Raw genomic sequence first — 441,578 nt, forward strand, 5'->3', positions numbered from 1 at the left:
CGATGCTGGACAGGGTCACAACTCGCGCCTGTTCTGCGTTGACCAGCAACGGCAGCAGCAGGCCGGTCAGGGCGAAATGCGCCAGGTGATTGGTGCCGAACTGGAGCTCGAAGCCGTCGGTGGTTTCCATCCGGCGCGGCGGCGTCATGACTCCGGCATTGTTGACCAACAGGTGGAGCACTTCGGTCTGGTCGCGCAGCCGGGCGGCCAAGGCGGAAACCGAGGCCAGGCTGCCGAGATCCACCGCCTCGAACCGCAGGATTGCGTTCGGAATCTCGGCCCTGATCCTGGCGAGCGCCTCGGCCCCGGTCTCTGGGTTCCGGCTGGCCACGATCACCTGGGCTCCGGCGCGGGCCAGTTCCCGGGCGGTCTCGAAGCCCAGTCCGGCCGAGCCGGTGACGAGGGCGGTTTTGCCGGTCTGGGGCGGTATGTCTGAGGCGGTCCATCGGGTCATGGCGGAGCTCCGTCTGAGGGGAATTTCGAGGACCTCAGGGTGAGCCGCATCCCGGAAAAGCGAATGTCGGATGCGCCGCGTTTCTTGCCCAAAACTCCAGCCCGCCTTGTGGGGCCGAGCTCAAGGGCTTAGCCCTTGCAGTCATGGAATGGAGGGTTCGATGACCAGCCGACTGACCGACGCCATCTCAGGAATCCTCGACCGTCATGGGATCGAGAACGGCGCACTGGAAACCGCGGTGCCGGGACTGCGGCTGATCCGGACCTATGGCGTCGTACCGCCGCGGCACATGACCTACCGCCCGTCTCTATGCCTAATCGCCCAGGCGGCCAAACGGGTGATGGTCGGCGACAGCACCCTGACCTACGGCCACATGCAGTCGCTGGTGATCACGGTCGAGGTCCCGGTTCTCAGCGAGATCATCGACGCAACGCCGGAGAAGCCGTTCATCGGTGCGACTTTGGCGCTCGACCCCGACATCATCCTCGACGTCGTCACCCGCATGGACAGGGCGAAGCTGCCGGGCGGCCCCGCAGGCTTGGGCCTCGTGGTCGAGGAGGTGGACGAGCGGATCGCAGCCGCCATGATCCGCCTGATCGAACTGGTGGAGCAACCCGAAGCGGTCGAGATCCTCCATCCCGGCGTCATGCGCGAGATCACCTATTGGCTGATGACCGGCCGGGCTGCGGCGAACGTCACCCGCATGGTTCTGCCAGATGGTCCGCCCCAGCGCATCGCCGTGGCCATCCACCATCTGCGCGACCATTTCGACGCGCCGCTCAGCGTTGGCGACCTGGCGAATCTCGCCGGCATGAGCCCGTCAGCCTTTCATCAGCATTTCAAGGCTCTGACGTCGATGTCCCCGCTTCAGTATCAGAAGCACCTGCGTCTTCTGGATGCGCGGAGGCGCATGCTGACCGAAGGAGAACGCGCGGGCTCGGCGGCCTTTTCGGTTGGGTATGAGAGCGTTTCCCAATTCAGCCGTGAGTACGCCCGCATGTTCGGCGATCCGCCCCATCGTGAGACGAAGCGGGCGCGGATGAAGCTGTCAGGTGCTCGTTCTGGCTCGATAGCGGTCGCTGAGGTGATCTAGAAGCGCGGCAGGCATCCGAATGTCCGGTATCGGTGTGCAGGGCGACGTCCGTTCCTGGCGCTGAACGGCTATTTGGAGCTTAGCCAACAGCCATGGCGGCTTGGAATCTCAAACGACGCTGGACCGCCGGTCGGCACGCGGCATGCCTTAATATCGTCGCTTAAAGCTTGGCCATATTCGTCGCGGGCCGTAGGCCGCTTGGTGAATGAGGGAAGTCATGGCGTCGCGTTTCATCGGCAGGCGGGGTGGGCTGGCTGCGGCCTTGCTGTTGCTCTCGGCCACGGGCGTCGCCGCCCGGTCGCAGCCGGAGGTCGTGCCGGCCGTGGCGGCCTTTGAGCAGGCCCGATCCCTGTGCGAGGCGGACGGCGGGCGTGCCTGGGGCGTCAGTCTGTGCGGGCCGATGCTGATCGCCGATCCCGCGACTCGCCGCGTGATCGCTGACATGGACGGGCTCGAGACGCCGCTGGAGCGTGAGGGGGCGGTCTTCCGAGGGCATCTGCCGGACGACGTGCCGATCGCCAACACAGCTGTGCGCTGGAACGGCCGCGCCTGGACCATGCTGGTCGCTCCCTTGCCGGAGGATGAGCCCGGGCGGTCCGTCCTGCTGATGCATGAGGCCTGGCACCGGATTCAGGACCAGATCGGTCTAAAAGCGCTGAACTCTGATCAGCCCCAGCTGGCGACAGAGTATGGACGGGTTTCGTTACGTCTGGAACTGCGGGCGCTGGCGGCGGCGCTGGGCGCGACCGACCCGGCCGCTCGCCGGGTAGCGGTGGAGGACGCCCTGACTTTCCGCGCCTGGCGCCATGCCCGCTTTCCCGAGGCGCAGGCCGCCGAGAACGCCATGGAACGGCATGAGGGGCTGGCCGAATACACCGGCCGTCTTCTGTCGCGCGACGAGGCCATGATTCCGCATCTGGCGGAGCATTTGGGCAAGGGGGATCGGGTCCGCGAGTACGCTCGCTCCTTCGCCTATTATACCGGGCCGGCCTACGGTCTGCTGCTGGACGCGGCGGCGGCGGACTGGAAGGCGTCATGGGACCGGCGTGAGGGCCTGCCGCGCTTGCTGGCTCAGGCGCTGAACCTGGAGGTCGCCTCTGACGATATGACGTTCGCAGCGCGCGGGGTGGCCTATGGATCGGCGACGATCCAGGCCGAGGAGGCGGCGCGGGCGTTGGAGCAGGCGACGCGTGTCGCGAGCCTGAGAGCCGGGCTGGTGGACGGTCCTGTACTGGTTGCGCCGGTCACCGGCGCGAGCTTCAGCTTCGATCCCAACACGGTGACTCCTCTGCCGCCCGAGGGGACCGTCTATGGCGTAATTCGCGCCGCAGCCGACTGGGGCGTACTGACGGTCGAGAAGGACGGGCTTCTGTCGACTGAGTGGTCGCGCTTGACCGTGACGCATACCGGGGCTGCTCAAACGGACGAGGGCCTGAAGGGAGAGGGCTGGACGCTGACGCTCAAGCCAGAATGGCGACTAACGCCGGGGCCGCGTGACGGCGACTGGACGATCGAGCGGCGTCCCTGATCCGATAGTTCTATGGACAACTGGTTACCGTCGACCCCTTCGGTCGATTACGGCCATGGTTTCCCCGCCTCCAAACGGCCTAGTCATCGTCTTGCCGAAGGTCGTCTTCCGGGGCGCGGGACAATGACCGCTGCTAGCGCCAGCGCCGCCGAGCAAGGAGCCGAGCGATAGCAGTCCGCCGGCTAAGGCGGCGATGGCGATCAGGCTGTCGGTGTTCATGATGATCGATCCAGGTCGAGGCCGGTGCTTCTGCACTAGCCTGTAGGCGCCGCAACCGGCGTTCACAGCTTGCCTGGACCAAACTCGGAAGGCGGCGCGCGCCGTTCATGAGCCAGGCGAGATCATCCGAGCTGAGATCGTACTGATCGAATAGCGCGCCTCAACATAGGCGCGCTTCAGCATCTCGAACTTGGGCCGGTCGGAACGCTGCTCGCGAGGCCAGGCGGCGACCAGAGACTTGTCCATGGCTTCGGCTTGCGAGCGCAGGAACTTGAAGTTCTTGTCCATGGCGTGATCGACCGACCCGTGGAGCACGATGTCGGGCGTGGCGAAGGCTTGGCGGTTCGCCTTGATCAGGGTGTCCGCGACCGACGAACCGTTACATGGGAAGGAGTGTCGGGCCGCCGACATAGGAGCCGACAGGCGTCGAGGGCGTTGGCTGGCGATGATGTCCTCAATCGCCTTTGTCGGCGCCGGCCCCACCACCCTCTATGCCCTGAAGGCCTTGCTTCGCGCCCCGGTGCGGGGCGTGGGAGTGACGGTGTTCGAAGCCGAGGCGGAGCCCGGTGTCGGCAGCCCCTATCGGGCCGGCTGGAACGGGCCGTCGATGTTGTCGAACATCGCCAGCGCCGAGATCCCGCCGGTGACCGAAACCCTGCTGGCCTGGCTGCAGGGCCGCGCCGACGCCGAGCTTCGCGACCTGGGGGTCGAGGCGGCAGACCTCAGCGACCGGACCTTCGTGCCGCGTGTGGCGCTGGGTCGGTATTTCCGCGACCAGTTCGAGCGGGTGGTCGACCAGTTGCGCTCGGCAGGAGCTTGCGTCGATGTGCGCGCCGGCCGGCGGGTGGACGATGTGGCCATCCGGGGCGAGGGCGTAGAGCTGAGATGGTCCGGCGCGACCGGCGCCGAGACAGGCCGGTTCGATCATGTGGTGCTGGCCACCGGCCACCAATGGCCCTCGAAGCAGGAGTCGCGGCCGGGTTATTTCACCAGCCCCTGGCCGGCCGCCACGCTGGCCGCGCTGCCGCCGACCAAGGTGGGCGTGCGCGGCTCGTCCCTGACCGCCATTGACGCGGCGATCGCCGTGGCCGGCGCACACGGGGCCTTCACGCGTGGGGCTGACGGCCGCATCAAGTACGAACCGGCGGCAGGCACGGAGGGGCTGCGCATCACCCTGATGTCGCGCAAGGGCCTGCTGCCCGAGGCCGACTTCTACTTCCCCCTGCCGCATCCGCCGCTGACGATCTGCACGCCCCAGGCCATTGCCGGGGTGATCGAGGCGGGCGGCGTGGATCTGCTGGACCGGGCGTTCGACCTCTTCCGCCGGGAAATGGCGGCGGTCGATCCGGCCTATGTGGCGGCCGTCGGCCTGCAACGCGGGGATCTGGAAGCCTTCGGCGAGGCCTATTTCGCCGATCGCATGGCGACCGATCCCTTCGTCTGGGCCGCCACCAATCTGGCCGAGGCGCAGGCCAACCATCAGACGCGGTTCACCGTGCCTTGGCGCGACGCGCTGCTGCGGCTGCATGAGGTGATGGCGTCGATCACGCCCCATCTGGACAAGGTGCAGTTCGACCGGTTCAGCCGGCATCTCAAGCCGGTCTTCGTCGACGCCTATGGGGCGGCGCCGCATGAGTCCGTCGAGCGGATGCTGGCCCTGCATCGCGCCGGTAAGCTGGAGGTCCTGGCCCTGGGCGACGACCACATGGTCGACACCCGACGGCCGGAAGGGGGCGCACGCCTGACCCGTCGCGGGATCAGTCGGTCTTTTCCTGTCTTCATCGAGGGCACCGGCCAGAGGATACTCGGCGCGATCCAGTTTCCCTTCCTATCCCTGATCGAGCAGGGCGTGGTTCGCGACGCCGGCGCAGCCCAGGACGCCGAGAGTGACAAGGTCGAGGGCGCACGCGGCGTGGAGATCGACGACCATTTCAGCCTGGTCGCGGACGGTCTGACGCCCGACCGGCTGTTCTGCCTGAGCCTGCCCTTCATCCTCGGCCGCCACCCCTTCGCCCAGGGGCTGACCAGTTCGCATGAGATGGGCGAGATCGTCGGGCGGCGTCTGGCCGTGGTCGCGGCGCGGTCCGCCGAGGCGGCGCACCCGCCGGTCGACAGGCTGCAGGCCGTCGCCTAGACCCCGTCGCATGAAACTGTTCGCCATCTATGTCGGCGGGGAGCATCCCGGCGCAAACATCGAGGTCCATGACATCCGCTTCGTCGCGGCCGAGACGGTGGAGGCCGCCTATCCGGCCCTGCTGGCCCAGTGGTGGGGCAAGCCGGGCAGTCTTCACGTGGACTGCTGGTCGGAGATCGACCGGGCCGACGGCTATGAGGTCTCGCTGAGGCCGGAGCCCTTCGAGGGGCCCGAAAGGCTCTATTACGTCAATCTCGGCGGCTACGACGGAGTGGCCTTCGCCGAACAGCACCGCAATGTCTTCGTGGTCGCCGAGGATCTGAGGTCAGCCAAGGCGCGCGCGATCAAACGCGCCGATGGCTGGCGCGACGCCCATCGCGACGACATGTATGAGGCCGAACAGGCCTTCGCCCTCGATGCGGCGGCCCAGGCGCATCGGCTGCACATCCATCTAACGCCCAGCCCGCTGAGCGGCGACCCGGATTTCACCTGCCGCTACACGCCGCTTCGCTGAACAGGCTCTGCCGCTCGGGACGCCATCCCTGCAGAGCTTTCTGGACTGGGGAGCCCATTGCTTGACCCGGGAAGCTCGACCGGCGCCCCGACCGGCATCATCAGCTGGCGCCTGTACGGGATCGCCTATCCGGCCGCCAAGCCGGAGGGGAGGACGTCCGCCCTAGGGCAGCGGGTCCTTGATGTCGTACTGGTCCTGCAGGCACAGCTGGTAGACGGCGTAAGCGCTGAACTCGCAGTCTACGTTGCCGCCACACCCAGACACGGTCTCGACGTATCGGGCCATGCAGGCGCCGGAACTGGCGGTGGCGGCGGGCGCCGCTGCGAGCGATCCGGCGACAGCGGCGGCAATGGCGAGCGTTCTGATCATCGTGTCCTCCTCCCAAAAACCGTGAGGCAGTCAGGGTCGGACAGCAACTCCCGGGCGACCATGTGGCGAAATGGCGCAACCACAGGTATCACTACCTTGTGATTTGCCGCTGACAGGGCGGGCGTGCGGCTGTGGGGCGACCCGGCGAGGGGCCGGCAGGGAGGTTTGCAAATGAAACGTCAGATCCTGGCGCTCGCAGCGGCTGCGGGCATGGCGGTCGCGCTTGGTGGAATGTCGTCGGCAGGGGCGGCGTCGTCGTCCGGCGCCGCGCAGCACTGGCCGGGCAACGAGGACTTCTACTGTTTCGGTTACGACAACTGCTGGCCTGTCGCCTTCCGCTACGAGGTCTATTCGGACGAGACCATGACCGAACTGATCCACACGGCGGCGGACGGGTGCAACGGCGGGCCGTTCGTCTCGGCGCCGTGGCTGCCGGCGGGGCACACCGTCCGGGAGCGGATGTATGTCTGCTCCAGCTACGGCCCGTATCTGCCGCACGACTGGTGATACGGCGGTCGGCCCCGCCTGTCGGGAAAGGGGCTGGGGATTGGCAGGCCCCGCCGGGGCCGGCCGGTCCGGGCACAGTAAAAAGCCCCGGCTCATTCGAGCCGGGGCTTTTCTCTCGCCAGCCGCTCGCTCGCGATCGAGCCGTGACACCTCCTCAGAGCAGGCCGAGGCCGCGGGCCGCCATCTCCAGTCCGAGCAGGGCGATGGCGATGAAGAAGAGGCGGCGGAACAACGCCTGCGAGATGCGGCGGCGCAGCGACTGGCCGGCGATCATGCCGGCCACCGCGGGGATGGTGGCCGCCGCCGAAAGAAGGCCGAGATCGAGCCGAAGCGCGCCATGCCACGTCAGGCCGATCGCCAGGGCCAGACTGGAGACCGTGAACGACAGGCCCAGTGATTGGACAAGGTCGTCCTTGGAAAGGTTCAGCGATTGCAGGAAGGGGACGAGCGGGACCACCGCCGCGCCCGTCGCTCCGGTGATGGCGCCGGTCAGGAGCCCCGACGCCGGCGCGAGACGCCGCTCCCAACGCTGGGACAGGCTGAGCGGCTGCGCCAGCAGGCCGTAGGCCGCGTAAAGCGCGAGAACGATCCCGAGTGCCGCTGTGATCTGGGCGGCGTCCAGTCTCACGATAAGGCTCGTGGCCGCCAGGGTGGCCATGAAGGTCAGGACCAGCATGAGCCCGAACCGTCTGGCGAGCGGCCCCAGGCGGCCGCCGCTGAACAACTGCCAGACATTGGTCAGAAAGGTGGGCACGGTGGCGAGGCTCGCCGCCGTCAGGGGCGACAGGATCGAGCCCAGCAGTCCCATGACAACCGTCGGCAGGCCCATGCCGGACACGCCCTTGACGCCGCCGGCGAGGAAGAAGGCGGCGGCGATGAGAAGGAGAGTGGTCGGGTCGCTCAAAGCCGACGCGTCGACTGTCTCGGGATCAGGGTCGGCGCGGTCCGTACGATGGGTTCTGCCGGTTCTTCACCGTCGAGAAGCAGGTCCACCGCGGCGGCGGCGATCTGATCGAAAGGCGTGCGCACGGTCGTCAGCGGCGTGGGCAGGTGGCTGACGATGGGGATGTCGTTATAGCCCACCACCGAGATGTCGCGCGGCACCGACAGGCCCAGCTGGGCAAGGGCCGACAGGGCGCCCATTGCGGTGTTGTCGTTGATGGCGAATATCGCCGTGGGCCGTGACGCCAGCGTCATCAGCTCGCGCGCCGCCAGATGGCCGGCGTCCAGGCCGAAGGTGGACGGCACGATCCATTCCGGCTGAACGACCAGGCCCGCTTCCTCCATTGCCCGGCGATAGCCCTCAACCCGGCTGACGGCGCTGGAGGTGTCGGCGGGGCCGGCGATGACGCCGATCTGCTGGTGGCCCAGATCGATGAGATGGCGCGCGGCGAGATAGCCGCCGAGGGCGTCGTCGCCCACCGACGACGGATGCACGCCGTCGGTGCGAAGGACGAGCACGAAGGGCACGCCCTGGAGCGACAGCCGGTCGGCGAGGCCATCGCCGGTCCGCGTCGTCGCCAGCACCAGCCCGTCCACGCCGCGCGCCAGCAGCATGTCGACTGCGCGCTGATTGGCCGCCGGCTCGTCATTGGTGGTGGCTACGATGGTGAAGCGGTCGGCGCGGCCCGCCGCGCGCGCCAGGGCTTCGTAGAGCATCGCCATGACCGTATCGGTCAGGCGCGGCACGATGACGCCGAGGGTGCCGGTGGTGCCGCGGCGCAGATTTGCGGCCGAGGCGTCGCGCACATAGCCTAGCTCGGCGGCCACGCGGCGCACCAGGCGAGCGGTCTCGCTGTTGGACGGTGAGCGTTCGTCCAGAAAGCGCGAGACACTGCTCTTGGACACGCCGGTCGCCCGCGCGATGTCCAGGATCGTCACACGTCCGGTTTCGCCGCGCCTGTCACGCATCTGTGTTGACCAACCGCATCAGGCCTCCTGCCTTCCCCGCTTGACGCGCACAAGCCGGGATGTAAAGTGGGAACGTTCCCGGTATCGTTCCCTGCCGGTCAAAAGAAGAAACTCCAGAGAGGAAGTCCCATGAGCGCCATGGACCTGCGCGGGCTCAGCCCGGCCCCCGTCACCGTCTTCACTCGCGATGGCGAGGTGGACTACGCCGCCAATGCGCGCCTCGCCAAATGGCTGGTGTCGATCCAGGGCGTTAAGAGCCTGGTGATCCTGGGCCACGCCGGCGAAGGCACCTTCCTTACGACCGAAGAGCGGCTGAAGCTGATCGAGACCTACGCCGAGGCCGTCGACGTGCCGATCATCGCCGGCATCACCGGCGAGGGCACCAAGGTCGCCGCCGAAGAGGCCAAGGCCTGCAAGGCGGCCGGTGCGACCGGCGCTCTGGTCTATCCCAACCACGGCTGGCTGCGTTTCGGATTCCAGAAGGGCGCGCCGCAGGATCGCTACAAGGCGATCTGGCAGGAGTCCGGCCTGCAATGCATCCTGTTCCAGTACCCCGACGCCACCAAGGCCTCGTACGACCTGGACACCCAGATCGACATCGCCACTCAGGACGGCGTGGTCGCCACCAAGAACGGCGTGCGCAACATGAAGCGCTGGTACACCGAGATCCCCGAGATCAAGAAGGCCGCGCCCGAGCTGCAGATCCTGTCGTGCCATGACGAGTGGCTGCTGCCGACCATGTTCGACGTGGACGGCCTGCTGGTCGGCTACGGCAACATCGCGCCCGAGCTGCTGGTCGAACTGATCGCGGCCGGCAAGGCGCAGGACTATCCCGAGGCCCGGCGTCTGTTTGAGCAACTGCTGCCCGTCACCAAGGCGGTCTATCACCGCGGGTCGCACATGGAGGGCACGGTCGCTCTCAAGCTGGGGCTGGTGAAGCGCGGCCTGCTGGATCACGCGACCATCCGCGAGCCGCTGAAGAACCTGGGCGAGGCCGCGGAGCAGGAGATCTTCGCCGCCTTCGACGCCGCGCGCATCGGACCCGTCGAGTCGGCGGCCCTGGCCGCTGAATGATGACAAAGGCCCTCGCGTCGCCGACGCGGGGGCCTTTGTCTTTCGGAATGGGTTCCATGCCGTTCCGAGAGGTCTAAACCGCGTCGATGACCCGCCAGAAACGTCACGACGCATGAGGAAACACCCGGCGCGACGCGGATCGAGACCCGCCGCGTGAAAGGAATGGTCATGCTGAATCGTGACGCGAGCCCGGCGGCTCCGCCCGCCGCCAAGTCACCGAAGTCTAAAGACGGCCGGCTGCTGGCCAAGCTGGCCCTGATCGGGCCGGCCTTCATCGCCGGCGCCTGGCAGTTTGGTCCGGGCAATCTGACCTCGGCCATCGAGGCAGGCAGCGCCTTCGGCTACGCCCTGATCTGGGTGATCGTGGTCTCGACCATCCTGATGATCTTCTTCACCGACATGAGCGTGCGGGTCGGCATCGCCTCGCCGACGTCGATGATCGGAACGATTAAGCAGGCGCTGGGCAAGCCGATGGGTGTGGCGGCCGGGTGCGGGGTCTTCTTCATCACCCTGTGCTTTTCGGTCGGCAACGCCGCCGGGTCAGGCCTGGCCCTGTCGATGCTGTTCGGCGGCAATCCGGTGCTCTGGACGATGGTGGTGACCGCAGCGGTGGGCTTCGTGCTTCTGGTGCGCAATGTGTTCAAGACGATCGAGCGCATCCTGGTGGCCCTGGTCGCGACCATGGCGATCGGCTTCGTCGCCAGCGCCTTTCTGGCCCGACCAGACTGGAGCGCGGGCCTGCTGGGCATGGTCCCGACCTTCCCGGCGGGCGCTGAGCTTCTGATCGTGGCGCTGGTCGGCACCAACTTCTCGATCAATGCGGCCTTCTTCACCAGCTACGCCATTCAAGCCCACAAGACGGGGCGCGCCCAGTATCGCGACACCACCCTGACGGACACCATCCCGGGCATCGTGGCGCCCGGCATCATGACCGCGTTGGTGATCATGGTCGCCGCCGCCGTGCTGGGTCACACCGGCCAGCGGGTGGAGACCCTGCCGCAGCTGGCCAGCGTGTTCGAGCCGCTTGCCGGCCCCGTCGGCTATTACATCTTCACACTGGGCTTCTTCGCCGCCGCCTTCTCGTCGATGCTGGCCAACGCCACGGCGGGCGGAACCCTGCTGTCGGACGGCCTGGGATGGGGCGGCAGCTTCGATTCCCTGCGCACCAAGCTGCTGGTCGGCTGTGTGCTGATGTTCGGCTTGCTGGTGACAGCCTTCGCCCCCGGTTCGCGGGTGCAGCTGATCATCCTGGCGCAGGCCATGACCGTCCTCGTCGCGCCTCTTCTTGGGGTGTTGCTGGTGCTGATGGCCAACAACAAGCTGCTGGGCGATCTGCGCAACAAGTGGTGGCACAACCTGTTCGCCGCGATCGGCCTGGTGTCGATCTTCGCTTCGACCGCCCTGCTGGTTCTGAGCCTGACCGGCGTGGTCAGCACCTAGGCGTTCGCCGCCCAAACGACCTGCCGCTTCGCCCGGTCTGGAAGACCCGCAGCGAGGCGGCTTTCCAAACAGGAGACGTCACCATGATGGTCAATCATGACCGGGGCGCCCTGCGTCGCGCCTGCGCTCTGGGTCCGATGCTGGCCGCCGCCGTATTCAGCGCCACCGCCGCCGCCGCGCAGGACGCCGCGCCGGCCTCAACTGAACCCACGCCCTATCCGCGCAACGCCATCGGCGTCGGCCCCGTAATCGGCGGGTATGGCGAGGCGCGTTGGGCCGAGGACTGGTCCGGCCTTCGCGATCCCGCCAAGCGCAAGGATTTTCTCGACCGGCTGAAATACATTCCGCTGTCCGACGACGGCGAGGTTTGGCTGAGCCTGTCGGGCGAGATGCGCGCCCGCACCGCCCTGACCACCAGCCCGGGTCTGAGCGATGGCGCGGACCAGCGTCTGGACACCCTGAGACTGGTAGGCGGGGCCGATCTGCGCGTGGGGCCGCATCTCCGCGCCTACGGCGAGCTGGCCCATGGCGGCGCCGGCGGGCGCAACATGAGCCGGTCCATACCCGCGCTTCGTAACGACCTGGTGGTGCAGCAGGCCTTCGTCGATGTATCCGCCGAGGTGCAGGGGCTTGAGCTGGGCGCGCGTTACGGCCGCCAGTTTTTTCTGGACGGCTCGCCTTATCTGATCAGCACCCGCAACGGGGCCACCATTCTGACGCCCTACAACGGTGTGCGCGCCTGGGTGAGGGGAGAGCGGATGAGGGCGGATCTATTCGATCTGCGGCCGACCACTCTGGGCGTTGGGGGCATTGACGATGACCGCACCGACCGCAGCCGCCGGTTCAGCGGCGTTACGGCAGGCGTGCTTGTGCCTCGAGACTGGTTCGGCGGCTCCCGGTTGCACTTCGACCCCTTCCTGTGGCGTCACACCCAGGATGCGCGCCGCTGGGGCGCCGAGGTGGCCCACGAACGGCGCGATTACACAGGCGCGCGCCTGTGGGGCTCCGCCGGATCGGTCAATCTGGACTGGACCGTCGCGCGCCAGACCGGCCGGTACGGCGACCGCCGCATCGACGCCTGGCACGTCTTCACTCAGCAAAGCTTCAGCGTGGGCGAGGGCGCGTCAGCGCCGAGGGTGGGCTTGCGGTTCGACTACGGATCGGGCGGCGGAGCCTATGACGACGGGCCGCTGCGCAACGCCGTCACGCCTTTCGGCGTGCCGATCTTCTACAGCTATCAGAACGTCTTCAACCCGGTGAACATGGTCGTCCTCGCGCCAAGCGTCACGGTCCGACGCGGCCCGACCGCTCTGACCGCCGAAGTCCAGGCCACTTGGCGCGCCTCGACCGACGACGCCGTCTATCGCGCCACCGACCTCGCCTATGCGGGGACGGAGGCCGTGGACGGCCGTCATGTCGGCGAAGTCTGGAAGCTGCAGCTGGCACACACGGTCTCGCCCCGCACCAGCCTGATCGCTCGCTACGAGCATCTCGCCGCAGGCTCGGTGCTCAAGGACGCTGGCTACGAAAGTTCGGACTACCTGACGGCCTGGGTGAGCTTCAGGTTTTGAAAGCCGTGAGTGACCGTAGATCGCTTGTGATCTCACCGCGTTTTCCGGGTTTGCCTCGAGGGCGCAGACGCCGGCTGCTATGAAGACCGAGAGATAAAGCCATCAACGCCATTCGATGGCCTGCCCTCGTCCACGCCGTATGAGCAACGCAAGCAGGTCTAGGTTTGTGAACTGCTGAACGGCTCACACCCGGCCTTAGTCATCTAGCGACGCGGCGGCTTGCGGGGGAATGATTGCTCGTGACTCTTCTCGGACCTTCGGGAGGTCTGCTTCCTGGCCATCTAAAGGGCGGGGATGAACTGACTTCCACCGGCTCTGGGATATCCGTTCCGCAGCCTGCCGTCACGCCGACATCCAAACAGCTGCAGCGGTGTAGAGGGCGATGCCGAGGCTGAGGTTGAACGGGAAGGTGATCGCCAAGGACGCTGTGACGAACACGCCGGCGTCGGCCTGGGGGGCCGCAAGCCGCATGGCCGCGGGCACAGCGATATAGGACGCCGAACCGGCGAGAATGGTCAGCAGCGCGGTGTCGCCGGCCTCCAGCCCGGCGAGACGGGCCAGCCCAAGGGCGACGCCCGCCGAGAGCACGGGAAAGCCCATGGCGAAGCCGATGACGCCTGGCGTCAACTTTCGCCCGCCTTCCATCAGCCGGCGGGCGGCGACCAGACCGATGTCGAGCAGGAAGAAGCACAGAGCGCCCTGGAACAGCGGCCCGACAAACAGCTCCAGCCGGGCCATGCCGGCATCGCCGGAGACCAGCCCGACCAAGAAGCTGCCGAGCAGCATCACGGACGCCGCGCCGACGAACACCTCCCTCAGGATTGTCCTTCGCCGCCCAGGCTCGCCCCGACCCGCGCCATTGAGAAGAATCAGTGCCGTCAGGATGGCGGGGGTTTCCATCAGGGCGAGCACAGCCGCCATGTAGCCCCCCGATGTGAGACCGAGGGCTGCCAGATGCTGCTGGCCGGCGGCGAAGGTCACCACCGAAACGGACCCGTAGGTCGCCGCCAGCGCGCAGAGGGTCGGACGGTCGAGCCCGCGGACGCGCTTCAGGATGAGGAAGGCGACCAGCGGCATCAGGGCGCTGAGGGCGATGCCGATCGCCCCCGCCGAAAGGAAATCCCCGTTGAATCCCGCGGCGCGCGCCTCCACGCCGCCTTTGAAGCCGATGCACAGCATCAGATAGAGGGACAGACCCTTGGCGACCGGCTCGGGAATAGCCAGGTCCGAGCGCGCGAAAGCGGCCGCTGCGCCGACAAAGAAGAACAGGATGGCGGGCGACGTCAGAAGCGCCAGGCTGGTGGAAATGTCAGGCATGCGTCAACCGGTCCTCTGAAGGTCGGTCCGAGTGAACTCGACCGGCATGGGCATCCAGTTTATTGAGGTAATGCAGGTTATAACGGGCGCTAATGGAATGGCTGATCGGCTGGTCAATCTGGACATCGACCTGCTGCGGGCCTTCGTCACGGTCGTCGAAACCGGCAGCTTCACCCGCACGGCGGCCTTGCTCGGCCGGACCCAGCCGGCTGTCAGCCTGCAGATCCGCCGGCTCGAGGACCAGTTGCGGTCGCCGCTGTTTGATCGCGGGGGCAAGGGCGTCGGCCTGACGACAGAGGGCGCAGGACTTCTGCCGCAGGCCCGCCGGTTGTTGCGATTGAATGATGAGATCGTGTCGACCCTGGGCGACGGGGATCCGGAGGGCGAGGTTCGGCTCGGCGCGCCCGAGGACATCGCGACCATGCACCTCCCCGGGATCCTCGGAGCGTTCGCGCGCAGCCACCCCCGTATCCGACTGTCCGTAACCTGTGACTACACCGCTAACCTGCTCGACCAGATGTCGCGCGGCATGCTCGATCTGGCGCTGATAAAGCGTGAGCCCGTCGGCCCCGAACTGGGCGTCCGGGTCTGGAGCGAGCCGCTGGTCTGGGTGGCGCTCGACGGCTCGATCGTCGAGGCGTCGCCGCTGCCGCTGATCGTTGCGCCCGCCCCGGACATCTATCGTAAACGCGCCCTCGGCGCGCTCACGGACGCCGGCATCGGTTTTCGCGCGGCCTTCACCTCGCCGAGCCTCGCCGGTCAGATGGCGGCGCTGCGCGCCGGCCTCGGCGTCGGCGTGCTTCCCGCCGCCATGGCCCCCCGCGAGCTGTCAGTGCTTGGGGAGCCGCTTCCGAAGCTGAGCGACAGCGAGATCGCGCTGGTCACCGCACGGGGCGCCGGCGGGCCTGCGGAGCTTCTTGCGCACGAGGTTCTGCGCGCGCTCGAGCGAGGCCCCATCGCTCCATGACGCGCCATTATAAGCCGCATCATCACTTCTGATTGGTCGGACGGCGGCCGACCGCTCATATTGGCTATGCGGCCCGGGCCCCTCTGACGATCGCATCGGTCGTGATGTCGGACCGCATCGGGTGCGCTCGATGACGGGGTCCGACGCTTCTTCTCCCCCCTCGAACCGACGGCTTCGGCGTCGAGCGCTCCCCTTCAGAGAAGGAGAGGCCCCATGCCCCAACCGAACAGATTGCTACGAAAACGTCCTGCGATTGACGAACATGATGTCTGGACACCCGGCAACATCGTCCAGATGGACGCGATGGTCGCCGCCTGCGCCCTGGTTTCCCAGGCCGACGGCTGGGTCACCCACGACGAGCGCAGGCGCATGCTTGACCGCATGCGCAACTCACCGACGATCGCCTTCTTTGGTGCAGACGATGTGATGCTCATGTTCGAAGCTCTGCACCCGCGCTTCGAACGCGATCTCGACGATGGAGAGGCGACGGCGGAAGTCGCCGTCGCACGGCTGCGAGGCCAACCGGGCCCCTCTCGCCTGCTGATCGAACCGGCCTGCTCGCTCGCCGAAGCTGATGGCGGCTTCGACGCCGAAGAGCGCGACGTGATCCTGCGGCTCCGCAAGATCCTTGGCGTTGATCCATCGGCTTACGACCTTCGCCCGGGCGATGGAGAGGGACGATGAGGGTCGGCCCGACTACGAGCTTCGCCGTCCATGTCCTGGCGGTTCATTCCTCGCAGATGACCTGTCGGGTCGGCGGCCATCGCAGCTCGCCGACGACCCAACCGGTCCCACCACTTGGTGCAATCACTGACGACACCTCCACCCGGCGGGCCAGCCAGCACACCTTCGACATCCGAGTCTGAGGGATGCTCAAGCCGATGGACCGCCTGACACAAAACGTCCCGGCCAAATCAGTCTGGCTGTGGCGCGGCTTGGTTGCCCTGCACGCTCTCACGATCGCGGACAGTCGCCAGTCGATGCGGCGCAGTCGGGCGACCGCCGCCGCCGCGCCGTCTTCATGACGTCAGAACCCGACGATCCCCGATGGCGGGCTACCGCCGTTTCCGCGCGTCGGTCTGGCCGACACACGCGAGGCGCTACGCCGAGTTGGCCCGCCGACGGCAGCGACCGACCACGGCGGTCATCGCCTGCTCCGACGCTCGGATCGATCCTCAGACCATATTCGACGCCGAGCCCGGCGAGCTGTTCGTCATCCGTAACGTGGCAGGGCTGGTCCCGGAATATGCGCCCGACGGCGGGTGTCACGGGACCAGTGCGGCGCTCGAGTATGCGGTGAAGATTCTCAAGGTCCGGCGGATCGTCGTGCTCGGGCATGCGCGTTGCGACGGCATTTACGCAATGATCCATGGTCCGCTGCGAAACGCGCCCGATTTCCTGGGTCCGTGGGTGGACATCGCCGAACCGGTGATGTGGCCGATGCCCGAACAGGGGTCCGGCGAGGCCTTCGAGGCGGCGATCGAGGACGCGGTGCTGCGCCTGTCCCAGACCAACCTGAGGACGTTCCCGTGGATACGGGATGCCGAAAAGTCCGGCCATCTCTCCCTGGCGGCCTGGAAGTTCAGCATCGCCTCGGGCGAACTGACGCCGGGCCAGTCAGGTCCATAGGCCATGATTATCGGCTGCATGAGCACAACTCATTGGTCCGCCCGGAGGAGAACGCTCAATGTCGGTTTGCGGCCCGGGCCCCTCTGACGATCATGGTGATCGTGATGTCGGACCGCATCGGGTGCGCTCGATGACGGGGTCCAGTCCAACCAGAATCCCTTGGTCACGGCAGAGAGCGCACCCGTTCAGAGGAGCGGCTCCATGGCGACGAGAACGACCCGACGGCTCAGACGCTACAGCCTCATCATGGTGTTGAACCTGATGACCGCGTTCTCGGCTGTGATCAGGGCGATGCGATCCATCCGTTCACGGTCGGGCGGTCACCGCTGAGCGCCATTTACCCGATCGCGACCCTCGCGCGCCCGCCGGTCGCGCGCCCCCTCCCGACTGCATAGAGCTTCGCTGATGACCCCCACCCTCCGATCCGTCGTGGCCACAACACTGGCATGTTTCATCCTGGCCGCGTGCGAACCGCTCGACACGTCCCCCTTGCAAGACATCGAAGAGGCGGCGGAGGCCGCGCAGGCCTCGGCGGAAGACCTCAATTCCCGCGCTTCGGAGATACAGGGCGCGATCGACGATCCAGTGGGCGCCCTCCGCACGGCCGCCCTCGGGGCCGGCTTCACAAAGACCCCGACCGCCGAGGCGAACCTGTTTGTGCTGACTGACCTGCAGACGGGTTGCCAATGGCTCGCCACCTACGGACCAGACAACCGGGCCGTGAGCCTCGTGCCCCGCACCAAACCGAGCGGTGCTGACACCCGCCAACGCTGCATCTCGATCGGGGCGGTCGGCGAAGGCTCGCAATAACGCCGGCCCGTCGATTGTATCGACGCGCACCGCAGCCAATTCAACGCCCCCACGTCCAACAGCCCGTTTCTTCAGCCAAGGCCTGATAACACCGTGCCCACCGATACCCTGTTCCTGTTGCTTGGCCTCGTCCTGCTGATTGCTGGCGGTGACCTCCTCGTCCGGGGAGCGGTCCGGATCGCCGAAAGACTGCGACTCTCACCGATGCTGATCGGGCTGACGGTCGTGGGTATGGGCACCTCGACGCCCGAACTGGCTGCGAGCCTCCAAGCCAGCCTTGCTGGATCTCCGGGCATCGCCCTCGGCAATATCGTGGGATCGAACTTCGCCAACGCCCTTCTGATCCTCGGGACGGCGGCCCTGATCGCGCCGATCGCGGTGAATGCCCGCACCCTCTGGCGCGATGGCGGCGTGGGCGTTGTGGCCGCCCTGGCACTGCTGGGTGCGGGGGCGACGGTGGGCCTGTCCCGCGAGGCGGGCCTGGGTTTCCTGATCCTGATGGTGGGGTATGTCTACTACGCCTATCGTCAGGAGAGCGTGGGGGCGGCTCACAGCGCCGCCTATGACCGCGCCGCAGCGATGGAAGAGGTCGATCCGGCCCTGATCCCGCGTGACCAGCCGGCGGGCCGGCTGTCGGCCGCGCTCCTGCTTTTTACTGTCGGTCTGGCCCTGATCGTCGGCGGCGGCAGCCTTCTGGTAAACGCCGCTATCGCCATCGCCCAAAAGCTCGGGGTCAGCGACACCGTCATCGGGCTCACCATCGTCGCGGTCGGGACATCCCTACCGGAACTGGTCACCTCGGCCGTCGCAGCATGGCGCAGGCAGGGAGACATCGCGCTAGGCAATGTGCTGGGCTCCAACATCTACAACATCCTGTTTATCGGCGGCCTGACAGGAGCGATCGCCCCGACTACGATTCCGGCCAGCATCATGGCGTTCGACCTTTGGGCGCTGGTGGCCGTGTCGCTGGTCGTGTTGCTCTTCGCCTTCTCCGGCGGGCGGTTAAGCAGGAGAGAAGGCCTCGTTCTGGTGGCGGCCTATATCGTCTACGCCGGATATACCGCCGGACTGATCTGAGCCCTGCGCGCCGGCTTACCCTCACGTCTGGGCGCCCGCCAGGGCAGCGCACTCGGGTCGGTGAAGGTCGCATTCCCGACGGAGGGAGAATGTCCGATCTTGGCGCTGAACAGATGCAAAGAGCGTAGACTTGCCACGGACAGGGAGGCGATCTCAATGGAGGTTGGCCATGCGCCAGTCTGACCTGTTCATCCAACCAAAGCGCCCATGGAACAAGGGACGCTTGATCGGCCCCAAAGCGCCGCTTAAGCCCAAGCACATCTGGGCCATCCGCCAGCAGCTGAAGGTCGCGAGGAGAGTACGCGATCTCGCAATGTTCAACTGCGCACTCGACTCCAAACTGCGAGCATGTGACCTCGTTAGGCTTCGAGTGAGCGATGTGGCGCCCGGCGGTGTCCTCCGTCAGCGGTCGATCGTGATTCAGCAGAAGACCGGCCGACCCGTGCCGTTCGAGATCACCGAACCAGCCCGTGATGCCATTGCGGCATGGCTGGACGTTCGAGGTCAGCGCGAAGACGACTGGCTGTTCCCGAGTCGGAGCCGGTCAGGTCAGCACGTCGGCACGAGGCAGTATGCTCGGCTTGTGGATCGCTGGGTGCGGATGATTGACCTGGAGCCGCAAGGCTATGGTACGCACAGCCTCCGGCGCACAAAGGTTTCCTTGGTCTACAAAAAGACGGGCAACCTTCGCGCGTGCCAGCTCCTGCTTGGGCACCGGAAGCTGGAGAGCACCGTCAGGTACCTCGGCATCGAGGTCGACGACGCCTTGGAGATGTCGGAGCAGATCGATCTGTGATCCTGAGCCGGGCTCCGAAGTGGGCCCGGCGAAGGTCCGCTATGGGTGGGAAGCGGACCTATGCTCAGGCCGCGTCACTAGCCACAGCACGAGGTGCCCTGCTGGATCGGTGGGCATGGAGTGTCCGCGTAAGAACAGAACACACAGCAATCGCCGGGCAGCGGTCGCAACTTGGTCCCACAGCCAGCGCAATCGTAGAACCAGATGCAAGCGTCTGTCGGCATGGTTTCGGTAGCCACATGCCCGCAGTCAGGGCAGGTGAGGGTGGATTGTAGCAGGATGCCGTCGCTCATCGCGCGGCCATCAAGACGCTCATCGCCCAAGGCTCAATGAAAGGCCCCCAAACCAGAGCGAGGCCAACCAGCACGGAAGCCAGAACAAGCAGCCAAAAAGCCGTCCGCGACGGTCGAGCGCAACTCACGTCAGTTCGGCACTTTCGAACCCGCCGCCAATGCAAGAGCCAGCCCACCATCAACACGAGCGCCGCAATGGCCGTCAGCCATGTTCGCGCTCCTGCGATGACGGCGGCTCCTGCGAAGGAAACTCCGGCAAGGGAGAGAGCGAGAGGCAACACGCAGCAAGCCGCCCAAGCGAAGACCGAGGCAAACCCTCCGACAGCAGCCGACGTGCTGACGACAACATCGGGATTAGGGGGAGGCTTGTGGGTCATCATGGGAAACTCCGTCCAATGTGATAGAGGCTACAACCCGTAGCCACTACGGGATCAAGTGCGTGAAGCGACAAAGGATGACGATTGGAAGGTTGGCCCGCGAAGCTAGGGTGAACCTCGAAACCGTGCGCTACTATGAGCGTATCGGCGTCATGCCCGTGCCTGACCGAACCGAGGGCGGACACCGTAGCTACGCTCCTGAACACGCTGAGCGTCTGAAGTTCATTCGCAGGTCTCGGGAGTTGGGATTCGGCATTGAAACCATCCGACGTTTGATTTCCTTGGGCGAGGCCGAGAGCCAATCGTGCTGTGAGGTGAGGGATATGGCGAAGGATCAGATCGCCAGCATCGACGCCAAGATCAGCGATCTGACACGGCTCAGGCGGGTCCTTCAGCAGGCCGTAGTCGACTGTGGAGAGGGCACCGAAGTTCGTTGCCCCGTCATCAAAGAGTTGGGATCGAACGGAAGGCTAGCTGGTTCGACTGAGAGTGGTCGGCCACAGGGGATGAAATAAGACCATGAGCATCAGGCCCGGTTTCTACAGCGTTCGCCAATCTGGATCGGACCAAGACCCCATGGACGACGAAGCGTGGGGGCTGGCTATGCTCTCGCACTTCAAGGACGGGCGCGTCGTTGGAGTTGATCAGGGCGGTTGCCGGGTGAGCGGGACGTATCAAGACCGTCCAGACGGCGGCATCGAACTACACATGATCTACGACCTCAAATGCGGGTCTCACCTGCCCAACGGAACCGTGCTGGAAGCCGATCACCGGATTGAGGGCGATCTGGTTCTAACTGGCCAGACGGTCACTGGTGGCCATCAGCTTTTGGACATCGGCCTAGGCCCCATGTTCATCAGCTTAGAATGGCTCGCAGAGGGGGTCTGATTTCCTCACAAGGAACGTCCGCTTTGGGTCGATTTCGGTCCTGGTCTCCGAGGCCGAAAGCGGACGTTGGCCCACGTGCCGGAAACTGGTCACGGTCGACGTCAGCTAGGGGTGGGGAGCCGACTCGTGACTAGGTCGAGCGTCCTCGTTCATCAGGAACGCTTTGGGTCGCCGCCTGAATAGCGAAGGGTTCGCGCTGTAGACGGTCTTCCACGTCGCGCCATCTCGGATTTGCAGCCAGCCGCTAGACCGACCAGTCATGGCCACCCGCGCATTTCCTTCAATCCACGCGTCGATGAAGCCTTCGAACTTTGTAGCCATGTCGTCGAACGGAAAGAAATAGGACCAGAACCCTCCAACACCGAAGTTCAGCTCGTCGAAGTTTTGCAGGGCCAACGTGATTGGCATGGACAGGCCCGGCTGCACTGGAAACCTCCAGCACACCTCAACAGGAGCTTCTGCATCAGGGTCGAAACGGAGGGTGTGCCGGTCCGCAAATTCGCGAAACAGCTGCTCTGCCTTAGTCGTGCAATCGACGTGACCCATGCCAGCAGTATGGCGGTGCTCTACGAACGTCCGCAACGGGTCGAGAGCCGAACTTCAGCAAGTCCGCTAGCCGGCCCCCACGACACCCAAGCGGACCGCCGTCGCTTCACCCGCCCAGAGCGGCCTCGATGCCGGCCAGGAGGGTGGCGGCGGTGATGGGCTTGGGCAGGTGCAGGTCCGCGCCGGCTTCGTGGGCCTGGAGGCGGTGGGCCGTCATGGCGTTGGCGCTGAGCATGATGATCGGCGTGGGCTCCGCGCCGGTGCGGGCCTCAAGCGCGCGCAGGGCGCGGGTGGCGCTCAGGCCGTCCATGACCGGCATCTGCATGTCCATCAGCACCACGTCGAAGCGTTCGGCGCCGAACGCCTCCAGCGCCTGGGCGCCGTCGGCGACGGTGACCACCTCGGCCTGCTGGGTCGCCAGGATCAGCTGGACCACGCGCTGGTTGGTGGGGTGGTCCTCGGCCAGCAGCACGCGCAGCGGGGCCAGAGACGGTTCGCGCACGCGCGCGGGGCGCGGCGCGGCGGCCTCGGCGCGGGCCAGGGGCAGTTCGACCCGGAAGCGGCTGCCCTGGCCGGGCGTGGACTCCGCCGAGATCACCCCGCCCATCAGGCTGGTCAGGGCGTGGCAGATCGACAGGCCCAGGCCCGTGCCGCCGAACCGGCGCGTGATGCTGGCGTCGGCCTGGCTGAAACGCTGGAACAGGCGCGCGGCGTGATCGGCGTCAAAGCCGACGCCGGTGTCGGCCACTTCGAACGTCAGCAGCGCCTGACCGTCGGCGGCCTCGGCCACCGCGATCTCGACGGTGACCGAGCCCTGGGCCGTGAACTTCACCGCATTGGAGAGCAGGTTTCCGAACACCTGGCGTATGCGGGTGCTGTCGCCGACGAAACGGCCGTGCGCCGAGGCGTCACGCCGGATGTGGAAGGCCACCGCCTTGTCCTCGGCGCGAAGGCGCGCGAGGTCCAGCGGCGCCAGCAGCGCCTCGTCCAGATCGAAGGCGCGGGCCTCGACGTCCAGCCGACCCGCCTCGATCTTGGACACGTCCAGAATGTCCGAGACCAGGCGCTCCAGCATCTCGCCCGAACTGCGCACCAGATCGACCATCTCGGCCTGGTCGGGCGTTAGGGGCGTGCGCGACAGGGCGTCGACGATGCCGATGACGCCGTTCAGGGGCGTGCGGATCTCGTGGCTCATATTGGCCAGAAAGTCCGACTTGGCGCGGTTGGCGGCCTCGGCCTCGCGCTTGGCTTCGATCAGGGCCTGTTCGTCGGCCAGCCGCTGGGTCACGTCGCGCGCCACGGCGTAGATGCGGTCGCCTGTCCGCTGGGCCCGCCACTCGACGGTGACATAGCCGCCGTCGCGGCGTCGGTAGCGGTTGATGCAGCCGGGCACCGGCAGGCCAAGCCCGCGCTCCTCGACCTCGACCACCGAAAGCAGGGTGCGCGGCATGTCGTCGGGATGGACGAAGGACAGGATGCGCTGGCCGACCAGCTCTTCCGGACTCCAGCCGAGATTGCGCCACGACTCGCTGGCCTTGACGATGCGGCCCTCCATGTCGCGGATGATCAGCAGGTCCAGCGAGACCTCGAAAAAGCGATCGATGTCATCGACGGGCGCTGGGGCGACGCAGCTGTTCATGGAAATCCTCGAAGGGATCCAAGCCGATACAGCCTGACCGTTAAGGCCGAATGTTCACCACCGGTCTGCGACGTTAGTTCGCAGGCGTTAGGCTGGACGTCGCGCCGGGCGCGTCTTGCGTCGCCGGCGCGGCGGTGGGCAGCACGACCTCGACGCGGCGGTTGCGCTGGCGGCCGGCTTCGTCGTCCGAACCGTCGGCGGCGGCGTTGGGGGCCACCGGGCGCTGTTCGCCCAGGCCGATGGTGCGCAGGCGGGCCTCGGGGACGCCCTTTTCGACCAGATAAGCCTTCACCGCATCGGCGCGAGCCCGCGACAGGCGCAGGTTGTAGGCGTCGTCGCCGCGCGAATCCGTGTGGCCCTCGATGGTGATCGTCCCCGCGCCCGCATCCGCCTGGATCAGGCGCGCCAGGGTGTCGAGCGCACCGCGGCCTTCGGCCCGAATGGTCGACTGGTCGAAATCGAAGGTCACGTCCGACGGCAGGGAGACGACCGAGCCGCGGTCGGTCTGGACGGCGCCGAGTTCGGTCTTGAGCGCCTCCACGACCTGAAGGTTGCTGGCCGCCTGACCGCCGGCGCCCAGCTGTGAGCCGCCGCCTGTCGCGGGCGCAAGGCGCGAGGCTGTGTTGGGCCGCATTCCCGACAGGCCGCTGGTGTCGGGCAGGCCGCGCGCACCCCGCGCGCCGTCCAGAGACAGCACCGTCTCGAAGCGGGGGGCGCTGGTGTAGACGTTATCCGCGCCGGAATGCTGGTTCACGATCAGGGTGGCGCGTTCGCCGCGCGGCAGGGCGCCCGAGAACAGCAGGGCGGCGTCTATGGTGCGGCCGGCCGGAACCTCCAGGGCGCTGTTGGCCGGCGGCGCGGCCAGAAACAGCTTTTCGCCGGCGTCGGTCAGCAGATAGGTGTTCTCCCGTCCGCCGTTCAGCTGAATGTCGCGTGTGCGGCCGTTCATCACGCGAGCCCTCACCAGGGTCGCCTCTCCGCCTGCGGCCACCGACTGAATTTGGAGCACCACCCCGCCGGGATGGGCGATCTGGATGTCCTGCGGCGCGCCATCGCTGGCGCCGCCGCCACTGCCGCAGGCCGCGAGGACCAGGGCGCCTGCGGCCGTCAGGGGGACGAGGCGGATCATTGGCCTGTCGCCTGCAACGGCAGGTCGATGCGGAAGCCGGGCTGGTTGGTGTGCTGATTGTCGGTCTGGGCGTTTTCGTTCAGCACCAGGATCGCGCTCTGGCCGGCGGGCAACCGCCCCAGGAACACCAGTTCCCCCTCCAGCGTCTGGCCGGCCTGGATGGCCAGGCGTGCATTATTGCCAGGCGGCGACAGATAGATGCGCTCACCGCTGTCGACGACGATGTAGCCGTCGCGGTTGTTGTTGAAGCGGTTCAGCTGGACCTCGCGGTCGCGCCCGTTGATCACGCGCACCCCGACGACCGTCTCGGTCGGCCGGGACTGCAGCGAGGTCAGTTGCAGCACGACGCCGTTCGGGTGGGCCACCTGAATGTCCAGCGGCGAGGACTGGCCGCCGTTCCAGAGGTTCGCGGTGTTGGCTGGCGGCGTCCCCGGGCTCGCGGCGGGCGTCGCGGCTCCAGATGCGGCGGGGGTCTCGGCGGGAGCCGGATCCTGACCGCAGGCGGCGAGCGCCAGCGCGGCGACGGACAAGAGGGCGAACGGACGAGCCTTGAACATCTGGACCTCGCGAAACCGTGACGGTTGACCGCTGTCGAACGCCGGACCGGCAATCGCGTTCAATCGTCAGTAGGCGAAGTCGCGGTACATCCGTTCCACGTCGCCGCCCCAGTCGCCGTGATAGAGGTCCAGCAGGCGTTCTGCCGGCGTGACGCCGGAGTCGGCGATGTCTTCCAGTTCCGACAGATAGCCGCGTTCGTCGACCATGCCGCCCGAGAAGCGCGCGCGGTTCTTCAGGCCCTGGCGGGCGATGGCGACCATGTCGACGGCGATGTCGCGCACCGAGCGCCCCGCGACCTCGGCCTTGAGGCCCAGGCGGGTCACGTCGCGGCGCAGGCGCTCGTGGTCGGCGATGTCCCAGTCCTTGCATAGGTCCCAGGCGGCCGCGAGCGAGGGCGCGTCGTACAGCACGCCGGCCCACAGGGCGGGAAGCGCGCAGATGCGGCTCCACGGACCGCCGTCGGCTCCGCGCATCTCCAGATAGGATTTCAGCCGCACCTCGGGGAACAGGGTGGTGAGGTGATCCTCCCAGTCCTTCTTCGTTGGGCGGTCACCGGGCAGGGCCGGCAGGCAGCCGTCCATGAAGTCGCGGAACGACTGGCCCGAGGCGTCGACGTAGCGGCCGTCGCGCTTGGCGAAATACATGGGCGTGTCCAGCGCATAGTCGACGTAGCGCTCGAAGCCGAAGCCGTCCTCGAACACGAAGTCGATCATGCCGGTGCGGTCGGGATCGGTGTCGGTCCAGACGTTGGCGCGGGCCGACAGGAAGCCGTTGGGCCGGCCCTCGGTGAACGGCGAACAGGCGAACAGGGCCGTGGCGATCGGCTGCAGCGCCAGCGAGGTGCGGAACTTGGCCACCATGTCTGCCTCGCTGTCGAAGTCGAGGTTGGCCTGGATGGTGCAGGTGCGCAGCATCATGTCCAGGCCCAGCGACCCGACCTTGGGCATGTAGGCGCGCATGATGTCATAGCGGCCCTTGGGCATGACGGGGATGTCCTCGCGCCGCCACATCGGGTCGAAGCCGGCGCCCAGGAAGCCCAGGCCCAGCTGATCGGCCACCTGCTTGACCTCCATCAGATGCTGGCCGGTCTCGTTGCAGATGTCGTGAATGTCCTTCAGCGGCGCGCCGGACAGCTCGAACTGACCGCCAGGCTCCAGGCTGATCGAGGCCGAATAGCCCTCGGCGTTGGGCCGCTCCAGGGCGATGACGTGGCCGGCCTCCTCGACGGGCGTCCAGCCGAAACGGGTCAGGCCGTCCAGCATGGCGCGGATGCCGTTTTCGCCCTCATAGGCCGGGCGGCGCAGGGTCGAGCGGTCGAAGCCGAACTTCTCGTGCTCGGCGCCGATGCGCCACTGGTCCTTGGGCTTGATCCCCTTGGACAGGGCGCCGATCAGGTCGGAGCGGGTAAGCGGCGCGGTCATGGGGCGGTCCTGTCGATCCCGGCGGGATCCCGTGGCGGCTAGATGGGCGGGAATGCGGCGCCGCTCAAGTGGGATCGTGCCGGCGCGGGTGCGGTGTGGGCAGGAAGCGGGTCATGACGGTGACGAAGAAGGCGACCGACCAGCCCATCAGAAGGGTGCCGTTCACGCCTTCGATCGCGCCGAACAGCCGCCAGTCCGGATCGACGGCCGTGTCGGTGTAGCCGATGGTGGCGTAGCTGATGGTCGAGAAATAGACCGCGTCGCGCAGCTCCGCGATGGCGCCCACCATCATGAAGACTGCGGCATACAGCCAGATCTCGATGGCGTGCAGGGCCATCAGGCCCAGGGCCAGGGCGCTCGCAGTGAACGCGCCCTCCAGGCTCAGGGGGTTGATCCGCTGTTCGCGACGCCGCCGCTCCCGGCGTGCCAGCAGCCTAGCCAGCACCAGCAGGCCCGCCCCGTGCACGCTGACGGTGAGCAGGACCATGACGGTGGCGATCAGCAGCTCCAGCCCCATGGCCGAACAGTGCGCTCACTCCGGCGCCGCTGCAATCACGCTTCAGCGCGCCCAGTCGCCGGCGGCGGCCTGCCACAGGGTCATGGCGGCTATGGCGGCGGTGTCGGCCCGCAGGATGCGCGGGCCCAGCGAGACGGCGGTGGCGAAGGGCAGGCCGCGCAGCCGCTCGCCCTCCTCGGGCGAGAAGCCGCCTTCGGGACCGATCAGGATGGACCAGGGCTCGAGCGGTGCGTCCGACAGAGCGCGAATGGCCGGCACGCCGCCGGTCTCGTCGCAGAACATCAGCCGGCGGCCGGGCTCCCAAGCGGACAAAAGGGCGTCCAGCTTCACCGGGTCGTGGATCTCGGCTACGTCCAGGCGCCCGGTCTGTTCGGCGGCCTCCTCGGCGATGGCGTCCAGCCGGTCCAGGCGCAGACGGTCAGCGTTGGTGCGCTGGGTGATCACAAGGCGCACGCGGCGCGCGCCCAGCTCGGCCGCCTTCTCAACGATGGTCTCGACGCGCGCCTTCTTCACCACGGCGACGATCAGGTCGAGGTCGGGGCCGAAGACCTGCGGCCGCACCTGTTCCTCGGCGCGCAGGATGACGCCCTTCTTGAGCACTTCGGCCACCGAGGCGCGCCATTCGCCGTCCTTGCCGTTGAACACCAGAAGTTCGTCGCCGGCCTTCAGCCGCATGACCTGGGTCAGGTAGCGCGACTGATCGAGCGTCGGCGCCAGCGCGGCGCCCGGCGACAGGGGTTGGGGGACGTGGAGGCGGATCATCGGTCGTAGTGGTAGCGGCATTGGACAATCTCCAAGCCGTAAGAAGCGACGCGGTAGACAAGGCGATGCTCTTGATCGATGCGCCGCGACCAGTAGCCGGACAGCTCCGCCTTCAGAGGCTCAGGCTTTCCCGATCCAGTGAATGGGTTGCGCTGACACTCCTTGATCAGCGTGTTGAGTTTCCTGAGCGCCTTGCGGTCCGTGTCCTGCCACTGGAGATACTGGGTCCAAGCACGAGCCGAGAAGACGACATTCATTCCTCGATAAGCTCTCGGACTGTTCCGCCGCCTGCTTCAAGTTCGGCGATAGAGGCCATGAGCGCTTCTCGGTTCGCCGGGCTGCGAAGCAGATAGTCCGTCTCCTGCCAGGAGGCGAAGTCCTCAAGCGACATCAGTACGGCGGCCGGCTTTCCGCCCTCGCGGGTGATGATGGTGTAGTCGTGATCCGCCGTCACCCGATCGACGGCAGCCGCGAGGTTCTTGCGCAGTTCGGTGATGGACATGGCGTTCATGTCCTCAATGTACGCGTTTGCGTACGTCTTCGCAACGTTTACAACGAGCGCGCGATCAGAAGCTTCATGATCTCGTTGGTGCCACCGTAGATGCGCTGGACGCGGGCGTCCTTGTAGAGCTGGGCGATCGAATACTCGTTCATGTAGCCGTAGCCGCCGTGCAGCTGCAGCATCTCGTCGATGGTCTCGCCCTGGATGTCGGTGACCCAGTATTTGGCCATCGAGGCGGTGACGGCGTCCAGCTGGCCCTTGAGGTGCAGGCCGATGCAGTGGTCGACGAAGACCTTGGCGACGGTCAGCTTGGTCTTGACCTCGGCCAGCTTGAACTGGGTGTTCTGGAAGTCGAGGACGCGCTTGCCGAAGGCCTTGCGCTCCTTGACGTAGGCCAGGGTCTGCTCAAGGCCGCGCTCGGCGGCGGCGACGCCCTGGACGGCGATGTTCAGGCGCTCCTGGGGCAGTTGCTGCATCAGCTGGATGAAGCCCTGGCCCTCGGTCCCGCCGATGATGTTCTCGCCGGGGACCTTCACGTCGTTGAAGAACAGCTCGGAGGTGTCGTTGGCCTCCATGCCGATCTTGTGCAGGTTGCGGCCGCGCTCGAAGCCGTCGGCGCCGTCGGTTTCGACCACGATCAGAGAGGTGCCCTTGGCGCCCTCGGCCGGGTCGGTCTTGGCCACCACAATGATGAAGTTGGCCAGCTGGCCATTGGTGATGAAGGTCTTCGACCCGTTCACCACATACTGGTTGCCGGTCTTGATGGCGGTGGTCTTGACCCCTTGCAGGTCCGAGCCCGCGCCCGGCTCGGTCATGGCGATGGCGCCGACCAGTTCGCCCGACTGCAGGCGCGGCAGCCAGCGCTGCTTCTGCTCCTCGGTGCCGTAGTGCCAGATGTAGGGCATGACGATCGCATTGTGCAGCGAGATGCCGAAGTGGTCCGCGCCCTTCCAGCCCAGCTGACGCATCAGCACGACCTCGTGGCGATAGTCGCCGCCGAGGCCGCCGTCCTCCTCAGGCTGGGACAGACCCAACAGGCCCGCCTCGCCCGCGTCGTTCCACAGCTGGCGCGGGACGGAGGAATCCGCGATCCACTTCTGGACCTTTTCCAGCGGCGCGTGTTCGTCGATCCATTTGGCGACGGAGTCGGAGAAGAGGGTGATTTCCTCTTCCTGCATGAACTCGGGGTCGGGGGTGTTGAGGACGTTCATACTGATCTCCTGTCCTTCTCCCGTTTGGAGAAGGTGGCCCGCGAAGCGGGTCGGATGAGGGGTGGCGGGCGGGCGATGAAGCGCCGACCCTCACCCTTTCGCCTAAGCCGATCGCCTGCGGCTCTCGGAGGCTCAAGCCCTTTCCCGGCGGGAGAGGGAGATTTTAGAACGCCTCCGCCGGCATCTGCATCAGCACGTCGGCGCCGGTCTTGAGCTTCTTCAGGTGGGCCTCGGCGTCGGGCAGGATGCGCTCGACGAAGTAGCGGCCGGTCTGCAGCTTGGCGCTGTAGAAGGGGTCGGTCGAGCCGCCGTCGATGGCCTTTTGCGCCGTCACGGCCATCTGGGCCCACAGATAGGCCAGGCCGGTCAGGCCGAAGATGTTGAGGTAGTCGGTTGAGGCGGCGCCGGCGTTGTCGGGATTCTGCATGCCGTTCTGCATCAGCCACATGGTGGCCTCCTGCAGCTTCTTCTTGGCGTCGGCCAGGCCGTCGACGAAGGGCTGGGTGGTTTCGTTTCCGCCGTTCTCCGACACGAAGGCGTCGATTTCGGCGAACCAGCTCATGATGGCGCGGCCGCCCTTGGCCGGCAGCTTGCGCCCGACCAGGTCCAGCGCCTGGATCCCGTTGGTGCCCTCGTAGATCATGGTGATGCGCGCATCGCGCAGATACTGCGAGGCGGGGAAGTGTTCGGTGTAGCCCGAGCCGCCGTGCACCTGCATCGCCAGCGACGCGGCGTGGAAGCCCTTGTCGGTCAGATAGGCCTTCAGCACCGGCGTGATCAGGCCCATGTAGTCCTGGGCCTTGGTCGCGGTGGCCTCGTCCGAGGACTTCTGCAGGTCGGCCTGCAGCGCGGTCCACAGGATGAAGGCGCGGCCGCCTTCGACGAAGGCCTTGGCCTCCAGCAGCATGCGACGCACGTCGGGGTGCACCATGATCGGGTCGGCCGGACCGTCCGGGTTCTTCGGACCGGTCAGGGCGCGGCCCTGCAGGCGGTCGTTGGCGAACTCGACGGCGGCCTGATAGGCGGCGTCGCCGATGGCCAGACCTTGCAGGCCAGTGCCCAGGCGGGCTTCGTTCATGACCACGAACATGTTGTTCATGCCCCGGCCTTCCTCGCCGATCAGCCAGCCCTTGGCGCCCTCATAGGCCATGACGCAGGTGGCGTTGCCGTGGATGCCCATCTTGTGCTCGAGCCCGGCGCACTGGACGCCGTTGCGCTCGCCGATCGAGCCGTCCTCGTTGACCAGGAACTTCGGCACCACGAACAGCGACAGGCCCTTGATGCCCGGAACCGCGCCTTCGACGCGGGCCAGCACGGTGTGGATGATGTTGTCGGCGAAGTCGTGCTCGCCGGCCGAAATCCAGATCTTCTGGCCGGTGATCGAATAGCTGCCGTCTCCGTTCGGAACAGCCTTGGTGCGCACCATGCCAAGGTCGGTGCCGCACTGGGGTTCGGTCAGGTTCATGGTGCCGGTCCATTCGCCGGTCGCCATCTTGGGCAGGTACTTGTCCTTGATCTCTTCGGACGCCGAGGCCTCGATGCCGTGGAAGGCGCCCGCCGTCAGGCCGGGATACATCGAGAACGCCGCCGAGGCGCCCGCGGTAAACTGGCCGACCGCCATCGACACGATGGCCGGCAGGCCCTGGCCGCCGTACTTCGGATCGAAGGCCAGGCTGGTCCAGCCCGCCTCGACCATCTGATGATAGGCCTCTTTCCAGCCCTTGGGCGTGGTGACGACGTCGCCGTCGATCTTGCAGCCTTCCTGGTCGCCGGTGCGGTTGATCGGGGCGATGACCTCGTCGGCGAACTTGCCGCCTTCCTCCAGCACCTGGTCGATCAGGTCGCGCGACAGGTCGGCGCCCTCCAGGTGATTGGCGTAGCGCTCGACCTCCAGCACGTCGTTCAGGATGAAGGTCAGGTCCCGGACGGGCGACTTGTAGGCCATGGCTCAGGCTCTCGCTTTGAAGGGCTGGAAGGGGGTGTCGCTGTTCAGCCGCTCGTGCAGCAGGACGGCGTATTCGTCGGCGCCGGGCAGCAGGTCGGGGCGGTGCTCGCCCAGCTTGCGCTCCATCACGGCGCAGGCTTCCTCGGCGGTTTCAATGGCGGCGTCCAGGTCTTCGCGCTGCTGCTTGAGGGCGGCGATCTGGGCGCGGTGACGGCGCAGGGCGACCGCCATCTGATGGGTGTTGTGATTGTCGTGGTCGTAGAGATCCAGCATCTCCTGGATCTCCTGCAGGGAGAAGCCGATGCGCCGGCCGCGCAGAATCAGCTTCAGCCGCGCCCGGTCGCGCGCGTCATAGACCCGCGTCTGGCCCTTGCGGGCGGGGGTCAGAAGCCCCTTGTCCTCATAGAAGCGCAGCGCGCGCGCCGTGGCCCCGAACTCGCGGCACAGCTGGCGGATGGAGTAGGTGCGATGATCGTCGGCGGTCGCCATGCGTCCGTCATAACTTGACGCGCACGTAAAGGGAAGCTTTCACGCGCCATGGCTCGCAAGCACGTCAACGGACAGGGGACCGCCAAGGGCGATCTGCCGTCTAAGCTCTGTCAGGCGTGCGGCCGGCCGTTCGTCTGGCGGCGAAAGTGGGCGCGCGATTGGGAGGCGGTGAAGGTGTGTTCGGACCGGTGCCGGGCCGCCCTCAGGCGCGACGGCCCCACAGGACCGTCGCCGTCAAGCCGGCCAGGATCAGATTGACCGCCGCCAGGCTCCACTCAAGGCGCAGGGCGTGCAGGCCGAGCATGAAGACCGTCAGCCCGAGAAGTCCGGCCGCAGCGATCAGCAGCACCGGGCGACCCAATCTCCACGAAATCAGGGGCACCAGCAGCCCGATGGCCAGGCCGACCTCGACCCCGCCCAGCATCCGAACGAGCGTCTCTCCGACCTCAGCGGGCCAGTGCATCAGCGTGACGAGATTGGTCGTCGACTCCGTCATCTTGGCGTAGCCGGCCGCGAGGAAGAACATCGCCAGCCAACCCTGGAAGGTCCATAGCGCCAGGTTCTTGTAGTTCGCGCACAAGCGCAGTTGCGCGGGCGTGAGGGAGCGGGCTGCGGAGGAAGAAGGGGGCATGGCGATCGATCGGCGGGAGGAAGTCAGCGGTCGTTGACTTAGCGTCCAAAAACCGGCCTGCAAGGCGTCCAGCTTGACTGTAACCGATTGTGATCGGAATGCGGCGGCTCGGGGCTTAGCCAAGTCCGTAGGCCGCTCGCGTCGCCTCCAAAGACTCCAGCTTGGCGCCGAACGCCGACCAGTCGTCGTCGCTGTCGATCGCCGCCCAGATGGCCTCGACCTCATCGATCAGCATCTCTTCCGGTTCGGGGCGGGCGAAGACGGGGTGCTCCAGCCTTTCCGGGCGGTCAGGCTCGTGTTCGGACAGGGCGAAGCGGAAGGCGTCGAAGGCTTCGCCCTGCCAGACCTTGCCGCGCGGCCCGGAAAGCGCCCGGGCCGAGGACGAGAATCCGCCGAACCAGTCGAAGAACAGCGGCTCCCACCGAACCGCCTCGCCCTTGTCGCGCAGCAGAGCCAGGGTCGTATCGACCAGGCGCTGATCCGCCGCCTCGCCCAGCGACTTGACGCCCAACCGGTCCAGGAAGGCGATGCGCAGGTGGCGGATATAGGCGGGGCCGAAGCCGTTCAGCGCATCGGTCAACGGCCCGGCGTCGGCGACCAGCTTCAGACAACCGGCCAACTGGGTCAGATTCCAGAACACGGCCTCGGGCTGACGCGCGAAGGCGTAAAGACCGAACTGGTCGAAGTAGGCGGCGGTAAAGCCCGGCTCGTAGTGGGGCAGGAAGCGCCACGGGCCGTAGTCGAAGCTCTCGCCCGTCACGTTCAGATTGTCGGTGTTCAGCACGCCGTGCACGAAGCCGGCGGCGATCCAGCGGGCGGTCAGCCGGGCCGAGACCTCGACGATGGCGGCCAGAAGGCCAGGTGCGTCGCCGGGCTGGACCTGCGGGTGGTAGAGGGCGCGGACGTGCTCGACCAGGGTTTCGATCTGGTCGGCGCGTTGATGATAGGCGGCGCGCTGAAACGTCCCGAACCGCACATGGCTGTGCGACAGGCGCACCAGAACGGCCGAACGGGTGGGGGAGGGTTCATCGCCGCGCTCCAGCGCCTCGCCCGTTTCGATCAGGCTGAGCGCGCGGCTGGTGGGCACGCCCTGCGCCTCCAGCATGGCGGCGGCCAGAACCTCGCGCACGCCGCCCTTCAGCGTCAGACGGCCGTCGCCCATGCGCGACCAAGGGGTCGTGCCCGAGCCCTTGGTCCCGAGGTCCATTAATCGGGGAGTATCGCTCGCGCCGCGGGCGCTCGCCGTTTGCGGCCCGTCGATGCCCACTACCTCGCGCATCTGGGCGGCGAGAAAGCCCCGGCCGTCGCCCAGGTCGGGATTGTAAGTGCGGAACTGATGGCCGTGGTAGCGCATGGCGATTGGACCCGGCTGGCCGGGCAGGGGTTCGAACCGGCCGAAATGGGCGATCCATTCGGCGTCCGTCAGGGTCTCGAGCCCGATCTGTGCGGCGGCGCGCGCATTGCGATGGCGCAGTATGCGCCGGGGGAAGTCCGCCGCCTTCACCGCATCGGCGTAGTCCGGCCCAAGGTCGAAGAAGCGCGGTTCGGGTCGGTAGGCGGGGGAAACGGGCATGCCGGCCACATGCGGGTGCGAAGCTAAGTGCGCAAGCGGTTGAACCGTGATCGGTCTTGAGTATTTTGCACCGCAGAGATCAGGCCCGAGCGTCAGTGCGGGCCAGGCCGGCGTCCGCAATCGGGCGAATCCGGTCCGACGTCCGTCGATAACCGGGCGTCACGTCCTGCATCCAGACTTTCGGAGGCCGCCGTGGCGCGCAAACTGACTCTCGACTTCCTCAAGACCGAGGCCGCATCCGGCATGGTTTTGGCCTTCGCCGCGCTAGCCGCGCTGGTCGTCGCCAATTCGGTGCTGGCCGACGACTATTTCACCTGGCTCAAGAGCTATCACGTCGTCCAGTTGGGCCCGATCGTCATCGAGCAGAACATCTCGGACTGGATCAAAGAGGGCCTGATGGCCGTCTTCTTCCTGGTTGTGGGCCTCGAGATCAAATACGAAATCCTGCGCGGCGAACTGAGCGATCCGCGCAAGCTGGCCATGCCCGTGATCGCTGCTGCGGGCGGCATGATCGGGCCGGCCGCAGTCTACCTTGCGATCTCAGGCCTTTTGGGCGGGCCTGCGGGTGGCTGGCCCATTCCGCTGGCTACCGACATCGCCTTCGCCTTGGCCGTGTTCGCCCTGGCCGGTCGGGGTCTGCCGCCGTCGCTGCGCATCTTCCTGCTGACCCTGGCCATCGTCGATGACCTGGGGGCCATCGCCCTGATCGCCATCTTGTTCAGCGAGGGCGTGGCGGTGGGGCCGCTTCTGATCGCGGGCGCCCTTCTGATAGGCGGGGCGGTGCTGGGCCGCATGGGCAAGGTGCCGGCGCCCTTCTGGGTGCTGGGCTTCGCGGCCGTCTGGTACTTCACCGTGCAGGCGGGCTTGTCGACATCCCTTAGCGCCGTGGCCTTCGCCGCCATCGTTCCGGTCAGGCCGCGCCGCGAGGACGGGCAGAGCCCGCTCAAGGAGGCGATGCACGACCTGCACCCCTATGTCGCCTTCCTGGTCCTGCCGCTGTTCGCCTTCGCCAAGGCGGGGGTGTCGTTCGCCGGCCTTTCGCTCGAGGCGGCGTTCGCGCCCCTAGTCGTCGCCATCGCCCTGGGCCTGTTCGTGGGCAAGCAGATCGGCGTGTTCGGCGCCGCCTGGCTGGCGTCGGCGCTCAAGATCGGCGCGCGGCCGTCAGGCGCGACTTGGCTGCAGGTCTATGGCGTCAGCCTGCTTTGCGGCATCGGCTTCACCATGAGCCTGTTCATCGGCGTGCTGGCCTTCCCCGGCGCGATCGACTCGCCCGAGCAGGTCGAGGTCAAGCTCGGGGTGCTGGGCGGATCGCTGCTGTCCATCATCACGGCTGTGATCGTGCTGTCGATGGCGAGTCGCCGCCGCGATCCGATCGACGAAGCGGCGAAAGACCCCAACATCGAGCCGATATCCGGCAAATATTGACGCAGCGTAACGGTTTTTTGTCGCTTTAGGGTCACAGTTTGGCGGATCGGGCGGCGGAAACGCAGCCGTGATCGGGCGACTTCTTGTCGCTGACTCGCGTCTGGATTACGCCAAGGCTTGAGAATCCCCGCCCTCAAGAGCGGGGAACTGGGATCAGGAAACGCCGCGCCGCCGCGACCCTCGCGACGCCGGCTTCAGGAGTCGGGGACCGCCTATGCGCCGCACCACCATTCTTCGTCACACCGCCTCGGCCGCCGTCGTCGGCGCCGTGGCCTTCGGCTTCGCCGGAGCCGCCTCGGCCCAGTCGACGCCGCAGGCTTCGCCGACCACCGTCGACGACATCATCGTCACGGCGCAGAAGCGCGAGCAGAACCTTCAGGACGTGCCGATCGTGGTGACGTCGCTGAATCAGGAAACCCTGAACAACGCCGGCGTGCGCGACATCAAGGATCTCCAGATCCTGACGCCGGGCATGACGGTCACCTCGACCCAGTCGGAATCCTCGACGACCGCCCGCATCCGCGGCGTCGGCACCGTGGGCGACAACCCCGGCCTGGAAAGCTCGGTCGGCGTCGTGATCGACGGCGTCTATCGCTCACGCAACGGCGTCGGCTTCGGCGACCTGGGCGAACTGAGCCGCATCGAAGTGCTGAAGGGGCCGCAGGGCACCCTGTTCGGCAAGAACACCTCGGCCGGCGTGATCAACATCATCACCGAGGCCCCGGCCTTCACGCCCGGCTATACGCTGGAAGCGACGGTCGGCAACTTCGGCGCCTGGGGCGTGGCCGCCTCGGCGACTGGGCCGATCACCGACAACCTCGCCTTCCGCCTGTACGGCGCCAAGCGCGAGCGTGACGGCTTCTATGACGTCGACACCGGCGACGGTCCGCGCAGCGAGACCGACGACCAGAACCAAGACATGTACACCCTGCGCGGCCAGCTGCTGTGGCTGCCCAGCGACGACGTGTCGATGCGCCTGATCGCCGACTATTCCAAGCGCGACGAATACTGCTGCACCGGCGTCCAGATCCGCACGGCGAACACCTATCCCTTCGTCGACGGGCTCTCGAACGGCACCGGACAACGCCCGCCGGTCGCCGGCTTCGGCCGCCTGCCGTTCTCACGCCAGGCCTTCGCTAACCGCAACACGCACCAGCCGATGGAAGACCGTGGCGTTTCGCTGGAAACGACCATCGATCTGCCGTCCATGAACGCCACCTTCACGTCGCTGACCTCCTACCGGAATTGGGAAACCAAGATCGGCATGGACATCGACTACACCGGCGCCGATATCCTGTATCGCGACGACGATGGCCGGTACGCGTTCCAGACCGACACCATCACGCAGGAATTCCGTCTGGCCGGTCAAACCGATCGTCTGGACTGGCTGGTCGGCCTGTTCGCCACGAAGGAAGGCATCCGCCGCGGCGACAGCTACTTCTACGGCGCCGATTACACGCCTTTCCTGTCCTTCCTGCTCAGCGCGCGGTTGAACGCGGCCAACCCGGCTGTGCCGATCAGCTCCGGCATCATCGGCTGCTTCACCCGCCCGGGTCAGACCTCGGCCGGCCTGCAAGGGTGCCTGGGGACGGGAGGGACGGGCACCGGACCGTTCGGCCCGGGCGGCGCCTTGGTGACCGTGCCGACCTTCCAGGCCACCGGGCCGGGCTTCGGCGTGGGCCTGGGCGCCCAGGACCTGTACAAGCAGGACGCGGAATCGCTCGCCCTGTTCACGAACAATACGTTCAAGGTCACGGACGCCTTCGACATCACTCTGGGGCTGCGTCTCACGCATGACGCCAAAGAGCTTCGCGGCCGTCAGACCAATCAGGGAACCAACGGCGCGGCCTGCGCGGCCGCTATCGGCAACCAGGCTGCCATCGCCGGCGCTGTGGGTGCGGCCAATGCGCCGACCATCATCGGCAACTTCTGCCTGCCGTGGTCCAACGTTCAGTACGCCGATCGCCGTATCACCGAGAGCAACGACGAAACGAACCTGAGCGGCACGATCAAGGGTTCGTACCGGTTCAACGACTCGGTCATGGCCTATGCCTCTTACGCGCGCGGCTACAAGGGCTTCGGCTACAACCTTGACCGTGTTCAGAACGGCATCACGCCGGTTTCGTCGGTGTTCTTCCCGGCCGAGACCGCCGACAGCTATGAAGTCGGTCTGAAAACCACCCTGTTCAACCGCACCGTCCTGTTGAACGCCACCTACTTCGACCAGACCTTCAACGACTTCCAGCTCAACACCTTCCTCGGCACCGCCTTCGTCGTGGAATCGATCCCTGAGCTGCGCTCCAAGGGCGTCGACGCCGATTTCCTGTGGTTTACGCCTATCGAGGGCCTGAGCTTCGGCGGCGGCGTGACCTACACCGACAGCAAGTACGGCGACTTCACCGCCGCCGACCTAGCCGTTCCGGGCAACTTCCCCGGTCTGTCGCTGCTGCCGGGCAACCGCGCGTCGTTTGCGCCGGAATGGTCGGCCACCGGCCAAGTGAACTTCAATCGGTCGATCGGGGCTGGTCTGCGCGCCGGCTTCAGCCTGTCGGCCAAGTATTCGAGCGAATACAACACCGGCTCTGACCTGCTGCCCTGGAAGATGCAGGACTCGATGACCCTGGTGAACGGCCGCATCTCCATCGGTTCGGAGAACGAGCGTTGGGTGGTCGACATCTGGGGCCAGAACATCACCGACGAAGAGTATGTGCAGGTCGCCTACAACGCCCCGCTGCAAGGCACGGCGTTCCAAACGACCGTCCAGCCGAACGGCACCTTCTACAACCCGGCGCTGGATACCCAGACCTACAACGCCTACCTGGGCCAGCCCCGGACCTACGGCGTGACGCTGCGCCTGCGCTACTGATCGCAGGCTTCAGTCAAAACGGAGAACCGGCCGGGGGCGACCCCGGCCGGTTTTCTTTTGCGCGATGGGGTGGAGGCTGGCGGGCGAGGCGTTTCAGCGGGATCTAGCGGCGTCTCGGGCCGCGCCTCGGGAGCGCGTTGCGACCCTTCCCGCCCGTCCCGGAGCCAAGGTGATCGCCTTGCATAGGCCCCGCCGCCCTCCAGACTACTGGAAGGCGGCGAAGGCGGGTTATTCCGCCGGTCGGCCGTCCGCAGCCTCGTCTTCATGGCCGCGCTGGGCGTGGAAGAGGCGGGCAAGGACCCTCTCAAGCCGGCTCTTGACGCCGTCGATCAGGCTGAAGACCACCGGAATGAACAGCAGCGACAGGGCGGTCGAGGTGATCAGGCCGCCGATCACGGCGATGGCCATGGGGCTGCGGAATTCGGTGCCGGGGAAGAAGGCCAGGGCGATGGGGAACATGCCCAGACCCATGGCCATGGTGGTCATGATGATCGGCCGCGCGCGCTTGTGGGCGGCGTCGATCATGGCCTCGTGCCGGTTCATGCCCTTCTCCATGGCCATGATGGCGTAATCGACCAGCAGGATGGAGTTCTTCGCCGCGATGCCGGTCAGCATGATGATGCCGATCAGCGCCGGCATGGACATCGACTTGCCCGTCAACAGCAGCGCCAGGAAGGCGCCGCCGAACGACACCGGAAGCGCCGCCAGGATGGTGATGGGGTGGAAGAAGCTTTTGAACAGCAGGACCAGCACCACATACATCAGCAGAATGCCGGTGATGATGGCGAAGGCGAAGCCCTGGCCCAGCTCCTGGAAGCTCTCGGCGTCGCCCGAGGGCTGTTGAGACACGCCGGCGGGGAGCGCCTGCATCGAGGGCAGGGCGTTGATGTCCTGAGTCGCCTGACCGATCGTCGTGCCGACCAGTTCTGCGGTGATGTTGGCCACGCGCAGCCGGTTGCGGCGCTCGATCTGGTTGGGGCCCGCGCCGAAATCGATGTCGGCCACGGCGTTCAGCGGCACCACGGCGCCCGAGGCGGTCGGCACCTTCAGGTTCTCGATGATCGACAGGTCGGCGCGGGCGTCTTCACGCAGCATGACGCGGATGGGGACCTGGCGGTCGCCCAGGTTGAACTTGGGCAGCAGCTGATCGGCGTCGCCCAGGGTGGCGACGCGGGCGACCTGACTGATGTCCTGCGCCGACACACCCTGCAGCGCGGCTACATCGGCCTTGGGCGTGATGACGATCTCAGGCCGCACCAAGGACGAAGAGGAGATCACGTTGGCCAGGCCGGGCATGGCGCGCATCTCGCGCTCGACGCGAGCGGCGGCGGGCTCCAGCGCCTCGGGGTCGTCGCCGACCAGGGCGATGGTCAGCAGGCCGGAGCCGCCGCCCTGCACGCCGAACTGGATGCGCGCGCCCGGAATGTCCGACAGGGCCTGGCCCATCTCCCGCTCGAATTCCTGCTGACTCAGGGCGCGTCCGCCAGGGTGCAGCAGATTGCCCTTCTGGGTGAGGTTAACGGTCAGATTGGCCTTGCGGACCTCGCCGGATCCGCCGCCACCCGGCCCGAAGCTGACGGTCGCCGAGCCGACGGAGGTGTAGACCGAGCGCACCTCGTCGCGCGCCAGCAGGCGGGTGGTGATCTCCTGCACGACCTCGTCGGTCTCGGCCAGGGTCGCGCCGGGGGGCAGCTGCACCGTCATCGACGAGCGCGCCTGGTCCTCGACCGGGATGAAATCGCCGGGCAGACGGGTCGCCAGGAAGAGGGAGAGGACGAAGAACAGGGTGCCGAGGCCCAGCACGATCCAGCGGTGGTCGAGGGCCCACCGGACGCTCCGCAGGTAGCGGGCCATCCAGAATGGGTCGCCGTGCTCCTTGCCCTGCTCGCGCTTGAGCAGATAGGCGCCCATGAGCGGCGTCAGGGTGCGCGCGACCAGCAGCGAGAACAGCACGCTCGTGCAGCTGGCGATGGCGAAGGTGCGGAAGAACTGACCCACGATGCCGGGCATGAAGCCGGTCGGGGCGAAGACGGCGATCAGGGTCGCGGTCGTGGCCATGACGGCGAGGCCGATCTCGTCGGCGGCTTCGATGGCCGCGGGGTAGGGCGCCTTGCCCTCGCGGATGTGCCGGACAATGTTCTCGATCTCGACGATGGCGTCGTCGACTAGGATGCCGATCGTCAGAGACAGGGCCAGCAGGGACACCACGTTCAGCGACTGACCAGTGATGTCCATGATCCAGAAGGTCGGTATCAGGCTGAGCGGCATGGCCAGGGCGGCGATCAGGGTCGCGCGCCAGTCCCGCAGGAACAGGAAGACCACGGCCACGGCCAGAAGGGCGCCCAGCACCAGGGCCTCGACCGAGGCGTGGAAGTTGTTGACGACGTCGACGGTGGTGTTGGCCACTTCCTGGATGGTGACGTCCGGCAGTTCCTCATCCAGCGCCTCCAGCGACGCCTTGGTCGCATTGTAGACGTCGACCTCGGACGAGCCGATGGCGCGCGAAATGCCGAAGCCGACGACCTCCTGGCCATTCAGGCGGGCGCGGCCGCGCGGTTCGGACCATTCGTCGGTGATCTCGCCCAGGTCGCCCAGACGCACGGTGCGGCCGGCGACCGGAATCAGGGTCTCGCGCAGCTGCTCGACGGACTGGGCCGAGCCCACGGTCCGGATGGCCTGTTCCTGAGCGCCGATCTCGCCGCGGCCGCCGGGCAGATTGATGTTGGACGCGCGCAGCTGGTTCGACACCTGGGCTGCGGTGACGCCGAATGCCTCCAGGCGGGCGGGGTCCAGCTTGATGCGGATTTCGCGGCTGACGCCGCCGTCGCGACTGACCTGGCTGACGCCTGACACCGACAACAGCCGCTTGGCCAGGGTGTTGTCGACGAACCAGCTGAGTTCCTCGGGGCTCATGCCCGGGGCGCGCACGACGTAGTTGGCGAAGGGGACCGAAGTGAATTCGATGCGCTGAACGATTGGCTCCTGAACATCGGCCGGGAGGGTCTGACGCACCCCGGCGACGGCGTTTCGCACGTCGTTGGTCGCTTTTTCGAGATCCACGCCCAGGCGGAACTCGATCGAGGTGGTCGAGACGCCCTCATTGACGACAGAGGTGATGTTTCGCACCTGCCCCAGCCCGGCGACCGAATCCTCGATCAAACGCGTGACCTGGGTCTCCATTTCGGTAGGCGCTGCGCCCGCCTGGGCCACGGTGACCGCGACGACGGGCAGGTCCACGTCCGGGAACTGGTTGGTGCGCAGGTTGAAATAGCTGCCCACCCCCGCGATCGTCAGGACGATGAACAGCAGGACGATCGGTATCGGATTCCGGATCGACCAGGACGAGATGTTGTTGAAGTTCATCGCGCGGCGGCCCCAGGCGTCGCCGGCGCTGCGGCCGTGCGGGCAGGGGTCTCGATGCGCACGACATCGCCGTCGCCCAGGAAGCCGGCGCCGCGCACGACGACGCGCTGGCCGGCCTGGACGCCTGCGGTCAGGGCGACCTGGCCCTGCTGGCGAACGCCGGTGGTCACAGGCATGAAACGCGCGACATTCTCGGCGCCGATGACATAGACGCCGGGTTTGCCCTCGCGGAACACCACGGCCTCGATCGGCACCACCAGCGCGGTCTGGGTTCCGGCGTCAATGCTGGCGCGGGCGAACATGCCGGGCCGCAGAGCGCCCGGCGCTGTGAGCGAGATGCGCGCCACGCCCAAGCGGGTCTGGGGGTCCACCTCGGAGGTGACGATGCGGACGCGGCCCTGGACCTCGCCGGCCTGGTCGGAGAAGACGGTGGCGGCCATGCCGGCGCGGACCAGCGGCAGTTCGACCTCGGGCACCTGAGCGTCGAGCTCCAGTCGGCCGTCGCGAACGATCCGGAACAGTTCGGCGCCGGGCTGGATGATCTGGCCGCGCGTCACGCTGCGTCGGATGACCAGGCCGCCGACCGGCGCGCGGATGGTGGCCTGCGACAGGCGGGTGCGGGTTTCGGAGAGGGCCGCGCGGGCGGCCGCCAGATTGGCCTGGGACGAGCGCTGGTTGGCCAGGGCGGTGTCCAATGCCGCCTGGGACAGGAAGCCGCGCTCCTTGAGCTCCTGCGCGCGGGCGAGGGCTGCGTCATCGCGTGAGGCGTTAGCCTCGGCGGTCTGGACCTGGGCCTGCTGCTGGGCCAACTGGGCGCGCAGCAGGGCGTCGTTCATCTGAACCAGGGGCTGGCCCTGGCGGACATAGCTGCCTTCATCGGCCAGGACAGCGGTGGCCGTCAGGCCGCCGGTTTCGGCGCCGACCGGGACTTCTTCCCAGGCCGAGACGCTGCCGGACGCGGCAATGACGCGCGGCAACTGGGCTTCGGCAACCGTGACGGCCGTGACGGGCGCTGCGGCGCCGGCCTGGGCCTTTTCGGCCTGGACCTCGGCGCGGTCTCCCGCGCTGCAGGCCGCAAGGATCAGGATCAGCCCGGCGGTGACCGAGGCTGAGGCACGCTTTCTAACCGTCACGGACTATCCCCTGTCGCGATATCGATCAGTCCGCCTCATACGCCTTTCCTGTCGCCGTCTCAAACGACGCTTCGCGCATGACGGCGATGTAATGCGACGCCCCGATCGGCCCGCCGCCATTGGCGTTCAGCGGACGTCATGCTACCCGCCGCCCATGTCTACTCCCCCCATTTCGCGCATTCGGAATTTCAGCGTGGTCGCGCACATCGACCACGGCAAGTCGACCCTGTCGGATCGACTGATCCAGGTCACAGGCGGCCTGACCGCGCGCGAGATGTCGGCGCAGGTTCTCGACAACATGGACATCGAGAAAGAGCGCGGCATCACCATCAAGGCGCAGACCGTGCGCCTGCACTACAAGGCCAAGGACGGCGAGGACTACGTCCTGAACCTGATGGACACGCCCGGCCACGTGGACTTCGCCTATGAGGTCTCGCGCTCGCTGGCGGCCTGCGAGGGTTCGCTGCTGGTCGTGGACGCGTCGCAGGGCGTCGAAGCTCAGACCTTGGCCAACGTCTATCAGGCGATCGACAACAACCACGAAATCGTCCCCGTCCTGAACAAGATCGACCTGCCGGCGGCCGAGCCCGACCGGGTGCGGGCCCAGATCGAGGACGTCATCGGCCTGGACGCCTCGGACGCCGTGATGTGCTCTGCGAAATCCGGCATCGGCATCGAGGACGTGCTGGAAGCCATCGTCACCCGCCTGCCGGCGCCCCAGGGCGATGCGGCCGCGCCGCTGAAGGCCATGCTGGTCGACGCCTGGTACGACCCCTATCTGGGCGTCGTGCTGCTGGTGCGAGTGTTCGACGGCGTGCTGAAGACCGGCATGCGGGTCAAGATGATGCAGCACGGCTCGACCCACCTGGTCGACCGCGTGGGCGTTTTTCTGCCCAAGAATACCCCCGTGGATCAGCTTGGGCCGGGCGAGGTCGGCTTCATCACCGCCCAGATCAAGGAGGTCGCCCACGCCGCCGTCGGCGACACCATCACCGACGAGAAAAAGCCGACCGCCGAACCGCTGAAGGGCTTCAAGGAAGTCCAGTCGGTGGTGTTCTGCGGCCTGTTCCCGGTCGATGCCGCCGATTTCGAGGATCTGCGCGCCGCCATCGGCAAGCTGCGCCTTAACGACGCGTCGTTCACGTACGAGATGGAAAGCTCGGCCGCCCTAGGCTTCGGCTTCCGCTGCGGCTTCCTGGGCCTGCTGCACCTGGAAATCATCCAGGAGCGCCTGAGCCGCGAATTCAATCTAGACCTGATCGCGACGGCCCCTTCGGTCGTCTACAAGATCCAGCAGCGCGACGGGACCGAGATCGACCTGCACAATCCGGCCGACCTGCCTGACGTGATGCAGATCGAAAGCATCGCCGAACCCTGGATCAAGGCCACCATCCTGACGCCCGACGAATACTTGGGCGGGGTCATCAAGCTGTGCCAGGACCGCCGCGGGACCCAGCTGGAGCTTTCCTATGTAGGCGCCCGCGCCCTGGTCGTTTATGAGCTGCCGCTGAATGAGGTGGTGTTCGACTTCTACGACCGGCTGAAGTCCATCTCGAAGGGCTACGCCTCGTTCGACTACGAGCTGACCGACTACAAGGTGGGCGACCTCGTCAAGATGTCGATCCTCGTCAACGCCGAGCCCGTGGACGCCCTGTCCATGCTGGTTCACCGCGCCCGCGCCGAAACGCGGGGCCGCGGCATGGTCGAGAAGATGAAGGAGCTGATCCCGCCCCACATGTTCCAGATTCCGATCCAGGCGGCCATCGGCGGCAAGATCATCGCTCGCGAAACCGTCCGCGCCCTTCGCAAGGACGTGACGTCGAAATGCTACGGCGGCGACGCCACCCGCAAGAAGAAGCTGCTGGAGAAGCAGAAGGCCGGCAAGAAGCGCATGCGCCAGTTCGGCAAGGTCGAAATCCCGCAGGAGGCCTTCATCGCCGCCCTGAAGATGGACGAGGACTGATCAAGCCCTTTCCTCCGGTCGGAAAGAGCGCGGAAGAACTGCAGCCAGAAGCCCCCTTGGCGCTCGACCCGCCGGCTCAGGCTCGCCCGGACGTCAGCGTGTCGGCGAGGCGCCGCGCGGCGGCGCCTAATCTGGTGTGATGTCCTGCCTCGCGAGGCGGCCTGGCGCGACCGGGCCGCCTGCGCTGCCGGGCCTACTTGCGAACGTAAGCATCCAGGAATTTGAGATAGGCTTCCTGGGCGGTGATGCGGTTCTCGCGGCGCAGGAAACCGTGACCCTCGTCGGGGAAGAGGACGTATTCCACCGGCACGTTGTTGGCGCGCACGGCCGCGACCAACTCATCGCTTTCGACCTGCAGCACGCGGGGATCGTTGGCCCCCTGAACCACCAGCATGGGCCGGCGGATGTTCGAGGCGTGGAACAGGGGCGAGATGCGGCGATGGCGCTCGGCGTCGGTCGCCGGGTCGCCCATTTCGTCGTAGAGCGCGGCGCGCTGAGCGCCCCACCACGGCGGGATCGACTCCAGGGTGCGCACCCAGTTGGTCACGCCGAAGATGTTCACGCCTGCCTCGAACGCCTCGGGGTGGAAGGCCAAGGCGGCGGCGGTGATATAGCCGCCGTATGAGCCGCCCATGACGGCGACCTGATCATCGGCGACCCAGTCCTGCGCCCGCAGCCAGTTCCCGCCCTCGACGATGTCGCGCAGGTCTTCCTCGCCATGACGGCGGTCGTCCATGTGGAAGAAGGTCTTGCCGTAGCCTGACGATCCCCGATTGTTGGCGCCCAGCACCGCATAGCCGTGGTTCACCAGGTGCTGGACCATGGCGGAATAGCCGCGACGAGTCTGGCCTCCGGGGCCGCCATGCACCAGCACAATGGCCGGGGCGGGATTCTGAGCCGACGCGTTGCGCGGCTTGTAGAGCACAGCCGGGATTTCGACGCCGTCAAAGGAGCGGTAGCGGACGATGCTGGCCTCGACCAGATCGCTTTCAGCGATGGCGGGGTTCAGCGCGGTGGTCAGCCGGCGCGCCTGGCCCGTCGCCAGATCAGCAACGAAGACGTCGGCCGGCGAGGTGTCGGACGCCACGGTGAAGGCGATGCGGTCCTCGTCGGGGCTGAACCGGACGCCGCCGATGTCGCCGTCCGGCACTCCGGTCAGGGCGACAGATTGATCTGTGCGCGTATCCAGCAGCGTCAGCTTGGTCGAGGCGTCGGCGTTGACCGCCGAGACGCGGTAGCGGCCCGATGGCGAGAAGCTGACGAACATCACGTCCCAGTCCGCCTGAAGGTAGGGCGCCTTTTCAGCGGTGGCGAGGTCGTAACGCCAGGCTTGGTTGAACTCCCCGCTCTCGTTCGAGGCGTAGATCAGGGCCTTGCTGTCGGGCGTGAAGTCGTAGGCCGAGAAGGCGATGTCGCCTTGATGCTCCGTGACAAGTCTGGGCGCGCCGCCCGAGTTCAGGTCGGCCAGATAGATGTCCGAGTTGGCGCTCGTGATAGGCTTGTCCAGCGCCAGCCAGCGGCCGTCCCGCGAAAGGGCGGAGGGCTGAAAGCCGCCGTCGTTGCGAAACACGACGCGGCTTTCGTAGGTCTGGGCGTCCACGCCGATGACGTCGAAGGCCTGAGGGTCGCGCGCATTCGAAGTGAGGTAGATTGTGTCGCCGTTCGCGCTCCAACCGACGAAGCCTGCCTTGACGGCGTCGCCGGGGGTCAGGTCGCGGACGGACCCGTCGCGCTCGCGCACATAGACATGGCTGAGCTCGCTGCCGCCGCCGCCCGCATCGGCGGTGTAGAGCAGGCGGTCGTCGTTGGGGAAATAGCTGGCGGCGAAGTGGGCTACGCCGTCGGAACGGGTCAATGCGCGAGGCTGCGCGCCGTCCAGCGGCAGGGCGTAGGTGTTGAACACGCCCGTAGCGTCCGATGAGATCAGCACGGACTTACCGTCCGGCGAGAACGCATGGCCGGCGTCGCTGGCCATGGAATAGCTGGTGGTCTCGAAAAACTGGGCCGCGGAGTAGGTGCGCGGGGTCGTCTGCGTCGACTGCGTGTGCGCCGAATGGGCGTGGACGGGCTGGGCCGCCAGCGGCGCGGCCAGTGCGAGAACGGCGGCGGCCGCCAGGCGAGCGGAACGGTGACGCATCGAAAACCCCCTTGTCATGATCCTGACAGCTAGAGGGGGGATGGAACCACTTCGGATGCGATCTGTCCCGAAAAATGTCTCGGGCGCCCGTGTATCAGCCTACGCCGGCCCTTTGCAGAACGGGCACCACGATGTCCTCCTCGTCGTCGAGGTGGCGGGCAAGGGGCGTCTGGGCGGCGTCCAGCGTGTCGGCCAGGCGCAGGGCGGCGTCGGCGGCCGGACTGCCAGAGCGGACAGCCTGGTGCAGCGCATTACCGGTCGCGGCCAGCGCCTCGAGGTGGGCGTGGATGGCGTCATGGTCGCGATCCAGCAGGTCGAGCGCGGGCTGAAGGCGGGTGTCGAGGCGGCGGAACTGCGGGAAGTAGTGGCCCGTCTCGATCCGGTGATGGCCGTCGAGATGCTGGAGAAAGCCGGCGAGAACGGGCAGGGCGCGGTCATGGAAGCCGCGCGCATCGGCGCGGCCGGCCCGCAGGTCGGACGCAGCCGCCGCCATCATCGCGGTCTCGCGGCGGAAGCCGTCGTGCATCTGCAGCCAGAAGCGGGCGAGATCCGAGAGCTGGGCGTCCGTCGCCCGGGCGCGGGGCAGGGACTGACACAGCGCGGACAGTTCGGGCGGCAGACCCTGCCGCGCCGCCAGGGTCCAGGGGTCAGACAACGGCGGTGGTCGCGGCGATGAAGCCGCCGCCCAGCAGGCGATCGGGATCGGCGGGATCGTACAGGGCGCACGCCTGGCCGGGCGCCACGCCTTCCTCGCCCTGGTCGAAGACGACCCGCACGGCCTCGCCGTCCATCCCCAGACGAGCTGGGGAGGGCTGACGGGTCGAGCGGACGCGGGCCAGCACGGGCGCCGCGTCGCGGGCCGCGTCCTGGATGGTGGCGTGGTCGCCCAGCCAGTTCAGCTCTTCCAGCACCAGGGAGGCGGTCAGCAGGGCTTCGCGCGGGCCGACGACGACGCGACGGGTTTCGGGCTCGAGCCTGGTGACGAACAGGGGCTCGCCCACGGCGACGTTCAGACCCCGGCGCTGGCCGATGGTGTAGTCGGTGATGCCCGCGTGGGCGCCCAGGACGCGCCCGTCCATGTGCACGATCTCGCCGGCCTCGCGCCCCTGGGGCCGCAGGCGGTCGATCAGGGTGCGGTAGTCGCCGGACGGCACGAAACAGATGTCCTGGCTGTCGGGCTTGGCGGCGATGCGCAGGCCCAGCGAGGCGGCCACGCCGCGCACCTGGGGCTTCTCGAGATCGGCCAGGGGGAAGCGCAGATAGTCCAGCTGGTCGCGCGTGGTGGCGAACAGGAAGTAGGATTGGTCGCGCGAATGGTCGATCGCCTTGCGCATCTGGGCGCGGCCGTCCGGGCCGATCGCGCGGCGTACATAGTGGCCGGTCGCCATGGCTTCGGCGCCCAGGTCGCGTGCGACGTCCAGCAGGTCGCGGAACTTGACCGTCTGATTGCAGCGGATGCAGGGCACCGGCGTCTGGCCACGCAGATAGCTGTCGGCGAACTGGTCGATCACGGCGTCGCGGAAGCGGCTTTCGTAGTCGAGGACGTAGTGGGGAATGCCGAGTGTCTCGGCCGCCAGGCGCGCGTCGTGGATGTCCTGGCCCGCGCAGCAGGCGCCCTTCTTCTTGAGCGCCGCGCCGTGGTCGTAGAGCTGAAGCGTCACGCCGACGACGTCATAGCCCGCCTTGGCCAGCAGGGCGGCGACGACGGTGGAGTCCACCCCTCCCGACATGGCCGCCACCACGCGCGATCCGACCGGCAGGCCGACCGCCGCGCGCGCAGAGGCGATCGCCGCGTCCATGTCGTCCTGAGACGTCATGGGGGCGATGTCGGGGATCGGGCAAAGGTCCTCGGCCAGGGTCATGCGCCGCCATATAGTCGTGTCTGCGTACGATTTCGAGGTGCGCCCGAAAACGAAGAAGGCCGCCCCCTCTCGGGAGCGGCCTCAATCTGTCCGGGGCTCAAGCAGCCCGAAGGGCGATAGCCCCTTAAGACCTGTAGGTCTGGATGCGCGTCGTGCGCAGGCCCTGCATGCCCCATTTGTCGATCGCCTTCTGCCAGGCGAGGAATTCCTCGGCCGTCAGGCGATAGCGGGCCAGGGCGTCGTCCAGGCTGATCAGGCCGCCGCGCACGGCGGCCACGACCTCGGCCTTGCGGCGGATGACCCACCGGTCGGTGTTCGCCGGAGGCAGGTCGCCGAGCGTCAGGGGAGTCCCCGTCGGTCCAACCACGTACTGTTCGCCTTTGCTGTTAAGGCGTCGCTCTTGCAGCATGGGCTTAAGCCTCTCTCACCACCACTCTTGAGACAGAAGCTACGACCGGCCCTTCTAAAGGCCGTTTAAGCGTCGTGGTGAAGGAAAACTGAATCACTTCCGTCACGCACGACCCCCGGTTGATGTTGCTTGAGCGACGATTCATTCGATTCAACGGCTACTTACGGACTGGGCGATCAGCGTTTGATGCTGATCAGCTCGGCCAGCATTTCGTCCGCCGTCGTAATGATCTTGGACGAGGCCGAATAAGCGCGCTGGGTGGTGATCAGACCGGTGAACTCGGTCGACAGGTCGACGGTCGAGGCCTCGAGCTGATTGGCTCCGATCAGACCGGCGCCGCCCGTGCCTGCCGCCTTCAGGTTGAAGGTGCCGGACGCCTGGCTGACGCGGAAGGCGTTGCCGGTGGTCTCGATCAGATTGTCGGGGCTGGGGAAGGTGGCCAGGGCGACCTGCGCGATGCGGCGCATCACGCCGTTGTCGAAGATGGCGGTGACGAAGCCGCGCTCGTCGATCTTGACGTCGGTCAGATTGCCGAAGGCGGTGCCGTTGGTCAGCGTCGCCTGCACCACCGAGGCGCTGTCGTACTGGGTCAGGCCGCCGGCGGCCGCCGTCAGGTCGAAGTTCAGCGTCTGCTCGGCGATGCCCAGGCCCTCGGCCCATTTGAACTCGCCCGCCCCGGGTGCAGCGGAGTTCGAGCCCCCGAACGTCAGGACGGCGGCCGAGGGGTCGGTGAACAGGGCGTTGGCCATGGTCGCCATGGCGGCGGTGTCCAGCCGGCCGTCCTGAGTGAAGGCCACCATGCCCGTCTTGATCTGGCCATTGGCCAGGGCGCCGCCGCTTTCGACATCCGTTGCCGGGATGGCGCGGATTTCAGCGTACCACTGGTTCGGAATGTCGCTCTTCAGAAAGGAGATGGCCAGGTTTCTCTGGCCGCCCTTCGAGTCCGAAACAGGCACGGTCAGTTCGAAGTCCGGCTTGACGCCGGTTCCGGTCTCGGCGTTCCACATGGCCATCGAATTGGTCGCCGGGTCGTAGGCGCCGGTTCCCGGAGGCGTGGCTGCGGCGGCCGTCGCGGCGGCGGACAGCGGCTGACTGGAGCGCAGATTGGCGTTCAACTGCACCCGCGTGGTCGCTTCGGCCGTGCCGCCGACAGAACCGACGTTGATCGTGCGCAGACGCGACAGGTCGGAAGGATCGGTTGCGATGTCGCCGTTGGAGTCCACCGGCCATCCCTGAAGGTACAGACCGGCTGTGTTCTTGAGATAGCCCATGTTGTCGACGCGGAAGGCGCCGGCGCGAGTGAACAGGCGCGTGTCGGTGACGCCGACGTTCTCGGCCTTGTCGGTCACGACGAAGAAGCCGTTGCCCGAGATGCCCAGATCAGTGCTGGTCGAGCCGCGCTGCAACTGGCCGTTCTGGCTGGTGTAGTGGCGCGCGCTGGCCAGGACGCCGCCGGCGGAATAGCCGGTGCCGCTGGTTTGACTGTTGACCACCGTCTGGAATTCGGCGGCCGAGCGCTTGTAGCCGATGGTGTTCACGTTCGCGATGTTCTGCGAGATCGCGGCGAGGGCGGCGGAGTTGGCGGTCAGGCCGGAAACGCCGGCCATCATGGCGCTGTTGATGCTCATGGCGATAAGCTCCTTAGGACAGCAGTTTGAGGGGGTTGAGGGCCGAAGCGATCGAGCTCATCAGGCTTGGATCGTCTTCGGTGGGCGTGGTGGGGGTCGAGGCCTGGCGCGCCTCGTCCAGCGCGATCAGGCTGGACAGCGGCAGGATCGACTTGCCGATCGTGGCGTAGGGCTGGCCGTCGTAGAGTTCGACGCCGGTGATGCGGCCCCGGATCAGCACCTGGGCGTCGACAGCCTGGTCGGCGCCGGTCTTGGCCGTGACCTTCAGGGTGTAGACGCCGTCGGGCGCGTCGCCGCCGGCGGCTGTCTTTCCGTCCCAGGTGAAGTCGTGGACGCCTGTGGTTTTGGACGGCGCGTCGCCGGACCACACGACCTTGCCCGCGCTGTCGAGCACCTGAAGCGTCGCCGTGGCCGCGTTGCCGCCGAGCTCGTAGCTCCAGCTGGCCTGGCCGTTCTCCAGCTTGGTCGCGCCCCAGACGGCGGTGGCGTCCTTGCCGATGTAGTTGGCCGCGCCCGCCAGGCCGCTGCCCTGCTGGGCCGCCAGCAGCCCCTTGAGCAGGTCATTGGTCAGCAGCTGCTGTTCGACCCCGGCCATCTGCGTCAGCTGGGCGGTGAACTGATTGGAGTCCACCGGCGACAGCGGGTCCTGATTCTTCAGCTGGGCGGTCAGCAGCGTCAGGAAGGTCTCGAAGTTCGAGGCCATCATCTGTGAGCCGGCGTTGATCCGGTTCGTGGCGGTGTTGGTGGAGATGGAGTCGACCATGGGTCAGACCTTCAGATCGACGCCGCGCGGCGTCAGAGAAAGGGGCGTCCAGGCCGGGGCCTGGATCGGGTCATCCTCGGCGCCCAGTCGAGCGCGGGCTGAGAAGGCGGAGGCGCGCTCGCGGCGCTGATCGAACATCTGGCCCGAGCCGGCCTCGCGCTCCGAGAAGTCCAGTGCATCGTGGGCCAGCTGGAAGCCGGCGTCCTGAAGCTGGCGGCGCAGTTCGTCGGCGCGGCCGCGCAGGTCGGTGGCGGCCGCCGGGTTGTCGAACGCCAGGCGGGCGGCCAGACGGCCTTCGGAATCGATGTCCAGCTTCACATCGACGCGACCCAGATGCTCGGGCGTCAGCACCATGTCGAAGCGGGTCGAGCGGCCCTCAAGCCGGCGCACGATCTGGGCGGCGATCTGGGCGGTGGTCTCGACGGCCACGCGTGACATCTGCGACAGGCCGAGATCGCGGGCCTGGCTGGTGGCCGATGTCTCGGCTGTCGCCCCGGATGACGAGGCGGGCGGAGCGTCCGGCGCAAGCGGGGCAGGGGCAGGCGGCTTGGCCTCCGTGAGAGCCGTCTGCAGGATTGGCTTGGGGCTGGCGGAAGGTGCCGGGGGCGTCGCACTGTCGCCTGGTTTGGCTACAGAAGGCGTGTCGCCGGAAGCGACCTCTGTCGCTTGAGCGGAGCCCGAAGGGCCGCTTTGCGAAGGCGCGACGGCGGCTGAGAGGTTGCGGGCGTGCTGTGTCGCAGGCGCGCTTCCGTTCAAAGGCGGCGGCGCCTTTTCGCGGGAAAGGGCCTGAGTCGGAGCTTCGGCGCTGTCGCCATCCCCCTGAGCGTCATCAGGCGAGCCTGATGTCGGATCGACCGGGGCTGCGGGTGGGGCGGTCATGACGGCGAGGCGCGCAGGCGCGGCCGCTGGCGATGGTGGCGGGGTCCACACCGCCAGGCCGGCCAGGACGGTCGGCTCAGCCTTCGCCTCGGTCGCGGGGACAGGCGCGGCCGCAACGGCCTCAGGCGCTTCCAGATCGCCCGGCCAGGCCGGATCGGTCCCGGTCTCCGCATTTGCGATGTCTGCGGCTGCGAGAGAAGCGTCGGACGCGTCCAGATCGGTCAAGGGCGACGGAGGGGCGACCACTAGGTCAGATGCAGGAAACGGAGGCCGGACCTGCTGCGCCTGTGTGTCCAGGCCGAACGCGAGCCCCTGGCGGGAAGACGGGGCGCCCGTCACGCCAAGGCGAGCGCCGGCCTCCGGGGGCTGGTCAGGCTGCGCGTTCGCCTGACTCATCAGCGAGGAAAAGAGGCCGGACGCAGCCCCGTCCTCTTCGCCTTGAGGGGCGGAGACGCCGACGGGCGGCGCGAGGGCGGACAGGATGGCGGCGGCGGACATGCGGCAGGCGATCTTCGTGGTGGGCGCGGCGGCGCCTGCTGCGCCCAAGGGTTCGGCGTCCTCGTCGCAAGCGCCGGGCCAAGATCGACGGAGGGCCCAAGCTTATGATTTGTATGACTAACGTTCGAAGGCAGCGGCCGTGCGAGGTCGGCTCTGTGGTCAAACTTGCCGCGCTTCGACCGCTTTTTGCCCAGCCGGACGCGCCCCTCTCAGGCGGTCTGAAGGAGTGGTCCGGCTCTTGCGCGCCTGATCGCTCATGGAACGAGCGCGAATAGCGATGTCCTTTGAAAACAACACGCTGGCGCAGCCCTGGATCGGGCGCGCCGGGCAAAAAGCGCGCGTCGGGCGGCAAGGTCTGCCGGGCGCAGCGTTAACGGAGGCCCGCGCATGTCGCTGAACGCCATCCTGAACATCGCCACCTCGGGGATGCAGACGGCCCAGACCCAGCTGCGCGTGGTCTCGGACAACGTCTCCAACGTCAACACGCCCGGCTATGTCCGCAAAATCGCGGACCAGAACACCCTGACGACCATGGGCGTGGGCTCGGGCGTCGAGGTGGCGCGCATCCGTCTGGCCACCGACCGCTTCCTGCAGGCGGCGGCGATGAATGCGGGCGCCGAGGCCGGCCGCCAGGGTGTGCGCTATGAGCTCTATGACCGGATCCAGTCGCTGTTCGGCGACCCCGGCGGCGACAGCGGCTTCTTCTCGCAGATCGACAACCTGTTCTCGACCTTCGCCGCCGCAGCCGAGAACGCCGGTTCGCCTTCCCAGCGTCAGAGCGCCATATTCGCCACCCAGGCGGCGTTCGACGAGGCGCGCCGCATCGCCACCCAGATCCAGTCGGTGCGCGAGGACGCCGATGGCCGCATCCAGAGTGCGGTCGAGCGCGCAAACGGCCTGCTGGAGCAGATCGAGGCCCTGAACAAGGAGATCGCACGCGCGACGGTGTCTGGCGGCGACGCCACCGGCGCGGAGTCGGCGCAGGGCCGCCTGCTGACCGAGCTGTCGCAGATCATGGACATCCGCACCCAGGTCCGCTCGGTGGGCGGGGTCACGGTGCGCACGGCCGGCGGCGCCCTGCTGGCCGGCGACGGCCATGCGACGCTGGACTACAAGCGCGCCGGCGCGGTCAACACCGAGACGGCCTTCAACGAAATCTGGCTCAACGAGCCTGGCGGGCTGAAGCGCCAGCTGATGGACACGGTCACCTCGGGCGAGATCAAGGGCCTGCTGGAGCTGCGCGACGTCGATGCGCCTCAGGCGGCCGAGCGGCTGGGCGAGCTGATGACGCGCCTGGCCGACGAGCTGAACCGCGCGCACAACGCCAGCTCCGCCGTGCCCGCGCCCCAGACCCTGACCGGCCGCAATGTCGGCCAGAGTCTGGAAAGCGCCATCGCCGACTTCTCGGGCGAAACCACCATCGCCGTGGTCAACGCCCAAGGGGTGATCCAGGCCCGCGCCGACATCGTCTTCTCGGGCGGGACCATGACGGTGAACGGCGCGGCCGCGACGCCCGCTGATTTCCTGACTGTGCTGAACGGCCAACTGGGCGGAGCGGCGACCGCCAGTTTCGTCGGCGGCAAGCTGTCGATCACGGCGGCCGGATCGAACGGCGTGGCCGTCGCCGACGGCCAGCCGGCGTCCAACAAGGCCGGGCGCGGCTTCTCGCACTACTTTGGTCTGAACGATCTGGTCAGCACGGATCGACCCGCGCTGTACGACCTGGGTCTGACCACGGCCTCGCCGCACGGCTTCACGGCCGGCGAGACCCTTACCTTCCGCTTCACCGCCGAGACGGGGGCCAAGCTGCGCGACATCAGCGTTGCGATCCCGCCCGGAGGCACGGTCGGCGACCTTCTGAACGCGCTGAACAGTCCGGCCTCGGGCGTCGGCCAGATGGGAAGCTTCACCCTGGACCCGGCCACCGGCGGCGTGCGCTTCAACGCCTATGGCAGCCCCCCGCCGACCATGAGCGTGCTTGAGGACCGGACCACCCAGGTTCCGTCCGGCGTGTCGCTGACCGAGCTGTTCGGCATCGGCGGCGGGGTGCGCGCCTCGCGGGCCGACGGCTTCACGGTGCGCGGGGACATTTCGTCCAGCCCGGCCAAGCTGGCCCTGGCGCAACTGGATCTGAACGCTGCGGTCGGCGCATCGGCCTTGTCGGCCGGTGATGGACGAGGCGGCCGCGCCCTGGCCGACGCCGGAACGGTCAACGCCCTGTTCGGCGCGGCTGGCGGGTCATCGGGCGGGTCGATGTCGGTCAGCCGCTACGCCGCCGAACTGTCCGGCGACATCGGCGGCCGGGCTTCGGCGGCGAAGAGCCGCCGCGACAACGCCATTGCCCTGGCCGGCGAGGCCTCGGCCCGTCAGGTGGCCCAGGAGGGCGTGAATCTGGATGAAGAACTGGTGCTGATGACCACATATCAGCAGGCCTTCAACGCCTCGGCCCGCCTGATCCAGGCGGCCAAGGAAATGTATGATGTTCTGATCGGGATCGTTCGCTGATGCGTGTCTCCACCTACGGCTCATATCAGACCGCGCTGCTCGACCTCATGAGCGCCCAGGCGCGCGGCGAGGAAGCCAATCGCCGCGTGTCCACACAGAAGAACGCCACCGACCTGGTCGGCTTCGGCCGCCAATCCGAGACGTTGACGGCGCTGAAGTCGTCGCAGGCGCGCATCCAGGGATTCATGGACGTAGGCCAGGCCGTCTTGGCCCGGCTGGACGCCCAGGACCTGTTCATGGGGCGGCTGGCCGAGGGCGTTCAGGGGGCCCGGCAAGAGATCGCCAACGCCTTGGGCGCCGGGCGGGTCGAGACCCTGATGTCGGCGCTGGAGACACAATATCAATCAGCGCGCGAAGGCCTGAACGGCAAGCATCAGGGCCTTTATCTGTTCGCCGGCGGACGCGTGGATCAGGCCCCCTTACAGGCCGCCAATCTGACGGAGCTGGCGGCGGCAGCCACGCCTTTCGGCAACGATCAGATACGCCAGACCTCGCGCATTGATGAGAGCACCACCATTCAGACCGGCTTTCTGGCTAGCGACCTGGGCGGACGTGGCCTGAATGTCATGGCGCAGATTCAACGATATCAGCAGGGCCTGCCCGCCGTCATCGATGGCCAGACCTTCACGCCCGCCAGCGCCGACACGATCGCCGGCAAGCCCAGCGCCGAAGTCGAGGCCTTCCTGAAGGCGGCCATGGCCGAACTGGACCGCGCCTTCGCCGAAATCACCGATCAGACCGCCATCAACGGCGGGATGCAGAACCAGGTGGAGCGATCGATCGCCGCCCAGGACAATCAGCGCATCGCCCTGGAGGAGTTGGTGGGATCCAAGACCGACGCCGACATGGCCAAGGCGATCACCGACCTTCAGATGGCCCAGGTGGCGATCCAGGCCTCAGCTCAGGTCATCAGCCAGCTGCGACAGACCTCTCTGCTCGACTATCTGCGCTAAGCGGCTGAAAAGAATAAGGCTACGCTGGACGAGCCGGTCTCACTGGAACATAGTGAGAACAAATGGCCCAGATCGAACTCCGGCGAAAGCTCTCCATCCTCGCGGACGCCGCCAAATACGACGCATCCTGCGCCTCATCCGGCACCAGCAAGCGCAATTCGGTCGGCGGCAAGGGCGTCGGCTCGACCGAGGGCATGGGCATCTGCCACGCCTATACGCCGGACGGGCGGTGCGTCAGCCTGCTGAAGATACTGCTGACCAACTTCTGCATCTACGATTGCGCTTATTGCATCAATCGATCGTCTTCGAACGTCGAGCGGGCGCGCTTCTCGATCGACGAGGTCGTGGAGCTGACGCTCAACTTCTACAAGCGCAACTATATCGAGGGCCTGTTCCTTTCGTCAGGCATCATCCGCTCGGGCGACTACACGATGGAGCAGATGGTCGAGGTGGCGCGACGGCTGCGCGAGGATCACGACTTCCGCGGCTACATCCACTTGAAGCTGATCCCCGAGGCGGATCAGCGACTGATCGATCTGGCGGGACTGTACGCCGACCGTCTGTCGGCCAACATCGAACTGCCGCGCGACGAGGCGCTGGGCCGGCTGGCCCCCCAGAAGGATCCGGGCGTCATCCGCAAGGCCATGGGGCAGGTCCGGCTGGGCGTCGAGGCGGCCCGGCCGGCGAAGGCGGATCGCGCCAAGCCGCCCAAGTTCGCCCCGGCGGGTCAATCGACCCAGCTGATCGTCGGCGCGGACGGCGCTCCGGACACCGAGATTCTGGATCGCTCGTCGGCGCTTTACGGCGGCTATGGTCTGCGCCGGGTCTACTATTCCGCCTTCAGCCCGATACCGGATTCCAGCGCGGCGCTGCCGCTGTCCAAACCGCCGTTGATGCGCGAGCACCGGCTGTATCAGGCGGACTGGCTGATGCGCTTCTACGGCTTCTCAGCGCCCGAGATCGGAGCGGCGACGACGGACGGCATGCTGGATCTGGCGATTGATCCCAAGCTGGCCTGGGCGCTGAACGAGCGAGCCCAGTTTCCGGTCGATGTGAACCGCGCGCCGCGCGAGATGCTGTTGCGGGTGCCGGGTCTGGGGGTGAAGTCGGTCAACCGGATCGTGTCGGTGCGGCGCTGGCGCACCCTGCGGCTCGAGGACGTGGGCCGGCTGACGCGGTCCGTGGAGAAAATCCGGCCCTTCATCACGGCGCTGGACTGGACGCCCGGCGGCCTGACCGATGCGGTCGACCTGAAGCTGAAACTGACGCCTGCGGCCAAGCCGGTGCAGCTGAGCCTGTTCTGATGGCGACCGCCTGGCTGGACGGCGAGACGGATTTCGACAGCTGGCGCCAGGCCGCGCGCCGCTTTCGGCTGGAGGGCGTGACGCCGGCCGAGGCGCGGTTCGCCGTGCGGGGCGCAGCAGGGCAGGGGAGTCTGTTCGATACGCCGACCGCCCCGCCTGTCGAAGCGCCGCAAATGGGGGAGCTGCGCGTGCCTAAGGATTTCGTCGATCTCGCGCGCGAGGTGATCCTGCATCGCTCGCAGGATCGGTTCGACCTGCTCTATCGCCTGCTGTGGCGCCTGGGCGACGAGCCGGATCTGATGAAGGTCGCCTCCGACGTCGACGTTTGCGAGGCGCTGGAGCGCGCCAAAAACGTCAGCCGCGCCAGCCACAAGATGAAGGCCTTCGTGCGCTTTCGCCGGATGGAGGACGAGGCCGGCGAGGCCTGGGTCGCCTGGTTCGAACCGGCGCATCGCGTGGTCGAGAAGACCGCGCCCTTCTTTCAGCGGCGCTATACGAACCTTCGGTGGTCGATCCTGACGCCCGACGGCTGCGCCTTTTGGGACGGCGAGGCGCTGACCTATGGCCCGCCCGCGACGCGTGACATGGCGCCGGCCGAGGACGAGATCGAGGAGTTCTGGAAGACCTATTATGCCTCCACCTTCAATCCCGCCCGGCTGAAGATGAAGACGATGCAGGGCGAGATGGCCAAGCGCTATTGGAAGAACCTGCCCGAGGCCGCCCTCATCCCGGAACTGGCGGCGCTGTCGGCGGTTCGGACCGAGGCCATGGTGTCCGCCCCCGCTGCCGAACCCAACGCCCGCCTGGCGAAGGCGACCGCGCCGATCCACGAGCGCGGCCCCGCCGACGGCCTGGTCGCCTCAAGCCTCGCCGAGCTCGAAAAGGGCGTGCAGGGTTGCCGCCGCTGTCCGCTGTGGCGCGACGCGACCCAGGGCGTGTGCGGCGAAGGTCCGCGCCAGGCGGCGCTTATGGTGGTCGGCGAACAGCCGGGCGATCAGGAGGATCTGGCCGGCCGACCCTTCGTCGGACCGGCGGGCCAGGTGTTCAATGCGGCGTTGGAGGAGGCGGGCATCGACCGTGCCGACATCTATGTCACCAACGCCGTCAAACACTTCAAGCACGAGCCGCGCGGCAAGCGCCGGCTGCACAAGACGCCCAACGCGGGCGAGGTCACGGCCTGCCGCTGGTGGCTGGATCAGGAGCGCGGGCTGGTGAAGCCGCGCGTGGTCTTGGCGCTGGGCGCCACGGCTGGGCTGGGCGTGCTGGGCCGCAAGCCGGCGGTGACGAAGGAGCGGGGCGAACCGATCGCGCTGGAGGGCGGCGCGACGGCGCTTCTGACGGTCCACCCCTCGTATCTGCTGCGGCTGCCTGACGCCGAGGCCGAAGCGCGCGAGCGCGCCTTGTTCGTACGCGATCTAACGCGGGCCAAAGCCCTGCTTTGACGGGCGGATTTACGCCGCGATCGTGAACGATTACGGCTCAGCTGCGTTCAACGGCTCGGAATGCCTTCGGGGGGCGAATGGCCACGGCGGATTATCGGATCGAGGAGGACGGCGGATCGGGCGCGCGCCTGGTCCTGATCGGCGACTGGACCACCACCGGCCTGGGCCGAATTCCTGCTCGTCTGGAGCGCGAGGCGGACGGCCGTGACTTCTCGAGCCTCGAGCTTGCCGAACTTGAACGGTTCGACACCGCAGGCGCTCTCGCGTTGGTCAAGGCCGCGCGGGACCGCATGCCCGCGGACGCCTTTCGGGAGCGCCCGGAGGCTGGTCGCATCTACGCCATGGTCGAGAAGCTGGACCGCGATGCGATTACGCCGCCCCGCGCACCCAACGCCTTTGTGCGCACCTTCGCCAAGATCGGCCGGGGCGTTTACGACTTCGGCCAGGAGCTGCTGTTGTCGCTGGCCTTCCTGGGTCGGCTGATCACGGCCGTCGGGTCGGCCGCCAGGAACCCGCGTCGCATCCGTTGGCCTGCCTGGTTCAGCCAGGCCGAGCGGGCGGGCCTGGACGCCATACCGATCATCGCCGTGACCAACTTCTTCATCGGCGCGGTCATCGCCTTCCTGGGCGCCAATCTGCTGAGCCAGTTCGGCGCTGCCGTCTTCACGGTTCAGCTGGTCGCCGTTTCGGTGCTGCGCGAATTCGCCGTGGTCATCACCTCGGTCCTGCTGGCCGGCCGTTCGGCCTCGTCCTTCGCAGCCGAGATCGGCTCCATGCGGATGAACCAGGAGGTCGACGCCATGCAGGTGATGGGCGTCAACCCGTTCCAGGCCCTGGTCATCCCACGCCTGGCCGCCATGCTCGTCATGCTGCCCCTGCTGACCTTCGTCGGCATTCTGGCGGGTCTGTTCGGCGGTGCGCTGGTCACCTGGAGCCAGCTGTCATACGGCCCGGCCTTCTTCATTCAGCGGATCGCCGAAGATCCCATGATGGGCACGCACCTGATGGTCGGCATGGTCAAGGCGCCGGTCTTCGCCATCGTTGTCGCCGCGATCGGCTGCCGCCAGGGCATGGCCGTGGCCGGCGATGTCGAGAGCCTGGGCCGACGCGTCACGGCTGCGGTGGTGCAGGCCATCTTCGCGATCATCTTCCTGGACGCCGTCTTCGCCCTGATCTTCCTGGAGCTGAACCTGTGACGGCGCCGCATGACAAGCCGAGCCGCGACGGCGAGCCCCTTATCCAGGTCGAGGGCCTGCTCAGCCAGTTCGGCGACCGCACCATCCACGAGAACCTGGACCTGACGGTCGAGCGCGGTCAGGTGCTGGGCGTGGTCGGCGGGTCGGGCACCGGCAAGACCGTGCTGCTGAACACGATCATCGGACTGAAGCAGCCCGAGGGCGGAACCATCCGCCTGTTCGGCTACGACACCGCCGACATGACCAAGGAGCAGGCCGCCGAGATCGAGCGGCGCACCGGCGTGCTGTTCCAGCAAGGCGCCCTGTTCTCGTCGCTGAGCGTGCTGGACAATGTGGCCTCGCCCCTGGTCGAGCACACCAATCTGTCAAAGTCCGCCATTCGAGAACTGGCCGAGATGAAAATCGCCATGGTCGGCCTCAAGCCCGAGGCTGCGCATCTCAAGCCTGCGGAACTGTCGGGTGGCATGCGCAAGCGCGTGGGTCTGGCCCGGGCCCTGGCCCTGGACCCGGAACTGCTGTTCCTGGACGAGCCAACGGCCGGGCTGGATCCGATCGGCGCCGCCGCCTTCGACGAGCTGATCCGCAATCTGTCGGACGATCTGGACCTGACGGTCTTCATGATCACCCACGACCTCGACAGCCTGTACGCCATCTGTGACCAGGTGGCTGTGCTGGCCGACAAGCATGTCGTGGAAAAGGCCACGGTTCAGGAGTTGGAACGTTCCGACCATCCGTGGATCAAGGAATACTTCCTGGGGCCGCGCGGTCGCGCCGCCACCAAGACAGCCGCTTGAGGAGAGCGGGACATGGAAAGAGACGCCCACTACGCCGCCGTCGGCATCGCCACCGTCGCCCTGCTGCTCGCCCTTGCGGTGTTCAGCATCTGGCTGGCCAGGCTGCAGTTCAACAGCGAGTACGATGTCTATGACATCGTCTTCTATGGCCCCGTGCGCGGTTTGTCGGAGGGCGGCGAGGTCCACTTCAACGGCATTCGCGTCGGCGAGGTGACCAATCTGAATCTCGATCCCAACAAGGGCGATCAGGTCATCGCCCGCGTCCGGCTGAACGGCACCACGCCGGTGCGGGTGACCTCGCGCGCTCAACTGGAGCCGCAAGGCATCACAGGCCTGAACTACATTCAGATCACCGCAGGCTCGGCCGAAAGCCCTCTATTGAAAGCTCAGTACCCCGAGAACGTCGTGCCGGTGATTCAAAGTCAGCCTTCCCCCATCGCCGAACTGCTGAGCGGCTCTGGCACCGTCCTGGCTCAGACGGTCGACGCCCTGAACCGGGTCAACCGCATCCTGTCGGACGACAACATCCGCTCCTTCTCGACCAGCCTGAAGAACGTCGAGGCCCTGTCCAATGAGCTTGAAGCCCGCAAGGGGATGTTCCAGCAGCTGGAGCAGGCTCTGACCCGCGCCAACAGCGCCGTGGCCGAGTACGAGCGCCTGGGCGTCAGCGCGCGTGAACTGGTCGAAAACGATGGCCGCCGCGCGGTGGCCAATATCGAGCAGGCGACCGAACAGGCCCAGCAGGCGATCGCCTCGATCAATCGTACGGCCACCAATCTTGAAGGCCCGCTGGGCGATCTCGGCTCTCAAGGCCTGCCGCAGCTGATGCAGGCCATCCAGGGCCTGGAAAGCGCCACCCGTTCGCTGGAGGGCCTCGTCGACGAGGTCCGCTCCAGCCCCCGTGACTTCATCAGCCGCGCGCCGGCCAAGGAAATCGAGGTGCAGCCGTGAACCGTTCGCTTCTGATTGCGGCCGCCGCCGCCTTGCCGATCCTGTCCGGCTGCGCCCTGCTGTCCTCGCCGGATCCGGTGCAGATGTATCACTTCGGCGGCCAGGCGCCGGCCGAGGCGCGGGCGCCGATCGCTCAGCCCGTTCCCATGGGGCTGCGCCGCATCGAGATGCCTCAAGCCTCTCGCACGGACCGCATCGTCGGCGTGACGGGCTCCGAGGTCGCCTACATCAAGGGCGCGCGTTGGGTCTCTCCGGCGGACGACCTCTACACCGAGGCGCTGGAGAACGCCTTCGCCGCTCGGGCGCAGCGCGTTCGTCTGGTGGGGCCTCGCGAACTGACCACGGCCGAGCGCAGCCTGGATGTCGACATGCGCGCCTTCGAGGCTCGCTACGACGCGCCCGGCGCGGCGCCGTCGGCCGTCATCACCGCGCGCGCTCAGATCCTGAGCCGCGAGGATCGGTCGGTGGTCGCCGAGCGGACCTTCTCGGTCTCGCGCCCGGCGAGCGAGAACCGCGTGTCGGCCATCGTCCAGGCGTTCGAGGCCGCGACGGCGGACATCAACGCCCAGATCGTCGACTGGGCCGACCAGAACGCGGGCTGACCTCAGGCGGCAATGCGCCATTCGGGCTGGACCGGGGCGGGCGCGTGGAACTCGTCCCACATCGCGTCCTCGTCCGCATAGCGCGCGCTGGCGGACGAGGAGATGACGTCGATCACCTGCTCTTCCTGACGGTCCCAGATGACGGCCAGGTCGCTAGCGCCCGAGGGGTCGCAGGGGACGATCAGGTAGCGGTCGGAGAGGGCGGCGCGGGCCATGGTCTGAACTCCTGAAGCGGTTGCCTCTTGTCGATGAAGACAGGATGCGACAGCATTACGCCAGTTTCGGACGTAGCCAGGTGGAGAAGTCGTGCGGCACGACAAGGCGGCCATGGTGATCGAACTGGCGCGGGCCCTGGCCGGCAGCGCCGAGGGGCTGACGCTCGACGAAATGGCGCGCGCCATGGGCGTGGGCCGGCGGACGGCCGAGCGGATGCGCGACGCCGTCCTGGCCCTGTTTCCGCAAACGGAGGAGATGTCGGACCCGCCGACCAAGCGCTGGCGCATCCGGGGCGGCCTGTCCGCCTTCGAACAGGCGCCGACGGCGGTCGAGATGGTCGAGCTGGCCCGTGCGGCTCAATCCTTGCGCGCGTCGGGCGAACCCGCGCGGGCGGCGGCGCTCGAGGCGTTGGAACGCAAGGTCAGGGCGGCCATGCGCTCCACGACGCTGAATCGCATGGCGCCCGATCTGGAGGCCCTGGTGCGGGCCGAGACAATCGCCGTTCAGGCCGGCCCTCGCCCTTCGGCGGACGAAGCCATGCTGGCCGAAATCCGCGGGGCCCTGCTGGCGCAACGGCCGCTCGGATTCGTCTATTCGCGGCCGGGGGCGGAGCCCAGGCGGCGCACCGTGACGCCCTGCGGGGTGATGTTCGGGCGGGCCAACTATCTGGTCGCCGCCGACAGCGACAGCGGCCGCATCCAGACCTTCCGCCTGGACCGGATGAGCGGCGTCGAGGCAGGCGAGGGCATGGCCGTTCCGCCCGCCGATTTCGACTTGGGCGTCTTCGCCAGCCAGTCTTTCGGCATCTATCAGGACCAGGTCGAGGACGTGGTGCTGCGCATCACGCCCGAGGGCGCCGCCGAAGCGCGGGCCTGGCGCTGGCATCCGACCCAGACCGTCGAAGATCAGGCCGACGGTTCTGTGATCGTGCGCTTTCGTGCGTCCGGCATGCGCGAACTGGCCTGGCATCTGTTCAGCTGGGGCGACCAGGCGGCCATCGTCGCGCCCGACCGGCTCAAGGCGGTCATGGCGGCGGAACTGGCGGCCGCCACACGCGCTTTGGACGCCGCCGACGCATGACGAAGGCTTAAGGTGACCAGCCCGTGCGCCGACCTTAGGACCGGGACGTCGCTCGTGGAGAAGCTCGCATGAAGATCCGGTCGTTCGCTGTTTCCGCCCTGGCCCTGGCCGCCGCCCTGACCGCCCTGACGGGATGTGCGCCGGCGGGATCGGTCTCCGACGTCCGGCTGCCAGGGCTTGCCGGCCTGGAGGCTCGGCCGACGGTGGTGAGAATCAGCCGGGACAGTCAGGGCCGGTTCGAGGCGGTCTATGAGCTGGACCGCGATGCGCCTGTCTGGGCCTTCCGCCGATCCGCCCTGTCGCGCGAGGGCCGGCGGCCGTGGCGGCTTGACCAATGGCGAGTGACCACGCCGGGCGTGACGCTCAGCCGGGTCGGCTTCTACGACGTGCTGACCGCGGAGGGCGGCGGTCCCGTGCCGCGCCAGGTGCGGGTGGCGCTGACGCCGGTCTCGGCCGACGTGGAGGCGGACTACGATCCGGCGCTGATGTTCTCGAGCGGCGACATGGCGCTTTACACCGACCATTTCGATGTCATCCCCTATGGCCGCCTGGCCGAGGTCGAGGCCTTGCCGAGCGATATGAACCAGGTCTCCACGCCCGGCTCCGGCCCCGTAGAGACGCGCTTTCGGGATGCACGCGGCCCGGTTCTGTTTCGCGGCGAGCGGGTCGCCGAGGCGGTCGGCCGAAACGCCAACACCTACGTCCTGTTCGGCGCAGGCGAGGCAAGCACAAGCCAAGGCGTGGCCGCCATCGTCGATCCGGGCTTGCCCGCATGGATCGGCGACGAGCTGGAAGCCTTCACGCCGCGCATTCTGGACTTTTACGCCCAGCGCCTGGGACCCAAGCCTGGCGCGACGCCGACCGTGATGGTCAGTTGGCGCGGGCCCTCTAGCGGCCGCAACAGCCTGGGCGGCAGCGTCATGAGCGGGCTGATCGTCATGACCTTCGAGGGGGCCGGGCTGACCCGCGTGGACCCGTCGGCCATCGTGCGGTCGCGCTGGTTCATCGGCCACGAGGCGGCGCACTTCTGGCTCGGACAGGCCGTGCGCTACGAATTCGCCCGTGACGCCTGGATAACCGAGGGCGGGGCCGACCTGATGGCGGTTCGGGGGCTGAAGGCGCTGGATCCGACCTACGACGCTCGCGCTGAACTGCAGAACGAGGTCAACGACTGCGCCCGGTTGGCCGTGCGTTCAGTGGCCGAGGCCGGCGACCGCGGCGAGCACCGCGCCTATTACGCCTGCGGGGCCGTCTTCGCCATGGCGGCCGAGGGGGCGCAGGCCCAGCGCGGCGGCGGCGATTTCTTCGACTTCTTGCGCCCGCTGATCGACACCAACCGCGAGGACGGCGTGCTGACACGGGATGAATGGCTGACGGCGCTGACGCGGGCTTCCCGTGACCCGTCGCTGCGCCTGGACGTGGAGCGTCTGCTGGATCAGGGCGCGCCCGATCCCGCCGCCGTCATCGCCCGCCTGTTCCAGCGGACAGGCGTGGCGCATCGGGTCGAGAACGGACGGGTGGTGCTGCTCTAGGCGGGCGCGAAAGGGTAGGGGCTGACGGACTTGGTCCAGTCGTCCACCGCCAGGGGCCGGTCGACCGGCGGCGCGGCGCGTTCGGCGCACGGGTGGCGGTGGCACAGTCGGCAGGACGGGCCGATGGGCGTCACCTCGGGCGCCGCCAGATCCAGACCCCGCGCGTAGACCAGCCGCGAGGCGTGCTCCAATTCGCAGCCCAGGCCGATGGCCAGGTCGTGGCCTTCGGACCAGGCGTCGTGGCCCTGACGATCCACGGTGCGAGCCAGGGTGAACCAGCGCGCGCCCGGTCGCCCGTCCTGCTCGGGCGTCTCGACGATCTGGGTGACGATGCGGCCCGGCGTGCGGAAGGCCGAGTGCAGCCGCCAGCGCGGGCACGCCCCGCCGTAGCGGGCGAAGGGAAAGGCGGCGGATGCATAGCGTTTTGACACATTGCCGGCCTGGTCGACCCGCATGAGGAAGAAGGGCACGCCACGCGCGCCGGGCCGCGACAGGGTCGTCAGCCGATGCGCCGCCTGTTCGAACGAGACGCCGAAGCGCGCCTGAAGCCTGGCGAGATCATAGCCCGTCTCCTCGGCGGCCTGATGAAAGGCCGCGTAGGGCATCAGGATCGCCGCCGCCAGGGTGTTGGCCAGCGACACGCGCAGCAGGGCGCGCGTCTGCGGATCCGGCGGTGCGGCCGCCTCGACCAGATCGGTCAGCAGCGCCCCGTGCTCGGACAGGCCGAGCTGATAGGCCAGGGCGAAGGCGCGCGACGAGGGCGACAGGCTGTCGGACAGCAGCAGCCGCCGCCGGTGCGGGTCCAGACGGCGCGTCCATTCGACCATGACATCGGCCGGCAGGGTCTTCACCGCCAATCCGTGCGGCGAGATCAGGCGGGCGCGGGCGCGAGCCTCGAACCCGTCGTCGGGCAGGCCGTCCGCCAGCAGGGCGGCGAGGGCCTCGCCGGCGGCGTCCAGCTCGGGAAAGGCGTTCCGCCGGGCCTGAACGAAGGCGCGGACCCACTCGGCGGGCGTATCCTCGGTCGCGGCCGCGCCGGGCTGTTCGGCGACGGCGTTCAGCCGCTCGCGCTGATCCCGCACGGCGCGATACAGCCGCAGCAGAGCGTCGGCCACGGCGGGCTGGTCGTCGGCGAGTTGCAGAATCTCGTGACGGGGCGCGCCGACGCCCGACAGCAGCGGGTCGGCGAACACCTCCGCCAGTTCGGCCTCGGACGGGCCCGACCCCGAGCCGAACGCCCGCAGGTCCACGTCATAGGTTTCGGCCAGGCGCAGCAGCAGCTGGGCCGACACCGGCCGCTGATTGCGTTCGATGTGGTTCAGATAGCTGGGGGAAACGCCGAGATCGGCGGCCATGGCGGTCTGGCTGAGCGCGCGCTCGCGCCGCAGCCGCTTCAGTCGGCCGCCTAGAAACAGCTTGCGATCCGCCCCCTTGGCCATGCCTCATCGTGTCACAACATGACAAGAACGCAAGAGTCATATCGCGACAAGATGACTTTATGGGCGCCGCTCGAACTGTATCGGTTGTGACCGTCGCGTGTTCTGCTGATCGAAACCCGGCTTCGGCCGTTTCCCGACCCCAGGACCCGACCATGACCAGCTTCGCCGATCTCGTCCCTTCCCCCGCCGGCCGTTTCGACGGCGTCGAGCGGCCTTATTCGCCCGAAGACGTCCTACGCCTGCGCGGCTCGGTGCCGGTCACCCACACCCTCGCGGAGCGGGGCGCCAATCGCCTGTGGGAGCTGCTGCATTCCGAGCCCTACATCAATGCGCTGGGCGCCGTGACCGGCAATCAGGCCATGCAGATGGTCCGCGCGGGCCTGAAGGCCATCTATCTGTCGGGTTGGCAGGTCGCCGCCGACGCCAACACCGCCGGCGCCATGTATCCCGATCAGTCGCTGTACCCGGCCAACGCCGCACCGGAACTGTGCCGCCGCATTAACCGCACCCTGCAGCGCGCCGACCAGATCGAGCACGCCGAGGGCGGCGCCAAGCGTGACTGGTTCGCCCCGATCGTCGCTGACGCCGAGGCCGGCTTCGGCGGGCCGCTGAACAGCTTCGAGATCATGAAGGCCTTCATCGAGGCGGGCGCCGCGGGCGTCCACTTCGAGGACCAACTGGCCAGTGAAAAGAAGTGCGGCCACCTGGGCGGCAAGGTGCTGATCCCGACCCAGGCGCACGAGCGCAACCTGATCGCCGCGCGTCTCGCCGCCGACGTCTGCGGTACGCCGACGCTGACGGTGGCGCGCACCGATGCGGAATCGGCCCAGCTGATCACGTCGGACGTGGACGAGCGCGACCACCCCTTCATCGACCGCGAGGACCGCACGCCGGAAGGCTTCTTCCGCCTGAAGGCCGGCACCGGCCTGGACCACTGCATCGCGCGCGGCCTGGCCTACGCAAAGTACGCCGACCTGCTGTGGTGGGAGACCTCGCACCCCGATCTGGACGACGCGCGCCGCTTCGCCGAGGCGATCCAGAAGGAGCACCCCGGCAAGCTGATGGCCTACAACTGCTCGCCGTCCTTCAACTGGAAGGCCAAGCTCGACGACGCCACCATCGCCAAGTTCCAGCGCGAGCTGGGGGCCATGGGCTACAAGTTCCAGTTCGTGACCCTGGCCGGCTTCCACAGCCTAAATAACGGCATGTTCGAACTGGCCAGCGGCTACCGCGATCGCGGCATGGCGGCCTATTCCGAGCTGCAGCAGCGCGAGTTCGACAACGAAGCCGCCGGCTACACCGCCACCCGGCACCAGCGCGAGGTCGGCACGGGCTACTTCGACGACGTGGCCACGGTCATTTCGTCGGGCCGCTCCTCGACCACCGCCCTGAAGGACTCAACCGAAACCGCCCAGTTCACCCACGCGGCCTGAACGGCCAGTCGAAAGACCAGACGCTCGAAAGGATCGACCATGGAACCGATAAGCCAGACCGACGCCATCCTGGACTTCTGCCTCGCCCCCCTGGCGCTGGACGCCGGGACCGAGGCCGAACGCGAAGTGCGCCGCCGCCTGACCCACGTGCTCAAGACCTTCCAAGCAAAGACCGTGCAGCCGGTCGCGGTCGACTTCTCGGAAATGGCGCCGCTCGTCATCAACGAGGCGGCCCACGGCTACGAATAGGCTCGGATCCTACTGCGCCCGGACGCGCACGCGAGACGCCGCCTCGCGTGCGCGCTCCCGCGCTTGGTCGACCGTCTCGCCGCGTGCGGTGGCCACGCCCATGCGGCGGCGCTCATAGGCCTCGGGCTTGCCGAACAGGCGCAGGTCGGCGGTCGGAACCGACAGCGCCTCGGCCACGCCTTCGAAGACCACGCCCTGGGCTTCCAGGCCGCCATAGATGACCGCGCTGGCGGCGGGCTCGCGCTGGGACACGTCCACCGGCAGGCCCAGGATGGCGCGGGCGTGCAGGGCGAACTCGCTCTGTGGCTGGCTGGCCAGGGTGACAAGACCGGTGTCGTGCGGGCGCGGCGATACTTCCGAGAACCAGACCTGATCGCCCTTCACGAACAGCTCGACACCGAACAGACCCAGGCCGCCCAGAGACTCCGTCACGCGCGCCGCGATGTCCTGAGCCGCGGCCAGGGCTGTGGGGCTCATCGCCTGGGGCTGCCAGCTCTCGACGTAGTCGCCCTTGACCTGGCGATGGCCGATGGGGGCGCAGAAGTCGGTGACGACCGCGCCGTCGCGCAGCGAGCGGACGGTCAGCAGGGTGATCTCGAAATCGAAATCGATGCGGCCCTCGACGATGACCCGGCCGCCCGCGACGCGCCCGGCGTCCTGGGCGTGGGTCCAGGCGTCGGCGATCTCTTCGGCGGATTCGACGAACGACTGGCCCTTGCCCGACGAGGACATGACCGGCTTGACGAAGCAGGGATAGCCGACGGCCTCGGCGCCCGCCGCCAGCTCCTCGGCCGAACCGGCGAAGGCGTAGGGACTGGTCGCCAGACCCAGCTCTTCGGCGGCCAGACGGCGGATGCCCTCGCGGTTCATCGTCAGCTGCACGGCGCGCGCGGTCGGGACCACAGTCGCCATGCCCGCCGCCTCGATGGCGGCCAGCACGTCGGTGGCGATGGCCTCGATCTCGGGCACGATCAGATGCGGCGCCTCGGCCATGATCAGGCCGTTCAGCACCTGCGGATCGGTCATGGGGATGACGTGGCTGCGATGGGCCACCTGCATGGCCGGCGCGTTCGGATAGCGGTCCACCGCCACGACCTCGACGCCCAGGCGCTGAAGCTCGATGGCGACCTCCTTGCCCAACTCGCCCGAGCCCAGAAGCATGACCCGCACGGCGGTGTCGGAAAGAGGAGTGCCGATGCGCAAAACGAAGCCTTCAAGCTGGGTGTGAGCGAAGACCGTTTCCGAGTTCCGACATCGTTTGACAACAGCAGAGAGGTCGCGACGGATGCGGTTTGCTGTCCAGTCATGTTCGAAGGCGGCGCGCAAGGCAAAGTCGGCGTTCGACGCTCAAAGCTCTTATCGATTACCGCTCCCCGTGCGCGTTGCACATCCCCGCTTGTCGATTTGCATTATAAAACAACGGGAAGTCGCGCTCCGGAAGCGATTTTCCTGGCACGGTGCGGCGCGGTGCTATGATCGAGCCCACAGGTCGAAACGGGGATCGAAGCCATGACGCCAAGCCGTCGCCCTCGAAGCCCATAGCGACGCCTCAGCGAGATTTCACACCATTCACACTATTCGGACGGTGTTTTTTTGAGCCGCCAGTGTGAATCGAACCGCCGACTGCGGCTCAGCCTTTGAAGCGCCAAGCGTCGCCGGCGGCCTTCATCGGCGCGCGGGCCTTGGCCAGGGTTTCGGCGTACTCGGCGGCCGGATCGCTGTCAGCGACGACGCCGGCGCCGGCCTGGACGAAGACCTGGTCGCGCGCGAACAGGGCGGTGCGCAAGACGATGCAGATATCGGCCTGGCCGTCGGCCGAGATGTAGCCAACCCCGCCGCCATAACCGACGCCGCGCTTGGTGGTCTCAAGCTCGTCGATGACCTCCATGGCCCGCACCTTGGGCGCGCCGGACAGGGTGCCGGCGGGCAGGGCGGCCAGAAGAGCGTCAACGGCGTCAAGTTTCGGGTCGGCCCGGCCGCGCACGTCCGACACGATGTGCATGACCTGGCTGTAGCGCTCGATCTTGAAGCTTTCGGCCACCCGCACCGAGCCGGGCTGCGACACGCGGCCGACGTCATTGCGGCCCAGGTCGAGCAGCATCAGGTGTTCGGCGCGCTCTTTTGGATCGGCCAGGAGCTCGGCCTCCAGGGCGCGATCGGCCTCGGGCGTCTCGCCGCGCGGGCGGGTGCCGGCCAGGGGGCGGATGGTGACCTCGCCGTCCTTGAGCCGGACCAGGATCTCGGGACTGGAGCCGGCCAACTGGAACTCGGCCATGTCCAGATAGAAGAGGTAGGGCGAGGGGTTCTGGCGGCGCAGGGTGCGGTAGACGGCGAAGGGATCGCCATCGAAGGGCGCGCTGAAGCGGTGGCTCAGCACCACCTGGAAGATGTCGCCGGCGCCGATGTAGTCCTTGGCCCGCGCCACCAGGGCGCCGAAGCCGGCCTCATCGACCGGAGAGGCGAAAGCCGGGGCGGCGGTTTCGGTTCCGCCGGGACGCGGTGCGGCGGCGGCGAGCTCGGCCTCGAACCGATCCAGACGCGCCTGCGCGGCCCCCAGGGCCTCTTCAGGATCGGCGCCGACGTCGGGATAGGCGGCCGCGACCAGGACGATCTCGTGCGCGACCGAATCGAAGATGGCCACCAGCGACGGCCGGGTCAGCACCGCGTCGGGCAGATCCAGCGGATCCGGGTTGGCCGGACCCAAGGGCTCCAGAAGCCGCACCATGTCGTAGCCGAACACGCCGAACAGGCCGGCCGCCATGGGCGGCAGGTCGTCGGGAAGGTCGAACCTCGAGGCCGCCATCAAGGCGCGCAGGGATTCCAGCGCAGGCAGGGCCTCCGGTTCGAACCGCCCTGCGGCCACCGCCTCTCCGCGCGACGTCTCGGCCAGATCGCCGCGACAGCGCCAGACCACGTCGGGATCCAGCGTCAGGATGGAATAGCGGCCGTTGACCGCGCCGCCCTCCACCGACTCCAGCAGGCACGTCCAAGGACGACCTCGGCCGACCTTCAGGAAGGCCGAGACGGGCGTCTCGATGTCGTCCACCAGGCGCCGAACCAGGACCGCGGGCCGGCCGCCGGCCAAGTCCTCGCTGAAGCGCGCCTCGGTCGGCGCGTCAGCCGCTCGGCTCATTGCGCCGGCGGAGCGGCCGGCGTTGCACCGGCCGGATTGGCGGCGGCTTCGACGCCGATCGCCTCCAGCGCCCGGGCGGGGTCGTTCCTGGCCTTGACCTTCGCGGCGGCGGCGGTGAAGCCAGTCTGGATCAGGCCGTCAAACATGTCCTGCGTCACCCGCGGCCGGGCTTGCTCGGCCAAGGGCGCGGCGAGGGCGACCGTGGCGGCGCGGACCTGATCGACCCGGCCTACAACGAAGGTCGCATTGCTGCTGGGCTGGCTGAAGACCTGGCCGCGGGCCTGGCCAAACAAGCCCTGAAGCACGCCTTGACCAACGTCGGTCACCGCCTGCTGATTGCGCTGCAGGCCCTCGCGAACGACCAGGGGCGCGCCCGCCGAGGCGGCCACGGCGGCGATGTCCTCGCCGCCGCGGACGCGACCGGCCAGTTCCTCGGCCTTTGCGGCCAGGCGCTTGGCGTTCTCGCGCAACACCCATTGCTGAGCCAGCGGTTCGCGCACCTCGTCCAGGTTCGGCAGGGCGGCCGGGGTGATGTCGTCCAGGCGAACGGCGAAATACTGGCCCTGGCCCGCATCGATGACGTCGCTCTCCGCCCCTTTGGACAGGCTGGCGATGCTGGAGAGCACTTGCGGAGGCGCGTTGATGGGCTGGCCGTCAGGCAGCTGGCCCTCGGCGGTGACGGGCGGGAGTTGAATGATCCGGGCTCCGACTTCTTGAGCGGCGGCCGCCAGGGTCTTGCCCTCGCTGCGCGCCCGTTCGTAGGCCTCGACGCGCTCGAAGGTCTGAGCGCGCGCCGCCTGCGTGCGGAGCTCCTCCAGGATCTGCGGCCTCGCCTCGTCCAGCGTCACCGCGCGTCCGGGCGTGACGGCGTTCAACTTGACCACCGTAAAGCCGACGCCGCCCTGCACGGGTTCGGAAATCTGGCCCGGGCTCATGGTGAAGGCCGCCTGGGCGACCGCTCGGTCGCCGATGGCGCTCTGCGGCTGACTGTCATAGACGGCCGGCCGAACATTGTTGGCCCGACCGACTTCAGCGGGATCCTGACCAGCCTGGAGAGCCGCCTGAATCCGCTGAGCCACCGCTCGATCCGGCGCCGTGAGGGCGGTGAAGGTGCGGCGTTCGGGTTCGGACAGGGCGTCTCTCTGGAACTCGAACCGCTCGGTGATCTGCGCCTCGGTGATGGGCAGGGCGCGCACCGACGCCGCGTCAGGCGTGAACAGCACGAGCGAAGCCATGCGGAACTCGGGCCGGCGAAGCTGGGCCGCGTTTTCGTTCAGGAACGCCGTAAGCTGCGCTTCGGTAGGGGCGGGCGTGGTCCCGGCCATGGCCTGGGTCACTGTGAACCAGCGGCCGTCCCGGCTCTCCAGAGCCTGGCCCGCGACGAGAGCTCCATAGATGCGAGGCACGCGCGCGCCCGCAAACAGACCGGAGCCGAAGTGCTCAATCAACGCCTGATCCCGGAAGTCCTGTTCGACCTCCACCGAGGTCACATTCTGCTCGGCCAGGAGCTGATTGTATCGATCCGCGTCGAACTGCCCTGTCACCTGATTGAAGAAGGCAGGCAGCGATCGAATCTGCTTCAGGACCAGCTCCTTGCCCGGGCGTACGCCCGCCTTCCAGGCCCACTCAAGAAAGCCAAATCTCTCAGTTTGGGATTCAAGGTACCGGAGGTGCAGGCCTTCGTTGACCATGTCTTGGAAGCTTACGGGCCGACCAGCCTGCTCCTGCACATTGGCGCGGACCCGCTCGAACGCCGCTCTGAATTCGGCCTGATCCTGACTGCGATCTCCCGCGCTGATGACGTGGCGCGGGCCCAGGTTGGCAAACACGTCCATCTGGGTGCCCCCCGTGACCAGCAGGCTCAGCGCCATGACGGCGAGCAACCCGACCGCCCACTTGGACCGAGCGAAGTTGCGGAAGTTGGAGATCATGGGTCGGACCTGGATGAGCGGCTGAGTTGGGACGCGTGCCCTGGCCGTATAGGGCCCCTAGTCCCCAACCCGCAAGCGAACTGCGGTCGCGGCTTGGCTTGAGCGAGAGCGGCGCCTAAAGAGACCGCATGAAACAATCCGTGAAGCTTATCGCCGGCAACTGGAAGATGAACGGTCAGCGGGACGGGCTGGCGCAGGCTCGCCGCCTGGTCGAGACCCTCCGCGCCGAGCCGGGGTCCTGCCGCTTGGCCGTCATGCCGCCTGCGACCCTCGTCTCGCGGCTGGCGCAGCTCGTGGCGGGTTCTGTCGTCGAGGTCGGGGGCCAAGACTGTCGGGCCGAGGCGGAAGGCGCCTTCACGGGCGACATTTCGGCCGAACTGCTGGCGGAGGCCGGCGCCGAATTGGTGATCTTGGGGCACTCCGAACGCAGACAGGGCCATGGCGAGACAGACGCCGACGTCTGCGCCAAGGTCGAGGCCGCCCTGCGCGCGGGCCTGGAGCCTGTCATCTGCATCGGCGAGACGCTGCAGGAGCGCGAGGCCGGCTCCGCCATTGATGTGGTCAGGAGCCAGATTTCCGGTTCGCTGCCCCAGAGCCTGGCGGATCACGCCTTCGCCGTCGCCTATGAGCCCGTCTGGGCCATCGGTACGGGGTTGACGCCGACGCTGGAGCAGATCGCCGAGGTGCACGCCGCCGTGCGCGCCGCCTTGGTCGACAGGCTGGGAGAGGGCGGCCGCGCCGCGCCCATCCTGTACGGAGGGTCGGTGAAGCCCGGCAACGCCGCCGAAATCCTGGCGGTGGACGAGGTCGGCGGCGCTCTGGTCGGCGGCGCCTCGCTGAAGGCCGACGACTTCCTGGGCATCATCCGGGCCGCCTGAACCTCGACTTCATTGCTCGCGAGCGGCTTCGGTGTTAGAGGCCGCCGCTTGATCGGCGCAGTTCCGCGCCCACATGTCGGCCGCCATGCTCCAGACCATTCTCCTCGTCGCCATGATCATCATCTCGGTCGCCCTGTCCGGGGTGATCCTGCTGCAGAAGTCCGAGGGCGGCGCGCTCGGCATGGGCGGTGGCGGCGGCGGCGGCGGCGGCTTCATGACCGCGCGCGGCGCAGCCAACCTGCTGACGCGCACGACTTCGATCCTGGCGGTGCTGTTCTTCGCATGCGCCATCGGCCTGACCATCGCCGGAAACATGGAGCGCGGCTCGCGCTCGGTGATTGACGCCGAAGCCGTCGGCTCCATCGCCATTGGCGACCAGGCGCCGGCCGCAGCGGGCGCTCAACCCGCCGAACCGGCCGCGCCGACGCGGACCGCACCGTCGCTGGACGACCTGGAAGCCAGCCTTCCGGCGGCCTCGGCTCCGGCGCCGGCTCCCGCCCAGTAGGGCGACCGGACTGAAAACGACCCCGAAAGCGCGCCCGACCGGCGCGCTTTCTTCTTTTGATCAACAGTTCGTCCGCATGGCGCACTCTCGCGCCGGGCGAATCATGCAGTAGGGTGTCCGCCCATGGCTCGCTATGTGTTCATCACCGGCGGCGTGGTTTCCTCGCTTGGAAAAGGCCTCGCCTCCGCCGCTCTCGGAGCGCTTCTTCAGGCGCGCGGCTACAAGGTCCGCCTGCGCAAGCTCGACCCCTACCTAAACGTCGATCCGGGCACGATGAGCCCGTATCAGCACGGCGAGGTCTTCGTCACCGACGACGGCGCCGAGACCGACCTGGACCTGGGCCACTACGAGCGGTTCACCGGCGTGTCGGCGGCCAAGTCCGACAACATCACGACCGGCCGCATCTATTCGACCATCCTCGAGAAAGAGCGGCGCGGCGACTATCTGGGCGCCACGGTTCAGGTGATCCCGCACGTCACCGACCAGATCAAATCCTTCTGCCTGACCAAGGCCCTGACCGATGACGGCGAGGATGTGGACTTCGTGCTGGTCGAGATCGGTGGCACGGTGGGCGACATTGAGGGCCTGCCGTTCTTCGAAGCCATCCGCCAGCTGGGCCAGGATCTGCCGCGCGGCCAGTCGTGCTTCATGCACCTGACGCTGCTGCCCTTCATCAAGACCGCCGGTGAGATGAAGACCAAGCCGACGCAGCACTCGGTCAAGGAGCTGCGCTCCATCGGCATCCAACCCGACATTCTGCTGTGCCGCTGCGAACAGCCGATTCCGGCCGACGAGAAGCGCAAGATCGGCCTGTTCTGCAATGTGCGCGAAAGCGGCGTGATCCAGGCGATGGATTCGGCCGACATCTACGCCGTGCCGCTGGACTATCACCGCGAGGGGCTGGACCGAGAAGTCCTGGCCCACTTCGGCGTCACCGACGCGCCCGAGCCGGACCTGTCAGGCTGGGAAGAGATCGTGCGCCGCCGCACCAACCCGGACGGCGAGGTCACCGTCGCCGTCGTCGGCAAGTATACGGTGCTGAAGGACGCCTACAAGTCGCTGATCGAGGCGCTGCATCACGGCGGCGTGGCCAACAACGTCAAGGTTCACATCGATTGGGTCGAAGCCGACACCTTCGAGGGCGACCCCGAGGCCTGCGCCGAGCGACTGCAGAACGCCCACGCCATTCTGGTGCCCGGCGGCTTCGGCGAGCGCGGAGCTGAAGGCAAGATCGAGGCGGCGCGTTTTGCCCGCGAGCGACACATTCCGTATTTCGGCATCTGTTTCGGGATGCAGATGGCGGTGATCGAAACCGCGCGGAACCTGGCGGGCCTGAGCAAGGCCTCATCGACGGAGTTCGGGCCCGCCGCCGAACCTGTCGTCGGCCTGATGACCGAATGGACACAGGGCAATCAGCGCGTTCTGCGCCAACAGGGCGGCGATCTGGGCGGCACTATGCGCCTGGGGGCCTATGATTCAACGCTGAAGGCCGGAACCCGGATCGCCGACATCTATGGCGCGACCGCCATCAGCGAGCGTCATCGCCATCGCTACGAGGTCAACATCAACTACCGCGAGGCGATCGAGGGAGCCGGCATGGTCTTTTCGGGCTTGTCGCCGGACGGCGTGCTGCCCGAGACGGTCGAGCGGCCGGACCACCCCTGGTTCATCGGCGTCCAGTATCACCCCGAACTCAAGAGCCGTCCGTTCGCCCCACACCCGCTGTTCGCCAGCTTCATCGGCGCCGCGCTGGAGCAGAGCCGGCTGGTCTAGCTCTGTCCGCTACCGTTCACGCACGTTTGTTGCGTGAGACTCGGCGACCTGTGCCATTATGGCTCAGACGTTCGCCGGGAGGGCTCCATGGCAGGCGAGTTTCTGTACTTCCTTCACCGGCATTTCCGCGTGACGGTGACGCTCGGACTGGCCGCCGCGATCCTTGCGGGCGGCCTCTGGATCGTACGGCTGATCCTGCCGGCCTGATCACGCGTCTCAGCGGGCGCCCTGCTGCTCCTGAACCCAGGCCCGCATGCGACTTTCCACCAGATCCATGGGCAGTGCGCCGGCGCTGAGCAGGTGGTCGTGGAATGCACGCAAATCGAACCGATCGCCTAAGGTCGTCTCTGCCTCGGCCCGCAGCCGACGGAAGGTGAGTTCACCGATTTTATAGGCCAGAGCCTGGCCGGGATTGCCGATGTAGCGATTGACCTCGGCGGTGATGTTCTGCGGCGAAAGGGCGGTGTTCTGCTCGAAGCATTCGCGGGCCTGAGCCACGGTCCATCCCAGCCAGTGCAGGCCCGTGTCCACCACCAGACGGCAGGCTCGCCACATTTCGTAGGAGAGGCGGCCGAATTCCTCGTAAGGCGTCGTGTACATGCCCATGTCGTAGCCGAGTGTCTCGGCGTACAGGCCCCAGCCCTCGACATAGGAAGTGAACCAAGACGTCCGACGGAAGTACGGCGCTTCGGGTTGCTCCTGCATCAACGCCACCTGAAGGTGGTGGCCCGGCGTCGCCTCGTGCAGGGTCAGGGCCGGCATCTCGTACAGCGGCCGCTGGTCCAGTCGGTAGGTGTTCAGCACATAGGTCCCGGCCTGGCCCAGCGCCATGCTGCCGGGGGTGTAGCCGGCCGTTGCCGAGGTCGGCGCCGTCTCCGCCGGCGTTTCCTGAATGCCATAGGTCAGCCGCGGCAGGGTCCCGAAGATGCGCGGCAGGGCGGCGTCGGCGCGCCGGCTGATCTCGGCCACGATCCGCACGAGCTCTTCGGGCGTCTTGGCGTAGAATTGGGGATCGGTGCGCAGATATTGAAGGAAGGCCTGGAAGTCCCCCTCGAACCCCGTTCTGGCGATGACGCCGTCCATTTCGGCGCGGATGCGGCGCACCTCGGACTGGCCCAGTGCGTGAACCTCGTCTGGGGTCATGTCGGTCGTGGTGTTCGACCGAACCAGATAGCGGTAATAGGCCTCGCCGTTCGGCAGGGTGCGAACGCCCAAACCCGCGCGGGCGGCGGGCAGCAGCTCGGTTTCGACGAAAGCCAGGCTTTCCTGCTGAGCCGGAACGATCTCCTCACGGATGATCTGCAGCGCGCGCTCGCGGTAGGCGGCTCGCTCTTCAGCGTTGATCGACTGAGGGAGGGTCTCGAAGGGCAGGAGCAGGGGACTGTTCTCGGCCGGCCGTTCGGCCGTTGCCCGCGCGACGCTCAGCGAACGCTCGATGATCTGGCGCGGCTGGGTCCAGCCGGATTGAACCCCCCTGCGCCCATTCTCGATTCCCTGGCGGATCGATCCAGACATCGCCTGCATGCGCGCTAGCCAAGCCTCAGCGTCCGCTCGGGACCGCAAGGGCGTGTTCCGTCCCAGGCCGTCAAAGCCGCCTCCGCCGCTGCTCAGACGGGCGCGGTCAAAGGCGATGCTTTCCAGATCGTCGTCAATGCTGCGGACAAGCAGGGCGTGGCTGAGTCGATCAGTCTCTCCCAGTTCGGACACGGCGACGTCGCTCAGGCGCGCCCTGAGTTCTGCCAGCGCCGATCTGCGCGCCTCAACCGACGCCGGGGATCCGTCGGGCAGCCGCGACAGGGCCGCCTCGTCGCCGTTTGCGCCGGACGTCACCGGATCGAAACGTCGCTCGATCCGCTCGTGCTCGGCGAGAAGGTTGGCGAAGGCCCCGGCCGACGACTGAGCAGCGGCTGGCGAGGCCAAGAGAACCAGAGCGAGCGTCGCAACGGCGCAGTGTTTGAACATGAGCAGACCTCCCCGAATGGAGGCATCAGACCGGAGCAATGCGGCGAGCGCAACAGGCCTTCCCCGGGCGAATGAAGCTCGGGTGGCGGACAGGGTGGGATTCGAACCCACGGTAGGCTTCCACCTACGGCGGTTTTCAAGACCGCTGCCTTAAACCACTCGGCCACCTGTCCTCGGGCGCCCGCTTAGCAGGCAAGGTCGCGTTAACCAAAGAGGAAATTCTGCCGGTCATTCTGCGCGCCATGATGGCGACTAATGACGGTTGGATGCGGCGTGCGGGCCGGATAGGCGCGGCGTGCTGTCTGACGGCCCTGCTGGCGGCCTGCGCCAGCGCGGGAACAAAGGGCGGCGGCGCTGCGCCCCTGGCGGCGGCGCCGGTGGTCACCGATCCGGCGCCGATCGTGTCGGGGACCATGCGGCCCTACCAAATCCGAGGACAGTGGTATCGGCCCGCAGTGCAGCCCGACTATGACGAGGTCGGCCAAGCGTCGTGGTACGGAGATGCCTTCCACGGCCTACCCACCGCGACGGGTGAGCGGTTCGACATGCATGCGCTGAGCGCGGCCCACAAGACCCTGCCGCTGCCGGGTCTCGTCGAAGTGACCAATCTGGCCAACGGGCGACGCGCCGTGCTGCGGCTGAACGACCGCGGCCCGTTTGTTGATGGGCGGATCATCGACCTGTCGCGCGCGGCGGCCGAGGAGCTTGGCCTGCTGAACCGCGGCGTCGGCGAGGTGCGGGTCCGCTATCTGGGCCAGGCGCCGCGCCTGGGCGGCGGCGCGCCCCTGCAGCAGGCGGCGCTGACGCCGCAGCGTCCGACCTCGCCCCCGACCGCTCGGCCCTATCTGTCCGAGCCAGGCGTGCGTCCGGTGGTCGCGGCGGCGCGGGCTGATGCGCCAAAGGCGGCGATTTCGGCCACACCCACGGGCGTCTGGATCGAGGTGGCGACCTTGAACGACCGCGGCGCGGCCGAGGGGCTGGCCTACAGCCTGGGCGAGCGGGCCCGGGCCGATGCGGGCATCAGCGGCGGCTGGCGCGTCATGACGGGGCCGTGGACCGACCCGATCGCGGCGGAACTGGCGCGCCAGGAGTTGGTGTCGCGCGGATACGGTCAGGCGCGGACGATATCCACGCAATAGGCCGCCTTCGGGCTTGCCTGCCGCGTGAGGGTCGCCATTGTGCGCCGGTGACACGCGGCAGATTCATCACCATCGAAGGCGGGGAGGGGGCCGGCAAGTCCACCCAGGTCGCCCGTCTCGTCGAGCGGCTGAACGCGCGGGGCGTTGAGACCGTCCGCACGCGCGAGCCCGGCGGCTCGCGCGGCGCCGAGGCGATCCGCAAGCTCGTGGTCGAAGGCGAGGCCGAGGCCTGGTCGCCGCGCACCGAGACCTTGTTGATGTACGCGGCCCGTTCGGACCATCTGGAAAAGACCATCCTGCCGGCCCTGACAGAGGGGCGCTGGGTCGTATGCGACCGCTTCGCCGATTCGAGCCGAGCCTATCAGGGCGCCGGCGGTGGTGCGCCAGAGGCCTTCATTGAGGCGCTGGACGCCGCCATCGTGGGTGGAGATCAGCCCGACCTGACCGTGATCTTTGACCTGCCGGTCGAGATCGGCCTCGAGCGCGCCTTTGGCCGTGGCCTGTTCGAGACGCGGTTTGAGTCCAAGGGCGTCGAGTTTCATCAACGCCTGCGCGATGGCTTTCTGAGCATCGCCGAGCGGCACTCGGATCGTTGCGTGGTCATCGATGCGGTGGGCACCCCCGACGAGGTGGCCGAGCGGTTGTGGGCCGTGGTCGAGGCGCGGCTGCTGTGAGCGACCATCCGCGCGACCGCTACGACCTGGTGTCCGACGCCGGCGCCGAAGCGGCCTTTCTGGACGCGCTAAGTCGTGGCCGCCTGCATCACGCCTGGCTGCTGGCGGGCCCGGAGGGGCGCGGCAAGGCCAGCTTCGCCTATCGCGCCGCGCGCCGACTGCTGGGGGCCCAGGCCGACCCGGCGCGGGGGCCGCTAGGCTCCGACCCGTTCGATCCGGTCAATCGTTTGATTTCTGCGCAGTCGCATCCGGACCTGCTGGTGCTGGAGCGGCTGGTGGAGGGCGGCAAGCAGAAGAAGTCGATTTCGGTGGATCAGGCGCGCGACCTGCCGGACTTCTTCTCCAAGAGCCCGTCCCAAGCGCATCGCCGGGTGGCCATCGTGGATGCGGCTGATGATCTGAATGTCAACGCCGCCAACGCCTTGCTCAAGATTCTTGAGGAGCCGCCTGCGGACGGCGTGCTGTTTCTGATCAGCCATTCGCCTGGTCGGCTGCTGCCGACCATTCGCTCGCGCTGTCGGCGGTTGAGCTTCGCGCCCTGGCCCGAGGCGGAACTGGAGGCGCTGGTGAGCCGCCGCACGGGGGAAGGCGCCGACGTCGCCCAAGCCGCCGCCGCCATGGCCGGGGGATCGCCCGGACAGGCCCTGGCCCTGGCCTCGGCGGAAAGCCTCGAGGCTGACCGACTGGCGCGGGCCTGGGTGGACGAAGGCCTGACCAATCGCGCCGAAACCCTGGCGCTGGCCGACGGCTTCCGGGGCGCCGAGGGACAGGCGCGGTTCGAGCGCCTGATGGAGCGGCTGATCGCCGTCGTGGGCCAGCGCGCGCGCGACGACGCGAGGCAGGGCGCCCGATGGGCGGAGCTGTGGAGCCGGCTCTCCGAACTGCCGGACCGTGTCGCCGGCCTGAACCTGGACCGAGGCGACGCCCTGGCCGGAGCGCTTTCGGACCTCGAGCGGACACGGAAGGCGGCGGGATGCTGATCGACAGCCATGTGAACCTGCACACGCCCCAGTTCGACGAGGACCGCGACGCCGTTATCGCCCGGGCTCGAGAGGCCGGCGTGGCCTTAATGGTCGAAATTTCCGACCGGCTGTCGACGTTCGAGGCGACGCATGGCTTGGCCATGGCGCACGACGACATCTGGTGCACCGTCGGCGTCCATCCTCACGAGGCGCGCCATTACGAGGACCTGACGCCGTCTGTCCTGATCGACCTCGCCGCACGGCCGCGCGTGATCGGGATCGGGGAATGCGGTCTGGATTTCCATTATGATCTGAGCCCGCGCAATGTGCAGGAGCGCGTCTTTCGCCAGCATATAGCGGCGGCCCGAAACATGGGGCTGCCCCTGGTCGTGCACACGCGTGAAGCTGACGATGTGATGGCGGGCGTTCTGCGCGAAGAGCAGGCTGACGGCCCGTTTCGATTCCTGATGCACTGCTACACCAGTGGTGCAGAGCTGGCGGAAACTGCTGCGCAGTTAGGTGCATGGTTCTCAGTCTCAGGCATCGCCACCTTCAAGGCGGCGGAGGACGTGCGTCAGGTGATTGCCGCAATGCCGGCGGACCGGATCATCGTCGAGACCGACTGTCCGTATCTGGCGCCGGTTCCCCATCGGGGTCGGCGCAACGAGCCCGCCTATGTCGGACACGTCCTGAACAAGCTGGCCGAAATCCGAGGCTGGGACCGGGCTGAGGCCGAAGCGCGGACCACCGACGCCTTCTTCGCCCTGTTCGACCGCGTCCCCCGTCCGGACGTCCAGCGTGGCTGAGGCGCTCGAAGTGGTGATTCTAGGCTGCGGCTCCTCCGGCGGGGTGCCGCGGGGCGACGGCGACTGGGGCGCCTGCGATCCGACCGATCCGCGCAATCGGCGTACGCGTTGCTCCATGCTGGCGCGACGAAGGGGTGCGCATGGCGAGACCAATGTCCTGATCGACACCTCTCCGGACCTTCGCGAACAGGCTCTTGCAGCTGGGATCACCCGCCTGGACGCTGTGCTCTACACGCACGACCATGCGGACCAGACCCACGGCATCGACGATCTGCGGGTCTTCGCCCTTCGGTCGCGCAGCCGGATTCCGGCTTGGATGGACCGGGCCACGCGTGAAGCCCTGACCCATCGCTTCGATTATGTTTTCGAGCCCAAGCTCGGCTATCCAGCCATCGTCGAGGCGATGGATTTGCCGCCGCACGGGGCAGACTGGTCGATCACGGGCCCAGGGGGCGCCATCCCGGTGCGCACGTTCGATCAGGCTCACGGACCGATCCGATCGGTCGGCTATCGCCTGGGGCCGGTCGTCTATTCCAGCGACGTGTCAGATCTAGACGCGGCGGCGCTGGAAGCCGTGCAGGGCGCCGATCTGTGGATCGTGGATGCGCTCCGGATGACGCCTCACCCCACGCACGCTCATCTAGACCTGACACTGGACTGGATTGCTCGTTGCGGCGTTCGCCGAGCGGTCCTGACCAATCTGCACTTGGATATGGACTACGAACGCCTATCTGGACGGCTGCCGGCCAATGTTCAGGTCGGCGTCGACAACCTTCGACTGGAGGTCCGACTTTGACGCCAGGAAAGTGTCGATGCGGCTGACGCGCGTGTTGCGACTGTCGCAGGACGGCGTTTAAGGTCGAGACCGGCCTCCCGCCGCCAGAAACAAGAACAGGACAAACCTGCCATGTCGCAAGACAAACGCCAGAACCTGCAGGACACCTTCCTGAATTCGGTCCGCAAGACCAAGACGCCGCTGACCATCTTCCTCGTCAATGGGGTCAAGCTTCAGGGCATCGTAACCTGGTTCGACAACTTCTGCGTGCTGCTTCGCCGTGATGGCCAGTCGCAGCTGGTCTACAAGCACGCCATCTCCACCATCATGCCGTCCGCGCCCGTGCAGCTGTACGAGCCCGACGCCGAAGAAGATTGACGCGCCAGCGTCAACCCTCGGGCCTGACCCGAGGGCCCAGGTCCGGGTCCGAGTCGGCTGGCGGCTTTCATTGACAGAGACTCTTTGACAAAACTCATCGACCACGCCGTTCCGCTGATCCGGGCGGTCGTCATCCACCCCGACGGACGCAGCGACAGCCCGCGTCTGGCGTCCGAGCGGCTGGAGGAGGCGTCGGGCCTGGCCCGTGCGCTGGATCTGGACGTGCGCGCCGAAGAGATCGTGCGCCTGCGCAAGACCACGCCCGCCACCTTGTTCGGCACGGGCAAGGTGGAGGAACTGGCCGCCCTGATCCGAGCCGCCGAGGCCGAGGCCGTGGTCGTCGACGACCAGCTGACGCCGGTGCAGCAACGCAATCTGGAGAAGGCCTGGGACTGCAAGGTCATCGACCGCACAGGCCTGATCCTCGAAATCTTCGGTCGCCGGGCGCGCACCAAGGAAGGCCGGCTGCAGGTCGAGCTGGCGCGGTTGGACTATGAGCGCTCGCGTCTGGTGCGGACCTGGACCCACCTCGAGCGTCAACGCGGCGGCACCGGCGCGACCGGCGGTCCCGGTGAAACCCAGATCGAGATCGACCGACGCCTGATCGCCGACCGCATCGTGCGGCTGAAGGCCGAACTGGAGGAGGTGCGCCGCACGCGCGGCCTGCACCGCAAGGCCAGGAAGAAGGTTCCGTTCCCGACCGTCGCCCTGGTCGGCTACACCAACGCCGGGAAGTCGACTCTGTTCAACCGGCTGACGGGGTCGGAAGTGATGGCCAAGGATCTGCTGTTCGCCACGCTGGACACGACCCAGCGCACGATCCGCCTGCCGCAGGGACGTCCGGCCATCATCGCCGACACCGTCGGCTTCATTTCCGACCTGCCGCACGAACTGGTCGAAAGCTTCCGCGCCACGCTGGAAGAGGTGGGCGAGGCCGATCTGATCCTGCACGTGCGCGACATCGCTTCGCCCGACAGCGCCGCCCAGGCGGCCGATGTCGAAGCCGTGCTCAAACAGATCGAAATCCCCGAGGATCGCCCGCGCCGCGTGCTGGAGGTCTGGAACAAGATCGACCTGCTGGACGACGAGGCCCGCGAGGTCGTCCTGGGCCAGGCCGAGCGCCGCGCCCGCGACGGGGAGGCGGTCGCCGTCTCGGCCTGGACGGGGGAGGGGATCGAGGCCCTGCGCGACACCATCGCGGGCCTGATCGACGACGAGCCCGAGAGCGAACTGGTGCTTGAGCCGCATCAGGGCGAGGCCCTGGCCTGGCTCTATGAGAACGGCCGGGTCACGGGTCGCGAAACCGACGAGGCCGGGCGGACGCGAGTCACCGTTCGGCTGCACCCGGCGGCGCTGGGTCGGTTCGAGCGACAGTTTACGGCGACGTAGTCAAAGTCCGCTGTCGATCCACAGCGCCGTTCAATCCGGCTGCTCAAGGCCGTTAGGATTTCGAAACCCCTCGCACCTGCCGGCTCGATGGCGTTCCGCCGTCGCGCCGTCAGATGTCCTGAACGATCTTCTCGATGCGGGCCGCGACGGCGTTGAGGGCCTCGGCGACGCCGTCGGAGGAGGCTGAGGCGGGGGCGGCGGGAGACGGGCTGTTCTGGGCCTTGCCGCGCGCCTCGTGCAGTTCGTCGGCCAGCATCAGCGCGGCCATCAGGAACAGGCGCAGGTCGCCGACCTGGCCGACGTCGCCCGCGACCGAGCGCACATGGGCGTCGAACTGGCGCGCCAGGATGCGCACGCGCTCTTCCTGACCGTCGGCGCAGCCCACCTGATAGGGGCGGCCGTTGATGTCGATGGTGACGGTGGCCATCAGGCGCGCGCCTCCTGATCGTCTTCCTCGAGCACGTCGCGCACGGCCTCGGCGGCGCGGGCCAGGGCGTCGGCGGCCTGGCGTCCGGCGGCCTCCAGCTCGGCGATGCGATGGGCGGCGACCGCGTCGGTCACATCCTTGGGCGCAAACAGGTCGTCGTCGCTGACCGCCGCGCCGGGGACTGGGCGCGCCTTCAGGGCGTTGATCTTGCGCTCTAGCGCGCCGAGGGCGCGGTCGATCCGAGCCTTGGCGGCGGTGGTGGCGTCGGCCATCGGTCGCATCCTCCAGATTTCGTATAGAACCCGCCCGCGCCACGGGGTAAAGCGGCGCCGCCCCCTTTTCAACGCCGTCCGAGAGGTCTCACCCGTGACCGAAGTCGTTTCCGCGCAAGCCAAGCCCACCGTCAAGCAGATGGCCGATGCCATTCGCGTGCTCGCCATGGACGGCGTGGAGCAGGCGAAGTCCGGCCACCCCGGCATGCCGATGGGCATGGCCGACGTGGCCACGGTGCTGTTCTCCAAGTTTCTTAAGTTCGACGCCTCGCGCCCCGACTGGCACGACCGCGACCGCTTCATCCTGTCGGCCGGCCACGGCTCGATGCTGATCTACGCCCTGCTGCACCTGACCGGCTACAAGGACGCGACCAAGGAAGAACTGTCCAACTTCCGCCAGTGGGGGGCCAAGACCGCCGGCCACCCCGAGTACGGCCATATGCCGGGCGTCGAGACGACCACCGGTCCGCTGGGCCAGGGCCTGGCCAACGGCGTGGGCTTCGCCATGGCCGAGCGCCATCTGGCGGCGCGCTATGGCGAGGATCTGGTCGATCACCGCACCTGGGTCATCGCCGGCGACGGCTGCCTGATGGAAGGCGTGTCGCAGGAGGCCATCGCCCTGGCTGGCCGCTATCGCCTGAACAAGCTGACGGTGCTGTGGGACGACAACGACATCACCATCGACGGCAAGGTGTCCCTGTCGGACTGCACGGACCAGAAGGCCCGCTTCAAGGCCGCGGGCTGGGCCGTGAAGGCGGTCGACGGCCATGACGTCCACGCCGTCCGCGCCGCCCTGAAGTGGGCGACTCGCCAGGACAAGCCGACCCTGATCGCCTGCAAGACCAAGATCGGCCGCGGCGCCGCCACCATGGAAGGCAGCCACAAGACCCACGGCGCGGCCCTGGGCGCCGCCGAAATCGCCGCCACGCGGCTGGGCCTGTCTTGGACCCACGATCCCTTCGAACTGCCCGAGAGCATCGAACAGGCCTGGCGCAAGGTCGGCCGCCGCGGCGCCAAGGCCCGCAAGGCCTGGGAGGCGCGTCTCGAGGCGTCGGACCAAGCCGCCGACTTCACCCGCGCCATGAACGGCGACCTGCCGGCGAACGCCTTCGACGCCCTGGAGGCCGAGCTGAAGGCTCTGGTCGACAGCCGGCCGGCCCAGGCCACGCGCCAGTCGTCGGGCGCGGCGCTGGACACGCTGTTCAACGCCATCCCGGAAATGATCGGCGGTTCGGCGGACCTGACGGGATCCAACAACACTTTCGTCAAGAACACCCCGATCTTCGACGCCCCGACCTATGAGGGCCGCTACATCAACTGGGGCATCCGCGAGCACGGCATGGCCGCCGCGATGAACGGCATGGCCCTGCACGGCGGGGTCATCCCCTACGCCGGCACCTTCATGGTGTTTTCGGACTACAGCCGCCCGTCGATCCGCCTGGCCGCCCTGATGGGCGTGCGGGTAATCCATGTGCTGACCCACGATTCGATCGGCCTGGGCGAGGATGGGCCCACCCACCAGCCGGTCGAGCATCTGGCCGCGCTGCGCGCCATCCCGAACCTGAACGTCTATCGCCCGGCCGACACTGTCGAGGCGCTGGAGTGCTGGCAGATCGCGCTGGAGACCAAGACCACGCCGTCGGCCCTGGCCCTGTCGCGTCAGAAGACGCCGGCCGTGCGTCTAACCGCCTCGGGCGAGAACCTGTCCAGGAAGGGCGCCTATGAGCTGAAGGCGGCGTCGCGCGAGGCGCGCGCCACCCTGTTCGCCACGGGCACCGAGGTCGCCATCGCGCTGAAGGCGGCCGAGGCGCTGGAGACGGCCGGCGTGCCGACCCGCGTGGTTTCGGTTCCCTGCTTCGAACTGTTCGAGCAGCAGGACGCCGCCTATCAGGCCTCGGTCATCGGCCGCGGCACGGTGCGCGTGGCGGTCGAAGCGGCAATCAAACAGGGCTGGGAGCGCTTCATCGGCGAGGACGGCGCTTTCGTCGGCATGACCGGCTTCGGCGCCTCGGCCCCGGCGGAAGTGCTCTACGAGAAGTTCGGCATCACCGCGGAAGCCGTAGCCAAGGCGGTCAAGGTCCGCCTCTAGACGACTGGGGGGCCTGTTTCATTGCAGGCGAACTCAGGCGGTGAAATAGTCGACGCCGATGGCGCTGCTGGACTGGATGAGCGAGACGACCGGGCCGTTGCTCGAAGGCCACGGCGTGGTACTGCGGCCGCCGCGTCCGTCGGACCATGTTCAGTGGGCGACGCTTCGCGAAAGATCCCGCGAGTATCTGCAGCCTTGGGAGCCGCGTTGGCCTGAAGACGACCTTAGCCGAACCGCATTCAAGCGGCGGCTTCAGCTTTACGCGCGAGAGATGGAGAACGGGACAGCCTGGCCCTTCTTCATCTTCGACCGCCAAGACCAGGCTCTCGTCGGCGCTGCGACGTTGTCAAATATCCGGCGCGGCGTGGCCGAGACAGGCACGCTAGGCTATTGGATCGGCCAGCGCTTCGCTGGGCGCGGCTATGCGACGGCTGGGGTGCGAGCCGTTGTGGCGCATGCCTTCGGCCCGCTGCGTTTGCACCGCGTCGAAGCGGCCTGCCTTCCCAGCAACATTGCTTCGCGCCGCGTCCTGGAAAAGTCGGGCTTCCGCAAGGAAGGCGAGGCGCGGGCTTATCTCAAAATTAACGGCGACTGGGCAGATCATTGGCTCTTCGGCGTCGTCGCGGACGATGTCGGGAGCGGCGAACCGCCGCCGGCCTGAGGGGGCACAAGGCGCCTTGAGCACACGACCGCGAGCCCCGGCCTGGGACGCCGCCACGGCCATTGAGGCCCTGGCGGCTGCGGACACGGCCCTGTGGGTCTGGACGCCCTCCGAGGACAGCCTGCGCTTCACCGGCGCCACACATGGACTGGGCCTGGGGCCGCTGGCGCCCGAATGCACCAGCGCAGCGCTGATCGCCCTGGCGCTGCCGCAGGATCGGGGCCTGGCGGATACGCTGCTGAAGCCTCAGGCTGAAGGCTTCGAGATCGCTCATCGCATTCGGATGCGCGGCGGCGAGATCGGCGTCTGGCGCGGGGTCTGGTTGGAAGATGGGTTGCGCGCGGCCGGCGTAGTCGCCCCGGAAATGAAATTCTCGGGCGGCGAGGCCGACGCCCTCACAGGGCTGCTGGATCGCCGCGCCTTCCTGTCCCGCGTCGGAGAGGCCCTGACGCGCCCCGGCGACTACGAAATGGTGGCCGCCGACGTCGATCGGCTGAAGCGGCTGAACGAGGCGCTGGGGCATGAGCGCGCGGACCTGGTGCTGTCGGCCCTCGGATCGCGACTGTCGGCGGCCTTTCCGGCCCACGCCATTCCCGCGCGGGTTGGAGAGGACGAGTTCGCCATCTTCCTGCCGAAGGGGCAAGGCGCGGACAGGATGCGGCAGGCGCTGGAGCAGCCGCTGCGCGTCGCGGGCTTCGACATCTATCCGACCGTGTCCATCGGCGCCGCGCCCTGCGAGGGCGGCCCGGAAGCGCCCGATCCGGCGGAAATCCTGCGCAGGGTGGAACTGGCCGTGGAATCCGCCAAGCGCGCCGGACGCGGCGGCGTGGCCGCATACGGCCGCGCGCTGGAAAGCGACAGCCTGTCGCGCCTGGCGCTTGAGGCGGATCTTCGCAACGCCTTCGTGCGCGCCGAGATCGAGCCCTTCTATCAGCCGATCGTGAACCTCGACACGGGCGCGGTGGCGGGATTCGAGGCGCTTGCACGGTGGCGTCATCCCCGGCGCGGCCTGGTGCCGCCCGACGAGTTCCTGGGTCTGACCCAGGAGATGGGGCTGATGAACGACCTGGGCCTGCTGATGATGCGGCAGGCGGCGCGTCAGCTGGCGGAATGGATCGCGCGCCATCCCACCGCAGGGCGGCTGTTCTGCAGCGTCAATCTTTCGGTCGGCGAGATCGAGCGTCCGAACCTGGTCGAGGACGTCGCCGAGATTATCAAGGAGACCGGCCTGCCGCGCGGCGCGCTGAAGCTCGAGGTCACCGAGGGTGACATCATGCGCGACACCACCAGCGCAGCCGAGGTCCTGACCCGCCTGAAGACAGCGGGGGCGTCGCTGGCTCTCGACGACTTCGGAACCGGCTTTTCGTCGCTGTCCTACTTGGCCCGGCTGCCGTTCGACACGCTCAAGATCGACCGTTACTTCGTCCTGACCATGGACAAGGACGAAGGCTCGGCCAAGATCGTCAAGTCGGTGGTCAACCTAGGTCGAGATCTGTCGCTGGAGGTGGTGGCCGAGGGGGTGGAGAACGCGCATCTGGCGCGGCTCCTGCTGGACGCCCAGTGCCACTACGGCCAGGGCTTCGGCTATGCGCCGGCTCTGCCTGCCACGGAAGCCGAAGTCTATCTGAACGAGTCGCTCGTCGACGGCACGGCGCCGATCAAGCAGCGGTCGGCCTGAGGCTTGGCCCTTTTCCATTTTCCCGGCGAAGGTCAGGGTCCACGGCGGCGGAGAAGTCAGAGCACGCCGGTCACGCTTTCCGCCGAGGCCAGTTGCAGTAGGCCGACCAGGCGGGCGCGCGTCTCGCCGTCCGCTACCCCGTCGACCCGTTCGGGCCGCCAGTGGCGCTGGAAGGCCGTGACCGTCGAAACGGTGGCTTCGTCATAGTTCGGACCGGGAGGCAGGCCGTAGCCCAGCCTATGCAGGCCGGCGCGCAGGACAGTGACGCCCAGACCCACGTCGCCAGGCCCCAGAACGGCGCCGAGCGCGGCAATTCGGTCGGGTGCGGGTTCAAACCACAGCCCGTGGCCGGCCTCGGCCAGGCGCTTCCAGGGAAACAGCTCGCCTGGGTCCTGCTTGCGGTCGGGCGCCAGGTCGGAATGGGCTATGATGCGGGCGCCCGGGATGGTCCAGCGCGAACGTATGTCGCCAACGAGGGCGATCAGGGCTTCGATCTGAATGCCGGGAAAGGTGCGATAGCCAAACTCGTGCCCTGGATTGACGATCTCCACGCCGATCGAAGCGGTGTTCAGGTCGTCCTCGCCCTGCCAGACGCCGCGGCCGGCGTGCCAGGCGCGGCGCGCCTCGTCCACCAGACGAAACACGCGGCCGTCCTCTTCGATGAGATAGTGCGCTGAGACGCGGGACTGGGGATCGCGAAGTCGCTCCAGCGCCGCCTGACCGGTCTGCATGCCCGTGTAGTGCAGCACGAGCGCGTCGGGTGGCGCGCGCCTGGTGTCGAAATTGGGAGAGGGCGCCTCGATCATGAGGACAGTTTAGCGTCCCTCGCGCTCCCAGCCATAGGCGACCCAGGCGCCGTCGACCTTGCGCGCTTCGATCACGTCACCGTCCATGGCGCTGACGGGTGCGGCCTTGCGACGGGCGCGCAGGGCAAGACCGGTGAAAAAGACCAAGGCGCCCGCGACCACGGCGATCAGCGCCACAGCCGCAGCGGTCAGCACGGCCAGGACCGCCCCCACCGCCATGGCGATAGCGGTGGCGACGAAGCCGAAGAGCCAAAGCACGGGGGCGAAAAAGCCGCCGCCGCGACGACGCGGAGACTGACCGATCTGGGCGAAGCGCTGAGTCTGGAACATGGCTCAAATCCTAAGGGGCGATCGATGAACGCCCGATGAGCAATGTCGGTCCATAGGCAGGTGCGGTCAATGCCGTGCGACATCACGCGCGGATCGCCCTCACCGCAGGGGCTGGTCCGCCAGAACCAAGCCGCCTTGACCTCGCAGCCGTTCAGTTTGGACCCGCTGGATGACAGACTGGGCTTCGGGCGAGCCGACCACGGCCCCGATCCGCACAAGGGCTTGGGCTGCTTCAGCTTGAACGCCGAATGCGTCCGACAAAGCCTCCCATGGCGACTTGGCGGCCGGGAAGCGCTTGAAGCGAACCGAGGCGTCCTCGGGGATTTCGGCGAGGCGGCGGGCTACGGCGATGGCTTCTGTGAGGCCGCCGAGTTCATCGACGAGGCCCAGTTCCCGGGCCTGGGCGCCGGTCCAGACCCGGCCGCGGGCGATCTCCTGCACCTGGGCGGGCTCAAGTCTGCGGCCTTGCGCGACGCGGACCAAGAAGGCGTCGTAGATGTGGTCCATCGAGGCGGCGAAGGCTGCGCGCTGGCCTTGGTCGAACGGCTGGGACGGCGACAGCGCATCGGCATAGTCGCCGCCGATGCTCAGTCCGCGCATGTCGACGCCAAACCGGCCAAGGGCGTCAGCCAGGACGAACTTGCCCCCATACACCCCGATGGAGCCGGTCAGGGTCGAGGGCTGGGCCACAATCGAGGAGGCTTCCGAGCTGATCCAGTAGCCGCCGGATGCAGCATAGGCGCCCATAGACACCACCACCGGTTTTCCGGCCGCCTTGGCGGCGCGGACCGCAGCCAGAATCTGCTCCGACGCCTCGGGCGAGCCTCCCGGCGAAGAGACACGGAAGACGATGGCCTTCACCGCGTCGTCCTCGATGGCGTCATAGATGGCCTTGGCCGTGTCGTCAGACCGGATGGTCGAGCCCGAACCGAAGGGATCGGACCCGGAACTGGCCCCCGTCACGATGGCGCCTTCAGCCGAAACGATGGCGATGGCGTCCGTCCCCGAGCCGGTCCGCAGGCCTTTGGACGAAGCATAGCGGCGAAAATCCAGGATCTCCGCGTTGGAGCCGGCGAGCCGTTTGGCCTCGCCCAGCGCCGCCTCGACCTGACCCACCTTGTCGATCAGCCGCACCTCGAGAGCCTGCTCAGCCGTATACGGCCCGGCCTCGATGACCCGTTTCATCACGGCCGGATCGATCTCGCGGTCGCGCGCGGCGTTGGCCAGGGCGTTGTCGTAGATGGAGGTCATCCACGCCAACATCGATTCGCGGTGGGCAGGGGTGAAATCGTTTTGGCTGAATTGGTTGACGGCGTTCTTGTATTCGTAACGCTGTTCGAACTGTGCGTTGACGCCGTACCGTTCAAAGGCGCGTCCAAGGAAGATTTCGTCGGTCGAAAAGCCCGAGGCCTGGAAGCTGGCGACAGGCTGCATCCACAGCTCGTCCGCCGAGGCGCCGACCATATAGCTGGACACGACCGCCCCGACCGGCATGAAACCTTGGCTGTGGGCGATCACGCGCTTGCCGGCGGCGCGGAAGCGGTGGATGGCCTGACGGACCTCGTCCGCGGCGGCGGGCGTCATTCCAGCCTCGGGCAGGCGCACCACCAAGGCCTTGACGTTCCTGTCCCGCTCGGCCTGAGCAAGGCCGTCCACCACCTCGACAACCGAGAGGTTCGACCCTCCAAAGCCGGCGAAGGGGTTGGTTGACGGCTGATCTGACAGGCCGCCGCGAAGGTCCAGTTGGACAACCGTCTGTGCGGGCGTGGCGGGCTTGGAGCCGGCGCTGGCGACTGCAACCATGATTAGTACGACCGGCAGCACGATCATGAACATGAACAGCCCAGCGAATACGCCGAGCATGGTCAGGAAGAACTGTTTCATAAGGTGGGCGCAATCCGTGGGCCGGCAGTCGGCCGCTCGGATCATAGAGGGACGCGAAGTCGGCTCCAAGCGTGCAGTTGCCACGCCTGCGCCCCAACGCGAAACGACGTGCTGCGCCGCAACCTGATCATTGATTATCCGACACCGAAACCCTATATGGCGTTCGCGTGCGGGGGCGTTGGCCCCGCGTCTGTCGCTGGAGACCGCTAGTGCTGGTCACCCTTATGAAAGCCAAGCTGCACCGCGCCACCGTGACCCAGGCCGACCTGGAGTACGAGGGCTCGATCGCCATCGACGGCGACCTGCTGGACGCGTCGGGCATCCTGCCGCACGAGCAGGTGGACGTGCTCAACATCACCAACGGCGCGCGCTTCACCACCTACGCCATCGAGGCCCCGCGCGGCAGCCGCGTGATCGGCGTCAACGGCGCCGCCGCGCGTCTGGTGCAAAAAAACGACAAGGTCATCATCGTCACCTACGGCCAGCTGCCGCAGGAAGAAGCACGCCAGTGGTCGCCGACGGTGGTGCTGCTGGACGACTGCAACGAGATCAAACGCGCGGCTTGACGCCCCGTCTCTATCCGGTTGCAGTGCAGACTGCACACAAGGATGGCGATGGTGAAGACGTTGTATCTCGCGGCCTGCGCCGCCGCACTGACGGCGACGCCTGCGCTGGCTCAGCAGGAAATCACGTCGCGACCCTCCATCGTCGTGGTCGGAGAGGGAAGCGCAGAGCGGGCGCCCGACACCTTCCGTGTGACGGCTGACGTCGAAGGGCGTGGGGCGAGCCAGGTCGAGGCCGTCCGAGCTTTGTCCGAAGCACGCGAGCGAGTGGGCGAGGGGCTTGAGCGTTTGGCCGGGCTGGAACGTGCGCGAGTGACGACCGGCTCGCCGCAGGTGCAGCCGACCCATGATCCGGACTGCGGGCGCGAACGCTACGGCGACACCGAAAACTGCCCGATCACCGGCTACCGGGCCGCGATGAACCTGACGCTGGAAGGCGCGCCGGTGGAGCGGGCAGGAGACGCGGTCTCGCTGGCGGCGGAGCGCGGAGGCCGCAACGCAAGGCTGGATTCCACTACCCTTGCGGACGACCGCGCACTGCAGGCCGAGGCCAACGCCGCCGCGTTCGCGGACGCGCGGCGTCAGGCCGACGCCCTGGCCCAGGCTTCCGGCCAGCGCATCGTGCGGGTGCTTCGCGTTCAGGATCCGGGAGCGCGTCCATTCGGCGTCGCTGGAATAGAGTCAGTTCAGGACATTGTGGTCACGGGATCGCGCATTCAAGCGTCTGTTCCGCTGAACGTGGCGCCTCCCCCTGCACGCATCGACGCGCGCCTGACCGTCGTCTTTGAAATCGAATAGTCAGTCCAGCCAGTCGACGGGCGGCAGGCTGATCGGCCGGCCGTCTGCGGTCAGCTGACCTTCCAGCCGATCCACGCGCAGCGACGCCATGGCCAGGCCGTCTCGGCCGCTCAGCACCTCGCCGGCGCGCAATTCGCCGTTCAGCAACTCGGTTCCGAATGCGGGCGGGGGCCCGTCGAAGGCGATGGGGCGCATCCGGGTGCGGATCGATCCGCGCCGCTTCATGCGCGAGGTCGTTTCCTGGCCGACGAAGCAACCCTTGTGGAAGTCGATGCCGTTCAAAAGGTCGAAGTTGGCCTCGATCGGATAGGTCTTGTCGTCAGGGCAGTCTGCGGCCGCGTCAGGCACGCCCAGCGCCAGGCGATGCGCCTGCCAGTCATCCTCGCTGGCGGTGGCCTGAAAATCGCCGTGCGCCCGTCCGCCCAGCGCGGCCACCCGAGGGTCGGGCGAAAAGCCGGGGACGTCGCCGTCCCAGGCGACATGGACGGGGCGGTCGTCCGTCTCGACCTCGACCTTGGCCCGCAGGCGATACATCGACAGGCGCTGGACGAAGGCGTCGCGGCGCGGGGCGTCCACGTCCAGCACCACGGCGTCGCCCTCGGCGGTCAGGAACAGGTCGAACAACAGTCGGCCAGGCGGCGAGAGCAGAGCGCCGAAGCGCCGTTCGCCCTCGGCCAGGGTCTCGACATCCTGCGTCAGCAGATTGTGCAGAAACGGGCGGGCGTCGGGACCGGAGACGCGGACCAGGGCGCGGCTGTCTAGGCGGGCGATGCGGGCGGACATGGTCCCCAGATAGGGGCGCCGTAAGGCGATGGCGAGGGCGCGCGACGGCTGAACCTGGGCGAGAATCCCTGTAGCCTCCCAAAATGCGCGGGACCTTCCCCATCCTCTATATCGCCGAGGCGGACGCCGAGGAGGCCGTGCTGTCTTCGGGCCTGCTGGCGCACCTTGTCGAGGAAGTGCCGAACGCACGCTTCACCATCGTCGGTTCGGCGGCGTCCGCGCCCCTGTTTGCCGAGACGCCGGGGCTGGAACAGCTGATCGTGCTGGAGCGCGAAAGCCGGTTCGACTGGATCGCCCTGTGGAACAAGGTGCGCGAGACACGGTGGGGCCTAGTGGTCGATCTGCGGGGCTCGACGCTGTCGGGCAAGCTGAAGCGGCACAGGCGGGCCGTGCGCGGCAAGGACGACCCGGCGCTGCATGCGGTCGAGGCCGCCGCCGCGGTCATGCAACTGGACGAACCGGTGGCGCCGCGCCTGTTCATCTCGGATCGGACCCAGGCCGATGTCGACGCCCTGGTGCGACCGGACGGGCGGCCGATCCTGGCCGTCGGGCCGGGCGTGGACTGGATGGGCAAGCGCTGGCCTGCCGAGCGTTTCGCCAAAGTGGCGGGTCCTCTGTTGGCCGACGACGGGCCGCTGGCGGGCGGCCGGCTGATGATCGTCGGCGAAGAGGCGGATCGCGATGCGGCGCACACCATCCGCCTGGCCGTCCAGCGGCATCGGGTGATCGAACTGCAGGGCCGTCTTACCCGACTGCAGACGGTGGCCGCGCTGAAGCATGCCAGCCTCTACATCGGCCCGGACTCCGTCTGGACCCAGCTGGCCGTCGCGGCCGGCGCGCCTTGCGTCGGCGTCTATGGCCCTTCGGACGAGCGGCGCACCGGCCCGTGGGGCGGGATCGCCGTGCGCGGCGCGCGCTCGATCGACGAGTTCCGCGCCCTGGATCCACGCCTGAACCAGTCGATCCAGCACATGATGGATCTGCCGGCCGACCGGGTGCTGAAGAAGACCAGCGCCTTCCTGACCAAAATTCAGGCGGCGAAGGCCTAGTCGGAGCTCAGTCGTCCAGCATCTGGCGCGCGCGGCGGAAGATGTCCTCAAACATCTCGGGCGTCAGCCGGCCAGTGTTCGTGTTCAGCCGCGAGCAGTGATAGCTGTTCAGGATGCGATAGCCGGCCGCCTCGCCCTCGACCCCGTGGCCGGCGGGGATGGCCGTGCCGGGCAGGCCCAGCGACTTCAGCAGCGACCGGCGCGACACGTCGCCCAGGGTCACGATCACCTTCAGCCGGGGCAGGGCGGCCAGCCGGTCGATCAGGAAGGGCCGGCAGGTCGCCTCTTCGATCGGCAGGGGCTTGTTCTGCGGCGGGGCGCAGCGGACCGCATTGGTGATCATGCAGTCGATCAGCTGGATCGTGTCGTCGGGCCGCGCCTCGTAAGTCCCGCGCGCGAAGCCGGTCTTCTTCAGCGTCTCGTACAGCAGCCAGCCGGCGTGATCGCCGGTGAAGGGTCGCCCTGTGCGGTTAGCGCCCGTCCGGCCGGGGGCGAGGCCCGCCACCAGAAGCCTCGCGCTCGGATCGCCGAAGGAGGGGGCGGGACCGTTCCACCAATCCGGGTTCTGAGCCTGGTTCTCGCGCCGGTAGGCGACCAGGCGCGGACACAGCGGACAGTCGCGGGGCGGTTCGGGATTCAGCATCAGGCGTCGCGCCGCGGGCGCGCGAACTCGGGCGCCAGGTCGGCCAGATCCAGGAAGCTGTCGGCCTGGCGGCGCAGTTCGTCGGCGATGTGGGGCGGCTGGCTCTTGGTCGTCGAGATTACGGTCACCCGCACCCCCTTGGCCTGCACCGCCTCAACCAGACGGCGGAAGTCGCCGTCGCCGGAAAACAGCACCACATGCTCCAGCCTGTCGGACAGCGACAGCACATCGACCGCAATCTCGATGTCCATATTGCCCTTGGTGCGGCTGCGGCCCTCGGAATCGGTGAACCGCTTGACCGGCTTGGTCACGACCGAGAAGCCGTTATAGCCCAGCCAGTCCACCAGGGGCCGCACCGGCGAGAACTCTTCGCCCTCGATGATGGCCGTGTAATAATAGGTCCGCACCAGCCGGGCGCGGGCGGCGAACCAGTCGTTCATCCGCTTGAAGTCCAGCTCCAGCTGAAGCGATCGTGCGGCGGAGTACAGGTTGGCGCCGTCGATGAAGACCGCAAGTCGGTCGGACGGGTGAATGACCATGGGCGAATATCCGTGCGAATATGCGGGAGACCTCGATCAGGCGGTCATCGTCGCCCTGGGCTGCAATGACAAGGGGCCGTGGCGCGATTGCCGCGAGGCGCTGGAAGCTGCGCTGGCGCGATTCCGGCCCGAGGGCCTGGACGTCGTGGCGCGCTCGTCCTGGTGGAGATCCCAGGCCTGGCCCGACCCGAACGACCCGCCGTTTCTAAACGGGGTGGTGATTGTGCGCACCGAATACGATCCTCATGCCGTCATGGCCGCGCTCGGCCGAATCGAGGACGCCTTTGGCCGCCAGCGCTCGCGGCCCAATGCGCCCCGAACCCTGGACCTAGACCTCGTGGCCTTTGGGCGCGAGCAGGGTGATTGCACCGGCCTGATCCTGCCTCATCCGCGGGCGGCGGATCGCCGGTTCGTCATGGGCCCGCTGGCCGAGATCGCGCCGAGGTGGCGTCATCCAGTGCTGGATATGACTGCGGGGCAGCTGGCGGAGACAGGCTTGATAGGGTTGGACGCCTGCCCCTTGCGCTGATCGATCGCCGCATTGCGGCCCTCGCCGCGTTGCACAATGCGCTTCAAACCTGTATTTAGCAGGGTTCTCCCCCGCGTCTGAGGAATTTCATGGCCCGCGTCACCGTCGAAGACTGCATCGAGAAGGTTCCGAACCGGTTCGGCCTGGTCCTGCTGGCGGGTCACCGCGCGCGCGCGATCGCCAATGGCGCGGCCCTGCTGCTTGATCGCGACAACGACAAGAACCCTGTCGTGGCCCTGCGCGAGCTGGCCGAGGACAAGGTCGTGCCGGATGAACTGCGCGAGAACATCATCACCACCCTGCAGCGAGTTGATGAGCGGACCGAGGCAGAAGACGAGGCCGAAACGGTCAAGCTGCTGGCCGAGCCGCAGCACATGAACATGGCGGAGGCGGAACTGATCCGCGCGCTGCAAAGCGACCGCGACGGCGGTCAGGAGGAGCGCTACTGACGGCCGAGCCCGCCAGAGGCGTCACTATTCTGCCGGCGCGGACCGCAAAGGCTGCGCCGGCTCCAGAAGCTGCAAACCTGAATTCACCCCCGACGCCGGAGCCTGATGCGGCCCCGGCGGCCAAGCGCATGCCTGTCCTGCGCCAATTCGAACTGATCGAGGCCGTCAAGTCCTATGACCCGACGGCCGACGAGGCCCTGCTGAACCGGGCCTATGTCTATGCGATGAAGATGCACGGCTCGCAGCTGCGGGCCTCGGGCGATCCCTACTTCGCCCACCCGATCCAGGTCGCGGGCATTCTGACCGACTATCGGCTGGACACCGCCACCATCGTCACGGCCCTGCTGCACGACGTGGTCGAGGACACCTCCGCCACCCGCGACGACATCGCCCAGATGTTCGGCGAGGAGGTCGCCGTCCTGGTCGAAGGCGTGACCAAGCTGTCCCGGCTCGAGTTGCAGGCCGAGCACACGCGCCAGGCCGAGAACCTGCGCAAGTTCATCCTGGCGATTTCGCGAGACGTTCGGGTGCTGCTGGTCAAGCTGGCGGACCGTCTGCACAACATGCGCACGCTTCAGTATGTGAAGCCCGAGAAGCGCGAGCGCATCAGCCGCGAGACGCTGGAAGTCTACGCCCCGCTGGGTCGATCGATCGGCATCCACTCCATCGCCTCCGAGCTGGAAGAGCTGGCCTTCACCCACCTGAATCCCACGGCCAAGACCGCGATCGAGCGGCGGCTGGAGGCGCTGAAGCTGGAGCACGGCCACGCCATCGAGGGCGTGTCGAGCGAGGTGACGCGAGTCCTGGAGGAGGCGGGCATCTCCGCCCGCGTGCCGGGCCGGCAGAAGACGCCCTATTCGATCTGGCGCAAGCTGCAGAGGAAGTCGGTGGGCTTCTCCAGCCTGTCGGACATCTACGGCTTCCGTGTCATCGTCGATAGCGAGGACGACTGCTACCGCGCGCTGGGTGTGATCCACCGCGCCTGGCCCATGGTGCCCGAGCGGTTCAAGGACTTCATCTCGACGCCCAAGTCCAACAACTACCGCAGCCTGCACACCACGGTGGTCGGCCCGTCGGGTCTGCGAATCGAGATGCAGATCCGCACCGAGGCCATGGACCGCGTGGCCGAAGACGGGGTTGCGGCGCACTGGCGCTACAAGAACCAGGCCTATGGCTTCGACCGTCAGGCCATGGAGGCGGACGGCGGGCGCGACCCGCTGCAGAACCTCCGACACCTGGTTCAGGTGATCGAGCATGGCGAGGGCGGCGAGGACTGGGTCGAGCACGCCAAGCTGGAGATGTATCTGGATCAGGTCTTCGTCTTCACCCCGAAGGGCGCTCTGATCACTCTGCCGCGCGGGGGCATGGCTCTGGACTTCGCCTACGCTGTCCACACCGAGGTGGGCGACACGGCCGTGGGCGTGAAGATCAACGGCGAGCTGAAGCCGATGCGCACTCAGCTCCAGAACGGCGACGTGGTCGAGATAATTCGCGGCGCCAAGCGCGACATCCCTGCCGACTGGCGCAGCCTGACTGTGACCGGCCGCGCGCGCTCGGCCATCCGCCGGCACATCCGCAGCTCCGAGCGCGAGGAGTTCATCAAGCTGGGCCGCGCTGCGTTGGAACAGACGCTGGAGCGGGCTGAGAAGGCGTTGTCCGAAGTCACCCTGACCCCCGGGCTTGAGACCTTGGCCGTCGCCGACGAGGCTGAGCTGTTCGAGTCCATCGGGCGCGGCCGACTTAGCCCGTCCCGCGTGGCCGAGGTTCTGTTCCCCGGCCTCAAGGGCCGGCTCAAGGCTGGGCCTGAGAAGAGGCGGATCGACGACGCTCAGGCGCGTCTGTTCGTGCGCGGCGGCGGTCTGACGCCGGGCGTTTCGGTGCATTTCGGCGCCTGCTGCACGCCGGTGCCAGGCGACCGCATCGTCGGCATTCTGGAGCCGGACAAGGGGCTGACGGTCCACACCATCGACTGTCAGCAGTTGGCCGAATTCGCCGATGACGATTCGGTCTGGCAGGATCTGCAGTGGACGCCGCAGGCCGAGCACGAGGCCGTCGCGTCGGCTCGCATCCGCGCCACCATGAAGAATGCGCCGGGCGTTCTGGGTCAGGTTTCGACACTGATCGGCGAGGCCGGCGGCAACATTCTGAACCTGGTGATGGCGCACCGGCAGCAGGACTTTTTCGACGTCGAGATCGATGTCGAGGTCGAGGACGCCCGGCACGCCACCACCATCATCGCCGCGCTCCGCGCCAATCCGTCGGTCGACACCGTCGAACGCGCCCGCGGCTGAACTTTACAGACCCCAAGAGATTTCATGACGCCCGAAGAACAAGCCCTCGCCAATCAGGCGCAGGTCGCCTCGCCCTCCTATCGCCTCGCCGCCAAGGATTCCGACTTCATCCTGGGCGATTCCATGCGCGGCGTGCGCTTCCTGATGGAGTACGCCAAGGCCGAAGAGGCCCTGCGCGCCTGGGGCGTGCGTTCGACCCTGGTGGTGTTCGGCTCGGCGCGCGTCGGCGCGGACGGCGAGGGGCGGCATTCCTACTGGTACGAGCAGGCGCGCCGGTTCGGCCGCATCGCGTCCGAGCGGGGCGGAGCCTTCAGGGGCTCGCCGGGCGAACCGCGCGACAACGTCATCGCCACGGGCGGCGGGCCGGGCATCATGCAGGCGGCCAATCAGGGCGCGCACGAAGCTGGCGCTCCATCGATCGGCTTCAACGTCACCTTGCCGCACGAGCAGTTTCCGAACCCGTGGTCGACACCCGAGCTGACGTTTCAGTTCCACTATTTCGCCATGCGCAAGATGCACCTGGCCATGCGGGCCAATGCGCTTGTGGTCTTCCCCGGCGGCTTCGGCACGCTGGACGAGCTGTTCGAGATCCTGACCCTGCGCCAGACCGGCAAGGCGCCGCCGATCCCGATCGTCCTGTTCGACGAGGCCTACTGGCGTTCGGTCGTCAACTTCGACGCCCTGATCGAGCACGGGATGGTCAAGGCCTCGGACATGGACCTGTTCGCCTTCGCCGACGACGCGGAAACCGTCTGGACCAAGCTGCTGGAAGGCGGGCTGAAGCCGGGCGCGGATATCGAGTAGACCCACTCCGTCTTCCCGGCGAAGGCCGGGATCCAGGAAAGCAGGCTCTCGGCGGTCGTAAGGCTCTGGGCCCCGGCTTTCACCGGGGAGACGGGCTTCTTGGACGTGCCTTTCGTTTGTTAGGTGCGGGCGGTATGAGCACCCATGACCTCCGACGACGTTCTCTCCGAATTCCGTGACGCCGGCGCTCTTCGCGAAGGGCATTTCGTGCTGTCGTCCGGCCTGCACAGCCCGGTCTTCCTGCAGAAGAACCTGGTCTTCATGGACGGCAGACGCTGCGAGCGGCTGTGCAAGGCGCTGGCCGAGAAGATCACGGCGACGGTCGGTCCGGTGGATGCGGCGATCTCGCCGGCGGTCGGTGGGATCATCCCCGGCTATGAGACCGCCAGGCATCTGAACGTGCGGTCCATGTACGTCGAGCGCGTGGACGGCGCCTTCAAGTTGCGGCGGGGCTTTCATGTCGAGCAGGGCGAGAAGGTCGTGATGGTTGAAGACATCGTCACCACCGGCCTGTCGTCGCGCGAATGCATCGCCGCCATTCAGGAGGCGGGCGGCACGGTCGTCGCGGCCGCCTGCATCGTGGATCGCTCGGGCGGGCGCGCCGACGTGGGCGTGCCGCTGATCGCGCTGGCCACTCTGGACGTGCCGGCCTATCCGGCCGACGCCCTGCCGCCCGAACTGGCCGCTCTGCCGGTCGAGGATCCCGGCAGTCGACGGCTGGTGAAATAGGATGAGCCGACGCGTCCGCCTCGGCGTCAACATCGACCACGTCGCGACCGTGCGGAACGCGCGCGGGGGAAACCACCCCGACCCCGCACGCGCCGCCGAGACGGCTCTGGCGGCAGGGGCCGACGGCGTCACCGCCCACCTGCGCGAGGATCGCCGTCACATCACCGACGCCGACATCGACGTGCTGACGGCCCTTTGCCGGCGCGCGGGCAAGCCGCTGAACCTGGAGATGGCGGTCACCGACGAGATGCTGGCCATTGCGCTGCGCCACCGCCCGCACGCCGCGTGCCTGGTGCCCGAGCGGCGCGAGGAGGTCACCACCGAGGGCGGCCTGGCCGTCGCTGGCTGCGAGGCGCGCATCGCGCCGGTCGTCCAGGCGCTCGCAGAGGCGGGCATGCGTGTCAGCCTGTTTATTGAGCCCTCGCCGGCCCAGGTCGAGGCCGCCGCCGCCGTCGGCGCCCAGGTGGTGGAATTCCACACCGGCCGATACTGCCATCTCTCGCCCGACCAGCGGCCCGCCGAGCTCGGCCGCCTGGCCGCCGCCGCCGCCCAGGCGCAGGGCCTGGGGCTGGAAGTTCACGCCGGGCACGGCCTGGACTTCGGCACGGCCGGCGAGGTGCTGGCCATCCCCGAGATCGTCGAGCTGAACATCGGCCATTTCCTGATCGGCGAAGCCGTCTTCACCGGCCTGGACGGGGCCATTCGCCGCATGCGCGCGGCGATGGACGAGGCCGTAGCGGGCGCGATGGCATGATTGTCGGCGTCGGCGCGGACCTGTCGGATATCCGCCGCATCCAGGCCTCGCTGGACCGGTTCGGCGACCGCTTCAAGGCCCGCTGCTTCACCGAACTGGAGCGGCGTCGCTCCGACCGCAAGCCTGATCCGGCCTGGAGCTACGCCAAGCGGTTCGCGGCCAAGGAGGCCTGCGCCAAGGCTCTGGGCACGGGCATGCGCTCCGACGTCTATTGGCGCGACATGGGGGTGGTGAACCTGCCCTCGGGCCAGCCTACCTTGGCTCTGACCGGCCATGCGGCCGAGCATCTGGCGCGCCTGACGCCGCAGGGTCACGAGCCTCGCATTCACCTGACGCTGTCGGACGAGCATCCCTACGCCCTCGCCTTCGTAGTGATCGAAGCCTTGCCGATGGCGTAATCAGCCTATACCCCGTGGCAGGAATGGCCGCGCGAAAGCGGCAGGGGAATCAAGGCCAGATGAGCGACGACCGTAAGCGCGACGAAGAGGTGCGCGCGACGAACCAGGGCGACGGCGCCGTCTACGCCCCCGGCGCGCGCCGCGGCCGTGAAAAGCCCGCCAAGTCCGCGGGCAGCGAGACGATGGAAATCATCAAGACCGTCGTCTTCGCCCTGCTTATCGCACTGGTGCTGCGGGTGCTGTTCTTCCAGCCCTTCACCATACCATCGGCGTCGATGGAGCCCAATCTTTATGAGGGCGACTACATCGTCGTGTCCAAGTGGACCTACGGCTACTCCAGACACTCGATCCCGTTCAGCCCGCCGCTGTTCGACGGCCGCATCCTGGGCAAGGCGCCGGCGCGCGGCGACATCGTGGTGTTCAAGCTGCCGCGCGACAACCGGACCGACTACATCAAGCGCCTGATCGGCCTGCCGGGCGATCGCGTGCAGATGCGAGACAACGTCCTCTACATCAACGATCAGGCCGTGCCCGACGCCGTGGTCTCCCAAAGCGAGTTCGAGGATGTGTTCGGACCCCGCCAGGTGATGCGCAAGCGAGAAACCCTGCCGGGCGGCCGGACCTTCACCATCCAGGACTACGGCCCCGGCGGCGACCTGGACGACACGCCGGTGTTCGAGGTTCCGGCCGGCCACTACTTCTTCATGGGCGACAACCGCGACAACTCCATCGACAGCCGCGTCGGCGTCGCCGGCGGGGTGGGCATGGTCCCGGAGGAGAATCTGGTCGGCAAGGCCGAGATCATCCTGTTCTCCTGGTCGCCGGGCGCGTCCCTGTTCAACCCGGTCAGCTGGTTCGCCAATGTGCGGCCGAGCCGGTTCTTCCAGATCCTGGACTGATGGCCAATGCGCGCGCCGAGGCCGTGGCCGCCCTGGCCCAGCGGCTGGGGCACGCCTTCGCCGACAAGACCCTGCTGGACCGCGCCCTGACCCACGCCAGCGTGGGGCAGGGGACGCCGGTCGAAAGCCGCAAGATCCGCGACAACGAACGTCTGGAGTTCCTGGGCGACCGAGTGCTGGGCCTGCTGGTGGCCGAGCGTCTGTCGGCCGACTTCCCCGAGGCCGACGAGGGTCTGCTGTCGGCGCGCCTGCACGCCCTGGTCGACAAGGCCGCCTGCGCGCGCGTGGGCGAGGCGCTGGATGTCGGTCCGGCGCTGAGGCTGTCGGCGGGCGAGACCAAGACCGGCGGACGCAAGAAGGCCGGTGTCATCGCCGATGCGGTGGAGGCGATCCTCGCGGCCGTCTATCTGGACGGCGGTCTGGAGGCGGCGCGCGGTGTTTTCGATCGCGCCTGGGCCCAGGAGCTGAAGACGCCGTCCAAACCGGGTCTGACCAATCCGAAGTCCGCGCTTCAGGAGTGGGCGCAGGGACAGGGCAGGCCCTTGCCCGCCTATGCCGTGGTCGAGCGCACCGGCTCCGACCACGCGCCGACCTTCACGGTCCAGGTCTCGGTCGAAGGCGTCGAACCCTTGACCGCCCAGGGCCGTTCGCGTCAGGAGGCGGAGAAGGCGGCCGCTGTCGGCCTGCTTGAACGTGAAGGCGTGATTTGACCGATATCTCCGAAACCAACGACCAGACCCGCGCGGGCTTCGCCGCCATCATCGGCGCGCCCAACGCCGGCAAGTCCACCCTGGTCAACCGGCTGACGGGCTCCAAGGTCTCGATCGTCACCCAGAAGGTTCAGACCACGCGCTTCCCGGTGCGCGGCATCGCCATCCAAGGCGACGCCCAGATCGTGCTGGTGGACACGCCCGGCATCTTCACGCCGCGTCGCCGCCTGGACCGCGCCATGGTCGCCTCCGCCTGGGGCGGGGCCGAGGACGCCGATGTGGTCGTGCACCTGATCGACGCCCAGTCGCACATCGATTCCGAAGGGCGTGAGGGCACGGCCGCCGATCGCCGCTCGGCCGAGGACACCGAGACCATCATCGCCAATCTGAAGGCGACGGGCGCCAAGGTCATCCTGGCGCTGAACAAGATCGACGGCATGCGCCGCGACACCCTGCTAGCCCTGTCGCAGCGCCTGTTCGAAACCGGCGTCTATTCCGAGGTCTATATGATCTCGGCCCTCAGCGGGGACGGGGTGGACGATCTGAAGACCCGCCTGGCCCTGGCCATGCCGCAGGGCCACTGGCTCTATCCGGAAGACCAGTCCGCCGACGTGCCGATGCGCGTGCTGGCGGCCGAGATCACGCGCGAGAAGGTCTATCTGCGCGTCCATGAGGAACTGCCCTATTCGGCTGCGGTCGAAACCACGGCCTTCGACGAGAAGCCCGACGGTTCGGTGCGCATCGAACAGACCATCTATGTAGAGCGCGACAGCCAACGTCCGATCGTGCTGGGCAAGGGCGGTCAGACCGTCAAATGGATCGGCCAGAAGGCGCGCGAGGAGTTGACGGAGTTGCTGGAGCGGCCCGTCCACCTGTTCCTGACCGTCAAGGTGGATCCGAAGTGGCAGGACAGCCGCGCCCTTTACGCCCAGTTCGGCCTGGACTTCGACGTCTGAGCGAGAGCCCGTGTTTCATGTGCCGCGTACCGCCGGGGGCCATCCCCGGCTGATCCTGGGGGTCACCGCCGCCATCGTGGTCGGGGCCTCGGCCTGGGCGGCGGTGAAGACCGTCGCCGCGCCGCGACCGCCCGTGCCGACCGCGTCGGCGCCGCCCGAGCGCGCGCCTCTGAAGGTGGTCGAGGACCTGCCGATCCTGAAGGCGCGGCTGGATCGGGGCGATTTCATGGGCGGCGTGCTTGTGTCGCGCGGCGATCAGGTGCTGTTCCGCCAGGTCTACGGCATCGCCAATCGCGAGCGCGGCGAGCCCTTGGCGCTGGACAGCCGCTTTCGCCTGGCCTCGGTCTCCAAGCAGTTCACCACCGCCGCGATCCTGAAGCTACAGGACGAGGGCAAGCTCAGCGTCGCCGATCCGCTGTGCAAATGGATCCAGCCGTGCCCCGAGGCCTGGGCGCCGATCCGTCTGCATCATCTGATGTCGCACACCTCGGGCGTGCCGGACCTGATGGCTCAGGCGGAGTGGGGCCGAATCCGCGCAACGCCGCGCACACCGCAGGAGCTGACCGAAGCCACCGCCCGCTATCGCCTGCAGTTCGAGCCGGGGACCAAGGTCCGATACAGCAACGCCGGCTTCAACCTTCTGGGCGTGGTGGTGGAAAAGGCCAGCGGCGTCTCGTACGAAGCCTATCTGAAACAGGCGCTGTTCGACCCGCTGGGCCTGGATCACACAGGTTCCGACGCCGATGATCAGACCCAGGGGCTGGTCATGGGCTATGGCGATTTTCCCGGCGGCCTGACGCCTCAGCCCTTGGCCAATGTCAGCATCGTTTTTGCCTCCGGGGCTCTGTATTCCAGCCTGGACGACCTGATGATCTGGAACCGCGCATTGCATGGCGGCGCGGTTCTGACGCCCTTCTCCTACGCCCAGATGATCGCCGACCACGCGCCGGAGGACACGCCGCGCGAACGCGGCCGCCAGCGCCGGGCCTATGGCTACGGCCTCTACGTCAACAGCCTGGGGATGCGCACCGACGCGCCCTTCGCCGATGCGCAAATCTATCACACCGGCAGCTGGGCGGGCTTCCGCAACCTGGTGGTCCACGAGCCCGAGCACGACGTGACGGTGGTGGTCCTGTCCAACAACTATCACCGTCGTGACCAGGTCATGCTTATCACTCAGCAGGCATTGGCCGAAGCCTTGGGCAAGCCGGTCCCGACGCGTCTGGCCAACTAGGGAACGCAGCGCCCTTCGGCGGGTTGGCCTCGTGACCTGCGAGGAGATCCCATGAAGGCCGTCGTTCTCAACTGCACCCTGAAGCCGTCGCCCAAGACCTCGTCCACCGAGGCCCTGGCCCGCGTCGTCATCGCCGAACTGGAAAAGGGCGGCGCCGAGGTCGAGCTGATCCGTCTGGTCGATCTGGACATCAAGCCCGGCGTCTCCGCCGACGAGGGGGACGGCGACCAGTGGCCCCAGGTGGATGAAAAGCTGAAGGCCGCCGACATCGTCGTCTTCGCCACGCCGACCTGGCTGGGCCAGATGTCCAGCGTCTGCCTGCGCGCGCTGGAGCGGATGGACGCCTGGTTCGCAGAGACCGACGACGACGGCCGCCCGGTCGCCTTCGGCAAGGTCGGGGGCGTGGTCATCACCGGCAATGAGGATGGCGCCCACAACATCGTCGCCACCGTCTGCCAGGGCCTGATCGACATGGGCTTCACCATTCCGGGCCAGAGCTGGACCTATTGGCACCTGGGGCCGGGGCCTGGGCCCGACTACGTCGAAACCGACGAGGGCCACGACTATTCCGACCGCGTCGGCAGAAACGCCGCGCGCAATCTGGTCGCGCTGGCCAAGATCATGAAGCCCAGCGTCTATCCCGTTCCCGAAAGCGGCGAGGAGGACTAGGCTGATCCCCTCATAGCGGAGACGGCCATGTCCCTGACCCTCGCGGCCCTGGCCGCCCTGACGATCCAGGCGGCGCCCAGCCCCGAGGCCGAGATCGCCGCGGTGCTGGATCAACTTAACGCGGCCTCGACCGCTGCGGACGGCGAGGCCTACTTCGCCCTGTTCACGCCGGACGCTCGCTTCGTCGGCACGGACGCAACCGAGCACTGGACGCTGGAACAGTTCCGCGCTTACGCCGGGCCGGTCTTCGCTCGCGGTCGGGGATGGTCCTATCCGGCGACCGAGCGAACGATCACCATCGCGCCGATCGACTGCCGCTGCATCGCCTGGTTCGAAGAGAAGCTTACCAACGCCAGCTATGGCGAGACGCGCGGGTCGGGCGTGCTCCGCCGGACCGACGACGGCTGGAAGATCGAGCAGTATGTGCTGAGCTTCGCCGTGCCCAACGACAAGGCGTCCGCCGTCGTCGACCTGATCCGGGGCGGCGCTTCCGACTGATGGAGATCGAAGACGAGGCCTTCGTGCTGTCGGCGCGGTCGCATGGCGACACAGGCGCCGTGGTCGGCCTGCTGACCGAGCAGCACGGGCGGCGAATGGCCTATGTGGCCGGCGGGGCGTCGCGGCGCATGAGGCCCTTTTTACAGGCCGGCGCGCGGGTGACGGCGGCGCTGAGGTCGCGCACCGCCGATCAACTGGGCTCGGCCCGGCTCGAGCCGATCGGGGAGGGCCCGGCCGCCCTGTTCGACGATCCTTTGGCCCTGGTCGGCCTCAACGCCGCCGCCGCCGTGGCGGAGGGGGCGCTGCCCGAGCGCGAGGCCCATCCGGGGGCCTTCTTCGCCTTCGAGGCCCTGATGGGCGCCCTGGCCTGGCCCGAGGTCTGGCCGGCCGTCTTCGCCCGGTTCGAAGCGGGTCTGCTGGAAGAGCTCGGCTTCGGTCTGGACCTGTCGCGCTGCGCGGCCAGCGGGTCGACCGACGATCTCGTCTGGGTCAGCCCGCGCACGGGCCGCGCCGTCAGCCGCGAGGCGGGCGCGCCCTATGCCGACAAGCTGCTGGCCCTGCCGCCCTTTATGCTGGGCGCACAGGCGGGCGTGGCCGAGGGCGACGTCAAGGCGGGGCTGGACCTGACCGGCCACTTCCTGGAGCAGTTCGTGTTCCACCCGCTGAACAAGCCCCTGCCGCCCGCCCGCGTATGGATGCTGGACAAACTGGCCGAGGCGGGGCGGCTATAGGCTTCCGACGCCTGCCGCCGCCGGCTCGATCTCGTAGACGGTCGAACAGTATTCGCAGGTGACGCGGATTTTGCCGTCGTCCTCGATCATTTCGCGCCGCTCGTCCTCGCCGAACGAGGTCAGGACCGAGGTGATACGGTCGGCCGAGCAGCGGCAGACAGCCGCCAGCGGGCGCGCCTGCTCCAGCCGAACGCCGTCCTCGTGGAACAGGCGGAACAGCAGGGTCTCCGGCGTGATCTGAGGGTCCAGCAGCTCGTCGTCGGCCAAGGTCTGGAACAGGGCCTCGGAGCGTTCCCAGACCTCTTCGGTCGATCCACGCGCGGCGTCGCCCGCGACCATCTGGATCATCGCGCCGCCAGCGCGCCACCTCGGCCCGGCGCCCTGATCGACCGCCCCCACCGCCAAGCGAACCTTGGTGGGCACCTGCTCGGACTGGCGGAAATAGTGTTCGGCGGCCAAGGACAGGCTTTCGCCCTCGATGGGGGTGATGCCCTGGTGGCGCTCGAAGTCCGGCCCCTGGTCCAGGGTCATCACGAACACGCCCTTGCCCAGAAGGGTCTGGGCGCCGGGACGCGAGAAGCCCGTCGAGGCTGCGGCCACTTCCTCGGCGTCGAAGCGGCAGTAGCCGCGTATGTGGCCCTGGCTGTCGTAGTCGGCCACCACATAGCGTACCGGTCCATCGCCCTGGGCCTGGACGATCAGCCGGCCCTCGAACTTGAGGCTGGAGCCGACCAGGGCCGCCAGAGCGCAGGTCTCGCCCAGCAGGGCCGCGACCGGTTCGGGATAGTCGTGCGCCGACAGGACGGCGTCGATGGCGTCGCCCAGGCGAACGAGGCGGCCGCGCACGGGCCAGCCCTCGATTTGGAAGGCGGCGGCGAGGTCGTCTACGGGAACGGGCGACAGGGGCGCGTGATCGGTCACGGCGGCTCCGGGAAATGGCGTTTCGGAAGAGGCGGAAAGATAGGCGCCCGCTTCCCGCTTGATAAGGGGCCTGTGCTAGGCTGCGCCGCCGGCCTGGAACGGGGACGCCCGCGCGCCCGTTTGCCCGGTCCGTTCGGAGGTGCGTCATGTCCAAAGCCAAGCTCAAGCCGTTGAACCAGCAGGCGATCGTCGTGACCGGCGCGACATCGGGCATCGGACTGTCGACCGCCCGACGCGCCGCACGGCAAGGCGCCAGGGTGTTTCTGATCGCGCGCGGCGAGACCGATCTGCGCGCCTTGTGCGAAGAACTGCAGGCCGAGGGCGCGCGCTGCGCCTGGGCTGTGGCCGACGTGGCGGACTTCGAAGCGCTGAAGGAGGCGGCCGACAAGTGTGTGCGCCTGTTCGGCGGCTTCGACACATGGGTGAACAACGCCGGCGTCTCGATCTACGGCCCGATCCGCGAGACGGGGCTGGACGATCAGCGCCGCCTTTTCGAGACCAATTACTGGGGTGTGGTCAACGGCTCGCTGGTCGCGGTCGAGCATCTGCGCGGCAAGCCGGGCGGCGGGGCCATCGTCAACGTCGGCTCGATCCTGGGCGATGCGCCGATCCCGGTGCAGGGCGTCTATTCCGCCTCCAAACATGCCATGAAGGGCTTCACCAATGCGCTGCGGATGGAGCTGCTGCGCGAAAAGGCGCCGGTGACCGTCAGCCTGGTCAAGCCGGCGGCGGTGGACACGCCCTATCCGCGCCACGCCCTGAACCTGACGGGTCAGGCGGTGCAGAATCCGCAGCCCGTTTATGCGACCCATGTGGTGGCCGACACCATCCTTTACTGCGCCAGCCACGGCATCCGCGAGATCACGGTCGGCGGCGGCGGGCGGCTGGTGGCCAGCCTTTACGCCGCCGTGCCGGGTGTGGCGGAACCACTTCTGGCCAAGTTCGCTCCTAGCCTGATGCGGGACAGAAGTTCCGCCTATCGGCCGTATGAAGACGGGCTCTATGACCCGACGGAAGACGGCCTGGATGAAGAGGTTCACTATCCCATGGTTCGACAGTTCAGCGCCCTGGCCGAGGCCCGCAAACATCCCGGCGTGACCGGCGGCGCCATCGCCGCCGTCGCCCTGGCCGCCATCGCCGTTGTCCTGCTGAGCCAACGCAGCGGCCCGACCCGCTACGAGCGGATCAAGCGGCGGATCGATCCGCGGGGCTGGGTCGATGTCGACGGCCTCAAGCACAAGCTGTCCGACGCCGCGCACGCCCTGCGAGGTGGGGCCGAAGAGGCCGGTCATCGCGCCGGCAAGGCAGGCGATCAGGCGCGGTCCAGCTTCGAAGCTCTGGTCGAAGAGCTGCGCGGCCGCGTCGATTTCGACGACATCCGCCGTCGCCGCGACCACGCCGGCAAGCGTGCGCGCAAATACGCCGATGACGCGGGTCAGTACGCCAAGGATCACGCTCGCGAAGGCGGCGCGCTTCTGGCTGTCGCCACCCTGGCGGCCCTGGTCGGCGCGGCCGTGCTGGAAAGCCGCCAGCCGGACAGCAAGATCCGCAAGCTGACCAACCTTTAAGCGCGTTTCCAGACGCGGCGTTTGATCGGGGCGGCCGGGGGCGTTAAGGCCTTCGGCCTCTCTGACCACCCGAAGACGCCGCCATGCACGACATCAAAGCCATCCGCGAAAACCCCGACGCCTATGTCGCGGGCTGGTCGTCGCGCGGGGTGGATGACGCCGCCGCGGTGGTCGAGCAACTGCTGGCGCTCGATGCGCAGCTGCGCGCGGCCCAGACGGCCGGGCAGGACGCCCTGTCCAAGCGCAACGCCGCCTCCAAGGCCATCGGCGCGGCCATGGGCAAGAAGGACATGGCCGAGGCCGACCGGCTGAAGGCCGAGGTCGAGACTCTGAAGTCCGACATCGCCGCCCAGGCCGAGATCGAGGCGCGGGCCGGCAAGGCGCTGCGCGACATCCTTGAAGCGCAAAAAAACCTGGCCGCCGACGACGTGCCGGACGGCGCCGACGAGGCGGGCAATGTCGAGGTCGGCGTCTGGGGCGAACCTCGCCGCACCGGCCCCGCCAAGGATCACGCCGATCTGGGCGAGGCCCTGGGCCTGCTGGACTTCGAAGCCGCCGCGAAAATGTCGGGCGCGCGCTTCGCCGTCTTGAAGGGCCAACTGGCCCGGTTGGAACGCGCCGTCGGCCAGTTCATGCTGGACATGCAGACCGACCAGCACGGCTATCTGGAGGTGAACCCGCCGTATCTCGTGCGCGACGAGGCAATGTTCGGAACCGGGCAGCTGCCGAAGTTCGAGAACGACCTCTTCTTCGCCTCAAGCCTTATCGAAGGAGACTTCCACCGCGATTGGTCTGAAAAAGGCGAGCCAAACTTCGACCTACTCACTGAGGAATTTCTCGCTGATGCCAGCGACCTAATAATAGGCGTTTCGAACGATGGGGGGCTGCGGTTCGGTATCCCGAATCGACCGAATGCCTCCGCAAAAGACATAATCGATGCGCTAAAACCGCGGATGGTCGCCAAGCGGCATTTCCTCATCCCCACCGCCGAGGTCTCCCTGACCAACCTCGTGCGCGAGCAGATCCTCGCCGAGGACGAGCTCGCCCAGCCCATGCGCCTGACCGCCCTGACGCCCTGCTTCCGGGCCGAGGCGGGGTCGGCGGGGCGCGATACGCGCGGGCTGATCCGCCAGCACCAGTTCTCCAAGGTCGAGTTGGTCTCCATCACCCGGCCTGAGGACTCCGAAGCCGAGCACGAGCGGATGACCAACTGCGCCGAGGCGGTGCTGAAACGCCTGGAGCTGCCGTTCCGGCGCATGCTGCTGTGCAAGGGGGACATGGGCTTTTCGGCACGGAAGACCTTCGATCTGGAGGTCTGGCTGCCCAGCCAGGCGACCTATCGCGAGATCAGCTCCTGCTCGAACTGCGGAGACTTCCAGGCGCGGCGGATGGATGCGCGTTTCAAACGCGCCGGCGAGAAGAAAACCGAGTTCGTGCACACGCTGAACGGCTCGGGCCTGGCGGTCGGTCGTACTCTTGTCGCCATCATGGAGAACTATCAGGACGAGAACGGCCGCATCGCCGTGCCGGCGGCGCTGCAGCCGTACATGGGCGGCCTGACGCACGTGGGCGCCTGATGCGGATTCTGCTGACCAACGACGACGGCATCGAGGCCGAGGGCCTGGCGTGCCTTGAGCGGATCGCCCGCACCCTGTCCGACGACGTGTGGATCGTCGCGCCTCAGACCGAGCAGTCGGCCAAGGGGCGCGGCATCACCCTGAGCGAACCGCTGCGCGTCAATCGGCTGGGCGACAAGCGATTCGCGGTGACGGGCACGCCGACGGACTGCGTCATCCTGGCGGTCAATGAGCTGATGGCGGACCATCGCCCCGACCTGCTGTTGTCAGGCGTGAATCGCGGACACAACGTCGGCGAGGACGTCAGCTATTCCGGCACGGTGGCGGGCGCGCTGCAGGGCATGGCGTTCGGCATCCGCTCCATCGCCCTGAGCCAGAGCCTGGAGCGCTTCCACGACGAGGTTCAGGCTCGCTGGGACACCGCCGAGGCCTTTGCGCCGGGCATCATCGCCCGCCTTCTGGAACAGAAGTGGGAGGACGGCGTGGTCATGAACGTCAACTTCCCCAAACTGCCGCCCGAACTGGTCAAGGCGGTCGAGGTCACGACCCAGGGCTTCCGCGACATCGGCGAGATGCACGCCATCCGCCGCACCGACCTGCGCGGGCGCGACTACTACTGGATGGCTTTCCGCGGCGCCGAACAGGTGCACGCCGAGGGCACCGACCTGCGCGCCATGGACGAGGGCCGCATCTCGGTCACGCCGCTGCATATCGACCTGACCCACATGCGCAGCGTCAATGACCTGAAGAAGGTCCTGGGCGGCGCGCCGCCGCGAGGCCCGGCATGAAAATGGACGACGAGCGCGCCGGTCGTCTGATCCTGTCGCTGCGGCGACAGGGCGTGACGGACCAGCGCGTGCTCCAGGCGATGGAGTCGATCGACCGCGCCGTCTTCGTGCACGAGAAGTTCCTGGATCAGGCCTGGGAGGACCAAGCCCTGCCCATCGACTGCGCCCAGACGATCAGCCAGCCGTACATCGTCGGCTTGATGACCCAGGCGCTGGACGTACGCCCACGCCACCGCGTGCTCGAGATCGGCACGGGCTCGGGCTATCAGTGCGCGGTGCTGAGCCGGCTGGCGCGCTTTGTCTACTCAGTCGAACGCTATCGAAGCCTGCTGAACGAGGCCGAGGGCAAGCTGCGCCAGCTGGGCGTCGACAACGTCTTCACCCGCCACGGCGACGGCGGCCTGGGCTGGCCTGAACAGGCCCCGTTCGACCGCATCATGGTCACCGCCGCCTCGCCCGCCGAGCCTACCGAATTGCTGAAGCAGCTGAAGCCCGGCGGCGTGCTGGTCGCGCCCGTGGGCCGCACCTCGGTGCAGATGCTGCACCGCTACGCGGGCCAGGAAGACGGCTCGTTTCATCGCGAGACCCTGACTGAAGTTCGGTTCGTGCCGTTGGTCGAAGGGACGGCGAAGGAGGCCTAGCGCCGGGCGAAAGCGCCGGCGTTAACCCTTCCGCCCCACTTTCGCGCGGTTTTGCGGCTTGGCTGATCCGGTCGGGCAGGGCAGGGTCCGGGCAAGATTCACCATGTATGGAGACGGCGGCATGCGGCTTGGACGCGCGGGCAAGGCGATGATGATCGCGAGCGGAGCGCTGACGGCGGCCGCCTGCGCCAGCTATCCGAGCGAGCCGACCTATTCCACGAGGCCCATGCCGGGCTACGGCCAAGCCGGGCAAGCGCCGTATGGGCAGCCGGGCGGTTACACGACCCCCCCGCCGATCCCTGAAGGACCGCCCGCGACGGCGCCTGTTGGATCAATCGAGGGCGGCGCCCTGCCGCCGGCGGGAGCGACGGCGACGGACTTGAACCGGCAGCCCGCTTATTCGCCGCCCGCGCCGGCTGCGCCGCCATCGACGTCCATGGCGCCCGGCGCCAGCTACGAGATTCAACCGGGCGACACCCTGTCTGGCGTCGGCCGGCGGTTCCAGACGCCGGTGCAGGTCTTGATCGATCTGAACGGACTGGGGCCGCGCGGCACGCTGAGCGCTGGAAGGCGGCTGATCCTGCCGGAAGCCGCAGTCGACACTGGCCGCGACCCCTACGCCACCGGGCCCTCGCCGGTGGGGGTCTATGTGCCAGAGCGCGGCGCGCCTCCTCCTCCGCCCCCGCCTCCGCCGTCAGGCAACGCTGCTCTGCCGCCACCCGCGCGTACGCCGGCGGCTCAGGCCGCGATCGGATCGATCGCTGACGGCGCGCCCGGCTTCCAGTGGCCCGTTCGGGGCGACATCGTGAGGCCGTTCGGTCCGATGGGCATGGGCGAGCGCAACAACGGCGTCAACATCGGCGCGCCGGCGGGGGCCGAGGTTCGCGCGGCAGCTGGCGGCCGCGTCGCCTATGTCGGCGACGATCTTGTCGGACAGGGCCTCGTCGTTCTGATCGCTCACACCAACGGCTGGCGCACGGTCTACGGTCATCTGGGTTCGGCCACCGTGCGAGACGGCGAAGAAGTGCGCGCAGGTCAGCAGATCGGCACCGTCGGCCTCACTGCTGGCGACGGTCGACCCTCGATCCATTTCGAGACCCGGCAGCTGCGCGGCGATGATCCCGTGGCGATTGATCCGATCACAGTGTTGCCGCGATAAGACGTTGTCGCGGCGGGACGCCGCGCCGCGTTGCAAATCAGCAGGGCGCGCCCTAGGTTCCGCGCCTCATTTTCAACGGCGGCCCGCCACAGAAGGCCGTCTCAACACGTCGGGACTACACCATGACCCAAGCGGACGGCGGCATGGCGGCCGTGATCGTGCAGATTCTGCCGATCGTCGCCATCTTCATCCTGTTCTACTTCCTGATGATCCGTCCGCAGCAAAAGCGGATGAAGGCCCATCAGGCGCAGGTCTCGGCCACCAAGCGCGGCGACACGGTTGTCCTGTCCAATGGCATGATCGGCAAGGTCACCCGCGTCGAAAACGAGGAAGCCATGGTCGAGATCGCCCAGGGCGTGAACGTCCGCGTCATCAAGACCATGATCGCCGAGGTGCGCAACCGCACCGCCGTCGCCGCCAACGATTCCAAGGCCTGACCAGGCCCTGACGCCCAGTAGCGGCGCGAGACCCAACCCATGATTCAACTGTCGCGCTGGAAGATCATCGTCCTGGTGGCGTCGCTGCTGTTCGGGCTGCTGTTCACCTTTCCGAACCTCCTGACCCAGGAGCAGCGGGACGCGTTGCCGGGCTGGCTGCCCAAGAACACGCTCAACCTCGGGCTCGACCTGCAGGGCGGTTCGTACCTGCTGCTCGAGGTCGATGTGCCTGAGATGCAGCGGGCGCGCATCGATAATCTGGTCGAGGACACGCGCGTCACGCTGAATGAGGCTCAGGTCCAGATCAGCGGCCTGCAGCGCGAGTCCAACGGCGTCGTCATCAGCCTGGCGAACGCCGGCCAGATCGATGCAGGGCTGCGCGCGCTGCGCGATACCGTTCGTGCGGCGGGCCCCAGCGGGCAGGCGGAGCGTACGGTCTCGCGCCTGAGCGGCGACCGCATCCGCTTCGCCTATACCGACGCCGCCATGGCCGCCATGGGGCCGACGGCGGTGGACCAGTCGATCGAGGTCGTGCGCCGTCGGATCGACAGCCTGGGCACGCGCGAACCCTCCATCACCCGCCAGGGCGCCGACCGCATCGTCGTGCAGGCGCCGGGCGAGAGCGATCCGAGCCAGTTAGAGCGCGTCATCGGTCAGACGGCGCAACTGACCTTCCAGATGGTGGATCACGAGAATTCGGTGCAGGAGGCGCTCGCGGGGGCCGTGCCGCCCGACGCCGTGCTGATGACGGACGAGTTCGGCCAGCCGCTGCTGATCAAGCGCCGCGTGCTGGTCTCGGGAGAGAACCTGACGCGCGCCAGCGTGGGGTCGGACCAGTCTGGCCGGCCGGCCATCGACTTCCGCTTCGACGGACAGGGCGCGCGTCGCTTCGGCGACGCCACGGCCCAGAACGTCGGTCGCCGCTTCGCCATCATTCTCGACGGACGGGTGATCTCGGCCCCCAACATCATCAGTCCCATCACCGGGGGAAGCGGCCAGATCACGGGCAATTTCACGATCGCTTCGGCGTCTGAGCTGGTGAATCTCTTGAACGGCGGCGCCTTGCCCGCTCCCTTGAATGTCGAGGAGCGCCGGGTCGTGACCGCTGAGCTGGGCGCCGATGCCGTCGCCGCCGGCGCCCTGTCGACCGCACTGGGCTTCCTGGTGATCGTGGCCTTCATGATCCTGTCGTACGGCTTCCTGTTCGGCGGCGTGTCGGTCGTCGGCCTGATTCTGAACGGCTTGCTGATCATCGCCGCCATGTCCCTGACTCAGGCGACCCTGACTCTGCCCGGCATCGCCGGCCTGATTCTGACCTTCGCCGTGGCCGTGGACGCCAATGTGCTGATCTACGAGCGCATGCGCGACGAGGCCCGTCAGGGCCGCTCGGTGATCGCCTCCATGGACGCCGGCTTCAATCGCGCCATGGGCACCATCGTCGACGCCAACCTGACCACCCTGGTCGCGGCCATGATCATGTTCATGTTCGGCGCCGGCCCAGTGCGCGGCTTCGCCTGGACGCTGACGATTGGCGTCTTCACCTCGGTGCTCACGGCGGTTCTGGTCGCCCAGGTGCTGCTGGGCTACTGGCTCAAGGTCGCCAAGCCCAAAAAACTGCCGATCGCGGAGTGATGGCGATGCGTGGATGGCCCCTTATTCGAATCCTGCCGCACAAGACGAACTTCCGGTTCGTCCGATATGCGCGCAGCTTCGCAATCCTATCGGCGGTTCTGACGGTCGCCGCGATCGTCGGCTGCTTCTATCCCGGCCTGAACCTCGGCATCGACTTCCGGGGCGGCGCCTCGATGGAGGTGTCAAAGCCCGCCGGCCAAGTCGTGGAATTGGACCAGCTTCGCGGCGCCGTGAACGGCCTGGGCCTTGGCGATGTGCAGGTGCAGGGCATCGCTCGCCGCGATACCAACGCCAATGACGGCTCGACCGCCATCGTACGGTTCCAAGTGCCCGAGGGCGCCAATCAGACCGAAGTCGTCCAGCGTGTGGAAGCCTCGATCACCGAAGCGGTCGGCGATGTAACCTATTCCGGCGTCAGCGTCGTGGGCTCTAAGGTCTCGGGCGAACTGCTGCTGAACGGCGTCTTGGCGCTGATAACGGCCGTGGTGCTGATGTTCGTCTACATCGCCGTGCGCTTCCCCTGGCAGTTCGGCATCGGCGCCGTCGCCGGCCTGCTGCACGACGTGGCCCTGACGTTCGGCCTGATCGTCCTGCTGCGTCTGGAGTTCAGCCTGAACCTGGTCGCGGCCCTGCTGACCGTCATCGGCTATTCGATGAACGACACCGTTGTGGTGTTTGACCGCCTGCGCGAAAACCTTCGCAAGTACAAAGTCATGCCGCTGCGCGACGTGATCGACCTGTCGATCAACGAGACGCTTTCGCGAACGATCATCACCGGGCTGACCACGGTCATGGTGCTGGTTGTTCTGGCTGTGTTCGGCGGGGAAGCTCTGCGTGGCTTCTCGATCACCCTGGCCTTCGGCGTCATCATCGGCACGTTCTCGTCAATTTATGTCGGCGCGCCGCTGATGCTGCTCACGGGTGTGGATCGGTCGAGCGGAGGCAAGGCGGACGCCACGCCGGTCAAGCTGGGCATGGCCAGCCGGCCCTGATCCGGGCGTGGCCGAACTCGACCTCGACGCCCAGGTCCGGGCGGCCGACATCGACCGCTGGCTGGCCAGCCGCTTTGTCGCCGACGAGGCGGCGCGGGCCGACCTGATCGCGCTCTACGCCTTCGAAGCGGAGCTGATGGCCATCCCGACGCGCGTGACCCAGCCGCTGCTGGCCGAGATGCGCTACGCCTGGTGGCGCGATCAGATGGACGGTGTGTTCTCCGGCCAGCCGCGCAAGGGGCACCCAGTTCTGGAAGCCTTGACCGGAGCCGTCGAACGACGCGGGATTGAACGCGCGCCGCTGGACGCTCTGATCGAAGCGCACATCGGCCGCGTGCATGGCGAGCCGCACGATCTGGACGCCTTCTATGTCGGGCCGATGCGGGCTGCTGCTTGTCTTCTGGCGGGACCGGGTCATGAGGGCCATGTGGCGGAGGCCGGCCGCATGCGCGGCCTGGCTCAGACCGGCCGGGCCGACGAGGCGCGGAGCCAACGCATCGCGGCCAATGCGACGCTGCGGGGTCTTCCGGCCGCGGCTTTTCCAGCAGTGGCCCCGGCGGCGCTGATCGATCCAGCGGCGCCCGAGGCGTTCAAACGCCTGCGCCTGACCTGGGCGGTGCTGCGCGGGCGGGTCTAGGCGAGGGCTCACCGCCAGGGAAACGCCTGGACCTCCGCCGGCCAGACGCGAACATTGGCCGAGGTCGAAAAGGCCCAGCGGATCGAGCGGGCCATGGCGCGGGTCTGGGCGCGCGCCAAAGCGTCCGCCGGCGAGGGCGGCAGGCCGTGCAGGCGTCGCGCCCAGTCGGGCAGCAGATCGACGCCTGCCCGCATCAAGGCACGGGCGGCCGGGGCGGTTAGGGGACTGCCCAGGTCCTGACGCAGCACGAGGTCGCGCACTTCGCGGGTGCGGGCGTCGGCCAGCGTCTCTGAACGCATTTCGGCGATCAGGTTTTCGGCCTCTGCCCGGCTGCGCGGAATGGGATCGGCGCCCAGCCGCTCAGCCACGCGGGCCATCTCGGCGAAATAGCGGTCCTGGTCGGCCAGGCTCATCGACGGCTCGCCATAGCGACGCCAGCCATCCAGAAAGCAGATCGCCTCCGCCACATGGACCCAGGCCAGCAGGCGCGGATCCAGGGCGTCATAGGGACGGCCGTCGGGCAGGACGCCGTTCACCCCAGCGTGCACCTGATTGATCCGGCTGATCAGGGCCTCGGCGCGCGGCGCCGAATCGAAGGTGGTGATGCTGATGAACTTGGCCGTGCGGCGCAGGCGGCCATGCATGTCGGCGCGGAAATCCGAATGGTCCCACACGCCGGCCAGAACCTTGGGATGCAGCATCTGCAGCAGCAGGCTGCCGATGCCGCCCGCCAGCATGCCGACCACGTCGCCATGCACCCGCCACGCCACCGAGTCCGGCTCGAACAGGGCGTCGGCGCGCCGCAGCACCGGCCGCTCGCCTCGGGCCATGTCGTTGAAGACGTCGGTGACCTGTCGCCGGACGGCGCGGCGGGCGAACTCGAGCGGAGAGCGTTCGCCGGGCGCGCGCATCAGTGCAGCTTGCGCATCATCAGGGCTTCGATGCGGCGATCCAGCTGAGCGACATCGGCCTCGAGCCGCGCCTTCTCGGACGCCATGTCGACGGGCGAGCCGTCGTCGTATGTGATCTGGGCCCCCTTGGCGATCAGATCCAGGCGGTAGATCAGGGTGACGCGCCGCGCGGTCAGCCGCTCCAGCTCGGTTTCGTCCGCCATCAGGCCGCGTCCCGCCAGGCCTTGAGGGCGTCGAGCGCGCGCACGCTCATCAGCCGCTTCTTGGCGCGGCCCCGGTCCTTGGGCGGGATTTTCCTGCCCTCGGCGTCGACGCGCGGAGCCTCGAGCGGCGGCAGCAGGCCGTAGTTGATGTTCATGGGCTGGAACTTGGAGCCTTCCAGGTGGCCGCCGGTGATGTGCTCCACCAGGGCGCCGATGGCGGTCTCGGGCGGCGGCGGCGCGAGGTCGCGGCCCAGCGCCTGGGCGGCGGCGAGGCGGCCGGTCAGCAGACCCATGGCGGCGCTTTCGACATAACCTTCCACGCCCGTGACCTGGCCGGCGAACCTCAGGCGCGGCATGGCCTTGAGCCGCAGTTGGCGGTCCAGCAGCTTGGGGCTGTTCAGGAAGGTGTTGCGATGCAGGCCGCCCAGGCGCGCGAACTGGGCGTTCTGCAGGCCGGGGATCATGCGGAAGGTCTCGGCCTGCGCGCCGTGCTTAAGCTTGGTCTGGAAGCCGACGAGGTTGAACAGGGTGCCGAGCGCATTGTCCTGGCGCAGTTGGACGATGGCGTGCGGCTTTACCTGCGGGTCACGCGGGTTGGTTAGACCGACCGGCTTCATCGGGCCGTGGCGCAGAGTCTCGCGGCCGCGCTCGGCCATGACCTCGATGGGCAGGCAGCCGTCGAAATAGGGGACGTTCTCCCAGTCCTTGAACTCGGCCTTGGGTCCGTTCAGCAGCGCGTCGATGAAGGCGTCGTATTGGGCCTTGTCCATCGGGCAGTTGACGTAGGCGGCGGCGTCTCCGCCGGGGCCTTCCTTGTCGTAGCGCGACTGGCGCCAGGCGATGTCGAAGTCGATCGAATCGGCGTGGACGATGGGGGCGATGGCGTCGAAGAAGCTGAGGCTTTCTTCGCCGGTCGTCTTCAGTATGGCGTCGGCCAGCGCCGGCGAGGTCAGCGGACCGGTGGCGACGATGACGTTGTCCCAGGCCTCGGGCGGCAGACCCGCGATCTCTTCGCGCACGATGGTGACCAGCGGATGGGCTTCCAGCTTCGCCGTCACGGCCTGAGAGAAGCCGTCCCGGTCCACCGCCAGGGCGCCGCCAGCGGGGACCATATTGGCGTCGCCGCAGCCCATGATGATCGAATCCAGGGCCCGCATCTCGGCGTGCAGCAGGCCGACGGCGTTGTACTCCCAGTCGTCCGAGCGGAATGAGTTGGAGCAGACAAGCTCAGCGAGCCCATCCGTATGGTGGGCGTCGGTCTTGACGCCCGGCACGCCGCGCATCTCGTGCAGGATGACGGCAACGCCGGCCTGGGCGATCTGCCAGGCGGCCTCGGAGCCGGCCAGGCCGCCGCCGATGACGTGAACGGGAGAGGGAGAAGTGCTCATGGGGCGCCTTCTAGCCTTCGCCGTCGGCCGCGTCAGCCGTTGTTGGCGCCGCGTCTTCGGTCGTGTTTAGATCGCGGCCGGGAACAGGGGGAAGACGATGAAGGCCTTTTCGGTCACGCGCGCGCTCGGCGACGGTTTCGAGCTGGTGGGGCGTCGACCCCTTGCGGTGCTGGTCTGGGGTGCGCTGTTGACGCTTCCCTATGTGCTGATCGTGCCGATGACGATCGGTCTGCTGCAGTCGATCCCACCCACGGCCTGGGACGACAGTGAGACCATGAACAGCGAGTTCATGGCGCAGGTGATGCAGTTCCAGGCTCTTTCGAACCTGACCAACGTCGTGGCGATCGCCGCCTTGGTGTTCGTTTCGGCCGCCGTCTTCCGCGCCGTGCTGTTCCCGGAGCGGTCCAAGGCCTTTTATCTGCGCGCCAGCCTGGATGAGTTGAGGCTGGCCGTGGTGTCGATCGTGGTCTTCATCGGCTGGATGCTGGCGGCCGGGTTGGTCGTGCTCATTCTGGCGTTGATCGGTGTCAGTTTCGCCCATGCGCCTCCGGCCGTTCAGGGGCTGGCCTGGGTGTTTCTGGGGCTGATCGGGGCGGCCGCTATCGTCATCGGCTTCGCCCACATCGCGCTGATGGGCCCGGCGACCATCGAAACCGGCGATTTCGCTTTCGCGGCCGGATGGCGTGGCGCGAGGCGGTCGTGGGGGCGGCTGTCGGCCCTGACCGTCTTGTTGGTGCTGATCGCCGTCGTTCTGCAGATGTTGTTCTACGTCGTGTTGGCCGGCTTGCTGGGTCTGGCCTGGGCCATGGGACTGCTGGGCGACATCGGAGGGTTCTTCACATCGGGTGATCCGTCCGCCTGGCGCATCGATGTTGCAAGGACCTGGGGTGTGGTCGCACTGATGTTTGTGCCGGTGTCGGCGATGATGGGCGTAGTTCAGACCGTCATGCTGGCGCCGTTCGCCTCGGCCTGGCGTCAGGTCGCGCAAGCCCCGCAAGCCGCTGGCGCGCCCGACGCATCCGTGAGCTAAGCTGACGCGCCGGAATCATCGGGAGGACATCATGAGCTTTTCCGCCAGCGACGCCGCCTTCGAGGGTTTCCGCGTCGTGCGCCGTCACCCCATGACTGTGGTCTGGTGGGCCCTGGCCTACGTCGCCTTCTTCGCGATCTTTTTCGCCCTGGCGGTCGGGCCGCTGACCAGCGTCATGGCCGGCGTCGAGGCGCTGGAGCGCTCCGGCGAGCCGTCGATGGCCGAGGCTCGGGCGCTGGGCATGGCCTATCTGGCCTTGTTCGCCGTCGCCATGCCGCTGGGCCTGCTGTTCGGGGCCATATTGAACACAGCGGTGGCGCGCTCGGTGCTTCAGCCCGAACAGTCGCGCTTCGGCTATATGCGTCTGGGGATGGACGAGATCCGCGTCCTGGGCGTCACCGTCGTCATCAGCATCGCCATGGTCATCGCCAGCGTGGTGACTTTCGGGCTGATCGGCGTGGCGGCCGGCTTGATCTCGGTCGCGGGCGTTCCGGCGCTTTGGGTGCTGGTCGTGCTGCTGGTGCTGGCGGGAGCGGCGGCGATGATCTGGCTGCTGGTGCGGCTTTCGCTGGCGGTCCCGATGACGCTGGACCGTCGCAAGTTCGCACTGATGGAGTCCTTCGCCCTTACCAAGGGGCGGGTGTTCCCGATCTTGGGCATGGCGATCATCGCCTTCATCATGGCCATTCTGGTCAGCCTGCTGGGCCTGATCATCGGCCTGCCGATCCAACTGGCGGTCGGCGGCGGCATCGAGGTGCTGGGCGCCTATGACGGCCAGACAGTGTTCCAGATTCTGTCGCAGACCGCGCCGGTCCTGATCGGCTGGGCGGTGCTGAACGCCGTCTTCTCGGCCCTGCAGCTCGCCGTGGTCTATGCGCCGTTCAGCGAGGCCTACCGCCAGCTGAGGCCCGCAGCCTGACGGACGTCAGGCGCGGGCCTTGGCCCGCGTCTTGCGCACTGCGGGCTTGGCGAGTGTGGAAAGCGCGGCCACGCGCGTCTTTCTGCGCGCCTCGTGACGATCCAGCACCTCCTTGAGGTATTTGCCGGTCCAGCTCTTGGCGTTGTCCGCCACCTGCTCGGGCGTGCCGACGGCCACGATCTCGCCGCCGCCGTCGCCGCCTTCCGGACCGAAGTCCAGAAGCCAGTCGGCGACCTTGATGACGTCCAGATTGTGCTCGATCACCACGATGGTGTTGCCGGCCTCGACCAGCTCCTGAAGCACGTCGAGCAGCTTGCGCGTGTCCTCGAAATGCAGGCCCGTCGTCGGCTCGTCGAGGATGTACAGCGTCTTGCCGGTCGCCCGTTTCGACAGCTCCTTGGACAGCTTGACCCGCTGGGCCTCGCCGCCCGACAGGGTCGTGGCCGACTGCCCGACCTTGACATAGCCCAGGCCCACTCGCTCCAGCGTCAGCATCTTGTCGCGGATCGGCGGCACGGCGTTGAAGAAGCGCGCGGCCTCTTCGACCGTCATGTCCAGAACGTCCGATATGCTCTTGCCCTTGAAGACGATCTCCAGTGTCTCGCGGTTGTAGCGCTTGCCCTTGCAGACGTCGCAGGTGACGTAGACGTCGGGCAGGAAGTGCATCTCGATCTTGATCAGGCCATCGCCCTGGCAGGCCTCGCAGCGGCCGCCCTTGACGTTGAAGCTGAACCGGCCGGGGCCGTATCCGCGGGCCTTGGACTCCGGCAGGCCGGCGTACCAGTCGCGAATGGGGCCGAAGGCGCCGGTGTAGGTCGCCGGGTTCGAGCGCGGGGTGCGGCCGATCGGCGACTGGTCGATGTCGATGACCTTGTCGAAATGCTCCAGCCCCTCGATCCGGTCGAAGGGAGCAGGGGCGTCGGACGCATTGTGCAGGCGGCGGGCGGCGGCCTTGTACAGGGTCTCGATGGTGAAGGTGGACTTGCCTCCACCCGACACGCCGGTGACGCAGGTGAACAGGCCGACGGGGATTTCGCCGGTCACGGTCTTCAGATTGTTGCCCGTCGCGCCGCTGATCTTCAGCATCTTCTTGCGGTTGACGGGACGGCGGCCCTCGGGCGGCAGCTCGATCTCGCGCGCGCCGGTCAGGTACTGGCCGGTCAGGGAGTTCGGATTGGCCATGACTTCGGCGGGCGTGCCCTGGGCGCAGATCTGACCGCCATGGACGCCGGCGGCCGGGCCCATGTCGATGACATAGTCGGCCGTGGTGATGGCCTCCTCGTCATGCTCGACGACCAGCACGGAGTTGCCCAGGTCGCGCAGGCCCATAAGGCTTTCCAGCAGGCGAGTGTTGTCGCGCTGGTGCAGGCCGATCGACGGTTCGTCCAGCACATAGAGCACGCCGGTCAGGCCCGACCCGATCTGCGAGGCCAGGCGGATGCGCTGGCTTTCGCCGCCCGACAGGGTGCCCGATGCGCGCGACAGGTTCAGATAATCCAGGCCGACGTTGTTCAGGAACCGCAGGCGGTCGGTGATCTCCTTCAGGATGCGCCGGGCGATCTCCATCTGCTTGTCGGTGAGGCTGTCCTCCAGGGTCGAGAACCACAGATAGGCCTTGGAGATGGACAGCCAGCTGATCTCGGCGATGTCCTCGCCGGCCACCTTGACCGCCAGGGCCTCGGGCTTCAGCCGCTTGCCGCCGCAGGCCTCGCAGGGCGTTTCGGACTGATAGCGGCCCAGCTCCTCGCGCACCCAGGCGCTGTCGGTCTCGCGCCAGCGCCGCTCCAGGTTCGGCAGGACGCCTTCGAACGCCTTGGAGGTCTCGTATTTCCGGGCGTTGTCGTCGTAGGTGAACTTGATCTTTTCGCCCTTGGACCCGCGCAGGATCACGGCTTGCGCCTTCTCCGGCAGTTCGCGCCAGGGCTTGTCCATCGAGAAGCCGTAGTGCCGGGCCAACGACTGCAGCGTCTGGGTGTAGAGCGGCGACGGGCCACGCGACCACGGCGAGACCGCCCCCTTGTGCAGGGTCTTGTCGCGGTCGGGCACCACCAGATCGGCGTCAAAGGCCAGCTTGACGCCCAGGCCGTCGCACACCGGACAGGCGCCGAACGGGTTGTTGAACGAGAACAGGCGCGGCTCGATCTCGCTGATGGTGAAGCCCGAGACCGGGCAGGCGAACTTCTCGGAGAAGGTGATGCGGCGCGGCTCCTGGCCTTCGTCGGCATTGGCCCATTCCGCCACGGCAATGCCGTCCGCTAGGCCCAGCGCGGTCTGCAGGCTGTCGGCGTAGCGGCCCTCAAGTCCCTGCTTGGTGACGATGCGGTCCACGACGATGTCGATGTCGTGCTTGAACTTCTTGTCTAGCGTGGGCGCGTCCTCGATGGCGTAGAACTCGCCATCGACCTTGAGCCGCTGGAAGCCCTGACGCTGCCATTCGGCCATCTCCTTCTTGTACTCGCCCTTCCGGCCGCGCACGACGGGGGCCAGCAGCAGGATGCGCTCGCCCTCGGGCAGGGCGGTCAGGCGGTCGACCATCATCGACACCGTCTGGCTCTCGATCGGAAGGCCGGTGGCGGGCGAATAGGGCACGCCCACGCGCGCCCACAGCAGACGCATGTAGTCGTGGATCTCGGTGACGGTTCCGACCGTCGAGCGCGGGTTCTTGGACGTGGTCTTCTGTTCGATCGAGATGGCCGGCGACAGGCCTTCGATCAGGTCCACGTCCGGCTTGCCCATCAGCTCCAGGAACTGGCGCGCATAGGCCGACAGGCTTTCGACGTAGCGACGCTGGCCCTCGGCGTAGATGGTGTCGAACGCCAGGGACGACTTGCCCGAGCCCGACAGGCCGGTCATCACGACCAGCTTTTCGCGCGGGATGTCGACGTCCACGCCCTTGAGATTGTGTTCGCGCGCACCGCGCACGCGGATGAAGTTATGCTTTTCGGTCATGCTGTCCGGGCAACGCGGGGAGGGCCGGATCGGCTCCGGCGCGATCCTGCCATATGGGGATCAATTCGCGCGATTCAGCAAGAACAATGTGAGAACATTAGGGCTGGTGATCGAGGAAGTCGCCGGCGTTGAAGCTGATGACGCATTGATGGTCCGCGTTGTCGCGGGCCGAGCAATAGTCCGCGCCATAGAGATTTCGGGGGATCTTCGCGGTCGAGCGCGCGGTGCGGCCGTCCATAGCGAACTCTGACCCTATGCGCGCGCTCCAGGGACCGAGCGCCTCGTAGAAGGCGCGGGCCGGGGCGCCAGAGCATGTGAACAGGATGAGTTCGTCACCCCCACCGTCATGGGCGCGACGGTACGTTCCGCTCTGTGTCGCCTGGACAAAGCAGTCGGCGTACAGTCGCGCGTTGGGCGTGGCCGGGTCACTGACGATCGGCGTGTAGTCGGGTGTGATCGCCGCATCGTCTGACCCACCCCCATGGGCGCAGGCGGTGACGAGACCGCAACTGACTGCGATGGCGAACAGGCGCATGAGGAATCCTCCCGGCCGAACCGTGTCATGGCTGCAGCGTCTAAGCCAGCCGATCGCGTTAACACTTGCGCCGGAACGCATTGGCCCCCATCCTCGTTGGAGCCAAGGTTCTAACGGAGGCCAGACGACCATGATCAGCACGCTGGAAATCGCCATCGCCCTTTCCGCTCCGCTGCTCGTGCTCGCCTATGTCCTCGCCCAACCCAAGCCAAAGCCGGTCCGCATCCGCGCTCGTGACGCTGAACGGCGTCGCGGCCCGCACGCCTGACGGTCGGTCTCTCTTCGACAATCTGACGCTCGCCTTTGGGCGTGAACGCACCGGGATCGTCGGCCGCAATGGCGCCGGCAAGACCACGCTTCTGCGTCTGATCGCCGGCGAGGCCGACCCTGTCGAAGGCGCCATCACGCGTGACACGCGCATAGGCTGGCTACATCAGCGTCACGATCTTCAAGCTAACGACACCGTCGCCGATTTGATGGGCGCGGCGGCAGGTCTGGCTCGTCTAGCGCGAATTTTGGCCGGCGCAGGTGACGAAGCCGATCTGGGCGAAGCGGATTGGACGCTGGAGCTTCGCATCGAAGCCGCGCTCTCTGACGTCGGGCTCTCCAATCTGGATTTGTCGCGCCTGGCCTCAAGTCTCAGCGGCGGCGAGCAGACGCGCGTGCGTTTGGCGGGCCTGTTGCTGAACCGGCCCGACCTGCTGCTGCTGGACGAGCCAACCAATCATCTCGACATCGAAGGCCGCGCAGCGGTCGCCGGAATGCTGGAGCAGTGGCCGGGCGGAGCAGTGGTGGTAAGCCATGACCGCGCCCTGTTGCGGAGGATGGACCGGATCGTGGAGCTGTCGGCCTTGGGTGCGGCGCTTCATGGCGGGGGTTGGGATCTCTATATCGAGCACCGCGACGCCGAGCGCGAGGCGGCTGCACGCGGCCTGGAACAGGCGGAGCGAGCCATCGATCAGGCGGCGCGCGCTCGGCAGCAGGCGGTCGAGCGCAAGGCGCGCCGCGACCGCGCGGGCCGCGCCTTCGCCCAGAGCGGAAGCGCGCCGCGCATCCTGCTCGGCGCCATGGCCGAGCGGGCAGAAACGTCAGGCGCGCGCGAGCACAGGTTGGCGGACCGCAAGACGGCCGAGGCCGATGCGGCGCTGGCCGAGGCGCGGGACCGCGTCGAACGGGTTCGCGCCCTGTCGATCCCCATGCCGTCGACGGGGCTGACGGCCGGCCGCGCGGTGCTGGAGTTGAGCGACGCCGCCTGGCAGGCGCCGGACGGCCGGCGCGTGGTCGGCCCGCTTTCGCTGCGCATAACCGGACCGGAGCGGATCGCCGTCACCGGGCGCAATGGGGCGGGCAAGACAACCCTGCTGAAGCTGATCGCCGGGGATTTGACGCCCACACGCGGACGGATCGCTCGCCCGGTGCAGGCCGTCCTGCTGGATCAGGACGCCGCACTGCTGCGTCCTGAGGAGACGTTGATCGAAGCCTGGCGACGGCTGAATCCGGAAGGATCGCCCAATGACGCGCACGCCGCTCTGGCGCGGTTCCTGTTCCGCAACACGGCGGCGCACCGGACGGTGGGCACGCTGTCGGGCGGTGAGAGGCTTCGCGCGGCTCTGGCCTGCGTCATGACCGGCGTGCGGCCGCCGGCCCTGCTGGTCCTCGACGAACCGACCAACCACCTCGATCTGGAGTCGATCGAAGCGGTCGAGGCGGCGCTTAAGGGCTATGACGGCGCCCTGGTCGTGGTCAGCCACGACGCCGATTTTCTGGACGCGGTCGGCGTGGATCGCCGGATCGAACTCTAGGCCGAGGGCAGCAGGTCGGCGGCGAACGCGCGATAACGTCCGGCGCGCACGCCGTCCGTGGCGCGGGCGATGTCCGGCGCGAAATAGTGGTCCGAGGCGTAGGGCGCGGCGGCTTCGCGCACGATGGCGAAGACGGCTTCCAGGTCAGGCGAACTGGACAGCGGGCGGTGGAACTCAATGCCCTGGGCGGCGGCCAGAAGCTCGATGCCGACCACGGCGGCGGTGTTCTCGGCCATGTCCAGCAGGCGGCGAGCGCCGTGGGTGGCCATGGAGACGTGGTCTTCCTGATTGGCGCTGGTGGGCACGGTGTCGACGCTGCACGGGTGGGCGACCATGCGGTTCTCGGCCACTAGGGCGGCGGCGGTGACCTGGGCGATCATGAAGCCGGAGTTCAGGCCGCTCTCCTTGACCAGAAAGGCGGGCAGGTCGCTCATCTTGGGATCGACCAGGATGGAGGTGCGGCGCTCGGAGATATTGCCGATCTCGCACAGGGCCATGGCGATCTGATCGGCCGCGAAAGCAACGGGTTCGGCGTGGAAGTTGCCGCCTGATATGACATCGCCGTCCTCGAAGAAGACCAGCGGATTGTCGGTCACGGCGTTGGCCTCGCGCGCCAGCACGGCGGCGGCGTTGCGCAGCACGTCCAGCACCGCGCCCATGACCTGGGGCTGGCAGCGCAGGGAGTAGGGGTCCTGAACCTTGGCGCAGTCGTCGCGGTGGCTCTCGCGAATGGCCGAGCCGCTCATGAGCGCGCGCAGGCGGGCGGCCACGTCGATCTGGCCCGGCTGGCCCCGCAGGGCGTGGATGCGGGCGTCGAACGGGGCGTCCGACCCCTTCAGCGCATCGACCGACAGGGCGCCGGCGGCGACTGCGGCGGCGAAACAGGCCTCGGCCGCAAACAGACCGGCCAGGGCCAGGGCCGTCGAGCACTGGGTCCCGTTCAGCAGGGCCAAGCCTTCCTTGGGGCCAAGCACGACGGTCTGCAGCCCGGCGCGAGCCAAGGCGGCCTCAGCGTCCAGCGTCTCGCCGTCGGCGCGAGCCTCTCCCACGCCGATCAACAGGCAGCTCATGTGCGCCAGCGGCGCCAGGTCGCCCGAGGCGCCGACCGAGCCCTTTGACGGAATGACCGGCAGAACGTCGGCGTTCACCAGGGCTATCAGCGCCTCCAGCGTGCCGCGCCGTACGCCCGAGGCGCCGCGCGACAGGCTGGCGATCTTCAGCACCATCAACAGGCGCGTCACCGCCGGCGACAGGAGCTCTCCGACGCCGCAGGCGTGGCTCAGGACAAGGTTTTTCTGCAACGTCTCCAGGTCGTCAGGCGCGATGGAGGTGTTGGCCAGCAGGCCGAAGCCGGTGTTCACGCCATAGACCGTGCGGCCCTCGGCGACGATGGCGGCGACCGTCTCGGCTCCCCGCTCGACATCCCGCCAGGCCGCGTCGGTAAGGGCGATGGTGACGGGACCGTCGAGGACGGCGCGAAGCTGGGCGAGGGTCAGCGGCGCCTGGCCGATGGTGAGGGTCATGAGGCTTTCACTCTTCAATCTTTTCGGTCAGCCGGGCCGACGCTTGGTCACCCACAGGCCGAACAAGGCCGCGATCGGAAACATCAGGACGCCGTAGATCGCGGCGGGCAGGGACATGTCGGGCCGGCCCAGCACGCCCTGGGCGATGACGATGGCCAGGGTGGCGTTGTGGATGCCGACCTCAAACGCGCTGGCCACCGCTTGTGGCTTGGCGATCTTCAACAAGCGCGGGACGATGTAGCCGACGCTCAGGCTCAGCACGCAGAAGGCCGTGGTTATGCCGCCCAGCAGCAGGAAATTGGAGGCCAGCAGGTCGAAGCTGCTCGCCACCGCGCCCGCAATGACCAGCACCAGAATCAGCACCGAGGCGATGCGCACCGGCTTGTCCATGGCGTCGGCGAAGCCCGGCTTCATCGCGCGGACGGTCATGCCCAGCACCACGGGGACGAGGACGATCATGAACACCTCCAGCGTCTTGGCGAACTGGAGCCCGACGCTCAGGTCACCCGGCTGGAACCAGGCGATCGCCAGATTGGTGATGATCGGCAGGGTCACGACGGCGATGACCGAGTTGATCGCCGTCAGCGAAATGTTCAGCGCCACGTCGCCGCGGAACAGGTGGCTGTAGAGGTTGGCGGTCGTGCCGCCGGGCGAGGCCGCAAGCAGCATCATCCCGACCGCCAGGATCGGCGGCAGTCGGAACAGCAGCACCAGGCCAAAGCAGATCGCCGGCAACAGCAGCAGTTGGCAGGCCAGGGCGACGCCGGCGGCCTTGGGCTGACGCGCCACGCGAGCGAAGTCCCCGGGCGTCAGATCGAGCCCAAGGCCGAACATGATGATGCCCAGGGCTAGCGGCAGGGCGACGGCGGCGAATTCCATAGGTTGTCCTCGAGCCGGGCGTCAGGTCACGCTGGGCAGATTCAGAGCGTGCTCGCGCGCGGCGCCCAGAGCGATATCATAGCCGGCGTCGGCGTGGCGCATGACGCCGGTGGCGGGGTCGTTCCACAGAACGCGCTCAAGCCGGGCCGCCGCCTCGGGGGTGCCGTCGGCGACGATGACGACGCCGGAGTGCTGGCTGTAGCCCATGCCGACGCCGCCGCCGTGGTGCAGCGACACCCAGCTGGCGCCCGAGGCCGTGTTCAGCAGGGCGTTGAGCAGGGGCCAGTCCGACACCGCGTCCGAGCCGTCGGCCATGGCTTCGGTCTCGCGGTTCGGGCTGGCGACCGAGCCGGAGTCCAGGTGGTCGCGGCCGATGACGATGGGCGCCGACAGCTCGCCGGACGCCACCATCTCGTTGAACATCAGGCCCGCGCGATGTCGGTCGCCCAGGCCGATCCAGCAGATGCGGGCGGGCAGACCCTGGAAGGCGATGCGCTCGCCGGCCATGTCGAGCCAGCGGTGCAGGCCGGCGTTGTCCGGAAACAGTTTTTTCATCGCCGCATCGGTCTTGCGGATGTCCTCCGGATCGCCGCTGAGGGCGGCCCAGCGGAATGGGCCGATTCCGCGGCAGAACAGCGGGCGGATGTAGGCCGGCACGAAGCCGGGGAAGTCGAAGGCGTTGGCCACCCCCTCGTCGAAGGCGACCTGGCGGATGTTGTTGCCATAGTCGGTGGTCGGCACGCCCTTGGCCTGGAAATCCAGCATGGCGCGAACATGGGTCGCCATTGATGCGCGGGCGGCGGCTTCGACGACGGCCGGGTCGGACAGGCGCTTGGCTTCCCATTCCGCGACGGTCCAGCCCGAGGGCAGATAGCCGTTGATGGGGTCGTGGGCGCTGGTCTGGTCGGTCACCAGATCGGGCCGGACGCCGCGCCGGACCATTTCAGGCAGCAGGTCGGCGGCGTTGCCGAGCAGGCCGATCGACAGCGGCGCCTTGTCCCTGAGCGACTGCTCCAGCAGCTCCAGGGCCTCGTCCAGCGTCTCGGCCATGACGTCGACGTAGCGGGTCCGCTGGCGGAACTCGATGCGGCTACGCTGGCATTCGATGGTGATGCAGGACGCCCCGGCCATGGTCGCCGCCAAAGGCTGGGCCCCGCCCATGCCGCCGAGGCCCGCAGTCAGGATCCATTTCCCGGACCAGTCGCCGCCATAGTGCTGGCGGCCCGCCTCCATGAAGGTCTCATAGGTGCCCTGAACGATGCCCTGGGTGCCGATGTAGATCCACGACCCGGCGGTCATCTGGCCGTACATGGCCAGGCCCTTGCGATCGAGTTCGTTGAAATGCTCCCAGGTCGCCCATTTGGGCACCAGGTTGGAATTGGCGATGAGCACGCGCGGCGCGTCGGCGTGAGTGCGGAACACCCCGACCGGCTTGCCTGACTGGACCAGCAGGGTCTCGTCCGGCGCCAGCGCGCGCAGCTGCTCGACGATGCGGTCGAACGACGGCCAGTCGCGCGCCGCCTTGCCGATGCCGCCATAGACCACCAGGTCCTCGGGCCGCTCCGCCACCTCGGGGTCGAGGTTGTTCATCAGCATCCGCAACGCCGCCTCGGCGGCCCAGGTCTTCGCCGTCATCTCAGGCCCGCGCGGGGCGCGAACCACTCTCGTATTCGGCTGCGTGTTCGGTTGAGTCGTCATGATCCCGTCTCTACGCTCCCGATGCATGAGCATGGAAGACTCCGAAGCCCTGTCGTGGCGAAGCGTCGCCGATCTGGTCGGCGACCACGCCGACGCGCCTGTCGCCCTGATCGGGGCGCCGCTGAATGAGCGGTCCCTGACGCCCGGGCGGTGCGACCTAGGGCCAAGGGCGCTGCGCGCCGTGCTGTCTCGCTTTTCGACCTACGACGTGGAAACGGGCCGAGAGATCGCGACCCGGGTCCATGACGCCGGCGACGTGTCCTTGAAGGCCGTGTCCCCCTCGGACGCTTTCGAGCCGGTGCGGGATGCGGTGAAAGCCCAGGGGCATCGTGGGCTGGTGGTTCTGGCGGGCGGCAACAATGCGATCACGCGGCCGGGGGTGCATGGGTTGGGCCTCGATCGGGTCGGAGTGCTGACTCTGGATGCGCATTTCGACCTGCGCGACACCGACCAGGGCCTGACCAACGGCAATCCGATCCAGGCGCTGCTGGACGACGGGCTGGCCGGCGCGCGCATCAGCCAGGTCGGTCTGGCGCCCTTCGCCAACACCCGGCGGGCCCATGACAAGGCGAAGGCGGCCGGCATCAGCGTGCGAACGGCCCGGGACTGTCGCGAGACGGGGCTGGCTGTGGTGGTCGCTCAGGAGCTTGAGCGCCTGTCCGCCCTCGTCGAGGTCATTTACGTCGATTTCGACATCGACGTCATCGACCGCAGCCAGTGGCCCGCCAGCCCCGGCGCACGGCCGGGGGGCGTCTCCGTGCACGACTTCTTCGACGCCGCGCGGGTTGTCGGCGCCCATCCGAAGGTGCGGGCCGTCGATCTGACCGAATACGATCCGTCGCTGGAGATCGGCGATCTCGGGTCGCTGACCGCCGGGCGCTGGTTCTGCGAAATCCTGGCCGGGTTCCAGACGCGATGATCCGCGCAGATTTGCTCGTCACCGACTGCCGCCTGGCGACCATGGTTCAGGGCGGCGAGCCCTATGGCGCGATCGAAGATGGGGCGATCCTGATCCGAGATGGGTGGATCGCCTGGGTCGGCGCGCGAGCTGACCTGCCCGAGTATAGCGCCGCCGAGGCCCACTTCCTCGATAACCGCTGGGTGACGCCGGGATTGATCGACTGTCATACACACCTGGTGTTCGGCGGCGATCGCTCGGGCGAGTTCGAGCAGCGGCTGGGCGGCGCGACCTATGAGGAGATCGCACGCGCAGGCGGCGGCATCGTCTCGACGGTCAAGGCCACCCGTGCGGCGTCGGAGGAAACCCTGTTCGCCTCGGCCATGGCGCGGCTGAAGGGGCTGACGGACACCGGCGTCACGACGGTCGAGATCAAGTCCGGCTACGGCCTTGATCTCGAGAGTGAACTCAAGATGCTGCGCGTGGCGCGTCGCGTTGGCCGCGAGGGCGGCGTGCGGGTTCGGACCTCTTATCTGGGGCTTCACGCGGTGCCGCCCGAGCTGAAGGCGGACCGTGGACAGTATGTGGACAAGGCTGTGGACCACATACTGCCGGCCGCCCATGCCGAGGGGCTGGTGGACGCCGTCGACGCCTATTGCGAGCCCATCGCTTTTACAGTCGAGGAGGTCGGCCGGCTGTTCGACAAGGCGAGGGCGCTGGGCCTGCCGGTCAAGCTGCATGCGGATCAGTTGTCGGACGGCGGCGGAGCGGCGTTGGCGGCCCGGTACAACGCCCTGTCGGCCGACCATGTCGAGCACACGACCGAGGCCGGCATCCGCGCCATGGGCGAGGCCGGGGTTGTGGCCGTCCTGCTGCCCGGCGCCTTTCTGATGCTGCGCGAAACCCAGGCCCCGCCCGTGGACCTGATGCGCCGCCACGGCGTCGAGATGGCCGTGGCGAGCGACTGCAACCCTGGCACTTCGCCGGTCGCCTCCATGACGGCGGCGCTAAACCTGGCCTGCGTGCAGTTCCGCCTGACGCCGGAAGAGGCGCTGGCCGGCGCGACGCGGGTGGCCGCCAAGGCGCTGGGTCCGGCGGACCAGATCGGCACGCTGGAGGTCGGAAAGGCCGCCGACCTGGCGGTATGGAATGTCGAGCGGCCGGCTGAACTCGCCTACTGGCTGGGCAAGCCGCTTCTGCGCGTGCGCTATCTGGGCGGGAATATCGTACACCCGTAGAGATTGCATTTTGACTTAACAGCGCCCTAAGGTTGCTGCCTGGCTTGGGGGCGACCGATGGATGCGCACGACTTCATTCGCAGATGGGCGAACGCCAGCATCGGCGAAAGGGCTCACTGTCACACCTTCATCCAACAGTTGTGCGACCTGATCGGCGCGCCCGCGCCGGATCAGGAGATCGCGGGCGACCTGGACTACTGCTTCGAGCGGCCGGTCTGGTTCCTGCACGATGACGGCGGCCGGCATTCGCGCTTCATCGACTGCTACAAGCGCAACTGTTTCGTGCTGGAGGCCAAACAGTCCCGCAAACGGCGCGACGGGGGCGAGCTGGATCCCCGCCTTCAGATGGAGCTGTTCGCCAGCGCCGGGCGCAAACCGGCGCGCCTGTCGGCTGAGGCGTGGGAGCGTTTGATGCGCTCGGCCAAGCGCCAGGCGGAGGGCTACGCCAAGGCGCTGGACGAATGGCCGCCGTTCCTGGTGATCGTGGACGTCGGCCGCGCCATCGAGCTGTGGTCCGACTTTCCGCGACAGGGCAAGGCCTATGCCCCGTTCCCGGACCGGGCGCGGTATCGGATCGAGTTGGAGCAACTGGCCGATCCGGTGGTCCGCGAGCGCCTGCGCCGCGTCTGGACCGACCCGATGAGCCTGGACCCGGCTCAGCATGTCGCCGAGGTCACCACCGACATCGCCGGCCGCTTGGCTCGACTGGTGCGCTCCATCGGATCGCGGGGTTGCGAGGGGCCAGACGGCCAGCCCGATCCGGTCGCCCGCGCGGCTCGGGCCAATCAGACGGCCCTGTTCGTCATGCAGTGCATCTTCGCCATGTTCGCCGACAGCGTGGGCCTGATCGAGAAGCGCGGCTTCCTGACGTTTCTGGAGGGATATCGCGGGCAGGCCGACCAGTTTCACAAGGGCGCCGGCGACTTCTTCCGCCGCATGGACGAAGGCGGCCACTGCTCGGCCATTCGTCAGGATCTGAGGCGATTCAACGGCGGGCCGTTCAAACATGTGGCGGCCCTGCCGATCACCGAGGCGGAGCTGGAGGCCCTGATCGCGGCGGCCCGGCGTGACTGGGCCTCGGTGGAGCCCGCCATCTTCGGCGCCCTGCTGGAGCAGGCGCTCGATCCGCGCGAGCGGGCAGAGTTGGGCGCCCACTACACGCCGCGCGCCTATGTCGAGCGGCTGGTCGAGCCGACGGTGATGGAACCGCTTCGGGCGGATTGGGAGGCGTTGGAGGCGCGCGCCATCGCCCAGTATCTGTCCGGCGACGACAAGGCGGCGCGGCGCACGGTGCGCGAGTTTCACCGGCAACTCTGTGCCGTGCGGGTGCTGGATCCGGCCTGCGGCACCGGCAACTTTCTCTATGTCGCCATGGGCATGATGAAGGCGCTTGAGGGCGAGGTGCTGGGCGTGCTGTCCGAGATGGGCGAGCGGCAGGCGGCGCTGGAGCTGGACGGCCACACCGTCAGCCCGGAGCAGTTCTGGGGCATCGAAAAGAACGCCTACGCCGCCTGGATCGCCGAAATGGTGATGTGGATCGGCTATCTGCAATGGCATTTCCGGCTGTTCGGCGACGCCAAGCCGTCCGAGCCGATCCTGAGAAATTTCGCCAGAATCCAGCACCGCGACGCCCTGCTCGCTTGGTCCAGGGTCGAGATGGAGCGCGACGGCCGGGGGCGGCCGCGCACCTGGCGCCGCGCCGCGCGCAAGGCCGACGAGGCGCCGCGCCTGTTCGAGGCCGAGGGCGAGGATGTCGAGATCGTGCGGTATCTCAATCCGCGCCCGGCGCCCTGGCCCGACGTTCACTTCATCGTCGGTAACCCGCCTTTCATCGGCGGCAAGGATCTGAGGCGAGAGCTGGGGCCGGGCTACGTCGACGCTCTGTGGCACGTCCGACAGGGGCGCTTCCGTTCAGCGGACCTTGTCACCGCCTGGTGGGACCGGGCCGCCGAGATGCTGACGCGTCCAGGATCAAGTCTGCGCCGGTTCGGCTTCATCACCACCAACTCGATCACCCAGACCTTTTCGCGTCGAGTGCTGGAGCACCATCTGGATGGCCGACCGCCGATGCGTTTGGTCTTCGCCATTCCCGACCATCCCTGGCTGAAGGGCGGCGACCGCGCCGCCGTGCGTATCGCCATGACGGTGGCCGAACGCGGCGAGCCGGACGGGGAAGGGCGGCTGCTGACGGTGGTGTCGGAGGAGGGCTTGAACACCGACGATCCGGCGATCGTGCTGCGTGAACGACGCGGGGTGATCGGGGCGGACCTGACGATTGGTGATGAAGCCGCCGCCGCGGTCGAGCTCAAAGCGAACTCGAGCCTCTGTTCTCCGGGCGTCAAACTGCACGGCGCTGGCTTCATGCTGACGCCTTCGAGAGCTGATGAGTTGCAAGCAGCGTCCGACCGCGATGCGCCCTGGCCAGTTCGCAACTATCGAAACGGCAAGGACTTGGCCGGCAGATCAAGGGAGCTGAGCGTCATCGACCTGTTCGGCTGGGAAGAGAGCGATGTGCGACGACGGCACCCAGGGCTGTATCAACACTTGCTGGAGACGGTGAAGCCGGAACGAGATCGGAATAACCGGGCGTCCTATCGAGAGTACTGGTGGCTGTTCGGTGAGCCTCGGCGCGAAATGCGCCCTGCGTTGAATGGCCTGAAGCGCTACATCGCCACCGTGGAAACCGCCAAGCATCGGTGGTTCCGGTTCCTGGACGGCGACATCCTGCCGGACAACAAGCTGGTGGTGGTGGCGAGCGATGACGCCCGCTTGCTGGGGGTGCTGTCGTCGCGGCTGCACAATGCCTGGTTTGTCGCGAATTCGGGCCGGATCGGCGTCTACGAGAAGGACGCCGTCTATGTGAAAAGCGCCTGCTTTGACGCGTTCCCCTTTCCCGATCTGAACGGCGCGGCGGGGCTGGAGATCGGGGCCCTGGCCAAAGAGCTGGACGCGCTGAGGGTGCGGGTGCTGGCCGATCAACCCGATCTGACGATGACGGGCCTTTACAATGCGCGGGAACGGCTGGCCTCGGGCGAGGTGCTGACGGACGCTGAGCGGTCCGTGGTGGATCGCGGCCTGGTGCGGCTGCTGGACCATCTGCACCGCCGCATCGACGAGCAGACGGCCCTGGCCTACGGCTGGCCGACCGACATAGACGGCGAGTCGGCGGTGACGGCGCTGGCCCGGCTGAACCGCGAGCGCGCCCAAGAAGAAAGCCGCGGCGTGATCCGCTTCCTGAGGCCCGGCTATCAGGCCGCGCGGGTCAAGGTCGACGGCCGGCCGGTGCAGATCGAGGCGGGCCTGGTGGCGCCTGATGCGCGGCCCGTCCTGCCGGATACGCCCGAGGGCCTGGCGTCAGCCCTGCTGGTGGAGCTCAGGCGGACGGGTGCGCCGGTCGGGGCGGAAGCCTTGGCCGAGCGGTTCGAGGGGCGCACCCGCAAGGCCCGGGTGCGTGAAATGCTGGCGGTCCTGTCGGTGGCCGGATCGGTGCATCGCACGGAGGCGGGCTGGTTTGCGGCGGGGCGTCGCGGCTGACGCCGTCGCCTGCTATGCCGCTGATCAGGAGGCGGCATGGCGAAGCACGAGACGGACGTCGTCGTTCTAGGCGGCGGGCACAACGGGCTGGTCTGCGCCTGGTACATGGCGCGCGCCGGGCTGAAGGTGACGGTGCTGGAGCGTCGAGGCGTCGTCGGCGGCGCGGCGGTGACGGAAGAGTTTTATCCCGGTTTTCGCAACTCGACCGCCAGCTACACCGTCAGCCTGCTGAATCCACGCATCATCGCCGACATGGATCTGGCGCGGCACGGGCTGCGCATCGTGGAGCGACGGCTGTCGAACTTCCTGCCCCTGGAGGACGGGCGATATCTACTGGCGGGGGAGGGGCGGACCCAGTCGGAAGTGGCTCGGTTCTCGACGCGCGACGCCGAGCGGCTGCCGGCCTATGAGGCGCGGCTGGAGGCCATAGCCGCTGTCCTGCGCGACTGGGTGCTGAAGCCGCCGCCGAATCTGGTCGAGGGCGGCTGGGCGGCGCTACCGGAGATGCTGAAGGCCCTGGCGCTAGGGCGACGCGTCGCAGGACTTGACCTAACCGGACGGCGCGACCTGATCGATCTGTTCGCCAAGTCGGCGGGCGATTGGCTGGACGGCTGGTTCGAGAGCGATCCGATCAAGGCCTTGTTTGGGTTCGACAGCGTGGTGGGCAACTACGCCAGCCCCTACACGCCCGGCTCGGCCTATGTGCTGCTGCACCACGTGTTCGGCGAGGTGAACGGCAAGCGCGGCGCCTGGGGCCACGCCATCGGCGGGATGGGCGCCATCACCCAGGCCATGGCGGCCGCCTGCGTCGAGGCCGGAGTCGATATCCGCCTGGACAGTCCGGTCGCCGAGGTGCTGACCGAAAAGGACAGGGCGGTCGGCGCGGTGACGGAGGACGGCGAGGTGGTGCGCGCTCGCGCCGTGGTCTCCAACCTTCATCCGCGGCTGCTTTTCGACAAGGTTGATCCCGCGATCGTGCCTGCGGATTTCCGGGCCAGGATCGCCGGCTATCGCTCGGGCTCGGGCACGTTCCGCATGAATCTTGCCCTTTCGGAGCTGCCGCGTTTCACGGCCCTGCCAGAGCCGGGAGACCATCTGACGGCCGGCGTCATCATCGCGCCCAGCCTGACCTACATGGACCGGGCGCACGCCGAAGCGCGGCTGAACGGATGGTCGTCAAAGCCGATCGTCGAGATGCTGATCCCGTCGACGCTGGACGACACACTGGCCCCGACGGGCGCCCATGTCGCGAGCCTGTTCTGCCAGCACGTCTCGCCCGACTTGGCCGACGCGGATCGCGAGACGGTGGCGGATCTGATGATCGAGACGGTGGATCGCCATGCGCCGGGCTTCAAGGCGTCGGTGCTGGGGCGGCTGGCGCTGGGGCCGCGCGATCTGGAGCGGCGGTTCGGTCTGGTCGGCGGCGACATCTTCCACGGCCGGCTGACGCTGGACCAACTGTTCAGCGCCCGGCCGGTGGCGGGCCATGCGGACTATCGGATGCCCGTTCCGGGCCTCTACCTGTGCGGCTCGGGCGCACACCCCGGCGGCGGCGTCACCGGCGCGCCTGGGCGAAATGCGGCTCGGGCGGTCACACGCGACCTTGGGCGCTGATCTCAGGCCTCGGCGACACCCAGGGCGCTCATCAAGGCGCTGCGGACCGTCGCTTCGGTGAAGGGTTTCTGGATCGTAGGATGGCCACGCCATTCGTCCGGCAAGCCGCCTTCCCCATATCCCGTGGAGAATACGAACGGCACGCCCCGCGCCTTCAACGCATCTGCGGCTGGAAAAACCTGACGGCCCGCCACGTTTACGTCCAGCAGAGCCCCATCCAACACGGCCTCGTCGCTTATCAAGCGCAGACCCTCGTCTACGCTCGAAGCAGGACCGACAGGGAGGCAGCCCAAGTCTTCCAGAACCGTCTCGAGCAGCATGGCGACCAGGGATTCATCTTCTATGACGAGGATCCGGCGGTCCTTGAGCAAGTGGGTCATTGAAGATCGCCCCCGTCGAGCGGCAGCGAGATATCCACCTCGAGGCCGTCATTGGAATATCGTGTTTGAAGCTCGCCGCCCAGGTCGTGTCGAACATTGCGCTCGATCAGACGGGAGCCGAAACCGCGTCGTTCGGGTGCCACGACCGGCGGCCCGCCCCTTTCCTGCCAGCTCAAGCTCAGGCGAGGCGCGCGTTGATCTGCGACGGACCAGTCGACGAAGACGCGGCCCTCCGGCGCGGACAGCGCGCCGTATTTGGCGGCGTTCGTGGCCAGCTCATGGAATATCATGCCCAGCGAAAGGGCTCGAGACGGCGCCAGTGACAGGGGCGGGCCGTTCAGCACGATCCGCTGTGCGCCATGGGCGGCGGTCTCATGCTCCAGGATCGATCGCAGGTCCGCGCCTTCCCAATGGGAGCGCGTCAGCAGGTCGTGGGTGTGCGACAGGGCCAGCAACCTCGCCTGAAAGGTCTCGGCGAAGCTTCTTGGGTCGCTGTTGGAACGCGCAGTCTGCATGGCGATCGACTGGACGGTCGCCAGAGTGTTCTTAACCCGATGATTCAACTCGTCGATCATCAACCGCTGTCGGCGATCGGCCAGAACCTTTTCGGTGACGTCGTTGCCCTGAACGAAGACGCCTATCGTGGCGTCCCCGTCGCCGCGGATGGGTTGATAGTAGAGGTCGATATAGCGGGTTTCCGCGGCCGCGTTGGGGGTCCGGTTCAAGGCGGCGGGCTGCGCATGAGCTTCCACGGCCTCACCCGTCGCATAGACGCTGTCCAGAAGATCGATGAAGCCCTGGCCCTCTATCTCGGGCATGAACTCACGAATGGGCTGATCGTGCGCAGGCGTGCGGCCTACGATGCGGTCGTAGGCGCCGTTGGTGAACTGAAACCGATGATCCTCGCCCAGAAGCACGGCGACAGCCTGCGGAGAGCGACGGAACAGATCCATCAACCGCCCGTGTTCCCGCTCAAGCTTGGCCTTGGCGTTCTCAGCCTTCTCAGCCCGGTTCAGTACGGCGCCCGAGAGCAGTCGATCCAGAGTGGGCGCGTCGCTTTCCTTGTCGGCCAGCTGCCGACGCAGGCGCTCCATTTCGGTGATGTCCGACGTGTGCTGTAGAATATAGGCTACCCGCCCTTCGGCGTCCTTCATGGGCGTATGGACAGCGCTCCAGAACCGATCCTCGAGCACGCGTCGGCCGTCCGGTCCGGTCACAGGGATGGCGTAATGGATCACAGGCAGAATATCGCGCTCGCCCGTCGCCAGAACACGTTCAAAGGAGTCGCGCAGGCGCTGGGCGCTCGCCCGCCCTTCTTCCCCGCCGTCGAATTCGTCGAAGATCACCTTGCCGAGCAGGTCGTCGCGCTGCCGCTGGACAGCGTCGAGATAGGCCTGGTTGACGCCCGCGAAACGCAATTCGCGATCCAGCACCATATACGGGTTCGCCGACGCGTCGAAGGCGGCCGCGAGTTGTTGCGCGACCTCGCTGCTCTTCGCCAGTTCCTTCAAGCCGCCCCCCTTGCGCGTAGTAGCCTGCAATGCGTCAGCGCGGCGATGGTTGCGCGACCACGACATTGAGCGCGCTCTCTAACACGAAGCGCGACTTGCGCGACGCGCGGATGAAATTGACCAGCGGGGCTGCGGCATAGCGCAGTCAACTCAGTGAGGCGTGAATGCGGCCCTTGCGCGGCATGTTACGGCTGTGTCATGTAATCGGTTACACGAACCGACGGACGGACCCTCGCAAAGGGGGCCGGGGCTGCGGGGAGACGGGAGCGATACATGCCGCCAGGAGGCAAACCCATTCCAGCCAGGCTTTCGTCATGAAGGCCGCGACTATCCGCGATGTCGCGCGCCGAGCTGAGGTGTCGGTGGCGTCGGTCTCGCGCGTTCTCAGCGGGACCGGTCCTGTAACCGATTACACGCGCCAGAAGGTCGAGGCCGCCGTGGCCGAGCTGGCCTATGTGCCGCACTCTGGGGCGCGAAGCCTTTCGACCAGCCGGACCCAGGTGATCGGCGTGATTCTGCCGGATCTCTTCGGCGAGTTCTTTTCGGAGCTGATCCGCGGCATGGATCTGGCGGCCCGCGCCGGCGGCTACCACCTCATCGTTTCCAGCACCCACGGCGACGCCGACGAAGCCGCAGCGGTTATTCGCTCAATGCGCGGCCGCGTCGACGGCCTGGCGGTGCTGTCGCCGCATGTCGACGATGCCGGGCTGGCTGAAAGCCTCGCGAGCGCCGTGCCCGTTCTGGTGATGAATGGCGGGGAAGGCGGGTCGCGGCCCTCGATCGTGGTCGACAACCACGCTGGCGCTGTGGAGGCCGTGCGTCATCTCGCTGCAGGCGGCCGACGACGCATAGCCTTCATCGCCGGTCCTCAAGACAACAGCGAAGCCGCCGCCCGACGATCAGGATATCTGGCCGCCATGGCGCAGGCCGGTCTCGAGCCGCAGATCGCCGACGGGGACTTCAGTCAGTCGGCGGGCCACACCGCCTGTCTGGAGCTGATCAGTCGAGCGCCGCGCCCGGACGCCGTCTTCGCCGCCAACGACATGATGGCCGTCGGAGCCCTGCTGGCCTTGCAGGAAACCGGACTTCGCTGCCCGGAAGACGTCGCCGTCGTCGGCTTCGATGATGTGCCGATCGCCGCTCTGATGCGGCCGTCGCTGACCACGATGAAGATCGACATCGCTGGAATCGGCCGCCGCGCGCTCGAGCGTCTGATCGACCTGATCCGAAATCGTGCCGACGCGGACGCCGCCCAGGAAGTGGTGAGGCCGGTGCTTGTCGAGCGCCAGTCCACCCGCCCTCACCACAAGACCGCCAACCATCCAGCCGCAGCCGGGCTCACGCCCGGTTTTGCGACGATCGATTCCTGAAGGGGGAGATCATTATGTTCAACCATAGAAAACTGGCCCTGAGCGCCGCCTCGGCCCTCGCCGTCGCCGCCGCCCTGGCTGCCGCGGCCCCGGCAAGCGCGCAGGTGGCGACCTCGACTATCCGAGGCAGCATTGCTTCGGCCCCGGCCGGCTCGACTGTTGTTGCGCGCAACACGGCCAGCGGCTTCACCAACCGCGCCACCGTCAACAGCCAGGGCGGCTACACCCTGTCGGGTCTACGGCCCGGCACCTATGAGGTGACGGTCACCACTAGCGACGGTCAAACGGCGACCGACACGGTCAGCATCGGCGTGGGACAGGTCGGCAATCTCGACCTCGACGTGACCGCCACGGCAGCGCCGACGCCGGGAGGCGTGGCAGAGGTCGCGGACGTCGTCGTCACCGGCCGTCGTCTGGCCGAGGTTCGCACCCCGGAAAACGCGACAAATGTGACGACCCAGCAGATTCAGACGCTGCCGCAGATCAACCGCAACTTCCTGAACTTTGCGGCGCTGGCGCCAGGCGTACGCGTCTCGCAAAACGAGCAAGAGGTGACCATCACGGCCGGCGGCCAGCGCGCCGAGGCGGTCAACGCCTTCATCGACGGCGCCAGCCTGAAGTCGAACATCATCTCGGGCGGCATCGTTGGTCAGGATGACAGCCGCGGCAATCCGTTCCCGCAGGGTTCGATCCAGGAATTCCGCGTCGTCAGCCAGAACTTCAAGGCCGAATACGAGCAGGCTTCTTCCGCCATTATTACGGCGGTGACCCGCTCCGGCACGAACGAATTCAGTGGTGAGGTCTTCGGCACTTACCGTGACGAGAGCTTCATCACGCAGGATGAGTTTGGGCGCCGAAACAATGACGAGCAGCCGTCGTTGGAAGTCCTGCAGTACGGAGCCGCGCTGGGCGGGCCGATCATTCGTGATGTGCTGCACTTCTTCGCAAACTACGAGCACAAGCAGGAAAACCGGGCCGCATCCGTTACCCTAGGCCGCCAGACGCCAGCCTATCTGGCGCAGTTCGGCGACTATGTGGGCACTTTCGCCACGCCGTTCGAGGAAGATCTCTTTTTCGGAAAGCTCAGCTTCCAGCCGCGTGAGGGCCACCTCTTTGACCTGAGCGTGACCTATCGCGACGAGGCCGACACCACCGGGGTGGGCGGCGCCAACTCGTTCGACCGCGCCACGGGTCTCGAGCAAACAACTAAGAGCGCCAACTTCCGCTATCAGTGGCAGGGTCAGGGCTTCCTGAACGAGTTCGCCGTCGACTATCGTAACTACAACTACAACCCGACCGCGCAGAACTTCGATGCCGCCGGCGCCAGCTATCGGGTGTTCGACAATGAGTTTCAGCCCTTCGGCGGGTTGGCGATCATCAACATCGGCGGGGCTGACACTCGTCAGGACATTACCGATGAGGCTCTGACCTTCCGAAACGACCTGACGCTGACGGACATCGAGTTCAACGGCGTTCACACCATCAAAATGGGCGTGAAGTTCTCATCGCAAGACTATGAGGTAATCAAAGAGTTCGGCCGCAATCCGCAGTTCTTCTACGATCTGGATGGAAACGCGAGCGGTGACGCCGACATCCCCTATCGTGTTGAACTCGGCACGGCGTTCCCGACGGTCAACCTGAACAACAAGGTCTACGGGCTTTACATCCAGGACGACTGGCAGATCACAGACCGGCTTGAACTGAACCTCGGGATTCGCTGGGACTACGAGTCGAACGCGAACAACGACGACTACGTCACGCCCCAGTCCGTAATCGGCGGGCTGGATCAATGGATTGCATCCACTGCTGGGGGCAAACCCGCAGGTTACGCGCCCAGCTGGTTCAACCGGGACGACTACATATCGACGGGTGACAATCGCTCACCGTTCAAGAACGCGTTCCAGCCTCGCATCGGCTTCTCGTATGACTTGTCTGGGGATCGGTCGACCGTGATTTTCGGCGGCGCGGGACGGTATTATGATCGCGTCAACTTCAACTTCTCGTTCGACGAACTCGCGAAACCGTTCGACACGAGGAAGAACGCTTTCTTCTCCACGACAGGGGGCGCGCCCGGCGTCGCGGACGGTACGCCTGACGATCCCTTCCTGTGGGACCCGTCTTATGCGACGCCGGCTGGCCTGGACCCGCTGCTCGCCGGGATCGAAGCCAAGGGGCAAGCTTTCCTGCTCAGGAACGACTTCGAGCCCCCAAGCACCGACCAGGTCAATCTTGGGGTTCGTCAGCGGTTCGGGGAATGGCAAACCGAATTCACCCTCGCGTATGGAAAGACCAAGAACGAGTTCACTTGGCTGTATCTCACGCGCTGCCGCGAACCGGCCTTCGGCAACGATGGTGGTGGTTTCGGCGATAACGGAGGCACCTGCGGCCCGGACGGCTCCAACCCTTTCCGCGAGTACTGGGTCTCGGACCACAACAAGCAGCGCGAGTTCGCCGCCCTCTACGTCAAGCTGGACAAGGCCTATACGCGTGAGTCCGGCTGGGGCTTGAACGTTGCCTACACCCTGTCGAAGTCTGAGCAGAACGGCGGCAACGACAACTTCTGCTTCGACTGCTTCGATGTGGAAAACTCGCCCGTTCGCCCGTCGGGCAACGACGAGCGCCACCGGATTGTCGCGAACGGCATTGTCGATCTGCCTTACGACTTCCAGTTGTCGGGCATTGTCACCCTTGGGTCCGGCACGCCTTATGACGTGTTCGACGGAACGGGATCGCAGTTCTACTACCGCCCGTACGCCGGTCGTCCCGACCGTCGATCCTTCTTCATCCCGGACGCCTTCGCCTACCGGAATGTCGATCTGCGGCTAACCAAGAACATCGCCGCCCCGGGTGGTGAACTCCAGCTGTATCTGGATGCAATCAACATCTTCAACTTCAACAACTTCACCAACTACGAAGGCGGCACCGGCTCGGCGGCGGAACCCAATCCGTTCTTCGGCACGCCGCGGGCCGTGCTGTTCCCGACTCGACAGTTCCAGATCGGGGCGCGCTACGCGTTCTAAAGGCTCCTGAGCCTTGGGGCCGCCCTTCGCGTGTCGAAGGGCGGCCCTCTTTTTTGTCTTGTTTTTCTTACGCCTTAAGGAGGCAGCTTCATGGATCGTCGTCGGTTTCTTCTCGGATCAGCCGTGGGAACAGCGGCTCTGGCGAGCGGCCTCGGACTGGGCGCCTGTTCGCAGCCTGCCGCCGTCGCCGGCTCGAGTGGTGCGGGCTTGGTCACCCTGGACCCCGTGATCGAAGAACTCCAGGAGCGCAGCTTCCGCTGGTTCTGGGATACGACGAACGCCGCCAACGGCATGACGCCGGATCGCTGGCCTACGCCCAGCTTCGCCTCCATCGCCGCCATCGGCGACGCCCTGGCCTGCTGGCCGATCGGGGTCGAGCGCGGCTGGATCACGCGCGAACAGGCCCGCGAGCGCACCCTGACGACCATCCGCTTCCTGCACGACCTGAAACAGGGCCCCGAGCCGACCGGGACCGGCGGCTACAAGGGCTTCTTCTATCACTTCATCGACATGAACACCGGCCATCGCTACGGCCAGACCGAGCTGTCCAGCGTCGATACGGCTCTGTTGATGGGCGGCATGATGTTCGCCGCGCGCTGGTTCGATCAGGATCATGCCGACGAGGCCGAAATCCGTCGCCTGACCCAGGTCATCTACGAGCGGATCGAATGGCCGTGGCTGGAGGCCCGGCCGAACCGCATCTCGATGGGCTGGCACCCCGAGAGCGGCATCATCGAGGCCGACTGGAACGTCTACAACGAGGGCATGATCGTCCTGATCATGGCTATGGGCAGCCCGACGCACCCGGTTTCCAAGGGCGTCTGGGACGAATGGTGCAGCGTTTACGACCAGAGCTTCACCGACCGCTGGGGCCCCAAGCACCTGCACTTCGGCCCGATGTTCGGCCATCAGTACAGCCACATGTTCATCGACTTCCGCGGCATTCAGGACGAATGGATGCGCGACCAGTCCGGCATTCCGGGCTTCGACTATTTCGAGAACTCCAAGCGCGCGGTCCTGGCGCAGCAGAAGTACGGCGTCGACAATCCCAAGGGCTGGGACGGCTATTCCGGCGACATCTGGGGCTTCACGGCCTGCGACGGCCCGGGTGACTTCAAACAGGTCATCAACGGCCGCGAGCGCGAGTTCTTCAGCTACTCGGCCCGCGGTCCGGGCGAACGCGAGGACGGCACCATCGCGCCGACGGCGGCGGCCGGCTCCATCTGCTTCGAGCCCGAGATCGTCACCAACTGCATCAAGGCGATCAAGGCCCAGTACGGCGAGCACCTTTACGGCCAGTACGGCTTCCTCGACAGCTTCAACCTGACGCTCAAGGAAACTGAGAACCGGCTGTTGCACGGCAAGATCGTGCCGGGCGTGGGCTGGTTCAACGGCGACTACATCGGCATCGATCAGGGGCCGATCGTCATCATGACCGAGAACCTGCGTTCCAACATCATCTGGAACCGCATGCACGCCGAGCCGAATATCGTGCGCGGTCTCAAGGTGGCCGGCTTCACCGGCGGCTGGCTGGACCAGGCGTGATTGCAGGCCCGAACAGGCGGGCGGCTCTCGCCCTGATGGCCGGGGGCGCGCTTGCGTCCACGGCCGCCTGTTCGCGCGGCGCGGCCGGGGAAACCCGGCTGCGCTTTTGGGCCATGGGCAACGAGGGGGCGAACGTCCCGGCCCTGATCCCCGAGTTCGAGCGGCTGAACCCCGGCGTCCGCGTCGAGGTCCAGCCCCTGCCGTGGACGGCGGCGCACGAGAAGCTGCTGACGGCCTATGCGGGTGACTCGCTGCCAGACGTGGCCCAGATCGGCAACACCTGGGTGTCGGAGCTGACCGCCATCGGCGCCCTGTCGGCGACGCCGGCCTTCGCCTCGGATCTTCTGACCGACCAGTTCCCGGCCGTGCTGGAGACCAACGAGATCGGCGGCCGGGCCATGGCGACGCCCTGGTATGTCGACACGCGTCTGATTTTCCATCGCACCGACCTGCTGCAGCGGGCAGGCTATGACGCCGTCCCGGGCGACTGGGCCGAATGGAAGCGCGCCATGCATGGGGTCAAGCGCGTGGCGGGCGGCGCCAGCTACGCCATCCTGCTGCCGCTGAACGAGTTCGAGCAGTTGCTGACCTTCGGCCTGCAGGGCGACGAGCCCCTGTTGAGGGATGAGGCGACGCGCGGCAACTTCTCCAGCGCGTCCTTCCTGGCGGCGCTGGAGTTCTACAAGAGCCTGTTCGACGAGAGGCTGGCGCCGCTGGCGTCCTCCACGCAGATCGCCAACGTCTGGACCGAATTCGCGCGCGGCTTCTTCAGCTTCTACTTCTCCGGCCCGTGGACGATCGGCGACTTCCGCCAGCGCCTGCCGGCCGAAACGCAGTGGGCCACGGCCGGCGTGCCGGGACCGACCGGGCCGGGCGCCTCGGCGCCGGGCGGGTCGTCGCTGGCGGTGTTTCGCTCTTCGCCCCACCAGGAGGCGGCCTGGAGCCTGATCCGCTATCTGCTTCGCCCCGACATCCAGGTGCGGTTCAACGAAATGACCGGCAGCCTGCCGGCGCGCGAAAGCGCCTGGGCCGCGCCTGCCGTGACCAACGATCCGATGATCCAGCCCTTCCGCGCCCAGCTGGCGCGCGCCAAGGCTGTGCCCAAGGCGCCGGAGTGGGAGCGGATCGTCACCGAAATGCAGATCGTCGCCGAACGCATGGTGCGCGGCCAGTATACGCCCCGCGCCGCCGCCGCAGAGATTGATCGTCGCGCCGACCGGCTGCTGGAGAAGCGCCGCTGGATGCTGGAGCGGGGGAGGGCGCAATGACAATGACCGTCCAGGCGCCGCCCGATCCTGTGCGGGCCGAAAAGCCGGCGCCGGTTCGTCGCGCCGCCAATGCGCGGGCCAGAGAGCGCGCGGCCTGGGGCTTTGTCGCCCCGGCTCTGATCGCGGTCGGGCTGTTCTTCGCCATACCGGTCGTTTCGGCCCTGCTGCTCAGCCTGACCGACTTCGACATCTACGCCCTGGCGGATCTGGACAACCTGCGCTTCGTCGGCCTGGACAACTACGGCGCCCTGCTGACCAACCCGCTGTTCTGGGGCGCGATGCGGAACACGACCCTGTTCGCTGTGCTTGGCGTGCCGCTGTCGATCGGCGTGTCGCTGCTGGCGGCGGTCATCCTGAACGCGCGGGTAGTGAAGTGGCGGCCGATATGGCGGGTGATGTTCTTCGCCCCGTTCGTCACCACCCTCGTGGCCACGGCGGTGGTGTGGCGCTACCTGCTGCACACCCGCTACGGCGTCATCAACTGGGCTCTGGAGTCCGTCGGCTTGCCCGCGATCGACTGGCTGGGCCAGCCTGAAAGCTCCATCCCCGCCATCCTCATGTTCGTGGTGTGGAAGACGTTCGGCTACAACATGCTGATTTTCCTAGCCGTGCTGCAGACCGTGCCGGACGAGCTGTACGAGGCCGCCCGCATCGACGGCGCCGGGCCGATGAAGCAGTTCCGCCATGTGACCCTGCCGGCCATCGCGCCGACGTTGTTGCTGGTCTCGATCATCTCGGTCGCCGGCTTCTTCCAGCTGTTCGCCGAGCCCTATGTGATGACGCAGGGCGGGCCGGCCCAGTCGACCGTGACGGTCCTCTACTTCATGTACGAAGAGGGCTTCAAATGGTGGAATTTGGGCTCCGCCTCGGCCGTCGCCTTCATCCTGTTCCTGTGCATCTTCGCCGTGACCCTGCTGCAGCTGTGGGCGTCGCGCCGGCTTGGGAATGACCAGACATGAGGATCAAGCCCAAGGCCCTGGCCCTGAACCTGGCGGTCGCCCTGATCGCTCTGATCGTGCTGTTCCCGCTGGCCTGGATGGCGTCGGTCAGCTTCATGTCGACGGGCGAGGCCGCGACCTTCCCGCCGCCGCTGGTCCCGTCCAACTTCACGCTCGAGCACTACCGCGACCTGTTCGTGAACCAGGGCATGGGGCGCTACGTCTGGAACAGCTTCGTGCTGGCGACCCTGGCGACCGTGCTGGCCCTCGGGTTCACCGTTCCGGCCGGCTACGCGTTCGCCAAGCTGAAATTCAAGGGCCGCGACCGCCTGTTCCAGGTGCTGATCGGCGCCCTGGTGATCCCGGCCCAGATCGGCACCCTGCCGCTGTTCCTGATGCTGAAGTCGGTCGGGCTGGTGAACACCTACGCCGGCGCCCTCGTGCCGTGGCTGGCCTCCATCTTCGGCCTGTTCCTGGTGCGCCAGTATTCCCTGTCCATTCCCGACGAGATGCTGGAAGCCGCGCGGATCGACGGCGCCTCGGAGGGACAGATCTTCCGGCGGGTGGTGCTGCCGACGCTGCAGCCCATCGTCGTGACGCTGGGCCTATTCGTCTTCCTGGGCAGCTGGAACGACTTCCTGTGGCCCCTGATCATCCTGACGGATCAATCCAACTACACCCTGCCGGTGGCCCTGGCGGCCCTGTCGCGCGAGCACGTCCAGGACATCGAGCTGATGATGGCCGGCGCCGTGGTGACCGTGGCGCCGGTGCTGATCCTCTTCCTCGCCCTCCAACGCTACTACATCCGCGGCATGCTCGCGGGCAGCGTGAAGGGCTGAACCACCCCGCGTCCGGCGCTTTCGGACGCAGAGCGGAGTCTGCCTATGCGTACCCTGTTGTTGACCACCTCGGCCTTCGTCGTCATGTCCGCGCCGGCCTTTGCGCAGGAAACGCGGGTGCTGGACAACTTCGACCGCCTGTCGGGATGGGAGGCGGACGCATCGACCGACGTGACGTCGCGAGTGTCGTCGGTCCCGGGACGGTCGGGTGGTCAGGCGCTGCGCCTGGACTATGACTTCAACGGCCGGGCGGGCTACGCCTTCGCCGCCAAGCCGCTGACCTTCGACCTGCCCGACAACTACGAGATCAGCTTCTGGGTGCGCGGCGCCGGGCCGACCAACACCTTCGAGGTCAAGTTCACCGACGCCGAGAACGAGAATGTCTGGTGGCGGCAGATGACCCGGTATGACTTCCCCGGCGACTGGTCCCTGTTCACCATCAAGCGCCGCCAGATCGACAAGGCCTGGGGGCCGAGCCCCGAACGCGTCCTGACGCGCGCCGAGCGCATGGAGTTCGTGGTGGTCGCCGCCGAGGGCGGGGCTGGCTTCGTCGAGATCGACGAGCTGACCCTGCGCGAACTGCCGCCCGAGCCCGCCGTGCCGCCGCGCCCCGTGGTCAGCGCCAGCTCGGCCCAGGGCTCCAGCGTGGCGGCCCTGGCCGTCGACGGCGATCCGCAGACCGGCTGGCGGTCAGGGCCGGGGGCGCAGAGCTTGACGCTGGATCTGGGCTACGAGCGCGAGTTCGGCGGCGTGACCTTGCGCTGGGCCGACAAGCTGCACGCCTCGGCCTATACGCTGATGGCGTCCGACGACGGGCGCGACTGGGCGCCGCTGCGCCGCGTCACCGAGGGAGACGGCGGGACCGACTGGATCATGACCACCGAGGCCTCGGCCCGCTGGCTGCGGCTGGACCTGCAGTCCGGTCCCGGCGAGGGCTATGCGCTGAACGAGATCGAGGTCGAGCCCCTGAGCTATGGCGAAGACCTGACCAGCTTCGTCACCGCCGTTGCCGACGAGGCGGTGCGCGGCTTTTATCCGCGCGGCTTCCATGGCGAACAGCCCTACTGGACCCTGGTCGGCGTCGACGGCGGCGGCGAGAGCGGCCTGCTGGGCGAGGACGGTGCGGTTGAACTGCGCCGCGGCGGACCGACCATCGAGCCCTTCGTCATGCAGAACGGACGGCTGATCACCTGGGCCGACGTGTCGATCGACCAGACCCTGCGCGACGACTATCTACCCATTCCGACCGTTACCTGGACGCACCAGGACTGGACGCTGGACGTCACCAGCTTCGCCGAAGGACGGCCCGACGAGGCGGGCCTGTGGACCCGCTATGTCCTGACCAACACCTCCAACCGGCCCGAAACTCTGACGCTGGCGCTGATGGCGCGGCCGCTGCAGGTCAATGGGCCGAGACAGTTCCTGGCCGTGCCGGGCGGGGCCAGCCCGATCCAGCAACTGGATTGGAACGGCGCCAGCCTGGTGCTGAATGATGCGGTGCGGGTGCATCCGCTGGTCCAGCCGGACCGGATCGCGGCCTCCACCTTCGACGCCGGCTCGGACCCGCGCCAGCTGCTGGCCTCGGATCGTCGCCATTCGCCGGATGAGCGGGTGGTGGTGTCGGACGACACAGATCTGGTGTCCGGCGCCATGCTGTATGAAGTGACGCTGCAGCCGGGCGAAAGCCGGACCTTCGGCTTCAAGTCGCCGCTATCGGGGGCGTTGCCGGCACCGGATGTCGTCGGCTCTGTCGAGGCTGTGCTGGACACCGCGGAAGGCCGCGTCGCCGCCGAATGGCAAGAGAAGCTGCAACGCTTCGACATGACCCTGCCGCCTCAGGCGCAGCGGATCGAACATGTCCTGCGCTCGTCGCTGGCGCACATGCTGATGTCGCGTCAGGGGCCGATCCTTCAGCCCGGCACGCGCAGCTATAACCGCTCCTGGATCCGCGACGGGGCGATGATGGCCGAGGGGCTGAACCGCCTGGGCCTGCCCGAACTGTCGGCGGACTATCTGCGCTGGTTCGCGCCCTATGTGTTCGAGAACGGCAAGGTGCCGTGCTGCGTCGATGCGCGCGGCGCCGATCCGGTGCCCGAGAACGACAGCCACGGCGAGTTCATCTTCCTGGCCGCCGAGGTGCATCGCTACACTGGCGACGAGGCTCTGCTACGCTCGGTCTGGCCTCAGGTCGAGGGCGCGATCCGCTACATGGACGAGCTGCGCGCCGAGACGAAGACGGCTGAATATCAGACGCCGCAGACGCGGCACATGTACGGTCTGCTGCCGGCCACGATCAGCCACGAGGGCTATGCCGACAAGCCGGCGTATTCCTACTGGGACGATTTCTGGGGTCTGCTCGGCTACAAGGACGCAGTCTACATCGCCGAGTCCCTGGGCGAGATGGACGCGGCGCGCCGGTTCGAGGCCGCGCGCGACGAGTTCCAGCGTGACATCATGGCCTCGATCGAGGCGACGGCCGCCTTCCACGGCATCGACTACATCGCCGGCGCGGCCGACCGGGGCGATTTCGACGCGACCTCGACCACCATCGGCCTGTCGCCGGCCGGGGCCCTGGCGGACCTGCCGCAGCCGCTGCTGAACAACACGTTCGACAAATACTGGAAGAATTTCGAGGACCGCCGCGCCAACCGGATCGGCTGGAACGAATACACGCCCTACGAGCTGCGCGTGGTCGGCGCCTTTGTGCGTCTTGGCCAGCGCGAGCGGGCGATCGAGGCGCTGGACTACTTCTTCGCGGACATGCGGCCGGCCGCCTGGAACGGCTGGGCCGAGGTGGTGCATCGCGACGAGCGCCGTCCGCTGTTCATCGGCGACATGCCCCACGCCTGGATCAGCTCGGACTACATCCGCTCGGCCCTGGATCTGTTCGCCTATGAGCGGGACAGCGATCAGGCCCTGGTCCTGGCCGCCGGCGTCCCGACCGCCTGGCTGGAGACCGAGGAGGGCATAGGCGTGCGCGGCCTGCGCACCGCCCACGGGCCGTTGAGCTACGCCTTCAAGCGCGAGGGCGGGGCCTATGTGCTGACGCTGGAGCCCACCGTGGCGCCGCCCGGCGGCTTCGTCGTGCGGTGGCCCGAGGGCGAAACGCCGCCGGCGCGCGCGACCATCGACGGCCGAGGCGCCGCCTTCGTGGACGGCGAACTGGCCATACCGGTCGGCGCGCGGCGCGTCGAAATGCGCTGACGGCTTCCCTTGCGTGACCTTGGCGCCGCGCGTGGGAGGGGTTAGGCCAGACGCCAAGGCAAACCAATCCTAGGGAGACGCACCATGGCCGACCTGGCCCAAGCCACCGACAAGATCCGCGCCGCCGTCGGCGACAACTCCGGTCTCGGCAAGACGGTGAAGCTCGACTTCGGCGATGACGGCAAGATCTACATCGACGGCTCCTCGGTTCCGAACACGGTGACCAACGAGGACAAGCCGGCCGACGCCACGGTTTCGATGAAGTGGGATGACTTCATCGCCCTGTCGCAGGGCCAGCTGGACCCGATGATGGCCTTCATGCAGGGCAAGTTGAAGATCGCCGGCGACATGATGATCGCCCAGAAGCTGGCCCCGCTGCTGAAGGGCTGATCAGCGCGAACCGCTGACTTTTTCACGGCGCGGCTCCGGACGGGGCCGCGCCGTTTGCTTATCGGAGACGACAATGGATTTTGCGCCGAGCGAACGCGGCCTGGAGTGGCGCGAGCGGGTCAAGCGGTTCCTGGACGACAAGGTCCTGCCGCGACAGGCGGACTACTGGGCCGAGGTGCACGCCGATCCCAAGCGTCAGCCGCCCACGATGGAAGCGCTGAAGGCCGAGGCCAAGGCCGCGGGCCTGTGGAACATGTTCCTGCCGGGCGAGCACGGCGCGGGCCTGACGAACCTGGAGTACGCCCCGCTGGCCGAGCTGATGGGCCGCCAGCTGTGGTCGGCCGAGGTGTTCAACTGCAACGCGCCTGACACCGGCAATATGGAAGTCCTGCATATGTACGGCGACGCCGCTCAGCAGGACCGCTGGCTCAAGCCGCTGATGGCGGGGGAAATCCGCTCGGCCTTTCTGATGACCGAACCCGAGGTCGCCTCGTCGGACGCCACCAACATCCAGACCCGGATTGAGCGCGACGGCGACCACTATGTGATCAACGGTCGCAAGTGGTGGTCGACCAACATGGGCCACCCGAACGTCGCGGTGGCCATCGTTATGGGCAAGACGGACTTCGAGGCGGCGTCGCACCAGCAGCAGAGCCAGATCATCGTTCCCGTCGACACGCCCGGCTTCCGCGTCGAGCGGATGCTGTCGGTGTTCGGCTATGACGAGCTGCCGATCGGGCATGCCGAGGTGGTGCTGGAGAACGTCCGCGTGCCGGTGGAGAACCTGATCGCGGGCGAGGGCAGGGGCTTCGAGATCGCCCAGGGCCGCCTGGGGCCGGGCCGCATCCATCACTGCATGCGCGTGATCGGCGCGGCCGAGCGGGCGCTGGAGCTGATGGTCGAGCGGCTGATGAGCCGCACCGCCTTCAAGAAGGCCATCGGCGAGCATTCGGTATGGGAGCAGCGCGTCGCCGAGGCGCGGACCAACATCGAGATGTGCCGTTTGCTGGTGCTCAAGGCCGCCTGGATGATGGACGAGGTCGGGGTCAAGAACGCGCGCTCCGAGATCGCCCAGATCAAGGTCGCGGCGCCCCGCATGGCGTTGAAGATCATCGACGACGCCATCCAGGCGTTCGGCGGCGCCGGCGTCTCGGGCGATACGCCCCTGGCCGAGCTCTACGCCAACGTCCGCACCCTGCGCATCGCGGATGGACCAGACGAGGTTCACAACCGCACAATCGCACGGCTGGAATACGCCAAGCACGGCGCCCGCTGAATGCAATAGGGCCCCTTGCGGGGCCCCTACGTTCATTTCGCTCTGTCAGGACTTGGTCTTGACCACGGGCGAGTGAGCCTCGCCATCGGTGATGTCGCCCACCTTGCTGTTGTCGGCGGGGGTGGCGTCCCTGCCGGCCCGTGCCTGGCGCCAGCTGTCGAAGTCCGACGAGAACTTCTGGCGACGCTCGTCGCGCCAGGCGTTGTAGTCCCGATCCAGATTGTTCATCTGTTGCTCGCGCCAGTGCAGGTAGTCGGGCTCGAAATCGTGATGGCGAGGATCGCCCCTAGAGGCGAGGCGGTCCGGGTCACGATCCTCCCAGATTTGCGTGCCTGGCGCATATCCGTGGTCGGGATAGGGGCCTGCCCGATGAGTTTCCGAGTTGCGGCCCTGCCCCATGCGATCGGATCGGCTGTGGTCGGCCCATCCCCGCAGGTCGTCCCGTGTGTCATAGGCTGCGGGCCCGACGCGGTCTTGATCCCGGTCCGACGACCTTCTCCCACTGCGGTCGGCGTAGTCGGCTTGCCCGCCTTGTCCGTAACGCCCGCCTTCGTTCCGGCCATGCCCATGAAGACGGCCGCGATAGCCCTCATCGCGTTCATAGCCGCTATGGGAGGACCACGGGCGGTCATCGCGGTCGTTGCGCCAGGATCGCCCTTCTTCCTGGCGCCAGTCCTCCGCCCTCAGCCGATCGCGATCGTCGTCATGATCCCGGCGTCCGAAGTCGTCCTGAGGTCGGTTGCGAAAGGGGTTCTGCATGGTCCTGATCCTCCGTGTTGGGTCATTCGACAACAGCAGGCCGCTGGCGAATGTTCCTCGCAGACCCCGCGTGTTCCGCTTGAGGTTGGATCCCGCATCCGGCACAAGAGATGTATGGCCAAGCTTGAACCGCGTTCCCCGTCACCGGACGACTGCGTCGATATTGATGCGCGTTTCGCCGCTGCGTTTGCGCAGATCGAGAAAGAGCCGACGCCTGAAGCGCTGACAGCCTTCGCCGAAGCGATATCTACGCCAGAAGATGGCGAGGCCTAGAGCGGATCAGACGTCCCACGTTCCATGTGCAGGCGCTCGGCGAGACGATTGCGCGCTCGATTCACACGGCTCTTGATCGTCCCCAGCGCGCAGCCCGCGATTTCCGCCGCCTCTTCGTAGGAGAGACCGGCTGCGCCTACGAGCACGATGGCTTCGCGATGTTCAGGAGGGAGATCGTCGAGAGCCTGCCGGAGCGCCGTCAGTTCCACGGCCCATTCCTGCGACCCCTCGGTCGCCACGCCAGCGGCGTGACGGCCCTCCTCGTCGGCCACTTCACGACTTCGCTTGGCGGCGGCTGAGTACCAGGTGTTGCGCAAGATGGTGAACAGCCAGGCGCGTAGATTGGTCCCCGCCTGAAACTTGTCCCGATACGTCCAGGCCTTGGTCAAGGTTTCCTGAACGAGGTCGTCTGCGTCCGCAGGGTTGCGGGCCAGCGACCAGGCGAATGCGCGCAGCGCTGGAATCCGGGCGATGACCGCTTCACGCCAGTCGGCCGCTTCGACAATACCCCCGCGCCAAGGCCGTGGCGCGCTGTCCTGCATGGCGTCCCGGTCGTCAGTCCGGCCATCGATTTGTGGCATGAGAGGCGCCTGAAAGGGATGCCGGCGACCAGGAGCGAGCGCCGTTGGTGCCGAAACGTCAGGTCATTGAGACCGTTCCGCAAAAGTCTTCGCCTTATCTGCGGAACGCATGCGATAAAGTCGCGTTGGCGGACAGATGACGGGGCGCTGCATCCAACGAATGGCCGGGGACTTGTCGTGAACGCTCCCTTCCCCTCGGATTCAGGGGTCCGAGCGCGGCTCGACCGATATCGCGCCGTGCGTTCCGGCATGCCGGCCTTGGCGAGAGGCTTGTCGAGCGAGGACCTCGCGGCTCAATCCATGCCGGACGCCAGCCCCGGGAAATGGCACCTGGCGCACACAAGCTGGTTCTTTGAGGCCATGATCCTGGCCAGAGATCCCGACTACAGGCCTGTCGACCCTCGCTTCCAGCAGATGTTCAACTCCTATTACGAGGCCTTGGGCGAGCGGGTGGAGCGCCCCCAGCGCGGCCTGATGACACGGCCTTCCCTGGACGAGGTCATGGCCTATCGGCGTGAAATAGACCGGCGGATGATTTCTCGGCTGGCGGCGCCTCTGGAAGAAGCGGAAACCTATCTGTTTGAGCTCGGCCTGCATCATGATCAGCAGCATCAGGAGCTGTTCCTGATGGACCTTCTTCATCTGATGTCGCGCTCTCCGCTCGATCCGGCGGCCTATGAGACTGAGCCCGTCGGCAGGGCTCACGCCCGCCCGATGGGTGGTCGGGAACGGTTCGACGCCGGACTGATCGAGATCGGCGTCGGCTGCGACACCTTCGCCTTCGATAACGAACGGCCGCATCACAAGGTCTGGCTGGAGCCTTTTGAATTGGCTCGGGATCTCGTCACCAATCGCGAGTGGTGCGAATTCATTGAAGATGGCGGATATCGCAGGCCCGACCTGTGGCTTTCCGACGGCTGGGCCCTGTGCCAGTCGGAGCAGTGGCGGGCCCCTCTCTACTGGCGGCGGGAAAAGACGCCCGGCTGGAGCGCTCAATCGCTGACAGGTCGGCGGCCGGTCCATCCGGAGACGGCGGTGCGCCATGTCTCTCACTATGAGGCGGACGCCTTCGCGCGCTGGCGTGGCGCACGTCTGCCTACCGAAGCCGAGTGGGAGCACGCCGCATCAGCCCGCACCAAAGCCTTCACGGGGCTCTTCGACGAAGTCTGGCAGTGGACGGCGAGTCCCTACGTGGCCTACCCCGGCTTTCGCCCGACCCAAGGGGTCGCCAGCGAATACAATGGCAAGTTCATGTCAGGTCAGATGGTTCTGCGAGGCGGCTCGTTCGCGACCCCGGCCGGCCATGAACGGGTGACCTATCGCAATTTCTTTCAGCCGCATCAGCGATGGGCTTTCACCGGAGTCAGACTGGCATGGGATTGAACGCGGCGCAGGCGCCGGCTCTTGGGGGCGTTCCGGACGCGGAAGTCGATCGATTCAGACAAGACCTGATCCAGGGCCTGGGACGCGCGCAGAAGGCGTTGCCGCCCAAGTGGTTCTACGACGCCGAAGGTTCGAAGCTGTTCGAAGAGATCACGCGGCTGCCTGAGTATTACCCCACGCGCCAGGAGGCGGCGCTGCTCCGGGCGCTGGCGTCCGATTTCGCGGAGCGGATAGGTCTCAAGGCCGTCATCGTCGAGTTCGGATCGGGCGCCAGCGAAAAGACCCGCATATTGTTGGACGCGCTGGATCACCCTGCGGCCTATGTGCCGCTGGACATCAGCCCGGACGCGCTACATCAGGCGGCGGAGCGCATAAGGTCGCGCTATCCGGACCTAGAGGTCGTGCCCATTGTCGGCGACTTCGAGCGCCTGCCCGCCTTGCCCGACGGCTTGGAGGGCGAGCGCCGCCTCGGCTTCTTCCCAGGCTCGACAATCGGCAATCTGGAGACCGAAGACGCCATCAAACTTCTGCGAGCGGCGCGGCGCATGCTTGGAGATGAAGCGCTTTTTCTGCTCGGCGTCGATCTGGTCAAGGACGAGGAAACGCTCGTGACGGCCTACGATGACGCCGCCGGCGTGACTGCCGCGTTCAATCTCAACGTTCTGAGGCGCGCCAATCGCGAGTTGGGCGCCGACTTTGACATCGCCGCCTTCGCCCATCAGGCCGTTTGGAACCCGCAGGCTGAATCCGTGGAGATGCACCTCAAGGCCATTCGCCCCACGAGCGTCCAGATCGCCGGCCAGCCCTTCACCTTTGCTGAAGGCGAGACGATCCACACGGAAAGCTCTCGCAAATTCACGCCAGAGAGTCTTAGAGCGCTCGCGGTGGCGGCCGGCTGGACCCTCGAGCGGCTGGACCATGGCCCGGCGCCGTCGGTGGCCTTGGCGCTGCTGCGGGCCTGAACAAGCGAAAAGCGCGGCGACCGAAGTCGCCGCGCTCTGATCGAAGGCTGGACGATGTCAGCCTGCCGGTGGAACCGGCGGGTTCGGGCCGTTGCGCGCGCCATGAGAGGCTTCGCCGCCTTTCCGGCCCGCCTGCGCCGCCAGATTTCGGTCCTGCGAGAAGCTGCGTTTTTCGCTCGGGACGCTGGCGCCGCCCTTGCGAGCGATCTCCCTCTGGCGCGCCGGATCCATGGAGGCGAACCCCCGCTTGGATACGCCCGATGCTCGAGTAGGTTGACCTTCAGCCATGGGCTGGCTCCTTTCCTGGCTTGGCGTTTTTCTTGGGGTCTGAACCCGGGGACACGGCCTAGGTTCCTGCATCTCCGCGTTTTCATTGCGACCCGCAGGGGGCCGCTTGCAGGCTATCCCAAGGCGCGGAACGGCTCAGGTCGTCAGAGGGGTGTTCGGCGGAAATTCGGGCGGTGCGCCGCCTGGATCGATGTCAGGCCCTTCCGGCGAGGGAGGGTGGACATCCGGCCGCCCAGGCTCTGACGGCGGCATCTCCTGAGGCGCGGGCGAGGGCGGATTTTCCGGCTCATTCGGCTGCGGTGGGTAGATTTCCGGTTCAGGCGGAGTGGGATCGACGTGGGTCATTGGGCCTCCTTCCCGAGACCAACGCCGCGGGAACCGGACCGTTCACCGGAACCGGCGAGCGGACTGATCCATTTCCCGAAGATCATTCTGCAGGAGGCCTCGATGTCCGACCCCTATGCTGCTTCGCCCGAGATCGCCGACGACGAAGATGACCGCCCCAGCGCGGCATTGGAGCGTGAAGGCGACGCCATCCTGAACGGCGAGGATCACCACGTCGCCTCGCTGCGGCGCGCGGTGAGGGATGATCTCGACGAGGGCCGGCAGTGGTTCGTCGCACGCAGCGCTCGAGCACGGGCGGCCGTGCAGGACGAGCCCGTTCGCGCCACCCTCTACGCGCTGGGCCTGGGCGTGATCCTCGGCCTAATCCTGTCCCGCTGAGGGCTTCCGGCTTAGGACGGGCCTGAGGCCGGGCGCGAAATCGGCGCGCCGGCCAGCGCCTGATCCGACACGAAGGGATTGGTCCGCCGTTCAGCGCCGAACGTCGAGATCGGTCCATGGCCCGGCACGAACGTCACGTCATCGCCCAGCGGCCACAGATGGGTGACGATGGCGTTCAGCAGGGCGGCGTGGTCGCTTCTGGGAAAGTCGGTCCGGCCGATCGAGCCCTGAAACAGCACATCGCCGACTTGGGCGAAGCGCGCCGCGCGGTTGAAGAAGACCACATGGCCCGGCGTATGGCCCGGGCAATGCAGCACCTCCCATTCGGTCTCGCCCAGCGTCAGCGTATCGCCATGCGCCAGCCAGCGCGTCGGCGTAAACGGGCGGGCGTCCGGCAGGCCATAGGTGCGGCCGGCCTCCTCGATATTGTCGATCCAGAACTGATCCTCGGGATGCGGGCCGATGATGGCGCGCCCGGTCTTCTCCTGCATCTCGGCGGCGCCCCCGGCATGGTCGAGATGCCCGTGCGTGATCCAGATGGCGTCCAGCGTCAGGCCTCTGCGCGCCACCTCGCCCAGGATGGCGTCGACCGACGCGCCCGGGTCGATGACCGCGGCCTTGTTGGTGGCTGTGCACCACACCACGGTGCAGTTCTGCTGAAGCGGGGTGACCGGGGTGACGAAGACGCCGATGGGGGACTGGCTCATGCCAATGAGATAGCGGCTTCGATGGCGGGGCGAAACCGCCCGTGCGACGGCCGCTTGCGTTGACCTTTGGCGCCTTCATCGACATAAGGGCGGGCTTCGAGGCGCCGCTCGCGAGAGCGGCCCTTCTTGCTTTATCCCAACCGCGTGCGCCGGCGTATCGCCGCCCCGCCCCAGAGCGTTAGAAGCCCCGACCATGCAAGTCGTCGAAAAGTCGAACGAAGGCCTGAGCCGCGTGATCGCGGTCACCATTCCCGTCACCGAGCTGAACGAGAAGCTGGAGGCCCGGATCAAGGAAGTCGCCCCCCAGATGAAGCTGAAGGGCTTCCGTCCGGGCAAGGTGCCGGCCGCCCACGTCAAGAAGACCTTCGGCCGCGACTTCATGGGCGAGATCGTCAACGCCGCCCTGAACGAATCCAGCCAGAAGGCCCTGGACGACGCCAAGCTGCGCCCGGCCGCCCCGGCCGAGATGAAGCTGACCTCCGACATGGACAAGGTCGTCGCCGGCCAGGAAGACCTGGCCTACGAAATGTCGCTGGAAGTCATGCCCGACTTCACGCCGGTCGATCCGGCTTCGCTGAAGCTGAAGCGCCCGACCTATGAGGCGTCGGACGCCGATCTGGACGAGGCGCTCAAGGAACTGGCCGGTCAGGCCAAGACCTACGAGGACAAGAAGGGCAAGACGGTCAAGGCCGCCGACGGCGACCAGCTGACCATCGACTTCGTCGGCAAGCTGGACGGCGAGAAGTTCGACGGTGGTTCGGCCGAGGACGCCGAGCTGGTGATCGGCTCGGGCCGCTTCATTCCCGGCTTCGAAGAGCAGCTGAAGGGCGCCAAGGTCGGCGAGGAAAAGACCATCGAGGTCACCTTCCCCGAGGACTATCAGGCCAAGCACCTGGCCGGTAAGGCCGCGACCTTCGACGTCACCGTCAAGGCTATCAAGGCCGAGGCCGAGGCCAAGATCGATGACGAGTTCGCCACACGTCTGGGCCTGGAATCGCTGGACAAGCTCAAGGAGCTCCTGCGCGCCAACCTGAACCAGCAGTACGTCGGCGCCGCCCGCTTCAAGCTGAAGCGCGCCCTGCTGGACCAGCTGGACGAGAAGCACTCTTTCGACCTGCCGCCCAAGATGGTCGACGCCGAGTTCGAAGGCATCTGGGCCCAGGTCCAGGCCGACAAGGAAGCCGGCAATCTGCCGGAAGAGGACGCCAAGAAGTCCGAGAAGAAGCTCAAGGAAGAGTACCGCAAGATCGCCGAGCGCCGCGTGCGCCTGGGCCTGGTGCTCGCCGAGATCGGCCGCGCCAACAATGTCCAGGTCACGGATCAGGAGCTGAACAACGCCCTGATGGCCGAGGCCCGCAACTATCCGGGCCAGGAGCGTCAGGTGCTGGACTTCTATCGCCAGAACCCCAACGCCGCCGCCCAGATGCGCGCCCCAATCTATGAAGAAAAGGTCTGCGATCTGATCTTCGAAAAGGCCGATGTCACCGACGAGGCGATCTCGAAGGAAGACCTGCTGAAGGACGAAGACGAAGGCTGATCGGCCGCGTCATCGCGACAGAATGAAGGGGCGGTGGAGAGATCCACCGCCCCTTTTGTCATTGCCCGATGAAGGGGAGCGTTACTTGGCCGCCTCGATCGCTGCGTTCAGAGCGCGTGGATCGATGCTGGGCTGGGCCTGGCCATTGACGAAGAAGGTGGGAGTGCCGTGCAGCTGCAGCGCTGCCGCTGTCGTGTGGATGTCGGCGATATGGCGTGTGACGTCGTCAGAGGTGATGGCGGCCTGAGCAGCGGCCAGGGCCACGCCGTTTTCGCTCAGAATGCGATCCACCGCCGCGCGATCCAGCGCCGGCTCGGCCATCAGGCCTTCATAGATCGCCAGATACTGGCCCTGCTGATGCGCGGCGAGCGCGGCGCGGGCGGCGTAGGTGGAGCCGTCGTCGTCGGGCCGGTCCAGGATCGGCCAGTCCTTGAACACGAAGCGTACCTCGGGATGCGCCGCCATCAGGGCGCGGAACTCCGGCGCCACCGCCTTGCAGCCGGGGCAGCGGAAGTCGAAGAACTGGATGACCGTCACCTCGGCGTCGGCTGGCCCGAAGGTTGGGTCTCGGGGATCGATCGCCAGCAGGTCCGGATTGGCGGCGGCCGCCTGATTGATCGTGTCGACCACGGCGCCCTCCTGGGCGGCTTGGCGGGCGGCCAGCACCTCGTCCAGAACCTGCGGATTGGCCAGCAGATAGGCCCGCACCTTGCCGCCGAAATCGCCGCCCGTCGCATAGGGGAGGACCGCCGCGGCCAGGGCGACGACGGACAGGGCCAGGGCGGCGCCGGCCATGCGGACGGGCGTCAGCGGGGAGGGGCGGGGGGCGGGCGCGCGCTCGGGCGTCTCGGTCGGCGTGGGATCGGTCATGCGTTCTCGGTTAGGCGATTCAGCCGGCCGGCGCCACGACGGCGGGACGATTGCGCTGCTGGCGGCGGTCCAGCGCCTCGACGTCGTCCATGGTGGCGCCCGACGCCAGCACGATGTCCATGGCGCGCCGCCATTCCATGCTGTTTCGGTCCAGCATGTCGCGAGCCCGCAGGGCGAACTGGGTGGCCTGTTGCGTGCGTCCCAGCGCGAACCAGTATTCGGCCGAGGCGAGGCGCGCTTCGCCTTCCTTGCCCTGGCTCGCGTAGGCCTGGCTGATCAGGCGCCAGGCCATGGTGTTGTCCTTTTCCAGAGCGAGCGCGCGCTTCAACTGATCGACGGCCTCATCGAGCCGGGAGGAGTCGTTCGTCTCGATCAAGGCGTGGGCCAGGTTGATGCGCAGCAGGGGGGCGTCGGGCTTCAACTGCACCGATCGCGCGTGCGATTCCAACGAATCCGCCGGTCGGCCCTCCTCGAACAGGATCTGGCCGCGCAGCTCCCAAAGGTAGGGATTCTCGGGCTGCTCGGCGAGCAGCACATCGACCGCGTCCAGGGCGGGATCGGTCTGACCATTCTTGAACAGCGCGATGGCGCGGGCGTACCGGGCGGGGTAGGCGGTCGCCGACGCCGGATAGTCGCGCAGCGTTTGGTTCGGCGAGTCCATGAAGGCGTGGATCTTGGCGAGCACGATGGCGTGCTGGGCCATGGCCTCGTCGCTGTCGCGCTGACCGTAGTTGGGGGCCTGTTCCACGGGGCGGCGCAGCGCCTCGATCCGCTGGCCTGACAAGGGGTGGCTTCGGAAATAAGGATACCGTCGGGCGTCGGAAAAGACCTCCTGAGAGCGGAAGTTCTCGAAGAAATCGACGAGGCCCTTGCCCGAGATGCCGGCCCGATCAAGCGCGCGCGCCGCCGTGATGTCGGCTTCGCCTTCCTGGCTCTGCATATAGCGCAGAGCGCTGAGCGTGCCGAAATACTGGCTGGACGCCATGAGCGCCGCGCCCGCGTCCGGCGCGCCAGCCACGGCGGCCAGAGCCCCCAGGGCCATCGTCATCAGGAACGGCTGCATGCCTGCGCTTTGCGCGCCGTCTCGCAGCGTGTGGCGGTTTTTGATGTGACCAGCCTCGTGCGCGATCACGCCCAGAAGTTGGTTCGGGTTGCGGGTTCGGGTGATCAGGCCGGTGTTCAGCCCCATGATGCGCCCGCGTGTGGCGAAGGCGTTCAGGTCCGGATCGCTGATCAGCAGAATCTGGACCTCATCGGGCTCCAGACCCATGGCCACGAAGACCGGGTCGGACCAGCCACGTATGATCTCTTCGATTTCGGTGTCGCGGATGGCGCCCTGCGCCGCAGCTGGGGCGGCGGTCATGAGCACGCTTGCGGCCGCAACGGCCGCACCAGCCATTCGAGCCAGTCTGGAAAGGCCCAGTTTGCGCAGGGGACGGGGAAGCCGGCTCATGATCTGCTCCGTTCGCTCCCCCGTCTTGTCCAGACTAATCGTGTCCGATCAGCGGCGCCACCATCCGCGTTTCGGCTTGGCCGGTGGAGCGGTGATCTGGTTCGGATCGTCGGCGATTATCGAAGACAGGTCCGCTTCGGGCTGCGGCGCGGGCTTGGCTTCGACGATGACCACGGCCTCGGCCGCCGCCTCGGGTTCGCCTTCCAGCACCGCTTCGATGGCCTCCTCGACCTTGGCGGCCAGGTTGGGCGCCACGTCCAACTCGGCCGGCTGAGGCGTTTCGTCCGCCGCGTCGATGTCCGAGACGGTCGCGGTCTCGACCGCCACCTTGCGGCGCACGCGGCGACGCTTGGGCTCGGCCGGGATGGCGACGGGGGCGGCGTCCTCGGTCTGTTCGGGCTGAGCCTCGCCGTCCAGGACCGTGGCGATCGGCGCATCGACGTCGCCCTCGATCGGCATGCCTTCGCCGGTGGCGCGGCCTTCGACCTTGGCTTCGTGGCTCAGGCCGCCTTCGCCCGAGCGATCCCGGCCGCGGCCGCGGCCGCGCCGGCGACGCCGACGACCGCTTTCACGGTCCTCACTGTCGTTCTCGACCTCGATCCGGACTTCGCGGCCCTCGTCGTCGGCGCCCTCGGCGCCGTCGGCGGCGGCGTCGGCCTGGGGCCGGTCGCCGTGCGGGTTCAGCGGATCGAACCAGACATAGGGGTCGTCAAGCGACGGCGTGCGGCCACGCACCCAGAAGAAGGCGTCGCGTTCGCCGTCCTCGCGAACCCGGCGACCGCCGCGACGTCCGCGACGACGCCGGCGTCCGGCCTCGTCCTCAGTCTCGTCAGATGCCTCGAGAGCGGGGCCGGTGTCCTCGGCCTCGTCGCGCGGCCCGCCGCGACGGCGGCGTCGACGGCCGCGGCCGCGACCTTCCTGACGCTCGCGCGCCTCGTCATCGTCGGTGTCTTCGCGGGCCAGGTCGGCCTCGTCGGCGTCGTCTTCGTCGTCGCCGATGGCCTCTTCCTCGTCGTCCTCGTCCTCATCTTCCCAGGCCGAGTCGTCGAAGTCGTCCTCGAGGTCGGCCGGCGTCAGACCGGTCACCTCGGGCACGAAGTCCTCATTGGTCTCGATACGATCCAGCGAGTGCTCGCCCTGACCCAGGCTATCGTCGATCAGGACGACGACGTTCAGGCCGCGCTGCTGCAGCAGGCGCTGCAGATAGTCGCGCTTGTGGTTCAGAATATAGAGGCCGACGGCCGTGCAAACACGCAGATTGACGACGCCCGCCCCGTTCTTGCCGGCTTCGATGTCGACGGCGCGCAGGGTCATCAGGGCGGCGCTTTCCGCCGAACGGATGCGGCCGGCGCCCTGGCAGTGCGGGCAGACTTCGGTGGCGCCCTCGATCACGCCCAGGCGGCGGCGCTGACGGCTGATCTCCATCAAGCCGAAGGGCGAGATGCGACCCATCTGGATGCGGGCGCGATCCTTGGCCAGGGCGTCCTTCAGCGCTTTCTCGACGGCGCGGTTGTTCTTGCCCTCGTCCATGTCGATGAAGTCGATGACGATCAGGCCGGCCAGGTCGCGCAGGCGCAGCTGACGGGCGGCCTCGACGGCCGCTTCCATGTTGGTCTTGGTCGCTGTCGCCTCGACATTGCGCTCCTTGGTGGCGCGGCCCGAGTTGACGTCGATGGCCACCAGGGCCTCGGTTTGGTTGATGACCAGATAGCCGCCCGACTTCAGCGGCACGACCGGCTGGTGGATCTGGGTAAGCAACTCTTCGATGCCGTTCGCCGCGAACAGCGGGCGAGACCCCTGGTACAGGTGTATCTTGCGCGCCTGGGACGGCATCAGCACGCGCATGAAGTCGCGCGCTTCCTTGAAGCCTTCGACGCCTTCGACCTGAATGCCGTCGAAGTCCTTGTCGTACATGTCGCGGACGGCGCGGCGGACCAGGTTCTCTTCTTCGTAGATCAGCGACGGCGCATTGGAGCGCAGGGTCGTCTCGCGGATTGTCTCCCAGAGGCGCAGCAGATATTCGTAGTCGCGCTTGATTTCGGCCTTGGTGCGCTTGGCGCCGGCGGTGCGAATGATCAGGCCCATGCCTTGGGGCACGTTCAGGGCTGCCGCGGCGGCCTTCAGGCGCTTGCGGTCGGTGGCCTGGGTGATCTTGCGCGAGATGCCGCCGCCCTTGCCGGTGTTGGGCATCAGCACGCAATAGCGGCCGGCCAGCGACAGCCAGGTGGTCAGGGCCGCGCCCTTGCCGCCGCGCTCGTCCTTGACGACCTGCACCAGCAGGATTTGGCGGCGTTTGATGACGTCCTGGATCTTGTAACGGCGCATCAGGCGCCGCTTCAGCCGCTCTTCGTCGGCCAGCTTGGCTTCGGGGTCGGCCTCGTCGTCGGTCGATTCGCGGCCCAGATCGTCTTCGTCTTCGTCGTCGTGCGCCTCGGCCATGATGGCTTCGCGGTCGGCGACCGGGATTTGGTAATAGTCGGGGTGGATCTCGTTGAAGGCCAGGAAGCCGTGGCGGTTGCCGCCATATTCGACGAAGGCGGCCTGAAGGCTGGGCTCTACGCGGGTGACCTTGGCGAGATAGATGTTGCCGCGCAGCTGGCGCTTGGTCTTCGACTCGAAGTCGAATTCCTCAACCTGGCGTCCGTCCACGATGGCGACGCGGGTTTCTTCCGCGTGCGCCGCATCGATCAGCATTGTCTTTGACATAAAGGGTCTCTCTGAGGCGCGCACAGGGCCGGCCCGAGAGCGTGATCGCTCCGGGTCTGGCGGCTCGCCGAATAAGGATGGGGGCCAAAGCGCGCGTCATTCCGTCGCCGGAGGCGATTTCGGCGAAGGCTCGCCGGTCGGAAGCGCAGGCGTATAGGCCCATGGGTCGGTTCGGTCCTGGATGCGGCCGCACCCCGTCTGCAGGGGCCTTCGCGCCGATCCGCTCGTCGGACCGGGGGCGAGCCCGTCGGTCCTCTGATGGGTGAAAGTCACGCCGCGAGGAGGGCGCGTCCAAGCCGGCAAGCGGCAGACGCGATCGTTCGCGAACGGACGCAAACATAGTCACGCCTTCGCCATAAGGAAAGCGGCCTGAGTGAAAGGGCGTATTTCGGCGCGCCTTAACCCCTCGCTGACCATCCTGAGGCACAATGCGGGCTAAGAAAGTATGGTGGGTCGCCGTCAGAATGAACGGTCAGTGTTTCAACCTGTCCCGATGGGGGCTGCGCGAGTGGGCGATGACGGCCGTGGCCGCAGCCGTGTTCTGCGTGGTGCTGCTGGCGGCTGGGCGCGGACTGGCTTTCGGGGCGGCGGGCGAGGTCTTGGGGGTCCGTTTCGGCGGCGACGCCGAGCGCACCCGGGTCGTCATCGACCTGGAGAAGACCACGCGCGGCCAGGTGGTCGCCAACGGCTCGCAGGGGCGCGTGGACGTGTCACTGGCGTCGATCGGCGTCGGGCGCGGCCTGGCGGGTTCGGGATCGGGTCTTGTTCAGTCCTGGCGTGTGGACGGGCAGGGCGGCGGCGCCCGCGTCCAGCTCGAACTGGCGCGCAATGCGGAAATCGAGCGCCGCTTCCTGCTGCCGCCGGCCGATGGCGTGGCGCACTACCGGTATGTCATCGACTTGAAGTCGACGGGCGGCGCAACGGCCTCTACGCCAGGCGGCGCACGACCCACGGCCCCGCGCCCTGAACAGCGGCGCGCCGAAAAGCCCTTGATCGTCATCGACGCCGGCCATGGCGGCAATGATCCCGGCGCGGCCGGTCTCCACACTCAGGAAAAGGTCGTCACCCTGGCCGCGGCTCAGCAGCTCAAGGCCGAGTTGGAGCGGACGGGGCGCTACCGCGTGCGCATGACGCGCGAAGGCGACCGCTATGTCGCCTTGAACCGCCGCGTGGAGATCGCCCGCGCTCTGGACGCCGACCTGTTCATCTCGCTGCACGCCGACGCCGGATCCGACGCCGTGCTGCGCGGCGCCAGCGTCTACACCCTGTCTGAACAGGGGGCGGGTAGGGCCGTGCGCGAATACACGCGCGGCGACAACTGGCATCAGAACCTGCGGCTGCCGGGGCGCGACCCGTCAGTAGACCGCATCCTTCTGGACATGACCCAGCGCGCCACACAGAACCGCTCGGCCCAGTACGCCCGCGTATTGCTCACCCATCTGGAGGCGGCGGACCACCCCATGCTGCGCCGCAGCCATCGCGACGCGGGCCTGGCGGTCCTTCTGGCCCCTGACGTGCCGGCCGTCCTTCTGGAGATGGGCTTCATCACCAACCCGGAGGATGAGCGCCTGCTGACCGACACCCGTGCGCGGGGCCGCCTGATGCGCACCGTAGCCGAGAGCATCGACCGCTACTTCCGCGAACCCGCGGCGCCGGTCCAAATTGCCGCGGGGGGCGGCGCTGGCGCTGGCCGTCCGTAATGGAACGAGCCTGACTCCAGCGGCCGTCGCTCAGGTCTCGGGGGCTTCGGCGAGCGGACCGCCTATGGACCAGACGTGGCCAAAGGGGTCGCGCAGCTGACCATATCGGTCGCCCCAGAACTGGTCCTCCATCGGCAAGATCGGTTCCGCCCCGTTGGCCAGGGCCCGCGCCCACCACTCGTCAGGATCGGCGACCTGAAGATGCAGGGTCACGCCCTTGGGCTTGATGTCGGCCTCGCCGTGATACTCGGGGAATTCGTCGTTCAGCATGACGCTGGCGCCGTTGATGCGCAGATGACAGTGCATCAGCCGCTCGCCGTCCTCGGCAAGATGGCGCGTTAGCTCGGTCGCGGCGAAGGCGCGCTGGTAGAACTCGCTGGCCGCCTGGCCCCCGCGTGAGGGGATGGTCAGGTGCGGGGTGACGCCGCCGGTCGGGCCCTGTGGGTTATGGTCGTCGGACATGATTTCCTCCGTGCATGCGATGCTAACGCGTGAAAAGCCGTCGGCGACTGCCTATCTCTGACAGTTCATGAGCGATCTTTTCGAAGCCTCCGGCATCCATCCCCCTGACGCGCCCCTGGCCGACCGGCTGCGCCCCCGCACGCTGGACGAGGTGGTGGGCCAGGATCATCTGCTGGGCGAGGGCGGGCCCATCCGGCGCATGATCGAGGCGGGCCGGCTGGGCTCGATGATCCTGTGGGGACCGCCAGGCACCGGCAAGACCACCATTGCGCGCCTTCTGGCTCAGGCCGCGGGCTATCAGTACCAGCAGATCAGCGCCGTCTTTTCGGGTGTGGCCGACCTGAAGAAGGCGTTCGAGCAGGCGCGGGTGCGGCGCGCAGCGGGGCAGAGCACCCTGCTGTTCGTCGACGAGATCCACCGGTTCAACCGCGCCCAGCAGGATGGCTTCCTGCCCTTCGTGGAAGAGGGGGTGGTCACCCTGGTCGGGGCCACGACCGAGAACCCCAGTTTCGAGCTGAACGGCGCCCTGCTGTCGCGTTCGCAGGTCTATGTGCTGAAGCGGCTGGACGACGCGGCGCTCGATCAGCTCCTGGCGCGCGCCGAGGCGCATGAGGGCCGGCCGCTTCCGCTGACGCCCGAGGCGCGTCAGGCCATGGCGGCGCTGGCCGACGGCGACGGCCGCTATCTGCTGACCATGTCCGAGGTCCTGTTCGACCTGCCGCAGACTGAGCCGATGGATGTGCAGGCCCTGGCTGGCGTGCTTCAGCGCCGAGCCCCCGCCTACGACAAGAGCCGGGAAGAGCACTACAACCTCATCAGCGCGCTGCATAAGTCCGTGCGCGGCTCGGACCCCGACGCGGCGCTGTACTGGCTGGCTCGGATGCTGAACGGCGGCGAGGATCCGCTGTATCTGGCGCGGCGCATCGTGCGCATGGCGGTCGAGGACATCGGCGAGGCCGACCCACTGTCGATCCTGGTCGCCAATGCGGCCAAGGACACCTACGACTTCCTGGGCAGTCCCGAGGGCGAGCTGGCGCTTGCTCAGGCTGTGGTGCACCTGGCCACCGCGCCGAAGTCCGTGGGCGTCTACGAAGCCTTCAAGGCCGCCAAGCGGGCCGCCCACGAAACCGGCAGCCTGATGCCCCCAGCCCATATCCGCAACGCTCCGACCAAACTGATGAAGTCGCTGGGCTACGGAAAGGGCTATCAGTACGACCCCGACACGCCAGAGGGCTTCTCGGGCGCCAACTTCTTCCCCGACGAGATGGAGCGGCGCGTCTTCTACAAGCCCAAGGGCGAGGGCCACGAAGAGAAGATCAGGGCGCGCCTCGACCGCTGGGCCGAAATGCGGGTCCGGATGCAGGGCGAGAATGGGGACAACTGAACGCCGTTCATTGTTAACCGCCTCGACTTGGGTTTAGCGTCGCGACTTGAACTCCTGGGGAGGGGGCGATGATCGAACTGATGCGCAATCCACGCACGCCGTGGCACCTGTGGCTGGTGGGCGTGCTGTCGCTGCTGTGGAATGGTTTCGGGGCCTGGGATTTCATCCAGACCATTACCCGAGGCGAGGCCTATATGCGGGCCATGGGTTTCGGCGACGACATGATCGCCTATTACAACGCCATGCCGACCTGGATGTACGGGCCCTGGGTTCTGGGCGTCTGGGGCGCGGTGATCGGCTCGGTTCTGCTTTTGGCGCGGAGGCGCTGGGCGGTCGTGGCGTTCGCCCTGTCCTTCCTTGGTGCGCTGATCAGCCTGATCTACGGCAAGCTGATCAATCCGCCGCCGGCCCCCACGCCGGAGATGGCGGCCATGGCCTGGATGCCCTACGTCATCCTGCTGATCGCGGCCTTCCTGCTCTGGTACGCCTGGGCCATGGCGAAGCGGGGCGTGCTGCGCTAACCCCGGCGGGTGACCCGCGCGCCCGTTGAGTTGAGCCCCGAAGACATCGCCGCCGTCCGCTCGTGGGTGATCCACGAGGACGCGCATCTGATCGCCTTCTCCAAGCCGTCGGGCCTGTCCAGCCAGGGCGGGCGGATCAAGGCGCATACGCTGGACGACCTGCTGTGGGCCTTCATGCGCTCGAACGGCAAGCGGCCTGAGCTGGTGCATCGGCTGGATCGCGACACCTCGGGCGTCATTCTGGCGGCCAAGACCAAGCCCGCGGCCGGCGCGCTGGGCAAGGCGATCCAGATGCGCAAGGTGTCCAAGACCTATCTGGCGCTGGTGTCCGAGGCGCCCCAGCCGCGTGACGGACGCATCACCGCGCCACTGCGCCGCGAAGAAATCGGGCGCGAGAGCTATATGCGCGTCGTCGCCTTCGACGCGCCGGGCGCGCAAGGCGCCGAGAGCGGATATCGCACCCTGACGGTCAGCGAGGACGGCGCCCTGGTCGAACTATCGCCGGTCACGGGACGGATGCATCAGCTGCGGGTGCATATGGCGTCGATCGGGCGACCGCTGGTGGGAGACGTTCGGTATGGCGGCGCGCTGACGTTCGGCGGACGCGCGGCGTCGCGGCTGATGCTGCATGCGGCCTCCCTCAGCTTTCCGCATCCCGACACCGGCGAGCGCACGACCGTCTCGGCGGCGCCGCCCGAGGATTTCCAAGCGGCGATGCGGGCGGCGGGGCTGGCCGGGAACGAACCGGGGGCATGAAGCGCTAATCCGGTGACAACCGGAGACAACGCCATGAAGCGCCTCGCCATTCTGCCGATCCTCGCCGCCTCGACGCTGGCTCTGTCCGCCTGCGCCAGCCTGGCGCCATATGGACCGCAAACGTCGGCGGGCGGGCAAGGCTTCACCGAGCAGCGGATCGAGTCCAACCGCTTTCGCGTGAACTACTATGGCGTCGGCGCGCCGGGTCCCGTGGCCGATCTGGCCCTGCTCAGGGCGGCCGAGCTGACGACCCAGCAGGGCTACGACTGGTTCGAGGTGACCCAGCGCTGGATCGACGGCCGTCCCGACAGCGCCGGCGGCGTGCGTCCCTCGGTCGGCGTCGGCTACAGCTCTGGCCGCTATGGCGGCTATTCCGCCTCGGGCGTGGGCGTGGGCCTGGGACTGAACTTCAGCGGTCCGTCGCCAACGTCGACCACGCTGGAAGTCGTCATGGGCCGTGGACAGCGTCCGGACCGTCCCAACGCCTATGATGCGCGCGGCGTCCAGGATTCGGTGGGGACCCGTCGCGGCCGCTGATCTCAGAAGGGCCAGCGCGCCATGGCCGCGGCGAAGCTCACCAGCGGGACGAACATCAGGGCCATGATGCCGAGGCGATTTCGCGTGGTCGTGATCTCGACGGCAGCTGGCTGGAAATCGGGCCTGTCGCGCGCCGACTTCGCCCATCGCAAGAAGCTGAGCGTCGGGCCGATCGACAGCAGGCCGATCAGCATGAAGGTCGCCAGCTTGGCCCAGAAGAAGGGGTTGGCTTCGTAAAAGGCCCAGCCCTTCCCGCCCCAGACGACGCGCGCAACGCCGACGCCCAAGACAAGTGCGGATGTCATACCGACGCCGGCGTCGATGCGCGCCAGCCGGCGAGCGTCGATGACGGGCGCGGCCACCAGGGCGCGTTCCAGCACCACCATGCCGAACAGGCCGAACACAAGGACATGATGCAAGATGGCGAGCAGCAGGTCGGGCATGGCGGCTTCGCTTTCGGTGCAGCCTCTGTAATAAGCCGCCGATGATGACACGTTTTCTGCTTGTGGCGAGCGGCGGGGCCTTGGGGGCCATGGCGCGCTATGGCGTGGGCATGGTGGCCTTGCGCTGGGGCGGGATTGGCGGCTGGCCCTGGGGGACCTTTGCGGTCAACGCCATGGGCGGTCTGCTGATGGGGCTGCTGGCGGGCTGGCTGGCCTTGCGCGGGACCGCGGGGCAGGAGAGCGTTCGCCTGTTCGCCGCCGTCGGTCTGCTGGGCGGTTTCACCACCTTTTCGGCCTTCTCGCTGGAGACGGCGCTGATGATCCAGCGACGGGAGTTGGCGCTGGCGGCCGCCTATGTCGCCGGCTCGGTGGTCGTGGCGATCGGGGCGCTGTTCGTCGGGCTTTGGCTGGCGCGGAGGGCCTTCGCATGAGCCGCGAAGTCCAGACCCTGTACGTCGCCGAGGCCGAGGACGGCATTCGCCTGGATCGGTGGTTCAAGCGCCGCTGGCCGCACCTGTCGCACATCCAGGTCGAGAAGATGGCTCGCAGCGGCCAGATCCGCGTCGACGGCTCGCGCGCCAAGCCCCAGGACCGGCTGACCGCCGGCGCGGCCATCCGCGTCCCGCCTCTGCCCGACGCCAATCCGCGCCAGCCGGGCGACAAGCACGAGCTGACCGAGCGCGACGTGGCCTACGCCAAGTCGCTGGTGCTCTATGAGGACGACCTGGTCATCGCTTTGAACAAGCCGCACGGCCTGGCGGTGCAGGGCGGCACCAAGACCACCAAGCACGTCGACCGCCTGCTGTCGGCCTGGGGCGAGGGGATGGATCGGCCGCGTCTGGTGCATCGCCTGGACCGCGACACCTCGGGCGTGCTGCTTCTCGGCAAGGGGCCCGAGGCGGCCAAGCGGCTGGCCGGCGCCTTTGCGCGTCGGCAGGCCAAGAAGACCTATTGGGCCATCGTCATCGGCAATCCCAAGCCCGTGGCGGGCCAGATCGACCTGGCGCTGAAGAAGACCGGCATCAACGACTTCGAGATGATGCGCACCGCCGATCCCAAGGATCACGGCGCGGAACCGGCCGAGACGGCCTATGCGACGCTCAGCCGGGCGGCGCATCGCGCGGCCTGGATGGCGCTGAGGCCGTTCACGGGGCGGACCCACCAGCTGCGCGCCCACATGGCCGCGATCGGGCATCCGATCCTGGGCGACCCCAAATACGGCACCGAGCAGTCGACCGAGCTGAGCGGGCCGCTGCGCCTGCAGCTTCACGCCAGACGCATCGAGCTGGACCATCCCGGCGGCGGCAAGCTGATCGTCGAGGCCCCGCTGAGCCCCGAGATGAAGGCCGGCTTCGCGCACTTCGGCTTCTCGGAGGACGAGGCGGACGAGGACCCCTTCGCCGGAGTGAGGCGCCTGCGTTGAGGCCTCTGGCGGTCTTCGACATCGACGGCACCCTGGTCGACAGCCGAGTGCTGATCCACGAGGCGGCGGTGGCCGGCGCGCGGGCGGTCGGACTGCCGGACCCGACCTATGACGAAGTTCGCCAGACGGTGGGTCTGTCGCTGCCGGTCGCGATGCGCGCGCTGGCGCCTGACATCCCGGACGCGGCGCTGGATCGGTTCGTAGCAGGCTTTCAGGCCTATTTCCGGGCCCACTACGATGCGGGGCGCGAAGAGCCGCTGTATCCAGGCGTCGACGACATGCTGCGCCGTCTTCGCAAAGACGGCTGGCGGCTGGCCCTGGCCACGGGGCAGAACAGGCGGGGCGTGGCTCGCAACCTGGCGCGGGCGGGGTGGGGCGACACCTTCATATCGGCCCACTGTGCGGAGGACGGGCCGGGCAAGCCGGATCCGACGATGCTGCGCGCGGCCATGACCGCCTGTCGGGCCTGCGCCGCCACCACGGTCATGATCGGCGATACCGGCCATGACCACCGCATGGCGCTGAATGCCGGGGTGCCCGCCTATGGCGTGGCCTGGGGCTTCAATACGGTGGAGGAGCAACTGGCCGCTGGCGCCGTGATGGTCGCTTCGGACTGGCCGGACCTCGAAGCCGCGCTCGACCGTTTCGCTGTCCAAGCCTTCGAGATCGCCTGATGCATATTCCACCGATGGATCCCAACGTCGCGGCCCGAAAGGGCTTTCGCGAGTCCGAAGAGCGCATCAAACGCTTCTGGAAGACTGCCAGCACGGAGGCGCGCGACGACGGCTGGGTCGTTCTGCTGGACGGCCGGGCGCCCAAGACGCCGGCCGGCGCCGCGCTGATCCTTCCGACCGAAGCCGCGGCGCAACTGGTCGCGGATGAGTGGAACGCTCAGGGCGAGCATCTGGCCCCCGCGACCATGCCGGCTACGCGCCTCGCCTCCACCGCCATCGACCGCATCGGCCAGGCCCGCGAGCCGGTGGCCGACGAGATCGCCGCCTACGCCGGCTCGGACGCCCTTTGCTACATCGCCGAGGCGCCGACCGGCCTGATCGAACGCCAGGCCCGCGAGTGGACGCCATGGCGTGAGTGGGCGGCGCGCGAACTGGGCGTCGCGCTGCATCCGGCGGAGGGCATCGTGCATCGCGCCCAGCCGGCCGAGTCCCTGTCGCGGGTGAAGGCGCTGGCGCTGGAGCTAGACGACTTCGCCCTGACGGGTCTGGCGACGGTGGTGCCGCTTTTCGGATCGGCGGTGCTGGGTCTGGCGATGCAGCGAAGCGCTTTAACGGCCGAAGAGGCGTTCGAAATCTCGCGGCTCGAGGAACGCTTCCAGGAAGAGCAGTGGGGCCAGGACGCCGAGGCTGCCGAACGCGTCGCCGCTCGCCGCGACGAAGCCGTGCTGTTGCAGCGATGGTTCGAGGCGCTGCGCGCTTAACTTTCCAAACTGGAAAGTTTTGACTTGCCAGCACGGAAAGTCTGCGTCATTTTCCGCCATGGAAAGTGAGGAAGACATCATGACCGACGACAACCAAAGCCCGCAGGACGCGCTGGCCTCCATCACCGCCGCGCGCGCCGGAATCGTCAAGGACACGCGGTATCCGCTGTCCTGGGACCTGGGCTACGGCGCGATCTGCGGCGCCCTGGTGGGCGGTCAGGCCCTGCCGACGCTGTGGGCAGGGCTCGTTCTGGCGTTCGCCATGGTGGGCCTGGTCCTGTCAATCCGGGCCTGGCGCAAGGAGATGGGCTACTGGGTCAACGGCTATTCGCCGCGCCGGGCGCGCTGGGTGGCGATCGGCCTGGCGGTGGTTCTGATCGCCCTGATGGGCGTGTCGCTCTGGTTCCGGTCCAATGGCCTGCACTGGGGCGGCCTGATCACCTTCGCGCTCGGCTTTGTGGCGGCGGTCGTGGGCGGGCGGCTGTGGATGAGGACTTGGAAGGCGGAGTTGGCGGAGGAGGGGCAGTGAGTGCGGCCTTTGACCCGATCATCCACGCGCCCGGACGGCTTCAGCTCTGCGCCATCCTGTCCAGCGTTGACGAGGCCGAGTTCACGGTGCTGAAGGAGGCGATCCAGGTGTCGGACTCCGTCATGTCCAAGCACCTGAAGCTGCTGGAGGAAGCAGGCTATGTCACCGTGTCCAAGGCCGCGCGCGAAGGTCGACAACGGACCTGGGCGGCCCTGACGAAGGCGGGGCGTCAGGCCTTCACCGCCCATGTGGCCGAGTTGAACCGACTGGCCGCCGCGACCCTGCCGGCCTGAGGGTCAGAAGAACAGCGAGGCTTCGCCGCGCAGGATCGCTTCGGCCTCAGACGTGTGCTTGGCGTCGGAGCGGTCATGCAGAACCAGGGGCGGCAGGAGGCGCAGCGGGGCCTTGCCGCCCCGAACGGCTTGGACCAGTACCCGCTTGGCGGCTTCGTCGGCGTGGGGCTGGACCGGGCGAATGGCGAAGGAGCCCGCCTTGGCGCCCAGCAACGCCAGCAGGTCGGCCAGGCGATCCGCGCGGTGAATGACGATGATCCGGCCGCCGTCCTTCGTCGCTGCCAGCAGGAAATCGGTCCAGGCCTTCAGTCCGTCGTCGGCCAGCCACGCCGCGCGTTTGCCTTCGGCGGGCGCGCGCAGAGCGTTCGCATCGTCAAAGAAGGGCGGATTGGAGACGGCCCAGTCGAACCGCTCGAGACCCAGCGCGCGAAATCCAGCGGAGACGTCGCCGCTGATGATCTCCGCCGGTGCGCCGTTGATCGTGGCGTTCCAGCGCGCCAGGCTGGCGGCGTCGACTTCGCGCTCCAGCCCGGTCAAGCTGACGCCGGGCCGCCGTTTCGCCACCTGCATCAGCACCGCGCCAGCCCCGGATCCGGCTTCGATCAGACGCTCGCCAGGCCGGGCGTCGACGGCGGCCGCCAGCAAGGCGGCGTCCATGCCGGCGCGATAGCCCCGCTCGGGCTGCATCAAGCAGACACGGCCGCCCAGCAGCCTGCTTTCGACGGCGTTCGCAGGGGCGGAAGAGGACGGGTCTGACACGGCGATCCTTCTTGACCCATAGGGGGCGCGCCACCATTGTGCGCCGCATCGCGACCGGGCAAGCCGGCGCCTGGATTTATGCGGTCGCAACGACGGCCGCTTCGGTGGTGAAAGAGTATTCCATTGGACGCTGCAACCGTCGCCGCTCCCCGCGCCAAGGGTGACGTGGAGGCCCTGGGCCGTCTGGCCCAGGCCGACATGGCGGCGGTCGACGCCCTGATCCTGGAGCGAATGCAGTCCGACGTGCCGGTGATCCCGCGCCTGGCCGAGCATCTGGTCGCGGCGGGCGGCAAGCGGCTGCGTCCGCTGCTGACCGTCGCCGCAGCGCGAGCGGTGGGCGCGACCGACGACATCGAGGCCCCGCGCAAGCTGGCCGCAGCGGTCGAGTTCATCCACACCGCCACCCTGCTGCACGACGACATCGTCGACGGGTCGGAGATGCGGCGCGGCAAGGTCGCGGCGCATCTGATCTGGGGCGCCGCGTCGTCGGTTCTGGTCGGTGACTTCCTGTTCGCGCGCGCCTTCGAGCTTATGGTCGAGACGGATTCAATTCGTGCGCTTGGCGCTCTGGCTCAAGCTTCGCGCGTGATCGCTGAGGGGGAGGTGCTGCAGCTGACGCGCGCGCACGACCTGAATCTGGATCAGGCCACCTATCTGCAGATCATCCGCGCCAAGACGGCCGAACTGTTTGCCGCCGCGGCTGAATCGGGCGCCGTGGGCGCCGGAGCGGACGAGGCGTCGGTGAAAGCCCTGCGCGACTACGGCATGGCGCTGGGCGTGGCCTTCCAACTCGCGGACGACGCTCTGGATTACGGCGGGGCGTCCGAGGCCCTGGGCAAGAACGCCGGCGACGACTTCAACGAGGGCAAGGCGACGCTGCCCCTGCTGCTGGCGGTCCAGCGCACGCGCGGGCGCGAGGACGCCTTCTGGGAGCGCACCGTCACCAAGGGCGAGCGCACGCCGGATGACTTCCGCCGGGCGCGCGAACTGATCATCGGCACCGGGGCGGTGGGCGCGACCCTGGATCTGGCGGGCGACTACGCCGATCAGGCCAAGGCGGCGCTGAGCGTGCTGCCCGCTGGCGAATGGCGCGAGGCGCTGGAGCGTCTGGCCGACTTCTCCGTAAGCCGCGCCGCCTGATCTAGAGGCCGATCCGCGTCCGCACCTGTTCCGGGGTTACGCCATCGCCGCGCAGCTCCGCCAGCGTCACCGAGCGGTCGCGCTTGGCGTAGCGGCGACCGTCCGGCCCGCTCAGCAGGCGGTGGTGGCGATAGGTCGGCGCGGGCCAGCCCATCAGGGCGTGGATCAGACGCTGGATGTGCGTGGCCTCGAACAGATCTTCGCCTCGGATCACCTGGGTCACGCCCTGCAGGGCGTCGTCGTGGGTGACTGCGAGGTGATAGGCGACGCCGGCGTCCTTGCGCGCCACGATGATGTCCCCCGCCGCCTCTGGGCGCGCCGCCAAACGGCCGGTCTCGCCGTCGGGGCCTCGGCCGATTTCATCGAAAGACAGGGCGGCCCAGGCCTCTTCTCCCAGCGCCTCCCGCGCGCGATCCAGCGAGAGCCGCCAGGCGAACGGCCGGTCAGAGCCCAGAAGGCGAGCTTCCTCGTCCGGCGCGTGGGGTCCGGGACGCACGGCCTCGACGGGGCCATGGGGCGCGTCGCCGATGGCGGCGGCGACCTCCTTGCGGGTGCGGAAGCACCGGTACAGCAGTCCGCGCACCCGCATCTGCTCGATGGCGGCGGCGTAGTCGTCCAGATGATCCGACTGGCGCCGCACCGGTCCGTCCCAGTCCAGGCCCAGCCAGGCGAGGTCCTCGAGGATGCCCGCCTCATACTCGGGACGGCAGCGCGTAGGGTCGATGTCCTCGATGCGCAGCAGGAAACGTCCGCCCGCGTCACGCGCGGCCCGCCACGCGGTCAGGGTCGAATAGGCGTGGCCCAGATGCAGCCGGCCGGTCGGGGAGGGGGCGAAGCGGGTGACGAACAATGATGGAACTGCGTTAGATCACAAGGAGGTGTATTGATTGCGTGGCCATGGCTTGATTACCTGAGGTTGCCTTGGGGGGAGGCTTGCCATGTTATTGAAAAAGTTTGTTTTGACGGCGTCACTCATTCTGTTCAGCGGTTCGATCTCCGCAATGACAGTCCGACCAGCTAGCGCGTGCGTAGGCGAAAACTGCCCTGCTCACTGCGATTGTCTCTACGAATGCCAGCAACGGTATGCCGGTGAGCTTAACGAGTTGATCAAGTGCAATGAGGGGTGTCACGTCGTCTTCCCTTGCACCAGCCATCCCTGCGGTCTTTCCACTCCCCTGTAACGGCTGTTTATTGTAGCGAGGGTTTCTATGGCCCTCGCTCCGACCTCGTCTCAGATCGCCGCCGCGCGTCAGGCCCTTGCCGCCGCCGACCCGGCGCTAGCGCGGGCGCATGCGACGACGCCGGAGTTCGAATGGCGGCTGAGGCCCGGCGGATACGAAGGTCTGTTCCGCATGATCGTGGAGCAGCAGGTGTCGGTGGCGGCCGCCGCGTCGATCTGGGCGCGGGTCGTGGCGGGGCTCGACGGGACGGTGACGCCCGAGGCCGTGCTGGCGCGCGATGTCGAGACACTGCGCGGCTTCGGCCTGTCGGGTCAGAAGGCGACCTACGGCCGCGAGATCGCCCTGGCCCAGGCCGAGGGCCGGATCGATTTCGACCATCTGGAGCGGCTTGACGACGCCCAGGCCGTCGCCGCCCTGACCGCCATCAAGGGTGTCGGAAAATGGACGGCCGAGACCTTCCTGATGTTCTGCGAAGGCCGGCTGGACGTGTTTCCGGGTGGCGACGTGGCGCTTCAGGAGGCGATGCGTTGGGCTGACCGCGCTGAAACCCGACCCAATGAGAAGCAGGCCTACGCCCGCGCCGAATTGTGGCGCCCGCACCGCGGCGTGGCGGCGCACCTGCTGTGGGGCTGGTATGGCGGGGTGAAGCGCGGCGAGATCGCGCTTGAAGAGGCTGAACAGAAGGCCGGGGGAAGCGACTGATGGATCCCACCATCGCACATCCGGACCGTGTTCTGCCGCTGCTCGATTTCGCGGGCGTGGCGGTGTTCGCCGCCACCGGCGCCCTGGCCGCCGCGCGGGACAAGCACGACCTGGTGACCTTCTCCTTCTTCGCCGCCGTGACAGGCGTCGGCGGCGGCACCCTGCGCGACCTGCTGATCGGCGCGCCAGTCTTCTGGGTGCAGGACTGGCGCTATATCGCGGTATGTCTGGTGGCTGCGGCGGCGGTCTGGGTGACGGGCAACCGCACCTGGCGCTTCCGCGCCCTGCTGTGGCTCGACGCCCTGGGGCTGGCGGCCTACGGCGTGATGGGGGCGGCCAAGGCGGCCGCCTTCGGCGTATCGCCGCTGATCTGCATCGTCATGGGAGCACTGACGGCGACCTTCGGAGGCATCGTGCGCGACCTGCTGGCCGGCCAGCCCTCGGTGCTGCTGCGCCGCGAGATCACTATCTCGGCCGGCATCCTCGCCGCGGCGACCTTCGTCGGCCTGAAGACGCTGGGCGTGCCAAGCTGGCCGGCCGCCTTCGCCGGGACCGGGCTGGGCTTTGCGCTGAGGGCCGGCGCCCTGACCTGGGGGTGGAGCCTGCCGTCCTTCCCCGGCGCGCCGACGCGGCCCTAGATCAGATCCAGGATCGTCTCGACCGGGCGGCCGATGCGCGCGCCCTTGTCCGTCTCGACGATGGGCCGCTCGACCAGCACGGGGCGAGCGATCATGGCGTTCATGATCTTATCGTCAGATGCGCCCGTGTCGGCCAGCTCCACCGCCTCGGCTTCCCGGCGGCGCAGCAGCCCCGCGAGACCCAGGCCCGATCTTTCGGCCAGACGCATCAAGGTTTCGCGATCCCAGCCGGTCTTCAGATATTCGACCACGGTCGGCTCCACGCCGTGTTCGCGCAGCAACTCCAGCGCCTTGCGCGAGGTCGAGCATTTCGGATTGTGGAACAGGGTCGGCGTCATCGTCAGCGGGCCGCTTTCAGGCGACGTAGATAGACCGCTCCCTTGAGCGCTGCGCCAGACAGCACGACCAGGATGGCTGTAGCCACCCAGTCCACCGCCACCAGCCAGACTGGCACGGGAGATGGGGCGACCTCGGCCATGCCGCCGGTGAGGATCGCCGCCACGTTCATGAAGGCCCCCCAGCCGGTCAGGATGAGCGCGGCCATGGGGATGAACCGGGTCATCTTCGTCCACTGGAGCGCGGCGATCAGTCCATAGACCAGCAGAGTGAAGATGGCGGCGAAGACGGCCGCGACCGGCATGACGAGTTCCAGCGCCACGGCGCCGCCGGCCATGTTCTCCAGTTCGGGCGTCGCAAGCGCCATCGCCGCCTGGGGATTGACGCCCATCCAGCCGATCAACACCACGCCTGCCGCCGCATGGGCCATCAGGCCGACCGCGCCCAGCCGCGCCGCGCGCTGCGCCTCCAGCATGCCGCGCGGTTCGCGCAAAGGATGGGCGGCCTGTAGCCAGGGCTTGAGATCGAAGGATGCCATGGCCGCCTCCTATCGTCCGACGCCGCGAGACGCCAGCCTTCACCTTTGAACGCCGCGCCGCTAGGGTCGAGCCATGCGGATTCTGGATGAAGACAGGGCCGTGCTCGACCATGTCGCGGCGCGGGCCGAGCGCATCGTCGGGCGCGCGGTGGACTGGGCCAATCTGAACTCGGGCAGCCGAAATCGCGGCGGGCTGGAGGCGGTGCTGGACGCCCTGGAGGCCGAGGCCCGGCGTGTCCTGCCCGAGGCGGCCATCGTGCGCATAGCCACCACGCCTGCGGTGGTCGTTGGCGACGATGCCGTGGCGCGAGAAGAAGCCTATTCTGACGCTCTGAGCCTATCGATCCGGCCCCAGGCCCCGATCCAGGTCGTGCTGACCGGCCATTACGACACCGTCTTCCCGATCGACAGCGCCTTCCAGACCGTGGCCGTTCGCGCGGACGGCGCGCTTAACGGGCCGGGGATCGCCGATATGAAAGGCGGCATCAGCGTCATCCTGGCGGCGCTGGAGGCGTTCGAGACCCACGCGGCCAAGGGCGGCGTCGGCTGGACCGTGCTGCTCAGCCCGGACGAGGAAATCGGCTCGCCGGGCTCGGCGTCGTTGCTGGCCGAACTCGGCGCGCGCGGGCATCTGGGCCTGACCTACGAACCCGCCCTGGCGGACGGTTCGATGGCGGGTGCGAGGAAGGGCTCGGGCAACTTCCACCTGATCGTGCGCGGCCGGTCCGCCCATGCGGGGCGGGCCTTCCACGAGGGGGCCAACGCCGTGGCCGGCGCGGCCGCCGTCGCCGTCGCCTTGCACGCCCTCAACGGCCAGCATGAGGGCGTGACGGTCAATGTGGCCAAGATTTCGGGCGGTGCGGCGCTGAACGTCGTGGCCGACCATGCGGTGGTGCGCTTCAACGTGCGCGTCCCCGACGCCGAGGCGGCCGACTGGATCGCAAAGCAGGTCGACGCCATCGCCGCCCAGCCGCCCTTCGAGGGCCTGAGCCTGGAGCTGCACGGCGGCTTCACCCGTCCGCCCAAACCCATGGATGCCGCTCAAAGCGCCCTGTTTGAGGCGGTGCGCCAGGCCGGCGAACTGCTGGGCCAGAGCATCCGCTGGGCGCCGTCCGGCGGAGTCTGCGAGGGCAATAATCTGCACGCGGCGGGCCTGCCCAACATCGACACCCTGGGGGTGCGCGGCGGCGATATCCATTCGGATCAGGAGTTCGCCTGGCCCGACAGCTTCGTCGAACGGGCCCAGCTGAGCGCGCTCATCCTGTGCAAGGTCGCCTCGGGCGAGATCGACGCGCCCGGGCTCAAGGCCCTGCTTCTGGAGAGCCGCTGATGCTGGTCGTCCGCCCCGCAAATCCCGGCGATCTGGATCACCTGCTGGAGCTAGCCATCCTGTCCGGCCCCGGCTTCACGAGCCTGCCTGAGGATCCGGACATGCTGGCCGACCGGCTGGACGTCAGCCGCGACAGCTTTTTGGGGCGCCTGGAGCCGCAGGAGCGATGGTACACCCTCATGCTGGAGGAAACCGACACCGGCGACGTCGACGGCGTCGGCTCGGTCAAGGCGGCCGTGGGCCTGAAGCGGCCCTTCTTCAGCTTCCGCGTCGTGAACAACACCCAGTCCTCGCCCTCCCTGGGCGTGAAGCTGGATCAGAAGACGCTGGTGCTGGTCAACGAATGCACCGGCTGGACCGAGGTCGGCTCGCTGTTTCTGAAGGCGGATCGGCGCAAGGGCGGCGCGGGGCGGCTGCTCAGCCAGTCGCGCTATATGTTGATCGGGGCCGAGCCTGACCTGTTCGCCGACAATGTGCTGGCCGAACTGCGCGGGGTCTTTACGCCCGACGGCGCCTGCCCGTTCTGGGACCATGTCGCGCACAAGTTCTTTCCCATGGAGTTCGACGAGGCCGATCGCATGACCGGCTCGACGGACAAGCAGTTCATCCTCGACCTCGCGCCGCGCCACCCAATCTATATCGAGCTGTTGCCCGAGCCTGCGCGGGCGGTCATCGGCAAGGTGCATCCGCAGGGCGTGCCCGCCATGGCGCTGCTGGAAAGCGAGGGCTTCCGGCCCAATGGCCTGGTCGACATCTTCGACGCTGGTCCGACCGTGGCCTGCGGGCGCGACAACATCCGCACGGTCCGCGATGCGCGCAGGCTGAAGGTCGAGATCGTGGACGAGCCGGACGTCGAGCTGGTCAGCCTGATCTCGACCGACAGCGTCAACGACTTCCGCGCCGTGCGCCAGCGCGTCGAGATCGAGGGAGAGACGGCCCGCCTGAACCGCGAAACGGCGGCGGCGCTGAAGGTGAAGTCGGGGGACGTCGTAAGGGTGAAATCATGAGCCAGCTGACCTCGATCGATCCGGCCGCCGAACAGGTGGTCTGGCAGGGCGCCGAGAGCACGCCGGGCCAGGTGGCCGACGCCGTCGCGGCCGCGCGCGCAGCCTTCCCCGACTGGGCCGATCGCCCGCGTCAGGACCGGATCGACGCCGTCAAACGCTATCAGGCCGCGCTCAAGGCCCGCGCGCCCGAAATGGCCCAGGCCATCAGCCGCGAGACCGGCAAGGCGCTGTGGGAGACCACGGCCGAGCTGGGCTCGATGCAGGGCAAGGTCGACATCTCCATCCGCGCCTATGACGAGCGCACGGGCGAACGGGCGAATGACACCGCCTTCGGCCGCGCGGTGCTGCGTCACCGCCCGCATGGCGTGGCGGCGGTGCTGGGGCCGTTCAACTTCCCGGGCCACCTGCCCAACGGCCATATCGTGCCGGCCCTGCTGGCCGGCGACACGGTGGTGTTCAAACCCTCGGAAGAGACGCCGTGGACCGGCCAGCTGATGGCCGAGTGCCTGGCTGAGGCCGATCTGCCGGCCGGGGTCTTCAACCTGGTGCAGGGTGGCCGCGAGGTGGGCGCGGCCCTGCTGGACCAGCCGATCGACGCCCTGATGTTCACGGGCTCGGGCTCGGCGGGCGCGCACTTCCGCAGAAAGTTCGCCGACGACCCGCATGTGATCCTGGCGCTGGAGCTGGGCGGCAACAATCCGCTGGTGGTGTGGGACGCCGCTGACGCCGAGGCCGTAGCTGGGCTGGTGGTGCAGTCGGCCTTTGTCACGACGGGCCAGCGCTGTTCGTGCGCGCGGCGGCTGATCGTGCCGGAAGGTCCGCAGGGCGACGCCATCGTCGAGGCCGTGGCGGCCCTGGTCGATCGGCTGATTTTCGCGCCCTGGGACAGCCAGCCCGAGCCCTATGGCGGGCCGCTGATCTCCAAGGCGGCGGCGGCGGCGGCGCTCAAGGCGTTGCAGGACCGCATCGACGCCGGCGCGCGGGTGATCCGCGCCTCGGGGCCGGTCGACAATCTGCCGGGCGCCTTCGTACGCCCCGCCCTGATCGACGTGACCGGCGTGCACGTGCCGGACGAGGAGATGTTCGCCCCATTCCTGTCGGTCACCCGCGTGGCGAGCTTCGACGCCGCGATCCAGGAGGCCAACGCCACCCGATACGGCCTGTCCGCCGGCCTGGTCAGCGACGATCCGGCGAACTGGGACCGCTTCATCCGCCGCATCCGCGCCGGCGTCGTCAACTTCAACCGCCCCACGACGGGCGCGGCGGGCGACATGCCCTTCGGCGGCCTGGGCGCCAGCGGCAACCATCGCCCCAGCGCCTATTACGCCGCCGACTACTGCGCCTATCCGGTCGCCAGCTTCGAAGCGGCGGGGGTGAAGAACATCGAGGGCGAGATGAAGGGCCTGCGATGAACCCGGCGGTCGAGGCCAACGCCGACGGGCTGATCGGACCAACGCACTCCTATGCGGGGCTGTCGCCAGGCAATCTGGCGTCCAGCCTGAACAAAGGCGAGGCGTCGAACCCGCGCGCGGCAGTGCTGCAGGGGCTCGACAAGATGAAGGCCTTGGCTGACCTCGGCCTGCCGCAGTTCGTGTTGCCGCCGCATGAGCGGCCGAACATTCCGTTTCTGCGCACCCTGGGGTTTGACGGAACGGACGCCCAGGCTCTGGAGCGGGCGTGGAAAGACGCGCCCAGCTTCGCCGCGGCGGCCTGTTCCGCCTCGCCAATGTGGGCCGCCAATGCCGCAACCGTGACGCCCAGCGCCGACGCGGCCGACGGGCGGGTGCATTTCACGCCGGCCAATCTGGTGACCAACCTGCACCGCTCGCTTGAGCACCAGCAGACGAAGCGGGCGCTGGATGCGCTGTTTCCCGACGCCGAACGGTTCGCGGTCCACGACGCCCTCCGGCCGGTCGGGCATCTGGCGGACGAGGGGGCGGCCAATCATGTGCGACTGTGCGCCGAGCACGGCGCGCCGGGCGTCAATCTGATGGTCTGGGGCCGCGAGGCCTTCGAAGCCTGGGACGATCCCTATCCGGCCCGCCAGACGCGCGAGGCGTGTCAGGCCGTGATGCGGCGGCACGGGGCGTCGGGCGCCGTGCTGGCGCGCCAAGGGCGGGCGGCGATCGCGGGCGGCACCTTCCACAACGACGTGGTGTGCGTCGGCGCGCTGCAGACCCTTTTTTTCCATGACCTGGCTTTCGAGGACACGGAGGAGACCAAGGCCGCGATCCGGCTTGCCGCCGAGGGCCTGTTCGAGCCGATCTTCGTCGAAGTGGCGTCGGCGGACCTGCCGCTGGCGGACGCGATCTCCAGCTATCTATTCAACTCCATGCTGATCCAGGTGCCGGGGGACGACCGGCTGACGCTGATCTGCCCGACCGAGACGCGGGACAATCCGCGCAGCCATGCGGTGGCGCAGAGCCTCGCCGGGTCGAATGGGCCGATCGGCCGGGTCGAGTACGTCGATGTGCGCCAGTCGATGCGAAACGGCGGCGGCCCGGCGTGCCTGCGCCTGCGTGTTGTGCTGACCGAAGCCGAGCTTGCGGCGACCAACCCGGCCATGCGGTTGACCGACGACCTGCACGGCCGGCTGTCGGCCTGGGCCGAGCGGCACTATCGCGACCGGCTGACGCCCGGCGATCTGGCCGATCCCGCGCTGCTGGACGAGAGCCGGCGGGCGCTGGACGAACTGACTGGGCTGCTGGGCCTGGGCGGCGGCTTCTATCCGTTCCAGCGGTAGGCTTTTCCCGTCCGCGCACCCCCCGAAGGCGACGGTCCAGATGATCCAAGTCGAGATCGGCGCCAGCGGAAAAACACCGTCTGAATAGTGTGAATGGTGTGAAATCGCTCCCTGGCTGCAGAGGCGGCGATCATAGCACCGTCGGCAGGGGCGCCAGGAAAGTGGGCGGCGCTTTCACGTGGCCCCTTGTTTATCGGAGATAAATTTCATCGCTCGATGCGCGATGGTCACCGGCGGTTCGGACGTCGGTCGACGGGTTCGCCGGGCCGACGCGACTCGCGACGCCAGCGGATCGACAGGCTGGCGTCGCCCTGTCCGCCGAACTGCGAACTGACCGCCACATTGCGGCGGACCTGCCATTCCACGCGCACCGCCGAGCCGCCGTCGCCGCCGCCGATGACTTCCAGATAGACGTCGTCGGTGATGTAGCGGCCGCCCGCCACGGTGAGCGCCGAGGCGTCGCCGCCGAAGGACAGGCGGTCCAGCCCGGCGAGTTCGCGAAGGTTGCCGATCACGTCGAAGCCGCCGCCGCCCGCCAGCGAGGCCACGCCCGAGGCGAGCTGCGCCGCCTCCAGGGCCGACAGCTGCGAGGCCGAGCGCCCAAACAGCACCTGCGACAGGATTTCGTCCTGGGGCAGGGCAGGCGTCGAACTCAGCGCGATCTCGGGCCGCGCAGCCGTGCCGGTGACGCGGATCACCGCCGTCAGAGCGGGATCCTCGCGCGTCGCCATCAGGTTCAGGCGAATGCGCTCAGGATCGGTGGACAGGGCGATCGTCCCGCTGTCGTCGAAGACGAACCGCTTGCCCGCGAACTCGTAGTCGCCGCGCACTACGCGGGCGTTTCCGGTCAGCTGCGGCTCAGCGATCGTGCCGCGCACCCGGGCGTTGAGGCCCAGCTCGACGTCCAGACCTCGGCCCCGCACGAAGATCTGCCGGCCGGTCAGGTCGATGTTCAAGGCGATCTGCGGGCCGCCCTGGCGGCCCGTGGTCTCGACCGGATCGCCGCCGGGGCGGTTGATCTCGACCACGTCCATGCGGACGACGCCGTTGGAGCCCGGCGGATTGGCCGCGATCTCGGCTTCGTTGACCGTCAGGTCGCCGTTCAGCTGGATGTTGCCGTCGGCGGCGCGAACCACGGTGATCGGGCCGGAGGCGCGCGCCTCCGCCAAGTCATTGTCGATGATGCGGAAGCGCGTCAGCTGAAGCTGCAGGTTCGACGCCGACCCCTGGCGCAGGCCCAGGCGGCCCTGGCCGGACACCTGCCCGCCCGAGCCGTCATTGCCCTGGAACCGTTCGAGCACTGCGGTTGTATCGTCGAAACGCGTGGCCAAGGCGACGTTGTCGAGCCGCAGACCGGTGGCCGTGTCGTTGAACGACCCTTGCGCCAGGTCCAGACGGCCGTTGACGCGCGGGGCGTTGAGCGTGCCGCCCAGGGTGGCGTTGGCGTCGATCTGACCCGCCAGCGAGCGCTCGCCGCCCAGGAACAGGTCCCAGATGGGCTGAATCTGGCCGTTGATGGCCACATCGCCGCTCATGTTGCGCGTCCGGGCGATGGCCAGGCGCAGCGGTGCGGCCGAGGTTTCGACCGGCAGAGTCACATTGGCCCGCGCCTGGACGGCGTTGGGGCTGGAAGCGTTGGCCTGGATAGTGAGCGTGTCGCCGGCCAGATTGGCGTTCACCGTCCCGTCCACCGCAATGCCGCGGGGCGCGTCCACGCTGCGCAGCTGCCGCAGGTCGATATTGGCCGAACCCGACAGGTCCGAGCCAGCGCCGCGCAGGGAGACGCGGCCGGTCACCTGGCCGCGCAGGTCGGGGGCGATGGAGCCGACCTCGACGCCTTGCAGATTGGCCTCGATGGAGGCGGCGCGGTCGTCCTGGCGCAGCTCGCCGGTCAGGAAGCCGCCGCCGACGCCCAGATCGGCGCGGATCACGCGGCCGGCGCCGCTGAAGGCCGCGACCAGCGGGGTGCGGGTGTTGAAGGCGATCTCGCGCACGCGGCCCGCGCCGTTCAGCGTCACGCTGGTGTCGTCTCCCCGGCGCGAGAATATCCCGTTGCCGTCGAAGTTGACCGGGTTCGGGCCGCCGACGTCGATGACCAGGGTGAAGGGCAGGCGCTCCAGCGTGCCCTGGCCGTTCAGGTCCAGGCTGCGGATGACGATGTCCGATCCGGCGGGGCGCATATTGCGGCCGGTGACGTTCAGGATGGCGGTCTGATCGCCCCCACCCTCGGTCAGGCGAACGCGCCCCTGCGCCTCGCCCGCCGCCAGGAAGGCGCCGGGGCGGGCGGTGAAGGTCAGGTCGGCGCTGGACGGCACATTGTCGGACAGGGCAATGGCGCCCTGGGCCGTGATCCCGCCGGCGTCCAAATCGACGTCCGACAGGCGGATGCGATCTCCACCCAGGAAGAAGTTGCCCGAGGCGCGCGCCGGTCCGTAGTTCGAGGCCGAAGTCAGGGCGACGCGGCCGTCGGACGAATCCGCGCCGCGACGGAAGCTGAGAACCAGGTCGGCCTGGGTCAGCTGCAGCGCCGCAACGTCGATGCGGTCGAAGCGGGCGCGCAGGTCGGCGCGCGGCTGAGCCAGGGTGCCGGTCAGGGCGCCGTCGCCGCTCATGTTGCCGACGATCTCGACCGGGCCGGCCGCAAAGGGGCCCTGGGCGTTCCAGTCCAGCGCCAGGCGCAGGCGGCCGCCGGTTTCGATCAGGCCCCTGGCGCCCGCCCGCGCCTGGGCGCCCGTCAGCTGGCCGCGGTCGATGGCGATCCGGCCGTCGTTGAACGATCCGGCGAGTTGCAGGCGGGGCGTCTGGCCCAGCAGGCGATCCAGCTCGGCCATGCCGGTGACCAGGCGCTGGCCGCGGCCGTCGAAGGTCATGACCCACGGCGCGCCCGGGCGGGCGGACGAGGCCTGGATGGGGCCGCCGAAGGCGCCGCGCGCGCCGGGTTGTATGCGGCCGACGTCGGTGATGGCGGCGTTGCCCCGGAAGCCCAGGCCGCCGGTCAGATTGCGCTGGCCCGAGCCGGTCAGGGTCAGAGCCTGTCCGCGCGCGTCGATGCGGCGCAGCAGGAACGCGCCGTCAGGCAAGCGCGAGGCCTCCATCTGGACGCGCGGCGTGGCGCCCAGCAGGCCGCCGATGATGCCCTGGCCCGAACCGCCGGTCGCGCGGATGTCGCCGACCACGTCCATGCGGCCGTTGTTGACCGCGACGTTCAACGGGCCCGAAATGCGGGTGGCGCGATAAGATGCGATGTCGGCGCCCAGCAGGCTGGCCGAGCCGTCCAGCTTCCAGTTCTGGGCGTCGCCGGTGAAGACGCCGACATAGGCGGCCGGGCCGGCGATCGGTGTGCCGGCCAGGCGGCTGAGCGATCGGGTCGAAAGCTCCAGCCTCATGCCGTCGGGCGCCGAGCGGTCGCTCATGCGGATAATTCCGGAGGCGCGGCTGTCGATGTTGTCGGCGTACAGCCGCCAACCCACGCCCTGGAAGCCTTCGCGGCGATCCGGCACGGCGGCGAAGCCGAAGCGGGCGGTGCGGCCGATGCGCTCGACGAAAGGCTCCAGCAGGTCCGAACCCGAGAAGTCGAAGAACCCCGACACACGCGCGCCGTCGTCGCCGCCGTAGCGGCCGCGCACGGTCAGGGGCGTGAACTCTCCGGTGCGCATGACCACGTCGACGATCTCGCCGTTGACCACGGCGGCCGCCGTGAACGGCTGGTCGGGGGAATAGCCAAGCGCGCCGGCGATCGGGCCGCCCTGCGCCTCATTGGCGCGCAGATTGACGCGCAGGTCTTCGATGTCGCCCCCGAACACGGCGGCCAGGCGCAGATAGTCGCCTTCGCGGCTGAGGCTGTAGGCGTTGACGTTGGCCGCCTTGGCTCCGCGGCGCGGAATGTCGGCGTCGCCCGACAGGCGCCACCGGCCGTACTCCTTGGAGAAGTCCTCCATCAGTTCGACGCTGGCGGCGAAGCGGTCGATCTTGACGTCGATGGGCGTGGGGCCGCCCGGTTCGGTCGGCGGCTCGACGATGGGCCGGCGGATGACGCGGATGTTGTCGGCCGAGATTTCGCTGGCGTGGAAGCGACGCATGACCAGGGGCCAATAGCTCCAGTCCACGCGGACGTTGGTGGCTTCGAGCCAGACGCCCTCTTCGTCGGTGACGGTGACGCGCGCCAGGCGGAAGTCGTTGAACAGATCGCCCGACAGGCCCTCGACGTTGATGCGGCCGTAGCGGCCGATCTTCTTGCCGGCGACGAAGCTGGTGACGAGGCCGCGGCCAGCGTCGGAGACGATGTACATCCGCCCGCCGACGGCCACGGCGATGGCCAGGGCCAGCAGGACGGCGACGCCGATGCCGCCGAAGAAGGCCAGGGCCTGCAGGCGGCTGCGCTTGCGCTTTTCGCGCTTGGCCGGGCTTTCCGGCGTTTCGACGGTAGGAGGGGTCTCGGTCAAAACGCCTGGCCGATGCTGATGTAGAGCTGGAAGTCCGCGTCACCGTCGCGCTTGTCGAGCGGGAAGGCCACGTCGGCGCGGATCGGGCCGAACGGCAGCTTGTAGCGCACGCCGAAGCCGGCGCCGTAGCGCAGGTTGTTGAAGTTCGGCGTCTCCTGGAAGCCGATTGCGCCGGCGTCGACGAAGACCACGCCCTGGAAGCTGCGGCCGATGTCGCGGCGCACCTCCATCGAGGTTTCGAACAGACTCAAGCCCCCGCGCGGGGTGTTGTCGGGCAGGCGCGGGCCGACGCTTTGATAGCTGTAGCCGCGCACGGACCCGCCGCCGCCGGAATAGAACAGGCGGTCGGACGGCACGGTCAGCTCTTCGCCGCCGATGATGGAGCCCAGGCGCACGCGCCCGGCCAGCACGGTGGTGGCGCCGTCGGTCAGGGGCAGATAGCCCGTCGCCTGGCCCTCGGTGCGCAGGAAGAAGACGGTGTCGTCGCCGGCCACGGCCGTCGGCTGGGCCGAGACGAGCAGGCGATAGCCGCGCACCGGGTCCAGCGGATCGTTCGAGCGGTCCATGTAGACCGAGCTTCGTCCGGTCAGGATCGCCAAGTCGCGGTCAAAACGCACTGGAGCTTGGGTGATAGGATCGAACCGGGTCTCCCGATAGCGGCCCGCATCCAGCCCGATGCCGTAGGTAAAGTATGAGGTCTTGCCGATCCGCTGCCTCAGGTCGGCCGCCGTGGTCAGGGCCAGGCGGCGATAGGCGTCGGTGTCTTCATAGACGATGGCGGCGTCAAGGGTCAGCGTGCGGCCGGGCCGACGCCAGTGCGGCAGGCTGAGATCCACGCCCAGCCGGCTGTTGATGTCGGCCAAGCGCGCCTGGAACCGCAGGGTGTCAGCGCGGCCGAAGCGATTGCGCCACGTCCAGATGCCTTCGACGCCAGAGCCTTCCGCCGTGGAGTAGGTCGCGCCAGCTTCCAGCAGGCGCGGCGGGCTGTCGGCCAGGGTGACGACGACCGGGCGAAGGCCCTGTTCGTCGGTTTGGGCGATGGGGGCGAGGGCGACGCCGACGCCGTCGTAGACGTTGGTTTCGAGCAGACGGCGCTCGAGTTCGGCCACATCCTCGGGATCGTAGACGTCCCCGGTCGTCCAGGGCGCCAGGCCGGCGACCCATTCGGGGCTGGTGATGCCGCGCGTCAGCAGGCGGATGCCGTCCAGACGGACCAGGTCGCCGGATGCGATATTGTAGGTCGGGTCGACGGTGAAGGTGGCGTGATCGACCACCACGCGCCGCGGCTCGGCGCGGGCGTCGGCATAGCCGCGTCGGGTCAGGGTGGAGACCACGCGCCCTTCAGCGGCGATGACATCGGCCGCGCGACCCGGTTCGCCCGGCGTCAGCTGGATGGCCTCGCGCGCGGCCGTCGCGCTTTCGGCGTCGGGCTCGGGCGCGCGCCAGGCGATGGTCGGTTCGGTCAGGACGAAGCGGCGGCCAGGCTCGACAGAAACGATGGCGACAGCCGTCTCCTCGCCCTCGACGATGTCTTCCAACACCGGCTGATAATAGCCCTCGGACCGCAGCAGGGCCTCGGCGGCCTCGACGCCTGCGCGGGCGCGACGGCGCGCCTCGAAGCGGTTGGCGGGCGGATTGTCCGTCTCTCCGATGGCCTGTTCCAGCTGACGGCGCAGTTCGGGTGAGACATCGCCTCTGATCTGAGCGCGCGGCTCGGCGAGGGCGGGAGCAGCGAAGGCGCAGGCGGCCGCGGCGACAAGAAGAGAGGAGCGGAACGTCAAACCCAGGCCTTGCAGTCGGGCCGCATGGAGGCGGCGATCGGAAACACGCGGTCGTCGCCGCTCAGTAGAACATCGTCTCGCTTTCGGGGCGCACGGTCTCTTCCGACGTCCGCTCTTCGGGCGGCAGGGCCGAGGCGTCGATGGGAGGGCTTTCCGGCGCCGTCTCGACCACAGGCGCGGCCGAGCCCTCCGCCGGCGTCGCCTCGACCGTCACCTCCGGGATGTCCGACCGTTCGGCTGCCTGATCGTTGCGAGGCTCATCGCAGGCGCTCACGGCGATGGTCAGCCCTGCGGCCACGAAAAGCAGAAGCGACTGTTTCATCTCACGGACTCCCCGAACTCGATCCGCAACGCGGACTTGCATGCAAGGTTCCCCGCACTGCGGCGATGGTGCGGCAACGAAACCTTACCCTTTTCAGGGTCTAGTCGATCCGGGAGAGGAATAAAATGCAGCAGTCGACCTACGCCATCGTCGCGGAGGTGCGCTTTCGGGAGCTGAAGACCCGCATCGGCCTGGCCGCGTTCATCGGTCTGGTCGCCTGGGTTCTTTCGCCCTCGATCTTCCCACTTGTGTGGTTCGGCGCGGTGGTCGTCAGCCAGATGATCGACTGGCTGGTGTTTCGTCCTTTCCGCCTCAAACCCGAGCGGCCGGTGACGCTCAGCCGCAAGATCGTCTGTTGCGTTACGGCCAGCCTGAGCGTCGTCGTCTATTCATCCATCGCCGCCTATCTGTGGTTCACGGCCGGCGAGGTCGGGCGCCTGTTCGCCATTGTCCAGGTGGCGGGCGGCCTGCTGCACGTCAGCCTGCACATGCACGAGGTGCGTCCCCTGCTGCTGTCGGCCGCCATACCGCACGGCCTGTACTTTTTGGGCCTGCCGATTCTGAGCGCATGGATCACCGGACAGAGGCATGTCGCCCTGATCGCCTTGGGCGGCGTGCTCTATCTGATGCACCTGGTCGTCGCCGTGCGGCAAAGCTCAAGCACCAACAACGCCCTGCGACGCGCCAATGAGGTGGCGGATCAGGAGCGCCGCAAGGCCGAGGTCGCCAGCGCGGCCAAGTCCGACTTCCTGGCGGTCATCAGCCACGAAATCCGCACGCCGATGAACGCGGTCATCTCCTCGGCGAACCTGCTGCGCCGCACCCGGCTCGACAAGGATCAGCAGGAACATGTGGCCATGCTGACCGAGGCCGGCGATGTGCTGATGGGGCTGCTAAACGACGTGCTCGACTTCTCGAAGATCGAGGCGGGCCGGATGTCCTTGGAATCGGCCGAAATGGATTTGCGCGACCGGCTGTCCATGCTGGAGCGGATGTGGCAGCCTCGCGCAGAGGCGAACGGGGTCGAATTGACTGTCCGCGTGGCGCCGGACGCGCCGGACTGCATACTGACGGACCCCCTGCGGCTGCAGCAGATCCTGTTCAACCTGATCTCCAACGCCGTGAAGTTCACGGATCAGGGTCGAATAGACGTCACGGCGGAATGGGACGCGGGCGAAGGGCGTCTCAACGTGACGGTCAGGGACACCGGTTGCGGCATTCCGGCAGAGAGACTGGCCCGCGTCTTCGACAGCTTCGAGCAGGCCGACGCCGGTACGACGCGTCGCTACGGCGGAACCGGCCTGGGCCTGGCGATCAGCCGGCGCCTGGCGGAGCTGATGGGCGGATCGCTGACGGCCGCCAGTCGGGAAGGGGAGGGCTCGGCGTTCGTCCTGAGCCTTCCGGCGCAGGTCGTTGATGCGTCGAGCTCGCGGCCCGTGAAGCCCGAGGCGGATGGGCAGGCCCTGTTTGGCCGATCGGTGCTCGTGGTCGACGACCACGAGGTGAATCGCCGCATTGTCGGCTTGCTGCTCCAACCGCACGGACTGCGCCTGACGTTCGCGGTCAACGGTGAGGAAGCGGTGGAGATTGCTCGCAACGCCGAATTCGACGTGGTGCTGATGGACATGCAGATGCCGGTCATGGACGGGCTGGAGGCCACGCGCGCCATTCGCAGCGAGGGCCCCAATATCGACACGCCGATCATCGCTCTGACGGCCAACGCCATGGACAATCACCGCGCGGCCTGGGACGCGGTCGGCGTTCGGGCCTTCCTGACCAAGCCGATCGAACCAACCCTGTTGGTGACCGCCCTGGCGGAGGCCTGCGCCTCACCCCGCGACGATCAGGCCCAGCGCGCCAAGGCCTGATCGGGGGCGAGCGCAGGCGGGATCGACGTCGCCTCGGGCGCGTCACCGTCGAATCTCGGGGCAGGCTGGGGCGCGCCGCCCGCGAACGCCGCTCTGGCCAGATTGTGCGGATGCTCGCGCGCCTCGGCCAGAGTCAGAACGGGCGTCACGCAGGCTTCGGTTCCCATGAAGTGGGCGGCCCAGTCGTCTCGGTCGCGTCCGGCGAAGGCCGTTGCGAAACGGGCATGTAGACCCGGCCAAGTCGCAAGATCGTATTGCGGCGCCTCGACTGCGGGGATGTCGAGGCCCGCGAGCAGGGCGGCGTAGAAGCGGGGCTCAAGGGCCCCCACCGCCACGAAGCGGCCGTCGCGGCAGGCGTAGCACCGGTAGAAGGGCGCGCCGCCGTCCAGCAGGTTGGCGCCGCGACGATCCGACCAAAGGCCTCGCGCTTCCAAGGCGTGGAACAGACTGGTCAGCAGAGCCGATCCGTCGGTCATGGCGGCGTCCACCACCACGCCGCGCCCCGTCGCGCGGGCCTGAACGAGAGCCGCCAGCAGTCCGGAGACCATCATCATGGCGCCTCCGCCGTAGTCTCCGATCAGGTTGAGCGGCGGACGGGGGGGTCTGTCGGGCTCGCCGATGTGATGCAGGGCGCCGGACAAGGCGATGTAGTTGATGTCGTGGCCGACCTGGTCCGCCAAAGGCCCGGTCTGCCCCCAGCCGGTGACCCGAGCGTAGACCAGCTGCGGGTTCGCCCTCTGCAGGGCTTCCGGCCCCAACCCCAGACGCTCCATGACTCCGGGCCGAAAGCCTTCGATGACGGCGTCCGCGCGCCCCGCCAGATGCTTGACCGTCGCCAGATCGTCGTCCGACTTGAGATCGACTGGCAGGGCCGGCCGCCCGCGGTGCAGGATTTCGCCGCCCACGTCGTCGAACACGGCGGCCGGCGCGCCTCCGCCGCGCGTCAGGCGAATGACGTCGGCGCCGAAGTCCGCCAGGACCATTCCGGCGAAGGTCACCGGGCCCAGACCGTCGAACTCGAGAATGCGCACGCCCGCCAGAGGTCTCATGCCCTCTGGCTAGCGGTCATCAGGGAAAAAATCGAGGGGAAGGCGGTCGGCGGGCCGGATGGTACGTCCTCTCGGGCTCGAACCGAGGACCCTCTGATTAAAAGTCAGATGCTCTAACCAACTGAGCTAAGGACGCATGCTTTCCGGCGCCGCCGACGCGGGGCGTCTTCTGTTGCAAACCGCCTGCGCGGTCAAGGCGCTGCGCCGATTTTCCTGGATTATGGGGATTGAGGGCGTGAGCGGCCCGCCGCGAGGCGTCGGGGGGTTGCATGGGCGGGCCGCTGGTCGCCCACCGTGTTGCAACAAGCGGTGGTGACAGTCGCATAACATCCGGTCGCCGCCTTGGTTCCGACCGTCAGCCGTCGTCGGCGACCGGGGCCGGCGCAGCCTCGTCGTCGTCTTCCTCCTCATAGCCCACCAGACGCAGGGCGCGGGCCTTCAATCCGTTCAGCTCGGCCCAGCGGCAAAGGCCTTCCTCGCGGCCGTGGGTGATCCAGATTTCGTCCGGGCGCAGCTCCTGGAAGGTCGCCGTCAGTTCGGTCCAATCGGCGTGGTCTGAGATGACGAGCGGCAGCTCCACGCCGCGCTGGCGCGCCCGCGCCTTCACTCCCATCCAGCCGGAGGCGAAGGCGGTCACTGGGTCGGCGAAACGCCGCGCCCACCGGTCCTGTATCGCCGAAGGCGGCGCGATGACGACTTCGCCGCCGAGCGCGTCCTTGCCCAGGCCGGTGGCCGGCGCCAGCGGACCCAGATCGACGCCTTCGCGTTCGTAGAGGCGGTTCAGCCGCTCAAGTGCGCCATGGACGTAGATGGTGCGCTCCCATCCGCCCTCGCGCAGCAGACGGATCACGCGCTGGGCCTTGCCGAGCGCATAGGCGCCGACCAGATGCGCCCGCTCCGGAAACTGGCCGAGGGACTGGATCAGCCGGCCGATCTCCTCCTCGTCAGGCGGGTGGGTGAAGACGGGAAGGCCGAAGGTGGCCTCGGATATGAAGACATGGCACGGCACGGGCTCGAACGACGCGCAGGTCGGGTCGCGCCGCCGCTTGTAGTCGCCGGACGCCACCATGGTCAGGCCGCGCCAGCTGACTACGGCCTGGGCTGAGCCCAGGACGTGTCCCGCCGGGACCAGTCGGACATCCACGCCGTTGTGAGAGGCGGTTTCTCCATAGGGCGAAGGCTGGCGGCGTCCCGCGAAATCCTCGCCATACCGTTCCGCCATGATCGCCAGGGTCTGGGGCGTGGCCAGCACGGCGCCGTGGCCTGATCGGGCGTGATCGGAATGCCCATGGGTCACCACCGCGCGATCCACCGGCCGCACGGGGTCGATGTAGAAGTCGCCGGGCGGGCAGTACAGGCCGTGGGGCGTGGGACGGAGAAGGTCTTCAGGACGAATCATGGCGTAGGTCGGCGTCGCGGACGGGCCCGCCAGTGCTAAGGTCTCGCCATGACGGATTCGTTCCTAGACGAGATGCTGCCGCAACTGGCTTCCGTGGCGGCGCACACCCATGCGCTGGGGTTTCGCTGGATCGGCAGAGAGGCCGAGCGGGTCCGGATAGGGGCTCCATGGCGCGAAGATCTGGTGGGCGACGCGGACAGCGGCGTTTTGGCAGGCGGCTTGGTGACCGCCTTGCTCGACCACGCCGGCGGCCTGGCGATCTGGGCGCGGATGGGAGAGTTCCGTCCCGTCGCGACCCTGGATCTCCGGGTCGACTACATGCGGGCGGCGGCGGCGGGTCGCGAACTGGTGGCTGAAGCGCGTTGCTATCGATTGACCTCGTCGATCGCCTTCGTGCGCGGGTGGGCTTTCGAGGATGATCCATCCGATCCCGTCGCTGCAGCCCAGGCGGCCTACATGCTGACCGAGCCGCGCGGCAGGAGCGACGCCGCGTGAGCCTGCTGCAGACGATGCCCTACGCCCGCTTCCTGGGGTTGGAGGAGCGTGATGACGGGAAAGGGCGGATCGTGGTCATGCCCTTTCAGCCCATGCTCATCGGCAATCCGATGTTGCCCGCCCTGCATGGCGGAGCGACGGCGGCCCTTTTGGAGCTCACCGCCATCGCCGAGGCGGCCGCCGCCTTTCCGGCGGAGCGCCTGCCCAAGCCGATCAATGTCACGATCGCCTATCTGCGCACCGGACGGCCGCTCGAGGTGTACGCTCAAGCCCGGATCAGCAAGGCCGGTCGCCGCGTCGCCCATGTCGTCGCCGACGCCTGGCAAGACGATCCGGAACAACCGATCGCTTCCCTGACGGCCCATTTTCTGCTGGGACAGAACAGCTAGAAGTTGCCTGGATCGCCATCCTGTGATTGCGTTTGACGCATCTAGGGGAGGCTCCAATGACAAGACGCCAAATCGGCCGCTCGGTGGCCGAGCAGTTGTTCGCCGCCGAATCCGCCATCGACGACGCCTTGGCAGAAGCGGGCGCGCTGGCATCCCTGCTGCCGAGAGCCAGGCAGGACGCCCGCCTGTCGGCGGTCGCCGGACACGAAGCCGTTGCGGCGACGGCTGCGGGGCTCGGAGCCCTGACCGAAGCGCGCGGCCAGCTGGTGAAAGCCCACCTCGCCCTGGCGGCGCTGGCGGCCCAGCTTGGGATGAACGATCTCGCGGTCGGTCCGCTCGACAAGCCGGCGGACCGTCCACCCCGCAAGGCGCGTCTCGCTTTGATCCATTCCAGGCGCCAGTCCGCCCTGACAGGGTAAACAAAATCCTACCAACCTGACCGTGCGTATGTTAAGGCCTTGTTCACCGTAACCACTTGGAGGGTGTTTCATGGATCGGGTTGAAGTCGTCGCTGGCGTTGCTGGTGACCTGTATGCAACTGAGCAAGCCGTCGACGCGGCCATCACGCGGGCCACGACCCTCGTTCAATCCATGATCGGCGCTCGCGCGGCCCTTGAGGTCTCGCCGGTGGCCGGCTCTGGCTCGCAGGCCAAGGCCATGGAAGCTATTGCGGCGTTGGGCGTCGCCCGCGAGGCCGTGGTCGCCTGCCACTCCGAACTCCAGAAGGATCACCGCAAGCTCGGCTGGGGCGTCTATGCGGTTGGGCCGATCAACAAGGGCGACGACTGGGAAACGCCCATCGGTTCGACGCCCAAGCTGCGGGTGGCGTGAATTCGCAGTAAGATTGATGCTTAGCCGTATCGGTTGAGCTCGAAACATTGCAGGATCGCCCTCGTGTCGCGGATACGGGGGCGATTTTTCATGTTTGACACCCTCTACACGCAGATCGGAGCCGGTCTGACGATTGCTGTCGCGCTGTTCGCCTTTCTGAAGGGAGACGAACCCGAGCGCATAGGTGCCGGGGCCTACGTTTTCCTCTGGTTCGCTTCGTTGTTGGTGCAGAACGACAGCAATATCTATCATTTGCCTTGGAGCGTCTTCGCCTTGGACTTGATCATGCTGCTCATACTGAGCGGCCTGACATGGAAGTCCAACCGGGCTTGGCCTCTGTGGGCCACGGCTCTCCAGCTGCTCGCCGTGGCCAGCCATCTGTTTGTAATGATTGACCTTCGTCCATCATTGACGGCCTTCTACACAGTGCTGAACATCGCCAGCTATGGCGTTCTGCTCAGCATCGCCATCGGCACCTTTTGGGCTTGGCAGGAGCGTCGCGCCCAGGGCTTGGAATAGGTGGATATTCCTATTATTCTCGGATAAGATGTTTGGCAGGTGATTCGGCGAAAGGCCGCAGATGCCCCTGTCTCACGCCAAGCTCTGGCGCGCGGTCGATAATCTGGCGCGTCGCGAGGGTCTGTCGCCGTCCGGCCTGGCGCGGCGAGCGGGCCTGGACCCGACCAGCTTCAATCCCTCCAAACGCATGGGGCCGGGCGATCCGCCGCGGCCGCGCTGGCCCTCCACCGAGAGCCTGAACCGCGTTCTTGAGGCGACGGGCGCGTCCCTGGCCCAGTTCGCCGCCCTGGCCGAGGACGATGCGCCGCAGACCCTGCCGTTGCTCGGCCTGGCCCAGGCCGGCGAGGATGGATTCTTCGATGACGCGGGCCTGCCGCTCGGGGAGGGCTGGGATCAGACCGAACTGCCACGCGCGGGCGGCGCGCGCTTCAGCTTGAGGATCAGCGGAGATTCCATGGCGCCCCTGTATCGCGAGGGGGATCGGGTGATCGTCGATCGGGACGCGAGCCAGGTGCGAAAAGGCGATCGGGTGGTGGTGCGCACCATGACCGGTGAAACCCTGGCCAAGGAGGTCGCAGCTCAGAATGCGCGTTCGCTCACCCTGCGGTCCATCAATCCGGCCTATGAAGATCGCGTGCTGGCGAAGGCCGACATCGCCTGGATGGCGCGCATCTTGTGGGTCAGCCAATAGCCAACGAAAGAAGCCGCCCCGAGGGGCGGCTTCCGATCGTCGACTTGGTCGGTCGTCACTGGGTGACGTAGTTGGCGTTCACCCAGCCGCCGCCGGCGATCTGGATCCACTGGCCTTGCGAGGCCACGGCGGTGAAGGGCTGTCCGGCCGAAAGGCTGCCCACCTGGCGGAAGCCGGTGCCCGGGCCGCCGCGGATGCGCAGGTTGGATGCCGCGCGATACATGTTGGCGTTCTGCTGAGCGATGGCGCGGGTGCGTTGCTGGTTGCAGCCGATGTAGGAACCGGCCGCGGCGCCGGCGCCGGCGCCGACCACGGCGCCCAGGGTCCGCTCATTGCTGGACACCCGGCTCCCGGCCAGACCGCCGATCAGGCCGCCGATCAGCGCGCCCGCCTGCTGACGTCCGCCGGGGGCGTCGCAGTTGGTGATGCCGTTGGCCTGCTGGGCCGAGGCGGCGGTGGGGACGGCGCCGGCGGCCAGGGCCGCTACCATGGCGACGCCGGCAAGGGCGGAGTTGAAGGTCTTCGACATGGCTCTCTCCTGTCATCGAGTTCGTCGATGAGGGGAGATTGGCAGGGCGAAGCTGAAGGCTGTCGGAGGCCGCCAGTCAGATTGCGTTCATATTGATTGCTCGCCCTAAGCAGACGGCGTCAGGTCTTGTCAGCGAGGTCGCCTGCCGCGCCCTTTTCGATCAGGGCAATGGTTTCCGGCAGGCCGTAGATGGCGGCGAAGGAGCCGAAGCGCGGTCCCTGGCTGTCGCCGAGCAGCACTTCGTACAATGCCGCGAACCAGGCGCGCAGGGGCTGGAAGGCGTGCTCCTTGCCCACCGCATAAACCTCGCCCTGGATGAGTTCGCCGTCCGTCGTGTCGGCGGGCAGGGCGCGCAGGCGGGCGGCCAGGTCGCGGAAGGCCGCCGCTTCCTGCTCTGTCGGTGCGCGGAAGGTCTTCGTGGGCCGCACGAAGTCCTCGTAGTAGTTCAGCGCGCGGTCCATCAGCTGGTCCAGCACCGGCTCGTTGTCCGGCGTCGCCTCGGGCAGGTAGCGCGCCATATAGGCCCACAGCTGGTCCTTGTTCGACGCATTGGCCACGCCGACCAGATTCAGCAGCAGGGCGAAGCTGACCGGGCTGGCGACCTGGGGTGGGGCGCCGGCGTGGATCGACCAGACGGCGTTGTCGATCTGCTTGGCCGGTTCCTGGCCGCCGAACTGGTCGATGAAGCTGAGATAGTCGTCGATGGCGCGCGGAATGACGTTGAAGTGCAGGCTCTTGGCCGACTTGGGCGACTGGAACATGTACCAGCTGAGGCTCTCGGGCGTGCCGTAGCGCAGCCATTGCTCCATCGTGAGGCCGTTGCCCTTGGACTTGGAGATCTTCTTGCCCTCGACATCGAGGAAGAGCTCGTAGTTGAAGCCGACCGGCGGTTCGCCGCCCATGACGCGGCAAAGCTTGGAGGATTCGCGCACGGATTCGATCAGGTCCTTGCCCGCCATCTCGTAGTCCACGTCCAGCGCGGTCCAGCGCATGGCCCAGTCGGGCTTCCACTGGAGCTTCACATGGCCGCCGGTGACCGGAACGGTGGTGCGGCCGCCCGCGGGGTCGTCGAAGGTGATGGTCCCGGCCTCGACGTCGCGCTCCAGCGTCGGCACCTGCAGAACGTGGCCGGTGATCGGGCTGATGGGCAGGAAGGGGGAGTAGGTGGCGCGCCGCTCTTCGCCCAGGGTCGGCAGCATGACCGCCTGGATGGCGTCGAACCGCTCCAGCACGCGCAGCAGGACCTCGTCGAACCGACCGGAGCGATAGGTCTCGGTCGAGCTCATGAACTCGTAGTCGAAGCCGAACGAATCCAGGAAGGCGCGCAGGCGGGCGTTGTTGTGGGCGCCGAAGCTGTCGTGGGCGCCGAACGGGTCGCGCACCTTGGTCAGCGGCAGGTGCAGGTCCTCGCGCAGCATGTCCGGATTGGGCACGCCCTCCGGGACCTTGCGCAGGCCGTCCATGTCGTCGGAGAAGGCGATCAGGCGGGTCGGCCAGTGGTCGCCGGTCAAGGCCCGGAAGGCGTTGCGCACCATGGTGGTGCGCGCGACCTCGCCGAAGGTGCCCATGTGGGGCAGGCCCGAGGGGCCGTAGCCGGTCTCCAGGATCACCGGCTTTTGCAGCGCCTCGAAGGTCGCCAGGGCCTCGTCGGCCTTGCCCGCGTCGATCAGCAGCCGGGCGGCGGACCGCTCGGCGTCGGACAGCCGCTTCTTCAGGACATGGTCCAGCAGATTGCGGGCCTGTTCAAAGGGCCAGGAGCGGGCGTCGCGGGCGAGGGTCTCGAGGTTGCGTAGCATGCGACGGGCTTTGGCGCGTCGCGACGCTCAGGTCAACGAAGGCCGGGCCGGACGGCGCGGAAGGCCTGAGCCGGGCCCTTAGCGGCGATAACAGCCGGCGCCGGCCCACAGCAGGTCGATGGTCGCCTCGGGCGCCCGCTGAAGAACACGCCCGTGCACCCCGTCCTTGCTGATGATCCCGCCGGGCTCGGCGGCGACGGGACGGGAGCCGGTGGCGAGCGCGACCGACAGGGCGAGGGCGAGGGCAGGGGCCAAAAGCGTGCGTTTCATGCCCTCGCCCTAGCGCGACGGCGCGGGGCGGGAAGGCGGATGCGACGAAGGCCCTCAGGCGGACGACAAACCGGCCCGCCTCAGGGCGGCGGATCGGCGCGGCGGGCGTCGTCAGGCTCGGCGGCGGAAAAAACACCGTCTGAATGGTGTGAATGGTGTGAAACCGACTGGAGCTCCAGCGCGGCGAGGCGCGCGTCGAGGCGGCGCCGACCGGCCAGGTCGCCGGGCGCGAGGGCGGCGGCGGCGCGGGCGATGGCCTCGATCTCGCGGCCCCGGCGCATCACGTCCTCCAGAACCTCGGCGCTGGGGTCGAGGTCGGGGTCGGGCAGGGGCGCGGGCTGGGGCGCGGCCTTGGGCGGCGGCTGTCGGGGCGGCGGCGTCTCGTTCGCGGCGCGGGCCATCTCGAGCATCTGGCGGTGAATGCGCATCCAGCCGGCGGCCTCGGGCCCGCGCCCGGCCAGGACGGCGCGGTTCATGCGCACCAGGGCGTGGCGGGCGATGTCGGCGTAGTCGGGCAGGCCGGCTTCGACCTCGGCCTCCAGATCCACGGGCTCGGGATCGGGCTGGTCCCGGCGCCGCCAGCCCTCGGCGCGGGCGCGCTGGCGCAGGGTGGACAGGCCCAGGTCGTAGCGGGCGCAGACGGTCTCGGCCGCATCGCCGGCCAGATAGTCCTGACGCGCCCGCGCCCAAACCGCGTCGGAGGCGCGGGTGTAGCCGCCGCGCCCGGTGTCGACGGACCGGTCGGCGGACCGAGGCGAGGCGCGGACGTCGTAGAAGTCGTCGTCCGTCAGATAGTATTCGGATTCATCGACATAGGTGACCTGGGGGCCCGCGCCGGGCGCCGGGGCGGGCCAGGGATCAGCGAACGCGTCGTCGTCCGCGCGGTCGGATTGGGCCTCGGCCTCGTCGTTCTGCATGCGCCCCTCCGAGGCCGGTTCGCCCGCCGATCGGGCCCAGGCAGTATGCGGCGGCGGGCAGGGGCGGCAGGCCGGCGGGCTCTGAAATCGGGAAAGTGGCGCGGGATCAGAGGGATGGAGCGCCAGACCATGCGCGGTCGACCCTCTCCCGATGGGGGGCTTGAGGCCCGCAGAGCGCGACGATGCGTCTTGGCCGAGACGGTGAGGGTCGAGGGTGAGCCGGCGGCTTCGCCGCCTTGCGCCGCCGCGCCCCCCTCATCCGAGCCGGGAGAAGGGATGTTGAAAGCGCCCGCCCCGCTGCACATCTGCACGGCTCATCGAAAAGGACGCGCCATGACCCGGACCCTGCATATCGACTTCGTCTCGGACGTGGTCTGCCCCTGGTGCGTGGTGGGGCTGGGCGGGCTGGAGACGGCGCTGGAGCGACTGAAGCCCGAGGGGATCACCGCCGAGATCGCGTTTCGGCCGTTCGAGCTGAACCCCGACATGGCGCCCGAGGGCGAGAACATCGTCGAGCACATCGGCCGCAAATACGGCGCGACGCCGGAACAGTCGGCCGCCAACCGGGAGATGATCCGCGCCCGCGCCGCCGAGGCCATGCCCGACGTCGACGGACAGCCCTTCGACATGCGGATGGGCGAGGACAGCCGGATCTGGAACACCTTCGACGCCCATCGCCTGCTGCACTGGGCGGGCGAACAGGGCGCGGACGCGCAAGCCCGGCTGAAGAAGGCGCTGTTCCAGGCTCACTTCACCGACAACCGCGACCTGACCGACGCCGGCGTGCTGACCCAGGCGGCGGAGGCGGCGGGGCTGGACCGGGCCGAGGCCGCCGAGGTCCTGGCCTCGGGCCGCCATGTCGAAGCGGTGCGCGCCGAACAGGCCCAGTGGCGCGCGCGAGGCATCAGCGCCGTGCCGGCGGTCGTGGTGGAGGGCAAATACCTGATCTCCGGCGGCCAGCCGGCGTCGGTGTTCGAAGAGGCGTTGCGCAAGATCGCCAGCGAATGACCCTCTCCCGCTGGGAGAGGGCTTGAGGCTCGCAGAGCGCAGCGATGCGCCAGCCGAAAGGGTGAGGGTCGAACGCTTGATCGGCGGCTTCGCCGACAGCAACCGCCGCCCCTCATCCGACCCCTTCGGGGCCACCTTCTCCCATCGGGAGAAGGACGGTCAGGCGGCCTTCCAGGCGCGGATGCGGCGGGCATGGGCGCGCGTGGCCAGGGTCGTCTCCAGCACCACATCGGCGCGATCCAGAACCAGAGCGTCCAGCCGCTCCAGCACCAGCCGCCCGGCCGCCAGATCGCGCGCCGCGCCCTCGCCCGTCAGACCGCGCGCCACCTCGTCTGGGTTCACGAACCGGAACGCCGCCGCCCGCTGACGCAGGAAGCGGTTGATGAAAGTGGTCTTCCCGGCACCGTTCGGCCCGGCGAGGAGGACGAGGGTGGGCATTCCAATCTTCCGAAAAGTTGGGTCATCACCCAGCGATTGAAGCCTCATTTCATGAAGTCGAAGACGTATTGGTGTGGGTACGAGCGAAAGTGCGCGCATACCTTTTCCAACCGCCGGAACCGAATGCGCTCGTAGGCGCGCACAGGAACCAACTTCACTCGTTCGACGGAGTTATCCGTCATGGCACTCTCCTTTGATGCTGACGGAAAATCCGTCATCCCGGTCCGCCGTATGCGGACCCCGCCGTGCGGGGATGGCCGAAGCCGCAGCAAAGGTTTGGGTGATGACCCGACTCAGACGTTATCAGAACAAACAGGGATCAGGCTGACCTAGTTTTCACAAGGTCAAGAAAGCTGGTGATATCCTGCTCCCGCAGAGCGAGTGTGACCGGTCTGGCTTCCGGAACGCAACGCCTCCCCGCCAGCATCGCTTTCTGTGGTTCGCGCGAGTGGCTGCGATACCGAATCAATGTCAACTAGCGCCGAACAGGACGGTGACGATGCAACTTCCAGTGAAAGCGCTCACGGCGCAGCAGGTTGGCGAACTCTTGGAAATCGAAGAGTCCCATTTTGTAGACTTGAAGGGACGTGCCATCGCGCCCGGCAAGCTGACCAAAGCGATTTCCGCTTTTGCGAATACGAGCGGAGGAGAGCTCTTCGTTGGGATAGAAGAAGAAGAAGGTCCAGACGGCAAGGTCCGAAGCTGGAACGGTTTCACGGATCAAGAGGCGACGAACGGGATATTCCAAACACTACAAGCTTTGAATCCTCTGGCTAATAACTATGACGCTGAGTTTCTAAGCGGCGAGGGGCAAGCGGGGATTGTTCTTCATCTTACGATTCACAAGAGTCAGGATGTTGTTCCGTCTGCTGATGGAAAGATCTATGTTCGGCGTTCGGCGCAAAGCTTGCCGCTGCAGAATGAAGAGGCGCTTGAACGTCTTCGCTATGACAAGGGAGTTGTCTCTTTCGAGGATGAGGCCTTAAATATACCCATCGACGAGATCGCAAACTCCGCAACCGTGATTGAGTTTATGCTGGACACGATTCCAACCGGCGAGCCTCGTGAATGGGTAGAGAACCAAAAAGTCGTACGTGATGGACGACCGACCGCAGCGGGCGTGCTGCTCTACTCAGACAACCCTCAAGCCACATTGCCGAAGCGGTCCGCAGTAAAAATTCTGCGATACAAGACCAAGCTTGATGCCGAGAGAGATTTTCTCGCCTTTGATCCAATTACAGTTGAGGGGCCTCTCTATGACTTGATCTATGATTCTGTCGATCAAGTTAAGAATATTATTGAAGGAATAGAGAAAGCTGGGCCTTCTGGCCTCGAGAAAATCTCATATCCTGAAGAGGCTTTGCATGAGATACTCACAAATGCCGTCTTGCATAGGGACTATAACGTCGCGGCGGATGTGCAGGTAAGAATTTTTGACAATCGCGTAGAGATTGAGAGTCCCGGAAAACTACCAGGCCACGTCACGCCGGCGAATATTAAGCGTACGCAGTTCGCAAGAAACCCGAAGATTGTTAGACTTGTAAATAAGTTTAAGAACCCACCCAACAAAGACGTGGGTGAGGGTCTCAATACAGCCTTTGAGGCGATGGATAAGCTTCGGCTTCGAAATCCTGAACTAGTCGAGTTTGACGGATCTTTCCTGGTTGTACTGAAGCATGAAAGCCTCGCATCGCCAGAGCAAATTGTTATGGAGTATCTCGATCAAGAAGCCGAAATAACAAATTCCACTGGCCGCGAGATCACTGGTATCAAGTCAGAAAATTCAATGAAGCAAGTGTTCTACCGCTTGAGAGATCGTGGTCAGCTTGAACAGGTAAAAATCGCTGGCAAAAAGCCGGCGTGGCGTAAACCTGTGGTTTGAGCGGCCCTCACACCTTCACCTCCAACTCCCCGCCGCCAGCCCTGAACTTCGCGCTCATCTCGGCCATGCCGGCCTCGGCGTCGGTCAGGCTGGCGCCGGCGTCGTTCTGGCCGCGCGCGGCGTCGCGGATGTCCTGGCTGATCTTCATGCTGCAGAATTTGGGGCCGCACATGGAGCAGAAATGGGCGGTCTTGTGGGCCTCCTTGGGCAGGGTCTCGTCGTGGTATTTGCGCGCCGTCTCGGGGTCGAGGCCGAGGTTGAACTGATCCTCCCAGCGGAACTCGAACCGGGCGCGTGACAGGGCGTCGTCGTGGGCGCGGGCGGCGGGGTGGCCCTTGGCCAGGTCGGCGGCGTGGGCGGCGATCTTGTAGGTGATGACGCCGTCCTTGACGTCCTGACGGTCGGGCAGGCCCAGGTGCTCCTTGGGCGTGACGTAGCAGAGCATGGCCGTGCCGAACCAGCCGATCATGGCCGCGCCGATGGCCGAGGTGATGTGGTCATAGCCGGGCGCGATGTCGGTGGTCAGGGGCCCGAGCGTATAGAAGGGCGCCTCGTGGCAGTGCTTCAGCTGCTCGTCCATGTTGGCCTTGATCTTGTGCATCGGCACGTGGCCGGGGCCTTCGATCATGACCTGGCAGCCCTTGGCCCAGGCGATCTTGGTCAGTTCGCCCAGGGTGCGCAGCTCGGCGAACTGGGCCTCGTCATTGGCGTCGGCGATGGAGCCGGGGCGCAGGCCGTCGCCCAGGCTGAAGCTGACATCATAGGCCCGCATGATGTCGCAGATGTCCTCGAAATGCTCGTAGAGGAAGCTCTCCTTGTGGTGGGCCAGGCACCACTTGGCCATGATCGAGCCGCCTCTGCTGACGATGCCCGTCACGCGGTTGGCGGTCAGCGGCACGAAGGGCAGGCGCACGCCCGCGTGGATGGTGAAATAGTCCACGCCCTGTTCCGCCTGTTCGATCAGGGTGTCGCGATAGACCTCCCACGTCAGGTCCTCGGCGACGCCGTTCACCTTCTCCAGCGCCTGGTAGATGGGCACGGTGCCGATGGGGACGGACGAGTTCCTGATGATCCAGTCGCGGATGTTGTGGATGTTGCGGCCCGTCGACAGGTCCATGACGTTGTCGGCGCCCCAGCGGGTGGCCCAGACCAGTTTGTCGACCTCGTCATCGACGCTGGAGAGGACGGCCGAGTTGCCGATGTTGGCGTTGATCTTCACCAGGAAGTTGCGGCCGATGATCATCGGCTCGACTTCGGGGTGGTTGATGTTGTGCGGGATGATGGCGCGGCCGCGGGCGATTTCCTGACGCACGAACTCAGGGGTCACGAAGTCGGGGATCGAGGCGCCGAAGTCCTCGCCGTCGCGGATGCAGGGGGCGTTCTGCTCTCGGCGCAGGTTCTCGCGGATGGCGACGTATTCCATCTCGGGCGTGATGACGCCGGCCAGGGCGTATTCGTATTGCGTGACCGGGCGGCCGGGAACGCCCTTGAAGACCTGATGGTTGGAGGTGTCGAAGCGCGGGGCCAGGTGGCGGCCCGACGCATGGCCGTTGTCCTCGGGCTTGACCTCGCGCGGATGGGCGACGGGGGCGATGTCGCCGCGATCGCGCTGCCAGCTGGATTTGACCTTGGGCAGGCCCTTCCTGATGTCGATGGCGACGGTCGGGTCGGTGTAGGGGCCGGACGAATCGTACATCGTCACCGGCGGCTCATTGGCGCTCGGGTGGACGGCGACCTCGCGGAAGGGGACGCGGATGTCGGGGAACAGCTCGCCCGCCACATAGACCTTGCGGCCCCCGGCGCGCGGGCCGGTGGGGATGCGGCCGTGCTCTTCGGCAACGGCCTTGCGGGCTTCACTCAAGGGGAGGCTATCGCTCGCTGCTTGAGCCTCGTCGAGGTCGGCTTGGGGCGTGACTTGGATGTTCATGGCGGCCTCTTTGCGCAAGAGGGACCGCCGGCGCGGTTTGAGGGCGCCGCCTGAGCGAGGCCGTGTCTCGTCCCTTCGCCGGCATGACCCGGATCAGGTTCGACCGGTCAGGCGATCACGCCTATCTCAGCGGCTCAGGCGCCGCCCCCGGGAGAACGCTTGCAAGCTACCCCGCGCCGGACGCGAAGTCGAGCCGGACCGCAAGGGGTTGTAAACAAACACTCTCTAGGATGAGCCCCGGACTGCGGCTGGACGTCAGGCGCGGGCGAAAGCGGAGTTTCGCCATGGGCCTGGGCCTGGAACGGATCGTCTACACCAGCCGCGCGCGCACGGCCGAGGTCGGCCTGCCGATGCAGGTGGACATTCTGGCGGCGTCCCAGCGCAACAACGCCCGCGACGGCCTGACCGGCGCGCTGCTGATCCACGACGGCCGGTTCCTGCAGGTGCTGGAAGGCGCGGGCCAGGATCTGGACCGGCTGCTGAAGCGCCTGGGCGATGACCCGCGCCACGAGGACATCGAGATCATCGAGCGCGAACCGATCCGGCAGCGGCGCTTCGGCGAATGGGCCATGGCCAGCACGCGCGTGACCCCGGCGCTGGCGGCCCTGCTGCGGCGCACGATCGAAGGCATGTGGACCTCCGACGAAACCCTGGCGCGCCTGGCCGAGGCGGTTGAGCCGCAGGCCGCCTAAGGGGCGGACCAGCCCCTGACCGAAACCCGCGCCTGCCGCGCATCGCCGTCGAAGCGCAGATAGGCCTCGGCGTGACCGCGACGCGGGACATAGGCGACGGTGGCGGTGGCGACCTCATCGCCCAGCACGCCCTCGACCTGAACCTGGGCGGCGGTGTCGGGGCCGTCATTGTTGATACGCACCGTGGCCACCTGCCCCGACGCGGTCGGCTGGACCTGTACGATGCGCGCGCTCAGCAGGGGCGGCGCCGGCGGCTGCATCGCCTCCCACGCCACGACCCCGATGGCGCCCAGGGTCACGACGAGGCCGATCACGGCCATCAGGCCTTGCAGCAGGGGGCGGGGGCGAGCGGCGCTCTTCGTCTTGCGGGGCATGGGCGTCAGACCAGCAGACGGGCGGCGGCGGCGCCGATGGAGGCGGGAAAGCCCAGCACGATCATGGCCTGCAACGCGCCCTCGACGGCGTGCCCGTCCGTGCGGCCGAAGACATAGAGCGCGAACAGGCTGACGCCCAGCGCAATGGCGTAGCCCGGCAGGGTGTAGTGGAGAAAGGCGTGCAGCGGGCGCTCGGCCTCCTCCTGACCCGCAAAGCCCGCGTGGAAGACGATCAGGTGCAGCAGGGTGACCGATACAATGATCAGCGCGATCGCGTGCCAGGCTGTCGCCTTGTAGGCGATCAGCACCATTTCCTCGGTCGGGGCCACGTTCAGAGCGAAGAACAGGGCACCGGCCGCCATCAGAAACAGCTCGCCGGGATAGCTGGCCTGATCCTCGTCGGTGTCGCCCCCTCCGTCGCCGGCCAGCTGTCGACGGGCCAGCAGCGCGCCCATGGCGCCCGGCACGGCCTGAAGTGCGATCACACCCACCGTCTGCGCCGGCGGGTCGCCGGCCTGCAGCACCCCGAACAGCGTCAGCAGGGCCGCCGCCGTGATGAAGCCCACAGCCAGGGCGGTCGCGGTGTCCATCAGGTCGTTGACCAGCCCACGCCGGTTCGAGAACCCCGCGTAATAGGCCAGACCGTAAAGCAATGGCAGGCCCGCGCCGATGAACAGCAGCAGCCGCCCGTGCGGCATGGACACGCCTTGCTCCCACATCTCCATTGTCATCAGAAGCGGGATATTGAAGATCAGCGCGCCGGCGAAGGCGCGCGCCAGATCGCGCAGATAGGCCCGCTCTCGGGCCAGGTCGAAACGGGCGACGGCGGTGGTCATGGCGCGGCAACGCTTGAGCGGCGCGCTTGGCTCCTCTCAGGCCGACGATCGCTTGGGCGCGCGGTCGGGCCGCGCTAGGAGGAGCTCGAACGGAGACCGATCCCATGCACCTCGCCCGCTTTCCCCGCGTCCGCCTGGCCCACCTGCCCACGCCGCTGGAGCCGCTGGAGCGGCTGAGCGAGGAACTGGGCGTCGAAATCTGGATCAAGCGCGACGACTGCACCGGCCTGGCGGGCGGCGGCAACAAGACCCGCAAGCTGGAGTTCCTGTTGGGCGAGGCGCTGGAACAGGGCGCGGACACGCTGGTCACCCAGGGCGCGGTCCAGTCCAACCATGTGCGTCAGACAGCCGCCGCCGCTGCGGCCCACGGCCTGGCCTGCGAAGTCATCCTTGAGGCGCGCACGGGATCGACGGCGAGCGACTATGTCGGCAACGGCAATGTCCTGCTGAACCAGTTGTTCGGCGCGGTGATGCGCACCGTGCCGGGCGGGACCGACATGGTCGCCGAGCTGGAGACGACCGCCCAGGCCGTGCGGGCGCGGGGCGGCGCTCCTTACGTCATCCCCGGCGGCGGATCGAATGCGACGGGTGCGCTGGGCTATGTCGACTGCGCCCGCGAGATCGTGGTTCAGGCCGACGAGCTGGACCTGACGATCGACCGCATCGTCACCGCCACGGGCAGCGCCGGCACCCATGCGGGTCTGATCGCCGGGCTAGCGGTCATGGGCGCTGACGTGCCCGTGCTGGGCATCGGCGTGCGCGCCCCCAAGGCCAAGCAGGAAGAGAACGTGCTCAAGCTGGCGCAGCTGACCGCCGCCAAACTGGGCCGGCCCGACGCGGTGACGCACAAGATGGTGGTCGCGGACTGCGACTATGTCGGCGAAGGCTACGGCCTGATCGATCAGACGGTGATCGACGCCCTGGCGCTGGCGGCGCGCACCGACGGGATCGTGCTGGACCCCGTCTACTCCGGCAAGGCGATGAAGGGCCTGATCGCCCTGTCGCGCCAGGGCGCCTTCAAGGGCGAGACCCTGGTCTTCCTGCACACCGGCGGGGCGCAGGGGCTGTTCGGTTATCAGAGCGAGCTGCAGGGGGCGCTGTAACCCCGCGGCGAACGGCTCGTCGGCACAGGCGTTGGTCATCGGAACCGGAGGATGAATCCATGCGCCTGACCGTTCTTGCGTGCGCCGCCGCCCTCGCGACCCTGACAACCGGCGCGACCGTCAGCGCCGCGCCAGCGCAGGCGGTCCGGAACTATCCCCCCGACCGCTGCACCTATCAGACCATCAGCGCAGCGGACCAACGCCAGTATCGGTCCCGCTACGAACGGCGCGTACGCACCCAGGGGCGAGAGGCGGCCGAGACCTGGCTCCGCTCGTGGCTGTGCCCTTCCGATGCGCGCCAGGCGCAACGCGATCAAGCGCGGCAGCAGGGACCGACAGGCCGCGACGGCCAGCCGTGCCGGCGCACTCGCACGGAGATGCGCGCCGTATCGAGCGGCGGCGGCATGAGCATGGTTCCAGTGGCGGTCTGCGCGGACTGATCGGGCGCTGGTCGCCGCAAAGTTGCAATGCTTGGCGAGGCCTGTAGCGTGGCATGCATGCGTTTGATGCTTGCCTCCATGTCGGCGGTCGTCGCCCTGTCGGCGGGGCCTGTGGCCGCCCAGCGCTATTGGGGCCCGGAGCAGATTCCCGATTGCGCCCGAGACGTTTCAGTCGAGAATTGCCGCGCCCAGAGCCTGGCCTTGCTGCTCCACAAGCTGCAACTGCCCGACGCAGCGGAGATCGCGAAAGACGGCTATCGGGGCGTGCGGGTGTTTCAGTACGACGATTTCGGGGTGACCTGGCCGGCCGTCGCCTTTCTGACACGTCCCATCAACGAGTATCGACGCGAGGGCGTCGCCCTGACCCGAGCGATCCAGGCCGACGGCCACGTGGCGGCGCTGGAGCGGTCCGCATGGGAAATCGGCTGGCGCGAGGTCGATGGCGTCATCGCCGCGATCAAGGCCAGTCCGCCAAGCGAAGAAAGGCCGACATGGAATCCGACTAGGCTCACGTCGCCGCTCGCGCCCCCGCCCCCGCCTACGTGCCTCCATCCGCCGACGATCATCATCGAGATCATTGACGAAGGACAGGTTCAGCGCTGGTGGCCCTACACCTGTCGCGCGGATGCCGCCGTCGCCGAAGCGAGCCGAATCGCGTCTCTGATCGCCGCGGCCTTTCCGGTCTGCGGGCATCTGGATATCGCCCGATACGGTTCGGGCCTGGGGCGTGTCCGGGCCTGCCTGATGGTTGGGGGCAAGAACCCCTATGCGGCCGTTGAGGTCATGGACATTCTGCGCCCGGGCATTCGGGGCGATACGCGAGCAGCCTATGAAGAGGACCGCCAGTCCGATCACGTTTCTCTTCTGGGCTTTGATGGCCGGCGCGCGGCAGGGCGAGACGCCGTGATTGAGGCCTTGAATGAAGGCGCGCTGGGCCCCCGCTGGCTGCGTGTGCTGCGCGCCACGGGCGATGGCGAGGGCGTGACCGTGATCGGGCGTCTCGATCAGGTCGCCGAGATCAACAACCCCGATCCGATCGCCGTCGCCATTCGCTGGGCCGAGGACAGCGACGGTGAATCGCGTATTGTCGACTGGTCGGTCGAGCAGCATTGATCCGGTCCCTCATTGCAGGCGCACCCCGTCCTCGGCCACGAGACCCCATGACCAAGATCCTCGGCATACTCGGCGGCATGGGCCCGGCCGCGACCGTCGCCTTTCTGGAGAGGCTGCAGGCGCTGACGCCGGCGAAGGCGGACGAGGAGCACATCCGCGTCATCGCCGACATCAATCCGCACGTGCCCAACCGCCACACCCAACCCGAGGCCGCGGGGCGGACGCTTGGCGAGATGGCGCTGAGGCTGCGCCAGGCGGGCGCCGAGGTGCTGGCCATGCCGTGCAACACCGCCCACGCCCACGCCGAGGCGATCCGCGCGGCAGGCCTGCCCTTCATCGACATGATCGCGGCGACCACCGAGGCGGCGAAAGCGAGCGGCGCCACGCGCATCGGCGTGCTGGCGACGCCGGGCGGCGAGGCTCTGTACGACCGGGCGCTGCGCGCGGCGGGGCTGGAGCCCGTGGTGCTGGGCGGCGAGGACCGTCAGGCCTTCATGGATACGGTGTTCGCGGTCAAGGCCGGCGAGCGACCGCGCGAAGCTATGCGGCGGCTGGCCGAAATACTGATCGCCGCCGGCGCCCAGGCGGTCATCGCCGGCTGCACCGAAGTACCTCTGTTGCTGGCGGCCGGCGACATCACCGTTCCGCTGGTGGACTCCAGCGAGGTGCTGGCCGCCGCCTGCGTGGACGCGTGCCGCTGAAAGGCATCAGCCCCGTTCGCGGGTCTTGGTGAAGGCGATCTTGGGGAAGCGTTCGCCGACGTAGCCGGTTTCCCAGCTCGACTTGGCCAGGAAGACCGGGTTCTGATCGATGTCGACGGCCATCTGGGGGCGGTATTTGCCGGCGAAGTCGTCCAGATCGGCCTTGTCGCCGGCGACCCAGCGGGCCTCGGCCCAGGGGCTGGGCTCGAAGACGACGTCCAGCCCATATTCCTCGCCCAGGCGGTCGGCCATGACCTCGAACTGCAGCTGGCCAACAGCTCCGACGATGAAGTCCGAGCCCATTTCCGGGCGGAACAGCTGGGTCACGCCTTCTTCGGCCAGGCCTTCCAGCGCCTTCTTCAGGTGCTTGGCCTTCAGCGGATCCTTGACCCGCACGCGCTGCAGGATTTCCGGCGCGAAATTGGGCAGGCCGGCGAAGCGGATCAGCCCGCTTTCCGACAGGCTGTCGCCGACGCGCAGCACGCCGTGGTTGGGAATGCCGATGACGTCGCCGGCGTAGGCCTCCTCGGCAAGCTCGCGGTCGGAGGCGAAGAACATGATGGGGGCGTTCACCGACAGCTGCTTGCCGGTGTTCTGGACCTTGAGCTTCATGCCGCGCTTGAACGAGCCTGACGCCATTCGGAACATGGCGATGCGGTCACGGTGGTTGGGGTCCATGTTGGCCTGGACCTTGAAGACGAAGCCGGTGACTTCGGGCTGGCCTGGCTCGATGGTCAGCACCTGCGGCTCGGGCGCGTTGCGGGTCTCGGGCGGGGCTTCCTTGCGCGCCGGCATGACCTTGGGCGGCGGGGCCCACTCGCCGATCGCGGCCAGCAGCTCTTCGATGCCGAAGTGGCGCAGGGCCGAGCCCCACAGCACCGGCGTCATGTGGCCTTCCAGGAAGGCCTGGCGGTCGAACGGTTTGTAGCCGCCCTCGACCAGCTCGAGCGCGTCGGTCAGATCGGCCTGTTCGGAACCTTCGAAATACTGCGCAGCGTCCGCCAGGGGCAGGGCGGGGGGATGGTCGGGGTCCTCGTCGGCGCCGGCGGCCTTGCGGGCGTACGGCTGGAACCGGCCGGTGCCGATCTCGACCATGCCGCGCAGGCGGTTGCCGCTCTCGGCCGGCCACCAGATGGGCGAGGGGTCGAGCTGCAGGCGGCTGGCGATCTCGTCCAGAAGCACCATCGGGTCCTGGGCCTCGCGGTCCAGCTTGTTGATGAAGGTGATGATCGGGATGTCGCGCAGGCGGCAGACCTCGAACAGCTTCAGCGTCTGCGGCTCGATGCCCTTGGCGGCGTCCAGCACCATGATGGCGCAGTCGGCGGCGGTCAGGGTGCGATAGGTGTCTTCCGAGAAGTCCTCGTGGCCCGGCGTGTCCAGCAGGTTGAACATCTTGGCCGCGCCGTCGGCGGTGGTGTGTTCGAACGTCATGACCGAGGCGGTGACGGAGATGCCGCGCTCCTTCTCGATCTTCATCCAGTCCGAGCGCGCCCGCCGGTTCTCGCCGCGCGCCCGCACCGCACCGGCCGCGCGAATGGCCCCGCCGGCCAGCAGGATGTGCTCGGTCAGCGTGGTCTTGCCGGCGTCGGGGTGGGCGATGATGGCGAAGGTCCTGCGGCGCAGGGCCTCCTCGGCGAGAGTGCGTTTCGACATGGCGGATCCGTCTGCCGCGATGGGCGGCGAGGGGCGCTCCCCTAGCGTGTCAGGACGCGGAAGTCACCCAAAGGCCAGGTGCTGGCGTCAAGCCGCTGGCGGGCTAAGGGTTTCCCCACCATCCTGCTCGCCGTCCTCGTCCTGCCGATGCTGGGCGGCAAGCGCGTCTTCCTCCTCGTCGGCCTGCTGGTCCGTCACACCGCGCGCGCGATTGATCATGCTGCGGGCCGCCTCGGCCGCGCCGCCGCCGTGCGGAGCATTCGCCAACGGGGCAAGAAGCAGGATCGCGTCGTCGTTTCTGTTCAGGCTGATGAGCGCGGACCCGAGGTTGAGCCGCGTCTCCGCCAACTGCGGTGCAAGTGTGTAGGCGACCTCCATGGTCGTGACATCGTTGGCGTTCGGCCAACCCGCATCGCCCATCCTCAGTTCGCTGAGCAGAAGCATCGTGATGTAGTTCAGTTCGTCGAGCGAATAGGCCCGCGCCAAGAGTCGTCGCGCAGCGGCGATCTGCTGCTGGGCCTCGTCGGCATCTTCAAGCTCGCGGGCGCGATCGAGATGGTCGCTCGCCAGAAACTGCATGGCCTCGACATGTTGGGGCGCGACTTCCAGCAGACGGTTAAGCGCTGCGCGACCTTTGTCCTTGTCGCCGAAATGTAGTTCGCCGTGTCCGAGGACAAGCAGGGCCATTGGGTCGTCTCCATGGCGCTCTGCGGCGCGGCGCGCATCGACGGCCACGGCTGGGCGCATGTCGGCCGGCACGCCGATCTTGAGCCTCTGGTTCAGCAGAAGCAGGTCATTGGCCGAGTCAGGAAGCCGCGTGACGGCGACCTCGGTTGCGGGAAACGCATGGTTCAAGCCGATGCGCGGCAGAGATCGGTAGCTTCTCAAGGCGCGCCGCAACTCGGCCAGCGACATTCCCGTGGCGCGCTGGATGGCTTCAATGGAATCTCCACCAGAGCCGACATCGCGCAGATAGGCGTCGAGCATTCTCTGGCGATCGGTGTTCCCCATGAACCAGTGGGTCAGCAGCCAGGCCTGAGGATAAAACATTTCCGGGTTGCGTACCGAGCTGCCGGGTCGTGATGACAGCAAATCCGACAAGGACATCCATGAGCCGCCCAGAATCCAGCTGGCGCGGTTGGAGTTGTAATTTCCAAGTTCGATCCGGTTACCCTCGATCTTGGTCGTCATGTAATATTCAGCGAACCCTTCCACGAACCACGCTGGGTACGGGAATGGGAAGTTCTGCATCATAAAATGGTGGGCGTATTCATGAAGCAGGGTGTGCTCACCCATGTCATTGTTTCGCTCGATCAGCGCCACAGCAAATATGTCTTCGTTGCTGGCGCTGTAGAATCCGAGCGTATCGCGGCTGATGGCGGGGTTTATTCGTCGGAGCGCGCTCTGATTTCGAACGAGGTAGATCGGCAGCTTCCGGTAAGGGACTTCTTCGACCGAAAGACCCATGCGGGCCCTCAAGAGTCGATCGAACACCTCAAGCTTCTGAGTGAATTCGCGAAGCGGCCGCTCTCCGCCGTCACTGTAGACGATGAAGCGCTCGCTTTCGGCCCTGAGCCACTGAGCTCGTGCAGGCGTTGCGGCAAGCACGACTGCGGCGCAAGCCAGAAGGAAAAACGTACGCAAAAGAAGCATGAACCCCACCCTTATACCCCAGGTGGTTAATTGGCCTGGGCCGAAGTGACAAGCCCGCCGTGGGATCTTAGGCCGCCAGACGGCCCCAGACCGCCTTGTCGGCGGCGACGGCGTTGAGCTTGCCGGTGGAGGCGCGACGCCGAAGCTGCTCCATGACCATGGCGGGCAGGGCGCAGAAGCGCGGCTCGACAAGTTCGGGCGCGCAGCCGGCTTCGGGGGCCGCGAACAGGGCGGCGTTCACCTGCGGGCTGCGGTCGGCGATCAGCCAGGCCAGGCGGCGCGCACGCTGCGGATCGTTGCGGTGAAGCAGGGGGTCTTCGGCGAACAGCTCGCAGCCGAGCTCCAGCACATAGTCCAGGCCCAGGGCTTCGAAACGGCGCGCATCGGCGGGCGAGACCGGGCAGGCCGCATCCAGGTCGAAAACCACGTCGTTCAGAAGAAACAGCATGCGCCGGCTCCGCAGCGGCGGAAGTTCTTCCCGCCTGGACGCCTGTTCTAGCGGGGGGCGCTTGCGGTCCCGTTCACGAACGCGGTTAAGCGTTTATGAGCCTGTCAGGCGGCCGGCTCGGTCGGCTGGCGGCGGTCCGCGGCGGAGCCCGAGCGTTCGCCCGAACGACGGTCGCCGTCGCGACGGTCGGCGGGCTGACGGCGATCGGCCTGGCGCATGCCGCCGTTGTGCATCATCAGCTCAAGCCGGATTTCGATCAGCCGCTGCTCGATGCTGCCCAGCATGAGGGTGAAGGCCGACAGGACCGCAAGGGTGCCCAGCAGCGTCAGCGCGCCGACGGGCGGCTCGTCCATCAGCAGCTGCGTGCCGACGAGGGCCAGGGCGAAGACCGAGGTCGCGCCCATGGTCAGAAAGGCGCCCACCACCTTCATCAGCGAGCGGCGCGGCGCCTGTTTGTTGATGCGGCCGCCGCCACGGCGGTCCTTGAGCTTGCGCCGCATGAAGCCGCGCCGTTCGCTGGTGCGCTCGGCGTTCTCGACCGCCTTGGCCACCTGCATTGCTTCGAGAGCCATCGCCCCGCCTCCATCTGAGCCCGAAGGGGATAATGACCGGCCATTGCATACCGTCGGTTAACGCCGAGCGGTTAAGCTCGCGCGTCTAGGGGCTTGACGTATCAATCACAGCCGTTCCGGCGCCGCCGCCCTAGGCGGACGCCCAGGGATAGGTGTCATGAAGACCAACCGAGCGCGCCGGGGGGCGCTGTCCAGACTGGTGGAGCGCCTGCGCGGCGACGCACGCGGCAATGTGGCCATGATCTTCGCCCTGGGCCTGCCGGCCCTGCTGATGCTGACCGGCATGGGCGTGGACCTGTACCGGGCCGACGTGGCGCGAAACACCAGCCAGCAGGCGGTCGACGCCGCAGCCCTGGCCGCCGCCGCCTCGCGCGAGCGCACGCAGGCGGGGCTGGCGCGCGTCGCGGCCGACTACATGAAGGGCAACATCGACCTTCGCTACCTGGACATGCGTCCGGAGCCCGAAACCCGCTTCATCGACGACATCGAGGTCGAGGTGACCATGCGCGGGACGGTCAGAACCCTGTTCATGGGCGTGATCGGCGTGGCTGAAATGCCGGTCAACGTCACCGCCACTGCGATCCGCGGCGCGGCCGAAGAGGTCGAGCTGGCGCTGGTGCTGGACAACACCTGGTCGATGAGCGTCAGCGACGCGCGCGGGGTCACGCGGATCAACGCGCTGAAATCGGCCTCGACCACCCTGGTCAACGAGCTGATGCAGCGCGACGGGGCGCGGGTGAAGATCGGCATTGTGCCCTATGCGGACTATGTGAACGTCGGCACCTCCAACTTCGGTCAGCCCTGGCTGAAGGTGACGGCCATGACCGAGGTGACGGAAACGCCGCAGGCCTGCCGCTGGACCAACAAGACCTTGCAGACCTGCACGCCCGGCGTGAAGCGATGGGAGGTCTGCAGCGAGACCAAGGATGGCGTCACGCGCACCTGGGACTGCGAAAAGGAATACGGGCGGACCTGCACCACCGTCGATCTGCCCGAGGCCCAGTGGAAATGGACCTGCCCGGCGCCGACCATCACCACCAAGCGCTGGTACGGCTGCGTCGCTTCGCGTCATCAGGGCATGCTGCGTCTGAACGACAGCCAGCCGGAGATGAAGTACGAGGGGCTGATGCAGACCAGCCAGACGTGTCTGAACCCGATCCTGCCGCTGACGAACCAGAAGGCCGTCATTCTGAGTGCCGTGCAGGGCCTGATCGTCAACCGGGGAAGCTATCAGCCCGAAACCTATATTCCTGCCGGGATGATCTGGGGGGTCAATGTGCTGTCGCCGACCGCTCCGTTCACCGAAGGGGGCGCCTATCACGTCGCCAATCGTGATCCGCGCAAGATCATGGTGCTGATGACGGACGGCGCCAACACCCTGCGCTTCGTGCCGGGAAGCGGGATGCACGGGAGCGCCACCGCGGCGCAGGTCGCGACCACCAACAGCGACACCCAGGCCATCTGCACCTACGCCAAGTCCAACAAGATCGAGGTCTTCACCGTGGCGCTGGCGGTCGAATCCGCCACGGCGCGCCAGATGCTGGAGGACTGCGCCTCGAGCCGCGATCACTATTTCGACGCCTCTGATTCTGCGGCCCTGACCGACGCCTTCCAGGAGATCGCGGCGTCGATCAACAAGGTGCGGCTGATCAACTGAGGCTGTCCGACCGGGCAGGGGGCGGTTGACGCCCCGCCTCCGGCCCCGCATTGACCGGGGCCGGAGGTACCCCATGCAGCACATCCTCGAAGAGCTTGAAAAGCGTCGCGAGCAGGCCCGTCAGGGCGGCGGCGAAAAGCGCATCGCCTCGCAGCACGCCAAGGGCAAGCTGACGGCGCGCGAGCGGATCGAGGTGCTGCTGGACGAGGGCAGCTTCGAAGAGACCGACATGTTCGTGGAGCACCGCAGCCACGACTTCGGCATGGACAAGCAGCGCATCCCCGGCGACGGCGTGGTGACCGGGCGCGGCACGATCGGCGGCCGGCTGGTCTATGTCTTCTCCAAGGATTTCACCGTCTTCGGCGGCTCTCTGTCGGGCGCGCACGCGGCCAAGATCGTCAAGATCCAGAAGATGGCCCTGACCAACGGCGCGCCGATCATCGGCCTGTTCGACGCCGGCGGCGCGCGCATCCAGGAGGGTGTCGAGAGCCTGGCGGGCTACGCCGACATCTTCCTGCAGAACACCCTGGCGTCCGGCGTCATTCCCCAGATCAGCGTCATCATGGGCCCGTGCGCGGGCGGCGACGTCTATTCCCCGGCCATCACCGACTTCATCTTCATGGTGAAGGACACGAGCTACATGTATGTGACCGGCCCCGACGTGGTGAAGACGGTCACCAACGAGGTCGTCAGCCACGAGGACCTGGGCGGCGCGCGCGTGCACGCCGGCAAGTCGGGCGTGGCCGACGGGGCGTTCGAGAACGACCTGGAGGCGCTGTCGGAGGTCCGCCGCCTGATCGGCTTCCTGCCGCTGTCGAACCGCGAGAAGCCGCCGGTCCGCGACAGCTATGACGAGCCCGAGCGCGACGAGGCCAGCCTGGACACCCTGGTCCCGGCCAACCCCAACCAGCCCTACGACATGAAGGAGCTGATCCTGAAGACGGTCGACGAGGCCGACTTCTTCGAGATCGGCGCCGACTTCGCCAAGAACATCGTCTGCGGCTTCGGTCGGCTGGACGGCCAGCCGGTGGGCGTCGTGGCCAACCAGCCCCAGGTGCTGGCCGGGGTGCTGGACATCGACTCCAGCCGCAAGGCCGCGCGCTTCGTGCGCTTTTGCGACGCCTTCGACATACCGTTGGTGACCTTCGTGGACGTGCCGGGCTTCATGCCGGGCACCAAGCAGGAGTACGGCGCCCTGATCAAACACGGCGCCAAGCTGCTGTTCGCCTATGCCGAGGCCACCGTGCCCAAGCTGACGGTCATCACGCGCAAGGCCTATGGCGGCGCCTATGACGTCATGAGCTCCAAACACCTGCGCGGCGACGTCAACTACGCCTGGCCCTCGGCCGAGATTGCGGTCATGGGGGCCAAGGGCGCGGTCGAGATCATCTTCCGCAAAGAGGCCGGCGACCCCGAGGCGCTGGCGGCGCGCGAGGCCGAATACAAGGAACGGTTCGCCAACCCCTTCGTCGCGGCGGGCCTGGGCTACATCGACGACGTGATCATGCCGCACGGCACGCGGCGGCGGCTGATCAAGGCGCTACGGACGCTGAAGGGGAAGGTGCAGGAGAACCCGTGGAAGAAGCACGATAATATTCCGTTGTGAACCTTATGGTTGATGCCCTGCAACACAGTCCGCCTTGGGCATTTTTGGCTCGCCTTACCGCATTATTTGAATGGACTGCGGTCGGGTCAATTTTGCTCTTCGTCACCCTGCTCGTGACGATAGGAATCGCTTCGGAATCAACGAAAAGCCGGCGGAATCAGGAACGCGCCGTGTTGCGGCATATAAGGCGCATGCTTCTTTCGCTTTCCGTGATGCAGCGAATGTCTATCGGACTTTTCGACTTAAAACTGGAGCCAAAGGATTTCGCGGAGCACGATGTTTGGACTGAGCTAACCGACGAACTTGATCGGCTTGAATTACTAAGTCTTCCAACCGAAACCGCGATGCAGGCCGCGTCCGACTCTCGCTCGCAATTGAAATGGCTGGCTGAAATATATGAGGGCGGGAGGCCCGCTAGCGAACTATCCATCGAAGAGGCTTCTCTTAGAAGCTCGATCGACCGAACGGCTTATTGGATCAGCATGTTGGATCGAGAGATCGAAGATCGAGACCCAAACAACCTGTCCCGTGCGTTCCGACAACTCCAACGGGGCGCTGCGCCTGAAATGCCGCCAACTTTGCTGGGTGCTGCAATCTCAAAAGCCAAATCACAGAACCCGGTGAGAGGCTGACCAACCTCCTCTTCCTCTGCTCCCGCAACCGCCTCCGCTCCCCCACGGCCGAGCAGGTGTTCGCCTCGTGGCCGGGTGTCGAAACCGCGTCCGCCGGGCTGGCGCCGGATGCGGAGGAGGGCGTGGACGCCGATCACATCGACTGGGCCGACGTGATCTTCGTCATGGAGCGGACGCATCAGGCCAAGCTCAATCGGCGTTTCCGCGACCGGCTGCGCGGCAAGCGCGTCATCTGCCTCGACATTCCAGACGACTATGGCTTCATGCAGCCCGAGCTCGTGGCGCTGCTTGAGAAGCGGGTCACGCCGCATCTGAGGTGAAGCCATGATCACCCTCCACGCCTTCTCCTCCCTCTGATCCTTCTCCCCTTGCGGGAGAAGGTGGCCCGCGCAGCGGGTCGGATGAGGGGTCGACGCGACGGCGAGAGATTGGCGGCGACGGCGGATGCGGCTTGATGGGGTGGGGCTGGTGCGACCCCTCATCCGTCAGCCCTGCGGGCTGGTACCCTCGTCAGCGCGTGTACGCGCTTCCTCGACGCGCAAGGGGAGAAGGGCGATCGCCATTGGCTCTGGTGGCTTCGAGGATGGCGGCAATGACTTCCCAGTCCCGGCTTTCGATCTGTTGGTTGGGGAAACGCAGGACGCGAAAGTTCTGAGCCTGCAGCCAGGCATCTCGAACACCGTCTCGCTCCGCATCATGGAAGGGCCCGTCGGCTTCGACGATCAGGCGGTGGCGAAGGCAGACGAAGTCGGCGACGTAGGGGCCTATCCTCATTTGGCGGCGGAACTTCAGGCCGTTCAGTCGCCGGTCGCGGACCAGCGTCCACAGGCGGCTTTCGTAGACGGCGGGTGCCTTCCGCATCGCCTTCGCGCGATCCTGAAGCCAGTCGTCCGGCATCGGCGTGACCCCTCATCCGTCATGCTTCGCATGCCACCTTCTCCCGCAGGGGGAGAAGGAGCAATATCCAACCCATGATCACCCTCCACGCCTTCTCCTCCATGTTCCCCGGCGGGATCGGGGAGACCAAGGACATGCGCGTCCAGTGGGCGCTGGAGGAGATGGGGCTGCCGTATCGGGTGCGGGGCTGGGACTACAGCGGCGGCGAGTGCGACACCCCCGCCTTTGAGGCGCTCAGCCCGTTCGGCCAGATTCCGGTGATCGAGCATGACGGGCTGGTGCTGACCGAGACGGCGGCCATCCTGATCCATCTGGCCGAGACCTCGGGCGGTCTGACTCCCGCCGATCCGGACGGGCGCGAGCAGGTCCGCCAGTGGTGCGTCGCCGCCATGGCCACGGTGTCGCCCGCCATCGCCGGCGTGGCCATGTTCGATGCGGGAATGACCGGCGGGGACCGCGCCGCCCGCGACTTCTGGCTTGGGCTCGCGCGGCGCTGGTTCGGCGGGCTGGAGCGGTGGCTGGAGGGGCGCGAGTGGATCGCCGCCGATCCCTTCACCGTCGCCGACATCGCCCTGGCCGGCGTGCTGCGCGAGGCGCGCGACATGGAGCTGATGGACGAATATCCGGCCGTGCGCCGCTATTACGAACGCTGCCTGGCGCGGCCGGCGTGGCGGCGCACGCGGGAGCTGACCGCTGAGCGGCTGGGCGTGGACCTGTCGGCGATCGCCTGAGCGCTCACTCCACCAGGGCGTTGACGGCCACGACGACGCCGGTCGCTATGGCGTAGAGGGTGATGGACCAGCCCCAGGCGCGCAGGGTGGTCATGCCCGGCGTGGCCATCAGCCACAGCCGCTGGACCGCGACGTACCAGACGGTTGTGACGAGCACGATGGCGAAGCCGGCCAGCGTGCTCCAGATGGCCGCGTCCTGCACGCCCAGCGAGCCCAGGCTGATCAGGATGGAGGTCGCACCGGCGAGGTAGCACTGGGCGAAGAAGGGCGTGCGCAGGCTCTCGCGATCGATCTTGCGGCCCGACAGCTTCAGGAACGCCCAGGCGAAGACCAGCGGATGCAGGCTGAACATCAGGGCGCGGAAGGCCAGCAGGTTCTGGTCGTTCGCCGTGACGAAGCGGCTGACGGGGTTGGGTTCGTCGGTCAGGGGCACGCCGAACAGCAGCTCAAGTCCATGCGCCGCCAGGATGCTGAGCACCAGGAACAGCGGCGGGCTGAGAGTCTCAAGATACTGCTTCTCAGGCCTGTCCTGCTGTTCGCGGTCCGAATAGCGCATGGTCCTGAGCGGATGGCGCAGGGTCATCAGCAGGGTGCGGGGATAGAACAGCAGCCACGACATGACCTCGTAGAGCAGTTCCTCGACCGACTGCAGGATCTTCATCGCGTTCATGGCGCCACCTTAAGGCCAGCGGGCGCGTCGCGAGAAGGGGCGGGCCGGGCCTCAGTCGTCGGCGTGCTCGGGCTTGCCCTTGCGCTTGGTCGCGGCGAAGTCCTCGAGCTGCTTCTCGGTCATGGACTCGACCATCTGTTTGGACGCGCCCTTGAGCTTGGACTTGGGCGTGTCGCCGCGCTTGGCGCTGAGGGCGGCGCCGGCGGCCTTTTGCTGGGCGGCGGATTTGGCGGGCATGGCGGTCTCCTGACTGAGCGGGAAACCGGCGCGCCCGCCGGCCGGTTCCGTCAGCCCAGCAGCTCGCGTCCGATCAGGAAGCGGCGGATTTCGTTGGTGCCGGCGCCGATGTCGTAGAGCTTGGCGTCGCGGACCAAGCGTTCGACAGGCCATTCCTTGGTGTAGCCCGCGCCGCCCAGGGCCTGGACGGCCTCCAGCGTGACCTTCACGGCGTTCTCGGAGGCCAGAAGGATGGCGCCGGCGGCGTCGTAGCGGGTGGTCTTGCCCTGGTCGCAGGCCTTGGCGACGGCGTAGACATAGGTTCGGGCGCTGTTGAGGGCGACGTACATGTCGGCGACCTTGGCCTGCATCAGCTGGAAGCTGCCGATGGCCTTGCCGAACTGCTTGCGCTCGCGAACGTAGGGCAGGACCACGTCCAGCGCCGCCTGCATGATGCCCAGCGGACCGGCGGCCAGGACGGCCCGCTCATAGTCCAGGCCGCTCATCAGCACGGCCGCGCCGCGGCCTTCGCCGCCCATGACGTTCTCTTCGGGGATTTCGCAGTCTTCGAACACCAGTTCGGCGGTGTCGGAGCCGCGCATGCCCATCTTGTCCAGCTTCTTGGAGACGCTGAAGCCCTTCATGCCGCGCTCGACCAAAAAGGCGGTGACGCCGCCGTTGCCGTCGCCGGTGCGGGCGTAGACCACCAGGGTCTGGGCCGAGGGAGCGTTGGTGATCCAGAACTTCGTGCCGTTCAGGACGTAGCGATCGCCCTTCTTCTCGGCGCGGGTGCGCATCGACATGACGTCGGAGCCCGAGCCGGCTTCGGACATGGCCAGGGAGCCGACATGCTCGCCCGAGATCAGGCCGGGCAGATATTTGCGCTTCTGTTCTTCGGTGCCCCAGCGGCGGATCTGATTGACGCACAGGTTGGAGTGGGCGCCGTAGCTCAGGCCGATTGAAGCGGAGGCGCGCGACACCTCCTCCATCGCCACGACGTGTTCGAGGTAGCCCAGGCCCAGGCCGCCGAACTCTTCTTCCACCGTGATCCCGTGCAGGCCCAGCTCGCCCATTTCGGGCCACAGGTCGCGGGCGAACTCGTTCTTCTCGTCGATCTCGGCGGCGCGCGGCGCCAGCCGGTCGGCGGCCCAGCGGGCGGTGGTTTCGCGGATCATGTCGGCGCTCTCGCCGAGGCCGAATTCCATGGATTGGGGGGCGTTGGGAATGCTCATGCCGCCGGGCGTAGCATCCCCGCACGACCCGTGCAAAAGGCAGTCGTCAGACGGTCTGGTCGGCCTCGGGCGCGGCGCGGAACAGCCGCAGGGCGGCCACGCCCAGGCAGGCGGCGGCGACCACCGCCAGGCCCCAGCCGATCAGTCCGATCTGTCCAGCGTCGCCCTGGATCGCCGCCCGGCGAAAGGCGGCGACGGCGGCGCCGAAGGCGACCATCCCCACCGCTCCGATCACCAGATAGGGCCAGGACGAAGCGCCCGTGGGCGCGGGCGCCTTGGCGGGTTTGACTTCGGGGGCGGTGACGGCCGGCTGGACCGCGGCACGCAGCTCGGCGACCGAGGTGCGGGCCTGGATCGGGGCGGTCATCAGGTTCGACAGGGCAGGGGCGCGAGCCGGTTCGGCGATGAATAGGGCGCGCTCGGCGGCGCGGCGGCGCGACAGGGCGTCCGGGGCGGACGGCTCGGGCGCGGCGGCCAGGGCCTCGGCGGCCTGCGCCGCATGGCCGGCGTTCAGCTCGCGCACCACTTCTGAAGCCTTGAAGGCTTCGGGGCCCACAGAGAAGCCAAAGCTGGCCAGGGCGTCGAACTGGTGCTGGTTCAGCGGCGCGGTGACCGCCTCGCGGATCGCGGTCACGACCGGGATCAGGTCGTACTGCAGCAGCAGCTCGGCTTCCTGCTCGGTCACGGCCGAATCGGCCCGGGCCGAGCGGACATGGCCGTAACCGATGGTGAAGCCGCCCTGCAGGCGCGCAACGGCGCGCGGCCGGAAGCCTTCGAAGCTCTTGATGAGCAACAGGCCCTCGCGGGACACCTTCATGCGGTTCTGATCGGCTTCGGACACGTCATTGACCCAAAACGACACGGGCGGGCTCGCCTGACAAGCGAACCAGCAAGGCGCGTACCGATCAAAGGAGGACTATCGTGGCCAGACCAAGGAAGATCAGGAAACCGAAGAAGTCCGTCGTCGCCGTCACGAACACGGCCGACGAGACGGCCGGATCGAACTTCAGCTTGGACAAGGTGATGGGCGTCAGCACGCCCACGGTCGCCGCGATCATCAGGTTCAGCACCATGGCCGCGCCGATCACGAGGCCGATGGCTATGTCCTGAGCCCAGAATCCGGCGGCCACCCCGATCAGGGGCGCCAGGATCAGGCCATTGGCCAGGCCGACGATCAGTTCGCGCCAAAAGGTGCGCACGGCGTTGGAGCTGTTCAGTTCGCGCGTGGCCAGGGCGCGCACCGTCACGGTCAGGGCCTGGGTGCCGGCGTTGCCGCCGATGGCCGACACGATCGGCATCAGCACGGCCAGGGCGACGATTTCCTGGATCGTCGCCTCGAACACCGAGATGACGGCTGCGCCCAGCACGGCCGTGCCCAGGTTGATCGTCAGCCAAGGCACGCGGCCGCGCACGATCTCGAAGACGCTGGAGCCGCGATCCTCGTCCGAAACGCCGGCCAGGCGCAGGATGTCCTCGCGGTTCTCTTCCTGGATGATGTTGACGATGTCGTCGACCGTCAGCTGGCCTACCAGACGGCCGGCGGCGTCCACCACCGGCGCCGAGATCAGGTGGTATTTCTCGAAGATGTAAGCGACCTCTTCCTGGTCCTGATCGACCGTGATCTCGTTGACCGGCTCCATCAGGTCGGCGAGCGGCGTCGCACGAGGGCTGCGGAGCAGACGGCTGATCGGCACGCCGCCGATAGGGCGGTTCAGCGGGTCGACGACATAGATGTCGAAAAAGAGCTCGGGCAGATCCTCGCCCTGTGCGCGCACGTGGTCGATGGTGTCGCCGACGTTCCAGAACTGCGGCGCGGCCATGAACTCGCGCTGCATCAGGCGGCCGGCGGATTCCTCCTCGTAGCCCAGCGAGCTTTCGATCGCGGCGCGGTCGACCTCGGGCATGGCGGCCAGAACGCGCTCGCGCTGGTCGTCCTCCATCTCCTCGACGACGGCGGCGGCGTCGTCGGAGTCCAGCTCCTGCAGCGCCTCGGCCAGGGTCAGGTGAGGCACCCGCTCCAGCACCTCCTCGCGGATGCCGTCGTCCAGCTCGGGGAGGGTTTCGGCCAACAGGTCGGGCGGCAGCCACTGGACCACCACCATCCGGTGCTCGGCCGTCAGGAAGCCCATCAGGTCGGCGACGTCGGCAGGGTGCAGGTCTTCGAGCAGGCCGCGCAGACGCAGGCCGTCGCCGTCGTCGGCGGCGTCCACCACCTTTTCGACGAAGGCGGGTGTCAGGGCGTAGTCCTCGCCCAGCGCTTCGTGGTCTTCGACTTCGGAGTCAGGGGCTCTCGGGAGGGCGGAATCCGTGTGGGTCACGCTTTGCCTCCCGAGAAGATAACTCAGCTCAAACCAGCCGACGTTCGCCCTTTAGAAATCAGATGGTGCGGTCGAGAAGACTCGAACTTCCACGGGTTGCCCCACAGCGACCTCAACGCTGCGCGTCTACCAATTCCGCCACGACCGCTCGCATCGGAGCGGGGGCAATAGCGGAGCCGCGCTGGAAAGGGAAGGGGCCTTTTGGGTCGTATCAGGCGGCGCCGGCCATGAAGTCGTAGACGTCGGCCGGGCGGGTCACGGTGATGGCGATGCGGTCGTCGCGAATCTCGATCTCGCCGCGCGCCACGGGGTGGTTGTTGGCCAGGATCCAGACCTCGTCGCTTTCAGACGCGTCCAGCGGGATGACCGCGCCCCGGCCCATGCGCAGCAGTTGCGCCATCGGCAGGACCGAACGGCCCAGCACGACTGAAATCTCGACATCGACGGCGTCGATCTGGCTCACGGCGGATACTCGAAGACTTGCGCGAAGCAGCGCCCATGCACATTGAGGGATCATGCTTGCCGACCCGTTAAGTTTGAGCCTGAAGCGCGACGACGGGGCGCCGGTCGGCTGGGCCGTCTCAGAGGGTTACGTCGAATACGACGCGGCGGTTCAGGCGATGGAGGCCCGCGTCGCCGCGATCGCGGCCGGCGAAGCTGACGAGGTGGTCTGGCTGCTGGAGCATCCGCCGCTCTACACCGCCGGGGTCTCGGCCAAGGACGGCGACCTTCTGGATGCGGGTCGGTTTCCGGTGCACCGCACGGGCCGGGGCGGGCAGTTCACCTATCACGGACCGGGCCAGCGCGTGGCCTATGTCATGCTGGACCTGAACCGGCGCGGCCGCGACGTGCGCGGCTTCGTAAGGGGGCTGGAGGCCTGGATCATCGACGCTCTGGATCGCTTCGGCGTCGAGGCGGGACCGCGCGAGGGCCGGGTCGGCGTCTGGGTCGAGCGCAAGGGGCCCGGGTGGTCCCGCGAGGACAAGATCGCCGCCATAGGCGTGAAGGTCCGTCGCTGGGTCACTTTCCACGGCATCAGCCTGAACGTCGAACCGAACCTGGACCATTTCGGCGGCATCGTGCCGTGCGGCATCAGCGAGCACGGCGTGACCAGCCTGGTCGATCTGGGCCGGCCCGCGACGCTGGACGAGGCCGACGCCGCGCTGAAGGGCGCCTTCAGTGAAATCTTCGGCCGCGTCGCCTCGGCCGATCCGCCGATTTGACAGCACCGCAACCCGCGACAGCGTTGCGCACTTGGCAAGGGCGGGTCCAGTCAGGTTAAAACACCCGCCGTTCTTCCTTCCTCAGCAGCATCCGCCCGGAGCCGCAAGACATGACCCGACTGCTCACCGCCGTATCCGCCGCCGCGCTCAGCCTCGTGGTGGGCGCCGGCGCCGCCTCCGCTCAGGATTTCCGCGCCCTTGCGCAGCAGGACCTGCAGGCGGCGCATGCGGCGCTGCGTGACAATCACCCCGCTGCGGTGGTCCAGGGCGAGGCCGGAAACGCCTTCCGGGCCTGGCTGGACGCGGGCCTTCAGGAGGCCACCCAGATGTCGGCGCAGGTGAACAGCGGCGACAGCCACGCGGCGCTGATGCGCTGGTATGCGGGCGGCTTCCGCGATTCCAACATCCGCATCACCCCCACCTTCGATGGGCTGGGCCGCTATTTCGCCATCGGCTGGCCCGGCGTCGCCACCGCCTGGCGCAATGGCCAGTACGTCGTCAGCTACGTGAAGCCCGGCACGCGCGGCGCGCCTGCGGTGGGCTCGGTCGTCACTGAATGCTCGGGGCAGCCGATCGAGGAATTCGCCCGCCGCCGTCTGGACCGGTGGCATGGCGATCTGAACACTGAGGCCGGGCGCATTCAGTCGGCGCCGTATCTGTTGTGGAACCTGAACAATCCGATCACCGGCGGCACGCCGACCACCTGCAAGTTCCAGCAGGGCCGCCGGACGCGTGACGTGGCCCTGACGAACGTCACGCCCCAGGCTGGCGAGATCGAGGCCGCCTATCGCGCCAGCGTCTACACGCCTCCGGCCCAGAACCCGCTGGCGATCGAACAGGTGGACGGGCGCGCCTGGATCCATGTCCATTCGCTGGCGGACGACGCCGGCTGGCCCGCCTTCTACGGCCAGGTCGAGGCGCAACTGGCGGCCATCCGGGGACCGGCCGGGGCCGTCATCGACCTGCGCGGCGCCCAGGGGCTGTCGCCGAACGCCACGGCGCGCGGCTATGGCCTGGCCAACCGCATCTGGACGCCGGAGTTCACCGTCAGCCGCCAGCCGGCCGCCGGCGAGATCACCTATCGCGCCACTCCCGCCAACCGTGAATGGTACGCCCAGACCCTGGCCCGCATGCAGGCCGATCCGCGTTTCGTGCAGGAATCGGGCCCGGTGATCGAAGAGACCACGGGCATCGTCCAGGCGTTCGACCGAGCCATCGCCGCCGGCCAACAAAGCTTCACCCTGCCGGGACGTCCGGCGGCCGCCGACACCGGCGCGCCCAACCCGGTGCAGGGGCAGGTCGTGGTGCTGGTCGATTCGGGGTGCTCGGGCGGTTGCCTGGACACGCTGGACCTGCTGACCAATCTTCCGAACGTGCGGTTGGCCGGCTCGACCACGGCGTTGGACTCCATCTTCGTGGAGCCGACGGTCTTGCGCCTTCCGTCCAACTATTCGGATCTCAGCTACGGCCACAAGGCGTGGACTTCGCGCGAGCGGGCCAACAACCAGCCCTATACGCCCGAGGCCGGCCTGACCTACACGGGCGACCCCACCAATGAGCAGGCGGTGCGCACCTGGGTCGGCACGCTGTTCGGCGGCTGAGTCGACGCCTTTGCGGGACGGTCTGGAACCGGCCGTCCCGCAACCCTATTTGGGGAGGATGACCCGTTCGCCATCCGGCTATGATCTGACACCGCCCAGCGACACCCAGCGCGTCGCTCTTGAAGCCGATCTTTCCGCGGAGGAACGGCGCGTGCTTCTGGCTCACGGCACCGAGGCGCCCTTCTGCGGCACGCTGCTGGGGGAGAGCCGCGCGGGCGTCTTCTGCTGCCGCGAATGCGGCCTGCCGCTGTTCCGCAGCGGTGCGAAGTTCGAGAGCGGCACCGGCTGGCCCAGCTTCACCCAGCCCGTCGATGAAGCCCACGTCCGAGCGGTGCGCGACAACTCCTACGGCATGGAGCGCGTCGAGACCCGCTGCGCCCGCTGCGACAGCCATCAGGGCCATGTCTTTCCGGACGGGCCGCCCCCGACCGGTCTTCGGTACTGCATCAATTCGGTGGCGCTCAGTTTCGTGGCCGAGGGCCAGCCGTTGCCGGACCCCTTGGGGCGCGGCGACGGGGCCGCCTGACCTTGGCCGCAATCGCGGCTAAGGTGTTTCAAAGCGTGGAGTGAACCGATGCTCGTCAGTCTGATCGCCGCTGCAGCCCTCGCCGGGCCCGCCGAACCGCAGGTCGTGACGACTGCTCCGCGCGGCGACGCCGCCCAGGCCGCGCTGACCGCCCCGGCTCCCGAGGCGGCGCCTGCGATCCAGAATACGGTCCCGGCCCACGGCCTTTCGACGGACGCCCAGATCGCGCGCTGGCTGTCCGCCCGAGCGCCGGACCAGCGCGACGCCGACGCCCCACTGTGGCAGGAGGCTGAACCCCGCCGGGTGCGCGGCGAGGTAAGCGCCGGGATCGGCAGCCACGGCTATCGCGATTTCTCGGCCTGGGCCTCCATGCCCCTGGGCGAACGAGCCGAGCTGACGCTTGGGTTCAGCCAGACGCGCAATGCGCCTTGGGCCTATGGCTACGGCCACGGCTACGGCTATGGCGACATGTACGGCTACGGCATGGATTGGGCGCGGCCCTTTTCGGTGCTGCGTGGTCATGGTTTCGACGCGTCTCGCGTCTACGGAAGTCGGGCCGGGGAGACGCGCGACGATTCGCGTCCCGCCTCCGGACCCGCGCCCCGTCCGGAGACGCCCGGCCGCCCCTGATCTCCGGGGCGTCCGATCGACGCAGGACAATCGGCGCGGTGGCGGATTGACGCCCAGCACCCATGTTGCGGCGCGAGAGGACATTCATGGAAGACCTGCTGCGCTCCGTCGCCGACTTCATTTCACGCAACCAGGTCTGGGCCGGGCTGATTCTGGGCTCGATCACCTTCCTGGAATCTCTGGCGGTGATCGGGGCCTTCGTGCCGGCGACCGGCCTGCTGGTCGCGGCGGGCGCCATGGTGGCCATGGGCGTGCTGGATCCTTGGAACGTGCTGCTCGGCTGCGTGATCGGCGCCGTGCTGGGCGACGCCCTCAGCTTCTGGCTGGGGCGCCGCCTGGGCCCCTCGGTGCTGCGTCACCAGGTGTTCAAGCCGCATCGTCGCCGTGTCGCCTGGACGCGGCTGTTCGCCTACCGCTACGGGGTGGCTTCGGTCTACATCGGCCGCTTCTTCGGGCCGCTCAGGGCCTTCGTGCCCGTGACCGTCGGCATTCTCGGCATGCGGCAGAAGACCTTCCAGATCGCCAATGTGCTGTCGGCCTTCGTCTGGGTGGGGGCCATGCTGGCGCCGGGCTATCTGGCCCAGAAGGGCTTGGCGCGTCTGGAGGCGATGAGCGAGGCTCACGGACCGACGCTGGCCGCGATCGCCGCCGTCGCCGTCTTCGCCTGCGGCTATATCGCCTACCGCTGGATCAAGGGACGCACCCTGAAACGCGCCGAGCGGCGGGTGCTGGCGCGCTTCCCGGAAAAAGCCTGAAGCTTCACTGCAATTCGACGTGATGAAGCGTCCGTGGCCGGTTCCCTTGGCGTTCGCTTTTTGCGATAGCGATGGGGCGGCAGGGGGCGTCCTGTCGTTTCAACCCCCTCTCAGGAAGGCTGGCCGTGGCGTTTCGCGACGGACCGTTCGAGAATCTGAAGGTGCCGCTAGCCTGGACGGCCGCGGTGATGGTTGTGGTCGCCCTGATCGTCGCCGGCATGCTTCTGATCGGCGACAGACCGCGCGCGGGCGGGCAGGAAAGCTACGCCGGCGCGCGCTCCGTGGCGCGCGAGGCGACGACGCCGGTCGGCCGGGTGCTGTCGGCCCCTGTGCGGTGGACCCGAGCGGCGGGCGCGGGCATCGGCGGCTACTTCTTCGCCGCGTCCGAGAATCGCCGGCTGAAGGCGGAAATCCGCGAGCTTGAGGCCTGGCGTGATGAGGCCATCGCCCTGAAGAGCGTCAACGCCCGGTATGAGGCCCTGTTGGGCGTCCGCACCGAGCCCCCGATACCGATGGTGACCGCTCGCACGGTGACCGAGGCGCGGGGGCCGTTCAGCAACGCCCGGCTGCTCGACGTCGGCTCACGACGTCAGGTCCGGATCGGCAACCCGGTGGTCGACGAGCACGGGCTCGTGGGGCGGGTCATCGGAGTCTCGCCGAACGCAAGCCGCATGTTGATGCTGACGGACGTGGCGTCCAAGACGCCCGTGCTGATCGAGCGCACAGGCGCGCGCGCGCTGATGGTCGGCGACGGCTCGGGCGGGCCGCGGCTGGACTATGTGCGGGGCGACGCCTCGATGCAGGCCGGGGACCGGGTGCTGACGTCGGGCGACGGCGGCGCCCTGCCTCGCGGCCTGCCGGTGGGTGTCGTCGCCAGCGGAGTCGACGGACGCTGGCGGGTCAAGCTGTTCAGCGACCGAGGGCCGATCGACTATGTGCGCGTCCTGCTGTTCCAGGACTTCTCCCAACTGGCCGACACAGCGGCGCTGAACGCGCCGCCGCTGGTGAGCCTGGACACGGCGCCGGCCCCCACTGCGGCGCAGGCGACGGCGATCGCCGATGTCGCGGCCCGTCGCCAGGCCGCCGCCCAGGCGGCCGCCGAGCGGGTCCGCACGGCTCAGGCGGCCCCTTCGCCTCAACCGCTGCCGACGCCGCCCGCTGGCGAGCGGCCGGCCCCGACCGCGCCCAGACCCAGCCTGAACGCCCAACCTGCGCAGACACAGCCCCAGGCCCCGCCCGAGCCGGCTCCTGACGGAGACGAGGGATGAGGCGGGGGGCCGTTCGGGTGGTGGGGCCGATGCAATGGCTTGTCGGCCCGGCGCTGGCGGCCGCCGCAGCGACCCTGGTCCTGACCACCCCGCTACAGGTGTTCGGCCTGAAGCTTCCCGAGCCGATCCTGCCGCTCGTTCTGGCCATCGCCTGGCCGCTGATTCGCCCATCGATGACGGCGCCGGTCGTGGTGCTGGGTCTGGGACTGTTTCTGGATCTGGTGCTCGGGGGCCCGCTGGGCCTGTGGGCGGTCGCGCTTCTGAGCGCGCACGGCGTGGCGCTGCTGTCTCGCAATCTGCTGGCCGGTCAGGCCACAGGCATGCTTTTCGCCTGGTACGCGGGACTCGTCGCCTTCGCCTTTGTTCTGGCCCATCTTATCGTCACCCTGCGCACTGGGGTGGCGCCCAGCCTGGTCGCGACGGCGTGGCAGGCGATCGCGACGCTTCTGCTCTTTCCCCTGGCCGACTGGCTGATCCAGCGGTTCGACGACGGCGACGTGCGGTTCCGATGAGCTCAGAACCTTCAATCCTGTTCTCAGACCCGAACGAGCGCCAGGGCTCGTTCCTGCGCCGGACGCTGCTGGTCGGCGGTGCGACGGCGCTGGGACTGACCGCCCTGGCGGGACGGCTGGGCCAGCTGCAGGTCGTGCAGGCCGCCGAGTACACGACGCTTTCGGCCCGGAACCAGTTCAACTTTCGCCTGGTGCCGCCGCCCCGCGGGCTGATCAAGGACCGCAACGGCGTGGTTATCGCCGGCAATCGGCCCAGCTTCCGCGTTCTGGTGGTGCGCGACGAGACCAAGGATCTGGATCAGACGCTGGACCTGCTGGGCCGGCTGCTTCCCGACACGCTGGAGCGCCGCCGCACCATCATCCGCGAGGTCAACGCCGCGCCGCGCTTCAACCCTGTGCCGGTCAAGAGCGACCTGACGTGGGAGGAGTTCGCCAAGGTCAATCTGCACGCCGCCGACTTGCCTGGCGTCATGGCCGACATGAACGAGGCGCGCTTCTATCCCTATGGCGGGGCTTTCGCCCATGTGATCGGCTATGTGGCCAAGGTGTCGGACCGCGACGTCAAGGCGATCCGCGATCGCGGCGAAGAGATCCCCACCATCCTGTTCAATCCCAGCTTCCGCATCGGACGCCAGGGGGTCGAGCGGGCCCTGGACGCCGATCTGCGCGGCGAGGCCGGGGGCAACCGGGTCGAGGTGGACGCCCGGGGGCGGGTCGTCGCCGAGGACATCGGCGGTTCGCGTCCGCCCGTGGCGGGCAAGGAGGTCGTCCTGACGCTGGACGCCGATGTCCAGCGACGCGCGCTTGAGGTCTTCGGCGAAGAGTCGGGCGGCTGCGTCGTGATGGATGTGCGCAACGGCGACATCCTGACGATGGTGTCGTCGCCGTCGTTCGATCCGAACCTGTTCGTGTCCGGCGTGCCGGGACGCGTCTATCGAGCCTGGGCCGACTACGAGCGCCGGCCGCTGCTGGACAAGGCGACCACCGGCGTGTTTGCGCCCGGTTCGACCTTCAAGCCGGTGACCGGGCTGGCGGCTCTGATGCGGGGGGCCAACCCCGACCGGCGGATCCACTGTTCGGGCGGCTTCTACCTGGGCAGGCGGTTCGCCTGCCACGCGACGCACGGCTCGCAGGACATGCGCGAGGCGATCAAGAACTCCTGCAACGTCTACTTCATGACGCTGGCGGTCGAGATGGGGCCGGACGCCATCGCCGAGACCGCGCGCAAGATGGGCTTCGGTCAGGAGTTCGACATCGGCATCGGCGGCCAGAACCAGGGTCTGGTGCCGGACCGCGAATGGCGGCGTCGCAACCCCGTGCGGGGAGATGCGAACTGGTATCCTGGCGAAAATCCGAGCTACGGGATCGGCCAGGGCGCCCTGACCGTGAACGCGTTGCAGCTGGCGGTGTACACCGCGCGCATGGCCAATGGCCGCAAGGCGGTCATGCCCAGGCTCATCAAGTCGGTGGGCGGCGTTGAGCGGCCGCCAGCGGATTTCGCGGATCTGCCGTTCGAGCCGTCGCATCTGCAGGTGCTGCGCGAGGGCATGAACGCCGTGACCGAGGCGGGCGGCACGGCCTTCCGCAACAGCCAGCTGGGGCTGGGCCCCGTGCGCATGGCCGGCAAGACCGGCACGGCGCAGGCGCGCAACTACGGCTCGGGCTCTCGCAAGGGCGCCGGACGGCCCTGGGCCGAGAAGGACCACAATCTGTTCATCGCCTATGCGCCGATCGACAATCCGCGCTACGCCGTCTCGGTCATCGTGCAACACGGCGGCATGGGCGGAGGCACGGCGGGCGCGCCGCGCGCCCGGGAAGTGATGAAGGTCGCCCTGCTCAAGGACCCGGAAATTCGCGCCCGGATCGAGACCGAAGGCTTCGTCGAGAGCGACGATCCTGGCGCGCACGAGGTGACCGATCTGCTGGCCAACGGCCCGCCCACCATCGCGCCCGAGGGCGGCCAATGACCGCGTCGGCGCTCACCCGGCCCGGTCAGCGCGATCGGCTTTCGGTCAAGCTGACCGAGATCGACTGGCGGCTGGTCATCCTGCTGGCCATGGTCGGCGGCGCGGGCGCGGTGATCCTTTATTCCGTCGGCGGCGGCTGGAGCCCCTGGGCGCTGGACCACGCCGTGCGCTTCGCGATCATGACGGCGGTGATGATCGCCCTGGCCCTGATCGATCTGAAGTGGTGGTTCAGAGCGGCCTATCCGCTCTACGCCCTGTTTCTGCTGCTGGTGCTGATGACCGAGTTCACGCCGCTGGGCTATGTCGCCGGCGGCGCGCGCAACTGGCTGAACCTGGGCTTCATCCGGCTGCAGCCGGCGGAGTTCGTCAAGTTCGGCCTCGTGCTGGCGCTGGCGCGCTGGTACCACAGCCACACCGCCGCCGAGGCGCGGCTGTCGTGGAAGCTGCTGATCCCCGCCGGGATGATCGGCGTGCCCTTCGTCCTGGTGGCCAAGCAGCCTGACCTGGGCTCGGCGATGATGATCGGCCTGACCGGCGCGGCGATGATGTTCCTGGCGGGGCTGAGCTGGCGCATCATCGCGGCGGGCGCGGCGGCTGCGGCGGCGGTCATCCCGCCCTTCGTCATGTTCGTGATGCACGACTATCAGCGCAATCGCGTGCTGACGTTCCTGAACCCGGAATCCGATCCGGCGGGCACGGGCTACAACATCATCCAGTCCAAGATCGCCCTCGGCTCGGGCGGTCTGCTCGGCAAGGGCTTCGGTCTGGGAAGCCAGAGCCAGTTGGAATTCCTTCCCGAACGGCATACCGACTTCATCTTTTCGGCTCTGTCGGAGGAGTTCGGCTTCCTCGGCTCCTTCTCGATCCTGCTGGTCTATGCGGCCATCGTGCTGATCTCGCTGCGCATCGCGTCGCTGAGCTACAGCCATTTCGGACGGATGGCGGCGGCGGGGATCACCGCGACCTTCGCCCTGTTCGTGCTTATCAACGGGGCCATGGTGATGGGGCTGGCGCCGGTCGTCGGTGTGCCCATGCCGCTGTTGTCCTACGGCGGATCGTCGATGATGACGCTGATGGTCGGCTTCGGCCTGGTGATGGCGGTCCGGGTGCATCGCTACAAGGAACTGCCGAAGAACTCCGGCCTGCTCTGACGCCTCAGCGGCGGGGCGGCTTCGACTCTAAGGCGCGGCCGGCGATCACGGCGTCGCCGCCGAAACGGCCGCGAAGCGCGTCGATGGCGCGCTCAGTCTTCAGCGTGCGGGCCTCAGGCGTTTCGAACAGGCCAGCCGGCGCGTCCTCGGCGTCTTGAATGTCGGCCATGCCTATGCCGATGAGACGGTAGGGCCGGCCCAGTTCGAACTTCAGCAGGGCGCGGGCGGCCGCGAACAGTCCGCGTGCGGTTTGGGTCGGGTCGCTGGTCGTCACACGCCGGGTGACGATCTTGAAGTCGGTTCGGCGCAGCTTCAGCACGATCACGCGGCTGGCCACGCCGTCCCGCCGGGCCTTGGCCGCCAGCTTTTCGCACAGGGGCCACAACTCAGCCTCGAGGTCGACGGCGTTCGTCAGGTCCTCGTTGAAGGTGGTCTCGGCGCTCATCCCCTTGCGGTCGCGGTCGGGATTGACCGGCCGCGCGTCCCGGGCGTGGGCGAGATCATGCAGACGCAGGCCGCTCTCGCCGTAGCGCCGGATAAGATCGCGCGGATCGGCGCGGGCCAGGTCGCCGACCGTGGTGAAGCCGTCGCTGCGCAGGGTGCGCCCGAAGATGGGACCGACGCCAGGAAGGATGGTCACCGGCCGGGGCGCCAGCAGATCCTGTGCGCCGGCCGCGCCGATAACCGAGAAGCCGCGCGGCTTGTCCATCTCGGACGCAATCTTGGCCAGGAAGCGGTTGGGGGCCAGACCGATCGAGACGGTCAGGCCTGTCTCGCGCTCGATCCAGTTCTGGACGCGGACCAGCTGCAGCACGGGCGGGCCGCCGTTCAGCCGGTCGGTGCCCGACAGATCGACCCAGGCCTCGTCCAGCGACAGGGTCTGGATCAGCGGGGTCAACTGAGCCAGCGCGCCCAGGATGCGCTTGGACTCGGCGACGTATTTGGTGAAGTCCGGCTTGATCACCACCGCGTCGGGACAGGCCTTCAGCGCCTTGAACATCGGCATGGCCGAGCCCACGCCGTGCAGGCGCGCAATGTAGCAGGCGGTCGACACCACGCCGCGCTTGCCGCCGCCGACAATGACGGGCTTGTCGCGCAGCTCGGGCCGGTCGCGCTTCTCCACCGAGGCGTAGAAGGCGTCGCAGTCCATGTGGGCGATCGACAGCTGGTCCAGCTCCGGGTCCGCCAGCAGGCGCGGCGAGCCGCAGGCCGGGCAGCGGCGCGGGGAGGGCGCTTCGGCCCCCATCCATTCGCAATCCCGGCACACGGCCTTGAGGCTCAAGAACGATCTCCCGCAACTTCACGCCAACTTAAGACTGGATCGGGATGATCGCATCTTCAGAAGGCGAACAAGCCTCGCGTCCCGAACCGGGTGGTGATGTCCAAGACCGTCCTCATCGTCGAGGATAACGAGCTGAACATGAAGCTCTTTCATGATCTGCTCGATTCCCAGGGGTATCGCACCCTGCAGACCCGCGAAGGGCTGCAGGCGCTGGCGATAGCACGCGAGCACCGGCCCGACCTGATCCTGATGGACATCCAGCTGCCCGAGATTTCGGGGCTGGAGGTGACCAAATGGCTCAAGGACGACGAGGAGTTGCGGGACATCCCGGTCATCGCCGTCACCGCCTTCGCCATGAAGGGCGACGAGGAACGCATCCGTCAGGGCGGCTGCGAAGCCTATATCTCCAAACCGATCTCGGTGATGCATTTCCTGAACACCGTCAGGATGCACCTGGAACAGGCGGCCGCATGAGCGCGCGCATCCTGGTCGTGGACGATGTGGAGGTGAATGTCCGCCTGCTCGAGGCCAAGCTGACGCTCGAGTATTATGAGGTGCTGGCCTGTCAGGACGGGGTGACGGCTCTGGCGATGGCCGCAGAGCACCAGCCGGACCTGGTTCTGCTAGACGTGATGATGCCCGGCATGGACGGGTTCGAGACCTGCAAGAGGCTCAAGGCCGATCCGTCGACGCGGCATATTCCGGTGGTGTTGGTGACGGCGCTGGACGGCCGCGACGACCGCATCCGCGGCCTGGACGCCGGCGCGGACGACTTCGTCACCAAGCCTATCGACGACGTGGTGCTGTTCGCCCGCGTCAAGTCGCTGACGCGCCTGAAGGAGGTCACCGACGAGCTGCGCGAGCGCGAGGAGAGCGGCCGACGCCTGGGCGTGAACGTCGAAGGCGCGGCGCGGCTGCGCGGATCCGGCGGTCGGGTCCTGGTGGTGGACGACGAGCCCAATCAACTGGAGCGGATCGCGGTCGAATTGGCCAAGGAGCACAGGCCCCTGGTGGAGAGCGATCCGGAAAAGGCGCTGATCGCCGCCGCAGGACCGATCGACCTTATGATCGTCAACACCGCATCGGACAGCTTCGACGGGCTGCGCCTGATCGCCCAGGCGCGGTCGGGCCAGGCGACCCGCCGCCTGCCGATCCTGGCGGTGGTGGACCCCAGCGAACGGCCGCGCCTGATCAAGGCGCTGGAGCTTGGGGCCAACGACATCCTGCCGCGGCCGGTCGATTCGGAAGAGCTGGCGGCGCGGGTGCGCACTCAGGTCCGGCGCAAGCGGTACGCCGACTTCCTGCGCGAGAAGCTGGACTACAGCCTCGAAATGGCCGTCACCGACGCCCTGACCGGCTTGCACAACCGACGCTACATGGCCGGGCAGCTGCAGGCGCTCGTGAACCGCGCGACCCGCGGCGGAGAGCCGGTCGCCGTGCTGGTCATGGACATCGATCACTTCAAGGCGGTCAACGACGGTTTCGGCCACGACGCCGGCGACGAGGTGCTGCAGGAATTCGCCGTGCGCCTGGCCACCAATGTGCGGGCGGTGGATTTGCCGTGTCGGCTCGGCGGTGAGGAGTTCGTGGTCGTGATGCCCGGCACCAATCTCGAAGACGCCCATCGCATCGCCGATCGGATTCGGCGCGATGTGGCCTCCACGCCGTTTCGCGTCCTGAGCGGCCGGGAGCAGCTGTCGATCACCGTGTCCGTGGGCGTGGCCGCCAGTCTGGGCGAGGGCGACACCCCCGAGGCCCTGCTCAAGCGCGGCGACGAGGGCGTCTACGAAGCCAAGGCCCGGGGCCGCGATCAGGTCATCGCCAAGGCGGCCTGACCGCCGCGCTGAGTCCGGGTCAGGGCCGCCAGCCCGGACCGCAAGGTCGGCGCCGCGCCCTCAAGCTCGCGCTCAATCGTCTCGTGCAGCGCGATCCAGACACCCACAGCGTCGGCCAGGACGGCCCGCCCGCGGCCCGTCAAGGCGGCTCGGCGGCTTCGACGATCCTTGGCGTCCGGCAGGATATTGGCCAGGCCGTCCCGCTCCAGCGGCCTGAAGCGAATGCGTCAGGACAACGAAAAACGCCCGGTCTCGCGACCGGGCGTTCTCAATTCCGGAACGGGCGGATCTTACTTGATCTTGCCTTCCTTGAACTCGACGTGCTTGCGCACGACCGGGTCGTACTTCTTGACGACCATTTTCTCGGTCATGGTGCGGGCGTTCTTCTTCGTGACGTAGAAGAAGCCGGTGTCCGCCGTGGAGTTCAGGCGGATCTTGATGGAAGCCGGTTTGGCCATCGGACAATTACCTTTGCGACGGCGAAAGCCGCTAAATGAGAGGCGCGGAACATACTCAGGGGCGCTCCAAAGTCAACGGGCCGCAGAGCCGCATTCCGATCCCTGTTCAGGCCGCTAGGGTGAGGGGATGAAAAACCTTGTCCTGACCGTCGGCGTCGCCGCCCTCATCGGCCTTTCCACCGCAGCCTGCGCCACCGCGCAAGAGGGCGCCAATCCGCAGGACGCCTTTCTGGCCCGGCTGAACGCCCTGTGCGGCCAGACGTTCGAGGGGCGCGTGGTCAGCGACGATCCGGCCGACGCGGACTTCCGCTCGAATCGCCTGGTCATGCAGGTTCGCGACTGCGCCGCCGACGAGGTGGGCATTCCCTTCGCCGTCGGCGAGGATCGTTCTCGCCGCTGGATCATCACCCGCACCGAAGAGGGCCTGCGGCTTAAGCACGATCACCGCGACGAGCAGGGCGTGATCCATGGCTATCACATGTACGGCGGCGACACGGCGACCGACGGCACGGCCGGCCGTCAGGAATTCCCGGTGGATCAGGAATCGGTCGCGCAGTTCATCGCCGGCGGCGCTCAGGTCTCGACCACCAATGTCTGGGCCGTCGAAGTGCATCCGGGCCGCATCTTCGCCTATGAGCTGCGTCGACCCGAGGGCCGCTTCATGCGGGTGGAATTCGACCTGACGCGTCCGATCACGGACTGAGCGCGGGTTCGGTCTCGAGCAGTTCCCTGACCCTCTGCAGCAGGGCAGGGGGCGAGAACGGCTTCTCCATGATGGCGTCGGCGCCCAGGGTCCTGGCCGGGCCCAGATAGTTCATCGGCGCCGACCGCCCGCCGCCCGAGATGGCCAGCACGCGCGGCCCGCGCCGCAGACGCCGAATCTCCATCAGAGTCTCGAAGCCGTCCTTGCGGGGCATCAGCATGTCCAGCACGACAAGATCGACGGGCGCGTCGCGAAGGCGGCGCAGCCCTTCCTCGCCGTCGGCGGCGGTCAGCACCTGATGGCCGTCCTGGCGCAGGGCGTCTTCGGCCAGCGCCGTCAGCACGGGGTCGTCGTCGACGATGAGGATCAAGGCCATGGCGCGCTCCGAGAGGCTGACGGCCGAACCTGCGAAAAGTCCTAACGCCGACGCCGGATCAGCGCCCAGACGGTGAGAACGGGCACGCCCGACAACAGGGCAGAGGCCAGGCCGTCGCCCGGCCCGTCGAAGAACAGCGCTGTCGCCAAGCCCGACAGGCTGAGCCCGGCCGCAAGCAGCGGCAGGCGGAAAATGGTCCAGAGAGACAGGTCCGCCCGGCTCATGCGGCGCGCCGGCGACGTGCGAACCATAGATAAAGGCCCGATCCCAGGATGACGATGGCGGCGGCGTCCAGCACCGCCCACAGGATCTTCAGCGACAGGCCGCCGTAGTCGCCGAAATGCAGCGGCTGGGACAACGACAGGGTCTTCACGTACCAGGGCATGGGCGCGACCGCCGCAAGCTGTCCGGTGCGCGCATCGATAAGGGCGGGGGTGATCAGGTGGCGGGTGACCGGCGTGTCGCCGTGGAAGAAGACCGCGTAGTGGTGGTCGGTCGAATAGTCCGACCCCGGAAAGGCCACGAACTGCAGCGTCATGCCGGGCAGGGCCTGACGCGCGCGGTCGACGGCGGCGTCCAGCGAGCTGCGCTCGCCCAAGGCCACGGGGGCGTCGTAGGCGGCGGTCAGTCCGCTGAGCGCGTTGTCCTTCCAATGGGCGATGATCGGCACGGCCAGGGTGTTGACCACCCCGGTCAGGCCCACCACCAGAACCCAGGCGGCGGTCACCACGCCGAGCAGGTTGTGATAGTCGAGCCAGCGCGTGCGTGCTGCCCTTGACGCGCGCACCGTTCCGAACGGCAGCCGGCGCATGAAGGGGGCGTAGAGCACAACGCCCGAGACGACCGCCGCTGTCAGCATCAGCCCCATGACGCCCAGAAACAGCATGCCCGGCAGGCCCAGGAACATGTCGGTATGAAGCTGAAGCAGAAACTCCATCACCGGATGACCGGCAACGAGCGGAGCGGGGTCGCCAGAGGTCTGATCGATCGGCTGAAAAGCGTAGGCGCCGGCCGGCGCATCGGAAGCCCGGCTGGTGACGTTCACCACCGGCCGGTCCTCGTCAAAGCTCATGAACATCGGTGCATGGCCCGGCTGTCGGGCCAGGGCCGTGTCGAGCACCTGGTCGAGGCTGAGGCGCGGGCCCTCTGCGGCGGCGGGCGCCCAGTCCTGATGCAGCAGCACCTCGTCGATCTCGTGAGCGAACACCAGCGGCAGCCCGGTGATGCACAGCATCAGCAGGAACAGGGTCGAAACCAGGCTGGACCAGGTGTGGACCCAGGACCAGGCGCGCAGGGTGCGGGTCCTCACGCGCCTAGAAGTCCGTCGAGATCGACAGGCGGAAGGCGCGCGGCTGGCCCAGGGTCAGATAGTTGGCGCCCGGATAGCCGCCGACGGCCACCCAGTGATCCTCATCCGCCAGATTCTCGACGCGAGCACGGATCGTCAGCGGCCGGCCGCCGGCTTCGAAGGCGTAGCGAACGCCGGCGTCCAGCCGGGTCCAACTCTCCAGCTCGACGGCGTTGTCGGCGCTGACCGGCTGCGAACCGGTATGGACCACGCGGCCCTCGACGGTCAGGCCCGGCGCGAAGGGCGCGTCCCATTCCACGTTCAGATTGGTCTGAAACTCGGGCACGCCGATGGGGCGCTTGCCGTCCAGGGCGCCGTTTTCCGTGCGCTTCAGTTCTGCGTCCAGCCAGGTCCAGCCGCCCAGGATGCGCAGCCCCTCGCGCGGCTCGCCGAAGAAGGCGACCTCGACGCCGCGGTTCTCCTGCTCGCCGTTGGCGGCGAAGACGTTGTCGGCGTTCACGAAGGCGCTCGGCAGGGTCAAGCTGAACAGGCTGACCGAGCCGCCGAAGACGCCGACGTCGTACTTCAGGCCGATCTCGGCCTGTTCGGCGCGAAAGGGCGAGAGGACCTCGCCGCGGTTGTCCGCCGTCGCCGGCGCCGTCTGGCCGGGCAGCAGCGCCTCCGCGTAGTTGGCGTAGAGCGAAATCTGATCGATCGGGCGATAGAGCAGGGCGAAGACAGGGGTGACGGCGTCGCCATCGTACGCGCCGATTTCGCCGCCGGTGTTGTAGTCAAAGTTGCGGGTCTGGATTTCCTGGTAGCGGACACCGACGGTCGCCGAGGCCTTGCCGTCCAGGAAGCGCATCATGTCGGCCACGGCGACGCTGGAGTTACGCACCCGCCCGACTACGCCTGGCGCGTCGAGGTCGCCGCCGATCAAGGCGTTGGGGGTCGGAGGCGGGACGAATACCGGATCGTACAGGTCCGACGCGAAGCCCGCGAAATCGGAAAAGGCGTAGGCGTTCTTTTCACGCGACTGCACACGCGAGGCCGAGGCCACCAACCGATGGCTGACCGGGCCCGTGGAGACATCGGCGCGCACGCCGACATCGGCGGCGAAGACCTGATCCTCGCGCGCGTTGTCGAACCGATAGGCGCTCAGCGCGCCATCGGGCTGGGCCGCCGGATTGGCCAGACGGTTGCGCTCCTCGCCCAGACGGCCGCCGACGGCGGCCCAGGCGGTCACGGCGTCGCTGAGATCGAACTCGCCGCGCGCGGCGCCGAACAGCTGCCTCTCGTCGGTGAAGGTCCAGGGCTGGGCGAAGTTGCGCTCGGCGTCCGGCGGCGTCGGCACGGCGCCCGCGGGCGTCACCTGGGGCCGCGGCGCGTCGATGCGGTGGTCCTGCCAACCCAGGTCGGCCGAGAAGCGGGCGCGGTCGCCGCGCCGGTCCAGGCCCAGGCCGATGACCGTCAGTTCGCGGTTCTCGCCCTCGACCGCGCCTTCGCCGCCACGCGCGGCGATGTTCAGCCGTCCGCCCCAGGCGTTGTCGTCCCCAAAGCGGCGGGCCAGATCGGCGGCGGCGTAGATCTCGCCGCCCGACGACCAGCCGCCGGTCAGGCGGTTCAGCGTCTGGTCCGGGGCGCGCTTGGGCGTCAGATTGACCGCGCCGCCCACGCCGCTGCCGCCCGGCGCCGCGCCGTTCAGGAAGGCGCTGGCGCCGTGAAAGACCTCGACCCGCTCAAGGAACTCGGCGGCCACGAACTGGCGGGGCAGGACGCCGTACAGGCCGTTGTAGGTCATGTCGTCCGAATAGACCGGGAAGCCGCGGATGACGTACAACTCCTGGAAGTTGCCGAACCCTTTGGTCAGGCGCACCGCAGGGTCGTTCTGCAGGACATCGGCAACGCTCCGGGCCTGCTGGTCGCGCGCCAGCTGCGCGGTGAAGTTGGTGGTGGCGAACGGCGTGTCCATCACCTCGAGCGCGCCGAACAGCCCGACCCGACCGCCGGCAGCGACCTGTCCGCCCGCGTAGGCGGGCGGCTGGCGCACCTGAGACCCGGTGACAACGACTTCGCTGAGCTCCACCGCCGTCTGCCGGGCGGGCGCAGGCTGAGCCACGGCGGTGACGGCCGAGAGGCCCAAGAAGGACGCCGAGGCGGCCAGGAACAGCTTCAGACCCACGCGGTTACGCTCCTAATAATAAGAATGCGTCGCAATACATAGTTCGAAGCTGGGGCGCAACTGGCGCGCCGCCAACCAGCGTTGCGCCAAGCGGGGCTCGTCACAACCGTTCGGACATGCCTGTCGGACCCTTTGGAGGCGGAGCGATCCAGTCTGTCGAAGGAGGCGGGGGAAGGCTGCGAGGTCGAACGGGCGGCGATCCCGGGCGGGCTGCGCCATGTCCAGCGATGCGAGGGCTTCGGGCTGAAGTCCCTGGTCAAGACCGAAATGAGCGGCGATGCCGAGGGGTGCGAGTTCAAGAGCCGCACGGTATTGAACGACCGCCCGCCGCTGGAAGTGATGCATAGGGGCCGCTGGACCGGGCCGTGCCCTGCTGGCATGTCCGAATACGACAGGGTCGGCGAGGAGATGCTGGAACTCGCGCCAGCCCGATAGCCGGCGGGCCAGGCGGACTGTCGTCCGCGCCGCTGGCGTCGTCTTTGTCGAGTTTCCGACTTTGGAACGGGCGGGCTTGAAGGCGGTTCGGTGGGTGGGTCAGCGTGGCCGGCTGCGAGCCGGCGCCTGATGTCCGCAAACCTCAGAGACGGAGCTGAACCATGGCCGAGAAGACTCTCGACAACCTTTTCTACGACACGCTCAAGGACATCTATTATGCCGAGCGGAAGATCGTGAAGGCCTTGCCCAAGATGGCGCGCGGCGCCCAGTCGGACGAGCTGAAGGCGGCCTTCGAAAAGCACCGCGTGGAGACCGAGGGACAGATCGAACGCCTTCAGCAGGTGTTTGACCTGATCGGCAAACGCGCGATGGGCAAGACCTGCGACGCCATCGAAGGCATCATCGCAGAGGGCGAGGAGATCCTCGAGGAATACGAGGGCACCGATGCGCTGGATGCCGGCCTGATCGCGGCAGCCCAGGCGGTCGAACACTATGAGATCACCCGGTACGGCACGCTGAAGCGCTGGGCGATGTTGCTGGGACATGACGAGGCGGCTCGCCTGTTGGATGAGACGCTGCAGGAGGAGTCGAAGACCGACGTCGATCTGACCGCCCTGGCCGACGCGCGAGCCAACGAGGAGGCTCAGGGGGCTCGGGCCGCCTGACGCTCGACCGCAGGGGGCGCGGCTTCAGTCGCGCCGCGCCCTCCGTCGGCCCCGCCGCCTATGCGGTGAAAGAAGGTCATCTGACCAAAGCCTGTTGCAGTTTCACACCTGCGCCAACACATTGGCGGTCCGCCAGCCAAGGGCCCGCCCATGCTTCGTCGCTTCTTCGCAATCCCGCTCTGGCAGCGGACATTCGCCGGCCTCGCCCTGGGCGTGCTGGCCGGCCTGATCATGGGGCCGGCGGCGGAAACCTGGCTCCAGCCGATCGGCGACGTCTATCTGAACCTGATCCGCATGGTTGTGGCGCCGCTGGTGCTGTTCACCATCGCCTCGTCCATCGCCCGCCTGGGGGAGGGCGCGGGGGCGGTGCGCCTGGGCATGCGGACGATCCTGTGGTTCGCGCTCACGTCGTTGCTCGCCGTGCTGGTCGGGATCGCCTTCGGCCATCTGATCAATCCAGGCCTGGGGCTGGGCGATCTGCCGCTGGGCGAGGTGCGCGAACGCGAAATCCCAACGCCCCTCGAGGTGCTCATCGGCGTTGTGCCGACCAATCCCTTCGCCGCTCTGGCCGAGGGGCGCATTCTGCAGATCATCTTCTTCTCGGCCCTGGTGGGCGCCGCTCTGGTGGCGCTGGGCGAGCGCGCCGCCGGGGCGCGCAGGTTGATCGACGAGGGCGCCTCGATCATCTTCCGCATCACCCGCTGGGTGATCCAGCTGACGCCGTTCGGCGTCTTCGCCCTGATCGGCTCGGTGGTCGGCGGCTACGGCTGGGAGGCGCTGCTGCCGCTCGGCAAGTTCATCATCGCCATCTACGCGGCGTGCCTGTTCCACATCCTGGTGGTCTATTCCGGCTTGCTGAAGCTGCATGGCCTGAAGGTGACGTCCTTCTTCCGCGGCGCCTTTGCGGCCCAGCAGACGGCCTTCGCCACCTCGTCGTCCCTGGGCACTCTGCCGATCACCCTGCGCCAGACGGTCGAGCGGCTGGGCGTGCCGCAGGCCTACGCCTCGTTCGCCGTGCCTCTGGGCGCCAATGTGAAGATGGACGGCTGCGGCGCCATCTATCCCGCCATCGCGTCGATATTCATCGCACAGTACTTCGGCATAGAGCTGACCCTGACGCAGTACGTGCTGATCGGCCTGACCGCCGTCCTGGGCTCACTGGGCACCGCCGGAGTGCCGGGCACTTCCATCGTCATGCTGACGCTGACGCTGTCGACAGCGGGTCTGCCGCTGGAAGGCATCGGCTACATCATCGCCATCGACCGGATCATCGACATGATGCGCACCGCCACCAATGTCACGGGACAAATGCTGGTGCCTGTCCTGGTCGCCAAGGAGGAAGGCATTCTCAACGAGGACGTCTATGAGGGGCGTGTCGCGTGGCTGCCGGGCGACCCCGACGAACGCGCCATGGAAACCGGCCCAGCCGCTGGAATCTGATGTTGCAAGGCCGGGCGACGCGGGCTATGTCCGCGCCTCCCGACGGCGTGAATGCACGCCGTTTCAGGCTGGATGCGTAGCTCAGCGGGAGAGCACCTCGTTCACACCGAGGGGGTCACAGGTTCAATCCCTGTCGCATCCACCATTTTCTTCAATCTAATGCGGTTTCGGCCCGTCAGCGCGCACGCGAAACGGCGGCGAGGTTCGTGGTCGAACGGTCGCGTTGAGCGAACGGCGCGGCGCGTTCAGCCGGCTGGCGCCCCGGCGGTGCGCGGGGCGCCAGCCGGGGCCCTTCGATCAGTTGGACTTGCCGAAGAGCCAATCGAAGAAGCCGCGCTTCTTCTGGGCCGGCTCTGCGGGCGCCGGAGCCGGAGCCGGGGCCGCGGGGGCGGGGGCGCTCGACGCGGCCGGCGCCGCAACGGCCGCAGCCTTGGGAGTCTGAGCGACGGCGGGGGCCTTGGCTTTCGGCTTCGCCGCTGCGGCAGCGGCCTTGACCGCGGGTTTGGCGGTCTTGGCAGCGGTCTTGGGCTTGCCGGCCGGGCTCGGCTTGGCGGTCGCTGTCTTGGCCGCGCCAGGCTTGGCGGCGGTCTTGGGCGAGGCCTTGGTCGGGGCGGCCTTGGTCGCAGCCGTCTTCACCGGGGCGGCCTTCACGGCGGCGGGCTTGGATTTGGCCGGCGTCTTCGCCGCCGCCGTCTTCGGCGCGACGGTCTTGGTCGCGGCGGTCTTCGCCGGCGCCGCTTTCGGCGCAGCCTTTGCGCTCGACTTCGCCGCCGGTTTGGGCTTGGAAGCGCCTGAAGCGGACGCAGTTTTCGACGCAGACGGTGACTTGGCCATGTTTTCCCCGACCCCTCGGTTGTGGAGAGCCGCCCGGCCCGCGCCGGATAGCTGTGATTCGCCATCATAACCGGGTTTGAGAAATGTCAGAGTCCGCCGTTCAGATCACCGCTCGCGGCCCGCGAGACGCCGCCGAGGCCGCCGCCGCCGCCGTCGATGCGGACATCGCGCTGGAAGGCGCGACCTATTCGATCCTCGAGGAGGATGAGGACAAGGGCGTCTGGCGCATCGACGGCTTTCCGACTTCCGACGAGGAAGCCCGTCTGATGGAAGCCGTTCTGCGCGGGTACGAGGACCTGGAAGTCGTGGTCGAGAAGCTGGCCGACGCCGACTGGCTGGCCATGTCGCTGTCCGGCCTGCCGCCGGTCGAGGCTGGGCGCTTCTTCGTTTATGGCGCGCACGATCAGGGCAAGGTGCCCGAGGGGCGGGTCAATCTGAAGATCGACGCGGGCGCGGCCTTTGGAACCGGGCACCACGGTACGACGGTCGGCTGCTTGGAGGCGTTCGACCGCCTGCTGCAGACCGAGTGCTTCGACAAGGTGCTGGACGTGGGCTGCGGCACAGGCGTGCTGGCCATTGCGGCGGCCAAGACCGGTTCGCCGATCGCCGTCGGCACAGACATCGACGAGCCCTCGGCCCGCATCGCCAATGAGAACGCCGAGATCAACGACGCCAAGTGCGACTTCTATTTCGCCGACGGCCTCAGCGATCCGCGCATCGCCCAGCATGCGCCCTATGATCTGGTGTTCGCCAACATCCTGGCCGCGCCCCTGGTCGAGCTGGCGCCCGAGATCGCCGGTGCGCTGAAGTCAGGCGGCGTCGCCATACTGTCGGGGTTGCTGAGGACTCAAGAAGAACGGGTTCTGGACGCCTATCGCCCCCTGGGCTTCATCGTCGAACAGACCATACATCACGACGCCTGGTCGGCGCTGGCGCTGCGCAAGGCCGGGCAGGAGGGTTAACGACGGAACCGCCGCTACCGGCCTCCGTTCAACGGCGACGCTTCAAGTGCTTCAGGGAGGAAGCCGCCGTGACCCATTACGACAACGATCCGAACCGGCTCGTCGAGGGCCCGGCCTATGTCGAACAGGTGCATACCGAAACCGTGGTGGTGCGCCCCGACCGCGAGAGCAATCTGGGCTGGTGGATTGCGGGCATTCTGGCTGGCGGCGTGCTGCTGGCGGTGATCTGGATCCTGGCCAGCGGCAACGGGTCGGATCAGGACGCCCTGGCCGCCGCGCGCCTGGCCGAGGCCGAGGCGATCCAGGCGCAGGCCGAGGCGGACCGCGCCGCGCTTCAGGGGCAGGCCGCTCAGATTCAGTCGGGCGCCGCTCAGGGCGTGGCCCTGGCGCAAGCCGACGCCGCCCGCGCGCAGGCCGACGCCGCCCGCGCCGAGGCCGAGGCGCGCGCCTCCGAAGCCCGCGCCGCCGAGGCCAGCGCCCGCACCGCCCTGCCGCCGCCCCAGGCCGCGACCGGACCAGTCGTGATCACGCCGACCTCGCCCCAGCCCTGAGGCCGGCGGGGTTGAGGTGAGCGGGCGGGGGGCCTAGGTCTCCCGCCATGAGACAGACCTTTGACGAAACCACCGATCCCTCGTTCGGCGAAAAGCACCTGCCGCTGGTGCGCGCCCGCATGGCCGCCCAGGGCCTGGACGGCTTTCTGGTCCCGCACGAGGACGAGCATCAGAACGAGTATCTGCCTGAGGCCAATGAGCGTCTGGCCTGGCTGAGCGGTTTCACCGGTTCGGCAGGCGCGGGCGCGGTGCTCAAGGATCGCGCGGCGGTGTTCGCCGACGGGCGCTACACCGTTCAGGTGAGGGCACAGGTCGACGCCAAACAGTTCGAGATCCTCGACCTGACCGACGGCGGCGTGGCGGCCTGGCTGGAAGGCGTGCCGGCCGGATCAGTCATCGGCTACGATCCGAAGCTGCACAGCCCCGACGCTTTGGCGGCGCTCGAAGCCGCTGCGGCCAAGGCCGGGGCGGAGTTGAAGTCGGTCGACAGCAACCCTCTGGATGAAGCGTGGGAAGGACGGCCTGAACAGCCCAGCACGCCCGTCGTCCCGCACGAGGACCGCTATTCCGGCGAAAGCAGCGCGGACAAGCGCGCGCGGATCGGTCGGAGCCTCAAGGACAAGGGTGCGGACGTGGCGGTGCTGACCGCGCCGTCCTCGATCGCGTGGCTGTTCAACATCCGCGGCGGCGATGTGATCCGCACGCCGCTGCCGCTGGCGCAGGCCCTGGTGCGCGCCGATGGAACGGCGCAGCTGTTCATCGATCCGCGCAAGGTGACGAACGAACTGCCGGGCTGGCTGGGCGAGGCGGTGACGATTGAGACGTCAGACGCCTTCGCGCCGGCGCTCGAGCGTCTTTCCGGCCGGCGCGTGCTGGTCGATCCGGCCGTCTCCTCGGCCTGGGTGTTCGACCGGCTGCAGGCCGGCGGCGCCAAGGTCATCCGCGCCATCGACCCTTGCGCCATCCCACGCGCCGCCAAGAACCCCGTTGAGATCGAGGGCAGCCGCCAGGCGCACATCCGCGACGGCGCGGCCCTGACGCGCTTCCTGCACTGGGTCGATACGACCGCCCAGCAGACCCTGCCGGACGAACGCGAGATCGCCGAGACGCTTGAGCGTTTCCGCGAGGAGACCGGTGCGCTCAAGGACCTCAGCTTCGACACCATCGCCGGGTCGGGCCCCAACGGCGCCCTGCCGCACTACAAGCCCGTCAGCCGCACCATCCGGCGGATGGAGAAGGGCTCGCTGCTGCTGGTGGACGGCGGCGGCCAGTATCTGGACGGCACCACCGACGTGACGCGCACCATGGCGGTCGGTGAGCCGAGCGCGGATCAGAGGCGCATGTACACCCTGGTCCTGAAGGGCCACATCGCCATGGCCGTGGTGCGTTTCCCCGCCGGGACCACGGGGCATCAGTTGGACGCCCTGGCGCGCCTGCCGTTGTGGATGCAGGGCTTCGACTACGACCACGGCACCGGGCACGGCGTCGGCAGCTATCTTGGCGTGCACGAAGGGCCGCAGCGCATCGCCAAGGCGCCCAACAGCCAGCCGCTGCTGACCGGCATGATCCTGTCCAACGAGCCCGGCTACTACCGCGAAGGTCACTGGGGCATCCGCATCGAGACCCTGCAGGTCGTGACGCCGCCCGAAGCCATCGCCGGCGGCGAGCGGCCGATGCATGGCTTCGAGCAGCTGACGCTGGCGCCGTTCGACCGCCGCCTGATCGACGTCGATCTGCTGACGGCCGACGAGCGCGCCTATGTCGACGCCTATCACGCCGAGGTTCAGGCCAAGGTCGGACCGTTGCTGGATAGCGAGGTCGGCGACTGGCTCAAGACGCAGACGACGCCGCTCTGAGCTGGAAACGAAGGCCTACAGGCGCCTGAACGCCTCGCCCTCGGCGTCGAACAGATGGGCGCGGGCGGCGGGCACGATCAGGTTCAGCGCGTCGCCCGTCGTCGGCCGCACGTCGCCCGACATCTGGACGGTCAGGGTGTCCTCCACGTCGGGGTGGCGAACATAGGCGTAGGTGGCGTTGCCCAGGGTTTCGACGAAGGCTGCGGTGGTGGCGATCCGGCCGTCGTCGCCTTCAAGCGCCAAATGTTCGGGACGGATGCCCAGCGTGACCGGGTCGCCCGCCGTGGCCCGAGAAGCGTCGACATCGGCGCGCAGGGTCTCGCCGGCCGGGGTGCGCACCACGGCGCCCGTCGCCGAGGCCTCGATCACTACGGCCGGGATCAGGTTCATCTTCGGACTGCCGATGAATTCGGCCACGAACAGGTTGCGGGGGTGCTCGTAGAGCTCCATCGGCGCGCCCACCTGTTCTATACGCCCGGCCGACAGCACCACGATACGGTCGGCCAGCGTCATGGCCTCGACCTGGTCGTGGGTGACGTAGATCATGGTGGTCTGCAGCCGCTGATGCAGGCTGGCGAACTCGTAGCGCATGCGCACGCGCAGCGCCGCGTCCAAGTTCGACAGCGGCTCGTCGAACAGGAAGACCTGCGGTTCGCGCACGATGGCGCGGCCGATGGCGACGCGCTGGCGCTGGCCGCCAGACAGGGCCTTGGGCTTGCGGTCCAGATAGTCGGTGATGTTCAGGGTCTCGGCCGCGGCGTTCACGCGCCGGTCGATCTCGGCCTTGTCGGTCTTGGCCAGCTTCAGGCCAAAGGCCATGTTCTCGCGCACGCTCATGTGCGGATACAGCGCGTAGGACTGGAAGACCATGGCGATGCCCCGGTCGGACGGCGACAGGTCGTTGACGCGTCGTCCGCCGATCTCGATGTCGCCATCGGTGGCTTCTTCCAGGCCGGCGATGGTGCGCAGCAGGGTGGACTTGCCGCAGCCCGAAGGGCCGACGAACACCACGAACTCGCCGTCGGCGATGGACAGATCGACGCCCTTCAGCACCTCGACGGCGCCAAAGCTTTTCCGCACGCCGGTCAGCCGGACCTCAGCCATATGGACTTTCCTACCCAGAATTTTCTTGAGGCGCACCGTAACCGGTTACATGGCGGGATCAACGGGGGAAGGGCTGTCGCCTTGCGCACCTGCCCGCCGGCTGAGGTCGTGTGCTTCGAGCGCCGGGCGCGTCGCGCATCGACCGCCGCTGCGCACGCGCCCTTGCTCGCGGTCGGTCGAGCCGCCTAGACTGGGGGCGAACAGGCCGATTGAGAGCGGGGGTCAGTTGATTTCATTGGCAGGCATGGCCGTCGGCGTGGTCGCCGGGCTGGCGGCGCAGCAAAGCCCGCCGATCTACAATCCGGGCGCGCCTGGGGCGCCCGCACGCGCCATCAGCGCAAGCGAAGCGCAACGCATGATGCGCACGCGCGTGACCGCCGAGGACGTGCGGTTCATGCAGCACATGATCGTGCACCATGCTCAAGCGGTCGAGATGGTCGAATTGCTCAAGACGCGGGGCGCCGATCCGGCCGTCCGGCGTCTGGGCGAACGGATCGCTCTAAGCCAGGAAGCGGAAATGGAGTTGATGCGCGACTGGCTGACCAGCCAGAACCAGCCCATCGAAGCCCACGACCTGCACGGGGGTCACGGAGGACACGCCGGCCACGACGCGCACGCGCACCATGGCGCCCATGCGGGACACGCCATGACGGATCCCATGGACATGCCGCTGATGCCCGGGATGCTGTCGCCGCGCCAGATGGCGGCGCTGGCGGCCGCCGAGGGGGCCGGATTCGACCGCCTGTTCCTTGAGGGCATGATCCAGCACCATCAGGGCGCGCTGGACATGGTCGACGAACTCATGGCCCACCCGGATTCGGCCGAGGAGCCCATGTTGTCGGGCTTCGCCGCCTCGGTCACGGCCGATCAGTCCGCCGAGATACTGCGCATGCAGTCGCTATTGTCCGAACTTCAGAACTAAAGCTCGAGGAAACACCATGACTGTCCGCCGCCTTCTGTTGTCCACCGTCGCGGCCGTCAGCATGGCTGTCGCCGCGCCCGCCCTAGCGCAGCAGGGCCCGCAGCCACCGCAGCCCCAGGCCCAGCCGCGCGCTTTCGAGCCCGACGCCCGCTCGACCCTGACGCCCGGCCTGCAGGATGCCGGGCAGGCGGCATGGAATCTGAGCCTGGTCAGCCACACGCCGCCGGCGCCCGGCTTCACCGCGCCGCCTGCGCCGCCGGCGGTCGAGGGCCAGACGGCGCCGCGCGTCAGCCCGCTGGCCTTCGCCAACACCGACCTGGCCTATTCGAACGGCAAGGTCTTCATGGGCAGCTTCCACGGCTTCAACGCCTATGACGTGACCGGCGAGACGCCGCAGCTGGTGCTCTCCGTGGTCTGCCCCGGCGGCCAGGGCGACGTCTCGATCCACGGGAACCTGCTGTTCATGTCGGTGGAGGAGAACCGCGGCCGGCTGGATTGCGGCGTGACCCCGCCCGAGGGCGCGGTCAGCGCCGACCGCTTCCGCGGCGTGCGAATCTTCGACATCAGCGACCTGAACGCCCCGCGTCAGATCGCGGCGGTTCAGACCTGCCGCGGGTCGCACACCCACACCCTGCTGCCGCACGCGACCGACCCGAATGTGCTGTACATCTACAACTCCGGCACCGCCGGGGTTCGCCAAGGCGACGAGCTCAACATTTGCTCCGACGGCCAGCCCGAAGACAACGCCGAGACCGCGCTGTACTCCATCGACATCATCAAGGTGCCGTTGAACGCGCCGCAGGACGCCGCCATCGTCAACCGTCCGCGCATCTTCGCCGATCGCGAGACCGGAGCCGTCGCCGGCCTGTGGCGCGGCGGCCGTGCGGGCGTGGCCAGCCAGCGCACCTCGCAGACCAATCACTGTCACGACATCACCGTCTATCCGGAACTGAACCTGGCGGCGGGCGCCTGCAGCGGCAACGGCATTCTGCTGGACATCACCGACCGCGAGAATCCGACGCGCATCTCGGACCTGTTCGATCCGGACATGGCCTACTGGCACTCCGCAACCTTCAACAACGCCGGCGACCGCATCGTGTTCACCGACGAGTGGGGCGGCGGCACCTCGGCGCGATGCCGGGCCGAGGACCCCACCACCTGGGGCGCCAACCTGATCGCCGACGTGAAGGACGGTAAGCTCGAAGGCCGGAACTTCTTCAAGATTCCGACCGTGCAGGGCGCGACCGAGAATTGCGTGGCGCACAACGGATCGATCATTCCGGTGCCCGGCCGCGACCTGATGGTCCAGGCCTGGTACCAGGGCGGCGTGTCGATCATGGACTTCACCGACCCGAACAAGCCGATGGAGATCGCCTATTTCGACCGCGGTCCGATCGATGCGGAGCGGCTTTCGATCGGCGGCCCCTGGTCGACCTACTGGATGAACGGCCGCATCTACTCCAGCGGCATTCAGCGCGGGCTGGACGTGATCAAGCTGGAGCCGAGCGAATTCCTGTCGGCCGCCGAGATCGCGGCCGCCGAGGCGGTGCGCGAGGAAGTCATCAATCCGCAGACCCAGACGCGCGTCACCTGGGCCGATACGCCTCAGGTCGCACAGGCCTATCTGGATCAGCTTGGCCGGGGCGAGGGCGTGGACGCCGCCTTGCTGGGCGAGGCGCGCGCCGAAGTCGAACGCTGGACGAGCGGCCGCGTCGACCGGCGCCGCCTGCGCGCCGTCGCCGGCCGGCTGGAGACAGCCTCTCAGGCCGAAGGCGCGGATGCTCTGAACGCGCGGCGCATGAAGGCGCTGGCCGATCTGCTGGGTCGCGCCGCCGCCTGATCGATCGACGGTCGCCGCATAGTGAAAAGGCCCGGGTTCGCCCGGGCCTTTTTTTTCGGATCAGCTGCGCGCCAGGCGCAGGAATTCCTCACGAGTCCGAGGATCGTCGCGCACCACGCCGATCAGGTGGCTGGTCGAAAGGCTGGCGCCGGGGACATTGACGCCGCGCAGCGTCATGCAGCTGTGCTCGGCCTCGATGACCACGCCCACGCCATGCGGCCGCAGGACTTCATGAATGGCCTTAGCGATCTCGGAGGTCATCTTCTCCTGGATCTGAAGGCGCCGCCCATAGCCCTGGACCACGCGCGCCAGCTTGGAAATGCCCACCACCCGGTCGGTCGGCAGATAACCGACGTGGGCGCGTCCCACGACGGGCAGCATGTGGTGTTCGCAGAAGCTGACGAAGCGGATGTCCTTCAGCACAACCAGCTCGTCGTAGCCGCCGACCTCCTCGAAGGTTTTTTCCAGGTACTCGCGCGGGTCGCTTTCATAGCCCTGGAACAGCTCGCGATAGGATTTGGCCACGCGCTTGGGGGTTTCCAGAAGGCCCTCTCGGTCTGGATCGTCCCCGGCCCAGCGGATCAGCGTGCGAACGGCGGCCTCGGCGTCGGCCTGTGAGATGTCGTTGTGATCGTGGCTCATGGCTTTCCACATAGCGAGGACGGCCGCGCTTGTGGAGTGTGGCGTTTCCTAACCCGTCGTTAACCACGCTCCCGGCAGTTTCTGCCCAGTTCTTCGGAGTGATTCATGAGCGGCGCGGAAGTTCTGGACATCGGTCGCGACGCCCTGTGGCTGACGATCCAGCTGTGCCTGCCGGTGCTGGTGGTGGGCCTGGTCGTGGGCGTCGGCATCGGCCTGTTCCAGGCCCTGACGCAGATTCAAGAGCAGACGATGATCTTCGCGCCCAAGATCATCGCCATCTTCGTCTCGCTCTTGCTGTTTCTGCCGCTGATGGGGGCGCTGCTGGGCGGCTTCATGCAGGAAATCGCCCAGCGCATCGCGGGCATGTAGCACCGATGGACCCCTACGCCACGGCCGATCAGGTCTGGGCCGGGGCCCTGATCTTCGCACGCATCGGCGCGATCCTGATGCTGATCCCCGGCATCGGCGAGAGTTATGTGACGCCGCGCATCCGCCTGTCGCTGGCGCTGGTGGTCAGCCTGGCCTTGTGGCCGGTGGTGGCGGGCGCCCTGCCGGCGCTTCCGGCGACGATCGGCGGCATGGTCGGCTGGATCATCCGCGAGGTGATCGTCGGCCTGATGATCGGCGCCCTGCTGCGGATGTTCATGGCGGCCATGGCGACGGCCGGCGAGATCGTCTCGCTGCAGACCACGCTCGGTTTCGCCCAGACGGCCAACCCGCTTCAGGCCCAGCCCAGCACGACGCTGGGGGCGTTTCTGACTCTGTTGGGCGTGACGCTGGTCTTCGCCACGGATACCCATCACCTGTTCATCGCCGGACTGGTGGGATCCTATGAGCTGGTCGCGCCGGCCCGGCCGCTGATGATGCCCGACTTCGCCACCATGGCGGTGCGCACCATGGGCGACAGCTTTGCGCTGGGCGTTCAACTGGCCGCGCCGGTCCTGGTCTTCGCCCTGATCTTCAACCTGGCCTCGGGACTGGTGGCGCGTGTCATGCCTCAGTTTCAGGTCTTCTTCGCCGCCGCGCCGCTGTCGATCCTGCTGGGCCTGTCGATCTTCGCCTTGAGCCTGGGCGTTGTCGGCACGGTCTTCATCGATCGCTATCGGGCGTTGGCGAGGGTCTTCGTGGGGGGCGCCGGTGGCTGAAGACGTCGATCCCGAGTCCAAAACAGAAGACGCGACCCCGCGAAAACTTCAGGAGGCGCGCAAGAAGGGCGATGTCGCCAAGTCGCCGGATGTCGCCCAGACCCTGTCGCTGGCGGGCGCCGCGGCGGTTCTGCTGACCAGCGGCGGCTGGTTCGCCAACCGCATCGCCCAGGATCTGCTGCCCTTCATCGCCCAGCCGCACGCCATGGTCGGCGGGATAGAGGCCGGGGCGGGGATGGAGATCGGCATGCATGCCCTATGGGCGGTGGCGCCCTTCATGGCGGCGGTCATGTTCGCGGTGATTTTGGGTGGGGCGGGGGGCAACCTGGCTCAGTCAGGCGGCTTCATCTTCACCGGCGAAAAGGTCAAGCCCAAGCTGTCTAACCTTAGCCTGATCAAAGGCTTCAAGCGCATCTTCGGCCCGGATGGGATCGTTCAATTCATCAAGACCCTGATCAAGCTGGTCGCCGTCTGCGCGGTCTGCTGGTGGGTGCTGAAACCGCATGCGCGCGAGTTGGAGAACCTGGCCGGCATGGTCCCGGCCGCCGTCCTGCCGCTGGCGCGCGACCTGTCGTTCGCCCTGATCGGCGCGGTGCTGGTGTTTCTGGCCCTGACGTCAGGCGCGGATTATCTGTGGCAGCGGCACCGCTTCGCCAAGCGGATGCGCATGGCCAAGCACGAGGTCAAGGAGGACTTCAAACAGTCCGAGGGCGATCCGCACGTCAAGGCCAAGCTGCGCCAGATCCGCAATCAGCGCAGCCGCCAGCGCATGATGCAGGCCGTGCCGACCGCCACGGTCATCGTCACCAACCCGACCCACTTTTCCGTGGCCCTGCGCTACGAACCGGACAAGGGCGACGGCGCGCCGATCTGCGTGGCCAAGGGCGTCGACGCGGTCGCCTTGCGCATCCGCGAGGTGGCCAGGGAGCACGAGGTGCCGATCGTCGAGAACGTGCCGCTGGCGCGTGCGCTCTACGCCGCCGTCGATGTCGACGAGGTCATTCCACGCCAACATTTCGAAGCCGCCGCCAAGGTGATCGGCTTCGTCATGCAGAAGCGCAGGCGCGGCGCTTAGGCCGGTTTTTCTTCCAGACGCTTGTCCAGATAGGCGCCCACGCGGCGTTCGACGGCCGGGACGTGGTCCTGCCAGAAGTGGCTGGCGCCTTCCTCCAGCTCATAGTCGATGACGATGCCCTTCTGGGTGCGCAGCTTGTTGACCACGCGCTCGACGTCGACCGGCGGCACCACGGTGTCGGCCGTGCCGTGCAGGAACAGGCCCGAGGCCGGGCAGGGGGCCAGGAAGCTGAAGTCGTAGATGTTGGACGGCGGCGAAACCGAGATGAAGCCATCCGTCTCGGGCCGGCGCATCAAGAGCTGCATGCCGATGTAGGCGCCGAACTGATAACCGGCGACCCAGGTCTGGGTGGCGGCCGGGTTGGACGACTGCAGCCAGTCCAGGGCCGTCGCCGCGTCGGCCAGCTCGCCGATGCCGCTGTCGAACTCGCCCTGGGACTTGCCCACGCCGCGCGAGTTGTAGCGCAGGGTGGCGAAGCCGCGCTGCTGGAACAGCTGGTGCAGCGTCACCGTCACCGGATTGTTCATGTGCCCGCCCGCCTTTGGGTGCGGATGCAGGATCAGGGCAATGGGGGCGTTGTCGCGCTTGCCGGGCGAATAGCGGCCTTCGATGCGGCCCGCGGCGCCGGGCAGGATGACTTCAGGCATGTGACCCTGTCTTCAACTGTCGTTTCGCAGCTGCGTAATACTTGACCACGCCGGTAGGACTTTCTAAGTCCAGTCGGCGCGCCGCAGCCTTTCGGAAGGCGCGGGTTCTAGCACATGAGCCCCGAAAAGCGCGCGATTTTTGAGGGCGAGCGATGCGACTGTCGACGAAGGGACGATACGCCGTGATGGCGATGGCCGATCTGGCGCGCAATGGGCGCGACCGGGCGGTGTCCCTCGCCGAGATCGCGGCGCGTCAGGAAATCTCGCTCAGCTATCTGGAGCAGCTGTTCGCGCGGCTGCGCAAGGGCGCGCTGGTCAAGAGCGTGCGCGGTCCCGGCGGCGGCTACCGGCTGGCGCGCGAGGCGCAGGACACCATGATCGCCGACATCGTTCTGGCCGTCGACGAGCCGATCCGTGCGACGCGCTGCGTCGGCGCCGGCTCGCCGCGCGGCTGCATGATCAAGGGCGAGCGCTGCATCACCCACCATCTGTGGGAAGACCTGGGCGCCGAAATTCACGCCTATCTGGCCAGCGTCAGCCTTGAGGACGTGGTCGAGAACCGCACGCGTCAGCGGCGTCAGCCCGCGAGCGCGGGTCTGGAGGCGGCGGCGTGAGCGTCTATCTGGACTACAACGCCTCGGGCCTGGTTCGTCCTGAAGTTCAGGACATCATGGCCAAGGCTCTGGCGGACAACGGCAATCCGTCGGCGGTGCACGCCGCCGGCCGGCGCGCGCGGGCTCGGATCGAGACGGCGCGGGCCCAGGTCGCCGGCCTGGTCGGCGCCGACGCCACGGCGGTGATCTTCTCGTCCGGCGGCACCGAATCCAACGCCCAGGCCGTGGTCAGCGCCATTCGCGGCGGCTGCGACCGCGTCATCGTGTCGGCGACCGAACATCCCTGCGTGGCCGAGGCGGCCGCCGTTTCGGGCGTGGCTGTCGAAGTGCTGCCAGTCGACGCCGACGGCGTGGTCGATCTGGAGTGGCTGAAGACGGCGCTGGCCAGGCCGGGCCGGGCCCTGGTCGCCATCCACCACGCGAACAACGAGAGCGGCGTGATCCAGCCGATCGCCGAGGCGGCAGCCCTGGTGCGCGCCGCCGACGGCTGGCTGCACGTCGACGCCATCCAGTCGGCGGGCAAGATCGAAGTCAACATGGCGGCGCTGGACGCCGACACCGTGACCCTGTCGGCGCACAAGCTGGGCGGACCCCAGGGCGTCGGCGCGCTTGTGCTGAAGCCCGGCCGCGAGGCGGTGCGCATCCTGCACGGCGCCGGTCAGGAGCGGGGCTATCGCGCCGGCACCGAGAATGTGCCCGGCTTGGCCGGCTTTGGCGCGGCGGCGGACTGCGCCGTCCGGGACCTGCCGCTGGCTGAAGCGCATCAGGCCTGGCGCGACGCGGCCCAGGCGCGCGTGAAGGCGGCCGGCGCGACCATCGTCGGCGATGCGTCGCCGCGCCTGCCCAACACTCTGTTCCTGGCCGTCGAAGGTTGGGACAGCCCGCAGCAACTCATCACCCTGGACCTGTCCGGCGTCATGATCTCGGCCGGCAGCGCCTGTTCGTCGGGCAAGACCAAGCCGTCCAAGACCCTGGTCGCCATGGGGCTGGACCGCCTGGCCACGGGCGCTGTGCGCGTCTCGGGCGGCTGGGGCACGGTCGAGGCCGACTGGGCGCGGTTCGCCGACGCCTGGATCGCCGCCTGGGAGAAACACAAGACGCGCGCCGCCGAGCGCATGAAGGAAGTCGCCTGATGGCCGCCGTCAAGGAAACCGTCGACGCCGTCGCCGCGCTGGAGAAGTACGCCCACGGCTTCACCTCCGACATCGAGACGGAATATGCGCCCAAGGGGCTGAACGCCGACATCGTGCGCTTCATCTCCGAGAAGAAGGGCGAGCCGGAATGGATGCTGAAATGGCGCCTGGCCGCCTATGAGCGCTGGCTGGCGATGGAGGAGCCGACCTGGGCGGCGGTGAAATACGAGCCCGTCGACTATCAGGATCTGTTCTACTACGCCGCGCCCAAGCAGAAGGTCGCGCCCAAGAGCCTGGACGAGGTCGATCCCGAGCTTCTGGCCGTCTACGCCAAGCTGGGCATCCCGCTGAAGGAGCAGGAAGTCCTGGCCGGCGTCGAGGGTGCGCCGCGCGTGGCTGTGGACGCCGTGTTCGACAGCGTCAGCGTGGTCACCACCTTCAAGAAGGAGCTGGAGAAGGCCGGCGTGATCTTCATGCCGATATCCGAAGCCCTGCGCGAACACCCCGAACTGGTGCGCCAGTATCTGGGCTCGGTGGTGCCGGTGTCGGACAACTATTTCGCGGCGCTGAACAGCGCGGTCTTTTCGGACGGGTCGTTCGTCTACATCCCGCCGGGCGTGCGCTGCCCGATGGAGCTGTCGACCTATTTCCGCATCAATGCGAGCCAGACGGGCCAGTTCGAACGCACCCTGATCATCGCCGATAAGGGCTCTTACGTTTCCTATCTGGAGGGCTGCACGGCGCCGATGCGCGACGAGAACCAGCTGCACGCGGCGGTCGTGGAGATCGTGGCGCTGGACGACGCCGAGGTGAAATACTCGACCGTCCAGAACTGGTACCCCGGCGACGCCGAGGGCAAGGGCGGCATCTACAACTTCGTCACCAAGCGCGCCGACTGCCGCGGCGATCGGTCCAAGGTGTCGTGGACCCAGGTCGAAACGGGTTCGGCCGTGACCTGGAAATACCCGTCCTGCCTGCTGAAGGGCGAGGACAGCTCTGGCGAGTTCTATTCGATCGCCATCACCAACGGGCATCAGCAGGCCGACACGGGCACCAAGATGGTGCATCTGGGCAAGAACTCGAAGTCGAGGATCATCGCCAAGGCGGTGTCGGCGGGGAAGTCGGACTCGACCTATCGCGGCCTGGTCTCGGTTCACCCCAAGGCGACGGGCGTGCGCAACTTCACCCAGTGCGACAGCCTGCTGATCGGCAAGGAGTGCGGTTCTCACACCATCCCCTACATCGAGGCCCGCAACGGCTCGGCCCAGCTGGAGCACGAGGCGACGACGACGCGGCTGAGCGACGATCAGCTGTTCTACGCGCAACAGCGGGGTCTGTTGCAGGAAGAGGCCGTGGCCCTGCTGGTCAACGGCTTCGTCCGCGACGTGATGCAGAAGCTGCCGATGGAGTTCGCGGTCGAGGCACAGAAGCTGGTGGCGATTAGCCTTGAAGGGAGCGTGGGGTGACTGCAACGATCTCGACTCTTCGTCGACAAATGGCCGATCTCGTCGACGGTTCGACAGACTTCCGCGGAGTTGAGGTCTCGATTGTGGACGGTGAAGTTTTCATCCAGGGCAACCCCACAGAGCTCCTGTCCTTGGCGGAAAGATGTCTGCGGGTAGCGGAGGCAAGCGATCCTGCGGCTCACGCCCACATTGATGACTTCACCGATTTGCCAACCGGGTTTGTCCCTCTGACCATCATTCGTAAGGCATGACTATTTGATGCTCTCCATCTCCAACCTTCACGTCTCCGTTGGCGACAAGCCGATCCTCAAGGGGCTGACGCTCGATGTTCCGGCGGGCGAGGTGCACGCCGTCATGGGGCCGAATGGGGCGGGCAAGTCTACGCTGGGCTATGCTCTGTCGGGACGGCCAGGCTACGAGGCGACGGATGGCGCCGTGACCTGGCGCGGCGAAAATCTGCTGGACCTGGAGCCCGCCGAGCGCGCGGCCAAGGGCGTCTTCCTGTCGTTCCAGTATCCGATCGAGATCCCTGGCGTGCCGGCCCTGACCTTCGTGCGCACGGCGCTGAATGCGCAGAAGCGTGCGCGGGGCGAGGAGGAAGTGTCGGCCCCCGCCTTCCTGAAGATGGTCAAGGCGGCGTCGCAGGCGCTGAAGATGGACTTCGACATGCTGAAGCGGCCGTTGAACGTCGGCTTCTCGGGCGGCGAGAAGAAGCGGATGGAGATCCTGCAGATGGCGCTGCTGGAGCCGTCGCTGCTGATCCTGGACGAAACCGATTCCGGTCTCGACATCGACGCTCTGCGCATCGTCGCCGAAGGGGTGAACGCCCTGCGCGGGCCCGAGCGCTCCATGCTGGTGATCACCCATTATCAGCGCCTGCTGGACTACATCAAACCCGACAAGGTCCATGTGCTGGCCAACGGCCGTATCGTCGCCTCGGGCGGGCCCGAGCTGGCGCTGGAGCTGGAGGCGGAGGGCTACGACAAATTCCTTCCGGCGGCGGCATGAGCCTGGCCGTTCAGATCGATCTGAAGGACGCGTCCAGCTTCCCGTCGCGTCGGGTCGAGACGTGGAAATACAGCGACCTGCGGCGCTATCTTCGCGACGCGCCTCAGCCGTCGGGAACAGCGGTTGTGGATCGGCCGGGACCGTTCGACGCGCTTGGCGGCGAGGCGATCGTGCTGGCCAATGGGCGGCCGGTCGGCGCGACCGACTTCATCGCCTCGGGCCGGCAGACGCTGCGGCTGCGCTATATCTCCGACGCCGACGGGACCGGCCACACGGCCTCGGCGCGGATTTCGGCGCGCGAAGGCGCCCAACTGCTGATCCTGGAAAGCCACGAGGGACGGGGCGGGGCCTATGTCGCCCACAACCGGCTGGACATCGACGTCGCGCCCGGCGCCGAGGTGACGCGGCTTGTGCTGGTCGAAGAGCCTGAACAGGCGATCTCTGTCATGAACGCCGACGTGCGCCTGGCGCCCGGCGGCCGCTATCGCCAGACCGTGGTCGCGACCGGCGCAAAGCTTCAACGGATCGAGACCCAGGTGCTGCACGGCGGCCAGGGCGCCGACGCCCGCATCGACGGCCTGTATGTGCTGGACGGCGCGCGCCAGACCGACCTGACCAGCGTGGTCGACCACGCCAAGCCGGACGGGACCACCAGCCAGCTGATCAAGGGCGCGGCCCGCAGCGACGGCGCGCGCGGGGTCTTCCAGGGCAAGATCGTCGTGCGTCGCGGGGCCGACGGCACGGATGCGCGCATGGGCCACCATGCCCTGATCGCCTCGGACCGCGCCGAGATCGACGCCAAGCCCGAGCTGATCATCTACGCCGACGACGTGCAGTGCGCGCACGGCAATACGATCGGCACGCTGGATGAGCAGGCTCTGTTCTACATACAGCAGCGTGGTCTGTCGGCCGATGAGGCGCGGGCGCTGTTGACCCAGGCCTTCCTGATCGAGGTGGTCGATCGGATCGAGGCCGAGGACGCCAGAGAGGTGGTGCGCGAATGGCTGACGGCGCGACTTTGACCGCGCGTCCCGCGCTGGATGTCCAGGGCCTGCGCGCCCAGTTCCCGATCCTGTCGCGGCAGGTGAACGGACGGCCGCTGGTCTATCTGGACAACGCCGCCTCGGCGCAGAAGCCGCGGGCGGTGATCGACAGGCTGGTTCAGGTGATGGAGCACGGCTACGCCAATGTTCACCGGGGCCTGCATACCCTGTCGAACGAGGCGACCGAGGCGTATGAGGCGGCGCGCGAGACGGTCGCGCGGTTCCTGAACGCGCCGTCGGCGGAGAATATCGTCTGGACCAAGGGCGGGACCGAGGCGATCAATCTGGTCGCCGCCGGGATCGGCCAGTCCATCCAGCCGGGCGACGAGATCATCGTCAGCGAGATGGAGCATCACTCCAACATCGTGCCCTGGCACATGCTGCGGGAACGGCATGGGGCGGTGCTGAAATGGGCGCCGATCAGGGACGACGGTTCGCTGGACATGGCCGCCTATGCCGACCTGCTGGGGCCGAAGACCAGGGTCGTGGCCGTCACCCACATGTCGAACGTGCTGGGGACCATCAATCCGATCGCCGAGATCACGCGACTGGCCCACGCGGCCGGGGCGCGGGTGCTGATCGACGGCTGCCAGGGGGCGGTGCACGCGGCGCCCGACGTCCAAGCCATCGGCTGCGACTACTATGTCCTGACGGGCCACAAGCTGTACGGCCCGACCGGCATCGGCGTGCTGTACGGCACGGCCGAGGCGCTGGAGAGCCTGCCGCCGTATGAGGGCGGGGGCGAGATGATCGAGACGGTCGAGAAGGACCGGATCACCTACGCCAAGCCGCCGCACCGGTTCGAGGCGGGGACGCCGCCGATCATCGAGGCCATCGGCCTGGGCGCGGCGCTGGACTGGCTGTCCGCCCTTGATCGCGATGCGGTCGCCGCGCACGAGGCGGCTCTGTACGCCCGCGCGCGCGCCGCCGTGGCCGAAATCGACGGTTTGCGAGTGCTGGGCGAGGCGCCCGGCAAGGGCGCGATCCTGACCTTCGACGTTCAGGGCGCCCACGCCCATGATCTGGCCCAGGTGATGGACCGCTATGGCGTGGCCGTGCGGGCCGGCCTGCATTGCTGCGAGCCCCTGGCGGCGCGTCTGGGCGTGACCTCGAGCACGCGGGCCAGCTTCGCCCTATATAATACTGCGGAGGAGGTCGACGCCTTCGCCGATGCGCTGATCCGGGCGCGGAAGTTCTTTGTGTAAGCCATGGAAGACACGAACATCACCACCAGCGCCGACTTCGCCCAGAGCTGGGATGAACCGCAGAAAAGCGCCCTGTCCCAGGCTGAGCTGGACCGGCTGACCGACGACCTGGTCACGGCCTTGAAGACGGTGTTCGACCCGGAAATCCCGGTCGACATCTATGAGCTCGGCCTGATCTACAAGGTCGATGTGAACGACGACAAGGACGTGCTGGTCGAGATGACCCTGACGGCCCCCGGCTGCCCGGTGGCCGGCGAAATGCCGGGCTGGGTCGAGGATGCGGTGATGAAGGTCGAAGGGGTGAAATCCGCCCGCGCCAATCTGGTGTTCGACCCCCCGTGGGATCCGTCAAAGATGAGCGACGAGGCCAAGCTGGCCTTGAACATGTTCTAGGGAGCGGCTCCATGACCGACCTGCAGACCGCCCCGAGACCGCGCCGCCCCCGGCCCAAGGCCGTGACGCTGACGGACGCCGCCGCCGCCCGCATCCGCGAGATCGTGGACGCCGCCGGCCGGCCGGTGGCGGGCCTGCGTGTGGGCGTCAAGAACGGCGGCTGCGCGGGACAGGAATACACCTTCGCCCTCGCCGACAGCGCCGAGCCGCTGGACGAGGTGGTCGAGGACAAGGGCGCGACCGTGCTGATCGAGCCGAAGTCGATCCTGTTCCTGATCGGGTCGGAAATCGACTTCGAGACGACGCGGATGGCGTCCAAGTTCGTCTTCCGCAATCCGAACGAATCCGACGCCTGCGGCTGTGGCGAAAGCGTCACCATCATCCCGGCCTTGGCGGACGACTGACATGATCCGGCTGGAAGGGGTGACCCGGCGCTATCGCAGCGCCGCCGGCGAGCGGATCGCGCTGGACGGCGTGGACCTGGAGATCGCGCGCGGCGAGGTCTTCGGCGTGGTCGGTCGGTCGGGCGCGGGCAAGTCGACCCTGATCCGGGCCATCAACCGGCTGGAGACGCCCGACGCAGGCCGGGTGTTCGTCGACGATCAGGAGATCACGGCGCTGAACCCGGCCGAACTGCGCGCCGCGCGGCGGCGCATCGGCATGATCTTCCAGCATTTCAACCTGCTGAACTCCAAGACCATCTTCGACAACGTCGCCTTTCCGTTGCGCCTGGAAGGCCGGCCTGCGGCCGAGGTTACGGCGCGGGTGCACGAACTTCTGGAGCGGCTGGGCCTGGCCGAGCACGCCCGCAAGCATCCGGCCCAACTGTCCGGCGGGCAGAAGCAGCGGGTCGGCATCGCGCGCGCTCTGGCCTGCGGGCCCAGCGTGCTGCTGTGCGACGAGGCGACCAGCGCGCTCGACCCGGAGACGACCGACGACATCCTGACGCTGTTGGATCAGCTGAACCGCGAGCTGGGCCTGACCATCGTGCTGATCACCCACCAGATGGAGGTGGTGCGCCGCGTCTGCGATCAGGTGGCGGTTCTGAAGGACGGGCGGATCGTCGAACAGGGCCCGACCGCCGACGTCTTCCTGCATCCCAAACACCCCGTGACCCAGGCCATGCTGGCCGAGGGCGAGGAGGCGTTCGACGCCTCGGTGACGCCGCCCGGCGCGCGTCTGGCGCGGCTGACCTTCCGGGGCGCAGCCACCTATGAGCCCGAACTGAGCCGTGTCGCGCGCTCGACCGGCGTCGACTATTCGATCCTGTCGGGCCGCATCAGCCGCATCCGGGGCGAGCCCTACGGCCAGATGACCGTGGCCTTCACCGGCGGCGACGCCGCGGCCGCAGTGGCGCAGCTGACAGCGCGCGGCGTGGTGGTGGAGGCGGCCTGATGTTCGAAAACGTGCGCTGGGACGAGATCGGGCAGGCGACGCTGGACACCCTGCTGATGCTCGGCGGTTCGCTGGCGCTGACGGTGCTGTTGGGCCTGCCGCTGGGCGTGTTGCTGTATCTGTCGGGCAAGGGGCGGCTGGCGTCGAACCCGGCGCTGAACGCGGTGCTGTCCTTCGTGGTCAATGTGCTGCGGTCGGTGCCCTTCATCATCCTGCTGATCGTCATGCTGCCGCTGACCGTGCTTCTGGTCGGAACGTCGCTGGGCGTGGCCGGGGCCATTCCGCCGCTGGTGGTCGGGGCTGCGCCCTTCTATGCGCGCCTGGTCGAGACGGCGCTGCGCGAAGTGGACAAGGGCGTGGTCGAGGCGACGCAGGCCATGGGCGGATCGACCTTCCAGATCGTCACCCGCGCCCTGTTGCCCGAGGCCATGCCGGGCATCATCGCCGGCGCCACGGTCACGGCCATCGCCTTGGTCAGCTATACCGCCATGGCTGGCGTCGTCGGGGCCGGCGGCCTAGGCGACCTGGCCATCCGCTTCGGCTATCAGCGCTTCCAGACCGATGTGATGGTGGTCACCGTCGTGCTGTTGCTGGTGCTGGTTCAAATCCTTCAAATGGCCGGTGACCGCCTGGTCCAGGCCGTCTCTCACCGCTGATCGCTCCCCCGAAAGGCCTTCCCATGATCCGTCGTTCGCTGCTGATTTCCGCCGCCGCCGCCCTGATGCTCGCTGCCTGCGGCCAGGGCGATGAAGCCAAGGGCGGGGCCAATGCGCCGCTGCGCATCGGCGTGACGCCTGTTCCCCACGCTGAAATCCTGGAAGCGATCCGCCCGACGCTGGCGGCCGAGGGCGTGCCGATCGACGTGGTGGTTTTCAACGACTACGTCCAGCCGAATGTCCAACTGTCCGAAAGGCGGCTGGACGCCAACTACTTCCAGACCAAGCCCTATCTGGACGAGTTCAACCTGGCGCGCGGCACGGATCTGGTGACCGTCGCCGGCGTGCACGTCGAGCCGCTGGGTCTGTATTCACGCAAGCACGCCAACCTGGCCGCCGTGCCGGCGCGCGGGCTGGTGATCCTGCCGAATGATGCGTCGAACACCGGCCGCTCGCTGCTGCTGCTGCAAAGCGCTGGCCTGGTGCGGTTGCGCGACGCGACGAACCCGCTGCAGACGGTGCGCGACATCGTTGAGAATCCGAAGAACCTGACCTTCCGCGAGATCGAGGCCCCGGCCATCCCGCGCACCCTGTCGGAGGCCGACGTGGCGGTGATCAACACCAACTACGCCCTGGACGCTGGGCTGAAGCCGCGCACCGACGCCCTGGCGCTGGAAGGCGCCGACAGCCCGTACATCAACTATCTGGTCTCGCGCGCGGACAACGCTGAGGACCCGCGCGTCCAGGCCCTGGCCCGCGCCCTGCGCAGCCAGGCGGTCAAGGACTTCATCGCCGGCAAATACGAAGGCGCGGTGATCCCGGCGGCTTAAAGCCGCCGGTTCTCAAACGTCGAGATCCGCCACCGCGAAGCGGGCGTTGTCCTGGATGAACTGGTAGCGGGCCTCGGCCTTGCGGCCCATCAGGCGCTCGACCAGGTCCTCGATCTCGTCCTCGCTCTCGGGCACCGAGACGCGGGCGAGGGTGCGCTTCTTCGGATCCATGGTGGTCTCCTTGAGCTGGGAGGCCATCATCTCGCCCAGGCCCTTGAAGCGCCCGATCTCGACCTTCTTGCCCTTGAAGACGGTGGCCAGAAGCTCGTCGCGGTGGGCGTCGTCGCGGGCATACTCCGACAGCGGGCCGGCCGAGAGGCGATAGAGCGGGGGCAGGGCCATGAACAGGCGGCCCTGGCGGATGGTCTCGGGCATGGACCGGTAGAAGAAGGTGATGAGCAGCGCCGCGATGTGGGCGCCGTCCACGTCGGCGTCGGTCATGATGACAATGCGCTCATAGCGCAGGTCCTCGATGTTGAACCGGCTGCCGGGCTGCACGCCCAGGGCCAGGGCCAGGTCCGACAACTCGACATTGGCGCGCAGCTTGTCGGCCGTGGCCGAGGCGACGTTCAGGATCTTGCCGCGCAGGGGCAGGATGGCCTGGGTCGTCCGATCACGCGCCTGTTTGGCCGAGCCGCCGGCCGAATCGCCCTCGACGATGAACAGTTCGGTGCCTTCGGCCGATTGCCGCGAGCAGTCCGACAGCTTGCCGGGCAGGCGCAGCTTGCGGGTGGCGGCGGCGCGCTGGACCTCCTTGTCCTTGCGACGGCGCAGACGGTCCTCGGCCCGGTCGATGACGAAGCCGAGCAGGGCGTTGGCCTGTTTCGGGCTTTCGGTCAGCCAGTGATCGAAGGGATCGCGCATCAGCTGTTCGGTCAGGCGTTGACCTTCCGGCGACGACAGGCGGTCCTTGGTCTGCCCCTGGAACTCGGGATTGCGGATGAAGACCGAGATCAGGGCGCCGGCATTGGCGATGACGTCCTCGGCCGTGATCAGGCCGGCGCGCTTCTCGTTGATCAGTTCGCCATAGGCCTTGAGGCCTTTGACCAGGGCGGCGCGGAAGCCGGCCTCGTGGGTGCCGCCGTCGGGCGTCGGCACGGTGTTGCAGTAGGAGGAGACGAAGCTGTCGCTGTCGCCGAACCCGATCGGCGACCAGGTCACGGCCCATTCGACCGCGCCCGCCTCGCCCTTGCGCTCGACCCGTCCGGCGAAGGTCGGGGTGACCGTCTCCATCTCGCCAATGCGCTCGACCAGGGCGTCGGCCAGGCCGTTGGGGAAGTGGAAGGTGGCGGTCGCGGGCGTGGCGTCGGTGATCCGCTCCTCGGCGCAGGTCCAGCGGATTTCCACGCCCCGGAACAGATAGGCCTTGGAGCGCGCCATGCGGTACAGGCGCGCGGGCTTGAAGGCGGCCCCAACGCCGAAGATCTCCGCGTCCGGGTGGAAGCGGATCAGCGTCCCCTTCTTCTTGGAGGGCCCCACCTGCTGGATGGGGCCCAGCACGTGCCCGCGGCTGAAGGACTGCTTCCATTCGAAGCCGTCGCGCCACACGGTGACGTCCAACTGGTCCGACAGGGCGTTGACGACCGAGACGCCGACGCCGTGCAGGCCGCCGGAGGTCTCATAGGCCTTGCCCGAGAACTTGCCGCCCGAGTGCAGGACGGTCATCACGACCTCCAGCGCCGACTTTCCCGGATGCTTCGGGTGCGGATCGACGGGGATGCCGCGGCCGTCGTCGCGCACCGACAGGAAGCCGTCCGCGTCCAGATCGACCGTGATCAGCTTGGCGTGGCGGGCGACCGCCTCGTCCATGGCGTTGTCCAGCACCTCGGCGAACAGGTGATGCAGGGCCCGCTCGTCGGTGCCGCCGATGTACATGCCGGGGCGTTTGCGGACAGGCTCCAGCCCCTCCAGCACCTCGATCGACGAGGCGGAGTATCCGGTGGCCTGGGCCGTCGCGGGACTGGGGTGCGCCGTCAGCTCCGCCTTGGGTGCGGCCGGCGCGGGCAACGGGAGCAGCGACAGGGGCCGGCGCGAGCTTCGGCGGCAGCGTCAGGCTCCGGGCCTTTCGGCTCGGGAATGTCATCGAACAGGGAAGGAGCGGCGGAGTGAGCCATGGTCTCGATTGTGCGGCCGATTCGGGAGCCGGTGACGTAGGCCGCGCGCGGACGCGGGGCAAGCGCGGCGGCGGGAGCGCGCGCCGCTGTGGGTTCGCGCATTGTCGCCCGCGCCACGATCGCCAGAACCAGCGCCCAGGGCAGGTGCTGGTGGGTCAGGATCACGCTTTCCGACAGGCTCAGCAGAATGAAGACCGTCAGATAGGACAGGCTCCACCAGCCCTCACGCCGCGCCCTGATGCGGCAGGCGCACGATCAGGCAGAGGGCGGCGATGGCCAGGATGGCGCCGACCAGGAAGGCTCCCGGCCAGCCGACCTGGACCAGAAGATCGATCCAGCCGTTGTGGGCCGACGGCACGATCCACTGCGTTTCCTGACGCACGAAGGCGGCCGGCTCGCTGTGCGGCCCCCAGAAAGCGGCGTAACCGTAGCCCGTCAGCGGCCGCTCGGCGACGCGGCGCATCAGACTGGCCCAGATGTCGGTGCGGCCGGTCAGCGAAGGGTCCTTGCCCAAGGCCTCCAGGATCTCGCCGGATTCGGTCGAACCACAGCCAGGCGCCGAAGGCGACCGCCACCACGCCCAGCCACACGGCCACGACCGTCAGCGCGGGCCCTCCACGTTTGAGCACCCACAATCCGCCGACCAGGCCCACACCCAGCACCAGGCACAGCAGCGAGGTCTTGGACTGGGTGCCCAGGATCAGCAGTGTCGACAGGCCCAGGGTGGCGAACGGGATCAGCCGGCGCGGATCGCCAGCCGCCAGGCTGGCGGCGGCGGAGACGGCGGCGATCACCATGACCAGGCCCATCTGGTTTTTCTCGTACCAGAGCCCGCGCCATAGCCCCGCGTTGACGTCGCTGTGCACGCCGATCGACGGCATGGCGAAGATCATCACCAGACTGCCGATCCCCATCAGCAGTCCCGCATGCATCAGCAGGCGGGGCAGGGCGATGCCTCGAAAGGCGGCGCCCAGATAGACGGCGAAGACGCTGGTCATGGCCATGGCGATGGGTGCGCCGCTGGGTCACCTCGGCGAAGATCGACCAGTATTTCGAACTGAAGGCCAGCCCGACCAGCAGCAGAACCGCGATCCACGCCGGCCAGGCTCGGCACATATCCCGAAAGCGCACCAGCACCAGCGCCAGGGTGATCAGATAGATGGGCGGCCACACCAACCGCAGGATCGGCGCCTCGCCCTGGTCCGGCGCGAAGATTGGCCCCAGAACGGCGCCGGTCAGCATGACCACGACGAATCCGGCCGCCAGCTGTTCCCACCAGAGCGGATCCCCATCGAGCGCGGAGCTGCGGAAAGCGGCCATGGCGCCAGAGTTCACAATCGCGGTTAAGAATGCGTGCGCGCCGGCGTCAGGATCGGGCCCCGACCGAACGCTAGCGTGTCAGAAGACGGGCCGCGTCGGCCGCGAAATAGGTCAGCACCCCGGCGCAGCCCGCACGCTTGAAAGCCGACAGCGTCTCAAGGACCGCGCGGTCCTCGTCGAGCCAGCCCTGGGCGATGGAGGCCTTCATCATCGCGTACTCGCCGGACACCTGATAGGCGAACGTCGGCACGCGGAAAGTCTCGGACACGCGCCGGACGATGTCGAGATAAGGAAGGCCCGGCTTTACCATCACCGCGTCGGCGCCCTCTGCGATGTCCATGGCGACCTCGCGCAGGGCCTCGTCGGAGTTGGCGTAGTCCATCTGATAGGTCTTCTTGTCGCCTGCCAGCATCTTGGCCGAGCCCACCGCGTCGCGATACGGGCCGTAGAAGGCCGAGGCGTATTTGGCGGCGTAGGACAGGATCAGCGTGTCCTGGAAGCCGTTGGCCTCCAGCGCCTCGCGGATGGCCTGGACGCGGCCGTCCATCATGTCGGACGGGGCCACCACGTCCGCGCCGGCATGGGCGTGGATGAAGGCCTGTTCGGCCAGCCGATCCAGCGAGGCGTCATTGATCACGCGGCCATCCTCGACGATGCCGTCGTGGCCGTGGTCGGTGTAGCAGTCCAGCGCCACGTCGGTCATGACGCCGATCTCGGGGCGCGGCGTCCTTGATCGCCTTGATGCAGTCCGGGATCAGGCCGTCGGGGTCGGTCGCGCCGGTCCCGACCGCGTCCTTGATCGCGCCGTCGACGTTGGGGAACAGGGCGACCATCGGAATGCCCAGGTCGCGCGCCTCGACCGCCGCCTTGGCGGCTTCCTTGGGCGACAGGCGGAAGACGCCGGGCATGGAGGCGACGGCCTGTCGGTCGTCAGCGGCCGTCATGCACGATCAACGGCCAGACCAGATCGGCCGGGGTCAGCAGGGTCTCGGCGGTCAGGCGGCGCACCCAGGGGCTGGACCGCAGGCGGCGCGGGCGGGCGAGCGGGAAGGGCGCGGGGGCGAAAGGCGGCGTGGTCATGGCCGCTCCTTAACGCCCCGGGAGCCCGGATAGAAGGCCGTCAGCGGCGACGGGCCTTGATGGCCGACTCGATCGTCAGGGCGAACCAGATGGCGGCGATGATGATCAGCAGGCCGAGATCGCGATCGGGGAAGAACAGCGGAACCAGCGACATGATCATGGTCATGAGCGGGAACAGCCCCGCCCACACCAGGGTCGAGGGCGATCCCAGATGGATCATCGGCGGCCGTTGAAGGCCCATGCGCTTGGACAGGACGGCGTTCAGCGGCAGGAAGGCCAGGATGACCACGGCCGAGATGACGACATAGCGCAGCCACAGCCCCTCCGGCCCGTAGATCGACGCCGTCATGAGCACGAGGGTGAAGGGAAAGGCGGTGGCCAGCGCCAGCAGGAGGTTCGGTTCGACGCGGTTCAAGACTTCACTTTCACATAGCTGCCCGGCGCGGGCTCGATGGGCTTCATCGGACCCTTGGACGGATCGCGCGCCGCGATCCAGTCGCCCGAGCGTGAATGCAGCCATTCGCCCCAGTGGTTCCACCAACTGCCGGGATGCTCGGCCGCGCCGGCGCGCCACTCCTCAAGCGTTTCTGGCAGGGCGTCGTTGATCCAGTGCTGATACTTGTTTGCGGAGGGCGGATTGATGACCCCGGCGATATGGCCCGATCCCGCCAGGGTCAGGGTCACGGCCGCATTGGTGAAGGCGCGGGCCGAGCGATAGACCGAGTTCATCGGCGCGATGTGGTCCTCGCGGCTGGCCTGGAAGTAGAGCGGGATGGTGACCTTGGTCAGGTCGATGCGCTCGCCCCCGATTTCGAACAGGCCCTGGGTCAGGGCGTTCTTGCCGTACATGGAGCGCAGATAGTCCATGTGCAGCGCCTTGGGCATGCGGGTCTGGTCGGCGTTCCAGAACAGCAGATCGAACGCCGGCGGCGCCTTGCCCATCAGATAGTTGCTGACGAAGAACGACCAGATCAGGTCGTTGGCCCTGAGCGCGTTGAAGGTCTCGGCCATGGCCGCGCCCGGCAGGACCCCGCCGGCGGCGTCCATCTGCTGCTCGATCTGCTCCAGCCAGTGCTCGTCGGTGAACAGCAGCAGATCGCCGGCTTCGGCGAAGTCGTGCTGGGCGGCGAAGAAGGTGGCCGCGCCGATGCGCTCGTCCTCGCGCGCCGCCATATGGGCCAGGGCCGCGCCCAGCAGGGTGCCGCCGATGCAGTAGCCGACCGCATTCAACTGCTTGGCGCCCGACTGCTCCAGCGCCTTGTCGACGCAGCGGTAGATGCCCTTCTCCAGATATTCCGGGAAGCCGAACTCGGCCTTGTCCTTGTCCGGATTGACCCACGAACAAACGAAGACGGTGAAGCCCTGGGCCGACAGCCAGCGGATCAGCGAGTTCGCCGGCTGCAGGTCCATGATGTAGAATTTGTTGATCCACGGCGGGAAGATCAGCAGCGGGATGGCGCGCTGCTTGTCGGTCGCGGCGTCGTACTGGATCAGCTCGAACAGCTCGTCGCGCCAGACGACCTGACCGGGCGCGGTGGCCACGTTCTCGCCGACGGTGAAGCGGCCGTAGTCGGCCTGGCTGATCTTCAGCTTGCCCTGTCCGCGCTCCAGATCGGCGGCGAAGTTCTGCATGCCCTGGACCAGGCTTTCGCCGCTGGTTTCAGCCAGGGCCTTCAGCGCCGCAGGGTTGGAGGCCAGGAAGTTGGCGGGCGAGAAGGCGTCGGTCAGCAGCTTGGTGAAGAACTCGGCCCGGCGCTTGACCCTGGGATCGACGTCTTCGACCGAGGACACCAGTCCGTTCATCCAGTCCGACGTCACCAGATAGGAGCGGCGCATGACGTCGAACATCGGGTTCTCGGACCAGGCCGGATCCTTGAACCGCTTGTCGGCGGGCGCAGGCGTCGGCGGCTCGCCCGCCGCCTGACGAGCGGTCGAGGCCCACAAGTCCATATAGCGGCCAAACAGATCGGCCTGGGCCTGGAACAGCTTTTCGGGCCTCGCCGCCAGACTGGTCATGACCGAGGTCATCGCAGGCGCGACATTGAAAGGGTCGGGCGAGAGGGCCGCGGGCCGGTCGGCCTGGCTGAGCGCCGCCTCGGCGATCGCGGATTGGGCGGTCATGGCCGCCTTGGCCAGGTTCAGCGACAGGGTCTCGATCAACTGGCGATGATCGGCGCCGGCGGGGGAAGGCGGGGGCGCCTCGGCGCCCGACGCAGTGGACGGTTCAGGGGCGATCTGGGTCTGAGGCTGAGCCTGGGCCTCGGCCTGCTTCTTCGCCTTGGCCGCGGCGCGCGGGCGTGGCGGCTTGGGCGAGGTAGGGCGGCCGGCCTTGCGCGCGGGCTTGTCGGCGGTGTCGGCGGGGCGCTTGGCCATGGGGTGTCCTCCGTCGAAATCGGTCGCGGGCGCGCGGGGTGCGCCTTTCGCCCAGGGGGATCATGGCATATGACCGATCCTGAAATGAACGCGTTTTCCATCAGAAAGTTGAAGGCGCCGCTCGCGACGGGCGCGCTGGCGGCTCTGGGCTTTAGCCTGAGCGGCTGCGCCCTGGGCTTTGATCCGGCGACCGATGCAGCCTCGCCGCTGGCGCCGCGCGTGCAGCAGCTGGTGGACGCCAACCGCGAATATCCCCGCTGGGAGAACTTCCCCGCCGCGCCGACCGGCCTGCCGGCGCCGGTCGAGGTCGCCACGCGCGTAAATACGCTGCGCGCCACTCAAGGGGCCCTGGCCGCCGAGATCGCGGCCAATCCGCAGATTCTGGAAGACCCGGCGGCCTTTGAGGCCGAGACCCGCGCGCGCGTCGAAGCCGTGCCGGTGTCGCCTGATTCGATCCGCACCCTGTCGGACATCGATGAGTTCGCGCGCCGCCAGCGCGCCCGCGCCGCCGCGCCGCCGCCCATCGACCGGCATCCCGATCGTCGTTGAACGCGCTTTCACGACACCGTCGCCCGGACATGAGAATCCGGGGATCATGACCCCAGGAGACTCCATGGCCGACACGACCGCCCCCTACGCTACGACCTTGGCCGCCGACGCGGCGCAGGTGACCGAGCTGGCCGCCATCGCCTCTCACGCCCAGATCGGGCGCGGCGACGAGAAGCACGCCGACCAGCTGGCGGTGGACGCCATGCGCACCGCGCTGAACAACCTCGACATCGACGGCAAGATCGTCATCGGCGAGGGCGAGCGCGACGAAGCGCCCATGCTGTACATCGGCGAGAAGGTCGGCACCGGCAAAGGCCCGGCCATCGACATCGCGCTGGACCCGCTGGAAGGCACGACGCTGACGGCCAAGGCCATGGCCAACGCCCTGACCGTGCTGGCCATGTCGCCCGGTGGCGGCATGCTGCACGCGCCCGACACCTATATGGACAAGATAGCGATCGGCCCCGGCTACGCCGCCGGCACTGTCGATCTGGACATGAGCCCGCAGGAGAACGTCCGCTCGCTGGCCTCGGCCAAGGGCGTCGACCCGCGCGAGATCACCGTCTGCGTCATGGACCGCCCGCGCCACGCCGAACTGATCGCGGCCCTGCGTGAAGTCGGGGCCAAGGTCATGTTGATCACCGACGGCGACGTGGCTGGGGTGATCCACACGGCCGAGCCGGAGACCGGGATCGACCTTTATCTGGGTTCGGGCGGCGCGCCCGAGGGCGTGCTGGCGGCAGCCGCGCTGAAATGCGTCGGCGGCCACTTCCAGGGCCGGCTCCTGTTCCGCAACGACGACGAGCGGGCGCGCGCCTCGCGCACCGGCGTCACCGACTTCGACCGCAAATATGATCTGCACGACCTGGTGTCCAAGGACGCCGTCTTCGCCGCCACGGGCGTGACCAAGGGCGCCATGCTGGACGGCGTGCGCTTCGCCAACGGCCAGGTGACGACGCACACTCTGGTGATGGACTCCTTCACCCGCACCGTGCGGCGCATCCACACCACGCGGCCGGCCTAATGGCGGACGGCGGACCTCTGCGCGCGGAGTCCGCCGCCTTCCTAGGCGTCGAACGGTCCCTGTCAGGCCGGGCCTGGCGGCTGCGCCCGGCCGAGAGCACGGTCACCCGCGCCCATATGCAGGCGCTGGGCCTGGACGAACCGCTGGCGCGCGCGCTGGCCTCGCGCGGCGTGCGGGCCGATCAGGGCGAGCATTTCCTGCGTCCGACCTTCAAGGCCCTGTTTCCCGACCCGTCGTGCTTCACCGACATGGACGCCGCGGCCGAGGCGATCGTCGAGGCGGCGGAGCGCGGCGCCAAGGTCCACGTCTTCGCCGACTACGACGTGGACGGCGCCTCCAGCGCGGCGCTGCTGGTGCGCTGGTTTCGCGCGTTCGGCGCGGAGTTGCCGATCTATGTGCCGGACCGCCTGACCGAGGGCTATGGCCCCAGCCCGCGCGCCTTCGACACCCTGAAGGCCCAGGGCGCCGAGCTGGTCGTCACCGTGGACTGCGGCGCGGCGGCCAATGAGGCGCTGGAGCACGCCGCTAAGATCGGGCTCGAGGTCGTGGTGATCGACCATCACATGATGCGCGCCCAGCCGCCGCGCGCCCGCGCCGTGGTCAATCCCAACCGGCCGGGCTGCAACTCGGGCCAGGGCAATCTGGCGGCGGCGGGGGTGGTGTTCGTGCTGCTGGCCGCGCTGAACCGCGAGGCGCGGCGCAGAGGCCTGTTCGGGCCGGACCGGCCCGAGCCCGACATCCGCCGCTGGCTAGACCTCGCGGCCATGGGCGCGATCTGCGACGTCACCGGCCTGACCGGCTTCAACCGGGCGCTGACGGGCATGGGTCTGAAGGTCATGTCGGACTGGGCCAATCCGGGTCTGGCGGCCTTGCTGGCCGCCGCCGGGGCCGAGCAGGGCGTCGCCAAGTCCAATCACGCCGGCTTCATCCTGGGGCCGCGCATCAACGCCGGCGGGCGAATCGGCCGCGCCGACCTGGGCGCGCGGCTGCTGTCCACCGACGATCCGGGCGAGGCCCGCGCCATCGCGCTGGAGCTGGACGCGCTGAACCGCACCCGGCGCGAGGTCGAGGCGGCCGTCACAGACCAGGCCCTGCGCCGCGTCGAGGCCTCGGGCGCCCATGCTGACGACAGCGCGGTGGTGGTTGTCGAAGGCGACGACTGGCACCCCGGCGTAGTGGGCATCGTCGCCGGCCGACTGCGCGAGCGGTTCAGAATGCCGGTGGTGGTGATCGGCGTCGATCCAGTCACCGGGGTCGGCAAGGGCTCGGGCCGGTCGCAGCCGGGCATGAACCTGGGCCGCGCGGTGCAGGGGGCCTGGGAGGCGGGCCTGCTGCTGGCCGGGGGAGGCCACGCCATGGCGGCGGGTCTGACGGTCGCGCGCGGCGGCGTCGATCCGCTGCGCGATTTCCTGAACGACCGCCTGGCCGACGAGCGCGGCGCGGCCGTGGCCCAGGACTGGGTCGAGATCGACGCCCTGATCGACCCGCGCGGCGCGACCCGCGATCTGTTCGAATCCTTCGAGCAGTTGGCCCCCTTCGGCCCCGCCAACCCCGAGCCCCTGTTTGCCTTGGAGGGGGTCCAGGCGCGCGAGCCCGTGGCGATGAACGGCGGCCATGTGCGGTGCCGTCTGGTCGGACCCGACGGCGCGTCGGTCAAGGCGATCTGGTGGCGCTGCGCCGATCTGCCGGGCGGCAAGGCGCTGCTGTCGGGGCAGGGCGGGCTGAGCGTCGCAGGTCGTCTCAAGGCCGACGACTGGAACGGCCGCCGGGGTGTCCAGTTCGAGATCGAGGACGCGGCCGACCCGCGCATGGGCTGATAGAAAGAGCGTCGATTTTCGTGGAGCCGGCGCTTGCAACCGCCGGAATCGCCCGCTATATCGCCGGCTCTCCCGCGCAGCGGTCCCTTCGTCTATCGGTTAGGACGTCAGGTTTTCAACCTGAAAAGAGGGGTTCGATTCCCCTAGGGACTGCCACGCGGGAGATTTTCGCCCGACATCCTGTGCGTCCTTGGAGCCTTTGCAGCGCTCGCGGATTTGGCTTAACCGGTGAAAACCGGCCGCCCAGGACGCCAGATGAAAAACTCTCCCGAAAAGCCGCCGGTCGGCCATCCGCACCATCCCATGGTGACTGCCGAAGGCTTTGGCGGGACCGACGACATCTTCTTTGCGGCCGTCGAGATGACGCGCATGCCGATGATCGTCACCGACCCCAATCTGCCGGACAATCCGATCGTCTTCGCCAATGCGGCGTTCGTTGAGATGAGCGGCTATTCTCACGCCGAAATCCTGGGGCGCAACTGTCGCTTCCTGCAGGGGGCCGGCACGGATCGCGACACGGTCAGCCAAGTGCGTCAGGCGATCGAGGACCGCACCGACATCGCGGTTGAAATCCTGAACTACAAGCGCGACGGCTCGGCGTTCTGGAACGCCCTGTTCGTCAGTCCGGTGTTCGCGCCCGATGGGCGGCTGGTCTATTTCTTCGCCTCGCAGCTGGACGTGACGCGTCGCCGGGACGCCGAGGACGCCCTGCGCCAGGCGCAGAAGATGGAGGCCGTCGGTCAGCTGACGGGCGGCATCGCCCACGACTTCAACAACATGCTCACCGTCATCATGGGCAATGTCGAAAGCGCGCTGGAGAAATCCGAGGACGAGACCATAAGGCGTCGATTGGAGCGGGCTCTTGAGGGGGCGCGACGCGCCGAGACCCTGACCAGTCAACTTCTGGCGTTTGCGCGCAAACAGCGGCTGGACGGACGGCCGACCAATCTGAACGCGCTGGCTGAGGCCACCCGCGCCATGGCAGGCCGCACCCTGGGCAGCCATGTCTCCATAAGACTGGACCTGGATCAGGATCTGCGGCTGGCCCGCATCGACGCCGTGCAAGCTGAAACGGCTCTGCTCAACATTTTGATCAACGCGCGCGACGCCTTGCCCGAGACGGGCGGATCCGTCGTCGTGGCGACGCGCAACCTGACCCTCACGGACGAGGGACACCCCAGCGGGGCGGCGGCCGGCGACTATGTCGTCATGTCAGTCAGCGACGACGGCGAAGGCATGACGCCCGACGTGTTGCAGCGTGTCACGGAGCCCTTTTTCACCACCAAGGAGGTTGGGCGGGGCACCGGCATGGGGTTGGCCATGGTGTATGGCTTCATGCGTCAGAGCCAGGGCCAGCTTCATCTGGAATCGACGCCGGGCGTCGGCACGACGGTGTCTCTCCTCTTTCCGGCCGTGTCGGGGGATGCGGCCTATCCCGAGCGCGCGCCGATGCGGGAGGTGAAGGGCGGCGACGAGACCATCCTGATGGTCGAGGACAACCTGGACGTCATGGAGATGGGGCGATCGATTCTGAACGATTTCGGCTATGAGGTCGTCAGCGCCGGAACGGCTCGCGACGCCCTGGCCATGATCGATGCGGGTCGATCCTTCGATCTGCTGTTCACCGACATCGTCATGCCGGGCGGCATGAACGGGGTGACGCTGGCGCATGAAGTTCGGCGGCGGCGTCCGCATGCGAAGGTTCTGTTGACCACCGGATGGGCGGATCGTGCGCTCGACGACGTCGAGGATCGCGGAGGCTTCGACCTGATCGGCAAACCGTATCGGCGCGCGGACCTGGCCCGCAAGGTCAGATTGCTGCTGGACGGGCCGGACGGCGTCTCCTGATTGCATTGCGCGCCTTGTAACCGTCGTTTTTCGCTTTCCCGTCGTTCGCGGAACCGTGTTAAGGGATTAACCGTCTGCGTTTTTCGTTGCAGGCGGGGGTGGCGCTTTGTCAGAAATCGAGGGAGCCGAAGGCGCAGTGCGCCTGACGGGCAAGGTCAAGTGGTTCGATATCGGCAAGGGGTACGGGTTCGTCGTTCCCGACGATCCGGCGCAGACCGATAACAAGGACGTTCTTCTTCACATCAGCAGCCTGCGCGGCCTCGGGCGCGACAGGGCGGACGAAGGCGCGTCGATTCAGTTCACAGGGGTGCGACGGCCCAAGGGCTGGCAAGTCGCCGAGGTCATCGATCTGGACCGCGTCGACGGGGCCGGCGACCGGCGGAGCGCGGACGTGCGCACCGCATCCTCCCCGCTGACCGACCCTGCCGCTTCCGCAAGCCCGCTGGAGTCCGCGGTCGTCAAGTGGTTCAATCGAACCAAAGGCTACGGATTCGTAGTGCGGGACGGCTCGGGCGGCGATATCTTCGTCCACATCGAGACGTTGCGGCGCTCGGGCCTGGACGACCTGGTCCCGGGAGACGCCGTTCAAGTGCGGTTTGCCGAAGGTCCGAAGGGACTGGTGGTGGCGGAAATCAGACCGGGCGGGTGAACCTCCGCCCCATATGAGGGCGTAATAGATGAGTATCACACGTCGCGTCATGATCGGCGTCCTGGGGCTGACGCTCAGCGTGTCGGCGGCCTGCGCGCAGTCCTCAACGCCGGTCGATGCCGCGGGGAGAGCGCTTGAGCCCCTCAGCGTGACCACCGCCACCGGCAAGCACGACTTCATGGTCGAGATCGCCGACACAGAAGAGTTGCGCCAGCGCGGGCTGATGTTCCGCGATCCTTTGCCGGACGACCGTGGGATGCTGTTCCAGTTCCCGCAGGCTTCGGAGCAGAGCTTCTGGATGCGCAACACGCCCAGCCCTCTGGACATCATCTACATAGATCCGCGCGGACGCATCGTTTCCATCGCCAAGCATGCCACCCCCATGTCTGACACACCCATCCCGTCCTATGGCGCGGCCAACGGGGTGCTGGAGGTGAGGGCCGGCCGCGCGGACGAGATCGGCGCCAAGCCTGGCGACGTTGTCACCCACCCCTTCTTTCGTCCCTGACCGCTGACGCATTGCGGGCGGCCCGGCGCCATGCCAATAAGCCGCTCCTCGGTTCGGGGTGTAGCGCAGCCTGGTAGCGCATCTGCTTTGGGAGCAGAGGGTCGCAGGTTCGAATCCTGCCGCCCCGACCAATAATTCAGCCTGCTAGGCCCCTAAGCTCATGTTCGTCATGAGCTTCTTTCCGAGTTGGGGCACAGATTTGGGGCTGCTTCGGCGGTTCAGCGCTATTCACGCCTGATCACGATGCGTTGCCGGCGGCGATTTGAGATCACAGGCGTCATTGATTCGTTTTTGGCGCTGATTCGGGGCGCCGTCCTGCGTCCTCGGAATCTGGGACGCTGAGGCTGATCGGCCGATCCAGCGGCAGCCTTAATCATCCAATCCGTCAGAGGCGAATTCGCCGCGTGCCGGGCCTTCCGGCCCAGCCCGCCGGCCAGCACGCTGCATGGCGTTCAGCGCGGAGCCTCAGTCGCCATACGTCGGACGGCGGACAGGCCGCCCTGAGAGCGCCGGGTTGCGGCGTTCAGCGCAGAGCCCGCATCTTCTTCATCAGGGCGTTGCGGGCCTGGCGATGAGCGCCAGCCGCTTGATCACGCTCTTTGGCCAGATCGGCTTCGCGCTCGTCTAGGGCGGCTTGGGCCGCCGCCCACTCCTGGTCCAGCCTGTCGGCTTCCGCCTGTAGCGCCTTCCGCCTCTTTTCGGCTGCTGGGGGCGCGGCCGCCTTTTGGGGAGCCGGCCGCCTTTTGGGGAGCCGGCCGCCTTCCCAGCCGGCTCTTGTCGATCGCCTCACCCCGTTGGATCACCTCGCCCGGGTCGGCCATCGCCGCGTCGTAGTCCGGCCCGTCATGGATCTCTTTCGCCAGGCCGTCCTTGAAGATGTCGCGGTGCATGCCCCATGCTCGCAGGGCCTTGGCGCGCGACGACGCGGCCACGCTGAAGGCGTGGAAGCCGTCCGACCAGGAAAAGACCTTGAGCCTCGCCTTCGCCATGCGCAGCGTCCGTCCGCCGTACCCTCATCATTTTACCAAACGGAATGGGTGACCTTTTGTCGGGAGTCGAGGTGGTTTTTGGATCCTGCGATGAGATCCCAAAGGTGGAGATGCTCTATCGCCTTCCACATCCGTTCTGATCTCGATCGACTCTAGTGGGTCCGCTTTCCACCCTTATCCTTATGGCTGAGAGGCCTGATCGGACTGATAATCAGACCGACTTTAACGGTCTGCTGATGAAGCTCGCCGCTGAATGCTCGTATGATCCGCTCTGCACCTGATCGCCACGCATCCAAGAGCCTCAAGCGTTGGCTAGGCTTCCTGGGCATCGCCCTGGTCGTGCTCAGCCTCGGGGTGATGGGATTCGAACTGGCGCGGGAGTTCGAGCGGTCTCGCGTGCTCAGGCAGGAGATCGAGAAGTCCCACGAGACCCGGGCGCAGATCGAGCGGGTGTTTTCCTTGCTGCAAGACGCCGAGACCGGGCAGCGCGGCTTCATCATTACCGGCGACGAACGGTTCCTGGAACCCTACGATGTCGCCGAGACGAACCTCGACGAGCAGATCTCACGCCTCGAAGCGCTATACGGCGGCGACGCCGCTCGAGCCCAGGATATGGAGGATTTGAAGGCCCTGGTCGCGCGCAAGCAGGCGACGCTCACTGAAGGGATCGAGACCCGCCAGCAACAGGGGCGTGATGCAGCCCTGGCGTTTGTCGCCAGCGGATCGGGCAAGGCGGCCATGGATGCGATCCGGGAGGAGATTGACCGCATGGTCGCGGTCGAGGCGGACGCCCTGCGCGATGTCGCAAGTCGGGCGGATCGCCGTACTAGATCGACCGAGGGCCTGGTGGGCGTGCTTTTCGTTCTGCTGCTTGCCAGCGTGGCGACGGCCTTCTTCCTTATATGGCGCTATGTCGTCACCCGGCGGCGTCTGCTGTCCGAGGTGCAGGCGGTGGCCGCGCGCCAGACCACGATATTCGACAGCGCCATCGACGCCATTCTGACGTTGAACCCCAGCGGCAGCATCGAAACCCTGAATGCCGCCGGCGAACGCATGTTCGGCTGGTCGGCGAAGGACATCACGCGGCGCGACGTCTCGCTTCTGCTCGATGTAGCGGGGGATGACGAGGCCGCCTTTCTGGCGCGACTGGGCGCCCGCAACGGCGATTTCGAGGGCGGGCTGGTGCGCGAGATGACCGCGCGTCGGCGCGACGGCCTCGCATTTCCCGTAGACGTGGCGCTTAGCCCCATGAAACTGCCGACCGGCGTGCATCTGGTCGCGGTCATTCGCGACATCACCGAGCGGCGTCGCATGGAGGAGATGAAGCGGCAATTCGTGTCGACCGTCAGCCATGAGCTTCGGACGCCTCTGACCTCGATCGCCGGATCCCTGGGCCTGCTGACCGGCGGGGCGGCCGGCGCTTTGCCGGACCGTCCGGCGCGCCTCATCGCCATCGCCCACGCCAACAGCCAGCGGCTGGTGCGGCTGATCAACGACATCCTCGACATGGAGAAGCTGGAATCCGGTCAGATGACGCTGGACCTCTCGCCGGTCGATCTGCGCGATATCGCCGAACGCTCGATCGAAAGTCTGCGCGGCTTCACCGAAGACCTGGGGGTGGACATCACTCTGGCGGGAGGCGCGGCGGCCCCGGTGCGCGGAGATGCCGATCGCCTGATCCAGGTGGCCGTCAATCTTATATCCAACGCTGCAAAGTTTTCTCCGACTGGCGGCACAGTCGAGGTATCGGTGCACCCCGAATCCCGCCTGGCCCGCCTCAGCGTCCGCGACGAAGGTCCGGGCATTCCAGACGAGTTCAGGTCGCGGATCTTCTCCAAGTTCGCCCAGGCGGACGGGTCCGACACCCGCGCCAAGGGCGGCACGGGCCTCGGCCTGGCCATCGCGCGCGAGATCGCGGAGCGGCATGGCGGCCGCCTGTGGTTCGAATCTCAGCCCGGGGCGGGTGCGACGTTCCATCTCGACCTGCCGATGACGCAGGACACACCCTCGACAGACGGCGAGCAGGCCCGGCTTCTGATCGTCGAAGACGATGCCGACGCCGCTCAGATTCTGCGCGACATGCTGATCATGGACGGCTTCGTCGCCGATATCGCACCGACCGCCCGGGAGGCCCTCGCAGCCGCGCATTCGGACCGATATGACGCCGTTCTGGTCGATCTGCAGTTGCCCGACGCCGATGGCGTCAGCCTGATCCGGGCGCTGCGGGCCAGGGCCTCTTCGCGTGACCTTCCGGTCGTGGTGGTGTCCGGCGACGTCGCTCGCGGCCGCGCCAGGGGCCGGTCGCTGGAAGTTGTTGACTGGCTGGAGAAGCCCTTCGACCAGACGCGCCTGCGCAACGCCGTGGCGGCCGTGCTGTCGCGGATCGGGGCGCAGCGGCCCAGGATCCTTCACGTCGATGACGACCCTGACATTCTCACCGTCACCGCGTCCGCCCTTTCCGGCGTCGCCGACATGGAGCGTGCCGAAGATCTGGCCGCCGCTCGAAAGGCGCTGGCCGAGCGGAGGCATGATCTCGTCATCCTCGACCTGGGCTTGCCCGACGGATCGGGCCTCGAGCTTCTGCCGCTGATGGAGGACGGCGTCGGCGGCCCGATCCCCGTCATCATCTATTCGGCTCAGGAAACCGACGCGGTGATGGGCGACCACGTCGAGGCCGTTCTGGTGAAATCGCGAACCTCGTTGGCCACGCTCGCCCGCACCGTGCGGCGGCTGACACGCAAGGGAGGCACGGCGCGATGAGCGATCTGCATCTGCTCCACATCGACGACGAGGATGACATCCGCGAGGTCGCGGCCTACGCGCTGGAGATCGATCCCACGATCAGGCTGCAGTCCGCATCGTCGGGCGCGGAGGCGCTGGCCAGGCTCGAAGCCGGGCTCAGGCCCGACGTCATTCTGCTGGACGTCATGATGCCGGGCATGGATGGCCCCAGCACCCTTGAGGGGCTGCGCCAGATCGACGGCCTGCAGACCACGCCCGTCATCTTCATGACCGCGCGTGTCCAGGCGGAAGAGCGCGATCGATACGCGGCCCTCGGAGCGATCGGGGTGATCAACAAGCCCTTCGATCCCATGGCGCTGGCGGCGGAAGTGCGATCGCTGCTGGCGGCGGGACGACATGACCGGTGATCCGCTGGAAGCCCTGAGGCGGCGCTTTGTCGAGCGCGCAAAGACCGAAGCCGATAGCCTCGAACGCGCGCTTTTGCAGGGCGACCGGTCAGAAATGGAACGCGTGGTTCACGGGTTCGCAGGGGCCGCCGGCGTGTTCGGCTATCAGGCGCTAAGCGAGCAGGCTGCCGTGCTGGATGGCCAGTTCGCTCGCCGCGACCCTCCGGATGAAGACAGGCTGCGCGACTTGGTCTCCGCCATCCGCGCGGTCGGCTAATCGTAATCGATGCTGACCGGAAGCACAGCCATTCCCGCATGCTGGGAGGTGCGGCCTGTGATCCTGAGAGTGTCCTGTCCGTCCGCATCCAAACGACCGCTGAGGCCGTCGGATATGTCGCCGTCGTTGGCGCTCCAGATGCTCAGTTCACGCCAGTCTGCCTGATCTCGGCGTGGCAGCCGAATGCGGTAGGCTCTGCCGGCGTCTCCGCTCAGCCGGATGACGGCGGCGCTGTCAGCCGTAACGCCGTCCTGAGCGACCAGGGCAGCAGCATCCGCGTCGCGGTCAAGGCGCATGGGGCTTAAGGTCGCCACGCTGAGACTGCGCTGAACCTGCAGGGCGGCGCCGCCCGCGGCGGACTGAGCCTGAGCGCTGGTCCCCCAAAGGGCGAGTGCGCCGGTGACTATGATGATCCGGATCAACGTCATCAGATGAACTGCGCCGTGACGATATAGCTCACTGGCTGGTTCCCGCTCGGCGCGTTCGCATCCAGACGAATATCCATGCCCAGACGGAACACCGCCGAGCCCAGCAGGCCGATGGGGTTGATGTCAAAACTCAGGCTGGACGCTTCGGCGGGCGCCGATCCGCTACGATAGCTCATGCCGCTGACGGCGGCGACCCGGAAGCGTGTGATGTGCGCCGCGCTAGAGCCGGTGACCGGCGTGATCGTCACGCGAATCGAGCGCAGGGCGCATAGGCTTGAGACGTTCAGGAAGCCGCAGTCGATCGTCACGGTCGGGGCGGTCACGACGCCGGGACCCAGGCGAATGGCGTCGCCCGAGACGCGCGTCACGCCGCCCGTCGTGGAAATCGAAAAGACCGTCGCGCTGGAGCCGCGGATCGTGTTGCCGAGAACCGGCGCGCCGGCCGGGGACGGCGTAACCCTGAGCTGAGCGTGAGCCATCGCGGGGGCCATCGACCAGCCCAGGGCGAGGGTGAGCAGAAGCCAGATGACGCGCATCACGATCCTCCCGCGACGAGGCGAACGACGACTTCGCCGGCGCGCACGAAGCCGCCGCTGGGCGGAATGACGACCGTCGGCGCCTCTACCAGTTCAAGGCCCAGGACCGCAGCCTGGGTTTGATCCAAAACCACGCGATAGGCGCCGGGACGCACACCTTCCAGGAACAGCACGCCGGCGTGATCGCTGCGCCCGGCCAGCGGCTCGCCGCCCGCTTCGGGCACAAGGGTGAGGTTGACGGCGGACAGGGGACGGGCGGAGCCGTCGCTGCGGCGCAGGGCGATCGTCAGCTCCAGCTCGGCGCTGCGGCGCATGGGATAGTCCACCGTCACCACCCGGCCGGCGCGCGGCGTGACGGTGAACACGGGCGGTCCGGCGGTCAGGAAAGGGTCATCCACGCCTTGCCCGTCCAAGCGGATGCGCGCCGAGGCGCCGTCGCCAAGGCCGGACACGAACGCACGTCCCTGATCGTCGGTCAGAGCGACGCTGCCCGGAATGTCGACCACGATGTCCGCCACGCCGATCTCGTCGGCCTGACGCACGCCGTCGCCATTGTCGTCGACATAGGCGTTGACGGCGACGGCGCCGCCCGATGCCGCGCCCGGCCGCGTGAAGCGATACCCCCTCGCGAAGGGATCGTAGCCGAATCCGAAGCCCATCTGCAGGCCGATGCGCCAGTCGCGTGAGGCGGTTTCGTACGAGACGTTGAACGCCAGATCGAAGCGCGACGCTCGCCAGAGGTTCGAGGCCTGAAGGCTGGTGGTGGGATTGGGGCCCAGGGTGCGGATGGCGCCGAACCGTAAAGCGTTCGAGCGCGACGTCTGCCAGTCGGCCAGCACATAGGCGCTCTCGATCGCGGCGTCGGGCGCCAGGACGTAGGACAGCCCGCCTCGCACCTGGACGGTCGAGGCGACCAGGGTCGCCGCATCGGTCGCCCCAGCCAGCCGTCGCCGGCTTTCCAGACCACCACCGCGCTCGTCCTCCCAGACGACGCTGCTGGAGACGTAGTAGCGATCAAGCGGGGCGGACGCGCGCAGCTCGGCGTTAGTCAGAGCACGGGCGTCGATGCGTTCGAGCCGGCGCAGATTGAAGGAAACGGGCAGGGCCAGCCCTCCCGGACCACGGGCTTGGCCGTCAAGGCGCAGGTCGGTGGCGCGTCGCAACGGGGCCTGTCCGATCACGCCCAGCTGGCGCGTCTCGTCGACGAAGCCCCCGGAATACTCGGCATGACGCCCCACCGCTGAAACGCCGAGCACCCTGGACGCGAGGCCCAGTCCCACGCCGCTTCCGCCCTGATCGTCGAAGGCCAGATCCAGCTGGCTGGCTGCGGCGCCCAGCGATCCGCGCAGACCCAATGACCCGAGCGTGCGCGCCGGGCCGGTCTCGGGCGAATAGCGGGCCGCGCCCGCAGCCAGGGTGAGCGCGGGCGTCAAGCCGTACTCGGCCGTCGCCACGATGCGCGACCGTCCCTGGTTGGGCACGGACGGCGCCTGGCCCACGTCGAAGACGGCGGCGCCCTGTTCCACCGCGCCGAAGCGCAGCGCCAGACGGCCAGGCTCCAGCTGGCCGGAGCCGAAGTTGATGCGTCGGACGACCTCGCGGCTCTGGCCCTGCGATCCGTAAAAGACCAATCGGATCGTGTTCAGCCCATAGGCCAGCGGCACGTTCAGGAACTCATAGCGTCCCTGGATCGGCGAGGTCTGGGCCGCCTGAAGCACTTCGTTGACGTAGAGCTCGACCTCCTCGCCCAGGGCGAGTTCCCCACGCAGGTTCAGCGGCGTCGCGAGGTCCAGCGATTCCAGCGGGGCGGAGGTGTAGAACACGCCCCGGCCCGCGTATCCGGCCGCGCCCATGGCCATCGACGGCGAAAAGACGTCGCCCAGACCGGCCCGCGTCCCGCCCAGCAGGCCTAGCGCGCGTCCACCTGGATCCTTGCGGGTCAGCATCACGCGAACGTCGCCGATGTCGCCACGGTCATCGGAGCCCACATAGCCTTCGAAGCCCGCCCACAGCAGATCGCCGGCCGCCCGCACGTCGTAGCGTCGCGCCAGGTCCGAACCGTCTCGCGACAACTGGCCGCCGATGTTCACATCGAACGCCGGCGGCGTGAACGGCCGATAGGGCGTCTCCAGCGCCACGGCCTCCGCTTCGCCAACCAGGAGCCCCAGCCCGGCCTGACGGCGCAGCCGGGCCTCGCGCTGCTGAAACGGAAGCGGTTCGGTCGGGGTCAGCTCCATGACCTGAGCCGCCGGATCGGCGCGCAGCTGCAACGGCAGCAACTGCTGCAGCAGGTCCAGCCGCACATAGAGGTCGTCGCCGTAGAAGGCGGCCTGACCCGCCGCGATCGGCGTGACGCGCCCGTTGACCGTCGCACGGCCCGCGGCCAGGTCCACGATCAGCTGCCGATCCGGCGACAGCACCCAGCCCTCCGCCCGGCGCTGCGCCGGAAACACGCCGACGGCCAGGTCCAGCACCCGAGACAGCTCGCCCAGCGGCACGAATACGCCGGCGCGCGATGAATAGACGTTGAGGGAGTCGGTCAGCAGCAACTCGCCGGACCGGACCTCCATCCAGAGCAGATCGTCGGGCGTGAATGGCTGCGGGTCGGCGGCGATCACCAGATTGCGCACGACCGCCTGGGCCAGGGCATCGTCAGCGACGCCCAGCACGAGTAGCGCCAGACCGGCCGACAGCCCGGTCTTCACGGCGCGACGAGCGTCGCCGACGCCAGAACTTCACCCGGACGGGCGTCGTCGTCGCGATAGACGATAGTGACGGCTTCGCCGGACGCCAGAGCGGCGGGGCAGAGCGACCACAGCGGCGCGCCGCTCGATCTCCGGATAGACGGCGACGCCGCGCACCGCCGTCAGAAGAGGGCCGTCCGGGCGCGCGCCCTGGCGGACCTCGATGTCGCCGTAGACGGAGCTCTCGCCCAGCCGAACCAGCTCCAGGCTCACGCCCTGCGCGGTGTCTCCCTGGACCAAACGTAGGTTCTCGACCGCCGCGTGCGCGTCGGCCACGCTGTCGCGGACGATGACGGGAATGCTGATGCTGAACAGGGCGACGACCTGAACCGACAGTTCGTCGGCCCCCTCGCGCGCGGCCTGTTCGGCGGTGAAGCCGGCGGTTTCGGCTGGCAGGGCGGTCACCGTCAGGTGCGTGCGATGTTCGCCGCCCGCACCGGGACGCGCGCGCACGCGCGGATCGCCTGGCTCTCGCGCGGCTGAAGGGTGATGCGGCGCGGCGTGTGCTGCACCAGGTCCAGCGCGGAAGCCACGGCGATGTCAGGCCGGTCTGCGGCCGGGACGATCTGCCCGTCCGCCGTCATCGCCCGGTCGACGAGTTCGACCGTATAGGTCGCTTCGGCGTCGCCCTGGTTGAAGATGTAGACCGTCGCCGCGCGCTCGCCCGGCCCGAACACCACACGCTTGGGCGAGATGTTCAGGTCGGCGCCGCTCTGCGCGCTGGCCGGCAGCACGCTGGCCAGCAACAGAAGGACGGGAAGAAGCAATCGATACAGCATGGCGCGTGTCCGAGACTTGGAACGCCGCGTAGAATGACAGCTTGCCGACTTCAGTGGGTTAACCCCCGCCTGGTCGAGCCCCGGATCCTTCAGCGGAAACATGGCTGAGCGCGATCAGTTGTAGGCGGCGGAGACGGTGAAGGTCCCCGTGTAGGCGCCGGTCGGGGTGGTGGAGGCCACCGGCACGCTGCCGCCGACGCGGAAGCTGAGCGAACCGGCCGAGCCCAGGGCGTTGCTCAGGGTCTGGCTGGCGGCCGAACCCGACAGGTTGTTCGACGTGGTGACGGTCAGGGTGTCGGTGCCGTTGGCGATCGAGAAGGTCGCCGGGATGGTGACCGAGATCGACTGTCCGCCTTCGCCGTCAACGGTGAACTGCGCCGCCTGGGGCGTGTCGCCGGAGCTCAGGCCGACGACGCCGCCCGCAACCGAGCGGGCGCCCGCGGCGCTGACCGCGACCGTGCCGGCGCCGCTGGTGGGGCGCACCACCGTGCCGAACTTCAGGTCGGCGTTCTTGGTCAGGGTCAGGGGGCGCAGGACCGTGATCGACCCGGTTCCGGTCGTCGAGGCGGACTGGGCCATGGCGGGAGCGGCGACCGAAAAACGGTCAGGGCGGCGGCGGCGAAGGCGAGGGTCTTGATGAACATGATGAGCTCCAACGGGAGGGGTGACTGCGTTGGCCGTCCAAATCAGCCACATCCGCCGCTGCGTCCACAATGGGGCCCGCCAAAACCTGCTAAATCGAACCAAAGTTATAGGTTCGCGCCGATATTCGCCGCTCACACGCCATTGGGCGCCGCAATCGAAACGCGCAGTTAAGAGGATCAGAGCAATCTGGCCGTGCGTGAAAGGAGCGGCCGGTGCGTTGGATCGTGCTCATTGTCGATGACCATCCGCTCGTGGGCCAAGCCTTCGAGCTGTCGATCCGCGCCGCCTATCCGCACCTCGACGTCGGCCGGGTGACCAGTGCCGCGGAGGCCGAAGAGTACGTCCGGCTCAACGGTTCGCGGGTGAAGCTGGTCTTGCTGGACCTCATGCTTCCCGACGCGGACGGCTTCAGCGCTCTGTTGCGTCTGCAGCAAATCCTCGACGAGGCCCATATCGCCATCGTGTCGGCCCGCGTGAACCAGCACACCGTCGCCATGGCGCGCGCCTTCGGCGCCCGCGCCTACCTATCCAAAGCCGAGCCTGTCGAAACCCTGGTCAACGCCGTCGGCGCAATCTTGCGGGGCGAGGAGCTGTTTCCCGAGGGCGTCCAGCCCGACCCCGTCAGCATCGACATGCATCGACGACTGGCGACGCTGTCAAAGGCCCAGCTTCGCGTCCTCCGCGCGCTGGCGGACGGCAAGCTGAACAAGCAGATCGCCGCCGAGATGGACCTCACCGAGTTCACGGTGAAGCAACACGTCTCGGCCATCCTGCGCAAACTTGAGGTGAACTCTCGATCGCAGGCCATAGTCGCGGCGGGGCCCATGTTGCGAAACGCGGGTTGAATTCAAGGACGCCGATCATGGGGGCGCGGCTGCGTGGGAAGTGCCCAGAGCTATGCCGAAAGCCTCCTGGTGGCGGTGCGGACGCAGGCGAGAGCGAAGGCGATCAGGATCAGATAACCGGTGAAGGGCACGAAGAAGGCCGGCGTGACCGCTCCATAGGTATCGGCCACCAGGCCCGCGAGCGGGGGCAGGATCGCGCCCCCGATGATGCCGAACACCAGCAGGCCGGACGTGGCGGCCGGCGAGGCGCTGGAGCGCTCCAGCGTCAGGCTGAAGATGGTCGGGAACATGATGGAGTTGAAGAAGCCGATCGCCAGCGCGGCGTAGGCCGCCGTGGTTCCGTCCGATTGGGTGACGACGAGCGCCAGACAGGCCGCCGCGGTTGTGCAGACCGACAGCAGGACAGCGGCGCGCACGCGGGTCAGCAGCGCCGACCCGACGAAGCGGCCGACCATGGCGGCGCCCCAGTAGTACCAGCCCACCATGTGGCCAGCCTCGTGCGCCGGCAGGCCCAGGCCGTCGGCCGAACTGATGAAGGGGATCAGCAGGGCCCCGATCGTCACCTCGGCCCCGACGTAGAAGAAGATCGCCAGGGCGCCGAACACCGCCCAGCGCGACCGGAAGGCGGTGAAGGGCGAAACCACCGGGCCGCGCGCGCGACCCGCGACCGAGGCCTCGATGCGCTTGCGCGCCGTCCAGATGAAGATGGCTACCAGGGCGAAGAAGGCGCCGACGGCCAGGAAGGCCAGGTCGATCGAACGCAGGGATTCGCCGCGCGTCGCGGGGGTCACGATGGCGTCGGCGGCGAAGACACCGCCGGTGAGGAGGATGGTCGAGCCGATCACCGGGCCCAGAGTCGCGCCCAGCGAGTTGAACGCCTGGGAGAAGGTCAGCCGCAAGTGCGCGGTCTGGGGCGCGCCCAAGGCCGTGGACAGCGGGTTGGCCGCGACCTGCAGCAGGGTCACCCCGCAGGCGATGACGAATAGGGAAGCCAGAACGAGGGGATAGAGATCGACGATGGTGGCTATCGGCACCAGGATACAGCCGGCGATCATCGCCCCCAGCGCCGCCAGGATGGCGCGGCTGTAGCCGAGGCGCGACAGCACCCAGCCGGCGGGCAGGGACGCCACGCCATAGGCGATGAACCAGGCCGAGGCCGTCAGCATGGCCTCTGCGGTGGTCAGGTCGAAGACCCGCTGCACGGCCTGGATCAGCGGATCGATCAGCGAGGTGACGAAGCCCCAGGCGAAGAACAGGCTGGTCACATAGGCGAAGGCCAGTCGCGTGCCCTGACGCGGTGCGGTTGATGCGGTGTCCATGCGAACTCGTCCTGAAGAAGGTGGGGGCGGCCGTCAGAAACAGGCCGAGTTGAAGCGTTCGTCGCCGGTCCAGGCGCAAGATCCGTCGATGCAGTCGATGAGGTCGCCGTTGAAGGCGTCGCGCGCGTGGTCGTAGAGTTGATACCAGCCGCCATCGTCCCAGACGGCCGTGGGCATGCCCATCTCGGCCGCGTGTCCGACGTGGAACCGCGAGTACCAGAGGCGCACATTGTTGCAGTCCGGCGTGGCCAGGCGGCTGCCCCAGCCCACGCCCCATTCGCCGATGAAGACCGGCATCCCCTGGCCCGTGTTCCGGGCCCAGTCGGCCATGACCTGCATCGGCTCGCGGATATCAGCCTCGGTCCAGGGGTCGGCGTAGTCGCCCTGATTGTCTCCGGCGAACTCCCACGGGCTGTAGTGGTGGAAGGTCGCCATCACATAGGGATCGCGGCCCGAGCCGACGTCATTCAGGTGCGGCCAGGTCGTGGCCATTTCGCCGGCGCCGAACCACTGGTTGCCCCCGATGATCACGATGCGCTCGGGCGATCGGACGCGGATCTGGCGATAGGCCGCGCCGCTCATGGCGCGCAGCGCCTCGGGCGCCATCGGGTCGCCGTTCTCGAGATGGGGCTCGTTCAGTATCTCGAACAGCAGGCGCGGATCGCGGTCCGCCAGCATCGCGGCGATGTCGGTCCAGAGCCGTTCCAGCACATCGGCGCGGCCGGTCTCCTTGAGCTGCTTCTCGTGATGAGCATTCAGGACGACATACAGGTCCGGCTTGGACAGCGCATAGTCGATCACCTGAATCAGGGCCGTCAGCCGCGGAGCGTCGAGATCGACCGCGCCGGTCTCCGCATCGGCCAGGCGGTAGCCGTCGATCGGCTCGGTCCAGGTGACAGGGATGCGCAGGGTCCGGAAGCCGCGCTCATAATAGGCGTCGATCTTGGGCCGCGCCGCTTCGAGGGTCGGCGGGTGCTGATCATTGTCGAACATCTGGCCCAGGTTAAAGCCCTTGCCCATGGCGGCGGCCGCCTGGCGAGCGGTAGGGGCCGACTGGGTCGCCTGAGCCGAGACGGCGCCCGCGCGAGCCGATTCCATCGGCGCGGCGCAAAGGACCGAGCTCGCCAGGAGCAGAGCCTGAACGAGGGTTGCACGCATGTCGTCAAACTCCTCCCAGGCCGACCATGAACAATTGACAGCGCTGTCGCAAGCACTGTCGAGAGGGCTCGGTCGTCTCACCTGACATGACGCACGGCCATCACCAGCAGGCCGCCGACGAGCGCCGCGCCGGCGGACACGAGCATGAGTGACGGCCAGTCCGAGCGTTCAGGGCCCAGCGCCAGCAAGGCCAGCATGGGCGCCACGACGGCGGGCAGGGTGTTGGTCAGGTTCATGACGCCCAGGTCGCGGGCCGCGTCGCGGCGTGAAGGCAGAACCTGGGCGACGAGGGCCGCATCCACTGTCGTATAAAGCCCGAAGCCGACGCCGTAGAGGACGTATCCGATCAGCGGCCCCGGCCATTGCGGCCACAGCGCGAAGATCAGCAATCCCCCCGCCAGGATCACGGACGCCGCCAGGATGAACAGGCGTCGACTGCGCAGTCGGTCCGACAACAGCCCTCCGACAAAGCCCGAGGCGACGATCAGAACGGTGGACAGGGCGATAAGTCGCGCCAGGCCGCTCTCGGCCGTTTGGCCGGGAAACTGTGCCGCGTAGTGCGCATGGTCGGCCAGATAGAACAGCATGAAGGCGTTGATCACGCTGGCGGCGATCTGGAAGCAGAAGCGCGACATCCAGGCGAAGCCGAAGTCCGCCGTGAAGTGCAGCCTCGACGGCTTCGACGTCTCACGGGTCCGGACCACGGGTTCCTTCCAGGCCAGCAGAAGCGGCACGACGCAGGCGACGACGATCACACCCAGCAAGGCCAGCCTGGCGCCGGCGTCCGGCAGAATCGGATCCGCGATCAGCACGCCCGTCGCTGCGCCCATCGGAGCGCCCAGGCCCAGGAATGCGGCGACGCGACCCTTCTGGGCGTCCGGAACCCGGTCGGCGAGAATGGCGGTCAGGGGGGCGAACATCAGGTTGAAGCCCAGCTGGAAGGCGATCACGCCGACGATCAGGCCGGTTGGCGTGCGGGCGGCGCCGATCAGGCCGTAGGCGGCCAGCACGCCGATCAGTCCCAGCAGGATCCAAGGTCGCCTGCGCCCCCAGACGGACCGGGTCCGGTCGCTGCCCCAGCCGGCGGCCAGATTGGCGACGCTGGCCACGCCCGCGCCCCAGGCGGTGGCGACGCCCAGCAAGCCGACCTTGTCGACCATGGACACCTGCTGGGCCTGCAGCGGCACGATGATCGACAGAAGCGGTACGAAGGCGCTGAAGGCGCCGACATAGGCGAGGGTCAGCAGGGCGACGAAGCCGGGTCCGACCCGCGGCGGCGTGGAGGTTTCGGCTGGGGCGTGGGTCGGCATGGCGTGGCGACACTGGTGCATGACGACGTCGCGATGCGAGGGAAATCTTGCGCTTCGCCAACGGAGCAAAGCATATCTTGGCCGCGGCCCGCAGACAGGGTTCGCGGCGGGGCAGCGACGATGGCAGCGACGATCTATGATGTGGCCGCCCTGGCCGGCGTGTCCATCAAGTCGGTTTCGAGGGTTCTGAACCGCGAGCCCAATGTCAGCGCGGCGCTTCAGGAGAAGGTGAGGGCGGCGGTCGAGACGCTGGACTATCGCCCCAGCCTGTCGGCGCGCAGCCTGGCCGGCGCATCCTCCTATCTGATCGCGGCCTTCGTTGACGCCTCGCTGACCCTGCAGCACATGCGCAGCGGACGGGGCAACGACTATCTGAGCCGGCTGGAGCTGGGGGCGCTGGTCGAATGCCATGAGGCAGGCCACCATCTGCTGGTCGAGCTGATCGACTACGGCTCTCCCAGCCTTGAGGCGAGACTGACCGCCCTGCTGAAGGCGCTGAGGCTGGACGGGGTGCTGCTGACACCGCCGAACGCCGACGACCCGCTGGTGCTCGACATCCTGGAGCGCTCAAACACGCCGTTCGTACGGCTGGGCGCCGAGCGCGACCTGGACCGAGGCATGCGCGTCCACATGGACGACCGGCAGGCGGCGCATGACATGACCAATCATCTGATCGGTCTGGGCCACCGGCGAATCGGCTTCGTTTCCGGACCGCCCGCCTATGCGGCCAGTCAGGCGCGGCGCGAAGGATTCCTAGCCGCGCTTTCGGAGGCGGGCGTCTCGCCTTTCAGCCTGGCGGATGGCGATTTCACCTTCGATTCCGGTCGGCGCGCCGGGCTCGATCTGTTGTCTGGTGAAGAGCGCCCGACCGCGATCTTCGCCAGCAATGACGACATGGCGCTGGGTGTGCTGGCGGCTGCCGGCAGTCTTGGCGTACGAACGCCGGAAGCGCTGTCGGTGTGCGGTTTCGACGATACGCCCGGCGCGCTTTTCAGCACGCCCGCGCTGACGACCATCCGCCAGCCCGTGGCGGAAATGGCAGCGGCGGCGACCCGCATGCTGCTCGCCGCCAAGAAGGGGCACGTCTCCCCAAGTCAGAAGATCGACTACGTCCTGGTGTCGAGGCTTTCCACCCAGCCGCCTGCGAAGAACTGACACATGACGCGTTGACAGCGCTGTCAAAGCGAGACACCTTTCGCTCCGGAAACGCTGGGCTCCGTCAGAGCCGCAAACAAGGTGCCCGAAAACGGGGCCGGGGGAGGAAACTATGGTCCGTTACAGGAATGCGCTTCTGCTTGGCTGCGCCACAGTGGCTCTGACAGCCACGATGGCGGCGGCGCAGGCGCAGCCCCAGGTCGCCCAGCCGGTGCAGGCCGCGGCAGAGCAGGAAGCCACGACCCAGGTCGGCGATATTGTCGTGACCGCCGAGCGTCGTCAGCAAAACCTTCAAGACTACGCGGGCGTCGCCCAGTCGATCACGGGTGAAACCCTGCGCGCGGTCGGCATCGATCAGATCGAGGACCTTCAGTCGGCCGTGCCGGGCCTGTCGATCTCGAACCAGGAAGGCAACGTCCAGATCTACATCCGCGGCGTGGGGACCGCCAACAACACCGAGTTGGGCGATCCGTCCGCCGCAACCCATCTGAACGGGGTCTATCTGCCCCGGCCTCGCGGGCTGGGCGGCATGTTCTTCGACCTGGCGCGGGTCGAGATCGCCAAGGGACCGCAAGGCACGCTTCGCGGCCGCAACGCGGTGGCCGGCACGCTGAACATCATCCCCAACATGCCGCGCCTCGGTTCGCGCGAGGGCTTCGTCCAGGGCGAAGTCGGCACCTTGGACACGACGGGCTTCGAGGCCGCCGTCAACCTGCCGATCGGCGACACCCAGGCCGTGCGCCTTGCCGTGTACGGCATGGACAAGGGCACCGCTTACGAGAATGTCGGCAACGACTCGTCCCTGAAGCCCACCGGCATCCAGGAATTGTTTTCGGCGCGGGCCACTTATCTGTACGAGCCCAACGACCGATTCCGCGTCACTCTGATGGGCGACTACGCATCCGAGCGCGGCACCGGCTATCCGGCCACCAACATCCGCAACGGTCTAGTCAACGGCGGCACGCCGGATCAACTAGAGCTGCGCGAGGTTCTGTTCCGCGGACCCCAGGGCCTGGTCGAGAACGACAACTGGGGTCTGGCGCTGAACGCCTCCTACGATCTTGGGGCGGTTGTCCTGGAGTACATCGCGAGCCGCCGGAGCGTGGACTACTACCAAGTCAACGCCGCCAACGAGGGCGTCGTGCGGCCCGGCTACGGCGCGGCCGACGTCGACTACGACAACTTCGGCACTCAATACTGGCTGACCCTGTCGAAGTCCGACATTCACGAGCTGCGCCTGTCGTCCTCGCCTGATTCGCGGGCGGTATGGTCGACCGGACTGTTCTATTTCAAGGAAGACCAAGAGGTCGGCTTCCTGTCGGTGGTGGATAAGGGTCTGTTCTACTCCGGCACCGAGTTCACCTTCCCGGAGGTGAAGTCCGAATCCTTCGCCGCCTATTTCGACGTCACCTATCCGGTGACCGACCAGCTGCGAGTCAAGGGCGGCTTCCGCTACACCGATGAGAGCAAGTCGCGGCGCGGCGTGGGCGGCAACTGGTCGTTGGGACTGGGCTCCGAAGGGTTTGGCTGCTGCTTCACCACCCGCCTCGGCACCGAGGGATTCCGGCCGATCTTCCGTGGTCGCGCAAGCTATGAGGCGCCGGCGCCGGGGGACAAGGCTGCTGCGGCGCAGTATTTCCTGGGCGCCTTCCGGCCCGGTGCGCGCGACACCTTCCTGGAGCAGATCGCCGGCGTGGCCGACGGCTCGCGTCCGAACGGCACCTGCGTGGACCGGCCGGATACCCAGCCCGATTACGGAGGCCAGGTTTGTCCGGCCAACGGCCAGCACAGCTTCTTTGAGATCAGTGCTCCAGGCGAGCAGGTGGGGTCCTACGAGGACTCCTTCAGCGACTACCGCGTCGGCTTCGAGTACGACTTCACCTCAGACAATCTGTTCTACGGCGCGATCTCGACCGGACATAAGTCCGGCGGCTTCAACGACACAATCACGATCAATGGGGTCCAGACCGCCCCGACCTTCGCGCCGGAGGCCGTCACCCTCTACGAACTGGGCACGAAGAACACCTTCCGCCTGGACACCGGCCGCATCGATGTGAACGCCAACGTCTTCTATTATGACTATTCGGATCAGGTGTTTCAGACCCTGGTGTCCCTGGGCGTCGGGCCGGGTGGGTCCAGCGCCGGCTTCTCGCAGCAGAACATCAATGTGGCCCAGTCGACGATCAAGGGCTTTGAGCTCGAGACCCGGTTCGACCTGCCCTGGGGCATGCGCCTGGACCTGATCGGCGCCTATATCGACGCCAAGGCCGACAGCGGCGCGCTGACCGACACGCGGGGCACCGACTATGGCGACGGCACGCCGAACTTCAACATCGATATCGCCGGCAACGACCTGCCGAACGTTTCGAAGGTGAACCTCAACGCCCACCTGCAGAAAACGACGGAGCTGATGGGCGGCCGCGCCGACTTCCATCTGCTGGCCAACTACCGCTCATCCTACCAGCTCAACATCTACAATGAGCTGCCTGTGATCCAATTTGTCGATCGGCCGACGGATCCAGCAGCCCAGGCCGCCTATGACGCCTTCAAGGCCTCTGTCGCCGGCACGACGATCAACCCGACCGCGCCGCTGGCTAGCCCCTTCCTGCGCAGCACCGACGCCAGAGACGGCGGCTTCTGGGCTCGTCAGGGCGGCTATGTGACGGTCAATCTGGGCGCGGGATGGGAGCCGGCCAGCGGCCGCTATCGCGTCGAGGCCTACGTCAACAACCTCTTCGACAAGACGGTGGTTGAGAAGCAGCTGGTGTCCGACGAGGTCGTCAATGTGCTGTTCCTGAACCAGCCGCGTACGATGGGCGTGCGACTGCGCGCCAACTTCTAAGCTCCTGAGCCTGGGGGCGACGCGGCATCCGCTGCGTCGCCCGTTTTTTTGCAGTACCGAGGTCCCCGCATGTTCCTGCAGCGCCCCGCCGTCATCTCCGCCCTGGCCCTGACCGTCGCGCTCGGCGGCTGCGCGACGGCGGCGGAACCCGCAGAGACGCCAGCCCAGGCGCGTGCGACGCCCTCGCTATGGCCGCAAGCCGCCAGTCCCGACGCCCTGACGGACGCCCAGACCGAAGCCTTCATCGACACGCTGATCGCCCGCATGACGCTGGAGGAGAAGGTCGGCCAGATCATCCAGGCCGACATCGCCTCGATCACGCCCCAGGACCTGGCGACCTATCCCATCGGTTCGATCCTGGCCGGCGGCAACTCATCGCCCGGCGGCAATGAGCGCGCGCCGCTGGCGGAGTGGGTCGCGCTGTCGCGCGCCTTCCGCCAGGCCGCAGAGGCTCGACCGGGCGCGGCGGTGCCGCTGATGTTCGGCATCGACGCCGTGCACGGCCATAACAACATTGTCGGCGCCACCCTGTTTCCGCACAACATCGGCCTGGGCGCAGCCCGCGATCCCGATCTGATCCGGCGCATCGGCGAGGCCACGGCGCTGGAGGTGGTGGCGTCCGGCGCGGACTGGACCTTCGGGCCGACCCTGGCCGTCCCGCGCAACGACCGCTGGGGCCGGACCTACGAAGGTTATGGCGAAGACCCCGAGATCGTGAAGGCCTACGCCGGCCCGATGACCCTGGGTCTGCAGGGGGCGTTGCAGGCCGGTCGGCCGCTGGCGGCGGACCGCATCGCCGGCTCCGCCAAACACTTCCTGGCCGACGGCGGCACGACCGACGGCGTCGATCAGGGCGACGCCGTGATCTCCGAAGCCGAACTGATCGGCGTGCACGCCCAGGGTTATGTGCCCGCCATCGACGAGGGCGTGCTGACCGTGATGGCCTCCTTCTCGAGCTGGAACGGGGTGAAGATCACCGGAAATCGCTCGCTGCTGACCGATGTGCTCAAGGAGCGGATGGGCTTCGACGGCTTCGTGGTGGGCGACTGGAACGCGCACGGCCAGATTCCGGGCTGCAGCAACGAGAGCTGCCCCCAGGCGATCAACGCCGGCCTCGACATGTTCATGGCGCCCGACAGCTGGCGCGGCCTGTACGACAACACCCTGGCCCAGGCCCGCGCCGGCGAAATCCCGGCCGCCCGACTGGACGACGCCGTGCGCCGCATCCTGCGCGTCAAGGCCAAGCTGGGGGTGTTCGACCGCGACCGCTCATATGAGGGACGCGCCGAACTGCTGGGCTCGGCTGACCACCGCGAACTGGCCCGCGAAGCCGTGCGCAAGTCGCTGGTGCTGCTAAAGAACGAGGGGGTGCTGCCGATCCGGCCGGGCGCGCGGGTCTTGGTGGCCGGGGAGGCGGCGGACTCGATCGGCCAGGCCTCGGGCGGATGGACCATCACCTGGCAGGGCACGGACACCACCAACGCCGACTTCCCGGGCGGCACGTCGATCTGGGCCGGATTGCGCGACGCAGTGTCAGAGGCCGGCGGCTCCGCCGAGCTGAGCGCGTCGGGCGAGTTCACCCAGAAGCCGGACGTGGCCATCGTCGTGTTTGGCGAAACCCCCTATGCGGAGTTCCAGGGCGACATCCAGACGCTGGAGTTCCTGCCCGAAGGCCCGCTGGAGATGCTTCGGCGCTTGAAGGCTCAGGGCATCCCGACGGTCTCCGTCTTCCTGAGCGGCCGGCCGCTCTGGACCAATCCCGAGATCAACGCCTCGGACGCCTTCGTCGCCGCCTGGCTGCCGGGCACGGAAGGCGCGGGCGTCGCGGACGTGCTTGTGGCGGGCAGGGACGGTGCGACCCGTCATGATTTCACCGGCCGGCTATCCTTTTCCTGGCCCAAGACGGCCGCTCAGGATGTGCTGAACGTGGGCGATCCCGGCTACGATCCGCAGTTCGCCTATGGCTATGGGCTCAGCTACTCCAGGCCGGCCGCCGTCGCCGCCCTCGGCGAAGACCCGGGCGTCGAGATCACGCGGAGCAATCTGGACCGATATTTCGCCGACGGCCGCGTCCAGGCGCCGTGGTCGCTGCTGCTGCGCGACGGCGGCGGCGACACGCGGGTCGGACAGGTGCTGGGCGGCTCCAGCCCGCGCGGCGCCGTCAGCGTGCGCTCGACCGACGGGACGGCCCAGGAAAGCGCGATGGCCCTGAGCTTCTCCGGCCCCGGAGAGGCGGTCATCTTCGGACCGGCCGTCGACCTGTCGCGCCAGCGCAACGGCGACATGGTGCTGGCCCTGTCGGTCCGCCTGGACGAGGCTGCGCGAGGCCCGATCGATCTGGGCTTCGGCGCGGAGCACCACGACATCGCGCCGCTGCTGGCCGACGCGGCGGTCGGTCAGTGGCGTCACCTGCGTCTGCGTCTGGCCTGCTTCGATGGCGACGCCGCGGGCGTATCCGCCGTGGAAACGCCGTTCTCGCTGAGATCGGCGGAGCCGCTGCGTATTTCGCTGGCAGACATCAGTTTGACGAGCAATGATGCTCCCGCAGTGTGCTTGAGTGAAACCAGTCGGGAAGCCTTGTCTTGAACGGCTGACCCAGAGCTGTTTTCGAACGGCCTCGCTTGGATGTGGACTTCAGCCGCGAAGCGGCGGCCGAATGTCTGACTGCAGGCAAATAATCAACGTCCGCTGCTGGCTCTTCGGGCGTCGCCTGCTTCATCCGAACGCGCCTGCGTCCATTGGGATTGGCGCGGCCGTCACTGCACGAGCGTTCATGGCGTTGGGCTTCACGGTCGGTCTCTACGCCCTTTCGATCAGTCTCGCGCTGAGCGGAAGGTCCCGGTCCTGCGGGACCGGATTGACCACAAGCCTCATTGGCGGCCTGGGCATCGCACTTGCGACGATGCTGATCTTCAGTCTCGGGGCCTAGGCTGTCGCCACCTGCGCGGGGGTGAAACCGGCCTACCCCGCAAATTTCGATGTCCGCTGTTGGCGTGAAGAAGCCGCTCGGAGCCTTGGGCGCGTACCCGCTTAGGCACATGTCCGGCGTTGCCGCCAGTTGGCGAGGTGGGCGGCCGCGAGCAGGAGGCTTCCCAAGACCGTGACAGCGGTCTCGGCCTCGTGGTTGGGGAACTCTGCTGCACCGGCTGTCAGCAGTGCCAGGCCCGCGACCGCTAGGCCGATCAGCCAGGGCGAGCGGGGGAGGACGCGTGCGAAGGTGAAGGCTGAGACGGGCGCGGCCCCGGCGATGAACAGCCAGTGCACCCACTCGGCCTCAGCCCAAGCGCCGGCGAGCGGCAGCAGAGACGCCGCCAGCGGCAGGGCCAGGCAGTGAATCAGACAGAGCCCGGACAGCCCGAGGGCCAGGCTGTCGCCGAGGGCGGCGGAGCGGTTGACGGACATGGGGCGAGCCTCTTCGTGGTACATTGTGACGCCCTTGGATGCGACGGGCTCCGCATAGCGTAAGAGAAATCGGTTCGGTCAGCCGCCGCGGGCGTCGGCCGCACGGCTTGGGCGCCGCTCGTGGCGGCTGGACCGCGCCCTGCAGACCTTCGTCTCAGGCCGACGGCGGGCGGGGCGCCTTGTGTGGACGCCCCCAACGGCTCAGAACCGGGTGCGCAGGCCCAGCACGACATTGCGGCCGCGCATGGGGGCGAGGGTGGAGATGAAGGAGGCGTGGTTCAACGCCGTCTCGTCCAGCAGATTGGAGCCGCGCACGAAGACCTGGTTGCGGAAGCCGCCGATGTCGAAGTCATAGGCGACCGTCGCGTTGACCATGTTGTAGCCCGGGGTCTCGCGCTCGAAGTCGGCGATACGGTCCTGCTCGAAGACGCGGATGTACTCCAGGCTGCCGGACCAGGGACCCTGGAACAGGTCAGTGCGTGCGCCCAGGCGTGCGGCCGGAATGCGGGGCAGGGCGCCGCCTTCGTCCAGGCTGGCCCGGACGTAGTCGCCGAAGACGCTGGCCGACAGGTTCGGGCTGAAGGCGTAGCGGATGTCACCCTCGACGCCGGTGAAGGTGGCGTCCTCCTGCGCATAGCGGATCAGGCGGAAATCTTCGAACTGGTCCAGGGTCTGGGCGTAGATGTAGCCGTCATAGGCGTAACGGTAGGCGCTGGCCGAGAAGGTGAGCGGCCCTTCGGTCTTGCGCAGGCCGATCTCCAGCGACACGGCGGTTTCTTCTCCCAGCGTCGCCGTGCCGAGTTCGAAGGTGTTCGTCGCCAGGTGGACGCCGTGGGCGTAGAGTTCCTGGACGTGCGGGGCCCGCTGCGATCGGGCCACGTTAAAGGTCGCCGCATAGCCCGGCGTGAAGGCCCAGTTGGCGCCCAGCGAGGCGGAGAAGGGCTTGTGCTCGACATCGGGCCGGCCGAGAGCGCTTGTCTCCTGCCACTCCTGGCGCAGGGCGCCCTCGAAGCGCCAGTCGCCCATGACATACTCTTCAAGCAGGAAGATCGCCGACGACTTGGTGTTGCTGGGCGGAATGAAGGATTCAGCGCCCACGGCGGCGAAGTCGGTGTCCGACGACTGCACGCCGATGACGCCGCGCAGGCCCCCGATCGGGGCGTGTTGCACCTCCAGACGCAGGTCGTGGCCCTTGTTGGTGAAGGTGGTCGAGACTTCGCCGTCGTCGATCTCGTCATGGCGATAGTCGGTGTAGCCGCCGCGGAAGCGGACGCGCTCGACCCCGGCGAAGGGATTGCGCAGTTCGCCGCGCAGGTCGACGCGCCGGCTGATCAGATCGACGACCGGAACGTGGCCTTCCTCGCCATGATCATGGTCGTGATCGTGGTCGTCCTCGCCGTGATCGTGTCCGCCGCAGTGCAGGCTGGAGCCGTGGGGGTGGCAGGATTCATACTCGTGGCTGTGACCCGGCAGTCCATAGCGGCTCTGCTGTTCGGTGAAGGCCGCGCCGAGATAGCCGCGCGAGCCGATCCACGAGGCGCCCAGAGTCGCCGTTCGCGTGCGGTTGAACGAACCGGCCAGACGGTTGAAGCCCTCGTCTTCCTCGTGGGCATGATCGTGGTCGTGACCCTCGTCCTCGTCGTGCCGGGGCGGGGTGTAGAAGGGCAGGCGATAGTCGTCGGTGCGACGCGCCGCCGCCTCGATCCGCAGCGCGAAGTTGCCTGCCCCGACCGTGGCGCCCACGACCCCGGCGCGCTCGTCATCCGCCGTGCCCAGCCGGACCTCGGCGACGCCGTCGCCGCCATCGCCAGGGATCGCGGTCGGCACCTTGCGGTCGATCAGATTGACCGCGCCGCCGATGGCGCCGCCGCCATACAGCAGGGCGGACGGTCCGCGCAGGATCTCGATGCCCTCCAGCAGCAGGGGCTCGCCGGAGACGGCGTGGTCCGGCGAAACCTCCGAGGCGTCGATCAGGGCGGCACCGTCGCTCAGTACCTTGACGCGCGGGGCCGTCTGACCGCGGATCACCGGGCGGCTGGCGCCGGCGCCGAAGGTGTCGGAGTTGACGCCGGGAACGCCGCTGAGCGTTTCACCGAGAGTGGCCTGGCGGCGATGCACGAGGTCGTCGCCCGAGACCAGGACAACATTGGACACTACGTCGTCGCGCGATCGGCCGAGGGGATCGGCCGTCACCACGACGTCCGCGACCTGGGCCACAGGCCCGGCCTGGCCGGCCTGGCGCGGAAGGACCTCAGCCTGGGCGGCGCCCGACAAGGCAAGGGCGCTGGCGGCGGCGAAGAGGGCGGTCTTGTTGATCATGGTGTCCCCGAAGTGATGACTTACGCGACTGATATGTTATATCATATCAACGATCAACCCGCCGGCGTCCTGCGTCGGGCCGCCGCATCCGGGGGCTGCGGCGCTATGCGCTACGGAGACTCCATGACATCCAGCCTGTTCACCCACATCGAGACCCTGCAGGGGGAGCGCCCCTGGGGCGCCTTTCTGGATGCGGGGACCGGGGTGAACTCCGCCCTCTGGGGCCTGGGCCTTAAAACGGACAGCTGGACGGGGGTGACGGGTGCAGCCGGTCATGCTAAGCAGGTCCGCGATCGGGCGGGCGAGGCCCTTGAGGCGCCGAGGCGTTCGCTGCTGGTCGACAACTGGGTCAATCCTGCCTTGCTGAAGGGACAGGTGTTCGACACCGTGCTGGCCGACTATCTGGTGGGCGCCGTCGAAGGCTTTGCGCCCTATTTCCAGCGCGATCTGTTCCGGCGGCTGGCGCCGCATGTCGGCGGGGTCCTGTATGTCGTCGGTCTCGATCCCTACGTCGTCGGACCGGCCCAGACCGATGCAGCCCGTCTGGTGCGCGAGGTCGGTCGCCTGCGCGACGCCTGCCTGCTGCTCGCCGACGAGACGCCCTACAGAGAGTATCCGGCCGAATGGGTTCAGGCGTCGCTGACGGACGCCGGGTTCACCGTCACGGACGCGCGCCGCTTCCCGAATCGTTATCGTGAGAAATGGGTTCATGGGCAGCTGGACATGGCGCTGCGCCGGCTTCCCAAGCTGCAGAACCGCGAACTGGCCTCGGCCCTGGCTGCAGACGCCGAACGGCTGCGTGAACAAGGCGTCAGGCTGTGCGCCGCGCAGGACGGGCTGCGGGCCGGCTTCGACTATGTCATCGCCTGCAGGCCGCGCGCCTTCGAATATTTAACCAAGGAGATCGGATGACCTTCGTGCTTTTCGGCATTCCCAATTGCGACACTGTGAAAAAGGCTCGGGTCTGGCTGGACCAGGAGGGCGCGGCCTATGTGTTCCACGATTACAAGAAGCAGGGCGTCGAAAGGGCGATGCTGGAGCGCTGGATCGCAGCTCACGGCTGGGAAAGGGTGCTGAACCAGGCCGGTACGACGTTTCGAAAGCTGTCGGACGAGGCTCGTCAGGGGCTGGACGCCGACAAGGCGATCGCGCTGATGCTGGAGCAGCCGTCCATGATCAAACGACCGGTGTTGGAGCGTGATGGGCGCGACAGCCTGATCGGCTTCAAGCCCGACGCCTACGCCGCCTTCATCGCAAGCTGAGGTCGGCGACCACGCCGAAGTGGTCGGACGGATATTCGCCGTTTGTCGGTCGATCGCCGATCAGGCGCGCGCCGCGCACCACGAACGCTTCGGGCTCGACGAAGATGTGATCGATGACCCTGTGGTCGTGGCCCTTGGCCGGGTTCAGCGTCGTCTCGACCGCGCCGTCGGGCAGGGCGCTGATGAAGCGCGGCGGGGCGAATGAGGCCAAGCCGGCGTCGGAGAGCGGCGCATTGAAATCTCCCATGACGATCAGCGGCGCGCCGTCTTGGGGAATCCAGGACAGCAGGTCCGCAGCCTGGGTCGCGCGGATCGCGCCTCCCTCGGGGGTGTGGTGGAAGTGGGTGTTGACCACGGTAAGCCGTCGCTGGCCCACCTCGATCACTGCGCGCAGGGCGGTGCGCGAATCGTCCAGAGGGGCCAGCCGCTTCATGTCATGCGACAGGATCGGCAGACGGCTGAGAAGGGCGTTGCCATAGCGGCGCGGCGCGCCTTCGGCGTCGGTGGAGGAGAAGACGACGCTGTACTCGCCCAGGCCCGCTGCATTCAGCGCCTGGGCCAGGGTCTCGGCCTGGTTCGGCAGTCCCTTGGCCGCGTCTTCCAGAACCTCCTGCAGGCCGATGACGTCCGCCTCGGCGTCTCGCACCGCCTGGATCAACAGCAGCCGACGCGCGGCCCAGTCCTCCATGTCATGCCAGATGTTGAAGCTGAGCACCCTGACGTCTCGGGCTCCACGCGGCGCCGTGGTGGCGCAGCCCACCAGGGGCAGGGCGGCGCCGGCGGTCAGAAGGGTGCGGCGGTTCAGCATCGCGAAGCTCCTTGTCACCAGCGGATGTAACCGGTTTCAGCCGCCTTACGAAAGTTTCATGCCCGATTTCGCATCCGTTCGCCGTCGCGGGGCCCTCTTGTGATCAGAAGGCCGCCGCATCAGGCTGGCCTAAGGGTTCAAGGGAAACTCACATGGAAGACTTCATTCCGATCATCGCCATCCTGGCCGTCTTCGGCACGATCACCGCCATCATCGTCGGGCCGACCTATCTCAAGACTCAGGAGCGCAAGGAAACGCAGGAGACGGTGCGCCGCGCCATAGAGAAGGGCCAGCCGCTGCCGCCCGAGGTGATCGAGGCCATGAGCCGCGACGTGACCAAGAGCCTGCCGTCGCGCAGCCGCGACATTCGCCGCGGCGTGATTTGGCTGGCGGTCGGCATCGGCCTGGCGGCGTTCAGCGTGGTCAGCGACGTCGGCGGCAGCGACTGGAGCGGCAACAACTTCGACAGCAGCCTGCTGGGCGTCGCCTGCATCCCCGCCACCATCGGCCTCGCCTTCATCGTCCTGAGCTTCTTCAACAAGAACAAGGACTGAGCCGGGGCGGCGGGGAGAACCGTCATGGCCGTATCCTATCGGGATATGCACGACGTGGAGCTGGCGGCCCAGGCCGCCGCCGGCGGCCGGCGCGAGTTCGGCGAACTGGCGCGACGTCACGGCTCGGCGGTGCGGGGTCTGTTGCGCCGCATGGGCGCCGACCCGTCGCTGGCCGACGACGTGGCCCAGGACGCCTTCGTCGTAGCGTTTCAGCGCTGCGCCGAATATCGCGGCGAGGGTACGTTTTCGGGATGGGTCAAGCGGATCGCGGCTCGGCTCTATTTGAAGCGACGCGCCAAGGAAGCGCGGTACGTCGAAGAAAACGCGTCGGAAGAGGCTGCGCCTGTCGTCGACACGCCGGGTCTGATGGACCTCGACGAGGCGCTGAAATCCCTGAGCGAGGCGGAGCGGCTGTGCGTGTCCCTGTGTCACGGCGCCGGTCTGTCTCATCCCGAAATCGCGGCGGCCATGAATTTGCCGCTGGGCACTGTGAAATCTCATGTCAAGCGTGGTCTGGATAAACTTCGCGCGCGGCTCCAGCCGGAGCTCGTCGGGAGGGTCGCTCATGTCGTCTGACGAGTTTGATCCCATGATCGAGAAGCTGTTCGCGCGACAGGCGCCGATGGCCGACGCCGATCTGTTCGCCGCCCATCTGGAGAAGCGGCTGGCGCGGGGCTCGGGCGTCCGCGCCCTGGTCCTGGGTGGAGCGGGGTTGGTCGGCGGGGTGTTGGCGCTGCGCGAAACGGTCGGCAACATTTCTTTCTCAAGCGCCGACCGACTGATTGGCGACGCGACGATGACGCGCGGGCTGGAACAGGCCAGCATGGGCGTGCAGGCGAGCCTGGATCAGTACGGTCTTTCCCAGCTGTCGCTTGGGTCCATGGGCGGAATGCAGCTATTCTGGATCACGGCCGGCGCCATTCTGGCGCTGTTGGCCGCCGGCGTGGTGAAGCTGTCCCAGGAGACCTGAATGTCCAGCCAGAAGCCCGAGACGGTCCGCCGTCTGGCCGCACCCGACATCACGGCCCGCAAAGGCAAGGCGCCCGTCGTCTGCCTGACCGCCTATGACGCGCCGACGGCGGCGCTGCTGGACGATCACTGCGACCTGCTGCTGGTCGGCGACAGCGTGGGCATGGTCGTTCACGGCCTGCCGAACACCGTCGGCGTGACTCTGGAGATGATGATCCTGCACGGCCAGGCCGTCATGCGCGGCTCTAAGCGCGCCATGGTCGTCGTTGACATGCCGTTCGGCAGCTACGAGGGCGGCAAGGAGGTCGCCTACGACAACTGCGCGCGGGTCATGAAGGAGACGGGCGCCCAGGCGGTGAAGCTGGAAAGCGGTCCGACCGTGCCCGAAACCATCGCCTATCTCGTCCAGCGCGGAATCCCAGTGATGGGCCATGTCGGTCTGCGGCCTCAGGCCGTGCTGACCGAGGGGGCGTTCAAAGCCAAAGGACGCACCGACGACGAGCGCCTGCGCGTCATCGCCGAAGCCGAAGCGACCGCCGACGCCGGCGCCTTCGCCATCGTCATCGAGGGCACGGCCGAGGGCGTGGCGCGCGAAATCACCGAAACGATCGACAAGCCCACCATCGGCATCGGCGCCTCGGCGGCGTGCGACGGGCAGATCCTGGTCACGCCCGACATGCTGGGCCTGTTCGACTGGACGCCCAAGTTCGTGCGCAAGTACGCTGACCTGCGCGGAGAGATCGATCGCGCGGTCGCCGGCTACGCCGAAGACGTCAAGGCGCGCCGTTTTCCTGCCGAAGTCGAGACCTACTTCTCGAAAAAGCCGGTTTCGTCCTAAGCGCCGCGTTGCGGGGACGCAGGCGACCTTCTAGGGTCCGGCCGGTTTTGGCGCCCCGTCGGGCGTCCATAGAGATTCTGGGGCGACGTTTCCGTGGTTGATGTCTTCGAACAGGTCGAGGAGGAGCTTCGCTCCGAGCGCTTGAAGCGCCTGGCCCGGATCTGGCTGCCAGTTTTCGGCGGCGTCCTGCTTATCGCTCTGATCGCGGCCCTGTCGTGGTGGGGCTGGCAAAGCTGGGAAACGTCCAAGGCCGACAAGGCCTCGGCCGCCTATGACCGCGGTGTCGAGCTGCTCGAGCAGGGCAACGCCGCCAGCGCCCGCACGGCCTTCGAGGAAGCCGCCGACGTGGGCAACGGCGCCTATAGGGCCCTCGCTCTGATGCAGCAGGCCGGCATCGAGCTGAACGACAATCGGCCCGCTCAGGCGGTGACCTTGTTCGACCAGGCCGCCGACGCCGTGCGCGACCCGATCATGGCCGACGCAGCCGCCCTGAAGGCCGCCTTTCTCGTGATGGACACCGATGCGTCGCTGGCCGACATCGAAGGTCGTCTGACGCCGCTGGCCGGCGATGGCCGGCCGTATCGGGCGTTCGCGCAAGAGGCGCTGGCCCTGGCGCGGATCCAGCACGGTCAGATGCAGCCCGCCCGCGACGCGCTGGTTCAACTGCAGCTGGGTCAGGACGTGCCCGAGCAGGTCCGGCAACGCGCCCAGGCCGCCATCGAGTCCATCGATTCCGGCACGGCCTCGGCCCTGGCAGGCATCGTCGCAGCCCAGGCAAGCCTGCCCGCTCCCCAAGCCCCCGCCGCCGACGCCCCCGGCGTTCCGCCGGCCCCGGCCAACCCGTAAGTGACCATTCCAGGATGTCGTCGATGAATCGCGTGCTCAAAGTCGCCCTGGTGTGCGGCGTCGCCCTGACCGTCGCCTCGTGCGGGACGGTGCGTCGCGCCCTGCCGTTCGGCCTCGGCGGCTCCGACGCTCCGCAAGCGACCGCAAGCGAGGGTCAGCGCATCTCCATTCTGGAGTTCGAACAGCAGCTGGCGCCGTCAGCCGCTCTGTCGGGCGCCGACTTCTTCCTGCCCGGGCCGCAGGCCGTGACTGCCTGGACGCAGCCCGGCGGCACTGCTGAAAATCTGACCGAACATGTCATCGCCGCCCCCGATTTCGCGGTGGCCTGGCGGAGAAACATCGGGGAGGGCGCGCGCCGGCCGGGTCGCGTGATGTCTCCGCCGGTCGCGGCGGACAACCGCATCTTCGTTCTGGACGGCGATTCGACCGTCACCGCCGTTGCGGCGGACACCGGCGCGGTTCTGTGGAAGGCCAGCGTCCTCCCCGATGGCTCGGAGCAGGGGGACCGCCTGCTGGGTCTGATACCGCGGGGCGGCTCCAGCCGCCTGACGGGAGGGTTCGGCGGCGGCGTGGCCGTGGGCGCAGGCCGCGTCTACGTCACCTCGGGTTATCGCACGGTGACCGCGCTGGACGCTGCCACCGGCGCGGAGGTTTGGCGTCAAAGCGTCGACGTGCCGATCCACAGCGCCCCGACCTTCGCCGGCGGGCGTGTCTTCGCGAGCGACATCGACAGCCAGCTGTTCGCTTTCAACGCATCGACGGGCGCTCAGGAGTGGCTTTACCGCGGCATCGCCGAGCCAGCCCGGATCATGCGCGCCTCCAGCGTGGCGGTCTCGGGCGAGACGGTCATCGCGCCGTTTTCGTCGGGCCAGGTGGTCGCCCTGCGCGCCCTGAACGGTCAGCCGGTCTGGGAGGAGGTGCTGTCACGCACCAGCCGGACCAGCGCCCTGTCGGAAATCCGCGATGTGGCCGGCCGTCCGGTCATCAGTCGAGGCGTCGTCTATGCCGTCAGCCATTCGGGCGTGATGCAGGCGATGGACCTTCGCTCGGGCAATCCCGCCTGGTCGTTGCCGGTCGCTGGCGTGAATGCGCCGCTGCCTGTCGGCGACGTCGTGTATGTGGTGTCCAAGGATGGTGAGTTGACCGTGGTCAACCGCGCCTCGGGCCAGGTCTACTGGACGCGCGACCTGAATGAGGGGCGCGTTCGTCGTGAGGGCGGCTTCCTCGGTTTCGGTCGTCGCACCGTGCGCCCCGAATGGTCAGGCCCTATCCTGGCGTCCAACCGCCTGGTGCTGGTCAACTCGGACGGAGAGGCCGTGGCCTTCGATCCGAAGACGGGCGCCCAGCAGGCCAGTGTGCGTCTCGGCGCTGCCGCCTTCATCGCGCCGGCCGCCTATAACGGCGCGCTGTACATCCTCACCGACCGGGGTGAACTCGTCAGCCTGCGCTGAGGGGTCTATAGGCTGACATCATGGCATTGAAGGTCGCCATTGTCGGCCGCCCAAACGTGGGCAAGTCGACGCTGTTCAATCGTCTCGTCGGCAAGCGCCTCGCGCTGGTCGATGATCGTCCGGGCGTGACTCGCGACCGGCGCTACGCCGACGGCAACATCGGCGATCTCGATCTGACGCTGATCGACACCGCCGGCTACGAGGACGTCACCGACGAAAGCCTTGAAGCCCGGATGCGCGAGCAGACCGAGGCGGCCATGGACGACGCCGAACTTATTCTATTCATGATGGATGCGCGCGAGGGCGTGACCTCGCTGGACCGCATCTTCGCCGAGCGGCTGCGCAAGGTTCAACACAAGCCCATCGTTCTGCTGGCCAACAAGTCGGAGAGCCGCGAATCGGGCGGCGGCGTGGGCGAGGCGCACGCCCTGGGCTTCGGCGAGCCCGTGGCCATCTCGGCCGAGCACGGCGAGGGCATGGCCGACCTGTACGCCGCCATAGTCGCGGCCTCGGCCGACATCTTCGTCGAAGAGGTCGATGCGCCCGACAAGCCGATCCGCATCGCCATCATCGGCCGCCCCAATGCCGGCAAGTCGACCCTGGTCAACCGCCTGATCGGCGACGACCGCATGCTGACCGGCCCCGAAGCCGGCATCACGCGCGACTCCATCTCGGTCGACTGGGAATACGAGGGCCAGGCCATCCGTCTGGTCGACACCGCCGGCATGCGCCGCAAGGCCCGCGTCAACGAGAAGCTGGAGAAGCTGTCGGTCGCCGACACCATCCGCGCCATCACCTTCGCCGAGGTCGTGGTCCTGGTCATGGACAAGGACGACGCCTTCGACACCCAGGACCTGCAGCTGGCCGACCTGGTCGAGCGCGAGGGTCGGGCGCTGGTTTATGTCGCCTCCAAATGGGACCTGGAAGAAGAGCCCCAGGCCCGCATGGCCGAGCTCAAGTCCCTGGCCGAACACAAGCTGCCGCAGCTGAAGGGCTCGCCCTTCGTCGCCCTGTCGTCGCATAGCGGTCGCGGCGTGGACCGGCTGATGCCGGCGATCCTGAAGGCGTATGCGACCTGGTCCGTGAAGGTGAAGACCAAGGACCTGAACACCTGGCTGGCCATGGCCACTCAGCGCCACCCGCCGCCCGCCGTGGACGGCAAGCGCGTGAAGCCGAAATACATGGCTCAGACCAAGGCCCGTCCGCCGACCTTCGTCCTGATGGCCAGCCGCGCCTCGGACATGCCGGAGCACTACAAGCGCTATCTGATCAACAGCCTGCGCGAGAGCTTCGATCTGCCCGGGACGCCGATGCGGCTGACCGTCAAGTCAGGCTCGGCCAACCCCTACGCCGAGGGCGGCGCCAAGTCGGGGCCAGAACGCTACAAGGGCGCCGCCAAGACTGCGCCGCGCAAGGTGCAGAAGGCCGAGAAGCTGTCGAACCTGCCGGGCAAGGCGCTGGAGCAGAAGAAGACTCGCAAGCACCAGCCCAAGATCGTCAGCGGCGTGAAGGCCTCTTCGTCCAAGAAGGCCGGGTCCAGCATCGCGGTCCAGAAGGGCGCCCGCGGCGGCGCCCGCCAGGTGTCACGCTCAGGCCGCATCCGCACCGGCCAGAAGGGCGGCGCCAAGCGCTGATCGGGAGGCGCGGGGACGATGGTCACGTCAGACGCCCTCGCCGAAGACGGCGACCGCAGGCCTTCCATCAGCCTGGCTCGGCTTTTCCTGCTGTTTCTATCGTTCGGCTTGCTGGGCTTCGGCGGACCGGTGGCGCAGATCGCGCTCGTCCGAAGACGGCTGATCGAGCGCGAAGCCTGGATGCCTCCGGACCGCTTCGACCGCCTGCTGGCGGTGATGCAGGTCCTGCCGGGCCCCGAGGCGCACGAACTTTGCGTGCACATGGGCATTCGGGCGCGCGGGCGGTGGGGCGGTTTGGTGGCCGGCCTGGGCTTCATGGCGCCCGGCTTCGCGCTCATGATGGGCCTAGCCTGGTTCTATTTCGCGATTGCACTGGACATTCAGGGCGTCGCCTCGGCGCTTTTGGCGGTCCAGGCGGCCGTACTCGCGGTGATCGTTCGGGCAGGCTGGAAGATCGCGGGACATGTCCTGAACCGCTTGGGGCTGGCGCTCCTTGCGGTCGTCGCCCTGGGGTTGACGCTGGGGGGGGTGAGCTTCTGGCTGGTGCTGCCCGCCGCCGGCGCCGCCTGGGCGCTGACGCAAAGCGGCCGACTACGCGCCGGCCTTGGGCTCATGATGGCTGCGGGCGCGGTCGGCCTTGCCCTGGCCTGGCGTGACGGGGCCGCCGGTGGACACGCCAGAGCGCTGGTCGAGGCTGTCACAAGGCCGGGTTCGGAAGCGCTCGGCCTGCTGTTCCTGAGCGGGCTGAAGGTCGGACTTCTGACCTTTGGCGGAGCCTACACAGCCATCCCTGTTCTTCGCGGAGACGCCGAGCGAGGCGGTTGGCTGTCAGACGGGCAGTTCCTGGACAGCGTCGCCCTCGCGCAGGTGATTCCCGCACCGCTGATCATCTTCGCCACCTTCGTCGGCTATGCGGCGGGCGGACCTTGGGGCGGATTGGCGATGACGGCGGGCGTGTTCCTGCCGGCCTTCGCCTTCTCGATGATCTTCTATGATCGACTGGAAGCCGTCGTGGATAACGCCCGACTGCACGCATTCCTGGACGGGGTGTTCGCCGGCGTCGCCGGCCTGATCGCGGCGACGGTCGTTCAACTGGGCTGGAGCCTGTGGATCGGCGAGCCTTCGGCGCGCGTCGTCCTGGCGATGGTGTTCCTGGCCTCTCTGGCGGCGGTCTGGGCGTGGCGCAGCGCCATGACCATACCTGCCGTGGTGATCGCGGCAGGTGTGTTAGGCGCTGCAGCGCTGTAGACGTCAGCTTTGGGCGGTCCGCCATTCCGAAAAGCGGATCGTCAACGGCGGCTCGCGGTCGGCGCGCGCCAGCTCGACCACCAGGGGGCCGATTTCCGAGGGATGGGGCAGGGTCTCGGGATCTTCGCCGGGATAGGCCTGGGCGCGGAGCTGGGTCCGCATCCGGCCCGGATCGACGATCGACACGCGGATGGGCATGGACTCGGTTTCGTCGGCCCAGCACTTCATCAGCGTCTCGGCGCCGGCCTTGGTCGCCGCATAGGGCCCCCAGAAGGCGCGGGGAACCGACGTCAGGCTGGTGGTTAGATGAATGACGCGCGCCGCTTCCGAGGCTTTGAGCAGGGGCTCCAGAGAACGGATCAGGCGGTAGACGCTGGTCAGGTTGATCTTCTCGATCTTGGCGAAGCCGCGCGGATCGGCGTGGCTGACCGGCGTCAGGCCCTCGGCGCCCATGGTGGCCGCGGCCTGGACCCAGATGTCGAGCCGGCCGAACCGCTCGAACAGGGCGCCGCCCAGCCGATCGATGCCGCCGCCGTCCACCAGATCGAAGGGGATCAGCGTCGCGTGCTTGCCGGTGGTGGCGAAGATCTCGTCGTCCAGCTCTTCCAGCGCGCCCTGGGTGCGGGCGACCGCGACGACGTGGGCGCCGGCTCGGGCCAGGGCCAGCGCGCTTTCGCGGCCAATGCCGCGCGAGGCGCCGACGACCAGGGCGATGCGTTCGGAGAGGGGGAGGGATGCGTCCGTCATGGCGGCCTCTTAGCGGCTTGCGGCGGCGGCTCCAAGGTTCGCAAAAGCCTCACATCCCTGTCGCATCCGGATCACCGCCTTGTCGGACAAGCCGCCAACCTGAACAGCCGTGAGACCGCCATGCGCATGGATCGACGCAGCCTTCTGACCGCCGGCGCCGCGACCCTGGCGTTTGGCGGCTTGGGGCGCCGGGCGATGGCCCAGGCGATGGGCGGCGAGACCTATCTGAACGAGGTTGCGGGCTACGGCCCGCTGAGACCCGACCCGGCGGGCGTTCTGGATCTGCCGGACGGCTTCTCCTACCGCGTGATCTCGAGTCTGGGCCAGGTGATGGACGACGGCTTCCTGGTGCCCGGTCAGTTCGACGGGATGGGCTGCTTTCCGCTGGAGGGCGCGCGTGTCGCCCTCGTGCGCAATCACGAGCTGAAGCCGTCGTCGTCCAGTCACTGGAACCGCACGGCCTGGTCGGACGACGCCGGGCGCCTGCGGCGGCTGGACCCCGCAAAGGCCTATGGCCGCACCAGGGCCGGTCAGATCGTGCCCGGCGGGACGACCACCATCGTCTACGATCTGGAGACGGGTCAGACGGTGCGCCAACATTTGAGCCTGGTGGGCACCAGCACCAACTGCGCGGGCGGGGTGACGCCCTGGGGCAGTTGGCTGAGCTGCGAGGAGACCGAGGAGCGGCCGGGCACCGCCAATGTCGCCCAGAACCATGGCTATGTCTTCGAGGTCCCGGCGCGCGAGACGGGCCTGGTCGACCCCCAGCCTATCAAGGCCATGGGGCGGTTCGATCACGAGGCCGTCTGTTTCGACCCGGCGACCGGGATCGCCTATCTGACCGAGGACAAGGCCGACGGCCTGTTCTACCGTTTCATCCCGGCGGTTCGAGGCAAATTGCTGAAAGGCGGCAGGCTTCAGGCCCTGGCGCTTCGCGGCGCGCCCGGCGCGGATACGACCAACCACCAAACCCGGCTCTGGGACGTCGGTGACTGGCGAGAGGTCGAATGGATCGACCTGGACGAGATCGACAGCCCCAACGACGACCTGCGTTCGCGCGGCCGAGCGTCGGGCGCGGCCATCGTGGCGCGCGGCGAGGGCGTGGATTGGGGTGACGGCGAACTCTATCTGACCGCCACCTCGGGCGGTCCGATCAAGCGGGGACAGATCCTTCGCTATCAGCCGTCGGCGCACGAAGGCACGGATCGCGAGCCCGAGGCGCCGGGGCGGCTTCAGCTGTTTGTCGAAAGCGCCGACGAAAAGGTCATGAACATGGGCGACAACCTGACCGTCGCACCCTGGGGGCATCTGATCGTGTGTGAGGACAACTACTCCGACGAAATCCGCAATCACCTGAAGGGTGTGTCGCCGGACGGCCGCGTCTATACGCTGGCGCGCAACGCCACGGGGGCCAACTCCGAGTTCGCCGGGGCTTGCTTCTCACCGGACGGTTCGACGCTGTTCGTGAACTTCCAGCACCCGGGCCTGACCTTCGCCATCACCGGGCCGTGGGATCGGGTTGAAGCCTGACACTGCCAAAGCCGCGAGGCTCCCCGAGCCGAGCATAGCGGCCGACACCCAGCCGTCGCTCAAGCCGCGAGGCTCCGCGAGCCGAGCATAGCGACCAAAAAAAGAGAAACCGCCGGAGGATTTCTCCACCGGCGGCTCCCGTCACATCGTCGATCGACAGGGGGGCTGATAATTAATCGACGACGCGATAGCGGCCGTACTGGTCCGGGCAGGTCCGCACGTAGCGGGTGTCTGTCCGGCCGTCGGGAAGGCGGATGCGGCTTTCGGCCAAGCGGCAGCCGGACTGATCTTGCCAGCCGCCCGAGGGGTAGCCGGTGACCCCGGCGTAACGATCGTCATAGCCGTCATAGCGCCGCTCTTCGTAGCGCACAGGCGGCGGGCTGTAGGCACGGTCTTCGTACCGGTCGTAGCCGTAGTTCTGACCGTAGTAGTCATAGTCGCCGGCGCGATTGTCGTAGGCGCGGGTGTCGCAGTAGGCGGAACTGTTGTTGCGGCCGACGCTGCCGCCAACAACGGCGCCGAGCACGCCGCCCAGGACGCTGCCTTCGGTGCGACGACCGCGGGCCGCCACTTGCGAACCGGCGACGGCGCCAAGCACGCCGCCGATCACAGCGCCGGCGCCTGTGCGGCCGTCGCGTTCACGCACGCACGGGTCGCCGTATCCGTAGCTGGACGAACCGTAGGACGACCCGTAGCCGTAAGGTTGGCTGTAGCCGTAGGACTGCGCCGAGGCGGGAGCGGCGGCGGCCAAGGCGGCGAGCGCGGCGGCGGCGACGGCGGCGTTGCGGGGCAGGTTGGCGATGAAAGACATCTGTTCAAATTCCTTTCCAGACCTGGCCGCAGAACGGTTCCGGCCCCCATCTGTTGCATCGAGGAATAGGCCTCCGAAGCTGAACAGGTTTTGAGCGGGCCGTTCATCTTCGTTCATGTTTCGCATCGCGCGGCTTTGGCCCTAAAGAGCCGCCATGACCGCCACCTTCACGATCGACCGCATGGGCCACCAGGGCGACGGAATCGCCGACGCCGTCGACGGGCCGGTGTTCGCGCCCGGCACCCTGCCGGGCGAGACGGTGCGTGGCCTGCTGGGCGAGGATCGTCGGCTGACCGACATTCAGATCATCGAGCCCAGCGCGGATCGGCGGCCGGTGCATTCCGAAGCCTATGCCGAATGCGGGGTCGCGCCGCTGCAGCACTGGGCCGAAGAGCCCTATCTGGCTTGGAAGCGCAGCCTGGTGGTCGAGACCTTGCGCCGCGAGGGGCTGGAGGCCAAGGTCGAGGCGACCGTGGCCACGCCGCCCGCGACGCGGCGGAGGCTGGCTCTGCACGCCCGACGCGGTCCCAAGGGGCGGGTGCTGCTCGGCTTCAAGGCGCGCAAGTCCTGGCGGCTGGTGGAGATTACGGACTGCCCCGTGTCCGATCCGCGTCTGACCGCGCTGCTGCCGGCTCTGGCGCGGGTGGCAGACCCTTTCCTGAGCCACCCCAAGTCGGCCCCGACCCTGCATGTCACCCTGACCGACACGGGTGTGGACGTGGACATCACCGGGGTGGAGAAGAAGTCTGGCGGCCCCAGCGGCGACGCGGCGGCGCGGGCCATCGCCGAGGCCGCAGCCGCCGATCTGGCGCGCCTCAGCCTGGACGGCGAGGTGCGGATGATGGCGCGTCAGCCGCGCGTCACCTTCGGCCGGGCCAGCGTACCCCTGCCGCCCGGCGGTTTCCTGCAGGCCTCGCCCCAGGCGGAGGCGGTGATGGTCGAGCGGACCATGGCGGCGACCAAGGGCGCCAAGCTCGTGGCCGACCTGTTCTGCGGGGCGGGGACCTTCACCTTCCCCCTGGCCGAGCAGGCCAAGGTCATCGCCGCCGATTCGTCCGGCGCCGCCATCGCCGCCCTGAAGGCCGGCATCGGAACGGGCTCGGGCCTGCGCACCATAGAGGCCCAGGCGCGCGACCTGTTCCGCCGCCCCCTGTCGCCCTTTGACCTCAAGGGGTGTGAGGCGGTGGTGTTCGATCCGCCGCGCGCCGGGGCGCTGGAGCAGGCACGCCAAATCGCGGACGCCAAGGCCGGCGTGGTGGTCGGCGTCTCGTGCAATCCGACCAGTTTCGCACGCGACGCCCGCATTCTGGTCGACGCCGGATTCCTTCTCGAGACTGTCACGCCCATCGATCAGTTCGTCTGGTCGACCCACGTCGAACTCGTCGGGGTGTTCCGCCGCTAGACCCCGGCCGCGCCAAGGGCTATTCACCGGCCTCGTTTTGGAACCCCATGCTCGCAGGAGCCGCCATGCTCGCCCGCATCTACAGACCGGCCAAGACGGCGATGCAGTCGGGCAAGGCCAAGAGCCTGGCCTGGCGGCTGGAGTTCGAACCGGCGTCGGCCCGGACCATCGACCCGTTGATGGGCTGGACCAGCTCGTCAGACATGAACGGCCAGGTCCGCCTGACCTTCGACACGGCAGAGGAGGCGGTGGCCTATGCCGAGCGCCACGGCATCCCGTTCCGACTGCACGAGCCGCAAGAACCGCCGGTCATCATCAAGGCCTACGCCGACAACTTCGCCCCCAACCGCAAGCAGTCCTGGACGCACTGAGCCCTGACTGCCACCGCCAGGGCGCCCGTAGCTCAACCGGATAGAGCATCCGCCTTCTAAGCGGACGGTTGCAGGTTCGAGTCCTGCCGGGCGCGCCACGGCCAATGGTTTTGACAGCCCCCGCGCATGCGCTAGTCGGAGGGTATGCGTCTTGCCCTTATTCCGCACCCGAGCACGGCCGAAGTCGGCGGACTGACGCTGGAGGTCGAGGTGCGTCGGGCGGGGCGGATGCTGAGCCTGGAGTATGCGGTCGGGGGACCGGTAGAGACGGTGCGCTGGCCGCAGAGGGCTGCGCGTGTTCGCACCGACGGGCTGTGGCGGACGACCTGTTTCGAAGCGTTCGTGGGGGCGGGCGCCGGCTATGCCGAGGCGAACCTGTCGCCATCGGGGGCGTGGGCGCTCTACAAATTTGACGGCTATCGGGACGGGATGCGAGCGGTCGAGGCGCCGGCGCCGTTCACCGTCGTGCGTCAGGCGCCGGGGCGGGCGGTGCTGACGGCCGATGTGAAACTGCCGCCCGAGGCGACGGGGCCGATCGGGCTGTGCGCGGTGATCGAGCGGTGGGACGGGGCGATCAGCTATTGGGCGCTGGCCCATCCGTCGGATAAGCCGGACTTCCACCATCCTGAGTCCTTCGCGCTGGAGCTGCCATGAAGTTCGGCCTCGATCGTCTGTTGTCCGATCCGGCGCTGCGGGCGCCGCTGGCCGGGCGGCGCGTGGCGCTGCTGGCCCATCCGGCCTCGGTCACGGCGGACTTGACCCATGCGGTGGATGCGCTGGCGGCCTGCCCGGAGATCACCCTGACCGCCGCCTTCGGCCCGCAGCACGGAATGAAGGGCGATCTGCAGGACAACATGATGGAGAGCCCGGACTATCGCGATCCGGTCCACGGCTTTCCGGTGTTCAGCCTGTATGGCGACGTGCGCCGCCCGCGCGACGAGTGGATGGGCGAGTTCGACGTCCTGCTGGTCGATCTGCAGGACCTGGGGTGCCGCATATACACCTATGTCACGACGCTGCTGTACGTGCTTGAGGCGGCGGCCAAGCACGGCAAGACGGTGTGGGTGCTGGACCGACCCAATCCGGCCGGGCGGCCGGTCGAGGGGCTGACGCTGAAGCCGGGGTTCAAAAGCTTCGTCGGCGCCGGACCCATGCCGATGCGGCACGGCCTGACCATGGGCGAGCTGGGCCGCTGGTTCATCGACCACTTCGGCCTGGACGTGGACTATCGCGTTATCGAGATGCAGGGCTATGACCCCGAGGCCGGGCCCGGCTTCGGCTGGCCGCTGGGCCGGCGGGAATGGGTCAATCCCAGCCCCAATGCGCCGAACCTCAGCATGGCGCGCGCCTATGCCGGGACGGTTATGCTCGAGGGTGCCACGCTGTCGGAGGGGCGCGGCACGACCCGCCCGCTGGAGCTGTTCGGGGCACCCGACATCGATGCGCGGGCGGTGATCGCTGAGATGCAGGCGCTGGCGCCCGACTGGCTGGGCGGCTGCGTCTTGCGCGACATGTGGTTCCAGCCGACCTTCCACAAACACGTCGGCCAGCTGTGCTCGGGCGTGCAGATCCATGTCGAGGGGCCTTGGTACGAGCATAAGGCCTTCAAGCCGTGGCGGGTTCAGGCGCTGGGGTTCAAGGCGATCCGGCGGCTTTACGGCGACTACGACCTGTGGCGCGACTTCCCCTATGAATACGCCTTCGGCCGCCTGGCGATCGACACCATCAACGGCGGGCCGGGCCTGCGCGAGTGGGTGGACGACGCAGAGGCCACGCCGGGTGATCTGGACACCCTGACCGTGCCCGACGAGCGGGCGTGGGAAGAGGCCCGCAGACCACACCTGATCTACTAGTGCAGCTTCAGCCGTCCCGAGACGCGGCGGTGCAGCAGGCGCGACAGGGCCAGCAGCGCCGTCCGGGGAACGCCCAGGATCGAGCGGTGGTGGTCCAGGTGCAGCGCCATATAGGCCCACTTGGCCAATAGGCCCTCGATCAGGAAGTTCGAGCCGCCCAGCCCGCCCATCAGCGAGCCGACGCCCTGGTCGTCGCCCAGCGACACCAGCGAGCCCCGGTCACGATAGACGAAGGGCTTGTCCAGGCCGGGGTCGAGCAGGGCGCGGCTGAGATACTGCGCCTGCTGGCTGGCGGCCTGGGCGCGGGCGGGCACGGGCTTGCCACCGGGGCCGGGCGTCTGGGCGCAGTCGCCGAGCGCATAGATGTGCGGCGCCGAGGTGCGCAGGCGGTCGTCGGTGACGAACTGGTTCAGCTTGCCGGTTTCGAGTCCAAGCTCGGCGTTGAAGTCCGTCGCCTTCACCCCGGCCGCCCAGACGACGAGGTCGGCGGATACAGCGCCTTGCGAGGTCTCCAGCCCCTGAGCGGTGACGCGCTGAACCTCCGCGTCGGTCATCAGGTCGATGCCACGCTCGGTCAGGGCGCGGGCGGCCTTGGCGGCGACCTTTTCCGGCAGACCGCCCAGGATGCGCGGCGCCGCCTCGACGATGGTGACCTTCATCTGGAAGGCCTGGTCGCCCGACAGGCCGGCGACCAGTTCGCCGTGACCCTCCAGCAGTTCGGTGGACAGCTCGACCCCCGTGGCGCCCGCGCCGACGATGGCGATGCGCAGGATGCGCTCGTCCGACACGGCGGCGGCCAGCAGGGCGGTGGTCAGCCGGCGATGAAAGGCCTCGGCGTCGGCGACGTCTTCCAGCAGGTGGGCGTGGTCGGCCGCGCCGGGCGTATCGAACAGGTTGGAGCCCGAGCCGGTGGCCAGCACCAGGGTCTGAAACCCGAGGGTGCGCGGCGGGACCAGCACCTCGCCGTCGTCGTCGCGGATCTCCGCCAGGGTGACCGCGCGCGCCTCGGCGTCCAGGCCGATCAGGTCGCCCAGCACGAAGCGGAAATGATTGCGACGGCTCAGCAGCGGATAGGACAGCCCCTCCTGATGCGAATCCAGCGATCCGGCCGCGACCTCGTGCAGACTGGGCTTCCACAGGTGAAAGACCGAGCGGTCGATCAGGGTGACGCGCCGCCGCCCTTCGCGCCGCCCCAGCCTGCGGCCGAGCCGCGCCGCAAGCTCAAGCCCGCCGGTGCCGCCGCCGATGATGACGATGTCATGGTTGTCCAACGGCTTGCGCTTCACGGCTGTCCTCCAACTGCTCCAACGCCCGGTGGCGCCGACTGTTCGTTTCCCGGCATGCGACGGCTGGACGCAATCTGTCCGAAGCGTAACTTGACCCCCTGGGTCGTCAGATCCCAGGCTAGGCGTTCATGAATCGCATGCGGGGGGCTCTCATGCTTTCGATCCGGAATCTGGTCCACGTCTATCCCAACGGCACGCGCGCCCTGGACGACGTAAGCCTGGAGGTGCCGACGGGCATGTTCGGTCTGCTGGGGCCGAACGGCGCGGGCAAGTCGACGCTGATGCGGTCGATCGCGACCTTGCAGACGCCGACGTCGGGCGAGATGACCTTCGGCGAGATCGACGTTATCAAACAGCCCGAAGAGCTGCGCCGCACCCTGGGCTATCTGCCCCAGGACTTCGGCGTCTATCCGCGCGTCTCGGCCTACGACATGCTGGACCATATGGCGGTGCTGAAGGGCATTGCTGACGGCAAGGATCGCAAGGCCACCGTCGAGAGCCTGCTGAACCAGGTCAACCTGTGGCCCGTCCGCAAGAAGGCCCTGGCGGGTTTCTCGGGCGGGATGCGCCAGCGGTTCGGCATCGCCCAGGCTCTGATCGGCCAGCCCCGGCTGATCATCGTCGACGAGCCCACCGCCGGTCTGGACCCGGAAGAGCGCAACCGCTTCCTGAACCTGTTGGCCGAGATCGGCGAGAGCGTGGTGGTCATCCTGTCGACTCACATCGTCGAGGACGTGGCTGATCTGTGCCCGCGCATGGCGGTGCTGGCCGACGGCAAGATTCGCCTGGAAGGCGCGCCGTCCGAACTGCTCGGTCAGATGCAGGGCCGGGTGTGGAAGAAGACCATCGACAAGGCCGACCTGCCGGAACACCGGGTCCAGTACGAGGTCATCTCCACGCGCCTGTTCGCCGGGCGTACGGTGATCCACGTGCTGTCCGATGCCAAACCGGGACCAGGGTTCGAGCCCGTCTCGGGCGGCCTGGAGGACGTCTACTTCTCGACCCTGTCGGCCTCGCGCCGCGCCGCCTGAGGTCGATAGATCATGTTCGCCCGCATCGCGGCCTTCGAATTCCGCTATCAGCTTCGCCAGCCGGCCTTCTGGGTCATCGGCATCCTGTTCCTGCTGCTCAGCTTCGGCGCCGTGGCGTCGGAGAACGTCTCGCTGGGGTCGGGCGGGAACGTGCACAAGAACGCGCCCTATGCGTTGGCGCTGGCGCATATCGCCTTCAACATGTTCTTCATGCTGGGCACCACGGCCATCGTGGCCAATGTGGTGGCGCGCGACGTCTCGACGGGCTTCGGGCCCATCGTCCAGGCGACGCGTATGTCGAAGTTCGACTATCTGTACGGGCGCTTCTTCGGCGCCTTCGCGGCGGTGGCGCTCTGCTATCTGTCGATCGCGATCGGGACCTTCCTGGGCACGCTGATGCCCTGGGTGGACCCTGAGACGCTGGGGCCGATCCGGCCGGGCGACTACGCCTACGCCTATCTGGTGTTCGGGCTGCCCGGCGTGCTGCTGAGTTCCGCCCTTTTCTTCGCCCTGGCGACGGTCACCCGCTCGATGATGGCGACCTATGTGGGCGTGGTGGCGGTGTTCATCCTCTACACCGTGGCCACGGGCGTGATGGGCAATAAGCCCGAGTTCGAGACCGTCATGGCCTGGGCCGAGCCGTTCGGCGCCTCGGCCTATGAGCTGGTCACCCGCTATTGGACGGCAGCCGAGCGGAACAGCCTGAACCCGCCGCTGACCGGGGTGCTGCTGGGGAACCGGCTGATCTGGATCGGGGTGGCCCTGATTGCGCTGGGGATCGCCTATGCGCTGTATCGCCCGGCCGTGCGCGGCGCCAAGGCCAAGAAGCAGGATCGCCTGCGCGCCCTGACGGAGGCCTCGGTCGACGCGCCCGCCGATCTGTCGGCCCTGCCGCGACCGGCGCATGGGTTCAAGGCGTCGCTGGCCCAGCTGTGGTCACGCACCCGGCTCGAGATGGCCATGGTGTTCAAGAGCCCGGCCTACGTCGTGCTGATCGTGCTCGGTTTCGTCTTCGCCGCCATTGTCCTGCTGTTCACCGGCGAGCTGTACGGCGCGCCGATCCTGCTGGTGACGCGTGTGGTGATCGCTGGCCTGACGGGCTCATTCGGCCTGATCGCCATGATCGTGGCCATCTATTACTCGGGCGAGCTGGTCTGGCGCGACCGCGAGCGCCGGGTGCACGAGATCGTGGACTCCTCCGCCGCCGCCGACTGGACCTTTTTCGTGCCCAAGGTGCTGGCGTTGGCGCTGGTGCTGATCTCGACACTGATCGCCGGCGTCGCGGCCGGCATGGCCGTTCAGACCTACAGGGGTTATTTCGACTACGAACTCGACAAATACCTGTTGTGGTATGTGGCGCCTGAAGCGCTGAGCTACACCCTGCTGGCCGTGCTGGCGATTTTCGTCCAGGCCCTGTCGCCCAACAAGTTCGTCGGCTGGGCGATCATGGTCGTCTACATGATCTCGACCATAGTCCTGGCCAACCTCGGCTTCGACCACCTGCTGTACCGCTATGGCGCTGGCATCGCGGTGCCCCTGTCGGACATGAACGGGCAGGGCAGGTTCGCCGTTTACGCCAGTTGGGTGAACGCCTACTGGACCGCCTTTGCGGTGGTGCTCATGGTCATCGCCTATGGATTGTGGCGTCGCGGGACGGAAGTGCGGCTGAAGCCGCGCTTGAAACGTCTGCCGCGTCGACTGGCGGGGCCGGCGGGCGCGATCGGCGGGCTGGCTCTGTTGGTCTTCGCCGGCCTGGGCGTCTTCATCTTCATCAACGCCAACGTCTGGAATGAATACCGGAGCCGCACCCAGTTCGAGCGTCTGCAGGCGGACTATGAAAAGACCCTGCTGGGTTTCGAAAACCTGCCGCAGCCGTCGATCGATCAGGTCACACTGGCAATCGACATCTTTCCGCACGATCCGCGCATGGTCACGCGTGGCAGCTATGTGATCGAGAACCGGACCGAACGGCCGTTGAACGCGATCCATCTGCGCTGGACCAGCGACGATCTGGAGGTGCCGGTCCTGGAGGTGGAAGGCGCGTCTCTGGAACGGGAGTGGGACCGGTTCGACTACCGCATCTACCGGTTCGACCAGCCCATGCAGCCCGGAGAGCGACGCACCGTGCGGTTCGAGACCGTGCTCGCTCAGAAGGGCTTCAAGGTGCGCGGCAACATGACCTCAGTCGTGGACAACGGCACTTTCGTGAATAGTCGCGTCTTCACGCCCATCATCGGCATGGACCGCAACGGCCTGTTGTCGGACCGCACCAAGCGGCGCAAGCACGGCTTGCCGGCGGAGCTGCGCATGGCCAAGCTGGAAGACGAGGCGGCGCGTCAACACAACTACATCGGCGCCGACTGGATCCGCAGCGACATCACCGTCTCGACCGTGGCCGACCAGACGCCGATCGCGCCAGGTTACAAGGTTTCGGACCAAACTGCTGACGGTCGCCGCACGGCTCGGTTCGTGACCGAAGCGCCGATCCTCAACTTCCTTTCGGTGCAGTCCGCCCGCTATGCGGTCACTCGCCGCGAGCATGCGGGCGTCGACCTTGCCGTCTACCATCACCCCGGGCACGAGCAGAACGTGCCGCGCATGCTGGATGCGCTGGAGAAGGGGCTGGACTACTTCCAGGCCGCCTTCAGCCCGTATCAGTTCCGTCAGGCGCGGATCATCGAGTTCCCGGCCTACGCCAGCTTCGCCCAGGCCTATGCGAACACCATGCCCTATTCCGAAGGGCTCGGGTTCATCGCTGACTTCTCGGACCCCGAGAAGATCGACTACGTGACCTACATCACCGCCCACGAACTGGGTCACCAGTGGTGGGCGCACCAGGTGGTTGGCTCGGACCAGCAAGGGTCGACCCTGCTGTCGGAAAGCCTGGCGCAGTATTCGGCGCTGATGGTTATGGAGAAGATCTATGGCCCGGATCAGATCCGGCGTTTCCTGAAGTATGAGCTGGACAACTTCCTGCGCGCCCGGGCGATGGAGCGGCTGGAGGAGCTGCCCCTGATGCGGGTCGAGAACCAGCAGTACATCCATTACCAGAAGGGCGGCATGGTCATGTACCTGCTGCGCGATCAGATTGGCGAGGCGGCGGTGAACCGCGCGCTGCGCCGGGTCCTGGATCAGTACGCGTTCAAGAGCGCGCCCTATCCGCGCTCGCTGGACCTGATCGAGGCCATCCGCGCCGAGGCGCCGGCCGACAAGCAGGAGCTGATCACCGATCTGTTCGAGAAGATCACCCTCTATGATCTCAAAACCACCGCGACCACAGCCACGCGTCGGGCAGACGGCCGCTGGGATGTCGCAGTGACGGTTGAGGCGCGCAAGCTGTACGCCGACGGCAAGGGCGAGGAGACGGAAAGCCCTCTGAACGAAACCATGGACATCGGCCTCTTCTCGGCCGAGCCGGGCAAGAAGGACTTCACCCGCGACAGCGTCCTGGCGTTCGAGCGGCGGCCGGTGCGAACCGGCGTGCAGACCTTCCGCTTCATCACTACCCGCAAACCCGCCTTTGCAGGCGTGGACCCATACAACAAGTGGATCGACCGCAACTCCAACGACAATACGCGGCGGGTCGACTGACGCTCTGAACAGATCGGCCGCGCCCGCGTTGACTCCGCCGATTCGCATGGAGACGACGTCATGGCTGCGCGGCCGACCTGGAGCGGACATCTGAAGCTGTCGCTGGTGACCTGTCCGGTCGCTCTCTACACCGCGACGACCTCGACCAACGATGTTCGTTTCCACCTGATCAATCCCGAGACCAACAACCGCATCCGCATGGTGCCGACCGATCCGGACACGGGACCGATCGAGCGGTCGGATCTGGTCAAAGGCTATGAGGTGTCCAAGGATGAATACGTCCTGTTCGACGACGCCGATTTCGACAAGGTCCGGCTGGAGAGCACCAAGACCATCTCCATCGATACCTTTGTCGATGAGGCGGACATCGACCGCTTGTATTGGGACAGCCCATTCTACGTGGTGCCTGAGAAGGGCGTCGGAGCTGAAGCCTTCGCCGTGATCCGCGAGGCGATGAAGACCGCCGGAAAGGTGGCCCTGGGCTGTCTTGTCCTGCGCGGCAAGGAGCGTCAGCTGGCGCTTGAGGTCCACGGCAAGGGACTGGTCGCCTATACGCTGCGCGCCCACGACGAGGTGCGCCAGCCCGAGGACTATTTCGACGACATCCCGAACGTGAAGGCCGACAAGGACATGGTCGAGATCGCCGCGCGCATCATCGGCCAGAAGGAGGCGGACTTCGATCCGACCACCTTCAAGGACGGCTACGACGACGCCCTGCGCGAAATGATCAAGGCCAAGCAGAAGGGCGGCAAGGGCGTGGTCGAGGCGCCCGAGCCCGACGACACCAATGTCGTCGATCTAATGGCTGCGCTCAGGGCCAGCCTTAAGGGGACGGCGTCGACGGGCGCCAAGAAGGCTCCGGCCAAGAAGGCGCCGGCCAAGAGGACCGCTGCGAAGAAACCTGCCACGAAGAAGAAGGCCGCCTGAGGGACCGGGAGGGCCGCGGCTTCGCTCGACGTCATCGGCTGCGCGGGTGCGGCGATCTCTGCCCCAGTCGACCGACCGGCGGGCAAGGCGTCAGACGGCCTGTAAGCCGGGTTCTGTTCCGCCCCAAAACCGAAGTCTTAGGACGGCGACGATCATTCCTCTGGACCGGCCATCGCTGACCGGTTCTCGCGACCTACCCGGGCGCCTCGGGCGGTGAGCCCTGCGAAGCGAACTTCGCGCGACGCCCCTATTCGGTCTTGCTCCAGGCGGGGCTTGCCATGCCGGCCGCGTTGCCGAGGCCGCGGTGGGCTCTTACCCCACCCTTTCACCCTTGCCGCCCGCGAACGGGCGGCGGTTTGCTTTCTGTGGCGCTATCCCTCGGGTCGCCCCGGGCGGAAGTTATCCGCCGCCTTTTCACCGTGGAGCCCGGACTTTCCTCGACGGGGACAAGTCCCCGCCGCGACCGCCCGGCCGTCTGACAGGCGACAGATGACGGCGATTGCGCCCGCGATCAAGCGCGATCGGCGGCCTGACAGACGTCATGACGGGCGATGAGCCGTTCGGCCGCCTTCAGATGCAGGCGTTCGACCATGGCGCCGTCCAGGCGTATGGCGCCCAGGCCCGCCGCTTCGGGCGCGGCGAAGGCGGCCACGATCGCGCGGGCTCGCGCCACCTCGTCCGCCGCAGGCGCGAAGGCGGCGTTGGCGGCGGCGATCTGACGGGGATGGATCAGACTCTTGCCGTCGAAGCCGTAAAGCCGGCCTTGAGCGCACTCGGCCTGAAGGCCCGCTTCGTCCTCGAAGCGGTTGAGCACCCCGTCGACGGCAATCAGACCATGCGCCCGCGCGGCCGCCACCGTCGCCGCCAGCCAGGACTTCAGCGGCTCGCGATCCGGGCTGGCGCCGCAGCCCAAGGCCGTCGCCAGGTCGTTTACGCCCAGCATCAGCGCCTCGAGCGGCGGCCCCGATCCGGCGATGGCGTCCAGCCCCAGCACGGCCCGCGGCGTCTCGATCATGGCCCAACAGGCGGCCCTGGGCGCCAGGCGGGCGGCCTCGCGCACCGCCTCGGCCGTTTCGATCTTGGGCAGGACGATGAGTTCGGCGGCATCGCCCAGCGCCGTCAGGTCCTCGCGGCCCCAGGGCGTGTCCAGGGCGTTGACCCGAACGCCGACGCGAGGTCGAAAGCCGCCGTCCAGCAGCGCCGCCTGCGCCGCCCTGCGCGCTTCGACCTTGGCCTCTGGGGCGACGGCGTCCTCAAGATCCAGCACGGCGATGTCGCAGGGCAGGCTGCGCGCCTTTTCGACGGCGCGCGCATTGGAGGCCGGAAGAAAGAGAACGCTGCGCGCCGCGCCCGTCATGCGGCGAAGACCCTCGACATCAGTCGTTCCAAGGCTTCTGCGTCGGTGGAATCGAAGGCGGCCTTTTCGGTCGCATCGACGTCGAACACGGCGATCAGGGCACCCGAGTCGTCGAACACCGGCACGACGATTTCACTGGCGGAGCGGCTGTCGCAGGCGATGTGGCCCGGGAAGGCGTGCACGTCCTCGACCACCTGTGTCTGGCGGGTCTGGGCTGCGGCGCCGCATACGCCTCGCCCGAACGGAATGCGCAGGCAACCCAACGTGCCCTGATACGGTCCGACCACCAGTTCACCTCGCCGATCCGGATCGGCGACGTAGAAGCCCGTCCAGAAGAAGGTCGGAAAGGCGTCGGCCAGCATGGAGGCGACGGTGGCCATGCGCGCCGTCCGGTTGGGCTCGCCGTCGAGAACGGCAAGGATTTCGCTCTCGACCTCGGCGTAACGCTCGGCCTTGTCGGCGGGACGATCGTCTCGATAGGTGTATGCCATGGGATGCGGGATAATCCTCTTTGCCGCCTTGCGCCACGGGCGGAACGCGCGCGCAGCCCGCCGTCCGAGGTCAGCAACCGAAAATGGGCCTGTCGATTCCGCCGGATGACCGCTATTGGCGACATCATCAACCCGACAGGAGTCCGCCTTGCCGTCGCTCAGAGTCATGCGTAAGCGCGCCGTCAGACCGTTCAGGCGCTGTCGTGAGGCCGTGCGCCATCGCTGGCATCGCGTGAAGGAGGCCGTTCGGCACGCGACGGACGGCTCGCGCTACCACTATCTGGGCCCGGAGCTCGCCCTGACGAGGCTGCGGCACGGCTACTTCCTCTACGTCGATCCGCTGGACGAGACGGTCAGCCATAATCTGATTGGACATGGTCACTGGGAGGAGCCGGTCCACCGCGTCGTGAGAGGCCTGATACGGCCGGGCGACATCACGGTCGAGGTGGGGGCGAACCTGGGCTACTACACCATCCAGATGGCGAGGAGCGTGGGCCCCGAGGGGCGGGTGGTCAGTTTCGAGGCCAACCCGCGAATGGCGTCCTATCTGAAACGGTCCGTGATCTTCAATGGCGTGTCGGATCGGATCGAAGTGATCGAAAAGGCGGCCTCGGACACGACCGGGCGTCTGTCCTTCATGCTGTCGCGCAGGTTTTCCGGGAGCGGCCACCTGCTCGTCACCGAGAGCGGGATCGCTGAGGATCAATCCATCATCGAAGTCGACGCCATCCGCGTTGACGATCTTGGGTTAGACCGAATCGACTTCCTGCGAATGGACGCAGAGGGGTCCGAGCCTCTGATCCTGAAGGGAGCCGAGAAGGCGCTGAGCAATCCCGAGATCACGATCTGCATGGAGTGGAGCCCGATCCAGATCCGATCACGAGCCTCGGTGCCCGAACTGGTGGACTGGCTGGCCGCCCAAGGGTTCAAGTTCTGGCGAATCGAGCCCGACAGCAGCCTGATGCCGCTGGCCGTTGCGCAACTGCCGTCGCTGGACCATTGCGACATCATCCTGTCCCGGCAGACGCCGCGACCCAACAACAGGCGCGTGCGCGTTCAAGAGGCGGAGTCGTCCGCGCCGCGCTGAACCCTTTGCGAGTGAAGAGAAAACCCACACTGTGGCCGGTGGCGTTCGCCTGCGCGTCTGCTAGATCGAGTTGGTGATGAGCGAAATATTTCGCACCGCCAGCGTCTGCGTCCGGGCTCGGCCGGCCGAGGACCGAGCGCGATGGGTCGTGACGTTCGATAACTTCGGCCTGGGCCCGGGTTTTGAGCGCCGGGGTTTCGGAGAGCGCTTTCTCGCTGAAAGCGGGGTCTCGGCGATTCACGTCATGGGCGCCGGCGACGATTGGTACCAGTACCCCGAGATGATCGAGGCCATGGCTGCGGTTCGCTGCGCAACCGCGGACGCGAAGACCGTGATGACCTACGGGTCGAGCATGGGCGGCTACGCCGCCCTGCGGTTCGCCGACGCGGCTCGAGCCACCGCAGCCCTGGCCCTGTCGCCGCAACACAACATCGACCCCTCGCGTCCGCCGTATGAAGACCGATGGATCCAGTCGGCCCAGAATATTCGGTGGCTGCCGGATCTGGCCGGTCCCCTGACTTGGAGGGCGCAGGCCAGGCCGGTCGTCGTCTACGACCAACGGTCGCCCGACGCCGCGCAGGCCGCCGCTATCGCCAGCGAGATCGACCTGACCCCGATCGGCCTGCCGTATGCGGGCCATCCGATCAGCAGCCATCTTGCGGAAATAGGACTGCTGAAGCCGCTGTTTTTCGCGGTGCTTGAGGGCCGCCTGGACGCGCACAAGTTCCGGGCGGAGGCCAGGTCCCGTCGCAACACGCCGGTCTATCTCACCGAAATATCTCAGGCTTTGGCCGATCGGAGGCCGGAAACCGCGCTCGCCTTGGCGCGCAGAGGGGTTGAATGCGCGCCGACCAATACGCGCGTCCTGTCCAACCTGGGTCAACTTCTGCTTCGTGTCGGCCGCGTCGAAGAGGGGCTGGCGACCTTGGCGCGGTCGGTAGAGGTTTGGCGGACAGACACCACCTTGACCGCCTATGCGAACGCCCTGGCCGATCACGGGCGGCTCGCCGACGCCCGGCGTCTGGCGGCCGAAGTGGTCGACCTGCTGCCGCACCTGGCCTACCTTCGACTTTGGCAGGCCATGCTGGCTTATCGAGCTCAGGACTTCTCGGCGGCTCTGGCGGCCAGTTCGGAGGCCTTGAGACTGGACCCGACCGATCCCCACGCCCAAGCCTTGGCGGCAGACTGCCGGGCCCGACTGGACGGCGTCGATCAGCCGGCGCCGTCCGTGCGCGCCCGCCGTCTGCGTGATCTTTTCAGGAGAGACATGCACCGATGGTAGGCCCGGAGGGACTCGAACCCCCAACCAGACCGTTATGAGCGGTCGGCTCTAACCATTGAGCTACGGGCCCCCGTCGGAGCGGATGCACGGCCTAGCAGGACGCGGCGCGCCCGCAAAGGGCCTTGGACCTTTCGCCGATGTCACGAGGATGAACGGAACCTGCACCGTAGGGTGACGCGTTCGTTCAGGCGCGCCGCCGCATAGACGGCGTGTCGCGACGATGTCGCGTCCGAACCTTTCAGGAGCTATCCATGACCCGCACCCTCGTCGCCCTGTCGCTGGGAGGCCTGATGATGGCCGCCGCGGCCCCCGCCCTGGCGCAGAGCCAGCCGGGCGGCGGTGCCCCCCTGACGATCCAGGCGGTGACCGACCGACCGTCGCTGAATCTGTCGGCCTATGGCGAGGTCAAGGTGCAGCCGGACATGGCCTCGATCACCTCTGGCGTGGTCACCGAGGCCCCCACGGCGGCCGAAGCTATGCGTCTGAACGCCGAGCGCATGAGCCAGGTGATGACGGCCCTGCGCCGCGCCGGCCTCAATGAGCGGGACGTCCAGACCGCCGGTCTGAACCTGTCGGCCCAGTACGACTATCAGCAGAACGAGCCGCCGCGCCTGCGCGGTTACCAGGCCTCGAACCGGGTGACGGTCAACATCTACGACCTGACCAGGGTCGGTTCGACCGCTGACGCTGTGGTTGCGGCCGGCGTCAATCAGATCGACGGCGTGTCCTTCGGCCTGCGTGATCCCAAGGCGGCCGAGAACCAGGCTCGCCAGCTAGCCGTGCGCGCCCTGCAGGAAAAGGCGGCGCTTTACGCCCAGGCTCTGGGTCAACCGCTGGGCCAGATCCGCTCTCTGAGCGAAGGCGGCGGTTATACGCCGCGTCCGCCGATGCCGATGTACGCCGCACGCGCCGTGTCCATGGACGCGGGCGGGGCCGAGACCTCGGTGTCGGGTGGCGAGCTGAGCGTTCGCATCGACATCACCGGCGTCTACGACATCGGCCGCTGACCCCTTGACCGCCGCCGGGTTCGCTCGGCGGCGGCGTCTGGTTAAGGCGGCGGTGACCTTACCGCGAAACCCCGTCTTCACCCCGGAGCCCCATAACCGTCCCGATACGAGCCGGTCCCGAAGCAACGAGGACAGCCGTAATGGTGATGTGTTCAAGGGTAGCCTCATGGCCAAGACCGTCCTGGTCGTCGACGACGATCCGACCCAGCGCCGCCTGATCCAGGCGGTGCTCGAGCGTGAAGGCTATCAGGTCGTCCACGCCCAGGACGGCGGCGAGGCGCTGGAGCGCATGTCGCGCGGCGGCGGGGCCGACGTGATCCTGCTGGACATGATCATGCCGGGCCTCAGCGGCATGGAAGTGCTGGCCGAGCTACGCGCCCTGGGCAATCCGACGCCGGTGATCGTGCTTACCGCCAATGCGGGCGTGGACGCGGTGGTGAAAGCCATGCAGGCCGGGGCGCAGGACTTCTTCGTCAAGCCGGTCTCGGCCGAGCGGCTGCTGGTCGGGGTGGCCAATGCGCTGCAGCTGACGCGCCTGACCGCCGAGGTGGGGCGCCTGACCAAACGCGCGCAGGGCAAGACCTCCTTCGACGATCTGGTGGGCGAAAGCCTGCCGATGCAGCTGGTCAAACAGCTGGGACGCCGCGCCGCCGCCTCCAACATTCCCGTCCTGATCCTGGGCGAGAGCGGCGTCGGCAAGGAAGTCATCGCCCGCGCCTTGCACGGCGCCTCCGACCGCGCGGGCCGGCCCTTCGTGGCGGTGAACTGCGGGGCTCTGCCGGCCAATCTGGTCGAATCCATTCTGTTCGGCCACGAGAAGGGGGCTTTCACCGGCGCCAGTGAACGTACGCTGGGCAAGTTCCGCGAGGCCGACGGCGGCGTGCTGTTTCTGGACGAGATCGGCGAACTGCCGCTGGACATGCAGGTGAAGCTGCTGCGCGCGCTGCAGGAAGGCGAGATCGATCCCGTCGGCGGCAAGCGGCCGGTCAAGATCGACGTGCGCATCGTCTCGGCCACCAACCGAGACCTGGCCGAGCGGGTGAAGGATCACGCCTTCCGCGAAGATCTGTATTATCGCCTTAACGTTTTCCCCATCGACGCTCCGGCTCTGCGGGAGCGGCGCGAGGATATTCCGGCGCTGATCGACCACTTCGTGGCCCGCTTCAATGTCGAGGAAAACAAGCGGGTCGCCGGCTGTTCGCCCGAGACCCTGGCGATGCTGACCGCCCACGACTGGCCCGGCAACGTGCGTCAGCTGGAGAACGCCGTCTATCGCGCCATCGTCCTGGCCGATCAGCCCTGGCTTCAGCCGCACGACTTCCCCGCGATCTCGGGCGTCACCGCGCCGCTGGCGGCCGTGCCTTCGGCGGCTCTGAAAGGCGCGCCCGACGCCCCTTCGGCCGCGCCCTCCATGACCGAGACGCTGGCCGATGCGCCGGTGCGGATCCTGGACGACATGGGGCATCTGCGCACGCTGGAGGAGATCGAACGCGACCTGATCCAGCACGCCATCGAGGTGTACGCCGGCCACATGACCGAGATCGCCAAACGCCTCGGCATCGGCCGCTCGACCCTGTATCGCAAGCTGCGCGAACAGGGCCTGGACGAGCCGCTGAAGCACGCGGGCTGAGTTTCGCCGATTCCGCTCTGACTCTTGCGCTGACTCTGGCCGCCGTCTCGCGGTAAGACGGTCCCATGAGCGACGCCGATCCGAATCTCGACGGGCCTCCCTGGGAGGAGGACGACGCGCCCGAGCGCGACGCGAACACCGACGACATGTTCGGCGTACCGCCCGCCGCCGCGCGTGAGCCGGCGCCCGCCGTCCAGCCGCAGGCCGCGCCATCCGCTCCGCCGGTCGAGCAAAACGCCGCCTATCAGGTGCTGGCGCGCAAATATCGCCCGCGGACCTTCGAGGACCTGATCGGCCAGGAGGCCATGGTCCGCACCCTGACCAACGCCTTCGCCTCGGGCCGCATCGCGCACGCCTTCATGCTGACCGGCGTGCGGGGTGTGGGCAAGACGACCACGGCGCGCCTTTTGGCCCGCGCCCTGAATAACGAGACGGACGTCATCGACAAGCCGTCGCTGGCCCTGACCGCCCACGGCCGGCACGACGCCGCCATCATGGCCGGCCAGCACATGGACGTCATGGAGATGGACGCGGCCTCGCACACCGGCGTCAACGACATCCGCGACATCCTGGAGAGCGTCCGCTACGCGCCGGTCGAGGCCCGCTACAAGGTCTATGTGCTCGACGAAGTGCACATGCTGTCGACCCAGGCCTTCAACGCCCTGTTGAAGACGCTGGAAGAGCCGCCGCCCCACGCCAAATTCATCTTCGCCACCACCGAGATCCGCAAGGTGCCGGTGACCATCCTGTCGCGCTGCCAACGCTTCGATCTGCGCCGGGTCGAACCCGAGGTGCTGGTCGAGCACCTGGGCCGCGTGGCGGACCGCGAGGGCATGAAGATCGAGCAGGAGGCGCTGGCCCTGATCGCGCGCGCGGCCGAGGGCTCGGTGCGCGACGGCCTGTCGCTGCTGGATCAGGCCCTGGTCCAAGGCGACCGCGGCGAGATCGTGCCGACGGCGGTGGTGCGCGACATGCTAGGCCTGGCCGATCGCAGCCAGACCATCGCCCTGTTCGAACGCATCATGGCCGGCAAGACGCCAGAGGCGCTGGAGGTCTTCCGCACCCTGTACGGCTACGGCGCCGATCCGGTGCAGGTGGTGGGCGACCTGCTGGAGCACTGCCACGCCGCCTCGGTGGCCAAGATGCTGGGGCCGCAAGCGACGCGTCTGCCCAACGACCAAGCCCAGACCCTGGCGGCGCTGGGGGCGGCGGTGCCGGCCTCGGCCCTGTCGCGGACGTGGCAGATGCTGCTCAAGGCGATGGACGAGGTGCGCCGCGCGCCCAATCCGGCCGATGCGGTCGACATGGCCATCGTGCGCCTGGCGTATGCGGCCGATCTGCCGGGGCCTGAAGAAGCGCTGCGCAAGCTGCAGTCGGGCGAGCCGATGGGCGGCGGGTCCGCGCCCGGCGGGCCGTCGCGCGGCGGCGGCGGCGGGGGAGGGGGCGCGTCGGCGCAGCTGGCGCCGCGGCCTCAGGCTGCGCCGTCGCTCCCCGATCCGCAGACCTTCGAACAGGTCGTGGCCCTGATCGGCGAGAAGCGCGAAATCAGCCTGCAGATGGACGTCGAGCGCTTCGTGCGTCCGGTGTCCTTCAAGCCTGGCCGGATCGAGTTCGAACTGGCCGAGGGCGCGCCCAGCAACCTGGCGAACCGGCTTTCAGGTCGGCTCAAGGAATGGACCGGCCGCGCCTGGCTGATCGCCGCCAACGGCCAAGGCGGCGGCGAGACTCTGATCGAACAGCAGAAGAAGACCCGCGCCCGCGAGCGCGCGGCGGTCGAGGCCGATCCCTTCGTCCGCGCGGTGCTGGAGGCCTTTCCGGGCGCGACCCTGGGAGAAATCCGCACCCTGGCCCCGCCGGTGGAGCTGCCGTCCATTCCCGATGAAGCTGACGACGATTGAGGCCGCGGACTGTCGCGGAGCCTCTGTCGCGGCGCGGCGACATCGCCTATCTATCGGGTCATGAAAGACCTAAACCAACTCATGCAGCAGGCCCAGGCGATGCAGCAAAAGCTGCAGGACGCCCAGGCCAAGATGGCCGAAACCACCGCCGAGGGCACCTCGGGCGGCGGGCTGGTCACCATCGCTCTGAAGGGCCCCGGCGAGATCACCGCCGTCAAGATCGACGACAGCCTGATGCAGCCGGGCGAGGGCGAAATCCTGGCCGATCTGATCGTTGCCGCCCACGCCGACGCCAAGCGCAAGCTGGACGAAGTCAATGGCGCCCTGATGCGCGAGGCCGCTGGCCCCATGGCCGGGATGAACATTCCCGGGATGCCGAAGCTGTTCTGATGGCCGCCTCCGCCGGGCCGGAGATCGAACGGCTCATCTCTCTGCTGGCCAAGCTGCCCGGCATGGGCCCTCGCTCGGCGCGCCGCGCCGCGTTGGCCCTGTTGAAGCGACGTGAGCAGCTGCTCGTGCCGCTGGCCGCCGCCCTGGCCGATACGGCCGAGAAGGTGGTCAGCTGCTCGGTCTGCGCGGCGCCCGATACGCGCGACCCGTGCTCCATTTGCGCCGATCCGAACCGTGACAACGGCCTGATCTGCGTGGTCGAGGAGGCCGGCGCCCTGTGGGCCATGGAGCGGTCCGGCGCCTTTCGCGGCAAATATCATGTGCTGGGCGGACTTCTGTCGGCGCTGGACGGCGTGGGCCCCGACCAGCTTCGCGTCACCGAACTGATCGGTCGGGCGCGCGGCGGCGAGGCCAAGGAGGTCGTGCTGGCCCTGCCCGCCACCGTCGACGGCCAGACTACCGCCCACTATCTGGCCGAACGGCTGAGCGCGGCAGGAGTCGAGGTCACCAGCCTGGCGCGCGGCGTGCCTGTCGGCGGCGAGTTGGACTGGCTGGACGACGGCACGATCATCCAAGCCCTGCGCGCGCGCCGTCCGGCGTGAGGGCCGCGGGCCCCCTGGCTCATTTTGCGCGTGAAGAGACTCCCCGTAGGAACGGACTGCGAACACGGCGCGGCTGCGACCGCTTCTGACGAAGCGGGCGTGCTTGTGGATGACGGTGGCGGTTGGAGCATCCGGCGATGATTGAAGTGCTTGTTCTCGTGGTCCTGGCGGCGACAGCGGCCAGCTGCGTGATCGGGGCCCTGGCCTGGTCGGCGGCGAAACGCAGCGACCCAGGCCTGCTGCAGGAAGCGCTGCGGCGCGAACTGGCTGACATGCGCCAGGAGTTTGACCGCAAGGCCGCAACTCAGCGGCTGGAGTTGAATGACGCCCTGTCCAAAATGGGCGGGGGCCTGGACCAGCGGGTCGGCCAGTTGAACGAGAGCGTTCAGCTGCATTTCACAGCCTTTCGCGAGGCTCAGCAAAAGTCGGCCGACAACCTGGCCGAAAGCCAGCGTACGCGCCTCGGCGAGACCAATGCGGCGGTGTTGAAGCTGACCGAGACCCTGGCCCAGCAGCAGCTGGAAGGCCGCAAGTCCATGGCCGAGGAACTGGACAAGGTCCGAGCCGCCTTGGCCGACAACATGGAGAAGCTGCGCAAGGAGAACGAGGCCAAGCTGGAGGAGATGCGCAAGACCGTGGACGAGAAGCTTCAGTCCACCCTGGATCAGCGCCTGGATGCCAGCTTCAAGCAGGTCTCGGATCGGCTCGAGTCGGTGCAGAAGGGCCTAGGGGAGATGCAGACCCTGGCCACGGGCGTAGGCGACCTGAAGCGGGTGCTGACCAATGTGAAGTCACGCGGCACCTGGGGCGAGGTGCAGTTGGGCGCTCTGCTTGAGGACACGCTGAACGCCGATCAATACGGCGGCCAGGTGCAGATCCGGCCCCGCAGCCCCGAGCGCGTCGATTTCGCCGTCCGTCTGCCGGGTCACGACGAAAACGGGCAGGTGTGGCTGCCCATCGACTGCAAGTTCCCGCATGAGGACTACGCCAGGCTGCTGGCGGCGCAGGACGCGGCCGACCCCGTGGCTGTGGACGCGGCGGGCAAGGGGCTGGAAAAAGCGGTGGCGGCTCAGGCGCGGTCGGTGTCCGAAAAGTATATCCACCCGCCGCATTCGACGGACTTCGCCTATCTTTACCTGCCGACCGAGGGGCTGTTCGCCGAAATCGTACGCCGTGAAGGCTTCACCGCCGAACTGCGAAGCCGCTATCGCGTGGAGGTGGCCGGGCCCAGCACCCTCACGGCGCTGTTGAACAGCTTGCGGGTGGGGTTCCGCTCGCTTCAGATCCAGAAAAAATCCAGCGAGGTCTGGACCGAACTGGGCAAGGTGAAGTCGGCCTTCGAGAAATACGGCGACGCCCTGCACGCGGTCGACAAAAAGCTGGACGAGGCCCGCAACAAGGTGGCCGACGTCGGGCGCCGCCATACCGCCGTCATCCGCAGCCTGCGTAATGTCGAGGCCGTGCCGCTGCTGGCCGCCGATGACCCTGCCCGCCTTATTGCGCCGTCCGAAGACGTCGCCGCTGAGTAGACGGGAAAGCGACCCGGACGCATAGACAAGCGTGCTTGACAGCAGCGGGATGCGGGTGTAAATGATGCTTGTCATTTAGCACAGGAAGCTTGTCATGTCGTCCTCAAGGTCAAGGCGCGTTCACGGCCTTAGAGCCTACACCACCGTGTTGTTAGTGGCGCTCGCCGCAGGGCTGATCGCCGGTGCTGGAACCGGGTTACTGGCGCTGATGCCCGGCCCGCTGGGTACGCTGCTGACAGTGGGTGTCCTGGCTCTGGCCATGGCCTCGGTGTTTGCGGCGGTCGTCTGGTGGTGGCGGGGCATCGACGAAGCTGCGCGCGAGGCGCACAAATGGGCCTGGTGGTGGGGCGGGACCGCAGGGATGGTGGTTGGCGCTGTGGCGCTGATGACCCTGACCCTTCGCGGCGAAGCTTTGGTCGGACAATCCCCGGCGGGCGCCATGGCGACCGGCATGCTGGCCATGCTGCTGCTGCCCGTGCTCGGCTACTCGGCAGCCTGGGTCTTCTGGTGGCTTAGGAACCGGTAGGCGTCATGAACAATCGTCTCAAGGTTCTGCGGGCGGAGCGCGACTGGAGTCAGGCGCATCTGGCCGACCAGCTCGGCGTCAGCCGGCAGACCGTGAATGCCCTTGAAACCGGGCGTTACGACCCGTCCCTGCCGCTCGCTTTCAAGATCGCGCGGGTTTTTGGACAGCCGATCGAAGCCATCTTCATCGAAGAGGAGACTGCGCTATGAACGCCGCCTCAACCGATCGATGGGCCCGTCTCGCCAGGGGCTTTATCGGCTTCGCCGCCGCCTTTCCGGAGTGACGACATGACCTGTCTTCAGCGACTGAAAAGCTTCACACGGCTGGCCGTCGGCGCGGCCCTGGGGCTGAGCCTGTTCGCCACCGTGATAGCGCCCCCGACGACGGGGCTTGCCCAGGTCGAGCCGACCTCGGCGCCGAGCCCGGCCGTTCGCGCGGCCGAAGGCGAGGGACCCCGATTGTGGGTGGTGCGCGACGCGGATTCGACCCTCTATCTGTTCGGCACGGTGCATGTGTTGAGGCCCGACACCGGTTGGTGGACGCCGCGCCTGCAGCAGGCGTTCGACAGCGCCGATGAACTGTGGCTGGAGTTTGCAGAGGTAGACGATTCTGCAGCGGTCGCGCGGGCTCTGCAAAGACACGGGATGACGCCCGACCGACCCCTGTCCAGCGTGCTGGAGCCCGAGATCCTGGCGCGGGTCGACGCCGCCGCCCGCACCCTGGGAATGAGCGGCGCAATGGTCGAGCCGATGCGACCATGGGCTGCGGCGATGCTCATCACCCTTGCGGGGCTCGACAAGGCGGGGTTCGACGCCAAGTCCGGTGTGGAACTGACCGTCGCACGCATGGCCCGGGCCGCCGGCAAGCCCATCCGTGGGTTCGAGACAGCCGATCAGCAGGTGGGTCTGATCGCCGCCATGAGCGAGCCCGCTCAGGTGCGCTTCCTGGAATCCACCTTGGAGGACTTTGATCGCGCGACACAACAGTTGGACGACATGGTCCAGGCCTGGGCTGACGGTGACGTCGACGCGCTGGACGCGGTCATGACAGCCGAAATGCGCGACAAGAACCCTGAAGCCTACGATCGCATGATCGTGCGCCGCAACGCCGCCTGGGCGAGGCAGATCCGCAGCCTGATGGAAGGAGAGGGCACGGTCTTCATCGCAGTGGGCGCGGGTCACCTGGCCGGCGACGACAGCGTGCAGGCTCTCCTGGCGCGTCAGGGGGTCACGGTCACCGAGGTGCGGTGAGCATTTGGAGCGGGCAGCGGGAATCGAACCCGCACGAGCAGCGTGGGAAGCTCGACGAAAGCCCGCTCCAACAACCGTCTAGCTGCAAAACAGGGCCGAGCACAAGCAGGCCGAGCTCGACAAAGACTGGCGGTTCGGGGACGAGGAGCGAGCGGAGCGGATGGGCACGTTCGATCGCAACGCCAACCGTCAGATCCAGCTATTCGATCACCGCGAAACCGAGCGCCTGCGTTCCGAGTTTCGAAGCTATGGCCGTGAGGTCGTCGGCGCCATCGAGGCTGGTCGGATCGGCGAGTACATCGGTGATCGCCTGAAAGAGCGGCTGATGGACGGGGGGGGTGGACGCGCTTTTCAATATGCTTAGCAGAGCCGGAGACGGTGGTGGTGGTGGCTGGCTCAAGTCGGCCTTCAGCGTGGCCAAGGCGGCCTTTGGCGGTGAGCGGGCCAGCGGTGGTGAGACCAGGGCCGGAAGCTTCTACACGACCGTGGAGCACGGCCGGCCGGAGTTGGTGATGCTGAGCGGTCAGGGGCACGTCCTGAGCAATGCCGAGACCGCCAAGATGATCGCCGGCTACCAGGATGATCGTAGGACAACTGCGGAGCCATCGGTGGTCGTTAATTGCCCCCGATCAACATCTACGCCGAGGGCGCCGATAAGGACGGCCTGATGCGGGTGGAGCAGTCCCTTGATCAGTTTCGCCAAGACATGCCCAACATCGCCGTGCAGAGCGTCGCGGACGCCCGTCAACGAAGGATGTTCTGATGAGCGATGCCGCCCCTTCAGCGTGCCCTGCGCCCAGCTTCTTTGAGGCGGCTGTCGACTGGACGGTGAGCGCTCACGTCGAACAGACCGAACCGGGCACCTGCGTGGTCGGGTCATGATGATGAACCGCGAGGGCATGCAGATTGGAATCGGCGCGCCGTTCGTCTGGCCGGACAACTATGAGGACCGCGACATGGAGGCGGCTGGCCTCGCTGCCGCAGCGAAGATTCTCCAGCACCTAACGGACAAGCTGGGCGCAACTGCCCGCGAGATATTAGGCGTATGATCGGCTAGAGCAACAAGCCACGAGGGGAAGAATCATAGCGCGGTGTGAGTGAGACTTCTGCGGGCCGCGCTTGTCCAGCTAAGCCGAACTTATTGCCCGATCAGGTACATCCACTTCGCTCCGACAACCGAAAACACGAGTCATCACTTGAACAAAAAAGGGGCGGGCGGAGACTATACAAGGCCCCTTGGTTTTATATCTTTGCCGCTCTGTTGGCGATTATTATATCGTAACCCGCAATGCACACGTATATGATAATCGCCGCGACAGATAGAATTACAAAAAGGTCCGAATAGAAACTGAGCCCTATTCCGATAAACATACAAAATACGGAAATGCCCGCCATCAGCATTCGTCGAGGCCTGAGGCGCTTATACGCTGACTCGAATCTTTTGACTTCCTCCTTATCTCCCCAAGGAAGAACTCCAATTGCATAAGACGAAATTAAGGGGGGTAGTGCCCAATCGAAAATCAGTATGGATAAAACAATAAACAATATTCCCATCAGCAGGTTACCATCATTCCGAACCTGCCTCCGAAACATTACCTTGTAGTCGCAACTGTCTTGGACATGAGGCGCAGCCTGCGCCCCGGCATTCCGCAAAGCTCTTGTCACGGAGCCCCGAAAGCCAGCCCAACCATAGTAACTGTCGCATTCCCGTATCGGCCATCCGAAAAATTCAAAAGAATTGAGGCTACGTCAAAACCATACGACACCAGGCCAGCCCCGGCCGCCACTCCTCCCAAGCCGACGCCGCCCACTACGGTTGGCGAGTATACCACAGCTCCGCCCGCCGCTGCCAAAGCCAAACCGCCAGAGAATTCGCTTAGTTCGCCTGCGAAATCGACCACTTCTCCTCGCCACGAGTTGGCGGGCCGACATTCTAAAGACGGCATGGTGAACCGGTTGGTTCGTATCACCTCGGACGTTCGTGCGGGCGCCGTAACCACCACATCAGCGAGCTGATGGACTAGGTCGTTGAACAAGGGCCGGCCAGTGTTCGTCCAGCTGCCCCAATTACCAGACCACAGCCCCCATTCCGCGAACCTGCGTCTCATCGCTTCTACGAGGATATCTTCCAGTTCCGTAGCGTCGTCACATTGGGGGTCACCGGGTGTCGGGCACAGCCCCAGCGGGTCGACCCAGTTCATGGGGTCTGCGCCGACGTAGGCGTAGAGGTTGGCCCCTGCGGCGTAGCCGATCGGGTCGGTCTGCAGGAACCGGCCGAGTTGCGGCGCATAGGCCCGCGCCCGGTAGTGATAAGCCTGGGCCTGCGGCAGCCAGACCTGTCCCCTGTATTGGAACGTCCCGGCGTTGTTCGGGCCGGGCACGCCGTATTCGTCGTAGGTGTTCAGCGCGGTGACGGCACCGACGCTCCCGCACCGACCAACGACCTCGACACCGAGCTGGCCGAGTTCGAGGCCCGACATGGTAACCGTTAAGATCAAGGGCATTTACACCGTTCGATCTAAGGGCCGGGCCTATCACTACGCTTGGTGAAGCGGCCCTCGGCTGTACGGCGCGCCAGGGTCGCTGGAGTTCCTGGAGAGCTATCAGGAGGCTTTGGCCAGCCGCCGGCCGAAGGATGACGACCGCATCCGCGCGCTGGTGATGCTTTACCGCTCCAGCCCCGCTTTCACCGGTCTGGCCGACAGCACCCGCAAACAGTGGAACCGCTGGCTCGACCGGATCGTGGAGCCCTTCGGCGAGCTTCGCGTCGCCAGTTCGATCGCGCCGACAAGATCGGGCCCATCATCCGCCGCTGGCGCAACCGCTGGGCCGACAAGCCCCGCACGGCCGACTATGGCTTGCAGGTGCTGTCCCGGTTGCTGTCTCACGCGGTGGACCTGGACAAGATCAGCGCCAACCCCTGCGAGGGCATCAAGCAGCTGTATCGATCGGACCGAGCCAACCTGATCTGGAGCGGGCAGCGGGAATCGAACCCGCACGAGCAGCTTGGGAAGCTGCCAGGCTACCACTACATCATGCCCGCGGCGCCGCCCCGAGCCATAGCGCAGCGGACGGTGGCTTCACAAGCGGGAGCCTTTGTCCTCGCGGCGTGTTCTGGCCCGACGCGGAGGGCGAACATGCGGTTCAGGTTCAGGCAAGGTGGAAAGCAGCGCGGTCTGCGCGCCCGAGCCATCGAGTCGGCAGCGCGCGCAGGCTATGGCGCGCGTGGATTCGTTTATCTTTCAGCAGGCGCGTTGACCCTGATCGCTGCGCTGCGCAGGGGCGGAGAGGCGGCGGGATCCTCCGGCGCAGCGGGTTGGCTGGCCGGCCAGCCTTTCGGGCAGCTTTGGCTGGTGATGCTGGGGCTTGGCCTGTGGGCGTTCGTCGGCTGGCGTGTGCTGCAGGCTGTTTTGGACGCGGACCACGAGGGGGGCGACGTCCAAGGGCTTGCCGCCCGCGCCGGCCAGGGTCTGAGCGCCGTCTTCTATGGTTTGCTGGCGGCTTCGGTATTCGAATATCTCGACGAGTTCGGCGGCGCCCGAGCCGGCAGTTCGGATGCCTTGGAGAATCAGCAGAAGGCGGCTGAGCTCCTGGCCCTGCCTTTTGGTAATTGGCTGCTTGCGGCGGTGGGGGTTGCGATCGTGGCGGTCGGCGTGGGCAACATCGTTCGCGCCATCCGCGATGACTTCACCGAATCCCTGGCCTGCTCGGCGGAAACGTGTCGACGCGTGGCGCCCCTGGCGCGGGCGGGCTACGGCGCCCGCGGCGCAGCCTATCTTCCGCTGGGCGCCTTTGTGGTCCTGGCGGGGCTGAGAGCGTCCAGCGAGTCGGTCACGGACCTGGGCGGCGCGCTGGACACGCTTTCGCGCCAGCCGGGCGGAGACTGGATTCTGGGCCTGACCGCGGCCGGCTTTATGGCCTTCGGCGCCTTCGCCTTCGTGGAGGCGCGCTGGCGTCGCATCAGGCCGCCTCGGGAACTGACCTGAACGTGAGCCGAGCGTGCGACGGCCGACGTCAGAAAAGCTCCAGCTGAGGCCGGGCGTCCGTCGGAACGCGGAAACGGCTCTCGTCCAATTGATGACGCGGCCCGTTCAGCCCGTGCCGTCTGACCGCTGCCTTGAAGCGAGCGGCCAGCAGGTCAGCAACCGGGCCCGTGCCCTTCATACGCTGGGACCAGTCGGCGTCATAATCCTTTCCCCCGCGCGTCTGGCGGATCAGGGACATGACGCGCGCCGCGCGGTCAGGCCGGTTCTCAGCCAGCCATTCGCGGAAAAGATCCTTGATCTCCAGCGGCAGGCGCAGGGTCACATACATGGCCGAGGTCGCCCCCGCCTTGGCGGCGGCTTCCAGCACGGATTCCATCTCATGGTCGTTCAGGCCGGGGATGACGGGGGCGAAGCCGACGCCGACGGGACAGCCCGCGTCAGCCAGTCGGCTGATAGCCTCCAGCCGCTTGGCGGGCGTTGAGGCGCGGGGCTCCATGGCGCGGGCCAGCTTGCGGTCGAGAGTCGTAATCGACACGAACGCCGAGGCCAGGCCGTCACGCCCCATCGGGCCCAGGATGTCGGCGTCGCGTGTGATCAGCACCGATTTGGTGATGATGCTGAACGGATGGTTGAACCGCTGCATGACCTCCAGAATCGACCGGGTCGACCGCGTTTCGCGCTCGATCGGCTGATAGGGGTCGGTATTGCCGCCTATGTGGATGCGTTTGCAGACGTAGCGGGGCTTGAGGAGTTCTTGCTCCAGCAGACGCGCGGCCTCGGGCTTGAAGAAGATCCGGCTCTCGAAATCCAGGCCCGGGGATAGGCCCATCCAGGCATGGGACGGACGGGCGTAGCAGTAGATGCAGCCATGTTCGCAGCCTTTGTAAGGGTTGATGGAACGGTCGAAGCCGATGTCAGGCGAGGTGTTGCGCGCGATGATGGTGCGAGCGTGCTCGGGTGTGAGCGTCGTGCGCAGCGGCGCGGCTTCGGCGTCGTCGGCGGTCCAGCCGTCGTTGAACGCTTCTCGCACCTGGCCTTCGTACCGCCCGCTCGCATTGGAGACCGCACCTCGTCCCTTCGACATCGCCATGATCCGAGCATGTAACAGTGGGCAGAACAAAGCAAGAACATTATGGTTCCAATAAAGCCCGCCGAAGCGGGCTCTGGCAACCATGGTGCGGATGAGAGGACTCGAACCTCCACGCCTCGCGGCGCTGGAACCTAAATCCAGTGCGTCTACCAGTTCCGCCACATCCGCAAGGTTCGCGCCCGCTGTAGGGCGCCGCGGGCAAAGAGAAAAGGCCCGGGATCGCTCCCGGGCCTTTCCGTCGTCGTGGCAGGACTTTTAGTGGTCCTTGTCGTCGCCCGGCATGTGCGGGACGGGCGGCGGAGGTGCGTCGGGATCGGCTTCCGGCACATCGATGATGCCTTTGCCGACGTGGCTCTTGCGGTAGCCGTAGAGGAAGTAGACCACGAGGCCCAGCGCGCCCCAGGCAGGCAGCACCAGCTTGGCGTCGGTCGGCAGGTTGAAGTAGAGGCCCACCGTGCCGATGATCGCCAAGGGCGCGATGATCCAGACCGCCGGCGTCTTGAACGGGCGGTGACGGGTTGGGTCTTTCCGACGCAGAATCAACACCGCGATCGCCACCATGAAGAAGGCGAACAGGGTGCCCGAGTTGGCGATGTCCGCCAGCTTGCCCACCGGGAAGAAGGCCGCGAAGAAGGCTACGCCGGCGCCGGTGATCATGGTCACGATGTGCGGCGTCTTCCACTTGGGGTGGATCTTGGCCAGGAAGCCCGGCAGCAGACCGTCGCGCGCCATCACGAAGAAGATGCGGGTTTGACCGAACAGCATGATCAGGATGACCGAGGGCAGGGCCAGGAAGGCCGCGATGCCGATCAGGTCGCCGATGCGCTCGTGGCCAAGCTCCCGAAGAACGTGGGCCAGGGCTTCGCGCGAACAGACCAGCGGCTGAGAGCCGTCGGCGGCAAGCGCCTGGCACTGAGCGGCCAGGGCCGAGCTGCCCGGAGCGAGGATTTCGCCGGCCGGACCAGGCACAGGCTGAGCGCCCAAGGCCCCGATCGCGCCCGCGGCGACCAGCAGATAGAAGATGGTGCAGATCAGCAGCGAACCGACCAGGCCGATCGGCACGTTGCGCTGCGGATCCTTGGTTTCCTCAGCGGCCGTCGAGACGGCGTCGAAGCCGACGTAGGCGAAGAAGATGGTCGCCGCCGCGCCGACGATGCCCAGGCCTTGCCCCGTAGTGTCGAACCAGCCTTTCGGCGCGAACGGTTCGAAGTTGGAGCCCTGCATCACCGGGATGGTCAGGACGATGAAGGTGCTGAGCGCCAAGACCTTGATCGCCACAAGGATGGCGTTCACGCGGGCCGATTCAGTCGTGCCGAGCATGAGCAGCAGGGTGATCAGCAGGGCGATGCTGAGCGCCGGGAGGTTTACGACGCCGCCAGCGTAGGGGCCGGCCGCGATCGCAAGGGGCAGCTCTATGCCCCAACTGCCTAACAGCCCGATGAAATAGCCGGACCAGCCGACCGACACCGCCGAGGCCGCCACCGCATATTCCAGGATCAGCGCCCAGCCGACCGTCCAGGCCAGCAGTTCGCCCATCACGGCGTAGGTGTAGGTGTAGGCCGAGCCCGAAACCGGCACCATCGAGGCCAGTTCCGAATAGCACAACGCCGCCACGGCGCAGACCGCAGCGGCGATGACGAAGCTCCACATCATGCCCGGACCGGCCTTCTGGGCCGCTTCCGAGGTCAGGACGAAGATGCCGGTGCCGATGATGGCGCCGACGCCAAGAAGCGTCAGCTGCACGGGACCCAGGGTGCGGGTCAGTGAATTCTTCTGGGCCGTCGCCAGAATCGCGTCGAGCGGCTTAACGCGCCACATGCAGGATTTCCCCCTCGGAAATTGACTGTTCGCAACGCTTTCCGCGCTGCGCTGGCGCGGACGCTAGACGGCAATGTCCGCAGGCGCAACGCGGTTTCCGTTGTGTGAACGTCCGCCGACGCTTTCGTGACCGGGCCCTAAGCGGCTAAGGGCGGACGCCATGCTGCCGATCCACGCCGTTCTGGAGGAGTTGAAAGCGACGCTGAGAGGCGGGGCGACCGCCGTGCTGGCGGCGCCGCCGGGGGCGGGAAAGACCACGGTCGTCCCCATGGCGCTCCTGGACGAGCCATGGGTGGCGGGACGGCGCATCCTGGTGCTGGAGCCGCGACGCCTCGCCGCACGCGCGGCGGCGGCCCGCATGGCCCAGACCCTTGGCCAGAAGCCGGGCGAGACGGTCGGATACCGCACCCGGCTGGAGAGCCGCGTCGGACCGACCACGCGGATCGAGGTCATCACCGAGGGTGTCTTCACCCGCATGATTCTGGACGACCCCGGGCTGGACGGTGTGGGCGCGGTCCTGTTCGACGAGTTCCACGAGCGCAGCCTGGACGCGGACCTGGGCCTGGCCCTGGCGCGCGACAGTCAGCAGGCGCTGCGGGACGATCTGCGCATTCTGGTGATGTCGGCGACGCTGGACATCGCCGGCGTCTCACGCCTGCTGGGCGGCGCGCCCGTGGTTCAGGCCGAGGGGCGCGCCTATCCGGTCGAAACCCGATACCTGGGCCGCGATCCGGCCGAGCGGCTGGAGACGGCCTTGGCGCGGGCCGTACTGACCGCGCTGAGCGAAGAGACAGGCTCGATCCTGGTATTTCTGCCGGGGCAGGGTGAGATCCACCGCTTGGCGCGCCTGCTGACCGAGCGCGTGCGCGATCCGTCTGTCGAGATCGCGCCGCTGTTCGGCGCCATGGACCGGGCCGAGCAGGATCGGGCGGTTCAGCCGGCCGAGCCAGGCCTGCGCAAGGTGGTGCTGGCGACCTCGGTGGCCGAGACCAGCCTGACGATCGAGGGCGTGCGGGTGGTGATCGATTCGGGCCTGTCGCGCGTGCCGCGCTTCGATCCCTCCAGCGGCCTGACCCGCCTGGCCACGGTTCGCGTCAGCCGGTCCTCGGCCGAGCAGAGGCGGGGGCGGGCGGGCCGCGTCGAGCCAGGCGTCTGCTATCGGCTGTGGGACGAGGAGCAAACCCGCGGCCTGGTCCCGCACCAGGCGCCGGAGATCCGCGAGGCCGATCTGACCGGCTTCGCCCTGGACCTGGCGCGGTGGGGCGCCCGCACGGCCGCGGGGCTGGCCCTGCTGGATCCGCCGCCGACCGGCGCCTTCGCCGAGGCGCGGCGGGTGCTGACGCAAATGGGCGCACTGGACAGCGACGGCGGCCTGAGCGACCACGGTCGACGGCTGGCCGGCCTGCCGCTGTCGCCCCGTCTGGCGCATTTGACGGCTGTGGCCGCGGATGCGGGCGAAGCCCTGCTCGGCGCGCGGATCGCGGCGGTGCTGAGCGAGCCGGGTCTGGGCGGTTCTGCGGTCGACCTCGATGAGCGGCTGAAGGCGCTGGAGCGCGATCGCACGCCTCGCGCGCGAGACGCGGTGAAGCTGGCCGACCGCTGGGCGCGGGCGGCCGAGCGGGGGCGCAAGCGCGGGGGCAGGGCGGTCGACGCCGGCCTGCTGCTGGCCGAGGCCTTCCCCGAGCGCCTGGCCCGGGCTCGAGGAAAGCCGGGGGAGGTCGTGCTGGCCTCGGGCCGAGGCGCTTTCATGGATCCCGCCGAGGGGTTGGCTCGCGCTCCATGGCTGGCGGTGGCCGAAATGGGCGGGGGCGACAGCCGCGACCGCATCCGCCTGGCCGCCGCCCTGGATCCGGCGCATCTGGACGACGCGCTGGCGCATCGGATCGAGATCGAAGACCGGCTGGTCCGCGAGCCATCGGGCCGGATGACGATGAAGCGCCGCCGCCGCATCGGCGCCCTGACGCTGGACGAACGCGATCTGGGTCCGCCGGACAAGGCGGCGATGGCGGCGGCGCTGAAGGCGGAGGTTGAGGCCGAGGGGCTGACGGGTCTGCGTTGGGGTGAGCAGGCTTCGGCCCTGCGGGCGCGGCTGGCCTTTGCGCGCGGTTTCGACGACACCTGGCCGGACGTCTCGGAAGAAGGGCTGATGGCGCGGCGTGAAGACTGGCTCTGGCCCCTGCTGGACGGCGTGGCGGCCATGGATCGGATCGGAGACGGCGCCCTGGCCGAGGCGCTGCGCGGTCTCATCTCATGGGATATGCAACGGCGTCTGGACGAGGTGGCGCCGGCGCGCCTGACCACACCCCTGGGTTCGGCGGCCATCGACTATGGGGCGGACGGCGGGCCGCGCGTGGACATCCGCGTGCAGGAACTGTTCGGCGTCACGACGCACCCGACGGTCGGCGGCGGCCGCACGCCGCTGACCTTGGCCCTGCTGTCGCCCGCACGGAGGCCGATCCAGATGACCAAGGACCTGCCGGGATTCTGGACTGGTTCCTGGAAGGATGTGCGCGCCGACATGCGCGGCCGCTATCCCCGCCATCCCTGGCCCGAGAACCCCGCGAAGGCCGAGGCCACCAGCCGGGCCAAACCGCGCGGTCGCTGACGTCAGACCGGCAGGTTGTCGATCAGCCGGGTCTTGCCCAGCCAGGCGGCGGCCAGGATGCGGGCCGGAGCGTCGATGGCGTCGGCGAAGGGCGCCAGGTCGTCCGCGCGGCGGATGGCGACATAATCGACCCGATTGAAACCTGCTTCCAGCAGCGCTTCGCAGGCCCAGGCTTCCGCGTCAGAGAACGAGGCATCACGGGCGCGGGCGGCGGCTTCGGCCAGGACCCCGTTCAGCCTTCGCGCGATCCCCAGTTCCGGCTCGGACAGGTAGGCGTTGCGCGAAGACAGGGCCAGGCCCCAGCCGTCGCGCCCGGTGGGCGCGCCGATGATGCGGGTCGGGATGTCCAGGTCCGCCGTCAGACGGCGCACGACCATCAGCTGCTGATAGTCCTTCTCGCCGAAGACGGCGATGTCGGCCTGTACCTGGTTCAGCAGCTTGGCCACCACCACGGCGACGCCGCCGAAGAAGTGAGGACGGAATTCGGTCTCCAGACCTTGCGACGGACCGCCGACCTCGATGCGGGTGGCGAAGCCCTCGGGATACATTTCGGCTGGATTAGGCGCGAACAGCAGATGGCAGCCGGCCGAGGCGAGGAGCTCGGCGTCCTGACCTTCCTGGCGTGGATAGGCGCCGAGGTCCTCGTGGGCGGCGAACTGGGTCGGATTGACGAAAACGGAGGCGACAACGCGATCGGCCTGGGCGCCCGCCTCGCGCACCAGGGACAGGTGGCCGTCGTGCAAAGCGCCCATGGTCGGCACGAAGCCGATGCTGAGGCCCTGGCGGCGCCATTCGCCGACGGCGGCGCGCAGATCGGCAACGGTGCGGACGACCGGCAGGGGCGGAGTGGTCATTTCGGGCGGTCCTTGGGCGTTAAGGCTGTTTCAAAGGCCTGGGTTCAGCATGGGCTTATGACGCCCATCCGTTTCAACCGTCCAGCGTTCGTCGCGCTCGGCCTGGCCCTTCCCCTGCTGGCGGCCTGTGGCCAGGGCGAACCGGACCCGCACCGGTTCGAGAAGATGGCGCGGTTGGTGGCCGACATCGAGGCGCCGTTGGACCCCGCACTCTATAATGATGCGCCGTCGCCGTCGCGGACCGCTGGACTGCGCCCGGCGATGTCACCGCTCCAGGTCGAGCTGATGACGCCGCACGAACTGTGGGACGCGCGTGACGGCGTGGTTCGCGAGGCGGTGGTCGAGACCGCGCCGGTGCTGATGGAGCAGGCCGCGGTCGCGACGGCCGGTCGGCTGGGCCTGTCGTCGGAGCCGGAACCGGCCTCGCCACCAGCCGCGTCCGAGGGTCGCGTGATCCAGCTGGGCGCTTACGCCAGCGAGCGCGAGGCCCGTCTCGCCTGGGCCCGTGTGGCCGATCGCGAGGCGCTGGCGGGGTTCTCGCCGATCCTGCAGGTGGCCGAGGTCAACGGACGGCGCTGGGTGCGGCTGCGGATCGGCCCTGTTCCTACCGAGCGCGCAGGGGCGGTTTGCGCCGCCGCCGGCGTGGACGATCCGTGGTGCCGCGCGGCGGCGTGAGCGCCATCCACATCTTAACTTTAAGCGTTCGTTGACGAATGGCCGCCGGGCGCTGATTCTGCCGGCTGGATGGATCGCGGCGAGTCGCCGCCGTCCGAGCAACGGATTTCGCGGATCATGGCGCAGCCTCAGGTCATCGTCGTCGGTAATGAAAAGGGCGGGGCGGGCAAGTCGACCCTGGCCATCCATATCGTCACCGGCCTTCTGCACGCGGGAAAGCGCGTGGCGGTAATGGATCTGGACCTGCGCCAGAAGTCGCTGTCGCACTTCTTCGCCCACCGCGCGGCCTGGACGGCGGCCAATGAGCAGCCCCTGCCGATGCCGTTCGAGCCCGACATGGGCGACGGCAAGGCCCTGGCTCGCGCCTCCGAAGACGAGCAGCTGGCCATGTTCGAGGCCGCCTTCGCCGCCGCGCAGGACTGCGACGTCATCCTGATCGACACGCCGGGCGGCGACACCGCCCTGTCGCGCGCCGCGCATGGTCGGGCGGACCAGATCGTCACGCCGATGAACGACAGCTTCGTGGACTTCGACCTGCTGGGTCAGGTCGACCCGGTGACGCTGGAGCTGCTGAAGCCCTCCATCTATTCCGAGAGCGTGTGGGAGGCGCGCAAGCACCGCGCCATCACCCAGGGTCGTCAGGCGACCATCGACTGGATCGTGGTGACCAACCGCCTGGCCGTGGCCGAGGCCCGCAACCGCCGCCGCCTGGAAGAGCGGATGCAGAAGCTGGCCAAGCGCGTTGGTTTCCGCGTCGGGCCAGGCCTGCGCGACCGAGTCATCTATCGCGAGCTGTTCCCCTTCGGCCTGACGGTGGCGGACCTGTCCAACGACATCCGGCCCGTGGCGGTGTCCCTGGCCCACGTCGCGGCGCGTCAGGAGATGCGCAATCTGATGCAGGCGCTGGGCCTGGACGATGCGGTCCAGTCCATGGACGCGGCGGCTTGAGGTCTTGATGGCCCTGATCTGGCTGGGCCTGGCGGCGATCGCGGTCTGGGCGCTGGTCCGGCTGGGCCGCCAGAGCGAGCGGGCGGGCAGGGGGCATTGGCGGATCACGGCGACCATATTCGGCGCTGTGATGATGGCCGGGGCTCTGCTGGCTCTGGCGCGCGGCGCATGGCTGTTGGCCGGGGCGCTGGGTGCGGGCGGTCTCTATATCATTACGGCCTCTCGAATCCGCATTTCTAACGTCAGGGCGCCGGAGCCGGAGAGCATGACCGACGCCGAGGCCCGGCGCACCTTGGGTGTCGAACCGGGCGCGACCCCGGCGGAAGTGCAGGCGGCGTGGAAGCGTCTGATGGCGCGGGCGCACCCGGATCAGGGCGGTTCCGAGGGCCTCGCCTCGCGTCTGAACGCCGCGCGCGACCGATTGGCGAAAACCTAGTCGTCGCCACGGTTTCACCGCTTGACGGAAACGGAATCGATGGGCATAAGCGCCCCTCTTGTTGGACCGGCTGTGCACCCCCGGGTGCAGACGCGGTTCGCAGGAACGACCTAAGTACCTGTTCTTTGCAGCTTCTTGGGACTTTAGCGGCCTTCGCGGGCAACTGCGTGGGCCGATCGTTTTTGCGGATTGCGTACCCTGAGGGCCTCGTGCCCGAAGGCCTTCGGTCTTTGAAATGGTTCACAGGGACGCGGTCCTCCGACCGCATTGGAAGTAAGCACCGATATGGATCAAAGCATCCGCATCAGGCTCAAGGCCTTTGATCACCGCGTCCTCGACTTTTCGACGCGCGAGATCGTCAACACCGCCAAACGCACCGGCGCGACCGTTCGTGGTCCGATTCCGCTGCCGACCCTGATCGAAAAGTTCACCGTGAACCGCTCGCCGCACGTCGATAAGAAGTCGCGTGAGCAGTTTGAAATCCGCACGCACAAGCGCGTGCTCGACATCGTCGACCCCACCCCGCAGACCGTGGACGCGCTCATGAAGCTCGACCTGTCCGCCGGCGTGGACGTCGAGATCAAGATCTAAAGAAGAAAGAGGCGGGATCCGATGCGCACGGGCGTGATCGCCAAGAAGCTGGGCATGACCCGCGTGTTCGCCGATGACGGCGCGCACGTACCGGTCACTGTGCTGCAGCTCGACGGCTGCCAAGTCGTCGGCCAACGTACCCAGGAGCGTGACGGCTACGTCGCTCTCCAGTTGGGCGCTGGCGTCAAGAAGGCCAAGAACACCAACAAGGCCCAACGCGAAGTCTTCGCCAAGGCCGAGGTTGAGCCGAAGGCCTATGTCACCGAGTTCCGCGTTGACGCGGACGGTCTGCTGGATGTGGGCGCCGAACTGTCGGCCGACCACTTCATCGTGGGCCAGAAGGTGGACATCCAGGGTGAAACCATCGGTAAGGGTTTCGCCGGCGCCATGAAGCGCTGGAACTTCGGCGGCCTGCGCGCGACGCACGGCGTGTCGGTGTCCCACCGTTCGCACGGCTCGACCGGCAACCGTCAGGACCCGGGTCGTACGTTCCCGGGCAAGAAGATGGCCGGCCACCTGGGCCAGGAAACCGTCACCCAGCAGAACCTGACCGTCGTCCGCGTGGACGCCGAGCGCGGGCTGATCCTGATCAAGGGCGCTGTCCCCGGTCACGACGGTTCGTTCGTCAAGGTCCGCGACGCCATCAAGAAGGCTCGTCCGGCCGACGCCCCGTTCCCCGGCGGCGTGAAGTCGAAGAATGGAGCCGCCCAACCCGCCTCGACCCCGGCTGATGAAGCCCCGGCCGAAGCGACCGAAGGCGGTGAAGCGTAATGAAACTCTCGGTCATCAAACTCGACGGCAAGGCCTCGGGCGACGTCGAGCTGTCGGACGCCGTCTTCGGCATCACCGACATCCGCGGCGACATCCTGGCCCGCACCGTGAACTGGCAACTGGCCAAGCGCCGCGCCGGCACGCACAAGGTTCAAACCCGCAACGAGAACTCTCGTACGGGCAAGAAGATGTACAAGCAGAAGGGCACCGGCGGCGCTCGTCACGGCTCGCGTCGCGCTCCGCAGTTCGTTGGCGGTTCGCGCGCCTTCGGCCCGGTCGTCCGCGACCACGGCTTCTCCCTGCCCAAGAAGATCCGCGCCATGGCCCTGCGCCACGCTCTGTCTTCGAAGGTCAAGGCCGGCGACCTGATCGTGGTCGACGCCCTGGATGTGAAGGACGCCAAGACTGCCTCGCTGCGCACCACCTTCGGCAAGCTGGGCTGGACCAAGGCCCTGATCATCGCTGGACCGGAAGTCGAGACCAACTTTGGTCTCGCCGCCCGCAACATCCCGCACATCGACGTGCTGCCGAACGCCGGCCTGAACGTCTATGACATCCTGCGGGCCGACAAGCTGGTGCTGACCAAGGCCGCCATCGAGGCGATCGAAGCCCGCTTCAGCGACAAGGAAGCCGCGTAATGGCCGCTCAACCTACCGCAAAGCACTACGACACCATCCTGGCTCCGGTGATCACCGAGAAGGCCACGATCCTGTCGGAGCAGAACAAGGTCGTCTTCCGCGTCGCCGGCACGGCGACCAAGGACGAGATCGCCGCGGCGGTCGAAAGCCTGTTCAAGGTCAACGTCCTGAAGGTCAACACCCTGGTCCAGAAGGGCAAGACCAAGCGCTTCCGGGGCATCATGGGCCGCCGGGTCGACATCAAAAAAGCGATCGTGACGCTGGCCGACGGCCAGTCGATCGACGTCACCACGGGGCTCTGATCAGATGGCCTTGAAGACTTACAATCCGACGTCGCCGGGCCGCCGCGCCCTGGTGCTGGTCGACCGTTCCGAGCTGCACAAGGGCCGCCCGGAGAAGTCGCTGACCGAAGGCCTGACCAAGTCGGGCGGACGTGGGCAGGGCGGTCGCATCGCCGTTCGCTTCCGCGGCGGCGGCGCCAAGACGCTGTACCGCAAGATCGATTTCAAGCGTCGCAAGTTCGACGCGATCGGCACGGTCGAGCGTCTGGAATACGACCCCAACCGCACCGCCTTCATCGCCCTGGTGACCTATCCGGACGGCGAGAAGACCTACATCATCGCGCCGCAGCGCCTGAAGGCCGGCGACACGATCGTGGCCGGCGAGAAGACCGACGTTAAGCCGGGCAACGCCATGCCGCTGCGCTCGATCCCGGTCGGCACCATCATCCACAATGTGGAGATGAAGCCGGGCAAGGGCGCTCAGCTGGCCCGTTCGGCCGGCGCCTACGCCCAGCTGGTTGGTCGCGATCAGGGCTATGCCCAGATCCGTCTCGGCTCGGGCGAGCTGCGCATGGTCCTGGACGGCTGCATGGCCACGGTGGGCGCGGTTTCGAACCCCGACCACATGAACCAGAACCTGGGCAAGGCCGGTCGCAAGCGTCACATGGGCTGGCGTCCGCACGTCCGCGGCGTCGCCATGAACCCGATCGACCACCCGCATGGTGGTGGTGAAGGCCGGACCTCGGGCGGCCGCACGCCGGTCACGCCCTGGGGCAAGGACACCAAGGGCACCCGCACCCGCAAGAACAAGGCCACGGACAAGTTCATCATCCGTAGCCGTCACGTGAAGAAGGCTCGCTAAGAATGGCCCGCTCCTCCTGGAAAGGCCCGTTTGTCGACGGGTATCTGCTCAAGAAGGCCGACGCCGTTCAATCGTCGGGCCGCAAGGACGTGATCAAGACCTGGTCGCGCCGCTCCACCATCCTGCCGCAGTTCGTCGGTCTGACGTTCGGTGTCCACAACGGCCAGAAGCATGTGCCGGTGATGGTCAACGAGGACATGGTCGGCATGAAGTTTGGCGAGTTCGCCCCGACCCGGAACTTCCCGGGCCACGCGGCGGACAAGAAGGCCAAAAGGAAGTAACCGATGGCCCAGTCCAAGAACGAGCGTCGGGTCGCCCCGACTGAAGCCCGCGCCAAGCTGGTCAACGTCCGCATCAGCCCTCAGAAGCTGAACCTGGTGGCCGCTTCGATCCGCGGCATGCCGGTGCAAAAGGCGCTGAACGAACTCGAGTTCAGCCGCAAGCGCATCGCCACCGACGTCCGCAAGGTCCTGTACTCGGCCGTGTCGAACGCCGAGAACAACCACAACCTCGACATCGACAACCTGGTCGTCGCCGAGGCCTTCGTGGGCAAGAACCTGGTGATGAAGCGTTTCGCGAGCCGCGCTCGTGGCCGCTCGTCGCGCATCCTGAAACCGTTCAGCGAGATCACCATCGTGGTCCGCGAAGCCGGCGAGGCCGCCTGATGGGTCAGAAAATCAATCCGATCGGTTTCCGCCTCGGCGTGAACCGGACGTGGGACAGCCGCTGGTTCGCCGACGGCGCCAACTATTCGCGCCTGCTGCACCAGGACCTGAAGCTGCGTACGTGGCTGAAGGAACGCCTGTCGGGCGCCGGCGTGTCGCGCATCATCATCGAGCGTCCGCACAAGAAGTGCCGCGTGACGATCTACGCCGCCCGTCCGGGTGTCGTGATCGGCAAGAAGGGCGCGGACATCGAGAAGCTGCGCAAGGACATCTCGGCCATGACCGAGGGCGAGGTTCACCTGAACATCGTCGAAGTCCGCAAGCCCGAGACCGACGCCCAGCTGATCGCCGAGAACATCGCGCAGCAGCTGGAACGCCGGATCGCGTTCCGCCGCGCCATGAAGCGCGCGATGCAGTCGGCCATGCGCCTGGGCGCCAAGGGCGTTCGCATCAACGTGTCGGGCCGTCTCGGCGGCGCCGAAATCGCGCGGATGGAATGGTATCGCGAAGGCCGCGTGCCGCTTCACACCCTGCGCGCCGACATCGACTACGGCTTCATCGAGGCCAAGACGACCTACGGCATCATCGGCGTGAAGGTCTGGGTGTTCAAAGGCGAAGTGCTCGAGCACGACCCGATGGCCCAGGACAAGCGCTGGGCTCAGGAAGCCTCGGGTCCCTCGTCCAACGAAGGCCGTGAACGCGGCCCCCGCGGCGACCGCGGCCCCCGTCGCGACCGCGGACGTGAGAACTAAGTCATGCTGCAACCCAAGAAGACCAAGTACCGCAAGGCGTTCAAGGGCCGGATCCATGGTTCGGCCAAGGGCGGCTTCTCGCTGAACTTCGGCTCCTACGGCCTGAAGACGCTGGAGCCCGAGCGCATCACGGCGCGTCAGATCGAAGCGGCTCGCCGCGCGATCACCCGCCAGATGAAGCGCCAGGGCCGCGTCTGGATCCGTGTCTTCCCGGACCTGCCGGTCACGGGCAAGCCGGCCGAAGTGCGGATGGGCAAGGGCAAGGGCGCCGTGGACCACTGGGCCGCGCGTTGCCACCCGGGCCGCATCCTGTTCGAAATCGACGGCGTGCCGGACGACATCGCGCGCGAGGCCCTGCGTCTCGGCGCGGCGAAGCTGCCGGTCCGCACCAAGGTGGTGACGCGTCTGGACGCCGGCATCGCCCAACTGGAGCAAGCGGCATGACCAAGATCGCCGATCTGCGGGCTCAAACCCCCGACCAACTGGCCGACGAGCTGCTGAAGCTCAAGAAGGAACAGTTCAACCTGCGCTTCCAGGCGGCCACCGGCCAAATGGAGAAAACCCACCGCGTGGGTGAAGTGCGCAAAGACATCGCCCGTATCTCGACGCTGCTGCGTCAACAGCAGGCGTAAGGAACGAAGATGCCGAAGCGAATTCTCGAAGGCGTGGTCGTCTCCGACAAGGGCGACAAGACCGTCGTGGTCAAGGTGGAGCGCACCCTGCTTCACCCCGTCCTGAAGAAGACTGTCCGTCTGTCCAAGAAGTACCACGCCCACGACGAAGGCAACGCGCTGAAGGTCGGCGACGTGGCCCGCATCGTCGAGTGCGCCCCCAAGTCCAAGTTGAAGCGCTGGGAAGTCCTTTCCAACGCCTCGGCTTCGTAAGAAGAAGGATCGGATCCCATGATCCAGATGCAAACTAACCTGGAGGTGGCCGACAATTCGGGCGCTCGCCGGGTCATGTGCATCAAGGTGTTGGGCGGCTCCAAGCGCCGCTACGCCTCGGTGGGCGACACCATTGTCGCCTCGGTGAAGGAAGCGATTCCGCGCGGCCGCGTGAAGAAGGGCGATGTCGTTCGCGCCATCGTCGTGCGCACCGCCAAGGACATCCAGCGCAAGGACGGCTCTGTCATCCGTTTCGACAAGTCGGCCGCCGTCATCGTCAACAAGCAGAACGAGCCCGTCGGCACGCGGATCTTCGGCCCGGTTCCCCGCGAACTGCGCGCCAAGAACCACATGAAGATCATCTCGCTGGCTCCGGAGGTCCTGTAACCATGGCCGCCAAGATCAAATCGGGCGACAACGTCGTCGTCCTGACCGGCAAGGACAAGGGCCGCACCGGCAAGGTGCTCAAGGTTCTGCCGACCGAAAACCGCGTCGTCGTGCAAGGCGTCAACATGGTTCAGCGCCACACGCGCCCGACCCAGGCTGACCCGCAAGGCGGCATCAAGAACAAGGAAGCGTCGCTGCACCTGTCGAACGTCGCGATCGCCGACGCCAATGGCAAGGCGACCCGCGTCGGCTTCAAGATCGAAGGCGACAAGAAGGTCCGCTTCGCCAAGACGACGGGAGACGTCATCTGATGGCCGCTACCGAGAAATACACCCCGCGCCTGAAGGACGAGTACAAGGCTCGCATCCGCCAGGTGATGAAGGAAAAGTTCGGCTACACGAACGAGATGCAGGTGCCCAAGCTGGACAAGATCGTCCTGAACATGGGCATCGGTGAAGCGGTCGCCGACTCCAAGAAGGCGAACGCCGCCCTCAAGGATCTGACCGCCATCGCCGGTCAGAAGGCCGTCGCCACCAAGGCTCGCAACTCCATCGCTGGCTTCAAGCTGCGCGAAGGCATGGTCATCGGCGGCAAGGTCACGCTGCGCGGCGATCAGATGTACGAGTTCCTGGACCGGTTCATCACGATCGCGCTGCCGCGCGTGAAGGATTTCCGGGGCCTGAAGGGCACCTCGTTCGACGGTCGTGGCAACTACGCCACCGGTCTGAAGGAGCACATCGTGTTCCCGGAGATCAACTACGACCAGATCGACCAGATGTGGGGCATGGACATTGTCGTCTGCACCACGGCCAAGACCGATGAGGAAGCCAAGGCTCTCCTCACCGAGTTCAAGTTCCCGTTCGTGACGAACTGAGCGGGAAGGGAAGAGATCAATGGCTAAGAAAAGCGCCGTAAACCGCAATGAAGCCGTCAAGGCCCTGGTTGCGAAGTATGCCGCGAAGCGGGAAGCCCTGAAGGCGACCGCCAACGACGAGAGCCTGCCGCTGGAGGAGCGCTTCGAAGCGCGCCTGAAGCTGGCGGAACTGCCGCGTAACTCCGCGCCGACGCGCATCCGCAATCGCTGCGAGGTGACGGGTCGTCCGCGGGCTTACTACCGCAAGCTCAAGATGAGCCGTATCGCCCTGCGCGAACTCGGCAACCTGGGGCAAGTCCCCGGCCTGACGAAGTCGAGCTGGTAAGGGGAGCGAACAGACATGATGATCAACGATCCCCTGAGCGACATGATCGCTCGCATCAAGAACGCGGCGACCCGCAAGCGTTCCAAGGTGCTGACCCCGGCCTCGCGTCTGCGCCAGCGCGTCCTCGACGTGCTGCAGGACGAAGGCTACATCCGCGGCTATTCGCTGGTTCAGAACCCCGGTGAATTCCCGCAGTTCGAGATCGAGCTGAAGTACTTCGACGGCCAGCCGGTGATCGCCGAGATCGCCCGCGTGTCGAAGCCCGGCCGCCGCGTCTATTCGGCCATCAGCGATCTGAAGCCGATCAAGAACGGCCTCGGCATCTCGATCCTTTCGACTTCGAAGGGCGTCATGTCCGACGCCGCCGCGCGCGACGCCAACGTCGGCGGCGAAGTCCTCTGCAGGGTCTACTGATATGTCCCGTATCGGCAAGAAAACCATCAGCATCCCGAAGGGCGTGACTGTCACGCTCGACGGCCAGACCATCGCGGTGAAGGGTCCGAAGGGCGAGCGCTCCTGGACCGTGGCCGAAGAGATCGAGGTCAAGCAGGAAGGCGACGAGCTGTCGCTGACCCCGCGTTCGGACACCCAGCGCGCTCGCGCGATGTGGGGTCTGTCGCGCACCCTGGTCGACAACATGGTCACCGGCGTCACTTCGGGCTTCGAGAAATCCCTGGAGCTGGTCGGCGTGGGTTACCGCGCCGCGATGAAGGGCCAAGCCCTGTCGCTGCAACTCGGCTTCTCGCATGAAGTCGACATCGACCCGCCCGCCGGCGTCACCTTCGCGGTGCCCAAGCAGACCGAGATCAAGATCTCGGGCTCCGACAAGCAGGCCGTGGGTCAGATCGCCGCCGTCATCCGCAAGCTGCGTCCGCCTGAGCCCTATAAGGGCAAGGGCGTCCGTTATGCGGGCGAGAAGGTGCGTCGCAAGGAAGGCAAGAAGAAGTAGGTCATGGCTCTCTCTCTTCGACAACAAGCCAAGCGCCGTTCAGAGCGCACTCGTCGCCGCCTGAAGGCCGTGGCCAACGGCCGCCTGCGTCTTTCGGTGCACCGGTCGGACAAGAACATCTCGGCCCAGATCATCGACGACGCCCAAGGCGTCACGGTGGCCTTCGCCTCCTCGCTGGAAGGCGAAAAGGGCAAGAAGGAAAAGGGCTCGGACGTCGCCGCCGCAACGCGGATCGGCAAGCTGATCGCCGAACGCGCCATCGAGAAGGGCGTCAAGGACGTCGTCTTCGACCGCGGCGGCTACATCTATCACGGACGGGTGAAGGCGCTGGCGGAAGCCGCGCGTGAAGCCGGCCTGAACTTCTAAGGGACGCGACAGATGGCGCAACAACCCCAACGCGGCGGCGGCGATCGCAATCGCCGTGACAACCGCAACGCTCCCGCCGTCGACGGTCCGGACTCGGACATCGTCGAGAAGCTGGTGCACATCAACCGCGTCGCCGCCACCGTGAAGGGCGGCCGCCGGTTCTCGTTCGCGGCCCTGATGGTCGTCGGCGACGGCAAGGGCCGCGTCGGCTTCGGTCATGGCAAGGCGCGCGAAGTGCCGGAAGCCATCCGCAAGGCGACCGAAGAAGCCAAGAAGACCATGATCAAGGTTCCGCTGCGCGAGAACCGCACCCTGCACCACGACGGCAATGGCCGTTGGGGCGCCGGCAAGATCATGATGCGCGCCGCCCCTCCCGGGACCGGCGTCATCGCGGGCGGTCCGATGCGCGCCGTGCTCGAAACCCTCGGCGTCCAGGACGTCGTGGGCAAGTCGACCGGTTCGTCGAACCCCTACAACATGATCCGCGCCACCTTCGAAGCTCTGAAGGTCCAGTCCTCGCCCCGCATGGTCGCGTCCAAGCGTGGCAAGAAGGTCGCGGATCTGATGGGCCGTCGCAACGACGGCGCCTCGGCGCCTGAAGCCATCGAGGGCTGATAGACATGGCCAAACAAGACACCGCCACCGTCACCATCCGCCAGACGGGCAGCCCGATCCGCCGCAAGGCCGATCAGCGCGCCACCCTGTCGGGCCTGGGTCTCAACCGCGTGGGCCGTGAATCGACCCTGGAGGACACCCCCTCCGTGCGCGGCATGATCGCCAAGGTCGCCCACATGGTCGAAGTGGTCGAGAAGTAAGACTTTTCGCTACGCGAAGTGGCGAGTGATGAGTGGCGAGTGACGAGCGAAAGAGAGGCGGCCTCGGCTGTTTCCCCTTGACTCGGCACTCATCACTCGCCACTCGCCACTTTCATTTTTACACCGCCGAGTCCGGCCGATGGCCGGGCGCTAGAACCCGAAAGGATCAGGCACATGAAACTGAACGAAATTCGCGACAACGAAGGCGCCCACAAGAAGCGCATGCGCGTCGGCCGTGGCCCGGGTTCGGGCAAGGGCAAGACCGCCGGTCGCGGCGTCAAGGGTCAGAAGTCGCGTTCGGGCGTCGCCATCGGCGGCTTCGAAGGCGGCCAGATGCCGCTGTACATGCGCATGCCCAAGCGCGGCTTCAACAATCCCAACGCCCTGAAGCTGGCTGAAGTGAACCTGTGGCGCCTGCAGGACGCCATCGACGCCAAGAAGCTGGACATCAAGGGCGACATCACCGGCGAGGCCCTGGTGGCCGCCGGCGTGATCCGTCGCGTCAAGGACGGCGTCCGTCTGCTGGGCACCGGTGAGATCAAGGGCAAGTTGAACCTGGTGGTGTGGTCGGCCTCGGCCGGCGCCATCAAGGCCATCGAAGCGGCCGGCGGCTCGGTGACGCAGCAGCGCATCGAGGCCGAAGCCAAGGCTCAGGCCCGTCTGGACAAGCGTCAGGCGGCCCGCGGCAAGCCCAAGGCCTGATCGAAAAGCGTCGTCCCGCGATCGTCCTTCGACGTTCGTCGGAAAGAAAAGCGGGATGACGAACTGGAAGCGGCCTCGCATAGAGGCCGCTTTTCACCTATCTGACGACGACTGAAAGTCGTGGGGACGCGCGTATGGCCTCGGCCGCTGAACAACTCGCTGCAAACATGAACATGGGCTCGTTCGCCAGGGCGACCGAGCTTCACAAGCGCCTGCTGTTCACGCTGGGCGCGCTGCTGGTCTATCGGATTGGCACCTTCGTGCCGATTCCCGGCATCAACTCCGAAGCCTTCCTGGCCTTCTTCCAGAATCCGGAGGGGCAGCGCGGCATCCTGGACATGTTCAACATGTTCTCGGGCGGCGCGGTCGAGCGGATGGCCGTCTTCGCGCTGAACGTGATGCCCTACATCTCGGCCTCGATCATCGTGCAGCTGATGCAGGCGGTTTATCCGCCGTGGGAGAAGCTGAAGAAGGAAGGCGGGGAGAGCGGCCGCAAGCAGCTGAACCAGTACACACGCTATCTGACCGTCTTCCTGGCGGTGGCGCAATCGCTGGGCATCGCGATCGGACTGAACGCTCAGCCGAGTCTGGTGGACAATCCCGGCCTGTTCTTCATCACCACGACCGTCGTGACCCTGACGGGCGGCACCATGTTCCTGATGTGGCTGGGCGAGCAGGTGACCGCGCGCGGGGTCGGCAACGGCATCTCGCTGATCATCTTCGCCGGCATCGTGGCGGTTCTGCCGTCCACTGTCGCGCGCCTGCTGGGCCTGGCTCAGCAGGGCCAGATGTCCGCCTTCGTCCTGCTGTTCATCGCCATCATGGCCGTGGCCGTGGTCGCCTTCATCGTCTTCATGGAGCGGGCCCAGCGTCGTCTGCTGATCCAGTATCCCAAGCGCCAGGAAGGCAACCGCATGGCGGGCGGCGAGCGTTCGTTCCTGCCGCTGAAGGTCAACACCGCCGGCGTCATCCCGGCGATCTTCGCCTCATCGCTGCTGATGCTGCCGGCGACCGTCGCCCAGTTCACAGCCAATGCCGACTTGCCTGAGTGGATGAGCTGGCTGCCGATGGTCACGGCCCAGCTGACTCACGGCCAGCCCCTGTTCATGGTGCTGTACGCCGCCCTGATCATCTTCTTCTGCTTCTTCTACACCTCGATCACCTTCAATCCGGACGACACGGCCGAGAACCTGCGCAAGTACGGCGGCTTCCTGCCGGGCATCCGTCCGGGCAAGCGCACGGCGGAGTATCTGGACTATGTGTTGACCCGCCTGACCACGATCGGCGCCGCCTACATCACCGCCGTCTGCCTGCTGCCCGAGTTTCTGGTTTCGCAGCTGGGCAACACCAGCCTCTATTTCGGCGGCACCTCGCTGCTGATCGTGGTGTCGGTGACCATGGACACGGTCTCCCAGATCCAGTCCCACCTGCTGGCCCACCAGTACGAAGGCCTGATCAAGAAGGCGAAGTTGCGCGGGCGAGGCGGCGGCCCGCGTGGCGGGGGCGGTCGTGGGACGCCGGCGCCGATTCGGCGCTGATCTTCGGAACGATAGGGGAGGGCGGGGCGTGAACCTGATCCTGTTTGGCCCGCCCGCAGCGGGCAAGGGCACCCAGGCCAAGCGCCTGGTCGAAGAGCGCGGCATGGTGCAGCTGTCGACCGGCGACATGCTGCGTGCCGCCATCGCTTCCGGATCGGAGCTGGGCCAGACCGTCAAGGACGTGCTGGCGCGCGGCGACCTTGTGACCGACGAGATCGTCATCGCCCTCATCGAGGACCGCCTGCCCGAGGCCGAAGCGGCAGGCGGCGCCATCTTCGACGGCTTCCCCCGCACCGTGGCCCAGGCCGAAGCCCTGGACGCCATGCTGGCTACGCGCGGCGGCCAGATCGACCGCGTCGTCCGGCTGAAGGTCGATGACGCCGCCCTGACCGAACGGATCGCCAAGCGGTTCGCCGATCAGGGCCGTCCGGACGACAATCCTGACACCTTCAAGGACCGTCTGACCGTCTACAACCGCCAGACGGCGCCGCTGCTTCCCTATTACGAAGCCCAGGGCAAGTTGATCGAGATCGACGGCATGGGCGACATCGCGGCCGTGGCCAGGGGCATCGACGCCGCGCTGGCCTAGGCTGCTCCGCCAAGATGAAGGGCGGCTGACTTTCTCGCCCGATGCGCGTTCAGGACAGATGGCGCACGATGGCGGGGTGACACAAGACATAGACAGGGCGAAACGCGTGCGCGCCCGGGCCGTCGCGGCCTGGGCCGTTGTCGCGGCTCTGCACGGCGGGGTGGCGCTCTATCTGAACCGAACCCACGGCCAATCGCCGGCGCCGTCGCTCGCGCCGATCGAGGTCGTCCTGTTTCGTCCCCCGCCGGAGCCGATTGCGCCGCCGGCGGAGCCCGAGCCCGCAGCCAGTGAAGGCGGCGGCGCGCCAGCTGCGCCTTCGCGGGTCCGACCAACGCCGCGGCCGCCCGCAGTTCCCGTCGAACTCGCCGCGCCTCCTGAACCCGCGCCGGACCCGGACCCGGTCATTGTCGGCCAGGCCCCAATCGCCGGACCCGTCGCCGGCCAGGGCCAGGGCGGTGAGGGGACCGGAACGGGAGGAGGGACCGGCTCCGGCGTCGGGCCGGGGTCTGGGGGGCGTTTCCAGGTGTTGCGGGGCCCCACCCTTGACGAGCGTCGCCGCGCCCATCCTCCGGCCGCGCTGCGGGCGGGCCGATCTGGCCGCGCAGCGATGTCGTGCATCATCGGCTTAGACGAGCGGCTGAGCGACTGCCGCATCGTCAGCGAGACGCCGGAGGGGCAGGGCTTTGGCCCCGCCGCCCTGACCCTGGCGCCCGCGTTCCGGGCCCGTCCGCCGATCTTGGACGGCCGCGCTCAGCCGGGGACGCGGGGCGTCTTCGGCGTCATCTTCGGCCGCGACGGCTGAGCCCTGTCGGTTGCGGCCGCCGCGACCGTTGACGAAATCAGAATCAAGGGTATAAGGGCCGCCTTCCGCGAAGGGCGCGCACGCTCCTGGTCTGTTGACCGGAGCGTTTCCTGCGTCTGACAACGCGTATCTGGAGATTTTCGTGGCCCGTATCGCTGGCGTCAACATTCCGACCAACAAGCGCGTCGAAATCGCGCTTCAGTACATCCATGGCATCGGCGCGCACGCCGCCAAGGAGATCACGGCCAAGGTGGGCATCGAGCCCTCGCGCCGCGTCAACCAGCTGACGGACGCCGAAGTCCTGCAGATTCGCGAGACCATCGACAAGGACCACACCGTAGAGGGCGATCTGCGTCGTGAGACCTCGATGAACATCAAGCGTCTGATGGACCTGGCCTGCTATCGCGGCCTGCGTCACCGCAAGGGCCTGCCGGTCCGCGGTCAGCGCACGCACACCAATGCTCGCACCCGCAAGGGCCCCGCCAAGCCGATCGCCGGCAAGAAGAAGTAAGACATAGCCATGGCCAAGGAACAGGGTCGCGTTAAGCGCCGCGAACGCAAGAACATCACCTCGGGCGTCGCCCACGTGAATGCGTCGTTCAACAACACCATGATCACGATCACCGACGCCCAGGGCAACGCCATCTCCTGGTCCTCGGCGGGTCACATGGGCTTCAAGGGTTCGCGCAAATCGACCCCGTACGCCGCCCAGATGGCCGCGGAAGACGCCGGCAAGAAGGCCGCCGAGCACGGCGTCAAGACGCTGGAAGTCAATGTGTCGGGCCCTGGCTCCGGTCGTGAATCGGCTCTGCGCGCCCTGCAGGCCGTGGGCATGACGATCACGACCATCCGCGACGTGACGCCGATGCCCCACAACGGCTGCCGTCCGCCCAAACGCCGCCGCGTCTAAGCGACAGCGCCGCACGACCCCCTATTCCCGCCAACCGCGCCCCGTCGACAGGGCGCGGATCTGGCGAAACCCGTTCGAGGGACAAAATGATCGAGAAGAACTGGCAAGAGCTGATCCGTCCCGAGAAACCGCAGATCGAGACCGGCGCCGACGCCCAACGCAAAGCGCGTCTGGTGGCCGAACCTCTGGAGCGCGGTTTCGGTGTGACGCTCGGCAACGCCCTGCGGCGCGTGCTGCTGTCCTCGCTGCAAGGCGCGGCGGTCACGGCCATCCAAATTGACGGCGTGGTCCATGAATTCTCGTCGCTGGAAGGCGTGCGGGAAGACGTGGTCGACATCGTCCTGAACATCAAGCAACTGGCGCTGCGCATGCATGCCGAGGGGCCCAAGCGCATGACGCTGAAAGCCACTGGCCCGGGCGCCGTCACCGCCGGTCAGATCGACGCTCCGGCCGACATCGAGGTGCTGAACCCCGATCACGTCATCTGCACCCTGGACGACGGCGCTTCGGTGCGCATGGAACTGACGGTCCAGAACGGCAAGGGCTACGTCGCCGCCGAGATGAACCGTCCGGAAGACGCCCCGATCGGCCTGATCGCCGTCGACGCCCTGTATTCGCCGGTGAAGCGCGTCGCCTACCGCGTCGAGCCGACCCGTCAGGGCCAATCGCTGGACTATGACAAGCTGATCATGGAGGTCGAAACCAACGGCGCCGTGACCCCGGTGGACGCGGTGGCCTACGCCTCGCGCATTCTCCAGGACCAGCTGCAGATTTTCATCACCTTCGACGAGCCCAAGGCGGCGGTGGAACAGTCGGACGGCAAGCCCGACCTGCCGTTCAACCCGGCCCTGCTGAAGAAGGTGGACGAGCTGGAACTGTCGGTTCGTTCGGCCAACTGCCTGAAGAACGACAACATCGTCTACATCGGCGACCTGATCCAGAAGACCGAGGGCGAGATGCTTCGCACCCCGAACTTCGGCCGCAAGTCGCTGAACGAGATCAAGGAAGTGCTGGCGACCATGGGCCTCAGCCTCGGCATGGATGTGCCGAACTGGCCGCCGGAAAACATCGAAGATCTGGCCAAGAAGTTCGACGACCAGATCTAAGTTTCAACCCTCCGCCCAAGACCCTCAGGGTCGCGGAGCGGTTAGAATGAGAGAGCCCCAGGTCCGCAAGGCTCGCGGAAACCAGGGTTGAGTAGGAGAGACCCCGATGCGCCACGGCGCCGCCTATCGCAAGCTCGGCCGTACGGTCAGCCACCGCCAGGCCATGTTCGCCAACATGGCCGCTTCGCTGATCAAGCACGAGCAGATCACGACCACCCTGCCCAAGGCGAAGGAACTGCGTCCCTTCGTCGAGAAGCTGGTGACCTTGGCCAAGAAGGGCGATCTGCACGCTCGTCGTCAGGCCATCAGCCAGGTCCGCGATGTGCCGCAAGTCGGCAAGCTGTTCGAAACGCTCGGCCCGCGCTACGCCGAACGCAACGGCGGCTATATCCGCATCATGAAGGCCGGCTACCGCCACGGCGACAACGCGCCGATGGCCGTGATCGAGTTCGTCGATCGCGACGCTGACGCCAAGGGCTTGGATTCGGGCCCGGTCGACGCCTTTGAGGGCGACGACGAAGCCTGATCGGCCTCGACGCCGACTGATCTATCAAGGGGCGGCTGGAGCGATCCGGCCGCCTCTTTGCTTGCCGGAAACCCGATGACCGAAGACGCCCGCATCGTTGCGTTCGAACCCCGCCATGCCGAGGCATGGGCCGCATTGAACACCGCCTGGCTGATCGAAGGGGGCTTCGAGATCGAGGCCAAGGATCGCAAGGTCATCGACGATCCGGAGGGCGCGATCCTGGCTCCTGGCGGTCGCATCTTCATAGTCGAGCTAGACGGAGAAGCCGTCGGCTGCTGCGCCCTGATGGCCATGGACGATGGCGGGTTCGAGGTGGCCAAGATGACTGTGACGCCCTCCGCCCGGGGACGAGGGCTGTCGCGTCGGCTGCTGGACGCCTGCGAGGCGGAGGCGCGTGTCCTGGGCGCCCTCAGGCTGTATCTGGAGACCTCCAGCACTCTGACCGTGGCGGGAGGGCTGTACCGCAGCTACGGCTTTGCCGAACTGCCGCCGCGTCCGACGCCTTATGCGCGCGCTGACGTCTTCATGGAGAAGAGGCTGGGCTGACGCCTACTCCTTCGAGAGGTCCTGACGCTGGAACCAGACGAGGGCGGCGAAGAAGGGGATGAAGGTCCATCCCGCCAGGCTGACAATGGCCTTGGCCAGCATCGTGGTCTGGTTGGTCTGGATCGCGGCCTTCAGACTGTCGAACGCCAGGCCGGGCATCAATAGATGAGCCAGCCAGCTGGTCAGCTCCAGTCCGAAGACCGAGGCCAGCTGACTCAGGAAGAACTGGGCGACGCCGACGATCAGCGGCAGGAACAGCGCCGCCAGCAGCGACCGCGTGAACACCGCGGCCAAGAGCGCCAGCATCAGAAACTGCATCACCCGCACCATGCCGGAGACAAACAGCAGCGCGAAATCACCCGCCTGCGAGCCGCTGAGGCTGAAGGCGAAGCTGCGCTGATACATGAGGCCTCGGATCGCTTCGGCGCACATTGCGCTGGCCAGGTAGGCAAGGAGGGCGGCGAGGACGAGCATCTTCACCACGCCGACCTTGCCGATGATCGTATTGGCGCGGCTGTTGCGGGCCAAGGTCAGGCGAGCCGTCTCCCAGCGATAGTCACCGGCGAAAATGACCGCCGAGCCGATCAGCACGAAGGCCAGGACTGCGGGATTGGCCAGGCTTGCAGCCTGGCTGACCAGCGCCGCGCCCATGTCCAGGACGCCGCCCGTTCCAGTCAGTTCGGGCGGCAGTTGGACGTCCTTCAGCTCGCTCGTCCGCTGCTGGATCATGAAGTAGCCGAAAACGGTCAGGGCGAGGCCGGCCAAAGGGGCGAACAACACGCTCCAGAACATGGCCGAGCGATTGCGCCATAGGCGATAGCCCTCGGAACGAATGGCGTCAGACAGCATCACGGTCTCCCGTCTCGGCCATGAAGACGCTTTCCAGGTCGCCGCCAACCCAGCGCGCTTCGTCGATGTCGACACCCTTTTGGATCAGGGCTCGCAGCAGTGCGGGGGCCTCGGCGCGCGGCAGGGTGGCCAGAACGGCGTCGCCCTCGATCGTCCCGCGCTCTCCCAGCACGCCCATCATGGTCGCCAGCGGCGTGCCGGACAGGCGCAGGCGTTCGCCCGCGCCGGCCATCAGCTCGCTGACCTTGCCCTCGGCGGCCAGGCGGCCCTTGTTGAAGATGGCGACGCGGTCGCAGACACGCTGGACCTCGAGCAACTGGTGGCTGGCGAGGATGACGGTGACGCCGTCGTTGTCGGCCAGAGAGCGGATCAGGGCGCGCATCTCCTGGATGCCGGGCGGGTCCATGCCCGAGGTCGGTTCATCCAGGATGACGAGGTCAGGCCGCGTCATCAGGGCGGCGGCGACGCCCAGCCGCTGCAGCATGCCGACGGAGAAGCCCCGCACCTTGCGGTTCGCCGCCGCCGACAGGCCGACCCGGTCCAGCCAGGCGTCGATCTGCACCGATCGCGCCTCGCCATGGGCCAGGGACAGCCACATAAGAACCTGGCGCGCGGTCATGTAGGGCGGGAAGCGGGGCGTCTCGATCATGGAGCCGACGCGGCGCATGGCGGTCGGGTCGCCCGGGCGGCCGCCCAGTATCTCCACCTCGCCCTGTGTCGGCCGGATCAGGCCCAGAAGGATGCGAAACAGGGTTGATTTGCCCGCGCCATTGGGTCCCAGCACGCCATAGACGCCGCCGCGCGGCACGATCAGGTCCAGACCATCAAGGGCGCGGACCGCGCCATAGGTCTTGGTCAGGCGCCGGGTCTGGATGACGGTGTTCATGAAGGCGAGCCTGCCCGGCGCAACGCCGCTCGACAAGCCGTGTCAGACGCCGAGTCGATTAAGCTTCCGCAATGTTCTGACCGCCGAAGTCCCCGCCGCTCGCTCGGGCTAGGCGAACCGCGACATCGTCTCGAACGCGGCGGCGGCCTGGGCGTACTCGCGGCGCAGGCGGGCGATCAGATCTGCGGTCGAGGGGATGTCGTGCACGGCGCCCGCGCCCTGGCCGGCGGACCAGACGGTCTTCCAGGCCTTGGCCTCTTCGCCCATGTCCAGCTTGTGTTCGGGGAGGGATTTGGGATCCACGCCGTTCTGGATCAGCGACGGCGTCATGAAGTTGGCGGGGATGCCCGAGACGGCGGGCGTGTAGGTGATGTCCATGGAGCCTGCCTCGACCACCATCTGTTTGTAGGCCTCGGGCGCGCTGCTTTCTCCGGTGGCGATGAAGCGGGTGCCCATATAGGCGAAGTCGCAGCCCATCATGCGTGTCGCGGCCACGTCGCGCCCGGTGGACAGGCAGCCGGACAGAATCAGGGTTCCGTCAAAGAACGACCGCACCTCCTCCACAAGGGCGAAGGGGTTGACCACGCCGGCATGGCCGCCCGCCCCGTTGGCCACCATGATCAGCCCGTCGACGCCGGCCTCGGCGGCCTTTCTGGCGTGGCGCACGTTTGCGATGTCATGAAACACCACGCCGCCGTAGCCGTGGACCGCGTCCACCAGGTCCCGTACGGCGCCCAACGAGGTGATGATCAGTGGCACCTGCTCCTCGACCGAAACCTGCAGATCGGCCATCAGGCGCGGATTGGTCGGGTGGACGATGTGATTGACGCCGAACGCCGCCGCATCGGCGTTCCGACGCGCCTTGATGTCGTGCAGCCATTCCCGATAGCCCTCGGTCGTACGCTGGTTCAGCGACGGGAAGGTGCCTATGACGCCGGCGTTGCAGCACTCGACCACCAGGTCCGGGCCGGACACCAGGAACATGGGCGCGGCGATGACCGGCAGCTTGAGGCCGGCTTGCAGCGAGGCGGGAATGGCCACGGGCGTCTCCTGAAGAGCGTTTCGTTTGGCTACGCTTAGCGGGCTGTCGCTGGGTAAGGCAATCGGGCGAGTTCAGAGGGTGGGCGGAAAAACAGAGTCTGAATGGTGTGAATGGTGTGAAATCCGGCGCCGGGGCGAAGGCGCGTAGCCGGCTGCTCAAGTATGACATGGCCTCGAAGCATGCGCGGGAAATGAACCGCGCTACGATTCAAGGTCCTGATCTAAAAGACAATTAGACGCTGGAGCGTGACAGGTTGATCACGCTGTCGCGGGGATGAACGGGAGGCGAGGTGGCTGTAAAATGGCGGCGATGAAAACTCCGTGCTACGGCGCGGATCATGACCACCGACACCTCCGGCCTCTCACAACTCGGCCGCCAGATCGAAGCGCCTGTCAGCCCGGAGACGGCTGAGCTGGAGCGCGTGCCCAATCCGCATCCGGGGACGTTGTACGCCGCCCGCTTCACGGCGCCGGAGTTCACCAGTCTTTGCCCGGTGACCGGCCAGCCCGACTTCGCCCACTTGGTGATCGACTATGTCCCCGGCGACTGGCTGGTCGAATCCAAGAGCCTGAAGCTGTATCTTACCAGTTTCCGCAATCACGGCGCCTTCCACGAGGACTGCACCGTGGCGATCGGCAAGCGGTTGGCGGACCTTTTGGAGCCGACGTGGCTGCGGATCGGCGGATACTGGTATCCGCGCGGCGGCATTCCCATCGACGTCTTCTGGCAAACCGGTCCGGCGCCCGCGGGCCTGTGGCTGCCCGACCAGGGCGTACCGACCTATCGCGGACGGGGTTGAGGCGTGACCGAGCCCCGGCGTCTGCCGCTGGAGGCCTGGGGGCGGCGGTGGCTGGCGGGGGCGCAGGAGTGGGCCGATCGCGGGCGTTGGCGCGGCTACGCCTTCGAGTTCCTGATGTTCGGGATCAAGCAGGGCTGGGCCTGTCTGTTCGGCGGGCTGATGCTGGCCCTGCTGCTGGGCACCCATCTGTTCTGGCCACAGGGCGCGCCGCTGGCGCGATACGACTTCCTGACGCTGGGCGCGGTGGCGATCCAGGTCGCCATGCTGACGCTGAAGCTGGAAAGCTGGGAGGAGGCGCGGGTGATTCTGGTCTTCCACGTCGTCGGAACGGTGATGGAGCTGTTCAAGACCGCGCAGGGGTCCTGGCTGTATCCTGAGCCCAGCCTGTTGAGGATCGGCGAGGTGCCGCTGTTCTCGGGCTTCATGTATGCGGCGGTCGGCAGCTACATCGCCCGCATCTGGCGCATCTTCGACATCCGCTTCACCCACTATCCGCCGCTGTGGACCACTTGGCTGCTGGCGGCGGCGATCTATGTGAACTTCTTCGCCCATCACTGGCTGCCGGACATCCGCGCCGGGCTGTTTCTGGCGACCGCGCTTCTGTTCGGACGAGGGTGGTTCTTCTTCACGCCCGACCGGCGCCGGCGGTCGATGCCTTTCCTGCTGGGCTTCTTTCTGGTCGCGCTGTTCATCTGGTTCGCGGAGAACATCGGCACCTATGCGCGGGCCTGGACCTATCCTGATCAGGCCGACGGCTGGTCGCCGGTATCGATCGCCAAGCTGGGCAGCTGGTTCCTGCTGATGATGATCAGCGTGGTGCTGGTTTCGCTGGTGCACCGTCCCGAGCCGGAGGTTCAGGCCCGCCGGACCGGGGACGTCGCGCCGTCCGCCTGAAGCCTAACGCCCTGACGTCCCGCGAAGATCAGGACTTCGAGCGCCGGATCGCCGGCCCAGCGCGTCAGGGTTTCCTGATAGGGGCTGCGTCGCCAGTCGTGCGGGCGAGCGGGGTCGCACTCGACGATCAGGCGGCCCGGCTCCGAATGCATCAGGAAGCCCGCCGTAGTCGGCTTCCACGCGCCGTCCAGCGCTTCGGTCAGCAGCCAGGTGCAGTTGAAAATGCGGCAGGCGTCGGGGCGGACCTCATAGGCGTCGCAGCCCGAGGCGCGGCGGAAGTGGCGGCACCAGCGCCCGGCCGGCTTGGCCAGGGCCTCCACGCCCATCAGCTTGCAGCACAGGCCGCAGTCGCCGCAGGTTTTCCGGGGTGGCGGAGTGGTCAGCACGGACACGCGGCGGCCTTTCTGGAGGCGGAAGGCTTGCGCGAACGAGCGATCCGGTCAAACCTGCGAACGGTTCGCACTCGCATGGAGGGGCGCATGATCGTCCTGACAGACGCCCGAAGCCTGGCTCGCGTTCTTCTGGCCGATTGTTCGCCGGCGCACACGCGCCTATCTTGCCCAGATGATCGCGCGTTGGCACCCAGAAAGCTGGAGATCGAAACCCATCCTGCAAATGCCGCAGGACTATCCGGACCCCCGCGCCCTGGCGGCGGTCGAGGATGAGCTGCGGGCGCTGCCGCCCTTGGTGTTCGCCGGCGAGGCGCGGACCCTGACGGCCAAGCTGGCCCAGGTCGAGGCGGGCGAGGCCTTCCTGCTGCAGGGCGGCGACTGCGCCGAGAGCTTCAAGGAGTTCTCGACCGACAACATCCGCGACACCTTCCGCCTTATCCTTCAGATGGCGGTCGTCCTGACCTTCGCCGGCCGCAAGCCGGTGGTGAAGGTGGGCCGCATCGCCGGCCAGTTCGCCAAGCCGCGCTCCTCGGGCGTCGAAAAGATCGGCGACGTCGAACTGCCCAGCTATCGCGGCGACATCATCAACGGCATGGCCTTTACGCCCCAGGACCGCATTCCCGATCCGCAGCGTCTGATCCGCGCCTACAACCAGTCGGCCTCGACCCTGAATCTGCTGCGCGCCTTCGCCGGCGGGGGCTATGCCGACCTGCACAACATCCATCGCTGGACCCTGGGCTTCGCCGCCGACGGGGCAGGGGCGGCCTATCGCGATCTGGCCGACAAGATCACCGAGGCCCTGGCCTTCATGGAGGCGGTCGGCGTCACGCCCGAAACCCATCCCGACCTGAGCCGCGTCGAGGTCTTCACCAGCCACGAAGCCCTGCTGCTGAACCTGGAAAGCGCGCTGACCCGCCTGGACGGGGCCTCGGGCGAATGGTTCGACACCTCGGCCCACATGCTGTGGATCGGCGAGCGCACGCGTCAGCTGGACGGCGCTCACGTCGAGTTCATGCGCGGCATCAAGAACCCCATCGGCGTCAAATGCGGGCCGACGATGGAGCCCGACGACTTGCTGCCGCTGATCGACGCTCTGAACCCGGACAACACGCCCGGCCGTCTCACGCTGATCGGCCGGTTCGGTCACGAGAAGGTGGGCGAGCGCCTGCCCAGGCTGATGCGGGCGGTGAAGGCGGCGGGCAAGCGCGTGGTCTGGTCGATCGACCCCATGCACGGCAACACGTTGAAGGCCGCCAACGGCTACAAGACCCGCCCGTTCGACCGCATCATGGGCGAGGTCCGCACCTTCATCGACGTGGCCGAGGCCGAGGCTGTCCACCCCGGCGGCGTGCACCTGGAGATGACCGGCCAGAATGTCACCGAATGCCTGGGCGGCGCACAGGCGGTGACCGAGGACGACCTGTCCAGCCGCTATCACACCCACTGCGACCCGCGCCTCAACGCCGATCAGGCTCTGGAGCTGGCCTTCCTGGTGGCCGAGCGGCTCAAGAGCGGGCGTCTGGCTCGCTCCGCGGCGGCCTGACCGCCGTGGGCGACGCCGCGACACCGGGCCGCGTCGCCTATCAGGGCGCGGCAGGGTCGTTCAGCCATGAAGCCTGCCTGGCCCTGAGGCCTTGGGACGAAGCTGTCGGCTTCGACAGCTTCGCCGACGCCATCGAGGCCTTGCATTCGGGCGATTGCGGTTGCGCCTTGATCCCGGTGGAGAACACCACTGTCGGAGTGGTCGAGCCTGCCGCCAGCCTGGTGCGTGAGGCGGCGCTGGACGTCGTTGGCGAGGTCTGGCGGCCCATCCGGCTGGCGCTGATGGCGGCGCCCGGCGCGCGGCTGTCGGATATTCGCACGGCCGAGAGCCACCCGGCGGCGCTGGGGCAATGCATGCGCGGATTGGCGGTGCTCAGGATCGCTGCGGTCGAGGCGTTCGACACGGCCGGCGCGGCCCGCGCGGTCGCGGAGGCGGGCGATCCGACCCGCGCCGCGGTGGCGCCGGCAGGTGCGGCGGACGTGTACGGCTTGGTGGTTCTGCGCAACGACCTTCAGGATTCAGCGGATAATCGCACGCGTTTTGTGCTGCTGCGCGCCGCGAGCGCTTGACGGCGCACGATCTTTCCAGTCATCACAGGGCTCGGATCGCCCCTGATCCCACGAACCGGACCGGACCCATGTCCTCGCTGCGCGCCCTGATGACCCCAGAAACCACCTCGCGCGCGGTGGCCGGCTTCTATTTCGGCCTCGGCTATACCGGCTTTCGATACGCCGGCTGAGGCGTCGGGCTCACCCCAGCTCTGACCGCCTCGCCGGCGACCGTCCCTGACCGGGACGGCGACGTGCGCCCGCGTCTGGCGGGCATTCCTCATCGAAATTCCCATGCCGAAAGCCTCCCCATGCCCAAGTCGTCGCTCCAGCAAGTCTGGCCCGAAATCAGTCCCAAGCAGATGGCTCTGGCCGCCCTGCGTCACGAGATCGACGAGCTCGACGACCAACTGTTGAGTCTGTTCGAGCGCCGGCTGGCCATCGCCGCCCGCGTCGGCCGCGCCAAGGATGCTCCGGCCGGCCCCCACACCAAGCTGCGGCCAGATCGCGAACAAGCCGTGCTCGGCCGCATGCTGAGCCGCTGCAGACCCGAGAACGCTGAGGCGGTCGAACACCTGTGGCGCGAAGTCGTGGGCTGGGGCCTGGCCCGACAGGGCCGGCTTCAGGTCCAGGTCTGGTCGCCGGTCGAGCCCGCCCGAGCCTTCGACGGCGCGCGGCTGCGTTTCGGCGCGGCGGCCGACATCCGCATGGTGCGCGATCCGCAGGCGGCCCTGGCCCATGCGGCGGAGGGGCAGGGGATTGCCGTGATGGCCATCAACACCGACGACGCCTGGTGGATCGGCCTGCGTCGGGACTGGTCCAGCCTCAGCGTCTTCGACGGCTATGGCGGGGAGACGCCGACCTCGCTTGCGGTGGGCCGGATCGACCCGCAGGCCCTGCCCAAGGGCCGCCGCGTGGTGGTGACGGCGGGGGGCGACGCCGGCGACGGCTCGGGCGCACGCCGTTGGGGCCTGAACACCCACCACGGCTGGACCCTGGCCTTGACCGACGCGCCGCTTTCGCCGGGCGAGGCTGAGGGCTGCGTGGGCGCCATCGGCTAGAGGCGGGCGATCAGAAAAGCCGAGAAGGCGTCCTCGTCCTCGAACCGGGCCACAACGGGCCAGGCCACGGCCTTGCGTCGCCAGTCTGCCGGCAGGCGCACCCAGTCCTTTTCGGTCGTGATCAGGCCGGCGCCGAACACCGCCGCGCGGTCTTCCAGGAAAGCCAGGTCAGACGGCTTCCATGCGGCGTGATCGGGATAAGGGGCGAAGTCCTTGAGGTCGCACCCGGCGGCGATCAGCGACCGCTCGACCTTCCACGGCTTGGCGACACCGGCGAAGCCGACCTGAGGACCGGGCGGCGGCGGGCCCAGCGGCTCCAGCCGGGCGATGAAGACCGGCAGGCCGTCGAACAGCGCGACGAGTTCGGGATCTGCCGCCTCCAGGTCGGCGGGCAGTAGAATGACTACGCCGTCCGCGCGCGCCAGCCCGGCCGTCAGCGGCTCGCGCATGGGTCCGGACGGGAAGACCGAGCCGTCGCCGAAGGGCCATTCGTCTTTGCGCGTCTCGCCGTCGACCACGATCAGGGACAGGGTCTTGGTCAGGGCCGGATTCTGGTGCGCGTCGTCCAGCACCAGGGCCTGGGCCCCGGCGGCCGCCGCCGCGCGAGCGCCGGCCACGCGGTCGCGCGCGATCCAGGCGGGCGCGTCGCCGGCCAGCATCAGGGGTTCGTCGCCGACATCCTCGGCGGAATGGCGGGACGGGTCGACCCGCTCCGGGCCCTGCAGCTTTCCGCCATAACCGCGCGACAGGGCCTGGGCGTCCACCCCCGCCTGACGAAGCAGGCGCAGCACTTCGCGCGCCACCGGCGTCTTGCCGGAGCCGCCGACCGTCAGATTGCCGACGGAGATTACCGCCGCGCCGGGATCGATCGGCGTGGCCCGGTTGATCCGACGCGCGGTCGCGGCCGCCCAGATCCAAGACAGAGGCTTGAGCGCCATGCGCGTCACGGGCGCGTGACGACCCTCGCGGCTGTACCACCAGCGCGGTGTCGACAGCCTCATCGGGCGCGCCTCGCGGGTGCGGCCGGCAGATGCGCCTGAAGCGTCAGCCACAGCCGATCCAGGCCCGAGCCGGCCTCGGCGGCGGCGCGCCGGGCGCGCTCGCCCATGTCGCGCGCGGCTTGAGGATCGGCCAGCAGCGGACCAACGACTGAGGGCAGCTGAGCGGGCGACGGCACGCTGGCCAGGCCTCCGGCGTCGCGCAATGCACGGGTTACCTCGGCCCAGTTGGAGGCGTCCGGCCCGGTCACCACGGGCTTGCCCAGGCGTGCGGGCTCTAGCGGATTGTGTCCGCCCACCGTGCGGCCGCTGAGCGCCGGGGCGAAGGAGCCGCCCATGACCACCACGTCCGCCAGCCGCAGGAAGACGCCCAGTTCGCCCAGGGTGTCGGCGATATAGAGATCGGTCTCCTCGGTCACGGGCTCGCCGACCGAGCGGCGCGCGAAACCGTAGCCGTCGCGGCTGAGCGCCTGGGCGATGGCGGCTCCGCGCTCAGGGTGGCGGGGGACGACGATCAGGAACAGGCGGTCGGCCAGCCGATCCAGGGCGCGGACGATGGCGATCTCCTCGTCGTCGTGCGTCGAGGCGGCGACCACGACCGGCCGGTCGTCGATCAGGGCCGACAGTTGCGAGAAAGCCGCCTTGTCATAGGGCAGCTCCCCGCCCGACAGCTTCAGATTGACCTGACCGTCCACCCGCGCGCCCATGGCCGACAGGCGTTGAGCGCTGGCCTCGTCCTGAGGCCAGACGTGGGCGAAGGTGTTGAGCAGGCGCCTGGCCATGGCCGGCGCGCGCCGCCAGCCGTCGGCCGTCTTCTGAGTGATGCGCGCGCTGACGAGCGCCAGCGGAACGCCGCGCGCCTGCGCCGCCGTCAGCAGATTGGGCCAAAGCTCGCTTTCGACGAACACGCCCAGGGTCGGCCGCCAGTGGTTCAGGAAGGCAGCGACCGCTGCAGGGCCGTCGACCGGGGCGAATTGGTGGATGACGCCCACTGGGAGACGCGTCTTCAGCACCTCGGAGGAGGTCAGCGTGCCGGTGGTGACCAGAACCGCCACGTCCGGCCGTTCGCGTCGAATGCGCTCGGCCAGCGGCAGGATCGACAGGGCTTCGCCGACGCTGACGCCGTGCAGCCAGACCAGAGGGCCGTCCGGACGAACCGCGTGCGTGCAGCCAAGCCTTTCGTCGACGCGCCGCGTATCCTCCTTGCCCTGCTTCACGCGCGTGTCGAGCAGGCGAGGGGCCAGCGGTTCGAGCGCGCGGGTCAAAAGGCGATAGGCCAGAAGGGCGGGGCTGAAGGCCATCAGGCGGGCTCCAGTCCGGTCAGGGCGTCGGCGCGGGCTTCGACCGCATTCAGGCGGGCCGTCCAGTCGGCCACGACCTCGGGCAGCTCGGCGCCCGTGGGATAATCCGCCACGTCCCAGACGATCGCGCCTCGTCCAAACGGCAGGGGCAGGACGGCCTTGTCCCAGCTGTTCAGACGGATCGCCGGCTTGCAGGACAGGCCGATGAACAGCACCGGCGCGCCTGACAGCTTGGCCAGCAGCGGCAGGCCTTCGGCCATCCGGCGTGCGGGGCCGCGAGGGCCGTCAGGCGTAATAGCCAGAGCGCCGACCTTCAGCTGTTTCAGCCCGTCGCGCAGCGCCTGGGTCCCGCCCTTGGCGCGATCCGCCTTGTCCTTGTTCGCTGACGAACCGCGAATGGCGGGAAAGCCTAGCCGGCCCACCGCCTTGGCGATGAACTGACCGTCGGGACTCAGCGAAATCAGACCCTTGGCGGGCGTTGCTCGGTCCAGGGGCCAGCAGGCGGGCGCCAAGCCGATGCGCGAATGCCAGAAGGCGCACAAGACGCCGCCGCCTCGCTTCCATATGGCCTCGGCGACATCCTCGTTTTCCTGCGTCCAGCGGATGGTGGCGAAGCAGAAGCGCATCCACGTCGCCAAGGCCCAGGCCAGGGCGGACTGGATGACGGGATTCCTCAGGGGCCTCATGCCAGGCTCGCCACGTCGTCGCGTTCGCCGTCCAGGGACTGCTGTCGGGCCAGGCGCGCATAGAGGCCCCTGCGGGCGACCAGGGCGTTGTGCGAGCCTTCCTCCACGACCCGGCCGGCGTCCAGCACATAGATGCGGTCGGCTTTGCGCACGGTCGACAGGCGGTGGGCGATCAGCAGGGTGGCGCGGCCGTCCATCAGCCGCTCCAGCGCCGCCTGGACCAGGGCCTCGCTCTCGGTGTCGAGCGCGCTGGTCGCTTCGTCCAGCAGCAGGATCGGGGCGTCCTTGAGGAAGGCGCGGGCGATGGCGATGCGCTGGCGCTGGCCGCCCGACAGGCGCAGGCCGGCCTCGCCCACGCGGGTGTCATAACCCTGCGGCAGGGCGACGATGAAGTCGTGAGCGGCGGCGGCGCGCGCAGCCTGCTCGACTTCGTCCTGAGAGGCGCCGTCGCGGCCGTAGGCGATATTGGCGGCAATGGTGTCATCGAACAGGAAGGGCTCCTGTGTCACCAAGGCGATGTGGGCGCGCAGGTCGGCCAGGCTGAGGTCGCGGACATCGCGGCCGTTGAGGGTCACGCGCCCACCGGTCACGTCATAAAAGCGCGGCAGCAGCGACAGGACTGTGGACTTACCTCCGCCCGACGGGCCGACCAGGGCGACGGTTTCGCCGGGCGCGACCTGAAGCGAGACATTCGACAGTGTGACGGCCGAGCCGCCGTAGCTGAAATCCACGCCTTCCAGCGCGACTGTCGCCGGACCCGGCCGGATGCGCTCGACCGAGGCCGCCTCGCGAATCTCGGGCTGGATATCGAGCGCGCGGAACAGGCGGCGCGCGGCCGCGAAGCCTTCGGACATCACGGTCGCCAGATTGGTCACCTGGCGCAGCGACTGTCCGGCCAGCATGACCAGAGCGATGAAGGCGGCGAAGGCGCCGACGGTCATCTGGCCCTGGCTGGCGCTCCAGCCCGCATAGGCCATGACGGCGGCGACGATGACATAGGCGACGATGTCGCTCGCGGGGCCGGCGAAGGCCCGCGAATCGGCGCCCTTGATGACGTGACGCTGGCGTCGATCGATGACGGCGGCGACGCGGGCCTCCTCGGCGGCCTCACGGTTCTCGATCTTGATGACCCGCACGCCGTCCAGGCTTTCCATCAGGGCGCTGGAGAGGGTTTCGGTCTCGGCCATCGCCCCGCGCGCGGCCTTGCGCGACTTCTTGCCGAAGCGCCGGATGATCCCGTTCACCGCCGGGATGCCCAGAAGCACGATCAGCGTCAGCGGCAGATCGATAAAGGCCATGGCGATGATGACGCCGATCAGGGTCAGGCCATGTTGGGTGTAGTTTACGACCCCTGTGGTGAAGGCCTCGCGCACCAGATTGGCGTCGAACAGCACCGACGAGACGAAGCCGCCCGAGTGCTGGCTGCGCAGGCGCGCCAGGTCGGCCCGCACCATGCCCGAGAACAACTGCTTCTGGATGTCGCCGACGACGCCGTGGCCCAGCCTGTTCACGACCGCCGCCTGGCCCGCCATGGCGAAGGAGCGGATCATCGAAAGAATGACGATGATCAGCGGAATGATGATCAGGGCCCGATCCGGCGGGATGGTGAGGATGCCCCAAATCCGCTCCGGCTGGGGGGCCGTGGTGAACAGGATGTCGATCGCCGGTTCCAGGAACTTGAGCAGCAGCGCCGTCAGGCCGCCGGCCAGGGCCGCCAGCGCCATGGAGGCGTAAAGGGCGGTCTGATGATTGGACAGATAGTCGCGCCAGATGCGCCGCAACAGCGGCCGCAGCGGCTCTCGATCATCCTCGGCGGGCGTCGTCGTCATCGGACGGAGGTCGGACGACGCGGCCCCCAAGTCAAGCGCGCCGGTGACGACGGCGGTGCGCACCTCTATGAAGAGGTCATGGGGCGATACGATCTGACCACCCGCGCCGGGCGCTTTCGGGCGCACTGGGACTATGTCTGGAAGGACCACGCCTTCCTGCGGCGCTTCTTCATGAACGCCCACTGGCTGGGCCCGGACCTGATCAGAACCAACCAGCCGTCGCCCCGTCAGCTGGCGTATTGGAAGGCGCAAGGCGTCAAGACGGTCATTAATCTGCGCGGCGTGCGCGACGAAGCCTATTATGCGCTGGAAAAGGACGCCTGCGCCCGGCTGGGCCTGACCCTGATCGACGCGCCGCTGGACTCACGCGACCCGCCCCAGCCGGACCGGGTCAGGCGTGCGCGGGACCTGTTCCGCACCATCGAGTATCCGGCCCTGATCCACTGCAAGTCGGGCGCGGACCGGGCGGGCATGATGGCGGTGCTGTATCGCCACTTCCATCTGGGCGAACCGATATCGATCGCTATCAGGCAGCTGGACAAGAAATACCTGCACCACCGTGAGGGCCTGACCGGGGTGCTGGACTACACGTTGGAAAAGTATCTCGGGGAGGTCGAACCCACGGGCATGTCCTTCACCGACTGGATCGACAGCGACGCCTATGACCCCAAGGCGATCCGGGCCGAGTTCAAGGCGCAGTGGTGGGGCACTCTGCTGACCGAACGACTGCTGAAGCGCGAATAGGCGTCAGCCCCAGGGCCCGCGCGGTCCGTCGTGGCGGTCGGCAGGTCCGGAAGCGGCGGCCTGCTCGGCCTCGCGACGCGCCTTGCGGTCGGCCTCCCACTGACTGAACCACTTCGCGTAGCGGCGCTCGCGCCCGAGAACCATGATCCAGAACACGAGAAGCACCAACAGGCTGACAAGCCCCATCAGCTGCTGCCCGTCCAGCGTTTGTCCAAAAAGGGTCACGGTCGGGACGCTCCGGGGCGGTCCGGCCGTGGCGGATCCGAATCCACCATCTCCGGCTCAATGGGATCAACCGTCGGCTGCTCGTCGGAATGGACGGGATCGTTCCAAGCGGTGTCCTGCTCCAGACGCTGCCCGTAGTCACGCTCGGGCTTGCGTCGGCTGATCCAGACGATCACGCCGACGGCGATCGCGCCGAGCGCCAGAATGATCAGAAGAGTTTCCACAGTCGTCTCCCTCGCGAGGCCATATTACGCAGCGCGTGAGGAAATGGCGGGTTCCGCTCAGCCCTGCGTCGCGTCGCCGCGCGGATCGATCAGTCGATGGGCGTGCAGGATGAAGAACCGCATGTGCGCATTGTCGACCGTGGCTTGAGCACGCGCCTTCCAGGCTTTTCTGGCTTCTTCATAGCTGCCGAAGGCGCCGACGAACTCGACCTGCGACAGGTCGCGGAAGGTCGGCTCCGTCAGATCGCGCAACTCGCCGCCGATGACGAGATGCAGAAGTTGCGGGGCGTGAGCTTCGACCATGGGCGTCTCCGGGAGCAGGCGGGATTGCGCCAGCGGCTTAGGCTCTGGCGCGGTGAGGATCAACCGCCGAGCCGGGGTTCACGCGTCCTTCTTGGCGGCTGCGGTCTTTTTCGCGGCCGGCTTGCGGGTCCCAACCTTCTTTGCGGGCGCCTTTTTCGCCGCAGCCTTCTTCTTGGGCGCCGCGTCGGCCTTGGCGGCGAGAAGTGGAAGCGCCGCTTCCAGCGTCAGATCCTCGGGCGCCGTGCCCTTGGGCAGGGTGGCGTTGATCTTGCCGGATTTGACGTAGGGGCCAAACCGACCGGCCATCACGTGCACCGGCTCGCCCGTTTCCGGGTGAGCGCCGAGGTCCTTGAGCGGCGCCGCCGAGGCGCCGCGCCCGCGCGGACCCGCCGCCCGTTTTTCGGCCAGCAGGGCGACGGCGCGGTTCAGGCCGATGTCGAACACCTCATCGATGTCCGACACATTGGCGTAGGCGCCGGCGTGCAGGATGAACGGCCCGTACCGACCCAGGCCGGCGGTGATCATCTTGCCATCCTCGGGGTGAGCTCCGACCTCGCGCGGAAGGCTGAGCAGCCGCAGCGCCTTTTCCAGATCGATCGTCGCCGGCGACCAGCCCTTGGGCAGGGAGGAGCGGCGCGGCTTCGCGGCTTCGGGCGGCGTGGTTTCGACATAGGGGCCGAAGCGGCCGATCTTCAGACGCACAGGCTGGCCGGTCGCCGGGTCGAGACCCAGCTCGCGGTCGCCGCCGTCGGCTGAGCCGTCCTCGGCCGAGGGGGAGGCCACCGGGCGGGTGTATTTGCAGTCCGGATAGCGCGAGCAGCCGATGAAGGCGCCGAAACGGCTGGTCTTCAGGCTGAGGCGGCCTTCCTTGCAGGTCGGGCATTCGCGCGGGTCCGTCCCGTCGCCCTTGTCGGGGAAGATGTGCGGGCCCAGCGCATCGTTCAAATGATCCAGGATCGCCGTGGTGCGCAGCTCGCCCGCAGCCTGGGTGGCCGCGTGGAAGTCCGTCCAGAACTCGCGCAGCAGGACCTTCCAGTCCAGATCGCCGGCCGACACCTCGTCCAGACGCGTCTCGAGCGCAGCGGTGAAGTCATATTCGACCCAGCGGGCGAAGAACTGCTCCAGGAAGGCCGTGACCAGACGGCCCTTGTCCTCGGGATAGAAGCGGTTCTTGTCCATGCGGACGTATTCGCGGTCGCGCAGGGTGGTCAGGATCGAGGCGTAGGTCGACGGGCGGCCGATGCCCAGCTCTTCCAGCTTCTTGACGAGGGTGGCTTCCGAATAGCGCGGGGGCGGTTCGGTGAAGTGCTGGTCCGTGCGGATCGCCTCGACCTTGGCCTTGGCGCCTTCCTTGAGCGCGGGCAGGCGGGCGTTGTCGTCGTCGTCCTCGCCTTCGGCGCCCTTTTGCTTCTCGTCGCGGCCTTCTTCGTAGACGGCGATGAAGCCGTCGAAGGCGACGACCTGGCCGGTGGCGCGCAGGCCGGTCCGGCCGTCCGGCGTCTCGATGTCGACCGAGGTGCGATCCAGTCGCGCGCTTTCCATCTGCGAGGCGACCATGCGCTTCCAGATCAGCTCGTAGAGGCGCTGCAGATCGCCATCCAGGCGCAGGGTCTCGGGCGCGCGGGTGATGTTGGTCGGGCGGATGGCCTCGTGGGCCTCCTGGGCGTTCTTGGCCTTGGTCTTGTAGTAGCGCGGCTCGGACGGGACGTAGGCGGGGCCGAAGCGGTCGCTGATGACCTCGCGGGCCTGGGCGATGCCTTCGGGTGTCACATAGACGCCGTCGGTCCGCATGTAGGTGATCAGGCCGCCGGTGTCGTCCACGCCCTCGTACAGCTTCTGGGCCGCCTGCATGGTGCGCTGAGCGGTGAAGCCCAGCTTGCGCGCGGCTTCCTGTTGAAGGGTCGAGGTTGTGAAGGGCGGGGCGGGGCTGCGCTTGACCGGCTTCTTCTCGACCGAGCGGATGGTGAAGTCGCCGGCGGCGATCGCCTCGCGCGCGGCCGTGGCCATGGCTTCGGAGACGATGTCGAGCCGTTGGACGCGCTTGCCGTCATGCTTGACCAGCCGGGCCGTAAAGGGCGGGCTGTCGGCGGCGAGGTCGGCTTCGACGGACCAGTACTCCTGAGCCTTGAACTTCTCGATCTCCATCTCGCGATCGACGACGATGCGCAGGGCGACCGACTGCACCCGGCCGGCCGAGCGGGCGCCCGGCAGCTTGCGCCACAGAACCGGCGACAGGTTGAAGCCCACCAGATAATCCAGCGCGCGGCGGGCCAGATAGGCCTCGACCAGCTCCATGTCGATCTGGCGCGGATTGGCCATGGCCTCCAACACGGCCGCCTTGGTGATGGCGTTGAAGGTGACGCGCTGAACCTCGGCGTTCTTGACCGCCTTCTTCTTGTTCAGGATCTCCAGCACGTGCCAGCTGATGGCCTCGCCCTCGCGGTCGGGGTCGGTGGCCAGGATGACGCGGTCCGAGCCCTTGGCCGCCTCTGCGATTTCGCTGAGACGCTTGGACGCCTTGGCGTCGACCTCCCAGGACATGGCGAAGTCTTCGTCGGGCAGGACCGAGCCGTCCTTGGACGGCAGGTCGCGGACATGACCATAGGAGGCCAGGACCTTGAAGTCCGAACCCAGGTATTTGTTGATGGTCTTGGCCTTGGCGGGGCTCTCGACGATGACGAGATTCATATGGCGACGCGTTCCTGAAGAGGGCGCGGAACGTGGTTGGCCCGGGGCGTCGTGTCAATCAGGCGGGCGAAAAGGCCGCGTTGATCCTGAAAGTAGCGCTTGCGGCACACTTTAAAGTTGTGGTTATGTTGCCGTTACAGCCATTGGATGAGACATGCCCAGTCGAACCCCGACCGTCGAGCCGCTTAGCCCTGGTCCGAGGCCGAACTCTGATCGCGAGCCCCTCCCGGACGACTATCCGGTGAGGGACTACATAGGGAGCATGTCGGCGGAGCTGGCGCGCATGGCCCGCTGGGACGGAGACGAGGGCCTAGCCCGCATTCTGGAGGCGGCCGCGTGGATGGCGGAACAGCCTGCTGCGCGGCCAGGTCCGATCGTTCTGGAGCGGGGCCCTAAGACTGGGCGCGGGTGACCTCAGGCGGAAGCGACCAGTCCGCCCGACAGCAGCTCGGCCCGGCCCGCGAGGCTGAGCTCCAGCAGGGCCGCGGCGGCGGCGGCGGCGCTGACGCCGGCCGCCCGCGCCAGCTCGTCGCGGGGCGTCGGCGTCGGCGACAGGAGGGCGGCGATCCGCTCGATCAGAGCGTCGTCCACATCGCCTTCCGGGCCGAAAAAGTCGCCGTCGCCGGATGGTTCACGCAACGTGCGAAGGGTGGACAGGGCGCGTTCGACATCCTCGACGCCTTCGCAGAGCCCCGCGCCCTGACGGATCAGTTCGTTGGGGCCGCGTGCGCGCGGATCGAGCGGCGACCCGGGCACGGCCAGGACCTCGCGCCCCTGTTCGGCGGCCAGGCGGGCGGTGATCAGCGAGCCGGAGCGCAGTTCGGCCTCGACCACGATCACGGCGCGCGACAGGCCCGAGATGATGCGGTTGCGACGGGGGAAGTCGCGGGCCTGGGCGCGGGCGCCGACGGGGCTTTCGGACACCAGGCAGCCGCGCTCGGCGATGCGGCGGTAAAGGTCGGCGTTGTCGGATGGATAGATGTCGTCGATCCCGCCGCCCAGGACAGCGACCGTTCCCGTCGGCAGCGAACCCTCGTGCGCGGCCGCGTCCACACCCCGCGCCAGGCCCGAGACGACGACATGGCCGGCCTCGCCCAGCTGCTGCGACAGGCCGCGCGCGATGCGCTGGCCGCCGGCCGAGGCAATGCGGGCGCCGACCACGGCCACGCAGTCGCCCGACAGCAGGACGGCGTCGCCCAGCGTCCAGATCAGCGGGGGCGGCGGATCAACGGCCGCCAGGCGCGGCGGATAGTCCGGCTCGCCCAGAACGATCAGGCGCGCGCCTAGTCTGTCGCCGGCCGTCAGCTCGGCCTCGACGCGGGAGACCGGCGGCGGGGTCAGTTCGCGCCCGGCGCGGCGCGACATGTCGGGCAGGGCCTCGATCGCACGCTCCGCCGTGCCGAAACGGCCGATCAGCTGGGAGAAGGCGACGGGGCCAACCCGGTCGGTGCGCGCCAGCCTCAGCCGGGCGAAACGCTCGGCGGCCGTCAGGCTCACGCCTTCTTCGCGCCGATGCGGGGTTCCTGCCCCTTGAGCAGCCGCCCGATGTTCTCGTGGTGGCGGATGTAGATCAGCACGGCGGTGAAGATCGCCAGCAGCAGGATCGGCGGCGCGGCGGGCAGGCCTAGAGCGGGCAGGGGAAGCAGGGCGTAGAGCGGCGTCGCCGCAGCCGCGACCAGAGCCGCCAGCGACGAGAAGCGCAGCAGAAAGGCGACCAGCAGCCACGTCGCCGCCGCCAGCAGGCCCAGCGGCCAGGCGGCGGCCAGGATCAGGCCGAAGAAGGTGGCGACCCCCTTGCCGCCCTTGAAGCCCAGCCAGATCGGAAACAGGTGGCCCAGGAAGGCGGCGCCGCCGGCGACGGCTCCGGCCGCTTCGGAACCCAGCAGATGGCGCGCCAGCAGCAGAGCGACCGCCCCCTTGCCTGCGTCCAGGATCAGGGTCGCCAGCGCCAGGTCCTTGCGGCCGGTCCTCAGCACATTGGTCGCGCCGATATTGCCCGAGCCGATGTTGCGCACATCGCCCGTGCCGGCGGCCCGCGTAAGAATCACGCCGAACGGGATCGAGCCCAGCAGATAGCCGGCGACCGCCACCAGTCCGAAGGTTACGAGCGCGGCGCCCGCCAGATCCTGCACGTCGTCCCCCTGAATCGTTCGATGGAGTCTAGCACAGGCGTCGGCCCGGCATAGTTCAGTCGCGCACGAAGACGGGGCGACCGCCGACGAAAGCGCGTTCGACCCGCCCTTGCAGGCGCCGACCGTCGAACGGCGAGTTCTTGGACTTGGAGCGCAGGGCGTCTGCGTCGATCACCACCGGCGCGTTCGGATCGAAAAGCACCAGGTCGGCCGGCGCGTCGGCCTCCAGCACGCCGGCCTCCAGACCCAGAAGGGCCGCCGGCCCATGGGTCAGCGGCCGCAGCACGTCCAGCAGGTCCACGCCCTCCTGATGATGCAGCGTCAGGGCGGCGGGAAGCAGGGTCTCCAGCCCCACGGCGCCGGCGGCGGCCTCGGCGAACGGACGGCGCTTGTCTTCGGCGGGCGCGGGCGTGTGGGCCGAGGTGATCACGTCGATCAGCCCGTCGCGCAGCGCCTCGACGAGCGCGCGGCGATCGCTCTCGGCCCGCAGCGGCGGATCGAGCCGATAGAAGGTGCGATAGTCGCCGATGTCCACCTCGTTGAAGCACAGGTGGTTGATCGAGGCGGAGGCCGCGACCTCGAGACCCCGCGCGCGGGCCCGCGCCAGCACTTCCAGCGCGCCTTCGGTCGAGATCTGATCCACCAGGAAGCGCGCGCCGGTCTGTTCGACCAAGGCCAGGTCGCGCTCCAGCTGGATGCGTTCGGCGATGGCCGGCTGACCCGCCAGGCCCAGGCGGCTGGCCAGTTCGCCCGAGGTGGCGACGGCGCCTTCGCTCAGCCACGGCTCGGCCGGGCGACAGGCGATCAGGGCGTTGAAGGCGGCGGCGTAGCTCATCACGCGCATCAAGGTGCGGGTGTTGGCGATGACCCGGTCGCCGTCGGTGAAATAGAGCGCCCCGACCTCGTCCATCAGGCCGATCTCGGCCATGCGCTTGCCGTCGCGGCCTTGCGTGGCGGCGCCTGCGACTCGGACATTGACCAGGTTCAGCGCCGCGCCGCGCCGCTGGATGAAGTCCACCATAGCCGGATCGTCCACCGCCGGCTCGGCGTCCGGCTGAACGACGATGGTCGTGACGCCGCCGGCCGCGGCCGACAGGGCGGCGGACTTCAGCGTCTCCTTAGGCTCGGCGCCCGGCTCGCCGGTCGTGACGCGGATGTCGATCAGGCCCGGCGCCAGGCACAGGCCCTGGGCGTCGATGATCTCGGCCTCCTCGGGCCGATGCGTGGCCTGGCCGTGGACGACCTCCACGATACGGCCGTCGGCGATCAGGACGGCGCCGGGGCCGTCGTAGTCCGAGGCCGGGTCCAGCAGGCGGGCGTTGATGATCGCCAGCGGCTTCATTGGTCGGCCTCCGTGCGCGCCGACAGCGACGCCAGCACGGCCATGCGCGCGGCCACGCCCATCTCGACCTGCTCCTGGATCAGAGAGACTGACAGATCGTCCGCCACGTCCGAATCGATTTCGACGCCCCGGTTCATCGGGCCCGGATGCATGACTTTCGCGCCCGGCGCGGCCCAGGCCAGCTTCTCGCGGTCCAGACCCCAAAAGCGGAAATACTCGCGCGTCGAAGGGATCAGCGCGCCCTCCATCCGCTCCAGCTGAAGGCGCAGCATCATCACCACATCGCAGCCGGCCAGGCCCTCGCGCATGTCGTGGAACACCTCGCAGCCCCAGCGGTCGGCGTCGCCGGGGATCAGGGTCGGCGGCCCCACCAGCCGGACCCGCGCGCCCATCATCTGCAGCAGGGCGACGTTGGAGCGGGCCACGCGGCTGTGGGCCACGTCGCCGCAGATCGCCACCGTCAGGCTGGTCACGTCGCCAAAGGCGCGGCGCAGGGTCAGCAGGTCCAGAAGGGCCTGGGTCGGATGCTCGTGGCGCCCGTCGCCGGCGTTGACCACCGCGCAGCCGACCTTCTGGCTCAGCAGGGCGGCGGCGCCCGAGGCGGCGTGGCGCACCACCAGAACGTCGGGCCGCATGGCGTTCAGTGTCACCGCCGTGTCGATCAGCGTCTCGCCCTTCTTCACCGAAGATGCGGCGACCGGCATGGTCACGACCTCGGCGCCCAGGCGTTTCGCCGCGATCTCGAAAGAGGCCGAGGTGCGGGTCGAGTTCTCGAAGAACAGATTGACCACCGTGCGCCCGCGCATCAGGTCCAGCGGCACCGCGCCTGCGCGGTTCAGCGTGGCGTAGGTGTCGGCGAGATCCAGCAGATCTGTCGCCGTCGCCGGGTTCAGGTCCGCTGCGGACAGGAAATGGGCGCGGGGAAACGGCGCAGGCCGGTTCGGATCAATCTCGGTGACGTCGGCCTGGGTCATCGAAGCGCGGCTATAGGCGACCCGGGCGTCGATGGGAAGGGAAGGCGGTCTATCCGCGCAGTCGGTCCAGCGCCCCTTGCAGGATCCAGGCGGCGGCGGTGCGGTCCACGACGTCGGCGCGGCGCTTGCGCGTCAGGTCCAGCTCGTCGATCAGAAAGCGCTCAACCGCGCTGGTGGACAGCCGCTCGTCCTGAAAGGCGACCGGGGTGGGGCGAATGCGGTCCAGGTTGCGCGCAAAGGCCCGGCAGGACTGGGCGCGCGGTCCTTCGGTGCCGTCCATGTTCAGCGGAAGCCCGATGATCAGGGCCGAAGCGTTGCGCCCGGCCATCAGCTTAAGCACCGCCTCGGCGTCCTGGGTGAACTTGACCTTGCGCACAAGCTGCAGCGGGCTGGCGATCATGCGGCTGGCGTCCGACGCGGCCACGCCGATGGTCTTCTCGCCCAGGTCCAGGCCCAGCCACGGCGTGTTCGGCGGGCAGGCGGCGGGCAGGTCGGCGAGGTCGAGCACGGGCATGGGCTGGCGCTAGGCCCCCGAAGGCCCGGTGTCAAAGCGTTTGGGCCGCTCCGTCGCTTGTGATTTGGCCCCTGTGCGGCTAGTCCCGCGAGCTTGACCCCGTCACGTCTGGAGAGCCGCATGGCCATCGACGCCGCGACGGTGCGCAAGGTCGCGCACCTCGCCCGCATCAAGACCCCCGAGGACCGGCTGGAAACCCTGGCCGGAGAGCTGAACGGCATCCTGCAGTGGATCGAGCAGCTGGACGAGGTCGACATCGAAGGCGTCGAGCCCATGACCTCGAACGTCAGCCAGCCGCTGCGCCTGCGCGACGACGTGGTGACCGACGGCGGCAAGATCGACGCCGTCCTGTCGAACGCGCCCAAGAGCGCCGACGGCTTCTTCGTGGTTCCCAAGGTGGTCGAATAGTCATGAGCGACCTGACCAAACTGACCCTGAAAGGGGCCGTGGACGGCCTCAAGGCCAAGGATTTCTCGTCCCAAGAGATCACCCGCGCCTTCCTGTCCAACATCGAGGCCGCCAATCCGGCGCTCAACGCCTACGTCGAGGTGACGGCGGACAAGGCGCTGGACATGGCGCGCGCGTCTGACGCCCGGATCGCGTCGGGCGAGGCGGGTGCGCTGGAGGGTGCGCCGCTGGGGATCAAGGACCTGTTCTGCACCGACGGCGTCCAGACCTCTGCCGGGTCGAACATGCTGCGCGGCTTCGTCCCGCCGTATGAATCGACCGTTACCGCCAATCTGTGGCGCGACGGGGCGGTCATGCTGGGCAAGCTGAACATGGACGAGTTCGCCATGGGCTCGTCCAACGAGACCTCGGCGTTTGGTCCAGTCAAGAATCCCTGGAAATCAAAAAGCTCGAACGCTGATCTGACACCGGGCGGGAGCTCGGGCGGGTCGGCCTCGGCGGTTGCGGGCGATCTGTGCCTGGCCGCCACGGCGTCGGACACCGGCGGCTCGATCCGCCAGCCGGCGGCCTTCACCGGCACGGTGGGCATCAAGCCGACCTATGGCCGCGCCAGCCGGTTCGGCATGGTGGCCTTCGCCTCATCGCTGGATCAGGCCGGTCCGATCACCAAGACGGTCGAGGATGCGGCGGTGCTGCTGCGTTCCATGTGCTCGTTCGATCCGAAGGATTCGACCAGCCTCGACATCGAGACGCCGGACTGGACGCAGGCGCTTGGCAAGGGCGTGAAGGGCCTGCGTATCGGCGTGCCGCGCGAATACGTCGTCGACGGCATGCCGACCGAGATCCAGGCGCTGTGGGACCAGGGCGTGCAGTGGCTGCGAGACGCCGGCGCCGAGATCGTCGACATCAGCCTGCCGCACACCAAATACGCCCTGCCGACCTATTACATCGTGGCCCCGGCCGAGGCCTCGTCGAACCTGGCCCGCTATGACGGCATGCGCTTCGGCCACCGCGCTGAAGGCGCCAAGTCGCTGACCGACCTTTATGAATCGAGCCGCGCAGAGGGCTTCGGCAAGGAGGTCCAGCGTCGCCTGACGATCGGCGCCTATGTGCTGTCGGCCGGCTTCTACGACGCCTATTACGTCAAGGCGCTGAAGGTGCGTCGCCGCATCGCCCAGGACTTCGACAATGTCTGGGGCCAGGTGGACGCCATCCTGACGCCCTCGACGCCGTCGGCCGCCTTCGCGCTGGGCGACAAGCAGATCGACCCGGTGACCATGTATCTGAACGACGTCTTCACGGTGACGGCCAACCTGGCCGGCCTGCCCGGCATTTCGGTGCCGGCGGGCATGGACTCCGGCGGCCTGCCGCTGGGGCTGCAGGTCATCGGCAAGGCGCTGGACGAGGCGACCGTTTTCCAGGTCGCCGACGCGCTGGAACAGGCCGCGGGCTTCACCCCGCGTCCGGACAAGTGGTGGTGAGCATGAGCGAGAACACCAAACTGATCCAGGGCCGCACGGGCGCCTGGGAAATCGTCATGGGGCTGGAAATCCACGCCCAGGTGGCGTCGAAGGCTAAGCTGTTCTCGGGCGCGGCCGTCGGCTTCGGCGCGGGGCCGAACGAGCAGGTGTCGCTGGTCGACGCTGGCTTTCCTGGCATGCTGCCGACGCTGAACAAGCACTGCGTCGAACAGGCGGTGAAGACCGGCCTGGGGCTGAAGGCCAGGATCAACACCTTCAGCCAGTTCGACCGGAAGAACTATTTCTATCCCGATCTGCCGACTGGCTATCAGATCAGCCAGCTGTACCACCCGATCGTGGGCGAGGGCGTGGTCGAGGTGGAGGCCGAGGACGGCAGCTTCTTCAACGTCGGCATCGAGCGGCTGCACCTAGAACAGGACGCGGGCAAGCTGATCCACGACCTGTCGCCGACCGAGAGCTACGTCGACCTGAACCGGGCTGGCACGGCGCTGATGGAGATCGTCTCCAAGCCCGACCTGCGCAGCCCCGAAGAAGCGGTCGCCTACGTCAAGAAGATCCGGACCATCCTGATCTATCTGGGCGCCTGCGACGGTGACATGGAGAAGGGCAATCTGCGCGCCGATGTGAACGTCTCGGTCTGCCGCGAGGGCGGCTATGAGAAGTTCAAGGCGACCGGCGACTTCGGCCACCTGGGCACGCGCTGCGAGATCAAGAACGTCAACAGCTTCCGGTTCATTTCTCAGGCGATCAATTACGAAGCCCGTCGCCAGATCGAGATCCTGGAGGACGGCGGCAAGATCGATCAGGAGACCCGCCTGTACGATCCGACCGCGGGCGAGACCCGGTCGATGCGGTCCAAGGAAGAGGCGCACGACTATCGCTATTTCCCGGATCCCGACCTGCTGCCGCTTGAGCTGGAGCAGGCCTGGATCGACGAGATCCGCGCCAATCTGCCCGAACTGCCGGACGAGAAGCGCAGGCGCCTGATGAGCGACTACGGCCTGTCGCAGTACGACGCCGTGGTGCTGATCTCCGAACAGGCCAAGGCCGACTATTTCGAAGCCGCCGCGAAAGGGCGCGACGCCAAGCTGGTCGCCAACTGGGTGACGAACGAACTGTCCGCACGCCTGTCGGCCGACGGCCGGGACTTCGCCGATAGCCCGGTCCCGGCCGCCCATGTGGCGCAGCTGGTCGAGCTGATCGAGACGAACGTCATCTCCTCCAAGATCGCCAAGGAGGTGTTCGATCACGTCTGGAACGGCGAAGGCTCGCCCGCCGAGGTGGTCGACAAGCACGGCCTGAAGCAGGTGACCGACACCGGCGCGATCGAAAAGGCCGTGGACGAGATCATCGCCGCCAACCCGGACAAGGCCGCCGCCGTCGCCGAGAAGCCTCAGGCCATCGGCTGGTTCGTGGGCCAGGTCATGAAGGCCACGGGCGGCAAGGCCAATCCGGCCGCCGTCAACGACATCCTGAAGGCCAAGCTGGGGCTGTAAGCCCCGGCAGGGTTCAGATCGGGCCCAGCACGCGGTTTACATGGGCCATCTTGCGGCCGGGGCGGGCCTCGGCCTTGCCGTAGAGATGCAGGCGGACGTCGTCTTTGGCGGCCAGGTCGCGCCATTGCTCGACCGCATCGCCCAGCAGGTTGGTCATCTCGACGCGGGCGTGCGCCTCGGTCGGGCCCAGGGGCCAACCCATGACGGCGCGGACGTGCTGTTCGAACTGGTCGCAGACGCAGCCGTCCTGAGTCCAGTGGCCGGTGTTGTGAACACGAGGGGCGATCTCGTTGACCAGCAGCACCGCCTCGCCGTCGTCGGCCGACAGGTCGAACAGTTCGATGCCGACGACGCCGACGTAGTCGAGCCCCTCCAGCACCGCCTCGGCGATGGCGCGGGCGCGGCGCTGGACGGCGTCAGAGGCCAGGGCGGGGGCCGTGGTGACGGCCAGGACGCCCCCCGAATGGACGTTCTCGCCGAGCGGATAGACGGCGGTGCGGCCGTCGTCGCTTCGTGCGGCGATCACCGACAGTTCGCGCACGAAAGGCGCGGCGGCCTCCAGCACGGCTGGGCGGCCGGCCATGGCCTCGAAAGCCGGCGCGATGTCGTCGGCCGAGCGGATCCAGGCTTGGCCTTTGCCGTCATAGCCCTCGCGCCGCGTCTTGAGCACGGCGGGCAGACCCAGGCGTTCTAATCCCTCCTGAAGGTCGGACAGGCCGTCGACGGCGACGAAGTCGACCGTGGGCGCGCCGACGCCGTTCAGAAAGGTCTTTTCTTCCATCCGATCCTGAGCGACGGCCAGGGCGCGCGGGCCGGGCGCGACGCGGGCGCCGGCGGCCGCCAGCCGCTCCAGCGAGGCGGCGGGCACGTTCTCGAACTCGAAGGTCACGACGGGGCAGAGGCGGCCCAGCTCGTCCAGCGCATCGGGATCGTCATAGGCGGCGGTGATCTGGCGCGCCGAGACGCGGCCGGCCGGGCTGTCGGGTTCGGGGTCGAGGATCATCACGTCGAAGCCCAAGCGGGAGGCGGCCTGGCTGATCATCCGGCCCAGCTGGCCGCCGCCGACGATCCCGAGCGTCGATCCGGGGGGCAGGGGAGCGGGCGTCTGGCGCATCAGTCCTCGACCGTTTCGGCCACGGCGTCGGTGCGGGCCTGGCGATAGGCGGCCAGGCGCTGGGCCACGCCCTCGTCGGACAGGGCCAGGATCTGCGCGGCCAGTATGCCGGCGTTGGTCGCGCCCGCCTCGCCGATGGCCAGGGTGGCCACGGGCACGCCGCCGGGCATCTGGACGATGGAGAGGAGCGAATCGAGGCCCTTCAGCGCCTTTGACTTTACCGGCACGCCCAGCACGGGCAGTTCGGTCATGGACGCGGCCATGCCCGGCAGGTGGGCGGCCCCGCCGGCGCCGGCGATGACGACCTTGAAGCCCGCAGCCTTGGCGCCAGTGGCGAAGTCGTAAAGCCGCTGGGGCGTGCGGTGGGCGCTGACCACGCGGGCCTCCCAGGCCACGCCGATCTCGTCGAGCGCATCGGCGGCCAGCTTCATCGTCGGCCAGTCCGAGCGGCTGCCCATGATGATGGCCACGGGCGGGGTCGAGGTCGCCATGAGATCAGCCCTCCAGCGGGAAAGGGGCCGGTTACAGCAGGCGCGTTGCGCCCGCAACCAACCGCGTTAGCATCGCACCGCGCGGCACGGGGTTGAGTCGCGTTCTTCGGAGCCGCCAGCGCCTTGACCGATACGGCCGACGCCGACCTGAGGAGCGAGCTCGAGCGCCTGCGCGCCGAGGTCGAGGCCCTGCGCCTGCGCGCCGAGGCGGCCGAGGCCGCGGCCGACCACGACGTGCTGACGCCGGTGCTGAACCGCCGCGGCTTCCTCTCGGTGCTGCAGCGGCAGATGGCCTATTGCCAGCGGCACGAGACGCCGGCGGCCCTGTTGTATATGGACCTGGACGGGTTCAAGGGCGTCAACGATCGCCTGGGCCACGCGGCGGGGGACGCCGCCCTGGTGTGGGTGGCGCGGCTGCTGATGGCCAATGTGCGCGAGTCCGACGCTGTGGGGCGCCTGGGCGGCGACGAGTTCGCCGTGCTGCTGATGAACGCCGGGGCCGAGGAGGCGAAGGACAAGGCGGGGCGCCTGCGCGAGACGTTTCAGGAAGCGCCCTTCGCCTGGCAGGGCGAGCCGACGCAGCTGGGCGCCTCGTTCGGGGTGCGGGCCTTCGCCGGGCAGGGTGATCCCGAAGTTTGGCTGGCCGAGGCCGATGCGGCCATGTGGGTCAGGAAGCGCGGACGATAGTTACTCGTCTTCCCGGCGAAGGCCGGGATCCAGGGCTTCAAGCACTCCATATGATTTCCTGGGCCCCGGCCTGCGCCGGGGAGACGGAGTTTTTCAGGCGATGATGTCGGGCAGGATGCGGCCCTCGATCTTCACGATCTCGTCGCGCAGGGTCAGCTTCTTGCGCTTCATCCGGGCGATCATCAGCTGGTCCGGCACCGGCATGTGGCCCAGCGCCTCGATGGAGGCGTCCAGGTCGGCGTGCTCCTGTTGCAGCACCTTCAGCCGGGCGCGCAGAGCCTCTTCGGCTTCATGGATCGGTTCGTCGTCGTTCATCGCTCGGCCCCGGACCGTCGCTGTATAGCCGACGCCGGGTCAGGCCGGAAGCGCCTCGGCCAGCCGCGTCAGCGTCGGGCGGGGCACGGCCCCGCCCCAGGCCCGCGACACGGCCACTAGACCCTTCAGCGGCGATGCCGGAGGGCCGGCCGACTCAGGAGAAAGCGCCTCTAGAGCCTCCAGCAGACGGCGCTCGGCGGCCAACTCGACCGCCTTGACCTGGCCGCGCACGGCCTCGCGCGCGTCGTCGTCCATGTCGGGTCGGCGGACCTTGAGTTCGCGGCGGATCAGCCGCAGCGGCGTGATCGCCGTTTCGGACCAAACGCGGGCGGTGTCGGCCGCCGCCTCGACGTCATCCTCATCCAGCGACCGGCCTGTCGAGGCGCACCAGCCGGCGTAGAGCAGCAGGCAGGCGTTCTGGCCGTAGACATCCTGCAAGGCCAGGCAGGTCTCTGATACGCCGTCAGCCGCATAGGCCTTGAGCGCCCAGTCCCACAGGCTCACGCCTTCAATCCCGACCAGCGGGTGACGGGCGCCCAGTCCAGGCCGAACAGGTCCAGGGCGCGGCCCACCGACTGATCAACCATGGCCTCGATCGAGTCCGGCCGGGCGTATAGGGCGGGCAGGGGCGGGGCGATGACGGCCCCCATTTCGGCAAGCGCCGTAAGGGTGCGCAGGTGGCCCAGATGCAGCGGCGTCTCGCGCACCATCAGCACCAGCCGGCGACGCTCTTTCAGGGCCACGTCGGCGGCGCGGGTCAGCAGGGTGGTGGTCACCCCCGTGGCGATCTCGCCCATGGTGCGCACCGAACAGGGCGCGACGATCATCCCCAGGGTCTTGAACGAGCCCGACGCGATGGTTGCGCCCACGTCGGCGAGGCGGTGCACCACATCGGCCCGGCCGGTGAGGTCGTCGGCGCTCAGATCCGTCTCCTGCGACAATGTCAGCAGGGCCGCCTTGGAGACGACGAGATGGCTTTCGACGCCGAGTTCGCGCAGCGCATCCAGCGTGCGGACGCCGTAGATCACGCCCGAAGCGCCTGAAATGCCGACGACAATCCGACGAGGCGGGTTTTGTACGGCTCCGTTCACGTTCTCGGCCATTTTCACCGTCAGGCTGCTGATGTCCGGAGCGGGCGCGGCGTCACCAACTTGTGATTCCACAGCCTGTCAATCCGGGCGCTCACTGTGTGGTCCCTTAGCCATGGAGGCGCAAGCCATGACCATCGATGCTCGTATCCGCGAACTGGGAAATCGTCACCGCCAGCTGGAGGAAACCCTCCGACAGGAAATGGTGCGGCCGGCCGTGGACTCGCTGCAGGTCAGGGAGCTCAAGCAGCGAAAGCTGCGGCTCAAGGAGGAAATCACCAGTCTGGAGGCCAGGTTGAACTGACCCGGTCTCCCCTCTGAAAACGGAAACGGCCCCGGAGATCGCTCTCCGGGGCCGTTCTTATGGGCGTGACGCCAACATCAGTCGCGGGGACCGAAGACCGATTCAGCCGTCGGTTCGGCGCCGCGGCGCTCGCGGGCTTCAGGCACGAACTCGGGTTCGGACGGTTCGGCCTCGACGGGTTGCAGGGCGGCGCCGCCGTTCTTGGCGTCATCCTTGGCCTTCTTGTCGGCGGCCTTCCTGACCACTTCGTCCAGCTGCAGCTGGCCGACCAGGCCGAGCGTCACCGGATCGACCGGCTTGATGTTGGCCGAATTCCAGTGGGTGCGGCTTCGCACGCTTTCGATGGTGGACTTGGTGGTGCCCAGGAGTTTGGCGATCTGGGCGTCGGTCACCTCGGGGTGATTGCGTACGAACCAGGCGATGGCGTCGGGGCGGTCCTGGCGACGCGACACGGGGGTGTAGCGCGGCGCGGGCTTGGCGGACTTCAGCAGCTCGGCATGGCGGCTGACGACCGCCTTCATGCGATAGGTCGAATCCGCCTGGGCCTTGTCCAGCTCTTCGCGGGTCAGCTGGCCGTTCACCAGAGGATCGGCGCCGCGGATGTCGCGCGCCACGTCGCCATCGGCGATGCCGCGCACTTCCAGCGGATGCAGACCGCAGAAATCGGCGATCTGTTCGAACGTCAGCGACGTATTGTCCACCATCCACACCGCGGTGGCCTTGGGCATGAGGATGTCGGTCATGGGGTGATCCCGTTCATGTTTTGGCGCCCCAACGGGGCGCCGGATACGACGGCGCCCGACCTTTCGGCCGGGCGCGATAGGCGATCATAGGCTGAAATCCGGCAAAAGAAAACGGCGTCCGACATCGCCATACAGCCACGGTTCATCCTGGGTGTTGAACTCTGTTCTCACACGACGCGTTGGGCGTCTGGGACAGGAGAGGGAGATCGACCATGTTCCTCAGTGCAGCGGCCGCAATGGCCATGATGATGACGCCGGCGGCGCCTCCGCCGCAGTACCAGACGCGCGTCGCCCCCCGTGGCAGCTATGCTCAGAGCTGCTCAGGCTCTTACGTCAATCAGGGTCGGCTCTATGCCGACTGTCGCGACGAGCGCGGCCAGATCCGCGGAACCTCGATCGAGCTGAACCGGTGCGCCGACGCCGACATCGTCAATGTGAACGGCCTGCTGGTCTGCGGTCGCTGGCGTGGCGACTATGAAGGCGGCGGCCGGCCTGGCCCTGGCGACGGCTGGGGCGGACCTGGACAGGGCGGGCCTGGCTGGGGCGGCGGGCGCAACAGCATCACCGTGTACGAGGACTCGAATTTCCGCGGCCGCTCCATGACGTTCAGCGAGGTCATTCCCGATCTGCAACGCAGCGGACTCAACGACCGCATCAGTTCGATGCGGCTGCGCGGCGGCGCCTGGGAGGTTTGCACCGACTCCGGTTTCCGCGGCAATTGCCGAGTTGTGTCGGGCGACGTACGCAGCCTGGATCGCGCCTTCAACGACCGCATTTCGTCGCTTCGTCCCGCTCGGGGCGGCGGCCGCTGGTGATCTGAAAGGGCGGTCAGTCGGCCAGGGTCAGCACGATCTTGCCGACATGGCCGCCCGCCTCCAGCCGCGCATGGGCCTCGCCCGCACGCGCCAGCGGATAGGTCGCCTCGATCCTCGGGGCGACCTTTCTCTGTTCGACCCAGGGCCAGACGGTTGTCTCGACCGCCCGTGCCAGACGGGCCTTTTCGTCGGCGGGGCGTGACCGCAAGGTTGAGCCCGTCAGGACGATCCGCTTCAGCATGACGCGCGTCAGATCGATCCGGGCCTGAGCCCCGGTCAGGGTGGCGATGACGACCCACCGCCCGCCGGGCTTGAGCGCCTTCAAGTTCAGTTCGGCGTAGTCGGCCCCCACCATGTCCAGGACGACGTCGACGCCGCCTTCGGCCGCGATGCGCGCCGCCAGGTCATCGGTCGTTGCGTCCAGGCTGACGTCGGCCCCAAGTTCCGCGGCGGCGCGAGCCTTGTCGGCGCCGCGCGATGTGGCGATGACGCGTGCACCCGCCGCCTTTGCCATCTGGATGGCCGCGACGCCGATGCCCGAGGTCGCGCCGTGCAGCAGCAGGGTCTCGCCGGCCTTGAACTGGCCCGCCTCAAACACGTTGGCCCAGACGGTGAAGAGGGTTTCCGGCAACGCGGCGGCCTGCACAAAGTCGAGCCCGGCCGGGATCGGCAGCACGTGGCGGGCGTCGACCACGGCATATTCCGCATATCCGCCGCCGCCCAGCAGGGCGCAGACCCGGGCACCGGGCCGCCAGCGGGTCACGCCTTCGCCGGTCGTTTCGATTTCGCCCGCGACCTCCAAGCCTAGAATGTCCGAAGCTCCCGCAGGCGGCGGATACCCACCCTGACGCTGGAGCAGGTCGGGCCGGTTCACGCCCGCCGCACGCACGCGGATCAGCACCTCGCCCGGACCGGCCCGGGGCTTGGGCCGCTCGGAGAGTTGCAGGGCCTCGGCGGGTCCGCTGCCGCCTTTGATCTCCACCACCCGCATCGCTCGCCCTTGCCAAAAGTTCGGTTAGGGCGCTGAGATAGGGGTTCGACCGGCGTCTGACCACGGAGGCGACCATGACGTTCGACGACCTGGATCCGCGCCCGCAGCGAGGCGCCGCCCTGAAGGCTCTGGGCCGGGAGGATCTCGATCTCTACGCCGTGGAGGAGCTGCAGGAGCGAATCGAGGCCCTGGAGGCTGAAATCGCGCGCTCTCGCGCCTCGATCGAAACCAAGGCCTCCAAAAAATCGGCCGCTGACGCCCTGTTCAACTTCGGCTCATGATGGCTTCGAATCCGGCGTCGTGGCATGACGGTTGCAGACGATCGACCCGCCGGCGCCGACTGTGGCCCGTATCGATCCGCGCCTGATGAGTAGTCCATGGCCATGAGTATGAGGGATCCGGGATCCGCCGCCGCATCCGCTGGGCGCTCGCGCTCGACGGTGCTGCACGACTTCGCCCGGTCCGAACTGTTCGACCGCACCTTCCAAGAAGGCATGGAGCTGGTCGAAGAGACCGCCGCTTATCTCGACGGGGACGGGCGGCGCGAGTCGCGCCTGCTGTCGCGCACGGCGGCCCTGGCCTATGCGGGCGAGAGCATGAAGCTGACGACGCGTCTGATGCAGGTCGCTTCCTGGCTGTTGGTGCAGCGGGCCGTGCGCGAAGGCGACATGACGGCCGACGCGGCTTGCGAGTCCCGCTATCGCCTGACCGCCCGCGCGATCGAGGAAAGCCCGACCCACCCCGAGCTGCCGATTGCCCTGATCGAGTATCTGGTGCGCGCCGAGAAGTTGCACGACCGCGTGCTGCATCTGGATCGCCAGATGTACCTGGACGGCGCGGCCGAAGAGCCGGCCAATCCAGTCCTCAGCCAGTTCGACCGGCTTCAGGCGGCCTTCGGCGGCTAGACTTTACGGCCCGACATCGTTGACGTCGCGTTGGCCGTCGTCGATCGGGCGCGGCAGGCTGACGGCGATGCCCAGCGCCTTGGCCAGCGTCTCGTCGCGTCGATAGACGTCTTCACGGAACGCCACACGCCCCTGGCCGTCCACGAAGGCGGTCCAGTACAGCAGGCGAACGCCGATATCGCGGCCGGTGGTCACCCGGGTCGTGCGGCGGCTGGTTTGGGCGTCGTCGAATTGCCCCAGCTTGGTCGGATCCGGCTCCAGCAGAAGACGGGCGAACTCGACCGCGCCCTGCACCCGCACGCAGCCGTGGCTGCGGTGGCGATAGGCGTTGTTGAAGGCGCCCTTGGACGGCGTGTCGTGCAGGAAAATGGCGTAGCTGTCCTGCAGCTCGAACTTGACATAGCCCAAGGCGGACTTCGGTCCAGCGCGCTGAATGACGGTGCCGTTCTGAACGTACATGTCGTTGGCGGCGAGATAGCCTGGGCCCTTGGGCAGGATTTCGCGACGTGCGATGCCCGCAGGCACGTACCAGGGTGGATTGGCCACGACCGACGCGAAAGGCTTCTCCAGGCTTGGCGTCTGGTTCTCCGGCGTTCCGACTACGACGCGGTTGGAGTGAACGGGACGGCCGTCCTTCCAATAGACCATGATGGCGGCGGCGGTGTTGACCTCGATCCGCTCGGGATTGACGTCGCGCTTCAACCAGCGGCGACGCTCCAGGTTGAGAGCGATCTGGCGCGCGCGATCCGCAGCAGAGGCCGACAGCGACCGCTGGGTCGCAGCGCCGATGCGGCCGTCAGCGCCCAGACCGTGGCGAGTCTGGAAGCTTCTCACGGCGGTCTGAAGCTCAGCGCCGTAGGTCACGCCTTGAGCCGTCAGGCGCGCACCGTCGGCTTGAGACAGGTCGCCCTCCGCCACTAGGCGTCGGATCAGGGCGGGGATGCGGCGATCGCTGGATCCCGGTTCGATGATCGGCCCGGCCGCAAAGGCAGGCCAGCCGCCATCGCGCACCATGCGGCTGTAGCGCACATAGCCGGAGGAGAGGTTGGAATAGCCTATGTCTGTCGGCGCCAGGCCCTCGAACCAGTCGGACAGTCGGTTGGCGGACGCCGCTTCAGTCAGGCCCTTTGGCAGGTCGACGCGGTTCTTCTGCATCTCCCACAGTTCTTCGACGGTTTCCGGTCGGACTCGGCCCTCGGCCAACACGCGGGCATAGGTCAGGGCCGCAGCCGTGGCGCGGATTTCGGAGGAGTTCGCATCGGCCGCCAGACCCACGAAGTCGAAGAAGTCGTTCGCCGCCAGGCCATGACGCTCAGCGCCGGCGGCCACGGTCTGCAACGCACGCAGGCGCTCTGCGGTCCAGATCGGGCGCCAGCCGGTGATTTCATAGACCGCACGCACATCGGGCTGGAGCGTTTCGGGCAGGCGGCTGAACTGAGCGTTGAAGTTGTCGTAGAAGGCCTGAGCTTGACCGCCCTGGGGCGCGACGCGCACCTGCTGAGCCGTCGCCCGGCTGGCGGCCATCAGCCCCGCCATGGCCGCGCCCAGACCCAGTTCCCGTCGATTCATTGCAGTCGCTCTTGTTCAATCCGGCGGCGGCCCACGCTCGCATCGCAAGGCCAACGCGCCTCAACTTACCGGCGTTCCGACCAAACAAAAAGGCGTCGGTGCTGCGACCGACGCCCTCTGTGTTCCGATTGCCGCAGAGACTGCGGCAGGAATGGCTCACTTCTTGATGAAGCCGCCGAACTTGTTGTTGAAGCGCGAGACGCGGCCGCCGCGGTCCATCAGGTGCTGGTTGCCGCCGGTCCAGGCCGGGTGCGTCGACGGGTCGATGTCCAGGTTCAGGGTGTCGCCTTCCTTACCCCACGTCGAGCGGGTCTTGTAGGTCGACCCGTCCGTCATCGTGACGGTGATGAAATGGTAGTCGGGGTGCGTGTCCGGCTTCATGGTCGTCGTCCGATCTCTGCGCGTCGACGATCCCGACCGTCGTTTGCGCGTAAAATGAGAGAACCCCGCGAGCTCGCCCGCGGGGAATGAGCGGCGGCGTTTACACCGGGCGCCGTTTGGGGGCAAGAGGCGGCCATGACCGACGCTTCCGCTTCCGACCGCTTCGCCACGCCCGACGTCCGCGAACGGCCAAGCGTCGGCGCTCAGCTGATCGAGCAGATGGGCGAGGCCGGCGAGCGTCGCCAGAAACGCCGCGACATCCGTCCGCTGGCGCGGCTGTGGCCCTTCCTGATGCGACACAAGGTCAACGCCCTGATCGCGGCCTTCTGGATGATCGGCTCGACCACCGCGTCGCTCGCCCTGACGGCGTCGGCGCGCGGGGCGATCGACCACGGCTTCGAGAACGGCGGCAGCCAGATCGATCTCTGGTTCTTGCTGCTCGGCGCCAACGCACTCGCGCTCGGCGTCGCCTCGGCGGTGCGCTACTTCTATGTGACCAAGACCGGCGAGCGGATCATCGCGGACCTGCGCAAGGCGCTGTTCGGCCGCATACTGACCTTGGACCCATCCTTCTTTGCACGGATACGCACCGGCGAGGTGCTGTCGCGGCTGACCACGGACATTCAGCTGGTGGACACCCTGCTGACGACCTCGGTGTCGTTCGCGCTCAGGAACTTCCTGACGCTGGTGGGCGGCACGATCCTGCTGTTCATCGTCAGTCCCAAGCTGACCGGCCTGGTGCTGCTGATCGTGCCGCTGCTGCTGGGGCCGCTGTTTCTGTTCGGGCGGCGCGTGCGGCGTCTGACCGTCCAGTCCCAGGACCAGTTCGCGGGGGCCGTCGGCTTCGCCGGCGAAAGCGTCGACGCGCTGGAGACTGTCCAGGCCTTTGGCCGCGAGGCTTCGGCCGGATCGCGGTTCGGCCAGGCGGTGGAGACGGCGTTCGGCATCTCCCTGACCCGCATGCGGGCGCGCGCCTGGATGACCGCCATGATCATCACCGTGATGTTCGGCGGAGTGACCCTGGTGCTGTGGCTGGGCGCTCAGGACGTGCTGGCCGGCCGCATGACGCCGGGCGCCCTGCTGCAGTTCGTGCTGCTGTCGGTCTTCACCGCCGGCGCTGTCGGCGCGCTGGGCGAGGCCTGGGGCGATGTGCAGAAGGCGGCGGGCGCCATGGAGCGGATCGACGAGCTGATGCGCGCCGTGCCCGCTATCGGCCCCCCGGTCGCGCCCGTGACCCTGCCTGAGCCGCCCCTGGGCGAGCTGTCGATGTCGGCCGTGCAGTTCACCTACCCTGGGCGTCCGGACCTGCCGGCGCTGAAGGGTTTCTCCCTGACCGTGCGGGCGGGCGAGACGGTGGCGCTGGTGGGCCCGTCGGGGGCGGGCAAGTCGACGGTGTTCCGGCTCCTGCTGCGCTTCTACGATCCACAGTCGGGCGTCGTGTCGGTCGACGGCGTAGACATCCGACAGGCCGATCCGACGGCGGTGCGCAACCGCTTCGCCTGGGTGTCGCAAGAGGCGCCGCTCTTCTCGGGTTCGGCCTTGGAGAACATCCGCTTTGGCCGCGAGGCCGCGACGGAGGAAGAGGCCCGCGCCGTGGCCGACGAAGCCCAGGCGCTGGGATTCATCGACGCCCTGCCGGAAGGCTTCGACACCCCCCTGGGCGAACGCGCCAAGACCCTGTCGGGCGGCCAGCGCCAACGCCTGGCTATCGCCCGCGCCCTGGCGCGTCAGGCGCCGATCCTGCTTTTGGACGAGGCGACCTCTGCCCTGGACGCCGAGAACGAGCGCCTGGTTCAAGCCGCGCTCGATAGGGCGATGCAGAGCCGCACGACCGTGGTCATCGCCCATCGCCTGGCCACCGTCCTGCGCGCCGACCGGATTGTGGTGATGGAGGACGGCCGCGTGGCGGAAGAGGGAACCCACGCCGAGCTGATGGCCCGCAGCGGCCTCTATGCCCGCCTGGCCCGGCTGCAGTTCCGCGACGAGTAAGGGCGGATAATCGAGGGGATCATCCCGAACCGCTATCGACGGCCGGACAGTTGGGTGCCGCCGACCCTGTCCCAGAACTGGAAGTATAGTCCGTAGTTGCCGTTGAACCGCTTGTGATGGGCGTCGTGATGCGAAGCGGTGATGAACCATCTCAGCGGCGCACGGCTCAGCCACGCCTCAGGCCAGACCTCTCGACCGGCGTGGTTGAGCACTGCGGCCAGTGTCATCAGGGTCAGCAGGACGAGCGCTACGGCCCAGTGGATCGGGACGACCAGCGCCATTGCCGGCAGAAACCACGCCGTCGCCACCGCCTCTGCGGGGTCAAAGGCGAAGGACGCGAAGGCGCTGGGATCGCGCGAGCGATGGTGCTCGGCATGCGCCCACGAGAACACGCGCGTGTGGTGCAGGCCGCGGTGGAGCCAATAATAGAAGGCGTCGTGCGCCAGCAGATACACGACAAGGCTTGCGGGCAGCCACCACAGCGGCCAGGCGTGAACATCGCTGTAGATGGCGGTATGCCCGCGCTTCCAAAGTTCGATCGCCAGGGCGGCGGGCAGGGCGTAGATCGGGCAGGCGGCCAGCGAGACGATCATCTCCCGACGCATTCGGGCGGCCGCGGGCGCACGCAGGTTCAGTCGGCGCCCTCGCCCTCGACCCTGCCAAAGCAGGCGATGAGTCACGACACCGACCGCCACGTACCGCACAGCGATGATCGCCGTCAGGGCGACAGTGGTCAGAAACACATCGACGAGCATGGGCGCAGAAGCGGCCATTCAGCCGCGTCGGTCAAGTCATGGCGTGACGCGCAGGCAGGCGTTATGCTGGGGCATGGCGCTTGCGGCGATGATCCTGTTGTTCTTTCTCACGGTCGTGGGCATGGAAATGTTCGCATGGGCCACCCACCGCTACGTCATGCACGGGCCGCTTTGGGTCTGGCACCGCAGTCATCATGAGCCGCATCATGAGCGTCTGGAGCTGAACGATGCGTTCGCCGTAGTCTTCGCGGCGCCGGCGATCCTGCTGATCGCCATAGGAGTCAACTTCTGGATCTGGGCCCTGCCGATCGGCCTGGGCGTGACCGCCTACGGAGCAATCTATTTCTACTTCCACGACGGCTTGGTTCACCGCCGCTTCCCGACGGGCATGACCTGCGCTTCGGCCTTCTGGAGAAAGCGGATCCAAGCGCACCGACTCCACCATGCGGTTCGCACCCGCGAAGGCTGCGTGTCTTTCGGCTTTCTGTGGGTGAGGCCCGTACGCGCGCTGAAGGCCGAGCTCGTTCAGAAGCGCACGTCGTTCAGCAACGGCGCCTGAGCCAGGGCGGTCAGATCGGCAGAGCCCGTGCAGAAGCAGGCCAGGCGCAGTTGCGCCGCCTGAATCTCGAAGTGTTCGACAACGGCCTCGGTCGAAACCAATGCGGCCTGCAACAGGCCCGCCGCTTGACCCACGACCTGAGCTCCCAAGCGGATCGCTCGAGCCGCATCAAGCCCGGATCGAACGCCGCCCGAACCAATCAGCGCAAGCTCGGGCGCGGCGGCGGCGGCGGCGGCGAGACTGCGGGCCGTCGATATGCCCCACGAAGCGAACGGCTGGGCGACAGCTTCGGCCGGACCTCCGGTTTCGCGGGCCCCCTCGATCAAGCCCCAGTTTGTGCCGCCGGCGCCGGCGACGTCCAGAGCCGCCACGCCCAGGTCGGCCAGCGTGCGGGCGACCGCGCCGGAAACGCCCGCCCCTGTCTCCTTGACGACCAGCCTGCCGGGGAACGCGCGAGCCACCGCGCCGATGGCTGCCGTCACGCCCCGCCAGTCGCGGTCGCCCTCACGCTGAACAGCCTCCTGAAGAGGATTGAGATGGAGGATCAGGCCGTCGGCGCCGATCATCTCCACGGCGCGTCTGGCCTGGTCCAGGCCATAGCCCTTCACGAACTGAACCGCGCCCAGATTAGCCAGGAGCAGAGTGCTCGGCGCCCGTCGCCGAAGGTCCAGATCGAGGCCCAGATCAGCGTCGCCTTCCAGCGCAACACGCTGAGAGCCGACGGCCAAGGCGACGCCGACGGCTTGCGCTGCCTCCGCCAGACGCGCGTTCACTGCGGCGGCGCGTGACGGGCCCCCGGTCATCGAACTGATCACAAAAGGCAACTGCAGACGATGACCAAGCAGCGTCGCGGAAAGATCGATGGCGTCGTGGTCGATCTCAGGCAGAGCATTGTGCTGGAACCGGACGAGGTCCAGTTCCGATCCGATCGAAGACTGGCCTCGTCCTGCCAGGACGTGATCGATGTGTTCATCCTTGCGACGAACGAGTGCGTCTCCTGACGAAGCCATCGGTTCCCTGTAGGAGTTGCATCCGCCGGGCGCGTGATGCCGTATGCAGGCTCGACCATAGCGGTTAGACCGAACGTCGCAATGGCGCGCCGTGGCCGAATCGCCGCCTGTGAGGGAGCAAGCCAGCCAATGGCGTCAGCCGTATCGCCGTCTGCCTTCTCAGGGCCGATCCTGACGGTCTCGTCCGCGACGTCATGGCTTGCGACGATCGATCGCCGACTGGGGCAGCTGATTCCCGAACCTGACGGAGCCGGGGACATATTGCCTCACGTCGTTCGCTCGGCGCTCTGTGGACCGGGCAAGCGCGTGAGGCCTGTGATGGCCATGATGGCGTGCGAGCATGTCGGGGGAGACCCAGCCGACGCGCTGGATTTCGGGTGCGCGGTCGAGATGATGCACGCCTCCTCCCTGGTTCTGGATGATTTGCCCTGCATGGATGACGCATCGCTGCGGCGCGGCGCGCCCGCTCTCCATCGGGCCCATGGAGAAGACGCGGCTGTCCTGGCCTCCATCGCCTTGTTGAACCAAGCCTTCGCCACCATCCTTCGGGCGCCGGACATAAGGGCGGATCAGCGTCTGGCGTTGCTCGACGCCCTGACGTCCGCGGTGGGCTTCCAAGGACTCGCCCACGGACAGATGCGGGATCTGCGGGATCCAGCGGAGGCTCGCGACGAGCCCGGACTACGCCGCCTGAACCACCTCAAAACCACAGCGCTTTTCCTGGCCGCTCTGAAGGGGGGAGCCGAAATCGGCGATGCATCCCCCGAGCAGGAGGCCGCCCTGATCGCGTTCGGCGAGATCATGGGGTTTGCGTTCCAGCTTTGCGACGACCTTCAGGACCGCACCGCCGCCGCCGAAGACATCGGCAAGGATGTCGGCCAGGACAGGGACCAGCGGACGTTCTTGGATCTATGGGGCGTGGACGAAGTCAGGACGCGTATCCGCGACGCGGCGGCCCAGGCCGAGACGGCGCTGGGCGGGCCCTGCGCCTTGGCGGACTACGCCGCGGGCTTGGTGAGAAGCGCCTACGTTGAACTCTGACCTGCCTCCGGCGCTGATTCTCGCCGACGTCCGCGCCGGTTATGGCCGCGGGCCTGTTCTGAACGGCTTGTCCCTGACCATTGCGGCGGGCGAGGCCTACGCATTGCTGGGGCCCAACGGCGCGGGCAAGTCGACGGCTGTGCGCGTGGCCTGCGGTCTTCTAAAGCCGGAGCGAGGTGAGACGATCTTGGCGGGCCGCAGATCGGGCGGCCGGATCGATCGGGGTCGTGTCGGCCTGGCGCCGCAGGAATGCGCGCTGTTTCCCTTGCTGACCATACGCCAAAACCTTTTCGCCTTGGCGCAACTGGCGGGGCTGGGCCGGGAGGCGGCGGCCGGTGTCCGTCAGGCTATGACGGCCGCCGAATGCAGTGTGCGGGCCGACGACGTCGTGGCCACCCTTTCCGGAGGCTGGCGCAGGCGCGCGAACCTGGCGGCCGCCCTCGTCGCACGTCCAGCCCTGCTTGTCCTGGACGAGCCGACCGAGGGCGTTGACGTCATGACCCGGTCGGCGCTGGCGCGTGCTGTCCGCCTGGCGACGCGAGACGGCGCGGGATGCCTGATGGTCAGTCATGACGCGGCCTTCGTGGCGGAAGCGGCCGACCGGGTGGGCGTGATCTCCAGAGGACGGCTGGTGGCCGAGGGCTCGCCCTCCGATCTCCTGCGCGCGCGATTCGGTCGGAACGGCCTGCTGAACGTCTCCTTCAGTTCGCGCCCGGACGACGCGCTGTATCGAACACTGTCGACCGCTGGACTGCAGAGCTCGGACGACGGCCTGGCGTGGCGGCTGATCGCGCCGGACGCAACCGCGCGTGCGCTGACGCTCGCGGACGCCATTAGCGCAAGCGGAGGAGAAATGGCGATCCGGCGCCCCGGGCTCGACGAACTGGTACTGGCCCTGTCTGAGGAGACAGCGGCATGAGGGCCATTCTTGTCGCGGGTCTTCGAAGTTTCCTGCGTGACCGCCCCGGCATGGTCCTTACGCTCGTGCTGCCGCCGCTGGTCTATCTGCTTTTCGCCGCCATCTTCGGCGCGGGAGCGCGGGGCGAAATCGATCTCGCCGTGGTGCTCCACGACGGCGCGCGCACCGTCCAAAGCCGCGTGATCGAAGAGGGGCTGGCGGAGCAGCTGGGCGGTCGCCTGCGTCTGACCGTCGACCCGAGCGCGGCCGAGCAGATGGTGACCGACGGGAGAGCCGACGCCGGTGTGTTGCTGGAGTCCTCTGGAGGGGATGCGCCGAGGATCATCATCATCAGGGCTCCGGGCCGGGAAACAGCTGGAGCCGCGCTCTCCGGACAGGTGCAGCACCTGGCCGAGATCGCAGCTGGCGAGACCGCGCCGACGAGAGGACGGATGAGCGCCCGCACCGTAGGGCCGCCTGGGGACGCTCAGGCCGTCTACTACGCCGGGGCCGTCAGCGTGATGTTCGTCTTCTTCGCCGCAATGCATGGGGCGATGGCCGGTCTGGACGATCGACGTTCCGGGCTGCAGGCGCGTCTGGCATTGGCCGCGGGGGGCCTTCGCCCGGTTATCGGCGGGCGCGCCGCGCTGCTGACCGTGACAGGAGTCATCCAGACTGTTTTCGTCTTCGCCGTCGCCTATCCAAGCCTGCCGGCCTTATCGCCGTTGCAGGTCGCGGGGTGGCTAGTCACTGCCGTGCTGGCCGCTGCATCGGCCGCAGGGCTGGCTTTGGCGATCATCAGCCTGTGCCGTTCGCGCGGTCAGGCTCAGCCTCTGTCCACCTTCATCGTTCTGCTGCTGGCGGCGATCGGAGGCTCGATGGCTCCGCGCTTCCTCATGCCGGAAGTGTTTCGACAGATCGGCTGGGCGACCCCTCACGCCTGGGCGATAGAGGCCTACCAGACGCTGCTGTGGCGCGGGGTTGTGGATCACGTGGTCCTGGGCGCGTGGGTCTTCCTGGCCAGCGTCGCCTTCTCAGGCTGGCTGGCGGCCTTGGCGGTCGAAGCGCGCCGGCCGCTTCCCTAGCCTCTAGACGTGGGTCCAAAGGGCCGGACGCGGCGGCGGGTCGCGCCACGCGTCCAGCGTCTTGCACCACAGGGCGATCAGGCCGCCGCGTCCCAGCAGGACCAGCTTGCCCGCCTTGTCCACCGACGTCCGTCCGTCCCAGGCCGCCGGCCCGGCGCGCGACACGTGCCGACCAATGGCGCGATAGACGCCCCGCGCCGTGGCGATGGCCCAGGCCGAGCGCGGGTTGAGATCGCGCAGGCCCCAGCGAGCCGAGGCGTAGAAGGGCTCCGCCGCCTCGACCAGGCGCTGGGCGGTGCGGGCCACGGCGGCGCGATGCTCGGGCGCGGCGACCTGATCACGCGGCACGCCGGCCTCGTCCAGCCATGCGCCGGGCAGATAGACCCGGCCGCCCTGCGCATCCTCGACCACGTCGCGCGCGATGTTCGTCAACTGGAACGCCAGGCCCAGGTCCTGCGCCCGTTGCAGGGTCGGCGCATCGTCCACCCCCATGATCCGGGCCATCATCACGCCGACCACCCCGGCCACGTGATAGGAATAGTCCAGCGTGTCCTCCAGCGTGTCGTAGCGCCGGCCGATCACGTCCATTTCGAAGCCCTGCAGCAGATCCATGGCCTCGTCGGCGGGGATGCCGTGGCGCATGGCCACGCGCTGGAAGGCGGTGAAGACCGGATCGGTTTGCGGCTCTCCGGCCAGGGCGGCGGTCGTCCGGGCGCGAAGTTCATCCAGCTTCTGACCCGCCAGCACCGGGTCGATGCCGACCGCGCCGTGCCCCAGAACCTGGCCGTCGATCTCGTCGTCGCAATGCCGGCACCAGGAGTACAGCATCCAGGCGTCGTCCCGGATCGCTGCCGGGAACAGGCGCGCGGCGGCCGCGAAGCTCTTGGAGCCCTGCTCCATGGACTGGCGGCTGTGATCCAGGACGGCGTCGGTCATGCGGTCTGCCTCGCATCCTCGATCATCAGGCCGGCGGTCGCCTTGGCCGAGCCGACCACGCCCGGCACGCCCGCGCCCGGGTGGGTGCCGGCGCCTACGAAATACAGGTTCGGGATCTGGTCGTCGCGATTGTGGACCCGGAAATACGCGCTCTGGGTCAGGATGGGCTCCAGTGAGAAGGCCGAGCCCTGGTGCGCGTTCAGCTGGTCGCGGAAATCGATGGGCGTGAAGATGCGGCAGGTGTCGAGGTCCGCCGTCAGACCCGGAATATAGTGCTCTTCCAGATAGGCCAGGATGCGGTCGCGATAGCGCGGCCCCTCGACCTCCCAGTCGATGTCGGCCGAGGCCAGGTGCGGCACCGGCGCCAGCACATAGAAGGCGTCGCAGCCTTCGGGCGCCAGGGACGGGTCGGTCCGCGTCGGCGCGTGCAGGTACAGCGAAAAGTCGTCGGGCAGGTCCGGCCCCTTGAAGATTTCGGCGATCAGCTCGCGATAGCGCGGCCCGAACAGGACCGTGTGGTGGCGCACCTCGGGGTGGACGCGCCTCAGGCCGAAATAGATGACGAACAGCGACATGGAGTGACGCTTGGCCGCGAGCCGCGCGCCCTCTTTCTGACCACGCGGCTCCTGACCCAGCAGCCGTTGATAGGTGTGCACGACATCGGCGTTGGAGGCGACCATGTCGAAGTCGATGGTCTGGCCGTCCACCACCACGCCGGTCGCGCGCCCGTTGGCCATGGTGATCCGCTCGACCGGGCTGTTCAGACGGACTTCGCCGCCGAGGTCCTGAAGCAGTCGCACCATGCCCTGGATCAGGGCGCCGGTGCCGCCGCGCGGGAACCACACGCCCCAACGCCGCTCCAGCGCATGGATCAGGGCGTAGATCGACGAGGTGGCGAACGGATTGCCGCCGACCAAGAGCGAGTGGAAGCTGAACGCCTGGCGCAGGTGCTCGTCCTCAATATAGCTGGCCACCTTGTCGTAGACCGACCGCCAGGCCTGCAGCCGCATCAGCTCGGGCGCCGCCTTGACCATGCTGGCGAAGTCCAGGAACGGCACGGCCCCCAGCTTCAGATAGCCTTCCTTCAGCAGGTCCTCGGAATAGGCCAGGAACTTGCGATAGCCTTCCTTGTCGGCCGGATTGCGGGCCACGATCTGGCGATCCAGCTCGTCCTGGTCGTTGACGTAGTCGAACACGTCGCCGTCCTCCCAGCACAGCCGATAGAAGGGCGCGACGGGCAGCAGCTCGACATAGTCCGACAGTTTGCGTCCGCTGGTCTCGAACAGCTCTTCCAGCGCCGACGGGTCGGTGATGACCGTGGGGCCGGCGTCGAAGGTGTAGCCCTTGTCCTGATAGACGTAGGCGCGGCCGCCGGCCTTGTCGCGCGCCTCGAAGACGGTGGTCTGAATGCCCGCCGACTGCAGGCGGATGGCCAGCGAAAGCCCCCCGAAACCCGATCCGATCACCGCAGCCCGCATTACGCACGTCCCTTTTCGATCAGGCAGTTCAGCGCGGCGCCGAGCGGCACCGGCGGCTTGCCGCTGAGAATCCGAGCCTTGTCGCCCAGCGTGGATTCGGCCGCATAGAAGCGCTCGATCAGCGGCTGGGGCAGGCGATAGAATCGTTCAAGCACCCGGTACCTTTCTTCGGGTCGCGCGGCGCGGAACAGCATGCGGTTGAGCAGTCGATAAAAGCCTCGTTCAGCCCATACGTCGCACGCGCGCCGTCGGATGTCGTCTGCGACATCATCGACCCGCAGTTCTTGCGCCAGGTGGTCGGCCAAGCGGACGGCGTCGGGCAGGGAATAGCCTGTGGTCGGATGAAACAATCCGGCCCTCAACCCGCTCAATGCGACCGGCCCGAAGCGCTTGAGATGAGCGGCGATGTCGCCGTCCAACGCCACGGGCAGCACGCCATCCTCCTCACGCAGGATCGCCTCGATCATCCAGCCCTGCTGCGCCGCATAGTCCAGCACGCCCTGGCGAAACACGTCGCGGTCCAACTCGGCCCCGTCCGTGTAGCGCGTATCCTCGATCAGCAGCGTCCGCTCTTCGAAGGGCAGGGTGTAGAGAAACCGATAGCCGCCGGCCTGATCCACACAGGCGTCCATGATGATGGGAGCGTCCAGACCATGCGGCGCGGCCAGGCGCACCTCCAGCCCCACGAACTTCTGAAACCCCAGGGCCAGGTCGGGCGTCGCGGCAGGTCCTCGGCCATCTATCACGGCTCGGGCCCTCAGGACTCGCCTGTCCGCCAGAACGGCGTGGGAGGGCGAGACCTCGATCGCTTGCGCACACAGCGTCACCCGGCCCGGCAGGGCGGCCGAAACCACCCCGGCGAAACGATCGGAGGTGACGCTGCAGTAGCCGGTCGAAAGGCGGCGCCGAAGGGCGGGAAAGCGCACCGAATACTCGGGCCAGCGATGCGTGATCAGCGGAGCGATCCAATCACGCTGGGAAGGCGTCAGATCCTGCTCGAAGAACGACCAGGTGTGCACCCCGCCCAGTCGATCGCCCGCCTCGACGATGTGGACGTCCAGGTCCGGTCGAAGCTGAGACAGCCGCCACGCCAACAGCCCATTGGCCAGTCCGCCGCCGATCAGCAGCAGGTCAGGCGTGGTGGTCTGGGGGCCGTCAGAGTGCATTGAGGACTGCTGGCATGCCCCGCGCGCTGCGGCAAGCAAGCCAGGCGGAGTCAGCCTGCGCCATGCAGTTGCGCCAGCCGCAGGAACCCGGAAACGTCGATCGTCTCTGCACGAGCGTCGGGATCGAGGCCGGCGGCTTCGCAAAGGTCCGCGCCGCCCAGAGGCTTGAGGCTTGAGCGCAGCATCTTGCGGCGCTGGCCGAAGGCGGCGGCGGTGACGCGCTCCAGGCTGGTCAGCAGAGCTCGATTGGGTGCGTCGGGTTTGGGGGACAGGTGAACTACCGCAGAGGCGACCTTGGGCGGGGGCGTGAAGGCGGCGGCCGGCAGCGTCATGACCAATCGGGCCGTTGCGGTCGCCTGGGCGATCACCGCCAGGCGCCCATACGCCGGATCACCCGGCGAGGCGACCACGCGTTCGGCCACCTCCTTCTGAAACATCAGCGTCAGGGCGTGCGGACGCCAGGGGCCGGTCAGCCACTTTATGAGAAGGGGAGTGCCGACGTTGTAGGGCAGGTTGGACACCAGGTGGGCCGGCCCGCCGACCAGGGTCGCCTCCTTCACATGCAGTGCGTCGCCCTCGATGATCGTCAGTCGATCAGAGCCGTCGTCCAGCTCCGACAGCAGCGGGATGAATCGCGGATCCTTCTCGATCAGAATCACGCGCCCGGCGTCGCTTTCCAGCAGCGCGCGGGTGAGGCCGCCGGGTCCTGGGCCGACCTCGATGACGTCGCGTCCTTCGAAAGGGCCCGCCCGCCGCACAATCTTCCGCGTCACATTGAGGTCGAGCAGGAAGTGCTGGCCGAAGCTCTTCTTCGCCATGAGGCCGTGAGCGTTCAACTGGTCGCGAAGGCTGGGCAGGGGGGTCATGGACGCGCCCCTGATCGGTGGCGAGCGTGCGCCATCTCGTCCGCCAGGCGGATAGCGGAGATCAGGCTGTCGGGCCGCGCCCTGCCTTGCCCGGCGATGTCCAGCCCCGTGCCGTGATCGGGAGAGGTCCGAACGATGGGCAGCCCCAAGGTCGCGTTCACACCGCCCCAGAAGTCCAGGGTCTTGACCGGTATCAGCGCCTGATCGTGATACAGGCAGATTACGGCGTCGTACTCCTTGCGGGCTTCGTCGTGGAACAAGGTGTCAGCGGGCCTCGGATCCGAGATGTCGATGCCTTCGCCTCGCAGGCGTTCGGCGGCGGGCCTCAGAATTTCGATCTCCTGCAGGCCCAGCGCCCCGCCTTCGCCTGCGTGAGGATTGAGCGCCGCCAAGGCCAGACGCGGCCGCTCCATGCCGAAATCCCGCCTCAGGGTTTCGTGCACAACCTGGGCCGTGCGTCGGACACGCTCGTGCGTGACAAGTTCGGCGACACGGTCCAGCGCGACGTGGATAGTGACCAGACACGCCCGCAGATCACGGGCCGTCAGCATCATCACCGGGCCTCGAACGCCGGCGAATGGCGCATCAGAAGTCAGTTCGGCGATAAATTCGGTGTGTCCGGGGAAACGGAAACCGGACGCGTAGAGCGGCGCCTTGGCGATGGGCGCAGTCACGAGGGCGGACGCGTGACCGCTCAGGACCTGTCCGACCGCTTCTTCGATCCAGTCGATTACGCAGGGTGCGTTTCGCGGGTCAGGCCGGCCTGCGACCACTGGAGCGGCCAGCGGGCGGTCCATCACCGGAAGCGCTTGGGCGAAGGACGCAACGCCGGATGACGCCTCGTCAACGACGGCCACGGGCGCTCCTGAACCGGCCAGCAGGGCGGCGTCGCCGATGACGGTGAACGCCGGTCCCGTTCGGGCCAACGCCCTCCAAGCTTCCACAACGATCTCCGGCCCCACCCCGGCGGGTTCGCCAAGGCTCAGGACAAGCGGCGGCCGAGGCGCGGCCGCCGACGTCATTTGAGCTCGATGAGGGAATCGGCGCGAAGATCGCGCATATAGCGACGTTCCATCATCACCAGCGCCTGATTGCGCAGGCGGTTTTCGACCTGCTGGAACGTCGGAGCATCCGGGCCTCCCGTCCGGCGGCCGCACACCGCCAACAGGTGCAGGCCCAGCGGCGTCCGGACAGGCGTAGAGATCGTCCCGATCTCGGCCGACCGCGCCACCTGCTGGAACTGAGGCGCGAGGTTCTGGACGTCGGCTTCGCCCAAATCCGAGCCCAGCAGGCCTTCTTCAGACCGTGCGCGCGGCAGGATGCTGTCACAGGTGAGCTGAGGACGAAGGGTGTTCAGACGCTCGGTCGCGGCGGCGACCTGCGCTTCGGTAGCCGTCTCGGGCAGTTCGATCATCATTTGACGCAGCTGGACCAAGCTGGTGTCGGCGCCGGAGCGCTTGTCGCGCATGTAGATGATGTAGACGCCGCCCTCCACCGGTATGGGGTTGGACAGCTGACCCGGCTCGAGCGCGTCGAACGCCTGCTGGAGCGCTGGCTGAACCGTGCCCTGGATGATCCAGCCGGCGTCGCCGGGCGTCTGCGCCGCGGCGGACGGAGCCGAGGAGAACTGCCGCGCCACAGCTTGGAACGGCGCGCCTTGCAGGATTTGCTGAATGAGCTGCTGCGCACCGTTGACAGCGGCCTGCTGACCGCCGGCGCGCGCGGCGTCGATGAAGATTTCTCCGATGAGGTACTGAGGCTTGGCCGCAGCTTCGGCCATCTGCCGCAGGGTCTGATCGACCTGATTTCTGCTGACGCGGGCGCGAGCGCCGAAACGGCCGCCAACCAGCTCGCGCCAGCCGATCGATGTGCGTATCTGAGCGCGGAAGGGCGCGAGAGCGATACCGCCCCGCTGAAGGAAACCGAGGTAGGCCTGCGGCGTCACCCCGGCCTCCTGGGCCATGGCGGCGATCTCCTGATCGACTTCCTCGTCCGATATCTGCAGCTGTTCTGCGAACCGCTCGAGCTCCAAGGCCTGTAGGCGCTCCTCAATCAGGTCCTGCAAAGCCTGTTGCTGGATCGCCTGAAGATTCTCTTCTGTAGGCTGCACCTGGGTCATGGCGATCACGACCAGCATGCGCTGTCTGAGGTCGTAGCCCGTGATGATGCGATCGTTGACAGTCGCCACGATTCCATCGGCGAGTTGGAACTGCGCCTGGCGCGCCGCCATCGGCGCTTCCTCAGCGGCAGGGTTGACCGCGCCTGCGACTGTTGAGGGCGCGGCTTGCCCGCCCGCCTGCGCCAGGGCCGGGTTGGCGGCTAGAATCGCGGCGATGGCGACGCCAGCCGTAAAACGCATCAGACGCATGGTTCGTCCTGGTTCCTCAAAGCCTTCGCGGGCCAACCCCATGGTCGGCGGCCGCGCACGCCCCCTCGCCGAGGGCTGTTTGACCGGTCTTAGCGTGTACCGCCGAAAGTGGCGAGGTTTAGGCGCAGATAGATGCCGTCCGACGGGCCGGTGGGCCGGACGCGCGTATTGTCGCGACGGTACCCGACCTCGATGCGGAAACAATCGTCATCGAACACCAGGCCGACTTCCTGGCGGGTGATGATGTTCTGTTCGAGATCGGCGATCCCGGCGACGCTGACGCCCCAGTTGCCGAGCACGAACTGCTGCGCCGCCAGCTGTACGAACTCGTAATTCCGATTCAGGGGCCCGTCGACGGGATTGGACCGGTCGACGATGTAGCTGAGCGACGCCAGATTCCGGCGTCCCCAGCGGCCGTCGACGGACGCTTCGGCCCTGCGGATTTCGCCGTTTCCGTCGATGGTGGCGTGTCCCCAGCCGCGTATGCGGTCGGACGGCGAGAACTCGCCCTGGACCACCCAATCAGAGGTGCGCGAGGCCAAGCCCGACGGATCGTAGACGCGGGAGGGGTCGTCGGGGACGGCGGCCTGAAACTCGGGGGAGCGATCAGCGCGGTAGCTGCGGCCGACGAACAGGCTGGCCGAACGGCCTTCATCCCAGCGCAGCGATGCGCGGGCGCCGGCCGTGAAGCGCAAACCGCCTTCCAGTAGGTCGTAGCCCGGGAAGCGGTCCATCCGGAACAAGGAATACTGGTCCAGCTCCAGCGTCTGGCTGTCCTCATTGGGGATCCTAGGGTCCAGATCGGCGCGCGTCGAGGCCGACAGCTGGGCCATCGGCTCGACGATCAGCTCGCCGCCGCCGAGCGGACGGTAGAGCGGATAGGACACGTCCACGCCGACGCTGGCTCTCCCGCGGGTCAGCGTCGCATCGTCCGCTCCAAGGAGCGGCGGCAAGTCTTCAACCGCATAAGCGTCCAGACGTCCGTCTAGGAATGGCTCCCAGCGCACGCCGAGGGGCGATACGAGAATGCGGCGCCACTCGATCTGACCCGTGATCCTCCGACTTTCGACCCCGCCGAGGCCTGTCGGATCGGCGGGAATCACTTCCGGGCGCAGGATCGGGGCGCCGATATAGGCGTCTCTGGTCAGGGATACGGCCGAGCCCCGCAAGCGCAGGCGCCCGCCCAGCACAGGCGCCTCGGGCTCCCAGCGCGCGTCGATTAGGGGGGCCACGACCGGCAGGGTGCTGTCGTCCTCGAAGACGTTCAGCGCGGGCGTGACCGGATCGAACTGCGAGACCCTCAGACTCTGCAACGTGAAAGCGGCGATCGAAACATAGGACCGGCGAGTCTGTCGTTCGGCGTAAAGCTGAGTGATCAGCCGGCGACTGTCGCCATAGTAGAGGCCGTTGTCCTGATAGGGATCGCGGATGTCGTAACGATCGAACAGCGTCTTGTCCGACGTGCGCTCGGCGGTGAAGCCCCAGCGCCAGGGTCCGTCAGGATCGAAGCGTCCCCACGAGAGGATGTAGCTGCGGTTCTCGCGCGGGCCGAACTTCACATTGCTCTCGGCGTCACCATCCCCGTCCAGGTCGAAATCGCCGAAGTTGCGCTCGTAGGTGTAGCCGCCGCGCGCGACCATTACGCCGTCGGAGAACCGTCGACGCCATTGCAGGTTCAGCAAGGGCGCGACGCGGCTGTTGATCTGAGGGCTGATCAGAACGTCCTGCGACGGGGAGATGACGTGGAGATACGGGATCTCGGCCGAAAGGCCGCGCCCTTCGTCATAGTTGATCGTCGGGATCAGGAAGCCAGAGGCGCGCTCGACCGTAGGGTCCGGGTGCGCGAACACGGGCAGATAGAGGATTGGCACGCCGCCGAGCTTGAAGACGGCGTTGCGATAAAGGATCGCCCGAAGCGCCTCGTCCTGAACGACCTGTTCGGCCTGTATCGAAATGCTGGGCGTCTTGGGGCCGTCGGCGTCGCAGATCGGGCAAGGCGTAAAGACGGCGTAGTTCAGCTCCTGGACGTTTTCCGACCGACGCACGGCCGTGGCCGCCATCAGGCTGGAGCCGTCGGCCAGACGGGTCGCGAAATCCACCGCGACGCCGGCGCGTAGATCGGAATCCAGTTCCAGGCGCGAGGCGTAGACCACGGCCTGCTCCGGCGTGATGAGCTCCACCTGACCGACGGCTGAGGCTATGCCTTGGCCGAGATCGTAGGTGACTTCCTCCGCGCGCAGGGAATGATCGCGATAGCGCGAGAAGACCCGGCCGCCCTCATCACCACGCGCGGTGACGATGTCGCCCTGCCGACTGGCGGAGCCGGCGTCGATGTAGACCGCGCCGGGAGGCACGCCGTCGGCCCCGGTCGGGGGCGCGGCCTGTCCCTGCTGGGCCAGAGCCGATGTCGCCAGGCCGAAGGCGGCGAAAGCCGCTGCGCCGGCGAGCAGGCGGGCCTTGAGGCTGGGGCTGGAACGGTCAGACGGCATGGATCATCCGATAGGGCGGCCGGGCCGCTTAGCCGTCTTCGGTATAGAACAGCAAGGTGAAGGCGGCGAGCGCCGTCAGAAGCGGCGGGAGCCAAGCCGCCACCACGGGCGGCACGACGTCGGCCGACCCCATGGCCGACGAAAACTGATTCAGGAAGAAGAAGCCGAATCCCAGAATCACAGCGGACACGCTCATGCGCGCCAGATCGCCCAGCCGCATCAGCCGCAGAGAGAAGGCCGCCGCCAGGATCGCCATGGCCGCGAACACCAGCGGCGTCGCCAGCAACTGCTGCAGTCGCAGACGGTAGGCGCTCGACGAGAACCCCGCATTCTCGATTCGCTGGATCTGGTTCGGCAGCGACCAGAAGGGGGTGGATTGGGGGCGAGGGAAGCGGTCGAACACTTCATCGTCGTCCAGGTTCGACAGCAAATCCAGCGTGGCGTAGCGCACGGCGCGCTGCCCGATCAGAGCGCCTTCGGCCTCGGTCAACCGCCAGCGACCCGCCGAAAGAGAGGCGGTGTCTGCATCGATCCGCTCAGTGAACTCGCGCCTCTCGCCTTCGCGAGTCGTGTAGATGAAGAAGGTCACGTCCAGCAGTCGCGCATTGGCCGGGTCCTGCCGCGCGGCGCGGATGATCATCTGACGCTGCTGGTCCCCCTCTCGCAGCCAGATCGCTTCCTCCGCGCCCGGCCCGGCGGCCGAACCCGAAAGCCGCTCGCGTTCGCGCTGCCACAGCCCGTCTCCGGCCGCCGCCGCCGGGCCGAGAACGGTCACGGTCAGCACGCCGATCATGAAGGCCAGCCCTGCGGCCGGCAGGGTGAACCGCCAGGCCGAAACGCCTGCGGCCCGCATGGCGATCAGTTCGCTGCGACGGTTCAGCGACACGAAGGCGCCCAGGGTGCCGAACAGAAAGACGAACGGCAGAAGCTGCAGGATCACGCTGGGCGATTTGACCGCCATGAGCCCCAGTATCTGCAACAGGGACAGATCGACGTTGGACCCCACGCCCCGCGAAATCTCCACGAAATCGATGAGCAGGATCAGGGACGAGATCACAGCCAGAGCGACGCCCAGAGACTTGGTCTGTTGAAGCAGCACATATCGCTCGATGCGGCCCAGCCGCAGGACGCCGCGGTTCATGCCGGCCTCGCGGATAGAGTGCGGGCGCGTGTTCGGCGAGGGCGGCGCGGCTTGAGCGCGCGAAATAGCAGGCGCAGCGCAATCACTGTCGCCGCCAGCGGGATCGCGTACTGGAAGACGTTCAGCCAGCCGTTCCAGGCGCTCGCGGCGACGAGTCCGTAACCGATGATGCGGATGCCCAGAAAGGCGCCCGCCGCCTTTGCGATCCGCAGAGTGTAGCCAGTCCGCGAGAAGGATCCGCCCAAGATGGCCGCCAAGGCCATCGCCATGGCCATCAGGGCGTAGAGAGGCGATGACAGCCGCGAATGCGCCTCGGCCGCCAGCTCGCCTCGCGAGCCGGCCTGGTCAACCAAACTTTGGGACGGGTTGATCAACTGGGTCAGATACAGGTCCGATGGCTTGTACCGTATGCGCTGATCCTGGGGCACATAGGGACCAAGCTCGAAGGGAAAACGATCGAACGAAAGGTAGTTCAGCACGCCACGCGAGGAATACTCCTGCATCGAGGCGTCGATCATGGTCAGCACCGGCTCCGAGCCGATGCGGCCGAAGCGGGCCTCAGACGCGTTCCACGTGCGCACCGTTCCGCCATCGTTGACGTAGATGAAGAGGTTCTTCATCAGGCCGCTCTGTTCGATCTGCTGGACATAAACAGTGAGGCCGTTGGGGCCCTGCACGAACTGACCCTCCTCGACCAGCAGTGCGGCGAGATCGGTGCGGATCGCGAAGGCTTCGGCGCGCGCTTGCCGCTGGGCCCAGGGTTGGACGAACAGGTTTATCGTCAACGACGCCAGGGCGAAGATCACGGCGATCCGAAGAGCGGGCGAGATGACCGACCAACGGGTCATCCCGCTGGCGAAGGCGGCGGTCAGCTCCTGTTCGCGCTGCAGGCGGGTCAGGGCAATCAGGGCGCCGACGAAAAGCCCAATCGGCAGAATGACGGCCAGAAGCTGAGGCGTGGCCAAGAGGGTCAGCTTGATCATGACCCACACGCTCTGGCCGCGCTCGACGATGACTTCCAGTTGGTCGAGGCTTTGGCTCAGTATGCCGATTCCAGCCAAGCCGGCGCAGGCTGCGACCGCTGGCAGCAGCAACTGGCGAAAAAGATAGCCTTGAATCAGGGTCATGGGCGGATGAAAATCGCCCGGTTGCAGGCGGCGTTTGAGAAGCGCATCTAGTAGTACATCGAGGCGGCGGCGAGACAAGCCGGCGCAATGTTCCGTTTGCCAAGGATCGGGCGACGACCCCGGTTTGGAGTTCCCAGTGTCCATGAAGATCGAATTCATCGCCCAGGCGGGCGCCGCCGATGTCCTCGCCGTCCTGGTCCACGCCGAGCGTCAGCTGGCTGGCGCGGGCTCTTCGCTGGACCAGGCTTCCGGCGGCGCCCTGACCAAGGCGATGGGCGCCGGCCGCTTCAAGGGCGTGTCGGGCTCGACCATGATCGTCGCCGCGCCGCAAGGCGTGGAGGCCGGCTCGATCCTGCTGGTCGGCGCGGGCGAGGCGGGCAAGCTGGATGACGCCGCGGTCGAAGCCGCCGCCGGCCACGCCTATCACGCGGTCAAGATGTCGGGCGCCGAGACCCTGACGATCGACGCGGCGCATCTGACGCCGGAACAGGCTGCGCGCGCCGGTTTCGCCGTGCGTTTGGCCGCCTATCGCTTCGACAAATACCTGACCAAGCAGAAGCCCGAGAAGATCCCGTCGGTGACGTCGGTCCAGGTCGTGACCTCCGACATCCGCGCCGCCCAAGCGGCGTTTGAGCCGCTGTCGGCTGTGGCGGACGCCGTGCTGTTCTCGCGCGATCTCGTCGCCGAGCCGGCCAACATCCTGTACCCGGCCGAGTTCGCCAAACGCGTCAAGACGCTGGAGGCCATGGGCGCCAAGGTCGAGATCCTGGGCGAAGCCGAGATGGAAAAGCTGGGCATGCACACCCTGCTGGCCGTCGGCATGGGCTCTGAGCGCGAAAGCCAGCTGGCCGTCATTCAGTGGAACGGCGGCAAGGAAGGCGACGCCCCGATCGCCTTCGTCGGCAAGGGCGTCTGCTTCGACACGGGCGGCATCAGCTTGAAGCCGGCTGACGGCATGGAGGAGATGAAGTGGGACATGGGCGGCGCCGCCGCCGTGGCCGGCCTCATGCACGCTCTGGTCGGCCGCAAGGCCAAGGTCAACGCCGTCGGCGTCCTCGGACTAGTCGAGAACATGCCCGACGGCCGCGCCCAGCGTCCCGGTGATGTGGTGAAGTCCATGTCGGGTCAGACCGTCGAGGTGCTGAACACCGACGCCGAGGGCCGCCTCGTGCTGGCCGACGCGCTCTGGTATACGCAGGACCGCTTCAAGCCGAAATTCATGATCGATCTGGCCACCCTGACGGGCGCCATGATCGTGTCGCTGGGCCTGGAGTACGCTGGCGTCTTTTCGAATGACGACGCTGTCGCCTCGGGCATCCTAGAAGCCGGCCCCAAGGTCGGCGAGAAGGTCTGGCGCATGCCGATTCCGGCGGAATACGAGCGCCACATCGACAGCCCGATCGCCGATGTGAAGAACATGGGCAACGGCCGCGCCGGCGGCTCGATCACCGCCGCTCTGTTCCTGCAGCGCTTCACCAACGGCGTGCCGTGGGCCCACATCGACATCGCGCCGACCGCCTGGGTCAAGGACTCCAAGAACCCGACCGTGCCGGACGGCGCTGTCGGCTGGGGCGTCCGCCTGCTCGACCGCATGGTGGCCGACAAGTACGAAGGCTAAATGCCCTTCCCCCCTTGCGGGGGAAGGTGGCTTGCGGAGCAAGTCGGATGGGGGGTGCCACCGCGGCATCTCCCGTCTAGGCTGCTCGCATGGCGCTTCATTCAGACAGAGCCCAAAAAGCCGCTAGACGCCTTCGTCGCAATCCGACGGCGGCGGAAAAGGCGCTGTGGATGCTGCTGCGGCAAAAGGCTCTGGCTGGCTTGCGTTTCAGGCGTCAGACGCCGATCGGACCATATGTTGTGGATTTCTGCTGCCTGTCTCACCGACTGATCGTAGAGGTCGACGGCGGGGTGCATCGGCTGACAGAAGAGCGCGACGCCGTCCGCGACGCCTGGCTGGCGGCTGAGGGTTTTCGAATGCTGCGCGTGTCGAACGAGGATGTCATGTCGCGCATGAACGGCGTGCTTGATCGGATTAAATCGGCGGCTCTGACACCCCCCATCCGACCGGCTCCGCCGGCCACCTTCCCCCGCATGGGGGGAAGGTCATGAGCTCTGAAATCTGGTTCTACCATCTGGAGCGGTCGTCGCTGGACGAGGTGCTGCCGGGGCTGCTGGACAAGACGATCGAACGGGGCTGGCGGGCGCTGATCAAGGCGTCCGACCGGCGGCGGCTGGACGATATCGACGAACGGCTGTGGGCCTGGCGAGAGGACTCTTTCCTAGCGCACGGTCTGTCGGACGAGTCGCATCCGGCCCGGCAACCCATCCTGCTCAGCGAATCGGGCGAGAACCTGAACGGCGCTCAGGCGCTGTTCATCGTCGACGGGTCAGAGCTTGGGCCGACGCAAGGGTATTCGCGATGCTTCATATTGTTCGACGGGCGCGACGAGGCGGCCACAGCGGCGGCGCGCACGCGCTGGAAGGCCCTCAAGGACGCGGGCCAAAACCTGGCCTACTGGAAACAGGACGCGGACGGGCGCTGGCAAAAGGCGGCCTAGTTGGGGGCGGCCTGATCGCCGTTCTGCTGGCCGGGTGCTCCACCCCGCCGCCCGCGGCTCCGGTGCCGGCGCCTGTCGCCGTCGAGCAGGCGCGCCAGAGCCAGCCGATCGGCACTCGCATGCCCCAGATGGACGCCGATCTGTGCAAGGCGGGCGAGCTTCAATGGCTGGTCGGGAAACCTAGAACCGACATCCCCGTTCCGGTGGACGTGGTCAATCGGCGGGTGATCTGCACCAGCTGTCCGGTGACCGAGGATTTTTCGCCCTATCGCGTGAACATCTTCTTCGACAGGGAGACTGGCGTGGTCGAGCAGGTTCGCTGCGGCTGACGCCTCACACAGGAGAGACGCCATGAAGACCCCCCTGATCGCCGGCTTGGGCCTGTTTGCGATGGCGGCCTGCGCGCCGATGCCGACCGAGCCCGACATCATCGACGCCGGCGGCGATGCGCAACAATGCAAGGCGAGCCAGTATCAAAGCTGGATCGGCCGCAACCGGTCCGAACTGCCGACCAAGCCCGCCAACGAGACCTGGCGTGTGACCTGCACCACCTGCCCAATGACCATGGACTACAACCCCAGCCGCCTGAACATTCTGTTCGAAGAGCGCACGGGCGTGATTCGGGAAGTGAAGTGCGGCTGATCGCAGTCGTCGGCGTGATCGGGGGGCTGGCCTCCGCCTGCGCCCCGACGCCGCCGTCGCAGCCTGCCACGCCGACCGGGCCGCAACGCTGCGACGCCGCAACGGCGGGCCGTGAACTGATCGGCAGTCACGTCGGGGCTGTGACCTTTGCACCTGGTGCGAACGTGCGTGTGGTCTGCACCACCTGCGCCGCTACTGAAGACTATCGACCGGATCGGATGAACGTCCGTTTCGATCAGGCGACTGGCATTATTCGCGCGGTGGACTGCGGGTGAAGAGGCTCGGACTCAGTGGTCTGAGCGGGATGCTGTGCCTCGTTGCGGCTTGTGCTCCTGAGAAGAACACCGAGGCGGCGATGCTCAAGCTGCCGGAGCCGCAAGTCGTAATGCTGGCCGATCCGCCGCCGCCAAATACTTACTGGGCACCTGAGGGGGCAGCGATCCGAAACCATCCCACCCAGCCTGGGATATGGATCGCCTACATCGGCGGCGAGACCGGTCCCTACTACTTCGGCGATCAGTGTGAGGCCGCGCGCCGCCAGGCGTGGGTTGGCCGACCGACCGAACAGTTTGCGGCCGAGCTCCCTTCGAACTCCAGAGTGTACGCCAGTGGCCAGGCGGTGACTTCCAACCTGATCTGGGATCGGCTGAACGTCATGCTGGACCAGCCGGGCGGCGTCGTTCTTCGAGTTGAATGCAGCTAGGTCGGAATTCGCTTTACGACACCTCGGCCAAGGCTTCCTCGGCGGCCACCCAGGCGGTTTCGGCGGCGTCGAGGTCGGATTGCGTCTTGGCGCGGGCGCGGGTCAGGCCCTCCAGCGCCTTGGGATTGTTGACCGAGGCGTTGGCCATGTCGTCGTCGATGCGGGCGATCTCGGCCGTCAGCTGGCTCATGCGCTCCTCGGCCTTTCTGACCGCATGGCGCAGTGTCGAAGGCGAGGGCCCCGAGCGTTTCTCGGCCTTCTTGCCCTTGGCCGGGGCGGGCGCCGAAGCCGCTGCCTCTTCCTTGATCTGACTGGGCTTCACCGCCGCAGCCTTGGCGCGGTCGAGCACGAACTTGGCGTAGTCGTCCATGTCGCCCTCATAGGGCTTCACCGTGCCGTCGGCGGCCAGCCACAGACGGTCCGCCACCATCTCCATCAGCGACCGGTCGTGGGTGATCAGGATGACGGCGCCGGAATAGTCATTCAGCGCGTCCAGCAGGGCCCGGCGGCTGTCGATGTCCAGGTGGTTGGTCGGTTCGTCCAGAATCAGGATGTGCGGCGCATCCATCGCCACCTGGTTCAGCAGCAGGCGCGCGCGCTCGCCGCCCGAAAGGGAAGCGACGGTGGTCTCCTGTTTCTCATAGCCCAGGCCCCACTGCGCCAGCTTGGATCGGCGGCTGCTTTCCGAGGCGTCCGGCATGGCGCGGCGGATGATCTCCAGCGGCGTGTCGGTAGGGTCCATCGCCTCGATCTGGTGCTGGTGGAACCAGCCGACCTTCATCTTGCGGTCGCGATGCAGCTCGCCGTCGGACACGTCCAACGCGCCGGCGATCATCTTGGCGAAGGTCGACTTGCCCGCGCCGTTGACGCCCAGCAGGCCGATCCGGTCGTCCAGGTCCATGCGCAGGTTCAGATTGCGCAGGATCGGCTTGCCGGTCTCATAGCCGACGTTGGCCCGCTCCAGCCGGATCAGCGGCGGCGCCAGCGGGCGGGGCGGAGAGGGCAGGATGAAGGGGGCGACCCGCTCCTCGATGGTGGTCGAGACCGGCTCCATCTTGGCCAGGCGCTTCATGCGCGACTGCGCCTGCGCGGCCTTTGAGGCCTTGGCCTTGAAGCGATCCACGAAGGCCTGAAGGTGCGCGCGCTCAGCGTCCTGCTTGGCCTTGGCCGACAGCTGCAGCCGGGCCTTTTCGGCGCGGGCCTTTTCGAAGGCGTCATAGTTGCCGGTGTAGAGCGTCAGCGTGTGGTTCGCGAGGTGCAGGATGTGGGTGCACACCTCGTTCAGCATCTCGCGGTCGTGGGAGATGATCAGGGCGGTGTGCGGATATTTCTTCAGCCGCGCTTCGAGCCACAGAGCGCCTTCCAGGTCGAGATAGTTGGTCGGTTCGTCCAGCAGCAGCATGTCCGGCTCGGCGAACAGGGCGGCCGCCAGCGCCACGCGCATGCGCCAGCCGCCGGAATATTCCGACATCGGCCGCTGCTGGTTCTCCTGGCTGAAGCCCAGGCCGACCAGGATTTCCGCGGCGCGGGCGGGGGCTGCGTCGGCGTCGATCTCGATCAGGCGGGTCCAGATCTCGCCCATCTCCTCCGGCTCGGCGGTTTCCAGCCGGTTGAGCAGGGTGTGGCGCTCGACGTCGGCTTCCAGGATGGTCTCCAGCACGCTGACGGGCGTGGCGGGGTGCTCCTGATCCACCGAGGCGATGCGCGCGGTCTTGGGCAGGCTGATCTCGTCGCCGCCAGCCGCCAGTTCCCCCAGGATCAGCTTGAACAGGGTCGACTTGCCGATGCCGTTGCGGCCGACCAGGCCGACCTTGGCGCTCGGCGGCAGGCTGACGGACGCGTCCTCCAGGAACTTGCGGCCCCAGGCGTTGAAGGTCAGGTCGGTGATCTGCAGCATGGCTTGAACTCGGGCGCCTCTCAGGCAGCGAACTGCCGCGCAGGGAGCGATAGAGGCGAAAATGTGAGGCGGTTGGAAACCGGGGAGGCCGCGTCTATAAGCCCCCACCTTCGAAGATTCACCCTTCAATCCCCGAAATACAGAAGTCTCCCATGACCGAACGCACCTTCTCGATCATCAAGCCCGACGCCACGCGCCGCAACCTGACCGGCAAGATCAACGCCGTGATCGAAGACGCCGGCCTGCGCATCGTCGCCCAACGCCGCGTCAAACTGACCACCGACCAGGCCAAGAAGTTCTACGAAGTCCACGCCGAGCGCCCGTTCTACGGCGAGCTGGTCGAGCAGATGACCGCCGAGCCGGTCGTCGTGCAGGTTCTGGAAGGCAATAACGCCGTGGCCGCTTATCGTGAAGTCATGGGCGCGACCAACCCGGAGCAGGCCGCCGAGGGCACCATCCGCAAGCTTTTCGCCCTGTCTATCGGTGAAAACTCGGTCCACGGTTCCGACAGCCAAGAGAATGCTAAGATCGAGATCGCCCAGTTCTTCACCGAAGACCAGATCGTCGGCTGATGGCTGGGGGCGTGGCGGCGCGTCTGCAGCACGTCTAGCCCCAAGGCTTTCGACATAGCGTCGCTATAACGAGCCGCGTCCGGAACCGGACGCGGCTCGTTTCGTTTTCATGGCAAGTCCCATCCCCATTCGGAGATTCGCTATGAAAATGATCGTCAAACTGGCCCCGATCGTCGCCGTCACCGGCCTCCTTGCCGCCTGCGGCCACACCATGGAGCAACGCGCGGCAACGGGCGCCATCGGCGGCGCGGTCGCCGGCCAAGTGCTGGGCGGCGACACCGGGTCGACCGTGGCCGGCGCCGCGATCGGCGGCGTGGCTGGCGCCGCGACGACCCCGCGTCCGCGCTAAGCGTTTTCAAAGCACACGGAAATGGCCCCGGAGAGCGATCTCCGGGGCTTTTTCTATGCCTGCAACTGACCGCAGAAGGCGTTCAGCGCAGCGGGATAAAGATGGTGTTCGGCCACCTTGACCCGCTCCTGGAGCGCTGAGGCGTTGTCGTCGGGCAGGATCGGAACGCGGGCCTGGGCCAGGACCGGCCCTTCGTCGACGCCTTCGGTCACCAGATGAACGGTGGCGCCCGCCTCATCGTCGCCCGCCGCGATAGCGCGGGCGTGAGTGTCCAGCCCCGGGTACAACGGCAGAAGGCTGGGGTGGATATTGACCATTCGCCCGGCCCAACGCCCGACCAGCCAGGGCGTCAGCAGCCGCATATAGCCCGCCAAGGCCACCACCTGGACGTCGTGCTGTGCCAGCACGGCGTCTATGGCGCGCTCATGCGCCTCGCGATCCCGGCCGTGGTCGGCATGGTCCAACGCGACGGTCTCGACACCCTTGCCGGCGGCGACATTGAGCCCCGTAGCGGCTGGACGGTTGGACACCACCAGCACGACCTCGAACGCGGCGTCGTCGCGTCGCCCGGCGTCGATCAGCGCGGCCATATTGGAGCCCGCCCCGGAAATCAGAACGGCGACGCGAGTCCGGGTCACTGAGCTTGAAGCTGACCGACGACGAAGGCAGCCTCGCCGGCGTTCAGCAGGGCTTCCAAAACCGGCTCGGCGTTCTCGGGCGCGACGATCAGGATGAAGCCGACGCCGCAGTTGAAGGTGCGGCGCATCTCGTGGTCCGAGACGCCGCCGGTCTGCTGCAGCCAATCGAAGACATGCGGCAGCGGCCAGGCGTCCCAGTCGAACGTCGCCTCCAGGCCGTCGGCAATGCAACGCGGGGGGTTCTCGATCAGGCCGCCACCGGTGATGTGGGCCGCGCCTTTGATCAGTCCGGCTTTCATCAGGGGCAGGACCGGCTTCACATAGATGCGGGTCGGCTCCATCAGGGCCTGGGCCAGCGAGCGGTCCTTGGCGAAGGGCGCGTCGTCCGCCCAGGCCAGGCCCGAGGCCTCCACGATCTTGCGGACCAGCGAATAGCCGTTGGAGTGCGGACCCGATGAGGCCAGGCCGATGATGATGTCGCCGGCCGCCTGGCGATCCAGATAGGGCAGGGCGTGGCCCCGTTCGACGGCGCCCAGCGAGAAGCCGGCCAGGTCATAGTCGCCGTCGCCGTACATGCCGGGCATCTCAGCGGTCTCGCCGCCCACCAGGGCGCAGCCGGCCTGAACGCAGCCCTGGGCGATGCCGGCCACGACGCGGCGCGCGTCGTCCACGCTGAGCTTTCCGGTGGCGTAGTAGTCCAGGAACAACAGCGGCTCGGCGCCCTGGGCCAGCAGGTCGTTGACGCACATGGCCACCAGGTCGACGCCGACGCCGTCATGGCGGCCCGTCTCAATGGCGATCTTCAGCTTGGTGCCCACGCCGTCGGTGGTGGCGACGATCAGCGGATCCTCGAACCCCGCCGCCTTGAGGTCGAACAGGGCGCCGAATCCGCCCAGCGCCGCGTCGGCGCCGGGCCGGCGGGTGGACCTGGCGAGGGGCTTGATGGCGTCGATCAGCCGGTCCCCGGCGTCAATGTCCACGCCTGCGTCGGCGTATGTCAGGCCGTTCTTAAGCCGGTCGGAAGTGTCGCTCATGGGTCACGCGGGCCTGAATCAGGTGGCGGAAATATGTCGCGGCTCTTGCCACAACGGCGTCGGCGCGGGCTATAGCATCGGAATGACGCCAATCACCACCAACGACGCGCTGGCCGACTTCTGCGCGCGTCTTTCCAACGCTCCCTTCATCGCGGTCGACACCGAGTTCATGCGGGAGACGACTTATTGGCCCAAGCTGTGCCTGATCCAGGCGGCGTCGGCCGAGCATTCGGGCATCATCGACCCTCTGGCCGAGGACCTCGACCTGGAGCCCTTCCTGGCCCTGTTGCGCGATCCGAAGATCATCAAGGTCTTCCACGCCGCGCGCCAGGACGTCGAAATCTTCGTCAAGCTGGGGGCCATGCCCTCGCCGATGTTCGACACCCAGGTGGCCGCGATGGCTGCGGGCTTCGGGGACCAGGTCAGCTATGAGGCGCTGGTGCGCCAGATGCTGCGCCAGGAGGTCGACAAGGGCAGCCGCTTCACCGACTGGGCTCGACGCCCGCTGTCGGAGGCGCAACTGACCTATGCGCTGGGCGACGTGACGCACTTGGCGGCGCTGTATCCCAAGCTGCGCGACCGTCTGGCCAAGGATGGCCGGCTGGACTGGGTCATGGCCGAGATGCAGGGCCTGGTCGACCCGGCCCTCTATGACACTACGCCCGAAAACGCCTGGAAGCGGCTGAAGCCCAAGCGGTTCTCGGCCAAGTATCTGGCGGCCTTCAAGGCTACCGCCGTGTGGCGCGAGCGCGCGGCGCAGGAGCGGGACCAGCCGCGCGGCCGGATCCTGAAGGACGACGCCATCGACGAGATTGCGACCCAGGGCCCTATCGATGTGGATGCCTTCAATCGCCTTCGGTCGGCGCCGAAGGGCTTTGGCGGCTCGCGCCTGGGTCAGGAGCTGATCGCCGAGTTGAAGCGTGTCATGGCCGACCCGGAGTCCCATGCGCCCAAGCTGGATCGCCCGGCCCACAATCAGCCCGCGCCGCCGTCGGTGGTCGAGCTTCTGAAGGTGCTGCTCAAGGCCAAGAGCGACAACGCCGGCGTGGCCACCAAGCTGATCGCCAACGTCGCCGACCTGGAGAAGATCGCCCTGGACGACAACGCCAAGGTCGAGGCGCTGAGCGGCTGGCGCCGCCAGCTGTTCGGCGAGGACGCCCTGAAGCTGAAGCGAGGCGAGATCGCCCTGGTGCTCAACGGCGCGCGGGTCGAGGTCGTCGAGATCGAGGACTAGACAGCGCGGCGCCGCGCTGGGCGGATGGTCAGGGCCGCTCAAGCACCCGGAACACAAAGGCGTGGTCGTCCTTGTCGCCGGCCGGGTGAGGCTCGCGCGAAACCTCCGTCCAGGCCGTCTCGTCGAGATCGGGGAACCGCACGTCGCCGTCGGGCGAGGCCTCGACCTCGGTGATGTACAGCCGGCGGGCGCGGGGCAGGGCGGCTTCGAACAGACCGGCGCCGCCGATGACGCAAATCTCAGTCACGCCGTCGTCTGCTGCGTGCTCGCGGGCCATCGATAGGGCCTCGTCCAGGCTGGTCACCACCACGGCGCCCTTGGCCTCGAACGACAGATCGCGGCTCAGCACCAGGTTCAGCCGGCCCGGCAAGGGCTTGAGCGGCAGGCTCTCCCACGTCCTGCGGCCCATGATGCAGGGCTTGCCGATGGTGAGGGCCTTGAACCGCTGCAGGTCGCTGCGCAGCCGCCAGGGGAGGTCGCCCTCGCGTCCGATCACGCCGTTCGCGCCGCGCGCGACGACCAGGACCAGATCCGCACGCGCCATCAGCGCGCCTCCAGCCAGCGCAGCCACTTGTCGCGCATGGCCTGTTCCAGATCGACGCCGGCGCGGGCGCAATAGATCAGCAGCATGCCCATGACGTCGGCCGCTTCGTCAGCCAGGGCGCGTTCGTCCGCCTGTCCCCGCGCACGACCCGACAGGCGCAGATGTTCGGCCGTCAACTCGCCCAGCTCCTCCTGCAGCTTCAGCAGCGCCCAGTCGCGGTCGCGGTCGATCCCGTGCTCGGCGGCGTAGATGTCGGAGATGCGCAGGACGTCGGCCTGCAGGGCCTTCAACTCCATCAGACCGCGACCGCCGCCTTGATATGCGGCCAGGGGGCATAGTCGGACAGGACGAAATCGCCGGGTTCATAGGCGAACAGGTCGTCGCGCGCGGCGATGGTCATGGTGGGCAGGGCCAGGGGCTCGCGCGTCAGCTGCAGCTCGGCCTGTTCGATATGGTTCAGATACAGGTGGGCGTCGCCGAAGGTGTGGACGAACTCGCCGGGCTCCAGCCCCGTGGCCTGGGCCATCATCATCGTCAGCAGGGCGTAGGAGGCGATGTTGAATGGCACGCCCAGGAAGACGTCGGCCGAGCGTTGATACAGGTGGCAGCTGAGCTTTCCGTCCGCCACGAAGAACTGGAACAGGCAGTGGCAGGGCGGCAGGGCCATGTCGTCCACGTCGGCCGGGTTCCAGGCGCTGACGATATGGCGGCGGCTGTTGGGATTGGTCTTCAGGCCGTGGACCAGCTTTTCGATCTGGTCGATGACGCGGCCGTCGGGCGCGGTCCAGCTGCGCCACTGCTTGCCGTAGACGGGACCAAGCTCGCCCTCGGCGTCGGCCCACTCGTCCCAGATGCTGACGCCGTTGTCCTTGAGATAGCGGATGTTCGTCTCGCCGCGCAGGAACCACAGCAGCTCGACAATGATCGAGCGCAGATGCAGCTTCTTGGTGGTCAGCAGCGGAAAGCCCTTGGCCAGATCGAAGCGCATCTGGCGGCCGAACACGCCCAGCGTGCCGGTGCCGGTGCGGTCGTCGCGCCGCGCTCCGTTGTCCAGGATGTCGCGCAGCAGGTTCAGATACTGGCGCTCGGGATGATCGGCCGGCGCGGAGTAACCGTTGTCGAGGCTAGCCGGTTTCGTCGGTGACTTGGGTGGGAAGTGCCCGCTGCCGTCCATCGCTCTTGCCTCAGACCTCGACCATAGGCCGCGCTGAGTCACTTAAGAATCTACTAAGCGCAGGGTCGCGTCTTGATTTTCCGCAGCACCTCTCACGGATCGAGATAGTTGTGGGCGAATCATCAGCCGCCGAAGCCGCCCCCATCGAGAAAGGCCTGTTCCTCGGGCGTCGTCTCGCGGCCCAGGGCGGCGTTGCGGTGAGGGAAGCGGCCGAACCGCACGATGATGTCTCGGTGCAGTTCGCCCCACTTCCTCAGTTCGGCGTCGTCGCCGATCAGCGCTAGATAGCGATCCTGATCCTCAAGCCGCTCGGAATGCTCGAAAGGCAGCAGGATGAAGTTGGCCAGCTGAGGCTCGAACGCCCGGTGATGGCCCGCCTCGACCGCCTGGTTCGCAAGCGCCAAGGCCAGCGGGTCGGTGGCGAACTGGTGCGCCGAGCCGCGAAAGCTGTTTCTCGGGTACTGATCCAGCAGGATCATCAGGGCCAAGGCGCCGTCGGGGGTAGCGAGCCAGCCGTCCAGTTCACGCCGCGCCGCACGGAAATGCGCCGCCTCGAACCGCGTCTTGAAGTCGGCGTCGAAGGCGTCGTTCTTGGCGAACCACTTGTCCGGGCCGGCCTCTTTCCAGAAGGTGACGACGTCTTCGGGAGTCACGGTCATGTTCAGCGTCCTCGCAATCCAGCCTGTCGGGGCCAAACGCCCGCGCGGCGTCTGGCGTTTCGCATGAGCGCCCCGCTGCCGGTCTATCATGACCGCGACTGCGACCTGTCGATCATCCGCGCTCAGCGCGTGGCGGTCATCGGTTATGGCAGCCAGGGGCGCACCCATGCGCTGAACCTGCGCGATTCGGGCGTCGCGGACATCGTCGTGGGCCTGAAGCCCGGCTCGGCCACGCGGGCCAGGGCCGAGGCCGATGGATTTCAGGTTCGGTCGGCGGGCGAGGCGACGGCCGGCGCCGACGTGGTCGCGGTCATGGTGTCGGACGAGGCGCACCGCGACCTGTGGACCCAGGAAATCGAACCTAACATCAAGCCCGGCGCCGCCCTGGTGTTCGCCCACGGGCTGTCGGTGCGGTTCGGCCTGGTCCAACCGCGCGCGGACCTGGACGTGATCCTGGCCTCGCCCAAGGGCATCGGGCCGCGCATCCGCGAACTGTATGAGGCGGGAGAGGGCGTGTTCTGCCTGTTCGGCGTTCAGCAGGACGCCTCGGGCCGGGCCCATGCCCTGGGCCTGTCCTACGCGGCCGCCCTGGGCTGCGGGCGCAAGGGCATCCTGGAGACGACCTTCCGGGACGAGTGCGAAAGCGACCTGTTCGGCGAGCAGGTGGTGCTGTGTGGCGGCGTGGCGGAACTGGTGGACGGAGCCTTCACCACCCTGACCGACGCCGGCTATCCGGCCGAGGTCGCTTGGTTCGAATGTTTCTACGAGCTGAAGCTGGTGGTGGATTTGATGCACCGCATGGGCGTGGCTGGCGCCTTTGGGCGAATCTCCAACACCGCCGAGTACGGAGCCTATCTGACCGGGCCGCGCATCATCGGAGCCGAATCCCACGCCGCCATGGACGCCGTTCTGGCCGAGGTGCGCGACGGCTCTTTCGTGCGCCGGCTGATGGCTGACTACGACGCCGGTTCGCCCGAACTGCTGGCGCGCCGCACAGCGCTGAGCCAACGCCCGATCGAACAGACGACGGCGCATCTGACGGCGGTGGCCGCCGAGGCGGAAGACTAGATTTTCAGGGGAGGAAAGATGGTCGGAGTGGCAGGATTCGAACCTGCGACCCCCGCGTCCCGAACGCGGTGCTCTACCAGACTGAGCCACACTCCGACTTGAGGACGCGGCTTATAACGAGGGGGTTTGGCCCCCGCAAGCGCCTATTCTCGACCCGCGAAAATAGTCTCGAAACGGGGTGTTGCATCGCCCGCGGCCTTGGCGTATTCGACCGCCCTCCCGCCGCCGAGGCGAGCGGGAACGCCGGACCTGCTGGGGAATGGTGTAATGGTAACACTACGGTTTTTGGTACCGTCATTCTAGGTTCGAGTCCTAGTTCCCCAGCCACCGCCCTCCCTGCTTTTGAGCGCCGTGGGCCCCCTCCGCCAGGGGTGCGTTTTACAGCGGGTTTGACAGTTGGTTTTCGGCTTCGGGTGTCGTGGAGCCGTGCGAGTCCGATGGCTTCTGCGGTGACGTAGCGGCGCGCCGCCTCTTCGCCCATCCATCGGTCAGCCGCCCCCTCTTCGCGCGCAGCCCCGCCAGCACGCTACAAGCACTGTTGAGCGCTCGCGAAAGGCCGCAACGTAGACAAATAGGAGGGGGAGGATCGCTGGAAGCGTTGCTTCCGATCGAGGGTCTTCCAGCGAGAGTGGCTCCGCGGGTATTCGCCGGGGGGCGTTTCACCGCTCTTCAGTCTTGTTCTGAATCGCCGCTATTCGCCGTGATGCCGGCGGTTTGAGCCGGGAGGCTCATTCAGCGATGTTCACGGCCTTTCACATAGTTTCCATCTGCTGGGGGGGAAGGCGGAGGGGAAGGGGACCGCGTCTCGCCTTGGGCGATTACGCTCCAAACTGAACCCGCCGAACCCGAGACATCCCGATCATAGCACCGTTGGCTGTGAATCACGGAAGGCCTTTACTCGGTCCAGCGAGCATAGCGCTCTTCGGCATTCTCGATCTTCGAAAGCGAGGGTTTGGTCGTCAGGGCCCAGACCCGCTTCGACAGAGTCTCCAGATCTTTGGCGTAGTCGGCTTTCCAACCATTCCGGATAGCCCAGGACTGAATCTGGTTCGAGGGGTCTGCATGTCCCTTGGCGCGCAGAATGCGCAGGGTTTCGTCAGCCTTCTTTTTATCGCTCGCGTTGAGAAGGCCGGTCGATAGATTTATCGTCCGCGTCAGGC

Annotated in this window: 446 protein-coding genes, 12 tRNA genes, 1 other RNA gene, 2 pseudogenes and 1 riboswitch (2 of these 462 only partly in view); of the genes and pseudogenes, 279 read left to right on the forward strand and 182 right to left on the reverse strand. The window is 67.6% G+C overall.

All coding sequences use genetic code 11. The annotated features are described in order from the left end of the window. Positions 1-454, reverse strand: partial view of an SDR family oxidoreductase gene (locus E4M01_RS06405; protein WP_135061691.1) — the 5' portion only. 470 nt of this gene lie to the left of the window's left edge; 454 of the gene's 924 nt are visible here — the first part of the coding sequence; it begins with the start codon at positions 452-454; its stop codon lies off the left edge, out of view. Between the two features lie 160 nt (positions 455-614). Between E4M01_RS06405 and E4M01_RS06410 the strand changes: the two genes are divergently transcribed. After that, positions 615-1,547 carry an AraC family transcriptional regulator gene (locus E4M01_RS06410; RefSeq protein WP_167765235.1) on the forward strand — a complete coding sequence of 311 codons (933 nt, stop codon included), beginning with the start codon at positions 615-617 and terminating at the stop codon, positions 1,545-1,547. 217 nt (positions 1,548-1,764) lie between these two features. Further along, entirely contained in the window at positions 1,765-3,075 is a 1,311-nt protein-coding gene (locus E4M01_RS06415; protein WP_135061689.1) for a hypothetical protein, read from the forward strand. Positions 3,076-3,399: 324 nt separating this feature from the next. On the opposite strand, the gene E4M01_RS14405 is transcribed toward E4M01_RS06415, so the two are convergent. Further along, on the reverse strand, positions 3,400-3,705 hold the full coding sequence (locus E4M01_RS14405) for a hypothetical protein (protein WP_209316082.1): 306 nt from the start codon (positions 3,703-3,705) through the stop codon (positions 3,400-3,402). Positions 3,706-3,739: 34 nt separating this feature from the next. On the opposite strand from E4M01_RS14405, the gene E4M01_RS06425 reads away from it, so the two are divergent. After that, positions 3,740-5,428 carry an FAD/NAD(P)-binding protein gene (locus tag E4M01_RS06425; RefSeq protein WP_245161288.1) on the forward strand — a complete coding sequence of 563 codons (1,689 nt, stop codon included), beginning with the start codon at positions 3,740-3,742 and terminating at the stop codon, positions 5,426-5,428. 10 nt (positions 5,429-5,438) lie between these two features. Next, positions 5,439-5,942 carry a DUF1543 domain-containing protein gene (locus tag E4M01_RS06430; RefSeq protein WP_135061688.1) on the forward strand — a complete coding sequence of 168 codons (504 nt, stop codon included), beginning with the start codon at positions 5,439-5,441 and terminating at the stop codon, positions 5,940-5,942. Between the two features lie 162 nt (positions 5,943-6,104). Here E4M01_RS06430 and E4M01_RS06435 read toward each other — a convergent pair whose 3' ends face one another. Further along, positions 6,105-6,311: a hypothetical protein gene (locus tag E4M01_RS06435; RefSeq protein WP_135061687.1), complete on the reverse strand. Its 207-nt coding sequence runs from the start codon at positions 6,309-6,311 to the stop codon at positions 6,105-6,107. Between the two features lie 171 nt (positions 6,312-6,482). On the opposite strand from E4M01_RS06435, the gene E4M01_RS06440 reads away from it, so the two are divergent. After that, positions 6,483-6,818: a hypothetical protein gene (locus E4M01_RS06440; protein WP_135061686.1), complete on the forward strand. Its 336-nt coding sequence runs from the start codon at positions 6,483-6,485 to the stop codon at positions 6,816-6,818. 154 nt (positions 6,819-6,972) lie between these two features. On the opposite strand, the gene E4M01_RS06445 is transcribed toward E4M01_RS06440, so the two are convergent. Continuing rightward, complete coding sequence (locus E4M01_RS06445) at positions 6,973-7,722, reverse strand: sulfite exporter TauE/SafE family protein (RefSeq protein ID WP_135061685.1); 750 nt, start codon at positions 7,720-7,722, stop codon at positions 6,973-6,975. Then, positions 7,719-8,729, reverse strand: coding sequence for a LacI family DNA-binding transcriptional regulator (locus E4M01_RS06450; RefSeq protein WP_135061684.1), 1,011 nt, complete (start codon positions 8,727-8,729; stop codon positions 7,719-7,721). Before E4M01_RS06450 ends, E4M01_RS06445 begins: the two co-directional genes overlap by 4 nt. A gap of 129 nt (positions 8,730-8,858) precedes the next feature. Between E4M01_RS06450 and E4M01_RS06455 the strand changes: the two genes are divergently transcribed. The 3 genes from E4M01_RS06455 (at position 8,859) to E4M01_RS06465 (ending at position 12,814) form a co-directional block, all read left to right on the forward strand. Next, a complete protein-coding gene (locus tag E4M01_RS06455) occupies positions 8,859-9,803 on the forward strand; it encodes a dihydrodipicolinate synthase family protein (RefSeq protein WP_167765233.1) in 945 nt (314 codons plus the stop codon). A gap of 168 nt (positions 9,804-9,971) precedes the next feature. Then, positions 9,972-11,243 carry an Nramp family divalent metal transporter gene (locus E4M01_RS06460; RefSeq protein ID WP_167765231.1) on the forward strand — a complete coding sequence of 424 codons (1,272 nt, stop codon included), beginning with the start codon at positions 9,972-9,974 and terminating at the stop codon, positions 11,241-11,243. Positions 11,244-11,326: 83 nt separating this feature from the next. Beyond that, positions 11,327-12,814, forward strand: a complete 1,488-nt coding sequence (locus E4M01_RS06465; protein WP_209316083.1) for an alginate export family protein — start codon at positions 11,327-11,329, stop codon at positions 12,812-12,814. Between the two features lie 342 nt (positions 12,815-13,156). Here E4M01_RS06465 and E4M01_RS06470 read toward each other — a convergent pair whose 3' ends face one another. Further along, a complete protein-coding gene (locus tag E4M01_RS06470) occupies positions 13,157-14,131 on the reverse strand; it encodes a sodium-dependent bicarbonate transport family permease (protein ID WP_135061683.1) in 975 nt (324 codons plus the stop codon). Positions 14,132-14,228: 97 nt separating this feature from the next. On the opposite strand from E4M01_RS06470, the gene E4M01_RS06475 reads away from it, so the two are divergent. The 6 genes from E4M01_RS06475 to E4M01_RS06500 all read left to right on the forward strand — a co-directional run bounded on the left by E4M01_RS06475 (position 14,229) and on the right by E4M01_RS06500 (position 19,410). After that, complete coding sequence (locus E4M01_RS06475; RefSeq protein WP_135061682.1) at positions 14,229-15,098, forward strand: LysR substrate-binding domain-containing protein; 870 nt, start codon at positions 14,229-14,231, stop codon at positions 15,096-15,098. 213 nt (positions 15,099-15,311) lie between these two features. After that, positions 15,312-15,782, forward strand: coding sequence for a tellurite resistance TerB family protein (locus tag E4M01_RS06480; protein WP_135061681.1), 471 nt, complete (start codon positions 15,312-15,314; stop codon positions 15,780-15,782). Positions 15,783-16,145: 363 nt separating this feature from the next. Continuing rightward, a complete protein-coding gene (locus E4M01_RS06485) occupies positions 16,146-16,727 on the forward strand; it encodes a carbonic anhydrase (RefSeq protein WP_135061680.1) in 582 nt (193 codons plus the stop codon). 405 nt (positions 16,728-17,132) lie between these two features. Next, positions 17,133-17,537, forward strand: a complete 405-nt coding sequence (locus E4M01_RS06490; protein ID WP_135061679.1) for a hypothetical protein — start codon at positions 17,133-17,135, stop codon at positions 17,535-17,537. Between the two features lie 93 nt (positions 17,538-17,630). After that, on the forward strand, positions 17,631-18,614 hold the full coding sequence (locus E4M01_RS06495) for a calcium/sodium antiporter (RefSeq protein ID WP_135061678.1): 984 nt from the start codon (positions 17,631-17,633) through the stop codon (positions 18,612-18,614). A 169-nt stretch (positions 18,615-18,783) separates the two neighbouring features. After that, positions 18,784-19,410 carry a tyrosine-type recombinase/integrase gene (locus tag E4M01_RS06500; RefSeq protein ID WP_135061677.1) on the forward strand — a complete coding sequence of 209 codons (627 nt, stop codon included), beginning with the start codon at positions 18,784-18,786 and terminating at the stop codon, positions 19,408-19,410. 77 nt (positions 19,411-19,487) lie between these two features. Here E4M01_RS06500 and E4M01_RS14640 read toward each other — a convergent pair whose 3' ends face one another. Then, on the reverse strand, positions 19,488-19,703 hold the full coding sequence (locus tag E4M01_RS14640; protein WP_081703509.1) for a GDCCVxC domain-containing (seleno)protein: 216 nt from the start codon (positions 19,701-19,703) through the stop codon (positions 19,488-19,490). 454 nt (positions 19,704-20,157) lie between these two features. Between E4M01_RS14640 and E4M01_RS06515 the strand changes: the two genes are divergently transcribed. Both E4M01_RS06515 and E4M01_RS06520 read left to right on the forward strand, forming a co-directional pair. Then, complete coding sequence (locus E4M01_RS06515) at positions 20,158-20,595, forward strand: helix-turn-helix domain-containing protein (protein WP_081703507.1); 438 nt, start codon at positions 20,158-20,160, stop codon at positions 20,593-20,595. Between the two features lie 61 nt (positions 20,596-20,656). Then, positions 20,657-20,968: a hypothetical protein gene (locus tag E4M01_RS06520; protein ID WP_045319245.1), complete on the forward strand. Its 312-nt coding sequence runs from the start codon at positions 20,657-20,659 to the stop codon at positions 20,966-20,968. A gap of 105 nt (positions 20,969-21,073) precedes the next feature. Here E4M01_RS06520 and E4M01_RS06525 read toward each other — a convergent pair whose 3' ends face one another. The 12 genes from E4M01_RS06525 to E4M01_RS06580 all read right to left on the reverse strand — a co-directional run bounded on the left by E4M01_RS06525 (position 21,074) and on the right by E4M01_RS06580 (position 31,687). Continuing rightward, positions 21,074-21,514, reverse strand: coding sequence for a hypothetical protein (locus tag E4M01_RS06525; protein WP_135061676.1), 441 nt, complete (start codon positions 21,512-21,514; stop codon positions 21,074-21,076). A 106-nt stretch (positions 21,515-21,620) separates the two neighbouring features. Beyond that, a complete protein-coding gene (locus E4M01_RS06530; RefSeq protein WP_135061675.1) occupies positions 21,621-23,153 on the reverse strand; it encodes an ATP-binding protein in 1,533 nt (510 codons plus the stop codon). A 73-nt stretch (positions 23,154-23,226) separates the two neighbouring features. Further along, positions 23,227-24,282, reverse strand: a complete 1,056-nt coding sequence (locus E4M01_RS14410) for an OmpA family protein (protein ID WP_209316084.1) — start codon at positions 24,280-24,282, stop codon at positions 23,227-23,229. Continuing rightward, the gene (locus tag E4M01_RS06540) at positions 24,279-24,839 is read right to left on the reverse strand and encodes a hypothetical protein (RefSeq protein ID WP_135061674.1); all 561 of its coding nucleotides are present in this window, start codon (positions 24,837-24,839) and stop codon (positions 24,279-24,281) included. Before E4M01_RS06540 ends, E4M01_RS14410 begins: the two co-directional genes overlap by 4 nt. Positions 24,840-24,905: 66 nt before the next feature. Next, the gene (locus E4M01_RS06545) at positions 24,906-26,261 is read right to left on the reverse strand and encodes a glutamate--cysteine ligase (protein WP_135061673.1); all 1,356 of its coding nucleotides are present in this window, start codon (positions 26,259-26,261) and stop codon (positions 24,906-24,908) included. A gap of 64 nt (positions 26,262-26,325) precedes the next feature. Next, a complete protein-coding gene (locus E4M01_RS06550) occupies positions 26,326-26,778 on the reverse strand; it encodes a potassium channel family protein (protein WP_135061672.1) in 453 nt (150 codons plus the stop codon). 42 nt (positions 26,779-26,820) lie between these two features. Next, positions 26,821-27,540 carry a 16S rRNA (uracil(1498)-N(3))-methyltransferase gene (locus E4M01_RS06555; protein WP_135061671.1) on the reverse strand — a complete coding sequence of 240 codons (720 nt, stop codon included), beginning with the start codon at positions 27,538-27,540 and terminating at the stop codon, positions 26,821-26,823. After that, positions 27,537-27,797, reverse strand: a complete 261-nt coding sequence (locus tag E4M01_RS06560; protein WP_135061670.1) for a Txe/YoeB family addiction module toxin — start codon at positions 27,795-27,797, stop codon at positions 27,537-27,539. The genes E4M01_RS06555 and E4M01_RS06560 overlap by 4 nt, the downstream gene beginning before the upstream one ends. Next, positions 27,794-28,042 carry a type II toxin-antitoxin system Phd/YefM family antitoxin gene (locus E4M01_RS06565; RefSeq protein WP_245158151.1) on the reverse strand — a complete coding sequence of 83 codons (249 nt, stop codon included), beginning with the start codon at positions 28,040-28,042 and terminating at the stop codon, positions 27,794-27,796. The genes E4M01_RS06560 and E4M01_RS06565 overlap by 4 nt, the downstream gene beginning before the upstream one ends. 47 nt (positions 28,043-28,089) lie before the next feature. Beyond that, positions 28,090-29,253, reverse strand: coding sequence for an acyl-CoA dehydrogenase family protein (locus E4M01_RS06570; protein ID WP_135061668.1), 1,164 nt, complete (start codon positions 29,251-29,253; stop codon positions 28,090-28,092). A 163-nt stretch (positions 29,254-29,416) separates the two neighbouring features. Continuing rightward, positions 29,417-31,198: an acyl-CoA dehydrogenase C-terminal domain-containing protein gene (locus tag E4M01_RS06575; protein ID WP_135061667.1), complete on the reverse strand. Its 1,782-nt coding sequence runs from the start codon at positions 31,196-31,198 to the stop codon at positions 29,417-29,419. A gap of 3 nt (positions 31,199-31,201) precedes the next feature. Next, the gene (locus tag E4M01_RS06580; RefSeq protein ID WP_135061666.1) at positions 31,202-31,687 is read right to left on the reverse strand and encodes a MerR family DNA-binding transcriptional regulator; all 486 of its coding nucleotides are present in this window, start codon (positions 31,685-31,687) and stop codon (positions 31,202-31,204) included. A 48-nt stretch (positions 31,688-31,735) separates the two neighbouring features. Here E4M01_RS06580 and E4M01_RS06585 point away from each other — a divergent pair, with 48 nt between their 5' ends. Then, a complete protein-coding gene (locus E4M01_RS06585) occupies positions 31,736-31,945 on the forward strand; it encodes a DUF2256 domain-containing protein (RefSeq protein WP_135061665.1) in 210 nt (69 codons plus the stop codon). Here the strand turns inward: E4M01_RS06585 and E4M01_RS06590 are convergent. Next, positions 31,890-32,318, reverse strand: a complete 429-nt coding sequence (locus E4M01_RS06590) for a DoxX family protein (protein ID WP_135061664.1) — start codon at positions 32,316-32,318, stop codon at positions 31,890-31,892. The two genes, E4M01_RS06585 and E4M01_RS06590, sit on opposite strands and share 56 nt — an antisense overlap. A gap of 115 nt (positions 32,319-32,433) precedes the next feature. Next, positions 32,434-33,891 carry a protein adenylyltransferase SelO gene (locus tag E4M01_RS06595; RefSeq protein WP_135061663.1) on the reverse strand — a complete coding sequence of 486 codons (1,458 nt, stop codon included), beginning with the start codon at positions 33,889-33,891 and terminating at the stop codon, positions 32,434-32,436. 192 nt (positions 33,892-34,083) lie between these two features. On the opposite strand from E4M01_RS06595, the gene nhaA reads away from it, so the two are divergent. Further along, positions 34,084-35,316 (forward strand): Na+/H+ antiporter NhaA, encoded by a 1,233-nt coding sequence (nhaA, locus tag E4M01_RS06600; protein WP_135061662.1) that lies wholly within the window; start codon positions 34,084-34,086, stop codon positions 35,314-35,316. Positions 35,317-35,530: 214 nt separating this feature from the next. After that, on the forward strand, positions 35,531-38,182 hold the full coding sequence (locus E4M01_RS06605; RefSeq protein ID WP_135061661.1) for a TonB-dependent receptor: 2,652 nt from the start codon (positions 35,531-35,533) through the stop codon (positions 38,180-38,182). 228 nt (positions 38,183-38,410) lie between these two features. Here E4M01_RS06605 and E4M01_RS06610 read toward each other — a convergent pair whose 3' ends face one another. Together E4M01_RS06610 and E4M01_RS06615 are read right to left on the reverse strand one after the other, a co-directional pair. After that, complete coding sequence (locus E4M01_RS06610) at positions 38,411-41,545, reverse strand: efflux RND transporter permease subunit (protein WP_135061660.1); 3,135 nt, start codon at positions 41,543-41,545, stop codon at positions 38,411-38,413. Further along, the gene (locus tag E4M01_RS06615) at positions 41,542-42,678 is read right to left on the reverse strand and encodes an efflux RND transporter periplasmic adaptor subunit (RefSeq protein ID WP_245158150.1); all 1,137 of its coding nucleotides are present in this window, start codon (positions 42,676-42,678) and stop codon (positions 41,542-41,544) included. Before E4M01_RS06615 ends, E4M01_RS06610 begins: the two co-directional genes overlap by 4 nt. Before the next feature lie 154 nt (positions 42,679-42,832). Between E4M01_RS06615 and lepA the strand changes: the two genes are divergently transcribed. Beyond that, positions 42,833-44,641 carry a translation elongation factor 4 gene (lepA, locus tag E4M01_RS06620; protein ID WP_135061659.1) on the forward strand — a complete coding sequence of 603 codons (1,809 nt, stop codon included), beginning with the start codon at positions 42,833-42,835 and terminating at the stop codon, positions 44,639-44,641. 193 nt (positions 44,642-44,834) lie between these two features. Here lepA and E4M01_RS06625 read toward each other — a convergent pair whose 3' ends face one another. The 7 genes from E4M01_RS06625 to E4M01_RS14495 all read right to left on the reverse strand — a co-directional run bounded on the left by E4M01_RS06625 (position 44,835) and on the right by E4M01_RS14495 (position 52,817). Then, on the reverse strand, positions 44,835-46,778 hold the full coding sequence (locus E4M01_RS06625) for a S9 family peptidase (RefSeq protein WP_135061658.1): 1,944 nt from the start codon (positions 46,776-46,778) through the stop codon (positions 44,835-44,837). A 94-nt stretch (positions 46,779-46,872) separates the two neighbouring features. After that, positions 46,873-47,433, reverse strand: a complete 561-nt coding sequence (locus tag E4M01_RS06630) for a hemerythrin domain-containing protein (protein ID WP_135061656.1) — start codon at positions 47,431-47,433, stop codon at positions 46,873-46,875. Then, complete coding sequence (gene mnmA, locus E4M01_RS06635; RefSeq protein WP_135061654.1) at positions 47,426-48,640, reverse strand: tRNA 2-thiouridine(34) synthase MnmA; 1,215 nt, start codon at positions 48,638-48,640, stop codon at positions 47,426-47,428. The genes E4M01_RS06630 and mnmA overlap by 8 nt, the downstream gene beginning before the upstream one ends. A 124-nt stretch (positions 48,641-48,764) precedes the next feature. Then, complete coding sequence (locus tag E4M01_RS06640; protein ID WP_135061652.1) at positions 48,765-49,049, reverse strand: DUF1153 domain-containing protein; 285 nt, start codon at positions 49,047-49,049, stop codon at positions 48,765-48,767. A gap of 176 nt (positions 49,050-49,225) precedes the next feature. After that, a complete protein-coding gene (gene flgE, locus E4M01_RS06645; RefSeq protein ID WP_135061650.1) occupies positions 49,226-50,677 on the reverse strand; it encodes a flagellar hook protein FlgE in 1,452 nt (483 codons plus the stop codon). 13 nt (positions 50,678-50,690) lie between these two features. After that, positions 50,691-51,440, reverse strand: coding sequence for a flagellar hook assembly protein FlgD (locus E4M01_RS06650; RefSeq protein ID WP_135061648.1), 750 nt, complete (start codon positions 51,438-51,440; stop codon positions 50,691-50,693). 3 nt (positions 51,441-51,443) lie between these two features. Next, on the reverse strand, positions 51,444-52,817 hold the full coding sequence (locus E4M01_RS14495) for a flagellar hook-length control protein FliK (RefSeq protein WP_245158149.1): 1,374 nt from the start codon (positions 52,815-52,817) through the stop codon (positions 51,444-51,446). Between the two features lie 387 nt (positions 52,818-53,204). On the opposite strand from E4M01_RS14495, the gene flgK reads away from it, so the two are divergent. From flgK to E4M01_RS06695, 8 genes are all read left to right on the forward strand, one after another. Continuing rightward, positions 53,205-55,322 carry a flagellar hook-associated protein FlgK gene (gene flgK, locus E4M01_RS06660; protein WP_135061646.1) on the forward strand — a complete coding sequence of 706 codons (2,118 nt, stop codon included), beginning with the start codon at positions 53,205-53,207 and terminating at the stop codon, positions 55,320-55,322. After that, positions 55,322-56,275, forward strand: coding sequence for a flagellin (locus E4M01_RS06665; protein WP_245158148.1), 954 nt, complete (start codon positions 55,322-55,324; stop codon positions 56,273-56,275). The genes flgK and E4M01_RS06665 overlap by 1 nt, the downstream gene beginning before the upstream one ends. 62 nt (positions 56,276-56,337) lie before the next feature. Further along, on the forward strand, positions 56,338-57,579 hold the full coding sequence (locus E4M01_RS06670; protein WP_135061643.1) for a putative DNA modification/repair radical SAM protein: 1,242 nt from the start codon (positions 56,338-56,340) through the stop codon (positions 57,577-57,579). Continuing rightward, on the forward strand, positions 57,579-59,021 hold the full coding sequence (locus tag E4M01_RS06675; protein ID WP_135061641.1) for a UdgX family uracil-DNA binding protein: 1,443 nt from the start codon (positions 57,579-57,581) through the stop codon (positions 59,019-59,021). Before E4M01_RS06670 ends, E4M01_RS06675 begins: the two co-directional genes overlap by 1 nt. Before the next feature lie 77 nt (positions 59,022-59,098). Beyond that, positions 59,099-60,217, forward strand: a complete 1,119-nt coding sequence (locus E4M01_RS06680; protein WP_135061639.1) for an ABC transporter permease — start codon at positions 59,099-59,101, stop codon at positions 60,215-60,217. Beyond that, positions 60,214-61,011, forward strand: a complete 798-nt coding sequence (locus E4M01_RS06685; protein WP_135061637.1) for an ABC transporter ATP-binding protein — start codon at positions 60,214-60,216, stop codon at positions 61,009-61,011. The genes E4M01_RS06680 and E4M01_RS06685 overlap by 4 nt, the downstream gene beginning before the upstream one ends. A 12-nt stretch (positions 61,012-61,023) precedes the next feature. After that, on the forward strand, positions 61,024-61,962 hold the full coding sequence (locus tag E4M01_RS06690) for an MlaD family protein (protein WP_135061635.1): 939 nt from the start codon (positions 61,024-61,026) through the stop codon (positions 61,960-61,962). Continuing rightward, positions 61,959-62,564: an ABC-type transport auxiliary lipoprotein family protein gene (locus E4M01_RS06695; protein ID WP_245158147.1), complete on the forward strand. Its 606-nt coding sequence runs from the start codon at positions 61,959-61,961 to the stop codon at positions 62,562-62,564. The genes E4M01_RS06690 and E4M01_RS06695 overlap by 4 nt, the downstream gene beginning before the upstream one ends. Before the next feature lie 2 nt (positions 62,565-62,566). Here E4M01_RS06695 and E4M01_RS06700 read toward each other — a convergent pair whose 3' ends face one another. After that, positions 62,567-62,779 (reverse strand): hypothetical protein, encoded by a 213-nt coding sequence (locus tag E4M01_RS06700; protein WP_135061633.1) that lies wholly within the window; start codon positions 62,777-62,779, stop codon positions 62,567-62,569. A gap of 91 nt (positions 62,780-62,870) precedes the next feature. Here E4M01_RS06700 and E4M01_RS06705 point away from each other — a divergent pair, with 91 nt between their 5' ends. Continuing rightward, the gene (locus tag E4M01_RS06705) at positions 62,871-63,860 is read left to right on the forward strand and encodes a YafY family protein (protein WP_245158146.1); all 990 of its coding nucleotides are present in this window, start codon (positions 62,871-62,873) and stop codon (positions 63,858-63,860) included. Positions 63,861-63,928: 68 nt separating this feature from the next. Next, positions 63,929-65,392 (forward strand): hypothetical protein, encoded by a 1,464-nt coding sequence (locus E4M01_RS06710; protein WP_135061631.1) that lies wholly within the window; start codon positions 63,929-63,931, stop codon positions 65,390-65,392. On the opposite strand, the gene E4M01_RS06715 is transcribed toward E4M01_RS06710, so the two are convergent. Beyond that, positions 65,389-66,831 (reverse strand): short-chain fatty acyl-CoA regulator family protein, encoded by a 1,443-nt coding sequence (locus E4M01_RS06715; RefSeq protein WP_135061629.1) that lies wholly within the window; start codon positions 66,829-66,831, stop codon positions 65,389-65,391. The genes E4M01_RS06710 and E4M01_RS06715 overlap by 4 nt on opposite strands. A 152-nt stretch (positions 66,832-66,983) precedes the next feature. Between E4M01_RS06715 and aceA the strand changes: the two genes are divergently transcribed. Beyond that, positions 66,984-68,264: an isocitrate lyase gene (gene aceA, locus E4M01_RS06720; RefSeq protein ID WP_135061628.1), complete on the forward strand. Its 1,281-nt coding sequence runs from the start codon at positions 66,984-66,986 to the stop codon at positions 68,262-68,264. A gap of 39 nt (positions 68,265-68,303) precedes the next feature. Continuing rightward, positions 68,304-68,513, forward strand: coding sequence for a hypothetical protein (locus tag E4M01_RS06725; protein WP_135061626.1), 210 nt, complete (start codon positions 68,304-68,306; stop codon positions 68,511-68,513). Positions 68,514-68,522: 9 nt separating this feature from the next. Here E4M01_RS06725 and purT read toward each other — a convergent pair whose 3' ends face one another. The 3 genes from purT to E4M01_RS06740 all read right to left on the reverse strand — a co-directional run bounded on the left by purT (position 68,523) and on the right by E4M01_RS06740 (position 73,577). Next, a complete protein-coding gene (purT, locus tag E4M01_RS06730) occupies positions 68,523-69,716 on the reverse strand; it encodes a formate-dependent phosphoribosylglycinamide formyltransferase (RefSeq protein ID WP_135061624.1) in 1,194 nt (397 codons plus the stop codon). Between the two features lie 427 nt (positions 69,717-70,143). After that, complete coding sequence (gene trpE, locus E4M01_RS06735) at positions 70,144-71,646, reverse strand: anthranilate synthase component I (protein WP_135061622.1); 1,503 nt, start codon at positions 71,644-71,646, stop codon at positions 70,144-70,146. Next, a complete protein-coding gene (locus tag E4M01_RS06740) occupies positions 71,643-73,577 on the reverse strand; it encodes a peptidylprolyl isomerase (protein ID WP_135061620.1) in 1,935 nt (644 codons plus the stop codon). The genes trpE and E4M01_RS06740 overlap by 4 nt, the downstream gene beginning before the upstream one ends. A gap of 128 nt (positions 73,578-73,705) precedes the next feature. On the opposite strand from E4M01_RS06740, the gene tpiA reads away from it, so the two are divergent. The 3 genes from tpiA (at position 73,706) to E4M01_RS06755 (ending at position 76,733) form a co-directional block, all read left to right on the forward strand. Continuing rightward, positions 73,706-74,455, forward strand: a complete 750-nt coding sequence (gene tpiA, locus E4M01_RS06745) for a triose-phosphate isomerase (RefSeq protein WP_135061618.1) — start codon at positions 73,706-73,708, stop codon at positions 74,453-74,455. Between the two features lie 85 nt (positions 74,456-74,540). After that, a complete protein-coding gene (gene secG / locus E4M01_RS06750; RefSeq protein ID WP_245158145.1) occupies positions 74,541-74,960 on the forward strand; it encodes a preprotein translocase subunit SecG in 420 nt (139 codons plus the stop codon). Positions 74,961-75,083: 123 nt separating this feature from the next. Next, the gene (locus E4M01_RS06755; protein WP_135061614.1) at positions 75,084-76,733 is read left to right on the forward strand and encodes a CTP synthase; all 1,650 of its coding nucleotides are present in this window, start codon (positions 75,084-75,086) and stop codon (positions 76,731-76,733) included. Between the two features lie 216 nt (positions 76,734-76,949). On the opposite strand, the gene E4M01_RS06760 is transcribed toward E4M01_RS06755, so the two are convergent. Both E4M01_RS06760 and E4M01_RS06765 read right to left on the reverse strand, forming a co-directional pair. After that, on the reverse strand, positions 76,950-78,695 hold the full coding sequence (locus E4M01_RS06760; RefSeq protein WP_135061612.1) for a DUF885 family protein: 1,746 nt from the start codon (positions 78,693-78,695) through the stop codon (positions 76,950-76,952). 83 nt (positions 78,696-78,778) lie between these two features. Then, a tRNA-Ser gene (locus tag E4M01_RS06765) sits at positions 78,779-78,868 on the reverse strand. 93 nt (positions 78,869-78,961) lie between these two features. Here E4M01_RS06765 and E4M01_RS06770 point away from each other — a divergent pair. The 7 genes from E4M01_RS06770 (at position 78,962) to hflX (ending at position 84,818) form a co-directional block, all read left to right on the forward strand. Then, positions 78,962-79,834, forward strand: a complete 873-nt coding sequence (locus tag E4M01_RS06770) for a septal ring lytic transglycosylase RlpA family protein (RefSeq protein WP_135061610.1) — start codon at positions 78,962-78,964, stop codon at positions 79,832-79,834. 47 nt (positions 79,835-79,881) lie between these two features. After that, positions 79,882-80,508, forward strand: coding sequence for a dTMP kinase (tmk, locus tag E4M01_RS06775; protein ID WP_135061608.1), 627 nt, complete (start codon positions 79,882-79,884; stop codon positions 80,506-80,508). After that, positions 80,505-81,488: a DNA polymerase III subunit delta' gene (locus tag E4M01_RS06780; protein WP_135061606.1), complete on the forward strand. Its 984-nt coding sequence runs from the start codon at positions 80,505-80,507 to the stop codon at positions 81,486-81,488. The genes tmk and E4M01_RS06780 overlap by 4 nt, the downstream gene beginning before the upstream one ends. Further along, positions 81,482-82,276 (forward strand): TatD family hydrolase, encoded by a 795-nt coding sequence (locus E4M01_RS06785; protein WP_135061604.1) that lies wholly within the window; start codon positions 81,482-81,484, stop codon positions 82,274-82,276. The genes E4M01_RS06780 and E4M01_RS06785 overlap by 7 nt, the downstream gene beginning before the upstream one ends. After that, positions 82,269-83,072 carry an MBL fold metallo-hydrolase gene (locus E4M01_RS06790; protein ID WP_135061602.1) on the forward strand — a complete coding sequence of 268 codons (804 nt, stop codon included), beginning with the start codon at positions 82,269-82,271 and terminating at the stop codon, positions 83,070-83,072. Before E4M01_RS06785 ends, E4M01_RS06790 begins: the two co-directional genes overlap by 8 nt. A gap of 111 nt (positions 83,073-83,183) precedes the next feature. Then, complete coding sequence (gene hfq / locus E4M01_RS06795) at positions 83,184-83,429, forward strand: RNA chaperone Hfq (protein ID WP_003164861.1); 246 nt, start codon at positions 83,184-83,186, stop codon at positions 83,427-83,429. Between the two features lie 84 nt (positions 83,430-83,513). After that, positions 83,514-84,818, forward strand: a complete 1,305-nt coding sequence (hflX, locus tag E4M01_RS06800; RefSeq protein WP_245158144.1) for a GTPase HflX — start codon at positions 83,514-83,516, stop codon at positions 84,816-84,818. A gap of 109 nt (positions 84,819-84,927) precedes the next feature. Here the strand turns inward: hflX and E4M01_RS06805 are convergent, their stop codons facing one another. After that, positions 84,928-85,245, reverse strand: coding sequence for a cell division protein ZapA (locus E4M01_RS06805; RefSeq protein WP_135061598.1), 318 nt, complete (start codon positions 85,243-85,245; stop codon positions 84,928-84,930). Next, entirely contained in the window at positions 85,245-85,517 is a 273-nt protein-coding gene (locus E4M01_RS06810) for a hypothetical protein (RefSeq protein ID WP_135061596.1), read from the reverse strand. The genes E4M01_RS06805 and E4M01_RS06810 overlap by 1 nt, the downstream gene beginning before the upstream one ends. 139 nt (positions 85,518-85,656) lie before the next feature. Between E4M01_RS06810 and tkt the strand changes: the two genes are divergently transcribed. Genes tkt through E4M01_RS06825 form a run of 3 tightly spaced genes read left to right on the forward strand, consistent with a single transcriptional unit; the run spans position 85,657 to position 89,945 of the window. After that, the gene (tkt, locus tag E4M01_RS06815) at positions 85,657-87,606 is read left to right on the forward strand and encodes a transketolase (RefSeq protein ID WP_135062660.1); all 1,950 of its coding nucleotides are present in this window, start codon (positions 85,657-85,659) and stop codon (positions 87,604-87,606) included. Between the two features lie 58 nt (positions 87,607-87,664). After that, positions 87,665-88,267, forward strand: a complete 603-nt coding sequence (locus tag E4M01_RS06820; RefSeq protein ID WP_135061594.1) for a GNAT family N-acetyltransferase — start codon at positions 87,665-87,667, stop codon at positions 88,265-88,267. A 16-nt stretch (positions 88,268-88,283) separates the two neighbouring features. Then, positions 88,284-89,945 carry a bifunctional diguanylate cyclase/phosphodiesterase gene (locus tag E4M01_RS06825; protein ID WP_245158143.1) on the forward strand — a complete coding sequence of 554 codons (1,662 nt, stop codon included), beginning with the start codon at positions 88,284-88,286 and terminating at the stop codon, positions 89,943-89,945. Between the two features lie 56 nt (positions 89,946-90,001). On the opposite strand, the gene E4M01_RS06830 is transcribed toward E4M01_RS06825, so the two are convergent. The 3 genes from E4M01_RS06830 to sppA form a co-directional block, all read right to left on the reverse strand. Then, positions 90,002-90,751 carry an N-acetylmuramoyl-L-alanine amidase gene (locus tag E4M01_RS06830; protein ID WP_135061590.1) on the reverse strand — a complete coding sequence of 250 codons (750 nt, stop codon included), beginning with the start codon at positions 90,749-90,751 and terminating at the stop codon, positions 90,002-90,004. Between the two features lie 9 nt (positions 90,752-90,760). Next, positions 90,761-91,081 carry a hypothetical protein gene (locus E4M01_RS06835; RefSeq protein WP_135061588.1) on the reverse strand — a complete coding sequence of 107 codons (321 nt, stop codon included), beginning with the start codon at positions 91,079-91,081 and terminating at the stop codon, positions 90,761-90,763. A gap of 99 nt (positions 91,082-91,180) precedes the next feature. Next, positions 91,181-92,965 (reverse strand): signal peptide peptidase SppA, encoded by a 1,785-nt coding sequence (gene sppA / locus E4M01_RS06840; RefSeq protein WP_135061586.1) that lies wholly within the window; start codon positions 92,963-92,965, stop codon positions 91,181-91,183. A gap of 209 nt (positions 92,966-93,174) precedes the next feature. Between sppA and panD the strand changes: the two genes are divergently transcribed. Further along, complete coding sequence (gene panD, locus E4M01_RS06845) at positions 93,175-93,531, forward strand: aspartate 1-decarboxylase (protein WP_135061584.1); 357 nt, start codon at positions 93,175-93,177, stop codon at positions 93,529-93,531. A 48-nt stretch (positions 93,532-93,579) separates the two neighbouring features. Beyond that, entirely contained in the window at positions 93,580-94,326 is a 747-nt protein-coding gene (locus tag E4M01_RS06850; RefSeq protein WP_167765229.1) for an SIMPL domain-containing protein, read from the forward strand. Here the strand turns inward: E4M01_RS06850 and E4M01_RS06855 are convergent, their stop codons facing one another. Next, on the reverse strand, positions 94,327-95,109 hold the full coding sequence (locus tag E4M01_RS06855) for a folate-binding protein YgfZ (RefSeq protein WP_135061580.1): 783 nt from the start codon (positions 95,107-95,109) through the stop codon (positions 94,327-94,329). It lies immediately after the preceding gene. 83 nt (positions 95,110-95,192) lie between these two features. Here E4M01_RS06855 and E4M01_RS06860 point away from each other — a divergent pair, with 83 nt between their 5' ends. After that, a complete protein-coding gene (locus E4M01_RS06860) occupies positions 95,193-96,158 on the forward strand; it encodes a glycosyltransferase family 9 protein (RefSeq protein WP_135061578.1) in 966 nt (321 codons plus the stop codon). Positions 96,159-96,165: 7 nt separating this feature from the next. Here the strand turns inward: E4M01_RS06860 and E4M01_RS06865 are convergent, their stop codons facing one another. Beyond that, positions 96,166-96,801, reverse strand: coding sequence for a uracil-DNA glycosylase (locus tag E4M01_RS06865; protein WP_135061576.1), 636 nt, complete (start codon positions 96,799-96,801; stop codon positions 96,166-96,168). Further along, complete coding sequence (locus E4M01_RS06870) at positions 96,801-97,340, reverse strand: NYN domain-containing protein (RefSeq protein ID WP_135061574.1); 540 nt, start codon at positions 97,338-97,340, stop codon at positions 96,801-96,803. The genes E4M01_RS06865 and E4M01_RS06870 overlap by 1 nt, the downstream gene beginning before the upstream one ends. On the opposite strand from E4M01_RS06870, the gene folK reads away from it, so the two are divergent. The 14 genes from folK to recO all read left to right on the forward strand — a co-directional run bounded on the left by folK (position 97,333) and on the right by recO (position 108,991). Next, positions 97,333-97,869 carry a 2-amino-4-hydroxy-6-hydroxymethyldihydropteridine diphosphokinase gene (folK, locus tag E4M01_RS06875; protein ID WP_135061572.1) on the forward strand — a complete coding sequence of 179 codons (537 nt, stop codon included), beginning with the start codon at positions 97,333-97,335 and terminating at the stop codon, positions 97,867-97,869. The two genes, E4M01_RS06870 and folK, sit on opposite strands and share 8 nt — an antisense overlap. 89 nt (positions 97,870-97,958) lie before the next feature. Continuing rightward, positions 97,959-98,318 carry a DNA-directed RNA polymerase subunit omega gene (gene rpoZ / locus E4M01_RS06880; RefSeq protein WP_135061570.1) on the forward strand — a complete coding sequence of 120 codons (360 nt, stop codon included), beginning with the start codon at positions 97,959-97,961 and terminating at the stop codon, positions 98,316-98,318. 128 nt (positions 98,319-98,446) lie between these two features. After that, positions 98,447-100,609, forward strand: coding sequence for a bifunctional (p)ppGpp synthetase/guanosine-3',5'-bis(diphosphate) 3'-pyrophosphohydrolase (locus E4M01_RS06885; protein ID WP_135061568.1), 2,163 nt, complete (start codon positions 98,447-98,449; stop codon positions 100,607-100,609). Between the two features lie 24 nt (positions 100,610-100,633). Then, a complete protein-coding gene (locus E4M01_RS06890) occupies positions 100,634-101,413 on the forward strand; it encodes a TIGR00730 family Rossman fold protein (RefSeq protein ID WP_135061566.1) in 780 nt (259 codons plus the stop codon). A gap of 144 nt (positions 101,414-101,557) precedes the next feature. After that, on the forward strand, positions 101,558-102,142 hold the full coding sequence (gene pyrE / locus E4M01_RS06895; RefSeq protein ID WP_135061564.1) for an orotate phosphoribosyltransferase: 585 nt from the start codon (positions 101,558-101,560) through the stop codon (positions 102,140-102,142). A gap of 1 nt (position 102,143) precedes the next feature. Continuing rightward, the gene (locus E4M01_RS06900; protein ID WP_135061562.1) at positions 102,144-102,896 is read left to right on the forward strand and encodes a pyridoxine 5'-phosphate synthase; all 753 of its coding nucleotides are present in this window, start codon (positions 102,144-102,146) and stop codon (positions 102,894-102,896) included. Next, a complete protein-coding gene (gene acpS / locus E4M01_RS06905; protein WP_135061560.1) occupies positions 102,893-103,294 on the forward strand; it encodes a holo-ACP synthase in 402 nt (133 codons plus the stop codon). The genes E4M01_RS06900 and acpS overlap by 4 nt, the downstream gene beginning before the upstream one ends. Before the next feature lie 182 nt (positions 103,295-103,476). Beyond that, a complete protein-coding gene (gene lepB, locus E4M01_RS06910) occupies positions 103,477-104,193 on the forward strand; it encodes a signal peptidase I (RefSeq protein ID WP_209316102.1) in 717 nt (238 codons plus the stop codon). Continuing rightward, complete coding sequence (gene rnc, locus E4M01_RS06915; protein ID WP_135061556.1) at positions 104,193-104,903, forward strand: ribonuclease III; 711 nt, start codon at positions 104,193-104,195, stop codon at positions 104,901-104,903. The genes lepB and rnc overlap by 1 nt, the downstream gene beginning before the upstream one ends. Before the next feature lie 5 nt (positions 104,904-104,908). Continuing rightward, the gene (gene era / locus E4M01_RS06920) at positions 104,909-105,859 is read left to right on the forward strand and encodes a GTPase Era (protein WP_209316103.1); all 951 of its coding nucleotides are present in this window, start codon (positions 104,909-104,911) and stop codon (positions 105,857-105,859) included. A gap of 19 nt (positions 105,860-105,878) precedes the next feature. Then, entirely contained in the window at positions 105,879-107,093 is a 1,215-nt protein-coding gene (locus tag E4M01_RS06925) for a serine hydrolase (protein WP_245158142.1), read from the forward strand. 51 nt (positions 107,094-107,144) lie between these two features. Continuing rightward, the gene (locus E4M01_RS06930; protein WP_135061550.1) at positions 107,145-107,762 is read left to right on the forward strand and encodes a flavodoxin family protein; all 618 of its coding nucleotides are present in this window, start codon (positions 107,145-107,147) and stop codon (positions 107,760-107,762) included. A gap of 27 nt (positions 107,763-107,789) precedes the next feature. Beyond that, entirely contained in the window at positions 107,790-108,260 is a 471-nt protein-coding gene (locus E4M01_RS06935) for a nuclear transport factor 2 family protein (protein WP_135061548.1), read from the forward strand. After that, complete coding sequence (gene recO, locus E4M01_RS06940; RefSeq protein ID WP_135061546.1) at positions 108,260-108,991, forward strand: DNA repair protein RecO; 732 nt, start codon at positions 108,260-108,262, stop codon at positions 108,989-108,991. Before E4M01_RS06935 ends, recO begins: the two co-directional genes overlap by 1 nt. Here recO and E4M01_RS06945 read toward each other — a convergent pair. After that, the gene (locus E4M01_RS06945) at positions 108,986-109,912 is read right to left on the reverse strand and encodes an Hsp33 family molecular chaperone (RefSeq protein ID WP_135061544.1); all 927 of its coding nucleotides are present in this window, start codon (positions 109,910-109,912) and stop codon (positions 108,986-108,988) included. The two genes, recO and E4M01_RS06945, sit on opposite strands and share 6 nt — an antisense overlap. Before the next feature lie 146 nt (positions 109,913-110,058). On the opposite strand from E4M01_RS06945, the gene E4M01_RS06950 reads away from it, so the two are divergent. The 9 genes from E4M01_RS06950 (at position 110,059) to E4M01_RS06990 (ending at position 119,343) form a co-directional block, all read left to right on the forward strand. Then, a complete protein-coding gene (locus tag E4M01_RS06950) occupies positions 110,059-111,480 on the forward strand; it encodes an SDR family oxidoreductase (RefSeq protein ID WP_135061542.1) in 1,422 nt (473 codons plus the stop codon). A gap of 83 nt (positions 111,481-111,563) precedes the next feature. Continuing rightward, a complete protein-coding gene (gene serS / locus E4M01_RS06955) occupies positions 111,564-113,057 on the forward strand; it encodes a serine--tRNA ligase (RefSeq protein WP_135061541.1) in 1,494 nt (497 codons plus the stop codon). After that, entirely contained in the window at positions 113,057-113,845 is a 789-nt protein-coding gene (gene surE / locus E4M01_RS06960) for a 5'/3'-nucleotidase SurE (protein WP_135061540.1), read from the forward strand. The genes serS and surE overlap by 1 nt, the downstream gene beginning before the upstream one ends. Continuing rightward, entirely contained in the window at positions 113,842-114,486 is a 645-nt protein-coding gene (locus E4M01_RS06965; protein WP_135061539.1) for a protein-L-isoaspartate(D-aspartate) O-methyltransferase, read from the forward strand. Before surE ends, E4M01_RS06965 begins: the two co-directional genes overlap by 4 nt. Before the next feature lie 121 nt (positions 114,487-114,607). Further along, positions 114,608-115,645 (forward strand): M23 family metallopeptidase, encoded by a 1,038-nt coding sequence (locus tag E4M01_RS06970; RefSeq protein ID WP_135061538.1) that lies wholly within the window; start codon positions 114,608-114,610, stop codon positions 115,643-115,645. A 122-nt stretch (positions 115,646-115,767) separates the two neighbouring features. Next, entirely contained in the window at positions 115,768-116,082 is a 315-nt protein-coding gene (gene yajC, locus E4M01_RS06975; RefSeq protein ID WP_135061537.1) for a preprotein translocase subunit YajC, read from the forward strand. A gap of 39 nt (positions 116,083-116,121) precedes the next feature. After that, positions 116,122-117,714: a protein translocase subunit SecD gene (gene secD / locus E4M01_RS06980; protein WP_135061536.1), complete on the forward strand. Its 1,593-nt coding sequence runs from the start codon at positions 116,122-116,124 to the stop codon at positions 117,712-117,714. Next, entirely contained in the window at positions 117,714-118,706 is a 993-nt protein-coding gene (gene secF / locus E4M01_RS06985) for a protein translocase subunit SecF (RefSeq protein WP_135061534.1), read from the forward strand. Before secD ends, secF begins: the two co-directional genes overlap by 1 nt. 7 nt (positions 118,707-118,713) lie before the next feature. Continuing rightward, positions 118,714-119,343 (forward strand): squalene/phytoene synthase family protein, encoded by a 630-nt coding sequence (locus E4M01_RS06990; RefSeq protein ID WP_135061532.1) that lies wholly within the window; start codon positions 118,714-118,716, stop codon positions 119,341-119,343. An 8-nt stretch (positions 119,344-119,351) separates the two neighbouring features. On the opposite strand, the gene E4M01_RS06995 is transcribed toward E4M01_RS06990, so the two are convergent. The 3 genes from E4M01_RS06995 to trmFO are packed head-to-tail and all read right to left on the reverse strand — an operon-like array spanning position 119,352 to position 121,845. Then, a complete protein-coding gene (locus tag E4M01_RS06995) occupies positions 119,352-120,254 on the reverse strand; it encodes an oxygenase MpaB family protein (protein WP_135061530.1) in 903 nt (300 codons plus the stop codon). Beyond that, positions 120,254-120,457 carry a hypothetical protein gene (locus tag E4M01_RS07000; protein ID WP_135061528.1) on the reverse strand — a complete coding sequence of 68 codons (204 nt, stop codon included), beginning with the start codon at positions 120,455-120,457 and terminating at the stop codon, positions 120,254-120,256. The genes E4M01_RS06995 and E4M01_RS07000 overlap by 1 nt, the downstream gene beginning before the upstream one ends. Then, positions 120,457-121,845 carry a methylenetetrahydrofolate--tRNA-(uracil(54)-C(5))-methyltransferase (FADH(2)-oxidizing) TrmFO gene (gene trmFO, locus E4M01_RS07005; RefSeq protein WP_135061526.1) on the reverse strand — a complete coding sequence of 463 codons (1,389 nt, stop codon included), beginning with the start codon at positions 121,843-121,845 and terminating at the stop codon, positions 120,457-120,459. Before trmFO ends, E4M01_RS07000 begins: the two co-directional genes overlap by 1 nt. 97 nt (positions 121,846-121,942) lie before the next feature. On the opposite strand from trmFO, the gene E4M01_RS07010 reads away from it, so the two are divergent. Both E4M01_RS07010 and E4M01_RS07015 read left to right on the forward strand, forming a co-directional pair. Continuing rightward, entirely contained in the window at positions 121,943-122,875 is a 933-nt protein-coding gene (locus E4M01_RS07010) for a hypothetical protein (RefSeq protein ID WP_135061524.1), read from the forward strand. A 31-nt stretch (positions 122,876-122,906) separates the two neighbouring features. After that, complete coding sequence (locus E4M01_RS07015; protein ID WP_135061522.1) at positions 122,907-123,794, forward strand: hypothetical protein; 888 nt, start codon at positions 122,907-122,909, stop codon at positions 123,792-123,794. 6 nt (positions 123,795-123,800) lie between these two features. On the opposite strand, the gene uvrA is transcribed toward E4M01_RS07015, so the two are convergent. Both uvrA and E4M01_RS07025 read right to left on the reverse strand, forming a co-directional pair. Next, on the reverse strand, positions 123,801-126,743 hold the full coding sequence (uvrA, locus tag E4M01_RS07020) for an excinuclease ABC subunit UvrA (RefSeq protein ID WP_135061520.1): 2,943 nt from the start codon (positions 126,741-126,743) through the stop codon (positions 123,801-123,803). Positions 126,744-126,840: 97 nt separating this feature from the next. Next, positions 126,841-127,278 (reverse strand): hypothetical protein, encoded by a 438-nt coding sequence (locus tag E4M01_RS07025; protein WP_135061518.1) that lies wholly within the window; start codon positions 127,276-127,278, stop codon positions 126,841-126,843. A 130-nt stretch (positions 127,279-127,408) separates the two neighbouring features. Here E4M01_RS07025 and E4M01_RS14500 point away from each other — a divergent pair, with 130 nt between their 5' ends. Both E4M01_RS14500 and E4M01_RS07030 read left to right on the forward strand, forming a co-directional pair. Then, the gene (locus E4M01_RS14500) at positions 127,409-127,546 is read left to right on the forward strand and encodes a hypothetical protein (protein WP_245158141.1); all 138 of its coding nucleotides are present in this window, start codon (positions 127,409-127,411) and stop codon (positions 127,544-127,546) included. Then, positions 127,512-129,080 (forward strand): ABC-F family ATP-binding cassette domain-containing protein, encoded by a 1,569-nt coding sequence (locus E4M01_RS07030; RefSeq protein WP_245158140.1) that lies wholly within the window; start codon positions 127,512-127,514, stop codon positions 129,078-129,080. The genes E4M01_RS14500 and E4M01_RS07030 overlap by 35 nt, the downstream gene beginning before the upstream one ends. Here the strand turns inward: E4M01_RS07030 and hutH are convergent. The 3 genes from hutH to hutU are packed head-to-tail and all read right to left on the reverse strand — an operon-like array spanning position 129,077 to position 133,180. Continuing rightward, complete coding sequence (hutH, locus tag E4M01_RS07035; protein WP_135061516.1) at positions 129,077-130,603, reverse strand: histidine ammonia-lyase; 1,527 nt, start codon at positions 130,601-130,603, stop codon at positions 129,077-129,079. The two genes, E4M01_RS07030 and hutH, sit on opposite strands and share 4 nt — an antisense overlap. Positions 130,604-130,630: 27 nt before the next feature. Then, entirely contained in the window at positions 130,631-131,482 is an 852-nt protein-coding gene (locus tag E4M01_RS07040) for a bile acid:sodium symporter family protein (protein WP_135061514.1), read from the reverse strand. Between the two features lie 21 nt (positions 131,483-131,503). Beyond that, positions 131,504-133,180, reverse strand: a complete 1,677-nt coding sequence (hutU, locus tag E4M01_RS07045) for a urocanate hydratase (protein WP_135061512.1) — start codon at positions 133,178-133,180, stop codon at positions 131,504-131,506. A gap of 31 nt (positions 133,181-133,211) precedes the next feature. On the opposite strand from hutU, the gene E4M01_RS07050 reads away from it, so the two are divergent. Genes E4M01_RS07050 through E4M01_RS07065 form a run of 4 tightly spaced genes read left to right on the forward strand, consistent with a single transcriptional unit; the run spans position 133,212 to position 140,464 of the window. Further along, positions 133,212-134,099 (forward strand): agmatinase family protein, encoded by an 888-nt coding sequence (locus tag E4M01_RS07050; protein WP_245158139.1) that lies wholly within the window; start codon positions 133,212-133,214, stop codon positions 134,097-134,099. Then, the gene (gene hutI, locus E4M01_RS07055) at positions 134,099-135,316 is read left to right on the forward strand and encodes an imidazolonepropionase (RefSeq protein ID WP_245158203.1); all 1,218 of its coding nucleotides are present in this window, start codon (positions 134,099-134,101) and stop codon (positions 135,314-135,316) included. Before E4M01_RS07050 ends, hutI begins: the two co-directional genes overlap by 1 nt. A 57-nt stretch (positions 135,317-135,373) precedes the next feature. After that, positions 135,374-138,850, forward strand: coding sequence for a DNA methyltransferase (locus E4M01_RS07060; protein ID WP_135061506.1), 3,477 nt, complete (start codon positions 135,374-135,376; stop codon positions 138,848-138,850). Between the two features lie 36 nt (positions 138,851-138,886). Then, the gene (locus tag E4M01_RS07065; RefSeq protein WP_135061504.1) at positions 138,887-140,464 is read left to right on the forward strand and encodes an NAD(P)/FAD-dependent oxidoreductase; all 1,578 of its coding nucleotides are present in this window, start codon (positions 138,887-138,889) and stop codon (positions 140,462-140,464) included. A gap of 2 nt (positions 140,465-140,466) precedes the next feature. Here the strand turns inward: E4M01_RS07065 and E4M01_RS07070 are convergent, their stop codons facing one another. Continuing rightward, entirely contained in the window at positions 140,467-140,844 is a 378-nt protein-coding gene (locus tag E4M01_RS07070) for a response regulator (protein ID WP_135061502.1), read from the reverse strand. Next, positions 140,841-142,355, reverse strand: a complete 1,515-nt coding sequence (locus E4M01_RS07075) for a sensor histidine kinase (RefSeq protein WP_245158138.1) — start codon at positions 142,353-142,355, stop codon at positions 140,841-140,843. Before E4M01_RS07075 ends, E4M01_RS07070 begins: the two co-directional genes overlap by 4 nt. A gap of 314 nt (positions 142,356-142,669) precedes the next feature. Between E4M01_RS07075 and E4M01_RS07080 the strand changes: the two genes are divergently transcribed. From E4M01_RS07080 to E4M01_RS07120, 9 genes are all read left to right on the forward strand, one after another. Further along, on the forward strand, positions 142,670-143,725 hold the full coding sequence (locus E4M01_RS07080) for a LacI family DNA-binding transcriptional regulator (RefSeq protein WP_135061498.1): 1,056 nt from the start codon (positions 142,670-142,672) through the stop codon (positions 143,723-143,725). 14 nt (positions 143,726-143,739) lie between these two features. After that, positions 143,740-146,745: a TonB-dependent receptor domain-containing protein gene (locus tag E4M01_RS07085; protein ID WP_209316017.1), complete on the forward strand. Its 3,006-nt coding sequence runs from the start codon at positions 143,740-143,742 to the stop codon at positions 146,743-146,745. Between the two features lie 90 nt (positions 146,746-146,835). After that, a complete protein-coding gene (locus E4M01_RS07090) occupies positions 146,836-148,290 on the forward strand; it encodes a glucoamylase family protein (protein WP_135061493.1) in 1,455 nt (484 codons plus the stop codon). Beyond that, the gene (locus tag E4M01_RS07095; protein ID WP_209316018.1) at positions 148,287-149,558 is read left to right on the forward strand and encodes a sugar ABC transporter substrate-binding protein; all 1,272 of its coding nucleotides are present in this window, start codon (positions 148,287-148,289) and stop codon (positions 149,556-149,558) included. The genes E4M01_RS07090 and E4M01_RS07095 overlap by 4 nt, the downstream gene beginning before the upstream one ends. Next, on the forward strand, positions 149,555-150,517 hold the full coding sequence (locus tag E4M01_RS07100) for a carbohydrate ABC transporter permease (protein WP_245158137.1): 963 nt from the start codon (positions 149,555-149,557) through the stop codon (positions 150,515-150,517). The genes E4M01_RS07095 and E4M01_RS07100 overlap by 4 nt, the downstream gene beginning before the upstream one ends. Further along, a complete protein-coding gene (locus E4M01_RS07105; protein ID WP_167765227.1) occupies positions 150,514-151,335 on the forward strand; it encodes a carbohydrate ABC transporter permease in 822 nt (273 codons plus the stop codon). Before E4M01_RS07100 ends, E4M01_RS07105 begins: the two co-directional genes overlap by 4 nt. Positions 151,336-151,380: 45 nt before the next feature. After that, the gene (locus E4M01_RS07110) at positions 151,381-154,539 is read left to right on the forward strand and encodes a discoidin domain-containing protein (protein ID WP_135061491.1); all 3,159 of its coding nucleotides are present in this window, start codon (positions 151,381-151,383) and stop codon (positions 154,537-154,539) included. An 84-nt stretch (positions 154,540-154,623) separates the two neighbouring features. Then, positions 154,624-154,929, forward strand: a complete 306-nt coding sequence (locus E4M01_RS07115; RefSeq protein ID WP_135061489.1) for an SCP2 sterol-binding domain-containing protein — start codon at positions 154,624-154,626, stop codon at positions 154,927-154,929. 73 nt (positions 154,930-155,002) lie between these two features. Then, entirely contained in the window at positions 155,003-156,205 is a 1,203-nt protein-coding gene (locus E4M01_RS07120; RefSeq protein ID WP_135061487.1) for an acyl-CoA dehydrogenase family protein, read from the forward strand. A gap of 45 nt (positions 156,206-156,250) precedes the next feature. Here E4M01_RS07120 and E4M01_RS07125 read toward each other — a convergent pair whose 3' ends face one another. Next, positions 156,251-156,964, reverse strand: a complete 714-nt coding sequence (locus E4M01_RS07125) for a hypothetical protein (RefSeq protein WP_135061485.1) — start codon at positions 156,962-156,964, stop codon at positions 156,251-156,253. Positions 156,965-157,078: 114 nt separating this feature from the next. On the opposite strand from E4M01_RS07125, the gene E4M01_RS14295 reads away from it, so the two are divergent. Further along, on the forward strand, positions 157,079-157,237 hold the full coding sequence (locus E4M01_RS14295; protein ID WP_167765225.1) for a hypothetical protein: 159 nt from the start codon (positions 157,079-157,081) through the stop codon (positions 157,235-157,237). Here E4M01_RS14295 and E4M01_RS07130 read toward each other — a convergent pair. Beyond that, the gene (locus tag E4M01_RS07130) at positions 157,234-157,779 is read right to left on the reverse strand and encodes a sigma-70 family RNA polymerase sigma factor (RefSeq protein ID WP_135061483.1); all 546 of its coding nucleotides are present in this window, start codon (positions 157,777-157,779) and stop codon (positions 157,234-157,236) included. The two genes, E4M01_RS14295 and E4M01_RS07130, sit on opposite strands and share 4 nt — an antisense overlap. Before the next feature lie 288 nt (positions 157,780-158,067). Here E4M01_RS07130 and egtB point away from each other — a divergent pair, with 288 nt between their 5' ends. Both egtB and egtD read left to right on the forward strand, forming a co-directional pair. After that, positions 158,068-159,201: an ergothioneine biosynthesis protein EgtB gene (egtB, locus tag E4M01_RS14505; RefSeq protein WP_167765318.1), complete on the forward strand. Its 1,134-nt coding sequence runs from the start codon at positions 158,068-158,070 to the stop codon at positions 159,199-159,201. Beyond that, complete coding sequence (gene egtD, locus E4M01_RS14510; protein ID WP_167765223.1) at positions 159,192-160,163, forward strand: L-histidine N(alpha)-methyltransferase; 972 nt, start codon at positions 159,192-159,194, stop codon at positions 160,161-160,163. Before egtB ends, egtD begins: the two co-directional genes overlap by 10 nt. Positions 160,164-160,220: 57 nt before the next feature. Here egtD and E4M01_RS07140 read toward each other — a convergent pair whose 3' ends face one another. Then, a complete protein-coding gene (locus tag E4M01_RS07140) occupies positions 160,221-160,451 on the reverse strand; it encodes a general stress protein (protein ID WP_135061481.1) in 231 nt (76 codons plus the stop codon). Positions 160,452-160,898: 447 nt separating this feature from the next. Here E4M01_RS07140 and E4M01_RS07150 point away from each other — a divergent pair, with 447 nt between their 5' ends. After that, entirely contained in the window at positions 160,899-161,174 is a 276-nt protein-coding gene (locus tag E4M01_RS07150) for a hypothetical protein (protein ID WP_135061477.1), read from the forward strand. A gap of 11 nt (positions 161,175-161,185) precedes the next feature. Here the strand turns inward: E4M01_RS07150 and E4M01_RS07155 are convergent, their stop codons facing one another. Continuing rightward, the gene (locus tag E4M01_RS07155) at positions 161,186-161,881 is read right to left on the reverse strand and encodes an MBL fold metallo-hydrolase (protein WP_135061475.1); all 696 of its coding nucleotides are present in this window, start codon (positions 161,879-161,881) and stop codon (positions 161,186-161,188) included. 193 nt (positions 161,882-162,074) lie between these two features. Between E4M01_RS07155 and tig the strand changes: the two genes are divergently transcribed. After that, positions 162,075-163,418, forward strand: coding sequence for a trigger factor (tig, locus tag E4M01_RS07160; RefSeq protein ID WP_135061473.1), 1,344 nt, complete (start codon positions 162,075-162,077; stop codon positions 163,416-163,418). An 81-nt stretch (positions 163,419-163,499) separates the two neighbouring features. Here the strand turns inward: tig and E4M01_RS07165 are convergent, their stop codons facing one another. The 3 genes from E4M01_RS07165 to E4M01_RS07175 are packed head-to-tail and all read right to left on the reverse strand — an operon-like array spanning position 163,500 to position 168,447. Continuing rightward, complete coding sequence (locus tag E4M01_RS07165; RefSeq protein ID WP_135061471.1) at positions 163,500-164,288, reverse strand: thioredoxin domain-containing protein; 789 nt, start codon at positions 164,286-164,288, stop codon at positions 163,500-163,502. Between the two features lie 19 nt (positions 164,289-164,307). Then, entirely contained in the window at positions 164,308-165,741 is a 1,434-nt protein-coding gene (locus tag E4M01_RS07170; RefSeq protein WP_245158136.1) for a M48 family metalloprotease, read from the reverse strand. Positions 165,742-165,789: 48 nt separating this feature from the next. Beyond that, positions 165,790-168,447: a ribonuclease E/G gene (locus E4M01_RS07175; protein WP_135061469.1), complete on the reverse strand. Its 2,658-nt coding sequence runs from the start codon at positions 168,445-168,447 to the stop codon at positions 165,790-165,792. Between the two features lie 464 nt (positions 168,448-168,911). Here E4M01_RS07175 and E4M01_RS07180 point away from each other — a divergent pair, with 464 nt between their 5' ends. Next, on the forward strand, positions 168,912-170,147 hold the full coding sequence (locus E4M01_RS07180) for an N-acetylmuramoyl-L-alanine amidase (protein ID WP_135061467.1): 1,236 nt from the start codon (positions 168,912-168,914) through the stop codon (positions 170,145-170,147). 30 nt (positions 170,148-170,177) lie between these two features. Here the strand turns inward: E4M01_RS07180 and E4M01_RS07185 are convergent, their stop codons facing one another. Further along, the gene (locus E4M01_RS07185) at positions 170,178-170,609 is read right to left on the reverse strand and encodes a VOC family protein (protein WP_135061465.1); all 432 of its coding nucleotides are present in this window, start codon (positions 170,607-170,609) and stop codon (positions 170,178-170,180) included. Between the two features lie 67 nt (positions 170,610-170,676). Here E4M01_RS07185 and E4M01_RS07190 point away from each other — a divergent pair, with 67 nt between their 5' ends. From E4M01_RS07190 to E4M01_RS07205, 4 genes are all read left to right on the forward strand, one after another. Beyond that, positions 170,677-171,993: a replication-associated recombination protein A gene (locus E4M01_RS07190; protein WP_135061463.1), complete on the forward strand. Its 1,317-nt coding sequence runs from the start codon at positions 170,677-170,679 to the stop codon at positions 171,991-171,993. Positions 171,994-172,061: 68 nt separating this feature from the next. Beyond that, on the forward strand, positions 172,062-172,514 hold the full coding sequence (locus E4M01_RS07195) for a hypothetical protein (protein WP_135061458.1): 453 nt from the start codon (positions 172,062-172,064) through the stop codon (positions 172,512-172,514). A gap of 9 nt (positions 172,515-172,523) precedes the next feature. Continuing rightward, positions 172,524-173,270 carry an RluA family pseudouridine synthase gene (locus E4M01_RS07200; RefSeq protein ID WP_135061456.1) on the forward strand — a complete coding sequence of 249 codons (747 nt, stop codon included), beginning with the start codon at positions 172,524-172,526 and terminating at the stop codon, positions 173,268-173,270. Between the two features lie 33 nt (positions 173,271-173,303). Next, positions 173,304-173,807 (forward strand): hypothetical protein, encoded by a 504-nt coding sequence (locus E4M01_RS07205; RefSeq protein WP_135061454.1) that lies wholly within the window; start codon positions 173,304-173,306, stop codon positions 173,805-173,807. A gap of 2 nt (positions 173,808-173,809) precedes the next feature. On the opposite strand, the gene E4M01_RS07210 is transcribed toward E4M01_RS07205, so the two are convergent. After that, entirely contained in the window at positions 173,810-174,250 is a 441-nt protein-coding gene (locus E4M01_RS07210; protein ID WP_135061452.1) for a DUF2214 family protein, read from the reverse strand. A 44-nt stretch (positions 174,251-174,294) separates the two neighbouring features. Here E4M01_RS07210 and crcB point away from each other — a divergent pair, with 44 nt between their 5' ends. The 6 genes from crcB to E4M01_RS07240 all read left to right on the forward strand — a co-directional run bounded on the left by crcB (position 174,295) and on the right by E4M01_RS07240 (position 177,930). Then, entirely contained in the window at positions 174,295-174,681 is a 387-nt protein-coding gene (crcB, locus tag E4M01_RS07215) for a fluoride efflux transporter CrcB (protein ID WP_135062650.1), read from the forward strand. Further along, entirely contained in the window at positions 174,678-175,673 is a 996-nt protein-coding gene (locus tag E4M01_RS07220; protein ID WP_135061450.1) for an RluA family pseudouridine synthase, read from the forward strand. Before crcB ends, E4M01_RS07220 begins: the two co-directional genes overlap by 4 nt. After that, entirely contained in the window at positions 175,670-176,347 is a 678-nt protein-coding gene (locus E4M01_RS07225) for an HAD-IA family hydrolase (protein WP_135061448.1), read from the forward strand. The genes E4M01_RS07220 and E4M01_RS07225 overlap by 4 nt, the downstream gene beginning before the upstream one ends. Next, complete coding sequence (locus E4M01_RS07230) at positions 176,344-177,108, forward strand: ATP12 family chaperone protein (protein ID WP_135061446.1); 765 nt, start codon at positions 176,344-176,346, stop codon at positions 177,106-177,108. Before E4M01_RS07225 ends, E4M01_RS07230 begins: the two co-directional genes overlap by 4 nt. A 79-nt stretch (positions 177,109-177,187) precedes the next feature. Continuing rightward, entirely contained in the window at positions 177,188-177,637 is a 450-nt protein-coding gene (locus tag E4M01_RS07235) for a hypothetical protein (RefSeq protein WP_135061444.1), read from the forward strand. Beyond that, positions 177,634-177,930, forward strand: coding sequence for a transcriptional regulator (locus E4M01_RS07240; RefSeq protein WP_135061442.1), 297 nt, complete (start codon positions 177,634-177,636; stop codon positions 177,928-177,930). The genes E4M01_RS07235 and E4M01_RS07240 overlap by 4 nt, the downstream gene beginning before the upstream one ends. A 3-nt stretch (positions 177,931-177,933) precedes the next feature. Here the strand turns inward: E4M01_RS07240 and E4M01_RS07245 are convergent, their stop codons facing one another. Continuing rightward, positions 177,934-178,617: a methyltransferase gene (locus E4M01_RS07245; protein ID WP_135062648.1), complete on the reverse strand. Its 684-nt coding sequence runs from the start codon at positions 178,615-178,617 to the stop codon at positions 177,934-177,936. Positions 178,618-178,812: 195 nt separating this feature from the next. On the opposite strand from E4M01_RS07245, the gene E4M01_RS07250 reads away from it, so the two are divergent. Beyond that, on the forward strand, positions 178,813-179,829 hold the full coding sequence (locus E4M01_RS07250; protein ID WP_135061440.1) for a polyprenyl synthetase family protein: 1,017 nt from the start codon (positions 178,813-178,815) through the stop codon (positions 179,827-179,829). A 1-nt stretch (position 179,830) separates the two neighbouring features. Here the strand turns inward: E4M01_RS07250 and gluQRS are convergent, their stop codons facing one another. After that, the gene (gluQRS, locus tag E4M01_RS07255) at positions 179,831-180,679 is read right to left on the reverse strand and encodes a tRNA glutamyl-Q(34) synthetase GluQRS (RefSeq protein WP_135061438.1); all 849 of its coding nucleotides are present in this window, start codon (positions 180,677-180,679) and stop codon (positions 179,831-179,833) included. A 358-nt stretch (positions 180,680-181,037) separates the two neighbouring features. Here gluQRS and E4M01_RS07260 point away from each other — a divergent pair, with 358 nt between their 5' ends. After that, the gene (locus E4M01_RS07260; RefSeq protein ID WP_135061436.1) at positions 181,038-181,712 is read left to right on the forward strand and encodes a DNA-3-methyladenine glycosylase; all 675 of its coding nucleotides are present in this window, start codon (positions 181,038-181,040) and stop codon (positions 181,710-181,712) included. Next, on the forward strand, positions 181,712-182,350 hold the full coding sequence (locus E4M01_RS07265; protein ID WP_135061434.1) for a trimeric intracellular cation channel family protein: 639 nt from the start codon (positions 181,712-181,714) through the stop codon (positions 182,348-182,350). The genes E4M01_RS07260 and E4M01_RS07265 overlap by 1 nt, the downstream gene beginning before the upstream one ends. On the opposite strand, the gene arsC is transcribed toward E4M01_RS07265, so the two are convergent. Together arsC and E4M01_RS07275 are read right to left on the reverse strand one after the other, a co-directional pair. Continuing rightward, positions 182,347-182,688: an arsenate reductase (glutaredoxin) gene (arsC, locus tag E4M01_RS07270; RefSeq protein WP_135061432.1), complete on the reverse strand. Its 342-nt coding sequence runs from the start codon at positions 182,686-182,688 to the stop codon at positions 182,347-182,349. The genes E4M01_RS07265 and arsC overlap by 4 nt on opposite strands. A 2-nt stretch (positions 182,689-182,690) precedes the next feature. Then, complete coding sequence (locus tag E4M01_RS07275) at positions 182,691-183,224, reverse strand: hypothetical protein (protein WP_135061430.1); 534 nt, start codon at positions 183,222-183,224, stop codon at positions 182,691-182,693. 73 nt (positions 183,225-183,297) lie between these two features. On the opposite strand from E4M01_RS07275, the gene E4M01_RS07280 reads away from it, so the two are divergent. Genes E4M01_RS07280 through astB form a run of 4 tightly spaced genes read left to right on the forward strand, consistent with a single transcriptional unit; the run spans position 183,298 to position 188,304 of the window. Beyond that, positions 183,298-184,554 carry a hydrolase gene (locus E4M01_RS07280; protein WP_135061428.1) on the forward strand — a complete coding sequence of 419 codons (1,257 nt, stop codon included), beginning with the start codon at positions 183,298-183,300 and terminating at the stop codon, positions 184,552-184,554. After that, complete coding sequence (locus tag E4M01_RS07285; protein WP_135061426.1) at positions 184,554-185,561, forward strand: arginine N-succinyltransferase; 1,008 nt, start codon at positions 184,554-184,556, stop codon at positions 185,559-185,561. Before E4M01_RS07280 ends, E4M01_RS07285 begins: the two co-directional genes overlap by 1 nt. Next, on the forward strand, positions 185,558-186,973 hold the full coding sequence (gene astD / locus E4M01_RS07290; RefSeq protein WP_135061424.1) for a succinylglutamate-semialdehyde dehydrogenase: 1,416 nt from the start codon (positions 185,558-185,560) through the stop codon (positions 186,971-186,973). The genes E4M01_RS07285 and astD overlap by 4 nt, the downstream gene beginning before the upstream one ends. Then, the gene (gene astB / locus E4M01_RS07295; RefSeq protein WP_135061422.1) at positions 186,970-188,304 is read left to right on the forward strand and encodes an N-succinylarginine dihydrolase; all 1,335 of its coding nucleotides are present in this window, start codon (positions 186,970-186,972) and stop codon (positions 188,302-188,304) included. The genes astD and astB overlap by 4 nt, the downstream gene beginning before the upstream one ends. Positions 188,305-188,531: 227 nt before the next feature. Here the strand turns inward: astB and E4M01_RS07300 are convergent, their stop codons facing one another. The 3 genes from E4M01_RS07300 to E4M01_RS07310 form a co-directional block, all read right to left on the reverse strand. Further along, positions 188,532-192,746 (reverse strand): translocation/assembly module TamB domain-containing protein, encoded by a 4,215-nt coding sequence (locus E4M01_RS07300; protein WP_135061420.1) that lies wholly within the window; start codon positions 192,744-192,746, stop codon positions 188,532-188,534. Next, positions 192,743-194,527, reverse strand: coding sequence for an autotransporter assembly complex family protein (locus tag E4M01_RS07305; protein WP_135061418.1), 1,785 nt, complete (start codon positions 194,525-194,527; stop codon positions 192,743-192,745). The genes E4M01_RS07300 and E4M01_RS07305 overlap by 4 nt, the downstream gene beginning before the upstream one ends. A 61-nt stretch (positions 194,528-194,588) precedes the next feature. Further along, positions 194,589-194,849, reverse strand: a complete 261-nt coding sequence (locus E4M01_RS07310; RefSeq protein WP_135061416.1) for a hypothetical protein — start codon at positions 194,847-194,849, stop codon at positions 194,589-194,591. A 125-nt stretch (positions 194,850-194,974) separates the two neighbouring features. Here E4M01_RS07310 and E4M01_RS07315 point away from each other — a divergent pair, with 125 nt between their 5' ends. Next, the gene (locus E4M01_RS07315) at positions 194,975-196,717 is read left to right on the forward strand and encodes an ATP-binding protein (RefSeq protein ID WP_135061414.1); all 1,743 of its coding nucleotides are present in this window, start codon (positions 194,975-194,977) and stop codon (positions 196,715-196,717) included. Here E4M01_RS07315 and E4M01_RS07320 read toward each other — a convergent pair. From E4M01_RS07320 to E4M01_RS07330, 3 genes are all read right to left on the reverse strand, one after another. Continuing rightward, entirely contained in the window at positions 196,693-197,766 is a 1,074-nt protein-coding gene (locus tag E4M01_RS07320) for a CaiB/BaiF CoA-transferase family protein (protein WP_135061412.1), read from the reverse strand. The genes E4M01_RS07315 and E4M01_RS07320 overlap by 25 nt on opposite strands. A gap of 59 nt (positions 197,767-197,825) precedes the next feature. Then, a tRNA-Lys gene (locus E4M01_RS07325) sits at positions 197,826-197,902 on the reverse strand. A gap of 219 nt (positions 197,903-198,121) precedes the next feature. Continuing rightward, entirely contained in the window at positions 198,122-199,165 is a 1,044-nt protein-coding gene (locus E4M01_RS07330) for a ligase-associated DNA damage response exonuclease (RefSeq protein WP_135061410.1), read from the reverse strand. 48 nt (positions 199,166-199,213) lie between these two features. Here E4M01_RS07330 and E4M01_RS07335 point away from each other — a divergent pair, with 48 nt between their 5' ends. From E4M01_RS07335 to E4M01_RS07360, 6 genes are all read left to right on the forward strand, one after another. Next, positions 199,214-199,660: a PaaI family thioesterase gene (locus E4M01_RS07335; RefSeq protein ID WP_135061408.1), complete on the forward strand. Its 447-nt coding sequence runs from the start codon at positions 199,214-199,216 to the stop codon at positions 199,658-199,660. Beyond that, the gene (locus E4M01_RS07340; protein WP_245158135.1) at positions 199,657-200,049 is read left to right on the forward strand and encodes a PaaI family thioesterase; all 393 of its coding nucleotides are present in this window, start codon (positions 199,657-199,659) and stop codon (positions 200,047-200,049) included. The genes E4M01_RS07335 and E4M01_RS07340 overlap by 4 nt, the downstream gene beginning before the upstream one ends. A gap of 56 nt (positions 200,050-200,105) precedes the next feature. Further along, positions 200,106-200,468, forward strand: coding sequence for a hypothetical protein (locus E4M01_RS07345; RefSeq protein ID WP_135061406.1), 363 nt, complete (start codon positions 200,106-200,108; stop codon positions 200,466-200,468). Between the two features lie 70 nt (positions 200,469-200,538). After that, positions 200,539-200,880 (forward strand): hypothetical protein, encoded by a 342-nt coding sequence (locus E4M01_RS07350; RefSeq protein WP_135061404.1) that lies wholly within the window; start codon positions 200,539-200,541, stop codon positions 200,878-200,880. A 90-nt stretch (positions 200,881-200,970) separates the two neighbouring features. After that, entirely contained in the window at positions 200,971-201,399 is a 429-nt protein-coding gene (locus E4M01_RS07355; RefSeq protein WP_135061402.1) for a hypothetical protein, read from the forward strand. 61 nt (positions 201,400-201,460) lie between these two features. Next, entirely contained in the window at positions 201,461-202,090 is a 630-nt protein-coding gene (locus E4M01_RS07360; RefSeq protein ID WP_135061400.1) for a helix-turn-helix transcriptional regulator, read from the forward strand. Positions 202,091-202,145: 55 nt separating this feature from the next. Here E4M01_RS07360 and E4M01_RS07365 read toward each other — a convergent pair whose 3' ends face one another. From E4M01_RS07365 to E4M01_RS07380, 4 genes are all read right to left on the reverse strand, one after another. Further along, positions 202,146-202,619, reverse strand: coding sequence for an SH3 domain-containing protein (locus tag E4M01_RS07365; protein WP_135061398.1), 474 nt, complete (start codon positions 202,617-202,619; stop codon positions 202,146-202,148). 119 nt (positions 202,620-202,738) lie between these two features. Next, positions 202,739-204,415 (reverse strand): lysine--tRNA ligase, encoded by a 1,677-nt coding sequence (locus tag E4M01_RS07370; RefSeq protein WP_135061396.1) that lies wholly within the window; start codon positions 204,413-204,415, stop codon positions 202,739-202,741. A 78-nt stretch (positions 204,416-204,493) separates the two neighbouring features. After that, positions 204,494-204,685: a hypothetical protein gene (locus E4M01_RS07375; protein ID WP_135061394.1), complete on the reverse strand. Its 192-nt coding sequence runs from the start codon at positions 204,683-204,685 to the stop codon at positions 204,494-204,496. 80 nt (positions 204,686-204,765) lie between these two features. After that, complete coding sequence (locus E4M01_RS07380; RefSeq protein ID WP_135061392.1) at positions 204,766-205,602, reverse strand: hypothetical protein; 837 nt, start codon at positions 205,600-205,602, stop codon at positions 204,766-204,768. Positions 205,603-205,935: 333 nt separating this feature from the next. Between E4M01_RS07380 and E4M01_RS07385 the strand changes: the two genes are divergently transcribed. Continuing rightward, positions 205,936-206,610, forward strand: a complete 675-nt coding sequence (locus tag E4M01_RS07385; RefSeq protein ID WP_135061390.1) for a DsbA family oxidoreductase — start codon at positions 205,936-205,938, stop codon at positions 206,608-206,610. A 159-nt stretch (positions 206,611-206,769) separates the two neighbouring features. Here E4M01_RS07385 and E4M01_RS07390 read toward each other — a convergent pair whose 3' ends face one another. Continuing rightward, positions 206,770-207,048: an AAA family ATPase gene (locus tag E4M01_RS07390; RefSeq protein ID WP_167765220.1), complete on the reverse strand. Its 279-nt coding sequence runs from the start codon at positions 207,046-207,048 to the stop codon at positions 206,770-206,772. Positions 207,049-207,547: 499 nt separating this feature from the next. Between E4M01_RS07390 and E4M01_RS07395 the strand changes: the two genes are divergently transcribed. Beyond that, a complete protein-coding gene (locus E4M01_RS07395; RefSeq protein WP_135061386.1) occupies positions 207,548-208,930 on the forward strand; it encodes an ATP-binding protein in 1,383 nt (460 codons plus the stop codon). Between the two features lie 7 nt (positions 208,931-208,937). On the opposite strand, the gene thiC is transcribed toward E4M01_RS07395, so the two are convergent. After that, positions 208,938-210,857 carry a phosphomethylpyrimidine synthase ThiC gene (gene thiC, locus E4M01_RS07400; protein WP_245158134.1) on the reverse strand — a complete coding sequence of 640 codons (1,920 nt, stop codon included), beginning with the start codon at positions 210,855-210,857 and terminating at the stop codon, positions 208,938-208,940. Between the two features lie 52 nt (positions 210,858-210,909). Beyond that, positions 210,910-211,018: riboswitch (TPP riboswitch) on the reverse strand. 123 nt (positions 211,019-211,141) lie between these two features. Between thiC and E4M01_RS07405 the strand changes: the two genes are divergently transcribed. Further along, positions 211,142-211,549: a BLUF domain-containing protein gene (locus E4M01_RS07405; RefSeq protein WP_135061384.1), complete on the forward strand. Its 408-nt coding sequence runs from the start codon at positions 211,142-211,144 to the stop codon at positions 211,547-211,549. On the opposite strand, the gene E4M01_RS07410 is transcribed toward E4M01_RS07405, so the two are convergent. Next, positions 211,546-211,923: a hypothetical protein gene (locus tag E4M01_RS07410; RefSeq protein ID WP_135061382.1), complete on the reverse strand. Its 378-nt coding sequence runs from the start codon at positions 211,921-211,923 to the stop codon at positions 211,546-211,548. The two genes, E4M01_RS07405 and E4M01_RS07410, sit on opposite strands and share 4 nt — an antisense overlap. Before the next feature lie 5 nt (positions 211,924-211,928). Then, positions 211,929-212,759: a TIGR02587 family membrane protein gene (locus E4M01_RS07415; RefSeq protein ID WP_135061380.1), complete on the reverse strand. Its 831-nt coding sequence runs from the start codon at positions 212,757-212,759 to the stop codon at positions 211,929-211,931. Between the two features lie 104 nt (positions 212,760-212,863). Here E4M01_RS07415 and E4M01_RS07420 point away from each other — a divergent pair, with 104 nt between their 5' ends. The 4 genes from E4M01_RS07420 to E4M01_RS07435 are packed head-to-tail and all read left to right on the forward strand — an operon-like array spanning position 212,864 to position 216,116. Continuing rightward, a complete protein-coding gene (locus E4M01_RS07420) occupies positions 212,864-213,862 on the forward strand; it encodes a D-cysteine desulfhydrase (RefSeq protein WP_135061378.1) in 999 nt (332 codons plus the stop codon). Positions 213,863-213,921: 59 nt separating this feature from the next. Then, positions 213,922-214,302, forward strand: a complete 381-nt coding sequence (locus E4M01_RS07425) for a hypothetical protein (protein WP_135061376.1) — start codon at positions 213,922-213,924, stop codon at positions 214,300-214,302. Positions 214,303-214,359: 57 nt separating this feature from the next. Further along, positions 214,360-215,415, forward strand: coding sequence for a hypothetical protein (locus tag E4M01_RS07430; protein ID WP_135061374.1), 1,056 nt, complete (start codon positions 214,360-214,362; stop codon positions 215,413-215,415). 47 nt (positions 215,416-215,462) lie between these two features. After that, positions 215,463-216,116, forward strand: coding sequence for an aspartate/glutamate racemase family protein (locus E4M01_RS07435; RefSeq protein ID WP_135061372.1), 654 nt, complete (start codon positions 215,463-215,465; stop codon positions 216,114-216,116). A gap of 6 nt (positions 216,117-216,122) precedes the next feature. Here the strand turns inward: E4M01_RS07435 and E4M01_RS07440 are convergent, their stop codons facing one another. The 4 genes from E4M01_RS07440 to E4M01_RS07455 form a co-directional block, all read right to left on the reverse strand. Continuing rightward, positions 216,123-217,769, reverse strand: coding sequence for a peptide chain release factor 3 (locus tag E4M01_RS07440; protein ID WP_135061370.1), 1,647 nt, complete (start codon positions 217,767-217,769; stop codon positions 216,123-216,125). Positions 217,770-217,856: 87 nt separating this feature from the next. Next, entirely contained in the window at positions 217,857-219,422 is a 1,566-nt protein-coding gene (locus tag E4M01_RS07445; RefSeq protein WP_135061368.1) for a lipopolysaccharide assembly protein LapB, read from the reverse strand. A 67-nt stretch (positions 219,423-219,489) separates the two neighbouring features. Continuing rightward, a complete protein-coding gene (locus E4M01_RS07450; protein WP_135061366.1) occupies positions 219,490-219,870 on the reverse strand; it encodes a hypothetical protein in 381 nt (126 codons plus the stop codon). A 104-nt stretch (positions 219,871-219,974) separates the two neighbouring features. Further along, a complete protein-coding gene (locus tag E4M01_RS07455; protein ID WP_135061364.1) occupies positions 219,975-220,442 on the reverse strand; it encodes a hypothetical protein in 468 nt (155 codons plus the stop codon). Between the two features lie 157 nt (positions 220,443-220,599). Between E4M01_RS07455 and E4M01_RS07460 the strand changes: the two genes are divergently transcribed. The 4 genes from E4M01_RS07460 to E4M01_RS14515 all read left to right on the forward strand — a co-directional run bounded on the left by E4M01_RS07460 (position 220,600) and on the right by E4M01_RS14515 (position 224,657). Beyond that, positions 220,600-222,099 (forward strand): pilus assembly protein TadG-related protein, encoded by a 1,500-nt coding sequence (locus E4M01_RS07460; RefSeq protein ID WP_135061362.1) that lies wholly within the window; start codon positions 220,600-220,602, stop codon positions 222,097-222,099. 73 nt (positions 222,100-222,172) lie between these two features. Further along, positions 222,173-223,705: an acyl-CoA carboxylase subunit beta gene (locus E4M01_RS07465; protein ID WP_135061360.1), complete on the forward strand. Its 1,533-nt coding sequence runs from the start codon at positions 222,173-222,175 to the stop codon at positions 223,703-223,705. 5 nt (positions 223,706-223,710) lie between these two features. Beyond that, the gene (locus tag E4M01_RS07470; protein WP_135061358.1) at positions 223,711-224,337 is read left to right on the forward strand and encodes a hypothetical protein; all 627 of its coding nucleotides are present in this window, start codon (positions 223,711-223,713) and stop codon (positions 224,335-224,337) included. A 122-nt stretch (positions 224,338-224,459) separates the two neighbouring features. After that, a complete protein-coding gene (locus E4M01_RS14515; protein WP_245161277.1) occupies positions 224,460-224,657 on the forward strand; it encodes a hypothetical protein in 198 nt (65 codons plus the stop codon). A 190-nt stretch (positions 224,658-224,847) separates the two neighbouring features. Here the strand turns inward: E4M01_RS14515 and E4M01_RS07480 are convergent, their stop codons facing one another. Further along, positions 224,848-225,234: an endonuclease domain-containing protein gene (locus E4M01_RS07480; protein WP_135061354.1), complete on the reverse strand. Its 387-nt coding sequence runs from the start codon at positions 225,232-225,234 to the stop codon at positions 224,848-224,850. 74 nt (positions 225,235-225,308) lie between these two features. On the opposite strand from E4M01_RS07480, the gene E4M01_RS07485 reads away from it, so the two are divergent. Then, positions 225,309-225,965: a glutathione S-transferase family protein gene (locus E4M01_RS07485; protein WP_135061352.1), complete on the forward strand. Its 657-nt coding sequence runs from the start codon at positions 225,309-225,311 to the stop codon at positions 225,963-225,965. A 4-nt stretch (positions 225,966-225,969) separates the two neighbouring features. Here the strand turns inward: E4M01_RS07485 and E4M01_RS07490 are convergent, their stop codons facing one another. The 7 genes from E4M01_RS07490 to E4M01_RS07520 all read right to left on the reverse strand — a co-directional run bounded on the left by E4M01_RS07490 (position 225,970) and on the right by E4M01_RS07520 (position 230,864). Further along, positions 225,970-226,635, reverse strand: a complete 666-nt coding sequence (locus tag E4M01_RS07490; protein WP_135061351.1) for a hypothetical protein — start codon at positions 226,633-226,635, stop codon at positions 225,970-225,972. Between the two features lie 51 nt (positions 226,636-226,686). Next, a complete protein-coding gene (locus E4M01_RS07495; RefSeq protein WP_135061349.1) occupies positions 226,687-226,872 on the reverse strand; it encodes a DUF3008 family protein in 186 nt (61 codons plus the stop codon). Positions 226,873-226,922: 50 nt separating this feature from the next. Then, positions 226,923-228,083, reverse strand: coding sequence for an isovaleryl-CoA dehydrogenase (locus E4M01_RS07500; RefSeq protein ID WP_135061347.1), 1,161 nt, complete (start codon positions 228,081-228,083; stop codon positions 226,923-226,925). Positions 228,084-228,129: 46 nt separating this feature from the next. Beyond that, a complete protein-coding gene (locus E4M01_RS07505) occupies positions 228,130-228,945 on the reverse strand; it encodes a lysozyme (RefSeq protein ID WP_135061345.1) in 816 nt (271 codons plus the stop codon). Positions 228,946-228,988: 43 nt separating this feature from the next. Next, complete coding sequence (gene mgtE / locus E4M01_RS07510) at positions 228,989-230,401, reverse strand: magnesium transporter (protein WP_135061343.1); 1,413 nt, start codon at positions 230,399-230,401, stop codon at positions 228,989-228,991. Between the two features lie 63 nt (positions 230,402-230,464). Continuing rightward, positions 230,465-230,549 (reverse strand) — tRNA-Leu (locus E4M01_RS07515). Between the two features lie 63 nt (positions 230,550-230,612). Further along, entirely contained in the window at positions 230,613-230,864 is a 252-nt protein-coding gene (locus tag E4M01_RS07520; protein WP_245161278.1) for a FliM/FliN family flagellar motor switch protein, read from the reverse strand. 52 nt (positions 230,865-230,916) lie between these two features. On the opposite strand from E4M01_RS07520, the gene lipB reads away from it, so the two are divergent. The 9 genes from lipB (at position 230,917) to rodA (ending at position 240,034) form a co-directional block, all read left to right on the forward strand. Continuing rightward, complete coding sequence (gene lipB, locus E4M01_RS07525) at positions 230,917-231,624, forward strand: lipoyl(octanoyl) transferase LipB (protein ID WP_167765218.1); 708 nt, start codon at positions 230,917-230,919, stop codon at positions 231,622-231,624. 110 nt (positions 231,625-231,734) lie between these two features. Beyond that, a complete protein-coding gene (locus tag E4M01_RS07530) occupies positions 231,735-233,225 on the forward strand; it encodes a hypothetical protein (protein WP_135061339.1) in 1,491 nt (496 codons plus the stop codon). Positions 233,226-233,283: 58 nt separating this feature from the next. Continuing rightward, positions 233,284-233,751, forward strand: coding sequence for a peptide-methionine (R)-S-oxide reductase MsrB (gene msrB / locus E4M01_RS07535; protein WP_135061337.1), 468 nt, complete (start codon positions 233,284-233,286; stop codon positions 233,749-233,751). Positions 233,752-233,799: 48 nt separating this feature from the next. Continuing rightward, positions 233,800-234,381, forward strand: coding sequence for a hypothetical protein (locus E4M01_RS07540; protein ID WP_135061335.1), 582 nt, complete (start codon positions 233,800-233,802; stop codon positions 234,379-234,381). 86 nt (positions 234,382-234,467) lie between these two features. Continuing rightward, a complete protein-coding gene (locus E4M01_RS07545) occupies positions 234,468-235,136 on the forward strand; it encodes a DedA family protein (protein WP_135061333.1) in 669 nt (222 codons plus the stop codon). A 125-nt stretch (positions 235,137-235,261) separates the two neighbouring features. Then, complete coding sequence (mreC, locus tag E4M01_RS07550) at positions 235,262-236,404, forward strand: rod shape-determining protein MreC (RefSeq protein WP_135061331.1); 1,143 nt, start codon at positions 235,262-235,264, stop codon at positions 236,402-236,404. Then, positions 236,401-236,916 carry a hypothetical protein gene (locus tag E4M01_RS07555; RefSeq protein WP_209316019.1) on the forward strand — a complete coding sequence of 172 codons (516 nt, stop codon included), beginning with the start codon at positions 236,401-236,403 and terminating at the stop codon, positions 236,914-236,916. Before mreC ends, E4M01_RS07555 begins: the two co-directional genes overlap by 4 nt. Beyond that, positions 236,913-238,883, forward strand: a complete 1,971-nt coding sequence (mrdA, locus tag E4M01_RS07560; RefSeq protein ID WP_135061329.1) for a penicillin-binding protein 2 — start codon at positions 236,913-236,915, stop codon at positions 238,881-238,883. Before E4M01_RS07555 ends, mrdA begins: the two co-directional genes overlap by 4 nt. After that, a complete protein-coding gene (gene rodA / locus E4M01_RS07565; protein WP_135061327.1) occupies positions 238,880-240,034 on the forward strand; it encodes a rod shape-determining protein RodA in 1,155 nt (384 codons plus the stop codon). Before mrdA ends, rodA begins: the two co-directional genes overlap by 4 nt. Before the next feature lie 4 nt (positions 240,035-240,038). Here the strand turns inward: rodA and E4M01_RS07570 are convergent, their stop codons facing one another. After that, positions 240,039-241,316, reverse strand: coding sequence for a DNA polymerase IV (locus E4M01_RS07570; RefSeq protein ID WP_135061325.1), 1,278 nt, complete (start codon positions 241,314-241,316; stop codon positions 240,039-240,041). Between the two features lie 96 nt (positions 241,317-241,412). Between E4M01_RS07570 and E4M01_RS07575 the strand changes: the two genes are divergently transcribed. Then, a complete protein-coding gene (locus E4M01_RS07575; RefSeq protein ID WP_135061323.1) occupies positions 241,413-241,790 on the forward strand; it encodes a response regulator in 378 nt (125 codons plus the stop codon). Continuing rightward, positions 241,787-243,151, forward strand: a complete 1,365-nt coding sequence (locus E4M01_RS07580) for a PleD family two-component system response regulator (RefSeq protein ID WP_135061322.1) — start codon at positions 241,787-241,789, stop codon at positions 243,149-243,151. The genes E4M01_RS07575 and E4M01_RS07580 overlap by 4 nt, the downstream gene beginning before the upstream one ends. On the opposite strand, the gene E4M01_RS14310 is transcribed toward E4M01_RS07580, so the two are convergent. Together E4M01_RS14310 and rpmG are read right to left on the reverse strand one after the other, a co-directional pair. Next, on the reverse strand, positions 243,127-243,294 hold the full coding sequence (locus E4M01_RS14310; protein ID WP_167765216.1) for a hypothetical protein: 168 nt from the start codon (positions 243,292-243,294) through the stop codon (positions 243,127-243,129). The genes E4M01_RS07580 and E4M01_RS14310 overlap by 25 nt on opposite strands. Positions 243,295-243,441: 147 nt before the next feature. Beyond that, positions 243,442-243,609 (reverse strand): 50S ribosomal protein L33, encoded by a 168-nt coding sequence (gene rpmG / locus E4M01_RS07585; RefSeq protein WP_003164451.1) that lies wholly within the window; start codon positions 243,607-243,609, stop codon positions 243,442-243,444. A 127-nt stretch (positions 243,610-243,736) separates the two neighbouring features. Here rpmG and E4M01_RS07590 point away from each other — a divergent pair, with 127 nt between their 5' ends. Then, positions 243,737-244,312: a hypothetical protein gene (locus E4M01_RS07590; RefSeq protein ID WP_135061320.1), complete on the forward strand. Its 576-nt coding sequence runs from the start codon at positions 243,737-243,739 to the stop codon at positions 244,310-244,312. Here E4M01_RS07590 and E4M01_RS07595 read toward each other — a convergent pair. The 4 genes and pseudogenes from E4M01_RS07595 to E4M01_RS07610 form a co-directional block, all read right to left on the reverse strand. Then, positions 244,302-244,688 (reverse strand): response regulator transcription factor, encoded by a 387-nt coding sequence (locus tag E4M01_RS07595; RefSeq protein ID WP_135061318.1) that lies wholly within the window; start codon positions 244,686-244,688, stop codon positions 244,302-244,304. The two genes, E4M01_RS07590 and E4M01_RS07595, sit on opposite strands and share 11 nt — an antisense overlap. Positions 244,689-244,729: 41 nt before the next feature. Next, positions 244,730-244,912, reverse strand: a complete 183-nt coding sequence (locus E4M01_RS07600) for a hypothetical protein (protein ID WP_135061316.1) — start codon at positions 244,910-244,912, stop codon at positions 244,730-244,732. Then, a pseudogene (locus E4M01_RS07605) lies at positions 244,909-246,092 on the reverse strand (PepSY-associated TM helix domain-containing protein). Before E4M01_RS07605 ends, E4M01_RS07600 begins: the two are co-directional and overlap by 4 nt. Further along, positions 246,002-248,158 (reverse strand): TonB-dependent siderophore receptor, encoded by a 2,157-nt coding sequence (locus tag E4M01_RS07610; RefSeq protein ID WP_245158132.1) that lies wholly within the window; start codon positions 248,156-248,158, stop codon positions 246,002-246,004. The pseudogene E4M01_RS07605 and the gene E4M01_RS07610 overlap by 91 nt, the downstream one beginning before the upstream one ends. A gap of 132 nt (positions 248,159-248,290) precedes the next feature. Between E4M01_RS07610 and E4M01_RS07615 the strand changes: the two genes are divergently transcribed. The 4 genes from E4M01_RS07615 (at position 248,291) to E4M01_RS07630 (ending at position 250,843) form a co-directional block, all read left to right on the forward strand. Continuing rightward, positions 248,291-248,593, forward strand: coding sequence for a hypothetical protein (locus E4M01_RS07615; protein WP_135061312.1), 303 nt, complete (start codon positions 248,291-248,293; stop codon positions 248,591-248,593). Positions 248,594-248,754: 161 nt separating this feature from the next. Next, positions 248,755-249,258, forward strand: coding sequence for a ferritin-like domain-containing protein (locus E4M01_RS07620; RefSeq protein WP_135061310.1), 504 nt, complete (start codon positions 248,755-248,757; stop codon positions 249,256-249,258). Between the two features lie 150 nt (positions 249,259-249,408). Further along, positions 249,409-250,698, forward strand: a complete 1,290-nt coding sequence (locus E4M01_RS07625; RefSeq protein ID WP_135061308.1) for a dicarboxylate/amino acid:cation symporter — start codon at positions 249,409-249,411, stop codon at positions 250,696-250,698. Positions 250,699-250,768: 70 nt separating this feature from the next. Next, a tRNA-Val gene (locus E4M01_RS07630) sits at positions 250,769-250,843 on the forward strand. 152 nt (positions 250,844-250,995) lie between these two features. On the opposite strand, the gene E4M01_RS07635 is transcribed toward E4M01_RS07630, so the two are convergent. After that, positions 250,996-251,532: a hypothetical protein gene (locus E4M01_RS07635; RefSeq protein WP_135061306.1), complete on the reverse strand. Its 537-nt coding sequence runs from the start codon at positions 251,530-251,532 to the stop codon at positions 250,996-250,998. A gap of 83 nt (positions 251,533-251,615) precedes the next feature. Here E4M01_RS07635 and E4M01_RS07640 point away from each other — a divergent pair, with 83 nt between their 5' ends. The 3 genes from E4M01_RS07640 to E4M01_RS07650 all read left to right on the forward strand — a co-directional run bounded on the left by E4M01_RS07640 (position 251,616) and on the right by E4M01_RS07650 (position 254,901). Next, positions 251,616-252,494, forward strand: a complete 879-nt coding sequence (locus E4M01_RS07640) for a 50S ribosomal protein L11 methyltransferase (RefSeq protein ID WP_135061304.1) — start codon at positions 251,616-251,618, stop codon at positions 252,492-252,494. A gap of 68 nt (positions 252,495-252,562) precedes the next feature. After that, positions 252,563-253,045: a hypothetical protein gene (locus E4M01_RS07645; protein ID WP_135061302.1), complete on the forward strand. Its 483-nt coding sequence runs from the start codon at positions 252,563-252,565 to the stop codon at positions 253,043-253,045. A 47-nt stretch (positions 253,046-253,092) separates the two neighbouring features. Continuing rightward, positions 253,093-254,901 carry an aminopeptidase P family protein gene (locus E4M01_RS07650; RefSeq protein WP_135061300.1) on the forward strand — a complete coding sequence of 603 codons (1,809 nt, stop codon included), beginning with the start codon at positions 253,093-253,095 and terminating at the stop codon, positions 254,899-254,901. 15 nt (positions 254,902-254,916) lie between these two features. On the opposite strand, the gene E4M01_RS07655 is transcribed toward E4M01_RS07650, so the two are convergent. Continuing rightward, a complete protein-coding gene (locus tag E4M01_RS07655) occupies positions 254,917-256,005 on the reverse strand; it encodes an ABC transporter ATP-binding protein (protein WP_135061298.1) in 1,089 nt (362 codons plus the stop codon). 226 nt (positions 256,006-256,231) lie between these two features. Between E4M01_RS07655 and E4M01_RS07660 the strand changes: the two genes are divergently transcribed. Next, positions 256,232-256,927, forward strand: a complete 696-nt coding sequence (locus tag E4M01_RS07660; RefSeq protein WP_167765214.1) for a DUF305 domain-containing protein — start codon at positions 256,232-256,234, stop codon at positions 256,925-256,927. A 16-nt stretch (positions 256,928-256,943) separates the two neighbouring features. After that, positions 256,944-258,767: an LVIVD repeat-containing protein gene (locus E4M01_RS07665; RefSeq protein ID WP_135061294.1), complete on the forward strand. Its 1,824-nt coding sequence runs from the start codon at positions 256,944-256,946 to the stop codon at positions 258,765-258,767. A 60-nt stretch (positions 258,768-258,827) separates the two neighbouring features. On the opposite strand, the gene folE is transcribed toward E4M01_RS07665, so the two are convergent. Further along, on the reverse strand, positions 258,828-259,409 hold the full coding sequence (gene folE / locus E4M01_RS07670) for a GTP cyclohydrolase I FolE (protein WP_135061292.1): 582 nt from the start codon (positions 259,407-259,409) through the stop codon (positions 258,828-258,830). A 105-nt stretch (positions 259,410-259,514) separates the two neighbouring features. On the opposite strand from folE, the gene fliQ reads away from it, so the two are divergent. The 3 genes from fliQ to flhB are packed head-to-tail and all read left to right on the forward strand — an operon-like array spanning position 259,515 to position 261,629. After that, complete coding sequence (fliQ, locus tag E4M01_RS07675) at positions 259,515-259,778, forward strand: flagellar biosynthesis protein FliQ (protein ID WP_135061290.1); 264 nt, start codon at positions 259,515-259,517, stop codon at positions 259,776-259,778. Positions 259,779-259,783: 5 nt separating this feature from the next. Continuing rightward, positions 259,784-260,554: a flagellar biosynthetic protein FliR gene (gene fliR, locus E4M01_RS07680; protein WP_135061288.1), complete on the forward strand. Its 771-nt coding sequence runs from the start codon at positions 259,784-259,786 to the stop codon at positions 260,552-260,554. Then, positions 260,547-261,629: a flagellar biosynthesis protein FlhB gene (flhB, locus tag E4M01_RS07685; protein WP_135061286.1), complete on the forward strand. Its 1,083-nt coding sequence runs from the start codon at positions 260,547-260,549 to the stop codon at positions 261,627-261,629. The genes fliR and flhB overlap by 8 nt, the downstream gene beginning before the upstream one ends. On the opposite strand, the gene E4M01_RS07690 is transcribed toward flhB, so the two are convergent. Then, positions 261,626-262,276: an alpha/beta hydrolase gene (locus tag E4M01_RS07690; protein WP_135061284.1), complete on the reverse strand. Its 651-nt coding sequence runs from the start codon at positions 262,274-262,276 to the stop codon at positions 261,626-261,628. The two genes, flhB and E4M01_RS07690, sit on opposite strands and share 4 nt — an antisense overlap. A 152-nt stretch (positions 262,277-262,428) precedes the next feature. Between E4M01_RS07690 and E4M01_RS07695 the strand changes: the two genes are divergently transcribed. From E4M01_RS07695 to E4M01_RS07750, 12 genes are read left to right on the forward strand one after another with little or no spacing between them, the layout of a single operon-like run. Further along, positions 262,429-262,890, forward strand: coding sequence for an Rrf2 family transcriptional regulator (locus E4M01_RS07695; RefSeq protein ID WP_135061282.1), 462 nt, complete (start codon positions 262,429-262,431; stop codon positions 262,888-262,890). After that, the gene (locus E4M01_RS07700; RefSeq protein WP_135061280.1) at positions 262,887-264,023 is read left to right on the forward strand and encodes a cysteine desulfurase family protein; all 1,137 of its coding nucleotides are present in this window, start codon (positions 262,887-262,889) and stop codon (positions 264,021-264,023) included. The genes E4M01_RS07695 and E4M01_RS07700 overlap by 4 nt, the downstream gene beginning before the upstream one ends. Continuing rightward, positions 264,023-265,489 (forward strand): Fe-S cluster assembly protein SufB, encoded by a 1,467-nt coding sequence (gene sufB / locus E4M01_RS07705; protein WP_135061279.1) that lies wholly within the window; start codon positions 264,023-264,025, stop codon positions 265,487-265,489. The genes E4M01_RS07700 and sufB overlap by 1 nt, the downstream gene beginning before the upstream one ends. Positions 265,490-265,518: 29 nt before the next feature. Beyond that, entirely contained in the window at positions 265,519-265,740 is a 222-nt protein-coding gene (locus E4M01_RS07710; RefSeq protein WP_135280319.1) for a hypothetical protein, read from the forward strand. A gap of 7 nt (positions 265,741-265,747) precedes the next feature. Continuing rightward, positions 265,748-266,497, forward strand: coding sequence for a Fe-S cluster assembly ATPase SufC (gene sufC / locus E4M01_RS07715; protein ID WP_135061275.1), 750 nt, complete (start codon positions 265,748-265,750; stop codon positions 266,495-266,497). Further along, a complete protein-coding gene (gene sufD, locus E4M01_RS07720; protein ID WP_135061273.1) occupies positions 266,494-267,519 on the forward strand; it encodes a Fe-S cluster assembly protein SufD in 1,026 nt (341 codons plus the stop codon). The genes sufC and sufD overlap by 4 nt, the downstream gene beginning before the upstream one ends. Further along, entirely contained in the window at positions 267,498-268,745 is a 1,248-nt protein-coding gene (locus E4M01_RS07725) for an aminotransferase class V-fold PLP-dependent enzyme (protein ID WP_135061271.1), read from the forward strand. The genes sufD and E4M01_RS07725 overlap by 22 nt, the downstream gene beginning before the upstream one ends. A 3-nt stretch (positions 268,746-268,748) precedes the next feature. Further along, positions 268,749-269,138, forward strand: a complete 390-nt coding sequence (locus E4M01_RS07730; RefSeq protein WP_135061269.1) for an SUF system Fe-S cluster assembly protein — start codon at positions 268,749-268,751, stop codon at positions 269,136-269,138. A gap of 11 nt (positions 269,139-269,149) precedes the next feature. After that, on the forward strand, positions 269,150-269,542 hold the full coding sequence (locus E4M01_RS07735; RefSeq protein WP_135061267.1) for an iron-sulfur cluster assembly accessory protein: 393 nt from the start codon (positions 269,150-269,152) through the stop codon (positions 269,540-269,542). Position 269,543: 1 nt separating this feature from the next. Then, the gene (locus E4M01_RS07740; RefSeq protein WP_135061265.1) at positions 269,544-270,533 is read left to right on the forward strand and encodes a methionine ABC transporter ATP-binding protein; all 990 of its coding nucleotides are present in this window, start codon (positions 269,544-269,546) and stop codon (positions 270,531-270,533) included. Then, positions 270,533-271,189 carry a methionine ABC transporter permease gene (locus E4M01_RS07745; RefSeq protein ID WP_135061263.1) on the forward strand — a complete coding sequence of 219 codons (657 nt, stop codon included), beginning with the start codon at positions 270,533-270,535 and terminating at the stop codon, positions 271,187-271,189. Before E4M01_RS07740 ends, E4M01_RS07745 begins: the two co-directional genes overlap by 1 nt. 23 nt (positions 271,190-271,212) lie before the next feature. Further along, positions 271,213-272,019 carry a MetQ/NlpA family ABC transporter substrate-binding protein gene (locus E4M01_RS07750; protein WP_135061261.1) on the forward strand — a complete coding sequence of 269 codons (807 nt, stop codon included), beginning with the start codon at positions 271,213-271,215 and terminating at the stop codon, positions 272,017-272,019. 12 nt (positions 272,020-272,031) lie between these two features. On the opposite strand, the gene parE is transcribed toward E4M01_RS07750, so the two are convergent. From parE to phaC, 5 genes and pseudogenes are all read right to left on the reverse strand, one after another. Beyond that, the gene (gene parE, locus E4M01_RS07755; RefSeq protein ID WP_135280320.1) at positions 272,032-274,035 is read right to left on the reverse strand and encodes a DNA topoisomerase IV subunit B; all 2,004 of its coding nucleotides are present in this window, start codon (positions 274,033-274,035) and stop codon (positions 272,032-272,034) included. A 321-nt stretch (positions 274,036-274,356) separates the two neighbouring features. Beyond that, the gene (locus tag E4M01_RS14520; protein ID WP_245161291.1) at positions 274,357-274,596 is read right to left on the reverse strand and encodes an O-antigen ligase; all 240 of its coding nucleotides are present in this window, start codon (positions 274,594-274,596) and stop codon (positions 274,357-274,359) included. A gap of 927 nt (positions 274,597-275,523) precedes the next feature. Further along, positions 275,524-276,533, reverse strand: a pseudogene (gene hemB / locus E4M01_RS07765) (porphobilinogen synthase). Between the two features lie 40 nt (positions 276,534-276,573). Beyond that, entirely contained in the window at positions 276,574-276,948 is a 375-nt protein-coding gene (locus tag E4M01_RS07770) for a hypothetical protein (protein ID WP_135061253.1), read from the reverse strand. Beyond that, on the reverse strand, positions 276,945-278,906 hold the full coding sequence (phaC, locus tag E4M01_RS07775; RefSeq protein WP_135061251.1) for a class I poly(R)-hydroxyalkanoic acid synthase: 1,962 nt from the start codon (positions 278,904-278,906) through the stop codon (positions 276,945-276,947). Before phaC ends, E4M01_RS07770 begins: the two co-directional genes overlap by 4 nt. 69 nt (positions 278,907-278,975) lie before the next feature. Here phaC and E4M01_RS07780 point away from each other — a divergent pair, with 69 nt between their 5' ends. The 11 genes from E4M01_RS07780 to E4M01_RS07830 all read left to right on the forward strand — a co-directional run bounded on the left by E4M01_RS07780 (position 278,976) and on the right by E4M01_RS07830 (position 289,695). Next, positions 278,976-279,455, forward strand: a complete 480-nt coding sequence (locus E4M01_RS07780; protein WP_245158131.1) for a hypothetical protein — start codon at positions 278,976-278,978, stop codon at positions 279,453-279,455. Positions 279,456-279,519: 64 nt separating this feature from the next. Beyond that, complete coding sequence (gene glpX / locus E4M01_RS07785) at positions 279,520-280,479, forward strand: class II fructose-bisphosphatase (RefSeq protein ID WP_135061249.1); 960 nt, start codon at positions 279,520-279,522, stop codon at positions 280,477-280,479. Beyond that, positions 280,479-282,296 (forward strand): single-stranded-DNA-specific exonuclease RecJ, encoded by a 1,818-nt coding sequence (gene recJ / locus E4M01_RS07790; RefSeq protein WP_135061247.1) that lies wholly within the window; start codon positions 280,479-280,481, stop codon positions 282,294-282,296. The genes glpX and recJ overlap by 1 nt, the downstream gene beginning before the upstream one ends. 81 nt (positions 282,297-282,377) lie before the next feature. Next, positions 282,378-282,452 (forward strand) — tRNA-Glu (locus E4M01_RS07795). 99 nt (positions 282,453-282,551) lie between these two features. Further along, the gene (locus tag E4M01_RS07800; RefSeq protein WP_135061245.1) at positions 282,552-284,144 is read left to right on the forward strand and encodes a histidine kinase famiy protein; all 1,593 of its coding nucleotides are present in this window, start codon (positions 282,552-282,554) and stop codon (positions 284,142-284,144) included. Between the two features lie 136 nt (positions 284,145-284,280). Continuing rightward, positions 284,281-284,793, forward strand: coding sequence for a cold-shock protein (locus tag E4M01_RS07805; protein ID WP_305764563.1), 513 nt, complete (start codon positions 284,281-284,283; stop codon positions 284,791-284,793). A gap of 28 nt (positions 284,794-284,821) precedes the next feature. Continuing rightward, positions 284,822-285,301, forward strand: coding sequence for a DUF192 domain-containing protein (locus tag E4M01_RS07810; protein WP_135061243.1), 480 nt, complete (start codon positions 284,822-284,824; stop codon positions 285,299-285,301). Positions 285,302-285,355: 54 nt separating this feature from the next. Then, a tRNA-Pro gene (locus tag E4M01_RS07815) sits at positions 285,356-285,432 on the forward strand. Between the two features lie 1,119 nt (positions 285,433-286,551). Next, positions 286,552-289,050: a CHASE3 domain-containing protein gene (locus tag E4M01_RS07820; RefSeq protein WP_135067005.1), complete on the forward strand. Its 2,499-nt coding sequence runs from the start codon at positions 286,552-286,554 to the stop codon at positions 289,048-289,050. Further along, complete coding sequence (locus E4M01_RS07825) at positions 289,047-289,439, forward strand: response regulator (protein WP_135067009.1); 393 nt, start codon at positions 289,047-289,049, stop codon at positions 289,437-289,439. Before E4M01_RS07820 ends, E4M01_RS07825 begins: the two co-directional genes overlap by 4 nt. Then, entirely contained in the window at positions 289,429-289,695 is a 267-nt protein-coding gene (locus tag E4M01_RS07830) for an Hpt domain-containing protein (protein WP_135067012.1), read from the forward strand. The genes E4M01_RS07825 and E4M01_RS07830 overlap by 11 nt, the downstream gene beginning before the upstream one ends. On the opposite strand, the gene E4M01_RS07835 is transcribed toward E4M01_RS07830, so the two are convergent. The 6 genes from E4M01_RS07835 to E4M01_RS07860 all read right to left on the reverse strand — a co-directional run bounded on the left by E4M01_RS07835 (position 289,692) and on the right by E4M01_RS07860 (position 294,761). Next, positions 289,692-290,123, reverse strand: coding sequence for a hypothetical protein (locus tag E4M01_RS07835; RefSeq protein WP_135067015.1), 432 nt, complete (start codon positions 290,121-290,123; stop codon positions 289,692-289,694). The two genes, E4M01_RS07830 and E4M01_RS07835, sit on opposite strands and share 4 nt — an antisense overlap. Next, positions 290,123-290,659: a hypothetical protein gene (locus tag E4M01_RS07840; RefSeq protein ID WP_135067018.1), complete on the reverse strand. Its 537-nt coding sequence runs from the start codon at positions 290,657-290,659 to the stop codon at positions 290,123-290,125. Before E4M01_RS07840 ends, E4M01_RS07835 begins: the two co-directional genes overlap by 1 nt. After that, the gene (locus E4M01_RS07845) at positions 290,659-293,364 is read right to left on the reverse strand and encodes a hypothetical protein (protein ID WP_135067021.1); all 2,706 of its coding nucleotides are present in this window, start codon (positions 293,362-293,364) and stop codon (positions 290,659-290,661) included. The genes E4M01_RS07840 and E4M01_RS07845 overlap by 1 nt, the downstream gene beginning before the upstream one ends. A 30-nt stretch (positions 293,365-293,394) precedes the next feature. Continuing rightward, entirely contained in the window at positions 293,395-293,856 is a 462-nt protein-coding gene (locus E4M01_RS07850; RefSeq protein ID WP_135280321.1) for a hypothetical protein, read from the reverse strand. Beyond that, entirely contained in the window at positions 293,811-294,182 is a 372-nt protein-coding gene (locus tag E4M01_RS07855; protein WP_135280322.1) for a hypothetical protein, read from the reverse strand. The genes E4M01_RS07850 and E4M01_RS07855 overlap by 46 nt, the downstream gene beginning before the upstream one ends. A gap of 114 nt (positions 294,183-294,296) precedes the next feature. Next, the gene (locus E4M01_RS07860; protein WP_245161280.1) at positions 294,297-294,761 is read right to left on the reverse strand and encodes a DUF4402 domain-containing protein; all 465 of its coding nucleotides are present in this window, start codon (positions 294,759-294,761) and stop codon (positions 294,297-294,299) included. Positions 294,762-295,039: 278 nt separating this feature from the next. Between E4M01_RS07860 and E4M01_RS07865 the strand changes: the two genes are divergently transcribed. Continuing rightward, positions 295,040-295,672: a response regulator transcription factor gene (locus E4M01_RS07865; protein WP_209316020.1), complete on the forward strand. Its 633-nt coding sequence runs from the start codon at positions 295,040-295,042 to the stop codon at positions 295,670-295,672. A gap of 50 nt (positions 295,673-295,722) precedes the next feature. Here the strand turns inward: E4M01_RS07865 and E4M01_RS07870 are convergent, their stop codons facing one another. The 3 genes from E4M01_RS07870 to E4M01_RS07880 all read right to left on the reverse strand — a co-directional run bounded on the left by E4M01_RS07870 (position 295,723) and on the right by E4M01_RS07880 (position 299,480). Then, on the reverse strand, positions 295,723-296,991 hold the full coding sequence (locus E4M01_RS07870; protein WP_135067031.1) for a sugar MFS transporter: 1,269 nt from the start codon (positions 296,989-296,991) through the stop codon (positions 295,723-295,725). 33 nt (positions 296,992-297,024) lie between these two features. Next, positions 297,025-298,149: a glycoside hydrolase family 5 protein gene (locus E4M01_RS07875; RefSeq protein ID WP_167765481.1), complete on the reverse strand. Its 1,125-nt coding sequence runs from the start codon at positions 298,147-298,149 to the stop codon at positions 297,025-297,027. A 77-nt stretch (positions 298,150-298,226) separates the two neighbouring features. Then, complete coding sequence (locus tag E4M01_RS07880) at positions 298,227-299,480, reverse strand: MFS transporter (protein ID WP_135067033.1); 1,254 nt, start codon at positions 299,478-299,480, stop codon at positions 298,227-298,229. 99 nt (positions 299,481-299,579) lie between these two features. Here E4M01_RS07880 and E4M01_RS07885 point away from each other — a divergent pair, with 99 nt between their 5' ends. The 3 genes from E4M01_RS07885 (at position 299,580) to E4M01_RS07895 (ending at position 306,042) form a co-directional block, all read left to right on the forward strand. Further along, positions 299,580-300,614, forward strand: a complete 1,035-nt coding sequence (locus tag E4M01_RS07885) for a LacI family DNA-binding transcriptional regulator (protein WP_135067036.1) — start codon at positions 299,580-299,582, stop codon at positions 300,612-300,614. A 112-nt stretch (positions 300,615-300,726) separates the two neighbouring features. Continuing rightward, positions 300,727-303,456: a TonB-dependent receptor gene (locus tag E4M01_RS07890; RefSeq protein ID WP_135067039.1), complete on the forward strand. Its 2,730-nt coding sequence runs from the start codon at positions 300,727-300,729 to the stop codon at positions 303,454-303,456. A 69-nt stretch (positions 303,457-303,525) separates the two neighbouring features. Beyond that, positions 303,526-306,042 (forward strand): exo 1,3/1,4-beta-D-glucan glucohydrolase, encoded by a 2,517-nt coding sequence (locus E4M01_RS07895; RefSeq protein ID WP_135067042.1) that lies wholly within the window; start codon positions 303,526-303,528, stop codon positions 306,040-306,042. A 444-nt stretch (positions 306,043-306,486) separates the two neighbouring features. Here E4M01_RS07895 and E4M01_RS07900 read toward each other — a convergent pair whose 3' ends face one another. Continuing rightward, complete coding sequence (locus tag E4M01_RS07900; RefSeq protein ID WP_135067045.1) at positions 306,487-306,858, reverse strand: MerC domain-containing protein; 372 nt, start codon at positions 306,856-306,858, stop codon at positions 306,487-306,489. 201 nt (positions 306,859-307,059) lie between these two features. Further along, positions 307,060-309,177 carry a TonB-dependent receptor domain-containing protein gene (locus E4M01_RS07905; protein ID WP_135067048.1) on the reverse strand — a complete coding sequence of 706 codons (2,118 nt, stop codon included), beginning with the start codon at positions 309,175-309,177 and terminating at the stop codon, positions 307,060-307,062. Positions 309,178-309,300: 123 nt separating this feature from the next. Between E4M01_RS07905 and E4M01_RS07910 the strand changes: the two genes are divergently transcribed. Together E4M01_RS07910 and E4M01_RS07915 are read left to right on the forward strand one after the other, a co-directional pair. Next, positions 309,301-310,089 (forward strand): hypothetical protein, encoded by a 789-nt coding sequence (locus tag E4M01_RS07910; RefSeq protein WP_135067051.1) that lies wholly within the window; start codon positions 309,301-309,303, stop codon positions 310,087-310,089. Next, positions 310,086-310,439, forward strand: a complete 354-nt coding sequence (locus E4M01_RS07915; protein ID WP_135067054.1) for an ArsC family reductase — start codon at positions 310,086-310,088, stop codon at positions 310,437-310,439. Before E4M01_RS07910 ends, E4M01_RS07915 begins: the two co-directional genes overlap by 4 nt. Here E4M01_RS07915 and E4M01_RS07920 read toward each other — a convergent pair. Next, complete coding sequence (locus E4M01_RS07920; protein WP_135067057.1) at positions 310,426-311,247, reverse strand: endonuclease/exonuclease/phosphatase family protein; 822 nt, start codon at positions 311,245-311,247, stop codon at positions 310,426-310,428. The genes E4M01_RS07915 and E4M01_RS07920 overlap by 14 nt on opposite strands. 152 nt (positions 311,248-311,399) lie before the next feature. On the opposite strand from E4M01_RS07920, the gene E4M01_RS07925 reads away from it, so the two are divergent. The 8 genes from E4M01_RS07925 (at position 311,400) to chrA (ending at position 318,787) form a co-directional block, all read left to right on the forward strand. Continuing rightward, complete coding sequence (locus E4M01_RS07925; RefSeq protein WP_135067060.1) at positions 311,400-311,801, forward strand: DUF6249 domain-containing protein; 402 nt, start codon at positions 311,400-311,402, stop codon at positions 311,799-311,801. Between the two features lie 24 nt (positions 311,802-311,825). Next, positions 311,826-312,377 (forward strand): RNA polymerase sigma factor, encoded by a 552-nt coding sequence (locus E4M01_RS07930; RefSeq protein ID WP_135067063.1) that lies wholly within the window; start codon positions 311,826-311,828, stop codon positions 312,375-312,377. After that, complete coding sequence (locus E4M01_RS07935) at positions 312,367-312,771, forward strand: hypothetical protein (protein WP_135067066.1); 405 nt, start codon at positions 312,367-312,369, stop codon at positions 312,769-312,771. The genes E4M01_RS07930 and E4M01_RS07935 overlap by 11 nt, the downstream gene beginning before the upstream one ends. Next, complete coding sequence (panB, locus tag E4M01_RS07940) at positions 312,772-313,608, forward strand: 3-methyl-2-oxobutanoate hydroxymethyltransferase (RefSeq protein WP_135067069.1); 837 nt, start codon at positions 312,772-312,774, stop codon at positions 313,606-313,608. It abuts the gene before it with no gap. Positions 313,609-313,701: 93 nt separating this feature from the next. Then, a complete protein-coding gene (locus E4M01_RS07945; protein ID WP_135067072.1) occupies positions 313,702-314,454 on the forward strand; it encodes a tetratricopeptide repeat protein in 753 nt (250 codons plus the stop codon). Between the two features lie 23 nt (positions 314,455-314,477). After that, positions 314,478-315,905 (forward strand): PQQ-binding-like beta-propeller repeat protein, encoded by a 1,428-nt coding sequence (locus tag E4M01_RS07950; RefSeq protein ID WP_135067075.1) that lies wholly within the window; start codon positions 314,478-314,480, stop codon positions 315,903-315,905. Positions 315,906-315,925: 20 nt separating this feature from the next. Continuing rightward, a complete protein-coding gene (gene der / locus E4M01_RS07955; protein ID WP_135067078.1) occupies positions 315,926-317,539 on the forward strand; it encodes a ribosome biogenesis GTPase Der in 1,614 nt (537 codons plus the stop codon). Positions 317,540-317,557: 18 nt separating this feature from the next. Then, positions 317,558-318,787 (forward strand): chromate efflux transporter, encoded by a 1,230-nt coding sequence (gene chrA, locus E4M01_RS07960; RefSeq protein WP_245158339.1) that lies wholly within the window; start codon positions 317,558-317,560, stop codon positions 318,785-318,787. 3 nt (positions 318,788-318,790) lie between these two features. On the opposite strand, the gene E4M01_RS07965 is transcribed toward chrA, so the two are convergent. After that, positions 318,791-319,534, reverse strand: a complete 744-nt coding sequence (locus E4M01_RS07965; RefSeq protein ID WP_135067081.1) for an SDR family NAD(P)-dependent oxidoreductase — start codon at positions 319,532-319,534, stop codon at positions 318,791-318,793. A 120-nt stretch (positions 319,535-319,654) separates the two neighbouring features. Between E4M01_RS07965 and E4M01_RS07970 the strand changes: the two genes are divergently transcribed. Beyond that, complete coding sequence (locus E4M01_RS07970) at positions 319,655-321,064, forward strand: alkaline phosphatase PhoX (protein ID WP_135067084.1); 1,410 nt, start codon at positions 319,655-319,657, stop codon at positions 321,062-321,064. A 172-nt stretch (positions 321,065-321,236) separates the two neighbouring features. Here E4M01_RS07970 and E4M01_RS07975 read toward each other — a convergent pair whose 3' ends face one another. Beyond that, positions 321,237-321,875, reverse strand: a complete 639-nt coding sequence (locus tag E4M01_RS07975) for a glycine zipper 2TM domain-containing protein (protein ID WP_135067087.1) — start codon at positions 321,873-321,875, stop codon at positions 321,237-321,239. Positions 321,876-322,029: 154 nt separating this feature from the next. Between E4M01_RS07975 and E4M01_RS07980 the strand changes: the two genes are divergently transcribed. From E4M01_RS07980 to E4M01_RS08000, 5 genes are all read left to right on the forward strand, one after another. Further along, complete coding sequence (locus tag E4M01_RS07980) at positions 322,030-323,277, forward strand: class I SAM-dependent RNA methyltransferase (protein WP_135067090.1); 1,248 nt, start codon at positions 322,030-322,032, stop codon at positions 323,275-323,277. A 65-nt stretch (positions 323,278-323,342) separates the two neighbouring features. Beyond that, positions 323,343-323,648 (forward strand): ETC complex I subunit, encoded by a 306-nt coding sequence (locus tag E4M01_RS07985; RefSeq protein ID WP_135067093.1) that lies wholly within the window; start codon positions 323,343-323,345, stop codon positions 323,646-323,648. A gap of 21 nt (positions 323,649-323,669) precedes the next feature. Next, a tRNA-Arg gene (locus E4M01_RS07990) sits at positions 323,670-323,746 on the forward strand. A 46-nt stretch (positions 323,747-323,792) separates the two neighbouring features. Then, positions 323,793-324,302 (forward strand): DOMON-like domain-containing protein, encoded by a 510-nt coding sequence (locus tag E4M01_RS07995; protein ID WP_135067096.1) that lies wholly within the window; start codon positions 323,793-323,795, stop codon positions 324,300-324,302. After that, complete coding sequence (locus E4M01_RS08000) at positions 324,299-325,501, forward strand: exo-beta-N-acetylmuramidase NamZ domain-containing protein (RefSeq protein ID WP_135067099.1); 1,203 nt, start codon at positions 324,299-324,301, stop codon at positions 325,499-325,501. The genes E4M01_RS07995 and E4M01_RS08000 overlap by 4 nt, the downstream gene beginning before the upstream one ends. On the opposite strand, the gene E4M01_RS08005 is transcribed toward E4M01_RS08000, so the two are convergent. Next, positions 325,498-326,787 (reverse strand): NAD(P)/FAD-dependent oxidoreductase, encoded by a 1,290-nt coding sequence (locus E4M01_RS08005; protein ID WP_245158340.1) that lies wholly within the window; start codon positions 326,785-326,787, stop codon positions 325,498-325,500. The genes E4M01_RS08000 and E4M01_RS08005 overlap by 4 nt on opposite strands. Positions 326,788-326,939: 152 nt before the next feature. Between E4M01_RS08005 and E4M01_RS08010 the strand changes: the two genes are divergently transcribed. Genes E4M01_RS08010 through E4M01_RS08020 form a run of 3 tightly spaced genes read left to right on the forward strand, consistent with a single transcriptional unit; the run spans position 326,940 to position 332,336 of the window. Continuing rightward, entirely contained in the window at positions 326,940-327,818 is an 879-nt protein-coding gene (locus E4M01_RS08010; RefSeq protein ID WP_135067102.1) for an ABC transporter ATP-binding protein, read from the forward strand. A 12-nt stretch (positions 327,819-327,830) separates the two neighbouring features. Then, positions 327,831-331,409 (forward strand): M1 family aminopeptidase, encoded by a 3,579-nt coding sequence (locus tag E4M01_RS08015; protein WP_135067105.1) that lies wholly within the window; start codon positions 327,831-327,833, stop codon positions 331,407-331,409. Between the two features lie 60 nt (positions 331,410-331,469). After that, complete coding sequence (locus E4M01_RS08020; RefSeq protein WP_135067108.1) at positions 331,470-332,336, forward strand: Ku protein; 867 nt, start codon at positions 331,470-331,472, stop codon at positions 332,334-332,336. Positions 332,337-332,422: 86 nt separating this feature from the next. Here E4M01_RS08020 and rnpB read toward each other — a convergent pair. From rnpB to E4M01_RS08035, 3 genes are all read right to left on the reverse strand, one after another. Continuing rightward, positions 332,423-332,815: RNase P RNA component class A (gene rnpB / locus E4M01_RS08025), an RNA gene on the reverse strand. Positions 332,816-332,847: 32 nt separating this feature from the next. Then, positions 332,848-333,693 carry a CoA ester lyase gene (locus tag E4M01_RS08030; protein ID WP_135067111.1) on the reverse strand — a complete coding sequence of 282 codons (846 nt, stop codon included), beginning with the start codon at positions 333,691-333,693 and terminating at the stop codon, positions 332,848-332,850. Beyond that, complete coding sequence (locus E4M01_RS08035; protein ID WP_135067114.1) at positions 333,690-334,184, reverse strand: GAF domain-containing protein; 495 nt, start codon at positions 334,182-334,184, stop codon at positions 333,690-333,692. The genes E4M01_RS08030 and E4M01_RS08035 overlap by 4 nt, the downstream gene beginning before the upstream one ends. A gap of 211 nt (positions 334,185-334,395) precedes the next feature. On the opposite strand from E4M01_RS08035, the gene E4M01_RS08040 reads away from it, so the two are divergent. Further along, positions 334,396-335,271, forward strand: coding sequence for an FkbM family methyltransferase (locus tag E4M01_RS08040; RefSeq protein ID WP_167765483.1), 876 nt, complete (start codon positions 334,396-334,398; stop codon positions 335,269-335,271). 76 nt (positions 335,272-335,347) lie between these two features. Beyond that, positions 335,348-336,553 carry a hypothetical protein gene (locus E4M01_RS08045; RefSeq protein ID WP_135067120.1) on the forward strand — a complete coding sequence of 402 codons (1,206 nt, stop codon included), beginning with the start codon at positions 335,348-335,350 and terminating at the stop codon, positions 336,551-336,553. Here E4M01_RS08045 and E4M01_RS08050 read toward each other — a convergent pair. Next, positions 336,548-336,623: transfer RNA gene (locus E4M01_RS08050), tRNA-Ile, on the reverse strand. The genes E4M01_RS08045 and E4M01_RS08050 overlap by 6 nt on opposite strands. A gap of 181 nt (positions 336,624-336,804) precedes the next feature. Between E4M01_RS08050 and E4M01_RS08055 the strand changes: the two genes are divergently transcribed. From E4M01_RS08055 to E4M01_RS14320, 12 genes are all read left to right on the forward strand, one after another. Continuing rightward, positions 336,805-337,560: an SIMPL domain-containing protein gene (locus tag E4M01_RS08055; RefSeq protein ID WP_135067123.1), complete on the forward strand. Its 756-nt coding sequence runs from the start codon at positions 336,805-336,807 to the stop codon at positions 337,558-337,560. A gap of 166 nt (positions 337,561-337,726) precedes the next feature. Continuing rightward, positions 337,727-339,190, forward strand: a complete 1,464-nt coding sequence (locus E4M01_RS08060) for a sigma-54 dependent transcriptional regulator (RefSeq protein WP_135067125.1) — start codon at positions 337,727-337,729, stop codon at positions 339,188-339,190. Positions 339,191-339,255: 65 nt separating this feature from the next. Next, a complete protein-coding gene (locus E4M01_RS08065) occupies positions 339,256-341,088 on the forward strand; it encodes a DNA polymerase III subunit gamma/tau (protein ID WP_135067128.1) in 1,833 nt (610 codons plus the stop codon). A gap of 60 nt (positions 341,089-341,148) precedes the next feature. After that, positions 341,149-341,478: a YbaB/EbfC family nucleoid-associated protein gene (locus E4M01_RS08070; RefSeq protein WP_135067131.1), complete on the forward strand. Its 330-nt coding sequence runs from the start codon at positions 341,149-341,151 to the stop codon at positions 341,476-341,478. Beyond that, the gene (recR, locus tag E4M01_RS08075) at positions 341,478-342,080 is read left to right on the forward strand and encodes a recombination mediator RecR (RefSeq protein ID WP_135067134.1); all 603 of its coding nucleotides are present in this window, start codon (positions 341,478-341,480) and stop codon (positions 342,078-342,080) included. The genes E4M01_RS08070 and recR overlap by 1 nt, the downstream gene beginning before the upstream one ends. A gap of 137 nt (positions 342,081-342,217) precedes the next feature. Continuing rightward, positions 342,218-343,609 carry a DNA recombination protein RmuC gene (gene rmuC / locus E4M01_RS08080; RefSeq protein WP_209316021.1) on the forward strand — a complete coding sequence of 464 codons (1,392 nt, stop codon included), beginning with the start codon at positions 342,218-342,220 and terminating at the stop codon, positions 343,607-343,609. Positions 343,610-343,817: 208 nt separating this feature from the next. Then, a complete protein-coding gene (locus E4M01_RS08085; protein WP_245161281.1) occupies positions 343,818-344,135 on the forward strand; it encodes a hypothetical protein in 318 nt (105 codons plus the stop codon). Between the two features lie 5 nt (positions 344,136-344,140). After that, complete coding sequence (locus E4M01_RS08090; protein ID WP_135067140.1) at positions 344,141-344,344, forward strand: helix-turn-helix transcriptional regulator; 204 nt, start codon at positions 344,141-344,143, stop codon at positions 344,342-344,344. A gap of 78 nt (positions 344,345-344,422) precedes the next feature. Beyond that, positions 344,423-345,385, forward strand: coding sequence for a TraB/GumN family protein (locus tag E4M01_RS08095; protein WP_135067143.1), 963 nt, complete (start codon positions 344,423-344,425; stop codon positions 345,383-345,385). Positions 345,386-345,545: 160 nt separating this feature from the next. Next, positions 345,546-345,749 (forward strand): hypothetical protein, encoded by a 204-nt coding sequence (locus tag E4M01_RS08100; RefSeq protein ID WP_135067146.1) that lies wholly within the window; start codon positions 345,546-345,548, stop codon positions 345,747-345,749. A 255-nt stretch (positions 345,750-346,004) separates the two neighbouring features. Next, positions 346,005-346,148 (forward strand): hypothetical protein, encoded by a 144-nt coding sequence (locus tag E4M01_RS14315; protein ID WP_167765485.1) that lies wholly within the window; start codon positions 346,005-346,007, stop codon positions 346,146-346,148. A gap of 115 nt (positions 346,149-346,263) precedes the next feature. After that, positions 346,264-346,434 carry a hypothetical protein gene (locus tag E4M01_RS14320; RefSeq protein ID WP_167765487.1) on the forward strand — a complete coding sequence of 57 codons (171 nt, stop codon included), beginning with the start codon at positions 346,264-346,266 and terminating at the stop codon, positions 346,432-346,434. 612 nt (positions 346,435-347,046) lie between these two features. Here the strand turns inward: E4M01_RS14320 and E4M01_RS08110 are convergent. Next, on the reverse strand, positions 347,047-347,865 hold the full coding sequence (locus E4M01_RS08110) for an RHS repeat-associated core domain-containing protein (RefSeq protein ID WP_135280323.1): 819 nt from the start codon (positions 347,863-347,865) through the stop codon (positions 347,047-347,049). Positions 347,866-348,354: 489 nt separating this feature from the next. Continuing rightward, positions 348,355-348,428, reverse strand: a tRNA-Gly gene (locus E4M01_RS08115). A gap of 94 nt (positions 348,429-348,522) precedes the next feature. Between E4M01_RS08115 and E4M01_RS08120 the strand changes: the two genes are divergently transcribed. After that, the gene (locus E4M01_RS08120; RefSeq protein WP_135063573.1) at positions 348,523-349,371 is read left to right on the forward strand and encodes a DUF1206 domain-containing protein; all 849 of its coding nucleotides are present in this window, start codon (positions 348,523-348,525) and stop codon (positions 349,369-349,371) included. Between the two features lie 28 nt (positions 349,372-349,399). Here E4M01_RS08120 and E4M01_RS08125 read toward each other — a convergent pair whose 3' ends face one another. The 3 genes from E4M01_RS08125 to E4M01_RS08135 form a co-directional block, all read right to left on the reverse strand. Further along, a complete protein-coding gene (locus tag E4M01_RS08125; RefSeq protein ID WP_135063571.1) occupies positions 349,400-350,461 on the reverse strand; it encodes a PA0069 family radical SAM protein in 1,062 nt (353 codons plus the stop codon). Positions 350,462-350,544: 83 nt separating this feature from the next. Beyond that, positions 350,545-350,629 (reverse strand) — tRNA-Leu (locus E4M01_RS08130). A gap of 87 nt (positions 350,630-350,716) precedes the next feature. Then, positions 350,717-352,279 carry an amino acid permease gene (locus E4M01_RS08135; protein ID WP_135063569.1) on the reverse strand — a complete coding sequence of 521 codons (1,563 nt, stop codon included), beginning with the start codon at positions 352,277-352,279 and terminating at the stop codon, positions 350,717-350,719. Positions 352,280-352,439: 160 nt separating this feature from the next. Here E4M01_RS08135 and hrpB point away from each other — a divergent pair, with 160 nt between their 5' ends. After that, on the forward strand, positions 352,440-354,884 hold the full coding sequence (hrpB, locus tag E4M01_RS08140) for an ATP-dependent helicase HrpB (RefSeq protein ID WP_135063567.1): 2,445 nt from the start codon (positions 352,440-352,442) through the stop codon (positions 354,882-354,884). Between the two features lie 2 nt (positions 354,885-354,886). Here hrpB and panC read toward each other — a convergent pair whose 3' ends face one another. Further along, positions 354,887-355,738: a pantoate--beta-alanine ligase gene (gene panC, locus E4M01_RS08145; RefSeq protein WP_135063565.1), complete on the reverse strand. Its 852-nt coding sequence runs from the start codon at positions 355,736-355,738 to the stop codon at positions 354,887-354,889. Positions 355,739-355,795: 57 nt separating this feature from the next. Here panC and E4M01_RS08150 point away from each other — a divergent pair, with 57 nt between their 5' ends. From E4M01_RS08150 to E4M01_RS08305, 32 genes are all read left to right on the forward strand, one after another. After that, positions 355,796-356,413, forward strand: coding sequence for an SPOR domain-containing protein (locus E4M01_RS08150; RefSeq protein ID WP_135063563.1), 618 nt, complete (start codon positions 355,796-355,798; stop codon positions 356,411-356,413). A gap of 117 nt (positions 356,414-356,530) precedes the next feature. Further along, positions 356,531-357,361, forward strand: coding sequence for a division plane positioning ATPase MipZ (locus E4M01_RS08155; protein WP_135063561.1), 831 nt, complete (start codon positions 356,531-356,533; stop codon positions 357,359-357,361). A gap of 7 nt (positions 357,362-357,368) precedes the next feature. Beyond that, entirely contained in the window at positions 357,369-357,797 is a 429-nt protein-coding gene (locus E4M01_RS08160; RefSeq protein ID WP_135063559.1) for a molecular chaperone DnaJ, read from the forward strand. Positions 357,798-358,082: 285 nt separating this feature from the next. Continuing rightward, complete coding sequence (gene rpsJ / locus E4M01_RS08165; RefSeq protein ID WP_003164367.1) at positions 358,083-358,388, forward strand: 30S ribosomal protein S10; 306 nt, start codon at positions 358,083-358,085, stop codon at positions 358,386-358,388. Positions 358,389-358,409: 21 nt separating this feature from the next. Next, positions 358,410-359,159: a 50S ribosomal protein L3 gene (gene rplC / locus E4M01_RS08170; RefSeq protein WP_135063557.1), complete on the forward strand. Its 750-nt coding sequence runs from the start codon at positions 358,410-358,412 to the stop codon at positions 359,157-359,159. Beyond that, positions 359,159-359,797 (forward strand): 50S ribosomal protein L4, encoded by a 639-nt coding sequence (gene rplD, locus E4M01_RS08175; protein WP_135063555.1) that lies wholly within the window; start codon positions 359,159-359,161, stop codon positions 359,795-359,797. The genes rplC and rplD overlap by 1 nt, the downstream gene beginning before the upstream one ends. After that, positions 359,797-360,099 carry a 50S ribosomal protein L23 gene (locus E4M01_RS08180; protein WP_135063553.1) on the forward strand — a complete coding sequence of 101 codons (303 nt, stop codon included), beginning with the start codon at positions 359,797-359,799 and terminating at the stop codon, positions 360,097-360,099. The genes rplD and E4M01_RS08180 overlap by 1 nt, the downstream gene beginning before the upstream one ends. A gap of 4 nt (positions 360,100-360,103) precedes the next feature. Further along, positions 360,104-360,940, forward strand: a complete 837-nt coding sequence (gene rplB / locus E4M01_RS08185) for a 50S ribosomal protein L2 (RefSeq protein ID WP_135063551.1) — start codon at positions 360,104-360,106, stop codon at positions 360,938-360,940. Positions 360,941-360,942: 2 nt separating this feature from the next. Beyond that, entirely contained in the window at positions 360,943-361,221 is a 279-nt protein-coding gene (gene rpsS, locus E4M01_RS08190) for a 30S ribosomal protein S19 (RefSeq protein WP_135063549.1), read from the forward strand. 3 nt (positions 361,222-361,224) lie between these two features. Beyond that, a complete protein-coding gene (gene rplV / locus E4M01_RS08195) occupies positions 361,225-361,605 on the forward strand; it encodes a 50S ribosomal protein L22 (protein ID WP_122468628.1) in 381 nt (126 codons plus the stop codon). Then, positions 361,605-362,357: a 30S ribosomal protein S3 gene (gene rpsC, locus E4M01_RS08200; RefSeq protein WP_135063547.1), complete on the forward strand. Its 753-nt coding sequence runs from the start codon at positions 361,605-361,607 to the stop codon at positions 362,355-362,357. Before rplV ends, rpsC begins: the two co-directional genes overlap by 1 nt. Positions 362,358-362,360: 3 nt before the next feature. Then, positions 362,361-362,801 carry a 50S ribosomal protein L16 gene (rplP, locus tag E4M01_RS08205; protein WP_135063545.1) on the forward strand — a complete coding sequence of 147 codons (441 nt, stop codon included), beginning with the start codon at positions 362,361-362,363 and terminating at the stop codon, positions 362,799-362,801. Continuing rightward, a complete protein-coding gene (rpmC, locus tag E4M01_RS08210) occupies positions 362,798-362,989 on the forward strand; it encodes a 50S ribosomal protein L29 (RefSeq protein WP_135063543.1) in 192 nt (63 codons plus the stop codon). The genes rplP and rpmC overlap by 4 nt, the downstream gene beginning before the upstream one ends. A gap of 9 nt (positions 362,990-362,998) precedes the next feature. Then, positions 362,999-363,241 carry a 30S ribosomal protein S17 gene (gene rpsQ, locus E4M01_RS08215; protein WP_135063541.1) on the forward strand — a complete coding sequence of 81 codons (243 nt, stop codon included), beginning with the start codon at positions 362,999-363,001 and terminating at the stop codon, positions 363,239-363,241. Positions 363,242-363,259: 18 nt separating this feature from the next. Then, positions 363,260-363,628, forward strand: coding sequence for a 50S ribosomal protein L14 (gene rplN / locus E4M01_RS08220; protein WP_021698481.1), 369 nt, complete (start codon positions 363,260-363,262; stop codon positions 363,626-363,628). Between the two features lie 2 nt (positions 363,629-363,630). After that, entirely contained in the window at positions 363,631-363,939 is a 309-nt protein-coding gene (gene rplX, locus E4M01_RS08225) for a 50S ribosomal protein L24 (protein WP_135063539.1), read from the forward strand. Beyond that, a complete protein-coding gene (gene rplE / locus E4M01_RS08230) occupies positions 363,939-364,502 on the forward strand; it encodes a 50S ribosomal protein L5 (protein ID WP_135063537.1) in 564 nt (187 codons plus the stop codon). The genes rplX and rplE overlap by 1 nt, the downstream gene beginning before the upstream one ends. Positions 364,503-364,521: 19 nt before the next feature. Further along, complete coding sequence (rpsN, locus tag E4M01_RS08235; RefSeq protein WP_135063535.1) at positions 364,522-364,827, forward strand: 30S ribosomal protein S14; 306 nt, start codon at positions 364,522-364,524, stop codon at positions 364,825-364,827. 15 nt (positions 364,828-364,842) lie between these two features. Continuing rightward, a complete protein-coding gene (rpsH, locus tag E4M01_RS08240) occupies positions 364,843-365,241 on the forward strand; it encodes a 30S ribosomal protein S8 (RefSeq protein WP_125256867.1) in 399 nt (132 codons plus the stop codon). 1 nt (position 365,242) lies between these two features. Then, the gene (gene rplF, locus E4M01_RS08245; RefSeq protein WP_135063533.1) at positions 365,243-365,776 is read left to right on the forward strand and encodes a 50S ribosomal protein L6; all 534 of its coding nucleotides are present in this window, start codon (positions 365,243-365,245) and stop codon (positions 365,774-365,776) included. Positions 365,777-365,779: 3 nt separating this feature from the next. After that, complete coding sequence (gene rplR, locus E4M01_RS08250) at positions 365,780-366,142, forward strand: 50S ribosomal protein L18 (RefSeq protein ID WP_135063531.1); 363 nt, start codon at positions 365,780-365,782, stop codon at positions 366,140-366,142. 12 nt (positions 366,143-366,154) lie between these two features. Continuing rightward, positions 366,155-366,757: a 30S ribosomal protein S5 gene (rpsE, locus tag E4M01_RS08255; protein WP_135063529.1), complete on the forward strand. Its 603-nt coding sequence runs from the start codon at positions 366,155-366,157 to the stop codon at positions 366,755-366,757. Positions 366,758-366,762: 5 nt separating this feature from the next. Further along, a complete protein-coding gene (gene rpmD / locus E4M01_RS08260) occupies positions 366,763-366,957 on the forward strand; it encodes a 50S ribosomal protein L30 (RefSeq protein ID WP_135063527.1) in 195 nt (64 codons plus the stop codon). Positions 366,958-367,131: 174 nt separating this feature from the next. Then, positions 367,132-367,659, forward strand: coding sequence for a 50S ribosomal protein L15 (rplO, locus tag E4M01_RS08265; RefSeq protein WP_135063525.1), 528 nt, complete (start codon positions 367,132-367,134; stop codon positions 367,657-367,659). Positions 367,660-367,793: 134 nt separating this feature from the next. Beyond that, positions 367,794-369,197: a preprotein translocase subunit SecY gene (gene secY / locus E4M01_RS08270; RefSeq protein ID WP_135063523.1), complete on the forward strand. Its 1,404-nt coding sequence runs from the start codon at positions 367,794-367,796 to the stop codon at positions 369,195-369,197. A gap of 28 nt (positions 369,198-369,225) precedes the next feature. Continuing rightward, positions 369,226-369,786 carry an adenylate kinase gene (locus E4M01_RS08275; protein ID WP_135063521.1) on the forward strand — a complete coding sequence of 187 codons (561 nt, stop codon included), beginning with the start codon at positions 369,226-369,228 and terminating at the stop codon, positions 369,784-369,786. Positions 369,787-369,892: 106 nt separating this feature from the next. Further along, positions 369,893-370,588 (forward strand): energy transducer TonB, encoded by a 696-nt coding sequence (locus E4M01_RS08280; RefSeq protein ID WP_135063519.1) that lies wholly within the window; start codon positions 369,893-369,895, stop codon positions 370,586-370,588. Between the two features lie 142 nt (positions 370,589-370,730). After that, the gene (rpsM, locus tag E4M01_RS08285) at positions 370,731-371,099 is read left to right on the forward strand and encodes a 30S ribosomal protein S13 (protein ID WP_135063517.1); all 369 of its coding nucleotides are present in this window, start codon (positions 370,731-370,733) and stop codon (positions 371,097-371,099) included. 9 nt (positions 371,100-371,108) lie between these two features. Beyond that, the gene (rpsK, locus tag E4M01_RS08290; RefSeq protein WP_135063516.1) at positions 371,109-371,498 is read left to right on the forward strand and encodes a 30S ribosomal protein S11; all 390 of its coding nucleotides are present in this window, start codon (positions 371,109-371,111) and stop codon (positions 371,496-371,498) included. Positions 371,499-371,584: 86 nt separating this feature from the next. Beyond that, on the forward strand, positions 371,585-372,604 hold the full coding sequence (locus E4M01_RS08295; RefSeq protein ID WP_135063514.1) for a DNA-directed RNA polymerase subunit alpha: 1,020 nt from the start codon (positions 371,585-371,587) through the stop codon (positions 372,602-372,604). A gap of 106 nt (positions 372,605-372,710) precedes the next feature. Continuing rightward, the gene (gene rplQ / locus E4M01_RS08300; RefSeq protein ID WP_135063512.1) at positions 372,711-373,130 is read left to right on the forward strand and encodes a 50S ribosomal protein L17; all 420 of its coding nucleotides are present in this window, start codon (positions 372,711-372,713) and stop codon (positions 373,128-373,130) included. 75 nt (positions 373,131-373,205) lie between these two features. Beyond that, positions 373,206-373,676 (forward strand): GNAT family N-acetyltransferase, encoded by a 471-nt coding sequence (locus E4M01_RS08305; protein WP_135063510.1) that lies wholly within the window; start codon positions 373,206-373,208, stop codon positions 373,674-373,676. A 3-nt stretch (positions 373,677-373,679) separates the two neighbouring features. Here E4M01_RS08305 and E4M01_RS08310 read toward each other — a convergent pair whose 3' ends face one another. The 3 genes from E4M01_RS08310 to E4M01_RS08320 all read right to left on the reverse strand — a co-directional run bounded on the left by E4M01_RS08310 (position 373,680) and on the right by E4M01_RS08320 (position 376,452). Then, complete coding sequence (locus E4M01_RS08310) at positions 373,680-374,525, reverse strand: ABC transporter permease subunit (protein ID WP_245158243.1); 846 nt, start codon at positions 374,523-374,525, stop codon at positions 373,680-373,682. After that, a complete protein-coding gene (locus tag E4M01_RS08315; protein WP_135063506.1) occupies positions 374,515-375,411 on the reverse strand; it encodes an ABC transporter ATP-binding protein in 897 nt (298 codons plus the stop codon). Before E4M01_RS08315 ends, E4M01_RS08310 begins: the two co-directional genes overlap by 11 nt. Positions 375,412-375,519: 108 nt before the next feature. Next, on the reverse strand, positions 375,520-376,452 hold the full coding sequence (locus E4M01_RS08320; RefSeq protein WP_135063504.1) for a nitronate monooxygenase family protein: 933 nt from the start codon (positions 376,450-376,452) through the stop codon (positions 375,520-375,522). A gap of 338 nt (positions 376,453-376,790) precedes the next feature. Here E4M01_RS08320 and queF point away from each other — a divergent pair, with 338 nt between their 5' ends. Beyond that, positions 376,791-377,252: a preQ(1) synthase gene (gene queF / locus E4M01_RS08325; protein WP_135063502.1), complete on the forward strand. Its 462-nt coding sequence runs from the start codon at positions 376,791-376,793 to the stop codon at positions 377,250-377,252. Between the two features lie 3 nt (positions 377,253-377,255). After that, positions 377,256-378,146, forward strand: coding sequence for a DUF817 domain-containing protein (locus E4M01_RS08330; protein ID WP_245158242.1), 891 nt, complete (start codon positions 377,256-377,258; stop codon positions 378,144-378,146). Here the strand turns inward: E4M01_RS08330 and E4M01_RS08335 are convergent. After that, complete coding sequence (locus E4M01_RS08335) at positions 378,107-378,538, reverse strand: YkgJ family cysteine cluster protein (protein ID WP_245158241.1); 432 nt, start codon at positions 378,536-378,538, stop codon at positions 378,107-378,109. The two genes, E4M01_RS08330 and E4M01_RS08335, sit on opposite strands and share 40 nt — an antisense overlap. Positions 378,539-378,710: 172 nt before the next feature. Between E4M01_RS08335 and E4M01_RS08340 the strand changes: the two genes are divergently transcribed. From E4M01_RS08340 to E4M01_RS08350, 3 genes are all read left to right on the forward strand, one after another. Further along, positions 378,711-380,081 carry a class II 3-deoxy-7-phosphoheptulonate synthase gene (locus E4M01_RS08340; RefSeq protein WP_135063500.1) on the forward strand — a complete coding sequence of 457 codons (1,371 nt, stop codon included), beginning with the start codon at positions 378,711-378,713 and terminating at the stop codon, positions 380,079-380,081. A 5-nt stretch (positions 380,082-380,086) separates the two neighbouring features. Then, complete coding sequence (locus tag E4M01_RS08345) at positions 380,087-380,650, forward strand: prephenate dehydratase domain-containing protein (protein ID WP_135063498.1); 564 nt, start codon at positions 380,087-380,089, stop codon at positions 380,648-380,650. A gap of 290 nt (positions 380,651-380,940) precedes the next feature. Next, positions 380,941-381,690, forward strand: coding sequence for a chorismate mutase (locus E4M01_RS08350; RefSeq protein ID WP_135063496.1), 750 nt, complete (start codon positions 380,941-380,943; stop codon positions 381,688-381,690). On the opposite strand, the gene lpxK is transcribed toward E4M01_RS08350, so the two are convergent. The 4 genes from lpxK to E4M01_RS08370 are packed head-to-tail and all read right to left on the reverse strand — an operon-like array spanning position 381,687 to position 386,504. Beyond that, entirely contained in the window at positions 381,687-382,691 is a 1,005-nt protein-coding gene (lpxK, locus tag E4M01_RS08355) for a tetraacyldisaccharide 4'-kinase (protein ID WP_135063494.1), read from the reverse strand. The two genes, E4M01_RS08350 and lpxK, sit on opposite strands and share 4 nt — an antisense overlap. Beyond that, entirely contained in the window at positions 382,688-383,989 is a 1,302-nt protein-coding gene (locus E4M01_RS08360; RefSeq protein ID WP_135063492.1) for a 3-deoxy-D-manno-octulosonic acid transferase, read from the reverse strand. The genes lpxK and E4M01_RS08360 overlap by 4 nt, the downstream gene beginning before the upstream one ends. After that, positions 383,989-384,675 carry a lysophospholipid acyltransferase family protein gene (locus tag E4M01_RS08365; protein WP_135063490.1) on the reverse strand — a complete coding sequence of 229 codons (687 nt, stop codon included), beginning with the start codon at positions 384,673-384,675 and terminating at the stop codon, positions 383,989-383,991. Before E4M01_RS08365 ends, E4M01_RS08360 begins: the two co-directional genes overlap by 1 nt. Then, a complete protein-coding gene (locus E4M01_RS08370) occupies positions 384,672-386,504 on the reverse strand; it encodes an ABC transporter ATP-binding protein (protein ID WP_135063488.1) in 1,833 nt (610 codons plus the stop codon). Before E4M01_RS08370 ends, E4M01_RS08365 begins: the two co-directional genes overlap by 4 nt. 78 nt (positions 386,505-386,582) lie before the next feature. On the opposite strand from E4M01_RS08370, the gene E4M01_RS08375 reads away from it, so the two are divergent. After that, entirely contained in the window at positions 386,583-387,248 is a 666-nt protein-coding gene (locus E4M01_RS08375; RefSeq protein WP_135063486.1) for a beta-lactamase hydrolase domain-containing protein, read from the forward strand. A gap of 3 nt (positions 387,249-387,251) precedes the next feature. Here the strand turns inward: E4M01_RS08375 and E4M01_RS08380 are convergent, their stop codons facing one another. From E4M01_RS08380 to ruvX, 9 genes are all read right to left on the reverse strand, one after another. Next, entirely contained in the window at positions 387,252-387,473 is a 222-nt protein-coding gene (locus E4M01_RS08380; protein ID WP_135063484.1) for a hypothetical protein, read from the reverse strand. Next, positions 387,470-387,697 carry a hypothetical protein gene (locus tag E4M01_RS08385; RefSeq protein WP_135063482.1) on the reverse strand — a complete coding sequence of 76 codons (228 nt, stop codon included), beginning with the start codon at positions 387,695-387,697 and terminating at the stop codon, positions 387,470-387,472. The genes E4M01_RS08380 and E4M01_RS08385 overlap by 4 nt, the downstream gene beginning before the upstream one ends. Before the next feature lie 57 nt (positions 387,698-387,754). After that, entirely contained in the window at positions 387,755-388,000 is a 246-nt protein-coding gene (locus E4M01_RS08390; protein ID WP_135063480.1) for a DUF4170 domain-containing protein, read from the reverse strand. A gap of 78 nt (positions 388,001-388,078) precedes the next feature. Then, a complete protein-coding gene (gene topA / locus E4M01_RS08395; protein ID WP_135063478.1) occupies positions 388,079-390,688 on the reverse strand; it encodes a type I DNA topoisomerase in 2,610 nt (869 codons plus the stop codon). A 414-nt stretch (positions 390,689-391,102) separates the two neighbouring features. After that, a complete protein-coding gene (gene dprA, locus E4M01_RS08400; protein WP_135063476.1) occupies positions 391,103-392,185 on the reverse strand; it encodes a DNA-processing protein DprA in 1,083 nt (360 codons plus the stop codon). Next, positions 392,182-392,820 (reverse strand): glycerol-3-phosphate 1-O-acyltransferase PlsY, encoded by a 639-nt coding sequence (gene plsY, locus E4M01_RS08405; protein ID WP_135063474.1) that lies wholly within the window; start codon positions 392,818-392,820, stop codon positions 392,182-392,184. Before plsY ends, dprA begins: the two co-directional genes overlap by 4 nt. A gap of 55 nt (positions 392,821-392,875) precedes the next feature. Next, the gene (gene pyrC / locus E4M01_RS08410) at positions 392,876-394,162 is read right to left on the reverse strand and encodes a dihydroorotase (RefSeq protein ID WP_135063472.1); all 1,287 of its coding nucleotides are present in this window, start codon (positions 394,160-394,162) and stop codon (positions 392,876-392,878) included. Then, a complete protein-coding gene (locus tag E4M01_RS08415) occupies positions 394,159-395,136 on the reverse strand; it encodes an aspartate carbamoyltransferase catalytic subunit (RefSeq protein ID WP_135063470.1) in 978 nt (325 codons plus the stop codon). Before E4M01_RS08415 ends, pyrC begins: the two co-directional genes overlap by 4 nt. Before the next feature lie 49 nt (positions 395,137-395,185). Then, the gene (gene ruvX / locus E4M01_RS08420; RefSeq protein WP_135063468.1) at positions 395,186-395,650 is read right to left on the reverse strand and encodes a Holliday junction resolvase RuvX; all 465 of its coding nucleotides are present in this window, start codon (positions 395,648-395,650) and stop codon (positions 395,186-395,188) included. A gap of 120 nt (positions 395,651-395,770) precedes the next feature. Between ruvX and gatC the strand changes: the two genes are divergently transcribed. The 3 genes from gatC to gatB are packed head-to-tail and all read left to right on the forward strand — an operon-like array spanning position 395,771 to position 399,035. Then, complete coding sequence (gatC, locus tag E4M01_RS08425; RefSeq protein WP_135063466.1) at positions 395,771-396,058, forward strand: Asp-tRNA(Asn)/Glu-tRNA(Gln) amidotransferase subunit GatC; 288 nt, start codon at positions 395,771-395,773, stop codon at positions 396,056-396,058. 2 nt (positions 396,059-396,060) lie between these two features. Next, positions 396,061-397,539 carry an Asp-tRNA(Asn)/Glu-tRNA(Gln) amidotransferase subunit GatA gene (gene gatA / locus E4M01_RS08430; RefSeq protein WP_135063464.1) on the forward strand — a complete coding sequence of 493 codons (1,479 nt, stop codon included), beginning with the start codon at positions 396,061-396,063 and terminating at the stop codon, positions 397,537-397,539. 2 nt (positions 397,540-397,541) lie between these two features. Continuing rightward, entirely contained in the window at positions 397,542-399,035 is a 1,494-nt protein-coding gene (gene gatB, locus E4M01_RS08435; RefSeq protein ID WP_135063462.1) for an Asp-tRNA(Asn)/Glu-tRNA(Gln) amidotransferase subunit GatB, read from the forward strand. A 13-nt stretch (positions 399,036-399,048) separates the two neighbouring features. On the opposite strand, the gene E4M01_RS08440 is transcribed toward gatB, so the two are convergent. Both E4M01_RS08440 and purE read right to left on the reverse strand, forming a co-directional pair. Beyond that, on the reverse strand, positions 399,049-400,149 hold the full coding sequence (locus E4M01_RS08440; protein ID WP_135063460.1) for a 5-(carboxyamino)imidazole ribonucleotide synthase: 1,101 nt from the start codon (positions 400,147-400,149) through the stop codon (positions 399,049-399,051). Next, positions 400,149-400,640 (reverse strand): 5-(carboxyamino)imidazole ribonucleotide mutase, encoded by a 492-nt coding sequence (purE, locus tag E4M01_RS08445; RefSeq protein ID WP_135063458.1) that lies wholly within the window; start codon positions 400,638-400,640, stop codon positions 400,149-400,151. Before purE ends, E4M01_RS08440 begins: the two co-directional genes overlap by 1 nt. 123 nt (positions 400,641-400,763) lie before the next feature. Between purE and E4M01_RS08450 the strand changes: the two genes are divergently transcribed. Further along, positions 400,764-401,327 (forward strand): GGDEF domain-containing protein, encoded by a 564-nt coding sequence (locus E4M01_RS08450; protein ID WP_135063456.1) that lies wholly within the window; start codon positions 400,764-400,766, stop codon positions 401,325-401,327. A gap of 93 nt (positions 401,328-401,420) precedes the next feature. On the opposite strand, the gene E4M01_RS08455 is transcribed toward E4M01_RS08450, so the two are convergent. Genes E4M01_RS08455 through E4M01_RS08465 form a run of 3 tightly spaced genes read right to left on the reverse strand, consistent with a single transcriptional unit; the run spans position 401,421 to position 402,745 of the window. Beyond that, positions 401,421-401,642, reverse strand: a complete 222-nt coding sequence (locus tag E4M01_RS08455) for a YdcH family protein (protein WP_135063454.1) — start codon at positions 401,640-401,642, stop codon at positions 401,421-401,423. 39 nt (positions 401,643-401,681) lie between these two features. After that, positions 401,682-402,146 carry a TIGR02444 family protein gene (locus E4M01_RS08460; protein ID WP_135063452.1) on the reverse strand — a complete coding sequence of 155 codons (465 nt, stop codon included), beginning with the start codon at positions 402,144-402,146 and terminating at the stop codon, positions 401,682-401,684. Next, positions 402,143-402,745 (reverse strand): UbiX family flavin prenyltransferase, encoded by a 603-nt coding sequence (locus E4M01_RS08465; RefSeq protein ID WP_371682893.1) that lies wholly within the window; start codon positions 402,743-402,745, stop codon positions 402,143-402,145. The genes E4M01_RS08460 and E4M01_RS08465 overlap by 4 nt, the downstream gene beginning before the upstream one ends. A gap of 115 nt (positions 402,746-402,860) precedes the next feature. On the opposite strand from E4M01_RS08465, the gene E4M01_RS08470 reads away from it, so the two are divergent. Further along, entirely contained in the window at positions 402,861-403,034 is a 174-nt protein-coding gene (locus E4M01_RS08470; RefSeq protein WP_135063450.1) for a YdcH family protein, read from the forward strand. Between the two features lie 77 nt (positions 403,035-403,111). Here E4M01_RS08470 and E4M01_RS08475 read toward each other — a convergent pair whose 3' ends face one another. Further along, positions 403,112-403,777 carry a DUF1013 domain-containing protein gene (locus E4M01_RS08475; RefSeq protein WP_135063448.1) on the reverse strand — a complete coding sequence of 222 codons (666 nt, stop codon included), beginning with the start codon at positions 403,775-403,777 and terminating at the stop codon, positions 403,112-403,114. A gap of 212 nt (positions 403,778-403,989) precedes the next feature. On the opposite strand from E4M01_RS08475, the gene E4M01_RS08480 reads away from it, so the two are divergent. Further along, a complete protein-coding gene (locus tag E4M01_RS08480; protein WP_245158240.1) occupies positions 403,990-404,592 on the forward strand; it encodes a beta/gamma crystallin-related protein in 603 nt (200 codons plus the stop codon). A gap of 13 nt (positions 404,593-404,605) precedes the next feature. Here the strand turns inward: E4M01_RS08480 and E4M01_RS08485 are convergent, their stop codons facing one another. Next, positions 404,606-405,583 carry an NAD(P)H-quinone oxidoreductase gene (locus E4M01_RS08485; protein WP_135063446.1) on the reverse strand — a complete coding sequence of 326 codons (978 nt, stop codon included), beginning with the start codon at positions 405,581-405,583 and terminating at the stop codon, positions 404,606-404,608. A gap of 74 nt (positions 405,584-405,657) precedes the next feature. Between E4M01_RS08485 and E4M01_RS08490 the strand changes: the two genes are divergently transcribed. Beyond that, positions 405,658-405,864, forward strand: a complete 207-nt coding sequence (locus E4M01_RS08490) for a DUF1192 domain-containing protein (RefSeq protein WP_135063444.1) — start codon at positions 405,658-405,660, stop codon at positions 405,862-405,864. Between the two features lie 108 nt (positions 405,865-405,972). Next, positions 405,973-406,488, forward strand: coding sequence for a DUF1465 family protein (locus tag E4M01_RS08495; RefSeq protein ID WP_135063632.1), 516 nt, complete (start codon positions 405,973-405,975; stop codon positions 406,486-406,488). 3 nt (positions 406,489-406,491) lie between these two features. Here E4M01_RS08495 and E4M01_RS08500 read toward each other — a convergent pair whose 3' ends face one another. Together E4M01_RS08500 and rpmE are read right to left on the reverse strand one after the other, a co-directional pair. Further along, positions 406,492-408,057, reverse strand: coding sequence for a murein L,D-transpeptidase (locus E4M01_RS08500; protein ID WP_135063442.1), 1,566 nt, complete (start codon positions 408,055-408,057; stop codon positions 406,492-406,494). A gap of 156 nt (positions 408,058-408,213) precedes the next feature. Continuing rightward, entirely contained in the window at positions 408,214-408,438 is a 225-nt protein-coding gene (gene rpmE, locus E4M01_RS08505; protein ID WP_135063440.1) for a 50S ribosomal protein L31, read from the reverse strand. 135 nt (positions 408,439-408,573) lie between these two features. Between rpmE and E4M01_RS08510 the strand changes: the two genes are divergently transcribed. Then, positions 408,574-410,427 carry an ABC transporter transmembrane domain-containing protein gene (locus E4M01_RS08510; RefSeq protein ID WP_135063438.1) on the forward strand — a complete coding sequence of 618 codons (1,854 nt, stop codon included), beginning with the start codon at positions 408,574-408,576 and terminating at the stop codon, positions 410,425-410,427. A 32-nt stretch (positions 410,428-410,459) separates the two neighbouring features. Here the strand turns inward: E4M01_RS08510 and E4M01_RS08515 are convergent, their stop codons facing one another. Then, a complete protein-coding gene (locus E4M01_RS08515) occupies positions 410,460-411,200 on the reverse strand; it encodes a sterol desaturase family protein (RefSeq protein WP_245158239.1) in 741 nt (246 codons plus the stop codon). A 70-nt stretch (positions 411,201-411,270) separates the two neighbouring features. Here E4M01_RS08515 and E4M01_RS08520 point away from each other — a divergent pair, with 70 nt between their 5' ends. Then, on the forward strand, positions 411,271-411,741 hold the full coding sequence (locus E4M01_RS08520) for a sterol desaturase family protein (protein WP_245158238.1): 471 nt from the start codon (positions 411,271-411,273) through the stop codon (positions 411,739-411,741). On the opposite strand, the gene fni is transcribed toward E4M01_RS08520, so the two are convergent. Continuing rightward, entirely contained in the window at positions 411,708-412,751 is a 1,044-nt protein-coding gene (fni, locus tag E4M01_RS08525; RefSeq protein ID WP_135063434.1) for a type 2 isopentenyl-diphosphate Delta-isomerase, read from the reverse strand. The two genes, E4M01_RS08520 and fni, sit on opposite strands and share 34 nt — an antisense overlap. A 129-nt stretch (positions 412,752-412,880) precedes the next feature. Here fni and E4M01_RS08530 point away from each other — a divergent pair, with 129 nt between their 5' ends. From E4M01_RS08530 to E4M01_RS08540, 3 genes are read left to right on the forward strand one after another with little or no spacing between them, the layout of a single operon-like run. Beyond that, a complete protein-coding gene (locus E4M01_RS08530; RefSeq protein WP_256359933.1) occupies positions 412,881-413,792 on the forward strand; it encodes a polyprenyl synthetase family protein in 912 nt (303 codons plus the stop codon). Next, positions 413,782-414,711, forward strand: a complete 930-nt coding sequence (locus E4M01_RS08535) for an ABC transporter ATP-binding protein (RefSeq protein WP_135063430.1) — start codon at positions 413,782-413,784, stop codon at positions 414,709-414,711. Before E4M01_RS08530 ends, E4M01_RS08535 begins: the two co-directional genes overlap by 11 nt. Next, positions 414,708-415,775: an ABC transporter permease gene (locus tag E4M01_RS08540; protein ID WP_135063428.1), complete on the forward strand. Its 1,068-nt coding sequence runs from the start codon at positions 414,708-414,710 to the stop codon at positions 415,773-415,775. Before E4M01_RS08535 ends, E4M01_RS08540 begins: the two co-directional genes overlap by 4 nt. A gap of 3 nt (positions 415,776-415,778) precedes the next feature. Here the strand turns inward: E4M01_RS08540 and E4M01_RS08545 are convergent, their stop codons facing one another. From E4M01_RS08545 to E4M01_RS08585, 9 genes are all read right to left on the reverse strand, one after another. Then, positions 415,779-416,711 carry a phytoene/squalene synthase family protein gene (locus E4M01_RS08545; RefSeq protein WP_135063426.1) on the reverse strand — a complete coding sequence of 311 codons (933 nt, stop codon included), beginning with the start codon at positions 416,709-416,711 and terminating at the stop codon, positions 415,779-415,781. Next, positions 416,708-418,189, reverse strand: a complete 1,482-nt coding sequence (locus E4M01_RS08550; RefSeq protein WP_135063424.1) for a phytoene desaturase — start codon at positions 418,187-418,189, stop codon at positions 416,708-416,710. Before E4M01_RS08550 ends, E4M01_RS08545 begins: the two co-directional genes overlap by 4 nt. Next, a complete protein-coding gene (crtY, locus tag E4M01_RS08555) occupies positions 418,189-419,355 on the reverse strand; it encodes a lycopene beta-cyclase CrtY (protein WP_135063422.1) in 1,167 nt (388 codons plus the stop codon). Before crtY ends, E4M01_RS08550 begins: the two co-directional genes overlap by 1 nt. 50 nt (positions 419,356-419,405) lie before the next feature. Continuing rightward, positions 419,406-420,221, reverse strand: a complete 816-nt coding sequence (gene rsmA, locus E4M01_RS08560; RefSeq protein ID WP_135063420.1) for a 16S rRNA (adenine(1518)-N(6)/adenine(1519)-N(6))-dimethyltransferase RsmA — start codon at positions 420,219-420,221, stop codon at positions 419,406-419,408. Beyond that, a complete protein-coding gene (gene pdxA / locus E4M01_RS08565) occupies positions 420,218-421,243 on the reverse strand; it encodes a 4-hydroxythreonine-4-phosphate dehydrogenase PdxA (RefSeq protein ID WP_135063418.1) in 1,026 nt (341 codons plus the stop codon). The genes rsmA and pdxA overlap by 4 nt, the downstream gene beginning before the upstream one ends. Then, positions 421,240-422,589: a peptidylprolyl isomerase gene (locus E4M01_RS08570; RefSeq protein WP_135063416.1), complete on the reverse strand. Its 1,350-nt coding sequence runs from the start codon at positions 422,587-422,589 to the stop codon at positions 421,240-421,242. Before E4M01_RS08570 ends, pdxA begins: the two co-directional genes overlap by 4 nt. Before the next feature lie 89 nt (positions 422,590-422,678). Then, the gene (locus tag E4M01_RS08575) at positions 422,679-425,078 is read right to left on the reverse strand and encodes an LPS-assembly protein LptD (RefSeq protein WP_135063414.1); all 2,400 of its coding nucleotides are present in this window, start codon (positions 425,076-425,078) and stop codon (positions 422,679-422,681) included. Positions 425,079-425,106: 28 nt separating this feature from the next. After that, complete coding sequence (gene lptG, locus E4M01_RS08580) at positions 425,107-426,219, reverse strand: LPS export ABC transporter permease LptG (protein ID WP_135063412.1); 1,113 nt, start codon at positions 426,217-426,219, stop codon at positions 425,107-425,109. Then, entirely contained in the window at positions 426,216-427,346 is a 1,131-nt protein-coding gene (locus tag E4M01_RS08585; RefSeq protein WP_135063410.1) for an LptF/LptG family permease, read from the reverse strand. Before E4M01_RS08585 ends, lptG begins: the two co-directional genes overlap by 4 nt. A gap of 142 nt (positions 427,347-427,488) precedes the next feature. Between E4M01_RS08585 and E4M01_RS08590 the strand changes: the two genes are divergently transcribed. The 7 genes from E4M01_RS08590 to E4M01_RS08620 all read left to right on the forward strand — a co-directional run bounded on the left by E4M01_RS08590 (position 427,489) and on the right by E4M01_RS08620 (position 431,249). Further along, a complete protein-coding gene (locus tag E4M01_RS08590) occupies positions 427,489-428,964 on the forward strand; it encodes a leucyl aminopeptidase (protein ID WP_135063408.1) in 1,476 nt (491 codons plus the stop codon). 89 nt (positions 428,965-429,053) lie between these two features. Continuing rightward, on the forward strand, positions 429,054-429,455 hold the full coding sequence (locus E4M01_RS08595; RefSeq protein WP_135063406.1) for an endonuclease domain-containing protein: 402 nt from the start codon (positions 429,054-429,056) through the stop codon (positions 429,453-429,455). Further along, a complete protein-coding gene (locus E4M01_RS08600; protein WP_135063404.1) occupies positions 429,452-429,904 on the forward strand; it encodes a DNA polymerase III subunit chi in 453 nt (150 codons plus the stop codon). The genes E4M01_RS08595 and E4M01_RS08600 overlap by 4 nt, the downstream gene beginning before the upstream one ends. 62 nt (positions 429,905-429,966) lie before the next feature. Beyond that, positions 429,967-430,233 (forward strand): hypothetical protein, encoded by a 267-nt coding sequence (locus E4M01_RS08605; RefSeq protein ID WP_245158237.1) that lies wholly within the window; start codon positions 429,967-429,969, stop codon positions 430,231-430,233. 22 nt (positions 430,234-430,255) lie between these two features. Beyond that, entirely contained in the window at positions 430,256-430,546 is a 291-nt protein-coding gene (locus E4M01_RS08610) for an I78 family peptidase inhibitor (RefSeq protein ID WP_135063402.1), read from the forward strand. Next, positions 430,537-430,821 (forward strand): hemolysin, encoded by a 285-nt coding sequence (locus E4M01_RS08615; RefSeq protein WP_135063400.1) that lies wholly within the window; start codon positions 430,537-430,539, stop codon positions 430,819-430,821. Before E4M01_RS08610 ends, E4M01_RS08615 begins: the two co-directional genes overlap by 10 nt. A gap of 80 nt (positions 430,822-430,901) precedes the next feature. Next, entirely contained in the window at positions 430,902-431,249 is a 348-nt protein-coding gene (locus E4M01_RS08620; protein ID WP_135063398.1) for a hypothetical protein, read from the forward strand. 13 nt (positions 431,250-431,262) lie between these two features. On the opposite strand, the gene E4M01_RS08625 is transcribed toward E4M01_RS08620, so the two are convergent. Then, positions 431,263-433,146 carry an ABC-F family ATP-binding cassette domain-containing protein gene (locus tag E4M01_RS08625; protein WP_135063396.1) on the reverse strand — a complete coding sequence of 628 codons (1,884 nt, stop codon included), beginning with the start codon at positions 433,144-433,146 and terminating at the stop codon, positions 431,263-431,265. 152 nt (positions 433,147-433,298) lie between these two features. Here E4M01_RS08625 and ndk point away from each other — a divergent pair, with 152 nt between their 5' ends. Continuing rightward, complete coding sequence (gene ndk / locus E4M01_RS08630) at positions 433,299-433,718, forward strand: nucleoside-diphosphate kinase (RefSeq protein ID WP_135063394.1); 420 nt, start codon at positions 433,299-433,301, stop codon at positions 433,716-433,718. 142 nt (positions 433,719-433,860) lie between these two features. After that, on the forward strand, positions 433,861-434,067 hold the full coding sequence (locus tag E4M01_RS08635) for a hypothetical protein (protein ID WP_135063392.1): 207 nt from the start codon (positions 433,861-433,863) through the stop codon (positions 434,065-434,067). Between the two features lie 53 nt (positions 434,068-434,120). Here the strand turns inward: E4M01_RS08635 and purN are convergent, their stop codons facing one another. Both purN and purM read right to left on the reverse strand, forming a co-directional pair. Then, a complete protein-coding gene (gene purN / locus E4M01_RS08640; RefSeq protein ID WP_135063390.1) occupies positions 434,121-434,705 on the reverse strand; it encodes a phosphoribosylglycinamide formyltransferase in 585 nt (194 codons plus the stop codon). After that, positions 434,702-435,739 carry a phosphoribosylformylglycinamidine cyclo-ligase gene (gene purM / locus E4M01_RS08645; protein WP_135063388.1) on the reverse strand — a complete coding sequence of 346 codons (1,038 nt, stop codon included), beginning with the start codon at positions 435,737-435,739 and terminating at the stop codon, positions 434,702-434,704. The genes purN and purM overlap by 4 nt, the downstream gene beginning before the upstream one ends. An 82-nt stretch (positions 435,740-435,821) precedes the next feature. Here purM and rnd point away from each other — a divergent pair, with 82 nt between their 5' ends. After that, on the forward strand, positions 435,822-436,973 hold the full coding sequence (rnd, locus tag E4M01_RS08650) for a ribonuclease D (RefSeq protein ID WP_135063386.1): 1,152 nt from the start codon (positions 435,822-435,824) through the stop codon (positions 436,971-436,973). A gap of 28 nt (positions 436,974-437,001) precedes the next feature. On the opposite strand, the gene E4M01_RS08655 is transcribed toward rnd, so the two are convergent. The 4 genes from E4M01_RS08655 to E4M01_RS08670 form a co-directional block, all read right to left on the reverse strand. Then, positions 437,002-437,517 carry a dihydrofolate reductase gene (locus tag E4M01_RS08655; protein ID WP_135063384.1) on the reverse strand — a complete coding sequence of 172 codons (516 nt, stop codon included), beginning with the start codon at positions 437,515-437,517 and terminating at the stop codon, positions 437,002-437,004. Further along, positions 437,517-437,813, reverse strand: a complete 297-nt coding sequence (locus E4M01_RS08660) for a phosphoribosyl-ATP pyrophosphohydrolase (protein ID WP_135063382.1) — start codon at positions 437,811-437,813, stop codon at positions 437,517-437,519. The genes E4M01_RS08655 and E4M01_RS08660 overlap by 1 nt, the downstream gene beginning before the upstream one ends. After that, positions 437,813-438,691, reverse strand: a complete 879-nt coding sequence (locus E4M01_RS08665) for a thymidylate synthase (RefSeq protein WP_135063380.1) — start codon at positions 438,689-438,691, stop codon at positions 437,813-437,815. Before E4M01_RS08665 ends, E4M01_RS08660 begins: the two co-directional genes overlap by 1 nt. 122 nt (positions 438,692-438,813) lie before the next feature. Next, positions 438,814-439,350, reverse strand: a complete 537-nt coding sequence (locus tag E4M01_RS08670; protein ID WP_167765362.1) for a DUF924 family protein — start codon at positions 439,348-439,350, stop codon at positions 438,814-438,816. A gap of 63 nt (positions 439,351-439,413) precedes the next feature. On the opposite strand from E4M01_RS08670, the gene ilvC reads away from it, so the two are divergent. Further along, positions 439,414-440,418, forward strand: coding sequence for a ketol-acid reductoisomerase (ilvC, locus tag E4M01_RS08675; protein WP_135063376.1), 1,005 nt, complete (start codon positions 439,414-439,416; stop codon positions 440,416-440,418). Between the two features lie 19 nt (positions 440,419-440,437). On the opposite strand, the gene E4M01_RS08680 is transcribed toward ilvC, so the two are convergent. Further along, positions 440,438-440,514: transfer RNA gene (locus E4M01_RS08680), tRNA-Pro, on the reverse strand. A gap of 157 nt (positions 440,515-440,671) precedes the next feature. Between E4M01_RS08680 and E4M01_RS08685 the strand changes: the two genes are divergently transcribed. After that, positions 440,672-440,745: transfer RNA gene (locus E4M01_RS08685), tRNA-Gln, on the forward strand. A 567-nt stretch (positions 440,746-441,312) separates the two neighbouring features. On the opposite strand, the gene E4M01_RS08690 is transcribed toward E4M01_RS08685, so the two are convergent. Beyond that, positions 441,313-441,578, reverse strand: partial view of a hypothetical protein gene (locus tag E4M01_RS08690; RefSeq protein ID WP_135063374.1) — the 3' portion only. 256 nt of this gene lie beyond the right edge of the window; only the last 266 of its 522 coding nucleotides appear in the window; the start codon falls outside the window, past its right edge; it ends in the stop codon at positions 441,313-441,315.

This window comes from Brevundimonas sp. MF30-B, from assembly GCF_004683885.1.
Lineage (GTDB): Bacteria > Pseudomonadota > Alphaproteobacteria > Caulobacterales > Caulobacteraceae > Brevundimonas.

What these genes read in the sequence shown, in the direction of transcription:
- E4M01_RS08060 (WP_135067125.1), top strand. Translation starts at nt 337,727, where the DNA reads ATGGCCAAGACCGTCCTGGTCGTCGACGACGATCCGACCCAGCGCCGC.
- E4M01_RS07725 (WP_135061271.1), top strand. Translation starts at nt 267,498, where the DNA reads ATGGCTGACGGCGCGACTTTGACCGCGCGTCCCGCGCTGGATGTCCAG.
- E4M01_RS08340 (WP_135063500.1), top strand. Translation starts at nt 378,711, where the DNA reads ATGATCGCGCGTTGGCACCCAGAAAGCTGGAGATCGAAACCCATCCTG.
- E4M01_RS07410 (WP_135061382.1), bottom strand. Translation starts at nt 211,923, where the DNA reads ATGCCCCGCAAGACGAAGAGCGCCGCTCGCCCCCGCCCCCTGCTGCAA.
- E4M01_RS07065 (WP_135061504.1), top strand. Translation starts at nt 138,887, where the DNA reads ATGGCGAAGCACGAGACGGACGTCGTCGTTCTAGGCGGCGGGCACAAC.
- sufD (WP_135061273.1), top strand. Translation starts at nt 266,494, where the DNA reads ATGAGCCTGGCCGTTCAGATCGATCTGAAGGACGCGTCCAGCTTCCCG.
- E4M01_RS07575 (WP_135061323.1), top strand. Translation starts at nt 241,413, where the DNA reads ATGTCCAAGACCGTCCTCATCGTCGAGGATAACGAGCTGAACATGAAG.
- E4M01_RS07260 (WP_135061436.1), top strand. Translation starts at nt 181,038, where the DNA reads ATGGCCCTCGCTCCGACCTCGTCTCAGATCGCCGCCGCGCGTCAGGCC.
- E4M01_RS07810 (WP_135061243.1), top strand. Translation starts at nt 284,822, where the DNA reads ATGAGTATCACACGTCGCGTCATGATCGGCGTCCTGGGGCTGACGCTC.
- E4M01_RS07150 (WP_135061477.1), top strand. Translation starts at nt 160,899, where the DNA reads ATGTCCGACCCCTATGCTGCTTCGCCCGAGATCGCCGACGACGAAGAT.
- E4M01_RS06440 (WP_135061686.1), top strand. Translation starts at nt 6,483, where the DNA reads ATGAAACGTCAGATCCTGGCGCTCGCAGCGGCTGCGGGCATGGCGGTC.
- E4M01_RS06950 (WP_135061542.1), top strand. Translation starts at nt 110,059, where the DNA reads ATGTCCAAAGCCAAGCTCAAGCCGTTGAACCAGCAGGCGATCGTCGTG.
- E4M01_RS07105 (WP_167765227.1), top strand. Translation starts at nt 150,514, where the DNA reads ATGAGGATCAAGCCCAAGGCCCTGGCCCTGAACCTGGCGGTCGCCCTG.
- fliQ (WP_135061290.1), top strand. Translation starts at nt 259,515, where the DNA reads ATGAGCGGCGCGGAAGTTCTGGACATCGGTCGCGACGCCCTGTGGCTG.
- astB (WP_135061422.1), top strand. Translation starts at nt 186,970, where the DNA reads ATGAACCCGGCGGTCGAGGCCAACGCCGACGGGCTGATCGGACCAACG.
- E4M01_RS07920 (WP_135067057.1), bottom strand. Translation starts at nt 311,247, where the DNA reads ATGCTGAACCGCCGCACCCTTCTGACCGCCGGCGCCGCCCTGCCCCTG.
- E4M01_RS08550 (WP_135063424.1), bottom strand. Translation starts at nt 418,189, where the DNA reads ATGCGGGCTGCGGTGATCGGATCGGGTTTCGGGGGGCTTTCGCTGGCC.
- rplD (WP_135063555.1), top strand. Translation starts at nt 359,159, where the DNA reads ATGAAACTCTCGGTCATCAAACTCGACGGCAAGGCCTCGGGCGACGTC.
- E4M01_RS07540 (WP_135061335.1), top strand. Translation starts at nt 233,800, where the DNA reads ATGCTCGTCAGTCTGATCGCCGCTGCAGCCCTCGCCGGGCCCGCCGAA.
- E4M01_RS06570 (WP_135061668.1), bottom strand. Translation starts at nt 29,253, where the DNA reads ATGAACGTCCTCAACACCCCCGACCCCGAGTTCATGCAGGAAGAGGAA.
- E4M01_RS07110 (WP_135061491.1), top strand. Translation starts at nt 151,381, where the DNA reads ATGCGTACCCTGTTGTTGACCACCTCGGCCTTCGTCGTCATGTCCGCG.
- E4M01_RS07935 (WP_135067066.1), top strand. Translation starts at nt 312,367, where the DNA reads ATGTCGTCTGACGAGTTTGATCCCATGATCGAGAAGCTGTTCGCGCGA.
- E4M01_RS08085 (WP_245161281.1), top strand. Translation starts at nt 343,818, where the DNA reads ATGCCCGGCCCGCTGGGTACGCTGCTGACAGTGGGTGTCCTGGCTCTG.
- ruvX (WP_135063468.1), bottom strand. Translation starts at nt 395,650, where the DNA reads ATGCCCGTGCTCGACCTCGCCGACCTGCCCGCCGCCTGCCCGCCGAAC.
- E4M01_RS07155 (WP_135061475.1), bottom strand. Translation starts at nt 161,881, where the DNA reads ATGAGCCAGTCCCCCATCGGCGTCTTCGTCACCCCGGTCACCCCGCTT.
- rplR (WP_135063531.1), top strand. Translation starts at nt 365,780, where the DNA reads ATGGCTCTCTCTCTTCGACAACAAGCCAAGCGCCGTTCAGAGCGCACT.
- E4M01_RS06575 (WP_135061667.1), bottom strand. Translation starts at nt 31,198, where the DNA reads ATGGCCTACAAGTCGCCCGTCCGGGACCTGACCTTCATCCTGAACGAC.
- E4M01_RS06865 (WP_135061576.1), bottom strand. Translation starts at nt 96,801, where the DNA reads ATGCTGAATCCCGAACCGCCCCGCGACTGTCCGCTGTGTCCGCGCCTG.
- E4M01_RS07780 (WP_245158131.1), top strand. Translation starts at nt 278,976, where the DNA reads ATGACCGATCCTGAAATGAACGCGTTTTCCATCAGAAAGTTGAAGGCG.
- E4M01_RS06530 (WP_135061675.1), bottom strand. Translation starts at nt 23,153, where the DNA reads ATGAACAGCTGCGTCGCCCCAGCGCCCGTCGATGACATCGATCGCTTT.
- E4M01_RS07355 (WP_135061402.1), top strand. Translation starts at nt 200,971, where the DNA reads ATGTTTGACACCCTCTACACGCAGATCGGAGCCGGTCTGACGATTGCT.
- E4M01_RS08370 (WP_135063488.1), bottom strand. Translation starts at nt 386,504, where the DNA reads ATGACGACGACGCCCGCCGAGGATGATCGAGAGCCGCTGCGGCCGCTG.
- E4M01_RS06595 (WP_135061663.1), bottom strand. Translation starts at nt 33,891, where the DNA reads ATGCCCGTTTCCCCCGCCTACCGACCCGAACCGCGCTTCTTCGACCTT.
- E4M01_RS07665 (WP_135061294.1), top strand. Translation starts at nt 256,944, where the DNA reads ATGACTGTCCGCCGCCTTCTGTTGTCCACCGTCGCGGCCGTCAGCATG.
- E4M01_RS07640 (WP_135061304.1), top strand. Translation starts at nt 251,616, where the DNA reads ATGTCAGAGTCCGCCGTTCAGATCACCGCTCGCGGCCCGCGAGACGCC.
- E4M01_RS07310 (WP_135061416.1), bottom strand. Translation starts at nt 194,849, where the DNA reads ATGAAACAGTCGCTTCTGCTTTTCGTGGCCGCAGGGCTGACCATCGCC.
- hutH (WP_135061516.1), bottom strand. Translation starts at nt 130,603, where the DNA reads ATGACCCTCACCATCGGCCAGGCGCCGCTGACCCTCGCCCAGCTTCGC.
- recO (WP_135061546.1), top strand. Translation starts at nt 108,260, where the DNA reads ATGGAGATCGAAGACGAGGCCTTCGTGCTGTCGGCGCGGTCGCATGGC.
- E4M01_RS07070 (WP_135061502.1), bottom strand. Translation starts at nt 140,844, where the DNA reads ATGACCCACTTGCTCAAGGACCGCCGGATCCTCGTCATAGAAGATGAA.
- rplN (WP_021698481.1), top strand. Translation starts at nt 363,260, where the DNA reads ATGATCCAGATGCAAACTAACCTGGAGGTGGCCGACAATTCGGGCGCT.
- E4M01_RS07185 (WP_135061465.1), bottom strand. Translation starts at nt 170,609, where the DNA reads ATGTCCGACGACCATAACCCACAGGGCCCGACCGGCGGCGTCACCCCG.
- E4M01_RS07825 (WP_135067009.1), top strand. Translation starts at nt 289,047, where the DNA reads ATGAGCGATCTGCATCTGCTCCACATCGACGACGAGGATGACATCCGC.
- E4M01_RS08110 (WP_135280323.1), bottom strand. Translation starts at nt 347,865, where the DNA reads ATGTCGGGCCTCGAACTCGGCCAGCTCGGTGTCGAGGTCGTTGGTCGG.
- E4M01_RS07350 (WP_135061404.1), top strand. Translation starts at nt 200,539, where the DNA reads ATGGATCGGGTTGAAGTCGTCGCTGGCGTTGCTGGTGACCTGTATGCA.
- E4M01_RS07980 (WP_135067090.1), top strand. Translation starts at nt 322,030, where the DNA reads ATGACCGCCACCTTCACGATCGACCGCATGGGCCACCAGGGCGACGGA.
- E4M01_RS07890 (WP_135067039.1), top strand. Translation starts at nt 300,727, where the DNA reads ATGGTCCGTTACAGGAATGCGCTTCTGCTTGGCTGCGCCACAGTGGCT.
- E4M01_RS08490 (WP_135063444.1), top strand. Translation starts at nt 405,658, where the DNA reads ATGACGTTCGACGACCTGGATCCGCGCCCGCAGCGAGGCGCCGCCCTG.
- E4M01_RS06525 (WP_135061676.1), bottom strand. Translation starts at nt 21,514, where the DNA reads ATGGGTCACGTCGATTGCACGACTAAGGCAGAGCAGCTGTTTCGCGAA.
- E4M01_RS08160 (WP_135063559.1), top strand. Translation starts at nt 357,369, where the DNA reads ATGGCCCTGATCTGGCTGGGCCTGGCGGCGATCGCGGTCTGGGCGCTG.
- E4M01_RS08475 (WP_135063448.1), bottom strand. Translation starts at nt 403,777, where the DNA reads ATGACCGACATCCTCATGCCCAAGGCCACCGCGGTGTGGATGGTGGAC.
- secG (WP_245158145.1), top strand. Translation starts at nt 74,541, where the DNA reads ATGCTCCAGACCATTCTCCTCGTCGCCATGATCATCATCTCGGTCGCC.
- E4M01_RS07445 (WP_135061368.1), bottom strand. Translation starts at nt 219,422, where the DNA reads ATGCTTCTTTTGCGTACGTTTTTCCTTCTGGCTTGCGCCGCAGTCGTG.
- pyrC (WP_135063472.1), bottom strand. Translation starts at nt 394,162, where the DNA reads ATGAAGCCGCTGGCGATCATCAACGCCCGCCTGCTGGACCCGGCCTCG.
- E4M01_RS07050 (WP_245158139.1), top strand. Translation starts at nt 133,212, where the DNA reads ATGGAAGACTCCGAAGCCCTGTCGTGGCGAAGCGTCGCCGATCTGGTC.
- der (WP_135067078.1), top strand. Translation starts at nt 315,926, where the DNA reads ATGGCATTGAAGGTCGCCATTGTCGGCCGCCCAAACGTGGGCAAGTCG.
- E4M01_RS14320 (WP_167765487.1), top strand. Translation starts at nt 346,264, where the DNA reads ATGATGATGAACCGCGAGGGCATGCAGATTGGAATCGGCGCGCCGTTC.
- E4M01_RS07170 (WP_245158136.1), bottom strand. Translation starts at nt 165,741, where the DNA reads ATGAGCCGGCTTCCCCGTCCCCTGCGCAAACTGGGCCTTTCCAGACTG.
- chrA (WP_245158339.1), top strand. Translation starts at nt 317,558, where the DNA reads ATGGTCACGTCAGACGCCCTCGCCGAAGACGGCGACCGCAGGCCTTCC.
- E4M01_RS06485 (WP_135061680.1), top strand. Translation starts at nt 16,146, where the DNA reads ATGGCGGGCTACCGCCGTTTCCGCGCGTCGGTCTGGCCGACACACGCG.
- E4M01_RS08045 (WP_135067120.1), top strand. Translation starts at nt 335,348, where the DNA reads ATGAGCGAAATATTTCGCACCGCCAGCGTCTGCGTCCGGGCTCGGCCG.
- E4M01_RS07840 (WP_135067018.1), bottom strand. Translation starts at nt 290,659, where the DNA reads ATGCGCGTCATCTGGCTTCTGCTCACCCTCGCCCTGGGCTGGTCGATG.
- rpsE (WP_135063529.1), top strand. Translation starts at nt 366,155, where the DNA reads ATGGCGCAACAACCCCAACGCGGCGGCGGCGATCGCAATCGCCGTGAC.
- purM (WP_135063388.1), bottom strand. Translation starts at nt 435,739, where the DNA reads ATGAGCGACACTTCCGACCGGCTTAAGAACGGCCTGACATACGCCGAC.
- E4M01_RS06480 (WP_135061681.1), top strand. Translation starts at nt 15,312, where the DNA reads ATGCCCCAACCGAACAGATTGCTACGAAAACGTCCTGCGATTGACGAA.
- lptG (WP_135063412.1), bottom strand. Translation starts at nt 426,219, where the DNA reads ATGAACCGCGGCGTCCTGCGGCTGGGCCGCATCGAGCGATATGTGCTG.
- secD (WP_135061536.1), top strand. Translation starts at nt 116,122, where the DNA reads ATGATTCAACTGTCGCGCTGGAAGATCATCGTCCTGGTGGCGTCGCTG.
- E4M01_RS07210 (WP_135061452.1), bottom strand. Translation starts at nt 174,250, where the DNA reads ATGCCCGACCTGCTGCTCGCCATCTTGCATCATGTCCTTGTGTTCGGC.
- E4M01_RS07690 (WP_135061284.1), bottom strand. Translation starts at nt 262,276, where the DNA reads ATGCCTGAAGTCATCCTGCCCGGCGCCGCGGGCCGCATCGAAGGCCGC.
- E4M01_RS07820 (WP_135067005.1), top strand. Translation starts at nt 286,552, where the DNA reads ATGATCCGCTCTGCACCTGATCGCCACGCATCCAAGAGCCTCAAGCGT.
- E4M01_RS07495 (WP_135061349.1), bottom strand. Translation starts at nt 226,872, where the DNA reads ATGCCCGCCAAATCCGCCGCCCAGCAAAAGGCCGCCGGCGCCGCCCTC.
- E4M01_RS07345 (WP_135061406.1), top strand. Translation starts at nt 200,106, where the DNA reads ATGACAAGACGCCAAATCGGCCGCTCGGTGGCCGAGCAGTTGTTCGCC.
- E4M01_RS08315 (WP_135063506.1), bottom strand. Translation starts at nt 375,411, where the DNA reads ATGAACACCGTCATCCAGACCCGGCGCCTGACCAAGACCTATGGCGCG.
- E4M01_RS08440 (WP_135063460.1), bottom strand. Translation starts at nt 400,149, where the DNA reads ATGCGCCAGACGCCCGCTCCCCTGCCCCCCGGATCGACGCTCGGGATC.
- E4M01_RS08180 (WP_135063553.1), top strand. Translation starts at nt 359,797, where the DNA reads ATGGCCGCTCAACCTACCGCAAAGCACTACGACACCATCCTGGCTCCG.
- E4M01_RS06885 (WP_135061568.1), top strand. Translation starts at nt 98,447, where the DNA reads ATGCCTGTCCTGCGCCAATTCGAACTGATCGAGGCCGTCAAGTCCTAT.
- E4M01_RS14405 (WP_209316082.1), bottom strand. Translation starts at nt 3,705, where the DNA reads ATGTCGGCGGCCCGACACTCCTTCCCATGTAACGGTTCGTCGGTCGCG.
- E4M01_RS07620 (WP_135061310.1), top strand. Translation starts at nt 248,755, where the DNA reads ATGGCCGAGAAGACTCTCGACAACCTTTTCTACGACACGCTCAAGGAC.
- E4M01_RS06855 (WP_135061580.1), bottom strand. Translation starts at nt 95,109, where the DNA reads ATGTCCGCCCGCATCGCCCGCCTAGACAGCCGCGCCCTGGTCCGCGTC.
- E4M01_RS07430 (WP_135061374.1), top strand. Translation starts at nt 214,360, where the DNA reads ATGCGTTTGATGCTTGCCTCCATGTCGGCGGTCGTCGCCCTGTCGGCG.
- E4M01_RS08065 (WP_135067128.1), top strand. Translation starts at nt 339,256, where the DNA reads ATGAGCGACGCCGATCCGAATCTCGACGGGCCTCCCTGGGAGGAGGAC.
- E4M01_RS08090 (WP_135067140.1), top strand. Translation starts at nt 344,141, where the DNA reads ATGAACAATCGTCTCAAGGTTCTGCGGGCGGAGCGCGACTGGAGTCAG.
- mrdA (WP_135061329.1), top strand. Translation starts at nt 236,913, where the DNA reads ATGAGCTCAGAACCTTCAATCCTGTTCTCAGACCCGAACGAGCGCCAG.
- E4M01_RS06850 (WP_167765229.1), top strand. Translation starts at nt 93,580, where the DNA reads ATGGTGAAGACGTTGTATCTCGCGGCCTGCGCCGCCGCACTGACGGCG.
- E4M01_RS07245 (WP_135062648.1), bottom strand. Translation starts at nt 178,617, where the DNA reads ATGCAGCCCGAGCGGGGCTATCGCGCCGGCATGGACGCCGCCTTGCTG.
- E4M01_RS08125 (WP_135063571.1), bottom strand. Translation starts at nt 350,461, where the DNA reads ATGGCGATGTCGAAGGGACGAGGTGCGGTCTCCAATGCGAGCGGGCGG.
- egtD (WP_167765223.1), top strand. Translation starts at nt 159,192, where the DNA reads ATGGGATTGAACGCGGCGCAGGCGCCGGCTCTTGGGGGCGTTCCGGAC.
- tpiA (WP_135061618.1), top strand. Translation starts at nt 73,706, where the DNA reads ATGAAACAATCCGTGAAGCTTATCGCCGGCAACTGGAAGATGAACGGT.
- E4M01_RS07470 (WP_135061358.1), top strand. Translation starts at nt 223,711, where the DNA reads ATGGTTGATGCCCTGCAACACAGTCCGCCTTGGGCATTTTTGGCTCGC.
- E4M01_RS07015 (WP_135061522.1), top strand. Translation starts at nt 122,907, where the DNA reads ATGAGCTTTTCCGCCAGCGACGCCGCCTTCGAGGGTTTCCGCGTCGTG.
- E4M01_RS07060 (WP_135061506.1), top strand. Translation starts at nt 135,374, where the DNA reads ATGGATGCGCACGACTTCATTCGCAGATGGGCGAACGCCAGCATCGGC.
- E4M01_RS07360 (WP_135061400.1), top strand. Translation starts at nt 201,461, where the DNA reads ATGCCCCTGTCTCACGCCAAGCTCTGGCGCGCGGTCGATAATCTGGCG.
- E4M01_RS06465 (WP_209316083.1), top strand. Translation starts at nt 11,327, where the DNA reads ATGATGGTCAATCATGACCGGGGCGCCCTGCGTCGCGCCTGCGCTCTG.
- E4M01_RS07480 (WP_135061354.1), bottom strand. Translation starts at nt 225,234, where the DNA reads ATGCCGGACGACTGGCTTCAGGATCGCGCGAAGGCGATGCGGAAGGCA.
- E4M01_RS08035 (WP_135067114.1), bottom strand. Translation starts at nt 334,184, where the DNA reads ATGGCATACACCTATCGAGACGATCGTCCCGCCGACAAGGCCGAGCGT.
- E4M01_RS07125 (WP_135061485.1), bottom strand. Translation starts at nt 156,964, where the DNA reads ATGCAGAACCCCTTTCGCAACCGACCTCAGGACGACTTCGGACGCCGG.
- E4M01_RS07750 (WP_135061261.1), top strand. Translation starts at nt 271,213, where the DNA reads ATGATCCGTCGTTCGCTGCTGATTTCCGCCGCCGCCGCCCTGATGCTC.
- E4M01_RS14640 (WP_081703509.1), bottom strand. Translation starts at nt 19,703, where the DNA reads ATGAGCGACGGCATCCTGCTACAATCCACCCTCACCTGCCCTGACTGC.
- E4M01_RS07080 (WP_135061498.1), top strand. Translation starts at nt 142,670, where the DNA reads ATGAAGGCCGCGACTATCCGCGATGTCGCGCGCCGAGCTGAGGTGTCG.
- secY (WP_135063523.1), top strand. Translation starts at nt 367,794, where the DNA reads ATGGCCTCGGCCGCTGAACAACTCGCTGCAAACATGAACATGGGCTCG.
- rpsH (WP_125256867.1), top strand. Translation starts at nt 364,843, where the DNA reads ATGATGATCAACGATCCCCTGAGCGACATGATCGCTCGCATCAAGAAC.
- E4M01_RS08070 (WP_135067131.1), top strand. Translation starts at nt 341,149, where the DNA reads ATGAAAGACCTAAACCAACTCATGCAGCAGGCCCAGGCGATGCAGCAA.
- E4M01_RS07420 (WP_135061378.1), top strand. Translation starts at nt 212,864, where the DNA reads ATGCACCTCGCCCGCTTTCCCCGCGTCCGCCTGGCCCACCTGCCCACG.
- E4M01_RS06605 (WP_135061661.1), top strand. Translation starts at nt 35,531, where the DNA reads ATGCGCCGCACCACCATTCTTCGTCACACCGCCTCGGCCGCCGTCGTC.
- E4M01_RS06425 (WP_245161288.1), top strand. Translation starts at nt 3,740, where the DNA reads ATGATGTCCTCAATCGCCTTTGTCGGCGCCGGCCCCACCACCCTCTAT.
- E4M01_RS06740 (WP_135061620.1), bottom strand. Translation starts at nt 73,577, where the DNA reads ATGATCTCCAACTTCCGCAACTTCGCTCGGTCCAAGTGGGCGGTCGGG.
- E4M01_RS07885 (WP_135067036.1), top strand. Translation starts at nt 299,580, where the DNA reads ATGGCAGCGACGATCTATGATGTGGCCGCCCTGGCCGGCGTGTCCATC.
- recJ (WP_135061247.1), top strand. Translation starts at nt 280,479, where the DNA reads ATGGCGGACGGCGGACCTCTGCGCGCGGAGTCCGCCGCCTTCCTAGGC.
- gatB (WP_135063462.1), top strand. Translation starts at nt 397,542, where the DNA reads ATGAGCGAGAACACCAAACTGATCCAGGGCCGCACGGGCGCCTGGGAA.
- E4M01_RS06470 (WP_135061683.1), bottom strand. Translation starts at nt 14,131, where the DNA reads ATGCCTGACATTTCCACCAGCCTGGCGCTTCTGACGTCGCCCGCCATC.
- E4M01_RS06650 (WP_135061648.1), bottom strand. Translation starts at nt 51,440, where the DNA reads ATGGTCGACTCCATCTCCACCAACACCGCCACGAACCGGATCAACGCC.
- rplV (WP_122468628.1), top strand. Translation starts at nt 361,225, where the DNA reads ATGGCCCAGTCCAAGAACGAGCGTCGGGTCGCCCCGACTGAAGCCCGC.
- E4M01_RS08350 (WP_135063496.1), top strand. Translation starts at nt 380,941, where the DNA reads ATGCCCAAGTCGTCGCTCCAGCAAGTCTGGCCCGAAATCAGTCCCAAG.
- E4M01_RS07500 (WP_135061347.1), bottom strand. Translation starts at nt 228,083, where the DNA reads ATGAGCATTCCCAACGCCCCCCAATCCATGGAATTCGGCCTCGGCGAG.
- serS (WP_135061541.1), top strand. Translation starts at nt 111,564, where the DNA reads ATGCACGACATCAAAGCCATCCGCGAAAACCCCGACGCCTATGTCGCG.
- lepA (WP_135061659.1), top strand. Translation starts at nt 42,833, where the DNA reads ATGTCTACTCCCCCCATTTCGCGCATTCGGAATTTCAGCGTGGTCGCG.
- E4M01_RS07530 (WP_135061339.1), top strand. Translation starts at nt 231,735, where the DNA reads ATGACCCGACTGCTCACCGCCGTATCCGCCGCCGCGCTCAGCCTCGTG.
- rpoZ (WP_135061570.1), top strand. Translation starts at nt 97,959, where the DNA reads ATGGCCCGCGTCACCGTCGAAGACTGCATCGAGAAGGTTCCGAACCGG.
- msrB (WP_135061337.1), top strand. Translation starts at nt 233,284, where the DNA reads ATGACCCGTTCGCCATCCGGCTATGATCTGACACCGCCCAGCGACACC.
- E4M01_RS07460 (WP_135061362.1), top strand. Translation starts at nt 220,600, where the DNA reads ATGAAGACCAACCGAGCGCGCCGGGGGGCGCTGTCCAGACTGGTGGAG.
- E4M01_RS06755 (WP_135061614.1), top strand. Translation starts at nt 75,084, where the DNA reads ATGGCTCGCTATGTGTTCATCACCGGCGGCGTGGTTTCCTCGCTTGGA.
- E4M01_RS08510 (WP_135063438.1), top strand. Translation starts at nt 408,574, where the DNA reads ATGACCGACGCTTCCGCTTCCGACCGCTTCGCCACGCCCGACGTCCGC.
- egtB (WP_167765318.1), top strand. Translation starts at nt 158,068, where the DNA reads ATGCCGGCCTTGGCGAGAGGCTTGTCGAGCGAGGACCTCGCGGCTCAA.
- E4M01_RS08135 (WP_135063569.1), bottom strand. Translation starts at nt 352,279, where the DNA reads ATGTGGCGCGTTAAGCCGCTCGACGCGATTCTGGCGACGGCCCAGAAG.
- E4M01_RS07130 (WP_135061483.1), bottom strand. Translation starts at nt 157,779, where the DNA reads ATGCAGGACAGCGCGCCACGGCCTTGGCGCGGGGGTATTGTCGAAGCG.
- E4M01_RS07835 (WP_135067015.1), bottom strand. Translation starts at nt 290,123, where the DNA reads ATGACGTTGATCCGGATCATCATAGTCACCGGCGCACTCGCCCTTTGG.
- pyrE (WP_135061564.1), top strand. Translation starts at nt 101,558, where the DNA reads ATGACCTCCGACGACGTTCTCTCCGAATTCCGTGACGCCGGCGCTCTT.
- E4M01_RS07280 (WP_135061428.1), top strand. Translation starts at nt 183,298, where the DNA reads ATGCGGATTCTGGATGAAGACAGGGCCGTGCTCGACCATGTCGCGGCG.
- surE (WP_135061540.1), top strand. Translation starts at nt 113,057, where the DNA reads ATGCGGATTCTGCTGACCAACGACGACGGCATCGAGGCCGAGGGCCTG.
- E4M01_RS06515 (WP_081703507.1), top strand. Translation starts at nt 20,158, where the DNA reads ATGACGATTGGAAGGTTGGCCCGCGAAGCTAGGGTGAACCTCGAAACC.
- E4M01_RS08590 (WP_135063408.1), top strand. Translation starts at nt 427,489, where the DNA reads ATGAAGATCGAATTCATCGCCCAGGCGGGCGCCGCCGATGTCCTCGCC.
- E4M01_RS07745 (WP_135061263.1), top strand. Translation starts at nt 270,533, where the DNA reads ATGTTCGAAAACGTGCGCTGGGACGAGATCGGGCAGGCGACGCTGGAC.
- E4M01_RS07415 (WP_135061380.1), bottom strand. Translation starts at nt 212,759, where the DNA reads ATGACCACCGCCGTCGCCCGTTTCGACCTGGCCCGAGAGCGGGCCTAT.
- E4M01_RS07285 (WP_135061426.1), top strand. Translation starts at nt 184,554, where the DNA reads ATGCTGGTCGTCCGCCCCGCAAATCCCGGCGATCTGGATCACCTGCTG.
- E4M01_RS06785 (WP_135061604.1), top strand. Translation starts at nt 81,482, where the DNA reads ATGCTGATCGACAGCCATGTGAACCTGCACACGCCCCAGTTCGACGAG.
- hfq (WP_003164861.1), top strand. Translation starts at nt 83,184, where the DNA reads ATGTCGCAAGACAAACGCCAGAACCTGCAGGACACCTTCCTGAATTCG.
- E4M01_RS06540 (WP_135061674.1), bottom strand. Translation starts at nt 24,839, where the DNA reads ATGTTCAAGGCTCGTCCGTTCGCCCTCTTGTCCGTCGCCGCGCTGGCG.
- rpsK (WP_135063516.1), top strand. Translation starts at nt 371,109, where the DNA reads ATGGCCAAGGAACAGGGTCGCGTTAAGCGCCGCGAACGCAAGAACATC.
- E4M01_RS07395 (WP_135061386.1), top strand. Translation starts at nt 207,548, where the DNA reads ATGCAACTTCCAGTGAAAGCGCTCACGGCGCAGCAGGTTGGCGAACTC.
- sppA (WP_135061586.1), bottom strand. Translation starts at nt 92,965, where the DNA reads ATGAAACAGTTCTTCCTGACCATGCTCGGCGTATTCGCTGGGCTGTTC.
- rplB (WP_135063551.1), top strand. Translation starts at nt 360,104, where the DNA reads ATGGCCTTGAAGACTTACAATCCGACGTCGCCGGGCCGCCGCGCCCTG.
- E4M01_RS08500 (WP_135063442.1), bottom strand. Translation starts at nt 408,057, where the DNA reads ATGAATCGACGGGAACTGGGTCTGGGCGCGGCCATGGCGGGGCTGATG.
- E4M01_RS08100 (WP_135067146.1), top strand. Translation starts at nt 345,546, where the DNA reads ATGGGCACGTTCGATCGCAACGCCAACCGTCAGATCCAGCTATTCGAT.
- E4M01_RS06555 (WP_135061671.1), bottom strand. Translation starts at nt 27,540, where the DNA reads ATGATCCGCCTCCACGTCCCCCAACCCCTGTCGCCGGGCGCCGCGCTG.
- E4M01_RS07380 (WP_135061392.1), bottom strand. Translation starts at nt 205,602, where the DNA reads ATGCAGAACGACGAGGCCGAGGCCCAATCCGACCGCGCGGACGACGAC.
- E4M01_RS07450 (WP_135061366.1), bottom strand. Translation starts at nt 219,870, where the DNA reads ATGCTGTTTCTTCTGAACGACGTGGTTTTCGACCTGGATGCGGCCTGC.
- ndk (WP_135063394.1), top strand. Translation starts at nt 433,299, where the DNA reads ATGACCGAACGCACCTTCTCGATCATCAAGCCCGACGCCACGCGCCGC.
- E4M01_RS07915 (WP_135067054.1), top strand. Translation starts at nt 310,086, where the DNA reads ATGACCTTCGTGCTTTTCGGCATTCCCAATTGCGACACTGTGAAAAAG.
- E4M01_RS06715 (WP_135061629.1), bottom strand. Translation starts at nt 66,831, where the DNA reads ATGGCCAAGGGGGCGGATCGCAAGCTGTTTCTAGGCGGCCGACTGAAG.
- E4M01_RS07090 (WP_135061493.1), top strand. Translation starts at nt 146,836, where the DNA reads ATGGATCGTCGTCGGTTTCTTCTCGGATCAGCCGTGGGAACAGCGGCT.
- E4M01_RS07100 (WP_245158137.1), top strand. Translation starts at nt 149,555, where the DNA reads ATGACAATGACCGTCCAGGCGCCGCCCGATCCTGTGCGGGCCGAAAAG.
- E4M01_RS08015 (WP_135067105.1), top strand. Translation starts at nt 327,831, where the DNA reads ATGTTCGCCCGCATCGCGGCCTTCGAATTCCGCTATCAGCTTCGCCAG.
- rpsJ (WP_003164367.1), top strand. Translation starts at nt 358,083, where the DNA reads ATGGATCAAAGCATCCGCATCAGGCTCAAGGCCTTTGATCACCGCGTC.
- E4M01_RS06690 (WP_135061635.1), top strand. Translation starts at nt 61,024, where the DNA reads ATGGAAAGAGACGCCCACTACGCCGCCGTCGGCATCGCCACCGTCGCC.
- E4M01_RS07275 (WP_135061430.1), bottom strand. Translation starts at nt 183,224, where the DNA reads ATGGCATCCTTCGATCTCAAGCCCTGGCTACAGGCCGCCCATCCTTTG.
- flgK (WP_135061646.1), top strand. Translation starts at nt 53,205, where the DNA reads ATGTCGCTGAACGCCATCCTGAACATCGCCACCTCGGGGATGCAGACG.
- E4M01_RS08375 (WP_135063486.1), top strand. Translation starts at nt 386,583, where the DNA reads ATGGGGCGATACGATCTGACCACCCGCGCCGGGCGCTTTCGGGCGCAC.
- E4M01_RS06995 (WP_135061530.1), bottom strand. Translation starts at nt 120,254, where the DNA reads ATGCGCGCGCCCGGCGAACGCTCTCCGCTCGAGTTCGCCCGCCGCGCC.
- fliR (WP_135061288.1), top strand. Translation starts at nt 259,784, where the DNA reads ATGGACCCCTACGCCACGGCCGATCAGGTCTGGGCCGGGGCCCTGATC.
- E4M01_RS07870 (WP_135067031.1), bottom strand. Translation starts at nt 296,991, where the DNA reads ATGGACACCGCATCAACCGCACCGCGTCAGGGCACGCGACTGGCCTTC.
- E4M01_RS08120 (WP_135063573.1), top strand. Translation starts at nt 348,523, where the DNA reads ATGCGGTTCAGGTTCAGGCAAGGTGGAAAGCAGCGCGGTCTGCGCGCC.
- E4M01_RS08515 (WP_245158239.1), bottom strand. Translation starts at nt 411,200, where the DNA reads ATGGCCGCTTCTGCGCCCATGCTCGTCGATGTGTTTCTGACCACTGTC.
- gatA (WP_135063464.1), top strand. Translation starts at nt 396,061, where the DNA reads ATGAGCGACCTGACCAAACTGACCCTGAAAGGGGCCGTGGACGGCCTC.
- E4M01_RS06550 (WP_135061672.1), bottom strand. Translation starts at nt 26,778, where the DNA reads ATGGGGCTGGAGCTGCTGATCGCCACCGTCATGGTCCTGCTCACCGTC.
- queF (WP_135063502.1), top strand. Translation starts at nt 376,791, where the DNA reads ATGACCACCGACACCTCCGGCCTCTCACAACTCGGCCGCCAGATCGAA.
- E4M01_RS14520 (WP_245161291.1), bottom strand. Translation starts at nt 274,596, where the DNA reads ATGCGCCGCGTCGCCGAGCGGCCGCTGACGGGCTACGGTTACGCCGCT.
- E4M01_RS07000 (WP_135061528.1), bottom strand. Translation starts at nt 120,457, where the DNA reads ATGGCGGACGAAACCGAGCTGGAGCGGCTGACCGCGCGGCGCGTCACC.
- E4M01_RS06680 (WP_135061639.1), top strand. Translation starts at nt 59,099, where the DNA reads ATGGCCACGGCGGATTATCGGATCGAGGAGGACGGCGGATCGGGCGCG.
- E4M01_RS07175 (WP_135061469.1), bottom strand. Translation starts at nt 168,447, where the DNA reads ATGTCAAAGACAATGCTGATCGATGCGGCGCACGCGGAAGAAACCCGC.
- E4M01_RS07385 (WP_135061390.1), top strand. Translation starts at nt 205,936, where the DNA reads ATGACCCGGACCCTGCATATCGACTTCGTCTCGGACGTGGTCTGCCCC.
- rnc (WP_135061556.1), top strand. Translation starts at nt 104,193, where the DNA reads ATGGCCAATGCGCGCGCCGAGGCCGTGGCCGCCCTGGCCCAGCGGCTG.
- E4M01_RS08575 (WP_135063414.1), bottom strand. Translation starts at nt 425,078, where the DNA reads ATGCCGTCTGACCGTTCCAGCCCCAGCCTCAAGGCCCGCCTGCTCGCC.
- lepB (WP_209316102.1), top strand. Translation starts at nt 103,477, where the DNA reads ATGGAAATCATCAAGACCGTCGTCTTCGCCCTGCTTATCGCACTGGTG.
- E4M01_RS06900 (WP_135061562.1), top strand. Translation starts at nt 102,144, where the DNA reads ATGAGCCGACGCGTCCGCCTCGGCGTCAACATCGACCACGTCGCGACC.
- E4M01_RS08545 (WP_135063426.1), bottom strand. Translation starts at nt 416,711, where the DNA reads ATGACCGACGCCGTCCTGGATCACAGCCGCCAGTCCATGGAGCAGGGC.
- E4M01_RS07860 (WP_245161280.1), bottom strand. Translation starts at nt 294,761, where the DNA reads ATGGCCCAGTCCGCCTCGACGACCGGAACCGGGTCGATCACGGTCCTG.
- E4M01_RS06805 (WP_135061598.1), bottom strand. Translation starts at nt 85,245, where the DNA reads ATGGCCACCGTCACCATCGACATCAACGGCCGCCCCTATCAGGTGGGC.
- E4M01_RS07085 (WP_209316017.1), top strand. Translation starts at nt 143,740, where the DNA reads ATGTTCAACCATAGAAAACTGGCCCTGAGCGCCGCCTCGGCCCTCGCC.
- E4M01_RS06640 (WP_135061652.1), bottom strand. Translation starts at nt 49,049, where the DNA reads ATGCTGCAAGAGCGACGCCTTAACAGCAAAGGCGAACAGTACGTGGTT.
- E4M01_RS07335 (WP_135061408.1), top strand. Translation starts at nt 199,214, where the DNA reads ATGACGGATTCGTTCCTAGACGAGATGCTGCCGCAACTGGCTTCCGTG.
- E4M01_RS07330 (WP_135061410.1), bottom strand. Translation starts at nt 199,165, where the DNA reads ATGATTCGTCCTGAAGACCTTCTCCGTCCCACGCCCCACGGCCTGTAC.
- E4M01_RS07375 (WP_135061394.1), bottom strand. Translation starts at nt 204,685, where the DNA reads ATGAAACGCACGCTTTTGGCCCCTGCCCTCGCCCTCGCCCTGTCGGTC.
- E4M01_RS08470 (WP_135063450.1), top strand. Translation starts at nt 402,861, where the DNA reads ATGACCATCGATGCTCGTATCCGCGAACTGGGAAATCGTCACCGCCAG.
- E4M01_RS06835 (WP_135061588.1), bottom strand. Translation starts at nt 91,081, where the DNA reads ATGTTCCAGACTCAGCGCTTCGCCCAGATCGGTCAGTCTCCGCGTCGT.
- E4M01_RS08665 (WP_135063380.1), bottom strand. Translation starts at nt 438,691, where the DNA reads ATGGACGGCAGCGGGCACTTCCCACCCAAGTCACCGACGAAACCGGCT.
- E4M01_RS07740 (WP_135061265.1), top strand. Translation starts at nt 269,544, where the DNA reads ATGATCCGGCTGGAAGGGGTGACCCGGCGCTATCGCAGCGCCGCCGGC.
- glpX (WP_135061249.1), top strand. Translation starts at nt 279,520, where the DNA reads ATGGCCGACACGACCGCCCCCTACGCTACGACCTTGGCCGCCGACGCG.
- E4M01_RS14500 (WP_245158141.1), top strand. Translation starts at nt 127,409, where the DNA reads ATGATCAGCACGCTGGAAATCGCCATCGCCCTTTCCGCTCCGCTGCTC.
- E4M01_RS06500 (WP_135061677.1), top strand. Translation starts at nt 18,784, where the DNA reads ATGCGCCAGTCTGACCTGTTCATCCAACCAAAGCGCCCATGGAACAAG.
- E4M01_RS08610 (WP_135063402.1), top strand. Translation starts at nt 430,256, where the DNA reads ATGAAGACCCCCCTGATCGCCGGCTTGGGCCTGTTTGCGATGGCGGCC.
- E4M01_RS07555 (WP_209316019.1), top strand. Translation starts at nt 236,401, where the DNA reads ATGAGGCGGGGGGCCGTTCGGGTGGTGGGGCCGATGCAATGGCTTGTC.
- E4M01_RS08635 (WP_135063392.1), top strand. Translation starts at nt 433,861, where the DNA reads ATGAAAATGATCGTCAAACTGGCCCCGATCGTCGCCGTCACCGGCCTC.
- E4M01_RS07115 (WP_135061489.1), top strand. Translation starts at nt 154,624, where the DNA reads ATGGCCGACCTGGCCCAAGCCACCGACAAGATCCGCGCCGCCGTCGGC.
- E4M01_RS08415 (WP_135063470.1), bottom strand. Translation starts at nt 395,136, where the DNA reads ATGACCCAGGCCGACGTCACCGAGATTGATCCGAACCGGCCTGCGCCG.
- trpE (WP_135061622.1), bottom strand. Translation starts at nt 71,646, where the DNA reads ATGAGCCGAGCGGCTGACGCGCCGACCGAGGCGCGCTTCAGCGAGGAC.
- rplE (WP_135063537.1), top strand. Translation starts at nt 363,939, where the DNA reads ATGGCCGCTACCGAGAAATACACCCCGCGCCTGAAGGACGAGTACAAG.
- E4M01_RS08305 (WP_135063510.1), top strand. Translation starts at nt 373,206, where the DNA reads ATGACCGAAGACGCCCGCATCGTTGCGTTCGAACCCCGCCATGCCGAG.
- rplO (WP_135063525.1), top strand. Translation starts at nt 367,132, where the DNA reads ATGAAACTGAACGAAATTCGCGACAACGAAGGCGCCCACAAGAAGCGC.
- E4M01_RS06565 (WP_245158151.1), bottom strand. Translation starts at nt 28,042, where the DNA reads ATGTCCATCACCGAACTGCGCAAGAACCTCGCGGCTGCCGTCGATCGG.
- aceA (WP_135061628.1), top strand. Translation starts at nt 66,984, where the DNA reads ATGACCAGCTTCGCCGATCTCGTCCCTTCCCCCGCCGGCCGTTTCGAC.
- E4M01_RS06430 (WP_135061688.1), top strand. Translation starts at nt 5,439, where the DNA reads ATGAAACTGTTCGCCATCTATGTCGGCGGGGAGCATCCCGGCGCAAAC.
- E4M01_RS08000 (WP_135067099.1), top strand. Translation starts at nt 324,299, where the DNA reads ATGAAGTTCGGCCTCGATCGTCTGTTGTCCGATCCGGCGCTGCGGGCG.
- rpsS (WP_135063549.1), top strand. Translation starts at nt 360,943, where the DNA reads ATGGCCCGCTCCTCCTGGAAAGGCCCGTTTGTCGACGGGTATCTGCTC.
- topA (WP_135063478.1), bottom strand. Translation starts at nt 390,688, where the DNA reads ATGAATCTCGTCATCGTCGAGAGCCCCGCCAAGGCCAAGACCATCAAC.
- E4M01_RS07425 (WP_135061376.1), top strand. Translation starts at nt 213,922, where the DNA reads ATGCGCCTGACCGTTCTTGCGTGCGCCGCCGCCCTCGCGACCCTGACA.
- trmFO (WP_135061526.1), bottom strand. Translation starts at nt 121,845, where the DNA reads ATGAGCACTTCTCCCTCTCCCGTTCACGTCATCGGCGGCGGCCTGGCC.
- E4M01_RS07830 (WP_135067012.1), top strand. Translation starts at nt 289,429, where the DNA reads ATGACCGGTGATCCGCTGGAAGCCCTGAGGCGGCGCTTTGTCGAGCGC.
- E4M01_RS08520 (WP_245158238.1), top strand. Translation starts at nt 411,271, where the DNA reads ATGATCCTGTTGTTCTTTCTCACGGTCGTGGGCATGGAAATGTTCGCA.
- E4M01_RS07730 (WP_135061269.1), top strand. Translation starts at nt 268,749, where the DNA reads ATGGAAGACACGAACATCACCACCAGCGCCGACTTCGCCCAGAGCTGG.
- E4M01_RS06520 (WP_045319245.1), top strand. Translation starts at nt 20,657, where the DNA reads ATGGACGACGAAGCGTGGGGGCTGGCTATGCTCTCGCACTTCAAGGAC.
- E4M01_RS08485 (WP_135063446.1), bottom strand. Translation starts at nt 405,583, where the DNA reads ATGCGGGTGGTGGAGATCAAAGGCGGCAGCGGACCCGCCGAGGCCCTG.
- rplX (WP_135063539.1), top strand. Translation starts at nt 363,631, where the DNA reads ATGGCCGCCAAGATCAAATCGGGCGACAACGTCGTCGTCCTGACCGGC.
- secF (WP_135061534.1), top strand. Translation starts at nt 117,714, where the DNA reads ATGGCGATGCGTGGATGGCCCCTTATTCGAATCCTGCCGCACAAGACG.
- E4M01_RS07265 (WP_135061434.1), top strand. Translation starts at nt 181,712, where the DNA reads ATGGATCCCACCATCGCACATCCGGACCGTGTTCTGCCGCTGCTCGAT.
- E4M01_RS08360 (WP_135063492.1), bottom strand. Translation starts at nt 383,989, where the DNA reads ATGGCCTTCAGCCCCGCCCTTCTGGCCTATCGCCTTTTGACCCGCGCG.
- ilvC (WP_135063376.1), top strand. Translation starts at nt 439,414, where the DNA reads ATGAGCGCCCCGCTGCCGGTCTATCATGACCGCGACTGCGACCTGTCG.
- panB (WP_135067069.1), top strand. Translation starts at nt 312,772, where the DNA reads ATGTCCAGCCAGAAGCCCGAGACGGTCCGCCGTCTGGCCGCACCCGAC.
- E4M01_RS06455 (WP_167765233.1), top strand. Translation starts at nt 8,859, where the DNA reads ATGAGCGCCATGGACCTGCGCGGGCTCAGCCCGGCCCCCGTCACCGTC.
- gatC (WP_135063466.1), top strand. Translation starts at nt 395,771, where the DNA reads ATGGCCATCGACGCCGCGACGGTGCGCAAGGTCGCGCACCTCGCCCGC.
- rpsC (WP_135063547.1), top strand. Translation starts at nt 361,605, where the DNA reads ATGGGTCAGAAAATCAATCCGATCGGTTTCCGCCTCGGCGTGAACCGG.
- E4M01_RS07545 (WP_135061333.1), top strand. Translation starts at nt 234,468, where the DNA reads ATGGAAGACCTGCTGCGCTCCGTCGCCGACTTCATTTCACGCAACCAG.
- E4M01_RS07970 (WP_135067084.1), top strand. Translation starts at nt 319,655, where the DNA reads ATGCGCATGGATCGACGCAGCCTTCTGACCGCCGGCGCCGCGACCCTG.
- E4M01_RS07485 (WP_135061352.1), top strand. Translation starts at nt 225,309, where the DNA reads ATGATCACCCTCCACGCCTTCTCCTCCATGTTCCCCGGCGGGATCGGG.
- E4M01_RS07490 (WP_135061351.1), bottom strand. Translation starts at nt 226,635, where the DNA reads ATGAACGCGATGAAGATCCTGCAGTCGGTCGAGGAACTGCTCTACGAG.
- E4M01_RS08465 (WP_371682893.1), bottom strand. Translation starts at nt 402,745, where the DNA reads ATGGCCGAGAACGTGAACGGAGCCGTACAAAACCCGCCTCGTCGGATT.
- E4M01_RS08310 (WP_245158243.1), bottom strand. Translation starts at nt 374,525, where the DNA reads ATGCTGTCTGACGCCATTCGTTCCGAGGGCTATCGCCTATGGCGCAAT.
- E4M01_RS06665 (WP_245158148.1), top strand. Translation starts at nt 55,322, where the DNA reads ATGCGTGTCTCCACCTACGGCTCATATCAGACCGCGCTGCTCGACCTC.
- E4M01_RS07390 (WP_167765220.1), bottom strand. Translation starts at nt 207,048, where the DNA reads ATGCCCACCCTCGTCCTCCTCGCCGGGCCGAACGGTGCCGGGAAGACC.
- E4M01_RS06890 (WP_135061566.1), top strand. Translation starts at nt 100,634, where the DNA reads ATGACGCCCGAAGAACAAGCCCTCGCCAATCAGGCGCAGGTCGCCTCG.
- E4M01_RS07975 (WP_135067087.1), bottom strand. Translation starts at nt 321,875, where the DNA reads ATGTCTTTCATCGCCAACCTGCCCCGCAACGCCGCCGTCGCCGCCGCC.
- rplF (WP_135063533.1), top strand. Translation starts at nt 365,243, where the DNA reads ATGTCCCGTATCGGCAAGAAAACCATCAGCATCCCGAAGGGCGTGACT.
- E4M01_RS07655 (WP_135061298.1), bottom strand. Translation starts at nt 256,005, where the DNA reads ATGGCTGAGGTCCGGCTGACCGGCGTGCGGAAAAGCTTTGGCGCCGTC.
- E4M01_RS06700 (WP_135061633.1), bottom strand. Translation starts at nt 62,779, where the DNA reads ATGGCCCGCGCCGCCCTCTCCGACCGCTACCTGATCGTCCCCTGCGAC.
- rplP (WP_135063545.1), top strand. Translation starts at nt 362,361, where the DNA reads ATGCTGCAACCCAAGAAGACCAAGTACCGCAAGGCGTTCAAGGGCCGG.
- E4M01_RS07190 (WP_135061463.1), top strand. Translation starts at nt 170,677, where the DNA reads ATGAGCGATCTTTTCGAAGCCTCCGGCATCCATCCCCCTGACGCGCCC.
- E4M01_RS07905 (WP_135067048.1), bottom strand. Translation starts at nt 309,177, where the DNA reads ATGATCAACAAGACCGCCCTCTTCGCCGCCGCCAGCGCCCTTGCCTTG.
- E4M01_RS07600 (WP_135061316.1), bottom strand. Translation starts at nt 244,912, where the DNA reads ATGAGCCGGGCGGACCTGTCTCTCTGGACCATTTTCCGCCTGCCGCTG.
- E4M01_RS06760 (WP_135061612.1), bottom strand. Translation starts at nt 78,695, where the DNA reads ATGTTCAAACACTGCGCCGTTGCGACGCTCGCTCTGGTTCTCTTGGCC.
- E4M01_RS07580 (WP_135061322.1), top strand. Translation starts at nt 241,787, where the DNA reads ATGAGCGCGCGCATCCTGGTCGTGGACGATGTGGAGGTGAATGTCCGC.
- E4M01_RS07405 (WP_135061384.1), top strand. Translation starts at nt 211,142, where the DNA reads ATGGGCCTGGGCCTGGAACGGATCGTCTACACCAGCCGCGCGCGCACG.
- rplQ (WP_135063512.1), top strand. Translation starts at nt 372,711, where the DNA reads ATGCGCCACGGCGCCGCCTATCGCAAGCTCGGCCGTACGGTCAGCCAC.
- rsmA (WP_135063420.1), bottom strand. Translation starts at nt 420,221, where the DNA reads ATGACCCCCCTGCCCAGCCTTCGCGACCAGTTGAACGCTCACGGCCTC.
- E4M01_RS06610 (WP_135061660.1), bottom strand. Translation starts at nt 41,545, where the DNA reads ATGAACTTCAACAACATCTCGTCCTGGTCGATCCGGAATCCGATACCG.
- E4M01_RS06460 (WP_167765231.1), top strand. Translation starts at nt 9,972, where the DNA reads ATGCTGAATCGTGACGCGAGCCCGGCGGCTCCGCCCGCCGCCAAGTCA.
- E4M01_RS07195 (WP_135061458.1), top strand. Translation starts at nt 172,062, where the DNA reads ATGATCGAACTGATGCGCAATCCACGCACGCCGTGGCACCTGTGGCTG.
- E4M01_RS07650 (WP_135061300.1), top strand. Translation starts at nt 253,093, where the DNA reads ATGAGACAGACCTTTGACGAAACCACCGATCCCTCGTTCGGCGAAAAG.
- E4M01_RS06670 (WP_135061643.1), top strand. Translation starts at nt 56,338, where the DNA reads ATGGCCCAGATCGAACTCCGGCGAAAGCTCTCCATCCTCGCGGACGCC.
- flgE (WP_135061650.1), bottom strand. Translation starts at nt 50,677, where the DNA reads ATGAGCATCAACAGCGCCATGATGGCCGGCGTTTCCGGCCTGACCGCC.
- E4M01_RS06860 (WP_135061578.1), top strand. Translation starts at nt 95,193, where the DNA reads ATGCGCGGGACCTTCCCCATCCTCTATATCGCCGAGGCGGACGCCGAG.
- E4M01_RS07040 (WP_135061514.1), bottom strand. Translation starts at nt 131,482, where the DNA reads ATGGAATTCGCCGCCGTCGCCCTGCCGCTAGCCCTGGGCATCATCATG.
- E4M01_RS07235 (WP_135061444.1), top strand. Translation starts at nt 177,188, where the DNA reads ATGACCGACGACAACCAAAGCCCGCAGGACGCGCTGGCCTCCATCACC.
- rpsQ (WP_135063541.1), top strand. Translation starts at nt 362,999, where the DNA reads ATGCCGAAGCGAATTCTCGAAGGCGTGGTCGTCTCCGACAAGGGCGAC.
- E4M01_RS06970 (WP_135061538.1), top strand. Translation starts at nt 114,608, where the DNA reads ATGCGGCTTGGACGCGCGGGCAAGGCGATGATGATCGCGAGCGGAGCG.
- E4M01_RS07895 (WP_135067042.1), top strand. Translation starts at nt 303,526, where the DNA reads ATGTTCCTGCAGCGCCCCGCCGTCATCTCCGCCCTGGCCCTGACCGTC.
- crcB (WP_135062650.1), top strand. Translation starts at nt 174,295, where the DNA reads ATGACACGTTTTCTGCTTGTGGCGAGCGGCGGGGCCTTGGGGGCCATG.
- E4M01_RS08455 (WP_135063454.1), bottom strand. Translation starts at nt 401,642, where the DNA reads ATGAACGACGACGAACCGATCCATGAAGCCGAAGAGGCTCTGCGCGCC.
- purE (WP_135063458.1), bottom strand. Translation starts at nt 400,640, where the DNA reads ATGGCGACCTCGACCCCGCCCGTGGCCATCATCATGGGCAGCCGCTCG.
- E4M01_RS07925 (WP_135067060.1), top strand. Translation starts at nt 311,400, where the DNA reads ATGGAAGACTTCATTCCGATCATCGCCATCCTGGCCGTCTTCGGCACG.
- E4M01_RS07120 (WP_135061487.1), top strand. Translation starts at nt 155,003, where the DNA reads ATGGATTTTGCGCCGAGCGAACGCGGCCTGGAGTGGCGCGAGCGGGTC.
- fni (WP_135063434.1), bottom strand. Translation starts at nt 412,751, where the DNA reads ATGGCTTCGTCAGGAGACGCACTCGTTCGTCGCAAGGATGAACACATC.
- rpmG (WP_003164451.1), bottom strand. Translation starts at nt 243,609, where the DNA reads ATGGCCAAACCGGCTTCCATCAAGATCCGCCTGAACTCCACGGCGGAC.
- E4M01_RS06585 (WP_135061665.1), top strand. Translation starts at nt 31,736, where the DNA reads ATGGCTCGCAAGCACGTCAACGGACAGGGGACCGCCAAGGGCGATCTG.
- E4M01_RS08625 (WP_135063396.1), bottom strand. Translation starts at nt 433,146, where the DNA reads ATGCTGCAGATCACCGACCTGACCTTCAACGCCTGGGGCCGCAAGTTC.
- E4M01_RS06475 (WP_135061682.1), top strand. Translation starts at nt 14,229, where the DNA reads ATGGCTGATCGGCTGGTCAATCTGGACATCGACCTGCTGCGGGCCTTC.
- E4M01_RS06415 (WP_135061689.1), top strand. Translation starts at nt 1,765, where the DNA reads ATGGCGTCGCGTTTCATCGGCAGGCGGGGTGGGCTGGCTGCGGCCTTG.
- E4M01_RS06810 (WP_135061596.1), bottom strand. Translation starts at nt 85,517, where the DNA reads ATGGCCGACGCCACCACCGCCGCCAAGGCTCGGATCGACCGCGCCCTC.
- E4M01_RS07220 (WP_135061450.1), top strand. Translation starts at nt 174,678, where the DNA reads ATGAGCCGCGAAGTCCAGACCCTGTACGTCGCCGAGGCCGAGGACGGC.
- folE (WP_135061292.1), bottom strand. Translation starts at nt 259,409, where the DNA reads ATGAGCCACGATCACAACGACATCTCACAGGCCGACGCCGAGGCCGCC.
- rpmE (WP_135063440.1), bottom strand. Translation starts at nt 408,438, where the DNA reads ATGAAGCCGGACACGCACCCCGACTACCATTTCATCACCGTCACGATG.
- E4M01_RS08585 (WP_135063410.1), bottom strand. Translation starts at nt 427,346, where the DNA reads ATGACCCTGATTCAAGGCTATCTTTTTCGCCAGTTGCTGCTGCCAGCG.
- E4M01_RS07985 (WP_135067093.1), top strand. Translation starts at nt 323,343, where the DNA reads ATGCTCGCCCGCATCTACAGACCGGCCAAGACGGCGATGCAGTCGGGC.
- E4M01_RS06965 (WP_135061539.1), top strand. Translation starts at nt 113,842, where the DNA reads ATGAAAATGGACGACGAGCGCGCCGGTCGTCTGATCCTGTCGCTGCGG.
- rodA (WP_135061327.1), top strand. Translation starts at nt 238,880, where the DNA reads ATGACCGCGTCGGCGCTCACCCGGCCCGGTCAGCGCGATCGGCTTTCG.
- pdxA (WP_135063418.1), bottom strand. Translation starts at nt 421,243, where the DNA reads ATGACGTCGGCGGCCGCGCCTCGGCCGCCGCTTGTCCTGAGCCTTGGC.
- E4M01_RS06545 (WP_135061673.1), bottom strand. Translation starts at nt 26,261, where the DNA reads ATGACCGCGCCGCTTACCCGCTCCGACCTGATCGGCGCCCTGTCCAAG.
- E4M01_RS06870 (WP_135061574.1), bottom strand. Translation starts at nt 97,340, where the DNA reads ATGGTCATTCACCCGTCCGACCGACTTGCGGTCTTCATCGACGGCGCC.
- E4M01_RS07180 (WP_135061467.1), top strand. Translation starts at nt 168,912, where the DNA reads ATGAACGGTCAGTGTTTCAACCTGTCCCGATGGGGGCTGCGCGAGTGG.
- E4M01_RS07440 (WP_135061370.1), bottom strand. Translation starts at nt 217,769, where the DNA reads ATGTCGAAACGCACTCTCGCCGAGGAGGCCCTGCGCCGCAGGACCTTC.
- E4M01_RS07875 (WP_167765481.1), bottom strand. Translation starts at nt 298,149, where the DNA reads ATGCGTGCAACCCTCGTTCAGGCTCTGCTCCTGGCGAGCTCGGTCCTT.
- uvrA (WP_135061520.1), bottom strand. Translation starts at nt 126,743, where the DNA reads ATGACCGAAAAGCATAACTTCATCCGCGTGCGCGGTGCGCGCGAACAC.
- E4M01_RS08540 (WP_135063428.1), top strand. Translation starts at nt 414,708, where the DNA reads ATGAGGGCCATTCTTGTCGCGGGTCTTCGAAGTTTCCTGCGTGACCGC.
- E4M01_RS06930 (WP_135061550.1), top strand. Translation starts at nt 107,145, where the DNA reads ATGAAGGCCGTCGTTCTCAACTGCACCCTGAAGCCGTCGCCCAAGACC.
- thiC (WP_245158134.1), bottom strand. Translation starts at nt 210,857, where the DNA reads ATGAACATCCAAGTCACGCCCCAAGCCGACCTCGACGAGGCTCAAGCA.
- E4M01_RS07320 (WP_135061412.1), bottom strand. Translation starts at nt 197,766, where the DNA reads ATGAGACCTCTGGCGGGCGTGCGCATTCTCGAGTTCGACGGTCTGGGC.
- E4M01_RS07855 (WP_135280322.1), bottom strand. Translation starts at nt 294,182, where the DNA reads ATGCTGTATCGATTGCTTCTTCCCGTCCTTCTGTTGCTGGCCAGCGTG.
- rplC (WP_135063557.1), top strand. Translation starts at nt 358,410, where the DNA reads ATGCGCACGGGCGTGATCGCCAAGAAGCTGGGCATGACCCGCGTGTTC.
- E4M01_RS06625 (WP_135061658.1), bottom strand. Translation starts at nt 46,778, where the DNA reads ATGCGTCACCGTTCCGCTCGCCTGGCGGCCGCCGCCGTTCTCGCACTG.
- E4M01_RS06450 (WP_135061684.1), bottom strand. Translation starts at nt 8,729, where the DNA reads ATGCGTGACAGGCGCGGCGAAACCGGACGTGTGACGATCCTGGACATC.
- E4M01_RS08660 (WP_135063382.1), bottom strand. Translation starts at nt 437,813, where the DNA reads ATGGAGTTGAAGGCCCTGCAGGCCGACGTCCTGCGCATCTCCGACATC.
- E4M01_RS07930 (WP_135067063.1), top strand. Translation starts at nt 311,826, where the DNA reads ATGGCCGTATCCTATCGGGATATGCACGACGTGGAGCTGGCGGCCCAG.
- folK (WP_135061572.1), top strand. Translation starts at nt 97,333, where the DNA reads ATGACCATGGGCGAATATCCGTGCGAATATGCGGGAGACCTCGATCAG.
- E4M01_RS08055 (WP_135067123.1), top strand. Translation starts at nt 336,805, where the DNA reads ATGACCCGCACCCTCGTCGCCCTGTCGCTGGGAGGCCTGATGATGGCC.
- E4M01_RS07205 (WP_135061454.1), top strand. Translation starts at nt 173,304, where the DNA reads ATGAAGCGCCTCGCCATTCTGCCGATCCTCGCCGCCTCGACGCTGGCT.
- E4M01_RS07370 (WP_135061396.1), bottom strand. Translation starts at nt 204,415, where the DNA reads ATGCTACGCAACCTCGAGACCCTCGCCCGCGACGCCCGCTCCTGGCCC.
- E4M01_RS08365 (WP_135063490.1), bottom strand. Translation starts at nt 384,675, where the DNA reads ATGAGGCCCCTGAGGAATCCCGTCATCCAGTCCGCCCTGGCCTGGGCC.
- E4M01_RS06580 (WP_135061666.1), bottom strand. Translation starts at nt 31,687, where the DNA reads ATGGCGACCGCCGACGATCATCGCACCTACTCCATCCGCCAGCTGTGC.
- E4M01_RS07590 (WP_135061320.1), top strand. Translation starts at nt 243,737, where the DNA reads ATGAAAAACCTTGTCCTGACCGTCGGCGTCGCCGCCCTCATCGGCCTT.
- hutU (WP_135061512.1), bottom strand. Translation starts at nt 133,180, where the DNA reads ATGACGACTCAACCGAACACGCAGCCGAATACGAGAGTGGTTCGCGCC.
- E4M01_RS08030 (WP_135067111.1), bottom strand. Translation starts at nt 333,693, where the DNA reads ATGACGGGCGCGGCGCGCAGCGTTCTCTTTCTTCCGGCCTCCAATGCG.
- E4M01_RS07465 (WP_135061360.1), top strand. Translation starts at nt 222,173, where the DNA reads ATGCAGCACATCCTCGAAGAGCTTGAAAAGCGTCGCGAGCAGGCCCGT.
- E4M01_RS14410 (WP_209316084.1), bottom strand. Translation starts at nt 24,282, where the DNA reads ATGATCCGCCTCGTCCCCCTGACGGCCGCAGGCGCCCTGGTCCTCGCG.
- E4M01_RS07165 (WP_135061471.1), bottom strand. Translation starts at nt 164,288, where the DNA reads ATGACCGATCCCACGCCGACCGAGACGCCCGAGCGCGCGCCCGCCCCC.
- E4M01_RS08295 (WP_135063514.1), top strand. Translation starts at nt 371,585, where the DNA reads ATGATCGAGAAGAACTGGCAAGAGCTGATCCGTCCCGAGAAACCGCAG.
- E4M01_RS08095 (WP_135067143.1), top strand. Translation starts at nt 344,423, where the DNA reads ATGACCTGTCTTCAGCGACTGAAAAGCTTCACACGGCTGGCCGTCGGC.
- E4M01_RS06830 (WP_135061590.1), bottom strand. Translation starts at nt 90,751, where the DNA reads ATGATCGAGGCGCCCTCTCCCAATTTCGACACCAGGCGCGCGCCACCC.
- E4M01_RS07010 (WP_135061524.1), top strand. Translation starts at nt 121,943, where the DNA reads ATGAAGGCCTTTTCGGTCACGCGCGCGCTCGGCGACGGTTTCGAGCTG.
- phaC (WP_135061251.1), bottom strand. Translation starts at nt 278,906, where the DNA reads ATGGCCAAGCGCCCCGCCGACACCGCCGACAAGCCCGCGCGCAAGGCC.
- E4M01_RS07595 (WP_135061318.1), bottom strand. Translation starts at nt 244,688, where the DNA reads ATGGCCTTGATCCTCATCGTCGACGACGACCCCGTGCTGACGGCGCTG.
- E4M01_RS08480 (WP_245158240.1), top strand. Translation starts at nt 403,990, where the DNA reads ATGTTCCTCAGTGCAGCGGCCGCAATGGCCATGATGATGACGCCGGCG.
- E4M01_RS07800 (WP_135061245.1), top strand. Translation starts at nt 282,552, where the DNA reads ATGAAAAACTCTCCCGAAAAGCCGCCGGTCGGCCATCCGCACCATCCC.
- E4M01_RS07965 (WP_135067081.1), bottom strand. Translation starts at nt 319,534, where the DNA reads ATGACGGACGCATCCCTCCCCCTCTCCGAACGCATCGCCCTGGTCGTC.
- E4M01_RS07625 (WP_135061308.1), top strand. Translation starts at nt 249,409, where the DNA reads ATGCTTCGTCGCTTCTTCGCAATCCCGCTCTGGCAGCGGACATTCGCC.
- tkt (WP_135062660.1), top strand. Translation starts at nt 85,657, where the DNA reads ATGGCCGATGCCATTCGCGTGCTCGCCATGGACGGCGTGGAGCAGGCG.
- E4M01_RS06935 (WP_135061548.1), top strand. Translation starts at nt 107,790, where the DNA reads ATGTCCCTGACCCTCGCGGCCCTGGCCGCCCTGACGATCCAGGCGGCG.
- hrpB (WP_135063567.1), top strand. Translation starts at nt 352,440, where the DNA reads ATGCTGCCGATCCACGCCGTTCTGGAGGAGTTGAAAGCGACGCTGAGA.
- panC (WP_135063565.1), bottom strand. Translation starts at nt 355,738, where the DNA reads ATGACCACTCCGCCCCTGCCGGTCGTCCGCACCGTTGCCGATCTGCGC.
- E4M01_RS06490 (WP_135061679.1), top strand. Translation starts at nt 17,133, where the DNA reads ATGACCCCCACCCTCCGATCCGTCGTGGCCACAACACTGGCATGTTTC.
- yajC (WP_135061537.1), top strand. Translation starts at nt 115,768, where the DNA reads ATGACCCAAGCGGACGGCGGCATGGCGGCCGTGATCGTGCAGATTCTG.
- E4M01_RS07455 (WP_135061364.1), bottom strand. Translation starts at nt 220,442, where the DNA reads ATGGCTCTCGAAGCAATGCAGGTGGCCAAGGCGGTCGAGAACGCCGAG.
- E4M01_RS07635 (WP_135061306.1), bottom strand. Translation starts at nt 251,532, where the DNA reads ATGGCCAAGTCACCGTCTGCGTCGAAAACTGCGTCCGCTTCAGGCGCT.
- E4M01_RS08670 (WP_167765362.1), bottom strand. Translation starts at nt 439,350, where the DNA reads ATGACCGTGACTCCCGAAGACGTCGTCACCTTCTGGAAAGAGGCCGGC.
- E4M01_RS07910 (WP_135067051.1), top strand. Translation starts at nt 309,301, where the DNA reads ATGACATCCAGCCTGTTCACCCACATCGAGACCCTGCAGGGGGAGCGC.
- E4M01_RS14495 (WP_245158149.1), bottom strand. Translation starts at nt 52,817, where the DNA reads ATGTCCGCCGCCGCCATCCTGTCCGCCCTCGCGCCGCCCGTCGGCGTC.
- rmuC (WP_209316021.1), top strand. Translation starts at nt 342,218, where the DNA reads ATGATTGAAGTGCTTGTTCTCGTGGTCCTGGCGGCGACAGCGGCCAGC.
- E4M01_RS07735 (WP_135061267.1), top strand. Translation starts at nt 269,150, where the DNA reads ATGACCGACCTGCAGACCGCCCCGAGACCGCGCCGCCCCCGGCCCAAG.
- E4M01_RS07900 (WP_135067045.1), bottom strand. Translation starts at nt 306,858, where the DNA reads ATGTCCGTCAACCGCTCCGCCGCCCTCGGCGACAGCCTGGCCCTCGGG.
- E4M01_RS06675 (WP_135061641.1), top strand. Translation starts at nt 57,579, where the DNA reads ATGGCGACCGCCTGGCTGGACGGCGAGACGGATTTCGACAGCTGGCGC.
- E4M01_RS07025 (WP_135061518.1), bottom strand. Translation starts at nt 127,278, where the DNA reads ATGCGCCTGTTCGCCATCGCAGTCAGTTGCGGTCTCGTCACCGCCTGC.
- E4M01_RS07950 (WP_135067075.1), top strand. Translation starts at nt 314,478, where the DNA reads ATGAATCGCGTGCTCAAAGTCGCCCTGGTGTGCGGCGTCGCCCTGACC.
- E4M01_RS08390 (WP_135063480.1), bottom strand. Translation starts at nt 388,000, where the DNA reads ATGGTCGAAGCTCACGCCCCGCAACTTCTGCATCTCGTCATCGGCGGC.
- E4M01_RS07995 (WP_135067096.1), top strand. Translation starts at nt 323,793, where the DNA reads ATGCGTCTTGCCCTTATTCCGCACCCGAGCACGGCCGAAGTCGGCGGA.
- E4M01_RS14295 (WP_167765225.1), top strand. Translation starts at nt 157,079, where the DNA reads ATGGCCAAGCTTGAACCGCGTTCCCCGTCACCGGACGACTGCGTCGAT.
- E4M01_RS07140 (WP_135061481.1), bottom strand. Translation starts at nt 160,451, where the DNA reads ATGGCTGAAGGTCAACCTACTCGAGCATCGGGCGTATCCAAGCGGGGG.
- E4M01_RS08595 (WP_135063406.1), top strand. Translation starts at nt 429,054, where the DNA reads ATGGCGCTTCATTCAGACAGAGCCCAAAAAGCCGCTAGACGCCTTCGT.
- E4M01_RS07710 (WP_135280319.1), top strand. Translation starts at nt 265,519, where the DNA reads ATGGCCGATCTCGTCGACGGTTCGACAGACTTCCGCGGAGTTGAGGTC.
- acpS (WP_135061560.1), top strand. Translation starts at nt 102,893, where the DNA reads ATGATTGTCGGCGTCGGCGCGGACCTGTCGGATATCCGCCGCATCCAG.
- mnmA (WP_135061654.1), bottom strand. Translation starts at nt 48,640, where the DNA reads ATGACCCTGGCCGAGGACCTTTGCCCGATCCCCGACATCGCCCCCATG.
- E4M01_RS08495 (WP_135063632.1), top strand. Translation starts at nt 405,973, where the DNA reads ATGAGGGATCCGGGATCCGCCGCCGCATCCGCTGGGCGCTCGCGCTCG.
- rpmD (WP_135063527.1), top strand. Translation starts at nt 366,763, where the DNA reads ATGGCCAAACAAGACACCGCCACCGTCACCATCCGCCAGACGGGCAGC.
- tig (WP_135061473.1), top strand. Translation starts at nt 162,075, where the DNA reads ATGCAAGTCGTCGAAAAGTCGAACGAAGGCCTGAGCCGCGTGATCGCG.
- E4M01_RS08600 (WP_135063404.1), top strand. Translation starts at nt 429,452, where the DNA reads ATGAGCTCTGAAATCTGGTTCTACCATCTGGAGCGGTCGTCGCTGGAC.
- arsC (WP_135061432.1), bottom strand. Translation starts at nt 182,688, where the DNA reads ATGACGCCGACCCTGTTCCACAATCCGAAATGCTCGACCTCGCGCAAG.
- sufC (WP_135061275.1), top strand. Translation starts at nt 265,748, where the DNA reads ATGCTCTCCATCTCCAACCTTCACGTCTCCGTTGGCGACAAGCCGATC.
- E4M01_RS06770 (WP_135061610.1), top strand. Translation starts at nt 78,962, where the DNA reads ATGCGGCGTGCGGGCCGGATAGGCGCGGCGTGCTGTCTGACGGCCCTG.
- rnd (WP_135063386.1), top strand. Translation starts at nt 435,822, where the DNA reads ATGACGCCAATCACCACCAACGACGCGCTGGCCGACTTCTGCGCGCGT.
- crtY (WP_135063422.1), bottom strand. Translation starts at nt 419,355, where the DNA reads ATGCACTCTGACGGCCCCCAGACCACCACGCCTGACCTGCTGCTGATC.
- E4M01_RS06410 (WP_167765235.1), top strand. Translation starts at nt 615, where the DNA reads ATGACCAGCCGACTGACCGACGCCATCTCAGGAATCCTCGACCGTCAT.
- E4M01_RS06590 (WP_135061664.1), bottom strand. Translation starts at nt 32,318, where the DNA reads ATGCCCCCTTCTTCCTCCGCAGCCCGCTCCCTCACGCCCGCGCAACTG.
- E4M01_RS07880 (WP_135067033.1), bottom strand. Translation starts at nt 299,480, where the DNA reads ATGCACCAGTGTCGCCACGCCATGCCGACCCACGCCCCAGCCGAAACC.
- E4M01_RS07365 (WP_135061398.1), bottom strand. Translation starts at nt 202,619, where the DNA reads ATGTCGAAGACCTTCAACTCCGCCCTTGCCGGCGTCGCCATGGTAGCG.
- E4M01_RS06435 (WP_135061687.1), bottom strand. Translation starts at nt 6,311, where the DNA reads ATGATCAGAACGCTCGCCATTGCCGCCGCTGTCGCCGGATCGCTCGCA.
- lipB (WP_167765218.1), top strand. Translation starts at nt 230,917, where the DNA reads ATGCTTGCCGACCCGTTAAGTTTGAGCCTGAAGCGCGACGACGGGGCG.
- E4M01_RS07315 (WP_135061414.1), top strand. Translation starts at nt 194,975, where the DNA reads ATGCAGCAGTCGACCTACGCCATCGTCGCGGAGGTGCGCTTTCGGGAG.
- E4M01_RS06820 (WP_135061594.1), top strand. Translation starts at nt 87,665, where the DNA reads ATGGCGCTGCTGGACTGGATGAGCGAGACGACCGGGCCGTTGCTCGAA.
- rpmC (WP_135063543.1), top strand. Translation starts at nt 362,798, where the DNA reads ATGACCAAGATCGCCGATCTGCGGGCTCAAACCCCCGACCAACTGGCC.
- E4M01_RS08620 (WP_135063398.1), top strand. Translation starts at nt 430,902, where the DNA reads ATGCTCAAGCTGCCGGAGCCGCAAGTCGTAATGCTGGCCGATCCGCCG.
- lpxK (WP_135063494.1), bottom strand. Translation starts at nt 382,691, where the DNA reads ATGAGGCTGTCGACACCGCGCTGGTGGTACAGCCGCGAGGGTCGTCAC.
- E4M01_RS08020 (WP_135067108.1), top strand. Translation starts at nt 331,470, where the DNA reads ATGGCTGCGCGGCCGACCTGGAGCGGACATCTGAAGCTGTCGCTGGTG.
- E4M01_RS07695 (WP_135061282.1), top strand. Translation starts at nt 262,429, where the DNA reads ATGCGACTGTCGACGAAGGGACGATACGCCGTGATGGCGATGGCCGAT.
- E4M01_RS06560 (WP_135061670.1), bottom strand. Translation starts at nt 27,797, where the DNA reads ATGAATGTCGTCTTCTCGGCTCGTGCTTGGACCCAGTATCTCCAGTGG.
- E4M01_RS08150 (WP_135063563.1), top strand. Translation starts at nt 355,796, where the DNA reads ATGACGCCCATCCGTTTCAACCGTCCAGCGTTCGTCGCGCTCGGCCTG.
- astD (WP_135061424.1), top strand. Translation starts at nt 185,558, where the DNA reads ATGAGCCAGCTGACCTCGATCGATCCGGCCGCCGAACAGGTGGTCTGG.
- E4M01_RS08530 (WP_256359933.1), top strand. Translation starts at nt 412,881, where the DNA reads ATGGCGTCAGCCGTATCGCCGTCTGCCTTCTCAGGGCCGATCCTGACG.
- E4M01_RS08155 (WP_135063561.1), top strand. Translation starts at nt 356,531, where the DNA reads ATGGCGCAGCCTCAGGTCATCGTCGTCGGTAATGAAAAGGGCGGGGCG.
- E4M01_RS06710 (WP_135061631.1), top strand. Translation starts at nt 63,929, where the DNA reads ATGAAGATCCGGTCGTTCGCTGTTTCCGCCCTGGCCCTGGCCGCCGCC.
- recR (WP_135067134.1), top strand. Translation starts at nt 341,478, where the DNA reads ATGGCCGCCTCCGCCGGGCCGGAGATCGAACGGCTCATCTCTCTGCTG.
- E4M01_RS07435 (WP_135061372.1), top strand. Translation starts at nt 215,463, where the DNA reads ATGACCAAGATCCTCGGCATACTCGGCGGCATGGGCCCGGCCGCGACC.
- E4M01_RS08570 (WP_135063416.1), bottom strand. Translation starts at nt 422,589, where the DNA reads ATGCGTCTGATGCGTTTTACGGCTGGCGTCGCCATCGCCGCGATTCTA.
- rpsN (WP_135063535.1), top strand. Translation starts at nt 364,522, where the DNA reads ATGGCTAAGAAAAGCGCCGTAAACCGCAATGAAGCCGTCAAGGCCCTG.
- E4M01_RS06725 (WP_135061626.1), top strand. Translation starts at nt 68,304, where the DNA reads ATGGAACCGATAAGCCAGACCGACGCCATCCTGGACTTCTGCCTCGCC.
- sufB (WP_135061279.1), top strand. Translation starts at nt 264,023, where the DNA reads ATGGCCGCCGTCAAGGAAACCGTCGACGCCGTCGCCGCGCTGGAGAAG.
- E4M01_RS08655 (WP_135063384.1), bottom strand. Translation starts at nt 437,517, where the DNA reads ATGGCGCGTGCGGATCTGGTCCTGGTCGTCGCGCGCGGCGCGAACGGC.
- E4M01_RS08010 (WP_135067102.1), top strand. Translation starts at nt 326,940, where the DNA reads ATGCTTTCGATCCGGAATCTGGTCCACGTCTATCCCAACGGCACGCGC.